We start from the raw sequence: 461373 nt of genomic DNA on the forward strand, positions 1-461373 counted from the left end.
CATATCCAATTCGCAAATCATGAAGCATTTCATCATTTACTTTGTATGTGCCACCTTGTATAGGCCTCAGTAACCCACCTCTACCACAGACAGCACTTAATTTTGAAATGTTAATACCCTCATTAACTAATGTTTCAAGAATCGTTGTTTTACGAAATTCGTATTGGTCGATAATATTTTCAAAATCGCTTAATTCTGTACGATCATGTCTAATCGTCTTTTCAAAAACAGAACGTTCATTATCATAGACGCCAATTTTCGTGGATGTTGATCCTGGATTGATAACGAGAATCCGATATTCTTTGTCCTGCAATAGTGAAACCCCCAGTGCTTTGTGCAATGCTACGTCTCATTCTGTTTGATATATTTAAAAGGAAAAGAGAGAAAAGCCTTAATTAAGACTTCCCTCACTTACTAATATCCTTATCCTCTACGACTTAAAATGTCGTGCCCATTTCGTAAAAATTGGCTACGAGAATTTCTCATTCTTTCAATACGCTCTTCTGCCAAACGATCAGCAGCTTGATATGTTGGGATACCGTCCCTTTTTGCGATTTCAATTACTTTTTCAATCGTATCGTAAAGCGACTCCACCTTCTTTAGTGCACGCTCTTGGTTGTATCCATATAATTCATCTGCAACATTAATGACTCCACCAGCATTAATTACATAGTCTGGTGCATATACGATTCCTAATTCATGAATGATATCTCCATGACGTGATTCTTTTAGCTGATTATTAGCAGATCCAGCAATAACTTTTGCTTTTAGTTGAGGAATTGTTTCATCATTTACTGTTGCACCAAGTGCACACGGTGCATAAATGTCACACTCAACACTATAAATTTCATTGGGATCCACTGCTTTCGCACCAAAGTCTCTAACAGCTCGGTCAACAGCATCTTTATTTATATCCGTTACAATCAGACTTGCTCCTTCTTCATGAAGGTATTTACAAAGTGTATATGCAACATTTCCAACACCTTGAACTGCAACAACTTTTCCTTCTAGTGAATCGGTACCAAAAGCTTCTTTTGCAGCTGCCTTCATTCCACGGTAAACTCCAAATGCCGTTACAGGAGACGGATTTCCTGACGATCCGAATGCTGGTGATATTCCTGTAACAAAGTCTGTTTCTTCATGAATAATATCCATGTCTGCAACAGTTGTACCAACGTCTTCTGCTGTAATATAACGGCCATTAAGCCCCTGAATATAACGGCCAAATGCACGGAACATTTCTTCGTTTTTATCCTTGCGAGGATCGCCTATAATAACCGTTTTACCTCCACCTAGATTCAATCCAGCTGCAGCATTTTTATATGTCATCCCTTTAGCGAGTCTTAATGCATCTTCAATCGCATCTTCCTCGGAAGCGTACGTCCACATCCTCGTACCTCCAAGTGCAGGTCCTAATGTTGTATCATGAATGGCGATAATCGCCTTTAGACCAGATTGTTTATCCTGACAAAATACCAATTGTTCATAATCATATTTCTCCATGTAAGAAAAAATTTCCATTTTGTAAGTTCCTCCCCTAGTTTGACTATTGTCTGGCAGAACATACTGCCAATGCTAACGAGTATAATTTGCTCTTTGCAGAATCTGCCCTAGATGTTAAAACAATAGGTGCACGAGCACCAGCAATTACAGCTCCTACCTGCGCTTTCGCAAAGTATACTAATGATTTATATAATGCATTTCCAACTTCAATCGTTGGAACAAGCAAAATATCGGCCTGTCCAGCTACAGCACTAGTAATACCTTTGTGCTCTGCTGCTAGAATTGATATGGCATTATCTAGAGCTAATGGACCATCGACGATACAATTTTGAATCTGACCACGATGATTCATTTGCGTTAATACTGCCGCATCTATTGTTGCTTGCATAGCAGGATTAACCACTTCAACCGCTGCAATTGGTGCTACTTTCGGTACGTGAATACCAATGGAGTTCGCAACCTTTACGGAATTATTTAAAATCTGTACTTTTTCCTGTAGCCCAGGGGCTATGTTCATAGCAGCATCTGTTACAATAACGAAGCGTTCAAATTCTGGAACCTCAAACACAGCCACATGTGATAGAACATTACCTGTCCGAAGTCCGTATTCTTTATTCAGGACTGCTTTTAATATGGTAGATGTCGGGATATTCCCCTTCATTAATACTTCTGCTTCACCTGAATGAACAGCTCTGACTGCAGCCTGTGCTGATTCTTCCGGTGATGTTGTGTTTATCACATGTAGTTCATTAAGGACTTCTCCCGTATACCCTTTTGCAGTAAGGATTTGGTGTATTCTTTCTTGGTTACCAAATAATAAAAATCGGGCAAGCCTGTGGTTTATTGCTTCGGTTATTGCCTCTAACACTTCGTCATCCTCGGCAGCAGCAACAGCAACGGTGACCTGTGAATGTTTAGCTGCACTATTGATAAGATCATACAATTTCATCCAAATTTACCTTCTTTTCAATCAAGATTCCCCTTCGTTTAATGCACATATTTAACATGCAATAAACGTGCCAACTCTCAAGTGTTGAAAACGCTTAATTGTGTAGTATTTTCTACAAAACAATTGCGCAACTTCTTGCACACCTTGCAAAATATTGCATGCTTTAATTTGCAAGATTATATTTTTCCAGCTTATAATATAGACTTCTAAGAGATATCCCCAATGATTTAGCAGCCGCTGTTTTATTCCCGCCATTTAAGTTCAACACCTCGGCAATCACTTTTGCTTCGTATTTTTCAACTAAAGCCGATAAGGGAACATCTTTAAGTTCTGTTTCAGATGCAATATTTGTGGCAAGGGTTTTACTTGTTACGCCATGTAATGGCTGAATGTGCTTCACGTCAATTAGTCTTTCCTGATAATTCATAAAGATTACGGCTCTTCCGAGGACATTTTCAAGCTCCCTAACATTCCCAGGCCAATCGTATTGAAGTAAATATTGAATAGATTCTTCAGTCAACCCTTCAACATTACGTCCGTAATCCTGATTTATTTTATGTAATAAGTGCTCCGCAAGAGGTTTAATATCCTGCTTCCTCATTCGAAGTGAAGGTATAAAAATTGGAATCTTATTTAATCGGTAGTATAGATCCTCTCTAAAAGTTCCGTTTCCAATTCCTTTTTCAAGGTTTACATTAGTGGCTGCAATAATTCTAACATCAATCGGAATCGGCTTTGTTCCTCCAACGCGAACAATCTCTCTTTCCTGTAGAACCCTTAGCAATTTAGCTTGGGTGTTTAAAGATAATTCACCAATTTCATCTAAGAAGATACTTCCATTATTCGCTTCCTCGAAAATACCTTGTTTACCTCCGCGCTTAGCACCTGAAAAGGCACCTTCTTCATAACCAAACAATTCACTTTCCAGCAGTGATTCTGAAATAGCTGCGCAATTCACCCGAACAAATTTATTATATTTTCGTTTACTTTCATTATGTATCGCGTGTGCAAACAACTCCTTGCCTGTCCCAGATTCACCCCTAAGTAAAACGGTAGCTGGAGTCTTCGCACCAAGTTTTGCTTGTTCAATTGCAAATTCCATTTCTTCTGAAGAGCCAATGATGTCATCAAATGTGTATTTTGCTTCAAGTGACCGAATGATATGTCTAGCTCGATTCAATTCGGAAGTTAGCTGGCTAATCTCTGAAACATCATGGATGACACCAACACTTCCCTTAAGCTTTCCATCCACAATAATTGGAGCCACATTAACAATTACATCTTTGTCATGAGGGCCAACCTTCATGCGGGCACCTCTAACAGGTCTTCTTGTTCGTAAAACCTGCATGTGCATGCTTTCACCCTCAGAAATATCTGCATTTGCAGGCTTTCCAATAACCTGTTCCTTTTCAAGCCCTGTAATCCGTGTATACGCACGGTTAATCATTATCCCGCGTCCATCCTCGTCCACTACAGTAATGGCCTCTTCGGAAGATTGGATAATGGCTTCAAGCATGGTTTGTATCTCTTTTAAATTCGTTATTTCTTCAGCTAAATCTACAACTTCCGTAATGTCTTTAAAAACAGCAAATGCCCCTAAAAGCATCCCTGATTCATTGACCATTGGGATTCGTGTCGTAATAATTTTACGGCCATTTTCTAAAACAAGTTCTTGGTTAACTTCTACAGCTCTAGTTCGTAGTATCTCTGGCAATTTACTATCAGGAATACATTCGTATATATGCTTACCAATCGCGTCTTCCTTTGCAACACCTATCATCCTTGAAGCACTATTATTAAGTAAGATGACTTGGCTATTGATATCAATGACAATCATTCCATCATGAGTCGAATCTATAATCAAATCTACCATAACCTTTTGCATACCAATGTCACCTCCTATTTATAAATGCATGCGCTGAAGCTAGCCGTATAATCGCAAAACTCGACCATGCAATATTTTACACACTTTATTTTTACCATTTGCAATAAAGTGCACACTACCATAATAACCTGAAAGCTTCATCTTGACAAATTTTTTTAATAGCTTACATTTATAAAGAAGTCTTTTTTTGAAAGGGATCTTTATTATGCAACGTATATTAGCTCTAATCGTGCTACTAATACCAGGCGTTATAGCAGGAGTTGGCATTAAATTTATGAGAGACATGTTTTTCGGAGTGTTAATCAGTCCAATTCCGTCCTTAATGCTTCAATTTTTGATTGGACTTATCTTTTTTATAGCTGGTCTATCCTTTATCGGTGGATTTATTCTTCACCGTGACCGGAAAAGAAATAAAGTTCAGGACAAATTTCAAAAAGAAAGCTCACCAGTTAGTGAGCAAAATAAATAATCCTGCTGATTTAGCAGGATTTTTTTCATGGTTATTTAATTAGCGCTAAGGCTTTTTTAGGGTAGTCCGTAATGATTGCAGAACAGCCAAAATCGATAAATTGTTTCATTTTTTTCTCATCGTTTATTGTAAACGGCCGAACCGCAATATGATTACGCTTGGATTCTTCGACTATTTCCTTATTGATTGTTTGATGATATGGATGGATTCCGTTTGTATTAAGGCGTTTTGCATACTCCCAAGGTTCATACAGTCCCTCCATATATAAAATAGCTAAATCGACTGTACTTGAGAGTTGCCTACATTTAACTAGACTATAATGATTAAAACTTGAAATAACAATTCTGTCCTCAAGTCCATAATCATTAATCATCTGTAGGGTCTTCTCTTCTATACCCTTATAGGAAACTAATCCTGTTTTAAACTCAACATTTATTAACAATTGATTTGACTTGGCCCACTCAAACACTTCTTCAAGGGTCGGAATTTCACAAAACCCATATTGATCTTTAAACTTGTAGCTAGCATCCATATTCTTAATTTGTTTTAAGGTATAGTCCTTAACCCATCCTTTTTCTTTTCCGTTCGTGGTTCTTTTGACGGTTTCATCATGGATAACAACAATTTCCCCATCCTTTGTCATTTGAATATCCAACTCAATTCCATCAGCACCTACTCTCGCTGCTTCTTTAAACGAAATCATAGTATTTTCCGGGTGCGTTCCAGCCGCTCCCCTATGCCCAAAAATTTGCGTCATTGAGATTCTCCTTTTTTTGGTATACTTTTATTATAGAGTATTTTATATAAGGGAGAAAAGAACATGAGACCATTACAAATTTCTGCTGAAACTGCATTAAGACTTTCAAAAACCTTGAATGTCCCTATTGAACAAATCATGCACATGCCACAGCATATTCTCGTACAGAAAATGATGGAGTTGGAAAAATCCGATAACAAAGATAAATAACAAAAAACACCGCTTACAGTGAGTAAGTGGTGTTTTTATAGTAAGAAAATATAAGTTCCGTTGTTAATTACTCCTTACCCTCTCAGGAAGCCTTGTGCTCCAAACGGAGTTTATCAGCAACCATTGCGATGAATTCAGAGTTTGTAGGCTTAGCCTTTGACATACTTACTGTATATCCGAAAAGGTTTGAAATTGAATCAATATTACCACGGCTCCAAGCGACTTCGATTGCATGACGAATTGCACGCTCAACACGACTTGCAGTTGTATTGAACTTCTTTGCAATATCAGGATATAACACCTTAGTAATGGATCCTAATAATTCTATGTCATTGTACACCATAGAAATTGCTTCTCTCAAATACAGATATCCTTTGATATGAGCAGGAACACCAATTTCATGGATAATACTTGTGATACTTGCGTCTAGATTCTTCGGGCCATTCTCCGACTGATTACGAACAAGAGAATTTGAAGGGTTTCTTTTAATGATTGGTGCAGATTTCCCGCTAACTTGACGGATTCGGCTTGCAAGGTTTTCCATATCAAATGGTTTAAGAATAAAGTACGCTGCACCTAAATCGACGGCTTTTTTCGTCACATCTTCCTGACCAAAAGCTGTTAACATTATGACATTAGGCTGTTTTTCAAGATTAGAATCCCGCAGTCTTTCTAGAACAGCTAAGCCATCTAAGTGAGGCATAATTATATCTAGAACGAGAACATCTGGCTGTTTTTCTTGAAGCATAGTCAGACAGTCTTGACCGTTATACGCAACACCTTGGACTTCAATGTCTTCTTGGCTAGATAAATATTCATCAAGTAAGTTCACCAGTTCTCGATTATCATCAACAATAAAAACGTTTATTTTCTTCACTCTATTTCCTCCTCAAACTACATCCGCAAAAATTTGTCTATATTTACATTCTAAAGAAAGAATTCGACAATGCAATAAGATTTCCTTTATTTTTTTAAAAAAATAGGAAAAATTTATTGAAAAATAATTTATTCTCCATTATACTTAAGATTTCGACTTAAAACGCCATTAATCTGTGGTGAAATTTCGATTTTGTCGAAAAATCTTTATGTGATTTTATTATATCTTCTCATGCAATTTTTTGCGATATAAATCTGTACAAATTCTCCTCGCCCAGTTTAGTATCTCCTGATTTGATTTGATTGCGGGGGACGATTCGCACCTATACTGGTTCTCTTTCTCCTAGTTTCATCCAGTTGCGGGGACGATTCACCACTTTGCTGGTTCGCTTTCATCCAGTTGCGGGGACGATTCGTACCATTACTGGTTAGCATTCTCCTAATTTTATCCAAGTTCGAGGATGATTAACCACTTTGCTGGTTCGCTTTCTCCTAGTTTCATCCATTTGCGAGGACGATTCACACCCATACTGGTTCGCAATCTCCTAATTTTTTCTAAGTGTGAGGATGATTCACTACTTTACCAGTTCGCTTTCTCCTAATTTTATCCAAGTGTGAGGATGATTCACTACTTTACTGGTTCGCTTTCTCCTAATTTCATCCAGTTGCGGGGACGATTCACACCTATACTGGTTCGCAATCTCCTAATTTTTTCTAAGTGTGAGGATGATTCACTACTTTACTGCTTCGCTTTCTCCTAGTTTCATCCATTTGCGAGGACGATTCACACCTTTACTGGTTCGCCTTCTCCTAATTTCATCCAGTTGCGGGGACGATTCACGACTATACTGGCCCCCCCTCTCCTAATTTTATCCATTCACTTCTACAGTAATAACAAAAGAAAAAGCGAGCATTTAGCCCGCCTTTTTCTGTTCCTTTTTGTAGATATCAATTCCAGCTTCGCTTAACATCCATTCAATATGAACACCATATCCGCTCGTGGGATCATTTACAAAAACATGAGTGACTGCTCCAATCAGTTTACCGTCCTGGATGATTGGGCTACCGCTCATACCTTGAACAATGCCACCGGTTTTATCCAGGAGTCGTTTATCCGTAATTTTAACAACCATTCCTTTTGTTGCAGGAATTTTTTGGGGGACTACACTAACAATCTCAATGTCAAATTCCTCGACTTTATCATCTTCAACAACAGTTAAGATTTTGGCTGGACCTGGTTTAACCTGGTGTGAAAGTGCTATGGGAAGCGGCTTATCCATAATGCCGTTATTCACTTGTTTATTCAACTCGCCGAATATGCCAAAAGGACTATTTCGCTTAATATTCCCAATGATTTCTTTGTCCGCTGAAAAACGTGCAAGCTTTTCACCTGGATCACCGTTGCTTCCTTTTTCAATAGAAGTAACCGTTGATCTAACGATTTGACCATCAGACACAACAATCGGTTCTTTTGTGTCCATATCTGAGATAACATGGCCTAATGCACCATATTTTCTTGTTTCAGGGTGGTAGAAGGTCATTGTCCCTATACCAGCAGCTGAATCACGGATATATAGACCAATTCGATAGGCCTGGTCATTCTTATCCTTGAGTGGCATTAATTTTGCCTTTATGTCCTCATTATCCCGAACAATGACAAGGTTTAACGGTTCCCCAGTCTTACCTGACTCTTGGACGAATGGTCCTACATCGCTCATCTTTTCAATTTTTTTACCGTTGATTTCTTTAATGATGTCTCCGACTTCTACACCAGCAATTTCACCTGGTGACTGTTTCCCTTCCTCTGTCTCAATCTGGTGATGACCAACAACCAATACACCTAATGTATTTAGTTTAACACCAATTGATTGTCCTCCAGGAATCACTCTAAAATCGGATAATACATTGACATTTACTTTTTTTACTGGAACACCTGCAAATTCGACCATCATCTCACCTGAACCACTTTTATTCGCAGCAACCGAGATTTGTTGATCATCTATCTCTGATGAAAATGCGAAATTGGAATCAGGCATTGTCGTTGTAACTGGTAATGAGGATTGGATAGTAAAGTCTTGCCCCTCAAATAAGGTGAGTTGTTTTGGAATTTCTATATATTCTTTAAGTGGCTTGTAAAACCCTAAAGCCAAAATTGAAACAAGGAGAAATGTACCGATTATATATCTAATTTTGTCTGTTTTCATTTATTTTTCACTCTCCTCGCTCCTATCCCACGCCGCCATCTAATTAGGTATGGCTACATTCTTTAATTTGGCCTTTAGAGACGACATTTATAACCTCTCAGAGATTAAAAATGCTACCCATTTTGGATAGCATTACAAGTTAAAATTTGTACGTAACGTTGTATAACCTCATTCAGCCGTAAATAAATTAGTGATTTACTGTTTTTCGTACTTGTTTGCTTTCTTCTGCCATTTTCAGTAGTTCTTTTGCATGTTCCTTCGTCAGTTCCGTTATTTCAACACCAGAAATCATTCTGCTAATTTCCTTAATTTTTTCAGCCTCATCCAACTTCGTAACGGATGTTGTCGTTCTTCCTTGCACAGTTTCTTTTGCGATAAATAAATGGCTATCAGCCATTGCTGCCACTTGCGGAAGATGAGAAATACACAGAACCTGTGAACCTACAGATACTCCATAGATTTTTTCTGCGATTGATTGAGCAACTCGGCCACTTACACCAGTGTCGACCTCATCAAATATGATTGAAGTAACACCCTGATGTTTGGAAAAGATACTCTTTATGGCAAGCATAATACGAGATAATTCCCCACCAGATGCAATTTTTGCTAATGGCTTAAGTGGTTCACCTGGATTTGTAGAAATATAAAATTCAATATCATCTTTCCCATTTGGAGTTAATTTAATAGTCGAATCTTGAAAAAAGTTAATATCAAATTTCGCCTTTTCCATATATAGGTCTTTTAATTCTTGTGTAATCCTTTTAATTAGCTCTTTAGCAAGTTTTTTTCGAAGGGCTGAGATATTTTCCGCCTCTAGTTTGACATCCTCTAAAACCGAGTCCAGCTCGTCCCTCAACTTGTCAATATGTTGCTCACGATTTTGAATTGTGTCCAGCTCATCCTCAATTTTAGCTGCATATTCAAGGATTTCCTCAACAGACTGGCCATACTTTCGCTTTAGTTGCGTGATTTCATTCAAGCGGCTTTCAATAAAATCCAATCTTGCAGGGTCATATTCTAATTCATCTAGTTGGGTACGGATTTTATACGAGATTTCCTCTAATAAATAAAAACTATTGGAGATTGTCTCATGAATCTTCTCTAATTCCTTATCAAGATCCATAACATCCTCAGCATGGTTCATAGCAAGCCCGATCCAATCAAGGCCCTTTTGGTCCCCGACCAGGGCATTATAACTATTTTGAAGGGATTTGAAGATTTTTTCGTAATTAGATATTTTTCTTCTCTCTTCTGTGAGTTCAACATCTTCATTTGGCTTTAATTCTGCCTTTCCAATTTCGTTTAGCTGGAATTGGATTAGATCAAGACGATGGACCATTTCTTGCTCATTTTCATTAAAGCTTTTTAAACGCTGTTTTACCTGGAGATACGTTTTATAGATTTGTTGATATTCTTGCAAAGCCTGTTTAATTGAGTTTCCACCATATTGGTCAAGCATATGGATATGCTGTTCTTGATTCATTAAATCCTGATGTTCATGCTGCCCATGAATATCAATTAATGTCCTACCAAATTCACGCAGGATGGAAATGGTAACGAGCTTGCCATTTATTCTACAGACACTTTTCCCTGATTTTGAGATGTCTCTACGTAAAACGATCATTCCGTCACTAATTTCAATACCAAATTCTTCGGCCTTTGCGTAGCATGGATGACTTTCACTGTCGATTAAAAATAGACCTTCGATTTCCGCTCGTTCTTCTCCATACCGTACAAACTCCGCTGATCCTCTACCACCTACTAATAAATGGACAGCATCAATTATAATGGATTTACCTGCGCCTGTTTCTCCTGTTAGCACAGTTAGCCCTTTTTCTAAAGAGACAGAAAGAGCCTCAATAATCGCAAAGTTCTTTATCGTTAGTTCAGCTAACAATTACAACACCCCCAATTCCTCTCTCTTACGTTTTTGAACATACTTGATTACAGCATGTCCAAGAATCGATTAGAGACAGTCTCCGTTTGTTCTGGAGTTTTACAAATAATTAAGATGGTGTCATCTCCACAAATCGTTCCTAAAATCTCTTCCCAATCTAAATGATCAATTAATGCACCTATTGCATTCGCATTACCGGGAAGAGTCTTCATCACAAGCATATGCCCCGCTGAATCAATCTTCACAAACGCATCCATCAAAGAGCGCTTCAATTTTTGAAGTGGATTAAATCGTTGATCAGCAGGTAAACTGTATTTATAACGACCATCAACCATTGGTACTTTCACAAGATGCAATTCTTTTATATCTCGAGATACAGTTGCTTGGGTAATGTTATATCCTTCGCTTTTTAAGATATCAACGATCTCATCTTGTGTTTCGATATCGTTACTTGTAATAATTTCACGAATTTTTATATGTCTTTGTCCCTTATTCATTTTGACATCCTCTCTCTTTAAACGGTATTATTACCACCTATGTTAGCCGATTCTGACAAGATTGTACATTTTTTTCGTAATCATCTAGGTTATCATCACAACTAGAGTGTTTACCATGAAGAAAGAGGACAGCACATTGGCTATCCCCTTACTATTTGCTATTCCTTCTTTAACATATCATGTGCACTTTCGACAACATCTTGAACCGTATTCGGTAATTTACTTTCACCTAACTCAGTAGGTCCATTCCAGCGTAAATGTAGTAAAAATTCGATATTGCCTTCCCCACCAGTGATTGGAGAGTACGATAAATTGACGCAATCATACCCTTCCTTTAAGGAAAACTCAATAATCTTATTAAGCACATTTTCATGTGTTTTTGGGTCTCGTACGATTCCCTTTTTACCAACTTGTTCTTTTCCCGCCTCGAATTGTGGTTTTACAAGTGCCACAACATCACTTTGCGGAACGAGAAGAGTCTTCAGTACCGGTAAAATGAGTCGTAATGAGATAAACGAAACATCTATCGTTGCAAACTCTGGCATTCCTTCTTGAAGGTCTGCCGGAGTTACATATCGAAAGTTAGTTCGTTCCATCACTACTACACGTTCATCCTGCCTTAGCTTCCACGCAAGCTGATTATATCCAACGTCAAGGGCATAAGACCGTTTAACTCCATTTTGGAGAGCACAATCCGTAAACCCACCAGTTGAGGAGCCAACGTCGATCATGATTCGATCCTCAATATTTAAATCAAATTCTTTTATGGCCTTCTCAAGTTTTAATCCACCTCTACTGACATACGGGATCACATTTCCCTTTACAGTGAGCGGTATATCAATTTCAACTTTCTCACCAGGCTTATCGAGTCTTTCCTCATTTGAATAGACGAGTCCAGCCATGATAGAACGCTTCGCCTTTTCTCTTGTTTCGATTAAGCCACGTTCAACTAATAAAACATCAAGTCGTTCTTTCTTTGTTCCCATTGTCTACACTCGTTTCTGCTTCTTAGGTACGAGCTTGAGAATCCGTTCAACAGCATTCTCAGTTGTCATTCCTATTTCATTCAAGAGTTCATTAACACTTCCATGCTCAATAAATTGATCTGGAATACCCATACGGTCAATTTTAGCATCATGATAGCCATGATCATGTGCGAATTCAAGAACTGCGCTTCCAAATCCACCCATTAATACGGATTCTTCTATAGTTAAAACTGGAAGATTTGAACCTAGAATTTGATGCATCATATCATTATCAAGTGGTTTAATAAAACGAGCATTTACCACTCTTACCGAGATATCTTCTTTTTCAAGAGCCTCTGCAGCTTCCATCGCCATTTGGATAGTAGTACCAAACGTAAGAATAACAGCATCTGAACCTGGCTTTAAAATTTCCCATGACCCAATTGGAATCGTCTTTAATTCTTCGTCCATTTCAACTCCAAGACCATTTCCTCTTGCATACCTCAAGGCAATTGGACCATCATCATATTGAATAGCCGTATTCACCATGTGTTGACCTTCATTTTCGTCCTTTGGCATCATAAGTACCATATTCGGAATATGTCTTAAAAAGGAAATATCGAATACACCTTGATGTGTTTCTCCATCTGCCCCAACTAGACCTGAGCGATCAATTCCTATAAACACATTTAGATTTTGACGGCAAATATCATGGACAACCTGGTCATAAGCTCTTTGCAGGAAGGTTGAATATATAGCAAGAAACGGTTTTAGATTTTGAGTTGCTAGTCCTGCAGCCATTGTCGCGGCATGCTGCTCAGCAATCCCAACATCATACATACGTTCAGGAAATTCCTTGGCAAACTTCTCAAGCTTCGACCCCACAGGCATTGCTGGTGTAATCGCAACAATTCGATTATCTTTCTTTGCAAGCTTCCGAACTGTTTCACTTATTACAGCACTCCAGGCTGGTGGCGCATTCACAGGTTTTACAAAATCACCTGTTTCAATTTTGTAAGGGCCTGTACCATGCCATGTACCAATTTTGTCTGTTTCAGCTGGCGTATAGCCTTTTCCTTTTTTCGTTATGACATGAACTAATACAGGACCCTTTGTTTTCTTTGCATATTCAAATGTTTCAAATAAATCCTCATAGTTATGTCCATCAATTGGTCCTAAATAGGTAAAACCTAGTTCCTCAAAAAAGACTCCTGAGACAAGTAAATACTTCAAGCTATCTTTTACCCGTTCTGCTGTTGATGCCAGTTTGCCGCCTACAGCCGGTATCTTCTTAAGTAAAAGTTCTAACTCATCTTTTACCCAATTGTACTTTCCTGCAGTACGTAGTCTTGCTAAAACATTATGAAGAGCCCCTACATTTGGAGCAATTGACATTTCATTATCATTTAGAATGACAATCATATCTTTCTTTTCATGTCCGATATGATTTAAAGCTTCTAATGCCATCCCACCTGTTAAGGCACCATCACCAATGATAGGAACGACAAATTCCTTTGTTCCTTTAATATCACGCGCAACAGCCATACCCATAGCAGCGGAAAGGCTTGTTGAGCTATGTCCAGTTTCCCAAACGTCATGCTCACTTTCAACACGTTTCGGAAACCCACATAGCCCTTTATATTGACGCAGTGTATCAAATTCACAAGCCCGTCCAGTCAAAATTTTATGAACATAGGATTGGTGACCAACATCCCAAATGAATTTATCATTCGGGCTATTAAACTCCCTATGTAGAGCGATTGTTAGTTCAACTACCCCAAGATTGGGACCAATATGGCCACCAGTCTTAGATAGCTTTTCAATTAAAAATTGACGGATATCCTGACTTAGTTTTTCTAATTCATCTATTGACATATTTTTAAGGAACTTAGGGTCTTTAATGCTAAGAAGATCCAAAGGATTCACTCACTTTCATTTACTATTCAGCACTTAAAATACTTTTACAGAGTATTTTAATGATCTCTAGATGCGATTAAATTACACATATAGTCCAGTATATCATGTTTCATATCAACACTATATAAAAACCGCTTTGCCTCGTCTATATGAAAAGTTAATTTTTCCTTTGCACCCTCAAGTGATAATAAAGCAGGATATGTATTTTTATCGTTTCCTGTATCACTGCCGACCGGTTTCCCGATTACAGCCTCAGAGCCTTCTATGTCTAGTATGTCGTCCCGAATTTGAAAGGCTAAACCTAAATGGTGTGCAAATTGTGTAAGCTTATTTAACTGTTCATTTGTAGCATCTGCAAGAATGGCTCCTGCAATTACACTATATGCTAATAACTTTCCAGTTTTGTGGCGATGTATATACTCTAGCTCCTCTAGATTTAATACAGAACCTTCGCCTTCCATATCAGCAACCTGTCCACCAACCATGCCTTCAGGTCCAGCAGCCTTCGCTAATTCAGTAACCAGCATTAGTTTTTTTTCAGCCGATATTTCATTCTTCAAGGACTCCGTAATAACCTGAAAGCTATAGGTCAGAAGTCCATCACCCGCTAGAATCGCAATTGCTTCCCCAAACACTTTATGATTCGTCGGTTTTCCTCTACGAAGATCATCATCATCCATACTTGGGAGATCATCATGAACGAGTGAATAGGTGTGAATCATTTCAATCGCACAAGCTGTTGGCAAACCAATGCTCTCATCTTTCCCAAAAGAGCGTAGAGTACCAAGTAGTAATAATGGTCGAATTCGTTTCCCACCAGCTTCAAGCGAATAGTGCATCGAATCCTTAATACTTTTTGGAGCCGTTAGGGCTGAGATATAGTTCGTTAGCTGTTCTTCAACAATATTCTTTTGTTTATTTAAAAACTCTTTTACATCGGTTGGGCCCACTGTTTATTCTTCCTCCTGAATCGTAAACGGTGCAAGCTCACCGTCTTCCCTTAAAATTTGTTCCATTTGTTTCTCTACATGCTGCAGCTTGTCATGACATAGCTTTGAAAGCTTCATTCCTTCTTGAAAATAAGTGATTGCTTTTTCTAAGGGAACATCCCCTTCTTCAAGGCGTCCGACAATTTGTTCAAGCTGCTCCATTGCTTCTTCAAAGGATAATACCTTTTCTTCACTCATTTATTGTCTCTCCTCTATTCCAATTACTTCACAATCAAGTTGACCATCCGTAAGTTCCACTTTAATTCGCTTCCCCTGTTCGACCTGAGCCACACTCTTTACTAAATGTTTGTCCTCGTCGTATACAAGACTATAGCCTCGATCCATTATTTTCAATGGACTAAGCGCTTCTAATTTTGACAAAGTTGATGAAAAAACAAATTGCTTTTGTTTTAAAAGTTGCGAGAATTCCTTTACGAGCATTTTAGTATGCATGTCGTTTTTTTGTTTGGCTTGAATGAGCTTTTCATTTGGATGGTTATGCAATAGTCCTAGCTTGAGCTTTTGAAACTTCTCTTGTTTACGTGCAAGTGTCAATGCACCTTCACGTTCTAAACGGTCGACCATACGATCAAGTTGTTGTTGCTTTTGATCATATAAATTTCGAGGGAATCGAAAAGCATAGGATTTTTTTAATGTATCCAAGCGTTTTGAATCACTTACGAGTTTCTCTTTCATAGCACGTAATAAACGGGTATGCCTTACTAATAACCGCTCCGAAAGCTCAGCCATATGTGGAACAGCTAATTCAGCTGCTCCAGTTGGTGTCGGTGCACGAAGATCCGCTACAAAATCTGCAATGGTTATATCTGTTTCATGTCCCACTGCTGAAATAATAGGTACTTTCGATTCGAAAATAGCCCTTGCAACGATTTCCTCATTGAATGCCCAGAGCTCCTCAATAGAGCCTCCTCCACGACCAACAATTAACACATCAATATTCCCAAATTCATTTGCTTTTTTAATGGCATCTACTACTGAAGGTCCCGCATTAACGCCTTGGACTAACGCGGGGAAGACTATTACCTTCGCGATTGGGTATCTACGTCTTATCGTCGTAATAATATCACGGATTGCCGCACCTGTTGGTGATGTGACTATGCCAATATAATTCGGTATTTTAGGGATTGGCTTTTTGTAACGTTCTGAGAATAGTCCTTCTGTCTCAAGACGCTTTTTCATTTCTTCGTAAGCTAAATATAAGTTTCCAATCCCATCTGGCTGCATTTCTTTTACATAGAGTTGATAGTTCCCGTTCGATTCAAAGACTGTAACTTCACCGCGAAGAAGAACCTTCATCCCATTTTCAGGTGTGAACTTCAAATCGCGATTATAGCCTGCAAACATAACGGACTGAATTCTCGCTTGTTCATCCTTAATTGTAAAATACATATGTCCACGACTATGTGCTTTAAAGTTCGATATTTCCCCCTTCAACCAAATATCCTGAAGATGGGGGTCTGCATCGAATTTACGTTTAATATATTTGGTTAAGGCCGTTACAGTTAAATAACGATTCTGTTCCATTCTACCTATATCCCTACTTTCTGGTAAGAAGGGCGAATTTTTTTGCGGATTGAACCGTATTGTGAAGTAGCATTGTAATAGTCATAGGACCAACTCCACCAGGTACTGGTGTAAGATAACTTGCCTTTTCTTTAGCTTCCTCAAAATTGACGTCACCGACAAGCTTTCTAGTTTCTTCAAGGCGATTTACACCCACATCGATTACGACTGCACCTTCTTTAATATAATCTCCAGGTATGAAATTTGCCCTTCCAACCGCTGCCACTAGAATATCTGCTTGGAGGGTCATTTCTTTTAAATTTGCTGTTCTAGAATGACAATACGTAACTGTTGCGTTTTCATTGAGGAAGAGTTGTCCAACTGGTTTCCCCACGATATTACTTCTGCCGACAACTACTACATGCTTACCCTCTATTGAAATCTGCTTAGATTTTACCATTTCGATAATGCCAAATGGTGTGCACGGTAAGAAAGCATCTTGTCCAGTCATCATTCGACCGATATTGATCGGATGAAAACCATCCACATCTTTTTCAGGTGAGATTCTCTCAATTACAGCTGTTTCGTTAATGGATTTAGGTAAGGGTAACTGTACAAGAATCCCATGAATAGTAGGATCCTGGTTCAAGCGATCAATCTCACTTAATAGAAATTCTTCGGTAATTGTGTCAGGGTATTCTAACATTAAAGAATGAATTCCTGTTTCTTGACAAGCTTTTTCCTTTCCTTTCACGTACGATCTTGAAGCTGGATCATTCCCGACTAATAACACAGCAAGACCAGGAATAATGCCTTCTTGTGATAATTTCTGTACTTCTTCCGCTATTTCCTTACGTTTTGTTTGCGCTAATTCTTTTCCACTAATTATCTCTGCTGCCATTCCTCTCAACTCTCCCCAGTATATATTTTTTGCTACTTCATTCTTAAAACATAAAGGTGCAGGTTAAGTTACTTTACAATTGTATCTTTTACTTTTGAAAGAATTGCATTAATGAAGCGACTTGAGCTATCGTCTCCGAATTCCTTCGCAAGTTCGATTGCTTCATCAATACTAACGTTAACAGGAATCCCCTCTACATACTTCATTTCATAAACAGCTATTCTTAAGATCGAACGGTCGACATTTGCTAGTCTTTCAAGATTCCATTTTTCAAGGTTTGCTCGTAATAAGGTATCAATTTCCTCCGAGTGTTGGACAACTCCATGCACAAGCTGCTCTAAGAAAGGATCCGAAGCTTCTTCTTCAAGTACACTTTCAATCGCTTCCTTTGGATCACACTCGCTTACATCAACTTGAAATAACGATTGTAAAGCCTTCTGTCTTGCTGTACGTCTTTTCATACTAATTCTTTCTCCTTTATGTATAGTTCCATTATCTGTTGATTTCCTACCATGTATAATATCATAAAATAATTTTAAAATAAAAACTAACAGAACTTAGTAAGGAAAAGAAAAAAGTCTGATAGCGTTTGCCATCAGACAATTTGTTTTTTTTACATTTCCTCTTCTACTGAAACTTCCGGTTTTTGTGACTCAAGTAATACTCCAACTACGTGGATGTTTACTTCATTTGCATCCAAAGCTGTCATATTCAATAAAGCTTGGCGTACATTATCTTGAATTTGACGTGCAACATTTGGAATGGAGACACCAAAGTTCATCACACAGTACACATCAACAATGATTCCTGAGTCTGTGAGTTCAACTTTAACACCTTTTCCGTGGTTTTTCTTTCCTAATCTTTCCACTACTCCAGAAGCAAAGTTACCTCTCATTGAAGCTACCCCTTCAACCTCTGAAGATGCAATCCCAGCAATAACTTCGATTACCTCTGGTGCAATTTCAACCTTGCCAAGACCGTTGTTACCTTGATTCATTTCTAAAATATTCGTTTCCGCTGCCATTAGCAAGCACCTCCTACATTTAGTGTACTACTTCATTACCTCATATAATTCAAGAAATTTTGTATTGAAGTCTCCACCAACAAATTTTTCGTGATTCATAAGCTTTAGATGGAATGGGATTGTAGTGTGTACACCTTCAATAACAAATTCACTAAGAGCTCGCTTCATTCTTGCAATTGCTTCTTCTCTAGTTGCCCCATATGTAATGAGCTTCGCAATCATCGAATCATAATATGGAGGTATTGAATAGCCAGGATAAGCGGCCGAATCTACCCTTACTCCTAATCCACCTGGAGGTAAGTACATTTCAATTCTACCCGGAGATGGCATAAAGTTCTTTTCTGGATTTTCGGCATTGATTCGGCATTCAATAGACCACCCATTAAATGTTACTTCACTTTGTGTCAATGAAAGCTTTTCGCCAGATGCTACACGAATTTGCTCTTTTATTAAATCTACTCCTGTTACCATCTCAGTAACTGGATGCTCAACCTGAATTCTTGTATTCATTTCCATGAAGTAGAAATCATCATTTACATGATCATAGATGAACTCAATTGTTCCAGCTCCAGAGTAGTCAACAGCTTTCGCTGCTTTCACTGCAGCCTCACCCATTTTTTGTCGAGTTGCCTCATTTAAAGCAGGAGATGGAGTTTCTTCTACTAGTTTTTGCAAACGACGTTGAATGGAGCAATCTCTCTCTCCTAAATGTATCACATTTCCATGGTTATCTGCTAATACTTGTATCTCAACATGACGGAAATCTTGAATATATTTTTCAATATAGACACCTGGGTTTCCAAAAGCAGTTGCTGCTTCCTGCTGCGTAATGTTAATTCCCTTAACCAGGTCCTCTTCATTTTTCGCAACACGAATACCTTTTCCACCTCCACCAGCGGTTGCTTTAATGATAACTGGATACCCCATATCATTTGCAAGCGCGATAGCTTCAGCTGTATCCTTTATGATTCCTTGTGAACCAGGAACAATAGGTACACCGGCTTCTCTCATCGTTTCACGGGCAACGTCCTTTGTCCCCATTTTATTAATTGCTTCAGGGCTAGGGCCAATAAATGTTAGATTGACCTCACGACAAAGCTCTGCAAAATCTGCATTTTCTGCTAAAAAGCCATATCCAGGGTGAATTCCTTCACTTTCTGTCAGCTTTGCAACACTAATAATATTTGTAAAGTTTAAATAGCTATCTTTTGAAGATTTTGGTCCTATACAATAGGCCTCATCTGCCAATTGAACGTGAAGTGATTCACGGTCTGCCTCAGAGAAGACTGCTACTGTTTCAATTCCAAGCTCTTTGCAAGCACGAATGATTCGAACTGCAATTTCTCCTCGGTTTGCTATTAGTATTTTTTTTAACATGATGGTCGCTCCTTACTTTTTAAACAAACATTATGCTTTTACTAGGAATAATGGTTGACCATATTCCACAAGCTGACCGTTCTCAACTAAGATTTCAACAATTTCACCGTTTACTTCTGCTTCAATTTCATTAAATAGTTTCATGGCTTCTACGATACAGACAACTGTATCTTCTGCTACTTTATCACCTTTTTTAACATAAACATCAGCATCAGGTGATGGAGATGTGTAGAAAGTACCTACCATAGGAGAAACAATTTTATGTAAATTATCCTCTACAACTGGTGCTGCTGCAATAGGTTCTGCTTGAACTTGTTGTGGCTGAGCCGGTTGAACAGCTGGCTGAACAACTTCTGTAACAGCCGGAGCCACTGGTTGTGCTTGCACATTGCTTTCAACAACTGTTTGAGCTGCTGTTTCTTTCACTTTTTTCTTCATTTTAATTTTTGATCCTTCACTCTCAAATGAGAATTCATCGATATTTGACTGATCAACTAACTTAATTAGCTCACGTAGCTCTTGAATTTTAAACATTTGTTACACTCCTTATGAATAACCAAGATATATTACAAAAGATGAGAACAGCATTTTATTGCTAGTATTAGTACCACATACTAACATGATACGATACTTAAATCTATCTTTTCAATATTTTACGGAGATTTTTTATAAAAACATTAAATCCATATATTTCTAAATGACAAATAAAAGCACGGCATTATGCCGTGCTTAACAATCTATTACTTTTCTTTTTCACCAGTTAATTCAAACTCTACCGCTACATTCTGAAGCTCTCCTAATTCACTACGAACAAGACGTAAGATTTCATTTGCAGCTTGTTTAGAGCTTTCCACCGATTTAACAGTAATCTTAATTTTGTCACCCTCTACGCGAACTAACGCATCCTCGTAATTATTTCCTTTAATTAACATCTCAATGATTCTTTCTTTAGTTTCAATGTCATCAAGCTTCTTTAGCTCATCATATGCTTTTAACTTTTGATCTGCTGTTAGTTCTGTAGAAGCTGTTTGAGATTCTAGGTTGCTTCTTAATTTACTGCGATGCTCATCAATTTCTAGTCGTAATGCAGCGAACATATCATCATCGGAAACAGAAGAAATCACATTGCCTTCTTCATCTTCTTCGACAGTTACACTAGCACCATCCTTATTTTCAGTGGCTGTTTCCACATTTTCCTTCGAAGTATCTTCCTGCTCTTCCTGCTCAACAGCAGCCATATTCGGATTGTTTTCAGGAGTAGTAATATAATAGACTGACAATACAACTACCAAGCTTAACATTGTTAATAACCATACCGTTTGCTTTTTCAATAACATTTTATGAATCCCCCTTCGTTTTCCTTGGTACAACTGCAACTTTATGATTTGGAACATCAAATCCCTTTGTAACAGCTTCAACTACCATTTGTTTTATTTTGGCGTTCTCAACACCTTTTGCGACGATTAAAACACTTCGAATCTCAGGCTTTTCAATTTTCAAGACAATTGGTGTTTCAGAATCGCCACTACGGATGATGACAACTTGTTCATCTTTAGTTAAATCCTCGACTTGCCGCTTCCCACCATCCCGATCCTCCTCATTTGTGAGTTGACTTTGAGTGACGGTGTTTTTTTCCAGTATCTTTGTTTCCGTAGCATCTACACTAACAGAAACAATCACATCTTCTACCCCAGCAATGGCTTCTAATGACTCTTTAAGCTCATTCTCATAACGATCCTCGTATTTAGAAATTGCATTATTCAGATCGTCATCCTTTTGCCCTCCAAATGTTGGTTCATCCTTGCTAACTACTTCAGTTGAAGAAGAAGCTGGCAAGACTGAAGATGGTGTATCACCTGTGAACAGGTTACTTATTAACATAAAGGCTATTCCAACTGCTAATAAAAGTAAGAAATATTGGTTTTTTTTGTTTCCTTTTTTATCTGGTGGATCATCTTTGGATCCGGAGAACATCCCTTTGATTGTATTTAAAATTCCTTTGTCCTTATCCATTTACTACTCTTTCCCCCCTTCCACAGTGACTACGATTTTTTCTGGGTCCATTTCCCATCTAGTAGATAATGATTTTGTGATTGTTTTGACGTTGGTTTGATCGACGTCTTTAGCTATTGGTTCATTCTGTTTGGAGGTATCAATCTCTACTGGTTTCACTACTGGGACATCATCAGGCTCGGCTGTCTCCTTTGATAACACCACCTCGATTGACTGAATGTCATCCAAGAATTCATCCAGAGTAACAGTCTCCTTAACGTCGACTGCACTTGAAAGGAACACATTTACCTTTTGAACATTTAAATCATATTCGTTTTGCACCAACTCCTCTTCCACTTCAGATTCCAATTGGACAGCCATTGTTTCTAAAATATATGCACGTTGTGAGGCTTGTATTTCTTTTTTCTTCAAATCTATTAAATTTTCTAGATTTTTTTCATCTTGAACAGGTTTTAGATTGATATTTAACAAGGCTTGGTCCAAATCTGTTTTAAAAAGTGAGAACAACGGAGTTAAGATAATCATGATTAGTAGTAGCCCTGTCACCATTTTTACGTATTTGCGCATACTTGAACTTGGAAGAAGCATGTCCACAATGGTCGCAAGCAAAATAAATAAGATAATATTTGTTACCCATTCAGCAATAAAACTCAGATGTCCTCACCTCCAAGACCTTTTGTCTACCTGACCATTAACGTCAGATTTCCTGCCGCGATAATAACCGTGATACTAAGGAAAAACATCAAGGATACAATCGCTAATGCAGCAAAAATATAAACAACACTCTTACTGATAATATCTAAGCAAGCAATTACTGGACCTCCGCCTAAAGGCTGTAGTAATGCGGCTGCCAGTTTGTAGATGATTGCAAGTGACAACACTTTAATAGCAGGAAACACCGCAATCAACAAAAGGATAACGACTCCAAAGATTCCTACCGTGTTTTTTAAAATCACTGAGGCACTTATTACGGTATCAGTCGCATCTGTAAACATTCGCCCGATCACTGGGATAAAATTCCCGGTAATAAATTTTGCAGTCCGAATCGTGATACCATCTGCAACAGCAGTTGTTGTACCTTGGACGGATATAACGCCCAAGAAGATAGTTAGAAACACCCCAATGATGCCAATACTCACATTTCGGAGTAACTGAGCAAGCTGTGTCACCTTGTACTGCTCACTCAAGGTACTAACAATACTCAATAATGCGGACATAAATAACAGGGGTAAGACGATATATTGAATGAGCAGCCCGCTCGTGTTCATTAAAAATAAGATCAGTGGATGGAAAAAAGCAGCAGATGCAATTCCACCTGATGATGCTACTAATGCGAGTAATAATGGAACAAGTGCTAATATAAAATTAATCATCGTTTGGATGGCCTCCTCGGTGTACATGATAGCAACCCGGAAGCTATTTAGGGCGATGATGATTAACACCATGTAGACAATCGAGTAGGCGACCTTACTCACGGTACTTTTTTCAAATGAATTTTGTAGTGTTTGTAAAAACATACTGAAAATCGTAAGCATGATCAGAGTACTAAGCAGCTTTCCATTTGTAATTAACTCGTGGAACACGAATTTGACGAGCCCTAGCATCCATTCCTTTAATGACAGCTCTTTTTCTCCGCGGATGAATTCTAGTAAACTGCCTTTCTGGCTATCAGGTAAATAGCCTCCATACTCCGTAACAATTTCATCCCAGAATTGTTTTATTTCATCAATGCCGAGGGATTCTAGTTGTTCCTCAACCTGTTCATGAATTTGATTGTCGATGACTTCCTGTTGTGAGGGTGAGGCTTGTACAAATTGAGGTAAAGAAAAAAAGAAAAGCAATAAAACAAGAAAAGAAAAGGCTTTGCTACCGGTCACGCCAACCACCCCCTTGAAACTCATTTAACTAGGAATGAGTCCAATGATTGTTTCTATTAAAACTGTTAATATTGGTATCGCCATTGCTAGGATTAAAATTTTTCCCCCGAGTTCAATCTTTGAGGCTATCGACCCTTGACCTGCATCTTTTGTAATTTGCGCTCCAAATTCGGCAATATATGCAATCCCAATGATCTTAAGAATTGTTTCTACATAGACTGTGTTCACATTTGAGTTTATCGCTACCTTCTCAAGCATCCGAATGATGTCTGCTATTTCCCCTACTAAAAAGAGGAAAATAACACAGCCGATAAACACAACTAACATAAAGGCAAAAGTTGGTTTTTGTTCTTTTACAATGAGTGCTAGAAAGGTCCCGATTAAACCTAATCCAACAATTTGTATAATCTCAATCGCTCATCCCCTCCTTAACCCTGAAAGAGGAACACGGCTTTTATCTTTTTAAACAGGTCCTCAACTATTGTTGCAACCATAAACAAGATGTATATAAAGCCCAATAAGGTTACCCACTGGGCGTATTCCTTTTTACCCATCTGATCTAGGATTGTATGGAGAAAGGCAACCACAATTCCTACACCGGCTATTTGAAAAATTATATTAACATCCACTCCCATTTGCTTTCTCTCCCCCTAAATCAATAAAATGACTACTAATAAACCTGACAAAAAGCCAAGGCTTTTCACCATTTTTTCATAACGCATTTGTCTATCTTTTGCTTCACTTTCTTCTCGTTCTAGATGGGTAATAGCCAGTAAAATATGCTTTTGTTGTGAGGTTCTGTCATGCTGCCCAAGCGTTTCACCGAATTGCTGTAAAATTTCTATCTCTCCTTGGTGGAAAGCTGTTAGCTTGGACACCTCTTTCAGGCTCTCATCCCAGGCTACTTTAACACTGACCTCACCTGTTTGAAGCTTATTTGCGAAGCCTTCAAAAAAATAAGAAACCGGTTTAGGAATTTGTCTTGCAAGATGGGTTGCAACATCTATCAATGGAACATGTCCATACATTATTTCTGCTTCTAATGACTGTAGGGCTGTTTTCAACATCCTTAGTTGTCGAGGCCTTTCACTTAAACGGCGTGCCGCCTCGAATCCAGCCCATGTCGTGCCAAGCAATATAAGAATGGCTCCAATCATTTTTATCATTTACGTCACGCTCACTTTTGGTAAGAGATGCTTTCCATTTGGTCCGAGAATGGCTTTAATCGTTCCGGGTCCTTTTGTACGCGATAGTTCAACGAAACGTTCAATTACTCCTGCATTAATTATTCTCTCAAGGGATGGTCGTTTCGTAAGATCAGATATTTGATGCCCATGAGCAGTTACAATCAAACTAACCCCAGCATTGACAGCCTCCATAATCGCTTGACTATCTTCCTCTCTACCAATTTCATCCACAATTAAGACATCAGGACTCATCGAGCGAATCATCATCATCATTCCTTCAGCCTTTGGACAGGCATCGAGGACATCGACTCTCGGTCCCAAAGTGACTTGTGGAACACCTTTCACACAACCAGCAATTTCTGAACGTTCATCGACAATTCCAACCTTTAGTGCTGGAATTCCTCTTGACTCAATCCCTGAGCTAATCATCCTTGCAAGATCTCGAAGCAATGTTGTTTTTCCTGTTTGCGGCGGACCAATAATAATGGTGTTTTTCCAATACGTATCGAAGAGATAGGGAGCAAGTGGAACAGCTACCCCTATTTTTTGTTTCGCAATCCGAATATTAAACGATGTTACATCTCGAATTGCTTTTACCATTCCATTTTCTGTGATGACTTTACCAGCCAGTCCCACTCGATGACCGCCTTGGATGGTGACATAGCCCCGCTTTAGTTCTTCCTCAAGTGTGTAGATTGAATATTGTCCAAGCTTGTTTAAGAGCTGAATCGCGTCCTCACCTGTGACATGATAGTTATGATAAACAGGGATTCCATTTTCAATGATTTCAAGCGGCCTAGACACCCTGATTCGGATTTCTTCCATTTTTTCAATTCGCTCTTGAGGATACTGGGTAATAAGACTAGCAATTGACTTTGGTAATACATCTACTATCTCTCTCATATAAGAAACTCCTCTTTTACTCTTACTCTCTTATATTTCAATGTATGCTAGCTCGTACACATTATTCCTACTCAATAGATTTCACTATCGGAAGATTCCATACAGTATAAAACCAACGCCGAGTCCGATGAAAAGGAGCTTTGAATACGAAAGCTGATCTGCCAACCCAATGAGTCCAACAGACATCGTCGCAATTAAAATGAGCGGACCAACAATCGCAAGCGATGCATTAACCGCTAACGCTTTTTTCACATCATTAAAAACAAGCATCAATATGGCCGCAGTGATTTCTAAGCATCCGGATACGATTCTCAATCCAGCCATTGTTAAGACAGATGTATCAAACATCGAGAACAATCGTTTCATAGTAGCCTCCACTAAAAAAATTCTTTTGTACAACCTATGCTTGTTCAAGAGTTTTCAGAAGAGGAATTTTTGAGATTTGTTTTTTGTTGTTGAGGTAGGGGGATTGGTCTTTGGATATGTTGGAGGGATACCTTTGGTGAGGATTGTGGTTATCAACTTTAGGATGATGATTATGTGACTTTTGTTGAATGAGGGCGAGTTTGCTTTGAGATATTTCTTGTGGGACATGCTGCTTCTTTTTGGACTCATGCGTGTACCTTGAGATGCTTCTTACCGAACACTCGACTATGTTTTCATGAATATAAAAAAGAACCCACCAAATGATGGGTTCTTAATTCAGATATTCATTATGCACGTGAGATGTATGATCCTTCATCTGTGTTGATGATAAGCACATCACCTTCGTTAATGAAGAAAGGAACTTGTACGGTTAAGCCAGTTTCAAGAGTGGCTGGTTTTGATCCACCAGAAGCTGTGTCACCTTTAATACCTGGTTCAGTTTCAACAACTTTAAGCTCAACTGTATTTGGAAGCTCAACTCCGAGTGTTTCTGCTTGGAACATCATGATATGCACTTCCATGTTTTCTTTTAGGAACTTCAATTCATATTCGATTGCAGAAGCAGGAATTTCAATTTGCTCATAGGATTCGTTATCCATGAATACATGTTGGTCACCACTTGCATATAAATATTGCATTTTGCGGTTTTCAATTTGTGCTTTGGCCACTTTTTCACCCGCACGGAACGTTTTTTCTTGAACAGCACCTGTACGAAGATTACGTAATTTAGAACGTACGAATGCAGCTCCTTTTCCCGGTTTAACGTGTTGGAAATCCATTACTCTCCAAATCCCACCGTCTACTTCGATTGTTAAACCTGTACGAAAATCGTTAACTGAAATCATCTTAAATTTCCTCCTAATCCAATTCCGACAAACCTTTGTCTATAAAATAATTAAATCCTTCTTAGAGAATGTAAGTGATTCATTGCCATTTTCTTTAACAACAACATCGTCCTCAATTCTCACGCCACCTAGTCCTGCTATGTAAATTCCCGGTTCACAGGTTACGATCATTCCTGGTTCAAGAACATTGTCAGAACGGAATGAAAGTGAAGGTTGTTCATGAACTTCCATTCCAAGTCCATGACCTGTCGAATGACCAAAATATTCACCATAGCCCTTTTCAGTAATGTAATCACGAGTTAAGGCATCTGCCTGTATACCTGTAATTCCCGCCTTAATGCCGGCCATACCTCGCAGTTGAGCTTCTAGAACAACATCATAGATGTTCTTAAGTTCATCGCTAGGGTTCCCGACAGCGACGGTACGAGTGATATCTGAACAATATCCTTTATAATAAGCACCGAAATCTAGTGTTACAAAATCACCTTTTTCAATAACCTTATCGCTTGCCACTCCATGTGGTAAGGCAGAGCGATGACCTGAAGCGACAATTGTATCAAATGAAGATGAAACAGCACCTTGTTTTCGCATAAAGAATTCTAGCTCTGTCGATACTGCAATTTCCGTGATACCAGGACGAATCACATCTAGTATATATGTAAAGGCGGCGTCAGCTATCTCTGCTGCTTCCTTTAATATCTTAATCTCTGACTCTGTCTTAATCAAGCGTAACTTTTCAATTGCACCTGATACTGGGACAAGTTCAGCTTGAACTGCTTTGTCATATGCAGTGTATGTTGCAAAAGAAAGGTCCTCTTGCTCGAACCCTAACTTCTTAATTCCCATTTTTTCAGCCTGTTTTGCAACCTCTTCAATGATTGGACCTGAATGTTGAACGATCTCGAATTCCTTAATCTGTTCGTTAGCTTGTTCAACATAGCGAAAATCGGTAATAAAGACTGCTTTTTCTCCAGAAATAAGAGCAACACCGGCTGTCCCAGTAAAATTTGTTATGTATCTTCTGTTGTAACTATTTGTAACCAATAATCCATCAATTCCAAAGCCTGAAAAACCTTCACGTAATTTTGTTAATTTACTCATCTAGATTTCCCCCTAAGTGCTCTAACATTGCCAGCAGAGCAAGTTTATAGCCGTAAACACCTAAACCGACAATTTGGCCAATCGTTACTGGAGCGATGACGGATGTATGACGAAATTCTTCGCGCGTATGGATATTCGAGATATGTATCTCTACTACAGGTACAGTAACTCCAGCGATTGCATCACGAATAGCATAACTATAATGTGTGAAAGCAGCTGGATTCATCACGATTCCATCGTATTTCCCTTCCGCGTCATGAATGGCATCAATAATGGCACCTTCATGATTAGATTGAAAACACTCTAGCAAAGCATTTTGTGTTTCCGCAAATTCCGTCAAACTTCTTTCTACATCAGCAAGACGCACACTCCCGTAGATATGAGGCTCCCTCATCCCGAGTCGATTTAAGTTTGGACCATTAATAAGGAGTATTTTTTTCATATATATTCTCCTTTAAAAATAGAATGTTCAAACAAGAACATTCTATCATAATTAATCCCACATTACCTACTCATTTGCGGAGACGACACGGCGTTGACCCTTCATTTCGTTTTCCTCAAATGAAATGGAATAGCCAATAAACACACCATATAGGATATAAAAGCATAATGTAGTAATAACTGTATTACGTTCTAATTCTGCAACGGTTTTGATGTCTGGAAAAATTGGATTGAACACATAAAATACGAGAAGCCATAGTGCTATTCCAAATCCGGCACCAACCCAAATAGACTGAAACTTTTTTAACAAAGCATAATATAGTAGTGCTACACCAATTGAAATAATACCAATCACAAAAATCCCAATAAACTGACCCAAAACTCGGTTTTTCCAATCACCTAAGATCCATGGTTTTAGTATTAGATTGGGGCTAAGCTCTGTAAAATTAAAAACATACGTAAAATAAGAGAGTAAACTCCAAAAGACACCCCCGAACAAACCTATGACAACGACCTTTCCAATTAAGGACATCTCACCATCTTTTTTGTTTTGTTCAAGTTCTGGATTCTTTTTTTCAGCATCTACCACTGGAAACACCTCCATTTGCTAGTATGTCCTTAATTTTTTCAATCTATTTCGAAAAGATTCATGGAAAAATGTGTAGTATTGGAAGTTACTGGTTAGAATAAAAATGAAAATCAAAATAATAAATTGTTCATAAATGATGTTATTAACATAGAAGGTTTATTCACTTATCTTGTAGAATATATATAACAAAGAGTTTTTTATAATAATCAATTATTTTGATGAGATATGGGGCAACAACGACATGAGTCTATAATACAATAAAAGCAAGAGCTTTCAGGAGGTGTATCTCATGAATCGTCGTAAATCAAATATAGTCGTAATGATTCTACTAGGATTAGGAGTACTTGGATTTGTCTATACTCTTTTCACAAACCCTGGTTCATTACTTGTCCAAGCTGGCATGATTTTTCTATTCGTAGGTATAATCTTTCTACTATATAAATTTGTGATTGGTCGACGAATGGGAGGAAAGGACCATTCCGCTTATCTACGAGCAGCGAAACAGTCCAAGAAACGTTTTAAGGCAGGAAGTCAGAGGAAATCACAGATTATGGGAGTGGGTAATAAGAAGACCACTTCAAACGCAACAAAACGTTCGACTGTATCGTCCATTCATAAAAAGCGAAAAACCAATACAACACACCTGACCGTTATAGAGGGTAAAAAGGGAAAAAAGAAGAATCGCGCATTATTTTAAACTTTATTCAGCACAAGGCTGAATAAAGTTTTTTTAGTTTCTACCTTCCATGTATTAATAACCCCAGGTTCGCAAAAAGGACTCTGTCCGTTTCTTCCCTAATTCAATAAGCTCTAACTTCTTTTCATCTGTTACACCAAATTCAGTCGTCAACCCACTTTCAACTGGAATGAAAATGATGTTCCTTTCATGTCTACGCGAGATATGTCGTGCGTCATGCGCATTTTTCATTGTTTCAAAAAGAGCTCCAAACATATCAATGGCATTGTTCACTTTGTTTTGGGTTTGCTGTTGACTATTTCCTGTAAGTCTAATTCCAAGCACGGGCCGTTTTTTTAGTTTTTGCTCCTCGTCAAATAACCAAATTGGAAAGTTCGATAAAACCCCACCATCCACTACAATCGTGTTTCCTTGATAGTCTTTTAAGCGGACAGGTTCAAAGAAGTAAGGAAGACTACAGCTCATCCGAACTGCTTTTGCGACCGAGAAAGATGCTGGATGGATCCCATATCGCTCTAAATCATCAGGCAATACCATGATTCTTCCATTTGTTAAGTCAGAGGCGATAATTCGTAATCGACCTTGCGGGAGGTTTTGAAAGGTTACAACACCCTTAGCACGAAGCTTTTGATAAATCCATTTTTCTAACATATCCCCTTTGTAGAGTCCAAGGCGCCAATATAGGAGTAGCCATTTTGTTAATGGTGTGTTCAATGGTGTTTTACGTTCATCCAAAAAATCACTGAGGTCTAATTCCTCCATAAGTTTTATAATTTCACTGCTTGTATACCCCACAGATATTAAAGCGGCGATTAAGGAACCCGCACTGGTGCCCGCCAATCTTTTAAAGACTAAACCCTTTGCTTCAATCGCTTGGTAGGCCCCAATTAGAGCGAACCCTTTTATACCACCACCTGAAAAAACGCCATCAATGAACATTCGTACCCCTCCCTATCAATGCCTTACTACATTTTTAATCGCAAAGTATGAGATTTAGTACGCGGGATTTATAAACTGTATGAAAAAAGAAGGAATCACAATGATTCCTTCTTTGGGTGTTAACTTATAGTCCACATTTAAGCTGTGCGTTACAGTTTGTACATGTGTTACATCCACCAAGGTCTTCAACTGTACCTTGACGACAAACCGGACAAGTGTCTCCTACTTCAGAACCGATTGTTACGTCTGTTTGACGTAAATCGATAACAGTATCCATAAGGACTACACGGCTTTGTGGCTTTTCATTTTCTTGTTCTGATACTTCTGCATCTTCAAACGTATTTTCTTCTGCTTTTAAGGTAAGAACTTGTGCGTCACGGCTTCCATCAACGTAAACAGTTCCACCCTTTGCTCCACCTTTGTATAGGCGCTCATATACACCTTCCACTTGAGATACAGTGTATCCTCTTGGTGCGTTAACTGTCTTACTGATAGAGCTGTCAATCCAACGTTGGATGACACATTGTACATCCGCATGTGCTTCTGGTGAAAGTTCCATTGCAGAAACGAACCAGTTCGGTAGGTTGTTTGGATCTGCTTCTGGATGTTGGTCTAAATATTCTTGAACGATATCAGCTTTTACCTCAATAAACTTACCAAGACGTCCACTTCTGAAGTACGAGAAGGAGAAGTATGGTTCTAACCCGGTGGAAACTCCAACCATGGTCCCAGTGCTGCCTGTAGGAGCAACGGTTAGTAAGTGTGAGTTACGAATTCCGTGTTTAATGATTCCTTCTTTAATATCTTCAGGCATTTTTTGCATATATCCAGTATCAATTAAAGCTTCTCTGATACGGTTGCCATCCTCTGGTGAATTTCCTTCTAAGAATGGGAAGCTTCCTTTTTCTTTTGCTAGTTCGATTGAAGCACGGTAAGCAGTTGTAGCGATTGTTTCGAACACTTCGTCAACGAGCTTATTTCCTTCTTCGGAACCATATTCAGTTTCACAGTAGATAAGCAGATCGTGTAATCCCATAACACCGAGACCTACACGGCGCTCACCCAATGCTTGTTTTTTATTTTCTTCAAGGAAGTAAGGAGTTGCATCGATTACGTTGTCCTGCATTCTTACTCCGACTTCAACAGTTTGCTTAAGCTTTTCAAAGTTAACAGTTTTTGACTCTTTATCCACCATTTCAGCTAAGTTAACAGCTGCAAGGTTACAAACACTGTATGGTGCTAGTGGCTGTTCCAATTTTGTTAACGCAAAGGTTTTTTATCCTTTACTTCTTACAGTTCATTTCCTGTAAGGTCAGCATATATTTTCACCTATTAAGGTGCTGCGGCCTCGTGGAAGGATTATATTCTGCTTTTGACAGTTTCACCTTCTATGCGTTGCCCCTGACTAATACTTTCACATTAGCCTTCGGTTCGGATTAGCCTCTCAGCCTTCCCGCTTTATTCCGCAGTTTTTTACGTGAGGCAAACTAAGCCACTACTCGGATACCACACGGATTTGTTGCAACGACTTTTTGACCATAGCTTTGTGCGTTTGTCATGTCGTTAGCATTATCAATGAAGAAAATTCCTGGTTCTGCAGCATACGTTGCACAGATATTGATAAGGTTCCAAAGGTCCTTAGCTTTGATCTTGCGGTAAACACGTACTTTATGACCAAGCTTTTCCCATTCGCGAACGTCTCCAACCTTATGCCATTCTTCATTGTAAATCTTCATTTCTTCTTCATTATAGCTTTCAACGTCAGGAAACTTTAGTTCATAGATTTCATCGTTTTCAACTGCATCCATAAAATCCTTCGTGATACAAACTGATATATTTGCTCCTGTTAAGAACTCAGGATTATGAACACTGTAAGTTCCACCCGTTACTAATTTTTGTTCCGCATCTTTAATAATTTTCTCGCTAAATCCACCGTAACCAGGAATTTGCTTGTAATTCACAATCCCTTGATACATCTGAACTTCTTGTTCTGTGAATGGAGAGAATTTTAATTTTTCTTGTGCGTATTTTTTTATCGTTTCATCTTCTGTATTTTCTATTAAATAACGTAGAATTCTTGGATTTTGCATCTTCGAAATAATGAATTCGATAATATCCGGGTGATCTGACTGAAGCATGATCATCTGAGCTCCCCGTCTGGATCCACCCTGTTCTACAAGATGTGTTAGTTTTGCAATGTCATCAAGCCAAGAAACAGATCCGGATGACTTACCGTTTACACCACGTGCTAGTGTGTTACGTGGACGTAATGTAGAACCGTTCGTTCCTACACCGCCACCACGGCTCATGATTTCCATTACCTGCTTGCGGTGTTCAGAAATACCTTCACGAGAATCCTGAATATACGGCATTACATAACAGTTAAAGTAAGTAACATCCGTTTCCGCACCTGCGCCGTATAGCACACGTCCTGCAGGAATGAAGTTGAGACTCACAAGTTCTTGATAGAATTTATCAAACCATTCCTTGCGCTTTTCCTCTGTTGTCTCAACAGAAGCCAAACCAGTCGCATTTCGCATAGCAATCTGCTCATAGAAGACTTCCAAAGGCTTCTCGATTACATCAAGCGAACGATTGACAATACCTGTCTCTATTTCTTCAGGCTTGTCCAACACACCTCGATACTCTTCATCTACTAGCACCTGTGCTGTCTTCTGCTCCCAATCGATGTCAACGATGAAACCTAAACCACGTGCTGGGAACTTTGGATCTTCTTTGATTGTTAGAACAACAAAGTCGCCCTCTGCAAGAGTAATCTTCTCGGTATCCTTAAACGTATACCTGTCAAGCATTACTAGCCTAGATACACCCTTATGAGTAATCTTCATGTCCTCTGTAACCGGATGGACCTGAGGAAAAAGGCGTATATCCTGGTTCAACCTTTCAACATTAATATTCATTTTTTCTAGCACAACAGTCATTCCCACATCTCCCTTTAAATCTATTAATTACATAATGTGTGTTTTTAATATGATAAAATTAAAGTATCATATATCGTTTTGAAAGACAACATAAAAATCAATATATAGTGTTAAAATAATTTTCGACACCACTATATATTGATTTTTAGATAAACTAAATCTTTTTTGTCAAACTAAAAATAGTATAAGATATAAAGTAAAACAGAGGAAAAACTAGGTAAACTAAATAATTTCCGGTTTTTTGAAGAATTTTGTCGCTTGATTTTTCCCTTATCAGAACAAACCTACTTATACCAAAGACTAGGCATTTTAGCCAAGTAAAAAACGACTAAAAAAGTCGTTATCTCTTGAAATTCCATTCATCATTTTTATATCGTTTCTCTGCAATTTGATGAACATAACTCAATTCTTCATCAGTCAATTGATATGGTTCCAGCACAATATTTAGTCCTTCCTCAAAGCCTTCTTTAAAGGCCAGCTTAGCTTCCTCAATGGTTACAGGTAATTCCCTTAGTGCATTTATGGCAACTGCCTTATTTTTAAAATTACGTTGCATTCTTTCCCGTACACGTTCACTAGGATATTTAAATAGATCAAATAATTTATCCTCATCTATATCTAGTAGGATAGAACCATGCTGAAGAATAACACCCTTCTGTCTGGTTTGAGCACTTCCAGCTACCTTTCTACCTTCAACAACTAGTTCGTACCAAGATGGAGCATCGAAACACACAGCTGAACGCGGATTCTTTAGCCCTTCTCTTTCCTCAGCCGTTTTTGGAACTGCAAAATAAGCATCAAGCCCTAATTTTCGGAATCCCTGTAACACACCTTCAGAAATAACTCGATAAGCCTCAGTAACTGTTTGTGGCATTTCAGGATGCTCTTCCGAAACAATAACACTATAGGTAAGCTCTTGATCATGTAATACGCCTCTCCCACCCGTTGGGCGACGAACAAATCCAAGGCCATATTTTTTTACCGCTTCTAAATTTATTTCCTTTTCTACCTTTTGAAAATATCCAACTGAAAGAGTTGGTGGATTCCAGCCATAAAAACGGATTGTTGGCGGGATCTTCCCCTCACTATTCCAATCAAGCAATGCTTCATCTAAGGCCATATTAAACGCTGGCGAACAATTGCCTGAATCAATAAATCTCCATACCTCTTTTCCCATAACAAACCCTCTTTGTTCAAAAAATTAGATGCCTTCATTAGTCTATCAGAACGGGTTTGAAATGCAAAATCAAATACTCCAGAGAATTCCTTTGATTCTTTTAAGTCACACGAATATAATAGAAAATGAGAGACAGAAAAAGGAGTAGATAGATTTTGGAAATACTTTTAATTATTTTAGGTGCAATCATCGCATACGGAATCATCACTTTCTTCTACCAACGAAAAATAATGAAGGTATTAACGGAAGAACAGTTTCGTGAAGGTTATCGTAAAGCACAATTAATTGACGTCCGTGAACCAAACGAATTTGATGGGGGTCACATTCTCGGAGCGCGTAATATACCTTTATCACAGATGAAACAACGATTAACAGAAATTAGACCTGATAAACCAGTCTACCTATACTGCCAAAACACTGTCCGTAGTGGACGTGCAGCTCAGTTGTTACGTAGAAAGGGCTACAAAGACCTTTACCAACTAAAAGGCGGATTCAAGAAATGGTCAGGTAAAATAAAGAAAAAATAACCTATTCCATAACCGGAATAGGTTTTTTCAACTCGAGGTGATATACGTGCACATTGCAAAAGGTTTGTATCATACAATATACCACCCTAGACTTATCATGATCCCACTCATCGTAAACGTCATTCTGACCTTTTTAGGAGTAGTTGCCGTTTACTTCAATTTCAACATGTTCTCCTTTCATCGTTCAGATTTACATATACCTTATGGGATTGTATCTCCAGAGGAAATCTACTTACTATTGCAGATACCATCTAGCAATAAATGGATTCTAACTAGCATTGCAACTGTGCTAATCATACTGATAAAAAGCTATGCTCTCAGTATGTATCTCGGTTCTATGAAATGCTTTCTAGAAGGACCAGATAATACATACTCTATCCTAAAGATTGCACCTTATTATTTTGAAAGAATGGTACAATTTTCGATAATTGAGTTTCTAGTTAGTTGCATAATCTTGCTGTTAACTCAAGTTTATTGGCCCATAGCGATACTAATGATGGTAATTGCGCTACTTTACTCGCTGACGCCATACATTCTTGTCTTGGAAGACACTTCAATTTGGAATGCCCTTAGAAAGTCACCAACACACTGTTTTCAAAACATTGGAACTCTATTTACCATTGCAGTAACCTCTTTGGTAGTACTAATTTTGATTACAAAACTACCACTAACCGATTATAAAATGGCGTACTACTTGATTACACTTATAACCAGCTTCATTGGCACCAGTATGATATTTGCAGTTATGAGCTGTTTACATGAAAACTTTTACAGATTTACCCTTCCAGCAAAAAGAGTGAAAAAATCAAGAAAGCTATTCCCTCCACTATGGATTGTAGCCCTTCTTTTGCCTATACTTGGAGCCTTGTTGCTCTCATAATGAACAGAGGGAGAACAATATTCGTTCTCCCTAACGTACTCTTACTACCTAGCCCATTTTTAATTCATGATTCTTTGTAAAGATATGATATTGGTTTTTCCCTTTATTCTTTGATGAATAGAGGGCATAATCTGCTTTTCTGTATAACAATTCCGGGTCATCTCCATGTTCTGGAGTAAGTGCGATTCCAATACTTGCGGAGATGATTCCATCGACTTTTTCTATATGTTTCACAGCTTCTTTTATTCTCTCAATTACGCTTTCAGCAATATACGTAACTTCCTCCCTGTTCGTAGAAGGCATTATCAGGACAAATTCATCTCCGCCTAATCTAATTGCTATGTCCTCTTTACGAATGACCGATTGAATATTTTGGGCTACCTGTTTTAATAATTGATCCCCCACCGTGTGACCAAATGTATCATTCACTAATTTAAAGTCATCTAAATCAATAATCATTAAAGCAAGTGTACTTTTATTCTCCGCAATTTTATCTTCTAAAATTTCATTAAATGCGGCTCTATTCTTCAAACCGGTTAAGCTATCATGAAACGCTAAATGCATAGGCTTAGAAATCCAGTTCGAAATGATAAACGAGATAATAGTTGCTCCGAGCAAGACGATTGAAAATTGAACAACATACAGTTTGTAATTATTATGTAAAAGAGACTGTAACTCCTTTTGATTGTAAGCAATTTCTATCACTTTTGACTTTGTAGAACCTAGGTCATATGCTGAAGTATACGGAACATAGCGATAAAGGACTCGTTCATTACCCAACTTACACGTAATTTCAAACTGTTGCCCCGATTGCAGTGTTTTCTCAAAAGCAGCTCTTCTATCTTTTGATAGCCCTACCTTATTAATAGGTTCTCCCAATGAAAAACCACCAATATTTAATATATTCACTTCATCGATAGACGAATACTTCTCCTCTAACTCATGTTTTACTTGCAAAAAATTATATTCATTAAATATAGTCCCATCTTGTAAAGAATATCCCAACTCAATTACGAACTTTTTATCTGGCGTTGCCATATAGCTATATTTCTTGATTTCACCTGTTTTCTGCTCGATATCTAAACCATCAGAGAAGAATTCTCCTGAATTTCGCCTATCCTCAATAATTTTTGCTAGTTTTCCACAGCAAACTGTAAAATCAAGACCTACATCTTCGATAAAACTACTATGCGTAATTTCGTTATTTTCGTTGATTATGTAAATATCAAAACCTATTAACTTCTTAAGCTCATCAAAATCCCAATTATCAAAGTATGGATTTTCCTCATAAAGGTCGATTAAATATTTGCTACTTGACTCCATCTTTTTCGAAGTATCTTGATCAAAAAAGTAGTATGCTTTTTCAATATTTTTGATAGACTGTACAATGGATTCTTCGATTTGCTTTACTTGAAATTGGTTGTTATCTATTGCTTGTTCTCTTAGTCTAAGATAATCAACAGTCGTATTAACTAAAGATATCACAACTGCAAAAACGATCATGACGATTGTTAACTTTAACCTAATTCGAACCATTTGTGTACACCTCACATGATGCCTATCTATTAAAATTCGTAAATGCTAAACCTATGATAAACAAATAGGTATTTATACCTATTAAAAATCTATTATATACCTATTGTTACAATTATCAACAGATTTTTGGCTATACTAACATTTACACTATTGTCATAGTGTTAATTATTACTAAGTAAGCTTGATACAATCTACTATATTTATACCTTCTTTAGAAATCTCGAAAAGATTCAGTTCCAGCACAAAAAAAGACCAACCCTAAGGTTGATCTTTTACTTGCCTAGCGACGTCCTACTCTCACAGGGACAAAGTCCCAACTACCATCGGCGCTGAGAAGCTTAACTTCCGTGTTCGGTATGGGAACGGGTGTGACCTTCTCGCCATCGCCACTAGACTATTTATGAAGGATTCATTCCTTCAAAACTAGATAACGTACGCACATTCATTTATTTGGTTAAGTCCTCGATCGATTAGTATCAGTCAGCTGCACATGTCACCATGCTTCCACCTCTGACCTATCAACCTCGTCATCTTCGAGGGATCTTACTAGTTTAACACTATGGGAAATCTCATCTTGAGGGGGGCTTCATGCTTAGATGCTTTCAGCACTTATCCCTTCCACACATAGCTACCCAGCTATGCCCTTGGCAGGACAACTGGTACACCAGCGGTGTGTCCATCCCGGTCCTCTCGTACTAAGGACAGCTCCTCTCAAATTTCCTACGCCCACGACGGATAGGGACCGAACTGTCTCACGACGTTCTGAACCCAGCTCGCGTACCGCTTTAATGGGCGAACAGCCCAACCCTTGGGACCGACTACAGCCCCAGGATGCGATGAGCCGACATCGAGGTGCCAAACCTCCCCGTCGATGTGGACTCTTGGGGGAGATAAGCCTGTTATCCCCGGGGTAGCTTTTATCCGTTGAGCGATGGCCCTTCCATGCGGAACCACCGGATCACTAAGCCCGACTTTCGTCCCTGCTCGACTTGTAGGTCTCGCAGTCAAGCTCCCTTGTGCCTTTACACTCTACGAATGATTTCCAACCATTCTGAGGGAACCTTTGGGCGCCTCCGTTACTTTTTAGGAGGCGACCGCCCCAGTCAAACTGCCCACCTGACACTGTCTCCAAGGCCGATAAGGCCTTCGGGTTAGAATTTCAATACAGCCAGGGTAGTATCCCACCAATGCCTCCACCGAAGCTGGCGCTCCGGCTTCCAAGGCTCCTACCTATCCTGTACAAGCTGTACCAAAATTCAATATCAGGCTGCAGTAAAGCTCCACGGGGTCTTTCCGTCCTGTCGCGGGTAACCTGCATCTTCACAGGTACTATAATTTCACCGAGTCTCTCGTTGAGACAGTGCCCAGATCGTTACACCTTTCGTGCGGGTCAGAACTTACCTGACAAGGAATTTCGCTACCTTAGGACCGTTATAGTTACGGCCGCCGTTTACTGGGGCTTCGATTCAGAGCTTCGCTTGCGCTAACCCCTCCTCTTAACCTTCCAGCACCGGGCAGGTGTCAGCCCCTATACTTCGCCTTGCGGCTTCGCAGAGACCTGTGTTTTTGCTAAACAGTCGCCTGGGCCTATTCACTGCGGCTTTTCAGGGCTATTCACCCTAAAAAGCACCCCTTCTCCCGAAGTTACGGGGTCATTTTGCCGAGTTCCTTAACGAGAGTTCTCTCGATCACCTTAGGATTCTCTCCTCGCCTACCTGTGTCGGTTTGCGGTACGGGCACCATTTACCTCGCTAGAAGCTTTTCTTGGCAGTGTGGAATCAGGAACTTCGGTACTATATTTCCCTCGCCATCACAGCTCAACCTTATGGTAAGCGGATTTGCCTACTTACCAGTCTAACTGCTTGGACGCGCATATCCAACAGCGCGCTTACCCTATCCTCCTGCGTCCCTCCATTGCTCAAACGGTAAAGAGGTGGTACAGGAATATCAACCTGTTGTCCATCGCCTACGCTTTTCAGCCTCGGCTTAGGTCCCGACTAACCCTGAGCGGACGAGCCTTCCTCAGGAAACCTTAGGCATTCGGTGGAGGGGATTCTCACCCCTCTTTCGCTACTCATACCGGCATTCTCACTTCTAAGCGCTCCACCAGTCCTTACGGTCTGACTTCGCTGCACTTAGAACGCTCTCCTACCATTGTTCGTAAGAACAATCCACAGCTTCGGTGATACGTTTAGCCCCGGTACATTTTCGGCGCAGAGTCACTCGACCAGTGAGCTATTACGCACTCTTTAAATGGTGGCTGCTTCTAAGCCAACATCCTGGTTGTCTAAGCAACTCCACATCCTTTTCCACTTAACGTATACTTTGGGACCTTAGCTGGTGGTCTGGGCTGTTTCCCTCTTGACTACGGATCTTATCACTCGCAGTCTGACTCCCGAGAATCAAGTCTTTGGCATTCGGAGTTTGACTGAATTCGGTAACCCGATGAGGGCCCCTAGTCCAATCAGTGCTCTACCTCCAAGACTCTAACTCGAGGCTAGCCCTAAAGCTATTTCGGAGAGAACCAGCTATCTCCAGGTTCGATTGGAATTTCTCCGCTACCCACACCTCATCCCCGCACTTTTCAACGTGCGTGGGTTCGGGCCTCCATTCAGTGTTACCTGAACTTCACCCTGGACATGGGTAGATCACCTGGTTTCGGGTCTACGACCACGTACTATTTCGCCCTATTCAGACTCGCTTTCGCTGCGGCTCCGTCTCTTCAACTTAACCTTGCACGGGATCGTAACTCGCCGGTTCATTCTACAAAAGGCACGCCATCACACATAAATGTGCTTTGACTACTTGTAGGCACACGGTTTCAGGTTCTCTTTCACTCCCCTTCCGGGGTGCTTTTCACCTTTCCCTCACGGTACTGGTTCACTATCGGTCACTAGGGAGTATTTAGCCTTGGGAGATGGTCCTCCCAGCTTCCGACGGGATTTCACGTGTCCCGCCGTACTCAGGATCCACTCAAGAGAGAACGAAGTTTCGACTACAGGGTTGTTACCTTCTCTGACGGACCTTTCCAGGTCGCTTCGTCTACTCCGTTCTTTTGTAACTCCGTATAGAGTGTCCTACAACCCCAAGAGGCAAGCCTCTTGGTTTGGGCTATCTTCCGTTTCGCTCGCCGCTACTCAGGAAATCGCGTTTGCTTTCTCTTCCTCCGGGTACTAAGATGTTTCAGTTCCCCGGGTCTACCTTCTCTTACCCTATGTATTCAGGTAAGGATACTGCCCCATTACGAGCAGTGGGTTTCCCCATTCGGAAATCTTCGGATCAATGCTTACTTACAGCTCCCCGAAGCATATCGGTGTTAGTACCGTCCTTCATCGGCTCCTAGTGCCAAGGCATCCACCGTGCGCCCTTATTAACTTAACCTGTTCGGCTTCGATAAGCGGCGGATTTCTTCGTCACCTCATTCGTCAGCATCCTCACGTACCTTAAGTACGCTCCGGTGCTTCCTCACTCGGTTCCTCGAACTCCTTGCTTCTCGTGCGCCTAAAGTTGTTAAAAGAACTTTTACTACTTCAATGAATGTTTTGTTACGTTATCTAGTTTTCAAGGAACGACTTTGAGAGAAAAAGCACTCTCAAAACTGACCACAATACAAAGCGTCTTTTTATGAAGTTCGTAGAACTTCAGTTTCCTTAGAAAGGAGGTGATCCAGCCGCACCTTCCGATACGGCTACCTTGTTACGACTTCACCCCAATCATCTGTCCCACCTTAGGCGGCTGGCTCCTTGCGGTTACCCCACCGACTTCGGGTGTTACAAACTCTCGTGGTGTGACGGGCGGTGTGTACAAGGCCCGGGAACGTATTCACCGCGGCATGCTGATCCGCGATTACTAGCGATTCCGGCTTCATGCAGGCGAGTTGCAGCCTGCAATCCGAACTGAGAATGGTTTTATGGGATTCGCTTAACCTCGCGGTTTCGCTGCCCTTTGTACCATCCATTGTAGCACGTGTGTAGCCCAGGTCATAAGGGGCATGATGATTTGACGTCATCCCCACCTTCCTCCGGTTTGTCACCGGCAGTCACCTTAGAGTGCCCAACTAAATGCTGGCAACTAAGATCAAGGGTTGCGCTCGTTGCGGGACTTAACCCAACATCTCACGACACGAGCTGACGACAACCATGCACCACCTGTCACTTATGTCCCCGAAGGGAAAGCCCTATCTCTAGGGATGGCATAAGGATGTCAAGACCTGGTAAGGTTCTTCGCGTTGCTTCGAATTAAACCACATGCTCCACCGCTTGTGCGGGCCCCCGTCAATTCCTTTGAGTTTCAGTCTTGCGACCGTACTCCCCAGGCGGAGTGCTTAATGCGTTTGCTGCAGCACTAAAGGGCGGAAACCCTCTAACACTTAGCACTCATCGTTTACGGCGTGGACTACCAGGGTATCTAATCCTGTTCGCTCCCCACGCTTTCGCGCCTCAGCGTCAGTTACAGACCAGAGAGCCGCCTTCGCCACTGGTGTTCCTCCACATCTCTACGCATTTCACCGCTACACGTGGAATTCCGCTCTCCTCTTCTGCACTCAAGTCCCCCAGTTTCCAATGACCCTCCACGGTTGAGCCGTGGGCTTTCACATCAGACTTAAAGGACCGCCTGCGCGCGCTTTACGCCCAATAATTCCGGATAACGCTTGCCACCTACGTATTACCGCGGCTGCTGGCACGTAGTTAGCCGTGGCTTTCTGGTTAGGTACCGTCAAGGTACCGCCCTATTCGAACGATACTTGTTCTTCCCTAACAACAGAGCTTTACGACCCGAAGGCCTTCTTCGCTCACGCGGCGTTGCTCCGTCAGACTTTCGTCCATTGCGGAAGATTCCCTACTGCTGCCTCCCGTAGGAGTCTGGGCCGTGTCTCAGTCCCAGTGTGGCCGATCACCCTCTCAGGTCGGCTACGCATCGTCGCCTTGGTGAGCCGTTACCTCACCAACTAGCTAATGCGCCGCGGGTCCATCTGTAAGTGGTAGCTAAAAGCCACCTTTTAATTGAAGACCATGTGGTCTTCGATGTTATCCGGTATTAGCTCCGGTTTCCCGAAGTTATCCCAGTCTTACAGGCAGGTTACCCACGTGTTACTCACCCGTCCGCCGCTAACTTTTGGGAGCAAGCTCCCAAAAGTTCGCTCGACTTGCATGTATTAGGCACGCCGCCAGCGTTCATCCTGAGCCAGGATCAAACTCTCCAATAAGAGTATTGATTGCTCAATAATTTGTTATCAAAATCAAAAACGTTGACGCTTGTATTGTGTTCAGTTTTCAAAGAACTTTTTTTATTTTGATGTGCCGCTCAAAAGCGACTTTAATAATATAACATTTATCAAACTCATAAGTCAACAACTTTTTTCTTTAAAGTTTTGACTCAATCAATCACGCTGTCGTGATGACTTAACCTATATTATCAGCCCTCCATTCTTTTTTCAATACTTTTAAACGCGGTAAATAATGGTAAAAAAGAGATTCCTCCAAGTTAGGAAGAATCTCTTCTATAGAAATGATTATTGTTTTTGATATCGTAGTACAGGTTTTCGAGCTGCTAACGTTTCATCTAATCTGCTTACTACTGTTGTATGTGGTGCTTCTTGAACGATTTCTGGATTCTCTTCAGCTTCTTTTGCAATTTGGATCATTGCTTCGATGAAAGAATCAAGAGTTTCTTTTGATTCTGTTTCTGTTGGTTCGATCATCATACATTCCTCTACATTTAATGGGAAGTAGATGGTTGGTGGATGATAACCGAAATCTAGTAATCGTTTTGCGATATCTAATGTACGAACGCCCAATTTCTTTTGACGTCGACCAGAGATAACAAATTCATGTTTACAATGTCTATCATATGGTAGGTCAAAATATGGTGCTAAGCGACGCATCATATAGTTTGCATTGATAACCGCATTTTCAGTTACAGCTTTTAGACCATCCGGCCCCATTGAACGGATATACGTATACGCTCGAACGTTGATACCGAAGTTTCCATAATAAGGTTTTACACGGCCGATTGATTGTGGGCGGTCGTAATCAAATTGATAGCCTTCTTCTGTTTTTACAAGGATTGGTTTTGGCAGGTAAGGAATTAGGTCAACCTTCACACCAACAGGTCCAGAACCTGGGCCTCCACCACCATGTGGACCAGTAAAGGTTTTATGGAGATTTAAGTGAACGACGTCAAATCCCATATCGCCAGGACGTGCTTTACTTAGAACCGCATTTAGGTTTGCACCGTCATAATACACTTTACCGCCAGCAGAGTGAATGATTTCTGTCATTTCTAGAATTTCTTCTTCAAATAGTCCAAGTGTATTAGGGTTTGTCAGCATTAATGCAGCTGTATCCGGTCCAACTACTCGGCGTAAATCCTCTAAATCGACTAAACCATCTTCGTTTGATTTTACAGTGATTGTTTCAAAGCCTGCTACTGTTGCTGAGGCCGGGTTTGTACCGTGAGCAGAGTCAGGTACAATTACTTTCGTACGAGCACTGTCATTATTCGCTTCATGGAAGGCACGGATCATCATTAATCCAGTCCACTCACCATGTGCACCTGCTGCAGGTTGGAGAGTTACTTCATCCATACCCGTGATTTCTTTCAGGTGTTCTTGAAGATCGTACATTAGCTCCATTGCACCTTGAACAGTACTTTCGTCTTGTAATGGATGGATGTGAGCAAATCCATTATAACGAGCTACATTTTCATTAATCTTTGGATTGTATTTCATTGTACAAGAACCTAATGGATAGAATCCGGAATCCACGCCATGGTTGCGGTTAGACAATGCAGTATAGTGGCGCATAATATCTAATTCTGATACCTCTGGTAGTTCTGGCTCCTCTACACGAAGATAGTCACTTGGGATAACATCAGCAATGTTGATTTCAGGTACATCTAACTCAGGCAAACTATAACCAATTCGACCTGGATTTGATAGTTCAAAAATTAATGGTTGATCTTGCTTATTCATGGCTATCCCCCAATTCCTTTACAAGTGTGTCGATTTCTTCTTTCGTACGTAACTCGGTAACTGCAACTAACATATGCCCCTCTAATTCAGGATAGTCACGACCTAGGTCATATCCACCGATTATTCCGTTTTCCAATAATCGAGCATTTACTTCTTTTACTGACTTGCCTACTTTTATAACAAATTCATTGAAAAATGGTCCTTCAAACACAATCTCGAAACCATTTGCTGCAAATTGTTGTTTTGCATAATAGGCTTTTTGGATATTTTGCGTTGCAATTTCTTTTACACCCTTTTTACCTAAAGCTGTCATTGCAACAGAAGCTGCAAGTGCATTAAGAGCTTGGTTCGAACAAATATTTGATGTCGCTTTGTCACGACGGATATGCTGTTCACGTGCTTGAAGTGTTAAAACAAATCCGCGTTTTCCTTCTTCGTCTACCGTTTGACCAACAAGACGACCAGGTACTTTACGCATTAGTTTTGTTGTGACAGCGAAATATCCACAGTGTGGTCCACCGAATGCTGCTGGAATTCCAAATGGCTGAGCATCTCCTACAACGATATCAGCACCTAATTTTCCTGGAGGCGTTAATGCTCCGAGTGCTAAAGGATTGCTTGATACAACAAACATGCTCTTTCCAGTATGTGCTACTGTTTCGATTTCTTTTAATGGTTCAATTTGGCCAAAGAAGTTTGGATATTGAACAATGACACACGACACATCGCTATCCATTAATGATTGAAGGGCTTCAACATCTGTAACTCCGTTCTTTGTTGGAACTTCGACTACCTCAATGTATTGACCTTTCGCATACGTTTCAAGAACGAGTCTTGATTCCGGATGAACGCCTTGGGATACAAGTACTTTTTTATTTTTTGTATGACCTGAAGCTAGCATTGCTGCCTCTGCAAGTGAAGTACCACCGTCATACATTGAAGAGTTAGCTACATCCATTCCAGTTAATTCACAAATCATGGTTTGGAATTCAAAGATTGCTTGAAGCTCACCTTGGGAAATTTCAGGTTGGTATGGTGTATATGCTGTATAAAACTCTGAACGTGAAAGAACGTGATCAACAATCACTGGCATGTAGTGGTCGTACACACCTGCACCTAAGAATGATGCATTATGGCGTAAATCAGCATTTTTTGCAGCTAATCTTGATAGTTCTTTCATTAGTGCAGGCTCTGATTTTGCCTTTTTAATATTGTATTCACCTTTAAATCGAACACTTTCTGGAATATCGCTAAAAAGCTCATCGACAGTATCTACGCCGATTGCTTGAAGCATTTCACTTTTATCTTGTTCCGTCATTGGTAAGTATCGATGTTTCATGAATGTACCCCTTTCCTACATAGAAGATGCTTAAAAAGTCGGCAGAAAATGACACATCGAATTTCTTCGTTGGCTTGCTTCTCCGTTCCTCACGTATTAAGTACATACGCTCCGGTACTCAAAGCTGCACCGCCTCGAACTTCTAGGTCCTTTTCATCCTCCTTTTAAGCTCTCATTTTTTTTATTTTTTTGGGCGTTTATAAAATGGTGTTGCCACTTGTACAGCTTTTAAGCGCTTTTTACGAACTTGAACTTCTACTTCCGATCCAAGTTCGGCATTTTCGGATTTAATTAGTACTAATCCGATATTTTTTTGAAGGGTTGGTGATTGTGTACCTGTTGTCACTTCCCCGACCTTCTCGTCTCCAATAAACACTTCATAGCCGTGACGCGGAATTCCTTTGTCAATCATCTCAATTCCAACGATTTTACGAGGAGCCCCTTCTTCTTTTTGCTGTTTTAAAACGGCTTTACCGATAAAATCAGCTTCTTTATTTGGTTTCACCGCAAAGCCAATTCCAGCTTCAATTGGTGTAATATCTTGCGATAGTTCTTGTCCATAGAGTGCAAGATTGGCCTCAAAGCGCAAGGTGTCACGTGCACCAAGTCCACAAGGTAAAACCCCTTCAGGTTCACCAGCTTCTAGGATGGCATTCCATAGTACTGCAGTATCGTCAGCTCGACAGTATACTTCAAAACCATCTTCCCCTGTATAGCCCGTTCTTGAAACAAGTGTTTTCTTGCCCGCAATTTCAACCTCGTCTTGGAACTTAAAGAACTTGATTTCGCTTAAATCTGTGTTGGTGGTTATCTTTTGTAAAACGGATTCAGCAAGTGGTCCTTGTATTGCAATTTGGCCGATTTCGTTTGAGATATTTACGACTTCAACGTCACCAAAGACATGTTGTTTTAGCCAATCGAAGTCTTTGTCTGTGTTTGAAGCATTTACGACAAGTAAATAGTGTTCATCTGATTTTTTATAGATTAGTAGGTCATCAACTGTCCCACCATTTTCATAGCACATGGCGGTATATTGTGTTGCGCCATTCTTTAATAGTGAAACATCATTTGTCATCATTTTTTGGAGAAAGGCTAAGCTGTCCTTACCCTTCACATCGATTTCACCCATGTGTGAAACATCAAAAAGGCCTGCTTTTGTGCGAACTGCTTCATGTTCTTCCTTAATACTTGAAAATTGGACAGGAAGATCCCACCCACCAAAATCAATTGTTTTGGCGCCATGCTTTTGATACTCATCAAATAATGGTGTTCGTTTTAATTCAGACAACCCGATTCCCCCTTAACATTTCTTCTTCATTTAAAATGCTGTTTGGACTCTATCGCCATAACCGAAAGATTCTGACAATATAAAAAAGGACAGATAAACTCCACAGTGATGTGAAGTCTCTGTCCTTGCACCTGAAAGTTTACCTAGAGATAATGTTCAATAGGTTTGCCCCTTTGGTGGCCGTTCAATTAATCGGCTCTCTCCAGAGTTGCGTCAAACAAGAGTCTTTTTGCCTGAGAGATTCACAGGTGTTCCTGCTTGCTCCTTCGGCGCTACAAAATGTAGTCTCTCCCCTTGTTGTCATCCGCGGTCTCATATTATTCATTTTTTTGGTAATACTAACAAAACGACTATGGAAATTTATACTATCCAGCCCAAAAAGCTTTCTTACAATATCAATTTGTTATGTAGCAAAAACCTTCTATCGCATAGAGAGAAGCGTTTTCTAACTATCTTCATCCTATCATCATATGGCGATTTGGGCAATAACTTATTTTCTTAATATTATCTTATTTTTTTAGTAGAACGTTCGGATTTTAAAGAATCCGCACCTTTCTTCTATTATATATTCAATTTGGAAAGGACTGTGTTTATATGAATGTCGATTTTGAATTTGATCAGTCGTGGCAAGGTGACTTTTTGCAAAGAATTGACGATGACGGTCCTTGGGCAAACTGGGAGCTGTATAAGCTTGCGTATGAAGTGGAAAAGCATCAATCGATACCTGAGTTTGAAGGCCTTCAGGCTCCAAAGCATTTACCTCAGTTAACACCACTTCCACATCAACTTGAGGTCGCAAAGCAGGTTGTTGAAAAAATGAACGGAAAAGCAATATTAGCGGATGAGGTTGGACTCGGGAAAACAATTGAAGCTGGACTCATTTTAAAAGAATATATGATTCGTGGTCTTGTAAAAAAAGTGTTAATTCTTGTACCAGCATCCCTCGTTTCTCAATGGGCAGCTGAATTAAATCAGAAATTTTATATTCCTGCAGTTCAGCAGAAAAAGAGCTATATGTGGGAGCAATATGATGTCATCGTTTCTTCTATCGATACAGCGAAGAGAAGCCCACATCGTGAAATTGTGTATGAACAGGATTATGACCTGATCATCATTGACGAGGCTCACAAGCTAAAAAACAATAAAACGAAAAACTATGAATTTGTCCAAAATCTAAAAAAGAAGTTTTGTTTACTATTAACAGCCACCCCGATTCAAAATCGAATTGAGGAGATTTTCAATCTCGTGTCTTTATTAAAACCTGGGCACTTAGGAAATCAAGAGAATTTTGAAGAAGCTTTCGGTAAGAAGAGTCGCTCGATAGATGACCACGAACATTTAAAAGAGTTAGTGAATAAGGTGATGATCCGTAATCGTCGAGATGATACGGGTATTGAGTGGACAAAACGGAAAGTTGAAACGGTACCAATTGAGTTTTCAGAAACAGAACAAGATTTATATGATGCCATATCCAATTATCGTTCCGACTTATCTGGGTTCTCATCAAGTATGTTCTCCATTTTAACTCTGCAACGAGAAGCATGTAGCAGTCGTGAGGCAGTCTACTTTACCTTAAAAAAGATGCTTGAGAAAAAGAACGAGGATGGTAGCGCTGCAGTTCCTGAGGATATGGTAATGGGACTTATGAAAAAGGTGGAACAGGTTACCCAAAATTCGAAAGCTGAAAAGGCCGTCGAGCTTATTAAACAAATTGACGATAAGGTAATTATCTTTACCGAGTATCGTGCGACTCAAATGTATTTGCAATGGTACTTGCAGCAAAACGGTATTTCATCTGTTCCCTTTAGAGGCGGGTTCAAGCGCGGGAAAAAGGATTGGATGAGGGAACTATTTAAAGGTAAATTCCAGGTATTAATCGCAACTGAAGCTGGTGGCGAAGGGATTAACCTCCAATTCTGTAACCATATTATCAATTATGACCTCCCATGGAATCCGATGAGACTGGAGCAACGGATTGGACGGATTCATCGTCTTGGTCAGGAGAAAGATGTTCATATTTATAACTTTGCAACGAAGAATACAGTTGAAGAACATATTTTGAAATTATTATATGAAAAAATAAATCTGTTTGAGCGCGTCATAGGTCAACTAGATGATATTTTAACCAGACTCGACCTAGGAAACATTGAAGATCATATTCAAGACATCATGCTTCGTTCTCGGAGCGAAGGTGAAATGAAAATTAAAATGGAAAATTTAACATCAATCTTAAGCTATGAAGAACATGACGGTGGTGAACAGCATGCAGCAACAGGAAATCGTTAACTTTTTAGAAAAATATTTTGTATCAAATCATTGTGAAATTCTCGAACGACAACCAGGGTATATGACGGTTCAACTAACGGTCGATTTAGATAAACAACTGATGAACCGCCCGTTCTATTGGACGTATGTAGAAAAAACTGGGCAAGAGCCAAATCCAATGAAGCTTACGCTAATCACAGACCGTGATCAAACGCCAGATAATGTAAAGGGTGACTTTATCCATTTCGGGGCACCCCGCTTACATCAAATTTTTGAATCCACAAAAAATCTTGCTGGTTATATCCGGCTGTATCAGCAAAAGCCACTTGGAGCTCAAGGAAATACACCACTTTACCCTTGGCTAGGGTTAAATGTGAAAATATCTTTTAAAAGTGACCGAAAAAGGGATGTGTTAATGTCACTTGGCTTGCAGCTCATTAATGGGATGATTGTTGAAAACTTTCAAGAACAGCTAGAGAAGCTACCCCTTACACCCAAGATACCGGATTTGACGTACACCATGTCGCCACTTGTGAAACCGCAAAGTGGAGTCAATCGTCTACAACAATATGTGAGAGGCTATGTGGAAACACAAGACCACAAGTGGGCAGGGGAAGCAAGAAAACGGTGGGACGAAGATTTAGCTCTTTTGGATTCTTTTTATGAAGGAATCGACGAAAAACCTGAAAGCTATGAAATTGAGAAAGAAGCACTAAAAGAGCAATATGAACCGAAAGTTCATGTCGAGATAATCAACGGCGGACTCTTTTATCTTTGTCAAAATACGATGTAATTTAGGCCTATCCTCACATTTGAGGGTAGGTCCAACTTTTGTGAGGGTATTTTTTAAAAAATCGTCCGACAAATAACTTGTATTTATTTGGTAATTTTACAAAAAGGTATATCAAAAATCACCTTGTGTTAACCTCATCATTTCTCTAATTAACAAATACTAGGTCTTTATTCCCATAATTCGAGTATATCCTACAAAAACCTTTAAATACAGCCAACTTCTATATCTTAAAACAACCAATTGTTTATGTTTTACTAATATTTTGACATCGACATTTTTTTACAGATTTATTTTTTTATGTGTTTTATACTTCTAAATGTAATACAAAGGTTCTATACATAAAAGGACTATCGTTTTAGGTCAGTCAGCTAGGGTTCGGACAGACAAAGGCAAACCTATTGAAAAATAGGGACGCAAAGTCACAGGTCTAAGGTTGGAGATTTCAATGATGACGGCTGGACTGCCTGGAATACTAAAGTATTTTGGGAGGAAATAAAATGGTAAATGAAGTAAAAAACATGAACGAGCAATTGGATCAAGAGTGGATCGACCTTATTTTAGAAGCAGTGGAAATGGGAATGAGCGTCCAGGATATACAGTCTTTCCTCCAACGCGAACCAGCATAACGGACCTTATTCACTGAATATACCCCATTTAACGGGGTTTTTTTATTTTTATAAGTAATCTTAAATTTTACATTAGATGAGGTTGAATCCTATTGAGCCTAAATATAAGGAGCGATACATTAACAAAAGAGCCAGCTGTAAGTGCTGGCTCTCTATTTTTATGTTAATCCTACTATGAAGTGGTTATAAAAAAACAAGGTACTACCTATCGACTTCTAGGTGGTCTAACCGTATCTGTACTAGCAACGGCAACCATCACGTTCAAGGTGTTCTCACCATATGTGACCGTTATTTCTGTAATTCCAGGACTTAAACCTGTAATTACGCCATTTGTAACCGTTGCAATTTTCTCGTTTGCTACACTATAGGTAGCAACTGCTGTTACATCTTTTTCTGTTGTTTTATCACCAATTGTTGTAACTTCAGTGATTTCCACACTATCTGTAGCCCCTACATTAATGAGAAGGAGATCTTTATCTACCTTCAAGCTAACTGTCTTATCTGGGTTAGGTTCTTCCTCTACTACTGTCACATCTACTGTTACTTCATTTCCACCGTAAGAAATTGTAATTATGGTTTCTCCTACTGCATTTGCGGTTATCACACCTGCTTGTGCTGAAGCAATAGTTTCATCTGCAACTGTGTATGTTGCTTTTGCTGTTACGTCTTCTTCTTTTATACTGTCTCCATCTTTCGTTAATTGAGTTACTTCTACTGTTGCAGTTTGACCTTTTTCAATTGTAACTGCTGATTGATTTACAGATAGACTGATTTCTGCTTTTTCAACTGGAATTTCTACCGTACCCTTATTTCCAGCTGCATCTTCTACATGTACAGTCACTTTATCTGCTGCTTGATTTAAATCAAGTTCAAATGATCCGTCTTGGTTGAGAGTGATTGGTTGTGGTGCACCATCCTCACCATTGCTTGTAATGACATAAGAAGCAGTTAACTTTGTATTTAGATCATATTCTAATCCGTAAGGCTCTAGAACATCTATATAATCAATGTACTTATCTGTTATAGCACCTGAAAGTTTGTTTCCTTCAACCTCCCCTGAGATTACAGGATTTGTTGATTTTACGAAAATTGGTCCTACATAGTCACCGATAGCACCTGAAGTTGCCAGTGCAGAAAAGTCGATTGTATATACGCCATCAGGAATATTCGATGGTTCTTGAGGAGGAGCCCAAGGTCTGTATTGACCAGTAATACCTAATTGATAAGAACCAGCTCCTAAGGAATTACCAGCATGTAAATACCCAATGTAGCCATCCCCATAGTATCCACCATCTGGGTCTTCGATATTCCAAAGTTCAATAAAGTTTGTCCCTACGTCACCAGTAATTGTGAAATAAAGCGTCGCTTCGTCTTTCACACCATCACCATTGAAGGAAAGATCGGTTTCTGTGATACTCATATCTTTAATTTCTGTGGCAGGAACTCCGCCAAAGTCGGCAGCAAATGGAAGTGAAACATGGTTGGCACCACCGTTAATGTGGATATAACCTAGTATTTCGTCTCCAGCCTTCGCTGCATCATTTTCCGAAGCTGTTAAAGTAACGTTTAATAACTGTTCACCATTTGGAGCTAAAGTGAATGTTGACTTATCAACACTTACCTGAGCATCAGCAAATGATTTTGTTACGTCCACAGATACGCTTAATTTCCCACCCTCACCTTTAAGATCTTTAACTCGAATTTGCTTCGTGACTGAAATATCATTGTCTAGTATTTGAGGACCAAAAGTAACAGTTCCTTTGATATTCGGAACAACTTCGCCGCTTTCATCAAGAATTGCTTCATCCTCTGCATAAGCCAGTGTACCTGGGAATGCCGCAGCATAAGCGTCTACACGTCCTGCTCCTTGTGCAAAGACGTCATACTTACTTGTATCTAGTAGTTTTGCTGTATTGGAAATGGCTACTTTCACATCAAATGCATCCCATTCAGGGTTTGCTTGTTTAACTAGAGCAGCAATTCCAGCGATATGTGGTGCTGCCATTGACGTACCTGTAAAACGATCATAAGATTGTTCATAGCTTGCATTTGGAAAATCCCATTTATAAGCTGGGACTGATGACATAATATTTGTTCCAGGTGCTATTACATCTGGTTTAATATCAAAATTCGGTGTAGATGGCCCACGAGAACTTGAATCATTTACCTCATCACCTTCAGATTCTGTTGAATCGAAGTTTCCAAATGTAACAGTTCCTGTTCCACCCTCAAGAGCTGCACGAATTGCTTCTCCATCTGTTACAGACATATCAATTGTCGGAATGAAGGCAAATGAGTCACTTAAAAACACATTTGACACATCAGGTGCGTTCGTCCCACCAGAGAAGTTATGAATGATTGTTGCTATTGCACCATTTTCCTTCGCATTTGCAATTTTATCTACAAATGCAAGTTCCCCTCGGGTGATAAGGGCTACCTTACCTTCTACATCAATTCCTTCGAAGTCTGCCTTGTTACCAACACCTGGGATTGCAACAAGCTCGAATTCACCGGAAAGTTGATCAGATAAATCTTGTCCAAATGTTGTTGCCATGAATTTTAAATCCTTCGAAAAGCTGAAATCGTCACCAACTGTAACGGTAACTTCTGCGCTATGCTGACTCTCTGGATTTGTTGTGTTACCCACAATAATTCCAAGACGAGAAGTTCCTGGGGTTGTTACTGTACCACGATTTGGACCTGAGTTACCAGATGAAATAACTGAAATTACTCCAGCCATCATCGCATTGTTAATGGCATATGCCAAGCTATCATTTTCTGAGTTACTACCACCACCAAGTGAGAGGTTAATAACATCCATACTCTCATTAACCGCATGCTCAACCGCTGAAATAATTCCAGAAGTTGCTCCACTACCATAGGCACCTAGTACGCGATAAGCATATAAATCAATTTCAGGAGCAATTCCTTTTATTCCAAACTCGTTCGCACCAATAGCAGCAATTGTTCCTGCAACATGCGTTCCATGATCAGTGTGGAAAGTGCGACCACTTGCATTAACCTCTGGCATATGTGCCGGTCGTTCCGCAGGTGACGTTTCTCGTGCATCATCATCTGCACGTTCACGCTTGTAGTCGGAACTGTGAATAATAAAGTTCTTTCCACCTTTATAAATTCCTTGGAACTCTGGGTGGTCTGGATCAATTCCTGTATCAAGAACAGCTACTTTTATTCCAGCCCCTTTATAACCCTCTTCCCAGATTGCTTCAATTCCTAAGTGGTCAATACTTGTATTCATTTGTGTCTCAAATTCTATTTCTTTCTCAAGTTCAGATGATGATGGGTCTGTTGGCTTGTCTGCTTCTAAAGCATGAACAATTGTGTCAGGTTCTACTAATGTGATGCCTGTAATATCTAGGAGTTTTTTGAGGTCATCCGCTTTAACTTTAGCAGCAAAACCGTTAAGGACAGTATCATATGCAAAACCTTTTTGTAATTTAATACCCTTTGCTTTTATTTCCTTATCAACAGTTGACTGCTGCCTTGTAATCTTGTTACGAATTTCTGAAATCTTGGTGTTTGTTAATGTTTTTCCTTTTAGCTCACTAATTCCTTTTTCTAAAGCTACTGGGTTCTCAGATAGATGGATAATTACTGGAATTAGTTCATTACCTGACTTATCCTGTAAATCCTTATGTAGCTTTGGCAAACCTTCAGTGGCCGCGTTTTGCTCTGCAATCGCTGCCTTAAGTAGCATATTCTTTTCATTTTGTAGTTGCTGCTTAAATGGCTTGTTTCCAACTCTATCTACCTCCATCGCTGACACAGGCATCACTAAGGAAAGCACCATTACAAAAGCCAGTAAACTACTAAATATTTTCACAAATTTCCTTTTCCCCAATTTACTTCCCCCTACTCCTCTTGTTTAGTATAAGTAAATTATTATTAAGCTTTAAGCTTTAAAATCTATGTGAACAAACATAGATTTGAGATATATTTCTCTTTGTGTAAAAGATTAATTTAAAAAGTCCCTCCTTTTTAATATTCGATTTTATTGAATTACATTTCCACATCCTTTCCGTTCTCAAAAAAGAACAATAAATTAAAAAATCAAACGGAAGGTAAAGTTCTTCCATTTACTTATATTATACAATGTTTTTCCGAATATTTAAACTATAAAAAGAAATATCTTTCTTAATTAAGAACAACTAACTACTATCTATAGTCGGAATGACCTATTTGTTAAAGCAATTTATTTCACTATATTTTTTTCGTTCTTATTATAAAACATTTCTTTGATATATGTTATAATAGGAAAAGGAAGGGAAGGTGAAGAGTTATGATTGGTCAACGCATTAAAACATATCGCCTACAAAAACAATTATCATTATCTGAATTAGCGGATCGTGCCGGAGTTGCCAAATCATACTTGAGCTCAATCGAACGGAATCTCCAATCAAATCCTTCTATCCAGTTTCTTGAAAAAATATCTACAGTACTAGGAGTATCAGTCAATGAACTACTCCATGAACAAACAGAACCTGAAAATGTAGAACTAGATTCAGAATGGACAAGGCTTGTACGCGAAGCAATGAAATCAGGAGTTTCCAAAGAGGAATTTCGATCATTCTTGGAATTTAATAAGTGGAAAATGGATAATAAGTAAAAATGCTTCGGCTGATAATTTCGCCCGAAGCATTTTTTATTATATATATGTATCGTATGTGGATTGGTTGTAGAGATTAGGTTGTTGAGTAATTGTGTAATTCCTATGTAAAATGGACTGATAAGCCTCTCCTGCATCTCGTGCACGAAGGATTGAAAGATCAGTTTGGCAAATTGGGCAATCCCATTCACCATACTTACTACTGCTAAAAGAAGGTTGATTACATTTGGGGCATGTTTTCGTGTACATTGTGTTACCTCCATTCTAAAAGATTTCAGAAATCCAATAGCCGTGGAGGAAAAACACATATACGTATAAGGCAGTGGCTACATAGGATAGTGAACGGATTAACTTGCTGACTGGGAAACGAATGATGAAGATAAGTGCAATTAAAAATAATGAAAGCATTAGTTTTATGGTTAAAAATAAAAGCGGGTGTATTTCATACACGGTATACATCAATGGATTAGCTTCCGATATATGGTTACCCAGGATACCAAAATGGGTTATTAATGCGTCAAATAGATTTAAGGACGCTAGGAAAGTAAAGACGAATTTCATCGAAAACCTCACTTATTTATTTAAAAAAGATGAATCCTCACTAACATGCAAATTATAAATTATTTATTTTTTATGAAAAAACTCCGATTTCCAAATTCCCAATAAAGAAAACTAAATAACAAGGCCCTACGAAAACATACTGACAAAGTATCGCACAATTTAATTCATTCTTCTTCTTAGGATGAAATACAAAATTCCTCCACCTAAGACTAAAAGCATTCCTGCAATCAGTAGGTTAAAGCTATTTGTACCCGTCTCAGGTAATTTGGGACCATCAACAGGAAGTGCACCTCCTAATGTACCTTCTGCATAAAACTTCAATTCAACTTCTGTCGTTAACCCCTGATACTCATTTCCCAAATGGGGAGGAAATTCCACGGTAAATATAAGGTCCTCTTGTTGTCCAGTAGCAATTTCTCTAGGGTCGATTTTTTTAAATTCTCCTAATTTCCCTTTGAAAATTTCTCCTGTACTATCAGTTATAGAAAGTACTAACTCCTCATAAAGTTCTTTTGAACCTGACTTACGATCTGCTGAAGTTAGATATTTAAAATCCTCCGAGCCACTATTCTTTATAGTTAATGTTCTAGTAGCCCAGTCTCCTGGTTTAAAGTTCTCAATATCAAATAATACTTTTTCAGGTGTCGTCATTATGTCTATTACCTTGTTTGCTGGAGCGGCTAAAACTTGATTCACATGAATAAAAAATAGAAAAGTACAAATTAGTATAAAACATATAGGTTTCATAAATTTGTAGGACTCCATAATATGCTTCCTTCCCTTCTTAGAAGGGGATCAATATAACAAAGATATTGATCCTTACTTAATTCGTTTTCGTTTCCTCTATTGCATCATTCGTTTTATTACTTATGTCAAGCTTAGATATTGTTCTCCAAAGTGAGAAAATAGAATATAAGAAAATGAGAATTCCCGGTACTATCATTAAAATTAATGTACCTTTTTTAGAGTCAGCAAAATCCGCAAAATAACCTAGATATGGTATTGTAAATCCACGATATTCTGCTACAACATTCTGGGCTAAAACAGGATTAATATCTTCTGTATTATTGTTATCACCTTTTGTTCGATACATCACTTGCTGGCCGTTATCTATCACTTCAACGATTCTGTGGGTAATTAACTTTTCATCTTCCTCCATAAACGTAATAACATCGTTCTCTTTAAAACGCGTCATATCTCCGCCTGTTTTTACTGCAATAATTGATCCAGTTTTTATACCTGGCTCCATCGACCCTGATAATACTGTTTTTAGCTGATACCCAAAAACTGAAGGCTCCCCACCTGAGAGCTTATTGGTTACAACAAGAGATGCAACACAAATTAATAAAACGATTAGTAAACCTGTAACTAAGTGATTTAACCATTTAAAAATCTTCTTTTTATTCATTGCCATCCTTCTCCTTACTATTTTCTTCAACATTTGCAGCTTCATCAGGAACTGAATTATTTACTGCGTTTTCGCTTTGGTTTGCACCATTATCTTCAGTTGTTACTGGATTTTTTTCGCTTTCATTTGTAGAAGTTTGTTCATTATTTTCTGGTGTCTGATTAGAACCTTCATCTGTTTCTTCTGAAGTTATTGTTTCAGGGTTTTCTACTTTCTCAGTTTCTACTACCTCTTCCTTCGGTGGCTCTTCTTTTGGTGCTTCTTTTTGCTCATTGTTCGATTGACCATTGTTGCTCTTACATTTAACTTTTACTTTTACACTCCAAACATCCTCAACGGATTTATTAGTTTGATACGCATAGAACGTATAAAAACCTTGCTCGGTATCTTTATTGGTAACAAAGCTAAGCTTAGTTTGTTCTCCACTTGCTAAAGCAGGAATTATAGCCTGTTCTTCAGGGATATCTATTTTCTTACCTTGTTTTATCGGATTTCCTCCCTTATCTTTTCCAGGATCATTATCCTTATCAATATAGTAAACTTCGAATTTACTTGGAGATTCCATATCTTTATCACTAATATTTTTTATCGTAACCTCCGTTTTTGCTGGACAAGCTTTTAGATTAATATTCCCCTGATCCATAAACGCTAATTCACTCTTATCTGACCATGCAGTTAGTGTTACATTTGTTGATTTGCTTGAAGTGAAGTGGGCAGCAGTACTCGATGTCGCATATTTGATTGAAAAAATCATTAAATAAATCACAAGGGCTATTTTAAGAACAGTTAAGATTCGTTTTTTTCGTTCCTTTATCCCTCTTATCAATCTACTATCCTCTTGCATATTTTAAGTTCCTCCCTTCCCGCATAACACTTTTTATACATATTTATGAAAACAAAGGTTTCCATATGTGTTCATAAATATCTATAAAGCATGTAATCAAGGAAGGAGATAGAATCCCCTTCCCTTTCAGTTAATTATTAACTATTATCTTTCTTCTCCCTCAGTTTGGTGAGCAGTAAATGTCCACTCAAGCTCTAAAGCGTCACCTTGGAATTCATTTTGATCAGCACCGTTGTCTACGAATTCAAATGCAACATACATTTGGTCGCTAGAACCGGCTGCTAAACCACTATCTTCACCGTTTAAACCTAGTAACCAAGTAATCCAATGTTGTAAGTTTTCAGCTGCATCTGGAGTCATATTCTGAAGATCATATAAAGTAGTTTCAGAGATTACATCGTTATAGTCTCCGATAACCCATCCAGCACCTGTTTTGTCTGCATTCTCAAGGAATAGTACTTTAATGTGCTTACCGAAGTCGTCTACGTTATCTCCTTTTGCATCTACAACGTTATAAGCAGTAGCTAGGTCAATTGTGGAAATATCAAGCGATCCATTGTTCTCTAATACGAATTCACGAACCATAGTATCCCCAGGCTTCAAATTATCAACATCAATAACAACTGATGGGTTAACAGCTAAATCCAAAGTACCCGCTGCAAATGTATTGTTTGACACCTCTGTATCACTGAAGTATGCAAATGTTCCTCCCCCGATTAATGATAAACCTAGTGCTGCTGATGCTACCCCTAAACCTAGTTTCTTTTTCAAACTCATTTTTGTTTCCTCCTCTTTTTTCCTTATAAATATTTTTTATATTGAATCCTTATGTATTGATAAGGAGATCAACCGAGATATGTACTTTGTAACGTTCGTTTTCGTTCTCTGTAACGAACTTACAATGTGAGTATAATCCATAAGTCTTATATTTGAAAAACCTCAAAAACAGCCATTTTTTCTCAATAAAGAACGTTTATCGTTCTTTTTCTCGAATTAACTCTTGTTTTCTTACTATTTTGTAATTTTATTAAGAACAGATTGTTTCTTATAATGAACATATAGTGAATTTGAATTCGAACAAAGGAGAAGGAAGATGATTAGTTCTAGAATTAAGAAATTACGAAAGCAGAAAGGACTTACAATTACTGAGCTTGCTAAAAGAGCCGGAGTTTCAAAGTCATATTTAAGCTATATTGAAAGAGACGTGCAAAAGAATCCTTCTCTTCAATTCTTAAATAAGATAGCAAAGCCACTAGATACAAATATTGAATACTTATTAGGAGCTGATAACCCCAACCAAACTTCGTATGGCGAGCTTGATGAGGAATGGACAAAGCTTTTAAAGAAAGCAATCAATGATGGCATGAGTAAAGAAGACTTTCGCCAAATTCAAGACTTTATTAAATTTAGAAATTGGGAAAATGATTACATAAATCATAAAGGGGGGAATACTAATGATAAAGTGACATAGCAGTGAAATATCTTATTTCGTGATGTAGACATTATTAAATAGTAAGGGTATCACTCTAAAAATACTTCAGGTTATAAAAAAAAGGAGAGACTAAATTTCTATGAAAAAAAGAATTTTAATAGCTTGTTTAATAGGAGTCATCTGTTTGGGCTCCTCTCAATTATTACCAGTGTTCGCAAGTGGGGACGCTGGTAGCAGTAGCAGTCAGGAAAGAACAGTTTCTGTGCCCCCAAAAGATACGAAAGTAAAAGACTCTGAGCATAAAAATAATATAGCCGAAGATACAACTAAATCAGAAGCCACTAATAATCTTCGTAGACCTCAAAGAAGCAGTAAAGAGCATGAGGACGCCCTAAATAATCTAGCAAAGGATTTAGATATATCCACTGAAGGAAAAGATTCTTCAAAAATAGAAACTGAAATTCGTTCCACTTTGCTTCAACAGAAGGCTAAAGAAGCCGGAATTGAAGTTGAAGGGAAATCAGAAGAAGAAATTATAACAGAACTCAAAGAGGAGTATGCTGAAAAACCAGAAGTAATTAATCCTTCGAGCAATAAGTATGAGGAACTTCGTATGAAACCCGAATCTAGACGTAATGACATCGTAAATAAAGCAAAACAATATGGTATTGAGACTGAAGGTAAAGAGTTCGATGAAATTGTTGAAGAATTAAAAAGCTCAATTCTAAAAAATAAAGGTGAATAAGCAAAAAACCTTGAAAGAATAAATCCTTTCAAGGTTTTTACTTGTTTAGTCCCTCTTCTCAACCGCCGACAACACTAGCCCTCTTTCATTCTCCTCAGCCTTATACGTAATATTGTTTAGCGTTGCTTTTCCATTGATTTTTTTATCTTTATCACGAAGGAGTCCCAGTTTATATGTAGTGACTCCGATGTCTTGTTCTTTAACTGCTTCTTCTGTGTTTGTTACGGCAACAAGTAAGAAGAAGGCTGCAATGGTGTCCTCATATTTGTCTAGGGTTGTGTTCAGGTTATCAGATTCTATGTCCTTTTTGACGATTGATAACCGAACGACCTCGTTGGTCGCTTCATTTACGATACCTTCGAGAATCATGCCATCGTTGATATCGTGTTTAAATTCACCGTTTCTCACATTTATCTGATTAATTTTATCAGAGTCCTTCATTTCTGCCTGTGCTTCATTCCAATTCTTCACAAGGTCGTCTGTTGTAAATCCTAGTGAACCGAGAGTGATGATTTCTTCTTCTGCTTCTTGGATTTTCGTTGATTTAGGGTCCTCTTTTTTCGCTTTTTCTTTTGCTTTGTCGTCACCTTTACAGCTGACAAGCAAGGCTGTACTTAAAAGTATAATCGCAATAAAAAATAATCTCTTCCTCATGACTTTTCCTCCTACACACAAAATTTCTCATAATGATAATATGTGCGCATAAAGAACAAATCATACAGCAAAAAACAAATGCGTAAGCGCCTTGATCAGTCCCGACAAGCATAAGACGATACGGCCAGAAGGTTGCTCTTTGACCTTCTTGACGGATTGGCTTATGACCTCGAGGGGCTAGGCGCTGGAGCTAGACGTAGATAAATTAATTTAAATTCCAACAACAAGGTTGGATTAATTTCTGGTAAATATCAAAAAACGACCCAAAACGGATCGTTTACTCAGGATATTCGTCACTTTTACTTATCATGACCTTCACAACAAACGCTTCATCACTCTCTTTTATTGCGCTCTGGATAATCTCTTCATCAAGTCCAATTGGGACACCACTTCCATCATATCTTGCAAGTAAAGCTAGCGTAAATGGTTTCTCTGCCTCAAGGTTTATTTTTTCATCCACCCATGTTGAACCCATTCCTAGTCTTTCTTTATCCTTTACTTCCAGTGGTAAAGATTCCATTGTTGATATTGCGGTACCATCCGAAACCGAATACGTCCAACGTGTGTATGTAGTGTTCTCTTCTAGATTGAAATCGAGCTTAGAAGCAGCAATTGTCATTTTTTCTTTTGTAGAAGTTGCTCCCTTAATAAAATCATCTTGTTTTTCACCATTCTTATAATGTTCAATCCAGTAGTGGATCATTTTTATGTCTTCGTCTTTTATGTCCAGTTCATACATAAGCAATGTATCGAAACCGAGTGAACTAATAATTTGTGTATTTCTTTCGTTTTGCTGAATTGGTTTTAGAACACCAGCTGTTTGTTTATCTGTTGTACTTACAGAACTGCACCCGATCAAACTTAACAGTACAACAACTACGATCCACTTTTTAATCATTCCTTTCATCAGCACTCCCCCCCTTTTTCACCATAATACCATGGTTTACCAAAAATACAGTATAAATTTTCTAACTAAGGGAATTTCTAAGGTAAAAGTGAGGTGTTGTATATGTTACGAAACATATTGATTGGATGTTGTTGCTTTGGTTTGTTTTTAATCCCAACGATTGGTCTTATAAATGAGTCACCTATTGTAACTGCAGAACAAAAGAAACCTGTGCCTGAATACGCAAAATGGGGAAAATTGGCGATGGAAAAGACCAAAAATAAATATCCATCCGCTCAAATTATTGATTATTTACATGTAGGGAGAACTAAGAAAAATGGAATGTATATTGAACGCTTCAAGCTTTGGTTGAAGCAGGATAATAGGGAGTTTGGAGTTTTTGTGAATATCACCTTTGAAGCAGACACAGAAAGAGTAAAAAATATAACCATTGTGGAAACGGATCGGTAATCGTTTTACATAGAAATATTACTTTTTGTAAAAAATACCGAAAAGGAGGTGTATATCATGAGAAATCTACTTATGAAGATTATTCTATTGCCTTTAATTGTTGCCCTTTGTTCAGCTGTCTTTGACAATGTTGATTTAGTTGCATGGTATCAGCCAATCGGTATCGGTGTACTACTAGCCATTATCGGTCACTTAATGGAAAAAGCGATACTAAGACGAAATACAACCGTAATGACTGATATTGCAGATTTTATAACTGCAGCACTTGTAGTATATTTTCTTTCCTTGTTTTACGATGGTGCAAGAGTAACGTTTGGAGGCGCAATCTTAACTGCGCTAGTCATTACACTAGTTGAAATTGCAATGCATCGCTGGTTAGTACGGTCAGGTAGAACTGAAAAATCTACAGCATGATTTTATACAAAAGAGGTGCAGCAGCACCTCTTTTTGTTTTCTATGTCTAGCTCCAAGCGCCATCGGCTCGAGGTCACAAGCCAATCACTTCTGAAGGCAAAGTACGCCTTCTATCAGTGCTTTTCTTGTGCTTGTCGCCGATAAGCTGGCGCCTTGCGCTTTTCAAATTACCCACCAATATAAGACATTTCGATTTTCTTCCGTTTCTTCGCTGTTTCTTCTGTTCGTTCATCCGAATAACGATCTCTTCTTGCCTGCCATAAAGATGAAAGTGATTCATCAATCTCGCTTTCAGATGCACCTGAACGAATTAAGTTTCGTAAATCATGACCTTCTGTCGCGAATAGGCACGTATAAAGCTTTCCATCTGCTGAGATTCTCGCTCTTGTACAGCTTGAACAGAAGGATTCCGTAACAGACGAAATAAAGCCGATTTCCACATCGGTTCCTATGTAGCGATATCGTTTTGCCACTTCACCGAAATAGTCTGGATCAACTGGTTCTAATGGCATTTCATTATGGATTAGATCGTGAATTGCTTTTTTAGAAACAACCTGGTCAAAATTCCACCCATTAGTCGTACCCACGTCCATAAACTCAATAAAACGTAGAGTAATGCCTTTCTCTTTGAAAAAACGAGCTACAGGTAAGATTTGCGAATCGTTAACAACTTTGCGAACAACCATATTCATTTTGACATGTAGCCCTGCTTCTTGTGCTGCTTCAATACCCGCTAATACAGGTTTCACGCCCACTCCACGGCCATTCATGTCCTTAAATATATCATTTTCGATTGCATCAAGACTTACGTTAACGCGCTGAAGTCCCGCTTCCTTCAATTGCTTTGCATACTTTGGTAAAAATACCCCATTCGTTGTAAGGGCAATGTCTTCAATACCATCTATATGAGTTAAACGCTCCACAAGCTCATGTACATTTTTTCTTACTAAAGGCTCTCCACCAGTTAAGCGAATCTTTTGCACACCTAGTTTGACAAAACTTCTAGTCAACGTTTCTATTTCAGAATAGGATAAGAGTTCTCCTTGCTTCAAGAATGGATAATCTTCCCCAAAGATTTCTTTAGGCATACAATAAGAGCAACGGAAATTGCATTGATCTGTGACAGATATGCGCAAATCACGTAGAGGTCGATTCAACTGATCAACAATTTGTTCTTTTTTTGTAGTCATTAAACCTGTCACTCCTACTTTTAAATGGACGTTCACAAAGAAGGGAGAAAAGAAATCCCTTTTCACCAGACCTAATAATCATCCTATTTTTTGTACTATTACTCTATCATACTAGTTCACAACTGTGAATAGAAACAATAACCTCCGAAAGTTGACAAGAATAAATAAATTTTCATAAAAGGGACAAACGCCCACTACTTCTGGCCCCTGGTTACATATCCATGTTAGTGAGGCAAGAATAAGGAGCAATTCTAGCCTACACACGGTTAAAAAGAAAAAATTCCGTGCCCGTAAAAGGGAAATCAATATACAGGAGGTAATCAGATGGGACCATATAGAAGACCTTATGGCTATGGCAGACCGAGACGTCCATATTGGGGCGGACCACTTATAGGAGGATTAGTTGGTGGGCTCGTTGGTAGCACACTTTTAAATCCATATTTCTATGGTGGTGGCTTTGGAGGAGGATATGGCTATCCTTATTATCGTCCACCATATTATCCATATGGCGGAGGTTACTGGTACTAATACCAAATGCGAAAGCGCCTCTAAGGAGGATCATCGACTAAAGACTGCCACGTCCTGTGGTAAACGTCGATGTCAGCACATCCCTGTGCAAGTCTGACCAGCACAAGACGAGGTGGCTAGAAGGTTGCTCTTTAACCTTCTTGACAGATTGGCTTGTGACCTCGAAGGGCTAGGCGCTAGAGCTGGACGTAAAGCAGAAGAGAGCCGACAACAATGTTGTCAGCTCTCTCCTTTTTTGTTCTTTTTGAACATAAGTTGGACAGCTAGCGGCATGACTCCAAACCACCTGTTTGACAATGGTGGAAGTTCTTCCTTACGTTGCTGCCTCGTAGCCTTTCGAACTTCTTTAGGCTGGTCTATATAACTGACAATCTGCTGGGTCACAAATTTTACATAATCGTTTGTAGACATAATAACACCTACCTTATTTCCTTGTAGTGATATTATTTCCACCTTTTTGCAATTGTAACCATGAAAGTAGGTCATTGACCACTTCATCCAGATTTTTCTCAGTTGTATCAATCTTATAATGTGCTTCATTGTAAAATGGCATTCGCTCGTTATAAAGTTTAATCGTATTTTCTTTCTTCTCAGAATCAAACAATGGTCTTGTTGGGTCAATTTGAACACGCTCAAAAATCTTATCAATATCGCAATATAAGAAAACAACATAGCCATTTTCCTTCATCCACCTGCGATTTTCCTCTTGAATCACGATTCCCCCACCAGTTGTAGTCACGATATTACGAGTCGGAATTTCCTTCAAATACGAACGCTCATATTTTCTAAAGGTTTGCTCCCCATCTTCCGAAAAAATATCTGCTATCCTCTTCCCTACTTTTTCTTCAATAAATTGGTCTGTATCAACCACTGGCACGTTTAAGGCTTGTCCCAATTTTTGCCCAATCGTTGTTTTTCCCGCTCCCATAAAACCCGTTAAATAAATGGCTTTCATCTATCTACACCCCGAACCTCACGTTTTCTAAATTATAACAAAAACATGAAAGTTTGTCTTAGCGTAATTCGATTAAATTAGTGATCTCTTTTGTTTCATAATGATAATTAAATCGCAAACTATATTTACGTAATTCTTTAGTTGTGCAAGAAATAATTATTTGCGAAGATACCTGGTTTTGAGGAGTTATCGTGTACAAAATCGTACCAGCTGGATAAGTAATGCTTCCTGATGACTCTACACTCTCAACTACATCCTGCAACTTCATTTTTACATCGGCAATGCCAAGCTGCATTAAATTCTCCAACTTATAGATTTCCTCTGTTTCTTTTGCAAAAGCCTTTTCCGTCATATAGGCATTCACTTGGAAGGTAAATACGAGAAAAAATAAAAAGGAAATAGCAATCGTAACCGGAAGGATAAACCCTTGTTCATTTTTTATTATCATTAACTTACCTCCACTGGTGTAAATGCCGTAATAATGGCTTGATAGTTTTTTCCATCAACAGTTAGGACTGAAATCAGAAAGCCATTTGGTTTTGGTTCAAATTTCACGTCCGTAATTTGTTGAAGCAGTACTTCATGCCCTTTACGATTGACTCTTCGTCTTATTTGATTGTTATACTTCTCAAAACTTACGCTATCACCTGCAATGTTATAAAAAGAAACGGAGTTATTATTGGAAATGGTAATGTCCCTTGCCTCGCGGATTTCCATTTTCATTTGCTGAACTAATATTTGCCACTCTAATTTGTTGAATTGTTCACTGTTCTCACGAAATACTACACTAAGGAATGGTGTAATAAATGAAAGAATGACCAAAAGTATTGAAAAAGTGATTAACATTTCTACAAATGTAAAGCCCCTCTCACTCTTATTCATTACTATACCCACATCTTTCATACCTCTTCGAAAGCTTGTCTTCCCATGCTACACAAAGCTCCCATTTATCCAGCATCACATTATATGATTTGAAAAATTGATAGGTAACGCCGTCTATAACCTCTGTTGTTGCTTGTGAAGGCTCTCCATTAAATCCCTTCTGTAGCTCCTCAGCTAATAATTGATTTCCCATATTCAAGATGTCTGTGTTCTTTCGTTCTGTAACAAGGATCATTAATTGAGGTAGTAATGTCGCACAAAGCATCAGCCAAATGGATACTGATAAGAGCATCTCCACCAACGTAAATCCCCGCTTATCTCTTAGTAACATAAAATCTACCCTTTCCAAGTAAAAACGTGACAACATAGGTGGTATCTCGGTATTTGAACCGAATCTCCCCAGCCCGATATACATTTCCATTACTCGTAAAAGACAAGGTGGATCCTAATGTTGTAAGTTGGATTTGTATCGCCGGATCAACTCTTCTTATAAAAACTCCTTCATTGACCGTCCCCTTATTTAGTCGATAAAAGGACCCATTCACGTCAAAGTAAATCTTTGTTCGTTCATTATGACTTATCGAATATTGTTGGCTATAAAAAATATCGTTTTGTAGTTGCTCTAGAAATTGATCCATTTTTTTCGATTCGTGTAGTGGTCTAAGCTGGAGAAGACTTACTGAGGAAACAATGATGACGATGGAGAGGACAAGAAGAGCCTCGATTAAAGTGAAACCTTTATCATCAACTGGACGGATCAACAACTGATACAACTCCATTTGTAATTGTGATTGTATCACCATTCGGGCAAGCAGGTATTTTCCCCTCTTTAAAATACTCGTTGGTTGCTATGTTTTCTGTCGTTGGAGGACTACCCTTCTCCAACTCATAAGCCTGCACCTGTGCCTCAACCATTTTTACAAGAGCATCACAGCCCTTGTTCTTTATTACACTATTATGCTTCGTCACATTTGGTATTGTGACCAATAGTAAGATAGAAACGACTAACAGTACAATTAGCATTTCGACCAGAGTAAACCCGTTTTGATTTTTCAAATTCATTTACATCACCCTTTCTATATTCCGTTTAATAGTTGAAACATCGGCACCATAATTGCACCGTACATCAGCATAATGATGATCCCCACGAACGCAAAAAGAATAGGTTGCACAATTGTAAGTAATCTCGTTACTTTTTCTTCGGCTTTTTCCATGACATACTGACTATAATGCTGGAGTTCACTAGGTAGATTACCGTTCGATTGACCATGTGAAATGATCATCGCCAAATCTGCCTCATAAAAGTCTCGCAATCTTAAAATTTCATCCAAGCGGTTTCCTTCACGTAGAAGCTGTTTCATTTCTTTCGCTTCCTCTCGAAAAAAAGGCGAATGCAGTTGCTGTTCAAACATGGTTAACGCTTGAAATATGGATAAACCACCTTTTAACAAATTACTTAGCTGTACAGAAAAGAAATGGGAATTAAACATGATGGTTACACTTTTCAAGATGGGAATCTTTACTAATAGTTTCATTTTTTCAACTGGAGTACGTTTCTGAAAATAAAGAAAATAATATGCGAGGCTAATAACGATTAGTAAACCGACGATGAGGAGGAAAAATCGGTTTAGTTCTGGGAGCCTTAATAACACCTTAGATAGTAGAGTTTGTTCATAACTCATTGACATAAATAAACTTTCAAATTGTGGCAAGAGAATTTTTTCAATCATCGTAAACATGAAACCGACAAATACCAATAGAGCGAGCGGATAGCGAATTAATTTTTTTCCTTTTTCGAGATGGGTTAGCTTTTTTTGAAGCATCGCACTTCCTTCACGAAGCGCAAATGAAATATCTCCATGCTGTTCGGCAAAATAAATATATCCAAGGATATCCTTGTGAAACCCCACCTGGCTAAAGGAGGTATATAAAGATTCACCTTGCCTACAACTTTCGATGATTGATTCAATATCACGACTATGCTTTTTCGGTAATTGAAACAATAAGAATTGAGATGCTTGTTCGAAAGAATAGCCTTGATCAAGTAGGTTACCAATTCGGCTTAGATATACGGATTGTTCTTTTAACGTCCAGTTTTCACTTCGTTTCCTTGTCATCATTGATAACCCATCTTTCCATTGCATCAGGGTATAGATAACCAAGGGCAATTCCTTTCTTGATGACATCTCTCAATTTTTCATAGCGATAGTCAGCTTTGTCCCCTCTTGCTTCCTTCATGACCTCCGTTAAGGCATGTCCATTTAAAAGTTCATACACACCGACCCTTCTTACCTTTCGATATTTTTTACAGAGCGGTGAACACTTTCCTTCACAGTACGGACATGTAAGATCGACAAGCCTTTGGGCTGCAACAGCAATTAATGTTTGTTCAATTTCTTGTAAGGAAACATCGAATTCTAACAGCCGATAAATCGCCCCCTTTGTATCTCGTGTGTGCATAGTTGTGAGAACTAAATGGCCCGTGAGAGCTGCTCGTACTGCGATTTTCGCGGTTTCTGAATCCCGTATTTCACCCACCATAATGATATCGGGATCATGACGAAGGATAGCTTTTAATCCATGTGCGTAGGTAATACCAGCTTTTTCGTTTACCTGAACCTGTAAAACTTCTTCACTTCTTTTTTCAATTGGATCTTCTAGTGTAATGATATTTCGATTGAATAGCTTTTTGGTTGCATGCAACAAAGAATACAGGGTTGTTGTTTTGCCCGATCCAGTTGGACCCGTAAAAATAATCAAACCATGTGAATGCTTTAATAGTGATAGTAATTTCGTTGTCATAGTCGGGAAAAGCGATAGATTTGCAAGAGAATAGGTTGGTGTTTCGGGAAGGATACGTATGACTAGACTTTCGTTGTAGGGTGTAGGTAATGTAGATAATCGAAGGTTGATGGTGATACCTTTTAGAATTAATGAAATGGCACCGTTCTGGGGTCTTCTCCTTTCTCCAATATCCATTCCAGCCAGGAATTTATAATGGGATATTAATCGTTCACAGACATCCTTTGGGATTGTTTGCTTATTGAACAAATCACTGTCGAGCCGGTATTGAACGAGGGCATCATTGATTTTCGGAACAAAATGAATATCTGATGCGTTCATTGACCAAGCATCTTCAACTAGTTGATCGCCTAGTTGCTCAATTTCACTCAAACACTTCACTCCTCTTTTGATGAAGTTCAAAAAGTGCGGTGAATATGACACTTCGAATTTCTACGTTGGCTTGCTTCTCCGTTCCTCACGTATTAACTACATACGCTCCGGTACTCGAAGCTGTGCCGCCTTGAACTTCTTGGTCCTCTTCATCCTCCTTTTTGAACTCTCATTAATATTTTTTTCTCTTGCAGGTAACATATTTCAACAAATATCTACAAATCCCTCTTTTTTTGAGAAATTATTTTGTGAACATTTTTTGAACAATGAAAAATACAACCCCTGCCATTAGGGTTGTATTTTTAGCAAGAATTTTATCTTTAGGAGGAATCAATACATTATATGAAGCTGTTTTGACTTGTATGACAGTTTATTTTAAAAACCTTTAGCTTATTTGTGAACAATTCCCTACAAGTGATAAATATCACATATTGATGGTATTTATGTGTACTATAATTGAAGTATCAATTGGGCCGGGGAGAGATGACGGTGGAACAAACATTAAAAATAACGAATGTTTTAGCAGATCCAACACGTTATTATATTTATCAATATATTATTAAACGAAATGAAGATGTCACAGTACAAGAAATTGCCGAAGAATTTGAAATTCACCCTAATGTCGCACGACTTCATTTAACAAAACTTGAAGACGTAAATATGCTTGTCTCTGAAGCAAAGAAAACGGGAAAAGGCGGAAGACCTAGTCGTCTATATCGACTTTCAAATGACCACATTCAAATCAATTTTCCGTATCGTGATTACCAGTTGCTTTCTAAAATAGCTATTGAAACAATGGCGTCTCTTGGTGACGTTGGGAAACAAGCCCTCGAATTAACCGGTAGACGGTTTGGTGAAGAATTGGTAAATCACCAAATTCCTGTATCAATCCATGAATTAACTTTTGATCAAAAGCTCGATATTTTAAAAAAGGCATCCACAGTTGCGGGTTTTTATCCAGAATTAGACCATAATAAAGATAAGACTAAAATCTTTTTAAAAATCAACAATTGTCCTTTTAAAGAGATTGCGCAAGAGAACTTTGAAGCTGTCTGTGGCATGCATCATGCCTTCCTAAGAGGTATGTTTAATCTATTATTCGACGATGTCGTGTTAGAAGAGTCAGAAAACATCATTTTAGGATGTAGTACTTGCAGTTATCACGCAATTGTCGCAAAGTAAGGTTTACTTTTATGTAATCGTTACATTATAATAATAAAAGTGATGTTATCATGATTAAGGGGGGAAATTATACATATGGATCGTATGTACCGAGTTTTAGGTTTTTGGACAGGTATTTTTTCAGTAATGTTCTACGTGGGTGGTATGGACGTTCTAGCACTAATTTTCTTTGCTCAAACCGGATTTTTCGTCCTTTTAAGCTATTTAAAATTGTCTGAAAGAATGTACATTTACGTGTTTGGCGCATATTTAACAGTATTCTTCTGTGCCTTCTCTTATTACACCACATTTATGATGCCAATGGGTGTAGGTCACTAAAAAAAGCGATGGAAACATCGCTTTTTTTATTTGTGTTGAAAAATAAGATCCCAATCGATAGTTCTATTCTTTTGCTGAACTACCACATGAAATGCCAAACTCATACCACCATCCGTAATGAGAGAACGAATCGCTCGGTTTTGCTTACTGGTCTCTGAAAAAGGATTAGGATCATAATTCTCTTCTAAAAAAGTAAGTATACCCGCTGCTAGCAGAAATTCATCCTGCCTCCACTTTTTCACGAATTCAAGCCCTAACTTTGACCCCAATGAAATAAGTGTATCAAACTGTATATGGGTTGTGAGGTCCATTTCACCAGGATGTTCGAGTGGGTTCTCAATTAATTGATGCTTATAATACCCTCGTAGACTCCCGTTCCTTCGAACGGATTCTTTCCATTCAGCATTTGTATATCCATAATCCACTGTAAAAATAACAGCATTCCCAAGAAAAGCGCTTAGTTTCTCAAGATACAAAAGCATTTGAAGCGGTACTTCAAAACGTTGTCCATTTACAAGCTCAATTTTATAAGCGTTTAAATAGTGAAGTATTCGGTCGTCAGTTAATGGAGCAAGACATTCAGTGAGTTTCCCCTCAGGGGTTAACGTAATGTTCACTTCTTGAATTGAATTTTCCCTTTTTTCAATTACTCGTACTGGAAATGCATCAAACAATTCATTTGAAAAAACAATGCCGTCAAAGACTGGATAATCTCGCTTTACCTCTTCCAGACTATGATACTGTACCACTTTATTTCCTATTGGAAGTAGCTCCTGCTGTTTGCGCTGGTGGTATGGACTTGTTTCAATGATAAGATACGTTACCTGTTGATATGTATCATGATAGGTAGTCTCTAACTCGTCTAGAACCGCTTTTGCAAATCTACCATTTCCTCCACCTATTTCACAGATAAAGGGAGCCATCTTTTCATGTGTGATAAGCTTATGAAAAAGGGTTGCAAATAGTTTTCCGAAGGTGGTGGAGATATTGCTGCTGGTGATGAAATCTCCTTTTTTTCCTATCTTTTCTTCGTCCCTCATGTAATAGCCTTTCTCTTGATGATAGAGGACGGTATTCATATATTGTTCATATGTAATTTGATTGTTTGGCGTTGCTTTTATGACCTCTTTTAGTATGTTTAGCATATGCTCACCTTTTACTAATTTTCACCATTGACACAGTGTTTATATTATAATATTGTAAATTTAGTAGCTTACAATATCCCTCCCATTATACGGATATATAAGTATGCATTAGGACAGAATCCTAGTGCAAAACATCCCCCAGAAAAGGCCCGGCTCTTATGAGTCAGGCCTTTTCTTGTGGGTAATTAAAAACCGTTTAGGAAAGGATTTGTATCCATCTCAGCTTCAATGGTTGTTTCAGGTCCATGGCCGGATAACACGATTGTATCTTCTGGTAATGATAGCAGTTTTTCATGAATACTACTTAGTAAGCGCTCGTGACTTCCACCAGGTAGGTCTGTTCGTCCAATGCTTCCTTGGAATAAGGCATCTCCAGAAAAGACAACCCCAAGTTCTTTGCAATAGTATGATACACTTCCTGGCGAATGTCCTGGTGTGTAAAAGAGGTCAAATGAAAACCCCACTACAGAAAACGCTCCTTCTTTCGGAAGGATTGTCACGTTTGCTTTTGATACGATTTCTTGCCCTGGTATAAAATAACCTGATCCATTAAGAGCAGGATCTTTCAGCCAATTTTTCTCTTTTTCATGAATAAACACTGGCACATCCCAATGAGCAAGTACATCATCTACAGCACCAATATGGTCAAAATGGGCGTGTGTTAACAGTATCCCCATTGGTGTAAGTCCTTGCTGCCGTAAAACAGTCTGTAAACGGGCTCCATCACCGCCTGGATCAAAAATAACACATTCCTTGTTTGATTTAGATAGTATGTATGCGTTTGTTTGTAAAGGACCTAACGGAATCCTTTGCCATTTCATAAATTTCCCCTCCGCTCTTATCATAATCTACCATACATTGTACACCATACTAGACAGACGAAAAAGCTTAAAGCAACTCAGACTGTTGACAAACGATCGCATACTTCGTTGCTTGCTACTCTCGTACGCTCATGAAGGCAACTTCTATTCGCGTCTCAATTAGCTGCGCGTCTTTTCTGTTAGGCGCTTTCAAGATAATCTGAGAAAAGTATTCCAGTTCAGTTATCCTTTAAAAACTTGTGTAAAATGTTAATTTACCCGACTCTTCACAATTAATTGTATTTGCCTTGAAAGTGTCACTTTTTCCTCCTCGACAAATACGGATAAAACGATTAGAATATAAAATGAATCTATCTATTTCATTACATATAGAGTAATTTGGCCTTTCGAGCAACATCTTCTTGTAATTACACATTTGCGATGTTGTAATTTTTCATACTATGGGGAAAATAGTAATGAATAAAATTGTAGAGGCTCACTTTTACATGTACATTGATTATGCAAGGGGGTAAGTCACATGGGTCTAATGATTATCTTTTCATTAGTAGTAATTTTATCTGCATTTGGTATCATTCGTTCTTTACGTGAAAAGAACCTTTTAGCCTTATTTTTCTCAACAGGAACCTTTTTAGTAATTGGCTGGTTTACAATCATGACAATTTTGAAAGACGGTTTCCCATCTGCTCACTAATTATGAAATGTAAAGCCATCGGTGTACACCGATGGCTTTTTCTATTCCCCTCAATAAATGACTATTTCTATTCCCCTCAATAAATGACTAAATCAGTAATACTTTTGGTCCTCATGTCAATGATTTTCTCAAATTGGAATCCGTATAAACATAGAATTCCATTTGGTGAGAAATTTAGTGGTTGATCATCCACTTTTTCTAGAATTATCTCTTCCTTCCCTGTACGCACGTCAAAGGAAATCAACTCAAATTTCTCTCCATACGTATCAAAGGCACCCGTGGAATAGGGTTTAAAGGAATAAAACTTTTTTTGTTCTGGAACATAATTTGCCGATGGAATATACCATTTCGAATAGTCACTTAAGAGCGGCATTTTAAATTCATGTAGCTTTTGATTTTTCTCCGGATGATAAAATCCTACTTTCGCAAATGGTTCTTTGTCTTGAATTAATTCGTAAGTAACTAGTAAATTTTTATACGACATAAATGAGATAATGTTCTCAAACAAAAGCGCCTCTGTTTTTGTATCTAGATGGTATGAATAGAGAGGTGCAAAGAAATCAAGCTCATTTTGGTCCCATTTTAAATACGAAATTGTGTTGGAGTTAACCCATTGAATGAATGGCTGAAATACTTCAAATTTTGTAGTTTTTTGAGTAGAAATATCAAGTAGATGAGTTTGAAACGACCAATCCTCTAAAAACGAGGTAACGAAGATTTGATTCGTATGGTAGGGATTCCAACTATAAAATAAATCAAACGAACTCACTTCCCACTCAAATTTTATATTTCCTTGTTTGTCGATTACCGTTAATTTTGCTTTATTCTCTGAATTTGCCGTATGTAATAAAAACAGGGAATGGTCTTCATTTGCTTCTAAGGTCAGTACTGGATCGGGCATTTTTAAGAATACTTCTTTTTCACCAGTAAACAGCTGATATCTGTATATTGTAGAACTTGAGTCTTCATCAATAACATATAAGATGCTTTCGTCGTCAAACCATTCGCTAACACGGTTAAATTGCTCTCCACGGAGGTCTATTGGTACCACCTGCTGACTATCTCCAAAGAATTCAGATGGTACAGGACCTTTTGTAACATTCTTATGCCTACTATTCGGAGCATCGCTTATATCAAACGGTTGATGAGAGTTACAAGCAGCTAGTAGAATAAGAAACAAGAATAAAAATAATAATTTCCTCATCAACTCGATAATCACCTCTTTACACTCAACAAAGAACAATCGGAGTAGTTTCATTCCTATTGTTACCCTTAACAGATAATACGATTATGCACGTTAAAAAGTTTCAAAGCAAGCAAAAAAACTGTGCTTAATCAAACGTTTTTTCGTGCATTTGCTCCCAGATATCTTCAGGCGGGCTCATAAATAGTTGGCAGCGATTTCACATATACAAAGAGGCCAAAAATGCTCCTAAGGTTTCTTGATAAATCTCATCAAATTGAGTTAGAGGCAATGGATTAACCCCTTCACCTAACTCGAATGTGAAGCCCGGTCGTCTGAACTCTTGGATAAACCAGTCCTTGTAACCTGCATGGCTATCTACATAGCGAACAGCTCTATACCCGCTAACCCTTGAGAATTCATTAACAAGGATTTGTGCCTCTGGTGGCTCTAATCCCTCATATCCCCAAAAGATGACTTCACCTTGTGTATGGAAGGCTAACACTCGGTCAAAATCAGAGGATCTTGTTAGTTCTTCAATCGCAGTTACTTCCGGTTCAGTTAATGGTGCATCACCAGGGTAATCTCGTGGTGCTGGTGCCTTTGGCTCCTTCCTCTTCTTTTCAATATCCCAGTTGGCCGGAAACTGATTATTTAAATCAATACCACGAATATTAGCTTTCCAATCCTTAAAGTCAAGATTCCCATTATTAATATCAATGACTTCTTGTCTGTATGGTTCCTGTTCAGGTGGTCCTTCCAAAACCAAATCGACTCCATCAGGATTTACCATCGGGACAATGGAGAGAAACGCTTCAAAATAAAACGGTTCTACATAAAACCCTCTAATTGGTGTCGCATTAGTGAGCGCAAGCAGATACTCATTTAAAAATGTCATGATGACATTGGTTGTAATCCATTCATTTGCATGAAAAGAGCCATTCCAATGAACTCTTTTGGTTCCTCTGCCTATTCGTATCTCTGGTAGGTCTTTTCCTAAAACACTTTTTCCTATAGAACCAGTTTGTAAAAACGGATAAATGGCTTTTAAGCTTGCAATATCCGCCATCATATCAGCAAATGTGTATTTACGATTCCCGTTCACTATTGGTTGCACAATCCTCTCTGGGAGCAGAATTGTTTGCCCCACCTGGAGGTTAGCTGCATCAATTCCCGGATTCACCAAGAATAAGGCATCCGTAACAAGTGTGCGCGATCTTGCTAACTTCCATAATGTATCACCATTAGTTACTTCATATTGATTTAAGGTAAACCCAGGTATATTCACTTCTGTTCCAACTTGTAAATTCGTGCTATTTACATGTAAATTGGAATCAATGAGTAAATGCATAGGGATCGCAAACAACTGACTATAGTGCCAAAACGTGTCTCCTGGACGGACTGTTACCTTCACTACAAAACCTCCTTGTAACATTCTCCTACCATCCTATGAATGAAGGGATGTACATCATGCGAAAAAGTAAAAGCCCTAACCGCATAGGTTAAGGCTTCAATAATTATTCCTTAAATTCTTCAGGAATTGGTTCAGTATAGGATGTTCCATTGTAGAAACGAAGAAGGTCTCCATAGATTATTTCATCAGAATAATCTAGTTCTAATCCTGCTTTCTCCATATAAGGTTCACAGAAACTACTCTCTGTCTCTTCACCAGTTGTACGATCATAACAGGTATTTTTTGTGAATACATATTTTTCAGTTATGAAGCTTCCATCCCGCAGAACAGTGAATGGCAATCGGTCCTTAGAAAATAAATCATGACCGAAATGCACATCATTTTTTAAATCCATTCCTAAAAGACTTAGTATAGTTGGTTTTAAATCAATTTGCCCTGATACATCAGAAACCACTTGCGGATTCACATCTGTTACTCCAGGGATGTGAATGATTAAAGGTACCCTTTGCAATTGAATCGAATCAAAGGGAGTGATTTCTTCTTTCCCTAAGAATTGAGCCATTGCTTTATTATGATTCTCGGAGATACCGTAATGGTCTCCGTATAGGACGAATATTGTATTTTCATACATTCCTTCTTCTTTTAGACGATCAAAAAAGAGTTTAATCGACTCATCCATATAACGAACCGTTGGGAAATAGCGGTTCAACGTTCTTGAATTTGAAGTATATTCATTTACCATTTTGTCCTCTTCTTCAAGTTCAAAAGGGAAATGATTTGTTAACGTAATAAACTTCGAATAGTATGGTTGTGGCTGAGACTTTAATAAGTCAATTGATTGTTCAAAGAAATCAATGTCCTTTAAGCCCCATCCAATTGAATTTTCTTCTGTAACTTCATAGCTTTCAATATCATAGAATTGATCGTACCCTAAGGAGTCATACATGATGTCACGGTTCCAGAACGTCTTATTGTTCGCATGAAGTACAGATGAATAGTAACCATGTTCTTTGATAATTTCAGGTGTCGCCGTATATTCATTAGATGCATGAGTGAAAAAAACTGCCCCACGACCTAATGGATACAATGAATTTTCTAATAAAAATTCAGAGTCAGATGTTTTACCTTGACCTGTTTGGTGGTAAAAATTATCAAAGTAATAGCTTTCCTTAATAAACTCATTTAAAAATGGGGTGATTTCCTCTCCATCAATGGTTTCGTTTATTACAAAACTTTGAAGTGACTCCATTGAAATAACGACAACGTTTTTCCCTTCAGCAATTCCAAAATTCTCACCAGGGTCCTTCTGATTTGCTTTCAAATAGTTTTCGATATCTATGAATGAACTGCTATCAGCTAACGCACGTTGTGCTGAAGACTTGGATTGTAGCACAATATCATAGATTTGATAATTGTAGGTTCCAATGTTTTTTACAAGCATTTCACGGTCGAATGTTCTTGTTAATAACTGTGGTCGCTGTGCTTCCGCTAACCCTAAGTTTAAGAAGAAAATGACTGCGACTAGGATGAAGTATGATCTTCTTTCCTTCTTTGTAATGACTTCAGCAATCGTAAAGCTCGGCTTATATTTATTTAGCAAGATTAGAATAACCACATCAATAAACAATAGTGGATCTGTAATCTTTAGGTTTCCAGTGATACTTGTTCCTAAATCCCCCATATTACTCGTTTGGAAAAGAACAGGAAGAGTCAGAAAGTCGTTAAAGAACCTATAGAAAACAACGTTGGCAAATAAAACAAACGAAGATAGTAAACTAGCAAATATAATAAACTTATTTCGCTTTTTCGGCTTCATAAAAAAAGAAATACCAAAGAACAACAATAAGAAACTTAATGGGTTTATGAGTAAAATAAACTCTTGCATCAAGTTTTCTATTTTAATATCAAAGCTAGTTTTATATACAATATATGTTTTTATCCAAAGCATTACTGCAGCTACAAAGATGAACTTTGACTTGGATATGGTTGATGACTTAATCATCAAAATACCTCCTTGTATTCAAGACGGCGGAGAAAAAAATCCATGTTTTCAAATACCATTTTTTAGAAATTCACAAAAACCTAAACATAATCTTAATACGTTTTTTATTAAAAATCAATCATCTATACAACCAAATTTTATAGATTGAGATAGATGTACATTTATGTATATACTTATAAGACGTTTAGTTGACTAGAAAGTTTCATAGTTAATAAAAGTAATAATCTTTTAAATATTCTAACAAGAATGTAAAAAAAGAGATTTCAAGATGAAATCTCTTTTTTCTATTTGTAATTATACTTTAAGAATTGTTTCTTTATCTTAATATTCCTTAACTCTTAAGGGAGTGTTGTTTTCGCAAGGTACGCAGCACCAATCACACCTGCATCATTTCCCAATGTGGCAATGGTGAATTCTGCAGCCTCAGCAGCTCTCGGAAACGTAAATCGTTCAAATTGTTTTCGTAAGGGGATTAATAATTGTTCACCAGCTTTAGAGACGCCACCACCAACAACGATTTTTTCAGGATTTAATCCGTTTGCCACATGACTTATAGCTAAACCTAGATGAAATGTTATGAAGTTAATTATCTCCTTGGCTAATTCATCACCCTTGTCCGCAGCCTCAAATACATCCCTTGAGGTCACTTCTCCTATTTTTTCGAATTGGTCACGGAGGAGACTTGGCTTGTTTTGATCTTGAAGGGCCTCTTTTGCCAATCGAGCAATACCTGTAGCTGATGCGATTGTTTCAATACAACCTGTCTTTCCACAACCACATAAAGCCCCACCTTCAGGTATGGAGGTAATATGTCCGATTTCTCCACCTGCTCCATTAGCACCGCGAACAATTTCACCATTAGAGATGATTCCTCCGCCTACTCCAGTGCCCAATGTTACACAAAGTAAGTTCTTTGCGCCATCACCAGCGCCTTTCCACATCTCGCCAATAGCTGCGATGTTTGCATCGTTTTCAACGACTGCAGGTAATCCAATCGTTGCTTCAAGCTCTGCTTTTAAAGGATACATTTCCTTCAAGCCTAAATTGGTTGCTTTGTAGAGATAACCTTCCTCAGAATTAACGGGTCCTGGTGCACCCATCCCTACTCCCGCAAATTGATTTTTTGAAAGACTAAGTTCGTTCATTTTAACCTCAATTGCTTCGGCAATGTCTGGTATAATTTTTTCTCCTGATTTATCAGTTGGAATTTCCCACTTGCTAACAATTTCACCTTCTTGTGTAATAAATGCAAGCTTGACGGTTGTTCCCCCTAAATCGATTCCAATAAATAAGTTTTCCATAAAAAACATTCCATTCCTTTGTTATTGTTTTTTGGCTCTTTTTTCTGTTTCCCACACGATTTCTTGGCGAAGTAGGAATAAAGCGGTTTGATAATCCATCTTTTCAATGAGCTGTGAGTTATAAAGTTCTTGTATTTCAGTTTCCATTAATTGTAGATCCGCAACTCGGTCACCAACATAAATAATGGTACCGTACTTTTTTAGAAATTGCTGAATATCATAGATTGTTTTCACATTTTCACCTTCTACATTTCACGATATATCCCTAGCTTATTTAAAAATGGACAATCACGCAAGTCTTTCTCGGGTATTGTTCATCAAAATGTAAAAAGAGTCTTCGCCTATATGCGAAAACTCCTGTGTTTTTTATTATTTGTCCGGATCCTGTGGATTTAATACCTTTGGTCGACTCCGCTTTAATGGAATTGGTGCTCGGAATAAAACATCCTTTAATCCTTTGAAAGAAAATGGAATAAAAGGCCATAAGTATGGTACGTCAAATGATTTCATTCGAGCTAAATAAAGAATCCAAAGTGTGAACCCACCAACAAATCCTATAACTCCAAAAATACTCGTTGTTAATAAGAGAAATAGTCGTGCTAAGCGATTTGCTAGGCTCATTTCATAACTCGGTGTTGAGAAGGTACCAATTGCCGCAATCGCTAAATACAAAATAACCTCGTTGGTGAATAAACCAACCTCAACCGCTACTTGTCCGATCATCATGGCGGCTACAAGACCTAACGCTGTAGCAAGGGAGGTCGGGGTGTGAATAGCTGCCATTCGCAACAGATCAATTCCAATTTCAATGAGAAAGAACTGTAAAATCAATGGTAATCTGCCATCATCATTTGGACCGATAAATTTAAGACTTTCTGGCAATAGATCAGGATGAACAGCAAATAAATACCAAAGCGGCAACAAAAACAATGATGCCCATACACCAATATAGCGAACCAGACGTAGGTATAACCCTGTCACTGGGCTGTTACGATATTCCTCTGCATGCTGCATATGGTGCCAAAATGTTGTCGGTGTGATAAGAACACTTGGTGAACCATCGACCATGATTATAATATGGCCTTCATATAAATGCGCAGCTGCTGTATCAGGTCTTTCCGTGTATCTTACAACTGGGTATGGGTTATAATGTCGTCCAGAGATATATTCCTCTATTGTCTTTTCCCCCATCGGTAGACCATCTGTATCAATTTTCGATATGGCGTCTTTTACCTCTTTTACATGATTCGGGTCAGCGATATCTTCAATATAACTAACTACAATATCTGTTTTTGAACGCCTACCTACCTGCAGATATTCCATTCGAAGGGATTTATCCCTTACTCTTCGTCTTGTCAAAGCTGTATTAAAAACAATTGTTTCAACAAAACCGTCCCTTGAACCGCGTACAACTCGTTCTGTATCCGGCTCTTCCGGTCCTCTAACAGGATAGGTTCTTGCATCAATTAAAATGACCTTATCTAGTCCGTCTATGACAAGAGCCGTTGGACCCGCTAGAACCATATCTACAACCTTATCAAGGTCGTCTACACTTTCAACCTCTACGTATGGAATATAGGTTTTTAATAGTTTTTCTAATGCATCTACCTTAAAAATACTTTCATCCTGTTTGATGAGGAACTTTTGTAGTAAATGTAAAATATCGTCTTTAATGAGGCCATCTATTAAATACATAGACATGTCTTTTCCAATGTATTCAACATCAAGTTGAATGACATCAAAGCTCTTATCTACACCAAGCGCTTCTCTCAGATAACTCCGATTTTCTTCTATACTCGTTGAGACAGGATGTATTGGCTTTTCTTTTTCATTTCCCATCAGAATCACTCCAATCACGTGCAAAGGTAGCTTGAATATGTATGTTAAGGCTACTAATCCATCTTTGACGTAAAATTGGTAAAACATACTTATTAAGGGAAAATAAAGAAAAAGTGCCTTTTTAAAAAGACACTTTTACATCGGATCCGTTTCAATGGCGTTTATTTCGTCCATTAGTTTTTGATAGTTTTCATTGTCTGGGTCCGCCTCGATTGCCTGTTCAGCAGCCTTTTTCGCATTTTCAAACTCCTGCAATTGGACATAGACAAGCGCAAGATTATAATGTGCTTCGGAAATAGCTGGCGCTCTTTTCGTAACGATTTCTAAATGTTCCCTCGCATCTTCTGTTTTCCCAAGCTTTATTTCTGCATAGGATAAATAAAAATATACTTCTGGTGCATCTACACCTTTCTCCTCTGCACTTTTCAATAGCTCATATGCTTCAAGTACCTTATCCGATTCAATAAATTCTTGAGCCGTTTGAACGATAAACCGCGGATTATCGGAATGGGGTTGAAGGACATATCCAGTGTAGAGAAGTGCACCGACAGCCACAAGTGTTACAACAAGGCCACCTAACCGTTTCCCGTACTCTTTTCGTTTTGGTAAATGAACAACACTTGCCGCTAAAAATCCTCCAACTAATCCACCAATATGCCCTGAATTATCAATTCCCGGAATCATAAAACCGAGAACTAGGTTAATAATGATAATCCCAATTACATTTGGTCCCATTGTTCGAAAGAAGATTGACGGATAAGCAATACCAAAAAACAACAAAGCTCCAAAACAACCAAAAATCGCTCCGGAAGCTCCTGCAGAAATATTTGCATTAAATACAAAGCTTGCAAGGCTACCTATGAATCCGGCAAACACATAGATTGTTAAAAACCTTAGTTTACCGTAAAGGCGTTCAACCTCTGTTCCCAAATAGTACAATGCGAAAGTATTCATTAATAAATGAAGAAAGCCGATATGTAAAATCATAGGCGAGAAAAAGCGCCACCATTCACCATTTAGAATCCGGAAGTTTTCTTTTGCACCGTATTTCACCAGGTTCTCCGTATTCGTGCTTCCACCATTAAATTCTAAAAAAGCAAACATAATCAGTTGAATCGCAATTAAGATATATGTAAAAAATGGCTTACCATTCTGAAGTATCTGCTTTTCACTTGATATCCTTTGATTAGCAACCGTAATAACATCACGCTTAAGGTTTTCAATTGTTTCTAGATCAATATAGAGTGAATCATTCAGTTCAATGTCAGTATGTACAAAATTTGATACTTCTTGAATCCCTGTCTCTATTTGTTCTGACTCAATTAAAACGGTATGTAATGTAGTTAAGCCTTTTGCCCCAGCTTTCAATGGTTGTTCGAGCCGATATTTCCAATCATCAACAGGTGGATATGTTGTAATATAAATATTAAGAGCATCCAATTTACGAGCAAATAGTCGCTTTCTAAGTTGCTCTAGACGTTTTGCGGTTAATTCCATATCACGCTGCATCCAATTTCCCCAATCCAAATCATGGCGTAAGATGCGTATAATCCTGGGCTTATTTTTCTGCGTTGTTTCCAACCAAATTTCGTTATTTGTCTTTGATAATTGGAGAATTCGATAGCCACCTTCCGCCTGGAGACCCTGAATCATTTTCCAATAAAGATAATCTTGTTTGAACACCTAATCCCCCCTGTTCCAATGGGCTTATACATTTATTATAAACGTTTTTCTATACCAGTTACCAAATTTCTGTTTAATAAAATGAAAAACCTGTTGAAGGCATCAACAGGTTTCTTTCATCATCGGAAGGCTTGTTGCATCATTTTATTTCGAATAAATGGGATATTCATTGATGTACTAATGGCAAAACGACGAATTGTAGGATTGCCGAAAACGCGATTAAAAATGCGATAACGGTACCTGTAAATTGCATATATCCCACCAATAAATAAAGCTATTCGGGTTAATGAACTTAACATAATCATCCCTCCTAGCTATACTTTTTGTTTTTCACTTTCGTTTTATCCTCATTAAGTCGAAAGGAAGTAACTCCCAAGTATTGCCGCCAACAGAATTGACAAAAAATTAACACTATCATTGTTGCATAGACGTAGCCCTTTTAAATATGACGTGCGCTTTCCACAATGAGCCTTTTTTTCCGTCTCAATTCCACATACATTGCATTGATACACTACTTGAATTGTTGCACCCATAACTGTATCAATAAAATTACCACAGAATCCGATAAGTGTGAGTCCTATAAATAGACCATAGGTAAGTTCTGGCCACACTAGGAATGCAATAAAACTGATGAGCAATGAGCCCGAGAAACCTGCAAACGTTCCTAGCATGGAAACTGCTCCTGATGTTCCAGCGTCCACCCGCTTCATTTTCATTAACAATATTGGCTTTTTCTTACTAAGTGTTCCGATTTCTGATGCCCACGTATCAGCATTTGCAGCCGCGATTGAGGCAATAAAAACAATCAGCCAAAATAAAGAATTCGTCCATTCAAACATGACGCTTGCAAATGCTGCAACACCACCGTTGGCAAGGACTTGGATAATGTCTCGTTGCTCTCCTTTTTCAACTGTATTTTTGAGACTGTCCTTATTTCCAGCCTTTATTTTACTCCATAAACTTGAGCTCACAAAGAAGATGCCTAATAACAGTAAGCCACGATATCCAAAACCAATTGCTACCGCACATCCTACAATTATCGTTCCGATTGCCCCACTACTTGTTAAGGATTTAGTTTTATATCCTCCTACAGCAACAATGACAGAAGCTACTACTTGAATTAATAAATCAATCATGGGTTAGGATGACCCTTTCATTTGTCACAATTTTTTGCACAGGAATATCAAACGGTTCAATTGGCATCTGGGCAATTAACTGTATGGGAAATGCTAACGATAGTGTATTTCCTTTAAAGTCCCTTAAGTAACGATCATAATACCCTCCACCATGGCCAAGTCTGTAACCGCTTGGTACAAAACTTAAACCTGGAACAAATAATAAATCGATTTCGTTATGTATTACTTCTCTTGTTTCTGCCTCAATTGGTTCTTGCAGGCCATAGTAAACAACCTCTAACTGAGAAAATGCAGTTATTTCTCGAAACGTCATTGTTTTTGTCTTCGGGTGACATTTTGGCACTGCGACACGTTTACCAAGTTCCCAAGCTTTTTCAATTAAATAGGTAGTATTGACCTCATATGCCCCTGAGATGGTAATTCCAATCATATGTGCATCCATCCACTCAGGCAAGGTAAGGATTTGTTCCGTAATTTCTTGAGACCATCTATGTAATCTTTCCTTATCAAATGATTGTAAGGTTTCTTTCATTTCTTTTCTCAATTCCCGTTTGGTCTTAATTGAGTTCTCCCCCCTTCTATTATTTTACATAAGGGTATAAAAAAAACAGCAGGAAATTGCTTTCCTACTGTTACTTTGTTTCGCGGTGTAGAGTAACTTTCTTAAGTCTTGGGCTATATTTCTTAACTTCAAGACGGTCAGGGTTGTTACGCTTATTTTTAGTTGTAATATAATTACGATCACCAGTTTCAGTGCAAGCTAAAGTGATTTTTACACGCATGTTATTTCCCTCCAAACATTAAAGCTTTAATCAGACTTACCTATCATACCATTTAACTTCTTAAAATTCCAGTCCTTTTTTCGGTAAAGATAATTTTGAATACTATACCAAAATACAAATTCTCAGGTGTACAATATTGTCCGTACTATCAAGTTACGTTATGATAAGTATTGAAATGGAGTGAAGGGTATGGAATATGCAATAATCATCCTATTAGCTATCGCGGTCCTTCTACTTGTCATCTCCTTTTATGGCAAGGATCGGGTAAAAATATTGCAAGAAGAAATTGATCAACTTTCCCTTTCTGTTGTACAGGAGACATATCTGATAAAGAAAAAAGTAAAAGTGCTTGAAGAAGAGCTTCTAACAAATGATATCGATTATGATATGGGACCTCCAAAAACAAGTGCCTTCGACTTATCAAATTCCTCAATATTGTCTCTATATGATCAAGACTTTAGCTATGAAGAAATAGGGAAAAGAACAAACTTACCAGTTGAAGAAGTACGACTCATTATTGAACAGGCAAAGAAAATGGGGCTAATCGATGGATAAATATTTATTACGTGGAATCGCAATCGGTATAATCCTATCCACCATTGTATATGGATTGGTTTATTATTTGACGGTGAAATAAAAAACTCAAGCCTTGTTTGGCTTGAGTCTTTCATTAGGCATTCAAATCAATATTTTTACCTTTGACCATATAAATGATATGCTCAGACATATTTGTTGTATGGTCAGCTATCCGTTCAAAATGGCGGCAAATGAAAGATAATTGCGTGATTTGATTGATTGATTCAGGTTTGGTTGGCATCAATTCAAGTAGTTCTTTAACGATTTTTCCGTATAGAGCATCTACCTTATCATCGTCCTTAGCAGTCTGAATCGCAAGCTCAATATCTCTTTCAATATAGGCTTTGATTACGTTATTCAACATCTCGATAGACATTTCAGCCATTCTTGGAATATCCACAATTGGCTTAATGAGTGGACCGTCACCAATATGCAGAATCGATTTTGCAATATTTACGGCTAAATCACCGATTCTCTCAACATCGTTTGAAATTTTTAACCCTGCAATAATAGCACGGAGGTCAGATGCGACTGGTTGTTGTTGAGCAATTAATTGAATAATTAAGTTGTTGATTTGTTCTTCAAGCTCGTTAATCTTTTGGTCTTCTTCAATGATTTGTTTAGCCAATTCAGTATTTTGATGTGCAAGTGATTGAACTGATTTTTCAACTGCTGTTTTTGAAAGGTTTACCATTTCAATCAATAATTCTTTAAGGCGTTCCAAGTCTTTATCTAAATGCGTACGTACCGACATACTTGCTCCTCTTCCTCTCTACTATTGTATTATCCAAAACGACCAGTGATGTAGTCTTCTGTGCGCTTGTCAGATGGATTTGAAAACATTTTATCTGTTTTTGCATATTCAATGACCTCTCCACTTAGGAAGAAAGCAGTTCGGTCCGAAATACGTGCTGCTTGCTGCATGTTATGTGTAACAATGATAATGCTAAAGTCTTTCTTAAGTTCTTGAACAAGCTCTTCAATTTTCAATGTTGAAATTGGGTCAAGTGCAGAGGTTGGCTCATCCATTAAAATGACATCTGGTTCGATTGCAAGACATCTCGCAATACAGATTCTTTGTTGCTGACCACCTGAAAGACCATATGCATTCTCATGAAGGCGATCCTTTACTTCATCCCAGATTGCGGCTCCTCGTAAACTTTTTTCCACAATTTCATCTAATACCTTTTTGCTTCTTATGCCATGGATACGAGGTCCATAAGCAATGTTGTCATAAATTGATTTTGGGAACGGATTTGGCTTCTGGAAAACCATTCCGACTCGAGTTCGAAGCTCTTCTTCTTTATATGACTTGTCAAAAATATTTTTCCCTCTATATAAAATCTCACCTGAAATACGGACAATCGGAACTAGTTCAACCATTCTGTTTAATGTTTTAATATAGGTTGATTTCCCACACCCTGATGGTCCAATGATTGCCGTTACTTCATTTTCATAGATTGGAAAATTAATATTTTTTAATGCTTGATCCTCACCATACCAGAGGTTTAAGTCCTTTGTATCATATACAATTTTTTTATCTGCATTCTCTATATTTTCATTTTTATAAGCTGTTTGAATTGCCATGTTGAATTCCTCTCCTTTTTTAAGATCGCCTTACCGACGTTTTCCAGTTTAAAATCTTCTTTGGAATTTATTTCGGATGATAATTGCGATTGAATTCATTAAAAATAATATCAGTAACAGGATTACAATGGTTGCTGCAGCTAGGTTTGCATATTCGGCAACTAGTGCAGAATCAAGTGTCCAGTAATAAATCTGCATCGGTAGTACTGTAAATTTGTCAAAAATGCTATCTGGAAGTGGAATCAATAAAGCTGGAATTCCAATCACAACAAGAGGAGCTGTTTCTCCAATTGCCCTTGATAGCGCTAAGATAACGCCTGTTAGTATCCCTGGTAACGATGCTGGCATTACGACATTCTTTATCGTCTGCCATTTTGTTGCTCCCATTCCGTACGAAGCTTCACGTAAGTAACCAGGTACTGCACGAATTGCTTCCTGACTCGCCACTACAACAATCGGAAGAACCAATAGTGACATTGTAAGTCCACCTGCTAAAACGATATTTCCTAAATCTAACCCACGAACGAAAACAGTTAACCCTAAAATTCCAAATACAATTGACGGAACACCCGCAAGGTTTGAAATATTGGTTTGAATAAAACGTTGAAGCCGTCCTTTTTTTGCATATTCCTCAAGGTAAATGGCTGTTCCAACACCTAAGAATAATGTGATTGGCGCCACTACAAGCATTAACCAAAGGGTTCCTAGAATGGCACCCATAATGCCGGCATTCTCAGCTACTGTTGAAAGCTTACTCGTAAGAAATTGGATGTCTATCCAACCAAGACTTTGAGAGATAACTCGATAAAAGAGTACTAGCAAAACAACTAAACTAAATATAATGGAGATAAAAAATATGTTTTTTGCCATTTGATTCGTAAATAAGCGCGTATTTAGTTTCTTTTGCACTTGTTCTGTGTTTACATATTTCATTTTAATATTCCTCCTTAAACTTGCGAGAAATATATTGAGCAAGTATGTTCATAATTAATGTAAAGACGAATAATGTCATTGCTACTGCATATAAGCTGTAATAAAGGGTCGAACCAGCAGGTGCATCTCCACCCGTAACTTCAACAATATAAGCAGTCATTGTTTGCATGGATTGGGTAATATCAAATGTAAAATTCTTTGAGCTTCCACTTGCAATCGTAACGATCATTGTTTCACCGATTGCTCTAGAGATTCCTAGAACAAAGGAAGCAATAATTCCAGACATTGCTGCAGGAATAACAACTTTCCAGGTCACTTCAAGCTTTGTTGAGCCAAGACCAAGCGCCCCTTCTCTCATAGAATTCGGGACTGAACTCATCGCATCCTCTGAAAGAGATGCAACCATTGGAATAATCATGATTCCCATTACAATACCTGGACTAAGAATATTTGTCGGTTCTAGACCAGGGAAGATTGATCGTAAAAGAGGGGTCACGAACGTTAAAGCAAAGAAACCATAAACAATCGTCGGAATTCCTGCTAGAATTTCAAGGATTGGTTTTAAAATCCTTCTAACTCGATCTGATGCATATTCACTTAAATAAATAGCTGACATCAAACCTATAGGAATTGCGACTAGCATTGCTATAGCCGATGAAATAATCGTTCCTGTTAATAGAGGTAATACCCCAAACTCAGCATTATCACCGAGGGGTTTTAATACGGTACCGGTGAAAAAGTCGAGAAATGGTACACGTTTAAAAAACTCGAATGTTTCAAAAAGAAGAGTAAAGACGATACCAATTGTTGTTAAAATGGAGATAACCGCAATTAAAAGCAAGCCTTTTGGAATGACTTTTTCAATCAATGTATTCATGCTTTTACTGCTTTTATTCTGAGCAATCAGCTCACGCACATTTAAATCCTTAGAACCTTCCTTCATGATAAACTCCCTTCAATCTATTTCATTTATCGAGACCATAGTTTTATTTTTTATCTATTTGGTAGATTGAAGATGAGATGCATGGAGCGACCTCACCTTCAATTTTAAAACTCTATTATTTTAAAGCTTCTAATTCGCCTACTACTTTTTCTAACTCATCTTCTGGAAGTGGAGCGAATCCAGTTTCTGCTGCTACATCAGCTGCATTCTTCATTGTGTAGATTGCATAATCTAGTACTTGTGGCTTTTCTTTTGCCATATTTACATTTAGATAAGAAAATACCGGTCTTGTGAATGGAGCATAGTCTCCATCTTCACTGATTGTATCTAGATTTGGTTCAACAGGTCCGTTACCGAAGTCAATTTTAACTACCTTCACTTTATCCTTGTTGTTAACTGCATAACCATATCCGAAGAATCCAATTGCATTTTCATCCTTAGAAATTAAATCTACTAAAGCAGAGTATTCTTGTTGAAGATTAGCATCTTCTCTTAAGTCTTGCTCCTCTAGAATGTTTTCCCAGAAGAATTCATACGTACCATGGTTTTCGTTAGGTCCATAAGCTTTGATTGGTTCATTCGGGAAATCTGCACGAACATCTGACCAATTTGTCTTACCAGTGCTTGCAAGGAAAATATCAATTACTTCTTGTTGAGTTAATTCCTCTGCCCAATCATTGTCAGGGTGTACTACAAATGTTAATCCATCAAGTGCAACCTTTAGTTCTTTAACTTCAATACCAAGCTCATCAGCAGTTGCTTTTTCTTCGTCTTTGATATGACGAGATGCATCATTAAAATCTGTTCCGCCTTCTTCAACTAAGAACTTCTTGAATCCAGCACTTGTTCCTGCGCGGCTAACTTCTACTGATACATTTTCTTGTTCGTTTAACATATAATTTTCAGCCATTTTGGCCATGAAAGGATAAACTGTTCCAGAACCATCAATTACAACGCTGCCCTCTAATTCAGCACTTGCGTTTTCGTTATCGTTTTTGTTTTCTTTTTCACCTTCACCTGTACTACTTTCGTTACCACAAGCAGCTAGTACAAGCATTGTGATTGTGATCATTGCTAAACCTAAGAACTTCAAGCGTTTCATTCCTTAATTCCCCCTAAGAGTGAGTTTGTTTTGCTTTGTCTTACATTCTTAGAATAATCGTATTCTATTAATCTCGTATGAAGTGAATGTAAATGTTTTGTAAATTTACGTTTTTCAACAAAATTCGCCGGAGTATTGTCGAGGATATTAAACTATTAAACGCAAAGAAAAAAACCTAACGATAATCCGTTAGGCTTTTGCACATCTCTATTTAAGATTACTTACTCTCCAGTTTCATCTTCTTGTGTATCTTCCTGGCCATCTGTAATTGTACCTTGTTTATTTTGAGGATTTAAAGCTCTTTGTTCCTTTAACTCAAAATATTTGTCAAGAATTGCTCCTCCTACTTGAAGGTTCATATTATGTGAGGAATTCCCATAATAAGCGTATGGAATAACAACAGCAAATGCAACTTCTGGATTGTCAAATGGCGCATATCCAACAAGCGTACTATTTATTGCCTCTACACCATTAATAAAGGATTGAGCAGATCCTGTTTTACCCGCTGCATCATATGGTTTTTTCGCAAATACGCCTCGAGCAGTTCCACTTGACCCTTGAAATACTAATCTGAACCCTTGTTGAACTCGGTCGAAATATTTTTGATCAATATCAACTTTATTCATTACAGTTGGTTCAAAGGGTTGCTGAATCGGACCTAGCTCATTTTCATTCATCGTTGGTTGATGGATTTGTCTGACAATCTTAGGCTGCATTCGATAACCATCATTGGCGATCGTTGAAACGTACTGTGCCAACTGTAAAGTGGTATACGTATCATATTGTCCTATCGATAAGTCCATAAGTAGACCTGGGTTCAGTAAGGACCCTGGAAAACCTGTTGCTTCACCCGGTAAATCAATGCCTGTCTTCACACCTAAACCAAATTGACCAAAGTAATTTCTAGCTGTCTGAAATGCGTCATAATCAATTGATATTGATTTTCCGTAAACATAATTCCCACCCGCTAAATCAAGGAATGTCCTAAACATATATACGTTCGAAGACATTTCGAGTGCTTTAAGGTCATTCGTTGGACCTAATGGTTTCCATGACTTTTTAAGGGGTGTGTCTTTAATTTTAACCGGTGAATCATAGTACATTGAACCAATGTCAATAACACCTGTATCATAACCAGTTAACATGGTTGCACCTTTGACAGAAGAACCCATTTCATATGCCGCATTCATTGTACCTAGTGCATAATCCTGGAAGCCCATTTTTCCATCATCCCCTCTTGTATAGACTTTACCAGCCATACTTAGGAGTTCACCAGTTTTAGGATTCATCATAACGACAAATGCACGGTCTAAATATTGTGTGCCTGGCTTTTGTTTGTGGGCTATGATTTGTTCTTCAAGAATTTGTTCAACCGCTTGTTGTAGTTCCATATCAATGGTTAGAACAAGGTCACTGCCTCGTTGACCTTCAGATTTTACAATTGTTTCTTGAACAGCATTACCTTTAATAACATATTCAACTTTCGCTTTTTGACCATGTAATACAGATTCGTATTGTTCTTCTAAGTAACTTAATCCAACTCGATCATTCCGGTTATAACCGCGTGCTAAGTAGTAATCAAGTTTATCACTTGGAAGTCCTTCATCTGTATCAGAAATTCTACCGAGGATTGATTTTAGAGTATTTTCGTATTTATAATCTCGTACCCAGTCTGTTGTAGTGTTAACACCTGGTAAATTTTCAAGATTTTCACTTACAGCGGCATATTCTTCAGGTGTTACATCTTCATTTTTCACAATCTGAGGGGTGAGTGCGTAGCCTTTAGTCATTTCCCTGAAGATTGCTGCTACCTCTAACTCTTCTTCTGTGATACTATTAAGGTCGTTTTCGGTAATCCGATCGATTTGAAGCTTATAAATTTCTTTACTAGATAATTCTAGTTCTCCAGCTTCAATTTTCTCCAATTCTTGCTTAACCTTTTCTTTTGCTTCTTCTGGGTTTTTAAGCATCCAAAAGTCCTTCAAATCACGCTCTGTTACTTTGTCTGTCTTCTTATCAATGAGTTTTGCAAGATTCTCAGCAACTTCTAGTACTTTTTCCTGCTTAGTATCTCTTGTTCGTGTATATGTGATAGCATTTAGGGCTTTATTATCAACTATCACATTGCCATTATTGTCAATAATCTTACCGCGTGGTACGGGAAGGTTTACTGTATCATTTTCAGTCTTCTCCACTTCCTTTTGATACTTCTCCCCGTGAACAATTTGTACTACACCCAACCTTAGGATAAGTCCAGAAAAAAGCAAAAAGACGATAAAAAATAACGCATTTAGACGAAATGGGACATGTGACTTTTTCTTTTTAATCATTAACATCAACTACCTTTATATTTTAGGCTTAGTACTAATTTTATCATAAGAGTCTATTCTTATGAATGAAAAAGACACCTAGCGAGGCCAGGTGCCCTTCTTTTTTATTGTAAAAGAAATTCACGTCTTTTTCCATGATTAAATATTTCTATATTAAATATACACAGTCTTTTTATAATTGTTATTACTGGTGACTAGAGTCAAGCGGTTGATCCTCCCTCGCCCTCCATCAGTTTGCGGTTTGCAGCTGATTTTGATTGCACTGGACCTGCAGCCTCAGGAGTTGCAATTTTCCTAATTGGAAAGTAAAGAAGTAAATGACCTGCCCCAATGATGGCAAGAAGAATTGGAATGCTCTGTTTCTCATCAAAGAATATGACGGCAACCAAGAACAATAGTATTGAAAGAACTCGTCCAAGATTTAGAAAAAGTTCTCTAACAACTACATATTCAATTCGCATCTCTTTCACATTCCAGGCTTTTCCGATTATATCGTACGTTAACGAATTATACGGAACAAGCAATATTGGATATGCGGCCCCAATAATAACACCGTATATAATCAACCTTGCATAGGTTACATCAAAAAGAATCGCAAAAATAGCTAGATAAACCATCAATCCACCAACAAGAATTGCCTTTTTGCGCATTTTCTTTTTGATTAACCTCGTTGCTAGGAAGTAAAACAAAAACGATACGGCTGAATTGATGAGACCGAATTTACCTAAGGCAAGTTCACTGCCTGTTGCAACGAAAACAAAAACTGAAATAACAAATACAAATGTTCCTTCACGAATTCCTTGTAAAAAATGAGCATTGAGGATATTCTTCCAGTTCGGGTTATTTTTCCGCTCCGTTATAATTCTCCTAAAATCAAAAGTCCCTTCTGCACTCCGCCTTTTAATAAAAAAGCTTAAAACAACAGCACTCGCAAACAACCCTAATGAAATGCCAAATATAACGGTATAACCTGTAAAACTCTCCATCGAAGAAATGATAATCCCTGCAGCAATTGGACCAATCATACCCGCAAATGAACCAAGCAAGCCAAGAAAGCCGTTAAAAAAATCACGCGTCTCAGGTTCTGTAATTTCAAAGGTTAGGACATTAAAGGCTAGCCAGTAAAAGCCATAACCGATACCAAGCAATGCCCCTAAAACCAATAAATATTGCGAGGCATTTTCACCAATCCATAAAACAGTGATATAAAAAATAGCTAAGAAGGAAACTCCAAGCCTAAGTACGATAACCCTATCTATTTTCTTTGCCCACTTTCCAGCAAGGATAAAGGTGAGTGGTTGTAAGACGACAACCGCTAAATTATATAAGCCCAAATCTTTAAAATCACCGGATTGTTTCCATAAATACACATTTACAAAGGTATTTGACAAAGCAATACTTAATGCATACAAGCCACCAATTAGTAGTAACAAAATTAAATCTTTGTGAATCGGTACATCACCTAGCACCTTTTTAAAACGAAACATTAGCTGACTCCCCTTTTTTATCTACATTCATATTGTGTGATAAATAAAAGGAGATATACAAAGAAAAGCTCAAGCATCTTGAAAGAGGAGCATCGACTAACTACTCCCACGTCCTGTGGCAAACGTCGATGTCGGCACTTCCTGCAAGTCCGATAAACAAAAAAAAGCCAGTGGCATCGCCCACTGGCTTTAATCAACATTATTTTGCTGAGTTGTAACGGTTTGATACTTCTTCCCAATTCACTACATTGAAGAATGCAGAGATGTAATCAGGACGACGGTTTTGGTAGTTTAGGTAGTACGCGTGCTCCCAAACATCAAGACCTAGAACTGGAGTTTTACCTTCCATTAATGGAGAGTCTTGGTTTGGAGTGCTAGTTACTTCTAATTCACCGTTATTAACAACTAACCAAGCCCAACCAGAACCGAAACGAGTTGTAGCAGCTTTTGCAAACTCATCTTTGAATGCTTGGAAGCTACCGAATTTGCTGTTGATTGCGTCAGCTAATTCACCAGTTGGCTCTCCGCCACCGTTTGGAGATAGAATAGTCCAGAATAAGCTATGGTTAGCGTGTCCACCACCATTGTTTCTTACTGCTGTACGGATATCTTCTGGAACAGCATCAAGATTTGAAACTAATTCTTCTACTGATTTACCTTCTAGATCAGCTTTACCAGCAATAGCGTTGTTTACGTTAGTAATGTACGTATTGTGGTGCTTAGTGTGGTGAATATTCATAGTTTCTTTGTCGATGTGTGGTTCTAATGCATCATAAGCATAAGGTAATTGTGGTAATTCGTATGCCATTGTTTTATTCCTCCTAAAAGATATATGTAATTTTTGAACCCTCTTGAAAACGATTTCGTCTTCTGTAGTCCTCACTTGTAAGATTACCAAAATAAGTATAACCTTTCAAATAAAAAGCACTACTAATTCACTAAATCTTTTTACAAATAATCTAGCACCAGAGTTAAAGTTCCCTCGAAACCAGATATCTATACATTAAAAAACTACAATTAAAAAATAGATAATCATTATCGCCTGTATTACACCTTTTGCGAGTACACCACTTAAAAAGCCTATCAATGATCCGAGCCCACTTCTTAACGCATCCTTCAGCCCTTTTTTATGTACGAGTAGTTCGGCAACAACTGCTCCAAGAAATGGACCAAGAATAATACCGAAAATAGGAATTATAAACGGTCCAATTAACAACCCAATGGTACTCCCCCAAACGGCCGCCTTACTTCCCCCATACTTTTTTACCCCAAGTAGGTTTGTTGCATAATCAGCACCTAGCAACAACAGTAGAAATAACCCTTCAATTACCCAGAACCATACTGATAGTGATTCAAAGCCTTGAAAGAGACCATAGACTAAAAAGCCACCTGCTATAAATAACACACTTGGAATAATCGGATAAATTAGACCAATAAACGCAATCACAAACAATGCAATAATAATTATCCACATTAAAACACTCATCTGATTACCTCCTTCTAAAAAAAACAAGGCATTTCAATATGCCTTGTTTTAAAAAATATTAAAGTTGTCGTTCTCCTAGAACTGCTTCTGCAATGTTAACGGCATGGTCACCGATTCGTTCTAAGTTGCTAATGATGTCAACAAAAACGATTCCTGCTTGTCCAGAACATTGTCCTTCATTTAATCGAAGAATATGTTTTTTACGTAAGGATCGTTCCATTGCATCAATTTTTTCCTCTTGTTTCACAACATCAATTGCTAACGTCCGATCGTTCTTTTGAAGAGACTGAACAGCTTCATTAACTGTGTATATTGTTAATTTAAACATTTCATTTAAATCGTTCATTGCATCTTCTGTCAATTTCACTTTATTTGAAAGCTGATAGTCAACTAATTCAACCACATTTTCAAAATGATCCCCAATTCTTTCAATATCACGAACTGTGTTCACAAGTACAGAGTGTATTGCGGATTCCTGGGCAGACAGTGATCTTGATGAGATCTTGATTAAATAATCCGTGATCTTTTTATCAAGATTATTGATTGCATCCTCAATCTGCATAGTTGTATCGGCATATCTTTGTGATTTTTCATTTAAGTACGTATTAGATTCTTCTAATCCCTTAACAGCAAATTCACCCATACGAACAACTTCTTCCTTCGCTTGCCCCAAAGCAATAGCTGGAGATTGTTCAATAAAAACTGGATCAAGATGTTTTGCTTTGTACTCAATTAGCGAATCCTCTCCAGGAATAAGCTTTGTTACGATATAAGCTAAAACGGCAATAAACGGAAACTGAATAATCGTATTGGTAATGTTAAATGTACCATGTGCAAAAGCGATAGTCATTTCAGGATTTAAATTTAATGCAGTCTGTAAATAACCAATAAGCTTTGTAAATGGCGCAAGCAATAACATAAAGACAATGGTTCCAATAATATTAAACATAACATGGGTTAAAGCTGCTCGTTTGGCTGCAACAGAGGCACCAATGGAAGCTAAAACAGCAGTAATCGTTGTTCCAATATTATCCCCAAATAGAACAGGGATTGCTGCCTTAAGGTCCAGTAGCCCTTCGCCAAATAATCCTTGCAGGATCCCAATAGTAGCACTTGAGCTTTGAACAATAACCGTAAATACTGTACCAATGACAACACCTAGAACAGGATTATCACTCATACTTACTGTCAAATCGCGGAATGCCTCAAGGGAGCGTAATGGTTTCATTCCATCGCCCATTAACTCTAAACCTAAGAATAAGGCACCAAAACCAAATACGATTTGTCCGAAATTATGTATTCTTTTGTTTTTAAAGAAAAACAGTAGGATTGCACCGGCCGCAATAATAGGAAGTGCGTAATCAGAAATTTTTATACCAATGATAAATGCTGTGATCGTTGTTCCGATATTCGCACCCATGATAACGCCAATGGCTTGTCGTAATGTCATGAATCCAGCACTAACTAGTCCTACGACGATAACTGTTGTACCCGAACTACTCTGTATTAAACATGTTACAAAAATACCAGCAAGCACACCCATAAATGGATTGGTTGTAAACTTATCTAGTATATCTCTTAGCTTATCTCCGGCAGATTTTTGCAGTCCATCTCCCATGTACTTGATACCAAATAGAAAGATACCAAGACCACCTATAAACTGAAATATCATACTTTGTACGTCTAGTTCCACAATGCCAACTCCTAAAAAGATAATCGAATTTTGTAGTAAATCCATAAAAAATAGTACCCTAGTCCATTTTTAATGTAAAGATTTATTAAGCAAATTTACAATACTGTAACATAAGGGTTCACTTTACTCACCTGTCGTTCTATTTTTTACTCGATAGACAAAATTATGTATGCCTACCTTCCCTATTAATTTTCTCTCCTTTTTCTATTAATTTTTGGTATATCCTGGTGAACCTAGCATATTCTGTAGTAAGTAGAATTAATGGAGGTTTTAATATGAAACGACTATTCACATTTCTAGCAATTGTCTTTCTTTTATATATAATTTATTACGACGTTAAAATTGGAACTCTACCATCTGCAAAAGACGAAAAGATAGAGACGATAGAAGTGATTTCCCAGACACCACAAACGCAAAGCAGTCCTTATAAAGAAGTCAAAGTAAAGGCCGGCGATACTTTACTATCCATTGTTGAATCATTAAACGAAGGGAAACCCATCTCATCTATTGAATCCGTAATTGAGGATTTTGAAGAGCTAAATCCTGATAGTGAAGCAGCTCTTCTTAAAATTGGTGAAAGCTATAAATTCCCAATATACACAAAAGAATAAGGGGTATTTCTTGTCATTTTTTTGTTTCAACTGTAAAATAGGCAGGTAAATGATTCTTTAGACTAGATATTTTTGAAATAAAGGATTACTCTTATAGAAGTGATAAATAAGCTTTAACTTAAAAGGAGCGATATTCGTGAGTGAAATCATCCATCGTACTAAAACACGTCCTGTAAAGGTTGGTAATTTAACGATTGGTGGTAATAATGAAGTTATTATTCAAAGTATGACCACTACAAAGACACATGATGTAGAAGCAACTGTTGCAGAAATTAAACGACTTGAAGAAGCAGGATGCCAAATTGTTCGTGTAGCATGTCCAGATGAGCGTGCGGCAAATGCAATTTCAGAAATCAAAAAAAGAATTTCAATTCCACTTGTAGTTGATATACATTTTGATTATAAATTAGCCTTAAAAGCGATCGAGGGAGGAGCCGATAAAATTCGGATTAACCCTGGTAATATCGGTCGTAAAGAGAAGGTCGAGGCTGTTGTAAAAGCTGCGAAGGAAAAAGGCATACCTATTCGAATAGGTGTCAATGCGGGTTCATTAGAGAAGCGTATCCTTGATAAATACGGATACCCGACAGCTGACGGTATGGTTGAAAGTGCATTACATCACATTAAGATCTTAGAAGATTTAGATTTCCACGATATTATTGTGTCAATGAAGGCATCAACTGTTACCCTAGCAATTGAAGCTTATGAAAAAGCAGCAAAAGCATTCGATTATCCACTTCATTTAGGAATCACTGAATCGGGAACACTTTTCACTGGTACAGTCAAAAGTGCTGCAGGTTTAGGTGCCATTTTAAGTAAAGGTATCGGAAATACGCTACGCGTTTCACTAAGTGCTGACCCAGTTGAAGAAGTTAAAGTTGCCCGTGAATTATTAAAATCATTTGGTTTAATATCTAATGCAGCAACTTTAATTTCATGCCCAACATGTGGAAGAATTGAAATCGACCTGATTAAAATTGCAAACGAAGTTGAAGAGTATATTTCAACTATTAAAGCGCCAATTAAAGTTTCTGTATTAGGCTGTGCCGTAAACGGTCCAGGAGAAGCCAAAGAGGCTGATATCGGTATCGCCGGAGCACGAGGAGAAGGTTTACTTTTCCGACATGGTAAAACAGTTCGAAAAGTGCCTGAGGAAACCATGGTAGAAGAATTGAAAAAAGAAATTGACAAGCTTGCTGAAGAGTATTATGCAAAACAAGCTGCCGAGGCAGCAGAAACAAAATAAAAACAAGCCCGAACACGATTGTGTCGGGCTTATTTTTATTATTTTAATTACTTGTTAAAAGAATGGGAGGATAAAGATGCCAACGATAATCGATACAGCACCAATCCCGATTGCCCATGCTCCTAAACCAGTCGCTCCACGCTTGCGTGCGATAAATCCAATGATAATACCTGCTGCTCCCATCAATACAGGCATTACAAATAAGGAAATAATTGATAGAGCAAGAGCAAGCCAGCCCAGTCCAGCACCACTTGCTGCATTATCACCGGTAGTATCCCCAGTATTATTACCTGCTCTGTTCGCATCACGGTTTGTGGCTCCATAATTAATTGGAGCGGCAACCTCTGCTGCCGTTTCCTCATTATAGCTTGAGTCAGCATTTGCACCTAAGTTTGGATCAACGTATTCAAAATCGTCATCTCGAATCTTTCTTACGTTTGTCTCTTCGTTTGCCATATGCTTATCCCTCGCTTTCCTTATGGTAAGGAGCATTTATAGTATAAGTTAAGGAGGCGAGAAATATAATTGTCAATCATTGTCTGTAATGCCAACAGGAAGAAAGTCCTTTAAACTCTACACTCCGGACACGAACCATAAATTTCAAATTTATGGCCCGTAACATCATACCCTGCTAAGTTCTCATTTATTTTATCCATCGGACAAGATTCGATTTCCTTCGTTTTCCCACATTCTAAGCAAATAAAATGATGGTGATGGTGACTTCCACCACAAGTAAAACGGAAATGCTTCTCTCCAGAAAGCTCTGTCATTTCCAAGATATTAAGTTCAACAAATAACGAGAGGTTTCTGTAGATTGTATCAAAACTTAGTCCCGGATAGTTTTCCTTTAATCCGTCTAAAACATCCTTAGCTGTTAAATATTTATCAGAAATAGAGAATAACTCAAGCATTTCCTGCCTTTTGCCTGTATGCTTAAATCCCTTTTCCTTCATTAACTGCATTGCTTCAGAAACATTCATGCTCTTCTCCCTTTCCTCCACTTTTTCCAACTAATCGCACCTAAAAGGATAATGATTGCTAATATAACGATGGTTCCACCTGGAGCTAAGTCCAGATAATATGAAAGCACGAGACCGAAAATGACGGATAATTCCCCAAACACCACTGAAAGTATGATTGTCTGTTTAAACCCTTTTGCAATCCGGATGCTTGCCGCAACAGGTAATGTCATGAGTGATGATACTAATAAAATGCCGACAATTCTCATTGATGCAGCAATAACTAATGCTACTGTCACAATAAAAATAAAATGGATCGTTTTTGAATGTATACCTGAAACTGCTGCATGCTCTTCATCGAAAGATAACAAAAATAATTCCTTATATAAAAAGGTAACAATCAAAATTACAATGATTGATATCGCAAGAATGGTCCATAAATCAGTACGACTAATTGCGCTCACGCTACCAAATAAATAATTAAATAAATCTGTATTAAACCCGTCCGCAAGCGATATAAAAATAACCCCTAAACCGATTCCTCCAGATAAGATAATAGGAATAGCAAGTTCTTGATAATGCTTGTATACCGTTCTCAAACGTTCAATAAAAAGAGAGCCCACTACAGAAAAAGTCATCCCCATATAAATTGGATTAATCGGGCCTGCAAGACCCAGTTTCTTTTCCAGCAAAAGACTTGCAGCTATTCCCGCAAGTGTCACGTGGCTAAGGGCGTCTGCGATTAGCGATAGCTTTCTAACTACGATAAAAACACCAAGCAATGGTGCAATAAACCCAATCAACAAACCACTGAGGAATGCATTTTGTAAAAACTCATATTGTAATATATCTGAAAGCATTGTTTCACCTTCCTAGAGGGTTAATCATGGGTAATTAATTGAAGTGAATGCCCATAAAATTGAGATAGATCATCGTCTTTAACATGCTCAAATTCATCTGCACTTCCATGAAAATGAAGGTTTTTATTTAAACATGCTACATGTGACACTTTTTCAGATACCGTCCCAACATCATGGGTAACTAAAATCAATGTAATTCCCTTATTCTTATTTATGTCTTCAAGCATATTGTAAAAAGCTTGAACCGTTTGAGCATCCACCCCAACTGTTGGTTCATCAAGAATTAAAAGTTCAGGCTCGCTAACTAGTGCCCGAGCGATAAAAACTCGTTGCTGTTGTCCTCCTGAAAGCTCACCAATGTTTCGATTTAAAAATTCTTCCATCCCTACAGATTGAAGAGCTTTAATCACTTTTTTCCTATGTTCATGCTTTAAAAATCGAAACAAACCAAGTTTTGCAGTGAGTCCGCTTGAAACAACCTCAAACACAGTGGCCGGAAAGCCTGAATTAAAACTGTTCGCCTTTTGAGAAACGAATCCAATTTTAGGCCATTCTCTGAATTTTGAAATCGGTGTTCCAAATAGTTCAATGGAACCACTTTGAAGTTTAACAAGACCAAGAATACTCTTTAACAGAGTAGTTTTACCCGAACCATTAGGTCCAACAATTGCTAAAAATGAACCTTTTGGAACAAGTAAATGGATGTCTTCTAATACGGTTTGCTCATCGTATCGAAAAGAGAGATCCTTTATCGTTAATACCGAATTTGATTGTGCCAAATTATCACCTTATTTTTTATTGGCTGTCTTCTAAGAGTTTGTTGTAGCGAAAAGCTAACGGGTTAATAGACAACAAAGCATGTGAAAACAGCCTTTATTTAATTAATATAACTTATTAAGAATCATTACGATTTATACTTTATGAAGTATACAGGATGGTGCATATAAAGTAAAGCGTTACTCCTCCACTTTGAAAATGAGTAACTTTTCTTGTTTTAATTTATGCACATACCATTTCCTTATGAAATAAACTAACGTGAGGATGGTGAAGAACAGGAAAATGAATATTTATCAGCAGATTGTTAATCAAAAATTAAAAACCTTAACTCCAGATGACTTACTGAAATATGGAAAACAATATAATATACATGTAACAAAGGAACAAGCAACAAATGTTCTACATTTAATTCGTAAAAAGACACATATAAATATATTCAACCCCGATGAAAAAAATCAACTATTGAGAGAGATTGCCCAAATCACAAGTCCTGAGGTTGCTAGAAAATTAAATCAATTATTTATCAAATTTACAAATTAAAAAGCTGTCTGCATTAGACAGCTTTTTTCACTTTACTGATTCATAATTTTTTCTAGTAAGCCCTCATCAAAAGACTCTTGGCGAATCATCTCAATTTCATACTTGTATGGAGCCTTTTTGTTGTTTTTATCCTCGCCAACATATGGAGTTTCCAGTATCTTAGGAACACTTCCGAGTGATGGGTGATGAGCAATATAATTAAGTGCCTTGAATCCTATTTTTCCAAATCCAATATTTTCGTGGCGATCCTTGCTCGCACCTTTTTCATTCTTACTGTCATTGACATGAAGGACCTTAATGCGATCAATTCCGATTAGCTTATCAAATTGTTCCAAAACTCCATCAAAATCATTCACAATATCATATCCAGCATCGTGTGTATGACAAGTATCAAAGCAAACAGAAAGCTTTTCGTTATGTGTAACACCATCAATAATCTGCGCGATTTCCTCAAATGATCTTCCACATTCGGTGCCCTTTCCGGCCATCGTTTCTAATGCAATCTGTACTTTATGATCTTTTGTTAATACCTCATTTAAACCTTCAATGATTTTCTTTATTCCCGCTTCTGCACCAGCACCAACGTGTGCTCCAGGATGAAGAACAATTTGATTTGCTCCTAGTGCTTCTGTTCTCTCAATTTCAGAACGTAAAAAGTTAACTCCCAGTTCGAATGTAGCAGGATTCGATGTATTTCCAATGTTAATAATATATGGAGCATGGACAACAATTTCATCTATCCCATTTTCTTTCATATGGGCATGACCTGCTTCTATATTTAGGTCCTCAATCTTTTTGCGTCTTGTATTTTGTGGTGCTCCCGTATAAATCATAAACGTATTTGCACCATAAGAGACAGCTTCTTCACTAGCGGCAAGAAGCATATTCTTTCCACTCATCGAAACATGTGAGCCTATTTTAAGCATTTTTATACACTCCTATCTCCCCAAAAAATAACATAGAACATATTATCATAAAAATAATTTATTTTCTTTTTAAGCGTCTTTGACGTTTTTTGAAGTCTTCCATTTCTCTATTCATCTTTTTCTTATAACCTGGTTTTACCTCTTTCGGCTTTTTCACTTTACTTTGTGCCATTTTATCAATTTCATCTACTTGTTTTTTTCGTTCTTTACGCTTATTTCGCTCACCAATTTTAGTCAATTCACCTTTTTCAAGGTCCATATTCACAAAGGTAACACCCATTTTTTCTAGTCGTGCAAGTGCATCTTCATCACTTAGTTCATAAATGCTTGCTGCTATTCCTGAGTTGCCCGCTCTTGCAGTTCGACCAACACGGTGGATATAGAAATCTAAATCACTAGGTAGTTCATAGTTAATAACATGACTAACACCCTCAATGTCAATTCCTCTTGCAGCTAAATCCGTTGCAACAACATATTGGAACTCTAGTGAATTAATTTGCTTCATAACCTTCTTTCGTTCACGTGGAGGAAGGTCACCGTGAATTCTTCCAACCTTCAATCCTTTTTCGATTAAACGATCGGCTACTTCGTCTGCCATTTTCTTCGTATTCGTAAAGATAATCGCTAAATATGGGTTATATACCTCTAGCATTGACTTTAGTAGATTTATCTTATTTCGATGGCGCAGTGGAATTAAAATATGTTCAACCTTAGCAGCCGTTGCCTGTTCAGGTGCGACATGAGTGTACCTAGGGTTTTCCATATATTTTTTTAGAAATGGCTTAAGTTTTTCAGGAATAGTTGCCGAAAACACAAGAATTTGCAGGTTTTCTGGCATTCTTGATGCTATCTGATCAACATCCTCAATAAACCCCATATCCAGCATTAAATCAGCTTCATCAACGACGATTTGATCAGCTGTATAAACTTGTAAAGCCTGCTCCTTAATAAGGTCATTGATTCTTCCCGGCGTACCCACAACAATATGTGGTTGTGTTTTTAATTTTTCAATGGCACGTACCTTGTCGGTCCCACCAACAAATAATTTAGCTGTAATTGGGTTGTCTATACTAAATTTACTAATTTTCACTATTTCTTTATGAATTTGTGTCGCAAGCTCTCGTGTAGGTGCAGTTATTACAGCTTGTACCTCTTGTTTAGCAGGGTCAATTTTATTAATGATTGGCAATAAATACGCATGTGTTTTACCTGTACCTGTTTGTGATTGGCCAATTGCGCTTTCGCCTCGCTGTATACTTGGTATTAACCGTTCCTGAATCTCTGTTGGTTTTGTAAATTTAATTTCACGTAAAGCCTCTAGTATAAATGGCTGTAACTGAAAACGTTCAAAATCTTGTACTGTCATTACGATCCCTCATTTATTTAAGCAAATTTTTCTGTAAGGTTTGGTCCATATACATCTATTATTAATAACCTAACAATTAATTATAATGGAAAGTAGTTAAAAACACCAATCAAGCCCAATCTGAGATTAGGTAAAACATTTAAAATCTTTTCGCATATTCTAAAAATAAGGTATTATCACTATATTTTTTTACTTATCTTAGTGCAATTTGAAAGGAGGATAAGTACATTGTTTTATCCAAGACAGCCAATGAATCAGATGAGATCAATGGGACGTATGAGACCACCTTCTGGCTTTGGGAACCCTTATGGATTTCAGCCACCCAGAATGCCTGGTAGAATGCCCGGTATGCAAGGAATGCCTGGAAGATCCGGTGGAATAGGTGGATTATTGAAACGATTAATCCCAGGCATGGGACAGTCAAATCCAATGCAGGGAATGGGAGGAATGCCTGGTTTCTTAAATTCCACTGGAATGCAGGGAATGAATTCAGGTACTCTACAAAATTTAGCCAATCCCTCAAATCTCAGTGCAATTATGGGAAATGTACAAAAATCATTAAAAATGGCAGAATCCGTTGTTCCAATGGTTCAGCAATATGGACCACTGATGAAAAACATACCGTCAATGATTAAAATGTATAACGCTATTAAAAATGCAGGAAATGATGAAAATGAAGAGAATGATGAAAACGAGACGATTTCACTTTCTGATGTAACTTCAGATGGTGATGAACTTGAAATAGCAGAAGAAAAACCAAAGGCAAGTGGTACAGGAAAATCAGTACCAAAGCTTTACATTTAAAAGACTTTGTAATATCATCCATACTCAGATATAATAAATACGAGATTACGAGAGTACCAGAAGGTATTAGCTATCCGATTTATTAGCTGAGGAGGAGAAGTGAATGGAAGTAATCAAAATCGCACCACGAGGTTATTGCTATGGTGTAGTTGATGCGATGGTTATTGCGAAAAATGCCGCTTTAGATAAAACATTACCAAGACCCATTTATATATTAGGAATGATCGTTCACAATAAACATGTAACAGATGCCTTTGAGGAAGAAGGAATTATTACACTTGATGGACCTAATCGTTTAGACATCCTAAATCAGGTTAAGGAAGGTACTGTTATCTTCACAGCCCATGGTGTTTCACCTGAAGTGAAGAAGCTAGCACGTGACAAAGGCTTAGTTACCCTTGATGCGACCTGCCCTGATGTTACAAGAACACATGACTTAATCGAGGAAAAAACGGCCGAAGGCTTCGATATTATTTATATCGGTAAAAAAGGTCATCCCGAGCCAGAAGGTGCGTTAGGTGTTGCACCACGATATGTTCACCTGGTTGAAACAATTGAAGATGTGGAAAATTTAGTGCTTAGTAACGATAAAATAGTTGTAACAAACCAAACAACAATGAGCCAATGGGATGTTCTTCATGTAATGGAAAAAGTACAAGAAAAGTTTCCACACGCTGAGGCCCATAAGGAAATTTGTTTAGCAACCCAGGTACGTCAAGAAGCAGTTGCAGAGCAAGCAACTGTGGCAGACCTAACAATTGTAGTCGGAGATCCAAAAAGTAATAACTCTAATCGTCTTGCACAGGTTTCTGAAGAAATTGCAGGCACAAGAGCTTATCGTGTAGCTGACGTAAGCGATATCCAGCTTGAATGGCTTGAAGGAGTAGAAAAGGTAGCTGTTACAGCAGGCGCTTCAACTCCAACACCTATTACAAAAGAAGTGATTAACTTCTTAGAACAATATGATCCAGAAAAAGAAGAAACGTGGGAACGCGTCCGTAAAGTTCCACTTATGAAAGTATTACCAAAAGTGAAAGCTGCTAAAAAATAAATCAAAAGGTACTCCAGTAATAAAAGTGGAGTACCTTTTTATCTGTTTATAAGAATGTAAATGGGTCAGTATTTATCTCTGATGGAATAACAGAAACCTCGAATTTCTTTTTCTGGAATAATGCTGTTAGTACATGCGTTACCCCTTTTTTCATGACCTTTTCAATATGATGACCAGGGTCAACAATATTTAGCCCCATCATCATTGCATCATGTGCAACATGATAATACATATCACCCGTTACATACACATCGGCTCCAGCTCTTTTTGCATGTGAAATATATTTATTGCCATCACCACCAAGCACGGCTACCTTCTTCACTTTATCTGTAAGCGTTCCTACAACCCGTAATCCCTCTACATCTAATCTCTCTTTCACATGTTGTGCAAATTGCTCAAGTGTCATCTCTGTTTTAAGATATCCGACTCGACCGAGCCCAAGCACATTACCCTCATTTTCAAGTGGATAAATATCAAATGCAACCTCTTCATATGGATGCGCCTTTAGCATAGCTGATACTACTCTTTTTTGTAGACCACTTGGAAAAACTGTTTCAATTTTAATCTCATCTACTTCTTCCAATCTACCTACTTCCCCTATATGCGGACTAGTACCTTCACGAGGTAAAAACGTCCCGGTTCCAGAGCTATTAAACGTACAGTGACTATAGTCCCCGATAAATCCAGCACCAGCATCACCTAAAGCTGCGCGAACATCATTGGCAGACTCCCTAGGCACATAGACGGCAAGTTTTTTTAGTTTTTCTTCAAATGTTGGAGCAAGCAACTCTGTATTTGTTAATTCTAATGCACTTGCTAATAGATCATTTACTCCGCCAACAGCCACATCTAAGTTAGTATGTGCTGCATAAACCGCAACATTATGTACGATGCATTTCTCAATAATTCTTCCTGAAGGTGTATCTGTTTGTAATGATTTTAACGGACGAAAGATGGGCGGGTGATGCGCAATAATTAAATCCACTTCATTTGCTATGGCTTCATCAACGACAGATTCTAGTACATCAAGCGCCACCATGATTTTTTTTATCGGTTTATTTAAAGTACCAATTTGAAGACCGTTTTTTTCTCTATCTCCCTCAACCGCTAAATGCTTTGGAGAAAATTGCTCAAACACTTGGATCACTTCGTATCCATTTGGTATTTTACTCAATTTACAGCCTCCTTTACTATTGTAATCTTTTTTTGGAGCTCTTGTTTCCGAGAAAGGTTTTCAGGGGATTCCTCAGCTATTTCTAATTGACTCATTATATTTTCCCAGTGTTTTAATTCATGTGACCATTTTTTCTTAAATACTGCGTTTTTCTCTTTAACTAAGAACGGACCAAGCAAAATTTCTTGTTCTTTATTTTCATAAGGGTTGAGAGGATCTCCGTTTTCTGCAACGAGGACTTCATATATTTTTTTATCCTCCTCAAGGATTTCTTCAGCTATGAGTTCCCAACCGTTTTCAATTAGCCATTCTCTAATCGTAGAGGCGCCAATATTTGGCTGAAGAACGAGTCGTTCGACACCTTGAAGCTTATCCTTACCATTGTCTAGTATAGATCGAATAAGTGAACCTCCCATACCTGCAATGGTAATACATGTTACCTCATTTGGTTGAATAACCTCTAAACCGTCTCCCTTACGCGCTTCGATTTTTAAATCTAAATTATTTTTTTTGATTTGTTTTTTAGCTGATTGCAGGGGCCCTTCTGCTACTTCGCCAGCAACACCTCTTGTGATTATCCCATTTAGGAATGCATAACAAGGAAGATACGCGTGATCAGAGCCAATATCGGCTAAAATAGCGCCTTTTGGTATGTATGATGCGACTGTTTCAAGCCGTTTTGATAGCTTTTCTTCATTCATTAAAAACACCACATTTACTTTAATTTAATTAGTTTTCATTATACAAGAAGTGAAAAGAAACTTCCATTAGGCTTGATATAGGCAGAAAAAAACCCTTTACATTTTGTGCAAAGGGTTTATTAGTTATTTATTTTTGTTCGGTTAACCAAGTAGCTAGTTCTTCAAGTTGTGCTGGATCTGAAACTAAATTAGGTGGCATTATACCTTTACCATTTGTAACGACATTTTCGATTTCTTCAACAGAAAGTTCAGTGCCTTTTAATGCAGGTCCTGCACCACCACTTAAATCTGCACCATGACATGATGAACATTTACCTTGGTAAAGCTCTTCTGGGGAAGCAGCAGCTGTTTCTGGAGCTTCTTCACCTGCGTTTGCCATTTCGTCCATATTACCTAGTCCAATAAAGCCCAGTAGGAATATAAGTCCGATACCGAACACTGCAATCAAAGCAAATGGTATTAATGGATTCTTTTTCATTTTCTGACCTCCCTTACACTATGTACATCATAAATGTTAATATAATTGTTATTCTATACAAACACTCTCTATTTTACTTGAAAAATGATAGAAGTTAAAGTCTAATTTGTACAAGAACACAATTAACGTATTATTGTAAAATTTTTTTACACAAAAATGTCATAAAAATGTCATAAAAACACCAAAACCTCCTTACAAACATGTAAGAAGGTTCAATGCTAAAAGTTTTATACTAACATCCTAGTGAACGTGCTATGACCATTCGTTGAATTTCAGATGTTCCTTCTCCAATTTCTAGTAACTTCGCATCGCGCATCATTCGTTCAACCTGATATTCCTTCATATAGCCATACCCACCGTGTATTTGAACAGCTTGATTTGTAACTTCCATACAGATTTCGGATGCATAGAGTTTTGCCATTGATGCTTCTTTAGAAAATTGGCGACCCTGATCTTTCAACCAAGCAGCTTTATACACCATATTCCTTGCTAACTCTATTTTCATCGCCATATCGGCTAACTTAAATTGAATGGCTTGAAAGCCTGATAATGATTTACCGAATTGCTTACGCTCTTTGGCATAAGCTAATGCCTTCTCATATGCACCTTGTGCTATTCCAACAGCCATTGCTCCAATGCCAATTCTGCCACCATCTAGGGTAATTAGAAACTGTCTGAAGCCTTCTCCCGGTTTTCCTAGTAGATTATCTTCCGGAACACAAACGTCCTCTAGAACTAATTCAGTGGTGTTTGAAGCATTGAGCCCCATTTTCTCATAATTATCAATTATCGTAAATCCTTCGGCATCGGTAGGGACAATAATAGCACTTATTTCTTTTTTTGTTCCATCTCGGCCAGTGATTGCCGTGAGAGCTAAATGCTTAGCATAGCTTGCATTTGTAATAAAGCACTTATTTCCATTAATGATAAATTCATGATTTTTCAGAACGGCCTCGGTTTGGGTTCCTCCCGCGTCAGAACCTGCATTTGGTTCGGTCAATCCAAACGCCCCGAGAGATTCACCTGTACAGATAGGTGTTAAGTATTTTTGTTTTTGCTCTTCAGTTCCAAATAGATAAAGAGGCGCACCACCAAGTGAGATATGAGCAGAATATGTAATTCCGGTTGAACCACAGGCACGACTTAGTTCTTCAACAACGATGGCAAAACTGATTGTGTCTGAACCGGCTCCACCATAATCCTCTGGAAACGGCAAACCCATCATCCCTAATTCACTAAGCTTATCAAAAACTTCTCTGGGGAAGCGTTTATCTTTATCTCGCTGCTCAGCACCTGGAGCAACTTCTTCCTCAGAAAATTCCCTAATGGTCTTTTGAATCAACTTTTGCTCTGTCGTTAAATCGAAATTCATTTATACCCCTCCCATTGTATGCGTTTTCACACTCTATTATATAGGGAGTTTCCGAATTTTAAAACAGTTTAAATATTTAGCATAATTAGGATTGAGGCAATGCTTCCAAGGATACCAGCAATTAAAAAATATTTCTTCCTAGAAAAAACACCAATCAGAACCCAACTAATACAGTTCGATAAAATAATTCCAAACAAATAAAATCCTTGACCATTAAAGAAATGTTCACTTACATTCACTGAAAAAAGAAGGATTAGAAGCGCTAGAATAATGGAACCGATATGAATGAGTAATGAATTTTTGCGATTAATTACGAGACCTAAAATGCAGACAATTAAAAAAATAAAGTTGATTACCATTTGCAATATAGGAGATATTTCAGTAAAATAAGTGACAAGAAATAAAACTGGTAAAAGTAAACCAATTCCCAGTATCGTAAAAAAAGTTTTTCTAGTTGGTGTTGATTTTGTTGCTGGTGGAGTAATTCCCTCCCCTTCTGTATATAAGGAGAGTAGGAAATTGCAATAAGCTTCTGGCAGTAAGCGATTCTCACGCCAATATAAGATTTCGTTAACAATGATTTTTTTTCTGTCTTGATTCATGAAAGCGTTCACCTGTTCTTTAAGAATAATCAAATGGCATAAAAAAAATAGTTTACTTCAATTTTATGAAGTAAACTACGAAATGTAAAGAACAGAATGCGCAAGCGCCTTTAGGTCGAACGTCTACTAAAACTTGCCACGTCCTGTGGCAAACATGACGTCAGCACATCCTGTGCAAGTCCGACAAGCATAAGAAAAGCCGGCGAGAAGGATGCATTTTATCCTTCTTGACGGATCGGCTAGACCCGAGAGGGGCTAGGCGCTGGAGCTGGACTAATGAAAATATTCTATTCTAAGAAATCCTTAAGTCTCTTACTACGGCTTGGATGACGGAGTTTACGTAGTGCTTTCGCCTCAATCTGACGAATACGCTCACGAGTAACACCAAATACTTTGCCGACCTCTTCAAGGGTACGAGTACGTCCATCGTCTAACCCGAAACGCAGACGTAAGACGTTTTCTTCTCGATCTGTTAGGGTATCTAGAACATCTTCAAGCTGTTCTTTCAATAACTCATATGCAGCATGCTCAGATGGAGACGTGGCATCCTGATCTTCAATAAAGTCACCAAGGTGTGAATCGTCTTCTTCACCAATAGGTGTTTCTAATGAAACAGGCTCTTGAGCAATCTTTAAGATTTCTCTTACCTTTTCAGGTGTTAAATCCATATCTTCAGCAATCTCTTCAGGTGATGGTTCACGGCCAAGATCCTGGAGTAACTGACGCTGTACACGGATTAGTTTATTAATTGTTTCTACCATATGAACTGGAATACGGATTGTTCTTGCTTGGTCTGCTATCGCACGTGTAATCGCTTGGCGAATCCACCATGTTGCATACGTACTAAACTTGAAACCTTTTCGGTAATCAAATTTTTCAACAGCTTTAATAAGTCCCATATTACCTTCTTGAATTAAATCTAGGAAAAGCATACCACGACCTACGTAACGCTTCGCGATACTTACAACAAGACGTAAATTCGCTTCAGCAAGTCGGCGTTTTGCTTCTTCATCACCTTGTTCAATTCTTTCAGCCAATTGAATTTCATCGTCCGCTGAAAGTAAATCAACACGGCCAATTTCCTTTAAGTACATACGTACTGGATCATTAATCTTTACACCTGGAGGAACACTTAAATCATTTAAATCAAATTCTTCTTCCTTGGATAAATCCTGGATATTTGGATCATCCTCTGTATCTGCAACGGCACCATGTTCATCACCATCACCTATAAGTTCAATCCCCTGCTCTCCAAGGAACTCATAATATTCATCAAGATGGTCAGATTCTACTTCGAAACCGGACATACGCTCAGCAATTTCTTCGTAAGTTAAGACACCGCGCTTCTTTCCGAGTTCTGTTAATTTTTCTTTTACTTGTTCCAATGTTAAATCTGTCTCAACTGCTTTAGACTTTTCAGCCATTTGTTCCCCTCCTTCCAAACTAATACGACATAGAGGTTACACAACCTAATGGTTAATGTAATGCTTTTTTCATTTGAATAATTTCATTTGCGATTGTAGCAGCCTTCAAATAATCCCTACTACGTTCTGCGTCAAGCTGTTCAGATTCTTTTTCTTTTATCATTGACATTTTTTTGTGATTCAACACCTGTTTGATATAATCTGATAAAACCGAATCTGTTACTTCTTCTTCAATTGACATCATTGCGATATCTGTTACAATTCTTTTTATATTTTCATCTTGTATTCTTGTTAGAAATGTACTGATATCTGGTTCATGCCCTTCTTCATAAAATGCATATAAATACATTAAAATTGCTCGATGCTCTTCAATATTAAATTCGGCCTGGAGCTGATCTTGTACTTTATCAGCAATTTCCCGATCTCGTAACATATAAGCAATTAAATATCGTTCTGCATTATGATAGGCTTTAAGTAAATGTTTTGATACGGTAGGTTTCGCTTTCGTATTATTTCTATTCTCAGAGAAATTATCCCTTTTTTTCCGTTCAGATTTATAATACTGAAGCTGTTGCTGCTTAAGTGCATCAAGAGAGATTGAAAACTCACTTGATAACTGGCGCAAATAATGGTCTCTTTCGACAGCTTTTTCTAAAGAGGAGATTTCTTTAAGTACATCTTCTATATAACGGATACGTTCTCCTTCATCTTGAAGATTTTTTCCTCTTCGTAAGTACTGCATTTTAAATGCCATTATTGTAAGACTTGCCCCTATTACATCATTTTTAAACTTCTCTGCGCCATATTTCTTAATGTAGTCATCAGGGTCCATACCATTTGGCATGGTTGAAATTCTCACATAACAGCCCGCATTAGTAAGCATGGTGGAGGCTCTTAACGCCGCTTCCAACCCTGCATTATCAGAGTCATAACAGATAACAACAGATTCCACATTTCTTCTAATAATTTTTACATGTTCATCTGTTAAGGATGTACCCATTGTACCTATTGCATTTGGAACATCTGCTGTATCAGCTGCTATCACATCCGCAAATCCTTCAAACAGGACAACTTGCTGCTGCTTTCGAATAGCAAGTCTTGCTTGGTGGAAATTATAAAGGGTCTTACTTTTATTAAAAATAAGCGTTTCAGGACTGTTTAAATACTTAGGCTCTTGCCCTTTATCAAGCACCCTACCTGAAAATGCAATTGTCTTGCCCTGATGATCCCAAATCGGGAACATAATGCGGTTTCGAAATCTATCAAAAAATGTTCCGGTATCCTCTTTTTTCACGAGTAATCCGGCACGTTCCATCATTTCTGGCCGAAAGCCTCTTTTTTGGAGAAATTTTGTGGCAAAGTCCCATGAGTCCAGGGAATAGCCAATTTCAAACTTTTCGATAATTTCTCTGGTGAAGCCCCTATTTGTTAAATACTCTAGTGCTCGCTCGCCTTCTTTTGTATTAAGCAATAAATGGTGATAGAATTTCTTTAATAACTCGTGGGCTTCTTGCATTTTTGATACATCAGTGTTTTTTTCAGCAACAGCTGATGGCTGTTCGAAATCTGATAAATCTATGTTCGCCTTTTTAGCAAGTGTAGATGCAGCCTCTGAGAAGGAGTACCCTTCTAAGTCCATTAAAAAAGAAAATACATTTCCACCTGCTCCACACCCAAAACAATGAAAGATTTGTTTATCTGGTGCTACAGAGAATGAAGGGGTATTTTCACCGTGAAATGGACACAGACCAAAATAATTTCTTCCTTGCTTCTTCAATTGAACATATTCACTAATAACATCAACAATGTCAACAGAAGAACGAATTTTTTCGATTGTTTCTTCGGGAATTCGATATCCCATGTTTAACATCCCCAAGTACTAAGATATTCGATGTTTAGAGTTAAAATCCTGCAAGATTCGACAAACTTTCTTTAAAAACTTTGATAAAATGTTGTCTGTCGTCATCAGTAAAGGGTTTTGGTCCTTTCGAATATGTGCCACTACGTCTCTCCTTTGCAGATAAAAAGCGAAAATGGAGGATTTGCTCCATGTCCTCTTCCCTAAACTTTTTACCACGGGGTGATAGTACAGTTACACCTCTATTAACTAAAATACTTGTTAAGCCAGTGTCCTGGGTAATGACAATGTCTTTTTTAAATGCATGATTCATAATATAAAGATCTGCCGCCTCTTTATCTGCATCTACATACACCAATTTACCATCCATAGGATTTGACATAACATGCGCATAAGAAGCTACAAACACAACATTGATATTATATGTACCTGCTATGCTAAGTATTTCTTCCTTGACAGGACATGCATCCTCATCAACAAATATTTTATTCTTTTTTTCGTCATATTTCTCTATTCTACATCACTCCAAAGAATCCTTCTTTTACGAGAAAAGATTTGAAATATGTTCAAGAATCTGTGACTTACTACTCTTTAGGTGAGGAACCTTCTAGATATTTCAATGCACTTTTTGTAAAGGAAAATTCAAAATGAGAAAATAATGTCGAAAATTAAATTACATATTTCCTTAACTTACCCTTGACAACCTTCAATACATAGTTTATTCTATCCAATCGAACTCTAAACCTAAAAATATGTATTTTTATCACAATTTTTTATTATAATATAAAAATCATTTTAGCGCTATAAAAAAAACATATCTTTTTCAGATATGTTTTCGCATATAATCAAGGTTGTTAGACCTTGTTTATTGCCTAATTTGTTTTTCGTTTATTAATACTATTTAAAATAATATTTGCCGTTTCTTCCACAGCCTTATTGGAAACATCTACAACATCGCAGCCAATTCTTGTTACAATTGACTCAAAATGATCTAGTTCTTCTTTAATTCGGTTAATATTTGCATAGATTGCTTGGTCATCAAGACCTAATGATTTTAATCGTTCACGTCTAATATGGTTTAATTTCTCAGGGCTGATTTTTAATCCGAAACATTTATTCGGTGACACCTTGAAAAGTTCTTCCGGCGGATCAACCTCAGGAACTATTGGTACATTTGCAACTTTGTAACGCTTATGTGCAAGATATTGAGATAAAGGAGTTTTTGACGTTCTTGATACACCGATGAGGATGATGTCTGCACGAAGAATGCCTCTTGGATCGCGACCATCATCATATTTAACAGCAAATTCGATTGCTTCAATCTTTTTAAAGTAATCTTCATCTAATTTTCTAACAAGACCCGCTTCAAATCTAGGGTTGCTATCATAAAGTCCTGACATTTTTTCAATTAATGGTCCAATGATATCATTTACAACTACCCCTTCACGTGCCGCTTCCTCTACAAGAAAGTCTCTTAATTCAGGAACAACAAGTGTAAATGCAATGATTGCATTATTAAGTTTAGCCAATGCCACAACCTCAGCTAAAGTAGCTGTATCTTCAACATAAGGGATGCGCTTAATCTCCGTATGTGAACCGTTGAATTGACTTACTGCCGCTTTTACAACTAATTCTGCTGTTTCCCCAACCGAGTCTGACACTACGTAAACTACGCGAATACTCATCTGTTATCTCCATCTCCTTACTTTTGAATACGCCTTAGAGGATCTCATCACCCGCGAGTGCTACCAAGGCTTTTGTCATATTTGTCTTTGTAATCCTTCCAATAACCTCTATACCTCGTTCAGTATGCTTCACGACCGGTAATGCGTCGATTTGTTTCTCAATCAATTTATGAGCAACATCTAGTAAAAGCTCATCTTTTTCACACATTGTAATATTAGGCATACGTGTCATTATAATTGTAACTGGAATCGATTTTAAGTCTTGGTTTCCGAGGCTAGCCCGCAATAAATCTTTTCTCGATAATACTCCTACAAGTAATGAGGAGTTATCCACTACAAATAAGGTTCCGATATCTTCTAAAAACATGGTTACAATTGCATCATATACAGAGATACTCTCATTGATTACTACTGGGATGGATTGATAATCCTTCACTTGAATCTTCTTAATTTTATCTGCAAGTAATTGCTGACCAGTCTTTCCGGTATAGAAATAGCCGACACGAGGCCTAGCCTCTAAGTAGCCTGCCATCGTTAAAATGGCAAGGTCCGGACGTAGGGTTGCTCTCGTCAAGTTTAATCGCTCCGCAATGGCTTCACCGGTAATTGGACCATTATCCTTTACAATTTGCACAATTTGTTCTTGCCGGTTATTCAGTTCTATTTTACTCACCACCATTCATAAAATCTATAGTTTTATGTACTCATTCAATAAGGGTTATACTAATTAGAATTATTATATCCTAATTGCCTACTAACGTATAGTAGATAGAAAAAAACTAGGAGTTATAAGGCTCCTAGTTTTCACATTTTCATTTTACAATAATTGCATTCATATCACCGATGAGGTAGATAAGGCTTGCTAGTTGCACCATTTGTGCTAAACGATTGCTTTTTACTGCAGGATCTTCTGCCATAACCATTGTATTGTCAAAATAGCGGTCGATTAGCTCTCTTAATGATGCTAATAAACGGAAAGCCTCTGCTACATCATGGTTTTTAAGACTTTCGATTACCTGAGGTTTGACCTCGGTAAACTTTTCATAAAGATGTTTTTCTTCATCCGATTCAAATAGGCTAGGATCAATTTCAGTGTCTTCACCTTTTTTGCTGATGTTTAACACTCTACCTAGAGACTCTATCGTTGGCTTAAAGTCTTGATGACTCTTATTTGCTTCAAGCATTTCTGCTTTTTTAATAATCAGTCCAATATTACCAATCTTCGCACCAAGTACAGCATCAATTATGTCATAGTGGACATTTCTAGTGTTTAGTTCATGTTTAATACGTAACTTAAAGAATTGAACGAGTTGTTTTTCGATTTCTTTTCCTTCAAGCTTTGCAATGTTCTCTTCTACAAATAGCCTCAAAACAAATTCGAAGACTTCTTCAAGGCTAATATCCCAACCTTTGTCTAGCAAGATCTGTACAACACCTGATGCCATGCGACGTAATGCGTATGGATCCTGAGAGCCTGTTGGAATAATACCGATGGAGAAACAACCAACGATTGTATCAAGTTTATCGGCTAAACTAATTAAAGCACCGATGGTTGAGGCAGGACTTTCATCCTCAGCGTGCCTAGGCATATAATGCTCATTAATAGCTACTGCCACTTCCGTGTCTTCACCACTTAATCGTGCATATCTTTCACCCATTACGCCTTGAAGTTCAGGAAATTCATAAACCATGTTAGTGACAAGGTCAAATTTACAGATTTGAGCTGCTCTGTTTGCCTTTTCTTTCGTTTGGCTATCAACACCCACTAGCTCTGAAAGATGTTTTGTTATTTGCTGGATTCTTCTAACTTTGTCACCAATTGAACCAATTTCTTCATGATAGATGATTTTATCAAGCTTTTGAATCAAGTTATCAATTTTTAACTTTTGGTCTTCTTTGTAGAAGAAATCGGCGTCTGAAAGACGAGCACGGAGTACTTTCTCGTTACCTCTTGCTACAGTATCAAGGTGCTTGTGATCACCATTACGTATTGCAACAAAGTAAGGAAGCAGTTCTCCATTATTGTCTTTAACAGGGAAGTATCGTTGATGCTCTCTCATACTTGTAACCAATACTTCTTCAGGTAAATTTAGAAACTCTTCTTCGAATTTTCCTGAAAAAGCCGTCGGATATTCAACAAGATTGGTTACTTCTTCAAGTAAATCCGCATCAATTGGCACTTTCCAATTGTTATCTTCTTCTAATATTTTAATTTGGTTTGTAATTGCTTCTTTACGTTCGAGATAATCTGCAATAACATACTGAGACATCAGAAGCTTTTCATAGTCTTTTGGAGACGAAATCTCAACCTGAGACCCTAAGAAACGGTGTCCCCATGTTTTATTACTGGACTCTACATTTGTAATCGAGATTGGGATAATTTCATTGCCAAATAATGCAACTATCCATTGAATCGGACGTACATACCGAAGTTCTTTATCACCCCAACGCATGTTTTTAGGAAACGATAGATGTGTAATAACTTCCTCAAGCTCCCCTAAAATTTCTTTTGTATCTTTTCCTTTTATAAACTTATTAATATGAGCGTATTCTACACCATTAATTTCTTTAAAAAAGATATCTTCTACTGATGCGCCCTGGCCCCTAGTGAAGCCCATTGCAGCTTTTGACCAATTGCCATCCTGATCTAAAGCAATCTTTTTAGCTGGACCTTTTGCTTCCAACTCAACATCTTGTTGTTTTTCAGCAACATCATGTACAAGAACTGCTAATCTTCGTGGTGATGAAAAATGTTCAACCTGCTCAAATGAGATATTATGTTCATGCATCCAGTTTGTTATTTTGTCGGATAGCTGATTCATAGCATTCGTTACAAACCGTGCTGGCATTTCTTCTAAACCAACTTCAATCAATAAATCTCGATTACTCATTGCTTTCGTCTCCTTTTGCCTTCAGCATTGGGAAGCCTAATTTTTCCCGCTCTTCATAAAACGTTTTAGCTACTTTTCGGGCTAAATTTCGAACTCTACCGATATAACCTGTTCTTTCAGTAACTGAAATTGCTCCCCTTGCATCTAACTGGTTAAAAGTATGTGAGCATTTTAATACATAGTCATATGCCGGATGAACAAGCCCTTCATCCATCTGACGATGTGCTTCCTTTTCATAAATGCTGAATAGGTTAAACAGCATATCCGTATCAGACGTTTCAAACGTATATTTTGAATGTTCATATTCTGGTTGATGGAAAATATCACGAACGGTAAAACCTTTTGTCCATTCAAGATCAAATACATTTTCTTTATCCTGGATATATGAAGCTAAACGTTCAATTCCGTATGTGATTTCAACGGAAACAGGTTTACATTCTATGCCTCCAACCTGTTGGAAATATGTAAATTGTGTCACTTCCATTCCATCTAACCAAACTTCCCAACCTAACCCAGCTGCCCCAAGAGTCGGAGCCTCCCAGTTGTCTTCAACAAACCGAATATCATGCTCTAGTGGATTGATTCCTAATGCTTTTAAGGAATCAAGATAAAGCTCCTGAATATTATCAGGTGATGGCTTCATGATAACCTGGAATTGATGATGTTGATAGAGTCGGTTTGGATTTTCGCCATAACGGCCATCAACCGGTCTTCTAGATGGCTCAACATAAGCCACATTCCATGGCTCTGGACCTAAGCTTCTAAGGAATGTATAAGGGCTCATCGTCCCTGCCCCTTTTTCAACATCATAAGCTTGCATAAGAATACAGCCTTGATCTGACCAATGCTTTTGTAAAGTGAGTATCATTTCTTGAATATTCATTTATTGGCACCTCCAAAATTATAAAGCGATAGCGCCTAGCCGTTGAACGTCTACTGAGTACTGCCACGTCCTGTGGCAAACGTAGACGTCAGCACATCCTGTGCAAGTCCGACAAGCACAAGACGATACAGCAAGAAGGTTGCTCTTTAACCTTCTTGATGGATTGGCTTGTGACCTCGAGGGGCTAGGCGCTGAAGCTGGATTTAAAAAACGATTTTACAAAATAAAAAAACTCCCCCCTCTATGCCTAACTATAGACATAGGGACGAGAGTTTACCCGCGGTTCCACCCTATTTGCAAATAACCCTGACGGTTATTCACCTCTTTCACTGATACACTCTGGAACGCCTTCCTTACTTGTTCATACCCTAGCTTCCACCGCCCTAGGTTCGCTTTTATGAACGACAATAAGTACTACTTTCCTTCACCGTGCGTTATGTTGTTCAAAGCGTTTTAGATACATCTCTTTGAACACAATTTTAATTGCACTATAATCCAAATTCATTACCTTGTCAAGAGCTGTCTCACATTAGGGGCGTAAATTCTCGAGTTGATCTAAAAATCGCTTCGACTTCAGATATAAACCCGAGTACTCCTCATAAAAAGCATCAATAACCATTTTCAACTCTTTCTTCGTCTCATCCTTAACAGCAATACTTCCCAACCGACTTAAATCGAAATAGTAAAACAAGCGTAATAGTCGTATTGTCGCCTGTGATACCCGTAGATGATATTTCTCTTTTTCAAAGCAGCGGTGGCAAAGAAGACCTCCTTCTCTAATAGAAAAGGCAAACTCACCCTCCGTACTTTTACAGAGAGTACATTCATCGAGTCGAGGATACAAGCCAAGTAAGGGAAGGATTTTTAACTTATAAATATACAGTAGTATATCAGGGTCAAACCCCTCATTTAAATAATTTAATGTTTGAAACAGCATCTCAAATAAGAAAGGATTTGATTTTTTTTCTTCTGTACATTTATCGGTTAATTCAATTACATATGATGCATATGCTGTCAAGAAAATATCCTCTCGAATGGAGCGAAAAGTAGAAATGGCTTCACCCTGTTGTAAGACACCCAAACCAGAAGTTTTTTGAAATAAAAACTGTCCATATGTAAAGATTTGGGTAATAGCAGCAAGGCGACTACTTGGTTTTTTAGCGCCTCTTGCCATTACCCCAATTTTCCCGGCTTCACGGGTATACAAAGTCACGATTTTATTCGTTTCACCATAATCATTTGTTCTTATGATAATACCTTCGCATTTTTGAAGCATCTTGTCACCATCCATTGGCAACTAGGCAAATCAATCACCATGTTACTAAATTAAGGTCTTCGACGCTTTTTAGGATGGTCAAGTAATTGGAAAATCTATTTCTGCTAGCTCCTCACTTGATGACTCGGGTCTCTCAGTCTTCTCTTGTTCCAATTCCTTAAAAAGAAGATACGTATCAACATTACCTGTTTGACTAAACACTTTCCAGGTAAAATCTAACATAGTAACCCCACCTTTCTGTTTTTTAAAACTAGCAAAGACGATTCCAATATCATTCACTTGTAAGAATATCTTGACCGAAAACCCTAAAAAACATGTTACATAAATTTTGCTAATCCACGTATTTTTTTCTTATCTAGGTCAAGGTGATGTCGGCTCGGGTCACAATCCATTTACTTCTGAAGTAAAAAGCTTCATCTGTCAGCTTTTGTCTGTGCTTTTCACCGAGAGTCCGGGCACCTTACGCTTTTAAATTAATATTCATCTTCCCTAAAACCATAGTCACGGAGCTGGGACATTTTATTACGCCAATCTTTTTGAACTTTCACCCAAAGCTCTAAGTAAACCTTAGAACCCAGTAACGCTTCTATATCAGCTCTCGCGCGTTTCCCTACTTCTTTCAGCATGCTACCCTGCTTTCCAATCACAATCCCTTTTTGTGAACTTCGTTCAACAATTATAGTGGCACCAATATAAACTGTATTGTTGCCTTCTCTTCGTTCTAGTGAGTCCATGACTACGGCAATCGAGTGTGGAATTTCCTCTCTTGTAAGATGAAGAACTTTCTCACGGATTAACTCCGTAATAATAAATCGCTCAGGATGATCGGNGCTAGGCGCTGAAGCTGGATTTAAAAAACGATTTTACAAAATAAAAAAACTCCCCCCTCTATGCCTAACTATAGACATAGGGACGAGAGTTTACCCGCGGTTCCACCCTATTTGCAAATAACCCTGACGGTTATTCACCTCTTTCACTGATACACTCTGGAACGCCTTCCTTACTTGTTCATACCCTAGCTTCCACCGCCCTAGGTTCGCTTTTATGAACGACAATAAGTACTACTTTCCTTCACCGTGCGTTATGTTGTTCAAAGCGTTTTAGATACATCTCTTTGAACACAATTTTAATTGCACTATAATCCAAATTCATTACCTTGTCAAGAGCTGTCTCACATTAGGGGCGTAAATTCTCGAGTTGATCTAAAAATCGCTTCGACTTCAGATATAAACCCGAGTACTCCTCATAAAAAGCATCAATAACCATTTTCAACTCTTTCTTCGTCTCATCCTTAACAGCAATACTTCCCAACCGACTTAAATCGAAATAGTAAAACAAGCGTAATAGTCGTATTGTCGCCTGTGATACCCGTAGATGATATTTCTCTTTTTCAAAGCAGCGGTGGCAAAGAAGACCTCCTTCTCTAATAGAAAAGGCAAACTCACCCTCCGTACTTTTACAGAGAGTACATTCATCGAGTCGAGGATACAAGCCAAGTAAGGGAAGGATTTTTAACTTATAAATATACAGTAGTATATCAGGGTCAAACCCCTCATTTAAATAATTTAATGTTTGAAACAGCATCTCAAATAAGAAAGGATTTGATTTTTTTTCTTCTGTACATTTATCGGTTAATTCAATTACATATGATGCATATGCTGTCAAGAAAATATCCTCTCGAATGGAGCGAAAAGTAGAAATGGCTTCACCCTGTTGTAAGACACCCAAACCAGAAGTTTTTTGAAATAAAAACTGTCCATATGTAAAGATTTGGGTAATAGCAGCAAGGCGACTACTTGGTTTTTTAGCGCCTCTTGCCATTACCCCAATTTTCCCGGCTTCACGGGTATACAAAGTCACGATTTTATTCGTTTCACCATAATCATTTGTTCTTATGATAATACCTTCGCATTTTTGAAGCATCTTGTCACCATCCATTGGCAACTAGGCAAATCAATCACCATGTTACTAAATTAAGGTCTTCGACGCTTTTTAGGATGGTCAAGTAATTGGAAAATCTATTTCTGCTAGCTCCTCACTTGATGACTCGGGTCTCTCAGTCTTCTCTTGTTCCAATTCCTTAAAAAGAAGATACGTATCAACATTACCTGTTTGACTAAACACTTTCCAGGTAAAATCTAACATAGTAACCCCACCTTTCTGTTTTTTAAAACTAGCAAAGACGATTCCAATATCATTCACTTGTAAGAATATCTTGACCGAAAACCCTAAAAAACATGTTACATAAATTTTGCTAATCCACGTATTTTTTTCTTATCTAGGTCAAGGTGATGTCGGCTCGGGTCACAATCCATTTACTTCTGAAGTAAAAAGCTTCATCTGTCAGCTTTTGTCTGTGCTTTTCACCGAGAGTCCGGGCACCTTACGCTTTTAAATTAATATTCATCTTCCCTAAAACCATAGTCACGGAGCTGGGACATTTTATTACGCCAATCTTTTTGAACTTTCACCCAAAGCTCTAAGTAAACCTTAGAACCCAGTAACGCTTCTATATCAGCTCTCGCGCGTTTCCCTACTTCTTTCAGCATGCTACCCTGCTTTCCAATCACAATCCCTTTTTGTGAACTTCGTTCAACAATTATAGTGGCACCAATATAAACTGTATTGTTGCCTTCTCTTCGTTCTAGTGAGTCCATGACTACGGCAATCGAGTGTGGAATTTCCTCTCTTGTAAGATGAAGAACTTTCTCACGGATTAACTCCGTAATAATAAATCGCTCAGGATGATCGGTTACCTGATCAGCAGGGTAGTATTGAGGACCTTCAGGTAAATAAATTTTGATTTGTTCAACTAACCTAGGAGTATTCGTTCCTTGTAATGCTGAAATTGGAACGATTTCCTTAAAGGGATATAACCCCTTGTACTTCTCGATTAACTCTAATAATTGATCTGGGTGTATTTGGTCTATCTTATTAACGACAAGAAAAACTGGTGTCTCAATGTTTTTTAGACGTTCAATAATGAATTCATCGCCACGGCCATATCCTTCTTCGGCATTAATCATAAATAAGACGATATCGACTTCCTTAAGTGTATTCTGAGCAACCTTCATCATAAAGTCTCCAAGCTTATGCTTTGGTTTATGAATTCCAGGAGTATCAATAAATATAATTTGGGAGTTTTCTTCTGTATAGACGCCTTGCACTTTATTTCGTGTCGTTTGTGGCTTATCACTCATAATGGCAATCTTTTGACCGATTACGTGATTTAGAAAAGTAGACTTTCCGACATTAGGGCGTCCAATGATTGAAACGAATCCGGATTTATAACCATTATTTTCCATGTAAATCCTCCGGGGTAAAAGCTCCTGGCAATAGCTCCTCAACAGTTACCTCTTGAACATCACCTTTAAGATTTGATAAATAGATTTTTGTATCTGGGCCACAAAGTTCAGAGATTACCTGACGACAAGCTCCACATGGAGGAACTGGACGATCTGTATCTGCAACTACTGCAATTGCTGAAAACTCTTTATCTCCTTCAGAAACAGCCTTAAATAACGCTGTTCTTTCTGCACAGTTGGTTACACTGTATGCTGCATTTTCTATATTACACCCGTGGTATACTTTTCCATCCTTAGTTAATATAGCTGCTCCTACTTTAAAGCTCGAATAGGGAACATATGCTAAGTCTCTTGCTTTAATCGCTTCTTTAATTAATTGTTCAGTGTTCACTTCTCTCTTCCTTTCTGAATCCTCTGTTAAGTACGGAAGTGTATTTATATTTTACCTAAAAATAGCTGTGAATTCAGGTATTTGAATCATTTGTTACACAATTGTAAGAATTTTCTCTATATTAACTCATCTAGGTAAGGGATAAATATGAGTAACCCTACAATTACCGACATTAGGGCATAAATCAAAACTGCTCCTGCTGCGATATCCTTGGCTTTTTTAGCTAACGGATGAAACTCACTCGTAACTAAATCCACTACTTTTTCTATGGCTGTGTTTATCAATTCAATTGAGAACATTCCGCCTATTAATATGAGGATTACTATCCATTCTACCTTTGTAATTTGAAATATGAAACCACAGATTACGACGAGTATCGAAAATAAAAAATGAAATTGCAAATTTCGTTCTGAAAAAAATGCTTCTCGCAAGCCCTGTAAAGCATACGAAAAGCTTTTGATTAAACGCGACCATTCATTTTTTTTCTTATCGTTCAAGTCCATATTCCTCTAAAATATCCTTTTGTCTTGAGAACATTTTTTCCTCATCCTCTTTTGTCATATGATCATAGCCTAGTAAATGCAAAAATCCATGGACAGCTAGGAAACCTAATTCTCTCGCAAAGGAATGACCATAATCGTCAGCTTGTTCCTTTGCCCTAGGGATGGAAATGATGATATCTCCTAGCACTTTTGGAATATCTTCACCAATAATAGCAATTTCGCCTTCACCCATTTCTTCCATAGCAAACGAGATGACATCTGTTGGTTGATCTTTGTCCCGATATTCACGATTAATTTCTTGAATTCGGTCGTTGTCAACAAAGGTAACAGAAACCTCTGTACCTTCCTCAACATCTTCTTTTTCCGCAGTTAGCATTAACAATTCCTGAACAATTTTGTATTCATCGTCTTTAACTTCACCAATTTCATCATTAAAATCGATTTCTAATCTCAAGCTTCCTTCACCTTCTGTTTTGTGGTCTCCGCTGGATATTCAATTCTTGAATGGAATATTCCCTTGAGTGATTCACAGAGTGTTTTTGCAACAACATCTAGCTCTTTAAGAGTAATATCACATTCATCAAATTGCCCATCCTGCAAGCGGTCAGCAATAATACTATTTACAAGTGACTCAATTTTTTGTGGAGTTGGGTTAGACAGAGAGCGTACTGCAGCTTCAACGCTATCAGCAATCCCTATCACTGCCGCTTCCTTCGTTTGAGCCTTAGGACCTGCATATCTAAAATCAGACTCTAGAATTTCTCTCTCACTTTGTTGCTTTGCCTTATGGTAAAAGTACTTCAATAATGTTGTTCCATGGTGCTGTTCTGCAATATCTACGATTTCTTTGGGCATCTTAAATTTCCTTAATGTTTCTGCACCATCTGTAGCATGTGCTGTAATAATCGTCTTGCTTAACTGTGGTGCAATCTTATCATGTGGATTTTCAATATTCATCTGATTTTCAATAAAGAAATGTGGACGCTTTGTTTTTCCAATATCATGATAATAAGATGACACTCTAGCTAATAAACCATTCGCACCGATTGATTCACATGCTGACTCTGATAAATTCGCTACCATAACGCTATGATGGTAGGTCCCAGGAGCCTCCGTTAATATTTTGCGCAATAAAGGGTGATTCGGATTCGATAATTCGATCAACTTCATTGTTGATAAAATATTAAACCCTGCCTCGAAAAATGGTAATAGTCCAATTGTTAAAACTGCAGCAATTACACCAGATAATACGGCCATAATAATCGATGAGCCATAGTCTAAGCTCGAATAACTACCATTTTGTAATAGCATGATTGAAAAAATAACTAATATGTTGATTAAAGCTACAAAAAGACCTGCTTGGAGAATTTTTGCTCTTCGGTTGTGCTTACTTAAAAAGAGTACACCGGCCAAGCATGCAAATAGAAAGTAAATCCCCGCTGAAAAGTTTAGAGTACCAGTAACACCTTCATTAAAAATAAGGCTTCCACAAACAGCAAAAATCATGCTTGCTAAAATTGCGACCTTTTCATTTATCAATAACTTTATTAGCATAGCACCCATTGCAACCGGGACTATATATCCTATATCAGAATAATCGATTTGTTGGAATAAACTAATGCCCTTCATTAATAGAATGGTAATAGTAAAGATAATCGCAAAAATTAATAAATAAGTATTGCGATGTCGGTCCTTTGGAATCATCTCATTGTGGAAGTGATAAATGATACCAGTTGAGATCAGTATAATAATCAGACTTAATCCGATAAATGGCTGAATTGGATTATTGGTACTCGTCATCCCAAGTAATTCAAGTTGACGATAAATATCCCTCGTGATTAAGTGTCCTTCTTCTACAATAATTTGACCCTGCAAAATTTTAACAGGTTCTATAGATTCAATAGCTTGCTGACGTTTTTCTTCAGTTGCTTCAACATCAAAATAAACATTTTGGACCACTGCAAAACGTGCCATTTCTCTCATCGGTTCACGAAGTGTTGCATCGACACTAGAATGACCTAATTCCTCCACTACCTTATTTTTAGCATTCTCAACTTCAGAAGCAGGAATTCTAGTATTCATAATATTGTTAACAGCCGTTATAACTGCATCCTTTGTTCGGGATAATTGATTTGGAGTCGCCGACAACAAAGCAGTAAAAACCTCGTCTGGAATTCGATCCGTTAAATCCTGAGGTAGTTTTTTCTTCAGAACTTGCAATTTTTCTGACGCGGCTGGTTGTTGAGGTTCCTCCCCACGGTCTTCTTCTGCAAGACTTTCCCACTCTTTAACCTTCGAATTAAAAAGTTCCATAGCCTCATTATTTGTTTCCTCAATTGAATCAAAAATTGATATGACAAGGTCAACCTGATTGTCCGCATACTCTGATTTGAGGCTAAATACATCCTCGATTTCTTTCACCGCTGCATCTTGTTTGGCTTTTGTGGCAATCTTGTCCTCTATAGTCAAAGGCGATCGGATTGTCTGTTCAGATGGCTTTAGCGCTTCTATATGTAACACTTCAGGCTTAACATTGCTAAACATCACTAAAAACATAATTCCCGCAAGGAGGATGTAAATCAAAATATGTAGGTATTGATAGCTTTTGATACCGGACCATTTATTTCGTAGTTTATTTTGAATCCTCATCTCTCGAACCTCCTTATCTAAGGTTTATTTTACCAGTTCCAATAATGATAAAAAAGACCCATTTTCACATGGGTCTTCTCATGATTGTCCAGCCTCAGCCTTTTCATACGCTTCAATAATACGAGCTACAAGTGGATGACGAACAACATCAGATTGTTCTAAGAAAATAAATGCAGAACCGTAGACATCCCTTAATATATTAATCGCCTCATGTAACCCCGATTTTACGCCTTTAGGTAAGTCTATTTGCGAGATGTCACCTGTTATCACCATTTTAGAACCAAACCCTAATCGCGTTAAAAACATCTTCATTTGCGCAAAGGTTGTATTTTGTGCTTCGTCTAGGATGACGAAAGCATCATCTAATGTACGCCCTCTCATATAAGCTAATGGGGCAATTTCAATTGTTCCACGCTCAATTAGTCGCTCTGTATGTTCTGCTCCAAGCACATCGTGTAAGCCATCATATAAAGGTCTTAAGTATGGATCAACCTTTTCTTTCAAATCTCCAGGCAAGAAACCTAAACTTTCTCCCGCTTCAACAGCTGGTCTAGTTAGAATGATTCGTTTGACCTGTCCATTTTTTAAGGCATTAACGGCCATGACAACAGCTAAATATGTTTTTCCGGTACCCGCAGGTCCAATTCCAAAAACTAAATCCTGTTGTTTGATTGCAGCGACATATTGACGTTGTCCATGTGTTTTTACACGAATCGATTTTCCTTTTGCTGTCTTTGTAATTTCTTCATCATATAGTTCTTCAAATGAATCTAAGTTTCCACTTTTAGCCATTTGAATACAGTAAATAACATCACGTTCATTTACTTGTATTCCCTTACGAATCACACCAAGTAGCTTATCAAGAATTTCCTCAACTAGTTGTACATTTGTTGAGTCCCCTGATACATGAAGAGCTTCGCCTCTTGTGATGATTGTAACATTTAATTCTTCTTCCATCCGTTTAAGATGGAGATCATTATTTCCAAATAAAACAAGTGCTTCATTTGGGTTTTCTAGTTGATGTTTACTCATTACTAAATCTTCGGACATCCTTTAGTCTCCTTGAACTAATGGTATCGTTGTGACAATATTTTCAATAACATTATATTTTATTTCCAATTTTACTTTACCATTGTTAATGGATTGACGCAAAACTTTTTCCTCAATTATTTCAGCATCACTTTCCAAATCTTGTTCTAATTTGTTCCTACCATTTCTCTTTGCAGCTTCGATAGCATCAGTTGTGGTATACTTTCTAGTGATTTCTTCGCTTTCCCTTAATGTTACCTTCTCATAAGCAATCGGTAGTTCCCAGTTAAAAAATTTAATATGTCTTTCATTAGATTCTGTTTGATATTCCTTAAACTCATTTTTACTGAATCCCCAAATTGGAATCCGTAAATTCCCTAGGGAAATATAATGTTTTATATTATTCTCCCCTGTTAAGACATCAAGTTTCGTGGTAATTTCTTGATTCACTTCAACCTTGTACCAGGTTTCACCAAAAATTTTTCCGCGTGCTGGGACGTATTTTTCTTCTCCCTCTTTTCCAATTTTACCTGAAACTAAGAGGTCTCCCTTTTTCACTAGATCATTCACAGCCTTAACCGGTCTGCCTTCTTCGACAACTAATTTTTTTATAATAGCTGTTTTGTTTGCTACGAGGTTCCTTGGACTATATTGCTCAGGCGGTTCAGGTTGATTCTTCTCAACAACCTCCAAATGATAGGTCGTCCCATTTAACTCCACACCTATCCAAGTAATATCGTTAATCGCATCCTCTAATTTTTTCTGAAGTGTAGCGTTGTCATCAATAAAGAATTGGAACTTCCCTTTTTCCACTCCAAGCTTTTCAAGTTCTTTTACGATTAAATGCTCAGTTTCTGGTTTAGCACCCTTTACTTCAATGCCCCATACCATATTTGATAATAAGGTGACGATGATAAAGAACGATATCGCACCAATCAAAAAACCAGTATTAATTAGTGCCTTTTGAATGAGAAAAGGCATACCCTTTTTACCAATAAAGCGAAGTTTACAATCGTTTTTACGGATAATAGGTCGAATTTTTTTGATATCTTTTAAATACATAGAGAAGCTCAGGGCATGGGTACCTGGCTTCTTTACATCCCAAACGACAATTCCTTGTCTTACGCATTCATTAATAAACCGCTCTGTTCCTTTTCCTGAAATGACAGCTTTAACACTTCCACTAAAAAAGTGCATCCAATGATTTTTCATCTCAATCCCCCTACTGTACTAATCAATTGCGCCTTTAGGTTTATGTGTATTAATTCTCTATATACTGCACATGTTCAATTTTTCCTTCGAGCATTATTTCTTCAGGTAATATCGTTTTTATGACAAATGAATTCCCCTTTATCAGGAGTTGTCCCTGTTTCAGTAATAACCGTACCTCTTTATCTGTAAAGGTTAACAATCCCCGGTGATTCTCTATGTAAATATGTAATTGTCCAATCATGGTTATTCTTGGAAGATCCATCATGACGTCCGCAGGAAGTTCCATCTTGTTTGTGATCCATCTTTTCATGCGTTGACTTAGGTTTTTAGGCATAACAAAGAACCCCCTTTCATCTCATATTTATGAGTGAAAAGGGGTTCATAGAACATATTTGTATACTCTGACTTTAGCTAAGAATTATCGACGAATCTGGTATGGCTTTTTTGCCCTAGGTGGACCAAGAATTTCTGACCAAATAATTCCTTCGACAACCTTGTTTTTCGAAAAACTTTTTACTTCCTTTGAACCGGTTGAAGCCGATTGTTTAATAACCGAAAGGGCTGGTTCTTTTTCCTCTTTAATTGGCTCACTATAGATACCTTTTTCTTGAAGTTCTTGATATCGTTCATAAAACGTATTAGGAACTTGGGTATCGGATAGCTCTTCTGAATCCTTAGCATCATACTTTGTTTCCACCTGGTATTCTTCTTTATCAGGTTTAGGTTCTTGATCAAAAGGATTAAATTGCTTTGGCATTGGTACAGGTGTGGTAGGCTCTGACTCACCACTACTAAATCGTCTAAATGTATTAGCAATAAACCCAAGTACAATAATAACCAGCCAAACATTTGCCATTAAAAATTCAATTAAACCTTGTAAAGGTGATTCCACAGTGTAAACCTCCTTTCAATTTCGAGGTTTTTTCAGTAACAGTCTTACTTATCTTCTTCTTGATCATCTGTGCTTCTACCAATAGATTCTCTCATATCAGTATCAGCCATAATATTTTTTAGATTTGTATAGTCAAGAACACCAAGATTTCCTGAACGTAACGCTTCTGCCATCGCAAGAGGAACCTCTGCTTCAGCTTCCACAACCTTCGCTTTCATTTCTTCTACACGCGCGCGCATTTCTTGTTCTGTTGCTACAGCCATAGCACGACGTTCTTCTGCTTTCGCTTGAGCAATTTTCTTATCTGCTTCTGCTTGGTCAGTTTGAAGTACAGCTCCAATGTTTTTACCGATATCAATATCAGCAATATCAATCGATAGAATTTCAAATGCAGTACCAGCATCTAATCCCTTTGCTAGAACAGTCTGAGAAATCATATCTGGATTTTCAAGTACCTTTTTATGATCTGTTTGGGAACCTATCGTACTTACAATCCCCTCACCAACACGGGCGATGATTGTTTCTTCTCCAGCTCCCCCAACTAAGCGGTCAATATTTGCACGAACCGTAATACGAGCTTTTGCTTTTACCTCGATACCGTCCATTGCAACACCCGAAATAAAGGGCGTCTCAATTACTTTAGGGTTAACACTCATTTGTACAGCTTCTAACACATCACGACCAGCTAAATCGATAGCAGCCGCTCTTTCAAAAGTTAGTTCAATATTCGCACGTTGTGCAGCAATAAGTGAATTTACTACTCGGTCAACATTACCACCTGCTAAGTAGTGACTCTCCAATTGATTTGTATTGATTGTTAGTCCTGCTTTAACAGCTTTAATCAATGGAATAATGACACGATTTGGGATAACCCGACGTAACCTCATTCCAATTAGTGTAAAGATACTTACGCGTACACCTGCAGCAAGTGCTGAAATCCACAGCGCTACTGGTACAAACGTTAACAACACTGCTAATAAGATAATACCTAGTGCAACAAATATTAAAATCGCAATCATACCTGATGGCATTCTATTTCCTCCTATTTCTGTTTTTATTTATCAATATCAGTAACTTCTCGAACAACAATTCGAGAACCTTCTGTTTTGATGACTTCAACCTTAGAATCTTTCTCAATATAGCTACCTTGTGTGACAACATCAAGTCTCTCACCATCTATAATAACAGTACCAGAAGGTCTTAATGTTGTGAAGGCAATTCCTTGTTTTCCTACTAAATCCTCTCGATTGTGATTTGATACATATCCACTCTCAGTATTAGTAGAATCAAATAGAATAATCTTTTTAAAGGCATGCATTTTTTTACCAAATACCTTAACTAACAGGATCGAAACGATAATTGTAGCTACTAATGCAATTAACAGTGAGGTTCCAATAAGCCAAACACTGCTTCCTGCAAGGAAAAAGCTCGTTAATATAGCACCTAATCCTATCAAACCTATGATCCCCCCCGGTAAAACAAACTCCAATAATATTAATACGATACCAATAACAAAGAGAATAATTGATTCCATTCCAGCTAGACCCGCTACTAAATGACCATAGAAAAAGAGCAACAGTGCTGATATCCCCATTATACCTGGAATACCAAATCCCGGTGAGTAAAGCTCGACAACTAACCCTAAGCTACCTATTGATAATAATATTGGGATAACAATGGGGTTTGTAATGAAACGCGCTATTTTTTCAGCAAAGCTTACCTCTGCTTGCTCAATAGCCGCTTTTTCATAGCCAATTGTCTTTAATAATTCGGCTCTATCCTTTACAACACCCTCAGCATATCCTACCTCAAGCGCTTGGCTTGCTGTCAGAGTTAGGAACTTTCCTTTTTCAGCTCCTAATTCAGGAAGGTCAATCTCTTTGTCTGCCATGGCTAAAGCGTAAATTGGATTACGACCATTGTTTTCTGCCGCGCCTTTCATCGCAGATAACCAATAGGAAACAGCTTTTTCATCGGCCGTATTTCCTGCTTGGTCAATAATTCCAGCAGAACCCATTCTACCATCATCAGACATATAGATTTCACTTGCATTTAACGCAATAAAAGCACCTGCTGAAATAGCATCATTATTGATATAAGCTACTATTGGAATTGTGGAATCCTGCATCCTTTTCCCAATTTGAGTGGCAGCATCAACTGCTCCTCCAGGCGTATTTATTTCAAGAATAATGATATCTGCTCCTTTTTTCTCAGCATCACTAATCGAGCGATCAATAAATGCACTTAACCCTTTTTCGACCGTTTCTTCTAACGGTATGAAATAAGCGACTTGATCTGCGGTACTATAGCTTTTATTAGGCGTTAGCATAAGAATTAAAGGCAAAAGAATGATGGAAAGATACACAAACATTCTTATCTTTTTCATGATGTTCCCCCTTTCTTTTCAATTTGCGTACTCGGGTACTATGTTATACGTTTCAAGGTGAGATGTGGTTTCATTTTTAATACGTTTACCTTCATATTATTCATGGTAACTCTTGCCATTTATATGTATCCTCTGTGGTTCGGGGAAATATTCACACTCAAACCCTATCTTTTTCCCTTCAAAATGAAAAACACCTTACAAGATGTAAGGTGCTTTGGTTTAAGATAATTGCTGTTGAACAAGTTTGCTTACGAGACCGCCATCAGCCTTCCCTTTTACCTTTGGCATAATTGCAGCCATCACTTTGCCCATGTCAGCTTTTGAAGAAGCATTGACCTCTTGTACTGTTTCTTTTACAATCTCAACAACTTCCTCTTCGGATAATTGTTTTGGAAGGTATACCTCTAATATCTCAATTTCATTTTGAATTTTATTAACAAGATCTTCACGACCAGCGTTACTAAATTCTTGGAGGGAATCTTTACGTTGTTTTAGTTCACGAGTAAGAACCGTTAGTTCTGCTTCTTCTGATAGTTCACCGGTACTAAGCTTTATCCCCTCATTTTGAAGAGATGCTTTTACCATTCGAATAACAGATAGCTTATCTTTCTCCCTATTCTTCATCGCTGTTTTCATATCATTATTTAAACGCTCGAGAAGACTCATAAAACTACACCCTCTTTTAGAATTTACGCTTTCTAGCAGCTTCAGATTTCTTCTTACGCTTTACGCTAGGCTTTTCATAGAATTCGCGCTTTCTAGCTTCTTGTATAGTACCTGACTTAGATACAGTACGTTTGAAGCGGCGAAGAGCATCTTCAAGCGATTCGTTTTTACGAACGACCGTTTTTGACATTCTAATTCCCTCCCTCCGAAAACAACCACTAACATCTAATTAAGACACATGTTCTATTTCATTCTTTTAAGTATCGATAGGTAAATATCGCCTAAAAAATTAACATGTACTTTGATATTATAATATATGCATGTTTATTGGTCAACTGTAATTCACAATGGCGCATTAGAAATGCATGCATTACACAACTAGTTTTATCAAATTTTCTCCTGTTATTCTTAAGAAAATGCCCGTATATGATTAACAAGATTAAAAATGTGAAGTTGTCATTTTCATGCCACCTTGTCCATACAATGTGATAGAGGTGAGAATGAATGATTGAACTGATTTCACTATTTGCTGTATTTATTGCAATTTTTTTATTTGGAATGACTGTTATGCGGACAGGCTTATATAATCTTGCGGGTGACAAATTAAAGGTTTGGTTGATTCGGTTTACTGATAAACCGATAAAAGGATTGTTAACTGGAATGATAATCACAGCAATTATCCATAGCAGTTCTGCCGTCATGGTACTAGTTGTAGGATTAATCGCTACAGGGTATTTAACTTTTAAACAATCGATTGGAATTATACTAGGTGCGAATATCGGAACCACATTTACCGCCGAGATGATCACCTTTGATATTTTTGATTGGATTGTTCCCATTCTAATTATAGGTTTCTTATGTTTGTTTATTCGAAATCAACAAGTATTTAGTTTTGGTGCCTTTTTATTCGGGTTAGGTTGTATGTTCGTAGCAATGAATGGCTTTGAGCAACTCGCTAGACCTATCTCGCACTTCCCTTCCCTACATACTTTTTTTCAACATACGAATGAAAGCGCCCTGTTTGGCGTCGGAGTGGGGACAATTTTAACTTCTATCATTCAATCTAGTACGGCGACAACTGGAATCATTATGGGGTTTATGAATGAACAGCTATTAACTTTAAACGCGGGAATTGCTGTCTTACTTGGTGCTAATATCGGTACATGCATTACCGCATACATTGCTAGTATTGGCAGTAGACATGAAGCAAAATTGGCAGCCTATGCCCATATTTGGATCAATATTATTGGAGTGATTTTATTTTTCCCTTTTATTAACATACTTGGTCAGATAGCTATGGTATTAACCACCCACCCAGATGTTCAAATTGCACATGTAAGTTTAATTTTTAATGTACTCTCTTCACTTCTTTTTTTACCTTTTGTTGGCTTGTTAACGAAGTTTATATTAAAAGTACATAGGGTTGCATAAGAAAAGCTGGCCTTGGCCAGCTTTTATTTTAATAGTCCGAAGAACCAGTTAACCCATTCACAATTGCTACACCTGCACTAGCACCAATTCTTGTTGCTCCTGCTTCAATCATATCTTGGGTGCCTTTTACATCACGTACACCGCCAGAAGCTTTCACTCCAATATCTGGTCCCACTGTTTTACGCATTAATCGAATGTCTTCAACCGTAGCTCCCCCAGTTGAGAAACCAGTTGATGTCTTAACAAAATCTGCTCCTGCTTTAACTGCAAGTTCACAAGCTCTTACTTTTTCCTCATCAGTTAATAACGATGTTTCGATAATCACCTTGGTTAGAGCTTTTCCTTTTGCTGCTTCAACAACAGAACGAATGTCTCTTTCAACTAATTCGTCATTTTTGTCCTTAAGTGCACCGATATTGATGACCATATCTACTTCAGTTGCACCTTTTTCAATGGCATTTTTAGTTTCAAATGCTTTTGTTTCAGGAGTATTTGCTCCGAGAGGGAAACCAATAACCGTACAAACCTCTACTTCCGATCCTTTTAGGAGGCTAGCAGCAGTTTCAACCCATGTTGGATTTACACATACTGACATAAAGCCATATTCTTTAGCTTCTGCACAAAGTTTTTCAATTTGCGCTTTTGTCGTATCTGCTTTTAAAGCTGTATGATCAATCATCTTCGCAATATTCACCATTATGTATTTCTCCTTTATTATCAGTTGTACGTACCTCTAACATCATATCATTGTTGTAGCTGGTTGACTAGCACCTTCATATGTATATTATGTGATAAAAAAAAGAAGCTAATCCAAAGATTAACTTCTATATGTTTTGCTATTTATGCAGTCGTTCTCGCTTCTTCTTCAAGTGGAAGGTCATTTTCTATCTTTACAAATTGACCCTCGTTATAAGGATAGCCTGCTTTTGTAATTTTTACTTTTACAATTTTACCAATCATCTCTTCTGTTGCGTCAAACTTCACCTTGAGATAGTTGTCCGTATACCCAATATATTGACCGCTAGTTGGGTCCTCCTTGTCTATCTCCTCAGGGATGACTTCTAATACTTCGCCTTCATAATTAGACGCATATTCCTTGGCTAATTGATCGGAGAGAGAGATTAAACGGTGTACTCGTTCATTTTTAACTTCTTCATCAATTTGGTCTTCCATTCTTGCAGCTGGTGTTCCAGTTCGCTTAGAGTATGGGAAAACGTGTAATTCAGAGAATTTATGATCTTTAATAAAATTATATGTTTCCATAAATTCTTCTTCAGTTTCACCTGGGAAACCAACTATAACATCGGATGTAATTGCCAAACCAGGCAAGGCTTGTCGTAATTTCGTTAAACGTTCAGCAAAGAATTCCATCGTGTATTTACGTCTCATGCGTTTTAATACAGTGTTTGAACCGGACTGCAATGGGACATGAAGATGTCTTACAACCTTTGTTGACTTATCTAGCACTTCGATAATTTCATCGGTAATTTGACTAGCCTCAATAGAAGAAATTCGAATTCTTTTCAGACCGATAACTTTCGATTCAAGGTCGCGTAAAAGGGCAGCTAAATTGTAATCTTTCATATCTTCACCATAGCCACCAGTATGAATACCAGTTAGGACAATTTCTCTATACCCTGCATTCACAAGCTGCTGTGCTTGTTTAATTACCTCTTCAGGATCACGTGAACGCATTAATCCGCGTGCCCAAGGAATAATACAAAAAGTACAGAAGTTGTTGCAGCCCTCTTGAATTTTTAGGGATGCACGTGTACGGTCAGTAAACGCAGGAACATCAAGTTCCTCATACACACGTGTCTTCATAATATTACCAACGCCATTAATTGGTTTGCGCTCTTGTTGGTATTGCTCGATGTATTCAAGCATTTTCTTACGATCCTGTGTACCAACAACAATATCTACTCCAGGGATTGCCATTATTTCGGCCGGTGAGGTTTGGGCATAACACCCTGTAACACATATCACCGCATCCGGATTTTTTCGTATTGCTCTACGAATAACCTGTCTACTCTTTTTGTCCCCTGTATTTGTAACAGTACAAGTGTTAATAACATACACATCTGCAGTACTTTCAAATTCGGTACGCTCATAGCCCGATTCTTTAAAAAGCTGCCAAATGGCTTCTGTTTCATAATGATTTACTTTACATCCTAATGTATGGAATGCAACTAATGACATTATTGTCACCTCGCTAATTCAAAATGATATGATACAGCTGATAAAACATATAATGGGGCTGTCTCGGTACGTAAAATCCTTGGACCAAAGCTACATGAAATAAAATCATTCTCACTCAATGTAGTAACTTCTTTTTCAGTTAATCCACCTTCTGGACCAATCACAACGAAAAGAGATTCTCCATTTTTAAGTTGTGATAATACACGAGCAAGATGGGAACTTTCACCGCGCTTTGCATCTTCTTCGTACGCTACAATCTTGTATGTGAAGGATTGGCTAAAAGTAACTAATTCCCGAAAGGATAATGGAGTGTTAACCTTTGGTACCATCGCTCGGTGGGATTGCTCTGCCGCTTCCTTTGCAATTTTTTCCCAACGCTCGACCTTTTTTCGTCCTTTTTTTTCATCCCATTTCACAATAGAACGAGCCGCAACAAAAGGGACAAACTCAGATGCACCAAGCTCCGTCCCTTTTTGGATTACATATTCGAGCTTGTCCCCTTTTGGTAGTCCGCTTGCAATACACACCTTAATGGGGAGCTCATTTAAATTCTCTACCCATTCTACAACATTTGCCAAAACTGTATCATTGGTAATTTCAGTAATTGCACAAAGTGCTACTCTACCATTATAACAACAAAAAATAGAGTCTCCAACTGACATTCTCATAACTCTTGTTATATGGTGAACATCTTCACCAGTAATTGTGGCTTCTGTTTCGCTCATATGATTGACGAAATAACGTTGCATCTTTATTATTCCACCTTATTCGCTTTGCTTTCTAGCAATCATTGATACCCAGTCTTCCATGACAAGCACTTCTTCGATGATGAACCCAGATGCTAGAAGACTATCTTTTACTTCTTGTTTTTTCGTATTGATAATACCTGAGACAATGAAAGCTCCGTTCGGTTTCAGAATTTTTGACGCATCATCTGTAAAGCGAACAATAATCTCAGCAAGAATATTAGCCACAATGAGATCAACCGGACCTTCAATTTCATCAAGTAAATTATTTTGAGAGACTGTTACTACTTCATGTACCTTGTTTAGTTTGATATTAATCTTTGCACTTTCAACAGCCACCGTATCTAAATCTAACGCTTTGACATTACGTGCACCAAGCATTGCTGCTGCAATACTAAGCACCCCAGAACCGGTACCGACATCAATAATGGTATCTCCTTGATTAACTGTGCGCTCAAGGGCTTGAATACTCATAACAGTGGTTGGATGGGTACCTGTTCCAAACGCCATTCCAGGGTCTAATTCGATAATTAACTCATCACTATTAACAGGCTCGTAAATTTCCCATGTTGGGACAATCGTGAATTTTTCTGAAATTTTTACAGGATGATAGTACTTCTTCCAAGCCGTTGCCCATTCTTCTTCATGGACTTCACTAATTGTAACTTTATTATGGCCCAAATCTATATCAAAAAGCAGAAGGTTGTTAATGGCTTCTTTTATTGCATCAACGGTTTCTCCTAAAAAGCTATTGACTGGAAGATATGCTTTGACAATAACACCTTCTTCTGGGTAATCATCCGGATTAAGTTGGTAGATCTCACCAAAAACATCTTCACGTTCTTTGGTTAAGTCAAATGGATCTTCAATTACAACTCCACTTGCACCTGCTTCATGTAGTATGTTCGATACGGGCTCCACCGCCTCTTGTGTTGTGTGAATGCTAATTTCAGACCATTTCAAGTCTACCAACTCCAATCCAATATTATCAAATGCCCTATTCGCCTTTAAAAGCTCGCTTTACTTTCGCAAAAAAATTATCATGCTGTTCATCAGGAGCTTCGTTTCCGCTCATTTCTGAAAATTCACGGAGTAATTGTTTTTGTTTCTCCGTTAGTTTTGTTGGTGTGATGACACGAATACGAATGTGTTGGTCTCCTTGACCATATCCTCGTACGTTCGGGACACCTTTGCCACGCAGACGGAATTTTGTACCAGTTTGTGTACCCGCAGGAATTTTCAGTTTGACTTTACCGTGTAGAGTTGGTACCTCTATTTCATCACCTAATGCAGCCTGTGCAAAGGTTAACGGCATTTCACAATAGATATCATCTCCATCACGTTCGAAAAACTCATGGGATCGCACATGGAATACAACATATAAATCTCCAGGAGGCCCACCATTTACACCTGGCTCACCTTGACCAGATACACGAAGTTGTTGACCGTCATCGATACCAGCTGGGATTTTAACATGGATTTTTTTGCGTTTTTTCACTTTTCCAGAACCAGCACAGGTTGAACATTTATCCTTAATGAATTTACCTGTTCCGCTACAGTGATGACATACACGTCTATTCACAATTCTTCCAAAAGCAGTGTTTTGTTCTACATTGATTTGACCCGATCCACCACAGTGAGAACACGTTTCAGGTTTTGTTCCCGATTTTGCACCTGAACCGTGGCAGGTTGTACATTCTTCTTCTCTTGGAATTTCGATATCCGTTTCCTTACCGAAAACAGCTTCTTCGAAATTTAGTGTCATTGTATATTGTAAATCTGCCCCTTGACGTGGTGCGTTTGGATCTCTTCTTCTAGTTCCACCACCGAAGATCGAACTAAAGATATCTTCAAAACCAAAGCCTCCACCAAAGTCAGCACCACCACCAAAACCTCCAAAGCCTTGATTTGGATCGGTATGACCAAATTGGTCATAGTGGGCACGTTTGTTATCATCTGTTAACGTATCATACGCTTCTGTAATTTCCTTAAACTTTTCAGCAGCATCTGCTTCTTTATTGATATCGGGGTGATATTTTTTTGATAATTTTCGATATGCTTTTTTTATTTCATCTTTATTTGCACTTTTCGAAACCCCGAGTACCTCATAATAATCTCTTTTACTCATTAAATCCACTCCCGCATCATTCACATAAAGAATATTTTAACACTTATTTTTATGAAAAGACAATAATACTTGTTTATCCACCAGTGTTCGTAATTATCTAACTTTTCAATAGTTTAACAAACAAAAGGCCTTTGAACAAAAAAAGTCAAAGCCAAGACAGGCCTGACTTCGACTTTTTGTTACATTTAATTCTTCTTTTTTCGTAATTGTAAGACTGGCTTACTTTTTATCGTCGTTCACTTCTTCGAATTCAGCGTCTACAACATCATCATCTTGCTTAGCTTCTTGAGCACCTTCAGCACCTTGAGCAGATTGTGCCTGTTGCTGTGCTTGCTCATAAAGTTTCACTGAAAGCTGTTGAACGATTTCTTGAAGTGCATCCTTCTTTGTCTTGATTTCTTCAAGATCATTTTTCTCAATAGCTTGTTTTAAAGCATCTTTTGCTTCATTTGCTTTGTCAACTTCAGCAGCATCAACCTTACCTTCTAGGTCCTTAAGTGTTTTTTCTGTAGTAAACACTAATTGATCTGCTTCATTGCGAAGTTCAACTTCTTCTTTACGCTTTTTGTCAGCCTCAGCATTTTCTTCAGCCTCACGTACCATACGTTCAACTTCATCGTCAGACAGACCTGAAGATGATTGAATTGTAATAGCTTGCTCCTTGTTAGTACCTAGATCTTTTGCACGAACATTCACAATACCGTTTTTATCGATATCGAATGTTACTTCAATTTGTGGTACACCACGTGGTGCTGGTGGAATGTCAGTTAATTGGAAACGACCCAATGTTTTGTTGTCGGCAGCCATCTGACGCTCACCTTGAAGTACATGGATATCAACAGCTGTTTGATTATCTGCAGCAGTTGAGAATGTTTGTGACTTACTTGTTGGGATTGTTGTATTACGATCGATTAAGCGAGTAAATACTCCACCCATTGTCTCAATACCAAGTGATAATGGTGTTACGTCTAAAAGAACTACGTCTTTAACATCCCCGGTTAATACTCCACCCTGGATAGCGGCACCTAAAGCAACTACTTCGTCTGGGTTAACACCTTTATGTGGTTCTTTACCAATTTCTTTTTTAATTGCATCTTGTACAGCCGGAATACGAGTTGATCCTCCAACAAGGATGACCTTGTCGATTTCACTAGCTGAAAGACCAGCATCTTGAAGTGCACGACGAGTTGGTCCCATTGTACGCTCAACAAGTCCTGCTGAAATTTCATCAAATTTAGCACGAGTTAAGTTCACTTCTAAGTGAAGTGGTCCAGCTTCTCCTGCAGTAATGAAAGGAAGTGAAATTTGTGTAGAAGTTACACCAGATAAGTCCTTCTTCGCTTTTTCAGCAGCATCCTTTAAGCGTTGTAATGCCATTTTATCTTTTGAAAGATCAATTCCATTCTCTTTTTTGAATTAGTCTACTAAATAATCGATAATTACTTGGTCAAAGTCATCTCCACCAAGACGATTGTCACCAGCTGTTGACTTAACCTCGAATACTCCATCTCCAAGCTCAAGGATGGAAACGTCGAAAGTTCCTCCACCAAGGTCATATACAAGGATTGTTTGATCTTCATCAGTTTTATCTAATCCATATGCAAGCGCAGCTGCAGTTGGCTCGTTAATGATACGTTCAACTTCAAGACCAGCAATTCGACCTGCATCTTTCGTTGCTTGACGCTCAGCGTCATTAAAGTAAGCAGGAACAGTGATTACTGCCTTTGTTACCTTTTCTCCAAGGTATTCTTCTGCATAGGATTTAAAGTATTGAAGTAAAATAGCAGATACTTCTTGTGGAGTATATTGCTTACCTTCAATTTCAGTTTTGTAATCTGTACCCATATGACGTTTGATTGACATAATCGTGTTTGGATTAGTGATTGCTTGACGTTTAGCAACTTCCCCTACTTGTCTTTCCCCATTTTTAAAAGAAACAACAGATGGGGTTGTGCGGTTACCTTCTGGGTTCGGAATGACTTTCGGTTCTCCACCCTCCATTACAGCCACACATGAGTTTGTTGTACCTAAATCTATACCAATGATTTTACTCATAATAAAACCTCCTTAATTTACAAAACTTGGATTTATCCAAATGTCTAGCTCCAGGTGCCATCACCTCGAGGTCATAAGCCAAACGCTTCTAAAGGTAAAAGGCACCTTCTGAAAGCAGCTGTCTTATGCTTGTCGGCTAAAACTGCGCACCTTGCGCTTTTCGTTATTCATTTACCTTCACCATTGAAGGTCGTAGTACTCTATCTTTTAGTTTATATCCTTTTTGGAACTCTTCTAGAACCACATTTGGTTCTGAATCAGGCTCACTTACTTGCATAACAGCTTGATGCACATTTGGATCAAATTGTGTTCCAACAGCCTCAATCGCTTCTACGCCTTCTTTATTCAAGGCATCAATGATACTGCGGTAAACCATCTCTACACCTTGAATAATTGATTTTGATTGGTCATTTGTAGCTTCTATTTGAAGTGCCCGTTCAAAATTATCAAGAGCTGGCAACAAATCACTCACAAGACTTTGAGCTCTATATGTAGCAGCTGTTTCTTGATCTAAGCGAGCACGTCTCTTAAAGTTTTCAAAGTCGGCAACTTGGCGAAGTATGCGGTTTTCTGCCTCCTCAAGCTTAGCTTCAAGTTCTGCAATTCTTTCATTGGCTTTCGAAAGTTCAGCCTTCACATCTTCCTCTTGTTCTTCGATTATTTCTGCTTCAGCCTGTTCAATCGTTTCTACCACGTCTTGTTCAACGTTTGTTTCATCCACTTCAATTTCCTCTTTTATTACGTCTTTCTCGTTAGCCAATACACTCACCTCCCTCAAAGTAAAGTAATCATTTATTAAAATTCTTTTATGTATTAGAGGGCAAGTTTACCCTCTATTAAATATGGCCACTGCTATTCAATTTGATACAGTTTTGTCAGCACCTTTGAATAATCCTGACTCATATGCTGCAGCAAGGAAATAACACGCGAATATTCCATTCTTGTTGGACCCAGAATTGCAATCGACCCAAGATGTTCATTACCGACAGAATATGTTGCAGTAATTAAGCTACAGTCATTCATGGCTATATTGTCGTTTTCATGACCAATTTTAATGTTGATTCCCGCTTTGTTTGTTCGTAATAGTCTAGAGAATTCGTGTTCACTTTCTATCATAGTCAATAATGACCGAACTTTTTCGATATCATGGAATTCAGGTTGGCTTAACATATTTGCTTTTCCACCAATAAAGATTCTTTCTTCAGTTTGAAGATTGAGGGTCTTATCTAAAACATTGATAACCATATCATAATTTCTAATATTGGTTTTTAATAGCTGCGCAACCTCTTTATAAATCTTGTTTTTTAAATCAGTCAATGGAACTCCAACTAGTCGCTCATTTAAAATATTTACCATTTTTTCTATATCGCTCGGGTCAATAGACTCTGGAAATGAAATGGTTCGGTTCTCCACATGTCCATTATCCGTGACGATAATAGCAACTGCCGTTTCATTGTTAATTGGAACTATTTGTAGCTTCTTAACCTTGTTTTCTTTAAATGCTGGTCCTAAAACAATAGACGTATAATTCGTTAGATCAGATAATATCTGTGCTGACTTCTGGACAATTTTTTCAAGCTCGTAAATTTTTTCAGCAAAAATCGACGTTAACTCTTGCTTATCTTGAATAGAAAGTCGACTAGGTGATAATAAATGATCCACATAATACCTGTAGCCTTTTTCAGATGGAACTCTACCAGATGAACTGTGAGTTTTCTCAATAAAACCTAACTCTTCTAGATCTGCCATTTCATTGCGAATAGTTGCTGAGCTAAACACAATCCCATCCTTTTTCGACAATGTTCTTGATCCTACTGGCTGTGCAGATCTAATAAAGTCATCAATGATTACTTGAAGAATTAATAGCTGACGATCTGTTAGCAAGGAACATCACCTCTGTTAGCACTCCTGAACTGTGAGTGCTAATTCTATAATTAAATTACCAAATACGATTGCCATTGTCAACGATTTAACTCTTAATATCTCGATAATATCTTCACAGTAAAAATGCTTGAAATACTTCGTTTCCGAGAAACTTTCCATTATGTGTTAATCGAATATAATGCTCTTTCTCCTCAAGCAAACCTTTTGCTTTCTGTTCATTAATTTGTTCTCCAAAAACGTCAAAAATACTTACTGAAAATTTTTCTAGGAAATGCGGAATCGATACTCCCTTTGTTTTTCGCAAACCTAAAAAGAGCTCTTCCTCCATCATTTCTTGCTTTGTTACATCATGAGTTTCGACATAGGGGAAGCCCTTTTCATCAATAGCTTTCATATACTTCTTGATTGGTCCGGCGTTTGAAATCCGCTGTCCACCAACATAACTGTGAGCACCCGCTCCAATTCCATAGTATTCTTCATTATTCCAATAAGTAAGATTATGACGACTTTCAAACCCTACTTTTGAAAAGTTGCTAATTTCATATTGGTGGAAACCATGTGTCTGCATCTCTGTCATTAATCGTTCATACATGATTGCCTCATTTTCCTGACTAGGAAGACGTAGCTTTCCTTTTCTCATTAAATTATAAAATACTGTTTTAGGTTCAATTATGAGCGAATAGGCAGACACGTGCTCAACATCTAAAGAAAAGGCTAAATCAAGAGATTCTTGAAAGCTCTCAATCGTTTGATGGGGAAGAGCATACATTAAATCTATGCTTATATTGTTAAATCCAACATGTTTCGCCAATTCAATTGTATGAAACACATCCTTCCGGCGATGTGTTCTTCCAATTCCTTTAAGTAGCTCGTCATCAAAAGTTTGCACACCAAAACTAATGCGATTAACGCCATAGTCAAGTAATAATTTTAATTTATCTTCAGTCAAGTCTCCAGGATTCGCCTCAAATGTATATTCCATTGTTTGCTCTCTAGGGTGTAAATAGTTATTAATGCTTGATAGAAATGTTTCTAGTTGGTTAATGTTAAGAACTGTAGGTGTCCCACCACCAACGAATATTGATTTAAAACTAGAAGGAGGGTTCGCTTCAACCGTATTTTTCATTTCTCTATCCATGTATTGGAGGTATTCGTCAACGGGCTGCCCTTTTAGAAATACTTTATTAAAATCACAATAGTGACAGATCTGTTCACAAAAAGGAATGTGAAGGTATGCTGCTTGTACCAAATAATCACTTCTTTCTACTAGTCGATGTCAAAAAAGATGACCTTTTTTGAACACGTTTTACAATACGGAAAAACCGCAGAATCGTCTGCGGTATCCTATTACTACTTGTCGTCCATTTTTAATACTGCCATGAATGCCTCTTGAGGTACTTCAACTGAGCCGACTTGTTTCATTCGTTTCTTACCTTCTTTTTGTTTTTCAAGAAGCTTACGTTTACGTGAAATGTCCCCACCATAACATTTAGCTAATACGTTTTTGCGTATTGCTTTTATCGTAGAACGTGCGATGATTTTCTGACCAACAGCCGCTTGTACAGGCACTTCAAATTGCTGCCTCGGAATTAATTCCTTCAGCTTTTCTACGATTAGCTTTCCTCGATCATATGCGGAATCTCTATGAACAATAAATGATAGAGCATCAACTTTTTCAGCATTTAATAAGATATCCATTTTCACAAGCTTAGATGGCTTGTAACCAATTAGTTCATAATCAAATGAGGCATAGCCCTTTGTATTTGATTTTAATTGATCAAAGAAATCATATACGATTTCTGCAAGTGGAATTTCGTAAACAATACTCACTCGATTTTCATCTAGGTATTGCATATCAATGAAGTTACCGCGTTTGTTTTGACATAATTCCATTACTGCACCAACATAATCGTTTGGAACCATCATGGTTGCTTTTACGTATGGCTCTTCGATTCTATCGATTTTTTGCGGATCTGGCATATCAGATGGGTTGTCAATTTTCAAATCTGTCCCGTCTGTTAAAAATACATCATAGATAACACTTGGCGCAGTTGTGATTAAATCGATTTTAAACTCTCTCTCGATTCTCTCTTGAATAATTTCCATATGCAACAAGCCTAAGAAACCACAACGGAAACCAAAGCCTAACGCCTGAGATGTTTCAGGTTCAAATTGCAATGCTGCATCATTTAATTCAAGTTTTTCTAAAGCCTCACGCAAATCATTATATTTTGCTGTATCAATTGGATACAATCCACAGAACACCATAGGATTAAGTCGTCTGTATCCTGGTAGTGGCTCTGTAGCTCCGTTTTTTGCATTTGTAATAGTATCCCCTACGCGTGTATCGCCAACATTTTTTATTGCTGCAGTTAGGAAACCAACATCCCCAACAGTTAACTCTTCCTGAAGGGTTGCGCGAGGTGTAAATACGCCTGCTTCAATTACTTCAAACTCCTTACCTGTTGCCATCATTTTTATTTTGTCACCAGGTCGGATTGTGCCGTCAACAACACGGATATAAGCTACAACACCACGGTATGGATCGTATACAGAGTCAAAGATTAGAGCTTTTAGAGGGGCTTCAGGATCACCTTGTGGTGCAGGAACTTTCTCAACAACCTGCTCTAGTATCTCTTCTATTCCAATTCCCGCTTTAGCAGATGCTAAAACTGCCTCTGATGCATCAAGCCCGATTACATCTTCAACTTCCTGTCTAACTCGTTCAGGGTCTGCACTTGGTAAATCGATTTTATTAATAACTGGCAGAATCTCAAGGTCATTATCTAGAGCAAGATACACATTCGCTAGAGTTTGAGCCTCAATACCCTGTGCTGCGTCAACAACGAGTACAGCACCTTCACACGCAGCTAGACTTCGTGAAACTTCGTATGTAAAGTCGACATGTCCCGGGGTGTCAATCAGGTGGAAAATATACTCTTCTCCATCCTTCGCCTTATATTTTAATTGTACTGCGTTTAGTTTGATCGTAATGCCACGTTCTCTTTCTAAGTCCATGGAGTCTAGCAATTGTTCTTTCATTTCACGATGGGTCAACGCATTTGTTTTTTCAAGAATGCGGTCCGCCAAAGTAGATTTACCATGGTCTATATGAGCAATAATTGAAAAATTTCGAATCCTAGATTGTCTACTACGTCTCTCTTCTTGGTTCATTAAAAAATCCTCCTGATACGAAAAGCGCAAGCGCCTAAATTAGCGAATCGTCTACTAAATGCTGCTACTATTATGTAGCATACATAGACGTCTGCACATCTTTGTGCAAGTCCGACAAGCGCTGGAGCTGGACCATATATTTAATTTTAGCATTCCAGACTTTATAAAAAATTATAAAACTACACTAGATTAGATTATACAGAACTCTTTTCTCACATTCAATTAGGAAAAAATGCGTGCGAAAATTGAAATAGAGTCTGCCGTCTGGCAAACTCTACTTACTAAAGTTTATCAAGGAGTGCTCCGATTCCATTTCCAATGGCATTCATGATTTTTTCAAAGAGTGCACTTATCCCATTTCCAAGTTTTTCACCTATGCTCGAAAAAAAGTTAAAGGCTTCTACTTCTTCTAGCTGTTTTTGTTTTTGTTCTAAATCATGACTTGTCACTTTGCGCCCCAATACGGACGCTTCGACTTCACCGTCATTATCGGTGATATGAAAAGCCCCTTGAAGAGAGGGGTCATTATAGCCCCTCATTTTCTTCATCCCTTCATTTGCTTGCTGCATCCCGATTAGGACTCCCAGAAGGAGGACCGTGACAATCAAGAAACATTTCATCATGAATTTAGCCATTGGAATTACTCCCTTTATTTTACTCTTGCGGTACATGCTTAGCGGTTTTTCTGACGGGCATGTACCTTAAGACCTTTCTTGCGGTACACCCTCACTCATTTTTCTTCCGAGCATGTACCTTGAGACCTTCTTGTGGTACACGCTCATCCATTTTTCTTCCGAGCATGTACCTTGAGATGCCTTCCGAAGTCATAGAAGATACCCAAAATTGTATACAACACTATTCTCTTTCCGTTTCATTTGCATTCACTTTTTCAGCTTGCCAATAGTACTCTGCGAGGGCATCTGCAACAGCTGCTGCTGTTCGGCGTAGTTCTTCGAAGTTATTATCTACCCCACCAAATTCAATAAGCATGGCATTTTCAGATTTATCTTGGTTATATACTCCATTATTGCCAGCTCCGCCCTGACCTATTACACCTCTACTTAATCCAGGATATTTTTCTTGTAAAATCTCATGTAATTCTTTAGCGAGCGCGGAGTTTTTCTCATACTGATGATTGTCAGTACCAACAATAAATGCTATTTTCGCATACGTTTTCCCGTTTATTGTGATTGTTGTTTTATCTTTTCGATGGGCATCACGATGAATGTCGATAAAATAATTCAGGTCACGATTACTACTCATCGCACTTGCAAAGATTTCTCCGGATGCTTGATATGATTGATAGTAATTGTATCCTTTAGATTTTAAATACTTATCCATATTTGTCTTATCGATTTCTGCACCAATACCTCGTGCTTCTAATTCTTGGCCCAGCATTTCCCCAACTTTTGTTACGTTCACTTCAGGATGCCTAGCATTATTTGCATTGGTCGTATCCACACCTTTTAAATGTGGAAAATAGGCTTCCGAGGAATGGGTGTGATAGATGTAGGCTACTTTTTTATCTCCGGTTGTCATCGTTGGCGGAGGAACAGGTGCCGTTGGTTTTTCAGCTTGATCTACATTTTGAGTAGCAATTTGTCTTTCATCTAGTAAAACATCCAAAGGGGGTGGTGACTCTATTGGCATATTCGTGTAGTTCGTCCCTTCACCTGCTACTAGTATTTTCCCATCAAACATTGAAAACCCTGGTAGTTCTCGACCCAAAAAACTCCTAGGATCGTCCAGAGATAAATTGGTAGCAACTTTAATCACGGCCCCAAAATAGTCAGGTTTTGTAGTTGATTCAGGCAGCCCCTGTACAAAATAGTGATTTTCGTATCCCAATAGATGAACAAGTGCTTCTCCAGAAAGGTTTGTTGCCACGTTACTGATGGAAGAGGAACTGATTCTATACTCCGGCTTAAGAGAGACAATTGCTCCCGTGATTGTAAACAATAGGATAAAACTAAAAATGAGGAATAGAATCCCTTTTACAACACTAGAACCTTGAATTGAGATCATCATTCCTTGAGATCGAAAACTTTTCATATTCTACCTCCTCAATGTCTGTCTATCATATTGATATGTACAAACAAGAGTTGGTAGAACTGATTTAATAGATTTCATTTTTCAAATTTAATGTGTGTATGCACCTGAATTGTCTTGGTCAATTTCACTGTGCAAGGCTGTGTTTAGACCGCTAGCTATGACGTTAGCCATGTCTTCGATAAAGACGTCAACTTCTTTTGGGGTGACCATTAAGTTATGGCCAAGAGGTGATAACACTTCATGAATGAGCTTTCTTTTTTCCTCTTCTGGTAGGGTCCCAACAATTCCCATGAATGTATTTCTTTCTTCTTCACCTGGCAAATCATCATCTGTTAGAACCTTCTTTTCACCAAAACTCATCCCCGCAGGTATAAGAGAACGTGAAGGCTTGTCTCCTTCCTTAAGTTCTCTACCAAAATGTTTTAAAATAAAATCAATTGCACCACTTGTAATAGAAACCGCATCAACTACTGTCGGAATTCCAATCGCAATAACAGGAATACCTAACGTATCTATACTAAGTTCCTTTCTTTTATTGCCAACTCCTGATCCAGGATGTATACCTGTATCAGAAATTTGAATAGTAGAATTCACCCGCTCAACCGAACGTGCCGCTAATGCATCTATTGCAATGACAAAGTCTGGCTTTGATTTTTCAATCACACCGTAAATAATGTCACTTGTTTCAATACCTGTTAACCCCATTACCCCTGGTGCGATTGCACTCACAGAGCGAAACCCTTCCTGAACATTTTCCGGTTGAAGTTGAAAGAGATGTCTTGTGATCACTAGGTTTTCAACCGCTAATGGTCCAAGTGCATCCGGGGTAACATTCCAGTTTCCTAACCCAACAACAAGACAACTTGCCTCTTTGCCAATTCCTAGCTTTGATAAAAAGTGGCTAAATTCCTTTGCAAATACTTTTTGAACTTTCTCTTGTAGCTCGGAATCTTTTTGGCGTATGCCTTGAACTTCTAAAGTTAAATAATTTCCTTTTTTCTTACCGATAGCATTTGCGCCTTCTTCGGTAATTTCAACCGTAGAAATGGTAATACCGTCTTCTTGTCTTTCTTTTATAATTACACCCTCGATATCGGAAACAGGTTGTTGATCTTCTTTTAAAGATTTATTGCGTTCCTCGACTGCCATCGCACTAGCTTCAATTGCTAGGTCAGTACGTACTGAATAATTGGATAAATCTAGTTGTTCTCCCAATCCAAAAACCTCCATTTTTCACATAGTATCTATAGCTTTGCCCCTAAATATGTGGTTCATGCAATTTTTATCACGTTCGGAAATAGATTGGTATTGCATTCTCGCAGTCAATTTGATAGAATAACTTTTGTTGTAACATCAGAGTATCAAAGACCGTATTTGAGATCATTAAACGAAGGAAAACTTTAAAAACCAATGTTTTCAACCATATTCGTAAATGATTGATCGTGTTAGATCATCTTGATATTCGCAGGAGGTGAAAGTATGCCAAATATTAAATCAGCTATCAAACGTGTAAAAACTAGTGATGAAAGCCGTGCACATAACGCAACTGTTAAGTCTGCAATGCGTACTGCTATTAAAAACTTCGAAGCTACAGTTGCTAACAACGACGCTGAAAATGCGAAAGCAGCTTATGTTACTGCTTCAAGCAAGCTTGACAAAGCAGCTCGTAAAGGTCTTATCCATAAAAATGTTGCTGACCGTCAAAAATCTCGTCTAGCTAAAAAACTTAACGAGGTTAACGCATAATAAATAAACGACTCGCTTTGAGTCGTTTTTTTTGCCCTTCCTAGACGAATCGGCTCCATATTAACAGCCATGCTTGTCAAAAGCATGGCTTTTTCTTACCTAAAAATTGGATCCTTTATTTAGCTAATTGCATAATAAATAATTCAAGAATCAATTGTTTGTCTTTTTTCCCGTTTTTCATTTCGTAATCTGCCTCAGCCAGCTGATTAATAATATTTAAGAGCTCCTCTTGTGAAAATAAATTTGCTTGTCCACTAGCAAGCTTTACTCGGAATGGATGGACCTTTAAATTTCCAGCCATTTGTTGTTGTCCATACCCTTGTCTGGAAAGTTCCTTTACATGAAAAATCAATCGAAATTGCGTCGCAAGTAATGATAGGATTTTTATCGGTTCTTCATTGTTTTGTAACAGATCATAAAAAATTCGTAATGCCTCATCTAGTTTACGATTAACGACCTTATCAATTAATGAGAAAATATTTTGCTCCAAGGATCTTGCTACAAGTAATTTCACAGTTTCCTCTGTTATCTCATCATTTCCACCGACACCGAGATATAAAGACATCTTATCTATTTCCTGGGTGATGTTCATAAGATTTGTCCCAGCAACCTGCAACAACTCCTGAATGGCAGAAGGGCTTATCGTAACCCCATTCTGGGTTGCTCTACTCGTTATCCAGCTATGTAAGTCTTTTTCAGACAATGTATTAACAGTTAATATTTCCGCGTTTGCCTTTAGCTGCTTAACAATCTTTTTTCGCTCATCCAATTTTTCATATGGAGCGGTAAACACAAGGATTGTAAAAGGTGCTGGGCTTTTTAAATAATTTTCAAGTACAGATACATTATGCTCGACCTTTTCCTTATTTCGATCAGAAGTTAGGAAGTTTGGATTTTGTAAAATAACAAGTCGTTTCTCTCCCATAAAAGGAAGCGTTTCAGCGTCGGCTAATGCAATTTCAACAGGTGTTTCTTCTAAATCAAACACGGATAGATTAAAGTCTTTTTCTTCCTCTTCGATGCTATATTTAACTAATAATTCTTTTGTTTCTTGAATTAAAAAACTTTCTGTTCCATGTAATAAATATACAGGTGCGAACTGTTTTTTCTTAATTTTTTTCCAAAGTTCCAAGTTCATATAATTCCCTCTCCACTGTAAGCCATCTTATTCAATGGTATCGGGAAAACGTGTAATTTTCAACTGCGTAGCAAAATTTTAATATCCACCTGTTGCGATAAATAGTAAAAGGGAATTGGTCGAATACCAATTCCCAATCTATAGAAACATTACCAAACAAGCCCCAGGTATCTTGCTCAGTAATGATTATTTGTAATCGATCTATTGCAAGGACTTTGTCTTATGTACTATTAGGATTTACTTTGTTTTTTGAACTATTTGTGACAAGTGTTGTTAATACAGGAAGAGTATCGGATAATAGGGGAAAAAGGGTTATTCAATCTTTTGGTCTTTGTTATACTTATAGAGGTTATTACTTTTATTTGTAAAAACAAAACCAACATTTAAAAGGAATTATAGATTTTTTTGAGTAGTTAGGCTATACTATAACTGTTTAGGAGGGGTTAGGCATGAATGAATTTGAAAAGAATATTAAAAACACGCGAAATGACGTAATTGATGCTGGAGTGGCATTTGTTGTTTCTTTTGGCTTCTTCGCTACAATTTTCATTATTGCATCCTTAATTAAGATAATTGGAGCTTAATCCAGACAGATACATACACTGTCAAACACTGGGACTGCCTAATTCGAGGCAGTCTCTTTTCGTTCTACCCTATCTTATGGAATAATGGTCTTAAAGGTTCCGGAATTTTTTAAAAACCGATATTGGATTGCACCATTTTTATCCGTTCGAAAAACCTTAATATCCTCTTCTTCGAATCGAGTAATAACGGTTGGATGTGGATGGTTAAACCGATTATTTTCACCAACTGGGATAAGCGCAAATGTTGGTTTCAATAATTGGATAAAATTATTTGTTGACGATGTATGACTTCCATGATGCCCTACCTTCAAAACATCTGCCCTAAGGTTTTTATAGGTTCTGACAAGATCAGCCTCTCCACTTGTTTCCGTATCACCTGTGAATAACCATCGTAAGCCACCAAGCTCTGTAAAAAGGATAATCGAGTTTTCATTTTCCTTCATTTCGTTCCCCTTAGGTGCAAGAACATGAAAGATATAATTACTATCCTGCCATTTTTGGCCACGTTTGACTTCATTTATGTGAATCCCTTTTATAATTGCAAGCTTCTTCAACTTAGCTTCCTGTGGCGTATCCTTCTTGTTGACCCCAAGGACAATTTCGTTTACTTTTATCGTTTCAATTAGACCTTCGGCACCGCCAATATGGTCTTGGTCTCCATGTGTAATAATAAGTTTGTCCAAACCACGTACTCCTCTAGATTTAAGAAAGGGAATAATGATATCGGCGGTTGAAAATTCTTTCCTTCTTTTTCTCCATTCATCTTGGTTAAATTGAAGTATGCCGCCGGTATCAATTAAATAGACTCCCTTTCGATATGGAAGTTCAATAAATATACTATCCCCTTGACCAACGTCCAACATCGTCACTTCCCCATAAGGATTAATGTATGGCAGTATAAAATGAAAAAATAGAACGAAGAGTGGTGCCAAAATTGCCTTTTGTCTAATGGACTTTTTCTTCTCCCAACTTACTAAAAAATAGAAGATAGCTCCACAATACAAAAGCATTAATATAAAACCCGGTTTCCCAAGAGTTAGGACTGAGAAGGAAGAGTCTGATACCCAAAGTGTGGCTCTATTTAACATCTCAAGTAACCACGAGAGTAGAACAGCCAGTAGCTGGCCGGCCGGGGCAAAAACTGCGAGTAAAATGACAGTCAGTAAAGCGAATGGTAGAACAACTATCGAATATAAAGGGACGAATATCATATTTAGAGGCAAACTTAACAACGAAAATTCATAAAAGTGGAAGAGTATAATCGGTAGAGAAGCAATCTGCGATAATAGAGAAACGACAAATAAAGATGCAAGCGCATTAGAATATTGGTTGAAAATAGCTCTTGAAGAGAGAATAAGAGAAGCGCTTACTATGAAGGATAATTGAAAACCAATATTGACTAAAAAGTAAGGATTTACAGCAAGCATACATAAACAAGCAAAACTGATGACATCAAGCATACTACTTTTTTTCCACCACATAATACTTGCTAATAATAACATTGTCATTGTTACTGAGCGGATAACTGAAGGAGATCCACCTGCAATTAGAATGTAAGCTGGAAGTAAGCACAACAGAAGAATGGCTGTAGACTCTCGTGTCATCCCAAACCGAATACATAAAAAATATACCATCCCTGTCATCAAACTAACATGGAGTCCTGAAATGGCTAGTAAATGAATTAACCCAAGTGATTGATAAGAATTTGTAATTTCACCTTCTATATTTGTTCTTTCTCCATATATCAATGCCTGAATAATCCCAGCATTTGAACCTTTAAAATGGGAATCAATATGCTCAATACCAGCTTCCCTAATATTCAATAGAAGGCGATTTACAGACCATTTCCCCCCTGAAATACAGTTATCCTGTGATATGGAGTTTGTTGTAAAAATCCAATGAATATTTTTTGTATATAAAAAACTTTTATAGCTAAAAGAATGTGGATTTCGCGCTATCTGTGGCTCTTTAAGTGATCCTTCAAAGGTGCAAATCTGCCCGATTGTAAAAACGGAACCTAGGTGATGTTTTTCAGCTTGTGTTTCGATGTAATAGACTAACAAAACTTTTTCGTCCTCTGCCGTGCTTACGATTACCGATAGCTTATCACCATTAATATCTGGGGTTTCTATTATTTCAGCATGAATTTCAGTTGTAGCAGGAGGTAATTTTGTATGATTGTTCGAATCGGTTAGTATGAATAAATACATGAAGGTAAATAAAGTTAGAATACTGAGGATAACGAGTGAGAGATGATGACGAAGAATGATAAATCCTATTAAGAGTAGTGTGAGAAAAACAACAAACCAAGAATAAGAAGTATAAGGGACTAAAATTCCGAAAACTGCAGAGAAAGCTAGAAATATTAGTTTTCCTTCTACATAGCCCCTGTACTTCCTTATTACCTCAACTAATTGTTGAAAATAATGTCGCTGCTTGTTCACGTATTGCCTTTATCTCGTTATCATCTATACCTGACTCTGTTATTTTCCCGATTAAATCATTTACGAATTCTAACTTTTCTTTCGAGTTCAGATCAATTACCATTTCCTCGAGAGGAACTTTTTCAACCCTTACTTTCGATTCTTCCAACATTTTTATCCCATATGGATGGTTTTTATAGTCCTCGGCGTAATAGACCACCTTAATTCCAGCCTGGATAATCGCTTTTGTACATTGAAGGCATGGAAAATGTGTAACATAAATTTCCGCATTTTCTGTGGGCACTCCAAATTTTGCGCACTGTAATAGAGCATTCATCTCAGCATGAACAGTTCTTATACAATGATTATCTACAACATAACAGCCTTCATCAATACAATGTGTTCCTCCTGAAACGGAGCCATTGTACCCTCCCGCAATAATTCGTTTATCTCTAACGATTGTTGCTCCAACTGTAAGTCGCGTACAAGTACTTCTTAATGCAAGCAAATGGCTTTGAGCCATAAAGTATTGATCCCATTTTATTCTGTTCAAATCTTCCCCATCCCTTCAACAAAATCTTACAATTATTTTATCGGTTTACTCCACAACCCGTCAATTCAAATCTTGTACAGTTTCGGATGTCCACATCAATTCAATGTAAGTTCATCCTTTATCTTTTCAAAAGACTTTTCTCCAATCCCATTTACTTGAAGTAAATCCTCTAGCTGTTTAAATGGTCCATTCTCATCCCGGTAAGCAAGTATCGTTGCCGCTTTGGCTGGACCAATACCTGAAAGTGTTTCAAGTTCTGCCTGGGTCGCTTTGTTAAGTGAGACCTTCCCCTTGTCTTTTTGTAATAGTTCAGTTGATTCCACCTCAAGGATTTCTCCTTGTGTGGGGACATAAATGACCATCTCGTCTTCAACCCGCTCTGCCAGATTCACTTGCCTTACGTTTGCCTCCTCTGTAAATCCTCCAGCCTTATCGATAACATCCTTAACCCTCATCCCTTCCTGTGCCTCAACTACCCCCTCATAATGAACAGCACCTTTTATATCCACAAGTATCGTCTTGACCACTTCCTCAACGACAACCCCTTCCTCTATTTCAATTTCTGATGTTAGATTATCCTCGATTTTTAATTCTGCCTTAGGTTCTTTTCCGAATGTATGATAAAACACAAGAAACATTAGGAGACAACCACCACAAATCATCAATATTAATTTTATTCTTTTATCTCTGAGACTCACGATATATTTCTTCCTTTCTTTGCACTGACGTAAAAACTATTCATATTTGGGTCTAGAAAAACATATTGTGTTAGGAGAATAGTCTGTAAAGGAGGGACGATCTTGAATATAGGGTTTATCGGTACAGGAAATATGGGGAAAATTTTAATAGAGTCTTTTGTAGAATCTCTTGCTGTTCCGCCTTCAAAAATTACCATTACAAATCGTACAATAGAAAAAGCTATAGCCATTAAGAACTCCTTGCCAGATATAACGGTTGCAGCGACAAATGAAGATGTTGTAAAAGGTTCTGATTTGATTTTTATTTGCGTGAAACCTTTAGAAATTCACCCCCTTTTACACCAATTATCTTCTGCCCTAACGAGTAATAAATGTATCGTTTCAATCACAAGTCCGATTTCCGTTGAACAACTCGAGGCTATTGTCAGTTGTCAGGTTGCGCGGATCATTCCAAGTATTACAAATCGAGCTCTATCAGGTGTCTCCTTATTCACTTTTGGCGGGAGCATCAGCAACAGGTATAAGGAATATTTAGCTTTTCTATTTGAACAGATTTCAACCCCTGTTCACATAAATAACGACATCACACGAGTAGCCTCAGATATCGTTAGCTGTGGTCCTGCTTTTTTCACCTATTTGTTAAGACGATTTGTATATGCGGCTGTTAGTGAAACCAAAATTACAGAGGAACAGGCAACCGTTTTAGCAAGTGAGATGATTGTTGGAATGGGAAAATTACTTGAGAAGGAATTGTATACATTACCGACTCTCCAGGAGAAAGTCTGTGTAAAAGGTGGTGTAACTGGAGAAGGCATCAAAGCAATGGAAGAGCATATTGGTGAGTTATTTGAAGAATTAATTAGGAGTACCCATAGAAAATTTGATGAGGATATATCTGAGGTGAATGAACAATTCAACGAAACGCCATCTCGATAAATATAGCACGTTACTTCCTAAATAGGAATACCTATTATTTGAATAATTAAAATGAAAGGGACAGCTTATGCTGCCCCTCTATTTCGTTACAGTAAATAATATTCGCTCCGATGTTTCCTGTGGTACTTCAGTGAAGTCAGCTATTATTTCTTGTACATTAAACCCAATTTCCTCAAGCCAGGTACGATATGTCTCTATTGGAAAGGTTCGCTGTTCGTGGAACTCGTCAAACCTAGCGTAATCATCATTATGTTCATTTTTTACAAAAAAAGATAACTCATGCTCCACACTGTGTCGATGTGCCCCCGCAAAGCAATTCCAAATAAAGCTCACATTCTCATCACTGCTTACAAAGGGACCATCTAAAAAAATTGAATCCATTTTATGGACTGAATGAACATCAAATAAGAAAATGCCATCAGGAAACACTAGCTCGTACACATTTTGAAGAGTCCTTTGTACATCTTCCTCTGTTTGCAAGTAATTAAGTGAATCACAGAAAATCAACACAATATCAAACGGAGCAAAACCCGAAATTTCAACCATATCTTGTTGATAAAATTCAACGCTGACTCCAGCTTCAATCGCCTTGTTATTAGCAACGGCTAACATATCTTCAGAAAGGTCTACCCCGACAACTTCATACCCTTCTTTTGCAAGCTGAATGGCAATTTCACCGGTACCACAGCCAATATCAAGAACTCGTAATGGCTGACTTTTTTTTAGTCGTGCAGCCTTTTTTTTAAAGAACGTAATCCATTGATTATAATCAACATCACGCATCAGATCATCGTAGATATAGGCAAATTCACCGTAACTCATAAACTGAGCACATCTTCAACAGACTCAGTTGGTGCATCTCCCCAGAGACGTTCTAAATTATAATAAGTACGTTCATCTTTATGAAAAATATGAGCAATTACATCCCCAAGGTCAACGAGCACCCATCTTGCTTCTTCAAATCCTTCAAGACGTTTAATTTGGATACCATTCTCATCCGCTTTATCTTTGATTTCTCTTGCGATAGCTTGAACCTGTTTTTCAGAATTCCCATGGCAAATTAAAAAATAATCTGCTACCAGAGAAAGTCCCTTCATGTTTAATGCAATGATATTTTCTGCACGCTTATCGTCAGCAGCTTGAACCGCAAATGTTAAAATGTCTCTTTCCTTCATCATTAGATTCCCCCTTTATTCTCGAATATCACTGAGTTATAAGTTAGTATGGTCTCAGGATAAATTACTTGATTCTTTTTCGCTAAAAACATAATAGTGTTTCGTAGGGAATAGATAAGCGCTAAATCTAGATTCTTTTTCGCTGCCTCTCTTACCTCTTCAACGCCCGGAAATTGTCTTCCAGGTTCAATATAATCTGCTACAAAAATAATCTTTTCGAGCAGTGTCATCTTTTCTCTTCCAGAGGTATGGTATCGAATGGCGTCAAGAATTTCTTCATCCTCAATTCCAACCTCTGTTTTAACGAGATATGCGCCTACCGGGGCATGCCAAAGTTCGGTATTATGAATCAACAAATCTGAAGACATGTGTTGGTCGATGATGATTTGTTTCATTTCATCCTTCGATCTGAATTTAGCATAGTCATGAAAAATAGCAGCTAATTCCGCCTTTTTAACATCTTCATTATATCGTTTTGCAAGTTGGATAGCAGTTTCCATAACACCAAGTGTATGCTGATAACGATGCTCGGTTAATTGTTCCTTCACAATTTCAAGAGCATTCTCACGTTCCATATAAATGTTTCTCCTCTATATAGTTTCGTACTTTTTCTGGCAATAAATACATTGTATTGGCATTTTCCATTAGCCTTTTTCGAATCATTGAAGAAGATATATCTAGTTGTGGAATATCAACCTCAACAATTGGATAGGTATTAGGAAACGAATAACCTGGTCGCTTCACTCCGACAAAGGTTATCATCTCGACAAGCTCTTCAATCTTATGCCAATGGGGCAAGTATTCTACCATATCTCCGCCTATAATAAAATAAAATTTCGTATCTACATGTTTCTCTTGTAGTAATTTAATTGTATCGTATGTATATGATGGTCCTTCTCTTTCCAATTCGATTGGCTGTATTGTAAACTTAGGCTGGTCTGAAATGGCAAGTTGAAGCATTTGAACCCGCTCCTCATCCGTCACATAGCTTTTTCGCTCTTTATGTGGTGGAATTCGATTAGGCATAAACCATACTTGTGATAGGTTCAATTGGGTTAGCACTTCCATAGCAATGAATAAATGGCCAATATGGGGCGGATCAAATGTACCACCGAGTATTCCGATATGGTTCATTATATTCCTCCAAAATTCCGGTGAAAATGACACATCGTACTGGAAACTCTTCAAATTAGACGCGCCATTTCATCCTATCGTTGAGTACTCATTTCGATTTAGGTAACTCTAGTTGTTTGTTTTCTTTCGATTCTTTATAGAGTACAATTGTGTTCCCGATGACTTGAACTAGCTCAGCTTTTGCACCTTTGCTAAGTTCCTCTGCAACTGTATCACGGTCATCCTCACAGTTTTGTAGCACACTTACCTTTAGTAGTTCACGTGCCTCCAGAGCTTCACTGATTTGCTTGATCATATTGTCATTTACTCCACCTTTTCCAACTTGAAAAATGGGATCTAAATGATGTGCTTTGGATCGTAGAAATCGTTTTTGTTTTCCTGTTAACATGTCTTACCTCCTAATAACCTTGTTACAAGTTTTTCCATTCTATTCGTATCTGGAAAAATGCCTGTCCACTTTTCAAATGCTAATGCGCCTTGATAAACAAACATTCCAATTCCGTTTTGAATAATCGCACCATGCTTTGCAGCCTCATGCAGTAGCTTTGTCTCAAAAGGATTGTAAATAATATCACTAACAATGGCTTTTGAAGCAATATTCTCCACTGAGAGCGGCATATCCTCTACATTTGGATGCATACCTACTGAGGTTGTATTAACAATAACCTGATACTTTCCTAAATGAATCGATGCTTCTTCGGTACTTAATGCGTGCGAATCAACATCAAACTTACAGTCGTCAATAATGGCTGTAGCACGCTCAACCGTCCGATTAACAATATCAATCTTTTTTACACCCATTGCTGCTAACGAAATAAAAATACCTCTAGCAGCACCTCCAGCACCGATGAGTAGTACATTAGCAGAACGTAATTCCTCGTTACTAATTACACGATTTAAGGAACGAATAAACCCATTTCCATCTGTATTATAGCCAATTAATTTCCCATTTTCATTCACGATTGTATTGACAGCCCCAATATTTGCTGCAACCTCTTCAACTTCGTCTAAATACGGAATTACCTCAACCTTATGTGGGATTGTAACATTAATCCCGGATAATCCTAGTGCTCTAACTCCCTCAATTGCAGCCTTAACCTCACCCGGTCTGACGTGAAAAGCATGGTATCTAGCGTTAAGCTTGTAATGTTCAAATATATCATTAAGCATCACCGGTGACATTGAATGTGAGATAGGACTTCCGATTACACCATAAACCTTTTCCATTTACTCACCCATTACGATAATTTTTTTCTCTATCTATTACAACCTAATTTAGATCAATGATTTTCTTACCATAACCCCAACACCCTTAGGTACGTGGGCTACGACTTTTGTATTTGGCTCATTAATCGTTACCCAGCCCAAGCCTGAAAAAACAATATCTGTTTTTGCTTCTTTGATGCTAAATTCATGAGCAACTAATGGTGGAAAATCATCTATTTCATCTTCACCTGGGGGCTGTAATAGCTCGCCCTTATGCTTTTGGTATAATTCATCTGCATTTTCAAGCTTTGTTCGATGTATATGAATCAGATTCGAGAAGTGACAAACGAATGATTGTCTGTTTCCACTTACAAAATCAAATCGAGATAAGCCTCCAAAAAATAAGGTTTGTCCTTCATTTAACTGAAATACCTTAGGTTTAATTTCCTTTTTAGGGGTGATTACTTTAAGTTCTTGTTTTGAAACAAAATGAGCCATTTGATGGTGGTTAATAATTCCTGGTGTATCAAACAATGACCGTTCTTCGTCGAGCGGAATATCGATAATATCCAATGTAGTCCCTGGGAAATGTGAAGTTGTAATAACATCTTCTTTCTCTCCACTAAATTCTTTAATAAGACGATTGATGAAGGTAGATTTCCCAACATTTGTGCATCCCACTACATACACATCTTTACCAAAACGATAATGTTCAATTGCTTCAGCAACCTCAGTGATACCTGTCCCTTTTTCAGCACTAATCAAAAAGACATCTTCAGGTTTGAGCCCTAATTCACGGGATGATTCTTTCATCCAATTTACTAGTTTTTTCGGTTTCACGGACTTTGGAAGCAAGTCTACCTTATTACCAATTAGTAATATCTTATTGTTACCCACAAACCGATGAAGACCAGGCAACCAGCTGCCATTAAAATCAAATATATCAACGATTTTCACGATTAAAGCATCTGTAGAACCGATTCCATGTAAGATTTTCAAAAAATCGTCATCTGTTAATGAAACATCCTGCACTTCATTATAGTGCTTTAACTTGAAACAGCGTTGACAAATGACTTTTTCCTTTTCTAATGCGGAAGGGGGTGCATATCCTAATTTCGTTTTGTCAGCTATTTGGATTTCAACCCCGCAGCCGATACAGCTAATTTTTTCTTGTTCCACTCTTAGTCCTCCCAATAAAGCATTCCGCGACGTTTCATCCAAGTAAGTAACTTTCTTTCGACTAAACGATTAAATTTCGTAAAAAATCCATCTGTTTGTGCGACAGGAACTACTAGGATTGTATGTAAGCCACTGCGGTTACCTCCAAATACATCTGTTAGAAGCTGGTCACCAATGACAACAACCTCATTCTTTTGTAGTCCCATTTCCTTTACAGCTCGTTTAAAGGCCCGTACCAAAGGTTTTCTAGCCTCAAAAATAAATGGAATTCCAACTGGATCCGCAAAATCTTTTACTCTTCTTTCATTATTATTTGATACAATTGTAACGGCAATCCCGTGATCCCTAATGTCTTTGAACCATTCAATAAGTTCAGGTGTTGCATTTGGACGATCCCATTCAACCAATGTATTATCTAGATCGGTTATTACACCTTTAACTCCTAATTCTTTTAACTTACTAGGTGAAATCTCAAGAACAGATTTCACATGTTCATTCGGTAAGAAACTTTTTAACAACGCAATTACACCTCTCTGGACTTCTATATATCCATCCTATCATAACGAATTAACACAATTTCTACAAAGCAAAATCACGACATTTTTCAACAAATATTTATTTTTTCACCGATAAAAGAAAAAAGTTTTCGACAAAGTTCAGTAAATTTCAACAGTTGTGGATAAACTTATGCACATTTTACACAGCGATATAACTAGATTTCCATATTTTATGAACAAAATACCCACAAGTTATCCACGATTACCTGTGGATAACAGAACGGTTGTTCTATTATTTTTTTCATGATAGAGTAAAATTAATAATAATGAACAACGTATTAGTATATGCAAATTCAACTGGTGTAGAACATCTTCATACGCTTTAAATATTTTTTTGGAGGTGAATGGCCAACCATTGGCAATATCTTATGAAAAAATTATCAGACGACTTATTAATTGAATCTTATTTTAAAGCAATAAAATTAAAGCTAAGTCCTGACTTTATTCACCTTATTGAAACTGAAATCTTGCGCAGATCATTAGGTCATCGGATTAGAAATATATCATAATCATTTATATTACATGAAAGAGCCACTAACGGCTCTTTTTTTCTAGTTTCTAGATACAGAGCACATTAACTTATTGGCAATGCCAATTACGTCTGCTGGTAATGTAACGTTCCAGCCCTTGCCATATGCTCGACGCCTCGAAATGTGCCCCATACGTTTACTTACTCTAGTATACCAAGGACCTCTCCAACTTTAATATTGGTTGAAGGACTAATTTCAGGGTGAAGCGTAAAACGGTCCTTTTCAAATAGTAAGATAACGGTTGACCCAAATGTAAAATAGGCAATCTCCTCTCCTTTTTCCACAGTATCACTTTTATGAGTAGTTTCTATACTATTTACGAACATTGCTCCGACCTTAACCATTGCCACAGATGAATCATTTACTCTTATTTCTGTTATTTTCCTAAAATTCTTTGATAAAGGATCTCTTCCATATTTTAACCCGAGACGATTAACTGGATACGATTTTTGTCCTAATTCCCATTGCTTTGTGATGACCCCAGAAATTGGACTATGAATTCGGTGATAGTGACTCGGACTTAAATAAAGAATAAGGAAGGTACCACCTATATATTTGGCTAGTGACTTTTCATTACCTAGCATTTCCGCAACCTGATACCGTTTGTTTTTTACAATCATTTCTTTTGAATCTGTAATGATACCAGTTTCCTCAATTACAGCATCAACAGGGCTAATTACTGTATTCTCAGTTTGATCAATTTGCCTACTATCTTTCTTAAGCTGTCTTACAAAAAGATCATGCAGAGTTGGAAATTCAGTCAAGCTTTTTTCCATTTCTGCTTGGTTAATATTGTATATTTTTGCGTAACTCGGAATAAGTATAGCACTAACTCTAGATTGTGAAAATTTTTTTAATATCGCCGAAGAAAGGCGGTGGTTCGTTAATTCAATAAAGAAACGATAAAACCATTTTTGCAATCAAAATTCCTCCTATATATGTTATAAATGTCTTTACAAAAACAAAACGTAACGCATAAAATAAGGTTAATAAAGGCAATACTATTCTATTTTATGTATTTTTGTATCGTATTACAAAGAATTTTCTTTTGAACAACCTTCTTAGAAAGGAGTGAAAAAATGTTTTTACTGGAATACCTCGATTCGACACTTAAAAAACTTAAATCCCAAACAGCCAATATACTAACTTTAATCAACCTTAGTTTAGGTGGTTTTTCCATTTTATTTATATTGAAAGACGAATTAAATTTAGGGTTATTATTGATTTTCTTGGCTGCCCTTGCAGACCGTTTCGATGGGATGGTAGCAAGAAAATTCCAAATTGAATCAGAGTTAGGAAAACAGCTTGATTCAATGTGCGATATTATCTCTTTCGGCGTTGCACCAGCACTTTTATTATACCAAGGTATTATTCATGAATTCGGAGCACCTGGAATGTTCTTTACAGTCTTTTATATTGGATGCGGCGCATTTCGCTTAGCTAAATTTAATATTAGTGAAAATAAGGGCTTCTTTGTTGGCTTACCTATTACAGCTGCAGGCTGTCTTTTGACACTTAGCTTCTTAGCCATCCCATATGTTTCTCCTCAATTTTTCATTTACCTTATTATTTTCCTTTCCTTCCTAATGGTCGGCACGTTTAAATTAAAAAAAGTCTAACTCAAAAACACCTATCCACAAAGTAGCAGATAGGTGTTTTTCTCCTTGCTATTGTATAGCTAGAACTTTGTGTGTCCTATTATTTCGTGAGCTCTAAGAATTCTTCAACGTCCTTAATGGAAAGTTTAACTGCCTTCTCCCAGAAGTCGCGTTTTGTTAAATCTACGCCTAAGTGTTTTTGGGCTAGCTCTTCAACCTTCATGCTTGCTGTATCCTTTAATAAAGCAATGTACTTCTCTTCATAATCCGTACCTTCCTCTAAAGCCTTTGCATAAATTCCTAAGGAGAATAAGTAACCAAATGTATATGGGAAGTTGTAAAATGGTACCCCAGTAATATAGAAATGCATTTTTGAAGCCCAGAATTGTGGGTGGTATTCCTCTAATGCTCCACAATAAGCTTCCTTCTGTGCTTCATGCATTAACTCATTTAATCGCTCAGTGCTTACAATTCCCTGTTTGCGCTCTTCGTAAAATCTAGTTTCGAACAAGAAGCGTGCGTGTATATTCATATAAAATGCAACACTTCGTTGGATTTTATCTTCTAACAAGGCGATTTTTTCATCTTCATTCTTCGCATTTTTAACTGATGCATCTGCAACAATCATTTCAGCAAATGTAGAAGCTGTTTCTGCCACATTCATTGCATAACTACGATTTAATGTATGAACTCCTGCCATTGCATGTTGATGGAACGCATGTCCAAGTTCATGAGCAAGAGTTGAAACATTTGATGGTGTCCCTGAAAACGTCATAAAGATTCTTGATTGGTCACTTTCAGGGAAGCTCGTACAAAATCCACCTGGACGCTTACCAGGACGGTCTTCAGCCTCAATCCAGCTATCTTCAAAGGCCTTTTGTGTGAATTTGGTCAACTCTGGGCCAAACTTACTGAATTGTTCTAAGATAAATTCTGCACCTTCTTGATAGTTAACCTTGCTTTCGGTCTGTCCGACTGGAGCATCTAAGTCGTACCAACTTAATTTTTCAAGTCCTAACATTTGTGCTTTGCGATCCAAATATTCGACAAATGCAGCCTTATGCTCCGTAATTACAGCCCACATTGTATCCAATGTTTCCTTGGACATTCTATTTATATCAAGCGGCTCCCTTAGTACGTTATCCCAGCCTCGTGCTTTATACACATTTAAGCGGTAGCCTCCAAGATGATTTAGAGCTTCACCAATGTAATCGGCGTGCTCATCCCAAGCCTTTTCCCATCGTTCAAACATCGCTTTACGAACCGTACGGTCAGAACTTGAAAACGTGTTAAACGCTTGACCTACTGAGAGTAGCTTCGTTTCTCCGTCTACTTCAAATGGAATTTTGATATTTCCAACTACCATATTATATAACTGGCCCCAAGCATGGTACCCATCAACACCTAGAGCATTAATAAGATTTTCCTGCTCAAGTGATAGCTTTTCTGTTGCCCTTGTTCTTCTTTCCTCTAATATGTAAGATAGCTCGTGTAAAGGCTGCTCTGACAACAGTTCATCCCAAACAGACTTTTCAATTGCTACAAGCTTTTGATCAAATGCAGTCAGGATGGATTGAAGTTCACTACTTAATTGTGTTGTCTTTCCTTGTAAAAGCGTAGCCCCTCGATCTGTTGTGTCCTGGGCCGTTAAACAACTTACAAATGCCCCTGCTTGTCGTAGTTTTTTAAAGGATGATTGGAAAGCATTTAATATTTTCAATAACTCCTCTTTGTCACTTGCATTCGTTGGAACCTCAAATGCATTTACTAATGCATTAAATTCAGTTAATTGCTCTTGTAGCGTTTCCAAAAAGGAATGAAAAGCAGGTGAGCTACTACCTCCTTCAAAAAATACATCTAAATCCCACTTTTGTTGATATGTACGTGTACTCATTTTAACTCCCCCTTCGTTAATTATTTAGATTACCTAAATAATTACATGATTCATTATATAAGGATTCTTAAAAAATTTCTATATGTTTGGTTGGGTTCATCGTTTTTCCGTGTTTTATCAAGATTTGCATTAAATTCCACCATTAGTGGCAAACTTAGGAAAAAGGCCGGAGTTGTAAGTATGTTATGAAAAAAATCCCACTTCAAAAGTATATAGATAAATTCAAAAATCCAAAACTAGATCCAAAAACTTACCCGGAAGAGTCGGCAACTAAGGATATCAAAATAAAAGAACAGAAAGTCGACCTTGACCTTCAGAAGAATATCTCAACTTTAGAAAAAGTATATTCCATACCGGACAATAATGATGTTAAAATCCACAAGTTTACTATTAGTGGTTTAAATAAAAAAGCAGCTTTATTCTTTATCTCAACAATCGCTGATGTAGATATCATCAATACTCATATACTTGAGCCATTACTAAAAAATGAAGAACCATTAAAGGAAATGCAAAACCTAATTGAAGTCCAATCATTCACAAAGGTGCAACAAATAAAAGATATCGTGAACGGTGTTAATCAGGGTAACACTATTCTATTAATTGATGGTGAACAAGATGCATTTATTATCGGGACCTCTAATTTCAAAAGTAGGTCAGTCGAAAAAGCTGAAAGTGAAGTTGTACTTAAAGGGCCGAAAGAAGCTTTTAATGAGAGTGCCGAAACAAATATTTCATTAATACGAAAAAAGATTAGAAATGAAAACTTAATAGTAGAGCATTCAACTATTTCAAAGCGCTCTCATAACGAGTTATTTATCCTTTATATTAAGGACCTTGCGAACGACAAAATGATACAAAATGTCAAAGAAAGAGTTAGTGCTTTGGATGTCGATGCTATTCAAAATCTTACACTCCTTGAACAGTATATTGAAGAAAGACCGAAATCAATTTTCCCTTCTATCCTTCATACGGAGCGGCCAGACCGTGTTTCGTCATTTTTAGAGGATGGATATATCGCATTATTAATGAATAATGCGCCAGCTGCCTTGATACTGCCGGCAACCTTTTGGTCCTTTATTCATAACCCAGAAGATCATTATTTACGTTTTATTTATGGAAATTTCATTCGTATACTGCGGGTATTTTCTTTATTTATTACGGTTTTTGCTTCTGCAATTTATGTTTCTATAACCAATTACCACTCTGAAATGGTTCCTACTGATCTTTTATTAGCTATATCCGCAACTCGTGAAAAGGTCCCTTTTCCGTCACTAATTGAAATTCTAATGATGGAAATTGCCTTCGAGTTAATTCGCGAGGCTGGACTGCGAGTCCCCAATCCAATCGGGCCAACGATTGGTATTGTTGGGGCTTTAATATTAGGCCAAGCTGCTGTACAAGCAAATGTAGTCAGTCCCATTGTGGTTATTGTTGTTGCATTAGGCGGATTATGTTCGTTTACGCTTAGTGATGTCAGCATGAACTTTGCGATAAGAATAATACGCTTTGGCTTCATTCTTGCAGCAGGCTTCTTTGGAATTTATGGTATGACTTCCTTATTTATAATAGGTTTATTTTATATGGTGTCACTTAAATCATTTGGTGTTCCTTTCTTATCACCGATGTCACCTAAATACATTTCTTCAGACGATACAATCTTTAGAAAAATGACAAAGAATGAAAAATTACGTCCCGGATTTCTAAAACCAAAGGATGTTATTAAAAAGGTAGAGGAATAGTAAATGGAGAAATCAAGAGGGAAAATTGGAATAAGAGAATACATTGCTATGGTCATCTTGACTGTCGGTGTAAAGCTATCAGACGATACACCTGCGATTCTTGTTGATTATTTGAGTAACACATTATGGATGGCTCCGATTCTAATTGGATTAATGTCCATTATCCCCATTTACCTGACCATAAAAGTTATTACAGCTTACAAAAATAAAAATTTACATGACGTGATTCTTCATTTATTTGGTAAATATTTTGGAAATTTTCTATCCATAGCTTTATTAATGGTGGGTTTTTTTGCACTCACATTCGACTCGTCAATGTATATCGATATCATTGGCACGATGTATTTTACAGAAACACCCAATTTAATTATCTATATCGTTTTTATGGTTGTATGTGCATATAGCGCCAAAAAAGGGCTTGAACATATTGGAACTGTTTCGTGGCTCGTACTATTTTATATAAAAGCTTCTCTATTACTATCTTTTCTTTTGGCTATTCAAGATAGCAGTACAGATTATATATTTCCTATTCTTGGACCAGGTTACTGGGAAGTTATAAAAACGAGTACCACTCACGTATCGGTCATTGCAGAATTTTTTTACCTTGGTTTAATCGCTCCCTATATTGCAACTGTAAAAGCATATAAAAATGGGACATGGATTGCTCTCATCATCATCGTTATTGAGCTTAGCTTTGCATTTCTCATTTATTTATTTGTCTTTGATTATGAAGGATTAAAGATGCTTGATTATCCATATCAAGAGTTAATTCGATTAGTAAGATTTGGATTTATAACTAATATTGAAAGCTTTTTCTTTCCGTTTTGGATCATTGCTTCATTTATTCGATTCTCATTCTATCTATATTTAATCTCGATATTTTTAGGTGGTATTTTGAACATCAAAAAATTTGAACATCTGGCACCTATCGTCGCGACAATTGCTGTGATTATGGGATCGGCTCCAGAGGCTGCAACTTTCACAATTTTTACTATAAGAGAGGTTATTCTAAATAGTGTGAGCCCTATGTTTTTATTACTTCCTATCCTAATGTGGCTTATAGCAAGATTCAAAGGGGATTTAAAGCATGATAAAAAAAGCCAAAATAACTAAACTCTCCCTATTATTTGTAATTTTAAACATGTTAGTTGGATGCTGGGATTTGCAAGAAATTGACCAAAGAGCCTATGTACTCGGGATAGGTCTAGACAAATCAGAGACCACAGGTTTTTTGAAGGTTACGTATTTAATCTCTAATCCAGAAGCTAGCTCGACTCAAGCTGGAGGTGGCGGAGAAGAACCATCACATGAGATTATTTCTTTTACCTCTTCCAGCTTTATTGAATCTCAAAACATCGCAAATGCAGTAATTGCGAAGGTAATTACTTATGATATATTAGACTTTTTTGCTGTTTCAGAGGAGCTTGCCAAGGACAAGGATTTTATTCGCTGGATTTATGATGCCACGAAGGACCGAGAAATTAGACGTGATACGAGACTAATTGTTACAAAGGAAGATGCAAGTACCTTCATTGAAAAAAACAAACCTAGACTCGAAACAAGAAGACATGAATACGTAGAATCAATATTTGAACATGCAACTGAAATTGGTTTTATACCTAGATCTGAATTACAATATTTATTTAAAATCACCGAAGCCGATGCAGAGCTTTATATTACTGCCTATGCGACGACGGAAGAAGACAAAAAAACTTCTCAAAAAAACACCGATGATGAATTAATTGCCGGAAATATGAAGGTTAGCGGAAATACGAACCCTGCACAATTTCTTGGTTCTGCAGTTTTTAAAGAAGGTCAAATGATTGGAAAACTATCGGTGCAAGAAACTCGCTTGACTCGACTGATACACAAGCGGATGGACAAACCAAGTTTTCTAGTCGCTATCCCCGACCCCTTCATGGAAAGCTTTTGGATAACAACTCGCTTTACACAATTGAAATCCCCAAAAATAAGTGTAGATGTATCAGAAAAAGCACCCAAAATTACGGTTAAGCTTCCTATACAAGCGGATATATTAACTGATCATAGTATGGTACATTACGGAGGGGATGGGAAAAAACGTGAAGAATTAAGAGAGCATATCGAGAAAGGAATTGAAACTAGAATAGATACTCTTATAAAACGGAGTCAAGAGGAATTTAAGACCGACCTATTTGGATTTTCATTGGCAGCAAGAAAACATTTTTTAACCATCTCACAATGGGAGGACTATGATTGGATGAAATCATATCCTGAAGCTGATATTAACGTTACTGTCGATGTCAAATTTGGTGAATTTGGTCGACAATCTGAATTACCTAGCTACGAGAGGATTAGGGACTAGTATGGGTTTAATTACATATTTAATGATGATTAGCATGTTTGTTTATTCAGTTACGTTCTCCATATCTCTTTGGAAAGATAAAAATAAACCAGGATCTATTGTAGTTTTTGGTTTGGCATTGACTATAGTAATTGTACCCTTCTTTACAATTTTAAAATAAGTGATTGTTAGGGCTGATGGAGTAGTGAGAATGGGCTTTTTTACTATCGTCAGCTTTTTTCGTTTGGACAGACACAAGCAAGCACCTTTCTTCATAACATTAAGTAATAGGCAAATGCCTAGTTAAGTAGTGTAAATGAAACTCATACATACACTGCGATATATGTGGAGGTGAGCGAATGTCTGGACTGTTAGCTGCATTAGGCTATTTTGTAAAAGAATTATTATTTTTAGTATCCTATGTGAAAAACAATGCTTTTCCTCAACCGTTATCATCTTCTGATGAAAAGAAATACTTACATCTACTGGCCGAGGGGAATGAAGACGCTCGGAATATCTTAATCGAACATAATTTACGGTTAGTCGCTCATATAGTAAAGAAATTTGAAAACACTGGTGAGGACACGGAGGATCTAATTTCAATTGGAACCATTGGGTTAATTAAGGCCATTGAAAGCTATTCACAAGGAAAAGGGACGAAACTGGCTACGTATGCCGCACGATGTATTGAAAATGAAATTCTTATGCATTTACGAGCACTAAAGAAGACGAAAAAGGATGTTTCCCTTCATGATCCGATTGGCCAGGATAAGGAAGGGAACGAAATTAGTTTAATCGATGTATTGAAATCCGAAACAGAAGATGTAATTGAAACCATCCAACTCAATATGGAACTCGAGAAAATTAAAGAATATATAGATGTCCTTGATGAACGAGAAAAAGAAGTAATCGTCGGTAGATTTGGTCTTGATTTAACCAAAGAAAAAACACAGCGCGAAATAGCAAAAGAACTTGGTATTTCAAGAAGCTATGTATCACGGATTGAGAAACGTGCTTTAATGAAGATGTTTCATGAATTTTACCGAGCAGAAAAAGAAAAAAGAAAAACATAAAATAAGGGGTGGGTTGCAGGGCTTGCAGTCCACCCTTCCCTTTTTAATTGGAATGAATTCTTAAACCAATCACATAGTTTTTATAGAATACTATTCCATTTATATGGTAATCGTATACCTATACGATTATTCAAGATAAGGGGATTGTTATGACTACGGATGAAGATTTAAATCCAATGAATGTGATGAAGCCGATTAATTTAAGTACCCAAGAACTATCCCAATCTCAACCCTTAACAACTGTAGAGATGGGTAAACTATGGACTACCTATATGGGAAACAGCATGTCCATCCAGATCCTTTCATACTTTTTACAACATTGCGAGGATGTCTACAGTAGGACGTTACTAGAAAATGGGTTAGCTCTTTCTAAGGATTTCATTAAAAGAATAGAAAAACTTTTAAATGAAGCAAATTTCCCAATACCAGTAGGGTTTACCCAAGATGATGTGAATCTGGATGCCCCACGTCTATATGAAGATGATTTCTACGTGTACTATTTAAAATATGCAGCTAAGGCTGGTCTTAGTTTATACGCCGTAGCAATTCCGATTGTAATGAGGGAGGATATAAGAGAGTTTTTTGTTTATGCCAATAAATGCACGACAATCTTATTAGGGCAAATTAATAATGTACTTTTCGAAAAAAAATTAATTGTGAAACCTCCATCTATTCCTACACCGGACAAACCTGATTTTATTAGTAAACAAAGTTATTTAAACGGTTGGTTTGGAGATGTTAGACCTTTACACGCCATGGAAATTATACATTTATACGATAACATTGAAAATAATATAACGAGTAAAGCGTTATTACTTGGCTTCCATCAGACCGTTCAAGACAAAAAGATCAAATCTTTATTTAATCGCGGTTTAGAAATGACCGATAAGGCGGTTAAACAATTCTCTGAAAAACTTCATATAGAAAATTTACAAACACCGTCTTTTATAGACCATTTAGTCACAACCTCTGACCACCCTCCTTTTTCAGATAAGATAATGTTATTTCATAAAGTTGACATGTTTTCAATGAAGGTTAGGTGGTTCGGGAATTCAATGGCCGTAAATGGAAGAAGAGATATTAGCGCTCTATATGTAAGGGCCATGACGAATGTTGGCCTTTTTGTTGATGATGGTGCAAATATATTAATCGATAAAGGTTGGATGGAATCGCCGCCTAAAGCATTTGAAAGGGATAAAAAATAAAATAGGTGGATTGCAAGTCTCCGCAATCCACCCTGATATTTTTAGCCTATACTTCCACACTAACCTCTGTTCCCACAATAATAGCAATTACTGATGCAATAACGATTCCCATAACGATCATTAACATATCCATCAACCTCCAAAAAGGAATGTACTTCTTACTTTTACTTTATCACTTACAGACTGTGTAAACGTTATCCACTTTTGAACATTGTGTTAACGAAATTTGTCAAATTTAAGGCAAAAGGAAAAGTGCAAGGCGCGCGCCCTGGGGAACATCGACTAACTACCGCCACGTCCTGTGGCGAACGTCGATGTCAGCACTTCCTGTGCAAGTCAAGCATAAGACGAGCGCTGACAGAAGGTGCATTTTACCTTCCGAAGCGATTGGCTTATGACCTCGAACCGATGGCGCCTGGAACTAGACAAAAAAACAAAGGAGCACCAACAATGGCGCTCCGAACAGTTTATCATTGATATTTCTTTGTAAACATAATAGTAAAAATCAATACATGTACCGAAAGCATACGTAACTCCTCCTATTTTGATTCGTTAGGTGGAATCTTTCTCCACATTTAACCAAGCAACAATTGGACAACTTCTCATTAACATTTTCATTCCCCTTTCCTATTTTTTTCGATCAATTAAAACAAGCGCATCATTGAATATTGGCGATCTTTCATTTCTTCCATATGCTTACTGACTTTTTCTTCACGTACATATTCTTCAATAGACTTTTGACGTTTTGAAATCGAGATTGTTAAAAAGAAAAGATTAATGGTCATTATTTACTCACCTCCTTTAATATGTTGATTCTGGTATTTATTTGTAGGGAAATTGGCACAAAAAAGCCACAGGCATTTTAGTCCTGTGGCGTAACAAGGCATAATAAAGCCACAGGCGAAACTATCCCACCTGTGGCATGATTAGCAAATTAACGTTTAGTAATTAATCACCGGTTTGGTCGAATAGATTGTTCGATATAAAGTTTTTACGTATTTGTTTTTAGCAATTACTTTGATCATTGTATTCGACCTCCTTTTTGATAATAATTTTTTCCTACAGTGGTAATTATAACCAATACATGGCCCCATGTAAACATTTTTTTACAAAAAAAAATCCTTCACCTAAAAATAAGGCAAAGGACTATTATTCTTCAATTTGTTTTTTATATTTAATTACTAATAGAAAGAAGGTAAATGCTAAGCTTAATAGTATGAGAGTTGACCCAATCATTGTATAAAGTTGAAACGCAGATCGGCCCTCAGGTATGATAACACCAATATATAAAAATGCACCCATTACAAGAAGGATGTAACCAAAGTTTGTATAATCTGTGATTTTACTTTGCAATTTTTTCGTCTGCTTTTTCTGATCCAATTGAATTCACCTACCAAAATAGTAAACTACCACCTAATAATAACATACCTTTAATCTGGGGTTAGAATGTAAATTTTAGCAGTTTTTATGGTTCAAAAGGATCAATAAAACCTCTATCCCAATACGGATAGAGGCTTCACTTTTATTTTAGTCCTTGCTCAAGGTCTTCGATTAGGTCTTCAACATCTTCTAGTCCAACAGAAATACGTACAAGTCCATCTCCTATGCCTAGTTCCGCACGACGGTCGCTTGGAATTGAAGCATGAGTCATCTTTGCCGGAACAGAAATTAAGCTTTCTACTGCACCTAGACTCTCTGCTAATGTGAAATATTTAACCTTACTAAGTAGCTTATCCGCATTCTCGGCGCTGCCTACATCAAATGACACCATTCCTCCAAAGCCTTTCGCTTGTCTCTTCGCGATGGCATGGTTCGGATGAGTCTCAATCCCAGGATAAAACACTTTTTTCACTGACGGATGATCTTGTAAAAACTCAACAATTTTTCGTGTATTTTCTTCATGTTCCTCCATACGAACTCCAAGTGTACGGATACCACGAATTAACAACCACGAATCCTGTGGCCCTAATACTCCCCCAGTTGAGTTTTGAACAAAATGCAGGTCCTCACCAAGTTTTGCAGAATTCACGACAACAAGCCCAGCAACTACGTCACTATGGCCCCCAATATATTTGGTTGCACTATGAAGCACGATATCAGCACCAAGTGCAATCGGATTTTGCCAATATGGGGTATTGAACGTGTTATCAACAATCGTTAATAGATTATTCTTTTTTGCAATTTCTGCAGCAGCTTTAATATCCGTTATTTTTAATAAAGGGTTAGTTGGTGATTCAATGAATAATGCTCTTGTATTTTCACGGATTTCGCTTTCAATATTGTCAAGATTACTTGTATCAATAAAGGTTGCGTCAATACCAAAACGGTTAAGCACCTTCGTCATCACACGGTAAGTTCCACCATATACATCATCGGTAAGTAGCACATGATCTCCACTTTTAAACAACATCATCACAGCTGTAATGGCTGCCATACCTGAAGCAAACGCAAAACCTCTTTCTCCACCTTCAATATCCTTGATTAATTCTTCAAGGGCATGTCTGGTTGGATTCCCTGTTCGTGAGTATTCAAATCCCTTATGTTTACCAATGCTTTCTTGTTTATATGTGCTAACTTGATAAATAGGTGTATTAACTGCACCAGTCTGTGGATCCTGGCCAACTCCCCCATGAATAAGCATCGTTTTTCGTTTCATTCTATATCCCACCCTCATATATTTTTTTACTTAAGTACCGTTCGCTACTATCGGGAAAAATTACCAACACATGTGAACCTGGCTTAGCTGTTTGCGCCTCTAGAAGTGCAGCATGAAGGGCCGCTCCTGAAGAACTGCCAACAAGAAGCCCTTCAGTGCGCGCAACCTCCTTCACACGACGGAATGCATCCTCATCAGAAACTGTATGAATTTTATCAAAGTAGGATTTATCCATATAATCTGGAAGGAATTCCATTCCGATACCTTCCGTTTTATGTGGACCTGATTCCCCACCATTTAAAATAGATCCTTCCGGCTCGACGATGACAGTTTTTATAGCAGTGTTCATTTCCTTTAAATACCTTGCTGTCCCCATAAAGGTACCGCCTGTACCCGCTCCCGCTACAAAAATATCGATTTGCCCCTCAAGCTGATTCCACACTTCTGGTCCAAGTGTCTTATAATACGTATCTGGGTTCGCAGGGTTTGCGAATTGTTGAGGACAATAGGAATTAGGAATTTCATTAAGAAGCTCTTTTGCCTTCTCTATCGCACCTGTCATTCCATCCTGTGTTGGCGTATTGACAATTGTTGCACCCAACGCTCTCATTAAATCTTGCTTCTCGATTGAAAACTTCTCAGGAACGCAAAGAATTACCTTAAAATTGCGGTTTATTGCTGCAAGTGCAAGTCCAATCCCAGTGTTACCTGCGGTGGGCTCAATTATCGTACCCCCTTCAGATAATTGTCCTGTATTTAGAGCATGTTGAAGAAGTTCGATTCCTAGCCGATCCTTAATACTTCCACCAGGATTATAAAATTCCAGTTTAGCAAAAAGACGAACACCTTCTCGCAGTGGAAAATTCGTAATTTCTACAATTGGCGTATTACCGATTAGTTCATGGACATTTTGAAATACTTGCATAACAATCCCCCGTTATTAAGCGTTATTACTATTAATTTGTTCAACCATTCTTTCAACTACATCTGAAGAATTTTTTGCTGCAGTTTGGAGGAATTGGTCAAATGATACATTAGATTCTTTACCCGCGATATCTGATAAAGCACGAATGACAACAAAAGGAACTTCGAATTGATGACATACCTGTGCCACTGCGGCTGCTTCCATCTCGACAGCGTATAAATCACCAAACTTTTCACTAACGAACGCAACCCTTTCAGGATCATTCATGAAAGAGTCACCTGTTGCAATTAAACCAGTTACAACCTGAATATCTGTAATACCCTCTGCACTTTTTTCTGCTAGTTTAATTAGCTGTGCATCTGCTTTGAATGCAGCAGGCAATCCAGGAACTTGCCCATATTCATAATTAAAGGCCGTTACATCCACATCATGATGTCTGACTTCCGAGGATATTACTATATCACCCACATTAAGCGTCTCTAAATGACCACCTGCTGATCCCGTGTTCACCACATAATCTGGCTTAAATTGCATTAAAAGTATTGTTGTTGAAATGGCAGCATTCACTTTACCAATCCCTGATTTTAATAAAATTACGTCATAGCCATTTAATGTTCCCGTATAGAACACGCTTCCGGCAACGATAGATTCCTGTCTATTGTCAATTTTCTCTCTTAGTATTGCTACTTCTTCATCCATTGCTCCAATAATTGCTACTTTCATAAGTACGTATCACCTTTCGTTTTACTGTTTCGTTGCTTCCATTACCCATACAAAGTGATTAAATCGTTTGAATTCTACTGTAAATCCATTATTCTTTGCGATTTCTTGCAGTACAGGAATTGTTGTATAATACTCCGTCTTCAAATCGTTTGCAAGGTTTAGAAAGCCTTTTTGTTTTGCGGATTCAATAGTCATTTTATAGTCTTGTTCATTCTCGAACATTGTATCCGCAAACACTATTTTACCACCTTTTTCTAATAAGTTACTATATAGTGCAAATGCATGGTTTTTCTCAGTATCATTTAAATGGTGGAAAGCATACGTACTTACAATTGTATCGATTTGTTCAGTAGGTTTATTAAAAACGATAAAGTCTCCATCTTCTATTGTTAGAAAATAGTTTTGAAGCTTTTCAAATGCTATATCTCGCATAGGTTTAGACGGTTCAACACCATACACTTTCTTCTTTTCATGTAGAAGTTTTTCAGTAAGGTTGCCTGTACCCACACCAAATTCCAAAACGATGAGACCGGATTTCTGAACGACATCATTTAATATATCTTCATATCGCGAAAACACTTCCTGGTACTCCACATCATGTCCGGTTACTGTTTGATCATACGAGTCCGCCCAACCTTCAAAAACCTCTAAAAATTCTCGCCCCATTTGTCTCACTCTCCACAAAGTGTATTATTCCTATCAATATACTATGAATTTAAAAATTAACTGTTCTAAATTTATCATATTATCCTGTTATTTTCAATTATCATTACTCACTAAAAGAACACAAAAAAACGCAGGAATTCCTGCGCCTACTTTAATCATCATCATCATCATCGTCATTTTCATCAGAATCAGATTCATTTTTATAGTTTTTATATGTTTCGGTGTCATTTTCTTTTAATTCTTCAATCTTAGTTGGTTTCCAACCTTCATTTGGGATCCAATCTAGGTAAACTTTTTGGACTTGCTTCGTAGTTTTAGATGATACAGTTGCGGTTATTGAACTTCCACCGTTTCTTCCTAACCACCAGACCACCATATCTGCTCTATCAAAACCAGTAGCATAGCTTGCTGCCTTTTCCATTTCATTCCGATCAGTTGAATCTGCATCAAAATTAGTGATATGAGGCTCTGTTTGTTCAGTTCCAACTGGTTTCCACGCAGGATTGACAATTGTTCTTACTATATTAGATTCAGGATCTCCTTCAGTTACCTCAATTGATTCATCAGATTCTGGCTCATTCTCCTCAGCCTTTTCCTCTACATTTGAATCTTTTGTTGTTTCCTTCTTGTTTTGATCATCAGCAGGTGACTCTTTCACTTTATCCTCAGAGTCTTGAGGAGTCGTTTTTTCATTGCTGTCTTTTGGTTGATTCGTTTCATTTGATGATACCTGTTCCTCTACATTTTTATCACCGAAAATAAGTTTCCCGCCAAAGAAAACAATCAAGATAACAACGAGAATAATTAACATATTTAGTATTCGATTTACCTTTTTTCGTTTTGCTCTTCGTTCAGATCGAGGCCCTTCATATAGATTGTCTAAATCATTCCCCATTTTTTAGTACCCCCCTAACAATGACTATTGCGAAGTAAACTATCTTCTTATTCTAGCATGATAGAATGAAAGGTTGAAGATATTTCTTAATCAGTCAATGGTTTTGGGACCTTTTTCCTGTTCAAGATCATATATTCCTTGAACCAAATCATTAAAGACTGTATTTGCTACAGACGAAGTTCCTGGTTGCTCTAAGTCGACTACGACTAACGCATATTTCGGTTTTTCAAAAGGAAAATATCCAGCAAACCATTTGTTCACAAGTGTTACTTCACCTTGTTTTTTTCCTGTTTCGGCAGTACCAGATTTACCTGCAACATGATATGGAAGCTGTGCAAATCTTTGACCAGTTCCAGATGTAACGACACCTCTTAACAATTCTTGCAGTCGGCTTGCTGTATACGGAGCAATTTTTGGCCCTTCCATCTCCTGCTTTGAAAATGAAAATAAAGTTGTTCCGTTTTTATATAAAACATCGCTTACAGTCCGCACTTCTTTCTTTGACCCGCCTCTCGCAATGGTTGCCATCATATTAGCAATACCCAACGGGGTCACTCTTACATCTTTTTGGCCGATGGCAGTTTGAGCAATTGCTTTCGCCACATGTTTATCTCGTTCATCAGCCCAAATACGTCCATGATACTCTTTAGGGAATTGCTTAAAATCTTGAAAACGAAAAACATCGCCATTCCAACCCACTGGCCCAAGGAGACCAAGCATTTCGGAATATTTTTCAATCACATCAGGATCACTTTCAATCATTTCTTGAGCCAGCTTTGCGAAAGTATAGTTACAACTCTTAGCGAAGCTATTATAGAAGTTTAGCATACCATGTTGATATTCCGCTGGTCCTTCTCCATAAAGGTCTAAATCACAATTAAACATACGATCATTAGAAATTTGTTGATTTTCAATTGCTGCAGCTGCAATTACAGCCTTAAAAACTGAACCCGGAAATTGTGGCATAATCATCTGATTTTCTGCAGATTCATCCCCAAATGGATTTGAAGTGTTAATGGTTGGTCTACTAACCATTGCTAGTAAATCATTGGACTCGATATCTAGAAGTACAATTCCACCCTTCTTTAGTTGATGCTTATCGAGTATTTCCTCTGCTACTATTTGAAAATCCTTGTCTAGGGTTGTTTGAATAGCAACGGGGTAATACGGATTTGCTGGCGCTGTATACTTTACGTCAATTCCAAATAAAGGGCCACCATCACCAGCCACATGATAGAGAAGCTTTGCCTCTCCTTCTGGCAAAAGGAATTCGTCAAATGTAGATTGCAACCCAGTAATACCTAGTTTTGTATTTTTCGGTAAATAGCTTTTATCTGGATAGCGTTCTTGGAATAACTCACTGTTTTCACGTATTAATCCAATTAAATGTTCCGCTATTTCACTATCAAGTTCATATTGACGATGGACTGCGAATACACCAGGTATCTGAAGATTATTAATTTTATTCATTTGGGTTTCTGTTAGTTCTATAGGTCTCTTCCCACCTACGATAACAGGTTTTTTTGCATCCATGATCTCATTCTTCAATTCATTCACAGAAACATTTACAATTTTTGCGACATCTTCTGCTGGCCATTCGATATTTTTCAAAAAGGGAAACAACACGAGTGTGGGGTAATATTCATGGGTGAGTGCCTCTTTATTGCGGTCAATAAATCTACCTCGTCCTTGATCTATAACAAGCTCCTGTGTTCTTTGTGAAACACTAGACTCAATTAAATTGATATCTCTTTTTGTAAATGATTCAGTACTTACTAATTGTAGTTGTATCAGTCTCCCGATTAATCCAGCCACTAGTAAAAAAATGATACATTGAACGATAATTGCACGTTTTTTTATTACCATAGAAAAACACCTCGTCTACAGTTTGGACGAGGTGTTATCATTATTATACATAAGACTATTAGTCAATTTTCGTAATTTCGACAAACATTTCTCCACCTGGAGTTTGGACAGTTACCTTGTCTCCAACGTGTTTTCCGATTAGACTTTTTGCAATTGGTGAATCGTTTGAGATTTTTCCTTCAAACGGGTCAGCTTCAGCACTTCCGACAATCGTATATGTTTCTTCTTCACCATCTGGAAGTTCAATAAAGGTTACAGTCTTACCTAGTGAAACCTTCCCTGCACTGTCAGCGTCTTCTTCAATAATTTTTGCATTACGAATCATATTTTCAATTGTTGTAATACGTCCTTCAACAAACGCTTGTTCATCTTTAGCAGAATCATACTCTGAGTTCTCAGATAAATCTCCGAAACTTCTCGCAATTTTAATACGCTCTACTACTTCTTTACGTTTAACTGTCTTTAAATGTTCTAATTCTTGCTCTAATTTTTGTTTTCCTTCTGCTGTCATTGGAAATACTTTTTCTACCATAATCCCTTCACTCCTTGTAGTCGTTACAATCCCCCTGTGATTGTGTTTGTGTAATTAATATGTAGTACGAAATGGCTTTCATATTGAATAGTAAGGAAAGGAATGATAGGAAATTCTACCATTCCTTTCTCTGTATGTTTTGTACTATCATAACACCTTTATCTCTGTTATGTTATTACAAAATGACTTTTTGTTCAAGAATTGTTTGAATTTTAGTTACCATTAAATCAATTGCAACGTGATTTTGTCCCCCTTCAGGGATGATAATGTCTGCATATCTTTTTGTCGGTTCAATAAATTGATTATGCATAGGACGCACCACGTTTTCATATTGTTCGATAACCGATTCTAATGTACGACCACGATCTTTAATATCACGCAACATTCTTCTGATTATGCGAATGTCAGCATCGGTATCAACGAATAGTTTTATATCCATTAAATCGCGTAATCTTTCATCTTCGAGAACGAGGATTCCTTCTAAAATGATAACATCCTTTGGTTCAACTTCAATCACTTCAGAGGACCTTGTATGAAATTTATAGTCATAAACTGGCTTACTTATACCTTTGTATTCAATAAGTTTTTTTATATGTTCTATCAGCAGGTCATTATCAAAAGCCAATGGATGGTCGTAATTTGTATTTAATCTCTCTTCAAAAGGCATATGGCTTTGATCTTTATAATATGAATCCTGTTCAATCATCATGATTGAATGGCCTCTAAAATGCTCATAGATTGCTTTTGATACACTTGTTTTACCGGATCCTGAGCCTCCAGCAATGCCAATGACGATTGGCTTTCTGCTCATCTTACTTCCCCTTTCGCATCATGTTGTTAGGGTAAACAGGTTTGTCCACTTTAAACGAAACAATTTGTAATGGATGTCTAGCAGCATCCATTTCATTCCCGTCCTCATCCCAAATAGTCTCGATAATCTGAGTAAAGTTTTCGATTTCAGGACCAAAAAACTCAACCCGGTCACCTTTTTTAAAGAAGTTACGTTGCTGCATCGTTACAATCTCTGATTCCTTATCATAGTCTAACACTAGACCTGCAAAATCATAAGTTGTTTTTTTACTATGTGTTCCAAACATTTGTTCCTTCACACCTGGAATTCCTTCAAAAAAGGCAGGAGCAGTATCACGATTTGCACATTTATCAAGCTCTTCTAGCCACTCTTTAGCAATCACGAAATTATCAGGATCCGCACAATACGCATCAATAACTTTGCGATATACACTTACAACAGTTGCAATATAATGAATGGATTTCATTCGTCCTTCAATTTTCAGACTATCAATACCTAGCTCAATCATTCGTGGAATTGATTCGATAAGCTTTAAGTCTTTTGGACTCATTGCAAACGGAGAGTCTTCTTCCCCAAATAATGCTACTTCATTTTTATCCTCGTCTAGTTTAAATAAATCATAATCCCACCGGCACGATTGACAGCAACCACCACGGTTCGAATCGCGTGCTGTCATATGATTACTTAATGTACAACGACCAGAATAAGCAATACACATTGCTCCATGAACAAAGGTTTCGATTTCAATATCGACCTTTTCCTTCATTTCTTGAATTTCTTCAGCACTTGTTTCACGTGCCAGGACTACACGTTCTAACCCTTCTTCTTTCCAGAATTGAACAGCTTTCCAGTTGGATAGCGATTGCTGTGTACTTAAGTGTACCTCCATTTTCGGAGCAACACGCTTACACGTCTCAATGATAAGTGGGTCGGCCACAATAATACCAGATACTCCAGCCTCCTCTAGCCCCATTAAATATTCATCTAATCCATCTATGTTTTCATTATGTGCGTAAATATTTGTTGTGACATAGATTTTGGCACCGTATTTGTTTGCAAATTCTACACCTTCTGCGATTTCTTCTAATGTAAAATTATCAGCATTGGAACGAAGCCCGTATTCTTGTCCACCGATAAAAACAGCATCTGCACCATAGTGAACAGCGATTTTTAACTTTTCAAGATTACCTGCTGGTGCAAGCAATTCTGGCCGTTTTACGATTACACGCTTGCCATCTACTATTTTTGAAATAGGTTCTCTCACTGCTGTTGACATGTATAATCCTCCTTCATTACATAAATCCGCCTTGGCAAATTTGCGCCCAGGTACAGAGTTAGGCGTTTAGTTCAATTGCTCTAGTAGAATTAATAAACTGTTTCCTTAAAGTAGAAGCCCGTATCTAAAGGTCGATTAATTGGTTGAAGTCCTTCTAACTGCTCTAGTAGATCGTCCTTAATATCTTCATATTCGTCACGATTTTCGACGCATAAATCGATTGCTTTTCGATATATTTTAGTAACTTCAACGATATACTCAGTAGATTTTAGAATCCCCTCGATTTTAAAGCTATCTACACCCGCATCTATCATTTCTTCCAATTCATCAACAATACATACATCATTAGGGCTCATAATATGAGTGCCATTTTCATCTTCAAAAATCGGATATTTATTCCCACGCTCTTTATCAAATAAGAACATATCCTTTTCTTTTTTACGATTTTCAATTTCCATTACATTACCTTGATATTCGAAATAATTCCCAACCAACGAACGTTTTGATTGAAACATTGGCATCATTCCATGTACCTGAACTTCAATTTCAACCTCTGCATTTTCTTTAATTTCAACAATTGCGTCCATATTTAGTTCACGTGCTAGCACTGAACGACTTGCACCTTTTCTACCCCAGTAATTACAGGTATACCAGTTAGTCGCAGTTGTTTCCGTGTTCCAGTGCAATTTTATATCTGGTGCGACCTCACGTGCAGTCATCAGTACTGCTGGGTCACCAAAATATATGGCATCAACATTGCTATCTCGTAGAAAAGCAATATATTCACCTAATTCAGCAATTTTTTCATTATGAAACAAGGCATTCATTGCGACGTATATTTTTGCATTACGTGCATGAGCTATTTCGACCGCTTTAACAATTTCACCACGGTTAAATTCACCAGCAAGACGTAATCCATATCGTTGCTCACCTATGATTAAGGCTGTTGCACCAGCATTAATCAATGGTTCTATATCTTCCACACATGTAGGAGTCACCAAAAGTTCTGGTTTCTTCATTCCGTAACACCTCTTCTTTTACTTAATGCAACACCATCCCCAACAGGTACGATGGTCGTTTGATAATCTGGGTGCTTGATGAGCCACTCGTTATATGACTTAATTTTTGTAACAAGGCTACGTATTCTTTTATTCTCTATTTGTTCCTCAGCGACAAGCCCTTTAAATAGTACATTATCAGTCACAATTAAACCATCCCTTGAAAGGCATTTTTCATAGATGTCAAAAAAATGTCGATATTGTCCTTTTGCAGCATCAATAAAAATACAGTCGTATTCACCGTGATTCTTCACTTTTTCTCCCACCTCAAGTGCGTCACCGAAAATTACGGTTATTTGTGAGGCAGTTCCAGTTCGTTCAATGTTCTCTAACGCCTTTTCATATCTTTCTTGGTCTCGCTCAATCGTAACTATTTTGGTGCCAGGTAGAGCCTGAGCCATCCGAATTGCGGAATACCCAATTGCAGTTCCAATCTCGAGAATTTGCTTTGGTTGTGAGATTCTCAGTAACTGTAGCATAGTTTCAATCCCGATTAACTCCATAATCGGTACATTGTTTTCTTGTGCGTAATTTTCAATTTCTTCAATAAATGCATCTCGTTTGGGAAGTAAGGCTTCTAAATAATTGGTTAGTTTACTTGATAACAAGAAAAAAACCTCCATTTCATTATGGTGGTATTGGGTCAACATTCAGTCATTTGTTTTGCATGCTCATAATTCTCGATATATTTTACCATAAAGAAAAAGGGAGCGCTAATAGTAAAAAGTTAGCTTCCCTTATTTCAAAGTAAATCATTATTGATTTGTGATGTGTTGTGCTTTTTTCACGTTGTGTTCTTCAAGAGTCATTGAAAAGAGCACTTCTCCAGTTGGGGTTGCTAGGAAGTATAAATAGTCCGTCTCAGCAGGATTTAATGCCGCTGATATCGATGTCTCTCCTGCATTCGCAATTGGTCCGGGTGTTAACCCTTTTACATTATAGGTATTATAAGGCGAATCCACATCAAGATGCTCATACAGAACCCGATCCTTGTGTTGCCCTAAAGCATAGAGTACAGTTGGGTCCGTTTGAAGTTTCATATCCTGATCTAAACGGTTGTAAAATACACTAGAAATCTGTTCGCGATCCGTTTGCGCTGTTGCCTCTTCTTCTATTAACGACGCCATGGTTAATAGTTTATGAGTTGAATCAATATAAGGATTTCCTTCTAATTGTCCTAGGTATTTTGATAGAACTTTATCCGTTTGTTCCAACATGGTTTCAACAATCGCTTCTATCGAAGGTTTCTTCTCATAAAACGGATAAGTTGCTGGGAATAAATACCCCTCAAGTGGATGTTTTACATCTTCACTTAAAATTTCATCAGTTAAAATGGTAGGATATCTCGAAATTAAGTCCCTGACATAGGTGGGATCATCTAATTTCTGCATGATTTCTTCTTGTGTATAGCCTGTCTGTTCACCGATGATGGTTGCGATTTCAGAAAGTTGTTTACCTTCTGGAATTACTAATCTAAAAGCAGGTTCACCCATTAGGATACCAGACTTAAGACTTTTAATAATTTCATCAAAGTTCATCGATTGGTTCAGTGTATATTCCCCAGCCTTAAAACCAGATTCATTTCTAAATTTTGTGTAGTAACGAAATACCTTTGCATTTTTTATAATATCGTGTTCTTCTAGAATCCTTGCAATAGCTGTTGGCGATGATCCAATTGGTATCGTTACCTCAATTGGTTCCTTATTTGTTGGGTCTACTGGCTCAAGTGCTGATTTTATATATAAATAGCCTCCACCTATAATTCCAGATACAGCTAATAAAATTACAATAGATAGGATAAATACGATTTTTCGAATTGTTCTGGCTTCATTATGCCGCTCTAATAGATTCTTTTTATATAGATCCTTTTTCGATTCGTTTTCAGACATATTTCGTTAATCCTCCCCTCACTCGAATTATTATACTACATTTTTTTATCTAATTCGTCAATTTTAGGAAGAATTAACTAGAATATTGTACTTTTTTCTCTAATCTCTGTGAGTTTTAAGGCAGAAAAAAAACAGCCGGCTGGCTGTTTTTTATTCTTCTCCTTCTTCATCAAGAAACGTATTGAGCATTTCTTCAACAAGATCCCATTCTTCTTCCGTCTCGATTGGTTGAAGTTCTCCATCTTCGCCATCAGCAGAAGGGCTAAAGCTTGAAGCATGGATTTCGATATCCTCTTCATCTTCGTTTTCATCGCTTACTGGGTAGTAAAGTACATATGATTTTCCGAATTCATCTGATTCAAATGTGAATAATACTTCACACAGAATTTCATTTCCTTGTTCATCAACTACCGTTATTTGCTTTTCACCATGTTCCATATAAATACACCTCTTTAATTTTTACTATCTAGATACCCCTGAAGTATCATGACGGCGGCCATTTTATCAATTACTTGCTTTCGCTTTTTTCGACTTACATCCGCTGATAACAGGACTCTTTCCGCTGCCACTGTTGAGAGACGCTCGTCCCATAAAATAATAGGTAACCCGAATTTCTCCTGTACCATATCTGCAAAATGCTGACTAGCCTCACCGCGTGGACCAATTGTTCCATTCATATTCTTAGGTAAACCAATTACGACAGATTCTACCTGATATTCCTTTATAATTTCACCAAGGCGGTCTAAACCAAACTGCTGTCGTTCTTCATTAATCTTAATTGTTTCAATGCCTTGAGCAGTCCAGCCCATTTCATCACTGACGGCAACACCGACTGTCTTTGAGCCGACGTCTAAACCGAGAATCCTCATTCGTTTTACCCCTCACGATGAATCTTTAAATACGATTTCACTAACTCCTCAATTATTTCATCTCGTTCAAGCTTTCGGATAATATTACGCGCATCTTTATGACGCGGAATATATGCAGGATCTCCAGATAATAAGTATCCTACAATTTGATTGATAGGATTATATCCTTTTTCTTGAAGAGCATCATAGACAGTGAATAATACTTCATTTACATTTGTTTCAACTGGTTCCTCTGGAAAGTTGAATTTCATTGTTTTATCAAATGAGCTCAAGTTTTGCACCTCACTCTTTAGATTCTGATGTTTGAATCCGTACATGTAAATCTTACCACTCATTGTACACTAATCACAACTAAATAGAAACAAGAAGTGACAATTTGTATCATCCCAGTAGCCAGAATGATACAAATTCACTAATTTTAGATGTTTTTTACCCATTCTTCTACATATTGCAATGCCGATTCAAGCTGATCCGGGTTTTTGCCACCTGCTTGAGCCATATCTGGACGGCCACCACCGCCACCACCACAACGAGTTGCCACTTCCTTGATTAGTTTTCCTGCATGGAAGCCTTTTTCAATTAAGTCTTTCGTTACACCTGCTGTTATATTTACCTTACCATCGTTAACAGAACCCAAAACAATAACTGCTGAACCTAGCTTTTGCTTTAAATCATCTACCATTGATCGAAGGTTGTTCATATCTTGAGCATCTACTTGGCTATATAAAACAGTCACACCATGAATTTCCTTGGCCTTATCAACAAGACTACCCGCTTCTATGTTTCCAAGTTTTGCTGAAAGTGATTCATTTTCACGTTGTAAATTACGAATCTCTTGCTGCATTACCTCAATACGACCCGTAACTTCAGTAGGTTTTGTTTTTAAAAGTGCTGCAGCTTCCTCAAGTATTTTGACTTGATTATTGATTGCATGATATGCAGCTTCACCTGTAACTGCTTCAATACGACGTGTTCCAGCCCCAATTCCAGACTCCGAAACTATCTTGAATAATCCAATAGTTGATGTATTTGGTACATGGCACCCACCACAAAGTTCTAGACTGTAGTCACCAACTTGGACGACACGCACTATCTCACCATACTTTTCACCGAAAAGAGCCATTGCACCCATTTCTTTTGCTTCTGTAAGGGATTTATAATCAATTTGAACAGGAATACTGCTCCATACTTTTTCATTAACAATTGTTTCAATTTGCTCAAGTTCCTCTGGTTTAATTTGACCAAAGTGAGAAAAATCAAAACGTAAACGATTTGCTGTTACAAGTGAACCTGCTTGATTCACATGAGCACCAAGAACATCTTTTAATGCCTGGTGTAAAAGGTGTGTAGCTGTATGATTTTTAACAACACCACTGCGATTTTCTTGGTTCACTTTTGCTCGTAGTTGATCACCATTAGCTAGAGTGCCCTTTTCAATCAAAACTCTGTGTAGATTTTGACCATTTGGTGCTTTTTGAACATCTTTTACGATTACTTTTGTAGTCGAATTTTCAATAGTACCTTCATCTGCGATTTGTCCACCGCTCTCTGCATAGAAAGGTGTATTGTCTAAAATAAGCTGGACTTCATCACCTTCGCTTGCGTGTTCAACAATCTCACCGTCTTTTACGATTACAAGTACTGTTGATTGCGCTTCTAGTTCATCATATCCAACAAAAGTACTTTCAACCTTAACATCACCAAGAACACCACTTTGAACCTGCATGGAATCTACATCTTGACGTGCAGCTCTTGCTCTTTCACGTTGGTTTTCCATTTCACGTTCAAACCCCTGGTGATCAACCTTCATGCCTTCTTCTTCAGCGTATTCCTCTGTGAGTTCGACAGGGAAACCATAGGTATCATATAAACGGAAGACATCTTCACCAGAAATGATGTCACTACCTTTCGCTTTTTCCTTTTTAATAACCGCTGAGAGAATAGCAAGTCCATCATGTAGAGTTTCATGGAAGCGTTCCTCTTCTGTTTTAACCACTTTTTGAATAAATTCTGTTTTTTCTTTTACTTCCGGATAAAAATCAACCATATTTTCGGCAACAACGGGTACGAGTTCATGCATGAAAGGACGATTGATAGAAATTTGTTTAGCATAACGTACAGCGCGACGTAATAATCTACGAAGTACATAGCCTCTTCCTTCATTTGATGGCAGTGCTCCATCACCTACTGCAAAGGTAACAGTACGGATGTGGTCAGCAATTACCTTGAAGGCAACATCCTTATCCTGCGCTTGTCGATATTTTTCACCTGAAATAGCCTCAGTTGCCTCAATAATCGGCATGAATAAGTCGGTATCAAAGTTAGTTGGCACATTTTGAATAACCGAGCACATTCTTTCAAGACCCATTCCTGTATCAATATTCTTTTTCGGAAGTGGGGTATAAGAACCATCTGGATTATGATTAAATTGAGAAAACACAAGGTTCCAGATTTCTAGGTATCGCTCATTTTCTCCCCCAGGAAATAACTCAGGATCATTTGGGTCATTTCCAAACTCTTCTCCGCGGTCATAGAAAATTTCTGTGTTAGGGCCACTTGGACCTTCACCAATATCCCAGAAGTTTCCTTCAAGTCTCACAATACGACTTTCAGGAATTCCAATCTTTTTATTCCAGATTTCAAATGCTTCGTCATCCTCTGGATGGATGGTTACAGATAGCAATTCTGGGTCAAAACCAATCCAATCTTTACTCGTTAAAAACTCCCATGCCCAAGTGATTGACTCTTCTTTGAAATAGTCACCAATTGAAAAATTACCTAACATTTCAAAGAAAGTATGATGGCGCGCTGTTTTTCCTACATTTTCAATATCATTCGTACGTATGGATTTCTGTGCATTACAGATTCTTGGGTTCTGTGGAATGACACGTCCATCAAAGTATTTTTTTAATGTAGCAACACCACTATTAATCCATAACAAGGACGGATCTTCATGCGGTACTAAAGAAGCACTTGGTTCAATCGCATGCCCCTTTGATTCAAAGAAATCTAAAAACATTTGTCGAACTTGAGCTGATGTTAACTGTTTCATTTCATAACCTCCACTATCATTTTAGACATAAAAAAAATACTCTAATCCCCCAAAAACAGGGACGAGAGTATGCTCGCGGTACCACCCTGATTATGAACGCAAAAAATTTGCGTCCATCACCTTCGTATATTGATAACGGTATTCACCGGTAGGTTTTCCTACACTCAGGAGTAGCGTTCTGTTACCCTTCATCTAGAATTTCTCTCAGCCATGGAAATTCCTCTCTGGGCGATGGCACTGTAACATACTGGTTCCTTCATTGTTTTCATTCAATATCATTAACTTGTAAACTTATGTAATATCTTGTTTCCTGTCAATTATATTCAAGTCAAAAATGTTTGTCAATGCTAGTGTTTAAAGAGTTATTGTTCCTTTCGAATCACTGCAAAGTGCTGTTTAGCATGTACAATAAATACTTTTAAAATCGCCACAACAGGAACTGCAATGATCAGCCCCACTACTCCACCAATCTCCCCACCTAATAAAAGGGCTGCAATGATTACAATAGGATGTAAACGGAGACTTTTACCGACAATAATCGGGGACAACAAGTTCCCTTCAATAAACTGAAGACCAAAAACTACGATAACGACTATCATCAGCATTTTCATCGAAATGGTCGCTGCGATGATGGCCGCAGGAATAGCACCAATGATTGGCCCAAAATAGGGGATAATGTTTGTAACCCCGACAATAATTCCAAATAACAACGGATATTTCATACCGGATATCCAAAATGCTACCGAGGCAGTTGTCCCTACAAGCAGACAAACGATGAGCTGACCTCGAATATAATTTCCAAGTGATTCATCAACATCTCGAAAAAATAGCTGACCCGCTTTTCTCAGTCTACGAGGTGTTATATACCAAAGTGCTTTTAGCATTTGGTTATGGTCCTTCAACATATAAAACACAATGAACGGAATAATTGCAATTATAAATATTGAATTAAAGAAACCCTTAAAGAATTCAATGGTTCGTGAGAGAAGATAGTCCACATAGTTTTCAACAGAATAAAGTAAATCATCAAGTTGACCATGAATGAAAGCCGGTAGCTGAGAAGTACCCGTTTCAATTTCCTGTAACCAAACACGATACGTTGTGCTAAATTCAGGGAAACTTTCAGCGAGATCCTTAAGCTGCGCAAGGATAGCAGGAATGCCCTTATATAAGCCAAATCCAATCCCACCAAAAAACAGGAAATAGATAAGTAAAATAGCAAGTGATCGCGGAACTCCACGATTACTAATTTTCTCGATAATAGGATGGAGTAAGTATGTGATAAAAATAGAAATGCTAAAAGGAATGAAAATTGTCTTGATTACTGACCAAATTGGTAGCCAGATTGGAGCCAACTTCATAAAGATAAAAACCGTCAAAAAAGCAAGTAACAATAAAGAAATCCTGAAGAGCCACTTAACCCTATTCTCTCTCATTATGTTCACCCCTCTCGCTAGTAGTTTTTGGAATCGTAGTCGTTTTATACGGATTGGTAGGATGACAAAAACATTGTAAAAATACTGATTATTTTGTAAAATAAGACAGAAAGGATGTGGTACATTGATTATTAAAGCACGAGGTGAAAACCTCGAACTGAACACATTTCACTGTTTGCGAGTCCGCAAAAAGTTAGAGAAAAAAGATGAAGACAACTACAAATCTCTTAAAAAAGGTTGGCACGGTGAACTACAATTTGACCAGTTATTACTAGGCCTCACAAATGAATGCCTCATATTAAACAATCTTCTCCTTGAAGTGAGCAATACTCTTTTCCAAATTGACTCCCTACTAATGACCCAAAAGAAAAGTTACATTTTTGAAGTAAAGAACTTTGATGGCGATTTTTATATTGAGAATGATCGCATGCACATGCTTACTGGCAAAGAAATCAAGAACCCTCTTATTCAACTCTCCCGTAGCGAATCATTGTTTCGACAATTATTACAAGAGCTTAGATTAAATGCAGTTGTCGAATCTAAGATTGTATTTATCAACCCTGAATTTTACCTCTACGATGCCCCACAAAAAGGACCTTTTGTATTCCATGCACAACTTAATCGTTTTTTGAAAAGTTTGGACAATGCGGCTGGAACAACTGGAGTTTCAGATGGTCGTTTACGTTTTGCGAAAAGGTTAGTTGACTTACATATAGCAAAATCGCCATTTTCAAAAATCCCAGCATACACGTATGAAGAGTTGGAGAAGGGGATTGTATGTAAACGAGGTTGTTTGGATTATGAAGACACCAATAGACAAACATTGGTTTGTAAAAAATGTGGTTTTGTTGAGGATAAAGAGACCGCCGTATTACGGAGTATAGAGGAATTTAAGCTTCTATTCCCAGACAAACAAATTACAGTGAATATCATCCACGAGTGGTGTAAAGTTATAAAATCTAAAAAGACTATACAAAAAGTATTAACTAAGAATTTTGATTTAATATTATCCGGTAAGGGATCGTATTATGTAGATAAAAAGTAAATGTAGTTTGAGGAGTTTATTCTGAAGGGCTTCTAGTTTGATTACTAGTAAGCCCTTTGCTGTTTTATGAGAATGTAACGTGGCGATTCTTGCCATTTGGGTTTAGATTCTCCTGGCTTTATCCATTCGTGGGGATATTTGCCACTCTTCTGTTTTGATATCTCCTAATTTCAGCCAAGTGCGAGGGTTATTCGGTACTTTACTGGTTCGGTATCTCCTAACTTTATCCATTCAAGAGGATGATTCGCCACTTTACTGGTTCAGTATCTCCTAATTTCAGCCAAGTGCGAGGGTTATTCGGTACTTTACTGGTTCGGTATCTCCTAACTTTATCCATTCGAGAGGATGATTCAACACTTTACTGGTTCTCTTTCTCCTAATTTCATCCATTTGCGAGGATGATTCGACACTTTGCTGGTTCGCTTTCTCCTAATTTTATCCATTTACAAGGATGATTAGACACTTTGCTGGTTCGCTTTCTCCTAATTTCATCCATTTGCAAGGATGATTCGACACTTTGCTGGTTCGCTTTCTCCTAATTTCATCCAAGTACGAGGATGTTTCGCCATGTTCGACATCTCCTCCAAAACTCTATTTCATACAAGCACTAAAAAAACCCCACTCTTGTGGGGTTTTCCAAGATTAAAACATTTTTGTTATGCGTTTACGCATTTTTTTCATATTGCGTGCTGACATGACGTCCGTTCTCTTCATGATACCGTAAGCGGCAGCACCTAGACCCATAGTGATTAGAGAAGTCATTGCTTTATTCATAACCTCTTCACTCCTTGTGTATAGGATTACATACTGATTCTTCTGTCGTCCTCAGCAAACAAATCGTCCAACGAACTGAGTGTGCCATCTTCCTCTACCTGATGAGTATTTATTTGTCCTTTGTTCACAGATAGTTCGATAAAACATCCCCAGCAATAATATTGGTTCACACCAATTTTACCGATGTCTTTACTTTTACAATTTGGGCACTTCACAGGGTACACCTCACATCATGGAATTCCTAAATCAAATGCGCCTTGGCGTATTTGCAGCCCGATTTTTCAAAAAGTTTCCTCTCTGAAGAATCATGGTATCGCCGGCTACTGAATTAAGTTATCGATACGACGATGACATCTTCGCCAATTTTTAGAGGTTTTTCGGTTTTAACAACCTTTTTTCCTTCTGTGATATCAGCAAAAAAGCCATCCGTTACTTCATACCCTATAATAGTGCCCAATTCTTCTGTAAAATATACATCTTCTAACAAGCCCAACTTTTGCCCTTCAGCAGATAAAAGTGGCTTTCGGAATAATCCATGATGGGTGTGCAGAAAATAGGTTGGTGTATCAGCTTCATTGTCCAACCGCTCTATCAGCGATTGGTCAGAAACCATCACAGCATCATTTCCTATAGAGGAAATGCTTTGGATTGGGACTACTCGATCTCGCTCAAACAATCCCTTTCCTTTCATAATCAAGGCATTCACCTTGCCATCTGATGTGATACATAGATCTGAAACCCGGCCAAGAATCTCAGCAGAATTTTCATCATAAATTGGTAAATCTTTTAGCAATGAGAATGTCCGCAAAGATAATCGCCACCTTTCCGAACATTACTTATCTTGTACTTCAAGGGTGTTTGTCATACTGCACAAGGTTTACCAAAAAAAAAGCTGGTTACCCAGCTTTTATTCAGCCTCCATAAAATCATATGGAGATATTCCCGTCATCCCAATGTTTGGATCGGTTTGGAAAATCATATCATAATAAGAGACAGCTTCTTCTGTTTCTGCAACAGGTGCCTTCTCCATCATTACACCAAATGTTATTTTTAATTTTTCACATAAGGTCGTTTGACGATTGGTATCATTAGCACGATGTACACCTTGTCTTAAAGCGTCTTCCTCCCCACAGAGAATAAGAAAATTCTTCGCCCTTGTAATCGCAGTGTAAATTAAATTTCGACGCAACATCCGATAATAGCCTTTAACAATTGGTAAAATCACGATTGGAAATTCACTACCTTGTGATTTATGAATGGAACAGCAGTAGGCGTGAGTGATTTGGTTCAAGTCCTGTTTTGTATATGTAACTTCATTGCCTTCAAAATTGATGACGACCATATCTTGTTTTTCTGTGTTTTCATTCGCATAGAAAATTGATTCAATTTCACCAATATCGCCGTTAAACACATTATTCTCTGGTTGGTTCACCAATTGAAGTACTTTATCTCCTCGGCGGTATGTTACATCTCCAAATTTCATTTCCCTTTTACCATGGACAGGCGGATTAAAAAGTTCCTGGAGCATAACATTCAAGCTGTCAATCCCCGCTGGCCCGCGATACATGGGTGCTAAAACCTGAATATCCTTTACTGAGAATCCCTTCTTTTTGGCATTATCTGACACCTGTCTAACAACTTCAAGGACTTGATTTTGGTAGCATTTTAAAAAGGATCGATCTTTTTTTGGTGATGATATATCTGGTGGTAAAGCCCCTTTTTTAATATCATGTGCTAGTTCTATGATGGATGAACCTTCTGATTGCCGATATATATCGGTGAGCCGGACTGTTGGTAAAACGTCCGATGCTAGCAAGTCTTTCAGAACTTGACCAGGACCTACGGAAGGTAGTTGGTCTTCATCTCCTACGAGAACAACTTGAATATGCTGAGGGAGTGATTTAAATAGCTGGTTTGCTAACCAAACATCAACCATGGATACCTCATCAACTATTAACAGCTTCCCATTAATTGGGTTATCTTCATCATGACTAAAGCCCTCGACTCCATTCCACCCTAGTAGTCGATGAATGGTAACTGCAGGCAGTCCAGTTGATTCACTCATCCGTTTAGCAGCCCGTCCTGTTGGCGCAACTAATAAAACCGGAAATGGATTCTCAGAATTATAATCCTTAGGGTCCAACGAGCAGCCATGCAATTCTCCATATAACTCAACAATACCTTTGATGACAGTTGTCTTTCCAGTACCAGGACCACCTGTTAACAGTAGCATTGGTGACATTAATGCTTTTTGAATGGCATCTTTTTGTGAAGGAGCATACTGAACTTTAATTCTTTCCTCTAACTCACCAAGTGCTAATAGAAATTCGGATTCTGGAAAAAGATCATCGTATTCAGTTTGCTCCATAACACGTTTTATATTTTTGATAAGCCCCTTTTCAGAAAAGTAAAGGGAAGGCAGATAAACCTTGTCCTCTTCTATAACAAGCTTGCTTTCCTCGGTAAGACTTATCATTTCTTTTGAGATATCTGTTGCAATAATTTCTTCATGAGTATTTTGTTCTAATAATTCCTGAACTCGAATAATTAAGTCCTCTATGGAAAGATAGACATGACCATCCTGTAATGAGTCTTGTTCAAGTATGTATAGGCACCCAGCCTTAATTCGGTCAGGATGATTTCCAGAGATCCCCAACTGTCGACCTAACTCATCAGCACGCCCAAATCCAATCCCTTCAATATCTTCTACCAATTTATAGGGACTGTGTTGGAGAATTTCAAGTGTTTGCTCTTTGTACACTTGATAAACCCTCATTGACAGCTGAGGACCAAACCCGTATTGGGATAGTCCAATCATGATTTGTTCAAGCCCTTGGTGTTCCTGAAGGGTTTCATAAATTTCCTTAGCCTTTTCTGCTGGTAGCTTTTCGACCGCATCTAAGACAGAAGGGTTTGCAATGATTTTTGAAATCGCGCCTTCGCCAAGAGCCTCTACAATTTTTTCTGCCGTCTTTTTACCGATTCCTTTGAAAAGGTCACTTGAGAGATATTGAATGATTCCTTGTTTCGTATGTGGAATCTCTTTTTGGAATTGATCAACATGGAATTGGATACCAAATCGTGGGTGCTCCTTAAGTCGACCGAAAAAAATGTATGTTTCATTCTCATGGATGCGAGGGAAATACCCGGTTACAACTGCTTCTTTTTCATTATAGTCTTCATTTGTTTCTTGAAGCCTGATACGAACAACTGAATATAAATTCTGCTCATTATGAAATATGGTCACTAAATGAGTGCCCTTCATATACTTTCGTTGTTCATTAAATAAATCTAAAGATTCCTGTTGTTCCATTGCTGTATTCCCTCCCCTCATTTATTCATCTAACGCTTGATTAATAATGTTTTTCCCATTTGCTGCAAGCATATGGTCAGGTTGAATTTCCAACGCCTTTTCAAACATTGCGAGTGCCTTTTCGTAATCATTTTTAAAACCAGCGTATGCTACACCTAGGTTATAATACGCATCTGAATGCTGTGGCTCTAGCTCAATGACTTTATTAAATACATTTATTGCCTCATCAATGACAGATTCACCCGCTAGGCAGAGACCGTATTGAAATAAAGCATCTATATCATTTTCGTTTAATTCGACAGATCGTTTCATATATGGCAATGCTAGTTTTGGCTGACCAAGTTGAATTAATGTCATCCCTAACATAAAATAAGTATCACTATTTTCCACCCCTGCTTTTAGGGCTTTTTCAAACATATCCTTTGCTTTGATGAAATCATCCTGGTTGTAGAGAAGACTACCGATTCCATAATAAGCAGTTCCTGCTTTCTCATCTAATTCTAGAGCTTTAGTAAAAAAAGCAATCGCTCTTTCTGGGTCGCCTACTGCCGCCAAAAGGTTACCAAAGTTTATGTAATAAATTGGCTCTTTCGGGTTTTCTTCAATTGCCTGTGAAAAGCATTTTGCTGCTTCTTCGTATTTTCCCTCTTGCATATAGTCAATGCCTTGTTTATTTAAATCCAAAATATTCAACTCCACCATTATATTCACATACGCCTAAGCGTACTCTACTCAGTTATATTTGCAACTTATATTATAGCACAGGAAAACCTCAACCCTAAAGATAGGATCGAGGTTTCTTTACCCAACATATGTTAGCCGTTCATTATTTTTAAAGACTTTATCAATCGTTGCTCCACCTAGGCATTCATCGCCATTATAAAAGACTACGGCTTGTCCAGGTGTAACAGCACGGATTGGCTCATCAAAAATTACTTGAATCGTATTATCGTCAACTTTTCGAACTGTAACTGCGTTGTCCTGTTGGCGATATCGGAATTTGGCTGTGCATTTTACATCCTCTTCGGGTTTCATATCCGATACCCAGCTTACATTTGCCGCTAGGATTGAATCTGAATAGAGGTACTCATTATGAAAACCTTGGTCAACATAAAGAAGATTTTTTTCAAGGTCTTTTCCAACCACAAACCACGGTTCTCCGCTTCCACCAATACCTAGACCGTGACGTTGGCCAATCGTATAATACATTAAACCATCATGTTTCCCTTTTACCTCACCTGAAAAAGTGACCATATCCCCAGGTTGTGCGGGCAAGTAATTGCTTAGGAACTCTTTAAAATTACGTTCACCAATAAAACAAATCCCTGTGCTATCTTTCTTAGTAGCAGTCGCAAGGTTTGCTTCTTTAGCAAGCTCTCGCACCTTTGATTTTTCGATGTTACCGATTGGGAACATGACCTTTGAGAGCTGATCCTGTGTAAGCTGATTCAAGAAATAAGTTTGGTCCTTATTTTCATCAACCCCACGAAGCATCTTGTATTCTCCATCTCTGTATTCTACTCGAGCATAATGACCTGTTGCTAGGTAGTCCGCACCGAGAGTCATAGCATGTTCTAAAAAGGCCTTAAATTTAATCTCTTTATTACACATGACATCTGGATTTGGTGTTCTACCTGCTTTATACTCATCCAGGAAGTAGGTGAACACTTTATCCCAGTATTGTTTTTCAAAGTTCACCGCATAGTATGGGATACCAATTTGATTACAGACTCGTATTACATCTTCATAATCCTCTGTTGCGGTACAAACACCATTTTCATCAGTATCATCCCAGTTTTTCATAAATATCCCGATAACATCATAGCCTTGTTCTTTTAATAATAGGGCTGCTACGGAAGAATCTACTCCACCTGACATTCCCACAACGACACGGGTATCTTTTGGGTCTTTCATGTTTCCACCTCCTATTTCGTTAATCGTTTTACGATTTTGGATGTTTCTACTGCTGCTGTTTTTATATCTTCGATTGAATTTCCTAAGCCAAAGCTAAACCGAATGGAAGATGTGATTCTGTCTGAATCTTTTCCAAACATGGCCACTAATACATGAGATGGATCAATTGAACCGGCCGTACATGCAGATCCACTAGAAGCAGCAATTCCTGCTAGATCAAGATTCACTAGCATTGATTCAACATTAGTCCCTGGGAAATAAAGATTTAGCACATGTGGTAATGACTTAGAAAGGTCACCGTTCAGTTCAAACGAGATACCCTCTTCATTTAAAATCGAGATAAAAGTTGTTTTAAAGTCTTGGTAAAGTTCATTTTTATCAACAGACGTTTGTTTCGCCAATTGCGCTGCAGCTTGCAGACCAACAATGCCAGCAACGTTTTCTGTTCCAGCACGTCGTTTCTTTTCTTGTTCTCCTCCAAAAAGAAGAGGAGATAACTTTTTACCTTCTCGCATAAATAAAAAACCGGTACCCTTAGGACCATTTATTTTATGAGCTGAAACGGATAACAAATCAATATTCAATTGATTCACATTTATATCAACCAGTCCATAGGCTTGGACGGCATCTGTGTGAAATACAGCTTGATGCTCTTGAAGAAGGTCACCAATCTCCTGAATTGGTTGAAGAGCACCAACTTCATTATTGCCAAACATAATTGTGACAAGTATCGTTTCAGGTGTTAGGGCTGCTTCAACGTCTTTAACTGAAACTAGACCAGACTCATTTACAGGAAGATACGTAACTGTGAATCCCTGTTTTTCAAGGTGTTCACATGTATGAAGAACTGCATGATGTTCGATTGCAGAAGTGATAATGTGTTTACCTTTACCAAGTAGCTGATTTGCCGTTCCGATTATTGCCAAATTGTCAGCCTCTGTACCACCGCTTGTAAAGATAATCTCGTTCGGTTTTGCGTGGATACTGTCAGCAATGGTTTGTCTTGCCTCATCTACAGCATGTCGACTTTTCCGTCCGAAAAAGTGAATACTTGAAGGATTACCAAAAACTTCTGTCATATATGGAAGCATACGCTCCACAACATCTGGGTGCATGGGCGATGTAGCTGCATGATCTAAATAAATATGTTGCATCATATGCGCCCTCCTTTTATTTTATCAAATGCGCCTTGTGCCTTTGCGCCCAGATTTTTTTCGAGCTTACTCGAAAAATTTACTTTATAAAATCTGAGGCATCCAGCGGAGGCTCAATTAATTTAATTGTGGTTTTATACTACGATTAAATTAGTTCAGTACGTTCAAATTATGCCATGTTTTACTTAAATATAAAACATATATGCATCATTGCCGTCATCGTGGCTAGCAAGATCTTCGAGTGTAGTGCTATCCAATACCTCATTAACGGCATCTCGGATTCGTATCCATAATTCCCTTTTTGCCGGCTCTTCATCCTCTAAAACTTCTACAGGACTAACCGGTCCCTCAAGAACAAGAATTACATCACCAGCTGTTATCTTTACTGGTTCATCCCCAAGTATATAACCTCCATATGCTCCACGGATACTTTTTACCAACCCCGCATTGCGTAATGGAGAAATTAGCTGCTCAAGATAATGCTCAGACAAGTCATGTTTTGAGGCAATCGTTTTTAAAGAAAGTGGCCCTTTCCCATGATTTTTTGCAAGTTCAATCATGATGGTTAGACCATATCTGCCTTTTGTCGAAATCTTCATTTACTACCACCCCTAATTACTAAAATGATTCACTTCTATCACTGGTGTTTTGTCAAGTTTACGTTTTAATCGATCATTCAGGCGTTGGCATTGTGGCAATGCAAATCCTGCCATATAACCAATTCCTACGCAATAAATCAATGTTCCTATGAAAACAGGACCTCCTAATAGCCAACCAGCTGTCAAGACAATAATTTCCATTCCGAGTCGGATATATTGCACTTTCCACTTAGATATCTCCGTTAAGGCCAACATCAGACTATCTCTTGGCCCAGCACCAACCTTCGCTGAGATGTATATTCCCATTCCATATCCATTAATAATCAGTCCAAGTAAGAGCATGAGTAGTTTACCTATAAAAGAATCTGGTGTTACTAGGAAAGGTACCATCATGAACATGTCAATAAATATTCCTACTGAAATCATATTTAGGAATGCACCGATTTGAGGAAGTCTTTTCAATAAGAATGAGGAAAGAAACAAAATAAAAAAACCAACTATTATCGACCAGGAACCAATGGTGAGGCCGATTTGTTTATATAGTCCGATATGCAAAACATCCCAAGGTGATGCCCCGAGATTTGCTTTGATGATTAGAACAATCCCCAAAGACATAATTAACAGGCCAATAAAAAAAGTTGACCACTTCAACATGTGGTGACTAAAGCTAGACTGTGCTCTCATTCTCATCACTCTGCCTCTCATTGCTGACCATCTTATCTATCTAAAACTGTTTCATTAAATTAATTACATACGAATTGGTGTAGGATGACCAAATTTTCAGCCGCCCTTTTTTTAAAAGTCTATAAGATGAAACCATAACAAATTTAAACTCACGACATTATAACATATATTGCGTTGTATTTGTATTTTATCAACTAGAAACGTATGATAAAGTTAAGTGTATAATACAAAACCTATTTGAATTGTTGGATAAGGGGATGAACCTTTTGCTTTTTGAATCACTTATCGAAGCACCTTTATCATATCGGATGCGACCTAGACATATTGAGGAAATACTTGGACAAAAACATATTATTGGCAAGGACACCGCCTTATATAGAATGATTACGAATGGACATGTTCCCTCTATCTTACTGTATGGGGAACCTGGAATTGGAAAAACATCCATTGCAACAGCAATCGCTGGTACCGTTGATATGCCATTTATCTCCATTAATGCTACTACTGCAGGTAAAAAGGATATCGAGGATGCCGTTTCAACTGCAAAAACTGAAGGAAAACTAATCCTATTTATTGATGAGGTCCATCGTTTTAACAAAGCACAGCAGGATTATTTACTTCCACATGTAGAACGAGGCCTTATTTCATTGATCGGCGCAACAACGGAAAATCCATTCCATGATGTAAATCCAGCGATTCGTAGTAGATGCGGACAAATTAAAGAACTTCGCCCCCTCACTAAAGAAGATATCAAGGAATTAATTCTTCGTGCCCTAAATGATTCGGAACGTGGGCTGGGTCATCTACAGATTTCAATATCTGAGGAAGCCATTGACCTTATCTCGTCTTCCACTAAGGGAGATGCGCGTTCTGCGATGAACGTGCTAGAGGATGTCGTAATGGCTTCAAAAACGAGAGACAATGAGATGATTGAAATTGATATTGAACTTGTTAAGGAATGTGTGGAAAATAAGGGCTTTTCTCATGATAAAGACGGAGACCTTCACTATTCATTACTTTCTTGTCTTCAAAAAAGTATTCGAGGTAGTGATGTGAACGCGGCCTTGCATTATTTAGCGAGACTTATAGAAGGTGGCGACTTAGTTTCGATTTGTAGACGACTAACTGTCATTGCCTATGAAGATATTTCAATCGCGGCACCCGAAGTCGGCGTTCATACGGTTGCTGCATGCCAGGCTGTAGAGCGTCTAGGATTGCCAGAAGCTAGAATTCCACTTGCAAATGTCGTAATTGAACAATGCTTATCACCGAAAACGAATAGTGCATATCGTTCACTTGATAAAGCAATTGAGGATATTCGAAAAGGAAATATTGGGGAAATACCTGATCACCTACGTGATGCCCATTATAGTGGAGCGAAAGAATTGGGCCATGGGATTGGCTATAAATATCCGCATGATTATCCAAATGGATGGGTTAAACAACAGTACTTACCAGACTTATTAAAAAACAGAAAATACTTCAAACCTAAAGAGAGTGGACAAGAAAAGCATTTTTCAAAGGTATATGATCGCCTTGAGCAACTACAAAAAGAGGGGAAGAAATAGACCATCCTATTTCCTCCCCTTTTTCCTATTAAGCCGCTACATCACGTTTCATAAAGACAAACCAAGTAAGTGCATTAAAAATGATGAAATAAATGACTAACATGATTATTGAAAATGACATTGTCATTCCTTCAACAAAAATATTACCAGTCAGGTATTGAGATAAATCCGTATTCGCAAACAGGATGTATTTTGCCCAATCGAATTTCATTGCAAGTAAAGCAGTTGCGTTTACTCCTGCAAACATTAAGAAGATTGCTAAACCTATCGCGAGACCACTATTTCTAAATATGGTTGAAATCATAAAAGCAAATGTCGACATCATGATTAGGTTAATTGATTTTAAACCAAAGATACCAAGAATATGTGAAACCATATGAACTTCCTGTACTGCGCCATCTCTATAAACTAAGTGTGGAGTTGAGTCTCCTCCACCAAAGAATATGCTTCCTACTAAGAATGATACGATAAACAGTAACGCTAAAGATACTAATGCAAACAAGATAGTTGCTAGATATTTTGATAGCAGTATCTTTGCTCTTGATACTGGTCTAATTAACAATAATTTAATGGTTCCCCACGTAAATTCAGATGCAACACTACTTGCGCCAATTACAATTGTAAACAACGTGATTAATGAAACAATTTCTGAAGTAGCCGTCATAAAATTCCACGTAGATCTAGCTTCTACCGGAGCAATATCATGTTCTAAACGATATTCATTGATAGCCAATTCTCGCTTTGAAAAATCCTTTACCATATCTGGTAGATTTTCATTTGATAGGTCAGCCTTATACATTTCATTCTCTGCCTGGATGTTTTGTTTCCAATTTTCATTTTCAGAATTTGAAGCCGTAGCATTCATTACAATCCCGACAACTACAGCTGCACCTACTAGTATAATAAACATGATCCAGGTAGATACACGACGGTAAATTTTCATATTTTCATTTTGAATTAGTTTGATGATGTTACTCAATTCCGCTACCTCCTGTTACTTCCAAGAATCGATCCTCTAATGATTTTGATAGCTGCACAATTCCATACACCTGAATCTCATTTTTTACAAGACTAGCATTTATTTGTGGAATCATATCATGATCAGTCATCAGTTCGAATCCTTTTTCCGTTTGGTTTATTTCAAGTGATGAATATTCATTTGATAGAATTGATAGTGCTTTTACAACATCACCCACTTGAAACTGAACCCGAATACGAGTATCTTCACCTACAAAATCCGTAACTTTTTGAACCCCTACTAATTCACCATTTTGGATGATTCCAATTCGGTCACACATCATTTCCATTTCTGACAATAAGTGACTTGAAACAATAACTGCTAGCCCCTCTTCTCTTGCAAGCTTGCGAACATAATCACGAACTTCTCGAATCCCAGCAGGGTCTAACCCATTTGTAGGTTCATCTAATATCAAAATTGAGGGACTATGTAATAATGCCTGTGCAATTCCTAAACGCTGACGCATCCCAAGTGAGTAGGTTTTAACCTTTTCATTTATCCGTTTTTCAAGACCAACAAGCTTTGTCACCTCAAGGATTCTTTCTTTTGTTACTCCATTTACCATCCGCCCGTAATGAACAAGATTTTGGTAACCAGTTAGAAACTTATACATTTCTGGGTTCTCAACGATCCCTCCAATATTTGCGACTGCTTTTTCAAAGTTCTTGGCAATATCTGTTCCTTTTATAATGACTTCTCCATCGGTAATAGACATAAGTCCAACTAGCATTCTAATTGTCGTTGTTTTCCCTGCCCCATTCGGACCTAAAAAGCCGAATACTTCTCCAGGAAACACATCAAAGGTAATTCCCTTAATGATTTCTTTCCTACCTATTGTCTTTTTGACATTTTTTAACTGTAAAACTGGTTGCACTTTTTTTCCCCCTATCAGTTTGTGAGATTCACACCTTTTAGAATCTCCTTCACATCATTACCTATTCGGATTAGTGACAATACTACTTACGGATTATACATGAAAAAGTTCCCAAATTTTTTAGGTTACGAGAAAAATTACTATTTCTTTACATTCCATATTCCAGTCTTGATACGCCTTTAGCTGTATTTTCTATCCTCACAAAACTACTAATGTATAAAACAAAAATAACGTGGTCATGCTAGATATAAAATCTATTAATTATAAATAAATAGGGAGTTGGTTTTTATGAAAGTAAGGCAGGATGCATGGTCACACGAAGATGATTTATTATTAGCTGAAACTGTATTACGCTATATTCGCGAAGGTGGAACCCAACTAGCAGCATTTGATGAAGTGGGCGATAAATTAAATCGCACATCAGCTGCATGTGGCTTCAGATGGAATGCTGAAGTTCGCAATAATTATGAACAAGCCATTGCGATTGCGAAAAAACAGCGAAAAGAAAGAAAAAGAGCATTGGAAAAGCTAAATAAAGAAACGAAGCCTACCCAGGTAGAGTCTGTGAAAAAGGAAATTCAAGTGGAAGAAACACCAGTTCCTTTTGTACCTGTATATACGGAAGAGGTTTCTGCTGAGTTAATTCCATCAACATCAACAAATTCAATCACTCTTGATGATTGTATTACATTCTTGTCATCCCTACGGAGCAATGACCTCTTATCTAATCAATTAGAAATGGAGAATAATCGGTTACGTAGAGAAAATGAATCTTTAAAACAACAAACAAAAGAACTTGAGAAGAAGCTTGATAAGTTAACTGAACAACAGACTATTATTCAAGAAGACTACCAAGCACTTGTGCAAATTATGGATCGTGCTAGACGCTTAGTTATGTTTGAGGATGCAGAAGATCGTAATTCACCAGCATTTCGGATGGACAAAAACGGGAATCTAGAGCAATTAGCAAAATAAGAAAACGTGGCCATCACTGGCCACGTTTTTATTCGTCCTTGACTCTTTTAATTTTTATTTCTTTAAGTAGTTCCTGAACGACATAACTCCCCATAATCAAACCACATGTTGATGGTGTAAAAGCATTTGAGGATGGCGGCATTTTTGCTTTACGAATTTTTGCATTCTCATCAGTAATTTCCTGACGTACATCTTCACGAATAACAATCGGGCTTTCATCTGAGAACACAACAGGAATTCCCTTATGAATTCCCTCTTTTCGTAATCTAGTTCGAATGACCTTAGCCATTGGGTCTGTATGTGTTTTGGATATATCTGCGATCATAAAACGTGTTGGGTCCATTTTATTGGCTGCACCCATACTCGAGATGATTGGGATATTGCGTTTTAAACATTCCTTCATGAGGTGAATCTTATACATAATCGTGTCTGAAGCATCAATGACAAAGTCCAAGTCATAGCTAAAAAATTCCTCATATGTTTCTTCAGTATAGAACATTTTCAGCGCAATGACTTCACATTCAGGGTTAATGTCAGCAATACGTTCTTTCATAATGTCTACTTTAGGCTGGCCAATTGTAGATAGTAAAGCAGGTAACTGACGGTTGATATTGGTGATATCAATATTGTCTTTATCAACGAGTATCAAGCGCCCTACTCCGGAGCGTGCTAGGCTCTCTACCGAGAAGGAACCTACGCCTCCAACTCCAAGGACAGCTACTGTACTATTTTTAAGAATCTCCACCCCGAGTTTTCCAACTGCTAGTTCATTTCTTGAGAATTGGTGTACCATTTCTTCAACTCCATTAAATACGAATTCATCAAGCTTTTGTATTTTTACCAGAATAAGAATATAACATACTTTCCACTCTTTTCAAGTATTTCTATGCGAATAAAGTAAAAAACTCCTGTTTACCAGGAGTAAACAGGAGTTAAATGTGTTTGTATGTAGTCGTGTAGAAGTCCCAATCGTGTCGTCGATGCCTTAGTTTTGAACCCGCTCACCGCAGGTGGGCACCCTGTTTCGACCTTTATAAGTCCTCTTTCAAGTTGCTGCTAATGAGGCATTTACGCAAGTACGAAAACTCCGGGCTCCCGTATAAACTATTGTTCGGTCAAAACAATAGGTTATACGACAAACACATCAGGACTTCTAACTTTAGAAGTTCTCTAGAAACTTCTAACTTATGTCACAATACTAACACACGACATACGTGTTTTACAAGTTGACCAAAAGGGGTTTTGTTCGCTATTTTCGAACATTTAACGACAAATACAAGTCGTTTAGTTGTGCTTTACTTACCTCTCCTGGAGCATCCGTTAATAAATCACTTGCGCTTGCTGTTTTAGGGAACGCGATGGTATCACGCAGATTACTTCTACCAGCCAATAACATTACAAGTCGATCTAATCCTAATGCAATACCGCCGTGTGGTGGTGTCCCATATTCAAATGCTTCCATTAAAAACCCGAACTGTTCCTTTGCTTCCTCTTCTGAGAATCCTAAGACTTTAAACATTTTTTCTTGGATGTCACGTTCAAAAATACGAAGTGATCCCCCACCTAATTCATAACCATTCAATACTAGGTCATAAGCTTGTGCCTTCACTTCCCAAGGCTTGCTTTCAAGTAGTTCAATATCCTCTCTAGCTGGCATTGTAAATGGATGGTGGGCAGCATAGTAACGACCATCTTCTTCATCAAACTCAAATAGCGGCCAATCCGTTACCCAAAGGAAGTTAAATTTGGAAGAGTCAATTAAATCTAGTTCTTTTCCAAGTTTTAAACGAAGTGCTCCTAGTGCATCAGCAACTACGTTCGGCTTATCTGCAACAAAGAAAAGTAGATCTCCTGCCTCTGCTTCTAATACAGCTCTTAGGGACTTTTGTTCTTCTGCATCAAAGAATTTAGCGATTGGACCTTTTAATTCTTCCTCTTCAACCTTTAGCCATGCTAGACCTTTTGCACCATATCGATTCACATATTCAGTGAGCCCATCAATGTCTTTACGTGTATATTTTGTTGCTGCACCTTTTGCATTGATTGCTTTTACTTGTCCACCAGTAGCTACTGCATTACTAAATACTTTAAATCCACTATCCTTTACAACCTCAGAAAGATTGACTAATTCCATTTCAAAACGTGTATCTGGTTTGTCCGAACCATAACGGTTCATCGCATCATTATACGTTAATCTTGGTAAAGGTAGCTCGATATCAAGCCCTTTTACATCCTTCATAAGTTTTTTCATCATTTGCTCAGCCATCGCAATTATATCTTCCTGGCTCATGAAAGAAGTTTCAATATCAATCTGAGTGAATTCTGGCTGTCTGTCTGCGCGTAAATCTTCATCTCTAAAGCAACGTGCAATTTGATAATAACGGTCAAATCCACCAACCATTAGTAGCTGTTTGAAAATTTGTGGTGATTGTGGAAGTGCGTAAAATTCACCTGGGTGTACACGGCTTGGAACAAGATAATCACGTGCTCCTTCCGGTGTACTCTTTGTTAAGATTGGTGTTTCAATATCTAAGAAGCCTTCTCCATCTAGATACTCACGAATTGATTTCGTGACATTGTGACGCATTTTAAATGTATCAAACATAGCCGTTCTACGAAGATCTAAATAACGATATTTCAAACGTAAATCCTCTGAAACATCAGTACGATCCTCAATCATAAATGGTGGTGTTTTTGCCTCATTAATAATTTGTAAGTTAGAAGCCTTTATCTCAATCTTACCCGTATTAATATTTTCGTTTACAGTTGCCTCATCACGTGCAACAACCGTCCCAACTATATCCAACACATACTCGTTTCTCACAGTTTCAGCAATTTCTAAGGCTTCCTTTGATTCTTCTGGACTGAATACTATTTGGACAATCCCAGTTCTGTCTCTAAGGTCAATAAAAATAAGGCCGCCTAGATCTCTTCGACGTTGAACCCAACCTTTTAATGTTACTTTTTCACCTATGGCTTGTTCTGTAATTTCACCACAATAATACGTTCTTCCAAACATGTTTCCCACTCCTAGTAACTTTTTTCAAGTAAATATGAAATAAACTGATCGATTTGGATTTCTTCTTGATTTCCAGTTTCCATATTTTTGACGTTAATAACGTTTCTTTCTAACTCTTCGTCCCCTAAAATGGCAACAAATTTAGCTTGTAATCTGTCAGCAGCTTTGAATTGACCTTTTACTTTTTTATTTAAATAGTCCTTTTCTGCAACTAAGCCTGCTCTTCTAAGGTCATTTACTAGCGTTACAGATTTCGCAGAGGCAGCATCACCGATTGCTGCAACATAACAGTCAATTCTATCTTCTACTGGTAATTCAATTTCCTCAGCATTTAATGCTGCTAAAAGCCGCTCGATACTTAACGCAAAACCAATACCTGGTGTTTCAGGACCTCCTAGATTTTCAACCAAGCCGTTGTAGCGTCCTCCACCACATAATGTCGTTATTGCGCCAAAGCCTTCTGCATCGCTCATAATTTCAAAGGCAGTGTGATTATAGTAATCCAGCCCTCTGACAAGACCTGGATCCACCACAAATTCAATTTGTAAATTTGTTAGATAGGCTTTTACTTTATTGAAGTATTCACTTGATTCCTCGTTTAAATAGTCAAGAATAGACGGTGCTGAACTCATTAGTTCATGGTCTCTGTCTTTTTTACAATCAAGTATGCGCATTGGGTTTTTCTCTAGTCTCGACTTGCAATCACCGCAGAATTCATCAATTCGAGGGGAAAAGTGAGCAATTAAGGCATCACGGTGTGCAGTTCTACTAGATTTATCACCTAAGCTATTAATAACAAGTTTCAGCTTATTTAACCCAAGTGATTTATAGATTTCCATTGCTAGTGCAATTACTTCTGCATCAATGCTTGCGTCGTTACTTCCTAATGCTTCTACACCGAATTGGACAAATTGGCGGTAACGCCCAGCCTGTGGTCGTTCATAACGGAACATTGGCCCACAGTAATATAGCTTTGTTGGCTGTGATGGGTTTCCAAACATTTTATTGTCTACATATGACCGGACTACTGCTGCAGTCCCTTCTGGACGAAGTGTCAAGCTTCGTTCACCACGGTCTTCAAAGGTATACATTTCTTTTGTGACGATGTCAGTTGTTTCACCAACACTTCGTAAAAATAACTCTGTATGTTCAAAGATTGGGGTGCGAATTTCTTTATAATTAAACCTCTTACAGATATCTCGAGCTTTCTCCTCGATATATTGCCATTTTTCCACATCACCTGGAAGAATGTCTTGCGTTCCTCTAGGAATATTAACCATTAATAAACTCCTCCTTACAACACAACTCTAATTATTCAGTTATAGCTGAATAAAATAAAAAAGCTCCCATCCCTACAATAAAATTGTAGGGACGAGAGCTTGGTATCCCGTGGTGCCACCCTAGTTAAGACTAAACAACTCGTTTTGTCTTCACTCGATCAGTTAACGCCTGAAACGTTCAGCTCCTACTAAAGCATCTGCTTTTTCAGAGAGAAACCTACGAGGTGTTCGTTCAATAAGTCATCATGTAGGAATGCTTTCAGCCCTTGACATTCCCTCTCTAATCATGTGTATTCTTATCTACTTTTCCCCATCACTGGTTCAGCTATCTAATATTGTAGAATTTTATATAATCATACGTATGAACTTAGCTAAAGTCAAGTTATGAAAGTGATTTTTTTTATTTTAAAAATAAAATGTTTTTTAGGAACGATGTAGTTGTTTTTTTAGATTGCGTACGTCTCGAACAGAAACGCCAAATTCACTTGCTAATTCAACATAGGTTGAAGACTGTTCCTTTTGAATAAAATCATGGAAATCAACTCCAAATACATTTCCACCCGTGTTTTGAACATTATTGCTTTTTTCACTAAATCTCATCCGACTCGCCCCTTTTATGTGATAGGATTATCTTTCCCTTTTTTAAGATTTTATTTCTTTTCAAACAGGATTTTTTGGTTTTATGTCGAAATTTATTAAAGTTATGTTTTAAACTCAAGGAGGCTTTTACGTGTTACACAAGATTTCAAAGATAGGACTTGCGTTCCTGCTCGCGATTGTTTTTTCAATTACGACAAACCCTAGACAACATGCAAATGCAGAAACATTCGCAATCATCGACACATCTGTTTTAAATGTGAGAGAAGGTCCTGGACTCTCCTACGCGCGAACAGCACAGGTTAAACAAGGAGAGAAATATACCATCATTGAACGTAAAAATGATTGGGTTAAGTTGCAGCTCTCTAATGGTAAAGCAGGATGGGTTGCCTCGTGGCTTATAAAAGAAAACCAGTCCAGTCAGACACCAACCGTTTCGACATCAAAAGTTGTTTCAACCGTAGATGGTCTTAGATTACGGAGTGGTCCTGGAACGGGCTTCCAAGTTATCGGCTCCTTAAATAAAGGAACAGAAGCTGGATTTATTGAGGCAAATAGTAACTGGACTAAGGTTTCATTAAATGGACATATTGGTTGGGTATCCTCTCAATTTATTACGACAAGACAGAGCACTGGTTCTACGAATTCAAGCCCAGGCTCGAATTCAAGTACTACGAAAAAGACAGGAACAGTTACTGCTTCCATCTTAAATGTTCGGAGTCAACCTAATTTACAAGGTCAAATAGTAGGTAAGCTGAAACTTAATGCGACAGTTACAATAACGAGTGAAAGAGAAAGCTGGTTAGAAATTGATTTTGGTGGAAATTCAGCGTGGATACATAGAGATTTCGTTGCAGGAATCACTTCTACAGGGGAAAAACCATCTCAACCTGCTACACCCCCTCAAAGTCCTACTAACCTAGGAAAACTCGGTGTTGTAACAGCATCCAGCTTAAATGTTAGAGATGGTGGATCACTTTCAGGAAAAGTGATTGGTAGCTTGAAGCTTGGGGATAAAGTAACCATTGAAGAGGAAGTAAATAATTGGAGTCGAATTACATTATCAAATGGTAGCAAAGGTTGGGTTGCTAGCTGGTATTTAGACGTTCAGCAAAATAAACCATCTGAAACTCCAAGCAACCAACAGACAACTGTAAAAATGCTTTATAATGGCACGAATATTCGTTCAGGCGCTTCGACTTCACATTCAGTGGTGGCTCGTGCGAATGAAGGTGATTCTTTCTCCATGCTAGCCAAAGAAGGTGACTGGTATAAAATATCCCTTCAAGGAAATAAGGTTGGTTATGTTGCAGGTTGGATTGTTTCAGTTGATGGAACTTCAACTGTTGTTGAAAGACCTGGAGCAAATCAATATTTAAAAGGGAAAACCATCGTAATCGATCCTGGTCATGGTGGAAATGATAGTGGTGCAATTGGAGTAAGCGGTACGTACGAAAAAAACCTTAACATGCGTACATCAAAAATGGTTGCGGATAAGTTAAATGCTTCAGGTGCAAATGTAGTAATGACTCGTAGCAGCGATAATTATGTTAGTTTACGTTCAAGAGTAAGTATCTCCAATTATCGTAACGCTGATGCTTTTGTAAGTGTTCATTATGATAGTATTAATGACCGAAGCGTACGTGGTGTAACCTCTTACTATTACAAGAATATCGACGTTGGATTAGCTTCAAATATTCAATCAGAGCTAGTAAAGAACACCGGTTTCAAAGATCGACAACATCGACAAGGTAATTTTCAGGTTTTACGAGAAAATCGAAATCCCTCTGTTTTGTTGGAACTAGGATTTATCAGTAATCCAACGGAGGAATACACAGTTAATACAAATAGCTTCCAGGAAAATGTTTCAAATGGAATCTACTATGGTCTTGCACAATATTTTAAAAGTAAATAATCACAGTAAAAAAGACAGCCTCAAAAGCTACTAGCTTTTGAGGCTGTCTTACTGTCTAGCTTCGAGCGCCATCGGCTCGAGTCACAATTCAAGCGCTTATGAAGGCAAAAGCTCCTTCTGTCATTACTTGTCTTATGCTAGTCGCCGATAACGGGACCTTACGCCTTTCTTATTTACTTTCAATAATTAAAGTGACTGGTCCTACATTTGTAAACTGGACATCCATCATAGCTCCGAAAGTTCCTGTCTCCACATGTACACCTTTGTCACGGACTTCCTTATTGAAAGATTCATACATTTCTTCTGCGTAATCCGGTTTTGCTGCGTCCATAAAGTTTGGACGTCGACCTTTCCGACAATCACCATATAAAGTGAATTGTGATACTGATAGAATACTACCTTTTACATCAAGTAAAGATAAATTCATTTTCCCTTCCTGATCCTCGAAGATCCGAAGATTTACGATTTTATCTGCCACATACTTAACGTCCTCAATTGTGTCAGAATGGGTGATTCCAACCAGAACCATTAGACCATTTTCTATCGAACCTACTTCTTCATTTTGGACAATCACTCGTGCATCTTTGGCACGCTGTACAACAACTCTCATAACCTATCCCTTCTGTACTCGCAATACTTGCTTAAACTCCATAATATTAGCTCATAACTCGACGAACCGTATAAATATCACGAATTTGCTTAATCCGTTCAACAACCTTATGAAGATGGCTCACATTTTGAATGGAAATGGACATATTGATTGTAGCCATTTTATTACGATCAGATTTTCCTGAAACAGCTGTAATATTTGTCTTCGTCTCATTTACAGCTTGGAGGACTTCATTTAATAAGCCCCTACGATCAAATCCATTTATTTCAATTTCAACATTAAACTCTTTACGATCGTTCAGGTTACTCTCCCATTCAACCTCAATTAAACGCGCTTTAGCATCCTGAGTATGAACATTTTGGCAATCTGCCCTGTGTACAGAGACTCCTCTTCCTTTTGTAATAAATCCGACAATCTCATCACCTGGAACTGGATTACAACATCTGGATAGACGAATAAGTAGATTATCAATTCCTTGGACCTGTACTCCTGAATCTCGCCTTTTCGAGCGTGTTGAAACCTGCTTAACTTCGGACACTGTTTCCGCAACTTGTTCGAGGTCACGTTGCTTTCTCAATTTATCCGTCAATCTGTTTGCAATTTGGGCTGCAGTAATACCGTTATACCCAATAGCTGCATACATATCATCTTCATTTGTAAAGTTGAACTTTTCTGCTACCCTTTTAATATTTTCAGGTGTTAAGATGTCTTTTACTTCGAACTCAAGGTTGCGAATTTCTTTTTCGACCAGTTCTTTCCCTTTTTCAATATTCTCTTCACGTCGTTGTTTTTTAAAGAATTGACGGATCTTATTTTTTGCTTGTGAAGTTTGAGCAAGTTTAACCCAATCTTGACTTGGACCATAGGAATGTTTAGAGGTTAGTATTTCAATGATATCCCCCGTTTTCAATTCATAATCCAAGGTCACCATCTTCCCATTTACTTTAGCACCAATCGTTTTATTCCCAATTTCAGAGTGAATCCGGTATGCAAAATCGATAGGAACTGAGCCAAAAGGCAGTTCGATCACATCACCTTTAGGTGTAAAGACAAACACCATATCCGAAAACAAATCAATTTTTAAGGATTCCATGAACTCTTCAGCGTTGGACGCGTCGTTCTGCCATTCTAGAATTTCACGGAACCATGTTAATTTTTCCTCAAATGTTGATTGTTGGTTGACCTGTTTCCCCTCTTTGTACGCCCAATGTGCCGCAATCCCGTATTCTGCAATCTGGTGCATTTCCACTGTACGAATTTGAACCTCCAGTGGGTCACCCTTAGGACCGATAACAGTTGTATGGAGAGACTGATACATATTCGGTTTAGGCATTGCAATATAATCCTTGAACCGACCAGGCATTGGCTTCCAACATGTATGAATAATACCTAAAACAGCGTAACAATCTTTAATACTACCTACAACAATCCGGACAGCGAGTAGGTCATAGATTTCATTAAATTGTTTATTTTGCAGAACCATTTTTCGATAAATACTGTAAATATGCTTGGGGCGCCCCGATATGTCCGCTCTGATAGATACCTCATCAACACGGTCTTTTACTTCATCAATTACATCATCAAGATATTCCTCACGTTCCGCACGCTTCTTTTTCATGAGGTTAACTATACGATAGTACTGCTGTGGATTTAAATAACGTAAGGCTGTATCCTCAAGTTCCCATTTAATTTTTGAGATACCGAGGCGGTGTGCTAATGGAGCAAAGATTTCGAGCGTCTCATTAGAAATTCTGCGCTGCTTTTCTGCTGGGAGATGTTTAAGAGTACGCATATTGTGCAAACGGTCTGCTAGCTTAATTAAAATTACTCGTATGTCCTGGGCCATTGCCACAAACATTTTTCGATGATTTTCAGCTTGCTGTTCTTCCTGAGATTTAAATTTAATTTTACCTAGCTTCGTTACCCCATCAACAAGCATAGCAACCTCTGGGGTGAATGCATCACTGATTTCTTGGAGAGTGACTTTCGTGTCCTCTACTACGTCATGTAAAAAGCCACCCGCAATTGTAGAAGGGTCCATTTCGAGATCCACTAAAATACCTGCAACCTGTACTGGATGTATGATATAAGGTTCACCCGATTTACGAAATTGTTCCTTATGGGCTTCATCTGCGAATTGATAAGCACGTGAAATAAATTCGATATCATCGTCATTTAAATATTCTTTTGCTTTTTCTATCACTTGCTCAGGAGTTAAGACCTGTTCGTTTGCCATGGATTTTATCACCTTTTTAGAAATTAAAGATTCAAAGATAAGCTCTTTGAATCGTTTTTAAATATTGAATAAGAAAGTTATTGTTACTATTATCTTGAAATTTTCGATAGATGTAAAGGGAAATGAAAGAAATAGTGCTTACAGAGTGAAAAAACTTAGCTTACGAACGTAATCTATTAAAAAAAAGCGCTCATAAAGAGCACTTTTAGAATTGCATTAGTGTTAATACATCATATCCATCTAACTTATCACGACCATCTAGGTATGTGAGTTCGATAAGGAATGCAATTCCTGCAACAACACCACCGAGTTCTTCCACTAGTTTGATCGTAGCTTCAATTGTTCCACCAGTTGCTAATAGGTCATCTGTAATAAGTACACGTTGACCTGGTTTAATCGCATCTTTATGGATTGTTAAAACATCTTTTCCATATTCAAGACCATAATCTACTTTTATTACGTCCCTTGGTAGCTTTCCTTCCTTCCTAACTGGAGCAAAGCCTACACCATGTGAGTATGCTACAGGACAACCAATAATGAAGCCACGTGCTTCTGGTCCAACAACAAGATCGATTTCTTTCTCTCTTGCATACTTTACGATTTGGTCTGTAGCATATTTATACGCTTCACCATCATTCATTAAAGGCGTAATATCTTTAAACTTAATTCCTGGTTTTGGATAGTCTTCAACAATTTCGACAAATTTTTTTAAATCCATTAATTTATTGCCTCCTCAAGCGAATGCGAACCTTTATTTAGTGCATCAAACCACTGCTTTAATTGTTGATATGATGAATACAATAATAGCTTTTCCAATTCAATTCGTTTTGCTTTCAATTGGTATGTTTTCGATTCAGTCAAATCCCTTTTCTTGCCCTGATTTGATAATGAAATAAGTCCATTGTCTATTTTAACAAAATCTAATTCAAAAAACACCTGTGACATGAAATCAATTGTTTCCGTTGACCAGCCTCTATATTTTGCTAGTTCATGGGCATAGCGATTTAGATTAAATGGACCCTTTTTAGCTAAAAATGCGTAAAACCATTTAAAATGCTCTCTAGTTGGTATTGTACTGAAAAAATGGTCCTGTTCCTGATAGAACAATGTATAAATTCGATCTGGGAGGCCTTTTTCAAATAATGCTTTAATCAATTCACCTTCATCTGGTAAATCAAGTAGAATAACATGCTTTGTATCTAATTGTTGATTTTTTGCTTCTTCAATCGAAGAAATAACTAGAATATCCTGGTTTTCTACTTTTAACTTTTGAGGTGTTTCTGTTGAAAAAGAAATGAGTTGAAGTTTTTCATCCGCTATCTTCTCAAGATAAGAAGAAAAATCACGCATCCCACGAATATCAAATAATTGCCACTCATTTACAGCGATGTCTTTTAACATAATTTGTGGTTTACGGTTATTGTTCCATTCATTAATAGATAATTCTCCAATAACAGATACCTTTGATAAAGGAGAAATCCCTTCACAAGCATGTCCTAATCCAAATCCGACCCCGTCTAATCCTATTGATTCATCTTGTAATTCTATTTTTAAATGACTTTGGTCTGCCCCTATTCGACGGATTGTATTAACTCCAACATTATTAATCTGCACAGTTGGTTTTGGATTCCCCATTCCAAACGGCGCAAGTTTGTTCATTTCGAATATAGACTCAATTGTAATCTCATGAATACTACAAATTGCATCGACTGCAGCAATTGGTTGAAAATCTTCTTGTGTTAATACTTCATTTGCAATCTCATTAAGTCTTGTTCTTAAATCGTCCACATCATCAACAGCTAGCGTCATACCCGCAGCCATCGGATGACCACCGAAATGCGGTAGGATATCACGACACGTGGAAAGACTTTCATAAAGGTTGAATCCCTCTATACTTCTTGCCGAACCTTTAGCCAATCCTTTTTCAGGGTCAATACTAAGGACAATTGTTGGGCGATAAAAACGATCAACTAGTCGTGAAGCAACGATTCCTATTACCCCAGAGTTCCAGCCTTCTCTAGCGATAACTAATACGGAATTAGAAGAGGGTGGGTAGTTTTCCTCAACCTCTTGAATGGCTTCTTGAGTTAATTTAGTAACAAGTTGCTGTCTTTCCTTATTCAGTTCATCGATTTCATCGGCAATATATGCAGCCTCTTCAAGATCATTTGTCATTAACAAATCAACCGCAGGATCCGCAGATTGCAAACGACCTACTGCATTAATTCTTGGACCAATTGCAAATCCAACGGTTTCTTCGGAAATATCATTAGATTCAACTTTGGCTTTTTTCAATAATGCCTTTAAACCAGGTCGTTGTGTATTCTGTAAAGCCCTTATTCCCATTTTAGCAATAAGACGGTTTTCCCCATGTAAAGGTACCAAATCGGCGATTGTTCCAATAACAGCCACATCCAGTAAATCTGTAGGTACAGTTCCACGTAATGCATGGGCTACTTTAAACGCAACACCAACCCCGGCCAATTCCTTGAACGGATATTGACTATTTGGTAATTTTGGATGAATAATGGCTGTTGCAACTGGTAACTCAGGACCCACCTCATGGTGATCCGTAATAATTAAATCTAATCCCAGTTCTTTTGCCACCTCTGCTTCATGAAGGGCTGAAATCCCTGTATCTACCGTTATAATTAAAGAAATCCCTTCTGATTTTGCCCAGCGGAAAGCTGCCTCATTGGGACCGTATCCTTCTGTAAATCGATTTGGAATATAAAAATCAACATTTGCACCTTTTTCTTTTAAAGCAGTGACCATAACAGTCGTACTGCTAACCCCGTCAGCATCATAATCACCAAAGACTAAAATACGCTCCTCTTTTTCAATGGCCTCATTAATACGTTCGATGGCCGTACCCATTTGTTCAAGTAGAAATGGATCGTGGAATTCGAGTTTGTCTAGTTCTAAAAATTCACGTGCTGACTCTACGGTTGTAAGCCCTCTACTCACTAGCAGGGATGCTACTAGAGGTGTAACTTGCAGCTCTTTAACAAGTAGATTTGCAATTGTATTGTTGCATTCATTTAGTTTCCAACGAGTTTTAGATTGTAACAAAATGCTCACCCCTTAACCACACTATTATACCGGAGCATTTTGTGTGTTACAACGATTGACATTTTTTATTCACTATGTGTCTACCGTTCATTCGTCGTCTGAGTAAGGATTAATATGGATAAAGACATTTTGTACATGCGCATTCTCCATCAGCTTGGCTTTAACCCTTTTCCCAACTTTATGCCCTTCTTCTACTGTCATATAGGGATCAACTGAAATTTTTAAATCAACAATGACATAATGGCCATGTTCACGAGCATGAAGCTCTGTTATTTTTTTTACATCTGGGACCGACATAACTAGTTCTCTTAATTCAGTAGTATCTTCATCATGTAAAACATGATCTAATGTATTATGTATTGCCTCTGTTCCAAATTCCCATGCCATCTTTAAAATTAAAATGGCCACAACTATTCCTGCAACTGGATCTGCATAAACGAGCCAATCAATGCCTAAGTAGCCACCAATTAACGCACCAACAATTCCTACTAGGGTTGCTAGAGATGCAAATACATCGGAGCGATCATCGTACGCATTAATTATGAGTGCGTCACTTTTAATCTTTTTTCCGAGATTATACTTATATCGAAACATGATTTCCTTAATGACAATTGAAAAAAGAACCGCATATATTGCCATTGATTTTGGAACATCAATTGGCTGGAAAAATGCTTCAAAAGACGATTTTCCAATTTCAAAGCCAACGAGTGCTAGTAATACAGCAACAATAATGGCCGCAATAGATTCAGCCTTACCATGTCCATAAGGATGGTCCTCGTCTGGTGGTCTTTTTGCTGCTCGTACACCTATAAAAACAGCAAGAGAACCTGCGACATCTGAAGCAGAGTGGACAGCATCTGCTACAAGTGCACGGCTGTTTGATTGAACACCTATTACCCATTTAATAACGGCTAATATGATATTACCTACGATACCAATAATAATAGCTTTTTCCGCTTGTTTAAAGCGATCCTTCTCTTGCAAAAATCCTCATCCTCCCCTTTTACGTTTGAGAAATTTCTATTCTACACATGTTTTTTAGTCTATCCAAAAGTAAAACAACTCATCAAGGTTAAACGGAATATAAAAAGCCGTGAAAAAATCACGACTTTTTACTAATTATAAATTAAACCTCTGGTTCTGCTTCTGTCTTAACAGTTCGTTTTTTAGCTAATTGCTTCGCTTTCCAAACTAACCAAAGTTGTGCAGCTATGAATATGGATGAATACATACCCGCAACTAAACCGATTGTTAACGCGAAAGAGAAATTTGTAATAGCTTGTCCACCAAGTAATAACAAAGCCACACTTGTGAAAATAACTGTTATAGCAGTATTGACAGAACGGCCTAATGTCTGTCGTAGACCAGCGTTTACTATACTTGCCAAATCTTCGTAGGTCTTAATACGCTTTTTCTTCTTATATAGTTCCCGAATCCTATCGAAGGTTACAATCGTGTCATTAATTGAATAACCGATAATTGTTAAGATGGCGGCAATAAACGTAACGTCCACCTCAAGGCGAGTGACACTAAAGATTACAATCATAAAGAATGCATCATGGAATAGTGCGACAATTGCCGCTAGTCCCATTAACCATTCGAAACGGAAAGCTACATAGATGATAATACCAGCCATCGCAATTAAACTAGCGATAAACGCATTTCTCGCCAGTTCTTTCCCGACTGTTGGAGAGACAGTACTTACGTTAGGGTCTGCTCCATAGATATCATGAAAATGGGCTTTAACTTCATTCACTTGCTCTTTTGAGAGTTCATCTGCAAATCTAGCAACACCGATTTCCTTATTATCACCTGAAATAATAATTTCCTTCGCTTCTAAATTTAGCTTACTGAGCTCTTCAGCAAATTCTTCTTGAGTAATAGCCTCTTCTGCAAGAACTTCTATGCGTGTACCCGCAACAAAATCAATTCCTAAATTTAATCTAAAGATTGCTAGTACCGCAATACCTACAATAATCATTATTCCAGATGCCAGGAAGAATTTCCTTTTATGCTTAGCAAAATCAAAGCGGTCAAATTTGGTTGGGTAATTTCCTTCCTCATCAGCATCTGCCAAGTTACGAATTTGACTTTGTTTAACTCCAAACCAACTTGGCTTTTTATTTAAGAATTTACTATTAACCCATAAACCAAGTAGTAGTCGACTTCCGTATACTGCTGTAATAAAGCTCAGTAATATACTTACAATCAACATTGTAGCAAAGCCTTTTACGGCACTTGTACCAAAGACAAATAAGACCCCAGCCGCTAATAATGTTGTAATATTCGCATCAAAAATGGTCAAGAATGAGTTTTTACTACCTGAACGGTAGGCAGATAGGATTGATTTTCCAGACCTGATTTCTTCCTTAATCCGTTCATAGGTAATAATATTGGCATCAACAGCCATTCCGACACCAAGGATTAACGCAGCGATACCTGGTAAGGTGAGAACCGCATTCATCCAGTCAAACACAAGTATATTTAAATAAACAAAGATACTTAACGTGATTGTAGCAATTACACCAGGGAATCGGTAGAATACAAGCATGAATAATAGCACTAAGGCAATACCGATTGCTCCAGCAATAATTGTTTTGTTGAGAGCCTGCTCACCAAATTTCGCTCCAACTGAAGTGGAGTATATCTCTTCAAGATCAACAGGAAGTGCACCTGCATTTAATAAAGAAGCAAGTTCTTTTGCTTCGTCAACAGTAAAGTTGCCTTCGATTGAGACTGATTTTGAGTTAAATACTTGACGAACTGTTGCTGCAGAAAGGTACTTTGGATTTGGGTTATTACGTTCAGTCTCGAACGAATCTACACCTTCTTCAAAGTCTAACCAAATCACCATTAAGTTGTTTGGAGCTAGGTCGAGAACTTTTTGAGTAGCATTTTTTAAGTCCTCTGGGTTAGTTACGGTTAAAGAAACAGCTGGTTTTCCATATTCGTCGAATGCCTGATTTGCACCATTTTGTGCTAACTGTGAACCATCAAGTAGTACGTTATCGTTTACATCTCTGAAGGTTAGCTTTGCTTGAGTTGATAGAATTTCACGGACCTTTTGCTGGTCTTCTACACCCGCTAGTTGCACACGAACGCGATCTTCACCTTCAATTTGGATATTTGGTTCATTTACACCAAGTACGTTTACACGGTTATTTAGTGCATTAACGGTACTTACTAGGGCTTCTCTATCAATTTTATCGCCTTCCTTAGCCGGTTTTACCTCATAGAGGATTTCAAAACCACCTTGGAGATCAAGTCCTAATTTAATATTTTTTGCGGTATCAGTACCAGTTACTCCAATTAATGCCCCAAAGAGCAACACCAGTACGAAAAACACCGCGATCCGGCCTTTTTTAACCATAAGTATGTATGTCCTCCTTTTTATAAGAAAAGCACAAGGCACGCAGCCTATCGGTAACAAGTATTAGACGAGCTCTGACAGAAAGTGCAATTTACCTTTCCGAAGTGATTAGCTTGTCCTACGAGCCGAAGACACTTTTAAAGCTAGACATTCTAGCCCAAAACATGACTTGTCCTATAAAGCCCTTCATCACAATTATGAAACAATGCGAATTTCATGTCAATTACGGCTTTACGTGAATTTCATGTACCATCAAATATTTACTTTTAATTAAGATTATATCAAATTATTGAGTGCGTCTTTACCTTCACCTTCAAACCAACTTGGTGCTTTGAATGCTTCTACAGTAACATAGTTCATGTAATCCCCGACTTTTACACTTAGAATATCACCAACTAGTTGATATAATCGTTTTTCTTCCTTTTCTTTTTTCCATGTTTTATTTTTTAGGAACCCCCATAGTTCTTCTTCTGTAACACGGTCGTATCCGTACAACTCGAATTCTTCCAGCTTACTTTTTAAAAATGGACGAACTGTTTCACGAAACTTGTCATACATATGAGTTTGTGTCTGGTTCACATGTCATCTCTCCCGGCTTTTTATGTATACCTTTAAAAATCTGTGGAACTTACCGTGGCCTTACACCTACTCAGTAGGGATTTTTATACCCTTACTAATAAAGTAATCGAATACTTGTCATGCTTGGCCACATATCATGCATATAGTTAATTGTAAATGATATCACCTTTTTTGAGAAGGTAGGGAAAATGAATTGTCAAAGCAAACTTTCCTCAAAGGAACATTAATCTTAATTATTGCAGGACTTATTACAAGAATATTGGGATTTATTAATAGGATTGTTGTCGCCCGGCTTATTGGTGAAGAAGGCGTTGGGCTATATATGATGGCAATCCCAACTTTTGTTCTCACCATTACATTAACTCAGATGGGCTTACCAGTGGCAATATCAAAATTGGTTGCCGAAGCAGAAGCACAAGGTGATAAGAGAAGAATTAAAAAAATCTTGGTCGTTTCGCTTTCCATTACTGGATCATTAAGTATCATCTTTACTCCGATGATGATTTTTCTTGCACCGCTGTTATCGGAAACATTACTTACTGACCAAAGAACATATTATCCTTTATTAGCGATTTCTCCAATCGTTCCTATTGTGGCGATTTCATCTGTCCTACGTGGTTACTTCCAAGGGCGCCAAAATATGAAACCACCTGCTTATTCACAGGTAATCGAACAAGTGGTCAGGATTACATTGGTATATGTATTCACAAATGCCTTTCTACCATATGGAATTGAATATGCTGCAGCCGGTGCGATGCTTTCTGCTGTAGTCGGAGAGTTAATGTCCCTGTTTTATTTATTCTTCATGTTTAAAATGAAAAAACGGATTCGGATCAGAAAAAATTTTTTCAAATCTGCTAAAAATGGTAGAGATACCTTTAATGATTTGACGAGAATTGCGGTACCTACATTAGGAAGCCGATTAATCGGATCGATCTCATGGTTTTTTGAGCCGATAGTAGTTGCCCAAAGTTTGGCCATTGCAGGTGTTGTCACCCATTTAGCGACTAGGCAATACGGAGAATTAACAGGATTTGCTCTACCATTACTAATGCTTCCATCATTTATAACTGCATCACTTTCAACAGCTCTTGTTCCTTCCATAAGTGAAGCCGCGGCAAAGAAACAATCCTTATTAATTGAATATCGATTAAAACAAGCATTGCGTTTATCACTTGTTTCTGGAGGTTTATCAATTGTCGTTTTATACGTGTTTGCAGCACCAGTAATGGAGCTAATGTATGGAAATAGTAATTCTGCGATTTATATTAAAGTAATGGCACCGTTTTTTATCTTTTATTATTTCCAAGGGCCTCTACAAGCAACATTACAGGCACTTGATTTAGCGAAAGCAGCAATGATTAATAGCTTTATTGGAAATATAATAAAAACTGCCGCTATCTTCGTACTGGCTACAAGACCTTCTCTTGGAATTATGGGAGCTGCACTAGCAATTGTAATCGGTATGATGCTCGTTACACTCTTACATTTTTCTACAATTGTAAAAGCAATCTCTTATAGCTTTTATATCAAGGATTATCTAAAAAGTGGAATCACTATGATCCTTTCTGGTCTTGGCGGGCATTACTTTTATCAAATGTTCTTAACAAACGAGCCTCTTCTCTTAAGAACTCTAGCAGCAATCGGTATTACATCTTTAATCTATGTCATTTTACTCTTCGTATTTAAGCTTTTGACTAAAGAGGAGGTAAAACGAATACCATTTATCGGACCAAAGCTCGCAACTCTTTTATAAATCTTTGATATAAACATCTCACTGCGAAAAGGTAACCGGCACCGGTTACCTTTTTTCATCCATGATATCCACATGTAATTTTCCATTATTATAGCTACAATACGAGATCTTCTTTAGTTCAGTGTAACCGAGCTTTTTCAATTCAGACCACAACCAAAACTCGGTTTTATTAACTTGTTTAAGATGGTCTCGTTGCACTTCTCCATCCAAGATAAGTGGTAAATCAATCGAGTAATCGGTGGGTTCCGTCGTTTTGTTTTTATCTTTTTCTAAGACAGACAGCTCACCAGAAGATTCGAGAATAGCAAATTCTACATCAGCAAGGCTTTTTACATTTTTTTCACGGAGCTGCATCAATAAATCATCAAGATTATAGCGTTGTTTCCGCATCACATGTTCATCGATTTTACCTTTATTAATAATGACCGATGGACGCCCATCAATAATTTCTCTAATTTTTTTACTTTTTAACGAAAGAAGGGCTAGAACATATTGAATTCCCATTAATAATACCATTGGTACAACTGAGTGCATGATGGGATCCTTTGTTTGTTCAATCGCCATAACTGCCATTTCCGCTATCATCATAAAAACAACTAAATCTAGAAGGCTAAGCTCCCCGATTTCTCGCTTACCCATCAGTCGAAAAATCGTCAAAAGAATAAAATAAAGCAGTACAGTTCTTACAATTATAGTAAGGTATTCCTCCATATCAAGAGCCTCCCTCAAGACATCTTACATTTTAGTTTGTGTTGTTCTAGTAAAAACATTATGCGTAGGATTTTCCAATAAATAGGTGTACGGACTAGAAAAGTTTTGTACTTTTTATTCTAATTTATTTTGGACATGAATATGCTCGTACTAAGGAGTATGTTCATAAAGATGAGGGGGAGAAATCTACATGAGGAAAATGGGAATTGCAATGGTTTACGGTGTAGTCGCAATTTTTATGTTTGTTATTGTTTCTAGTTTACTCATTTCACTTTTACTTCGTTTTACATCACTTCAGGAATCTTCTATGTCCTGGGTCATTTTAGGGGCTTCCTTCCTTGCTCTGTTTGTTGGCGGATTTGTTTCTGGAGGAAAGGGAAAGGAAAAAGGCTGGTTAATTGGCGGCGGTACGGGTATTTTGTATTCCGTTATTGTTTTTCTAGTTCAATTTTTAGGATATGATGCAACGTTCACAGCTGAGCAAATGATGTATCACGCTGGATTTTTAGCGGCCGCTGTTCTTGGTGGAATCTTCGGGGTTAATTTGACTACTCCTTCCAGAAGGGAAGCCTAATTATATATGAAAATAAAAAAAGAGCGTGTAATTGCGCTCTTTTTTTCGTTCAATTAGTCCTTGATGACATCACGTACAGCTTGTCTGTCATATGTAAGATTAGAGTTGCCTGATTTAATAACTACCTTATTTTCATCAATTGAATCAATGATGCCGTGTAATCCACCAATCGTTACAACTTTATCCCCTTTTTGAAGACTAGATTGCATTTGAAGTGTGGCCTTTTGACGCTTTTGTTGTGGACGAATTAATAAGAAATAAAAAATCGCAAACATAAGAATTAAAGGACCAACAGTTCCTAATATTTCCATTCATTTCACCTCCTGATTAAAAATTTTCTTTACATTTCATTATCTAGAAATTTTTCGCGTTTGGTTTATTGAAACCATACTGCTCAAAAAATTCTTCTCGGAAGTCTCCAAGACGATCTTCTCGAATCGCTTGTCGGACTTGCTCCATTAATTTTAACAGAAAATGCAGGTTATGATAAGTAGTAAGTCTTATTCCGAATGTTTCACTTGTCTTAATTAGGTGTCTAATATAGGCACGGCTATAATTTTTACACGTATAACAATCACAGTTTTCATCCAAAGGTCTAAAATCACGTGCATACTCCGCATTTTTGACAACTAATCTTCCTTCACTCGTCATAAGGGTACCATTACGTGCGATTCTAGTTGGCAATACACAGTCAAACATATCGATTCCTCGAATTGCCCCATCAATTAGTGAATCGGGTGAACCTACACCCATAAGGTATCTCGGTTTATCGTTGGGTAGTAGGGGAGTTGTATATTCGAGCACTCTGTTCATCACATCTTTAGGCTCACCTACAGACAGACCTCCCACAGCATATCCTGGGAAATCCATAGATACTAAATCTCTTGCGCTTTGTTTACGAAGTTCTTCAAACTCACCGCCCTGGACAATTCCAAAGAGACCTTGATCATGTGGGCGTGCATGAGCTTTAAGACATCTCTCTGCCCATCTGCTCGTACGCTCAACTGATTTTTTCATGTATTCATAAGTAGCTGGGTATGGTGGACATTCATCAAAAGCCATCATAATATCTGGTCCTAAAGCATTTTGTATTTCCATTGATTTTTCTGGTGATAAAAATAATTTATCACCATTCAGGTGATTACGGAAATGGACGCCTTCCTCTTTAATTTCTCGGAACTCACTTAAGCTGAAAACTTGGAACCCGCCCGAATCAGTTAGGATTGCTCTGTCCCAATTCATGAATTTATGTAAACCACCAGCCTCTTTGATGATTTCATGTCCTGGTCGTAACCAAAGATGATAGGTATTGCTTAAAATGATTCCAGAACCCATCTCTTTAAGGTCTTCAGGTGACATGGTTTTTACTGTTGCAAGTGTTCCAACCGGCATGAATGCAGGTGTTTCAAAGGAACCATGTGGTGTATGTACGATCCCAAGTCTTGCACCCGTCTGCTTACAGGTTTTTATATGTTCATATCTAATTGGTGTCACTACTACGTCTCCTTTTTCGTGGGTGTTGTTTGTACAACACCACTCTCATCGTTCAATTTTTTATTTGATTAGCATTGCATCTCCGAAACTAAAGAAACGATAACGTTCCTTAACAGCTTCGTTATATGCACGGAGGATATTTTCTCTTCCTGCTAATGCACTTACTAGCATAATTAGTGTTGATTTCGGAAGATGGAAGTTTGTAATCAGTCCATCTATCGCCTCATATTGATAACCAGGATAAATAAAGATATTTGTCCATCCACTAGATTCTACAAATTTTCCATTGTTATTTTTTACAATGGTTTCTAGGGTTCTTGTTGAGGTAGTACCCACAGAAATAATGCTGCCACCAGATGCTTTCACATCATTTAACAGCTTAGCGGTTTCTGCATTCATCTGATAAAATTCGGAATGCATATCGTGTTCATCGATTGTATCAGAGCTTACTGGGCGGAACGTACCCAACCCAACATGCAAGGTGATAAATGCTATATGTACTCCTTTTTCACGGATCTCACGGAGAAGTTCCTCTGTAAAATGCAGTCCTGCTGTCGGAGCTGCCGCGGACCCTCTGTGTTTAGCATAAACAGTTTGATATCGATCCTTATCATCTAATTGTTCGTGGATATATGGTGGCAGTGGCATTTCTCCTAATGCATCTAACACCTCATAAAATATCCCTTCATAATGAAATTCCAACATTCTTCCACCGTGTTCACCTATTGCCGTGCACGTTGCCTTTAATCGCCCGTCACCAAAGGTCAATACAGTTCCTTCTTTCACACGCTTAGCAGGCTTCACAAGTGTTTCCCATGTATCCCCTTCTTCTTGCTTTAAAAGGAGTACTTCCACCTTCGCACCTGTGTCCTCTTTGACTCCATATAGTCGAGCTGGTAGAACGCGTGTATCATTCAATACAAGACAATCTCCCTCATTTAAATAAGACAGAATGGAACGAAAATGAGTATGTGTCAAATCGCCAGTATTTTTGTCAACTACCATTAAGCGTGATGCTTCTCGATTCTCGAGAGGTGTCTGGGCAATTAATTCCTCTGGTAAATCAAAATCAAATAAGTCTACTTTCATATCTCTCACCTACTATTTTTCTACCGAAATCGTCCAAGTACGTAAAAAATCAATGATAACACAACGCTAATTATAATAGATGTTACAATCGGAAAATAAAATGTTGTATTTCCCTTTTTCACTACGATATCCCCAGGTAGTTTTCCGATAAAATGCATGACAAACCCGACAACTAACAGTAGAACTCCCATTATCATTAGCATTTTTCCCACGATTCATTACCTACTCCTTTGGAATTTCAATTTGAAAATGTTGATAAACTAGTTCCGTAACTACCCTTCCACGGGGAGTTCGCTGCAAAAAACCAATTTGAAGAAGATATGGCTCATACACATCTTCAATCGTATGTGCTTCTTCTCCAATTGTCGCTGCAATTGTCTCAAGTCCTACTGGACCACCACGGAACTTTTCAATAATTCCCTTAAGTAATTTATGGTCAATATGGTCAAGTCCTAAACGGTCAACCTGTAATAATTCCAGAGCTTCATTCGCAATGTGTGTGGAGATTGTTCCGTTTCCTCGAACTTGTGCAAAATCCCTCACTCGTCTCAATAAACGGTTGGCAATTCTCGGTGTCCCTCTTGACCGTCTGGCAATTTCATGTGCTGCTTGTTCATCAATTTCTACTTCTAATAGCTCTGCAGTCCTTGTTACGATATCAGCTAGTTGACTTTCATTATAATATTCTAGCCGACTAAGAACCCCAAATCTGTCCCGCAGTGGTGCTGATAGAGAACCTGCGCGCGTTGTCGCACCAACTAATGTGAAAGGTGGGAGGTCAAGACGTACCGAACGTGCACCAGGTCCTTTTCCGATTACTATATCCAGACAAAAATCCTCCATAGCTGGATAGAGAACCTCTTCAATGGAGCGTTGTAAACGATGAATCTCATCTATAAAAAGGACATCACCGGGTTCAAGAGCTGTCAAAATAGCGGCTAAATCTCCTGGTCTTTCTATAGCTGGACCCGAAGTGGTACGAATATTTACACCCATTTCATTTGCAATTATTGTAGCAAGTGTAGTTTTCCCTAGACCTGGGGGTCCATATAATAATACATGGTCCAAGGTTTCCTGCCTCATTCTTGCAGCTTCAATAAAAATGGATAAATTAGATTTGACCTTTTCTTGTCCAATATATTGTGATAAGGTTTGCGGTCTGAGGCTCTGCTCGATTGCTGATTCCTCGTAATTTGTATTACCTGACACGATTCTGTCCTCCATACAAGCACCCCCCTTATTTTAATAGCTTCTGTAACGCCTTTTTAATATATTGGTCTGTTGATAATTCCTCTTTCCTTAATTCAGGCAATACCTTTTTTATCTCTCTCTCTGCATAGCCCAATACTTTAAGGGCCTCGACAGCTTCGTCTAGTTCAGAATGGCTTGTACTGGCTTCAAACTCGTGGTCTTCAGCAAATAAATCTGGGTGAAGGGATGGCATTAAATCGTGAAGTTTCCCTTTTAGATCTAGAATGATTTGTCGTGCTGTCTTTTTCCCCACACCAGGAAATTTAGTTAGAAACTTCTCATCCTCATTTTCAATTGCACGAATGACTTGTTCTGGATGGCCTGAAGCAAGAATTGCTAATCCACCCTTTGGCCCGATTCCTGTAACATTTAATAGTTTTAAAAATAAAGCCCGCTCTTCACGTGTCTTGAAACCATATAGAGCCAATATATCTTCTCTGACATGTTGGTATGTATAAACCGTTACCTGACTTTCCCTCGTAAAGACAAATGGATTAGGTGTATATATTTGATATCCGATTCCGTTATTTTCAACAACAACGTATTCAGGATTAATGTAGTCAACCGTCCCTTTAATAAATTCAATCAAACGTATTCTCTCCCCTACTTTGCTGTACCCCATTTTATCATATTCGTCAAAAAAAGACTAAAAAATAAACGAGACTAGAAGTGGTTTCTAGTCTCGTTAATATATCCATTAGGGGGAGGATGTATAGGTTTTGTAAGTTTCAATGACATTTATATATTCGTCTTTAGTGCCGACCTTGATTCCTTTTTTCAATAGATCATGTTCATAGCTTTTAAGCTTATCTGTATCGATTTGAAAGAATGACTGTATAACCTTATCTGATTCCTCCGGCTTTCCATTAAAAATAGTTAATATTCCATCTTCTGTTAATCCGAAATATCCATTTGTCTTTAACAAAGGTGAAATATCATCAATATGTTGTTGAAAGACAACTTGGTCTTCATCTTGGTGAACTAAATTCCAGTTCTCATATTGAGCCCAAAAATCTTCCATAGATAGAATTGTCTCTTTGAGTATTTCTTCACTTACCTCTCCATCAACATAAACACGTTCAAGAATAACGGTTACTTCTAAAGGTCCAGTCACCTCTTGAACTGCCTCTTTGTTTTCTTCTGCTAATTCTGCACCAATTCCTGAAAAGCTAGGTAGTATAAAAACAACCGCTAAACAAACGATTACTCTTATTAACGTTCTCATTTTGGCATCACCTCTTACAATTAGTTGCCAACACTCTTTTAATGTTTTTTTATGTGACCAACCTACACATATAGTGTGACCATTTTTAACAAGAATATCCAATATTTTCGAAAATAAAAAAAGAGATGCCCAAATGGACATCCAATAAAATTACCCTCTATTCTCATTTGTAAATGGTGCTCTAATAGTATCGCCAATATTGTCAAAAAGGTCTTTGATGTCAGCATCAATTGTTTCGCGTCTATTTCCATTTCGAATATCATTATCGATATCGCGAACACGAGTAAAAGTACCTTCATCTGTTACAACATTGACATTACGTTTACCGACTAAAGGTTTAACTTCCTTTTTTACATCATTTTGAACATTATTTCGATTGTCATTGTCGTTTGTATCAATGGCTATTAATACATTGTCGTCCGTTACAATTACACGAGCATCCTCGACATTTTTCACCTTAGATGCACGTTCACTAATTTTTCGGACTAGGTTTCCATTATCATTGTAATAACCATATGATTGTACTTTATGGTTATTATCATTTAAATGGCTATGGTAATTTTGGTCAGCGTATCCATGACCATTTTTGTTATTCATTGTGTTTGGATTGCCATCGTTAAATGGGTTATTTCTTCTGTTCTGATCATTGCGATTCATGATCCCGGAACGATTGTCTTTAGCTCTATTACCATTGTTCTTGTCATTTCGGTTGTTCATAGTACCGACACGGTTGTTTCTGTTTCTGTCCCCGTTTCCATTAAGATCCATTATCTCCGTTAATGGCCCATCATTGTCCCGAACCCTTTCTCCATTTCCGTCGCGACCACGTTCACCATTATTTTCATTGGAGTAATAGCCAAATGGTTGTACATTGTCATTGTCCCTGTTAGGGGATGCTCCTTGGTCGGTATTACAAGCCGTTAGACCACCCAGCAATAATGCAGCAGTTGAAAATGTATAGAGTATTTTCCGCAATACAAAAACCCCCTTTGACCTTTTGAACATATCTTCATGTTCATGATTAGGTTGCGTAATAAAAAGGGGGATTATATCTGTTAGTTATTTCATGTACTTAAAGGGAGAGTTTTTTAATAAATACTTTATTTTTATAAATACTAAAAAATTAAGGACGAATGATTTATTCGTCCTTACAAGTTATTTTCAATCATTAAAGTCATCATCATCTACGTCTGGTAAGTTAAACATTCCTGGTTGACCAGCAAATCCACCTTGGTAAGGTTGTGGATTGAAAGCTCCTGGAAAACCCGGTTGGCCCGCTTGGAAGCCTGGTTGACCCGCCTGAAATCCTTGTTGGCCCATCGGGAATCCCGGCTGTGACATCGGATAACCCGGTTGACTCATTTGGAAGCCCGGCTGTGACATCTGGTGGCCTGGTTGGCCCATTGGGAAGCCTTGTTGTGGGAACTGTCCTACAAACGGAGTCTTTGGTGCTCCACAACCACAATCTTTTTTGTTATAAAATTGTGATGGGCCCGCAAAACCTGGAGCTGGATTACCGACAGGATTATTAAACATAGCTGGACTCACAGCTTGCGGTCCTGCTTGCATCGGCATGCCTGGTCCGCCAAATGGGCCTGGGAATCCTCCATTAAAGCCATAACCAGGCATTACTGGAGTGACAGGTACACAATTGCCCATCGGTAATGGTTGTGCTGGCATAGGTGCCATTTGTGGCATCTGTGGCATTTGCGGTGCCTCAGGTATATCATCTAATTCATCCTCAACACCTGCAACCATTTGTGGCATTTGTGGCATATGAGCTTGCATGATATTGAAATTGTTGATATCAATCTCAAACGGATATGGTTGTTGTGGCATTTGAACTGGCATTTGTGGCATTTGGATTGGTTCCAATTGCTCTTCTTTAACCTCTTCGTCTACATCTTCTGTACGTTGATAACCGCCCATTGGATTAAATGGTCCTGGCTGAGGTGGAAATCCTCCTTGAAAACCAGGATTATAATTAAATCCATAACCAGGCATTACTGGTGTCATAGGCACACAAAAATTGTTGAACATAGGCTGTTGAATTGGCATTTGTTGCATCGGTGGTCCCTGAGGCATTTGCTGCATTTCTGGTTCATAATCCATCTCTGGACCTAAATCATCCTGTTCTGATGCCACCATTCCTGGTAACACATTTTGCGGTGGTGTTGGAACTTGTGGCATCGACATCATATTAAAGTTATTGATATCGATTTCAAGTGGCTGATATTGCGGCATCATAGGCATCTGTGGCATTTGTGGCATCTGTGGCATCTGTGGCATTTGCGGCATTTGCGGCATTTGCGGCATTTGCGGAATGTATGGACCAGTTTCGACACCTTTTACCTCTTCTTCAACTTCATCTTCTAAATCCATTACCGGAAAGGGCTTTGGAGTTATATCTGCAAATGGATGTTGAATTTGTTCTTCCTTTTTAGGAGCCGGTTTGATTTGTGTTTCTTTCTGAACTCCTCCAATTTGAGCTTCTTTTTTAACATGGACAGTTCCGGTCGGTACTTTCACTTTCATTCCTGGCATAAGCATATCCGGATTACTTAATTGAGTATTGACGGCTTTAAGTTCTTGAAAGTCGACTCCATACTTCTTCGCAATTTCCCATAAGGTGTCGCCTTTTTGAACGATATGGATTTTCACGCGATTTTCCCCTCCTATACATAAGTCAATACATACTATGTCAAAATAGGCAAATTGCCACTATTTCTCATCACAACTTATGCATAGGCTTCACAAATTATGTGTAGCTTGGGGACTGGTCAAGCCATAAAAATAAAATACAAATAAAAAAACCCGACTTAAGTCGAGTTTGCTATATCATCATATCCGAAAATATGGATAACTCCCTAATACAGTCACACCGCTTCCTAATGCCTCTAATTCTGCAATGGCACTAGGAATTAAGATCTCGTCCATTTTTTGTTCAATATCAATTAAAAAGAAGTAATTCCCGAGTCCTGTTTTCATAGGTCGTGATTCAATTTTTGATAAGTTCAATTTTCTCCAAGCGAAAACGGATAAAACTTGATGCAAAGTTCCTGCTTGATCGGAAGGCAATGTAACCATTAGGGTTGTTTTATTTCCGGTATTATTTTCAATATCAAGGTCCACCATATCTTTATGTAAGACTACAAAACGGGTATGATTATTGTCAAAATCGTGAATATCTTCTTTAACAATTGTTAAACCATACTCTTTTGCCGCAATGGCATTCGCAATCGCCGCAAGGTTTTGCTCTGGATGCTCACTCACAAATTTTGCTGCGGCTCCTGTGGATGTAGTTTCAATAGGTTGTATCCTTGAAAAATTGTTATATAAAAATTTATGACATTGCGCAATTGCATGTGGATGTGAATAAATCCCTTCTACATTTTCCCAAGCATTTGTATTATCGGGATGTACCATTAAATGTTGTTTAATGGGTATAATAACCTCACCAACAATTTTCAATTGTTTTTCATGAATTAAGTAGTCAATTGTTAGATTAACAGTTCCTTCAATGGTATTTTCAATAGGGACAACTGCTACATCTACTTCCCCATTCTCTACTGCATCAATGCATGCCGGAATCGTCCGATAAGGCTTGCTTTCCTTGCCCGGAAAAATATTCGCGACGGCCTGTGCAGTGAAAGTTGCATTCGGTCCTAAATAACCTATATTCATAATGTTCATTTCTCTTCCCCCTATGCTCCAGTCCCAAGGATCTCTACTTTATCTACGAATTCAAGTTTTCGAAGTTTAGCTAGGAGGTCAGTTACTTCACCGTGCATGCCCGATGTATTCAATGAGAGTGTAACATTCGCTTTTCCTCTTAGTGGAATTGTTTGGTGAATGGTTAACACGTTACAACCGGTATCAGCTACAGTTCTTAACAATTGAGAAAGAGTCCCAGAACGGTCCTCAAGATGAAAAAACAATGAAATGATTTTTTCCTTTACAGTGGTGTGGAAAGGAAATACAGTGTCTTTATATTTGTAATAAGCACTTCTACTTAAGTCTACCTTTTGTGTAGCCTCTGCTATCGATTGTGCCTCTCCACTGTCTAACAATTCCTTCGCATCGAGAGTTTTTCGAACCGCTTCCGGAAGTACATCCTCACGAACAAGATAAAATTTGCCATCCATGCAAGCTACTCCCCCTAACCTATTAGAAAGTTCAAAAGGATAGTGAAAAAGGATGTATGGAGTTCGATGCAAAGTACTGGAGTGTATCAACAGGACACTCCAGCACCTAGTATTTTATGCATCGACATGGACCATCCATCCACCATTTGAACAACTTAGGTTTTATTCTATAAATTCAAATTCATATTCGAGTAATTTAACGATATCCCCGTGTTTTGCACCTTTTTCACGAAGTGCGTCGTCTATTCCCATGCCTCTTAACTGTCGCGCAAACCGTTTTACAGACTCGTCCCTTGAAAAATCAGTCATTTTAAATAACTTTTCAATTCGTTCTCCAGTAATGACAAATGATCCGTCACTTTCTCGTGTAATAACAAAATCAACCTCTTCTTTTTCATGGCGATACATTACACGGTTAGTACTAGTCTCCTCCTCAACTTCAAGTGGAAACTCTGGAGTTGTTTCAAGTAGATCAGCTATTGTAAATAACAAGTCACGTAGCCCTTGTCTTGTAATTGCTGAGATTGGGAATATTTTCACATCATCCTGGAGCTTCTCTTTAAACACCTTCAAATTCTCTTCTGCTTCAGGGATGTCCATCTTATTCGCAACAACAATCTGTGGACGTTCAGTTAGGCGAAGATTATATTCCTTTAGTTCTTGATTAATGGTGAGATAATCCTCGTATGGATCGCGCCCCTCCATTGCCGACATATCAATTACATGAACAATAACCCTCGTTCGTTCGATATGTCTTAAAAATTGGTGTCCAAGACCAACCCCCTGATGGGCACCCTCAATTAGTCCTGGCAGATCGGCCATAACAAAACTTCTGCTATCCTCCGTCTCGACCACTCCAAGGTTTGGTACAATCGTTGTAAAATGATATTCCGCTATTTTTGGTTTTGCTGATGAAACAACAGATAACAACGTGGATTTACCTACGCTTGGAAATCCAACTAAGCCTACATCTGCTAAAACTTTAAGTTCAAGTCTTATATAGCGCTCTTGTCCTGGTTCACCATTTTCAGCAATTTCTGGTGCTGGATTAGCAGGAGTCGCAAACCGGGAGTTTCCTCTCCCACCGCGACCACCTTTAGCAATTACTGCTTTTTGGCCATGTTTAGTTAGGTCTGCAATAACTTCACCCGTATCATCATCTGTTACGACAGTACCAGGCGGAACCTTTACAATCATCGCTTCCGCATTTTTTCCATGCTGGTTTTTAGACATTCCGTGTTCCCCACGTTTTGCTTTAAAATGACGTTGGTAACGGAAATCCATTAAGGTTCTTAGACCTTCTTCTACTTCAAAAATTACATCTGCACCTTTTCCGCCATCTCCACCAGCAGGTCCACCCATAGGAACATATTTTTCACGACGATAAGCAACCATTCCGTTACCACCGTCTCCACCTTTTACATACACTTTGACTTGATCGACAAACATGTTTAACCTCCGCTTATATATGCACTTATACCTTTATGCAATTTGTAATGTTAAGTTTATTTCTTCATTATGTACATTATACTCAATAATTTTCAGGGACTTTTCTGAACGACTCATCATTTCTAGCCAGTTCGTAACGTTTTCCCTATCATTTAGTATTCCACTAAAATCAAAAAAGAATCGAGATTCCTCTGTTGAACTCTCAATTGTAAGAGATAAATGATTTTCTCCCATTTCATTAACGGCTTCTTCAAGTAAAATAAAAAATTGTGTACACCACTCTGTTAGTTCCAAATCGTGGCTTGCTAAATTACGTATATTTCCGACCACTTCATAATCTAGTTGGTATTTGTGCGGTTCCCAATTAAACGTCATGATAAGTGCAGCAAAGGTTGGAATTTGTAAATTTGTAAGCTGAGTTTCATTTTGAGCGTCAATTACGATTTCTTCAATTATAGTCTTTACTCGTTCCATTTTATTAAGTGCGATATTTCCCTTGATTAGTTGAATTTTATTTAACCAATCATGTCGTGTATGTTTTAATACGTCTATCGTACTCCAATTTGTTTTCATGTCATTTCCCCTAAAGAAAAATGTTGTCATGACAACATTTTATAAATTAAGAATCTTGTCTAAAAATTATATCAAAACTTGGTAAATAACACTACTAATCTTATAACACGATTTCTTATAAACAATACTTAATATAGAGGGTGAAAAGGACCAAGAAGTTCAAGGCGGCGCAGCTTTGAGGACCGGAGCGTATGTATTTTATACGTGAGGACCGGAGAAGCAAGCCAACGCAGAAATTCGATGCGTCATTTTCACCCTCAAAAAATAAAACTCTAACCGCATGGTTAGAGTTTTATCGTTTACGCTTCTTGCGCAGCTGGGTATACACTTACTTGTTTGCGGTCACGGCCTAAACGCTCAAATTTAACAACTCCGTCAACTTTTGCGAATAGAGTGTCGTCACCACCACGGCCAACGTTTACTCCTGGGTAAATTTTTGTACCGCGTTGACGGTATAAAATTGATCCACCAGTAACGAATTGACCATCAGCACGTTTTGCACCAAGACGCTTCGCGATTGAATCACGACCGTTTTTAGTACTACCTACTCCTTTTTTAGAAGCGAAGAATTGAAGGTCTAATCTTACGAACATTTACTACACCCCCTATATTAAGAATGTTTTATGATTGAATTTTCATATATTGTCCATAATCAAGTTCAATCGTTTGTAAGGATACAAGCATTCCCTCTAAAAGAAGCTGTACCTTTTCCTCATTTGTTTCATCCTCGAGATGAGGAATCTGACAGCGGAGGAATCCATTTTTTTCTTGTTCCAATATCGGCTCCACTTTACATAAAGCATATATGGAATTAATGGTACCAAAAGCAACCGCTGAGGCACCTGCACAAACGATATCCTTACCAGGAATATCATATTCGGCATGTCCACTCATAGTGAATGAATCAATTCTACCCGAACTATTACGATTAATAGTTACTTTTATCATGATAGAAGGCCTTATGCGTTGATTTTTTCGATTGTAACTTTAGTATAAGGTTGACGATGACCTTGCTTTTTACGGTAGTTCTTTTTAGCCTTGTATTTGAAAACAGTGATCTTCTTAGCGCGACCTTGTTTTTCAACTTTAGCTGTAACAGTTGCACCATCAACAGTTGGGCTACCAACTTTAACGTTGTCGCCACCTACGAATAAAACTTTGTCAAAAGTAACTGTTCCACCTTGTTCTACGTCAAGCTTTTCAACATAGATTTCTTGGCCTTCTTGAACTTTGATTTGCTTACCGCCAGTTTCAATAATTGCGTACATATTTGCACCTCCTAATAGTTTGGACTAAGACTCGCCACTACACAGGCGCTCCGGCAAATGATAAGCTGCGAACTTCTGCGTTGGCTTGCCAGTCCGTTCCTCACGTAGTTTAACTACGCTCCGGTACTCCTGACTTCGCCGCCTTGAATTTCTTGCTTCTAATTTGCCTCCGGTTTTCAAAAAACCATGGAAACTTAAGTACCTGGAATGAGCGGTTGTAGCAGTGGGTGCTACAAACAATAACATGAAAATATTATCACAAAGACTAGACAGAGTCAATATAAATTCAAAGCTTAACATTTAGATACGATTTTTAAGTCTATCTTTGATTTCATCATTACTTCCCATGTGTCTAATCGTATACTCAGGACTGGATGATGCTTTTACTGTTAAATAAATTCGAAATAATAATACTTCTTCTAATCTTTTTTTATGCTCTTGATAATCACCTTGAAAAACATTGATGACTTCTTCAGTAGCTTCAATCCATACAGCTTCGTAGTCCATACCTTGTTGTTCCCATAATTCACGTTCAAGCTTAAATGCCACCGTTTCTGCTGAATCGATTCGACCTGTTCCTTCACAGGTAGGGCAGTTCGTTTGTAGAATGGTCCCAATATCTTGTGTTGTCATTTTACGAGTGAGCTCTAAAATGCCAAGTGAAGTAAAACCATGAACAGTCACCCGATTCCGGTCTTTCATCGCTACTGTACGTAGGGCTTGGATTACTTTCTGGCGCTCTTCATTTTGCTTCATATCGATAAAATCAATCAAGACAATTCCACTAATATTACGTAGCATTAACTGATGCGCAATTTCCTTCGCGGCGGCTATATTGGTTTTAAACACTGTATCTCTTAAATTCTCTTTCCCCTTGAACTTACCAGTATTCACATCGATGATTGTTAAAGCTTCCGTCTGCTCAATTAATAAGTATGCCCCGTTATCTAACCAGACAACATGCTTTAATGCTTTTTCAATTTCCCGCTCAATGCCATAATAGGAAAATATATTTTCTTTACCTCGATAATGGGAGACTTTTTCTTCACCTAGTTGTTCCTTGATTTGTCGGAATTCACTACTATCATCAATTATTATTTCTTTGATATCTTCAAGTCTGTGTTCAAGTAAAATTTTATCAACAAGTTTATTGGCATCAAACAAAAGACTCGGAGGCTTAAGTGATTTTTGATTTTCCACTATCGCAGTGTAGCGTCCTCTTTGAAAATCAAGTTCCTTTAGAATGAGTGATTCATCTTGATTCTCACAAGCAGTCCTGATTATGAGACCTTCTGAATTTCGTAGTTGTGTTTGACCAAAATTTCGCCATTTAGTCCTCTCTTCCTCCTCCTTCATTTTCCGTGAAACAGCTACATAATTTCCAAACGGCAAATAGACAAGGGAAGAACTAGGAAACTCAATGAGTCCAGTTAGTTTAGGGCCTTTCCGCTCAGTACCCTCCTTTATAACCTGAACAATGATTTCCTCACCTTGTCTAACAAAATGGGAGATATTCTTTTCTTTTTCACTTTGGGATGCAAGTTGATAGGTTGCGAGCTGTTCACGCCCAATATAGCCATTTTTACCTAATCCTATATCAACAAAAGCTGCCTGCATCCCGGGCAGAACATCAATCACACGTCCCTTATAAAGATTGCCAACAATTTCTTTATGCTTTGGTTGTTGAATACTCAACTCCATAACTTTATTTTCCATGACCACAGCCACACGTTTTTCACTCGTCTTTGCATTAATAATAATTGTCTTCAAACTTGTTATCCTCGCTTTGCCGTTACATTTCTCCTTATAAATGTACCTCAAGATGCAACGTCAATACAAGTAGAGCAGTTCACCAACAGGCTGAGTGATTTTTTTATCATTAAAATAAGCGTGTAACAATTCATTTTCATCTAATGGTCGTTGATTTTCCCCATCCTTCCTAACGACAATAGGATGTTTACATCCTCGTTGAAACATAGAGAGGACCGAATACACCATTTCGGTTTCATCCACAATCAAGGGCTTCAATTTTGTAAAGGTATCTTGTTTCCCGTAATAACGTTCTAGTAAAAACCTCATAAATACATAATGACGCTTTCTCCATTCCATAATAATCGAGAAGAAAAGGAAGAATAAAATGACCCAAAGATTTAGATTAGTAGGATTGTAAAACAGCATCCCAATCAATATTAGCCCCGCTACCAAGGATGATACAACAAGCATTCTTTTATGCGCTTCAAAAAAAGAATGCTTATATGAAAAAAGGAGGTAAATGAGTTTTCCGCCATCTAGCGGCCAAATCGGAAGAAGGTTAAAGAAAAAAATAACCACATTGTGATATAAAAATAGATCGAATGTTTTTTCATCGATGACGGAACCAACGAATAAAAAATACGCAACTGCTACCATCCAAATATGCTGCATAGGACCTGCCAGAATAACAAGAAGTTCTTCTTTTAGGGGACGATTCCCGTGTTCATCCATCTCCGCTACACCACCAAACGGTAGAAGTTGGATTTTCTTTATTCTCCATGAAAAAAAATGGGCACATGCAGCGTGTCCCATTTCATGGACCAATATGATGAGAAATAACATCAAAAGTTCCCTAAAGTGTGCAGTTATAACTGCTATTCCGACAATAAGCCAGAGTAACGGGTGTATTTCGATTTTTCTGAGGAGTTTTACATAGTTATTCAAATTTTATCACCTGTATTGGATCGATAAATGTTTCACCTTGCTTTATAGCAAAATAATACGTACCTTTGTTCTCTCCCTCCGGTTCTTGAACCTTCCCTACCTCTTGTCCTGTTTCTACATAATCATAAAGTTTTACATCGACAGTTCCTAAATTTCCATACCATGTTTCAGAACCATCACTATGTCGAATCACAACCGTTTTCCCTAGTTCACCCTTAACTGAAACTTCTTTCACATATCCAGCGTTCATTGCTTCGACTACTTTACTATCTGTTTCAACAATTATTCCTTGACCATTTGCTTCAAAGGTCTCAGTCACTTTCCCAGCTGCAGGAATGGCATACTTTCCTGGTGTTTGGACACTCTCACTCTCTTTATTTTGCTTCATAGGAATTAATGCAAGCGGACTGCCAAAAGTATCCTGATACCATTCTGTTACGACAGCAAATTGGAACTCTTTCTCCATGGTACTGGATACAAATTGCCGGACGTTGTCAAATGTGGGAGATGCACTTTTGAATACAATTCCTACGGATAATACGAGAATGGCAGAGAGTAATATTTTAAAAAGAAACACTTCTTTACGAAATAGAGGATGCCCCCCATCACCACCCGAACCACCACTCTCAAAAGATGCGGTGTACGTACTCCCTCCAAATCTGTCCTCATCGCTCACTAAATAGGGAGGAGTATTCTTTTTTAGATTAGCAGGGCCAGAGTATTTCGCCCGCTTTCTCTTCGCAATTCTCCTTCTAATTTCATTCGCTCGATTACTCATCTTTACACATCATCCCTTGTCCATATTATTTGTACAAGTTTATGACCGGAAGACATCAGTTATGACAATAAAGAAACTCTAGTAATCAATTGATTTAGAATCTATCACTTGTAAAACTAAAAAAGACACTCTTCTAGAAAAGTGACTTTAGATAAGAGGCTAATAGAAAAAGGAGGATGGGATTTCCCCATCCTCCTTTCCTACTAAAGACTATTCATTTTTTCCTGGCTTGTTTGGTTTACCAGGCTTTTCGGGTTTACCTGGTTTTTCTGGTTTGCCCGGTTTTTCGGGTTTACCTGGCTTTCCTTTGCCAGGGTTACCGTCATCTTCTTGTACGTTGATGATTAATTTACCAGTTGCAATTTGTCTTGCTTCGTTACCAAACTCATCTCTTACGATTACCTCAATTTCAGCACCATCAGCAATTACGCTAGAAACGGCTGTCCAGTATCCTTCATAGACACCAGGTGAGACTTCACGCATTGGAAGTTCCGTAACATTGCTAAGTTCTTTTGTATTTGTCAACGGCATACGAATTGCAAAGGTAGCGTCTAATCCCGGTTCACTTGTGAAATCAATCTTCACACTTTCACCCGACTGTAGACGTACATCCTCAGTTGGATTTAGATCAGAAATCGTCAAATCACCAAATTTCACGACTACGGTCACTTGATTATTCGACACATTCCCTGCTTTATCCGTTGCAACAACTTCAATTTTGTTTTCGCCATTATCTAGGAGAATACGCTTAGTAAAGTTACCATCTGTTACAGATGCATTCTCACCATTTACTGTGACAGTATCAATATTTTCATCTTGTACTGTACCCGTTACAGTAATCGCTTCTTTATTTGTCTTTAATCCATCTTCTGGACTCGTAATCAAAAGTTCTGGAGCTGTTTGGTCAAGTGTAACAACAACAGCTTCTGATTCGTCCGTAATACCCGTTTCTGTTGATGCCTTAGCCGTTAATGAATTTTCACCAGCTTGTAATTCAACATCCACAGAATACGTACCTTCGGCAGTAGTATCAGTTGTTGCTACTTCTTCACCATTATTAAATACGTGTACAGTTGTTGTTGGAGCAGCTTTTCCTTCAACTGTAACAGTTGATTCATTTGTAAATGATCCTGTAGCAGGCGAAGTAATTGTAGGTGCCGTTACTTCATAATTAACTGTCGCACGAATCATATAGTTCCCTTCCGCTTCCGGTGCTAATGACCATGCGCCACCGACATATTGCCAGCTACGCCCTGTATATTCACCGTCTTCGTCAGTTCCAAGTCCTGGAGCATTTGGATTCGCATCTGCTTGAATATATACCATATAGAAATCACCATCTACAATGATACCTTCATTAGCAAGGTCAACATTCGTCCATTCCCCAGTTCGAAGAGCTGTTGCATCAATTGGTCCAGCGAGCTTTTTACCTGGAGCACCATCTGTTCCAGTAGCGTCCCATACTTCAACCTTGAAATTAGTTCCTCCTGGAGTTGGCCATGTTGTATCCCAGAAACGGAACAAACCACCTGTTACAAGTGCTGTATCTTGCCCCTCGGATAGTGACATTTTCACTGCCCAGCCGTTTCCAGCATCATAGAATGCACGAGCATTTTCAGCAGTACCGTCATCATAACTAATTTCACCAGGGAATCCAATGAATGGTCTTAGTTCAATATTTTGTTCAACGTCTCCATCAAGCACAATTTCAAATGATTCACTATAATAAGAAGGTGCCATTACACGAACCGTATAAGTACCTTCATAAGCAGTAAGTGAATAGTGACCATTTTCATCTGTTTCAACTGGAGTTACATTTGCATCTTCTACAAGTAATAATGTTGCACCTGCTACTGGATCACCTGTTGCTGCATTCGTAATCGTACCAGAAACAGTTCCTTGTGCTTTTTCTTCTAGTACAAAGTTTGCTACGGCTTCACCATCTGCCTCAACCGTTACTGTTTGTTGAGCAGAATTGTATCCATAGCTTTCTGCAACAATGGTAAAGTCTCCAGTTCCGTGAATTAATTCATATGCCCCAGTTGCTGGGTCAGTTGTCACAGATCTACCTGATTCAACTACACTGATCTTAGCTTGTAATGGTAATGCCTGCGGACTAGTCTCATCAACATCGACTTCCTTCATGTCCGTGTGAGAACCCTCTGGCTTAATTTTTGCAGCGTCCACCTTTTCTCCGTCTTTCAAAGCAACTGAACCATCAGCTTTAGTCGGCATGACTCCTAATTGTGCTTTATTTCCAACCGATTGGGACTCATTAGAAAGACGTACATCGTCAATGTACCAACCATCTCGAACAACACTTCCATCAGTTGTTACATTAAAGCCAATATAGATTCTTTGACCTGCATACTCGGATAAATCAACTTCTGCTGGTTGCCAGCCGGAAGTCACATCTGTGATCCGAAGTAGTTGGGTCCAGTTTTCCATATCTGTTGATACAAAAACATGACCGTAATCCCAGTTACGTTCAAGGTTATACCAGTTCATATATTGCAGGTATGCTGGATCATCAGCAGGTAAATCAATAGGAGGCATGACAAGCGTCATATTAGCACTACTATTGTAGGTTCCCGCTAGATTAGTAGCATATACTTTTTCTCCTGAAGCAGCCCCATTCGGCCCACTTGTAGGAGCACCCCATTGCCAACTGTCTCCTGCACCATATGAGAACCATCCTACAGGATTTGATTCAAAGTCTTGGGAGTAACCAACAGAAATTCCTGGCTGTACCGAAACTTCATACGTGTCTGTTGTTACATCATTTTGACCAAAGTCAACAACTTGCCAACGATAAGTTACAGATGGAACTGCGATATCCTCACCTGGAATAACCGCCTCAAACGTACCCTCGTTGTAAGTACCTGATGTTTGAGTAGCTGTTACATTTACCCATTCACCAGCTTGATTTTGATATTGGAGTACTACTGATGTAACACTTACATTGTCTTGAACAGAAATGGAAACCGGTAAATCCATCCCTGCGTATGTTTCAGAAGGTGCTGTATGCTCAAACGTTGGAGCTTCTTCGTCGGTACCGTCTTTTGCAACCTGACCTTTTATTTTCCCAAGTCCTGAAGCAACAGATGATACAGCAAGATATGCATTAACTAATCCATGCCCATAACCAAAGTTAGGTGATTCTGGGAATGTACCGTCTGTTAAAGGTGTTGCAGTTGATGTAATAATTTCTTCGATTTCTTCAATTGATAGTGATGCATTTGCTTGTTTTAATAAAGCTACAACAGCAGAAATATGCGGTCCTGCCATTGATGTGCCGTTCCATCCACCCTCATATCCACTTCCAGGTACAGAAGAACGAATATTTACACCCGGAGCTGAAATATCAGGTTTGATATCTCCTTCATAAGGGGATGGGCCTTGTAATGAGAAGTTTGCTAAACGATCATTGATGTCTGTAGCCCCTGTTGCAAAAGATTCTGGGTAGTTTGACGGCGTGGCAATTGAGCCTGGGCCACCTGGATTAAATAATGTTGTGTTACCCGCTGAGAATTCAGGGAAGATATCCGCTGCTCTCCAGTTTTGAACCATTGGACGATACCATTCGTCTAATCCAGGTCCTCCACCCCACGAATTGTTAACAACATCTGGAGCCATATCAGGGTTACCGCCTGGAGCAATAATCCACTCCCCAGCTTCTAGTAAATCAATATCTGATCCCCCCGATGCTGTGAATGCCTTAACAGCAATCCACTTTGCACCTGGTGCAACACCGATCTGATTTGCACCATTGGGCTCAGCACCAACCATTGTACCTGTAACGTGTGTACCATGTCCTTGATCATCATATGGAGTAGTTTGACCAGCAGTTGCATCAAACCAGCTGTACTGATGGTTCGGGTTGTTTGGATTAGCAGGATCATATCCGCGATACTGTTCCATTAAAGCCGGATGGTTCCACTGTACACCAGTATCAATACTAGCAACAACCGTACCTGCTCCATCGATCCCCATTTCCCATACTTGTGGTGCACCCACACGATCAATATTCCACTCGATGTTTTGTGGGCTTGCTTTTGATTCTACAGCTGCAGATGCCGGAGCCTTCTCAGCAACTGGAGCATGTAATGTTCTTGTTTCATTTGGTAATACTTTGTCAACTTCAGGGAATGATGCGATTTTCTCCATTACATCCTTCGTTGCAGTTACCGCCAGTCCGTTAACAATGAAGAAGGACTGAATATCTTTTGCATTTCCATTAGCCTCTTCTTTTTCAAGGTATGTCTTAACGTCCCCTTGAGTTTCGATCGCAGTAGTACGTAATTCTGAAACGATTGCGTTTCGTTTAATCGATTTCGTTTTTGCTACTGTGGATTTCTGTACACTTGCTTTTTTAGCTGCTTCATTTGCTACTTTTTTAGAATCTACCTGTTCCTTAAATTTAACAAGGAATGTAACCATCTTGTCGTCAGCAAATTGGTCTTGCAGGCTTTTCGATATTTTACTAGATACTACTTCCTTCTTGTTTCCTAAATAGGAAATTGAAGGATCCTTTGCTTGTGCAGATGCTTGCGCTGTAACAGTCGGTACAAGTAAAAGTGCGCACATTAACATACTTGCAACCTTAGTTAACCTACGTTTCCCTTTTTTCTTCATCAGGTTTCCTCCCTTATTTTTTGGTAATGCATGTGCCCTCCTTCCAGTCAGATTCCTATACTCCAATGATTATTTATCTAAGTAAGTTTGCGATCTTCTAAGCAGAAATCGCAGTATGTAGAAGTACAGGTATGAATTAACTGTAGCCAAAAAAATAAGAAAAACGTGTCGAAAATTAAGATATTTATTTGAAGATTCAGAATTTAGTTAATTTGTAGTATACGGCAAATGACAAATAAGGAGTTTAGTACGAATTAATATACTTTCGTTTCAAAACAAAATTTATGGGGGTTTCTTCCAATAAAATGAGGATGTTCCTAGATTTACGCTATTGAAAAGTTCATAATATCCTTACTAGGCATTATGACTTATTTGTAAAATATTACCTATATTTATTTAAAAAATGATTACATTTTCCTTTTCAATTTGTAACAAAACAAAGGTAAAGCGCTAGACTGGTAGATTATTCCTTTACTTTTTGTTCTCCTGATAGGTACAGCCTCCTAATTAAACGTCAATTGCAAGGAGAGTAAGGACCATATTCTTATAGAGATAGTGATTTCATCAAATGGATTCGTCTGTTAAAAGCACAAAAAAAGACCACCCATTTCGAAAGGTGGTCTAACGAACGCCAAAGAATTTCTTAATCTTTGTAAACATTCCCTTTTGGTCATTTTCAAGTGATTGTAGTGGAATTGATTCTCCTAAGATTCTACGTGCTATATTTCGGTATGATATTGCAGTTTTACTGTTTGAATTTAATGCGATTGGTTCACCGCTATTGGAAGCTTTAATGACCTCATCATCATCGGCAACAATCCCAATTAAATCTATCGATAAATGCGTAACAATCTCATCGATATCAAGCATTTCACCTGACTTCATCATATGATTTCGAATACGATTCACGATGAGGCGTGGTGGCTCAATCTCCTCTTTTTCTAGTAAACCAATAATTCGGTCTGCATCACGAACTGCAGATACTTCCGGCGTTGTGACTACAATAGCCTGGTCTGCTCCAGCAATCGCATTTTGAAAGCCTTGTTCAATCCCAGCAGGACAGTCAATAACTATATAATCAAAATCTTGTTTTAACTCCTCGACCAATTTCTTCATTTGGCTAGGCTCTACTGCAGTTTTATCACTAGTTTGGGCAGCTGGCAGTAAATAAAGATGATCATCGAATCTTTTATCCTTAACTAATGCTTGTTTAAGCTTGCAACGACCTTGAACAACGTCAACTAAATCGTAGATAATGCGGTTCTCTAGACCCATGACAACATCCAAGTTTCGCAGGCCAATATCTGTATCTATTAAACATACACGTTTCCCTAGCACAGCCAAGGAAGTACCTACGTTAGCTGATGTGGTCGTCTTTCCGACTCCACCTTTTCCTGATGTAATAACTATAGCCTCTCCCACAGCTAGATTCCCCCTTCTAACCTTGTTAAATTAGGTCTTATATGAGTTAACTGTTGCAATCTATCAACTACAATCGTCTCATTATCATCTACATATGCACATTCCATTATATTGTCTTCGGATTGACTAGAATCCGGTGCTCTGTTCATTATATCACCAATTCGAAGCTGGGTTGGCTTCATAACAGAGGCTGCAATGATTGCATCTTGTCTACCATAGAATCCAGCATGTGCAATACCGCGCAAGGACCCCATAATAAATATATTACCACCTGCAATGACGGTAGCTCCAGGATTTACATCACCGACAAGCATAAGATCTCCGTCAACTTTTAGGACTTGTCCAGATCGGACTACCTTCGCAACAGAAACAATTTCATGCTTCCTTTTCATTTCTTCTGCTTCTTGTTTTGTGATTACATTGCTATCGATTTCATCGACAACTAAATGCTTTTTATTACGAATTATAGAGCGTATTTCTTCTTCTTGATCTTGGCTTAAAAACCGATTACCAATTTTCACTTTAACAGGAACAAACGGAACATCATCATTCCGTTTCTGGTTCAAGGAAAGCTTTATCTCTAAATCGGAGATTAGTTCTTTAAATGAACAGGAATCATCGAGATGCAACGTTAGTCCGTCTTTTGTCCCTTTTATTGTAACATACTGCTGTTTTTGTCCTTTCACGACGTTCACCTCAACGATATATACTTCAACAAGGGACTCCCTTTTTCCTGTTAAAAATTAATTTTTTTTAGGGAATCCAATTATTCTTCTATATGTAGCTTCCCTAGCAAATTCTTAAAAGGGTATGCAAAAAATAGTATAAAAATAACATTTAGTAGGGTTGTTGGTAAAATTCTAATTTGAAGAAATCGTTCAATAGAAATCGATGTTGTGCCAATCGCTAAATTTACTCCATATACACAAAATTCCAGTGCAATAATTCCGAAAAGACTGAGTAACGAAATGACAAAGATATTTGTTTGTAAAATCCGACTTGCCCAGGAAATAAGATAAGCCATAAGAGTGTATAAAAACAAATACACACCCAAAACTTCTGTATAAACTATGTCGTAGAACAGACCGAAAATAGCTGCACACAATAGGCCCATAGTTTTATTATAATATACTGTAATAAAAGCAACTAATATAAATAAGAACCTAGGAACATAGACATTTTCCTTATGAAAAATATCCGCTGGGACTAAATCAACAAAACTACTTTCTAATAAAAAAACAAACGACAAAATAAGGGGGAGAACGAAACGCTTCACGATTCTTCCTCCTCCTCTTCTTCTGGAACAATCATTGTCCTCTCAACAATTATAACATGATCAATTTCATAAAAATCAGCAGCAGGCTTAATATATGCTGTCTTTGTTAGACCATAATCGTCAGGAACAACATCCATAACCTCACCGATATAAAGTTCGCTAGGAAAGATTCCACCTAAACCAGAGGTTAGAACCTTTTGCTCCTTTTCAATTTTCTCATCCGGTGTATTAATTTTAAATAAAAGTGCTTCCTTCTCTTCGTCATACCCCTCTATTAAACCCATGATTTTCGCTTCACCTTGAATATAGGCAGAGATACGATTGATTCGATTTGGAGAGCTTAATAATTGAATCGTAGATGTGAATGAATTGGCTTGTTTTACTTTCCCAATTAGACCTTTTGAAGTAATAACAGCCATATCAACTTTTACCCCATGCCGTGTTCCTCTGTTAACGGTAATGAGTTCATGCCACTGATCAGGATTACGTCCTATAACAGTCGCCTGTATTTTATTAAACTGGTTAAGTGATTCAGTTTTCTCCAACACATCACGTAATTTTAGATTTTCTTTTTCTAACTCCTGTACCTTTGCTTCTAGCTGACCATAGGAGTCAAGCTTTTCCTTTAAGAGTTTATTCTCTTCATATGTATTACCAATCCGATTCACATTGTCAAAAAAGTTAGCGATGGCTTGAGAAGGTTGATGAAAGATACTTTGTACCCAGCCAACTGAATCCTTCATAAACTGTTCTGGCCATGACAATTTGTTACGTTCTTGTAAGGAAAATCCAATCAATGCCACTAGAACGATAATGCAAACTAGTAAAATAATGAGGCGCTTATTTAGAAAAAATTGTGGCATGTGTTACACCCTCTAACTAAACTTTAGATTTCAACACATATAGTGGGGAAGAAGTTTCCCCACTATCGTAAATTCTTTATCGTAAATCCTTTGATTTACCTTTAAACAAATGAATGTGGTCAAGTGCCTTACCAGTTCCAATTGCCACGCAATCTAATGGATTTTCGGCTATGAGGACTGGCATACTGGTTTCCTCACTAATCACCTTATCTAGATTTCGTAAAAGCGCTCCGCCACCAGCTAATACAATTCCGCGGTCCATAATATCAGCAGCTAGTTCAGGTGGTGTCTTTTCAAGCGTATTTTTTACAGCATCAACTATAGCATACACAGTATCATGTAGTGCCGTTGATATTTCTTCGGCTGTAATCTCTATTGTTTTTGGTAAGCCCGTTAATAAATCTCTTCCACGGATTTCCATGTTTTCAACTCCCTCTGGAGCACCCGCAGACCCAATTTCCACTTTGATTGCTTCGGCCGTCCGGTCTCCAATCATCAGGTTGTAGGTTTTACGAATGTATTGAATGATTGCGTCATCCATCTCATCACCAGCAATTCGAATGGACTGGCTCGTCACAATTCCGCCTAATGAGATAATAGCCACTTCTGTTGTTCCGCCACCAATATCGACGATCATACTTCCAGTTGGCTCCCATACAGGAAGATTTGCTCCAATTGCTGCAGCAAAAGGCTCTTCGATTGGATACGCGTCTCGCGCACCAGCTTGTCGTGTTGCATCAATAACCGCTCGTTGTTCAACGGCTGTAATTCCTGAAGGTACACAAACCATTATATATGGTTTTCTAGAAAAAAAGCTTTTCGTCTTAACCGCTTGGTTTATGTAATATTTCATCATCGTTGCAGTGGTTTCATAATCGGCAATTACGCCATCCTTCATAGGACGGAGAGCAACTACATTACCTGGTGTACGCCCTATCATATTTTTTGCGTCATTTCCTACAGCTACTATCTGCTTTGTGTCTGTTTGCATGGCTACTACAGATGGCTCTCTAACTGCAATTCCTTTTCCCTTTATGAAAACAAGTGTATTAGCCGTACCCAAATCTATCCCAAGGTCTCTTGTACCTATACCTAACATATATGTATCTTCCTTTCTGATACGCAAATAAAGAGTGTTCTTCATGTGTTAAACCTGCGAAAAACTCATAACCAATATTATATCGTACTAAATTAAAAATTAATAGAGGATGTTAAAAAAGTCGGTTAAAAATGATAATTACACATAGCCTTTTTCTTTTAGACTGACATATTTATGTTCGCCAATGATTAAATGATCCAACAGTTCGATACCGATGATCCTACCACATTCAACAAGCCGCTTGGTAACCTCGATGTCTTCCCTGCTTGGCGCGGGATCTCCGGAAGGATGATTATGGATACAAATAATTGATGCGGCAGATCTACGAAAAGCTTCCTTATAGACCTCGCGAGGATGAACAATTGAGGCATTGAGACTTCCAATAAAAATTGTTTGGCGATGAATCACCTGATTCTTTGTGTTTAAGTAAAGGCAAACAAAATGTTCTTGTGTTAAGAAGCGCATGTCTTCCATTACATATTTAGCACCGTCCTCAGGAGACCTAATCACATAACGATCTTCATATTGAAGCTTTCCTATTCTACGACCAAGTTCTACTGCGGCCATAATTTGTACTGCTTTCGCTGTACCGATACCCTTTATAGCCGTTATTTCTTCTACTGAGGCATCCTTTAATAACCGCAAGCCTTCAAAATGATGTAACAAGCGGTTCGAGAGTTGAATAACCGATTCTTCCTTGGAACCAGTTCGTAGCAGAATCGCTAAAAGTTCATGGTTCGAAAGGCTGTCTGGTCCGTCGGAAACCAAACGTTCTCTCGGTCTTTCCTCTTCGGGATAATCACGAATCATTAGTGCAGATGATGTTTTCAAATCGGCTCCTCCTATCTCCTACAGATACTTGGGCCCACCTTTATCTTGAGCACTAAAAGACTACTATGTCATGTAGACGACTTTACAGGCCATTTGTTATGGTTCACATTTGAAACCCTAGATTACGCAGTTCACGAATAGTTCGTGAAACAGGCAAACCAACTACGGAGAAATAGTCCCCTTTTATATGTTTGACAAGGGCAGATCCAAGTCCTTGAATTCCATATGAACCTGCTTTATCCTTTGGTTCGCCTGATGCGACATATGCGTTAATTTCCTCATCCGATAATTCCCAGAACGTTACTTCAGTTCTTTCGTAGAAAACACTTTCGGTATCCTTAGTAAGAATCGCAACTCCTGTTACAACTTCATGTGTCTGATTTGAGAGAGCTCTTAACACTTCTACAGATTCCTGCTCGTTTTTAGGTTTACCTAAAAACTGGTTTTGAAACACAACAGCAGTATCTGCTGCAAGAATATAGGAATCTGGGTATTGGCTTAGAACGGCTTTTGCTTTTTCCAATGCGATTTTCATCACTTTTTCTTCAGGAGCAAGTGTCTCGTCAACGGATTCATCAATATTACTGACGGAAACATCGAAGGAAAGTTTCACATTTCTAAGAAGTTCTTTTCGACGTGGAGAACCTGAGGCTAAAACGAGGTGTTCCATGTTTTTTTCACCCTTTATCAATTATTTCAGAATTGGAAGATACGTGATAATCGTAACAAACATTACATGACTCTTCAATTAGCTAAAATTAAATTTTGGAGATGTTTTAGTGTTTGAGAAAGATTACTGATTTATGTAAAACACAAGTAAAACCGGGCCATAAAAAAGGAAAGGAGTTGATATCCCCTTTCCAATTTACTCAAGAAATCAAATTTTATTAATAAGAGTTATCACTTTATTTCTGAAATCCAATTATTATAGGCTTGATAGGCATTCAATAAGGATTGTTGTGATTGCCATAAGGCCTTTGCATCCCCACCCTTAAATGCTTGTAATTGGGTGAACGCAGCTTCTAGTTCAGTTTGAAATGCTTTAAGTCCGTCATGTAGATTGTCTGCTTTACTATCTTTTACTACTGCAATTTGTTTAGATACATTTTCTAATTGTTCATTATCGATCGAACCAGTTCCAAAAGCTTGAGAAGAAAGAGATAATAAGTCCTTAAAAACAGGTAGACTCACTTTTATTGCTTCAGAATCCCCTTTCGCCGCGTTCGAGTACGTTCCTCCAGGGACTTCAAATGTTTTTGCGAAAAACTCTGGGAAGGCGTCTTTATATTCATCTTTAATCCCTCCGATGGAACCTTGTTCAGTTCCAATCCCTGCAATTACAAAAAAAGCCCCATCCATACCAACAGCAGTAGCTGCGAAACCCTTAGCTTTAATCTCATTTACGGTGGTGTTCGCAGATTCCACAGATGAAAACTTCCCCCCCTGGATAATACCGGTTGATAGACTTTCTAATTCAAGGGTGGCCTGATTGCTGGCTGGAGTATCTTTGTCCTCTCCTGCTGGTGGAGGGTTACCAGTTGACGTGGTTGGTTGAGATGGAGCCTCATTTTCCGCAGGTCCAGCATTGACGTCCCCAACCACTTTTAAAATCATGAATCCAAACCCCGTTCCTAGCACAACTGCTAATGCAATAGAAACAGCCAGTTGTTTTATCGAAAATAGCTGAAACCCCTTCTTTTTTTTGAATTTGGGTTTATAAGAAGAGTTAATAGAGCCTTTTGTTTTGGTTTGTCGCAAGTCCTCAATTGGAATGACAGGAATCTCTCTTTCTTTTGATGATTGATTATTCGTTTCATCTGGTAAAACCCAGTTGAAATCGTCCTCTTCTTCCTCTTGAGCAGCAGCAACCTCATCATTTTCTATTACAATAAGAGGTTTTTCTGATTCGACAAATTCAGGAGTTTCTTGCTGCTCCTTTTTTACCTTCGGCTCTTTACCATTGATTTTAATCGATATCCGATTGTGCTTGTCCATTTTTTCACCACCTATTTAAAGAACGACCTATGTTTTTTTCAATCCTACCATACCAATAAAAAAAAAGAACAAGACATTTGTCGTCTTGTTCCTAAAGGTTTTCGTCAAATACTTACAAATATTTAGTTTTGCTGGTTTTATTCAGCATTCATAGATAATTCAACAAACACACTCGGACCTTGATCTTGCGCCTTCATAATATCATCCACTGATAGATGAGTTCCGGCTGGAATAATGACATTTCCATTGTTATCTAAAATATCTTTTTTGACAACTTTCCCATATAAGAGGTCGACTTGCTTTAAGCGCAGTGCTTTTGCTTCTGATTCTTCATGTTTATCAATTGAAGCATTGATTGCATCAAATGGACTCTGTTCCTGCGTTGATGCTGGTAGAATCTCTTCAATGATTTCGTCATGGTCTGTATCTTGTGTAGATTCTTGTTGCTTTGGGTTCTCTAAATAGTCAACTGAATCGAGGAATTTAGTAGAAGCTTCCTCTTCAACAATGATAATATCTTTTCCATATGTAAGAACTGATTCAGAAGCTAACGCCACTTCGCTGCCAGAGACATTTAATAAAGTACCTAGTAGGTTACCTGTTTCGTCGTCAACATAATACTCAAGAACTTCTCCTAATAGATGACCTTTACGAGTCATTACCTTTGAATTTGTAATCTTAATTTTTTTATTCACTAGGGAATTTGCAATCGGTATCTCATTTAAGTCAATAACAGAACTGTCACTTTCGATTGTAACAGCGTATTCACCAATTCCCACTACTCGTTTGAATGGAATAGCTTTCACGCTAACTTGCCAGTCCTCATGCTCAATTGTAAGAAAGTCTACTGAGCCTTTTTCAGGGTTGATAACAAGTGATTTCACTTTTCCGATCTCGATACCATCTATAATACTTATTATCGGTAGCCCAACAATTTCAACACTTTTCTTCATAACATTCACCACACCTATCTATGTTTAAACGGGTTTTTATTCATTTTACCATGTCTTCGCTATTTTTCGTCATATTTTGCAATATTCTTTTAACAAAAATTTAATTTCCTGTAAAATAACAGGATACTTTTCAAATCTGTCCATATTTTGAGATATAAGAGTTGATAATTCCTCGTATTGTTTAGTTTCTATATAATGATCAATTAATAAACTCACAAACGTATAATAATCATGATCTGAAAGTTGAGGATGTAAATGCTCGATTATTACTTTTTCATATTCGGTTCTAGATAACTGTTTTCGATAGAGCCTGATTTGTGAAACCATCGTATTAAAAAGTAATTGCTTCGTGACATCTGGCTCATCAAGATTAACTTGGTCTCTTTCTTCTAGCTCATTTTCATCTATTATGTCTATACGATCACTATTAAATGTATCTTCATCCAGAGTGTCTGTTTCAAAACTTTCATTGGTTGATTCGTTCTCCGGCTGTGATTCGATAGAGTTTATTTCCTCTATTTCAATCTCATCGTTCCGAATAAGTTCAGGTTCATTCGTAGTTTCCTCTTCTTCGTCTAATTCATCTTCTTCAAAAACAGAAATATCGGAATCTAATGGATCTACTTCTTCTATTTCATCTACATTGGATAGTTCATTTTGAATTTCTTCTTCGATTGCGCTATCTAGATGTGTATTCAGGTTCAATTCTTCAGTCGAGTCTTCCACTATTGTTTCAGTACTGTCTTCATCAGATGACCCATTACCATCGTTACCTTTGTCTTCGTTATTTACTTGTAAACTAGCAAAATCGATATCATCATGTTCAGGCTCTATGTGGGAAATGTCTTCGATAACTGCTATCTCATCCAATTCGAATGGCCCATTATCCTGTTGTTGATCGACATCAGGTTCATTGATTACGTCGTCATTACTTTCATCATTCTTATTCTCTAATTCCATTTCTAATTCTTTTAACAAATCATCTATACTAGAATCCATACTTGTCTTTTCTTCTGGTTCATCCATGATTTCTTCATGAACCAGTTCATCATCAAGCGTATTATTGCCTTCAGAAAGTTCTTCCATTTCTATTGGTTCATCCAGAGTTTCATCGATAGGGTTCGTATCTACTTGATTTACTTCCACTATCTCTTCTGGTAAAGATGAAGAATCTTGTTGATTAGTTTCGACAATTGGTTGAGTATCTTCTCCATGAATGACCTTACTACTACTGCGGATTTCTTTTTCTATGTCGTCTTCAAGTTCAAACTTAATCATTTTTTTCTCCGACTCTTGGTTGTCTTCGTTTTTCTCAAAGATCTGTCTTTCAAATCGAGTCGCCAATATATATGTAAACCCTATTGCTAGCAGTATTAACACAATCCCAGTTTGCCATACGCCCATGATAGCTCTGGCAGCAAGGCCGATTATAAAGATAATAAATGCACTAACAAGAACAAGTAGTTTTCCCCTTTTTGTAAAACCAACTGGTAAAAAATAAACGATAGGAAAAATTAATAGAAGCGATATAATTCCAAATATAAGATATTCCAAGCTGTTCTCACATCTTTCTATAATTTCTTAGTGATACAGTGATTTTTCATATGTTGCATATCCCCCCGAAAACGCAACTCTTTGTTATTTTATACGAATATAATCATTTTATAAAATAACACTCATTAAAACGAGACATGTCATGCCTCGTCATTATGAGATTTTTTATTCGTCGTCACTACTGTCTTCTTCTAAACCAGTAGCTAACGGATTCTTCTTATTGCCAGGTGTAGGAACCGTAAGTATTGGTGCCTCATCAGCCAATTCAGTGTACTTTGGTGCGTAAAAAGACGAGATTGTGACATTGTATACAAGTGGTGCAGGAACTTGATCGGCTGAAGTTAATTCCGATGTACCTGTAAAACTCAACGTATCTACTTTTGTAATTCTTGTTTGGTGTTCAACTACAGATAAAAACTTCTCTAATTCGCGGTAATTTGGTGATTCAACACTTAAGGTTACCGTGATTACACCTAAACCCTCAACTAGTTCTGGATCAATCGTAGCCGTTTCCTCAGGTTGTTTTGTTTCATCTTGAGTATTCTCCTGGTCTGTGTCTACCGTATTTTCAGCATTTACGTCTTCTGTTATTTCTTCAGGGTTCGGTACAAATTGACTTTCACTATACGACATGTTGATGACTTTACTCTCTGATAACGTCTCAGCACGTTCTATATCTAAAATAAGCTGCTCTACTAAAGGAATGACTGGTATTTTCTTTTGTATTTCAGTTGAACTAACAACTGGTTCATCATTTTGTTGTCTCTCAGAAACTAGCTCTAACAGTCTTTGTTCGGTTTTAAGACTGTTTTCAAGCTGTGCGATTTTTTGATTGACCGGATTTACAAGCATGAAATATGCAAGATACGCTGCGCCAAATACGATTACAATTGAAAGGATTAAAATCGTCAATTGTTTACGTGAAAAATGGAGAGTCATCTTAATTCCCCTCCTTTTGTAATGAATTAAACGCTTCTTTATTAATGGTTAATTCAAACTGTGCATAGTACCTCGGCAACACATTGTTATTCTCATTCGTTTCAATCGCGGTATTAGGTATTGGTGTATTGTTGTCTTCATTGTTCTCCGGATTTTGTTCATTATTGGTCTCATTGCCCTGTTCATCTGCATTTTCAACTACTGTATTCTCTTCTAAAGGAGTCGTAGAGATATTGAACAACCTAACCGATTCAAAGTTCGGTGATTCATTTAGTAATGCTAAATAGTGGGCAACCTCGGTATTCGTATCAAATTGGACTTGAAAACTTATGACACCGGTATCGGAATAAGAAAAAGATTGTACGAATCCTCTTTCAGGTAATAAGCCTGTTAGGTGATTTAAAATCGGAACCGTTTCAACAAAATAAGAATCTGCCCATTCAGTTGTTTGCTCTAACTGCAGCAGACTACTTGAATTATTCGCCACTGTACTTTCAGCTTCCGCCGCTGCACGCGCAGCTTGTGTTGCCTTCAGTTGATTGTTAAGATTCTCTTCAACTGCATTCACTTTGTTTAGTTGCAGGAACACGAACAGGATGGCAGCTATTGCAACAATTGCAATAAGTACCCCTATTAGTAAATTAGCTCTATTTCTATATTCTTTTCTAGGAAGTAAATTAATATCTACTAGCATTTATTGCACCTCTTTAAGAGCTAGTCCTAGTGGTAAATAATAATGGTCCGGAAGTTGTTCAAACTGAGTAATCGTATGTACTTGGATTTCATATCTTTGATTAAGTGTTGACGTAATGTCAGTAAGATATGGATGATCTCCACTCATTAAGATAGTGGTAACCCTATCTTTCCCTTGTGTCATATTAAAACTATAAAAATTCATGACATGCTCAATCTCTTTCATTAACTCATCCATTAGAACTTCTAGTTTACTACTGTGGCTATTCCACCTTATATCAGCTAATGTACTTGATTGATTTTGTTGAATATCCCAATCATCAATTGAAGTCTCAAGTGTAATATGTCTCATAAACAACGGGATATCACGATGAAAAATACTGAAATTAACTGATTGCAAATCAAATTGGACGAGCAGAGAATGTTCTTCTGCCTTTGTTTGACCACAAAAATGAAATAGACGATACATACAAAGGGGTGTAATATCAGCTGCTACTGGTTTTAAGTCAACCTCTTCTAACAGAGCTGAATACTCATTTGCCACATCCTCGGGTGCAGCAAAGATAAGAATCTCTTTTCTTGTTTCATCCTCTGAGAGTTTCTTAAAGTCTAGCACCGGTTCTTCAAAAGGTAGATGGATGGTTGTACCCAGTTCCAGATAGATATAGCCGATAATTTCATCGTCCTTAACCTCTTTTGGTATTGTTATCTTACGGATCACAACAAATGGGTCTGGTATCACAAATTGAACGTGGTTCTTTTTTATTCCCCATTCTGACACACATTCATCCAGGATAAGAAGCAATGTATCTCTTTCAATAATCCTACCTTCTTGAATGACGCCAGGTGGTAGATATTTCTCACGAAACTTTTGAACAGTAATAGGGTTTGTTTGTTTCACACCCACATATCGAATTGCATGATCTTTGATGATAATATTCGCCATTTTGTTTGATGTAAAAAGTGTAAAAGCCATTATGTATCCCCTTAATAAATCAAAGTACTATGAAATCAATATACCATGCAATAAAGTCATTCCCAAAAAAGTATGCAATCAAAGTCCCTATAACAATCGAGGGACCAAACGGCATTGGTTTACCTTTTTTCACTCTACCAAGTGCCATTCCAACTAAACCAATCATGGTACCGATGATGGTAGAAAAGAAAAATGAGAGTAGCGTAAGTTTCCAGCCTAACACTAGTCCAATTACAGCATATAGCTTAATATCTCCTCCACCCATGCCACCTTTACTTACAACGGCAATAAAGTAGAGAAGGAGAAAGCCAACAACACTTCCAAGAAGCATGTCCCACCACGGATCGAGTGGAATAAAAATACGTTCAATGATGAAGATAGGTGCAAAAAAGAGGAGCACCTTATCTGGAATTATCATGTATGTAATATCAGAAACAAAGACAATCATCAGCAAAGAAATTAATGTCCAGGCGACAATCAATTCTTTTGACCATCCCACCAAAAGTGGTGAAATCGTAAAAAGAATTGCAGTTACAAGTTCAACAGATGCATAAATAGGTGAAATGCGCGTCTTACATTTGCGACACTTTCCACCTTGGAATATGTATGAAAAAACAGGGATTAATTCAATAGCCGTAAGATGATGCTTACAAGTAGGGCATGCAGATCTTGGATGAACGATGGATTGCCCTGCTGGAATGCGTAGGCCGACAACGTTGTAGAAGGAGCCTAATATAAATCCAATAATACTTATAAAAAAAACAGCTATTATATATTCCATCTACTCTACACCTTCATAAAACAATATTGATAATCCAATAAGATTTAGGATTATCAATATTGAGTATTATTTATTAGTTTAATACAACATCATCACGATCTAATTCCGAAGCGGTAAGTGCTGGTACATATACTACTGGTTTCTCATCAACAGATTTTAGAGTCACAGTGTAATCAGATGGGCTCTCTGCAGAAACATCCACGAGGCTCGCAGCCCCATCATATAATCCTGCTTTACCTGGAGATTTTGGCATTTCTTCTAGAAAACCTGCACTAACTAATTCTGTCATTGTATAATTTGTATCTTCATTTCCGATTTTTGCATTTTGAGCTTTTGCTAACTTAGCCGCATTTATCATTTGCTGAGCATTTGCAATATGCGCATCTTTTTTTGTATTATCAATCAATGAACCAATACTTGGCACAGCAATCGCCGCTATAATCCCTAAAATTACAATTACCGCTAGTAGTTCAATTAACGTCAAGCCTTTTTGATTTTTCAGATGTTTTTTAAGCATTTTTATTCCCTCTCCTTTTTTACAGAACTAGTCCATTTATACTATTTATTATAATGGCTATCCATGTAGAATACACTACTTATTTGTTGGAAACAGGGTAATTTTGATTACTTCATGTCATTTTTTGTCACAACAAGCATTTCCCTATTGAATTTGATTGAAAATATCGAACATTGGTACTAGAATCGCTGTGACTATAGTCCCGACTATTCCACTTAAGAAGACAATCATTAGTGGTTCAATTAGTGACTTCAACTGGTCAGTTGTATTCTCTACATCATCTTCATAGAAATTCGCCACTTTACCAAGCATTTCATCTAGTGAACCGGTACCTTCACCAATTGCAATCATATGTGTAATTAATGGTGGAAACACCCAGTGCTTTTTCATCGGTTCAGTCATAGACTGTCCCTGTTCGAGTGATTTTCTTGATTGCTTAACAACCCCTGCTATTACTTCATTCTCTACAATTGTTTCAACAACCGCTAACGCCTGTAGAATCGGTACAGAACTAGCTAACATGGAGCTTAAGGTTCTTGTCATCCGAGCAAGAGCTGCTTTTTGTAATAGTGTTCCGAAAATCGGCATTTTTAATAAGACATAATCAAGATAATATCTTGTTTCTTTTCTCCGCTTAATCAGAGTGAAACCTAATAAAATGAAAATAAATAGGAGAACAATTAACCACCAAAATTGTTGCATAAACTCACTGGCATTTAAAACAAACCGGGTGATTGCTGGTAGTTCCGCTCCAAAATCGGCAAACATATCTACAAAGGTAGGAACTACCGAAACTAATAAAAAGATAACAACTGCTATCGCAACGATTCCAATCACTGCGGGATATGCCATTGCTGACTTTACTTTTTGTCTCGTTTTATTTTGTTTTTCATAGTAATCCGCAAGATTTTCAAGGGTATCATCAAGATTACCCCCAACCTCACCAACACGAACCATATTTGTAAACAAGGTTGTGAAGATTCGCTTATGCTTTGATGTAGCTGCTGACAGGGATATCCCCTCTCGTAAATCTTCTTCTACCTCTAATAAAGCATGTTTTAGTGGCTTACTACTTGTTTGATTCGCCAAAATATTCATCGTATCAACAATCGTGACTCCAGCCTTAATCAGGGTTGCAAATTGCCTTAAAAAGATAACAAAATCCTTATGCTTTACAGGACTTCCAATTGCAATTTCCTTTGTTAAAAGCGTCTCTGGAATTTCATTGATAACTGTTACTCGTATCCCTTTTTGCCGGAGATTTGCAACCGCATCCGTTTTTGACGTTCCAGAAATTGTACCGGACTTTTTACCAAATTTATCTCGACCCTCATACTTAAATCTAGGCATTATTAGTCAACTCCTGTAGGAATGGAGCTGCAATATCCTTTGAGATTGTCCCGGAGCGGACTAGCTCTAAAAGATGACTCTCCAGTGTATGCATACCATCTACACGACTAGTCTGCATCACATTTTTGATTTGATGAGTTTTCTCATTTCGAATCAAGTTGGCTACAGCCGCATTGTTAACTAGGATTTCAGTTGCAGCTTTTCTCCCCTTCTTATTCACAGTTGGAAACAATCGCTGTGAAATGACACTTACGAGTACATTTGCAAGTTGAATTCTAATTTGCGGTTGCTGTGAAGATGGAAAAACATCGATGATCCGATCAACCGTTGATGGGGCACTAACGGTATGCAATGTACCTAGTACAAGATGGCCTGTTTCCGCTGCCGTAATTGCCGTTTGGATTGTTTCCAAGTCTCTCATTTCCCCAACAAGAATCACGTCAGGGTCTTGCCTAAGTGCAGCACGAAGGCCATTCGCAAAATTTAATGTGTCACTTCCGATTTCTCGCTGTTCAATGATACTCGCACCATGCCTATGCAAATATTCAATCGGGTCTTCTAGGGTCACAACATGCTTGCTCATTGTCTGATTAATAAACTGAATCATTGCGGCAAGTGTTGTCGACTTCCCGCTCCCGGTTGGACCTGTAACAAGAACTAATCCCTGTGGCCTCTGACAAATTTTCTTTAATACTTGTGGTAGCCCGAGGTCCTCAATTGTAGGAATATCAGTGGGTATCACTCGAAATGCAATCGCCAATGTTGTTCTTTGTTTATAGACGTTAACCCGAAAGCGAGACACCCCTTCGATACCGTATGAAAAATCAAGTTCTCCTTTTTCTTTGAATTGCAGCCACATATCTTCTGGCATAATTGCTTTAGCTATAGACTCAATCATTGCTGGTTTTATGATGTCTTTTCCGTATCTCTTTAAATCACCATTAATACGAAAGATTGGTGGGACACCAGCTGTAATATGAATATCAGAAGCTTTCAGTTCATGTGCTGAATGTAATATTTGGTCTATAATATCTTTCATTTTTTCTCCACCTATTCAGCAATAGTAACTCGTAGGATTTCCTCTGTTGTTGTAATCCCCTGTTTCACTTTCAATAGCCCATCATCAATTAAAAAGATGGTCCCATTTTTTATTGCTACCTCACGTAGACTTGAATATGATTCTCGGTTCATAATCATTCGTCTCATTTCATTATCTAGAACGAGCAACTCATGTATCGCAACTCTGCCTTTGTAACCAGTCATGTTACATGTTCCACAACCTTGCCCTCGATTGACCTTGCTTATGGTAATTCCACGTTTACCAAAAATTTCTTTCTCGCGTACTGTTGGTTCCTGTAATTGACCACAATCTCGGCATACACGACGAACCAAACGCTGTGCTACCACGCCTGATAACGAGGAAGCAACCAGAAACGGTTCAACTCCCATATCAATGAGCCGAGTAATGGTCCCAAGTGAATCATTAGTGTGAAGAGTACTCAATACCAGATGTCCTGTTAAGGATGCTCTAACCGCCACATCAGCTGTCTCTCGGTCACGAATTTCACCGACCATGATAATATTGGGGTCTTGTCGTAATATGGCCCTTAGGCCCTTAGCAAATGTCATACCGACATTCGTATTAACTTGGATTTGATTGATACCTTCAAGTTGATACTCGACAGGGTCTTCAACGGTAATGATATTTACATCCTCTGAATTCAAATGGTTCAACGCGGCATAAAGTGTTGACGACTTTCCTGAACCAGTAGGACCCGTAATTAACACAATACCGGTAGGCTGTTGTATCAATTTTTTAAACCGTTCGAAATTCACTTTATTAAAGCCTAGTTGTTTCAAATTATTTAACGAGCTACTTAAATCTAAAACCCGCATGACAATTTTTTCACCATATAGAGTTGGAAGAGTAGAAACACGCAAATCGATATGATGGGCTTCTAAACTTACTTTTATCCGCCCATCCTGTGGGATACGACTTTCCGTAATATCTAGGTTCGCCATAATTTTAATACGTGCTGTTAACACGCTTTGCATACTACGTGGTAAGGTTCTTTCGGTTCTCAACACACCGTCTACCCGATATCGAAGAATTACCTTTGTTTCATGCGGATCTATATGAATATCACTTGCACGCTGTTGAACAGCATTTTGTAGGATTTGATTAACTAACTTAACGACAGGTGCATCTTCATTTGTTATTTTTTCTTCCTGTATCTCGGGTGTCTCATCAAGAAACTCTTGTACTCCATCATCTAAATCATAAAACTTATTAATGGCGCGTAAAATTTCATCCTTAGAGGCAATCGCTGGTTCAATTTGAAAACCAGTTCTGAGCCTTAAATCTTCAATTGCATAAAAGTCCATTGGGTCCGCCATCGCCACATAGAGCCTGTCCCCTTCTTTTCGAAGGGCAATTAATTGATATCTCCTAGCCATTTCTCTTGGAATCAAAGAGGTTAAAGACGCATCAATTGGATATCGGAATAGACTAACATGCGGAATTCCTAACTGGAATTCGAGTACCTCAATTAATTGTTGCTCTGTTATAAAACCACGTTGGAGAAGAACGTCACCAAGTTTTTGTGATTCATTTTTATCCTTTAGTGCTTGTTGTAATTGCTCTTCTGAAATCAACCCCGATTGAACTAATAGATCCCCTAATCGTTTTCGAGTATTACGCATGGATTTCCCCTCCCTACGACTTTTGCATTGGTTCAGGATTTTCCCAAAGGTCGGTGTCTGAGTTATCTTTACGATTCTCTTCCTTTGTGTCTCCCTGTGGATTACTCTCTTGATTCTCACCTTCTGGGCTTGGATTCGGAATAGGATTCATGGGGTTTTGCTCCGGACCTACAGGATTTTGAGTCTCCTCTTCTGGAACTAGAATACTATGCACTTCAATTACAGGTTTTGGTGGGTAATAGTCTTGTGCTAGTAAGATTTTTTGGTCTAACTGCCCTTTCTCTTTAACAATACGGTAGATTTTCCCTACCTTGCCTTGTAATCCTTTTTGTTTATTTACAACTTGCCCCCTTTTAAGGGTACTATCATATTGTTTAATAATCTTTGGTTCAAAAGATTCTTCATCTCTAATTGAGATACTCACAGTTTGCTGCATTTCTGCACCATTCAACTGAACTTCAAAGCCTTTTTCTGTTAATGAAAATACAAGGTTGTAGTCATATGGATTTTTATTAAAGATAATAAGGTCTTTCTTTTCCTTTTCAATTAACGCTTCATTTCCAAAGGTTGCATAAGCAGGCAACTCATTACTTATATGTCGCTCTACTATGTCAAAATTAGTAGGTAAAACACTTGAATAAATACTAGTAGCTATTACGCTTAATGTTTCATTTGAATATTTATTTAATACATCAATTTCTTCTAGATACGTGAGTAAGGAAAAAGGGGTATTAGCTGGTAAAGTTACAATTCCTAATTCTTTCACCCATTTAAGTAGTTCGCTCTCATCTCTCACGTTAGTTATGAGTGCCTGTGAGATAACATTTCGTTCATCAACTTTTACATATTGTGAAAGGTTGAATGCCACTTCACCTGGGTGCAAGGTTTCTGCAGGTTGTAACAAGTCATGTTTTAGTTCTTCGATTTTAATTTCTTCTTGATGGTTTGTTTCTTTTATAAGATGGTTATATTGTTCATCTTGAATAGTAACTAGTAATGGATTTTGTTTTTTATTAATAGCTGCATCTACACTTTTGGGAATATCAAATTGATAAACATTACGCTTTTCTAGTGGATAAAGGTCATCCTCCACTACAATTGAAACCTGGCCTAGCCCATACCAAGCTTCAATCTCAGCTGATAATATGGTTTTTGCATCTTCCTTGGTCAGTCCTGAAATATCTACCGGACCGATCAATGTTCCTTCACCAAAAGAATCCTCAGCAAAAAAGGCTTGATACGTTTTCGCCCCAGCAGTTGAAAAAAGCGATATCATTAACACGCTAATTAAAAGTAGACTAAATAGTTTGGCCATATTTGCCTTTTGCATGTTTGTCCCCCTTTCTAAACACACACTTGAAACATCTATTTATCACCACTATGTGTAGTGTCTCCGATTCAATCACATGATTTTCCACAACAGGTCCAAAATCACATAGTAAATTATTCCTATACAATTCAACTTTCATTTTATATGAAAATAGGAAAATACTAAAGAAGGAATAATGGATATTTTGTAGCATTTTAAAAAATATTGTCGCATCCTAGGTACTTTTTAGAAAAATAAAAAAAATAGAGGCTCATGCCTCTATAAGTTACTCATATCTTGAATCGACAATTTCAAAAGAAATTTTATCTACAGTTGGAATCCCGCTAGGAGGATCCTTAATGATGTTTTTGTTAAAAATTACGGAAAGTCTAGAACTTGTCGGTGGTAAAGAAGTTTGAGCTCTTTGGAAATAATACACACCTACTCTGTCATACTGTATATTCGGGTTATAATCAGGGTCCCTTAAGGTTGGAATAGATTGTTTTGAGCTACCTTTTACAGCATTCAAGATTATTTCGTTGCCAAACAAGCCACCATGAATTTTAATATTTGAACCAACACCATATATCTCTAAGAGCGCATTGGAATAGAGAAATGCATTAATTACCTTAGGAGTATTGGTCCATTCACTGTTATTAGAAAGTGTAATTGAACCTTGGGACATTATCACAAGAGTGCCTGCTGCATTTGATAAGTTTTGGACATTAGCTCCTAGTTTTGTATAAATCGTACCATTCGTGTTTATATCGTTTCTTGATACTAAATTACCACTTGTATACATAATTCCTTCTAGAGTGAAGCTATTTCCTGGAGCATTGTTACAATCATTTGAACTATACCCGCAATTGAGACTCGTATTGCCTTTTATATAAATGTATCGGTCGTCAGTTCTAGAAGCGTTTTCCAACTTCAAACTACCACTTAGACTAGCTGAACCATTTACATAAATATCGCCGTCTACAACTTGTAAAATAGCATTAGGTCTAACAATCAAATTACCGTTTACATATAAGTCCCCGACATATCTTCTGGTACCAGAACTAATTTCTAAATTATTTCTTATATAATTTGCCTTTGTGTTATTCCGATTAGCTTCGCTCGCAGTGGAATCCACAATTTGATCTACATTAAAGTAATATTCATTTACATTTAAGTCACGGTTAATCACTGAGGGTGTAATTGAAAAATACCTATTTAAGTTTGTACCATTAGGTGTAAATGTTGACCAATCGGAATTATCCCAACACCAAAATAAGATACAGGATTCCCTTCTTTCCCAGTACTTATAATCCTTCTTTACTGTTAGTTCTCCGTCTATTGCAGCATAAGAGGTTGGAACATAGTAGGTTGTTCCGCTCGAATATTTTCCTTCATTACGTGATTGTATACTATCCCCTACATATATTTCTCCTTTTAAATAAGGTGAACCGTTAAGTGTTAAATTACTTGGGGTTACGATTGTATACTTGAATACATCCGCAACAGTTGATAGTACTATTTTCCTCGTATACTTCTTGTTACCGCTATTCACATCACTTGTTATATCTATTTCGTACTGAATCGCACGTGTTGCGTTTTGACCATTCTTAATTACTTTATACGTTAGATCAAAATTAGGTTCGTTCTTTAAGCGATTCAACATTGAATTGAGACTTGACACGATTGTGGTTGCATCTACGTTATGATTTTCAATATTATAATTTAAATTTTCCAACTCATACTCTAGGATAGCAGTACCTTCTGTTACGGCATTCTCTGCTTCGACTCGATACTCCACATTTCTTTCTGAAACTGATATGTTCTCCCGGGATTGAATAACCAACCCAATTAGTAATGTCCCGACTACTATTAGAAGGGTAAACACTAATAAAACTGTCAATAAAGCATAACCCCTATTGTTTTTTATCACTTTCATTTATTCACCCTCCAAAGGATAGATAAGGTTCACTTTTTTTGAATTGGATACATTATCCTTATCTACTATTTCAAACGAAAAGTATAGAGAGTTATTTTTTTCGGTAGCATTTGGGTTTGTTATTTTTACTCGTGGTGAGTTTATTATCTCTGTATCAATAGACAGAGCATTATTTTTAACGCTCACACCGTACTCGTTATTGACATTTATAATACGGTTAAAATCGATAATCTTAAAGCTAATATTTCCAGGTTCAGAGGTTTCAATTTCTTCAACGACATTTGCATTTTCAAATATAGTATTTAAACGTTCTGTAATGATAATCGTTTCATTTCTTATATTTGTATCCACTTGTGTCTTATTACTCGACTTTAACATCGTTGTTGTAAACCCATATACAGAAGATAAAATGATGGTTGCAATGGCGAGTGCTGCCAACAATTCGATAAGAGTAATTCCCTTTTGATTTAATTTCATCTCGAATACCCTTCCAATACAGTTTCATTTTTAATCCCACTGGTATTTGATTGTACAACTACCTCAATTACGACTACGTCTGTCTTAATTCGAGGGTCGGGATGTTCTCTGAATGCAACGAAAGCCTTTCGCCCCTGATAATATGACTGTTGATCAGACTCAACCTGTAATTCATCTATGATGTTAATTTCAGTTCGAGGATTTCCAATTCTTAAAAAGAGTTCACTACTATCTTTTGTTTGATATACAGAAAGAATATCTCTTGCGATTTGTATATCTGAAAACTTTTCATCTGATACTCTCGAAAATTTTGAGCCCTGTACAAAGAAATTTGCCGTAACTAGAATAATGATGGAGAGAATGACTATGCTTGCCAAAATTTCAATCAACGTTAAGCCCTCTTGACTTTTCATTCTCATCCTCCGTTCTAGCATTTTTTTAGTTCTTTAGCACCATTATATTTTGTATATCATACAAATACAAAGAAAATGTTGAAACACGTAATCTTTTGTCATAAAAAAAGAAGACTCAATCGTCTTCTTTATCTATCTCACATTTTTGAGACTCTATTCAATTGTAGAATTACAGTTCGATTCTTGTAAGATAAATTGTCTAACCTCAGAAATAAAATAAAGTGATCCAGTTATAACCAACGCAGCATTCTCTTTCGAGGATACAGAATCAATCCCGCTTTCCACTGCTTCCTGCCAGCTATCGTTTGTTACGATATTTTCGCCTGCAGATGAATTTTCATATAGCTCTCTAGTGCTCGCCGCTCTCGGGTAGTCAAAGCTAGTGAAGGTTAAGGATTTAGCAACTTCTTCAAGTTGACTAATCATTGTGTTTAGCTTTTTATCGCTTAACGCACTGAATATAATATGAATTTCTTTATTATTAAGATGAGTCCTTATTGTTTCCACTAGGCTTTTTATTCCTTCTGGATTATGTGCTCCATCTAGAATGACGAGTGGGTCGTTCAATACTTCTTCAAAACGCCCAATCCATTTTGATTTAGTTAACCCCGCTGCTAGTTCGCTATCAACTAATTGTACGATGCCACTTGATTGTAGAAGGTGGACTGTCATTACTGCTAAGCTCGCATTCCTTACTTGATGAGCACCCTTCATGGTTATTGAGAGATTGTTAAACATTTTATTCTGTGTTTTCAGTGTGAATACTTCCCCATTATCTGAGTGGTGATTGAGGATAATGAAATCCTGCTCCGATTGATAAAAAGGGCTCTCTGTTTCATTGGCTTTGTTTCGAATAACCTCAATTGCCGCTTCTTGATCAACAGCTGTTACAACTGGGACGCCCTGCTTAATAATCCCAGCTTTCTCTCCTGCAATTTCCTCCAATGTATCACCAAGTATGCTCATATGGTCAAAACCAATACTCGTGATAATGGAGACCAGAGGGTTAATTACATTCGTTGAATCAAGTCTTCCTCCTAATCCCACTTCCATAATCACAAAATCAATTTCAGGGTTTTCTCCAAAATAATAAAGAGCCATTGCTGTAATAACTTCAAATTCAGTTGGCCCACCAAGTTCAGTATCCTCCAACTCTTCGGCCAATGGCTTTATTACTTGCAAGAGGGAGACGATTTCATCGTTAGGTATAGGAGTTCCGTTAACACTTATTCGCTCGTTAAAGGTCTCAATATAAGGTGAGGTAAATGTACCAATCGTATACCCTGCTTCTTGTAACATATTTCGTATATAACTGACGGTCGAACCTTTACCATTTGTTCCAGCTACGTGAATCGCTTTTATCTTTTTTTCTGGATGTTCTAGGCGTTCCATCATCCATTCCATTCGAGCAAGCCCGGGTTTCATGCCAAGTCTTAATCTACCATGTATCCACGAAAGGGCCTCTTCATACGTCTGTATCATATGAGTTCCTCCACATATTCTTTTTAAATGAAGGAAAGACGAACCTAGAGATAGATTCGCCTTTATTCCTTTAACCTTTTAGTTCAGCAATCCTTGTACGGACTGTTTCACGTTTTTCAAGATAATCTTGTTCTTTTGCACGTTCTTCTTCGATTACTTTTTGAGGGGCCTTCTTTACAAAGCCTTCGTTGCCAAGTTTCTTCTGCACACGTTCAACCTCTTTATCAAGTTTATCTAGTTCTTTTTCTAGACGCTTGATTTCTTCATCGATGTTGATAAGTCCTTCGAGTGGAAGGAATAATTCTGCACCTGTCACTACAGAAGTCATTGCTTTTTCAGTTGAAGTAACTTCAGTAGAAATCACTAACTCACTTGGATTACAAAATCTTTCTAAGTATGAACGATTCTTTTCTAATTGTGAAAGAATGGATTCATCCTTAGCTTTAATGTAAAGTTTGATTTGTTTACTCATCGGCGTATTAACCTCTGCACGGATATTACGAACAGAACGAATAATATCCACTAACAGGCGCATTTCTTGTGCAGCTTGATCATCCGTTAAGTCACGATTAACTTCTGGCCATTTTGCAATCGTAATGGATTCGCCATAATGTGGCAGGTTTTGCCATATTTCCTCGGTAATAAACGGCATGAATGGATGTAATAACCTCATTGTGTTGTCTAGTACATAGGCGAGTATAGACCTTGTTGTTTTCTTAGCCTGTTCATCATCTCCGTACAATGGAAGCTTCGCCATTTCAATATACCAATCACAGAAGTCATCCCAAATGAAGTTATATAAAACTCTTCCAACTTCACCAAATTCATATTTATCAGCAAGTTTTGTTACGGAATCGATTGTTTCATTAAGGCGAGTTAAAATCCATTTATCAGCTACAGATTTTTCACTACTTAGGTCAATATCTTCAACCTTTAGATCGCCCATATTCATCATCGCAAAACGTGATGCATTCCAAATCTTGTTTGCAAAGTTCCAGGTTGATTCAACCTTCTCCATACTAAAGCGTAAGTCTTGACCTGGTGAACTACCGGTTGAAAGGAAATAACGTAAAGAATCTGCACCATACTGTGCGATAACATCCATTGGGTCAATTCCATTTCCTAATGATTTACTCATTTTTCTACCATCTTCTGCACGAACAAGTCCATGTATTAATACATCCTTAAATGGTCTCTTACCAGTGAACTCTAGACCTTGGAATATCATCCGTGATACCCAGAAGAAAATGATATCATAACCAGTTACAAGAGCATCTGTAGGATAATAACGTTTAAAATCAGCCTCTTCCGTATTTGGCCAGCCCATTGTGGAGAATGGCCATAATGCAGAACTAAACCATGTATCTAATACATCATTATCCTGTTCCCAATTCTCAGCGTCTGCTGGTTCCTCGTGACCAACATATACCTCACCTGTTTCTTTATGATACCAAGCTGGTATTCTGTGTCCCCACCATAATTGACGTGAAATACACCAATCACGAATGTTTTCCATCCAACGTAAGTATGTTTTTTCAAATCGGTCTGGTACAAAATTAACCTTTTCTTCTTGTGATTGGAGCTTAATCGCTTCATCAGCTAAAGGCTGCATTTTAACGAACCATTGAGTAGATAGGTATGGTTCAACTACTGCCCCGCTACGTTCACTATGTCCAACTGAATGAAGATGGTCTTCAATTTTAAAGAGAACACCTTCGTCTTGAAGGTCTTTCACAATTTGTTTTCTGCATTCAAAGCGATCCATACCTTGGTATTTACCTGCTTTTGCATTCATTGTTCCATCTTCATTCATGACTAACACACGCTCTAGGTTGTGTCGATTTCCAACCTCGAAGTCATTTGGATCATGAGCAGGTGTAATTTTAACGGCTCCGGATCCAAATTCCATATCTACATAATCATCTCCAACAATCGGGATTTCTCTGCCTACGATTGGGAGAATAACAGTCTTACCAATTAAATGCTTGAAGCGATCATCTTCTGGATGAACAGCGATTGCCGTATCACCAAGCATTGTTTCAGGTCTAGTTGTGGCAATTTCGATATGACCTGAACCATCTGCTAATGGATAGCGCATATGATAAAATGCACCTTGAACATCCTTATAGATTACCTCAATATCAGATAATGCCGTTTTTGTTGCTGGGTCCCAGTTGATAATATACTCTCCACGATAGATAAGTCCCTTATTATAAAGTGTAACAAATACCTCTCTTACTGCTTTTGAAAGACCTTCATCAAGAGTAAATCGTTCTCTTGAATAATCTAACCCAAGTCCAAGCTTAGACCATTGCTCACGAATATGGCTCGCATATTCTTCTTTCCACTTCCATGTTTCTTCAACGAATTTTTCTCGCCCTAAGTCATATCGTGATTTTCCTTCTTCGCGTAACTTTGCCTCAACTTTTGCTTGTGTAGCGATACCAGCATGGTCCATTCCAGGTAACCACAACACATCATAGCCCTGCATTCTTTTCATACGAGTAAGGATATCTTGTAGAGTTGTGTCCCACGCATGCCCTAGGTGTAGCTTACCTGTTACGTTTGGCGGTGGAATTACAATCGTGTAAGGCTTTTTCTCAGCATCATCTTTTGCTTCAAAAAATTTACCATCCAACCAATATTGATAACGTCCCGCTTCAATTGCTTGGGGATCATACTTTGTTGATAACGTCTTTTCATTCGCTTCCATTTTAATTTCCTCCTTCAAAACTTATAAGCCTTGTTTATTCAGCTTTGGCTGAATACAAAAAACTCCACTCATCCTACTAAAAGGACGAATGGAGTTTATTCGCGGTACCACCTTTTTTCATAGATAAAAAACAATCTATGCTCTCAAGTAAAGATAACGGCTTTTCACCGGCTTTTACTACTCGATATTTCATAAAAGCTACTTAAGGGCGACCTTCCATCGTAACGTTCCTAAGAAATCTCACAGCTACTGATTTCTCTCTCTGAAGGTGTTTACTGATGTACTCTTCCCTCTCATCGTATGTATAATTATTTATTTAATAAACCTTAATTTAGTTCTTTAAAGAATTTTACTACTTATTTTGTAGCATTTCAATAGGTATTGTCAATAAGGGTAGCCAAGTTTTTAATACTTTATTCTCTCTGTTACGTTTTGTTACAAATTTTTTCAATATAGGTTAAGGAACTATTCGGGGTTTCTAAGCATATTTTAGTTATAGGATTTCACGAAGGGAGAGATCAGCATGAAAGGACGTCGTTTTAGAAAATATTCTTATCCTCCTTGGTTGAGGCAATGTAGAGATGTTTGTCACCAATTCATTATTCCTATCACCATTGTTCAAGCTGTTCGAACCATCTTTCTGCCAACGACATTTGATGTACTTTTTTTAGCGATTTTAATTTTACTGGCCGTTGCCTTTAACTTAGATTGGATTTAACAACTTTCAGTAGGAACTCAAGGGCCAAATACAAAAGAGAATCCCACACATTATTCTGTATGGGATTCTTCTTCTGTTTCTTCTTTTCTTTTTTCTTCAGCTTCCAAAAGTTTGACGGCTACAAATTCAATATTCTTCGTTAACCAATAGGCTCGTTGTAACCTCTGGACATGCTCACGTTCAGTTCTCTTTTCCTTATGTTCGATATAATTACGTACACATCGATAGATAGGTTCTGGAAAAGATAAATAACTTAAAAAGAGATGGAACTCCTCTTCCCGGAGTGGAAAACGACCATGATAGGTTTCAAACCATTCAAGACAATCTGTACAAAGAGTTGGATACGTTTTAAGATTGTGATAATAAATACTTACTAAGTCATTGGTAGGATTTCCAAACCCTGCCTTTTCAAAATTTGATAGATAGCCTCTACCATTCTCATCAAATAAAAAGTGCGTATGCGATAAATTATTTAGAGTTAATGCAGTACGGTAATCCTTCTTTTCCACAATCAATTCATACCATTTATCCATTTGTCTTCGTGCAAATGAGGAAGCAAGACTAGTTTCATAAAAATACGTACAAAACTGGAGTTCAAATGGGGACATATACCATTTTTGCTCTGCCTTATCAACGAAGTTTTCTAAAAATTGACTGCGTTCTTCCCATCTTTTAATAACTTCTTCATAATGGGCTGTAATTTCTTTTTCATTTATTGGCTGTTTCCTCACCGTAGTTAGGTGGATCCTAGCAACTTCTTTAATAAAGGTATGATAGTAATCCCCACGGTGCTCAGGAGGATCGCTCTTAAGCCACGGCATAAGGTAATGGAATTTCTGATTATAAAAGACAAGGTATTTTCCTTCAATCGTTGGGAAGATGGGGACTGCCCTTGAAAAGCCCTGTTGGAATAATTGTTGAAGGTATGTTGGAAAGGATGGATTTATTTTAGACGAAATAGATTTCAACGCAAAAATACCTTTGTTCGTCACTACTTTCGTTACTTTCCCAAGTTGTTCAAAGGAAATGGGCTGTAGATTGTATTTTTTCAAGATGGGCCCGATTCTACTCATGTCTTCTTTATTCATTGGGCCATCACTCACTTTCTACGACAGATTTAAAGAAAACAGGGCGAGGTTCTCCTCACCCTACTTTCGTTTCTAGTTATTCGCATGTACAGGTATATATAAAAGCTGTCCTTCGGAAACGGAATCTGTATTTAAAGAATTTACACGTACTAACTGCTGTACTGTAATTTCATATCGTTCTGAGATTTTTTCTAGTGAATCACCATGTTGAACGATACAAATCTTCATTGTCGTATGATCATCAACTTCATCTCTACCAAATATTTTGGTGAGTAATAAGTCATTTTCACTTCGTTTAACAGATTCCTCTGCTTGCTCTTCTTTATTTTCATTTAGGGCTTCTTTTTCCCTTAGTGCTGTTGAGCTTTTCTTGTTATTCTGATCGGAACCAAAGGATAATTGGTTGTCGTGTCTTGCTTTCACTTCAATTGAAGGTGTGAGGACAGTCTGAACCTCTTCTTCCTCCAAAATCGCTTCAACAACCTCCAACTCATCCTCTTTTTCCTGATAAGCTTCTTTTCTAGCCTCTACTTCAAACGGAACAAATAAATCAGCATCCTCATCTTCTTGCTGTTCGCTAAGGGCAACTACTTCTTCCTGTTCCTCATTATGTAGTACTACTTCCTCATTGCTTTGCAGTACTACTTCTTCTTGGTTGTCGCGTTTTTCCGCAACGATTTCCTCAGAAACACTAACCTCATCATCTTCATCAAAAGAACTGCTTCTTACTAGTTCCAGTTCCTCTGTAACTGGTTGTTCATCAACAATAGGAACAATCTTCTCTTCTTCTGAACTGTTTCTGATAGGCTCCAGCTCTTCTTCAGCTGGTTGTTTGGCTACGACAGGGGCTTGTTCTTCTTCTTGTCTTATAGCCTCTTCTTCCTCTTTAGGTGCTTGATTGACACCTTGGATACCGCTAATAGCTAAATCAGCAACTACTTTCAAACAACCACGTTTTGGAATTTCATAGTCAAATGTTTCAATCGAAACATACACATCATCCAAGCTTTGTACACGGTTTTGTGGAATTGTAATATCGACAGGGAATCGATGGTTAAGTTCACTTATCCCATCTTCACGTGTAAGCACCTCATTCACAAGTCGAACCGAGGCAAAATCACGCTCTTCCTCTTCAGAACTGTTTTCATCTATTCGATATTCACCTGTTAGCTGTAATGCACCACGAATGGACACATATTGGTCATGCTCTTGAATCACAATATCTGGATCAAGTGATATTGAAATGAGCTCTGAGACTTCCTGTCCCTTTTGAAACCAGACTGATTCCTCTACTGAAAATCGTAAGTTTTCAGATGACACGGCTACTCCTCCTTTCAGTCCCCTTCTATACAGATTTACTATGACATTACAATTTTTATGATAATTTCTAGCCATTTATGATACTTTCTTAAAATAAATAAGGCAGACCCAGATGATTCTGAGTCTGCCTAAGTTAATTATTTATTTAAGTTCTCTTAGGAAACGGGCACGATTCGAGTTCTTGCGTTTCCTTATAACTCTACTTTCCCTCGAGAACGGGAACGAGTCCAGCGTTCAAATTATCCCTTCAGTTTTGAAAATGCTTTTTCAGCTGCTTGGATGGTTTTCTCGATATCTTCTTCAGTATGAGCAGTTGAAAGGAATAACCCTTCAAATTGGGATGGCGGTAAGAATACTCCCTCGTTTGCCATTTCCCGATAATAGGTTGCAAAGAACTCTAAGTTAGATGTTTTTGCTACGTCATAGCTCGTTACCTTTTCGTTCGTAAAGAAGAAACCAATCATAGATCCAGCACGATTGATACAATGTGGGATATCGTATTTCTTAGCCGCTTCTGTAAGTCCGGATTCTAAACGATCCGCTTTCTTACCGAATTCTTTGTAGTCTTCTGGTGTTAGTTGTGATAAAGTCTCATAGCCTGCTGCCATTGCTAATGGATTCCCTGAAAGTGTACCTGCTTGATAAATAGGTCCAGCTGGTGCGATTTGTTCCATAATGTCTGCGCGTCCACCATATGCACCTACAGGAAGTCCACCACCGATAACTTTGCCCAGGCATGTGATATCAGGAGTAACACCAAAGTAACCTTGCGCACAATGATAATCCACACGGAATCCTGTCATCACCTCATCAAAAATAAGCAATGATCCATTTTGAGTTGTAATCTCACGGAGAGTTTCAAGGAAACCTGGTTGCGGAGGTACAACACCCATATTTCCAGCAACCGGTTCAACGATTACTCCAGCAATATCGTCCCCAAATTGTTCGAAAGCAAATTTTACGGCCTCAAGATCATTATAAGGTACGGTTATTGTATTTTTAGCGATTCCTTCAGGAACTCCTGGACTATCAGGCAAACCAAGTGTAGCTACTCCTGAACCCGCTTTAATTAATAGTGAATCACCATGACCATGGTAACACCCTTCAAATTTTAAGATTTTACTACGACCTGTATAACCCCTAGCTAATCGTAATGCACTCATTGTTGCTTCTGTTCCAGAGTTAACCATACGTACGATTTCGATTGATGGTACTCTTTCAATAACAAGCTTTGCAAGTTTAGTTTCTGCTAAAGTTGGGGCACCGAAGCTCGTTCCTAATTCAGTTGTTTTTTTGAGTGCTTCTACTACTCGATCGTTTGCATGACCGTGAATGAGAGGTCCCCATGATAATACGTAATCTATGTATTCATTTCCATCAATATCATATATTTTGGAGCCTTTCCCTCGCTCCATAAAGATCGGATCCATATTTACAGATTTGAAAGCACGAACTGGGCTATTTACTCCACCTGGCATAAGTTTTACTGCCTCTGCAAATGCCGCTTTTGACTTATCATAACTTCTCATCATCGTAACCCCTTTCTTTTTGCGGGGTCTGACCCCCGATACGTTAATGCAGTGGGGGTCAGGCCCCCCCTTATTAGTTAGTTCTTTTCTCGCAACCAGCGCGCCACATCTTTTGAATGATACGTAATAATCAAATCAGCACCTGCACGCTTCATTCCAGTTAGCATTTCCATAACAATGTCTTTCTCGTTTATCCAGCCATTTTGTGCTGCAGCTTTAATCATCGAATATTCGCCACTTACATTATAGGCAACCACTGGTGCGTTAAAATTATTTTTAACATCGCGCACGATATCTAAATAAGACAATGCTGGCTTTACAATTATGAAATCAGCGCCCTCTTCAATATCAGATTCCGCCTCACGTAAAGCCTCTAAGCGATTGCCATAATCCATTTGGTAGGTTTTACGGTCACCAAAGGATGGCGCACTCCCCGCTGCATCACGGAATGGACCATAGAATGCAGATGAATATTTAACCGCGTATGACATAATTGGGATATTTTCAAAACCAGCCTCATCTAAGCCATGGCGAATCGCTGTCACAAAACCGTCCATCATGTTGGATGGCGCGATAATATCTGCGCCGGCTTGCGCTTGACTTACAGCTGTCTTGGCTAATAGCTCAAGAGATGGATCATTAAGGATTTGACCGTTCTCAATTACACCACAATGGCCATGGGACGTATATTCACACAGGCATGTATCAGCGATAACAACCAATTCTGGATGTTTTTCTTTTGTTAACCGAGTTGCTTTTTGGACGATTCCATGATCATGAAAAGCACCTGTACCTGTTTCATCTTTTTCATGCTCATGTGGTACACCGAATAAGATAACTGATTTAATTCCTAACGCAACGACCTCATCAAGCTCTTGCTCTAGTAAATCTAATGAAATATTATACACACCAGGCATCGAAGAAACTTCTACTTTTTTATTCTCGCCTTCTACAATAAACAATGGGTAGATTAAATCTTCTGTATGTAAATGCGTTTCACGAACCATCGCTCGAATGTTTGCGGTATGACGTAATCTTCTATGTCTTGCAAATTGTAATTTTTCCATCTATTATTCTCCTCCTTGCACTTGTAAATAATCAATGATACCCATAAGTAAATCATCAATTGTATATGTTGTAGGACAAATATGAATCGGAATATGTAAGTTCCTTGCTGCCTTCAATGTTTCGGGTCCAATACAGGCAAATAGCACCTTACTCGTCCATTCTCTCCACTCAGTATGTTCGACCATTTTATAAAACTGCCTTACAGTTGAAGGACTAGTAAAGGTGATAATATCGATTTGCCTATTCGTTAATAGCTCGATTAAACGCTCTTTTTCATGAGAATTACCTACCGTCTCATAGACAATTAAATCAGTTGCTTCTGCATCATGCTTTACTAGTTCATCAACTAAAAAAGAACGTGATAGATTTCCACGAGCAAGTAAAAAACGGGCACCTTGCTTCACGTAAGGTCTAAGGCTTTCAAACAATCCTTCTGCTACAAATTCGTCCGGTACTAACTCAGTCTTAATCCCTTTTGACTCCACAGCCTCTTTGGTTTTTGAGCCAACCACTGCGATTTTAGGGAAAGGAATGTCATGGCCCGCTTTTTCTACTACTTGCTTATAAAAATCAAAAAAGTAATCAACACCGTTTTTACTTGTAAAAATTAGCCAATCATAGGTAGATAAGTTTTCTATGGTCTTCTCAATTTTTTCTGTTTCGTTTGACTTTTGGAACGTTAGCAATGGAATTTCAATTGAAGTTCCACCAGCTGCAATTATTTTACGAGAAAATTCCGCAGCTTGCTTTTTACCTCTTGTATTTAAGATAGATTTCCCCAGAAGAGGTTGTTCACACTCCATTACTGATTGAGCTCCATTTTGACTTTGTCGATTAATTCCTTAGCGCCAAGGTCAGATAATTTTTTTGCCGCGTCATGACCAACTTCAATAGGATTAGCGCCAAAAACTTGTTCCTTATAAATTGTTTTCCCATCAGGTGAGCCAACCAACGTTGTTAAGGCAATTTCTTTATCGTCAGACATTGTTGCATAAGCAGCAATCGGCACCTGACAACCACCTTCCATTTTGTGAAGGAAAGCACGTTCTGCAGCTACAGTTTTTTCTGTGTATTCATCATTTAGTTTTGACAGAGCTTCAAGAATCTCTGCATCATCTTCACGGCATTCGATTGCTAACGCACCCTGACCTACTGCTGGTAAACATACTTCTGGTTCAACGAATTCTGATACAACATCGTCAGACCACCCCAGACGTTTTAGCCCTGCAGCCGCTAATACGATGGCATCATAATCTTCATTTTCTAGCTTCGTGAGTCTTGTATCGATATTTCCACGAATCCATTTAATTTCAATATCATCTCTCTTTGCTAGCAACTGTGAACTTCTGCGTAAGCTACTAGTTCCTACGATTGCCCCACTTGGTAGCTCTTCAAAAGGTACATTGCCCTTCGAGATAATCACATCTCGGTGGTCTTCACGCTTTGGAACACAACCAATAGTAAGTCCTTCAGGCAAGACAGCAGGCATATCCTTCATACTGTGTACCGCCATATCAATTTCTTTATCAAACAATGCTTGCTCAATTTCTTTCACGAAGAGGCCTTTCCCACCCACTTTGGATAAAGTAACATCTAGGATTTTATCACCTTTTGTAACAATTTCCTTTACCTCAAACTCATATGGAACACCTAGGTTCTTTAGTTGCTGAATAACCCAGTTTGTCTGTGTAATTGCTAATTTACTTCTACGAGAACCAACAATAATTTTTCTCATCGTGTACCTCCTGTTAATGTAGGCTTATGTATGCCAGAAATGGAAACTTGACAAGCTTCCAAATAGAAAGAAATTAATTAGTAAGAGTAAAAATGCCCCTATATTTAAGTAGGCAATTGTCTTTCCTTGGAGCTTTTGAACAACTCTTTTATAAAGATACCATGCATATATAACTAAAACAAAAAAGGACCCTAATACTTTTGCATCATACAAATAGAAATTCTCGACCTTTATAAAGGCCCACAAAACTCCTAAAATAAGTGCTAATAAAAGCATGGGCACCCCAATAAGATTCAATACATACCCCATATGATCAAGCTTTGATAAGTCATCTAGGCGAAGTACCCTTTTCCCCCATTTTTTCTGTTTTAATAAATTGTATTGAATCAGATAAAGAATCGAAAAAACGAACGATAACGAAAAGGCCCCATACGATAAAATGGCCATCGTAATATGAATCATTAGGAGTTCTGAAATCAGCTGAGTTTCTACTGCACTAGAACCATGCTGGCCTGGAGCAAATGTATGTAACGCCATAATAAAGAATCCTAATAGGTTTGTAAAAAAAACAATAAAGTCCACTCTCAAGAATTTGTTTAATATAAGTGAGAGGGTTATTAAAACCCAGGCATAAAAATAAAGCCCCTCCACCATGGATAGAATTGGAAATCTGCCTGTATTTAACACCCTTGTTAGCAGAAAAATAGATTGAATGATCCATACAAATGCAAGTAACCAGAAGGCAAACTTATTTACCTTCCGGTTATTATGAAGAAAGTCTATAAAATAAAGTAGGACACTAAAGGCATAGAGAATTACAGTGAACTCATGTAACCTCATTACATTCATCTCTACCATTTCAATTTCTCCTCATCATGACTGTAGAGAAGGTTGCTGTCTATTTACTGATACCATGTTCATCTTACTATTTTCCTTTTGCATCCGTTGCTCAGAAACAACTGCATCCTCAATATCGAAAATTTTCATAAATAATGCTAGTGATTCATCTGCATTCGGCTGTGCAGCAAGTTCTTTTGCTTGTAAGATAGGGTCTTTCAGTAATTGATTAATGATACTTTTCGTATGTTTACTTAAAACTTTTCTTTCACGCTCAGTTAGATTAGGCATTTTGCGTTCTATACTTTCCATTGTTTCAGCTTGAATAGCTAATGCCTTATTGCGAAGAGCTGAAATCACTGGAACTACACCTAGCGTGTTTAGCCAATTTTTAAATTCAACTATCTCTGCTTCAATCATAAGCTCGATAGCTTCTGCTGCTACTTTTCGCTCTTGAAGATTGGCTTCTACAATTCCTTCTAAATCATCAATATCATATAAAAAGACACTTTCTAAATCTGATAGCCCTGGGTCTAAATCCCTAGGCACAGCTATATCAACCATAAACAGTGGACGACCTTTTCTAAGTCGTTCTACATCCTGCATCATGTCTTTTGTTATAATATAGCCTTTTGCACCTGTAGAGCTGATTAAGATGTCAGCATCAATTAAGGCACATTGAAGTTCTTCCATTGCTTTTGCTTCACCTTGGAATTTCTCAGCCAAGTTCTGTGCTTTTTCATACGTACGGTTCATAACGGTTACTTTACCTACACCTGAACCGTGTAGGTTTTGTACAGCTAACTCGCCCATTTTTCCAGCACCCATGATGAGAACATTTTTATTCGAGAGATCACCAAAGATTTTCTTAGCAAGTTCTACAGCTGCATAACTGACTGAAACAGCATTTGAACCAATTTCAGTTTCAGAATGTGCACGTTTTGCTAATGTAATGGACTGCTTAAAAAGATGATTAAAAACAGTGCCGGAAGTTCGTTTCTCTTGTGCAGTTAAAAAACTCGAACGTACTTGTCCTAGTATTTGCGTTTCACCAACAACCATTGAGTTTAACCCACATGTCACCTGGAAAAGATGCTCAACAGCACCTTCATTTTCAAAAATATTTAAATATGGCGTAAATTCTTCTTTGTCGATTCCAAACCATTTGGAAAGGAAGTCTTTAATATAGTAGCGTCCTGTATGCAGTTGGTCGACAACAGCATATATTTCTGTCCGATTACAAGTAGAGACAATAATATTTTCTAGAATACTTTTTTTCCCTTTTAATTCCTCCATTGCTTGTACAAGGCTTTCCGAATCAAAAGTTAATTTTTCACGTATTTCGACAGGGGCTGTTTTATAATTAAGTCCGACCATTATTGTATGCATTATTTCTCACCCCAACCTTTTTTAATCGATGGCACTTTTCGTCCACAAACTAATACTATTATACCATGTCTAATGATAGCGATTTTCGAAAAAAGTGTGAACAGTTTTCAACAAACCTATGCTAAGATAATAAGAAAAGCGCAAGGCGCCCGTTAATCGGCGACAAGCATGAGACGAGTGCTGACAGAAGGCGCTCTTCGCCTTCAGAAGCGCTTGGCTTATGACCTCGAGCCGATGGCGTCTGGAGCTGGACATTTAAAAATAAATTTATAATTATTCTATTTAAATCATTTGACTTCAATCGTTACATTAACAAAAAAACATTGTCAAATCAAGTAAGTAGCACGGGGGATTATATGAAAAAAAATAATATTTTTTCTGGTATTATTCTTGTCGGAATTGGTTCCTATCTATTATTACAACAGCTAGGAATCCCAGTATTTACTACCTTTTATTCTTGGCAAACACTTATTATCATCGTTGGAACGGCATTTCTATTCCAAGCGTATGTAGAAAACAACCCGAATAGTATTTTACCAGGTGTGATTTTAGTTGGATTCGGATTTCATTTTCACGGCATTAACCAACTTAGCTTTTGGCCAAAACAACCAGGTACTTTACTACTAATTGTTGGTCTTGGTATGTTGTTAACCTATTTTAAGACAAAAAGCGGTCTATTCCATAGCGTAATTTTACTTTTTGTTTCGCTATTATTTTTGAACTATAGCCTCGTTATTGGTTGGCTCGGTCTTTTCGAAGGTGGTTTTTCATTTATTTTAACCTACTGGCCCCTTCTAATTGTTGGAATCGGCTTTTATTTAGTATTCTTTAAGAAAAAATAAATTATACCAAAATATTGAAACAGCTAAAGCACAATGCTTTAGCTGTTTTCTTCTTTCATATACGATTGTAAAACGGCCCAGGCTTGATCCTTCCCTAACCCCGTTTCAGATGAAAACTTAATTAGATGGTCATTCGGGTCAAGATCGAGCGTTTCGCGAACTACCTTCAGATGTTTATCCCATTTACCTTTAGGTATTTTATCAGCTTTTGTTGCGATGATTACCACAGGAATTTCATAATGCTTTGCAAAATCGTACATTAACACATCATCATTTGTTGGTGCGTGGCGTAAATCAACGATTAAAACGAGAGCTTTTAGCTGTTCCCTTGTTGTTAAATAGGTCTCAATCATCTTACCCCATGCTGCTCTTTCCGTTTTAGACACCTTCGCATACCCGTAACCTGGAACATCTACGAAATAAAGCATTTCATTAATAATGAAAAAATTCAAGGTTTGTGTCTTTCCAGGCTTAGATGATGTTCGAGCCAATGCTTTACGGTTAATCATTTTGTTAATAAATGAAGATTTTCCAACATTTGAGCGTCCTGCTAGCGCAAATTCTGGTAAATCTCCTTCCGGATACTGCTCTGGTTTTACGGCACTTATTACTATATCTGCACTTGTTACTTTCATATTTTCTCCTTACGTTAACGCATGTTTTAAGACTTCGTCTAAATGAGCGACCGAAATAAACTCTACATCTTCCCTTACACTTTCAGGAATATCCTCAAGGTCTTTCTCATTTTCTTTTGGAAATAAAATTTTCGTTAAGCCAGCACGATGTGCACTCAATGACTTTTCCTTTAACCCACCAATGGGTAGGACACGTCCTCGTAATGTAATCTCACCGGTCATTCCTACTTCTTTACGAACTGCCCTTCCAGTCAATGCAGATACGAGTGCAGTTGCAATCGTGATACCTGCAGATGGGCCATCCTTTGGAACTGCCCCTTCAGGCACGTGAATATGGATATCATTCTTGCCATTAAAATCTGGATCAATCTGTAATTCCTTTGCTTTAGAACGAATGTAACTAAATGCTGCCTGGGCAGATTCCTTCATAACATCGCCTAACTTACCAGTAAGGACAAGTTTACCTTTACCAGGTACAATTGATACTTCGATGGATAGAGTGTCTCCTCCGAATGCTGTATATGCCAGCCCTGTAGCAACTCCAACCTGATCCTCAATTTCTGCTTGACCATATCGAAAAATCGGTTTCCCTAAAAACTCAACGATATTTTTATCAGTAATGACTACGCGTTTCCTTTCCCCAGAAACGATTATTTTAGCGACCTTCCGACAGATCTTCGCGATTTGGCGCTCAAGTCCACGGACACCCGCTTCTCTCGTATGATGGCGAATGATACTGAGAAGAGCATCCTCACGCATTTGTAGTTTTCCTTTTGTTAGGCCATGTTCTTCAAGCTGCTTAGGTAATAAATGATCTTTAGCTATATTAACCTTTTCAAGCTCCGTATAGCCAGCAATCGTGATAATCTCCATCCGATCACGAAGCGGCCCTGGAATGGTTGCCAGATTATTCGCCGTTGCAATAAACATAACCTTTGATAAGTCATATGGCTCTTCAATAAAATGATCACTAAAATTGAAATTTTGTTCGGGATCCAGCACTTCAAGCATCGCCGCAGACGGATCTCCTCTAAAATCATTAGACATTTTATCAATTTCATCTAATAGGAAGACAGGGTTAACTGTACCGGCCTTTTTCATCCCTTGAATAATACGCCCCGGCATTGCACCAACATACGTTCTTCGGTGACCACGAATCTCTGATTCATCACGAACCCCACCAAGGGAAACTCGCACAAAATTTCTACCAAGCGATTTTGCCACTGATTTAGCTAAGGATGTTTTCCCTACCCCGGGAGGCCCAGCTAAACATAGAATAGGTCCTTTTAAGGAGTTTGTAAGTTGTTGAACGGCTAAATATTCAAGTACTCTTTCTTTGACTTTTTCAAGACCAAAATGGTCTTTTTCAAGAATTTCTTCCGCATGGTGGATATCAAGTCGATCCTCTGTCGCTTTTGTCCAAGGTAATGTTACCAACCACTCAATATAGTTTCGTATAACTGCACTTTCTGCAGATGTTTGTGGTATCTTTTCGTAACGGTCAAGCTCCTTTAAAGCAACTTCCTTTACATGGTCTGGCATTCCGGCAGCTTCAATTTTCTCTTTGAGCGATGACACTTCGCCAGTTTTTCCCTCTTTATCTCCTAGTTCTTTCTGAATTGCCTTCATTTGTTCACGAAGATAATATTCCTTTTGGGTTCTTTCCATGGAACGCTTTACACGTTGACCTATTTTCTTTTCAAGGCTCAAGACTTCTCTTTCATTATTAATGATTGTAATCACTTTGTTCATTCTGTCTCGAACATTAATTGTCTCAAGTATTTCTTGTTTCTCTTTTAGTTTAAGAGGAATATGAGAAGCTATAATATCTGCCAGTCTTCCCGGCTCCTCAATATCGGTTACAGATGTGTAAGTTTCAGCTGTAATTTTTTTCGATAGTTTTATGTATTGTTCAAAATACTCCAGCATCATTCGCATAAGTGCTTCGGTTTCAACATCCTTCGTCTCGTCTTCTTCAAATGTTTTAACCTTCACCGAATAATAGGTTTCGTTATCGTACGTTTCCTTAATTTCTGCCCTGTTGAGTCCTTCGACTAGTACACGTATAGTTCCGTTTGGAAGTTTTAGCATTTGTTTTACTTGCGTTAACGTTCCTATGTTATAAATATCGTCCTCAGTAGGATCATCGATTTCCACATCTTTTTGAGTCGTTAAGAAAATGATGTGGTCTTCTACCATTGCTTTTTCCAATGCCTGCACTGATTTGTCACGCCCAACGTCTAGGTGCAAGACCATTGTGGGATAGACAAGTAATCCGCGTAGTGGTAAAAGAGGAACAATGATTTCTTTTTTTCTTTTCATTGCATACACCTCAAAATTGAATATAGTTCTTAAGTGTAAATTTTATCTTATTTGAAAGCAAGTGTCTATTTATTAGAAATGCGCTAGGTGCTCGTTCATCGGCCGACAAGCATAATCGAGCGTTGACAGAAGGCATTATTGCCTTCATAAGCGATCGCTTAGACCCAAGAGCCGATTGACACCTAGAACAAGATACCAAGGGATTTTCATCAATAAAAAAGACTTCGACGCTCTTTACTAGTATGTCGAAGTCTTTTTAAATTATCAATTTCAAGTATGTTTTTTGTTGATACTAAGGTCTTTCTCTACCTGACAGAGGTCAAAATAATCCGTGATTACATTTATACTGATTCAGACTTTGAATAATTTGTTGAAGCCGGAATGATTGTTTGCTTGGATTGTTTTTGGCGTTCAGGCGTTTCAATTGCAATCTCAAAGACTTCTTCTAAGTGGGTGACAGGAATGATCTCAATTCCGTCTATTTCTTTTAAGATAGATTGCATATTTTCTTCAGGGATAATGACCTTACTCGCCCCAGCTTGTTTTGCAGCCTTTATCTTAGGTACAACTCCACCAATCGGCTTTACATTCCCATGGATACTAATTTCACCTGTCATTGCTACCCGGTGATCAACTGGAAACTTATGTATCGCCGAATATATGCCCGTAGCCATCGCAATTCCAGCTGACGGACCATCAATTGGAATTCCTCCTGGGAAGTTAACATGGATATCATAATCATGAGCTGGAACGCCCATTGAGCGGAGAACCGTAATGACATTTTCGATAGATCCCTTTGCCATACTTTTTCTTCTCACTGATTTACCACGGTCCCCAATGCTTTCTTCTTCAACGATACCTGTAATATTAATTGTACCTTTGTCTTTGGCAGCAGGGATTACCGTTACCTCGATTTCTAAAAGAGCACCTGTATTTGGACCATATACTGCTAACCCGTTCACAAGTCCTACTCGTGCACTTGGGTATATCTTTTTATCATGGCGAGGAGTTAACTGACTAGAATGCAGAACCCACTCAATATCTTCATCCCTGATGAAGTCACGGTCTTCTGAAATTGCAATTCCCGCCGCGATTTGAACCATATTCACCACTTCACGCCCATTTCGCGCGTAAGAAGCAAAAGTGGAGATACCTTTTTCTGTTGCTTTCATACCTACTTTATCAAGTGCTTTTTTTGTTACAATCGCTAATTCATCATGATCTAATTCACGGAAGAAGACCTCAAGACAACGTGAACGGATCGCAGGTGGTATCTCATTTGGCGTACGGGTAGTCGCCCCTATCATACGGAAATCAGCCGGAAGGCCATTTTTAAAAATATCATGAATATGCGTAGGGATTTGAGTATTTTCTTCACTATAATACGCACTCTCGAGAAAAACCTTGCGATCCTCTAACACCTTTAACATTTTATTCATCTGTATTGGATGAAGCTCTCCAATTTCATCTATGAATAATACGCCGCCATGTGCGTGTGTCACAGCACCTGGTTTTGGCTGGGGAATTCCTGCTTGCCCCATCGCACCTGCTCCTTGATATATCGGATCATGTACAGAACCAATTAATGGGTCGGCAATCCCACGTTCATCAAATCTTGCCGTTGTTGCATCTAACTCTACAAATACAGCTGACTGCTTGAAAGGAGATTTCTGATTGCGCTTTGCCTCTTCCATTACTAAGCGCGCAGCTGCAGTTTTACCTACTCCAGGTGGTCCATAAATAATAACGTGTTGAGGATTCGGCCCACAAAGTGCCGCCTTTAATGACTTTATGCCATCCTCTTGGCCAACAATATCTGAAAAACTAGTTGGTCTTACTCGCTCTGCTAGAGGTTCTGTTAAGGAAATGGACCTCATTTTACGAAGTTGTTCCATTTCTTTTCTAGACTCTTTATCTATAGATACCTTTTGAGTTCGTTGGTTTTTAAGGAGATTCCAAAAGTAAAGCCCAATTATCACTCCAAAGAATAGCTGTACGAATAAAACGATACCTGTCCAACTCATATTATTCCTCCTGCTCGCAAAGATAGACTACTATCTGCTATTATCTCCTGAGTATAGAGGGAATAAACCAAATTTGACGGATTTTTGAAATATGCGAGTTGGAAAATCGGATTCTTTTTGAGACTAAACAAGGTTCAACTATTTGAAAATCAGGATTGTTTAAATACTTGTACTAAGGATTCCGTTTCTAGAGAAAAGATAGTCCTCTAAGTAAAATTAAACACAAAAATCCCGAGGCTGCTTATGACCTCGGGATTTAACATGTTATGCGGAAATTTCTTTATTCTCAATAACTGTACCATCATCTAAGAGAAGCTTTGGTGATGTATTTTTGGATACAGTTTCTGCTGTAATGATACATTTTTTAATATCATCTCTTGATGGAAGGTCAAACATCACATCAAGCATAATACCTTCAATAATTGAACGTAAACCACGGGCTCCTGTTTTGCGTTCAATTGCCTTTTTAGCGATTTCGATAAGAGCATCATCTTCGAAATCCAACTCAACCTCATCTAATTCAAGCATTTTTTGATATTGCTTAACTAGAGCATTCTTTGGCTTCGTTAAAATTTCAACCAATGCGTCCTCATCAAGAGGCTCAAGGCTAGCAATTACTGGAAGACGACCAATAAATTCAGGAATTAAACCAAACTTTAATAAATCTTCTGGTAATGATCTAGAAAGTAAGGATTCTTGGTCCAAATCTTCTTCTACAATGTTAGAACCGAAGCCAATTACCTTTTTACCAAGACGACGTTTAATAATTTGCTCAATTCCATCAAATGCTCCACCACAGATAAATAGAATATTTGTTGTGTCAATTTGGATAAATTCTTGATGTGGATGCTTTCTTCCCCCTTGTGGAGGCACACTAGCCACAGTTCCTTCAAGAATTTTTAATAGAGCTTGCTGAACACCTTCACCAGAAACATCTCGTGTAATAGATGGGTTTTCTGATTTACGAGCAACCTTGTCAATTTCATCAATATAGATGATGCCTTTTTCAGCTTTTTCAACATCATAATCAGCAGCTTGAATAAGTTTTAGAAGAATGTTTTCCACGTCTTCCCCTACATATCCAGCCTCAGTTAGTGAAGTTGCATCTGCAATAGCAAATGGTACATTTAAGATACGAGCCAAGGTTTGTGCTAATAGAGTTTTACCACTACCTGTTGGTCCAATCATACAAATATTACTTTTCGCTAATTCAACATCATCAATTTTGCTATTTGAATTGATTCTCTTATAGTGATTATACACAGCGACAGCTAATGATTTTTTAGCTGCATCTTGACCAATGACATATTCGTCTAAGATTTCTCTAATTTCTTTGGGTTTTGGTACATCCTTGAATTCAACTTCCTCTTCAGTACCTAATTCCTCTTCAACAATTTCTGTACATAATTCAATACATTCGTCACATATATAAACGCCAGGCCCCGCAACTAACTTACGAACTTGGTCTTGCGTTTTACCGCAAAAAGAACACTTAAGTTGCCCTTTTTCATCATTAAACTTAAACATTATGTCACCCCTTATTTGTTTCTTCTCTCTACAATAAGCCCAATTTCTATCGGCTTCGATGAGCGCTGAACCTCTTGATTAAGACTGATCTTCGGCAATCTTGCACATGCTAATACGCTCTTAGAGCATCCTCATTCGGTTCCTTGACCTTCTCGCTTTTCGTTCACCTTGTTTAGACAATTCATAGGCCTCATACATTTAGTTCCAATTTCTAAATCATTATGTATTGCACATTGTACCATATTTCTATTTCTTATAGGTAATAATAACTCTTGCTCATTATGTATGTATGTTTAGTTGTGAAACGCCCAGTGAAATGTGTGCTCGTTTGCCCTCCTTTTAAGTGTTCCCAGTTTCTTTCGTTTAAAACTACTACCAAATGCTTATTGTATGTACAACTTCCAAATTTTGGGTATAAAACAAGGCACGATCATATCGCGCCTTGATATTCCCTTATTTATTATTATGCAACACTTTTGCTATTTTCTACAAGAAAATCGATTGCTTTTCTAATTTTTAAATCTTCGCCGATTCCATTTACGTCACCTAGCATTTGCTTAAGCTCTTCAACAGAAACTCCGTACATGCCAGACATGTTTTCTAGTTCTGCATTGATTTCTTCTTCAGTAACTTCAATATTTTCAACTTTTGCAATTGCTTCTAGAGTTAGGTTAACTCGTACACGCTTGCCAGCATCTTCCTTCATTTGCTCACGTAAAGCATTTTCATCTTGACCTGAGAATTGGAAGTATAACTCAAGGTTCATACCTTGCATTTGTAAACGTTGTTCGAATTCACGAACCATACGATCTAATTCAGTGTTAACCATTGCCTCAGGAATATCGATTTCTGCATTTTCAGATGCTTTTTCGATTAGCGTATCTTTAAGGCTGTTTTCAGCGTCACGCTTTTTCGTTTCTTCTAAGCGAGTTCTAGTTTTAGCTTTTAGCTCTTCTAAAGTTTCTACTTCATCATCCACATCTTTTGCAAATTCATCATCAAGTTCAGGTAATTCTTTTGCTTTGATTTCGTGAACTTTCACTTTAAATGTAGCTGGCTTACCTGCTAGGTTTTCAGCATGGTATTCTTCTGGGAATGTAACTTCTACATCCTTTTCAGCACCTGCAGCAACACCTACTAGTTGTTCTTCAAATCCTGGGATGAATGAGCCAGAACCAATTTCTAATGTATGGTTTTCAGCTTTTCCGCCTTCGAATGCTTCACCATCAACGAAACCTTCAAAATCAATCACAACAGTATCGCCATTTTCTACAGTACCTTCTTCTTTAACAACAAGTTCTGCATTGCGCTCTTGTAATTGTTTGATTTCAGCGTCAACATCTTCGTCAGTAACAGTGTCATCAAGTTTTTCAACTTCTAGACCTTTGTATTCACCTAGTTTAACTTCTGGCTTAACAGTTACTTTTGCAGTGAAGATAAGATTTTGACCTTTTTCGATTTGCTCTACGTCAACTTCAGGACGGTCAACTGGCTCAATACCAGTTTCTTTAATAGCATTTTCATATGCATCTGGAAGAACGATATCTAAAGCATCTTGATACAATGATTCTACACCAAATCGCTTTTCAAACATTCCACGAGGCATTTTACCTTTACGGAATCCAGGTACGTTTACTTGCTTAACTACCTTTTTAAATGCTTCATCTAATCCATTGTTAAATGTTTCAGCGTCAACCTCTACAGTTAAGACACCTTGGTTTCCTTCTAATTTTTCCCACTTTGCGGACATAATTTCTTTCCCTCCAACTATCTATTTACTAACTATTTTATACAATATGTAAACTAGACAAATATTACCTTTATATCGGTAACCTAGCATTTTACAACCATTACATTATAACATAGAATAGGCACCTTTCAACAGATAGAATATTTTTATATTGTTAGAAAGTTTACCCAATCTATCATGATTATAAAATCTACTTTCCAATCTTTTATTTTATAAAGTGTAACATCCATCAGTAGAGGTTTTCCTCATCTCTGATGTGGGATACATGAGTCTCGCAGAAGTTGCTATAGTATGACGCTTAGTATCCGTTCACATTTACGGGCTTGTACCGCCCAATGCCACCCGTTAATGCGGGATGAAAGAAAGTCTTTCTACCTTCTCTAGCATATCTAGGCTGTGTTTTAATTCAAATAGACTGACCCCATAGATTTCTTCAAGGGAACGATTCTCAAGCTCCATTCCATGAAGTTCAGCACTATATAAATGTAAAGCAGCAGCATATGCAGCTGGGTCTTCCTCCTCCATCGTTAAGGGATAGAGAATAAAAAGATGCTGAAGCCAAATCTCTTTTGCCGTTTCATAAAGAGTAGGATTTTCATTTTGCAAGTTCGTATCTAATAGAGATAATACTTTACTTGTAAATGGAGACATCGATGGATCAACTAGTTTTGATGGGTTCACCTTCCTGGTCTCTCCAAGTTTCTCAACTTCTATCTCCAGATCTACCTGGTTGGTCACAAGTAATTGCAAGATAACCGTTTTTACAACAGGGTGTTTCGTTGGTATGGTCAAAAAGGGAACAAGAATGTCAAGGTATTTCCGTATATTCAGTTCCTTCAAATTCTGAACGGTTGCAATTTGTTCTCCAACCTTTTCCTCATTATTTAAGACCTGTTGAAGTTGTTCCATTATATCTTCTTGTGAGCTTTCGACTTCTACTCTATCTGCATACAGCATTTTATTACTTAATTCCAATAGCTGTGCTAGATTGTCAATAGACCCTGGTGGAACGGAGCCTTCGTCTAGGATAGCCTCGATTGTAGATTTCACCTCATCATATTGCCCAAGTTGAATTAGAATGGTCACATAAATTTGCAGCACATGAAAATAATCTCCGACGCCTTCGTTTAGCATCGCCAAACAATTTTCTTTTGCTTGCTCCAATTCCCCTACTTCAATTAGACAAATCACAATACCGAGTTCGATTTCGTGATTACCTCTCTCAAGAGCCTGGGCCTGTTTTAATAATGACAGAGCTTCTGAGAACTTTTTATTTGTTAAAGCTTCAAGCCCTTTTTCCATTAACCTTTCTTTTAACTTTGGAAAAGGGACTACTTTGTTTTGCTTGATATCATTTAAGTTTTTTTCCATAGAGTTTTTCCAACCCCAGATTCTTTTTCTACTTGAGTAATTAGTGTACCAATGTGAATACGAGAAAACAATAGGGGTGTCATTTTTGTAGCAAAAAAATAGACAAAGCCGAAATGACTTTGTCTCCAGTTTAGTTCACTTTTTTAAGTTCGTATTCTTTGATTTGTTGATCATAGGATAGAGTCTTATCGATTTCATCCCATCCATTAATCAGCATCTCTTTCCAATATGAATCAATCGTAAATTCTGCTTTATAACCCTTTGAATCTACAATTGTTTGCTCTTCTAAAGAAATTGTACATTGATATTCAGCGTCATTTGCCTCTTTTAGAAGGTACTCGATCACGCTTTTTTCTAATACAATTGGAAGCAATCCATTCTTTAAACAGTTATTGTAGAAAATATCAGCAAATGAAGGAGCAAGGATTGCCTTGAATCCATAATCATGTAATGCCCATGGTGCGTGCTCACGTGACGAACCACAACCAAAGTTCTCGTTCACTACTAATATTGTTGCACCTTCATTTTCTTTACGATTCAATTCAAAGTCAGGATTTGGGCTTCCATCAGCTTCAAAGCGCCAATCGAAAAAGGCATATTTTCCAAACCCAGTTCGTTCGATACTCTTTAAAAATTGCTTTGGAATAATCTGATCTGTATCCACATTATTTCGATCCATTCCTGCAACTTTACCTTGATGTGTTACAAATGGTTCCATAATTATGCCTCCTCCCCTGCTGCTACTTTTTGAATTTTGCGGACATCTACAAATTTGCCATAGATTGCTGCTGCTGCTGCCATGGCTGGACTAACTAAGTGTGTACGAGCACCCTTCCCTTGACGACCCTCGAAGTTACGGTTAGAAGTAGACGCACATCTTTCGCCAGCAGGTACTACGTCAGGGTTCATACTTAAGCACATACTACATCCCGCATCACGCCATTCAAAGCCCGCTTCGCGGAATACATCAGCAAGACCTTCCTGTTCAGCTTGAACCTTAACTTGTTGAGATCCTGGAACTACCAATGCTCGTACCTTTGGAGATACCTTTTGACCACGAATAATTTCTGCAGCTTCACGTAAATCCCCGATTCGAGAATTTGTACATGATCCAATAAACACATGCTGGACTTCAATCTCGTTAATCGGAGTACCAGGTGCAAGATCCATATATTCATAAGCACGCTGAGCTGATTTTTTATCAACTTCTTTTTTGAAATCCTCAGGATAAGGAACTGTATCTTCAATTGTTACACTCATTGACGGGTTTGTACCCCATGTTACAGTTGGTAATATTTCATCTGCATGAATTTCTAATACCGCATCAAAAACTGCACCTTCATCGGTAGCAAGGTTCTTCCATCGTTCAACAGCCTTTGCAAACTCTTCGCCTTCTGGACTATGTTTTCTTCCTTTTAAATAGGAGAAAGTCGTTTCATCCGGACTAATTAAACCAGCTTTAGCTCCACCTTCGATAGACATGTTACAAATGGTCATTCTTTCTTCCATTGACATATTACGTATAGCTTCGCCTGTGTATTCAATAACATGTCCTGTTCCAAAATCAATACCAAATTTGCGGATAATGGATAATATAACATCCTTTGCATACACACCAGGTGATAATGGACCAACTACATTTACCTGCATGGTTTTAGGTTTTTGTTGCCAAAGTGTTTGAGTTGCAAGTACATGCTCCACTTCACTTGTCCCAATCCCAAATGCTAATGCTCCAAATGCGCCATGTGTTGACGTATGGCTATCACCACAAACAATTGTTTTTCCTGGTTGAGTTAAGCCTAGTTCCGGTCCAATAACGTGGACGATTCCTTGTTCTGGACTATAAAGGTCTGCTAACGGAATATTAAATTCCTTACAATTCTTTTCTAATGCACTCATTTGTTTAGCCGCAATCTCGTCCTTTGTTTGGAAGCGATCACTAGTTGTTGGCACATTATGGTCCATCGTTGCAAAAGTTAAATCTGGTCTTCTAACTTTTCTATTCTTTATACGTAACCCTTCAAAGGCTTGTGGAGAAGTTACTTCATGGACTAAATGTAGGTCAATGTAGAGTAGATTTGGTTTCCCCTCTTCATGATTGATAACGTGCTGATTCCAAATTTTTTCAATAATTGTTTTCGGTGCCATTAGTATCTTCATCCTCCTTTTTCACTATATTTGAAAAGATAAGCTCGGTATATACCGAGCTATCAGTGGTTCTGCTATGCATATGCAGACATAATATTAGAAATCGCCCCGTCCTCAACTAAGGCTTCTTTAATTTTTTCCACCATTTCAGTTGTTGAAATTGCCCTTTGTTGTCCCCCTGCAACATCTGCAGTTCGGTAGCCAGCGTTTAACACTTCATCGACCGCTTTTTCCACTGCTTTTGCTTCTTCTTCTAATCCAAAGGATAAGCGTAGAAGCATTGCTGCGGAAAGGATAGTTGCAATTGGATTCGCAATATCTTGACCAGCGATATCCGGTGCCGAACCATGGATTGGTTCGTATAAACTAGGTCCATTCGTTGATAAACTTGCTGAAGGAAGCATTCCTAGCGATCCTGTTAACATCGAGGCCTCATCGCTCAATATATCCCCAAACATATTCTCTGTTACGATTACATCAAATTGTCTTGGATTACGGATTAATTGCATTGCTGCATTATCGACTAGCATGTGCTCTAACGTAATGTCAGGATATGATGCTGCTACTTCTTCAGCAACTTCACGCCACATTCTACTTGATTCCAGCACATTCGCCTTGTCGACGGATGTTACTTTCTTCTTTCTAGTTGTAGCCATTTCAAATGCTTTTTCAATGATTCGTTTCATTTCCGAACGTTTGTAGGATAAAGTATCAACAACAGCTTCCTCTCCATCCTCTAGCGTTCTTCCACTTGGCTTTCCAAAGTAAAGGCCTCCTGTAAGTTCCCTTACAATTACGAAATCTGCCCCTTCGATTACTTCTTGTTTAAGTGGAGAAGCATCTAGCAAACTAGTAAAGCATGTTACCGGTCTTACATTTGCATATAAGTTCAATGCTTTTCGGATTTGTAATAGCCCTTTTTCAGGGCGTAAATGTGGGGGATTGGAATCCCATTTAGGACCTCCAACAGCCCCTAGCAATACTGCATCACTTTGTTTACATATCTCCAGTGTCTCCGCCGGAAGAGGAGTGCCTTCAGCGTCAATTGCTGCACCACCTATTAAAGCGTGTTGAAATATAAACTCATGATTGTATTGTTCGGCGACAGCCTTTAACACTTCGATTGCCCCTTTAGTTACTTCTTTACCTACGCCATCTCCACGAAGTACGGCAATACGTTTCTTCATTCTGACTCCTCCTCTTTTTCTTTTAACACTGAAAATCGTATTTAGTGCGTTTTACACACCAACTTCAAGTAACTTTTTATTTGACTCAACTGCTAGTAGTCGATTTACTGCATTCACGTAAGCTCTTGCAGATGCTTCTAAAACATCTTGCGCAGATCCTCTTCCACTGCTTTCAACATTGTTATGTTTTACTTTTACATATACTTCAGCAAGTGCATCACGCCCTGCACCAACTGATTGAATTCGATAGTCATCTAACGTAATAGAGATCCCGAAGCAACGCTCAAGTGTATTATAGAGTGCTTCAACACTTCCAGATCCAGTAGCGGCTTCTTGAATAATGTTGCCATCACGATCTGTTAACGTGATTGTTGCTGTTGGAATCTGGTTTGTTCCGTATTGAACTTGCATCGATGTTAATTGATAATTATCCTCTACGTTTGCTACTTTTTTATCTACTAAAAGAGTCACTAAATCCTCATCAGTGATTTCTTTCTTTTTATCTGCTAAATCTTTAAATTGCTTAAAAACAAGATTCAATTCTTGGTCATCTAGGGTATAGCCTAACTCTGCGATACGGTTTCTGAACGCATGTCTTCCAGAGTGTTTTCCAAGTACCATCGAATTTGATTTAACTCCAACTAATTCTGGAGTGATAATTTCATAAGTAGTCTTTTCCTTTAATACACCATCTTGGTGAATACCAGATTCATGAGCATAGGCGTTTTTACCAATTACTGCTTTGTTAGGGGGAACAATCATTCCAGTTAACTTACTTACTAAGTCACTCGTACGCTTAATTTCATCTAGCTTTAAGCGAGTGTTAGCATTGTAAAAATCCTGGCGGATATGCAAGGCAACTGCGACCTCTTCAAGAGACGCATTTCCTGCTCTTTCTCCAATTCCATTAATGGTTCCTTCTACCTGTAATGCACCATGTTCGACTGCTGATAATGAATTAGAAACAGCCATACCAAGGTCATCATGACAGTGAGTTGATAAAATAACTTTATCTATATTCGGTACGTTTTCTAGTACATAGGTAAACATTTTGCCGTATTCTTCCGGAGTACCATAGCCAACTGTATCCGGTAGATTAATCACGTTTGCTCCAGCATCGATTACTTCTTTGATGATTTTTGCTAAGAAGTCTAATTCTGTTCTGCTCGCATCTTCCGCAGACCATTGGATAATCGGGAAAAATTGAGAAGCATATTTAACACTATCTACAGCTGTTTGAATTACTTGTTCTTTCGTCTGCTTAAGCTTATATTTTCTATGAATTGGAGAAGTAGCTAGGAAGGTGTGGAGACGAGGCTCCGCTCCACCCTTCAAAGCTCCCCAAGCTGCGTCAATATCACTTTGTACAGCTCTTGCAAGTCCTGTTACGGAAACATTTTTGATGATATCAGCAATTTGTTTTACTGACTGAAAATCACCTTCAGAGGCAGCTGGAAATCCTGCCTCCATAACATCCACATTGAGTCGTTCCAGTTGCTTAGCTATTTCAAGTTTTTCGTGTAAGTTTAAATTAACACCAGCAGACTGTTCTCCATCTCTTAATGTAGTGTCAAAAATATTAATTTTCCGCACGAGCACCCACCACTTCTTTCGCTTGTCTTTGCTTCACGAATGGCATCATTGCACGAAGCTTTTTACCTACTACTTCAATTTGATGTTCAGATTCAATCTTGTTAATTGCATTGAACTCTGGACGATTTGCTTGGTTTTCTAGGATCCAACCTTTAGCAAACTTACCTGTTTGAATATCCTTTAATACTTCTTTCATTTCTGCCTTTACACTGTCAGTAACGATACGTGGTCCAGTTACGAAATCTCCCCACTGAGCAGTGTCAGAAATTGAATATCTCATTCCAGCTAAACCTTCTTCGTACATTAAATCAACGATAAGTTTTAATTCATGTAAACATTCGAAGTACGCAACTTCCGGTTGGTATCCAGCTTCAACTAATGTTTCGAATCCTGCTTTAACCAATGCAGAAGTTCCACCACATAATACTGCTTGCTCACCGAATAGGTCTGTTTCAGTTTCTTCTTTAAATGAAGTTTCTAGAACGCCCGCTCTAGCTGCACCAATCCCCTTTGCATAAGCAAGTGCGATTTCTTTTGCATTTCCAGTCACATCTTGTTCGATTGCGAATAGTGCTGGAACTCCTGCACCTTCTGTAAATGTACGACGCACTAAGTGACCTGGTCCTTTAGGTGCTACTAAGAATACATCTACAAAACTTGGAGGTACGATTTGGCTAAAATGAATGTTAAAACCATGTGCGAATACTAATGCGTCTCCAGGTTTTAGTCCTGGTTCGATTTCTTCCTTATATACCTTTGGTTGACTTTCATCTGGTAGTAATACCATGATAACGTCAGCTTGTTCAGCCGCCTCACTTACAGAGTACACTTGAAGTCCATCATTTTTTGCCTGCTCAAATGATTTACCTTGACGTAAACCAACGATTACATCAATGCCACTTTCACGTAAGTTTAATGCGTGTGCGTGTCCTTGTGAACCATACCCAATGATTGCAACCTTTTTACCTTGTAATGCTAGATCATTTACATCTCCGTTATAATATACCTTTGTCATTTAAAATCTCTCCCTTATTAGAAATAAATTATATATATTAATGTGATTAATACCCTTAAACAATTGAAAAAGAAGATTTTGAATTAGTTGTTGCTTTTTGATTACCTCTTGTGAATGCTGTTGTGCCTGTTCTGGCTACTTCTTTAATGCCATATGGCTTTAAGAGGTCAATTAATGCTTCTACTTTTTCAGATTCACCTGTTACTTGAATAACTAGGCTATCCTTACTCACGTCAATAATGGTTGCGCGGAAAGGATCTATTAAACTATAAATCTCATTTCTATTTGATGGACTGGATGCTACTTTAATGAGAGCGAGCTCCCTAGCTACAATAGCTTGATTCGTAATATCCATAACCTTAATAACATCGATTTGTTTGTTTAACTGCTTGGTAATTTGTTCTACTACCGTTTCTTCATCTACATGAATCACAAATGTCATTCTGGAAAGACCTTCAGTTTCGGAATGACCAACTGTAATGCTTTCAATATTATAGTGACGCTTTGTTAACAAGCCGGTAATTCGATTTAATACACCTGCACGGTTATTTACTTGTAAGGTAATAATCCTTTTCACAGCTTAACACCTACCATTTCGTGATGACCCTTTCCAGGTGCAACCATTGGGTACACATTTTCAAAAGGTGTCACACTAAAGTCCATGAGAACAGGTCCTTCGTGTTCTAGTGCTTCTTTTAATACTTGTTCTGCTTCTTTTTCATTCGAAGCTTTTAAACCTTTTATTCCATATGCGTCAGCAAGTTTCATAAAATCAGGTTGATTCGGAATTAATGAGTGTGAATATCTTTCCTTATAGAATATCTGCTGCCATTGTCTTACCATTCCTAAGGCTCTGTTGTTTAGAATGATAATTTTGATTGGTAGATTTAACTCTTGTATGACTGAAAGCTCTTGAGATGTCATTTGGAACCCACCATCTCCAAGAATAGAAACTACTGTTGAAGATCTTTCAGCTAACTGTGCACCAATACTTGATGGTAAACCAAAGCCCATTGTTCCGAGACCACCTGATGTGACCCAGCGATTTGGCTTTGTAAATTGATAGTACTGAGCTGCCCACATTTGGTGTTGACCAACATCTGTAGTTACAATTGCCTCACCTTTTGTATATTGGTAAATGAGTTCGATTAATTTTTGTGGTTTTAACTCGACATCAGATGGTTCATACACTAGTGGATATTCTTCTTTCCATCCAGCTAGTTGTTCTCTCCATTCAAGAGAATTTCCAGGTTTACCATTCTGGTGAACCAAGCTTTTCAGAACTTCTTTGGCATCCCCTACAACCGGAATTTTCGTTGGGATATTTTTACCTATTTCTGCAGGGTCAATATCGATATGTGCGACTGTTGCGTTCGGAGCAAAATGTTGTAAATTACCTGTTAATCTATCATCAAATCTGGCTCCGATACTTATTAGCAGGTCACATTCGTGTAATGCCATATTTGCGGAATACGTACCGTGCATCCCAGCCATTCCAAGAAACAACGGATGGTCGGCAGGGAAACCGCCTAGACCTAAAAGAGTATGTGCCACTGGAATATTTTGTTGTTCAACGTATTCTTTTAATTCTTCAGCAGCCTTCGCATGCAGAACTCCAGCTCCTGCTAGAATTACTGGCTTTTTCGCTTGGCTAACAGCTTCAACTAGTTTGCGAATTTGAAGGTGGTTAGGCTGAATGGTTGGTTGATAACCAGGTAAGTGAATCTCTTGATCGTAATTAAATTCCGCTTCGTTTACTGTCATATCTTTCGGAATATCAATCAAGACAGGTCCCGGTCTTCCTGAAGTAGCAATGTAAAATGCTTCTTTAATAATCTTAGGTAGGTCTTTTACGTCTCTGACCTGATAACTATGTTTTGTAATCGGCATTGTGATTCCTAGTACATCTGCTTCTTGGAATGCATCCGAACCAATTACGCTCGATGCAACCTGACCTGTAAATACAACAAGTGGAAGTGAATCAATCATTGCATCAGTTAATCCAGTAACGATATTCGTTGCACCCGGTCCGGAAGTTGCAATGACGACGCCTGGTTTCCCTGAAATTCTCGCATACCCCTCAGCTGCGTGGATACCACCTTGCTCATGTCTAGTTAGGACATGAAATATCCCTGAATCATATAAACTATCATAAATATTTAGTACTGCACCGCCAGGATATCCAAAAATGACTTCTACGTTTTCCTTTTTTAATGATTCGATTAACATCTGGGAACCATTCATTTTTGTAGAAGCTTTTGTTTGGTCTTCCACTTTTGCATTTACACCCATTTTTCCTTACATCCCTTCCTTTTTGAAAATAAAAAATAAAAATGCCAATCCACCCACTAGACCAATTTTTTGGTCGAAGGGGCGAAAAGGCATTTATCACTTTCCACGGTACCACCCTTGTTCGTGATCAAAAGACCACCTCAGGAACAACATGTGTTGTTCATTTTGATAACGGGTGAGCTGTAACCAAACACCCGATTAGCCCTACTAAAAGTAATCTTTCAGGCTAACACTCCGAGGTGAGTTCATCTAACGGGATAACACCGGTTTCCACCATTTCCGGCTCTCTGTGGTTATCGTTACGTAAGACTACTTATCCTCTTCAACGTTTATGAATATTCAATATTTTCTACATACATCTCTATAAACGATTATGCTATCGGAATTACTTTAATACCAAAAAACTGAAACGCTTTACACCATTGAAACTAAGGTATAAAAAAATTATCCAAATCCATTTTCCCTTCATCTTCCCATGGGGATGAAGGCTTATGTTTAGGAGTATTCTTATGCTGTCATATCACTATTTAATTTTAGTGAATGAGTAGAATTTGTTTTATATTAGGACCTATATTACGCTCATTTTTTCTCGTAGTCAACACTATTTTATAGAATTGTTTGATTATTTTGATTTACAAGAATTACTGTACACGCTTACAACTTTGGTATATTAAGGTTTTTAGAATTAAAAAAATTTCGTGAAAAATTCGTGAACTGTAAGTGAGTAGTTTCTTGTAAATGTAGGCGAAATTATGAAGACGTTAGATATTTGAAAAGATTCTTTGGATCAATCAAAAATTCGAGGAGAAAATAAAAAAACACTTCAATTCATAAGAATGAAAAGAAGTGTTTGTGATTGAATATGTAAAATGGCGTCCCAGGAGAGATTCGAACTCCCGACCGACGGCTTAGAAGGCCGTTGCTCTATCCAGCTGAGCTACTGGGACATTTTATTATTTTGTTGTCACCACTCATTAGCGACATTTTTTATTATAGTTATATAAGAATTAAATGTCAACATCTTTTGAAGATTTTTTTCTAAAGGGAGTATTTTTTACTCCCTTTGGTATTTTATCATATTTTTAAACTTGTTGATAGTTCCTCAACAACATTACCTTTACTATCATAAAAATCGACATTTACTTGATTGACAACTAGTTCTAGAATGACATATGTTTTCTCTGCGCGCATTCTTGGCATGCGGAAACTTCCAGGATTGATAAACAAAACACCTTCAATCATCTCTGCACCAGCAATATGTGAATGTCCGAAACATGCAATCTTGGCGCCGACTTCCTCCGCACGATACTTAAGATTCATTAACGTCATTTTTACATTGTACAAATGACCATGAGTCAAATACACCTTAGCTCCGTTTAAAAGAATCACCATGTCATTTGGATAATTAGAATCGAAATCACAGTTTCCTCTAACAGCTGAGAATCCACTCATTTCTTCGGAATGAGATGGCAACTCCGAATCACCAAGATGGAGCATAAAATCTACATCATTTTTATGTCTTTCCTTAACTTCGAGTAATTCATTTGTAAGACCATGGCTATCACTGATTATCAATACCTTCATCTTTGAAACTCCTCATAATCTCTTAAAAGCGCATTTAACTTTCTAAGCGCATTTCCACGATGGCTGATTTCATTCTTCTCATCTTTTGATAATTGAGCCATTGTTTGTCCTTTTTCAGGCACAAAAAAGATAGGATCATATCCAAATCCTTTATCTCCTATCGGCTCTTCAGATATAATTCCTTCACAAGTTCCCTCAACAATTTGCGTTTTCTCCCCTGGGATTGCCAATGCCAATGCACAGTGAAATTTTGCCGATCTCTTTTCTTTTGGAACCCCCATTAATTCATCTAAGACCTTATTAAGATTATCCAAATCATTTTTATGCTCTCCTGCGTACCTGGCCGAATAGACTCCCGGTCTACCGTCAAGATAATCAATTGAAAGTCCAGAATCATCCGCTATTACAGGAATATGGAGTTTATTTGCAATTTCTTCTGCCTTAATTTGAGCATTCTCAGAGAAAGTAGTCCCCGTTTCTTCAATATCCCCTACATCAGGATAGTCAAGCAAAGATTTTACAATGATACCCTTGCTCGCAAATAAATCTCTAAATTCATTAACCTTCCCCTGATTTTTGGTAGCAATCATAATCTCTTTCACGTTAAGAATCCTTCTTTCCAATTAAGTTTGCTAAGTCACCTAGTACACTCTTCTGCTCTTTAATTATTTCATTAATCCCTATTTCTGCTAATTCCAATAAATGTTGCAATTGCTTGCGCGAGAAAGTCGACTCCTCCCCGGTACCTTGTAGTTCAACAAACTCTCCTGCACCGGTCATGACAATATTCATATCTACATTTGCTTTTGAATCTTCTATGTAATTTAAATCAAGGATTTCTCCTTTTTCAGGATCTATTCCCACAGAAATTGCCGCTAAAAAATCAGTAATCGGGAAAGCCGTCATTTTTTTATTCTGATAGATTTTATGAACTGCAAGCACCATAGCGACGAAAGCACCTGTTATAGAGGCTGTTCTTGTACCGCCATCTGCCTGAATAACGTCACAATCAATCCATATCGTTCTTTCACCGAGCTGTTCAAGGTTAACAACTGATCGTAGAGCTCGTCCTATTAAACGCTGAATCTCCATCGTTCTTCCAGAAATCTTACCCTTAGTCGATTCTCTCATATTACGTTGTTCTGTTGCTCTAGGAAGCATGGAATATTCGGCTGTAATCCAACCCTTTCCAGTCCCTCTCATAAAAGGAGGAACTCTGTCGTCTATACTCGCATTACAAATAACCTTTGTATCACCAACTTGTATTAACACAGATCCTTCCGGATGCTTAATATAATTCAATTCAAATTGAATCGGCCGTAGCTGATTTGTAAGTCGTCCATCCACTCTCAAAAACCAAAAACCCCCTATCTATTCTATAAAAAATGGCAGCACAACCTTTACCATCCTTATATAGTATAGCAAAATTTTTCTTTTCTAATAGTAAAAGGATGCGAACACTGTTCACATCCTCGAGATATTAGAAACTGCCAGTATTAACATTAGCAGGACGAGTAACTGGTTCAGTTAAGGACTTCCCATCTTCTGTCACAACGTCTTCACTTCCGTTTACTGTAATTGCAACACCTTCAATTTCAGGTTGTTCTGTTAAAGAAAGAACTAATGAGTTAATAACATGCTTGGAAACCATTTTCTCATTAAATGCTCCAAAAATAGCTTCATTGAAGTCTAGTGTTGCTTTACCATCTTCCATCTTAACTCCTAAAAGTTTTACATCCTGATGAATATCACTAATTAAAGTTGAATTCATATTTGGACCATTGATAAGGGCATTTACAACTGATGTGACTTGATCATCACCAGTATTTTCAATACGTTTCGTCACAGGTACATAGTATTCAGCTTCTTCATTTTGAACATAGAAATAAAGAGTCACAGGGCGGCTGTTCGTAATATCCACAACTCCACTGTTATCGACATTAATTCCATCTGCTCTGCTTAAATCCGCCGGAATTGGTGTACCATTCACAGGCATTTCGTCTAATGTATAGCCGTTAACACTGATTACAACATTTTTCACATTATCAAATTGAGTTAAAGTCCAAGTAATAGCTTGTAAAATTTTATCTTCGTCCTCAGGACTATAGGTTCCAAATTCCTTTGAGAAGTCAGCTGTCAACGTTCCATCCTTGAGGTTTACATCCACTTCTGTATCCTGTGGAATAACGGCCCTAAATCCATCTGGTAAGATTTCATTTAACGGTCCACCCGCTACTAAATATTCAAGAACTTGTCTAGCTGCCGAATCTGTCTTTGGAAGATCGACAGTATAAGGAACCACCAATCCATTATCATCGATTAAATAAAGATCTCGTTTTACTGTTTCAGTAGTAGCCTCGTCTTGATCAGTTCCTTCAGTATCTTCAATAGCCGGATCATCCCCCTTTGCTACAGTTTCATCCACCGTTTCATTCTGTGGCGGATCCATTTGTGTGACTTCTTCCTCTCCACCAAATAAGCCACATCCTGAAAGTAGCACTGTTGAAGTAACAACTGTTGCAGCTATTGCAGATTTAGTTATTTTACGCATTCTTTTCCCTCCTAAGGCAGTTTGTACTACTATGTATACGAGCCTATTTTTCAAATTAGACCGCTTTTTCATGAAAAAGTTGGACAAAATGTTTTGGATTTAGGTTGTTATGGATTGTAAAAATAGAATAGAAGATTTAAAATTATCTCAAACTAAGAAAGATGTGTTGTGTTGATTATTAAAACTTGAACTGTTCCACTTGAATTACAGCTCCTAAGGTTTATCAGAGCGCGAAACAAAGTTACCAATAAAATTGAAAATCGAATTATTACTCTTGAAAAAGGTTTTTCTGGGGAAACAATGTTTGACGACCGTATGGGAAGTCTTTCACTCGATTCCCTCACTATTAATGACATGTTTCTTGAAACAAACAGCACTTTTTACCAAATCGATTCCCTACTTATTTCACAATACAAGATGCACGTTTTTGATGTAAAAAACTTTGAAGGTGATTACATTCTAAACGGTGATCAATGGAAAATCTTATCTACTGGAAAAGAAGTCAAAAATCCCTTATTACAACTCTCCGATGCCAGTCACTTCTAAGACAATTGCTCCAACAACTTGGTTCCAACCTAACAGTGGAAGGACACCTCGTTTTTATAAACCCCAGAATGTGGTAATGTAGAAAACATCGAATCAGCAATAATTTGGAGCATCGATGAATTAAAAATGCTTTTTCCTAATATAAGAATTTCAACGAAGACTATTTTTGATTGGTGCTTGATTATAAAGGATAAAAGAACCGTCAGAAAAGTTCTTGCAAAAAATTATAATTCTATCTCAATGGCTCATGCATGCAACGTAAAACCACAAAATACCAATCTCCCATTTTTTCAACAAAAAAAAGCCCCACAAGGGACTTTTTCTCTAGAGCTTCACAGATTTCACATTGTACACTGGTTCCTCAAACCAGTTCGTTGCAATTTGCTGGAAAATTTCTTTTTCGCCTGTTGTGAGGAACAGGTGGCCACTTTTTGATGGTTTCGTGTTTAACATTCCGCTATAAAACAAAACAGTACTTACTTCTCGGGCGGTCTCGGCACCGGAATCGATGAGTTTGATACCATCACCTAAATAAGCCTGTATCGTGTTATGCAGAAGTGGATAATGGGTACAACCAAGAATCAGTGTGTCGATTTCTTTACCTTTCAATGGAACAAGAGACTCAGCCACTATTAGTTCAGCCTTCGATCCGATAAACTCCCCAGCTTCCACAATTGGAACAAAGCGTGGACAGGCAAGGCTTTCGACATTGATTTGATTGTTTATTGATTTCAGTGCATCTTCGTAAGCACCACTTTCAATTGTGTTCACCGTACCAATTACGCCGACATAGTTATTTTTAGTCACCTTTAATGCGGTTCTTGCACCAGGATAGACTACACCGATCACTGGGATTGAAAGCTCGGATTGAATTTCATCCAATACCAATGCAGTTGCTGTATTACATGCAATGACTAGCATTTTTATATCATGTGACAATAAATAGTTCGTCAGCTCCCACGTAAACTGACGAACTTCTTCTTTAGGTCTAGGTCCATACGGACACCTTGAGTTATCACCTAAATATATGATTTCCTCATTAGGTAATTGTCTAATTATTTCCCGAGCAACGGTTAAACCGCCAACCCCTGAATCGATAACTCCAATTGGTCTATTCAAATGTTTCGCCTCATTCTACTCGCATTTCTTGATGTAATTTCCTTAGACTCTTTTCTAATTGGAACACTTCTTCCTCAGAAAAGTTCTCCATAATTTCACTTAAGTAATCTTGTCTCTTCTTAATTACTTCTTCTATGATACGCTCTCCTTCATCCAATAAATGAATTCGAACAACACGTCGATCTTTTGGGTCTTTTACACGCATAACTAGATTATTTTTTTCCATGCGGTCAACAAGATCTGTTGTGGTGCTGCATGCTAGGTACATTTTATTTGATAATTCACCGATTGTCATGTCACCATGTTCTAGCAGCCACTGAAGTGCAATAAATTGTGGTGTTGTGATGGTAAAATTACTTAAGATTTCTCGGCCTTTTTGTTTTAATAAACCAGAAATATAACGAAGGGATTTTTCGATATCTGCAATTACTTGAAAGTCTTTTGTTTCATTGCTCTCTTTAACAGTCATTACATCCTCTCCTATTAAAAATAATGTAAGATAAACCAACAATTCTTCTCTTTAATTGTGTTGGGAATTATAAACTTGGATAATAAATTTTTCGAGTCAGGAAAAAAGCTATATTATTCTTATTTTCTACTTTTTTCGCATAAAAAGCAAGTTCAAGTTATCTTGATGATATGTAGTTCTCACTTCAAATAAGTAACCGGCTACCTTACTTACGTAAAGTGTAGCCGGTGATACTTAAAGTTCAAGTTCTCCCATACGAAGGAGCTCTACAACTGCTTGAGAACGCCCCTTTACTCCCAGCTTTTGCATCGCATTCGAAATGTGGTTACGAACTGTTTTTTCGCTTATGAATAGTTCATTTGCGATATCTTTCGTTGTTTTATCTTGAACTAATAATTCAAAAACTTCTCTCTCTCTTTTTGTTAGTAGCGGTTTTGGTTGAAACTCTTTCTCCTTCAAGTATTGTAACCCTCCTTGCTAAGGTTCGAGCTGAACTACTGGATGGGTATATATTTAGTCACAATATAGTATGAGAAGGAGAGCGCTGCCGTGACTGTTGTAGAGTCGTTATGTAGACTTTTTCGCGTCCATTTTTTGATATAATGGTATATTTGAACTCCTTAACTCATACAATATAGGTCAAGTGTTTTGGTTATCATTTGTTTGACCTCTTCAGACCATGGTACACCTTTTCCTGTTCGCTTCGATATTTGAACTAGTGTACTCTTACCTACAAAACAAATGGAATCAGTTTCATTTTTCGCCATATAGTGGATATCCATGGATGACTTACCAAGCTGATTTATTTTCACATACAGTTTTAACTGCTCATCAAAAAAGACCTGTTTTAAATAATCGCATTGTTGGCTTGCAACAACTGGTATAGTTTCACTTGAATCGGCAGTCCATTTTTGCATAAACCCCAAATAAGTAAAATACTGAATTCTTGCCTCCTCAAAATAGACAAAGGGTACAGTGTTATTTAAGTGCCCAAACATGTCAGTTTCAGAAAAGCGTACTTGGATTGGTTGATAAAAATCAAATGCTCTCTCCCATTTCTCAATATCATCTATATACGTAATATGCTTCATTCCAATCGCTCCTTACATAAGATTATTCAAGTCGATGTAAAGTGGTACCTTATCTAACTGGAAAACCGGAAATTTCATGTCTAGCTTTGCCGTCCCACTTAAAGCTTTTCATTATTGTAAAAAAACTCGTAAAAAAAGCACCCCTCCATGTTACATGAAGGAGTGCTTATGGCTACTCTATTAGACTTGGTCACTACCAAACATGTTTCTGAATGCTTGGATTGAAGTGTCTCTGTTTAAAGCTGCAATTGAAGTTGTAAGTGGAATACCTTTTGGACAAGACTGTACACAGTTCTGTGAGTTACCACAGTTCGCCAGGCCTCCATCTCCCATAATTGTCTCTAAACGTTCACCTTTATTCATCGCACCAGTTGGATGAGCGTTGAATAAACGAACTTGTGATAATGGCGCAGGTCCCATGAAATCAGACTTGTCGTTCACATTTGGACAAGCTTCAAGGCAAACGCCACATGTCATACATTTTGATAACTCATATGCCCACTGACGTTTCTTCTCAGGCATACGAGGACCAGGACCTAAATCGTACGTTCCGTCGATTGGAATCCATGCTTTTACCTTCTTCAATGAATCAAACATTCTACTACGATCGATTTGTAAATCACGAACGATAGGGAATGTCTTCATTGGCTCAAGTTTAATTGGTTGTTCAAGTTGGTCAATCAGGGCAGAACATGATTGACGTGGCTTGCCGTTGATGATCATTGAACATGCACCACAAACCTCTTCCAAACAATTCATATCCCAAGTAATTGGGGCTACTTGATTTCCATTGATATCAACTGGATTACGACGAAATTCCATGAGTGCAGAAATTACGTTCATATTTTTACGATATGGAACCTTAAATTTAACTACATATGGTTGAGAATCTGGAGTATCCTGACGAGTTACATGGAATTCAACTGTTTTTTCACTCATCTTACTTTGCCTCCTTCTTCTTTGTATAATCACGTTTACGTGGTGCAATTAATGAAGTATCTACTTCTTCATAATGGAATGCAGGTGCAGTATCCTTCCCAGTAAATGTAGCCATAGTTGTTTTTAAGAAGTCCTCGTCATTACGATCAGGGAATTCAGGTTTATAGTGCGCTCCACGACTTTCATTACGGTTATAAGCACCGATTGTAATTACACGAGCAAGCTGAAGCATATTTTGCAATTGACGTGTAAATGTAGCTCCTTGGTTGCTCCATTTAGAAGTGTCATTGATATTAATATTCTTATAACGCTCCATTAACTCTTGAATCTTTTCATCAGTCTTTAAAAGTTTGTCATTGTAACGAACAACTGTAACGTTATCCGTCATCCACTCGCCAAGCTCTTTGTGAAGAACGTACGCATTTTCAGTACCATCCATTGACATGATTTCATCCCATTTTTCTTGCTCTTGTTTCACATGGCTATCGAAAACACTTGAAGAAATGGAGTCTGTACCTTTTTTAAGACCTTTAATGTAATTTACAGCATTAGGACCAGCAACCATACCACCATAAATAGCAGATAATAGTGAGTTTGCACCTAAGCGGTTTGCACCGTGCTGTGAAAAATCACATTCTCCTGCAGCAAATAATCCAGGAATGTTTGTTTGTTGATCATCGTCAACCCATAAACCACCCATTGAATAGTGAACAGCAGGGAAAATTTTCATTGGAACTTTACGTGGGTCGTCACCCATGAATTTTTCATAGATTTCAATAATTCCACCTAATTTAATATCAAGTTCTTTTGGATCTTTATGAGAAAGATCTAGATATACCATGTTTTCACCATTGATACCAAGCTTCATATCAACACATACATGGAAGATTTCACGTGTTGCAATATCACGTGGAACTAGGTTTCCATATGCAGGATACTTTTCTTCTAGGAAGTACCAAGGCTTACCATCTTTATAAGTCCATACTCGTCCACCTTCACCACGAGCAGATTCACTCATGAGACGAAGTTTGTCATCTCCAGGAATTGCTGTTGGATGGATCTGAATAAATTCACCATTTGCATAAGTTGCACCTTGTTGGTAAACAATTGATGCAGCAGATCCTGTATTAATCACTGAGTTTGTAGTCTTACCGAATATAATACCAGGACCACCTGTTGCCATGATTACGGCATCACCAGGGAATGATTTAATCTCCATTGTTTGAAGATCTTGTGCTACAACGCCACGACAAATTCCTTCATCATCTTGGATAATTCCTAGGAATTCCCATCCTTCGTACTTAGTAACAAGCCCTGCTACCTCATGACGACGAACCTGCTCATCTAATGCATATAGCAATTGTTGACCAGTAGTCGCACCAGCGAATGCTGTACGGTGATGTTGGGTTCCCCCGAAACGACGGAAATCAAGTAGACCTTCTGGTGTACGGTTAAACATAACACCCATACGGTCCATTAAGTGAATAATTCCAGGTGCAGCTTCACACATTGCCTTAACTGGTTTTTGATTTGCTAAGAAATCCCCACCATAAACTGTGTCGTCAAAGTGAATCCATGGTGAATCCCCTTCACCTTTTGTATTAACCGCACCGTTTATCCCACCTTGTGCACAAACAGAGTGAGATCGTTTTACAGGTACGAGTGAAAATAAATCAACCTGTGTTCCTTCTTCTGCTGCCTTGATAGTAGCCATTAAGCCAGCAAGTCCACCACCAACGACAATAACTTTTCCTTGACTCAAAGTAACTCACTCCCCAATAAAGAGATCGTTCATCTTAAATTAGTAATGTGAACGTTCTTATTTTCAATTATCTTAAACGAAAGCAAAAATTGTAGTAACACCAAGAACTGATAATGCAATAAAAATAACTAATGTAACATATGTTGCGATTTGTTGAGATCGAGGAGTTTGTGTTAATCCCCAACTTACAGCAAATGACCATAATCCATTTGAGAAATGGAAGATTGTAGAGATTACACCAACCAGATAGAAAATAAGCATTGCTGGTGAACTCAAGATATTTTCCATCATATCGAAATTTACTTCTGCTTTACCTAAAGCATAAGCGATTCTAGTTTCCCATACATGCCATGCCACAAAAATAAGCGTAATGATTCCGGATATACGCTGTAAAAAGAACATCCAGTTACGGAAATAACTGTATCTGCTTACATTGTTCTTTGCAGTAAAGGCGATGTATAATCCATATATCGCGTGGAATAATAATGGAAGATATATAACCACAACTTCTAGTAAAATTCGAAATGGGAGACTCCCCATAAAACCAGCAGCATTGTTAAATGCTTCTTCACCTCTTGTCGCAAAGTTATTCACAAATAAGTGAACAATTAAGAACACGCCCACAGGAATAACACCTAATAGTGAATGGAGCCTGCGATTAAAAAACTCACGATTCCCTGCCATATTTTACCCCCCTTAATAATAACCGCACCCCCTTAAGGTGCTTCTTTTTTTTAAATCATCCTACATTATAATTTTAAAAGGACGAAACAAAAACTGATAATTGAAAACCCTTGCACGAATCTATATACTTATTTTTTCATAGAAAAATAGATGACAGATACGTATAATTTTCTTTTATCAGTATAATGTAACAAATTCATTTTACTCCCATAATTCAAGAGCGTCAAGGAAACAAGTCCACAAATTATTCATAAAAATGATAATAATTGTACACAAATCGTTTGTTACACCCCCGTAATAAATCGCAATCATATGACAAAAAGAAACATTAAATTTCATGTGTTTCTTATCCCCTCATGTTATATAATAAATAATGGAGAAAGAGGGGAATGCAGTGAAGAATATGAACATCAATGAACAATTTGTAAACACAAGTGAGGAAACTGTTTCTTTATTTGGATACGAGCTTTTCCGGGAAATTTTGATACCTGATTTACTTGGAAAAGAAACTCCACAGATTCTATATTGGGCCGGAAAAAATCTTGCCCGAAAGTTCCCCTTACCAACGATTGAAGAAATCATTTCGTTCTTTCATGATGCTGGATGGGGAGACCTAAAAGTGGAGCGGTCGGATAAACACTCAATTGAATTTCATTTGGAAGGCACAATCATATCCTCCCGTTTGAAACGAAAGGATATGTGTACATTCCAGCTTGAATCTGGTTTTCTTGCCCAACAAATTCAACAACAAAAAAGTCGAATTACAGAAAGCTTTGAACAGCAAAAAAGAAGAGCTCAAAAAATTATATTTACGGTCAAATGGGACCCAAAAGATATGACCGAAGAGTAAAACCTGCACCTAATCGTGCAGTTTTTTTATAAAAAAAGAACGTCCAAAGATGAAAAAATCATCTATGAACGCTCCCTACCATTCAATTATAGTCTTACCTTTGCTTTTTCTTCTTCAACCGCTGCAAGATTAAAGGAATCATGTAAGGCTTCAACAGCACGAACCATTTTTCCTTGTTCAACAACAGTCGATACTTTGATTTCAGAAGTGCTTACCATTTTCACTTCAATATTCTCTTTTGCAAGCACCGCAAACATATCAGCAGCAACCCCTGGATTTGATACCATTCCAGATCCTACAATAGATACCTTTGCTAATCCATCCTCGTGTTGGATGTCTTCGTACTTTAATAAATCCTTGTTATTTTCTAGTACTGTAAGTGTATCACGTAAATCTTGTGTTTTTACTGAAAATGAGATATTTGTATGATTTTGATCTGTCATGTTTTGAATAATGATATCGACGTTCAAACCGTTCTTTGCTAGGGTACCAAAGATAGTTGAAAGTGTGTGTAATTCATTTGGTAATCCAGATACTGTTACCCTTGTAATCTGGTCCTCAAATGCAATTCCCCTAACCACAAGATTCTTTTCCATTGAAACTTCCTCCTCAATAATTGTTCCATTTTCTATCTCTAAACTTGAACGAACTTCAAGTGGCATGTCAAAGTTTTTCGCAAATTCTACCGCACGTGGGTGTAGCACTCCAGCACCTAGGTTAGCAAGTTCCAACATTTCATCATAGGAAATGGAATGAAGTTTACGTGCTGATGGAACTACACGTGGATCGGTTGTGTATACGCCCGTTACATCTGTGTAAATATCACATTTATCAGCTTTTAGTGATGCTGCAAGTGCGACTGCAGTTGTATCAGAACCTCCGCGTCCTAGAGTCGTTATATCCCCTGAACTGCTAATTCCTTGGAATCCAGCCACGACAACGATTTTTCCTTCCTTTAAGCTTTCATTCACTCTTGAAACTTCAATATTCTCAATGCGGGCATTGCTATGTATTGCCTCAGTTTCAATCCCTGCCTGCCAACCTGTATAGGATACAGATTCATGACCTTTTTCCTGTAAAGCCATTGATAGCAGAGCAATTGTAATTTGTTCACCTGTACTCAATAACATATCCATCTCACGTTTACTCGGAGTGCTTGTAATTTCATTAGCTAAATTGACAAGTTGATCTGTTGTTTTCCCCATTGCTGATACAACAACGACAACTTGGTTACCTGCTTCTACTTCTTGAATAACTCGATTCGCAACATTTTTTATTCTTTCTGGTGACCCCACTGAGGTGCCTCCAAACTTTTGAACAATGATCCCCATGCAATACCCTCTCCTTCTAATAGTAAAAAAAAACAGCAATGAGAGAAATCTCATTGCTGTGATATACGTAAACTACTACGTGTCACATCGTGAGATAGCCCTCCAAGATTAATTAACTAATCTTGACAATCTTATGTCTCTTAAACATAAGACCAGCAAAAAAAGGTATGAGCCTTTTTTAACTTCGGCGAACTTTCCTTTCTGCAATCATCACCAGGGCTCATCCCCCTCCGATTACATACTGATAAAGATCGCTCCTCTATCATTACTTCAACGTACTGAAGTATATTATTACATTATTAAGGATTATATCAGACAATTTTTAAAATAGCAACGACTAGTCTTTTAATTTTTGAAAGATGGCTTCGGCAGTTGCACGTGGAATATTCGCTTGCTGAATTTCGTCAATACTAGCTTCTTTCAACTTTTTGATTGAGCCAAAATGCTTTAGCAATGCTTTCTTACGTTTTTCACCGACTCCTGGAATGTTATCAAGTACAGATTGGAACGCATTTTTCCCACGCACTTGACGGTGGAAGGTAATCGCAAAACGGTGAACCTCATCTTGAATTCGTTGAAGAAGATAAAATTCCTGACTATTTCTAGGCAACTGTACAATTTCAGATGGATCTCCAATCAATAGTTCAGAAGTTCTATGTTTATCATCCTTCGCAAGTCCTGCTAATGGAATTTCCAGACCTAGCTCATTTTCAAGAATATCCCTAACAGCTGCAAGATGTCCTTTTCCTCCATCAATGATGATTAAATCTGGTAGTGGAAGGTTTTCTTTTAGAGCACGACTATACCTTCTTCGTACAACCTCTCTCATTGATTCATAATCATCTGGGCCTTGAACTGATTTAATTTTATACTTCCGGTATTCCTTTTTATCCGGCTTTCCATCAGTAAAGACAACCATCGCTGAAACGGGATCTGTTCCTTGAATATTTGAGTTGTCAAAGGCCTCAATACGATGGGGTGTATAAATCCCTAATGTCTGACCTAGGTTTTCTACTGCCTTAATGGTCCGTTCTTCATCTCTTTCAATTAATGCAAACTTCTCTTTAAGGGCAATTTTAGCATTTTTAGTAGCCAGGTCTGTCAGCTGTTTTTTCTTCCCTCTACTAGGTTGATGAACAGAGACTTCAAGTAATTGCTCAACAAGTTCGCGATCAATCGAACTAGGCAGTAGTACTTCCTTTGGTTTAAAGTGGTTATCCTTTAAATAGAACTGACCAAGGAATGTTAAAAAATCCTGTTCAGGCTCATTGTAGAAAGGAAATAGTGAAACATCTCTCTCTATTAATTTTCCTTGACGAATGAAAAACACTTGCACACACATCCAACCTTTGTCGTAAGAGTAGCCAAATACATCACGATCGATAAAGTCGGTCATCGTCATCTTTTGTTTTTCCATTGTTGTTTCGATATTTGCGATTTGGTCACGGTATTCCTTCGCTCTTTCAAAATCAAGCTCTTCTGAAGCTTTTATCATCTTTTCGGTTAATTCGGCTTTAATTTCCTTATAACCACCATTTAAAAAGCGAATGATATCATCTACCATTTTTTTATTTGTTTCATCAGTAACTTCATGTACGCAAGGCGCAAGACATTGTCCGATATGGTAATAAAGACAGACCTTATCTGGTAGAGTCGAACACTTTCGTAGTGGATAGATTCGATCTAATAGTTTTTTTGTTTCATTTGCTGCTTGTACATTTGGGTATGGCCCAAAGTATTTACCCTTATCCTTCTTTACCTTTCGAGTAATGAGCAGACGTGGGTGTTTTTCAGCGGTAATTTTAATAAAAGGATACGTCTTGTCATCCTTCAGCATTATATTATATTTTGGATCATGTTTTTTAATAAGATTGATTTCTAGCAGAAGTGCTTCAATATTAGAAGATGTTACAATATATTCAAAGTCCTCAATCTCATTGACAAGACGTAACGTTTTCCCATCATGTGAACCTGTAAAATAAGACCGAACACGGTTCTTAAGTACTTTTGCTTTACCAACATAAATAATAGTTCCTTGCCTGTCCTTCATTAAGTAACAACCAGGCTGATCAGGTAAAATTGCTAGTTTTTCTTTAAGATGATCGTGCATAAGTAACCACTCCATCTGTTTTTAGGTAGATTTCTCCTTCGGCGAGGAGAAGTTAAGCCGTACCTACTATTGTACCATTTCTATGATGAAGTTGTGTATCTGTAAAAAAAGGAATTGTCCAAAATGGCAAAAATAAAAACAGCCGACAACGGCTGTTTAAAATGAATTAATAGTGGTTAGCAAGTTTTCCAGCAAGCGCTTCTTTTGGTTGGTATCCAACAACTTTATCTACAACTTCACCATTTTTGAAAACAAGTAGAGTCGGGATGCTCATTACACCAAACTTTGCTGCTGTTTCTTGATTGTCATCTACATCAAGTTTTACGATTTTTACTTTATCTCCAATTTCAGTGTCTAATTCTTCTAATACTGGAGCAATCATTTTACAAGGTCCACACCAAGGTGCCCAAAAATCCGCTAGTACTAATCCTTCACTTGTTTCTGCATCAAAATTTTGGTCTGTAACATTTGTTATAGCCATTTAAACCCCTCCTAAAAATAACAACTTTTAAAATCTACCAAGAGTATACCACCTGATAATCCATTTTACGAATGTTTTGCTTCATAAGTGAATGTCAATATAATCTGCTAACGATAAGTTCTGACATTTCGTCATGCATACACATTTTCCCCTATTATTCAGGCTGTTATGTATGAAACCGAAAAGGATTTTATGTAGTCTTCAACGAAAGTACATTAAATACAAAAAAAAGACGCCCAAAGGACGTCTCTTTGCGTATTGCGGCGAGAGACAGCACTCCACATAGTGCCTTGCCAACAGGCGCGTCAATCTCGACTTATGCAATTCAGCTCATCGCTTGGTTAGTATAACATGTTTTGACAAAAAGTAAAATGGAATTATTTCTCAATCAATTTAATTTCATCTTATGCATTTACTTTTAACTTCTTAAACTCTTCAGTTAGCATTGGAACTACCTCAAAAAGGTCACCTACAATACCGTAATCTGCAACTTTAAAAATGTTTGCTTCAGGGTCCTTGTTAATAGCAACAATTACTTTTGAGTTAGACATCCCAGCCAAGTGTTGGATAGCCCCTGAAATTCCGCAAGCAATATAAAGATCTGGTGTGACAACTTTACCCGTTTGACCAATTTGGAGTGAGTAGTCACAATAATCCGCATCACAAGCTCCACGAGAAGCACCTATTGCTCCGCCTAGAACATCGGCTAGTTCCTTTAATGGTTCAAAACCATCTGCACTTTTCACCCCACGACCACCAGCAATAACAACTTTTGCCTCGGATAAATCTACACCCTCACTAGCTTTGCGAACAACTTCTTTAACAATTGTACGTAAGTCTTTAATTTCTACAGTTTGAGACGTTACTTCGCCAGAACGTGATTCATCTTTTTCCAGTGTTGCAATATTGTTAGGACGAACAGTCGCAAAAATTAAACCGTCAGTTACAATTTTCTTTTCAAATGCTTTACCCGAATAGATAGGACGAGTAAAGACAATATTACCACCTGCAACTTCAATTGCTGTGACATCTGATATTAGACCTGAATTCAGCTTACCAGCAATCTTTGGTGATAAATCCTTCCCTAAAGCAGTATGCCCGATTATTAAAGCTTCTGGTGATTCAGCCTCTATAACAGCTAGCAATGCTTGTGAAAATCCATCAGGCGTATATGAACCAAGTTTTACATCTTCAACCGTTACTACTCGGTCTGCACCATAATAGATTAATTCATTCGCTAATGAATTAACAGATTCACCAACTAAAACGGCAACAACCTCGCCACCTTCTGCCACTGTTTTACCAGCTGCAATCGCTTCATAAGATACGTTACGTAACGCACCATCACGTGTTTCCCCTAGAACTAATACTTTTCTTGACATTATGCGTAACCCCCTAGATTAGTTGAGTAAGTTTTTTTGAAATCGGATACAATCGTTTTTGGAAAAATTATACAACCTTTGCCTCGGTATGAAGAAGTGATACTAATTCTTTAACTTGATCTGCCAAATCACCTTCTAAAACTCGACCAGCTTCTTTTTTAGGAGGTAGATAAATTTCAATTGTTTTTGTTTTTGCTTCTACGTCATCTTCATCTAGATCTAAGTCGTCTAACTCAAGCTCCTCAAGCGGCTTTTTCTTCGCTTTCATAATTCCAGGTAGAGAAGGATAGCGTGGTTCATTTAAGCCTTGTTGACATGTAACTAATAACGGCAAAGAAGTTTCAATGACTTCTGAGTCACCTTCTACGTCTCTAACCACTGTTACTTTTGAACCGTCGACTTCTAGTTTTGTTATGGTTGTTACATATGGGATATCTAATAATTCAGCTACACGAGGACCAACCTGTCCTGAACCACCGTCAATAGCTACGTTACCACCTAAAATAATATCTGCATCCTTATCTTTTAGATATTCAGCTAGGATTTTTGCAGTTGTAAATTGATCGCCATCTTCTAAATCATCTTCTGTATTAATCATAACAGCTTTATCCGCACCCATCGCCAAAGCCGTGCGCAATTCTTTATCTGCCTCATCTGTAGTAGCTACTGTTACAACGGTTACCTCACCGCCATTTGCATCACGTAGAGCGATTGCCTCTTCAACAGCATATTCGTCATAAGGGTTAATAATAAATTCGGCACCGTCTTCGCTGATTTGTCCATTGTTTACAACTATTTTTTCCTCTGTATCAAATGTTCTTTTTAAAATAACAAAGATGTTCATGTGATTCCCTCCTAAATGTATGTGCATTTTATAAAAACTTATTTTCCATTATTAAACTAGGATTCTATCTATTATTTCCCTTTAAACGTTGGTTGACGTTTTTCTATGAAGGCTGATATCCCTTCCTGACCATCCTCAGAAATGAACATTTCTCCAAATAAAACCGCTTCTCTATTTACAGTAGAATCGTATTGTTCATTCTTCATCGAATTCAATAATTCAATAGTTGCTTTAATTGATACAGGGCTTTTTTGAGCTATCTTACGGGCCATTTTCAGCGTTTCTTCATGAAGATTTTCTTCAGGATAAGCTTGATTTGCTAATCCATATCGAACAGCAGTAATTCCGCTTATTGGCTCACTTGTCCAAAGCATTTGTGCCGCCCTAGCTACTCCAACATAGCGTGGTAGACGTACAGTCCCAGCAAATCCTGGAATCAGGCCAAGCTGCAGTTCAGGTAATCCGAGTTTTGCATTTTCGCTTACAAGACGGAAGTGACAAGCCATCGCAAGTTCTAGACCACCGCCTAAAGCAGCTCCATGAATGCTCGCAATAATCGGTTTTGAGAACCTCTCCATTCTCTCAAACAGGGCTTGACCCTTTCTAGCAAGTTCGGAAAATTCTTCACCGGAGTTGATTGTCGTAAACTCCTTTATATCAGCCCCAGCCGAGAAGAAACGGCCTTCCCCATGGATGACCAAAACACGTACAGCATCATCTGACTCAATCTCATCCAGTAAGCTTGTAAGCTCTTTCAAAACTACAGATGATAATGCATTTGCTGGAGGACGATTAAAGGAAATAGTGGCAATATACTCATCTATTTTTACTTTAATAAACTCCATCTGCATCCCTCCTATTATGTATGTACACATCACTAACTTTATGTTAGTGATGTGTCTTTCCACAACCATTAACTAAAAGGGCATGAACTTGTTTTGCCAAAGCAGGTAAGTCGTATTTTTGTTCGTTCATCACCCAAGTGGTTGCTGTCTCATCAATTGAGCCGAATATCATTTGTCTTGCTAAGCGAACGTCAAGGTCAGGATTGAATTCTCCATTTTCTACTCCAAATTGGATAATTGAATCAATTGTCTTTAAGTATCCTTTTAGAACTTCGTTTATTCGAAGACGCAATTCCTTATTGGATTGTCTTAATTCTAGCTGTGTAACGATAGCAAGATGATGATCGGCAGCTAATAGTTCAAAATGCTTTTCAACTAATGTTAATAACTTCTCTGCTGCACTCGATTCTCCTGCTATTTCAGCTTCAATTTTTTCAATAAATTCACCCATTTTTTCTTGGAACAATGATACAAGAATATCTTCCTTGTTTTTGAAATATAGATATATTGTACCGTCAGCAACGCCTGCTTGCTTAGCAATTCTTGAGACTTGAGACTGATGATAGCCGTTTTCAGCAATAACAACTACAGCTGCATCTATGATTTGCCTATATTTTGGTTTTGTATTTTTCAAAGTCTTACTTCCTTTCAGAAAAAATGAATGAATAGTCATTCATATTTCTATAATAAAACCTTTTTTAACAACTGTCAATCATATTTGCTCATTCAATTTTTATTTACTAAAAAAGAGCCATAGGCTCACATCATGGCTCTCTCGCTTATGATTCATACATATAATGTATACAGAGCTGATTTGATCCTAGTATAAGCTACAATTGTTAGTTGATTTTCTTAAGTTTTTCCTTTTCTTCTTCCACTAATACCCGTCGCAATACCTTACCAACAATGGTCTTAGGTAATTCTTTTCTAAACTCGTAAACCCTTGGAATTTTATAGGCTGCTAAATGCTTACGACAATGCTTATCAAGTTCCTCTTCTGTACAATGCTGACCTTCTTTAAGGACCACATACGCCTTGACTGTTTCTCCACGATAAGGGTCTGGTATCCCGGCAACAACAGCTTCTTGAACCTTCTCATGTTCAAATAAAATTTCTTCAACTTCCCTTGGATAGATATTAAAACCACCAGCGATAATCATGTCTTTCTTACGGTCAACTACATAGTAATAACCATCTTCATCCATGTAGCCAAGATCACCTGTCAATAGCCAGCCATCTCGTAAAGAGGCTTGCGTTTCTTCAGGTTTATTCCAGTACCCTTTCATAACCTGTGGGCCTTTAACCGCGATTTCTCCTATTTCTCCAACTCCTACTGGCTCACCAGTCTCCATCGACAACACAACAGCTTCAGTATCCGGCCATGGTAAACCGATACTGCCATTCACACGACGTCCCCAGAGAAGGTTTGAATGTGTCACTGGTGATGCTTCGGAGAGGCCATAACCTTCAACCAGTTTTCCGCCCGTAATTTTCTCAAATTGTTCTTGTACTTCAAGTGGCAATGCAGCAGAACCACTAATACAAGAATCAATGGATGATAGATCAAATTTTTTCAGATCCGGATGATTTAATAACCCAATATACATGGTTGGTGCTCCAGGGAATAATGTTGGCCTTTGCTTATGGATAGTCTTTAACGTGTCTCCCGCGTCAAATTTAGGCATAAGTATCATTTTTGCAGCCATCATTATGGATAAGTTTAACACCGTTGTCATACCGTACACATGGAAAAATGGTAATATTGCTAAAACGGATTCTTCTCCTTTTTTGCATTTGTACATCCATTTTGAACACATTAGCGTATTGGCAACAAGATTTTTGTGTGTTAACATAACCCCTTTTGGAAAACCAGTAGTGCCCCCAGTATATTGTAACAATGCTAAATCCTCTTCTGCATCAATTTCAATTTCAATATCTTTTGCTTCAGATATTCTACTTATTTCCCGTAATAAGTGATTCGTTCCTTCATGTTCAACCTTTACTACAATACCATATTGTTTCTTTTGAATGTAAGGATAAATGATATTCTTTGGGAAAGGTAGATAATCCTTTATTTCAGTTATGATTATGTGCTCAAGTGGTGTTAGCGCTTTCACTTTTGTCACGCGTGGAAAAAGGATATCTAACGTAATAATTGCTTTGGACCCTGAATCTTTTAGATGATATTCAAGTTCTCTTTCTGTGTACAACGGATTTGTTTGAACTACGATAGCACCAGCAAATAAAATACCGTAATAAGCAATGACTCCCTGTGGACAGTTAGGTAACATGATTGCAATTCGATCACCTTTTTGAATGCCCTGGGCTACTAAATAGTTTGCAAGCTTTAAAGATTCTTCATAAACTTGTGCAAATGTTAATTCTTTTCCTTGAAAATGAACTGCAACCTTTTGAGGAAACTCACTTGCTGTCCGTTTTAAATACGTCTGGATTGGAATGTTTTCATATTCAAGTTCATGTGGAATTTCTTCAGGATACTGTGCTAACCACGGCTTTTCTACTGACATCTTACGACCTCCCTTTTTATATTCGTTTCGAGAATACGAAGACGTATTCAGAGTACAGTTTGAATTTTCAAACCATTTATACTCATTATATTATAATGAATATTCCGTGACAATCACAAACATGAATTGTTCTTAGGTTTCCGAGGGCCATTATATACTTCTCACTAGATATTCTTCACAAAATAAGGCCGACTGTCATTCTTAGTCGGCCCGTTTTATTTTGAATGAGAGTGCAATAACAAAGTTGATTTAAACAAACTCTATAAAAATAAATAGAGTATACCAATTATCACAAATATACTACTTACCACTAAAAGTATCTTTGCTAACTTTTCCATAATTAAAACCCACCATTTCCAATCCCTGCACCGATTACATATGATAGTCCTACCGATATAATCATGGATATAAATCCTACTGCACGATTATCTTTTTTTAATTCAACATCAATATTGAACTTTGGTGTTAGAAATTCAAAAATAAAATATCCAATTAGTAAAAGGAAGAAGCCAAATGCTCCCCAGCCAATCATGACAAATAATGAATCATGGTTTTCGATGGAATAGCGGAATATATTTGCGATTCCGAAGATTTTACCCCCAGTTGCCATTGCAACTGATAGGTTTCCATTTTGGATTTCTACCCAATTTTTATATTTAGTTACCAATTCAAATATGGCCATAAAAAGAACCAAGCAAAGTATGACAACACTGTAATTGGCAGCTGTTAATACATATTCATTATCCCAAAATTGATCCATTATCTTCTCTCCCTATATTAGAGATTATCTATCATCTATATCTATTTCAATTCGACGACAGTAACACCCGTGCCACCTTCTCCTGCTTCCCCAAATCTTGTTGATTTTACAGAACGGTGATTCTTCAGATATTCTTGAACTCCCTGACGTAAAGCTCCTGTTCCTTTCCCATGAATAATGGAAACACGTGGATACCCAGCAAGTAATGCATCATCAATGTATTTTTCTACTCTTGATAATGCTTCTTCATAACGTTCACCACGTAAGTCAAGTTCTAGACTTACATGATAATCTTTGCCCCTAACCGTGGCAAGTGGCTTTGTTTCCACTGGCTTAGGACTGCTTACGAACTCAAGGTCTTTTTCTTTTACTTTCATCTTCAAAATCCCAATTTGGACCTGCCATTCTTTATTTCCGGCTTGTTCAATTAAGTGGCCCTTTTGGTTAAGGCTTATTATCTTAACTTCATCGCCAGGAACAAGCTTTCTCTTTGCTTTTGTAGCAATCGTTTGCTTGCCTGTTTTAGTTGAAAGTTCTGGCACTGCGTCTTCCAATCGCTTTTTCGCGTCAATTAATTGATGCTCTTTAACAAGGGATTGTTGGTCAAGTCTCATTTTACGTAGATCACGAATGACCTCTTCAGCCTCTGCCTTGGCATTATCGATTGTTTCTGCTGCTTTTTGCTCAGCTTTCTCATATAACCTCTCACGTTGTTCATTGAACTCGATAATTTGGTCTTGAAGCTGCTTGTGCAGCTTTTCTGCTTGTTTTCTGATATCCTCAGCCTCATCTAGCTCACGCTCTGCATCCTTTTTACTTTTTTCTAAGGAGGCAATCATGTTTTCTACCGTGTTCGTTTCTGAACTAATATGATTCTTAGCTGTATGAATAATGGAATCAGGCAGTCCGAGACGCTTTGAGATTTCGAATGCATTACTTCTTCCAGGAACACCTATTAGTAGTTTATAGGTTGGGCTTAAGGTTTCAATATCAAATTCAACACTTGCATTTACTACACCTTCTCGATTGTATCCATAAGCTTTGAGTTCTGGGTAATGTGTCGTTGCAATTACTCTTGCGCCCCGCTTGTAGACCTCATCAAGAATCGAGATAGCTAGCGCCGCTCCTTCTTGAGGATCTGTCCCTGCTCCTAATTCATCAAAAAGAACTAAACTATTTGCATCAACCCGTTTTAAAATATCTACTATGTTTACCATGTGAGAGGAAAATGTACTTAAGCTTTGTTCAATAGATTGCTCGTCACCAATATCAGCATATACCGTTTCAAAAACAGCAATCTCCGACTCTTCCTGAGCAGGAATTTGCAATCCGGATTGAGCCATAATCGTTAATAACCCAATTGTTTTTAAGGTTACTGTTTTACCACCCGTATTTGGTCCCGTAATCACGATTGAGGTAAAATCTTTTCCAAGCTCAATATCATTCGGGACTACTTCTTTGGGGTCAATTAAAGGATGACGTCCTTTTTTTATAAACACATAGCCGTTTCCATTAATATTTGGCTTAGAGCCCTTTACCTTTTTACTGTAGCTCGCTTTCGTAAACATAAAATCAATCTCTGCTAGTGTATTAACATTTTGATTGAGGGACTCTGCTTCAATTGCTACCTCTTTAGAGAGTTCCATCAAAATTCGGTCGATTTCTTGTTTTTCTCTTACCCTTGCCTCCTGCAATACATTATTAAGGTCTACTACTGATTGTGGTTCAATAAATAATGTTGCCCCTGAAGAGGATTGGTCATGAACTATGCCCCCGTATGTTCCACGGTATTCTTGCTTAACCGGGATGACGTAGCGGTCATTCCGAATTGTAATAATTGCATCTGATAGTGTCTTTTGAGCAGACGAAGAACGGATAATATGCTCTAGCTTCTCCCTAATTCTTGCTTCACTGCTACGAAGCTGTTGACGGATTCCACGTAATTTGTCACTTGCACCATCCATCACTACGCCATTATCATCAATCGAGTTTTTAATTTGTTGTTCTAGCTCAAATAATGGAGTGATTGTAGCAACTTGATCGCCAAGTATCGGGATCTCAATATCGTCCTCAATCATACCCTCTATAAATTTTTTCATCTGTCGTCCAGCATAGATAGTTCCTGCGACATCTAAAAGCTCCAATGCATTTAGCGCTCCCCCTATACTGGCACGCTTAACAGCAGGTCTAATATCAGTTAATCCACCTAGTGGAACATTCCCTTTTAATCGTAATACCTTCGCAGCCTCATCTGTTTGCTCTTGCAAATAAATGACCTCATCTACGTTTGTAGATGGAATCATATTGTCTACCTTTTCTCTACCTAATGAAGACGAGACATGCTGTTTTAGTTGCTCCTTTACTTTATCAAACTCTAGTACCTTTAAAACTCGTGGTTGCATGCTGATACTCCCTTACCTTTATTCAGTGGAGGCTAAACCCCACTGAATAAAGGTTAGCCTCCGGCGGATGCCTCGATTTTTCAAATGAAATTTTTCGAGCGAGCTCGAAAAAAATCGGGCAGCAAATACGCCAAGGCGTATTTGATTATTTCACATATTGATCTTTTTCATTCTATAAATTTCTCTTGAGATAAGCGATTAGCTCATCCTTATCCCATGTGTTAATGACGTTTTCTTTTTTAATCCAACCTTTTGTAGCCGCTGAAATACCATATACCATGTCGTCTAGCATCTCTATATTATGTGCATCTGTGTTAATCACTAGTTTAACTCCTGCGTCTTGTGCCTTTCTAATATATTCTGAAGAAAGGTCCAATCTATTCAAATTCGCATTTAATTCTAATGCAGTATTCGTTTCTTTTGCTAGTTCAATTAATAAATCCACATCCACGTCATATCCATTCCGACGCCCAAGTATTCTTCCAGTTGGGTGTGCAATGATATCAACATGGAGATTCTCCAGTGCTGTTTTTAAACGTTGCATGATTTTCTCTCTTGGTTGTGAAAAGCTTGAATGGATGGACGCAATGACAACATCAACATCTCTAATAATTTCGTCATTATAGTCTAGTCTACCATCTGGTAGGATGTCCATTTCGACACCGGTTAAGATTGTAAAGTCGTCATAGTTTTCATTTATTCTTCTAATTTCTCTGTGTTGTTCAAGTAACCGCTCCGGACTAAGTCCGTTGGCAACTCGAAGATATTGGGAATGATCTGTAATTGCCATATAGCGATAACCCTTTTTTCTACATGCTTCAACCATCTCTTCAATTGTAAATGCTCCATCGCTCCATGATGTATGCATATGAAGATCACCTTTAATGTCTTCAAGTCGAATATGTTCGACTGGTTGTTGGAATGCTTCTACCTCCGAACCATCTTCTCTAAGCTCCGGCGGGATAAAGGTCAGTCCAAAATATTGATAGAATTCTTCCTCAGTCGTAAAGGTTTTTATTTCGCCTGTATCACTATTTTCAACACCGTATTCACTAATCTTCTCACCACGATCTTTTGCTAATTGCCTCATTCGTACATTATGATCCTTACTACCCGTAAAATGGTGAAGGGTCGTTGCAAACTCGTGTGGCTTCACAAGACGAAAATCTACCGAAATATCATAACTGTACGTAATCTGCACGGAAACCTTTGTATCACCACTAGCGATAATGCCGGAAATGTTCTTAAGTTGCAATAATTGTTCCCGTACTTTTCCAGGCTCATTTGTTGCTATAATAAAATCGAGATCTTTTATCGTTTCCCTCATTCGTCGTAGACTGCCCGCACGTGAGTATGTATCAATGCCCTCCATTGTACTAAGCTGTTCTTCAATTTCTTCAGCTAGTGCAAGCATTAAAGCAATAGGGAGACGATCCGGTCGTTTTCCATATTCCTCAATGGCAACGAGTATTTTTTCCTCTGTCTTTTTTCCGAATCCTGCTAGATGTTGAATTTTTTCGTTTACACAAGCTTGTTTTAGCATTTCCATATCTTCAATGCCAAGTTCTTGATAGAGCTTGGCTATTTTTTTGCCACCAAGTCCTGGGAGATTTAACAGTGGTATGAGTCCTTCTGGTACTTTTTCTTTAAGTTCAATCAGTACATTTGACTGACCAGTTTCAATATATTCTGTGATCACAGCTGCAGTACCTTTACCAATTCCCGGTAGTTTAGTGAAATCATCAATAGTTGACAAACTACGGTCATCATTTTCCAGAGCTGCTGCAGCCTTTCGAAAGGCTGATATTTTAAATGGGTTGTCTCCTTTAAGTTCCATGTAAATTGCTATGGTTTCTAATAAACGGATTACATCTTTCTTATTGATTGTCATTTTTCCTACCACCTACCCTATTCCATACGATTAACTATCCAAAATGATACAGATTTTTTGTTAAAAAGTCACTTATTGTGTAAGTTATATAATCCATAAGCAACAATCTAGTAGAAAAAGCCATAAAAAAAACTTCCCTAAAAAGAGAAGTTAAGAGATTAAATCCACAAATCCTTGATTTTACCAGTGAAGAATGGAGTATGTTGAACGATCATTTTGGCCATAAATGAATCATTTAGATTAGACTGAACCATCTCTACCGGAAGTAATGCCCCAATATAAAGGATGATAAATACAACTAAATAAACTTCAACAAAACCTAGTAGGCCACCAGCCCAGCCGTTAATTTGTTTTAAAATTGGTAGATTCGCAAGGAAATCTAGCATTGAACCAATTATTTGCCATAAGAACTTAGTAGCAAAGAAGATGATAGCAAAAGCAATAGCTCGATAATAAGCCGTTTCTAAATTGGTTTCTTCAAATAAAAACTTCATTGTTTCGGTATCACCGAAAGTTGGATATGGAATCCATAAGATTAATTTGGGCATAAGTTCATCATAATAGAGATATGCAACGATAAATGCAACAATAAAACCAGTTAGATGAACGATTTGAAGGATGAAACCCCTTCTCAAACCAATTAAAAATCCCATTATGAGGATGATTATTAAGATTAAATCGAACATACCACGTCAATCCTTTTCATTTTTTACTTGCTCTAAAAGCTTTTCCAGCTCTTCATAGTCTTCCTTGAGCTTTAAATGTTCATGAACAATATTAACCGCTGTTAATACTGCTAGTTTATTAATATCAAGTGTTGGATTTTTATCACTAATTTCTCTCATTTTATCATCGACAATTGAGGCCACGAGGCGTATATGACTTGTGCTCTCAGACCCGATAATCGAATATTGTTGTCCATATATATCTACTGTGGTTCTTGTTTTGTGTGGCTGTGACAAGTAGTTGGCCTCCATTCTAGTCAATCCTACAAATAATAATACCATGAACAGGTTATGTATGGAAAGAAATCTCAACAAACGTTATGATTGAATATGAAGAATTTTATCCAATCTTGTATAAAAATAGTAGGGGTTGTTATATTTGTCGAATACCGTCTTAAAGTGTACCCTTAAAACCATTGAAAAAATGAAATCTCATTATCTTAGCCAATTGCAAGATAAAGTTCCTCAAGGTGGGTTGTTTGTTGCGAAAATACCTAACTGTACAATTACAGCATATAAATCCGGAAAAGTATTATTTCAAGGCGGAAACGCCGGTATTGAGGCAGAAAAATGGGGAACCTCCGAAACAGGAACTAAAGCTTCTAAAACGAGCGCTCCAAAAGCAACAGTGAGAAAAAATGCTAGCTTACCATCTAATATTGCAACACTTTCAATGGTCGGTTCAGACGAGGTTGGTACTGGTGATTATTTCGGACCAATTACAGTCGTAGCTGCCTTTGTATCGAATGAACAGATTGCACTATTAAGGGAGTTAGGAGTAAAAGATTCTAAGGATTTAAATGACAAACAAATCTGCGAGATAGCTGAATCGATTATTCATGTTATTCCTTACAGTTTGTTAACTTTACATAATGAAAAATACAATGAACTTCAATCAAAAGGCATGACACAAGGTAAAATGAAGGCATTACTTCATAATCAGGCAATCGGGCATGTTTTAAGAAAAATTGCTCCCACCACTCCGGATGGTATTTTAATTGATCAGTTTGCTGTACCTGACGTTTATTTTAGGCATCTATCAGGGCAAAAGGAGATTATTAAAGACAAGGTATATTTCAGTACCAAAGCTGAAGGAGTTCATCTTTCAGTTGCTGCCGCTTCTATTATTGCTAGATATGCGTTTGTAAAAGAATTTGATAAGTTAAGTGAAAAGGCTGGATTAGAACTAAAGAAGGGTGCCGGGGCTCAGGTCGACGTAGTAGCAGCAAAGCTCATTAAAAAACACGGAGTAGCTGCACTCCACACCTTCACAAAACAGCATTTTGCCAATACGGATAAAGCAAAAAAAATAGCGGGAATTTGAAAATGGAGTGGGCATCAGCCCACTCCATTTCTCTTATTATGATCTTAATGTTGCGTCAAATTTATCAGAAACTGCTTTTAATACTTTTTCATGTGCCTTGGTTACTTCTTCTTCGGTTAGCGTACGCTCTGGGTCAAAATATTTGATTGAATATGCAACTGATTTTTTACCAGGCTCCATTCTCTCTCCTTCGTATAAGTCGAAGATTGTAACATCGCGAAGAAGCTTACCGCCAGCCTCAATAATAACCTGTTTCATGTCTCCTGCAGCCACGTTACTGTCCACAACAAGTGCAATGTCACGTGTCATGGATGGGAAGCGTGGAATTGGCTGATATAAAATCTCATCTACATCTGCTTCTAGAACATCCTTTAAAGATAATTCAACCACATAAGTTGGTGATAAATCTAAGTCTTTTTGGACATTCGGATGAATTTGACCAACAAATCCAATTTCTTTATTATCCAAAACTACTATTGCTGTGCGCCCAGGATGCATTCCCTCCACTCTCGCTTGAAGGAAAGAAATTCTGCTTTCAAGACCTAGTTTTTCAAATAGTCCTTCTAGGATTCCTTTTACTACATAGAAATCTACTGCTTTTTTCTCACCTTGCCATGTTGGGGATAACCATGAACCAGTAGTGGCAATTGCTAAGTGTTCCTTTTCTTCTGGTAAATCTTGATTAGGTTTTGTAATAAATACTGAGCTTGTTTCATAAGTAGCTACACTATCGATTTGACGAGCGAGGTTATGTGAAACAACTTCTAATAGATGCGGAAGTAGACTTAATCTTAAAAGACTACGCTCTTCGCTCATAGGCATCGCTAGACGAATTGGTTGGCTTGTTTCAAGCGCGTATTTAGATACTTTTTCTGCACTTGTAAGTGAATATGTGATGCTTTGGTATAATCCAACACCTTCTAAGTATCTTCTAACTAACCGACGCTTCGCTTGGTAATCCGTTAATCTTCCAGGATTTGATTCACCAACTGGTAGTGTCGTAGGTAATTCATCATACCCATAAAGCCTCGCAACTTCCTCTATTAGATCCTCTTCGATTGTAATGTCCGGTCTACGAGTAGGTGCCGTTACATGGAATAGGTCATTATCCACTGTGTATGAGAATTTTAGGTTTGTAAAAATCTCTTCAACTTTGTCTATTGTAATTTCAGTTCCTAATACTTTGTTGATTCTCTCTAGCGACACAGATACAGTCACAGGTTGAAGCTCTAAAGTATCTACTGCCACAACACCATCTAGAACGACTCCACCTGCTAGTTCTACCATAAGTTCTGCAGCTCGGTCAGCGGCTTCACGAGTACGGTTTGGATCAATACCTTTTTCAAAACGAGCACTTGCCTCACTTCGTAAACCATGATCCTTAGATGACTTACGGATTGTACTACCTGCAAAATAAGCTGATTCAATTAAAACAGTTGTAGTATCGTTCTTAACTTCAGAATTTGCTCCACCCATAACACCTGCTAATGCGACTGGCACTGTGCCATTTGTAATGACAAGGTGGTCAGTAGTTAGCGTTCTTTCGGCATCATCTAAAGTTGTAATCTTTTCACCATCTTTTGCACGTCTAACAAGAATTTCTTTTGAACCAAGACGGTCATAGTCAAACGCATGTAACGGTTGTCCGTACTCCAATAAAATATAATTTGTAATATCAACAACATTATTATGTGGACGGATTCCTTCTGCCATTAAACGTGTTTGTAGCCATAATGGAGATGGTCCAATTTTTACATCCTTCACGACTCGAGCCACATACAACGGGTTGTCTTCGTTTGCCTCAACGGAAATAGAAATATAATCTTCTGCTTTTTCTGTTGAAGTTGTTACTTTTGGTTCAGGAAGCTTGACATCTTTACCTAAGATTGCAGCGACCTCATAAGCGACTCCAAGCATACTTAAGCAATCCGCACGGTTAGGGGTTAACCCTAACTCAAGAACTCTGTCATCTAGGTTTAATTGTGCGAGTGCATCTGTTCCTGGTTCTACATCATGTGGGAATACAAAGATTCCTTCCGCATATTCCTTTGAAACAAGTTTGGATTCAATGCCAAGCTCCTGAAGTGAACAAATCATGCCGTTTGATTCCTCACCACGAAGCTTTGCCTTTTTAATTTTAAAATTACCAGGTAATACAGCACCGACTTTTGCTACGACAACCTTTTGGCCTTTGGCAACATTTGGTGCACCACAAATAATTTGAACCGGTTCACCTTCACCTATATCAACAAGACACTTATTAAGCTTGTCTGCATTTGGATGTTGCTCACATTCAAGAACATGTCCAACTACGATTCCACTAATGCCTTCCCCTAGGTGATCTACACCTTCAACTTCAATACCACTTCTAGTAATCATCTCTGCTAGTTCTTCAGCTGATACACCTGTTAAATCAACGTACTCTTGTAACCATTTATAAGAAACAAACATGTTTTTTCCTCCTTAAGCCCGATTGAATTGTTTAATGAAGCGATTATCATTTGTGTATAGATGACGAATATCATCAATTCCATATTTCAACATAGCAATTCGCTCTGGGCCCATTCCAAACGCAAATCCAGTATACTTCTTCGAATCAAAACCTGACATTTCAAGTACATTTGGATGAACCATACCAGCACCTAAAATCTCAATCCAACCTGTTTTCTTACATACATTACAACCATCTCCTCCACACTTAAAGCAAGAGATATCCATCTCAACTGATGGCTCAGTAAAAGGGAAGAAGCTAGGACGTAAACGTATTTCACGGTCCTCACCAAACATCTTTTTCGCAAAAGTGTCTAGAGTCCCTTTCAGGTCGGTCATACGAATATTTTCATCAACAACCAATCCTTCAATTTGTGTGAATTGATGAGAGTGTGTAGCATCGTCGTTATCACGGCGATACACTTTTCCTGGACAAATAATCTTAACAGGACCTTTTCCTTTATGTTTTTCCATTGTTCGTGCTTGAACAGGAGAAGTTTGGGTACGAAGCAGAATATCTTCCGTAATATAGAACGAATCCTGCATGTCTCTTGCAGGGTGGTCCTTTGGTAAATTCAAAGCTTCGAAATTATAATAATCTTTTTCGACTTCAGGTCCTTCTGCAATTGAATAACCCATTCCTAAGAATAGATCCTCAATTTCTTCAATAACCTTTGTAAGTGGGTGCGGTCCCCCAACCTTTAGCGGTCTACCAGGTAATGTAACGTCAATCGTTTCAGTAGCTAGTTTTCTCTCCACCTCTTCTTTTTCAAGTACCTCTTGTTTAGTTGTTAATTTTTCAGTAATTTGCTCTCTTACTTCATTAACAAGTGCCCCCATTTTGGGACGCTCTTCTGCAGAAAGCTTTCCCATCCCTCTTAGTACTTCAGTGATAGGTCCTTTTTTCCCTAGATACGCAACACGAATATCATTTAATTCTTTAAGATCTGTTGCAGCTTCTACTTTTGCAAGAGCTTCTTCTTTCAGCTCAAGTAATCTTTCTTGCATTTCATTTCCTCCTTAGTTAGAAAAGCGCATGGCGCCTGATTATCGACGACAAGCATAAGACGAGCGCTGATAGAAGGTGCATTTTACCTTCAGAAGCGATTGGCTTAGACCAAAGAGCCGATGGCGCCAGGGCTAGACATAATGACAAAATAAAAAACCTCAATCCCTATAAAAGGGACGAGGTTTAGAATCGCGGTACCACCCTTGTTAACAATCACATTAATGTAACTGTTCACTTCATTTCGATAACGGCAAAAGCCGGTACACCTTTACGAATACATTTGTATACGGTCCCAGTGCCAACTCAAGAGGTGAATTCACTTTCTTCTGCTATAAAAATGCTTTCAGTCACGGCATTTTCTCCCTACATAGTGAGTGGAAAGTTACTCTTCTCTTTCATCGTTTTTTTACTATATGTAAGCATATAAAATATATTATACGTATTCTCGATGTGCAAATCAAACCCATTTTTAATTTCAGAGATAAGATTTTATTTAAACATACGCACTAAAAACCCATTTTCCTGGATTTCTGGTGCAAAAAAGCTAATTCCAGAACCCGCTAACGCAGTAAAAACAATCGTCCATACTAGTAAACTTGTAATCATCCAGCCAGTTACTAATTTTCTACTTGAACCAAAACTCATGCTCATAAAAGCAGATATATGTGAGCCAACCAGTAAAGGGCCGAGAATCGTTAAACCGGGTAAACCATACTTGTCAAAAATAGTCCGTGCTCGCTTTTCTTTTTTCGATTCCTCTGCAGCATGAATCTCTGCACTTTCTTGAGAGATAATCCCTTCACCTTCTAGTGGCTCCATTCTCTCCACTTCTCTGACTGGGTTTTTCTTTTGTTTTCGAGCTTTCATCCAGACCTTGATTTTATCAACAAATAATATTAAGAGTAAAACAGTTAGTAAGTTTCCTAAAAAGCCGAGAATAGCAACAGGTATAGGAGACAACCCACCAACAATTGCAATTGGAATAACTGCAATTAGTTCAAATAAGGGTACAGCGGCCAGTATAAAGACTAACAGATAAGATATTAACATTCAAAACACCTCAATTACTAAGATTCGTACACTTATATACGAGCTTAGTTTTTAAAGGTTTCATTTTTTTTACGGGGCGCTGTATCCCTTTTAATCACAAATGGTAAATAAAGGATTAAAAACATAACCAAGGCGACAATTTCTAATGATATAATATACCATGGATACGGTCCAAGAAAGTCAATTATACTCGGATTGAATGGCTTTCTAGCAAGAAACATATAATTGCCTCCTGTTACTTTGTTAATGAAAAAAACAATCAACGCAAGTACATTTAATGCAATGAAGGCCTTCCATATCGATTTGAGTGTTGGTCTGCACTTCTCGTACCAAAGCATATATAAGCTCGCTAGAATAATTGCGATATGAGCGAGAAAGAAATGAAAATACCGATAGTGAGGAAAGTCATATGCGAGTTCCGGTGTTAACATTGCCTGCAACGCTCCTCCAATACCTAAAAAATACGTTATTTCAAACAAAAAATAACTGCGAGTCAATAGCATGATAATGCTTAAAAATAACGAAATGGAGCAGAGTTGAAGAGGAAGGGAATCAATTGGATTCCAAACTCCCGTATGCACGTACCAAACATAAAGAGACACCTCACTTATCAATAGAAAAAAAGCTAGGGACCATCGAATGATGGTTTTACCTTTTGTGAGCCCTGCTCGCCAATAAAATAGTAAAAACCCTGATCCTATCAATAATCCTAGCATGATGATATGTGAAGATGATAACCATTGAAATGGCTCTCCAACGACTGACCTTCCAAAAAAATCGCTAATTAGACTCACTCCTCTTTATCGCAAATGATAAAGTAAAATCCCGGCTGCCACAGCTACATTTAACGATTCGCTTTTCCCGTAAATCGGTATATATAAATTTTGGTCTGTTTTTTCTAGAAATTCGGTATTTACTCCATTCCCTTCATTCCCAACGATTAGTGCAAAAGAATCTCCAACAGTAGTTTCTTTATAATCAATTGCATTCTTCAATGAAGTTCCATAGACTTTAATACCCTCTTGTTGAACACGCATAATGGTTTCATGTAGATTTCCCTTTAAAATAGGTATATGAAAGATTGAGCCTTGTGTAGAACGAATGACCTTAGAATTATAGACATCAACACTTCCATCACCAATAACTACTGCATCAATCCCTGCTGCATCTGCAGTACGAATCATGGTTCCAAGATTCCCAGGGTCCTGGACAGCATCGATCAATAACAACCTAGAAAACTTTCCACTAGTATTTGTTGAATATTGTTCGCAAATTGCCGCCACTCCCTGAGAGGTATCTGTATCACTTAGGTCTTGCATGATTTTTTCAGTCACAATAGTGATTGATATGTCATCCACACTCCAGCTTGTAGGAATATCAGTTGCTTCACTTATTATTAATTCTTGAATTAACACATCACTTTTTAGTGCCTCTTCGACTAAATGAAACCCTTCTATGATAAATAGTCCAGTTTTCTCACGTTCTTTTTTTGTATGTAATTTTTTCCACTGTTTGATTTGAGGATTTTTACTCGATTCAATTCGTTTCAACGTACTTATTGCTCCTTTATGCTCATTCTTTTTTCCATTATATCCTAATAAGGATACATAAAAAAGGCGCATACCGTAAACCATACTAAAGAAAAAGTTACATAGGAAAGGTGTGCATGTGAATGAATTTGAATTTAAGACATGCTGTTAAGCATAATGTCTCAGGGAACTCTCAAGCTGAATTAGAGGATACAATTGTTGATGCAATCCAAAGTGGCGAGGAAAAGATGCTTCCTGGTTTAGGTGTATTATTTGAAGTAATTTGGCAAAATGCAAGCCAAGAAGACAAACAAGAAATGCTTACAACTTTAGAACAAGGATTAAAGCAATAAAAACAAAACAAAAGCCGATGACGCATCATCGGCTTTTTCAATTTCGATTAGTCAAATTTTATTTTATTAACAGTTTCTTGGTCTAATCGCTTGATTACTTCTGCAATAAGTTTCACTGCATTTTCATAATCATCACGGTGAAGAATTCCAGCGTGTGAATGGATGTAACGAGTAGCAATTGTAATTGCTAATGATGGGACTCCCTCTAACGTAATATGAATAGACCCTGCGTCAGTACCCCCGCCAGCAATCGCATCAAATTGATATGGCACGTTTAGTTCATCTGCTACCCCTACAACAAAGTCACGTAATCCCTTATGAGAGACCATTGAGGCATCATATAAAATGATTTGTGGGCCTTTCCCCATTTTACTTAATGCTTCTTTTTCCGAAATACCAGGAGTATCACCAGCAATACCAACATCAACCGCAATTGCAATATCAGGCTTAATCATGGTTGCAGCTGTTTTGGCGCCACGAAGACCCACTTCCTCTTGAACGGAACCAACCCCATACACCATGTTTGGATGTTCTTCATTCTTCAGGTATTTTAATACATCAATTGCAATAGCACAGCCGATACGATTATCCCATGCTTTGGCAAGTAGCATTTTTTCATTATTCATTACGGTGAATTCGAAATACGGAACAATTTGATCGCCTGGTTTCACTCCAAATTCAAGCGCTTGTTCCCTGCTTGAAGCACCAATATCAATAAACATATCTTTGATTTCAACTGGTTTTTTACGAGCTTCAGGAGAAAGAATATGCGGTGGTTTTGAACCAATAACACCAGTTATATCCCCTTTGCTTGTAACAACTGTTACACGTTGTGCAAGCATTACTTGTGACCACCAGCCACCAACTGTTTGAAACCGTAAAAATCCTTTTTCATCTATTTGTGTGACCATGAAACCAACTTCATCTAAATGACCAGAAATCATAATTTTCGGACCATTCGGATTACCTTCTTTTTTTGCAATTAAACTACCAAGCCCGTCGTATGAAATTTCATCTGAATATGGTGTTATGTATTTTTTCATGACTTCACGAGGCTCACGTTCATTACCTGGGATACCTTTTGCATCGGTAAGATCCTTTAGCATCGTTAATGTTTCATCAAGCTTTGTCATTTTCACATCACCTAACTTTCATTAATTTGACTATCTCATTATACTGAAAAAAATGGTAATTGAGCAATTTTTGAAAAGCTTTTATTTTAGCCCACTAGAGCCAAAACCACCTTCTCCTCTTTCAGATGAGGTTACTTCCTCGACTTCTTGTATATGTACCTGAGCGACAGGTGCGATTACCATTTGCGCAATCCGCATGTGCTTGTCTACAATAAAATCGAGTTTACCATGATTAATTAGGATTACGCCAATTTCTCCACGGTACCCTTCATCAATGGTTCCAGGACTATTCAATACAGTAACGGAATGTTTCAGTGCTAGTCCACTTCTTGGTCGTACCTGCGCTTCTGTTCCCGGGGGTAATTCAATTTTGATTCCCGTTTTAATTAATTCAGCCTCTCCAGGTTTAATTACCTTTTCTTCAGCAGAATATAAGTCTAACCCGGCATCACCTGGATTTGCTTGTAACGGTAGCTTTGCTTCATCGTGAAGTAGCATTATCTTTACGTTATATGTCACGAAACATTCTCCTCCTTCAAAAAAATTATAACAAATAATAAAAAACTTGAAACCTTTTATCTGGTATAATCGTATATGTTGGCAGACCTGAGATTGGAGGGAGTCCTCTTATGTTTGTCCTACTTATTCGTTTTGTACTACTATTGCTAATCATTTTCTTATTATATCGGATATTCAAGTATGTTCTAAATCCAAAGAGGAAGCTTGAGCTAGCCCAGGAAAAAGGGGAATTCTATTGGTTAGATGATCAAGCAAACGTCCATAAAAACTTCTTATTAACATATAAGGGAGTATTATTTGAGGGTGAAAAATATTTAGGAACTACTAAGAATTCATTTGAGATAGTGTCCATCTTTGTTTGGGCCAAAAAAGATAATCTCAAAGGGTTAACCTATACAGACTTTCAGTACATTGAGCGTAGAATAAGTGAAGTATACCGACATGCAAAAATTGATTGGAAAAGTCCAATTAAAGAACTTATCAAAGAAAACAGTCGTGAGCGTTAACTCACGACTGTTTTTATTTATCCCGCATTAACGGGGGCAGTGAAAGCCCTTAAATGCGAACAAAGACTAAGAGCGCCACATCCTGTGGCAACGTCTTTGTGACCCACATCATATGGGCCTCAACTAACAATCAGTGGGGGATGAAGAAACCCCACTGATTGGAGTTTCACTTTATTGATAGGACCGGGTCGGTTTAAAGAACTCGTGCCATTTGATAATGACCTGTTTTTCCCTAAGTAAATAGAATAAGAGAGTGAGAGCAAGGAGAATTGCGATGATAACAGTTGTTGAGAACTCTCGGATAAATTGACCGAATACAGTGTAGAGAAGTGCTACAGGGATATTTGTATAGAAGGAGCCTTTGGTATATTCTCGGAAATTTCGTGTGACATCTTTGATACATAAAGATAATAAATGAAAGTTTATAAATGGTATAAGACGTAAGATTGCAATTTGCCCAATGGTAAAATTCACTTTGTCACCTAACCATTTTTGCTTGAGGTTATCAATCTTTTGGGCCACTCTTGGAACCTGCCTATATAAAAAGTAAAAAACAATGCTCAGCATGGTTAAACCAAGTAAGGAATAAATAGTACCGAATAACGACCCAAACAAAATGCCCCCAACGATACAGACGACTGGTACAGGAATAAATAAGATAGGGCGGATTAGGTGCATGCCAATAAATATAAAGGGGGCAAGAAGTCCAGTGGATTCAATAAAAACAAACAGTAGTGTCATGGTTTCATCCAAATGTCCAACTCACCTCTTTCGCTTTTACAAGTGCTAATTAAGCATATACATTCGTACAAGTTGTTATGACAAGTTAACAAAAATATATGCATAAAGAGCTATTGTAAGGATTGTAAGAATGGGAAGCATGATGACAAATTGCTTATGTTTTGTCTTGTGGCGAAATTGCTTCATTCCAAATGTTGCCCCTAATGCCCCACCTAAAATGGCAACAATCCATATATGCTTTTCAGATATGCGCCATTTGTTGTTTCTCGCCCTATTTTTATCAATATACATAAGTAAGAATCCATATATATTTAGGATGACAAAGATCAATAGGATATAGTTCATAGTTATACCTCCAAAATAGACTAAACAAAAAAGGTTACTCTCATTTTACAACGGAGTAACCTTTTTACTTATAATTATTTCAAGTTGTTTTTTGCAACTGTTGCTAATTCTGCGAATGCTTTTTCATCGCTAACAGCTAGGTCAGCAAGCATTTTGCGGTTTACTTCGATACCAGCAACTTTAAGTCCGTGCATTAAACGGCTGTAAGAAAGTCCATTCATACGAGCAGCTGCATTGATACGAGTAATCCATAGCTTACGGAAGTCGCGCTTCTTTTGACGACGGTCGCGGTAAGCATACATTAATGATTTCATTACTTGTTGATTTGCAACTTTATATAAAGTGTGTTTTGAACCGAAATAACCTTTTGCTAATTTTAATACCTTTTTACGACGTTTGCGTGTAACAGTTCCGCCTTTTACTCTTGGCATTTTGTTTCCCTCCTAAGATCAATAACCGATTATTTAATGTTGTCTAACATATGACGAATACGTTTGAAATCGCCTTTGCTAACTAATGTAGCTTTACGAAGCTTACGCTTTTGCTTTTGAGATTTATTTCCGAATAAGTGGCTTGTGTATGCATGAGAACGTTTAAGTTTACCAGATCCTGTCTTCTTGAAACGCTTTGCAGTACCACGGTGTGTTTTCATTTTTGGCATAGGGAGTTCCTCCTCAATTCATTACTTTTCGATTTTAGGTGCTAGTACTAAAAACATGCTTCTTCCATCCATTTTCGGATGAGATTCAATAGTAGCTACTTCAGCACAAGCTTTAGAAAAACGATCTAAAACACGTTGACCGATTTCTTTATGTGTAATCGCACGACCTTTAAAGCGAATAGACGCTTTAACTTTGTCGCCCTTTTCAAGGAATTTTATTGCGTTACGAAGCTTTGTATTAAAATCATGCTCATCAATTGTCGGACTAAGTCTAACTTCCTTAATATTGATAACCTTTTGGTTTTTACGAGCTTCTTTTTCTTTCTTCTGTTGTTCAAAACGGAACTTACCGTAGTCCATAATACGACATACAGGTGGTTTCGCGTTAGGTGCAACAAGGACAAGATCAAGGTTTGCTCTTGCAGCAATTTCTAATGCTTCACTTTTAGATTTAATTCCGAGTTGATCACCATTTGAACCAATCAAACGAACTTCACGGGCACGAATGCCTTCGTTTACCATCATGTCTTTGCTAATAATTAGCCACCTCCAAGGTTTTTTCACTTACTTTGTCTAGCTTCCGCATTTCCTAATGAATGCCTCGTTTGAAATCTTGCGCATTTTACAGATTTGAGGCAAATAAAAAAGTGTGAATGTATACACACCCACACTATTACAATTCATTTACACATTAATGATTAATGAACGTAAGACCTACCAACTGCAATCTGCGTCAATCAGGTGAGAAGCGGGTGCTTCTACTTTCTCAAACAAGTATTCAATTACCTTAAAGAGTATAACATCTATGATGGATATCTGTCAAATAGCCAGAATTAAAATCGCAACGAGATTAATTCTAGCATGCACTTTTATCTTTGACAAGAACTTTTTACCCCGCATTAACTGGCAGTAAGTTCCAATCTAAAAATTCATGGAATTACAAGTACTTAATTGGGGAATAACTGCCAGTAAAAGCCCGATTGGTTCAACTAACATTCCGTGGGGGCTCTGGCCTCCACGGAATGAAGTTTCACTTTATCTTTTTACTTCCTGTAAAATATCAGAAAGGAATGTTTCAAACGACATTGTGTTTGATTTCTGCTCTCCATATCTACGGACATTAACTGCATTTTCACCCACTTCATTATCCCCTACAACAAGCATGAATGGAACTTTTTGCATCTGTGCTTCGCGAATTTTATAGCCAATCTTTTCATCGCGATCATCAATCTCTACACGTAATCCTTCCGCTTGAAGTTTCTCTTGAACACTCTTCGCATAGTCTAAATGTACATCAGGAGAAACTGGGATAACTTGAACTTGAACTGGTGCTAACCAAGTCGGGAATGCGCCTTTGTATTCTTCAATTAAGTAAGCAACAAAACGTTCCATTGTTGATACAACACCACGGTGAATAACGACTGGACGATGCTGCTTTCCATCTTCACCGATATAAGTTAAATCAAATCGTTCTGGTAACAAGAAGTCAAGCTGAACAGTTGAAAGTGTCTCATCTTTTCCAAGCGCTGTACGAACTTGAACGTCTAGTTTAGGACCATAGAAAGCAGCTTCCCCTTCTGCCTCAAAGTAATCAAGACCAAGGTCATCCATCGCTGCCTTTAACATGGATTGAGCTTTTTCCCACATAGTATCATCATCAAAGTATTTTTCAGTGTCCGCAGGATCGCGATAAGAAAGTCGGAAGCTGAAGTCTTTAATGTCAAAATCTTTATAAACCTCTAGAATGAGATTAACAACACGTTTGAATTCTTCCTGAATTTGATCTGGACGGACAAAAATATGGGCATCATTAAGAGTCATACCTCTAACACGTTGTAATCCAGATAACGCCCCACTCATTTCATAACGATGCATTGTACCTAATTCAGCTATACGAATTGGAAGCTTGCGGTAGCTGTGGATACCATTTTTATAAATCATCATGTGATGCGGACAGTTCATTGGACGTAATACAAGCTCTTCATTATCCATTTCCATTACTGGGAACATGTCTTCTTGATAATGATCCCAGTGTCCAGACGTCTTGTATAAATCCACATTTGCAAGTACTGGAGTATACACATGGTCATATCCTAGTCTTACTTCTTTATCAACGATATAGCGTTCGATAACGCGACGGATAGTCGCACCTTTCGGTAGCCATAATGGCAATCCTTGTCCTACCTTTTGTGAATTTGTAAATAGGCTTAATTCTTTACCTAATTTACGATGATCACGTTCTTTTGCTTCTTCCAGTAAACGTAGGTATTCGTCAAGGTCTGCTTTCTTAAAGAATGCAGTCCCATAAATACGTTGAAGCATCTTATTATCACTATCACCACGCCAGTATGCGCCAGCAATGCTTAATAGTTTAAATTCTTTAATTTTTCCTGTTGACGGTACATGAACGCCACGGCAAAGGTCAAAGAATTCACCTTGTTCGTAAATTGTTAAACCTTCACCCTCTGGGATATCTTGGATTAGTTCGAGTTTTAGCTCGTCACCAATTTCCTCGTATCTACGAATCGCTTCGTCTCGCGAAACCTCAACACGGTGTATGTCAATGTTCTCATTCACGATTTTTTTCATTTCTTTTTCGATTGCTGGTAAATCCTCAGGTGTTAGTGACTTTTCCATATCAATATCATAGTAAAAACCATTTTCAATGACTGGTCCTACTCCAAGCTTAACATCTTTGTATAAACGTTTAATCGCTTGGGCCATTAAATGCGCTGTACTGTGTCGCATGATATTTAATGCTGCATCAGTATCTTGGGTAATGATTGCAATTTCACCATCTTCATGGATTTCAGTTCGCAAATCAATTTCTTGTTCGTTAAATTTTCCGGCAATTGATTTCTTCTTAAGTCCTGGGCTGATTGAGCCTGCTATTTCTTCTGTTGTTGTTCCTTTAGGAAACTCCTTTACTGCTCCGTCTGGGAATGTAATTTTTACTACATCTGACATCAGATTCAACTCCTTTTAAAATAAAAAATACCCATCCCTAAAAAAGGGACGAGTATTATATTAAATATCCGTGGTTCCACCCAAGTTCCCATGTTAGACCAATGTCATCCATGGCTCAAGAAATAAATAACGGTAATCCCGTCAGTAATTACAACTTTGTACACAAAGGTTCACTACTGAAGTTTAGAGGTGGTAATCCTATCATTCGTGTTAGGAAGCTTCCAGCCTAGTCTTCCCTCTCTGAAAACCGTAATCATAAGATTGTGTCCTCATCATAACTTTTACACTATATAAGTTAGTATTGGTAATATGTAGGTATTATAGTCTTAATTAAAAGTTAAATCAAGGGCACATCACACATTTTATAATTTTTTTGCCTTAATCCGCCGGTTTTCAAAGGATTTTTTAGTATAGATCGTTACATTCTCCAAGAAAATATTATGGATCGTTTGGACCATTCCGTTGTCAATCTGGTCAGTATATATAGAAATTGATTTAGGCGCAATCGAAACTAAAGGCGCTAACACTGCAGAGTCAATATACATCGGTTGATGTAAAATTAACTTTCGGTCAATGTATTTAAAGAGTTCATCTCGTTTGATTTCATTAAATTCTTGATTATAAAAATAAAATTGCTCATCATGAAAAATATGTAATTGATCAATCTTTGGTTCCCGCTTCTCTCGAAATTCACGTAACCCCTGGATAAATGTTTGATATTCCTGTTCAAGTTTGTACTCATCTATTGCTGATTCCACAATTTGTAATAAGGCTTCATTGTATGTACGCATACGAAACTTAAGAAATGATTCAAATGAAAATGAAATTGGAATCTCTAGAAAATCATGGATTGCTTCTGCTATAAGTTGTTTGCGTGGAACAACCTCCTGAACCAATGGTATATCAGGATTATTCCCATCCATTAATGCTTTCGCAATCTCTAAGATTTGTTTTTTCTCCTCGTAATCTGTGAAATAAAAGAGGTTTTCAATATAATCCAATATCCAACTGTCTTCTTTATTGTTAATAATAAATTCTGTCATCACAGGAACAAACACAACCTGTACAACATATTGTGTTTGTTCTGATATGAAAACAGATACCACATTTTCTTCATTTACAACATCTATGTAATCTATAGAAAGAGCTTTTGCCTTCACAAGTAAGCCCTTGTACATTTTTTGTGCATCTGTCATTTCTAAAAAGTGCATTTCAATCAAGCTAGTCCCCCCCTAATAACCAATACCAGTATCCTGTTACATGTATATGGGGAATGGGACGACTTTAGAATAAAAAAAAGACTACCTCAAAAATGAGATAGTCATACAAATTAATAACGTCGATTATCACCAGTAAGCTTTACTGGTTTTGCTAAATATTTGATTCGTTCCATTATCCGGAGTGCTTTCATTTTTTCCTCTTCTCCGCGTTGAGAATAAGTGAGGTGATGTTCAAGTCCTTTGAAATCAAAATTTGAAGTAAAGAAGGTTGGTAAGTTTTCAAGCATACGATATTGTAAAATACTACCGAGTATTTCATCTCTCGCCCAACTTGACATGGCTTCAGCACCAATATCATCTAGCATCAGAACTGGAACTTCTTTAACCGCATCAACTTTTGAGTTAAGGGTTTGATCCTGCAAGGAGCCCTTTATTTCCCTCATAAACTCTGGGACATATACAAGCATAGATGCCACCTTCTTACGAGCAAGACCATTTGCTAATGCTCCTAAAAAATAAGTTTTTCCAATCCCAAACGACCCGTATAAATATAATCCTTGCATTCTTTTGCCTGGTTCATACGTATCTAAAAATTCTTGAATTAATAAAATTGCATCAGAACGACCTTCGTCAAAATCCAAGGATTCAAGGGATGCTTCGAGAATATCTTTTGGTACATACATACTTTTAATTAATGATTTATACTTAACCTGTTCATCGTACATAACCTTTTTGGGACATCTTTCATAACTTACATCAATAGCATTTCCTTTAAGCTCTAGATGAGGATGATATCCCTGTAACATGTTTTTACATGTTTCAAGGCTTTCACATTTATTACAATCTTTGCTTTGATTAATGTACTCATACAGTTTAACAAGACTTCGATTAATTGTATCATTCGTAATTTGGTCTTGATGATCATCAATAAAATTTCTTATTTCAGTATGATTTAATACTTCATGTTTGATTTGTTCATATCGCTGCTGAAAGCCAGTATGATTCGAAAGTTTTTTTAGAGAATCCTGAATTGGTTTCACGTCCTCACCCCCATCTTATTTATTATTCTTTTTTAATCTCTCTTCAAATAAGCGCTTCTTTTCTTCGAACGAAGAATCTTGCGTTTTTTCCTTTTTCGGAGCTTGAACCTGTGTTCCTTCTTCATCTTGTTTTAACCAATCAGGGAGTAATTCTTTACGGATTGGTTGTCGTTTATATTTGGTAGCTTTTTTGTCAGCGTTCCAATTATGCTTTTTCGCAGTTTCCATTGCATCCTTTACTGTCTTGATATCTAATCTTGCCCAGTTGCTAGCAATGGTTTCAACATAGGACTTTGTAAGTCTCATATCTGATTTTAACATGACATAATATAACAGTACATTCACAACACCTGGAAGAAGGTTTTGTCTAAACATTACATCTTCAATGATTTTCAATTCAGAAACAGAGGGCTGAGCTCCTCCAGACACATCGATCAAAAACTCTTTAGGTGAGATACGTTCAAGTTTTTGAATTAACTCTTCTTCCTTGGTTTGCGGGACTTTAGTTACCATTGTTTGGTTCGGCAAAGGTTGTATTCTTTCAGTTAAACTAGGTAATTCATTGCCTGTTTCAAATTGATACCAATCCCTCGATGCCTTTCTCAATTGTTCAATATCAATTTTTTCATTTGGGTCAAGAGCACTCATAACAATTCCTTGCATTTCAACGGGATTGATTCCATATAAAAAAGAAAGCTTTGTAATCGCTTCTTTCACTTTCGGAGTAATTGACTTCTTCGGTATCATTACTTCTGAAATACCTGCAAAAAACAATTCAAAATCAAAGCTCTCATTTTCAATGAGAAGCTTTTTCTCTTGGCTCCGATCCATGAATTCTGTATTTTGTTCACGCTCAAGATTACTGTTCATTTCATCCCCAATGGTCGAAATCATTTGTGAGACATTAACAGAAGCAAAAACCTCGTTGAATGCTTTCGTAATTGGTTTATAAGAATCTAAATCTGCTTCATTATCAGAAAAGAACTGCTTGAGTTTGAAAAACTTGCTTTTTCCAAGTCGATTATATAAATAGACATTAAGCACACCATCTGTAAAAAAAGCTCTAGGTGAGAGTGGTGCCTGCAGTTCATAAATATAGCTCCTCAAATCACCGTCCGACTTTACAAATGTCTTTAGAAGACCTATCCCCTCAAGCTTTAGGCGTTCCTGATAAATATCCTTTAGGTTCGTTTGAAGAAGTGCCATTAGACTATAGTGGCTACTTTCCTCACTCCAAAGCCGATTTTGCTCTAATTCACTCCATAAAGTCATATATAGACTGAAGGCTTTCATTCCAATTAGAGGCTGGTATAGCAATGATACAATTTTTCGGTCATAATCATGCAATAGATCTGCTGCATGCACAATATAACGATCTACTGGTACGATCTCCTTCCAATGCTCCATTTCATCAAGGCCTTCCATTTTTTATAAATAGTTGAAAAAAAGAGCTTAAAAAGTTTCTAAGCCCTTTAACGTTCTCTTTTAATTAAGTCTTTTAGTTCGTCGATAAATACGTTTATATCTTTAAATTGACGATAAACAGAAGCAAAACGGACATATGCTACTTCATCCACTTTTGCTAAATGATTCATCACATACTCACCAATAATATCACTTTTTACCTCTGCAATTCCTTGGCTGCGCAATTCCTTTTCAACTTGATGAGTAATATCCTCAAGTTGTTTTAAGGAGACCGGCCGTTTTTCACATGCTTTTATAAGACCACGAAGCATTTTTTCTCGGCTGAATTCTTCGCGTGTCCCTTCCTTCTTTACAACAATTAAAGGGATTTCTTCCACTTTTTCAAAAGTTGTAAAACGATATTGGCATTTTTCACATTCACGTCTTCTTCGGATTGAACGACTATCATCTACTGGACGCGAATCCAATACTCTAGTACCATTATGTTGGCAAGTAGGGCATCTCATTTTCGTAACTACTCCTTTCTTAGGAGATCTATATGTACTAATCTTATAAGAAAGATTTTTGTAGGACAAGGGGCATCCTCTTGTTTTTTAGGCATCTGCCTTTCCTATAAGTGGTAGTTCCTTATCTAAGTGTTGATATAATTTAGTAATTACTTTTCGACTGTATCCAAAATCGATTGGTAATAGCATTGTTTCTGTTGTAACTGCAAAATCAATAGCTGTTTCAAATGGTCTAACTGAAATGATGGTTGCAACAATGAAAGCTTTTCTTCCCTTTTTTAGTGAGATACTTAATTCACCGCGCTCTTCAGACACTGAATTAATGTGGTAACCATCTAAATTGTTAATTACTTTTTTTACCGCTTCAATTGCCTTTTTATTACTTGTTTTATAATAATGGCTTCTTAAAAGCTCGTCCGAGTGTTTGTCTCTCGTTTCACTGTGATTCGAAAAAAACGTTTGCAACCCCATCTATTCCACTCCCTTTTTATTCTATATATTAGTATGATGTTTTCGTAATGTAAAAAAAGAGGTGTAGTTTATACACCTCTTACTATTGTAGTTGATTCGTATTTATTTTTAAAGTACTTTTACTTGCGCTGGTTTAACTTGTACAGGGCCCATACCACGTGGAAGTTCAATATTTTCACGTGTTTGTGCACCAAGTGCTTCTGCAATATGGTCTGCAGCAATGTTCGGATCTAAGTCTCCACAGGTGTAAACATCAATACTTGCGTATCCATGTTCAGGAAAGCTGTGAATTGTTAGATGAGATTCCGAAATGATAACAACACCACTTACTCCTTGTGGAGCAAATTTGTGAAATGCTACCTCACGAATTTCTGCACCTGACTTTAGTGCCGCTTGAACAAATGTTTCTTCAATAAACTGCATATTGTTTAACTTTTCAAAATCGCAACCCCATAATTCAGAGATTACATGACGTCCCATAGTTTCCATAATTCAGTTGTTCCCCCTCTAAACTTTAATTTCGGGTGAGTTCTTCGCGTAAAGCAAGAGCATAACTACCACGGGGGAAAGTTAGTCCAGAGAGGTCCTAACCCTTTAAGTAGCTACAAAAGCATAAGCTTTTAAGAAGTTCACGAAATCTAGTATACTTTGTTTATATATATTTAGCAACCGAATTTTTAAAAATAATAATAACCTTCCCGTACATTAGGAAGGTTAACCAAAATCAAACCCTATTTAGCAATTCTACTCTCTTTAAGTAGGACTGTACTGAACAGAATTAGCCTACTTTTGCCTCTGTTTTTTGAACGATTATTGCTCCAACATATTTCACCAAATCTACAACTCTACAAGAATATCCCCATTCATTATCATACCATGCTAAAACCTTGACTTTACGATCACCAATGACCATCGTCGATAAACCATCTACAATTGATGAATGTGGATTTGTATTAAAGTCAATAGAAACTAATGGTTCGGTTGTGAAATCTATGATTCCTTTTAAAGGCCCCATCGAAGCTGTAATGAATGCCTCATTGATCTCCTCTATTGTAACATCTCGTTCTACATCTACTACTAAATCAATTAATGACACATTCGGAGTTGGGACACGTAAAGCCATTCCATGTAATTTCCCTTTCAGCTCGGGTAATACAAGTGACAATGCTTTTGCTGCACCTGTTGATGTGGGAATGATGGATTGAGCACAAGCCCTAGCTCTTCGTAAGTCTTTATGTGGATTATCAATATTTTTTTGGTCGTTTGTATACGCATGAACAGTCGTCATTAAGCCGTTTACAATTCCGAATTGCTCATTTATCACTTTCGCAATGGGTGCTAAACAGTTTGTCGTGCAAGAAGCATTTGAGATAATGGCATGTTTCTCATGATCGTATTTATCTTCATTAACACCCATTACGATGGTTATATCCTCATCCTTACCAGGTGCAGTTAAGATAACCTTTTTTGCACCTGCTTGCACATGTAGATTTGCTTTCTCCTTTGAATTGAATTTACCTGTTGCCTCAATCACAATATCTATATTTAATTCTTTCCAAGGTAACTCTAAAGGATTACGGGAACTAAGAAGTTGAACGCGCCTTCCATTCACCATTAATGAGTCATCCTGTGGAATGACTACCGCATCGAACTTCCCATGGTTGGTATCGTATTTTAGTAGATGTGCTAGCGTCTCTGCAGGGTAACTTGCATTAATTGCAATAACTTCAAATGAATCATCCATAATTGCTTTTCTAAATACCATTCTTCCAATACGGCCAAATCCATTGATTGCGATTCTTGGCTTCATCAAATAACCCCTCCACAATATATGTTATACTCAACGCCACTGTTTTCTATAATCAGTATAGCACATTTAGTTCAGTATGTAACACTTTTATTTTAAAATGGTTATTTATACATCTTTTGAAGTAGACTTTTAGCTGTATAGGATTCTGAACATGAAAAAAAGGCATCTCACATTTGAGATACCTTGTTTGTCATCCTAGTTGAATTCCCCATTTTTCACACACTTCTTGTAATTGTTTCCTGGTATCCTCAATAGTACCATTATTATCAACGACAGCATCCGCAAGTGTAACTTTCTCGTTAAGCGGCATTTGTGATTTGATTCTTGCTTCGGCATCCTCCTTGTTAAGGCGATTCCTACTCATAAGGCGAGATAATTGTGTTTCATAATTGACATATACCAGAAGTGTTTTATCAACCAAAGAGGTTAATTTGCTTTCAAACAACAATGGAATATCCATAATAATTAGATCTTCTCCATTAAGCTCATGCTCTTCCTTTTCCTTTAGCATCTGTTTTCGAACAGCAGGATGTACAATCGAGTTCAATAATAATCGTTTTTCCTCACTAAAAAATACAACCGAACCTAACTTAGGTCGGTCAATTGTTTTATCAGGTAATAAAATGTCTTCTCCAAAAGATTGAACGATTTGTTTGTACGCTTCTTCCCCTACCTCAACAACTTTACGTGCAATAACGTCTGCATCTATGATTACAATTCCCGCTTCGTTAAACATTTGTGATACTGTGCTTTTTCCACTTGCGATTCCACCTGTTAATCCTATAGTTAATGACACGTATTTACTCCCCTTATTAAAATTTCCATATTCCAATTAGAATTAGTAAGATTCCTGGTAAGAATGAAAATCGTTGAATCCATTTTTTCTTTGAAAAGACAGCACCACTTTTGATCCCTGTATAGACAAATAGTGAGCTCATCAACGCAACCATCAGCGCCATTACAAATGGTGAATAGCCTAATAAAGCAGCTCCGATACCGGCTCCAAAAGCATCTAGGGATAATGCAAGCCCTAATAAGAATGCCTCCATACCAGTAATTGTTCCAGACTTATCCAGGTCGGCAACCATTGGTTTTTTTAAAATATTTATAACAAGTCCAAGTGATTTTATCTCGACTTTCACTAACACCTTTTCCTCATTTTGTTCAGTTGCTTGTTGTGATGGACGAAAAAACTGGTACAGTACCCAGGCACCAATTAATACGAGAATGATACCACCAAGCCTGTCTGCGATTATCGGTGATACAAATAGTGAGATTGATTTTCCTAAACCCATAGCAGCTGCCATAGTTACAGCCGAGCAGCATGCAATTGTAATGATTGATTTAAATGGTAATTTCATTTTTCTCATACCATATGTGAAACCTACGCTAAAACTATCCAAGCTTACTGCAAATGCTAATAAAATGAGTGTAGCGAATTGGGACATCTCATAGAGTCTCCTTCCTATCATTATAAGATAAGTATATGGAGGGAGCCCATTTGATGTGAAATGTCCCGTAAGGAGAAAAATGCCGAATTAAATAATGAACTTCAACTAACTACCTAAACGTCTGATGTCAAACGTCGAAGTCACCACACTTGAGAAAGTTCGGCTTGCTTCTCCTCCCTTTCCTTTATTTTGTTTTCTTTTTATATTTTTGACATTTAGGGCAGTAGTGGGTACCTCTTCCTCCAACTACTGTCTTTTCAATTTCTGTTCCACACTTTTGACAGGCACTTCCGTTTTGTCCATAAACGAATAACTGGAGCTGAAACATCCCGATATCTCCTTGTGTATTCACATAGGAGCGGATTGTGCTTCCACCTTTATCAACAGCTTCACTCAACGTTTGAATGATTTCTTGATGAAGTAACTTTATTTCTTTTTTAGTTAGGGAATTTGCTTCTCGTTCAGGGTAGATCCCAGCTCTAAATAATGCCTCATCAACATAAATATTTCCAAGCCCTACAACATTTGTTTGATCAAGTAGAGCTACCTTAATTTTACGATTTGTCTTGCTTAGTTTATCTTCTAAATACTTCAATGTGAATTCAGCGGAAAATGGTTCTGGTCCCAACTGAGAGAGCGGGAGGCTATCCTCTTCTTCCCCACTCTTGAATAAATGCATTGTACCGAATTTCCTAACATCACGATACCGCAATTCTGTTCCATCTGTAAATGTAAATAAGACATGAGTGTGTTTGTCATAAGGTTCTTCTTTATCGTAGAGGCCATACCTGCCCTCCATACGTAAATGCGAAACCATTACATAATCATCTAGCCTAAATTTTAGGAACTTCCCTCTTCTGTCAACATCATAAATGGTTTGACCTCGTAAAGCATCGCAGAACTGTTCTGGCTCTTCTGGCTTTTTAATAATTTTGGGCCATAATACCGTTACTTTTTCAATGTTTTTCCCTTTCACAAGCTGTATTAATGTTCGTCTAACGGTTTCAACCTCTGGTAATTCAGGCATACGATCCCCTCCTTACTCCATTACTTTGCATCATACCAAGTTTTACCGTATTCATAATCGACCTTTAACGGTACTTTTAAGGAAATCGCATTTTCCATTACTTCTGGTACGATTTTTTTCAGGATCTCTATTTCTTCTTCCGGTGCTTCGAATATTAATTCGTCATGGACTTGTAGTAGTAATTTTGTTTGCAATTTTTCAGCATTTAATCTTTCAGCCATGTCGATCATTGCTTTTTTAATTATGTCGGCAGCACTACCTTGAATTGGAGTATTCATTGCTGTTCTTTCTGCAAAACTTCGGACATTAAAATTCCGAGCTGTAATCTCTGGGATGTAACGTCTTCTGTGTAAAAGGGTCGAAACATAACCCTTTTGTCTAGCATCCTCCACAATTTCTTCCATATATTCCTTAACACCAGGGAAGCTTGCAAAATAACGTTCAATAAAGTGACCTGCTTCTTTCCTAGTGATTCCAAGATTTTGCGACAATCCAAAATCACTAATTCCATACACAATCCCAAAGTTAACAGCCTTTGCTTGACGACGCATATTAGAGGTTACCTCTTCTTCATTTACATGAAACACATCCATAGCGGTCTTCGTATGAATGTCTAAATCATTTGTAAACGCATCGATTAGATTTTCGTCATTAGCAATATGAGCTAATACCCTTAGTTCGATTTGGGAATAATCTGCAGCAAATATATACCATTCCTTATTTGAAGGGACAAAGGCTTGTCTAATTTTTCTTCCTTCTTCCAAACGGATTGGAATGTTCTGCAGATTCGGATCTGTCGAGCTTAATCTTCCTGTTTGTGTTAATGCCTGTTGAAATCTGGTATGAACCTTGCAAGTATCTTCATGAACAACCTTTAATAAGCCATCAATATAGGTCGATTGAAGTTTCCCAATTTGTCGGTAATGCAAGATGTATTCAATTATTTCGTGTTCCTTTGCCAGCTTTTCAAGGATATCCGCCGATGTTGAATAACCCGTTTTTGTTTTCTTATAAACAGTAAGTTGCAACTTTTCAAACAGGATAACGCCAAGTTGCTTAGGAGAGTTAATATTGAATTCCTCACCAGCAAGCTCATATATTTTTTGTTCAAGCTCCTGAAGATGTTCCTTTAATTCCTCCCCCATACTTTTTAGTCGGTCAACATCCACTGTTATTCCTAGAAATTCCATATCAGCTAGAATGAGTGACAGTGGCATTTCCAAATCTGTAAAAAGCTCAAATTGTTCGTTTTCATTTAGCTCTTGTATGAATAATTCCTTTAACTTCGTAAGGCTAACTGCCTTTCTCACTAGATGCTCTGAAAGATTCTCTTCATCAGGAATACTTTGTTTAGCTCCTTTTCCATACACCGATTCATCTGATTTAACATCCGTAATCCCTTTTCCTTTTGCAATAGCGGCAATATCCCCAGTTGAATCAGATGGATTTAAGATATAGGAAGCAATTAAACAATCAAAATCAATTCCTTGCAAATCGATTCCTTTCCATTTCAAAGCAACAATTGATTTTTTTGCGTCAAAAACGGTTTTCTTTTTTTCTTTGTCCTGAGCCCATTCTTGAAATGCCTTAGATTCAAGAGCTAGTTTTGTCGAGATATAAAAATTTCCCTTCTCATTTGAAAGTGCAATTCCTTGAATATCAGCTTTATGATAAGATTCCTCAAGAACTTCTACAATTAAAGAGGTATCTGTCGCTAGCATTTCTTCCTTAATTTCATTTACAACTTGATAAGATATTTCTTCTAATGGCTTATCTTCGTTTTGCTGATTACCTTCAATTTTGTCGAGTAAGGAATTAAATCCGAGCTCCTTATACAGTTTGATTAGTTGATCACCATCATATCCCTTGTATTCTAGTTCTGAAATCTTAATTTCTACAGGAGCTTCGCGGTAGATGGTTGCAAGTTCCTTACTCATGATAGCTTGATCCTTGTGTTCTTCAAGTTTTTCTTTTAGTTTTTTCCCGCTAACCTTATCGATAGAATTTAATAGCTCCTCTAATGTATTAAACTCCTGCAACAGCTTGAGTGCTGTTTTTTCACCAACTCCAGGGACACCTGGTATATTATCAGAGTTATCTCCCATTAAACCCTTCATATCAATAATCCGCTCAGGCGGAATTCCGTACTTCTCTTGAATAAATTCAGGAGTATATGAATCTACATCTGTTATCCCTTTTTTTGTAATATCGACTGTGACTTTTTCGGAAGCGAGCTGTGTTAAGTCCTTATCACCAGAAATGATTTTAACTTCAAAGCCTTCTTTTTCAGCCTGTAGGGATAAAGTTCCGATAATATCATCTGCTTCATAGTTTTCTAATTCATACCTGGCAACCTTATACGCATCGAGTAGCTCACGTAAGAACGGAAATTGTTCAGAAAGCTCTGGAGGCGTTTTTTGACGCCCTCCTTTATATTCACTAAAGGTACTATGTCTAAATGTCGTTTTCCCTGCATCAAAGGCTACTAATATATGTGAGGGCTTTTCTTGTTCTATAATTCGGTTCAAAATCATTGTAAACCCATAAATGGCATTTGTATGTACACCTTTATCATTATTAAGAAGCGGTAAGGCAAAAAATGCCCGATACGCGATACTATTTCCATCCACTAAGACAATCTTTTTATCCAAGAAAAATCCTTCCTTTCTAAAACAAAATTAGGACATTTCGTGCTACCCAACTAATTTTTTCATAAAAAATAGCCGTTATTTTCCTACTGTTCATTTTAGCATGACATGAACGTAAATGGAAAATAACGGCTACCTTACTTTTAATCAGTATATCCCATTAACAATCTAGCATATGGAGAGTCAGCTGGTAAAATAATAACTGTTTCCCCGTCAATAGTCGTTTTATAGGATTCTAATGTACGGAATAAATTATAGAATTCTGGGTCTTTTGAGAAGGCTTCGTTATAGATACGAGCTGCTTCTCCTTCCCCTTCACTTCGAATTACTTCTGCATCAGCTTGCGCCTTTGCAATAACTTCTTTTACTTCTCTATCTGTTTCAGCTTCAATTTCATTCTTTCTGGCATCCCCTCTAGAGAGGTAGTCTTGAGCTGTTGATTCACGTTCTGAAATCATTCTTGTAAAAACAGATTGTTCGTTTTCTTCCGGTAAATCTGTACGCTTCATTCGAATATCTGTTACAACAATACCATATTTATCTTCTTCAAGATTCTTATTCACAATTTCTGTAATACGGTCATTTAGGCTTCCACGTTCTGATTTCTCGTCATTAATAATTTCATCGTAATTCAAGTTACCGAGCTCTGTACGAATTGCTGAATAGACGAATTCATCAAGCTTTGCTTCTGCATTAACAACAGTTCTCGTTGTGGAAATCATTTGTTTTGGATCTTCAATGCGCCACAACGCATAGTTATCAACCATCATTCGTTTTTTATCTTTCGTATTGATCTCAGCTTGTTGTACATCATAAATCATTTGGTACTTTGGTAAAGTTTCTACTGATTGTATGAATGGTATTTTATATGAAAGACCAGGTTCTTCTACAATTCTCACAACCTCACCAAATTGTCGTATCACCTTGTATTCTCCTTCTCTAACAATAAAGAGATTCACGATCACAATCCCTATTAGGATGAGAACGATTAGGAGACCAATACCACCCTTTGTATATTTGCTAAATTTCGAGTTTCCTTTTTGTTCATTGAAGTCGACTACGTTTTCACTCATTGATTGCCACCCCCTTCAGTTTCTACAGGAGGAACCTGCGTTTGACTTCCAGCAGGACGAATCGGCAAGTATTTCATTGTATTACCGTCATCCTTCATGATGTAAATCTCTGTATTTGGTAAGACTTGATCCAGTGTTTCAAGTACAAGACGTTTTCTGGTAATATCAGGATTCTTAACGTATTCAGTATATAGTGCGTTAAAGGTAGCTACATCCCCACGAGCAATTTCGATACGAGCTGCTTTATCACCATTGGCACGTGAAATGAGTGCTGCTTTTTCACCTTCAGCTTCATTCATTTTTTGGTTTCGGTATTTAGTTGCTTCATTTATTTTGGTGTTCATTGTTTCACGGGCATCTGTTACGTTCGTAAATGCTTTACGAACCTCTTCATTCGGTAATTCAACATCCTGAAGTTTTACTGCAGTTACTGAAATACCGATGTCGTACTTTTCTAGAAGATGCGCTAGCAACTCTCTTACCTCAGCTTCAATCTCTGCTTTTCCTGATGTTAATGCATCATCGATTTTTGAACTTCCAATAATACTTCTTAAAGATGCAGATGTTGAATTATATAGGATTTGCTCAGGATCTTGCGAGTTAAATAAGAACTTCTCAGGATTTGTGATTTGCCATTGAACAACCATGTCTGCAAGAACAATATTTTCATCCCCGGTGATCATTTTCGTATCTTGTGGGACATCCGTGATCTGGCCATCCTTTTGGTCATATCCGAACTGTAAACTGTATGTTGTTTTAGGAAGCGTCTCCACATCCTGAATTGGCCATGGTAATTTGAAGTGAAGTCCTGGTTCTGTAATACCTTCATCTGCTTTTCCGAAGGTTAAAATAATTGCCTGTTCTGATTCATCAACTGTATACCATGATGTAAAACCAACTACACCTAATATCAGAACAAGCACACTAAGTCCAGCGATTGTGTATATTCGTTTCAAACTTATCATGCTTTCCCCCCTCAATTTATATCTACAATGTGTAATACGAATATATTTCAAAAAGGTTTCATTTTTATTAACAAAAAAGTGACAAGGACATCCTGTCCTTGTCAAAATAGTTTGGCCTCCAAAATGAAGGGGTTCTCATAATCATCATACGATTCGTATATTAAGGGAATATGTTTCCAATGTTAATATTTTGTAAATAGGACATTTATGTAGACTATATATTCTTTTTTAATCGAATCGTAAATGTAGTTCCTTCCCCTACCTTACTACTTACCTGTACAGTTCCTTCATGTGCTTCTATAATATGTTTTACAATAGCAAGCCCTAATCCAGTCCCCCCAGAATTTCTACTTCTCGCTTTATCAACCCGATAAAATCTTTCGAAGATACGAGGTATCTCGTTTTCTTCAATTCCTATCCCCGTATCAGAAATTTCAATATGAATGATGTCGTCTAAAGCTGATGCTTCCACTGAAACCTTTGCCCCGTTAGGAGAATATGACAAACTATTGTTAACTACATTGATAAAGACTTGCTTTAATCTATCCAAATCCCCATCAATTTCTATCGTTTCATCACTTACAGAAAGTTCAAGTTGAATGTCTTTTTCAACCGCCTTCGATTTTAGTACTCGTAGGCTGTTTTCAAGTAGTTCCTTAACATTCACACGTGATAGATTGAGTGAGAAACCCTTATTCTCCATTTTTGACAAATTCAATAGATCTTGAATTAGCACTTGAAGGCGATCACTTTCATTTAGAATGATTGTTAAGAATTCTTGTAAAACTTCCCTCTCATTCATAGCACCATCTAACAAAGTCTCTGCAAAGCCTTTAATAGATGTAATCGGTGTACGTAGCTCGTGTGAAACATTTGCAACAAAGTCCTTCCGCATTTGTTCCAGTCTTTTCAACTCCGATATATCGTGAAAGACGAGAACAACACCTTTCCATTCGACATTCGCCCCAATGATAGGAGCACCGTACACTTCAAAATCCTTCTGTTCATTTCCAACAGAAAGGTGTATTTGTCTACGTAGTTTTCGCTCGGTCATGAATATTTCTTCAACCAAGCTTACGATTTCCTTGTGAGCAAATGCTTCATAATATAGCAAGCCCAGTAAGTCCTTTTGTTCAATTTTAAAAATCTCATTGATTGATCGATTGGAGATATTTATATAACCCTTACTATCGATAAATAAAAGGCCACTTCCCATATTCTCAATCAATGTATGTAATCGGTCATGCTGCATTTCATATGATTTGGTCATCTCTTCAATATTTCTAGCTACGATATTGATTGATTGCCCTAGTAATCCGGCAGTACTTACATAGTCTTCGTAAGTTCTTGCCCGATAATCACCCTTCGCAAGTTCATTGACTGCTTTAGTTGCTGCATCAATGGGTTTTGTATAGGTCGTTGTAATTCTCACGATTAGTGAAAGTATGATGATTAAAGCAATCGCTAAACATACAAAAAGGGCAATCCAGACCTGTTGCACCGTTTGTTCAACAGGGGTTTCATGAAGCGCACCATTCGTGATAAGACTGCTAATGAACTGCCCTAGCATAAATCCCATGCAAAGAAAAACAATAATAATTAAAATAATAATTGCAACCAGGAGCCTAGAATGAAATTTATTCATTTAGCTTTGGCTCCTCAAGCTTGTAGCCTAGTCCCCTAACTGTTTTAATAATAGCTGGTCTCTTTGAATCTTTTTCAATCTTCTCTCGCAAATGACTTATGTGCACATCAACGATTCTTGTATCACCAGCAAAATCATAATTCCAAACTGCACTTAAAAGTTGATCCCGAGTTAGAACTCTCCCTTTATTTTTCGCTAAATAAGCAAGAAGTTCAAACTCTTTTGGTGTTAAATCAAGAGCCTCTTCTTGATAATAAGCCTCGAAATTTTCAGGCAGTATCTGCAAAGGACCTATCGTTATATGCGGTGGTTTTGAAGGGTCATCTGAGCTCTCTTCCTTCTTGCTCGTTCTCCTTAATATTGCCTTCACTCGCGCTACAACTTCTCTAGGGCTAAATGGTTTTGTCATGTAATCGTCAGCCCCAAGTTCCAATCCTAATACCTTATCAAATTCATCGTCCTTAGCTGTTAACATTAAAATAGGGATATCTACCTTATTTTGACGTAGCTGTTTGCACACTTCGATCCCATCCAGCTTTGGCAGCATTAAGTCAAGGACAATTATCTGTGGTCTTTCTGCTAAGGCCTTCTCTAAGCCTTCCTCTCCATCCATTGCAGTTATAACCTCATAACCCGCTTGTTGTAAGTTATACTGTAGCAACGTAATAATTGAACGTTCATCTTCTACAACCAAAACTTGTTTCTTCATCGACTTCCTCCATCAACAAAAAGATAAACCCCAACATATAATTCTCTCTCTCTATAAAGTCATTATAGAATAACATGCAAAGTCTTGCCACGATTAAACAAAAAAAGAGAGACGAGGCTCTCTAAAAGTTTTCCAATATTTTTCCTTCCATCGGAGTTATCCGATGAGGAGGACACACCAATAGCCTTCCTTCAATTGCCCGTGATTCGTCCTCATCAAAAGCTGTTACAGAAATTTCAACTGTATGATCATGGTAGTTTATTTTGGTTACCTCGAAAAGAAATTGCACAGTTGCATAGTGGTATAAAGGCAGTAAGAATTCGATATCTTGCTTTAAAATATGACTTCCTGGACCGGGTAAATACTTAGAAACTGCCGCTGTAATTATACCTGTCAGCATTACAGATGGAACAATCGGCTTCTTAAAAGGTGTCTGTGAAGCATAATCATGTTGAATATATAGTGGATTTGCATCATTTGTTAAGCCTAAATATAGAAGTAAGTCCTTATCTTCAATCTTTTCAGTAAGTGTTAATTTTTCACCTACCGACATTTCATCAATCTTTCTACCGAGCTTTCTCTTTTTCCCTAATAACATAAAAAAGGTGGCACCTCCAATTATTTTGAAGACGATTTTATTATTATGTACAAAAAATTCGGGGAAACCCCCGAATTTTCATGTGCACAAGGTGTGGATAAACAGCGCCTTGTGATTTTCTATTAGGCTAGGATATTCATGACGTTTTTAACGGAGTCAGCAGATTTTGTTAGTTCTGCTTTTTCTTGTTCTGTAAGTTCAAGTTCAATAATTTTTTCGATTCCATTTGCACCTAGAATCGTTGGTACACCAAGGTAGATTCCGCTGAATCCGTATTCACCTTCTAGATAGGCAATGGCAGGCAAAACACGACGTTGGTCTTTTAGTATTGCTTCTACCATCTCAACTAAGGAAGCAGCAGGTGCATAATAGGCACTTCCGTTTCCTAAAAGGTTCACAATTTCACCGCCACCTTTACGTGTGCGTTCAACTATGGCTTCTAAACGTTCTTTTGGAATTAAAGTTTCTAGTGGAATACCTCCTGCATAGGAGTATCGAACAAGTGGTACCATGTCATCACCATGACCCCCAAGGACAAATCCAGTGATATCTTTCACTGACAGATTTAACTCCTGGGCAATAAATGTACGGAATCGAGCAGTGTCTAGAACTCCTGACTGTCCAATCACACGATTCTTCGGGAAACCGGATTCCTTAAATACAGTATATGTCATAGCGTCAACTGGGTTGGTTAAAACAATGATATAGCTATTTGGAGAGTGTTTTGCAATTTCCTGGGCAACACTTTTCATGATCTTTTGGTTTGTTTGAACGAGATCATCTCGACTCATACCAGGTTTACGAGCAATTCCAGCAGTAATTACTACGATATCCGAATTCGCCGTATCCTCATAATTAGAGGTACCGGTAATGTTAGCATCAAAACCTTGGACAGGACTAGCTTCAAGCATATCAAGAGCTTTTCCTTTAGTAGGATTCTCCATTTGTGGGATATCAACCAAAACGACGTCTCCTAGTTCCTTTTGAGCAAGCAGAAAAGCTGTTGTTGCACCAGTAAAACCACTACCAATTACAGAGATTTTCTTCCGTTTAAATTGACTCATTATTTATCCTCCTAACATATACAAGTAACTACCCTAATAGGGTAGTTACTTGTGTCTATGATTAGCCTAAGTTTTTGATTAGTTCATCAGCAAACTCTGAACATTTAACTTCTGTAGCACCGTCCATTAGACGCGCAAAGTCATACGTTACAACCTTTGATTCAATTGTTTTTTCCATTGAATTCATGATTAGAGTTGCTGCCTCGTTCCAACCAAGGTGTTCAAGCATTAACACTCCTGATAATAATACAGAGGATGGGTTTACTTTATCTAAACCAGCATATTTAGGTGCAGTTCCATGTGTTGCTTCGAAAATCGCATGTCCAGTTTCATAGTTAATGTTAGCTCCTGGAGCAATTCCGATTCCACCAACTTGTGCAGCTAGAGCATCAGAAATGTAGTCTCCGTTTAAGTTCATAGTAGCCACAACATCGAACTCACGTGGACGAGTTAAAATTTGTTGTAAGAAGATATCAGCAATAGAATCTTTTACAATGATTTTACCTGCTGCTTCAGCATCTGCTTGAGCTTTATTAGCTGCATCTTTACCTTGTTCTTCTACGATACGGTCGTATTGAGCCCAAGTAAATACTTTATCTCCAAACTCTTCTTCAGCAAGCTCGTAGCCCCAGTTCTTGAAAGCTCCTTCTGTAAACTTCATGATGTTACCTTTATGAACAAGCGTTACAGACTTACGCCCTTGCTCAATCGCATAGTTAATTGCAGCACGTACTAAACGTTTTGTTCCTTCTTCAGAAACAGGCTTAATACCGATACCAGAAGTTTCCGGGAAGCGGATTTTATTAACACCTAGTTCATTTTGTAGGAAGCTAATTAACTTTTGAACTCCTTCAGAGCCTTTTGCATATTCAATACCTGCATAAATATCTTCAGTATTTTCACGGAAGATAACCATATCTGTATCTTCAGGACGTTTAACTGGTGAAGGTACACCTGTAAAGTAACGAACTGGGCGAAGACAAGTAAATAAATCTAGTTCTTGACGTAATGCAACGTTCAATGAACGGATCCCACCACCAACTGGTGTAGTTAGAGGTCCTTTAATTGCAATTATGTATTCACGTATAACATCTAGTGTTTCTTCCGGTAACCATTCGCCAGTTTGATTAAATGCTTTTTCACCAGCTAATACTTCTTTCCAAACAATTGATTTTTCACCGTTGTATGCTTTTTCAACAGCCGCTTCTAATACTCTAGACGCCGCAGCCCAAATATCTGGACCTGTTCCGTCACCTTCAATATATGGAATAATTGGATTGTTTGGTACGTTTAGTACACTATTTGATACTGTAATTTTTTCTCCTGCCACTAGTATTACCTCCTAATATTTATAAAAAGTACTTCAAGAGAAGTTTCTCTTGAAATACTTCTCTATTTTACTATTTATTGTTAGATTATCCAATGAACCTTAGCAAATTTGTGGATAGATTTTCGAATCTTCTTCGGAAGACTACCATCAAATTAACCTTTCGGGTCTATTGAATAAACTTAACCTCTTTGTTCAATTGGTACGTATTTTTGCATTCCAGGTCCAGTGTATTCGGCACGCGGACGAATTAAACGGTTGTTGTCATATTGCTCAAGAATATGAGCTAACCAACCTGAAACACGGCTTACTGCAAAGATTGGTGTAAATAAATCATGGTCAATACCTAAGCTATGGTATACAGATGCTGAGTAGAAGTCAACATTCGGTGGTAATGGTTTTGCACTCGTTACAATTTCCTCAACTTTTGTTGACATCTCATACCATTTAGGTTCACCAGTAATTGATGTTAATTTTTGAGACATATCTTTTAAATGTTTTGCACGTGGATCACCTTTGCGGTAAACTCTATGCCCAAATCCCATAATTTTTTCTTTATTTGCTAATTTTGTATTGATGTAGGATTCGGCGTTTTCAACCTCACCAATTTCAGAAAGCATCTTCATAACCGCTTCATTTGCACCACCGTGAAGTGGACCCTTTAACGCTCCGATTGCAGCAGTTACACCTGAATAAACATCAGATAGAGTGGCTACACACACGCGAGCAGTAAACGTTGATGCATTAAGTTCATGATCAGCATGAAGTACTAATGCTTTATTGAATGCCTCTTCCGCAATCTCACTTGGCTCTTGACCAGTAAGCATATATAAGAAGTTACCAGCAAAGCTAAGGTCGGTACGTGGAGCAACCGGTTCTAATCCTTTGCGGACACGAGAAAAAGCGGTAACAATTGTTGGTATTTTTGCTTGAAGACGTATTGCCTTACGATAATTAGCCTCTGGATCCATTACATCTGCTTCATCATCATATAAGCCTAAAAGTGAAACAGCTGAGCGTAGTGCCCCCATTGGATGGACCTTATCAATTGGGTAAGTTTTGAAATGATTTAGTACTTCTTGAGGTAGATCTGCATTTTCAGCAAGCTGCTTTTTTAATTCAGCTAACTCCTCATTATTTGGAAGTTTGCGATGCCATAATAAGTAGATTACTTCTTCAAAACTAGCTTTTTCTGCTAAATCATCAATATTGAATCCTGCATACGTTAAAGTATCGTCAATAATTGAGCTGATTGAAGACGTAGTTGCTACAATTCCTTCAAGTCCCTTTGTTGCTGTCATATGACCCTCTCCTTTATTCATATTCCCCTACCCTCATCTTGGAGGTAAAATGAGCGCTTGCTCAAAAAGAAAACATCTGTGCCTATATTGTAGTACGAATTAGGCACCTAATATTTATAAAGTAAATGCTTTCATTTTTGAATAAAGCACTCAGAGCCACGAATATCAATATAATATTGTGACAATACAAATTTTTCATGCAAGTGAAAATGAAAAATATGTAGTATTAAAATATCTTCCGACTCTATTATAATAAACAATCAGACTTTTGTGAATTAAAAGAGACGAATTCCCAATAAATTATTATTATACAAAAACAAATCTCTATTAGGTTATCGTATTTTTATTAATAGAGCCACCTTTTTCACATTGTAAAATATCAAATTTTCACTCACTCATAAGGTATATTACCACAAATTTATTTTTTTCTCCATAATTGGAAACTTTATTCTCGTTTCTTCGTAATACTTTTAAAGTCTTCCAAGAGATTGTAAAATAAAATAGGAAAGAGATACCTAGGGAGGAAAAAGTTTGAATATTAACTACGTTTACAGTTTTCTTCGTTTTCTATTAGTTATTGCATCTGTAGTCATTGGAATTGTATTGTTTTATTTTCTTTTCAAACTTACATATCCATTTATCTTTGCTCTACTAATAGCCTTTCTAATGAACCCTCTAGTCAACTTTTTAGAGCGCAAGGGAAGGTTGCCTCGTGGTCTATCAGTATTTTTAGGAATCTTCATCGTGTTTGGGGTTATTATGGGACTCCTTACATTACTAATTGCCGAGATTATTTCTGGGGCTAATTACTTAGCAAAAGAAGTACCACAGCATTTTGAAAATCTCGTTGTTTATTTTGAGAATCTTATTGTTGGCCAAATCATCCCTTTATACGAAAGATTAACCAGTATGTTTGACAATTTAGATCAAGGACAACAACAAACGATTATGGACAATATCAGCAATGTTGGTACAACTATCGCTACTAATGTTGGGGAATTCATCAAAACGTTTTTAGAAAATATTCCTAAGTTTCTAGGTTGGTTACCAAATGCGGCCACTGTGATTGTTTTTTCTTTATTAGCTACGTTTTTTATTAGTAAAGACTGGAATAAATTTGTCATAATGGGGCGACGATTTATCCCTGTCAAAGCGAGGACAAGTGGAAAATCCGTATTCGCGGAATTGAAAAAGGCATTATTTGGATTTATTAAAGCACAAGCAACATTGATTTCGATTACTGCAGGAATTGTGTTAGTTGGTTTATTAATTCTACGCGTTGATTATGCAATCACCATTGCACTGTTAATTGGGCTTGTCGATCTTCTTCCGTATTTAGGAACCGGACTAGTATTTGTACCTTGGATTATCTATTCTGCTTTTAGCGGTAATATACCACTAGCAATCGGGCTTGGAGTTTTATACATTGTTGTGATTGTACAGCGCCAGGTAATGGAACCGAAGGTCATTTCTTCGAGTATTGGATTAGATCCATTGGCAACATTGGTATCACTCTTTGTCGGGTTTCAGTTATTCGGATTTATCGGCTTGCTAATAGGACCTGTTATATTAGTTATCATTAGAACCCTATATACTACGGGAGTTTTTCAGGAAGTTTGGGGATTTATTATTGGAGAAAATAAATAAATAAAATAAATAAAAGCCATTGTAGCAATGGCTTTTATTTTTGTATTACCAACGTCGTATCACAGTGAAATTTCCTCTATCTATTCTTCGTCTAATCCAATTTGCAATGACTGGTTTTACGTAATTACGTGTTGCTGGGATAAGAAGCAGTAAACCTGTTAGATCAGTAATATATCCTGGACTCAACAGTAGTACAGCACCTATAAGGATACAAATTCCATCTATTACTGCCTCACCTGGCACTTCCCCATAATTCATCTGTTGCCTAGCACGTTCGAGTGTTTCTATCCCTTGCTTTTTTGCAAGCCACGCCCCTAACACCCCTGTAAGAATAATCAATAGAAATGTAATTGGAATGCCAAGTGTCTTGCCTGAAAAAATAAGAACACTAATTTCTAAAGCCGGTACAATAATAATTAATGCAAGTAATAATCTCATATAATCCTCCTTTATGAAGGCTTTTCCTATATTATATGTTTTCTGCCTATAAAAGAGTAGTTTAAACTAAAAAAAAGAGAGAAGGTTACCCTTCTCTACGTCAATTATAGTACATTTGCATGTCCTTCGTATATCACACCACGAGCCGAATCAACGGTAATATCTTGTCCATCTTTTAAAAGTGTTGTTGCATTTTCTACACCAACAATTACCGGTATACCTATGCTTAATCCTACTACTGCAGCATGGCTAGTCAAGCCACCCTCTTCTGTGATTAATGCTGAAGCTTGTTCCACATACTTCACCATGTCTCGATCAGTTGCAGGTGTTACAAGGATGGCGCCATCATACATTTTTGCAGCTGCCTCCTCACTGCTATTTGCAACTACCACTTTACCAAAAGCTGACTTTCTTCCAATTCCTTGTCCATTAGTAATGGTGTTACCAACAACGTGAATCTTCATAATATTTGTAGTTCCACACTCACCAACTGGTACACCAGCTGTAATGACAACTAAATCGCCAGGTTTGATGATTCCAGTATTTAAAGCTACATCAACTGAGTTATCAAGCATTTCGTCTGTTGATTTTGCCACATCACCTGTTTGTGGGTATACTCCCCAAACTAATGAGAGTTTTCTAGTAGTTGATTCATTGGCAGTAACAGCTATAATCGGTGCCTTAGGACGATACTTTGAAATCATTCGTGCAGTATGCCCGCTCTCAGTCGGAGTCACGATAGCTGATGCATCTAAATTAAGAGCAGTATGAGCAACGGATTGACCAATTGCATCTGTAATAGTGATGCCAGAAATCTTACTGCGTTGAGATAAGATTTCACGGTGAACTAATGCTTCCTCAGCACGTGAAGCAATATTATGCATAGTTTGTACAGCTTCAACTGGGTAACTACCTGCAGCTGTTTCACCTGAAAGCATAATTGCATCAGTTCCATCAAAGATTGCATTGGCAACGTCACTAGCTTCAGCACGTGTTGGTCTAGGATTACGTTGCATTGAATCCAGCATTTGTGTAGCAGTAATTACTGGCTTACCTAGAGCATTACATTTTTTAATTAATTGTTTTTGCACTAGTGGTACTTCTTCTGCAGGAATTTCCACCCCTAGATCACCACGCGCAACCATTAATCCATCAGATACTTCAAGGATCTCGTCAATGTTGTCGACACCCTCTTGGTTTTCGATTTTAGGAATAATTTGAATTGCTTCACCATTATTTTCTTCTAATAACTCTCTAATTTCTAGTACGTCGGACGCACGACGAACGAAGGATGCTGCAATGTAATCGACATCCTGTTCGATACCGAACACAATATCTTTCGCATCTTTCTCAGTAATACCTGGTAAATTAACACTAACGCCTGGTACGTTAACACCTTTTTTGTTCTTTAATGTACCACTATTTAATACTTTTGTTAAAATTTCACGTTTTTGGTGGTTAATTTCTACTACATCTAACCCAATTAGACCATCGTCTAATAGAATTTTGGAACCCGGGTGAACATCATCAATTAGGCCTGGATATGTAATTGAGAATTTTTCTGGAGTACCAATTACCTCTTCCATTGAAACAACAATATTTGTACCCTCAACTAATTCAATTGCACCATTTTCCATTGTATGAGTACGGATTTCGGGTCCTTTTGTATCTAATAGTATCGCAATATTTTTACCAGTAATTTTTGCAGCTTCACGGATATTTGTGATACGTGCACCATGTTCTTCAAAATCACCATGTGAAAAATTTAATCTTGCTACATTCATCCCTGCATTAGCTAATGCAACTAACTTGTCTACAGTTTCACTAGCAGGTCCTATCGTACATACGATTTTTGCTTTTCTCATTTATATTTCCTCCTCTATAATCGCTATAGCGACTACCAACACTCCAATATAGAATTATACCTAAGTCTCGACTAAATTGATAGTTCTTGTGCTAGGTTATACATTTTCTGATCAATTGTATGTTTACGATCCAGAATCTCCATAATATCGTGGTCGACTAGTTGGTTTTGTTGAATACCAACAGCTCTACCACCTCTACCTTCAAGCAGTAGCTCGACAGCTTTTGCACCAAGACGGCTTGCCAACACTCGGTCAGTTGCTGTTGGTGAACCACCTCGTTGTATATGTCCTAAAACACTAACTCTTGTTTCAAAGTTTGTAGTTTCCTGAATCTTCTTACCTATTTCTACACCACTACCTACACCCTCAGCAACTACAATGATACTATGCTTTTTGCCTCGGTCATGACCTCGATTAAGCTTTGCTATAACTTCATTTATGTCGTAATTTTCTTCAGGAATGATAATTGTTTCTGCTCCACCAGCTAGGCCTGCCCATAATGCAAGGTCACCAGCATGTCTTCCCATGACTTCAATAACATATGTACGTTCATGTGAAGTAGCTGTATCCCTGATTTTATCAATGGCATCTATTACTGTATTTAAGGCTGTGTCAAATCCAATTGTAAAATCAGTGCCCGGTATATCGTTGTCGATTGTACCCGGTACACCTACACATGGGAACCCAAGTTCCGTTAATTTTTCTGCACCACGGTATGAACCGTCACCACCAATAACCACTAGACCTTCAATACCTAGCTTTTGCAACTGTTCAATCCCTTTTTTGCGGCCTTCTTCTGTTTTAAATTCCTCACAACGAGCAGTATACAGCATTGTGCCTCCACGGTGAATAATATCGCCAACAGAACCAATCTCTAATTTTCGGATTTGCCCACTAATTAAACCTGCATACCCTTGATAAACTCCATACACTTCTAGGTCATGAAAAATCGCTTTACGTACCACCGCACGGATCGCAGCATTCATGCCTGGTGAATCCCCACCACTAGTTAATACACCAATTCTTTTCATTTTTCCACCTCTATGTAAAAATAATAATGAACTATTCGAATATGATTAGTTTAAGCAAATAAACCATGGACTATTTGCCTATTGAATAGTTTTATTTCACTTGTACTATTTTCTCGCAATATGTATAAAATAACACTAATATATCAGTAAAACAACCAAGTTCTTCTACTAAATGAAGAAAAAATGTGAAATTATGTCGAATTCGAAAGAAATAAAGATTTATATCGAAGAGGGTATTTAACTAAAACGCACGGTACTGTGTATAGTATTCTCAAAATATATAGTAGTAAACAAAGGAAAACGTGCTCCACACAGCGTGTGAGATGCACGTCTATTTTTACTGAACCCCGATATACTCTTCTTCAGCAATACTAAATTGACCAATTTTTTTATATTTTTGATAACGTTGTTGAACTAATTCATCTTTGCTTAATTTTCGTAATTCTCTCAATGACTGAAGTAATACAGCATCAATAGAAGCTGCTTGTTCAGAGACGTCTTTGTGAGCGCCACCTTTTACCTCTGGTATTATTTCATCCACAATTCCAAGTTTTTTAAGGTCGGGTGCCGTAATTTTCATCGACTCAGCCGCTTTTTTTGCAAGTCCTGCATCTTTCCAAAGTAGAGCTGCAGCCCCTTCAGGCGAGATAACGGAATACGTTGAGTTTTCTAGCATATGCATGTGATTTCCTACACCCAATGCAAGAGCTCCCCCACTTCCACCTTCCCCAATGACGATACAAACCACTGGTACAGTTAAACTTGCCATTTCAAACAGATTTTTTGCGATTGCTTCGCTTTGACCACGTTCTTCTGCTGCTTTACCTGGATATGCACCTTTTGTATCAATGAAACAAATGATAGGTCTGTTAAACTTCTCAGCTTGCTTCATTAGACGAAGTGCCTTACGATATCCTTCAGGATGTGGCATACCAAAATTTCGTTTAATATTCTCCTTCGTATCTTTCCCACGCTGATGTCCAATTACCGTGACAGGTAAATCATGATACTTAGCAATACCACCAACGATGGCAGCATCGTCTCCATAATAGCGATCACCATGACATTCGAAGAAGTTGGTAAACACTCTTTCAATATAATCGAGTGTTGTGGGGCGTTCAGGATGGCGAGCAATTTGTACACGATCCCACGGTTTTAAGTGACTATAAATCTCTTTCTCGAGTTTTTGAAGTCTAGTTTCTAATTTTGATATTTCATCGGAAAGATCAACATTTGAGTCCTTCGTAAATTCCTTAAGCTCTGAAATTTTCTTCTTCAATTCTACAACCGGTTTCTCAAAATCTAGTTCGCCTACCAATTGACCGCACCCCCATTCACATGAATATCTACTATATTAGCTAGAGAATCCTTTAATTCATGACGGTGGATAACAGCATCCAGTTGGCCATGCTTTAATAGGAACTCTGCTGTTTGGAAATCCTCTGGGAGTTCCTCACGAATTGTCTGCTCAATAATCCTTCTACCAGCAAATCCAATTAGTGCACCTGGTTCTGCAAAATTAAAATCACCTAATGAAGCAAAACTTGCAGATACACCGCCAGTTGTTGGGTGTGTCATAACCGATATAATAAGACCACCCTGGTCACTGAAAAGTTTTAGAGCTGAGCTTGTTTTCGCCATTTGCATTAAGCTAAGCACGCCCTCCTGCATTCTTGCGCCACCTGAAGCTGTGAAAATAAGAAAAGGTACCTTTTCTTCCTTCGCCTTTTCAATCGCTCTCGTAATCTTTTCTCCTACTACAGAGCCCATACTTCCCATTCGGAAGCTTGAGTCCATAATTGCTAACACAATTCGGTTTCCTTCAATTGTTCCTTCACCAGTAACCACCGCTTCATTTATACCCGTTTTTTGGCGGTCCTTCTCTAGTTTTTCTAGATAATCAGGAAAACCTAACGGATTTTCAGAGACAATTGTTTTATCAAACTCAATAAAAGAACCTTCATCTAGTAAGCTCTCTATTCGCTCATAGGAAGTCATTTGATAATGGTAACCACAACTTATACAGACCTTATCGTTTTTCATTAATTCCTTTGTGTACATGATTTTTTTACAGTTTGGACATTTGCTCATAATTCCTTCTGGAACATCTTGTCTTGCTTGTTCAGAAGGAATTGATGCATATTTCTTCTTTTTTACAAAAAAGTCTTTTAACAAAAAGGAACCTCCTCACACATTTCAATAGATGGCTTTTTCGACTTAGTTTGATACTTATATCTGCACGGTTTTAGACAATAGTAGAGGAATATCTTCTATCTTCCTTCGTTGCCAAAAAAGCATGTACTTATACTTTACTGAATGTCTTGATTATTTTTTGTAGGAATATGTCACAAAAAGTACGACAAATTCCTACAAAGATAGTTTCACATTTATAGTTTTTCGTAAGCAGATAACGCTCTAGCCACATTTCGTACTTGTAATGCAGCAACTAACTCATCATAACCTTCTTTGTTTATTTCATGAGTATGTTCCTCATAAATAAACTTCACATATTCATTTAGTACAATCCAAATACGGAGCAGTAATCGATTTCCAGCTGCACCGACAATTGTATTTATAACATCCTCTGGGGCTATTTCATCCTTCATCTTATCCTGTAACTCTAATAGCATCTCATCCGTTATACGTTGACAGGCTAACTCAATACAGTTTTTTTCAAGAATAAACTTTGCCTCTAGAAGATCGTCCCGTGTTTTATCCCCTTGGATAATGAAGGTACCTAATAAATGAATCAATTGATGGTCTCCAAAATCCTTTAGAAAGGTGCCTTCACCTCGTCTGGTCTCGATTAGGCCTAATAATTCCAAGGACCTTAGGGCTTCCCTTACAGAGGAACGTCCCACATTAAGACGTTCTGAAAGTTCCCGCTCTGATGGAATTTTATCCCCAACGGAAAGTCCATCATCTTGAATGATGGACCTAATTTGTTTTACGATTTCAATGTAAACCTTTGAACTAGGTGATGTCACAGTATATCATCCAATCGGTTATTCGATAATTGCTAAACGTCTAGTTTTCTCAGCAACTTCTTCCGGATTTACGGTGATTCGGGCTACACCGGTTTCCATTGCTGCCTTGGCGACACTCGCTGCTACCGCAGGAGCGACACGTGGATCAAAAGGTGCAGGAATCACATATTCTGGGCTAAGATCTTCTGGAGCCACTAAAGATGCGATTGCTTCCACTGCTGCTATTTTCATTTGTTCATTAATGTGAGTTGCTCTAGCATCTAAAGCGCCTCTGAAAATTCCCGGGAACGCAAGGACGTTGTTAACTTGGTTTGGAAAATCAGATCTGCCTGTACCCACAACTTTCGCACCTGCTTTAAGTGCCACATCTGGCATGATTTCAGGATTAGGATTAGCCATTGCGAAAATAATGGGATCCTGATTCATGCTTTGGACCATTTCAGTTGTAAGAGCCCCTTCAACTGATACACCAATAAATACATCTGCGTCTTTGAGAGCATCTGCAAGTGTACCTTCGAGTCGATTACGGTTTGTATATTTAGCTACTTCTGCTTTTACGTTATTCATACCAAACGTACGACCATCATATATAGCCCCTCTTGAGTCACACATGATAATATCGCGAACGCCATAGCGATATAAAAGTTTGATAATCGCAATTCCAGCAGCACCTGCTCCATTTGCAACAACTTTTATTTCTGACATTTTCTTTCCAACAAGCTTTAATGCATTTACTAGTCCTGCCACTGTAACAATCGCGGTACCATGTTGATCGTCATGAAAGACAGGTATATTTGCTTCCTTTTTTAAACGTTCTTCAATGATAAAACAATTAGGAGCTGCAATATCCTCTAAGTTGACACCACCAAAGGTCGGCTCTAGTAATTTTACTGTTTCCACAATTTTGTCAACATCTGTAGTGTTTAAGCAAATTGGGAATGCATCCACTCCTGCAAAGCTTTTAAATAATACAGCTTTACCTTCCATAACAGGTAGGGCAGCTTCTGGGCCAATATTTCCTAAGCCTAGAACTGCTGTACCATCAGAAACTACAGCAACCATGTTCCCCTTCATTGTGTACTCATACACTTTGGACTTATCATCATATATTGCCTTACAAGGTTCTGCTACTCCTGGTGAGTACGCTAAACTTAAATCCTTTGCATTTCTTACTGGAATTTTTGATTTTGATTCAAGCTTTCCCTTGTGAATCTGATGAATATGTAGAGCCTCTTCTCTTAGAGTCATTTACTTTTCACTCCTTATTTTAAAGAAAACTTGGCACCTGTATAATTGGCGCCAGTTGTAGTCATAGAAATAGAAGTTATAAAACTCGTCCAAATTATTAACATAAAAACTAGTCATACAAAAATTCCCTATTTATCAAAAAAAGAAGTGGTCTGGCCACATCTCTTTTCTATTACAATATAACATATTTGCTGTTCCTGTAAAGGGTAATGTTAGTGTAGCACTACATTTTGCGGTCCCATTAGCCCCTTCAACTCGCTTAATAACTTCGTTGATGGATTCACCCAAAGTTCCTGTTGTAGCTGAATTGTTTTTTGTGTTTCCTCGTAATATAAAACAACCGGAGTCTCGCCAGAATATTGCTTTAATATCCTTTTTAGGTCTATAAGAGCCTGGTCAACTTGTTTGTTTTTTTCCATCCTCACAAAGAGTTTTTTTTCTTCTTGCATTTCTTCTTTATCAGGCATAACTTGCGCCTGGTTGATAATGAACTGTAATTGATTATTGCGATTGTCAATTTTACCTTTAAACAAAAGTAAAGCCTCATTTTTAAGGAGCTTACCAAACTGTGTATAGGTGCGTGGAAATGCAACTCCCTCTATTTCACCCGTTTCATCTCCAATGGTCACGAATGCCATCACTTCACCTTTTTTTGTACGAATCGTTCTCTCCTTTGTGATAAAACCACCAATCACCACATTTTGTTGTAGATATTGTGAGACTTCCGATATAGAAATGGCTCCATATTTCTTTAAAAAAGTAGAATACGAAGTGATTGGGTGACTTGATAGATAGAAGCCCAGCGCTTCCTTTTCAAACCGTAGTTTTTCCATTTCATTAAATGGGTCAACCTCGACGTATTTTGGTTTAAGTTCAAAATCATCTTCAAATAACATCTCAAATTGGTTTTCTTCATCCTTTGGACTAACAAGCTCGGCATGTTCTAGCGCAACATCTAGGGTTGCTAAAAGAGTCGCTCTATGTTCCCCAAATTCATCAAATGCCCCAGAACAAATTAACGCTTCTAACGTGCGGCGATTAATACTTCTCATTGATGTCCTCACACAAAAATCAAAAAGGTCTGTAAATGGCTTCGTTTTTCTCGTTTCGATAATCTCTCTTAGGGCTGCAACCCCAACACTTTTCACTCCTGCCAAGCTAAAGCGAATTGCCTTTTTTTCCACACTAAAAGGAAAATAGCTTTTATTAATTGATGGTGGTAAAATAGTCAGTCCCTTTTGTTTTGATTCACGAATATACTGTCCTAGTTTGTCATCATTGCCAATTACGCTAGTAAGTAATGCCGCCATAAAATAGAGAGGATAGTTTGCTTTTAAGTAGGCCAGCTGATAGGCAATCATACTATAGGCAACTGCATGACTTCGATTAAATCCATAGTTTGCAAACCTAACGATTAAATCATATATCTCATCCGCTGTTTTTTCGTTATATCCTTTATTTAAGCTACCTTGTACAAAATGCTCGCGTTCCTTATCAAGGACGTCTTTTTTCTTTTTACTTACAGCCCTTCTGAGTAAATCAGCCTCACCTAGACTAAACCCTGCCATTTTTGAAGCAATCTGCATGATTTGCTCTTGGTATACAATGACTCCATAGGTTTTCTCTAGAATTGGAATCAGGTCTGGATGTGGATATTGGACTGGTTCAGCATTATGTTTTCGGGCGATATATAATGGAATGTTCTCCATTGGACCTGGTCGATATAGTGCATTAACAGCAACGATATCCTCCAATTCACTTGGCTGTAGCCTTACAAGAACACTTCGCATTCCACTAGATTCAAGTTGGAAAACTCCGGTTGTATCACCCTTACCTAATAATGTAAACGTCTTTTGATCATCCAACGGAATCGCAGAGAAATCAATTTTCTTCCCGGTACTCCTCTTAATCAAAGACTGAATGTTATCGATAAGTGTTAAATTTCGCAGTCCAAGGAAATCCATTTTTAAAAGACCAACTTCTTCTAATATGTCCATTGGAAATTGTGTGAGATAAACTTCCCTATGGCCTTCTTGGATAGCAATTAAATCTGTTAACGGTTTTTCACTTATAACAACCCCAGCAGCATGTACTGAAGTATGTCTTGGAAGTCCTTCTATTTTTTTTGCTGTTTCAAAAATTTTACGTCCAATTTCGATATTCTCAATGTACTCTCGCAATCCTTTTGACTCTTCATACGCTTGTTGAAGTGTAATTCCGAGCTTACTAGGGACTTGCTTGGCTAGAAAATCTGCTTCCTTTGGAGATATCCCCATCACTCTACCTACATCACGTAGTGCAGCTCTAGCAGCCAATGTTCCAAATGTAATAATTTGAGCAACATGCAGTCTTCCGTATTTTTTTGAAACATATTCAATCATTTCATCCCGTCGGTTATCAGGGAAGTCAATATCGATATCAGGCATTGATATTCTTTCCGGGTTCAAAAACCGTTCAAATAATAATTGATGCTCTATCGGATCAACATCTGTAATATGAAGCACATATGCTACTAAAGAGCCTGCAGCTGAACCTCTTCCTGGACCTGATATGATCCCATTCTCATGTGCATATTTCATAAAATCCCATACTATTAAAAAGTAATCACTAAAATTCATCTTTTTAATAACATTAAGCTCATATTGCAACCGTTCAAGCTGTTCATTTGTAGGGTTCTGGTAACGTTCATGGAGACCCTCTATACAAACTCGAGATAAATAGTTCTCTGCTGATTCATTGTTTGGAACTGGGAATTTTGGTAACGCGAATTTCCCTAATTCAATCTCCACATTACATAGTCTCGCAATCTTTATTGAATTCTCAAGCACTTCGGGAACATCCGCAAATAGTTCAACCATTTGTGTTGGCGACTTGAGATAAAACTCCTTATTTGGTAGGGTAACCCTGTCATCATCCGATAGTTTAGTTCCATTCTTAATAGATAATAAACATTCATGTGCAAATGCATCATCCTGCTCTATGTATTGAACATTATTCGTTGCGACAATAGGTATCCCTAACTCTGCACCAATTTGAGTGAGCTTAGTGTTAATAGCTTCCTCCACAGCCAACCCATGGTTTTGAACAGCTAAATAAAAAGCGTCTTGTTCAAAAATCTGTTTATATGCATATGCACGCATTTTGGCATCTTCATAATTACCATCTCTTAGACATTGCTCAATGTCTCCGTCTCGACCTGGAGAAATACCAATTAAACCCTCACGATACTGAGCTAACCATCTTCGTGGAATTCCGTCCTTCGATCTAGTCTGTATAGCACTGCTTATTTTTAATAGATTTTGATATCCTTTGTTATTTTTAGCAAGTAAAACGACAGGGTATGCCACAATATCATCATGACTTTCTTCTGTTAAAACTGAAGCAGTCATACCAATAATCGGTCTTATTCCTTTCTTCTTACATTCTTTATAGAATGGGATTGCCCCATACATGACGTTTAAATCTGTTAATGCCAGCGCTCGAAAGCCGAGGATGCTCGCTTTTTCAACTAATGTTTCTACCTTTGCAGCACTTGATAATAGGCTATAGGCGCTTTGAACCTGAAGGTGAACAAAAGGCAATGAGATCACACCTTTTTTACTTTATTTTCGTTCTTATCGATATTTCAATTATAGTCCTATTTACGAAACAAGCAAAACAAAACTCATAGTTCGTATTGTTTGTCCATATACATGTATAAAATAGCTTCTTCAATTAATCAAATACAAAAAGAGGGTGTCCAAATGGAAGTAAAAGAGGCTTTTATGCCTGCATTTATTCATAGTTTCTTTATTGCCCTTGGGGTTCTATTAGGTGGTTCCCTAATCGGAGGGCTGGGTGCCTTTATTTCGGGTCAAGCACCATTGTCTGAAATCTACTCGGTTGCTAGTAAGCTGAAAATTTGGGCACTAGTTGCTGCGATTGGCGGAACATTTGATGCTTTTTACAGCTTTGAAAGAGGAATATTCCTTGGACAAACAAAAGATGTTTTCAAACAATTTCTACTGATTGTATCTGCTATGGGAGGGGCTCAATTCGGTTGGAGAATCATTGAGTGGTTTACTCAGGAGCATGTCTCTTAATGAGAGTCCCACCCTATCATGAAAAACCAGGTTGGCAACGATTCTTTGCGGGCGTTGTGGTTGGGGCCTTAATAAGCTGGTTTGTTTTTCTATTTCAGTTCGGCGTACTACAAGATAAACAAATTCAAAAAATATCAGAGCAGACAACAGAAATTAATGATCTCAAAAAAAGTAATGATATTCTAATTGAAGACTCCAAAAAGTTGAACGAAGCAAACAAGAACAAGCTAAAGATTCAAGACTTTGAAATTGTGTTTGCAAACCGCAAAAAAGTGAATTTAAGTTCTCTCGACTTGCACATTTTAAAAAGTGCCGTGACCGAGGACCTTAATTCCTTAATCGGGAAAGATATACAATCAGTCTCACAAAACAAAGAACTTTTGTTTAGGACAATTGAAAATAGACCTTACGAATTAGACGATAAAACCTATAAACTCAAAATATACACCGTTTTTTTTGATACTACTCTTGAGATTTCATTAAACATAGAGCTTGTCAATTAACAAAGCTTCCTTCCAAGGAGGCTTTTTTTGTCTTAAAAATTGTATTTTTTGTTACAAATCCGTTAAAGTTTTTAGAAAATTTTAAAAATATGTAGCATTATTAGGCGATAATGAAATAAAATAAAATAAAATAAAATAAAACGTATAAGGAGGGAAAATATGTATATTAACCGCAGGAAACTATTAAACGAAAAAATGTCTCGGATTAAGAATGGATACTCCGCTTACGCAGAATCCCCTGATATCGTAAATGCTTTAAAAAAAGAGATACAAGCGCTGAATCTTAATGTATTGGAGGAAGTAACCGATATGGGTTCATGGTTTATACCAGTGAAGGTAGAAAGTTAAATAAAGTCGCACACTGATGGAGCGACTTTATTTTTTTTATTTATTATTGCATACATGCTTAAGGTCAGTAATAACATTATCCACTTCTTGCCAAGAGTAGATGGTTGCCCCAGATGCAAGTGGATGCCCACCACCGTTGTATTTTTTAGCTACTTCGTTTATTACAGGTCCTTTAGAACGTAAACGAACTCGAATTTGATCCTTTTCTTCTACGAAAAACACCCACGTTTTGATGTTTTCAATGGTTCCCAAGTTACTTACAAGCTGGGATGCTTCTGAAGAGGTTACATTATATCTTTTCAGAATCTCGTCTGTTATTTCCATCCAAGCTACACCGTCTTCTGTTACTTTATAATTCTGGTAAACATAGCCGCTGAGACGCGCAACATTTTCTTTAGTTTTATATAAGTTCTCGTATACCTCAGGAAATATAAATCCGTATGCAATTAATTCTCCAGCATATGTAAATGTTTTTGGGTTTGTATTAGAAAATAAAAATCGACCAGTGTCTCCAACAATTCCAGCAAAGAGAAGTCTCGCAGCTTCCTTTGAAAGAGTAAGCCCTTGTTGTTTCCCTTGTAAGTATAGCTCATAAACCATCTCACTACAGGAGCTTGCATTCGTATCCACCCACAATAGGTCTCCATAAGGGTCTTCGTTTGGATGGTGATCAATTTTAATTAGTTTCTTACCAAGATGATATCGGTCATCAGATATACGGCCCTGATTTGCTGTATCGCAGACGATAACCAGTGCCTCTTTATATATCTCATCTTGTATTTGGTCCATTTCTTTTAAAAATAGTAAGGTAGGCTCATCCTCTCCCACGACATAAACGTTTTTTGTTGGAAATGAGGCTTTCAATATTTCTGCAAGTCCACATTGGGAACCGTAGGCGTCTGGGTCTGGACGAACATGACGATGAATGATAATGGTCTCGAATTCGGTAATTGTATCTAGAATAGGTTGAATCATAGGGTTTCTCCTTTATTAGTGGCTATTTGCAAAAAATGTTTATATATACCTTTGATTTCCGCTTCAGGCGGACACTTTCCGCGGGCATGGCCTCAGCCTCCTCAACAAGCAAACTTGTCTGCGGGGTCTTCACCTCATGCTATTCCCGCTGGAGTCGCCGCCTTACGCTTCAATCAACCAGGTCTGCACTATATAGCTAATAGAAACAATCTATTATATATGAACCTTATTCACGAAGTTTCCACATTCTATCTACTAGCATTTCGAATATGTTCTGAGTTACAATAGGTTTAGCAATCTAGAATTGGAGGCAACTTCATATGCAAATACTCGTTATGTTAATCATTTTTGCGCTAGTATTTTATTTTTATTATAAAACAAAATACTTCCGTTCAAGACGTCCAGCTGAAAAACAATGGCTTTCTGCCAAATCAAGTATAGCACTTGGACTATTTGTTGCACTTTTTGGTTTAAATACTTTTTTTGTTCATCCTTCAACAATATCCTATGTAATCGGGACGGTCCTTATAGTAGTTGGCGGAGGAAGTATTTGGGCAGGATTCCGTGCTTATAAGCATTATCTACCTTTCGTTATGAAGGAAGCAGAACAACAGGGGTAAAGAAAAAGGGACGCAGAAGCGTCTCTTTTTTTTTACTACCTATCTATCAGTTGCGCCATCATCATTGCTTTTCCAACAACAACCCCACCATTGAACACTTCTACATCAACCTTACCAAACCTTCTTCCAACCTCTAGTACCCTAGGATGAATCTCCATCATACTATCAATTTGTACAGGTTTCATGAAGTAAACAGTCATGTTCTCGATGACTAAATCACCTTTTTTAAAGGATTTCAACACCCTATTGGCTGCCTCAGTGACAATCGTTGTGAACACACCATAAGAAATGGTACCAAGATGATTAGTCATTTGTGGAGTTACCTCACATTGATAAATCGCCTCACCATCAGCAGATATATCAACTAATTGATTGGTGACAATATCATCTATCGTTTCTCCCACCTGTGGTTGACGACCTACCATCTGCAATGCTTTTAACACATCTTGACGGCTAATGATCCCTTGTAGTCGGTTAGATTGGTCAACAACAGGAAGCATTTCAATGCCTTCCCATACCATCATATGGGAGACTGATGCTACAGATGTTTTTCCATTCACTGTCATTGGACTTTTTGTCATTACCTTTTCAATGGATGTACTTGGGTTCTGTCCCATAATGTCCTTTGATGTTATCATCCCAATAACCTTTGATTGATTATCGATTACAGGGTATCGGCCATGACCAGTCTCAGCATTGAGTTCATACCACTTTTCAACTTTGTCGGAAAGGTGAAGGCTGACTGTCTCCGTTTCAGGCGTTAAAATATCCTCTACTAAAACAATCTCTTTTTTTATGAGTTGGTCGTAAATTGCACGGTTAATCATGGTGGCAACTGTAAAGGTATCGTAACTGCTCGAAATAATCGGTAACTGTAATTCATCCGCCAGCTTTTTCACATCCTCTTCTGTGTCAAAACCTCCCGTAATTAAAACAGCAGCTCCTGCATTTAATGCATATTCATGAGCCTTTGTCCGGTTCCCAACTATTAATAGATTCCCAGCACCTGTATAACGCATCATTGCTTCAAGCTTCATTGCACCGATTACAAATTTATTTAGTGTTTTATGTAGACCAGCTTTTCCACCCAGCACTTGTCCATCAACAATATTTACAACTTCAGCGAAGGTCAGCTTTTCAATATTTTCTTTCTTTTTGCGTTCAATCCGAATGGTTCCAACCCGTTCTATCGTACTTACATAGCCTTTGTTCTCCGCTTCCTTGATTGCACGATATGCAGTCCCCTCACTCACCTTCATTTCCTTTGCAATCTGCCGGACCGAAATTTTCTCACCAATCGGGAGTGTATCAATATATTGTAAAATTTGCTCATGCTTCGTCGCCAAGCTCTTCACCCTCTAATAATCATTGTTTGTCTATTTCCGTATTTTCTTATCTTTATTATAAGGGTGAAGTACACTTTATTCAATTTTATTAATATGTTAATAATTTCGTACTCTTTGACGACGTTTCGCAGATGCTGTTTGTGGACTCGTTACTTTTTGCGTTGATTTCGGGTTATACAAGAGACCAATTAGATTTCCACTAACTACGACTAATGCAAAAACCAGCCAAGAAATTGCAAAGATCCCTTCCAGACCCTGGGCTCCTATGTTAAGTCGTGGTACCCCATAATATAGCAATACACCACAGAGTAATAAACACAGTAACAATCTATTATGCATCCCATTTCCTCCTTTACATATGCTTGTATCATTCTATGAAGAAATCTATAAAAAAAGACGTGATTCATTCACGCCTTTTTATTAAGGATGTTCAACTTATAAATCGATTGAATCTCCAGCTGCTAATACTTTACCCTCAGTCGAGGTAAGCCTTGAAACAAACTCGTCTGCATCCTGTTCAATGACTGGGAACGTATTGTAATGGATCGGTACGATTGTCTTTGCTTTTAGCCACTCAGCAGCTATTAATGCATCATCTGGTCCCATTGTGAAATTATCTCCAATTGGCAGGAAAGCAACATCAATAGTATTAAGTTCACCTATCAATTTCATATCATAAAATAAGGCTGTGTCTCCTGCATGATAAATGGTCTTTCCTTCTGCAGAAAATAAGATACCACCCGGCATACCTGTGTATACCAGCTCTTGCTTCTCTGGAATTTCCACGCTAGACCCATGAAATGCAAGTGTATACTTGACTTTACCAAAATCAAATTGGTGAGCACCACCAATATGCATTGGATGTACGTTAAGTCCTTGCCACCCTAAATATACAGCAAGTTCATTTGGTGCTACCACCAGGCTAGAGTTACGCTTTGCAAGCTCAACTGTGTCGCCAACATGGTCCCCATGCCCATGTGTAAGTAAAATGACATCTACCTTTACATCAGAAGCATGCAAGTCTGTTTTCGGATTACCAGTTATAAATGGGTCGATAATTATCGTTTTACCACCTGTTTCAATTTTCACTACTGAATGTCCATGATAGGATACTTTCATTATGAATTCCCCTTCCTAAAAGAAATAGATAAACCAACATAGTATTACTTCTTTTTCATTACGTACATTCCTTCTTTTTTATACCCCTTTCCACCGAAAACCAAACCCACCTATCCATGTAAAGCGATTATCACAAAAGTTTACTTTTCCCTTCGAAATTGCTACTCTTAAAATAATATTACAAAGGAAGTGTCAGATATGAATCAACGAATACAAAAGCTTTCAAGCTGGTTAACGGAAAAAGATATAACTTGTAGCTTTATTACATCAACACCAAACGTATTTTATTTAACGGATTTTTATACAGATCCACATGAGAGACTTCTAGGCTTGTTTGTCTTCCAAAATGAAGAGCCTATTTTAATTTGTCCCAATATGGAGGTTGCCCAAGCTCGTCATGCAGGCTGGCAATATGAAATCATTGGGTATAGCGATACTGATAACCCCTGGGAACTCATTCAAAAGTCCCTTTTAAAACGTAATGTTACAGTAACAAGAATGGCACTTGAAAAAGAGCATCTTACTCTTGATAGATTTGAGCAGATTCAACGATTATTCCCTTCCACCTCTTTTGTATCTGCTGAAGAAAAATTACATACATTACGTATGATCAAGGATGAAAAAGAGGTCTCTATTTTACAGGACGCGGCAGCACTTGCTGATTACGGAGTTGAAGTAGGCGTTCAGGCCATCGCTGAAGGAAAATCGGAATTAGATATACTCGCAACAATCGAATTTGAATTAAAGAAAAAAGGGATCCGCCAAATGTCTTTTGATACCATGGTATTAACAGGTTTAAAAACAGCAGCACCCCATGGCAAACCAGGTCTTGAGACAATAACAAAGGGAGATTTTGTTCTTTTTGATCTAGGAGTAGTGTTAGATGGTTATTGCTCCGATATAACCAGAACTGTTGCATTTGGTGATATTACAGAAAAACAACGTGAGGTTTATGATACCGTCCTAAAAGCACAGGTAGCAGCCGTAAATGTATGTAAGCCAGGCACAAGAGTTGGCGATATTGACCGAACTGCACGATCCATCATTTCAGATGCTGGTTATGGAGACTATTTTACCCACCGTATTGGTCACGGTCTCGGTATTGATGTTCATGAGTTTCCTTCAATGAACGAAACAAATGATATGCAACTACAACAAGGAATGGCTTTTACGATTGAGCCAGGTATTTATGCCCCTGAAATTGGCGGTGTTCGGATTGAAGATGATATGCTTGTCACTAGTGATGGTGCAGTAACACTTACGAAGTTCCCTAAAGAACTTATTATAAAATAATATCAGGTCCAATAACACAATTTGACCATACAATAAGGACCCCTTGTGGGTCCTTATTAATTTACCGCATTTTCTTCTTCTTCAAATTTAGAACAAAGATATTCGAACAGCTTATGATTAAAGTTATCTTGATTACGAACATAATCAAATAAAATATCATATTGTTCTTTATTGTCTTGTAATCCGTTTAATACCTTAAGAAACAATTCTCTTTGTTCTATAATGGAAGTCACAACTTCCTGATTTTTTTCATCGTCTTGTTCAAAACGTCTAGATATGGTCTCACTATTCATTTCATGCTTTTTAAGAGAAGTAATGATCTCGTCAAATTGTTCTTTCACAAGATTGATATTTTCAGTAATCTTATGGTTGAATAGCTCCTGATTTTGGACTATGCGCTCCAACACTTCTAGCTGTTCCCTATGTTCTACTTGCTGATTAGCTGATGTCTCATTGAACTTTTCTTGTCTCTTCATAAAGCCAACAAAAACCTCCAATACGTTTTTCTGTTCTTTCATTTTTTTGGAGAACTTATCTTCCTTATCAATTTGATTTTGCTCATGTTTGAAGAATTGGCTCTGTAGCCCCTTCTGTTCCTCAGCAACTTTTTTTATTAATCGTTCATTACTTTTCATATATTCCTTAACAGCTTCATTATATTTTTCCTGTAATTTAATATGTTCAGTTATATAATTCGAATAATAGGTTGATTGATTTGAATTATTTGGAGTAGTAGTTGATGGTCGATGAACAAGTCTGGTTAATGATTCATTAAAGAAAACTGATGAACCCATAATCCGCACTCCTTTACAATTTAATTAGACGATTGTCTCATTCAGCCCTTCTTTATCTTATTTTTATGCGTGAAAAATGGTGACAATGATAAAGGGATACCTAATCAATAGAGGTATCCCTTTAATTTTATCTATTTTCTAAGAGTGTTTTAGCATCTGAATAGGAAATTTCATGGGCCTCTGCAACCGCCTTATAAGTAACATACCCATCTAGAGTATTTATTCCCTTGAAGAGCGCATCGTTTTCAAGGCTGGCTTGCTTGAACCCTTTATTCGCTATCATTAGGGCATATGGTACTGTAACATTTGTCAGTGCAAAGGTTGACGTCCGCGGTACAGCCCCAGGCATGTTCGCAACTGCATAATGCACAACATCATGCTTTGTATATGTTGGATTATCGTGAGTTGTAATACGGTCTGTTGTTTCAAAGATTCCGCCTTGGTCAATCGCTATATCTACCACTACAGAACCTGGTGCCATTGTTTTAATCATTTCTTCCGTTACAAGTTTTGGCGCCCTTGCCCCTGGAATAAGAACTGCTCCAATTACAAGATCCGATTCTTTCACAGCATCAGCTATATTGAGTGGGTTTGACATAAGTGTTGAAACATCCGCACCAAAAATATCATCTAGTTGTCGAAGACGCTCTGGACTTAAATCAATAATTGTAACTTGAGCTCCGAGACCAATTGCCATTTTAGCAGCATTTGTACCTGCAACACCCCCACCGATGATGGTGACTTTACCACGGTGAACACCTGGAACACCTGCAAGTAATATTCCTTTACCACCATGTGTCTTTTCTAAAAATTGGGCACCGATTTGAGTTGCCATTCTTCCGGCAACTTCACTCATCGGTGTTAACAAAGGAAGAGAACGGTTTGGAAGCTGAACCGTCTCATATGCGAGCCCGATTACTTTCTTCTCAACTAACGCTCTAGTCAATTGAGGCTCAGCTGCTAAATGTAGATATGTAAATAAGAGTAAGCCTTCACGGAAATATTGATATTCCTCTGGAAGTGGCTCTTTTACTTTCATTACCATGTCCATTGACCATGCTTCACTTGCAGTATTTACTATCGTTGCTCCAGCATCTGCATATTGTTCATCCGTAAAGCCAGACCCGCTACCTGCATTTGTTTCGATAAATACTTCATGTCCGAAACGGGTAAGATGCACAACACCAGCAGGTGTCATTGCAACACGGTTTTCATTATTTTTTATCTCCCGGGGTACACCAATTCGCATGAAAAACACTCCTCTGTTCATTGTAAAAAATCTCTTGTTCAAGGCTGTTTTCTAAAAGATTGTTGTTTTAGATATTAAAATGCAACTCTAGTTGATTGAAGCGGAAGGCGGTGACTCCTGCGGGAAAAGCGTGAGACTTGAGACCCCACAGGAGCGCAGCGACGAGGAGGCTCAAGCCACGCCCGCGGAAAGCATCCGCCTGCAGCGTAAATCAATGGTATATAATAAACAGCAAAGTTTGCGAAAACAGACTTTTTTTAAAAAGTTATCCCTTTAAACCCTTTTATTGAAAGCACTTACATAATAGTATTTTTCCATCCAATAATCAAGCAAAAATTCATAATTTCTACATTTATGACTCCGATATAAGTGTTATTAAAGTGATATATTATAAGCGTAAAGAGAATTTTCTATATTTTAGGAGGCTGTTAATATGCTAGTTACCTATAAAAAAGTTCTTGTAGCTGTAGATGGTTCAAAAGAAGCCGAATGGGCTTTAAAAAAAGCGATAGATGTATGCAAGCGCTACAAAGCAGAGCTAATCATTACTCATATTATTGATTTAAAACAATTTACAGATATTAGAGCATATAATATTAACGTAGCTGCACAGGCCGAAGAATATGGAAAAGAGATACTTAGTAGCTATGAAGCTGTAGCTAAAGATTCAGGAATTGAAAATGTGAAAACAGTGTTAGAATTCGGTTCACCTAAAATAAAAATCTCTAAGGATGTTGCACCAAAGCATAATGTGGATTTAATCATCTGTGGTGCAACCGGATTAAGCGCAGTCGAACGTTTCTTAATAGGCAGTGTTTCTGAAAGCATCACGCGTTATTCTAAATGTGATGTCATGGTTGTACGAACAGAAAAGGAACTTTAACATACTAAAACAAAAAAATCGTGATCACTCACGATTTTTTTGTTTCTTTTATTTTCTTTAATACCTTACGTACCTCATCAAACCCGGTTCCACCGGCACTATTACGGCGAGCTACTGCCGTTTCAGGCAATAATACTTCATAGATATCTTCTTCAAATAATGGAGACGCCTCTTTAAAGATATCGAGTGGTAATTCACCTAAAAAGGCACCACGCTCTATACAAGTTAACACAAGCTTTCCAACCACCTCATGAGCTTCCCTAAATGGAAGTCCTTTTGAAGCTAAGTAGTCTGCTAGCTCTGTTGCATTTGAAAAATCCTTTTTAACAGCTGTTGCCATAACTTCTGTTTTCACTTTCATCGTAGAGACCATACCAGCAAAGATCTTCAAAGAGCCCTTTACTGTTTTAACTGTGTCAAACATACCTTCTTTATCTTCTTGCATATCCTTGTTATATGCAAGTGGAGTTCCTTTTAGCACAGTTAATAATCCAAATAGATTCCCATAAACTCTTCCTGTTTTACCACGGATTAATTCAGCCATATCAGGGTTTTTCTTCTGAGGCATAATACTACTTCCCGTTGCAAAGGCATCGTCCATCTCAATAAAACTAAATTCTTGAGAGGACCATAGGATTAGCTCTTCACAAAAGCGTGAAAGATGCATCATGATCATGGAACTATTACTTAAAAATTCCACGATAAAATCACGGTCACTTACAGCATCTATACTATTTTGATAGATTTTTTCGAATCCTAACAATTCTGCACTGTAGTAACGGTCAATTGGAAAAGTAGTACCTGCTAAGGCACCAGCTCCTAATGGCGACATATTGATTCTCTTTAACGAGTCAGATAAACGCTCTTTATCACGTTCAAGCATCCAGTAGTATGCTAATAAATGATGAGCAAAAGAAATAGGCTGCGCTCTTTGTAGATGTGTATATCCAGGTGCAACTGTTTCAACATGCTGCTCTGCTTGTTCTACAATTGAGTCTTGAAGCTCCTCAACTAAGTTAATGATTTCATCAACCTGCTGTCGTAAATATAAATGCATGTCTGTAGCAACCTGATCATTTCTACTTCTTCCCGTATGAAGTTTGCCACCGACTTGACCAATCTCGTCAATCAGTAGCTTTTCGATATTTAAATGAATATCTTCATTTGCAACAGAGTATTCGAGCTCATCATTCTTTGCTTTTTCTAGAAGTGTAAGTAATCCATCCTTTATCGTTGCAACTTCTTCCTTTGATATGATTCCACACTTACCAAGCATCGTTACATGGGCTATGCTTCCTTCGATATCTTCCTTCACCAATTCTTGGTCAAAGGAGATGGATGCACCGAATTCATCCACCCACTCCTCAGCACTTTTGGTGAATCTTCCGCCCCAAAGCTTTTTCATACTTCTACCTTCTTAGTACTGTTTACGATACTATTTACCTTTGTTGGTAAGCCCCATAGTGAAATGAAACCAACAGCTGCATTATGATCGAATTCATCATCAGATGTATATGTTGCTAACTTTTCATCGTACAATGAATTTGCTGATTTACGTCCTTCAACAATCGCATGACCTTTGAATAGTTTTACACGAACCGTACCATTTACATTTTTTTGTGTTTCTTTTAGGAAGCCAAGTAGAGCGTCTTTTAACGGCGAGAACCATAGACCGTTGTATATCAATTCTGTAAGTTTTTGCTCAATCACTGGTTTAAAATGTGCCACTTCCTTAACAAGCGTAAGGTCTTCAAGCTCTTTATGTGCTGTTATTAAAGTCATTGCTCCTGGGCACTCATATACCTCACGGGATTTAATACCAACAAGGCGATTTTCAACATGGTCAATACGCCCCACACCGTGTTTTCCTGCGATTTGGTTTAATTCTAGAATTAACTCAGATAACGTATATTGCTGACCATTAATTGATTTAGGTACACCTTGCTGAAACTCTATCTCAATAATATCTGGAGTATTTGGTGTATCTTCAAGTGCAGTAGTCAATTCATAGGCTTCTGCTGGTGGCGCTGCCCAAGGATCTTCTAAAATTCCGCATTCGTTACTGCGTCCCCAAAGATTTTGGTCAATTGAGAATGGGCTGTCTAAATTGATTGGAATTGGAATATTATTCTTCTTCGCGTATTCGATTTCCTCTTCACGAGACCATTTCCACTCACGAACAGGTGCTAGAACTTCAAGGTCAGGATTTAACGCTTTAATTGAAACTTCAAATCGAACCTGGTCATTTCCTTTACCGGTACATCCGTGTGCAACTGCTACCGCATTCTCCTGCTCAGCAACTTCCACTAACTTCTTTGCGATTAACGGGCGAGATAGTGCTGATACTAATGGATATTTTCCTTCATAAAGAGTATGTGCTTGTAATGCTGCAAGTGCAAATTCATTTGCAAACTCTTCCTTTGCATCAATTACATATGAAGAAACAGCACCCACTGTTATTGCTTTTTCTTTAATAAATCCAAGGTCTTTTCCTTCACCAACATCTAAACAACAAGCAACGACTTCATAGCCTTGCTCCTGTAACCATTTAACGGCAACACTTGTATCAAGGCCACCTGAATATGCTAAAACCACTTTCTTTTTGCTCATGAGGTATCTCCCTTTCGAATAATAATTCATCATTTTTTATATTTATACATTTATAATGTATTACTTTAGCAACTCTTTCTACTTTTTTCAATAGTAAAGTGAAGAAAAAATAAAATCTTTTTTTCATAGATAATAGCTTACGAGTGTTATAGAATAAGGAAAAGACCAATTAGGAGTGTTTGAATGGGGGATTTTTTTCATTTCGATGAGCGACTTGGTATCTTTCTACCCAGCTTGGAAAAAGAGTGGGATGAGTATACGGAGGAGACACAGAACCACATTCTGTACCAATGGGAACAATTTAGAGGACATATCCCTGATCGGATTGCAGAAATTGAGACAATTATTAACGAAAAACAAGAACAGCTTGGTAATGAACTTAATTTTATCCGTTCATGTGAACTGAACAACGAAATCTCAGAATGTGCTTCGGTCATTAATGACCTTTGGATTTGGTACAGAACGAATCAAGGAATATCTAAGAAAATGCATCAATAAAAAAGGTCTAATCTCGAGATGATTAGACCTTTTTGATGTCTTTTTTTATTTCGCTGACAACATGAGCAAGTTCAGGAAGTATTAATTTATTCATCGCAAGTTTCACAGCCCCAGAAGAACCAGGTGTTGAAAAAATGGCCGTATCGTTGCTTACACCCGCAATTGCTCTGGAGAGAATGGATGCCGATCCTATATCTTCTGTATAGCTAAGCATTCGAAATAATTCACCAAAACCGACTATTTCTTTATCTATTAATTTTGAAATTGTTTCAATTGTAACATCTCGTTTAGCGATACCAGTGCCGCCATTTGTTAAAATAGCATCGATTTCTTTATTCATATAGCCTAGTCTTACCGCTTTTTCAATATATGGTTCTTCGTCTTTGACGATTTCATATTCTAAGACTCTATAGCCATGTTCTTCAAGTAAAGAAATCATTAAATGGCCGCTTTTGTCTGTTTCCTTTGTTCTCGTATCGCTTATTGTAATGACTTTACAAGCGACTGAAACTGGAGTAGCTCTTTTATGCTCATGTACACTCATCCCTTAAAACTCCTTTTCCTTCAAAAAACGCAGACGATAATAATTATGCGCAAAATCACTAACCTGCCTTGTTAGTTGATAATTCATACCTGCCCCAATAGCCATGCTTATTAGAGGTATCCCTTGAATCATACGTTTTCGAAGAACTGAAATGGTAATCGCTTTAACAATGTGTTTTAATGGCAGTTCCAGCCATGTTTCGTCAGTCAAATCATCAGACCCTTGATAAAAATATTGGTTTTGATCAGCGCTATCTGTTTCATGTAAGAGTGATTCCCAACCTTGATAACGCATACGTTTTGGTAATGTAGCTGCATGGAATACCTTTAATGATGTCATCATTTCATATGGTGTATTGACTTCGTAACCATATGTCATCGCGATTAACTGAACAATACGGAGATTAAGTACTGTAATTGCAGGTATATCCGTTCCAAGTAAAAGAAATCCACCTGTTCCAGATAAGCCTCCATGTGCAAAAGAATAGAGACGATGCTTGGCAATCTGATTCTCAGTTAGATATGTAAGTTGGTCTATTGTTAGCTCTTTCAAATCAGGAATATCATCAATTTCTTGGTTAAAAATGCGTGCCGAACGAATGAGGCGTTCTCTTGCATCCACTTGAAATTGTGAACTTTGAAGTATTGCATGTAAATGAAACAACCAGTTGTCTAACTTTGAAAAAAATTCGGTACGAATATCTTCTGGTATAAGACCTAACGAATTCTCAAGCCATTTATCATATGTCATTTCAAAATCCGTTTGCTCATATTGCATTTGTTCTGCCCAGTTATCAATTTCAGTTAGGATCTTTAATTCACGTTCAGAAAGGCCCATATCCATCCTCCATTTCCAGAATTCACTATTTATAGTATACCATAAACTGCCCCTGCAATCGGTTGCCGGAATTGCCTCGTTCACTAAGAAAACATGATACAAACATATCCTTCTAACTTTAAAAGGACAACCCCATTAACGGAATTGTCCTTCTCAATATTATTTATTTTGTTAATCGCATAACATCACGTGCAATCATTACCTCTTCATCGGTAGGTATAATAAGAACTTTTACTGGTGAGTGTGGATAGCTTATAAATGCTTCCTTACCTCTTACTTGATTTAAAACTGGATCCCAGTATACACCCATGAATTCTAAGCCAGTTAATACTCTTGCGCGAATAGTGTCACTATTTTCACCAATTCCAGCTGTAAAGACAATAGCATCAACACCATGCATCCTAGCTGCATATGAACCGATGTATTTATGAATTCTGCTAGCAAATACTTCAAGCGCTAATTCAGCACGGCTGTTTCCTGCTTCCGCTTCTTGTTGAATGTCTCGTAAATCACTTGAGAATCCCGATACACCTAGCATTCCGCTTTCTTTGTTTAGCACATTTAATACTTCGTCAGCTGTTTTACCTGTTTTCTCCATAATGAATGGAATCAAAGCAGGGTCGATGTTCCCTGATCGTGTACCCATTGTAACACCAGCAAGAGGTGTAAAGCCCATAGATGTATCAATTGACTTTCCGCCTTCAATTGCAGCAATACTTGCTCCATTTCCTAGGTGACAAGAGAGTATACGAAGTTGATCTAAAGGTCTTCCTAAAAGTTCTGCAGCACGTTGCGAAACATATTTATGGGATGTTCCATGGAAACCATACTTTCTAATCCCATATTTTTCATAGTATTCATATGGAAGACTATATAAGAACGACTTCTCAGGCATTGTTTGATGGAATGCTGTGTCAAATACCGCGACTGCTGGCACGTTAGGTAAAACCTCTCGAAACGCTTTAATACCAGTTAAATTCGCTGGGTTGTGTAATGGAGCTAACTCAGATAGTTTGTCTATTTCATCAATTACGTCTTCTGTGATAACAGCTGAATCTGGAAATGCTTCTCCACCGTGTACAATCCTGTGTCCAATTCCTTCAATCTCATCTAGAGATTTAATAATTCCGTATTCTGTAAGCTTTTCAAGTAGTATTTTGACTGCAACTGCATGGTCGGGTAATTCAGTTTCAATTGTTTGTTTTTCATCGTTTACTGAGATTGTGAATATTCCTTTATCAAGGCCAATCCGTTCAAAGATACCTTTTGTAACAACTTCCTCACTTGGCATTTCAAAAAGTTGAAACTTTAGTGAGGAACTTCCTGCATTAATGGCAATGATTTTTGACATTTCGTCCGCTCCTTTGTATATGTCCGGGTTATATGTAAATTTCCGTTCTTTATTATTCTGTGCAAAACAACACAGTTTCATTGATGCCATTTACATTTAAACACTGGCATTTAAACATTTCAAGGAGTAAGCAGAATTGGTACCGTTTTCGCCATAAAGTTCTTATATTCAGATAACAGAAAGCGCTCTTAAATAGAAAAGAGCCCCTATGTGGGGTCTCTTACCTTAATTGTTATTACCGTTTTTCTCCGTTTTGAACCAGTTATCAATTTGCTGGACAATTCCTGCCATTGCTGTTTGATTCGAAAACTTTGGCAAGTTTGCAAGAAGTGCTTGTTTTGGAGCTTTCACTTCCGGCCCCTTTTTTTGAATGATAAAAATGCTTTTTGCTGCTTTTTCATTTTTAAACAAGGACAACGGAAGTTGAATCATGCCTTGGATAACAGCATGTTCTTTTAGGAATTCATTTAATTCTTTCGCTTGATCACTTGTAAATAAATGGTTAGGGACTAGGAAGAATAAATACCCACCTTCTTTTGTATAGGTAAGGCTCTGTTCAATAAAGAGATGATGCGCATAGGAGTGACCTTTTTGAGCACGTAGTTCAAAGTTTGCTGCACCAATATCATTCGGATAATAGCCCACAGGTAGATCACATACAACAAGATCCATCGGGTCAATATATAATGGCTGTAAGCTATCTTGATTATAAAATTGAACCGTGTGCTGTTGTAGGTTTGCACTAACATAGGCCACTTTTATTAAAAGATCATCCACATCTATTCCGAATGCACTTACTTCTTTTGACTGATTTTGATTAATCACGGTTGTAAGTAAATTTCCCGTTCCGACTGCTGGATCAAAGATACTAAAGTTCTCCCAGCCTTCAGTGAATTTTGATACAAGGTATCCCATAAAGATTGAAACTGCATCAGGCGTCATTTCATGGTTAGGCTGAGTTGCTTCTTTCATTCCTTTTAACGCAGCAAGTTGATAGGCCTTTCGTATTTCTTCCACAGAATATTGATTTAAGTTCAACTGACTATATTCTTTTTCTATGCGTTTCTTAGAAAGCTCACTAATTTCTTCTTGAAGGATGGAATTATGGAAAAGATTCTCTCCTGTTTCTGCAACAGCCTCCAAATATGTACATGATAATTCTTCTTTTAGGACCATTGCTGTATTATCTAAAACGGTAAATAGTGTTTCTACTGCAGATATTTGTGCCATGTTAAAACTCCTTTTTTAACTCATATCCCTTAATTTTAAAAGAAAACACACTGTTATTCAACAATGTAAAAAAGAACCCCAATCAAGTCGGGATTCTTATTGTTAATGTCTATACTAGAGAGGCGATGCTTTTTACTGTATTAGTTAGCTGCCTTTACTGCCTCTATAGCTGCTTCATAATTCGGATGGTCTGTTGCTTCACTTACATATTCAACGTAAGTTACAGTATCATTGCTGTCTACAACAAATACAGCACGAGCTAATAGGCGCAGTTCTTTAATGGCTACACCATAAGCTTCTCCAAAAGAAAGATCACGGTGGTCGGAAAGCGTTTGTACATTTTCAATCCCGTTTGCACCACACCAACGCTTTTGTGCAAATGGCAAATCAACACTTACTGTTAAAATAGATACATTTCCTAAACCAGCTGCTTCTTCGTTAAAACGACGAGTTTGCGCATCACAAACACCTGTATCAAGAGATGGTACAACACTGATTAAACGTACAGATCCCTTTGAGTCTGCAAGTGAGACTTGCGATAAATCATTGGCTAAAACAGTAAAGTCAGGAGCTTTGTCTCCAACCTTTACTTCATTACCTAATAAAGTTACTGGATTGTTTTTAAATGTGATATTTGCCATTTTTCCAAAATCCTCCTTAAAATAATTAATAATATGTACAGTGTAAATGATATCTTTAATTTCTCATGTTTGCAATTATTTACATCCATTTTCCAAAGAAAAAGAGTCAACTGCAATACAGTTAACTCTGACGGTTCTTATATATCAAAATCAGGTTTATTATCTTGATTTTGGTTATCTTGATTATTCTTTTTTAACATTTGTTGAACTTTATCGACAGCCTGTGGTGCTAACTCCAGAAGTTTTTCAAATAAATGTGTGCTTTCATCGAGATGAAGCATTTTTACACCGCTAGAACTAACGATTAAAAATGCGATTGGTGTAATTGAAACCCCACCACCGCTACCTCCACCGAATGGCAACTTGGATCCCTGCTGTTGCTGCTGGTCTCCGCCTCCACCACTATCTTTTCCACCCTCACCTTGTCCTTTAAACTCACTTCCACCTGCAGCAAATCCAAAGCCTACTTTAGAGACTGTTAAAATAACGCTCCCATCAGGTGTCTCAACAGGGTCCCCAATAATAGTATTTACATCTATCATTTGTTTTAAATTTTCCATTGCAGTTTTCATTAAACCCTGTATTGGATGATCAGACATAACTAAATTCCTCCCGTCTTTCTATATTGATTTTCTATCCGAATCGGCTTTATCCAGCTTTGAGAGAGTTGGTGATTTAAATTTTGGCATGCCCCCTCGCCACCTTCTTATCGCCTTGATTCCTGCCATCATAGCATGCCCGATACGAAAATGAATCATGCATTTAAGCCTTGTTTCGGAAATAGGAACCTGGAATGAGGGTGTTATCGAATAGTCTGGATGAGTTTTAAGTGTTAAATAATTGCTCATCATACCGGTAATCACACCCTTAATGGACCAACCAAGGCCAGTTATTATACCGGTTTGGGCAGCATCTCCAACGCCAATATGAGAGTGCCATTCAAATTTTGAGATCGAAATTTTCTTTAGAAAGCTTTTCAGAATTGGAATCATATCTACAACCCTATGGAGGATTTCGTTTGTATCTTGAATATTAGCCACGACATTCTTTATTGAGAATTTCTTTTTTTTCTTCTTTTCATTTTTCGGCAGATCGGGTTGTTCCTTATTATAGACAATGCTTGGTGTTTCTTTGTCAACAGCAACCATTGGGATTTTAATTGTATACCTAATGAGTCCGAACCAAATACTGAACCTCACTTTTATACGGTCATCGTCCTGTGAGTGATTTGCTTCAATCAATATAGTCAGCTTTGTTATCATAATTAGAAGGAAAAAGAGGACTAGAAATAATAGTATAAAAAAGAGCCACTTCATGACACTCACACCCTTTCCATGTTTCATTATCACCTATCGGATTGTAAATAATACACAATCAGGAACACTTTGGTAAAACACTACAAAAAAAAGAAGCGCCCCTTTGGGCACTTCTATTTTTGTACATGGACAACAGCGGTGTCTGAAAATAAATCATGAATTCCTTGTTTTTTAGGAAGAAACGCTACAATAATGTAACCTATATATAATAACTTAGATATATATCGACCAATAAACTCTCTGATTAATACAGTCGTCCAAGTTAGAGGGCGTTCTCCAAGTGATACAACCTTAATCCCAAACACCATTTTTCCAAGTGTCTGACCAAAAAACTTAGTCATTAATACAAAATACAAATAAAACACGATAGCAGTTGCAATTGATGCTGCACTAAAGATACTACTTTCGGATAAAGAAATATCTAAAGCTCTAAAGCTTGGATTAATAAGGATACGGTTTAAACTTCCTATTACAACAATATCTAATAAGTATGCCCACAAGCGCATCCAAAAGCCTGCATAGTTTGGTGGGACATTTACATACTGATATGCTGTATAATCCTCATTAGTTTCTTTTATTCCTTCATGTGTAAACTCCATATTCAAGTTAATCCCCCCTATTCTGCGTACAAATACATCATTCTTGGCGAATTTGGCTGTGATAATAAATGGACTAATGTCGCCATTTCAATGTCATCACTAAAGATTTGCTTTGCACTCATTGAAAATAGGGATCCGAACCCATAATTAGCTGTGTACTCGACAACTCTACTGTTTTCTAACTTATAATCCTTCTTCATTGCTTCAACTGCATCCTCAAAGTATCCTAATTCATCGATTAAATGGTTTTCTTTTGCTTGTCTACCATCATAGATACGTCCGTCTGCAATTTTTCGAACTTCAGCTTCTGACATGTTACGCCCTTCCGCGATAACATCTACAAATCCTTGATACGCATTATCGACCATTGTCTGCATAATTTGTCTTTCTTCATCCGTCATTTCCCGGTTTGAAGACATAATGTCCTTATATGGCCCACTTTTTATTGTTTCAAATTTTATTCCGTATCTTTCAGCGAGTTCACCAAAATTAACTCCTTGCATAATAACACCTAATGAACCAGTCATAGTATCAGGTGTAGCGAATATTTTATCTGCTGGTGCAGAAATGTAGTAACCACCAGAAGCGGCCATAGCCCCCATTGATACATAAATTGGTTTATCTGTTACTTCCTTAAAATCAGTTAATTTTTTATGTATTTCCGCACTTTCAACAACGCCACCACCTGGAGAATTCACCTTAAGAATGATTCCCTTCACTGCTTTGTCCTTTTCTGCGTGTTCAATCATTTTTAAGAATGACTGATGTTGATAGCCTGCAGTTTGGAAGAATGAGGTCACATCTCCTGTGTCTTGGATGGTTCCATTCACAGTTAAAACCAGTATCTTATCTGTTCCCTTTCCTTCAATTACTACATTTTCTAGGAAATCTTGATTTGAAGCTCCTAATAATTCATCAGATAAATTACTGAAATTGCTAGAGGCTAAGTTTGTTGCAAAGTTAAAAAAGATTGAAAATAAAAATATAACCGCAGCAATACCCAATGCTGCCCAACGTTTCCCATTCATTTCATTTCCTCCTATAAACTATGGATACTATTCAAGAATTGTTCAAAAATAAATACGAATCAAATCGAAAATAGTTTCATTTTATTGGTAAACTACTATTAGATACTGCTAGCTTTTATTGTTTTACCAAGTAATATGCATTGTACATCAACAGGAGGTTATTAGAATGGATCGTCGTAATATTTTTTTCTTTTATCGAAAAGAAGATAAAACAATTAAGTATGTTGAAAAACTGAATCAAATTGCAAAAGAGCATCAATTTACAATTGTAGAAGATGCCACAAAAGCGAATGTCATAGTAAGTATTGGTGGAGACGGGACTTTCCTTCAGGCAGTCCGTAAAACAAATTTCCGCCAGGATTGCCTTTATGTTGGTATATCAACAACGGGGGCTTTAAACCTTTACTGTGATTTCCATGCAGATGAAATAGACAAAATGGTTGAAGCAATGTTAACTAAAAATATTGAAGTTCGCCGATATCCCCTTCTTGAAGTAAAAGTGGATGATAATCCATCATTTTATTGTTTAAATGAGTGTTCAATTCGTTCCGCAATCATCAAAACCTTTGTATTGGAGGTCTATATTGATGATTTGCATTTTGAAACATTCCGCGGTGACGGAATGATTATTTCAACTCCTACTGGAAGTACTGCCTATAATAAATCAGTTGGCGGTGCTGTAGTAGACCCATTGCTTCCTTGTATGCAAATCACTGAGTTAGCATCCTTGAATAATAATCAATACCGTACATTAGGTTCACCATTTATCTTAAGTGGTACACGGAAATTAACACTAATAGACCTTGAAGACGGGAACGATTTTCCGACTATCGGAATGGATAATGAAGCACTAAGCATCCGAAATATAAAGCAAGTCGACATCCTGTTAAGTGAAAAAAGAATTAAAACAGTAAAATTAAAGGATAACTCATTCTGGGAAAAGGTGCAGCGCACTTTTTTATAAAGGCTCATTGATTGAATGCAAAAGAAGACCAAGCTCAAGTTTGGTCTTCTTTTTGATTACTATACATAATGGTATCATCAACAACAGTCATCATCACATTGGTACTGAGAATCTCATCGTCGTCAATATGGAATAAGTCTTGATTAAGGACTGTAAAATCAGCTTTATATCCAGGAGCAATTTTGCCCATACAATCTTCTTTCCCGATTGTATATGCACTGCCCGTAGTATATAACTGAACTGCTTCATAAACAGAAATTCTTTGTTCTGGCATGTAAATATCCTCTTCACCGGGCTTTTTCCTAGTAACCGCTGCATGAATTCCCAATAGTGGTTCAACCGGTTCAATCGGGGCATCCGATCCACCTGCACAATGAAACCCTTCTTGTAATAATGTCTTCCATGCATAACAATATTCCATATTGCTTTCACCAATTCTTTCGATCACCCACGGAAAATCTGATACAACAAACCTTGGCTGAATATCAAGGATAATTGGTAACTGTTTTGCTCGGTCTACTAATTCTTTTCGTAGAATTTGCGCATGGATGATACGGTCGCGTTGTTTAGGTAATGGCGGATATTCTTCAATTGCATCCAATACATATTCAAAAGCAAGGTCTCCAATTGCATGAACAGCAATCGGCATTTTATAATTTCTCGCTTTTTTGACCAGCATTTTCAACTCATTTACCGTGTGAATCGCCACACCTGAAGTGTCTGGAGAATCATTATAAGGCTGACTTAACAATGCCGTTCTACCACCAAGTGAGCCATCTGCAAAAATTTTCATCGCGCCAAGCTCAACGAGATTGTCCCCATCACCAAATGAATATCCTAAACGGTGCATGTCATCAACAGCTTCATGATGAACTAAAAGATTTGTTCTAAATTTGATCCCATCTTTTTTGATTACCTTTTGAAACCCTCTATATGTTCGCTCAAATCCCCCGTAATAATTCAAATCCTCTGTATGTCCACCAACAAGACCTTTACTCAGACAATCCCCGATGGATAGACGAAGCGCATTTTGAATGTAGTCTTCAGTCACCTTCGGAATCACAGTTTTTACAAGCTCCTGAGCTTGATCTAATAAATACCCAGTAGCATGTCCATTTGCGTCTCTAACAATAATGCCACCCTCAGGGTTCGGGGTATTATCTGTTATACCAGCCAATTCGAGTGCCTTAGTATTCACGACAACTGCATGTCGGCAAATTCTTTTTAACATTAGTGGATTATGAGGTGAGAGTTCATCCAACTCAATTCGATGAAAAATTTTTCGGTCAGGAAGCTGATTTTCGTTCCATCCTTCTCCAATAATCCATTCGCCTTTAGGTATATCTTTTACATATTCTTGTATGGAGGTCGAAATTTCTTGGGAGGATGTCATCTCCGAAAAATCCAGTTTCATTAATTTTTCCCCATGGCCAACGAGATGCATATGACTATCAACAAATCCTGGAAACATGGTATGTCCTTTTAAATCTATTAGCTTCGAAATTCTTTCTTTATATCGTTTTTCCAAATCTATTTTTGATCCAGCAGCAACAATCATACCGCCTTCTACGAAAACTGCCTCAACCACATCTTTTTCATGTTCCATGGTGTATATTCTTCCACCTGTCCACAAGGATCCCATTTTAACTCATCTCACCCATCTATTTTTATATTTAGTCCTTTAATTCTACAAAGAATGTTTCTGGTCCTGTCGGATATAAACTTCCTCCCTTGGGCTCAACACTAGCTTTTATCATTTTAAATTTGTGGATATCCATTCCACGTAAGTATACTTTCGATGAACCATTTTCATTTGGAATTATTGCTCCCTGCATATCATCATTTTCATAAATAATCCATAACTGATAATCATGATTATCCAGATTTGCAAGACCGTTTATTTCAATGAGCATTTCTTTTGTTAAGCTATTTATCCATATATCCCCATTTATGTTTCCACTATGGGTGAGAGGTACAATATTCAACTGTTTCGTATCCGGCTTACTTATAAGTCTTTTCACCTCGCGCTCTTGATAATCCACCATTGAAACCTTGTTATTTTGACTAATATATAAATTTGTCGTAACTATTACCAATGATACAATTACTGCTACACTACCAAGTTTAAGCAAGAGTTGTGGTGGTATTTTCTGCGCTTTATTATTTTTACGAATCTTATTCCAGAGCTCTTCCTTGTTATCTAAACTAGATTTAACGTGTATCGAATCTTTATTTAAAATAACTTCCCAATTATTCATTTTTTCATAACAAAGAGTACATTTATCAACATGTGTTTTAATCCAGTTATGTTCAACTTCATTTAAATGACCTAAAGTAAAATCAATTAATTTTTGTTCTGGTACATGTTTATCCATTATGTTTATCACCACCACTAGATTCCATCCAATGTAGTAAGAGTTTTTGCTTTCGAAGATTTTGAATCCCATAACGGATTAAAGATTTAACTGATCCTAATGGTTTTTCCATCGAGTTTGCAATCTCTTTATGTGTTTCTCCCTGAAAATAAGAACGGATAAGTGCTTCTCGCTGTTCATTTGGCAGATGATCTAGAGCATCTATAATAATATTATTCTGTAATTCTAATAGAAAATGAAGATCCGCTCCCTTTTCATTCTTAGTTAGAATGCTTTCTAGTCGGTTCATTAGAACAGGTCTTTTTTTACGCAATCGATCCAATGAACGACTTTTGGTTTTTACCGCAAGCCATGCTTTTACACTCCCTTTTGAAGGGTTATATTGTTTTGGCTTTTGAAATACCTCTAGGAAAACATCATGACTTACATCCTCTGCTTCGCTATGGTCCCCGATAATGTGTAATGCAATGTTTAATACAAATGAATAATGCTTTTCATAAAAAAGGTCGAAAGCTATTCGAGAACCATTTTGAACTCTTTTCAATAATTGAATACTTTCCTGATTTTGGTCCATAGTAATCGCCTCAGATTTAATCTTTTAATTAAATTTTACAAATTTTTTTCGAAAATATAAATCCATTTGACTATTTTTCTCGTATCAAGTACGAAAAAAATTTAGGAGGTTCATAAGATGAACAAAAAAATGATTTTTATTTTTTCCTTTATTGTACTTTTTATGGCACTTATGAATGTAGGAAAAGTTCACGCTGTTGAAAATGTTACATTATTCACGCCCTATACCGGGCTATCTGCAACTCCGGGGGAAACGATTACTTACTCAGTAAATGTAACAAATACTGGATCAAGCATTCAAAACATGTCTTTTGATTTCGAAAACATTCCAAAGGATTGGGATTATTCAATCACATCTGGTGGAAGGGATATACGTGAACTTTCTGTTAAAGGAAATAGTGAGGAGACACTAAATGTTGATATTAGTATCCCCTTAAATGCTAAAAAAGCCGATTATCGCTTCAACCTCGTGGCTTCAGATAACGGTAGTAACAGTAAGCTCCCATTGCTTATTACTCTGTCCGAGCAAGGCTCCTTTGAATCCGAGCTAACTTCTGACCAAAAAAATTTACAAGGGCATGCTGATTCCAATTTCACTTATACTGTAAAACTACGAAATCGGACAGCCGAACAACAAAATTATGCACTAAGTTCGGCGGCCGATAAAGGCTGGGGAGTTCGTTTCAAATCAGGTTCTGATTCCATTTCTTCCATTACCATTGAACCAAATGAATCAAAAGATATAACAGTTGAAGTTACACCCCCTGAAAAAGTTGAAGCAGGATCATTTAAAATTCCAATAAGTGCATCAACAGGTAGCACATCAGCAGAAATAACTTTAGACGCTGTTATAACTGGTTCGTATGGAATTGAAATCAGTACTCCAACAGGAAATTTAAGTACGGATATAACCGCAGGAGATAATCGAGTTGTTGATCTTGTCATAAAAAATACGGGTACAGCTCCATTACTTGATGTAAATATTACATCCAACACGCCTCCAAAATGGGAAACCGAATTTGATACTAGTTCAATATCTGAACTAAAGCCTGGTGAATCAAAAACCGTAAAAGCTACCATTACTGCACCTGATGAAGCAATTGCAGGGGATTATGTCACAACATTTAGCGCATCAGCAGCAGAAGCATCCTCTGATGCAACTTTCCGTGTATCCGTTGAAACATCTACCTTATGGGGTGCAGTTGCAATCCTGATTATACTTGGAGTACTCGGTGGATTGTATTATATCTTTCGAAAATATGGGAGGAGATAATATTGATGGATACTAATCCGATCATTAAGCTAGAACAGCTTACAAAACGATATAAGGCTTTTTTTGCCGTTCGCAACTTATCTCTTTCCATTTCAAAGGGTGAAATCTTTGGATTACTAGGACCAAATGGAGCTGGGAAGACGACTACTATTTTGATGATGCTTGGTTTAAGTACACCTAGTTCGGGATTAGTGCAAGTGTGTGGAATAAACTCAACCCGCAATCCAATTCAAGTAAAACAGAAGGTAGGTTACTTACCAGATGATGTGGGCTTTTATCAGCATATGACAGGTTTAGAAAATCTACTTTATACAGCAAGCCTTAACAATATAAATCGAAAACAAGCAATGGAGAGAGCAGAACATTTGTTACAAAAAGTTAACTTAACTGATGTTGCACATAAGAAGACCGGAAAATATTCAAGAGGAATGCGACAAAGACTTGGACTCGCGGACGTGCTTATGAAAGACCCTGAAGTCATTATCCTTGATGAACCGACATTGGGTATTGACCCGGAAGGAGTACGAGAATTTCTACAACTGATAAAAGAATTAAAAGAAAAGGATCATAAGACCATTTTACTTTCTTCTCATCATTTACACCAAGTTCAGCAAATCTGTGACCGTGTAGGAATATTTGTTAATGGGGAGCTACTGGCTCATGGAAACATCGAGGAACTCATGGGGAAACTATTATTAAAGGATACTTTTGTGATTAGAGTTATTGTAAGTGGAATCAATGACCGTCTGATGGATGATATAAGAGAGCTTGAACATGTAAATAAAATCGAGGTATTGAATGAAAGTGTAATTGATATTTATTGCTACAAGGATATTTCTGCACGGATTAGCGCCACTATCATTCATTCAGGGGCCTCATTGCACCATATAAGCAAAAAAGATTTTGGGCTAGATGAAATCTACCATCGCTATTTTGAAGGACGTGAAGTTAATGAATCTCGCTAGTATAAAGGAAAAATTCTATGGCAGCAGGAGAGATTTAGAAATAACGAGACAATACTCGAATCTAGGAGTGTTTTCTGCAATTGTGCGCAAGGAATTTTCAGACTACATTACAAGTTGGCGAATCACTATTTTATTGGGGATTATTTTACTTACTTGTATTGGTTCCCTTTATACTGCCGTATTAACCATTCAAGATTCGCTTGAGGCTTCTGAAGATGCAAAAGCAATTGCAAGGGATTCCTATTTATTTTTAAAACTATTTACTGTATCTGATGGCACACTACCATCTTTTATCACGTTTGTAGGTTTTCTCGGTCCGCTTCTTGGGATTGCACTGGGCTTTGATGCGATTGTCTCTGAACGAAATAAAGGCACTTTAAGCCGATTAATGGCTCAACCAATTCCTAGGGATTTTGTAATTAACGGAAAATTTACTGCTGCCTTATTAATCAATTGTTTGTTATTTTTTTCATTAGGGTTTCTTGTAATGGGATTTGGGATATTAATTTTAGGCATTCCTCCTACATTTGAAGAATTCAGTAGAATTTTCTTTTTCTTACTGTTATGTATTTCATATATCGCTTTTTGGTTAAACCTAGGAATAGTGTTTTCAATTTGTTTTAGGCAAGCTGCAACATCTGCCTTAGCAAGTATCGCTGTTTGGTTATTTTTCAGTGTGTTTTATACAATGATTGTGGAATTGCTGTCAAAATCTATCTTAAATCCTAATACCCTAACAAGTACTGAGGATATCATTGGTAAGCAAGGAGTAGTCCTCAATATCATGCGTTTATCGCCTAACTATTTATTTAACGAATCAACAACAACGCTTCTTTCCCCAACGGTAAGAAGCCTCGGTCCATTAACAATGGAGCAAACAATTGGTGCTGTTGCAAGTCCATTACCTCTTGGGCAGAGCCTATTGCTCATTTGGCCACAAGTAACTGGTTTAATTGCCGCATCCTTGATTTGCTTTGCTATTGCATACATTTTATTTATGCGACAAGAAATTCGAGCCTAGATTGATAAAAAGCCAATCCACACTCACAGGATTGGCTTTCTCATTAAATTCAATATATTATTGTACTTTACCTTTTACTAATTCAGCCTGTCTAAGCTCAATTCTTCTAATTTTTCCAGAAGTTGTCTTAGGAAGATCATTTACAAATTCAATCTTTCTCGGATATTTATAGGGTGCTGTCAATTCTTTCACATGGTCTTGCAACTTTTTAACAAGTTCTTCACTAGTATTAACACCTTCACGTAATACAACGAAAGCCTTAACGATATTGCCTCGAACCTCATCAGGACTCGCTACAACGGCACACTCTTTTACAGCAGGATGTTTTACAAGTGCATCTTCGACCTCAAACGGTCCAATCGTATAGCCTGAGCTGATAATAATATCGTCTCCTCGTCCCTCAAACCAAAAATAGCCATCTTCATCCTTTTTGGCTTTATCACCTGTAATATAGTAATCTCCTCTAAATTGCATAGCGGTTCTTTCTTTGTCCTTGTAATACTCTTTAAAAAGGGCAGGTGTGTTCACATGGACTCCGATATCACCAACTTCACCTACTGCACAAGGCTTTCCAAACTCATCGACAATTTCGACATCATTGCCTGGAGTAGGTTTGCCCATTGATCCAGGTTTGATTGTCATTCCTTTTAGCACTCCTACTAAAAGTGTATTTTCAGTTTGTCCATAGCCATCACGAACTTCGATATTAAACTCTCTTCTAAAGGTATCTATAACTTCACGATTTAACGGTTCCCCTGCAGATACTGCGCTATGCAAATCAGGAAGTGAATAATCAGACAGATTCTCAACCTTGGCCATTAAACGATATTCGGTTGGGGTACAACATAGCACATTGATATTATAGGCGCCTAACAATTGCAAGTATTTAGTAGGTTCAAATCTTCCATGATACACAAATCCAGTTGCACCACTTCCTAAAGTCGAAAGAAACGGGCTCCAAATCCATTTTTGCCATCCTGGACCCGCAGTTGCCCAAACGGTATCTGACTCATTAATACTTAACCAATATGGAGCCGCTGTTTTTAAATGTGCGTACGCCCAACCATGTGTATGGACTACGCCCTTTGGATTACCGGTTGTCCCTGATGTGTAGGATAAGAATGCCATATCGTCCTTACTTGTATCTGCAATAGAGAGTTCTTCTGTTTGTTTTTTCATCTCTTCCTCTAAGGTAATCCAGCCATCCACTTTTCCTCCGACTGCAAATTTATCGATTTGTTCAATATTTTCAATAGCTGAAAATTGATCACAATATGGATAATAACTAATAATGGCTTTTACATCACCATGTGTAATACGGTATTGTAGATCTTTTGTACGTAGCATTTCGGAACTAGGAATGACTACTAATCCAGCTTTTAGTGCTCCTAGATAAACCTTATACGCTTCTATAAGACGAGGAATGATAACTAGTACTTTATCGCCCTTATTTAGTCCATTGTTAATTAACGCATTTCCAATTCGATTCACGGCTTTAAAGAGATTTGCATAAGTAACTTCTAATTTGTTGCCCTGTTCATCTTCCCATTTTATGGCTACTTTTTCTGGGTTTTCTGCATACTTTTCTATTTCTTGAACCAAGTTATATTGTGCAGGTGCTAGTAAATCTTCTCTTTTCACGACAACTCCTCCTCCTTAGTGATAGTCTAATTATATAAAATTTTTCGAACAATTTGGAAGAGTTTTGTGAAATTTTTATGACCAGGTTATAATACTAGACTCTAACTTCTAATAGACAAAAATAAAGGACGGGATAATCCCGTCCTTGTAGCCATTTATTTAATTTTTAGAAGCTACCTCCGCCCATTTGTTGTTGAGCGAAAGAAACTAGACGCTTAGTGATTTCTCCACCAACTGATCCGTTAGCGCGAGAAGTAGTGTCAGCACCAAGGTTTACACCAAACTCAGAAGCAATTTCATATTTCATTTGGTCGATTGCTTGTTGTGCACCAGCTACTAATAGTTGGTTGCTGTTGTTGTTGTTTGCCATGTGACTTCACCTCCTTGTGAGTATATAATGTGTAAAATCACATGGCATAATACATTTTAATCTCTGGTAAATCTTCACAACGTCGGAATGGTTTTCCTTTAGAAAAGTTCCTCAATTTCTTTCTTCTTTGATAGATCTAATGTAAGTATTTCAGTCTCATCCACTGCTTTTTCGATTAAGCTTTCAAAATCTGTGTAACTTTCATAATAGGTTACTTTATCAAGCTTTGGTCTAGTTTTCGGTGATGCAGGTGTGAAAATCGTACAACAATCCTCAAATGGTCGAATTGAAATATCATGGGTATTAATTTTTTTTGCAACATTAATAATATCAAATTTGTCTACTGTAACAAGCGGTCGAATTATCGGTGTATTCGTCACATTATTAATTACATGCATACTCTCTAATGTTTGGCTTGCCACCTGTCCGAGACTTTCACCGGTTACAATAGCTAGTGCATTGCGTCTTCTTCTGATTTCATCGGTGATTCGAAGCATCATCCGTCTCGTTGATATCAATGTATAGTTTTCTGGAATCTGCCTTTGAATCGTTGTTTGGATTTCTGTAAAAGGTACAATATGCAACTTAATTGTTCCTGAAAACTCTGTAAGTTGCTGGGCAAGGTCAATTACTTTTTGGCGCGCACGTTCACTTGTGTATGGTGGACTATGAAAATGGACGGCTTCAATCGTTAATCCTCTTTTCATTGCTAAGAAACCAGCAACAGGACTATCCAATCCTCCTGAAAGCATCAACACGGCTTTCCCGCTTGAGCCAACTGGAAGTCCTCCTAGGCCAACCTCGTCTTTGAATGTAATATAAGTTGCTTCTTTTCGTACCTCAACACGTATATTGATGTCAGGCGTATGCACATTGACATCAATTCCCTGCACATTTTTTAAAATATGACTGCCCAATTCATAATTTAATTGATTCGTATCAAGTGGAAAAGTTTTGTCTGATCGACGAGCTGAAATCTTAAACGATTTCCCATCATGTTCAAGTTGTTGGATGGCCGTCAATACACCATCTTTTATTTTTTCAATATCGCTGTCAACCTTTAAAGCAAGACTAAAAGACTGAATCCCGATAATATTCTTTAAGATATCAACAATACCTTCGTGTCGTTCTCCATTAAGCTTTATATAAATACGGTCTCTCGTTTTTTCTATCTTAAGCTGTTTGTACTCCGTAAGTTTTCTCCCTATATTATTAGATAGTTTGTTTATAAACAAATTCCGATTACGGCCTTTTGTTGTGATTTCACCGAATCGAATTAAAATGTGATCATATTCCATTATTTTCCCCCATTACATTTTGTAATTGATGAATTGCAGATTCTACCGCATCTATTAAATTCGGAAGCTCCTCCAATTTGTTTTGCGAAGATAGGCTTATTCGAATTGAGCTATTCGCTAGAACATGGGGTACACCCATTGCCAGCAATGTTTTACTGGGCTCGTTGTTTTGAGATGAACAAGCAGAGGTGGTCGACACGAAAATGTCTCTTTCCTCCAATAAATGGACAAATACTTCGGGCTTTAACCCATTAATAGAAAAATTAATGATATGTGGAGCACTGTTCCTTACAGGTGTGTGTACTCTTATTCCGCTTATCATCGATAACCTTTCGATAATCGCCCCTTTAAGCTTGGATAGTTGTTTAATCGTTTCATCTCTATTCTCTATAGTCAATCTGAGAGCTTTTGCAAGGGCAACAAATCCGGCTACATTTTCAGTTCCTGCCCTCTTTTGCATCTCTTGACCTCCACCTGAGATCAAGGGTTTTATTCGCACACCATGTCGTACGAAAAGGAATCCAGTTCCTTTAAGGCCATTAAATTTGTGCCCTGAAAATGTACATAAATCCAGTTTCGCCTTATCCAGATCAAGGGTAGTTTTACCTATTCCCTGAACGTGGTCGACATGATAAATAATTTTCGGGAATTTTTCTAGTAGCTTGCCAATTTCTTCTATTGGTTGAACAGTCCCCACTTCGTTATTCACATGAATAATTGATACCATAATCGTATCTTCTCGAATTGCCTCTTTTAAATTTTCAAGCGATACGACACCATTATCATCTACGGGAAGATAGGTTATCTCAAAACCAAGTTCTTTCAATTGCTCGCAAGCCTCACTCACTGAGGGATGCTCAATTGAAGTGGTAATTATATGCTTGCCTCTATTTTGGTATTGTAAAGCAGTCCCTTTGATAGCTAAGTTGTTCCCTTCAGATCCACCCGATGTGAAAATAACCTCTTGTGGTTTTACCCGCAAAAGATTCGCAATTTGAGTACGCGATTGACTTAAAAGCTTTTCAGCTTGTCCACCAATTCCATGCAAAGAAGAAGGGTTCCCAAAATATGTTTTTGCAACTTTAGTATAAGAATCAATTACTTCATCAAACGGTTTTGTTGTTGCACTATTATCTAAATAAATCATCTAATTACCCCTATTTAGTACGTATTCGCATAAAAAATCATACCATACAATGTTAAAAAGTTAAAAAGGAAAAGGACCCCAATTTGAGGTCCTTAGTCATTGTCGTTATCAAGAACAACTTCAATTTTCTTCAATGCGCCTGGATCGATATCCTCAATAGCAGTTGCTGCCTGTTCTAACGCTAGGGCATACTCATAATTTCTAAAGGAGTTTTCAGCTTCATGTAGGCTTCCTGCTATTTTAGGATTGCGGCTACGGTATCTATTTCCATATTGAATAACCTTTTCCGCTAGATAAACTTGCTCAAGCATTTCTTCTGTATTCTTATATGTCTGCGTTACTAAATCTTGTGCATTTTGTAACGCTTGATTGACTGTCTTCATATTTAGCGGTTTTTCCTCGAGTGTAGACATGACTTGAGTTAAAGATAGTTTTGCCTCTGACAGCAGTTCTGAATACTTAACAGGTAAGCCAGGAGCATTACTTTTTGTGATTAAGCGTTTTGCATCTGCAAGCTTTTTCTTCATTTCAGAAATTTGTTCTCTTGCATGAAGTTCGTCTTTACGTAATGTTTTTAGCATTTCTGAGTATTGTAAATGTTCTTCCTTCACATCTTGAATCTTGCCATACACTTCTTCTAGTTCAGCTCTTATAAGAGAATAAGCAACCTTCTCTTCGTCTAACTTTACTTGAGTTGATACATATTGTTTAACAAGCTGTTTAATTTGTTTCACAATAGTACGGTGTCTTTCAATATCTTGCTCATTTAAGTGATAGCTTTGCTGAACAAATTTTGTTTCTTCTTCAGTGTTTTTACTGCCGTCTATTAAGTCCTGTAAATCATCCTCAATCTTATCAAGTTCATTTTTAACGAACTGATTTGCCTTTACTTCTGCTTCAAGTAAATCATAGATGGTATCGAGAGACTCTCTTGTTTCATCGATTCCTTTTTTAACTTCCTCAAGCTTAAGTTCTTCAGTAAGCGCGATATACTTTGTCAACTGTTCTCTCATTCTCTCAATCTCTTTTTCAATCTGGTGATGCTCAAGGGAATATCCTTCCTGTTCCATTTGACTATATCCCTCTGAGATCTCATTTAACTGATTTGGAATTAAGCTTTGACATTCATGTAATAAATGAGGAATTTCATCCATTTGTTGCTTTGTAACAGAAAGAGCGTCTTTAATAACTAGTACAATCTCTCTGGCTTCAAAATAATTACCATTTGTTGTTGCTTCTTCATACTCATTAAATTTCTCGTAAACGTCTTGAAGTTTTTCTTCGAGGCGTTTTTCTGTAAGACCGAAAGTATGTCGATGCGCAAGTAGGCTCTTTTTTAATTCACGATATAGCTGATTTAATTCATCAACCTCTACACGATTCTTTTCTTCACTGCCGACTAGTTCCTTAAGTTCGTCTAAAATGATGGCAATATTATTTTCAGCATCATTTAAAATCGCCTCAAGTTGTGCAAGTACGCGTTTCGCTTTCCCGAAACGGTATTTATCTGCTAAGTCCTCCGCATCAAATAACAATTCCTCAACATCTGGTAATGCAACAGTGACTATTTCATCCCATTGTTTTCTCCAGCGTTCAAAAAGTTCCTCCGTCTGACCTGTCATATTAAGCTCTTTTACTTTCGCAATTTCATCCGTAACAGGGCGGTTCATCATATCAATCTTCCAGGCTTCTAGTCGATCAACCTCTATATATACTTTTTTTCTTGAGTAAAATCCAAAAATAGCAACTACAATTACTACTGCGATTATGCCGATTATGATTTCCATAATTTGGCCTCCTTGCTCCCACAATCAATCTATCATAGACATCTATGTATATTAATTTTTTATTTTTATATAAAATCATTCTAAATGTTTTTTTAATGTATTTATGATACCATGTAAACGACAATTTTTGACTATAACTTTTAAAATTTTTTACAAATTTTATTGAAAAATGAGGTATTTGTCGATGAAAGCAGATGGTCATATCCATACACCCTTTTGTCCACACGGTACAAAAGACCCAATTGAGGATTATATTTACCAGGCGATTCAATTAGGATTTGATGAGATTTCATTCACAGAGCACGCTCCACTTCCACTTCGATTTAACGATCCCACTCCTCAAAAGGACAGTGGAATGGACATGAATGAGTTAGAGAACTATTTTTCTGTTTTAACAGAGCTCCAAACAAAGTTCGCAAGTGATATTAAAATTAATATTGGCTTAGAAGTTGACTATATCGAAGGATATGAAGAGGATACTAAAGCTTTTTTAAATGAGTATGGATGTTTTTTGGATGATAGTATACTGTCTGTTCATTTTCTCAAACATCAAAACCAGTACTACTGCCTCGATTATAGTCCTGACACGTTCGCTACAATGATACAGCAGTTTTCATCGGTTGATTCGGTCTATAAAGCATACTATGACACTTTACTTCGTTCGATAACGGCAGACCTAGGTCAACATAAACCAAGGAGAATTGGACATATGACGCTTGTTCATAAGTTTCAAAGGAAGTTCCCCACCTCAAAATTGTTTGAGGAAAAAATTATTGAAGTCTTAGACCATATTGCGGAACGTGGTCTTGCTTTAGATTATAATGGTGCTGGGGTGAATAAGCCTCTTTGCCGTGAGGTTTATCCACCTGAAAGAATTATTAAAGAGGCGATAAAACGAAAAATCCCTCTTGTTTACGGGTCCGATGCCCATAGCAAGAAGGATTTAAATCAAGGGTTTGATAATCTATATAAAAAGGCTGTCTTGGTGTCACCATCTAAATATTAACAGGTACCAGAGTGACTTTATTATTCATTGCATGTGATTGGCGGCAAATCGTCATGTTCACCCATTTTTCAATTTCGTGACAATATTGCTCACTCACATAAATTTCATATGGCATTAAATGCAATACCTCTGACATATATTGAGGATGTAAATAAGGCATGGATAACATACCTTTTAATTGCATGATTGCGTATGGAATAGGTATCGGTGCAAATTCTTGTTGTTTAATACCTGTCTCGAAAATGGCTTGAAAATAATATTTTTCCTTCGCCATATAAGTGGTCATAATCTCACGAATCAATGTTGTATCAAATGTAATTTCCCTTTGTACAAAGCGTGATAAATGGCGGTTTTCCTTTTGAAAATCCATAATACTTCTGATAGCGAGTAATAAACATTCTCTCGCAGTCCTGTTATCCAATTCACTATAGGCATGTTCAACAATTGTCAAATATCCCTCTAAGTAGTAGGACACTAAGTGTTCTAGGAGTCCCTCTTTATTTCCAAAATAGTAGGAGATATTGGCAACATTACAATTTGCTTTTTTGGCAATTTCACGTACCGTCGTACCATCAAAGCCCTTTGTATTAAATAAAAAAACGGAAGAATCAATAATTCTTTGTTTCATGGTTTTTGTTTGCATAACCAACCCACCTTACCCTTATTAATGATTAGATTTCGCTAGATTCAGCCAGATTCCTTTAAGATTTTATCGACAAGTCACGCACTAGCGGCTATTATTTGGTATTATTATGTAAGAAATACTCAAACGGAGGGGAACAAGCATGTTTCATGTCGAACAGTATAAAGGCAATAAAGTAGAAGACTATAAACTAGTGACAAAACAACTAGACGCTTTACTTGAAGGTGAACAAGATCAAATCGCGAATTTAGCAAATGCTTCGGCATTACTGAATCAATTTTTAGATACCATCAACTGGGTCGGCTTTTATATCAAGAAGGGTGATGAACTTATTCTTGGACCATTCCAAGGATTACCTGCATGCGTACGAATCAAGATGGGCCGTGGGGTTTGTGGAACAGCTGCACAAAATCAAAAAACAGAGAGAGTGCAAGATGTTCATCTTTTCCCAGGTCATATTGCATGTGACAGTGCTTCAGAATCGGAAATTGTGATTCCCATTTTGAAAAATGGTGAAGTATTTGGTGTTTTAGATATAGATAGCCCAATTAAGGAACGATTTGATGAAGTAGATCAACAGTGTCTTGAGGAATTTGTAAAAGTATTAGAAAAACATCTATAAAAGTAAGCCAGTAGGGTTCATTCCCTGCTGGCTTTTTAATCATAAGGCATTATTAGCATTAGAACTCTCTTTATCCATCTAAAGCTTGATTAAGGTCCTCCCAAATATCCTCCCACGCCTCCAATCCAACAGAAAGTCGAATCAAATTATCCGTAATTCCCATTTTCAATCGTTCATCTTCTGGTACAACTGCATGCGTCATTGTGGCTGGATGCTGGATTAGCGTTTCTGCATCTCCAAGACTCACGGCAATTTTGATTAACTTCAATCGATTAAGGAAATTTTGTGCATCTTTTTTAGTACCTTTGATTGTAAAAGAAATTATTCCACCAGCCTTCTTCATTTGTTTTTTCATAATTTCATAGGCTGGGCTTTCTACATCACCTGGGTAGAAAACATTTTCCACATTCTTGTGTTTTATTAATAAAGAAGTAATCTTTTCAGCATTATCGCAATGTCTATCCATCCTAACTGGAAGAGTTTTAAGCCCTCGAAGTAATAGCCAGGCATCAAATGGAGACATTACCCCACCAATATCCTTTTTTGTTGTCATTGCCACTTGTTGAATAAAATCCTCTCTTCCTACAACAAGACCGGCAATAACGTCACCGTGACCGCCGATATACTTTGTTGCACTATGAATGACAACATCGCAACCTTCTTTTATTGGTTGTTGTAAATAAGGTGAACTGAAGGTATTGTCTACGACAACCGGAATCTTATATTGCCTCGCTATTTTGACAACAAGTTGTAAATCAATAAGCTTCATTGTTGGATTAATTGGCGTTTCGATATAGATAAGCTTAGTACTAGGAGTTAATTTTGATACAATATCTTCCTCCTCGTCCATCGAACTAAAATCATGGATAATATTGTATTTTTCCTCCATCATTTGAAGAAGACCAAATGTACATCCATATAATCCTTTGGAGCAAAGAATGTGATCACCAGACTTCGTTAGTGCGAATAAAACCGCTGAAACTGCGGCCATACCAGATCCAAAAGAAAGCCCTGCTTCTCCACCTTCCAAGAGTGCAATTCTTTCTTCTAATAGTTTGACAGTTGGGTTCCCTAATCGTGAATAGATATATCCTTCTTCCGAACCAGCAAAACGAGCTTCCCCTTGCTCTGCAGTATCAAAAGTAAAAGTTGATGTTTGATAAATTGGAGGTACTAAACTTCCATTATCAGAAGTTATTTTTCCACCATGTATTGCAATGGTATCAAAATATTTACTTTCCTTACTCATGCTTCCTTATCCCCCTTAATACGTTGAATCCTATAATTAGCATATGATAAGAGAGGTTGTTTTGAAAGCGTTTTCTAATTTCGTAGAGGATTACTTGGATTTATCAGGACTTTTGTATGAGAACTCTTTTTTCAAAAAAAAAGACATCCCGTTAAGAATGTCCTTCGGTAATCATATTTTCACTCGCCACTACTTGGTTTTTCCCTGATTGTTTAGCCTCATACAAAGCATTGTCTGCCCGCTGGAAAAGACTTTTAAATGTTTCCTTGTAGTGCTTATGCCAAGTTGCAACTCCACATGAAATTGTGATTTTGGGATTGGAATCCTTTTCAACCCTTTTTCCAAGTCGCTCAGCAACAGCCATACCTGAAGCTAAGTCAACTTTAGGTAAATAGATTGCCAACTCTTCTCCACCCCATCTTGCTCCAATATCATGTTCACGTATGTTTTCCCTGATGAGATTGGCTATTTGAACAATTGATTCATCTCCGACCTGATGACCGTAAGTGTCGTTGACTCCTTTGAAATCATCAATATCGATTAAGATGAATGTTCCAAATGCGTCTCTTTCCATTGAATCTTGAACACTTTCTTCTAAATGATTACGCGAATAAAGCTTAGTTAAATAATCGGTAATCACTAGTTTTTCAAGTTCTTCACGGAGAATTGAATTTGTAAATGCCAATGACGAATGATGAATGAGGGATTGCATTAGTTTAAATTTATCAAATGAAAAGAAATATGGTAGTTCATGTAAAACAATGGCAACACCCAGTATCTCATTACGTTGCACCATTGGAACTGACATCATAGAACGATAAGAGGATTCACCAAACTCTCTGTAGTCACGTAAATCTCCGATAAAAAGGGGTTCATTTTCTAGCATAATTCTCTCAAGACTGTATGTCACATACTCTTCACCGAAACCCTTTTCAAAAAATGCAGTGCTTCCTGGAAGTACCTCTAAATGATCACTTGTTTGCAAAATAAAACCTACTTCGTTTGCTTCAAATGACTTTCTTATCTGAGTTGACATAAATGTCATTGTATCTATTAATCGAAGGTTCGAGTTTAATTTATGAGATGTTTCATTGATTAATTGCAGATCAGCAATTAATTGCTTTGATTGTTGATAGAGTTGAGCATTTTCGAAGGCATGTCCAGCTGTATTTGCTAAAAGTTCAATAAACTGAATTTCTGAATTCGGGAATACCAAGCCGTTATGGGCGTTAATTTGTAAAACCCCATAAACCCCTTGTCGACCTTTCAGAGGAGCATAAATGACAGACTGTTTGTCTTCATCCGAATCTTCCAACTGTAAAACCCCTGTTACAAACGCTTGCATAACAAGAGTATTTTCACCATGTTCATATTGCTGTATGTCCTTAATTGGGATAACATTATGTCTTGTATTATCATGTGCAAGAAATAATGTATATTCGAATGATGGGTATACATCTTGTAATGTCTTAATTACTTCTTCAAGTACAGCATCTATATCCATCGTAGAATGGAACTTAGAGGTTACTCTGAATAGTTGCTCATATCTAATTTCTTCGTTTGGAAACATCATGATTAATCACCCATCTGATTATAGTACTTTATAGAAGTTGTTCAAAAAGTCCGGTGAATATGACACTTCGAAATTCTGCGTTTGCTTGCTCCTACGTTCCTCACGTATTTACTACATACGCTCCGGTACTCATAGCTGCGCCGCCTTGAACTTTCGACGCACAGGATGTGCTAGTGTCGATAATGCCACAGGACGTGGCGTTTTTATCGACGCGGTCCTCTTCATCCCCTATTTGAACACTAACTTATATCTCTATTATAATAGATATTGCCTTAAAAATGTCTCATTATCTCTTAAAAAAACCGAATTTATTACAATTATCGTATCTAAAATCGAAAATTCATCAATAACTTGTTGAAATTCACGATTTTAGATAAAATTTGTTAATAGTCATTTAGCTGTTCCAATTGAACTTCTAGATAAAAACTTGACTTCTCACGCTAAAAATCATATAATCATCGTTGTGTAAAATATTGCAGCATATGTGAGTAGGTTTTTGTTCTATTTTGTTCCTCTATTGAGCATTTTGCTCTAAGATGGTGTATCTTGTAACTCTTTGCTGCTAGGGCGAGGATACATGAAAACAAAATAGCCAAGAGCATCTAGCACATCTGTTTTTATTTTACAACAAAATAAAAACATTGAAGGAGGAGTCATTCATGGCTCGTTATACTGGTCCAAGCTGGAAATTATCCCGTCGTCTTGGCATTTCATTAAGTGGTACAGGTAAAGAATTAGAAAAGCGTCCTTACGCTCCAGGACAACATGGTCCTAACCAACGTAAGAAACTTTCTGAGTATGGTTTACAATTACAAGAGAAGCAAAAGCTTCGTCATATGTATGGCATGAACGAGCGTCAATTCCGCAATTTATTTGATGCTGCAAGTAAAATGCAAGGTGTTGTTGGTGAAAACTTCATGATTCTACTTGAATCACGTTTAGATAACCTAGTATACCGTCTTGGTCTTGCTCGTACTCGTCGTGCAGCACGTCAATTAGTTAACCATGGTCATATCGTAGTTGATGGAGGTCGTGTTGACATCCCATCATACCGTGTAAAACCTGGTCAAACTATTTCAGTTCGTGAAAAATCACGTAACCTAGTTGCAATCAAAGAAGCACTTGAAGCAACTACTTTCGTACCAGAATATTTAACTTTTGATGCTGATAAGCTAGAAGGAACTTATACTCGTTTACCTGAGCGTTCTGAATTACCAGCAGAAATTAACGAAGCATTCATCGTTGAGTTCTACTCACGTTAATAATTGCTTCTCAATAAGCAATAAAAAACCTAGAATCGTTGAATTTTCAACAATTCTAGGTTTTTTTATTTGTCCTTTTTGTGGAACTGTATTAATTCTTTTGCATCTTCCCTAAATTGGGACAGATTATCTTATCTCACAAATTCCACCAAATAATAACGATCCTTTAGTGATTTGTAAAACCATACTAAATACGGTACGACACAACCTGCCACATCTATAGAATTTACAGTGTATAAATAAAAGGCAAGGAGCACCTCAGAGTGTAGACAAAGTCAATCTTGACTTTGTCTACACTCATTTTTCAAACAATACTAGTATGAATTACTTTCCCAGACTGTCTTGAAAACGCTTGTCATACAAGGCGCGCAGCCGATCGAAGACGCGAATAGAAGTTGCCTTCATGAGCGGACGAGAGAGGCAAGCAACGAAGTATGCGAGCGTTTGTCAACAGTCTGANTAGGTCAATTCGTCAACCATTGAAATTGATAGATTTGTTGAATTAATGAAGCTATTAATTTTAAAATCTTATAAAAACAACAAAATTTAATAATTGATTATCTAAAAAATAGTGTTACAATGAGTAATAATTTAAATTTTTTGATTTTACTTTATTCATCAAAAAAGCATAATCTTTTGTCGAATAAACGTAATTATATATTGGAGGTAACTATTATGTCTGAACAACAACGTAGTAATATGATTAAATCAGGAATTGATCGAGCGCCACACCGAAGTTTACTTCGTGCTGCAGGTGTTAAGGAAGAAGATTTTAACAAACCATTTATCGCAGTCGTAAACTCATATATTGATATTGTACCAGGTCATATTCATTTACAAGAGTTTGGTAAAATTGTAAAAGATGCAATTCGAGAAGCTGGTGGAGTTCCATTTGAAATGAACACAATTGGTGTTGATGATGGTATTGCTATGGGTCATATCGGAATGAGATATTCCCTGCCAAGCCGTGAGATCATCGCTGATTCAATTGAAACAGTTGTTGCCGCTCACTGGTTCGACGGTATGGTTTGTATTCCCAACTGTGATAAAATCACACCAGGAATGATGATGGCTGCAATGCGTCTAAATATCCCGACTATCTTTGTTAGTGGTGGACCGATGGCAGCTGGACGTGATGCTGCTGGAAATCCACTTAACCTAAACTCAGTATTTGAAGGCGTTGGTGCTTATCAATCTGGAAAAATTGATGAAGCGAGATTAACAGAACTCGAGCAATTTGCTTGTCCTACCTGCGGTTCATGTTCTGGTATGTTTACTGCGAATTCTATGAACTGTTTAGCAGAAGGTCTTGGATTAGCCCTCCCAGGAAACGGTACAATCTTAGCGGTTGCTGAAGAAAGAAAAGAATTTGTTAAAAAATCTGCGAAACAATTAATGAATTTAATTGAAAAAGATATTAAACCACGTGATATCGTTACGATTGAAACAATCGATAATGCATTCGCATTAGATATGGCAATGGGTGGATCTACGAATACTGTACTTCACACTCTTGCAATTGCTCAAGAAGCTGAAATTGAGTATTCACTAGAACGTATCAATGAAATTGCAGCACGTGTTCCACACTTAGCGAAAATTGCTCCTGCATCTGATCATCATATTGAGGATGTGCATAATGCGGGTGGCGTTAGCGCAATTATCAATGAATTGCTTAAAAAGCCAGGTGCAATTGATGGAGATCGTATAACTGTTAGTGGTAAAACATTACGTGAAAATGTAGAAGGCTGTGAAATTACAGATCATAACGTCATCCGTCCACTTGAAAACCCTCACTCTGAAAAAGGCGGACTAGCTATCCTATTTGGTAACTTAGCTCCTGAGGGTGCTGTCGTTAAGGTTGGTGCGGTTGACCCTGAAGTTGGTGGATATCATAGAGGTCCAGCAGTGTGCTTCGATTCTCAAGAAGATGCCCTATCAGCAATCATTGTAGGTAAAGTTAAGGAAGGCGACGTAGTCGTTATTCGTTATGAAGGTCCTAAAGGTGGTCCAGGTATGCCGGAAATGCTTGCACCAACCTCTCAAATCGTTGGTCGCGGTCTTGGAGCAAAAGTCGGCTTAATTACTGACGGACGTTTCTCTGGTGCATCAAGAGGTATCTCAATCGGACATATTTCTCCTGAAGCTGCTGAAGGTGGTCCAATTGCATTTGTTGAAGATGGCGACTTCATTGAGCTTGATTTAAATAATCGTACAATCAAATTAGAAGTCTCTGATGAAGAATTCGAAAAACGCAAGGCTAATTGGAAAGGCTTTGAGCCAAAAGTGAAAAAAGGCTACCTAGCTCGCTATTCAAAATTAGTTACAAATGCAAGTTCTGGTGGAGTAATGAAATACTAGGCTGTTCAGAGTGTAGACAAAGTCAATCTTGACTTTGTCTACACTCATTTTTCAAACAATACTAGTATGAATTACTTTCCCAGACTGTCTTGAAAACGCTTGTCATACAAGGCGCGCAGCCGATCGAAGACGCGAATAGAAGTTGCCTTCATGAGCGGACGAGAGAGGCAAGCAACGAAGTATGCGAGCGTTTGTCAACAGTCTGAGGCGCTCCAAAAAGAAGCACCTTACCTATTTTAGTATTTAATAACAAAGTATTTTTTCTTACCGCGGCGGATTACGGTGAACTGACCTTCAATTCGATGAGATTCTGTAATCATCGTATCTACATCTTGGATTCTTTCACCATTTAAATAAATAGCACCATTCGAGATGTCTTCTCGTGCCTGACGCTTGGACGGAGAAATTTTACTCATAACCAATAAATCAACCAAACCGATTTCTTTTTCACCATCATATTCAAATGAAGGAACATCCTTGAAGCCCTGTTTTATCTCCTCTGCACTTAGCTCACTAATTGAACCACTAAATAGTGCAGTAGATATCTTAACAGCTTGCTCTAAAGCAGCCTCTCCATGAACTAACTTTGTAACTTCTTCAGCTAATGTCTTTTGTGCCAAGCGTTTTTCCGGCGCATTTTTAATCTCAGCCTCAAGATTTTCAATCTCTTCTTTTGTAAGGAACGTAAAGTATTTTAGATAACGTACAACATCGCGATCATCTGTGTTAATCCAGAATTGATAAAACTCATAAGGAGATGTTTTGTCTTTATCTAACCAAATTGTTCCACCTTCAGTTTTACCAAACTTAGTTCCGTCTGCCTTCGTTACGAGTGGAATAGTTAGGCCGTAAGCTTTTGCATCCTCAACAGTCTTACGAATTAATTCTAGCCCAGCTGTGATATTTCCCCATTGGTCACTTCCACCAATTTGAAGTCGACAGCCTTCATTTTCATATAGCTTTAAAAAGTCGTAGGATTGTAAAATCATATAACTAAACTCTGTAAATGAGATACCTGCATCTAAACGGGATTGAACAGAGTCTTTAGCAAGCATATAATTTAACCCAAAGCTTTTACCAATATCACGTAGGAAAGTAATCAGGTCTAAGCTTCCAATCCAGTCATAGTTGTTCGCTATTTGCGCTGGATTCCCGTCTGCTTCGAAATCTAAAAAGCGAGAAAGCTGCTCCTTAATGCTATTGCTATACTGTTGAACTACCTCTTTTGTATTTAGCGTTCTTTCCGCTTTTTTACCACTTGGGTCACCAATTAAACCCGTAGCTCCGCCAACTAATGCTATGGGTTGATGCCCTGCTAATTGAAATCTACGTAAAGTCAATATCCCTACTAAATGTCCAATATGTAAACTATCTGCTGTTGGATCGAATCCACAATATAGCTTTATCTTTTCATTTTTCAAGCTATTTTGTAATCCTTCTTCATCCGTAACTTGATTTATTAAACCTCTATAAGCTAAATCCTGTATGACATCCATCATCTTATTCTCCTTTTAACCATATAGAGTTTTTCTATCATATTACATATAATAATGTCAAATTAAATATTGGAAATTCTATAAAACAATACTAATATCAGTAGTTTATATGCTATAATGTACATGGATTTTAGGGGGATGATTATGAATTTTAACAAATCACAGATATTTGAAAAAATTAATTCAACATGGCGAAAACTCACATCAAATAAAGTAGTTCAAGTATTTTCAGGTAAGAAAGCACTCAAGGGTGTTAGGGTTACGTATGGTGTCTTTTGGAATTTATTTTTGTTATTCTTTATTATTGCTCTATTAGGTCTTGGGTTCGCTGGTGGAGCTGGAGCGGGATACTTTGCATCCCTAGTAAAGGACGAGCCTGTTCGAGACTACGATAGTTTACAAAAAGATATATACAACTATGAAGAAAATACGGAAGTGTACTTTGCGAATGATGTGTATCTTGGCCAATTGCGGGCTGATCTTCACCGGGAAGAGGTAGCACTTGAGGATGTTTCACAATTCGTTAAAGATGCTGTAATTGCTACTGAGGATCAGTACTTCTATAAGCATGATGGAGTTGTTCCAAAATCCATTCTACGTGCAATTGTACAAGAAGTAACTAATTCACCCGTCCAAACTGGTGGAAGTACCTTAACCCAACAATTGATTAAGAACCAAATACTTTCAAACGAAGTTTCATTTGATCGAAAGGCAAAAGAAATCTTAATCGCGTTACGACTTGAAAAGTTTTTTGATAAAGATGAAATATTCGAAGCTTATTTAAATATCATACCTTATGGTCGTAACTCATCAGGACGAAATATTGCCGGTGTCCAAACGGCTGCACAAGGTATTTTTGGAGTAGACGCAAAAGATTTAAACCTGCCTCAGGCAGCTTTTATCGCTGGTCTACCTCAGAATCCATACGTGTACACTCCATTTTCAAATCAGGGTGGTAAGGTGAAGGACAATCTAGAGCCCGGTCTTAAACGAATGGAGACAGTTCTACAGAGAATGCTATCAGCAGGTTTCATCACAGAAAAACAATATGAAGAAGCGCTCGCTTACGATATTCGTGCAAATCTGATACCACCACAGTCAGAACCAATTGAACAATATCGTTGGTTGACTGCAGAAGTAGAAAAGCGCGCCACTGATATTTTAATGAAAAAATTAGCTCAGGAAGACGGTTACGAAGAGAAAGATCTTGAAGAGAACAATGATTTAATTAGACATTACTCTGAAGTTGCGGACAGAAACCTACGTCAAAGCGGATATAAAATTTATACCACCATTGACAAAGAAGTATTCGATGTTATGCAAGACGCAGTGAAAAACTTCCAGTACTTTGGACCTGATAAACAAACCATTAAGAAAGACTTAGAAACAAATGAAGATGTAGCCGTTATGGAACCAGAAGAGCTTGGCTCAGTCCTTATCGAAAACAAGACTGGACGAATAATTAGCTTCGTAGGTGGGCGTGATTTCGAGCGTGAACAAACAAACCATGCTTTTAACCCTGCGAAACGTCCTAATGGATCCACGATGAAACCATTATTAGCTTATGCTCCAGCAATGGAATTAGGACTAGTACAACCAGGAAGTGTGATTGCCGATGTGAAATTCACTTACGGGAATTATACCCCACAAAACTTTGGCGGCCCTAGTGACTTTGATGGTTTAATGTCAGCAAGACACGCTTTAAAATTATCAAGGAATATTCCAGCACTTAAAACATATTTGAAGGCATTTAATAATCGTCCACTTACATTTTTAGAGAAAATGGGCTTCACTACGTTAGATGAAAAAGACTACCAAGGACTATCAATGTCCATCGGTGGTATGACAAACGGTGTTTCAGTTGAAGAAAATGTAAATGCATATGCTACTTTTGCAAATGGTGGTCAGTTCATCGATGCATATATGATTGAAAAGATTGAGACGAATGATGGAGAGGTAGTATATGAGCACGAGGTGAAACCGGTTGATGTATTTTCACCACAAACTGCCTACCTAACGATTGATATGATGCGTGATGTTATTAATGGTGGTACTGCTTCTTCACTTAGAGGGTATTTAAAGTTTAATGCAGACTGGGCTGGTAAAACAGGTACAACTAATAACTCAGAAGATATATGGTTTGTTGCAACAAATCCAAATGTAACCTTTGGAACCTGGATTGGTTACGATACACCAAAGTCTGTCGTTAATTATAAGGGTCTATCTAATTCAAGAAGAAATATCCTTCTTTGGGCCGGGCAGCTGAATGCTGTATATGATGTAAAACCTGAACTTGTAAAGCCAAATGAAAATTTCAAAATGCCTGGAGGAATCGTATCTCGTTCCTACTGTGGGCTTTCCGGTCTACTACCTTCCGATTTATGTAGAGAAGCTGGACTAGTACAATCGGATATCTATAATGCAAAATTTGTACCGACAAAGGTCGATGATAACCTTGTAAAAGGTAAGTATATCGAAGTTGATGGCAAGGCCTATCGTGTACCCGAAAGTGCTCCACAAGAGTTTGTACAAGAAGGTATCATGATCAAGAAAGAATTCTTAGAAGAGCATGGATTAAAAGATTCTAAAGCAATTGAACAACTGCTACCAAATAACAACCGTTGGAACAACCTGGTCATTACGGAAACGAGCGAACTAAATGATAATGGTTCCGTTCCTTCTCAAGTTAAGGGGGCAGCAATATCTTCAGGTACGTTGACATGGTCAAAGCATGATCATAATGATGTCATTGGTTATCGCATCTATGCTGCATCCAATTTCACAACTGATTTCAAAAAAATTGGGAGTGTACCTGCTACAAAGAATTTACAATTTAATGTTGGGAACTCCGTTGCAGCTTATTATGTTACTGCAGTTGATGTTACTGGCAAAGAAACCCCTCTTGCAAATTCAGTACTGGTTAAGAGTGGCGATTATAAATCAGAACCAGAGGTAGTTACCCCACCGTCTCCACCACCTGCTCCACCCGCTGAGGGAGGTAACGGCAATGGAAAAGAAAACGGAAATAACGGTAATGGTAATGGTGATGGTAATGGTGATGAAGATAATGAATAAGAGATAGCAAAAAAGAGGTGGTCTCAATAGACCACCTCTTTTTCTATTCTATCTTTATTAATTTTCCATTGTGGATAGGTCACCAGTAGGTAAATCCAGCTCCCATGCCTTTAATACACGTCTCATGATTTTTCCACTTCGAGTTTTTGGAAGTTTATCCTTGAACTCAATCTCACGAGGTGCAGCATGTGCAGCCAATCCCTTCTTCACAAAGTCTCTTATTTCTTCTTTCAGTTCATCTGTAGCCTCATAACCATCAACTAATGCGACGAACGCTTTAATAATTTCCCCACGTACCGGATCTGGTTTACCAATAACCCCTGCTTCCGCAATTGCGGGATGTTCAATAAGCTTGCTTTCCACTTCAAACGGTCCTACTCGCTCGCCAGAGGTCATAATTACATCATCAACGCGACCTTGGAACCAGAAATATCCATCTTCATCCATATAAGCTGAATCCCCAGATACATACCAATCACCTGGCATAAAATAAGATTCATATTTTGCTGGATTATTCCATATTTGATACATCATTGATGGCCAACCCTTTTTAATAGCTAAATTTCCCATACGATTTGCCGGTAATTCATTACCTTGGTCATCAACAATTGCTGCCTTTATTCCTGGGAATGGTTTTCCCATCGAACCTGGTTTAATATCCATACAAGGGTAATTACTTATTAGCTGAGCACCCGTTTCCGTCATCCACCAGTTGTCATGTATACGTAGATTAAAGACCTTTGCTCCCCAACGTACAACTTCTGGATTCAGCGGTTCCCCTACACTTAATACATGTCGTAAAGTGCTTAAATCAAACTGCTTTACAAGTTCATCTCCAGCACCCATTAACATTCTAAAAGCAGTAGGAGCACTGTACCAAACGGTAATTCCATAATCAGCTATGGTTTGATACCAGTTTTCTGGTCTAAAACGCCCCCCGACAATTACATTAGATGCGCCGTTAAGCCATGGGCCAAAAATACCGTAAGAGGTCCCAGTAACCCAACCAGGGTCAGCTGTACACCAGTAGATATCATCTTCTTTTAAATCCAGTATCCATTTAGCGGTTTGGTATTGTTGAATCATCGCATTATGGACGTGTAATACTCCCTTGGGCTTACCTGTCGAACCCGATGTATAATGTAGGAGCATACCATCAGTTCTATCGACCCATTCAATTTGTAGCTCTTTACTAGCTGTATTTAATCGACCTAGAAAATCTATAAATGGACCATCCTCTTTTACATCCTCACCAACAAGAACGATGTGTTTTAAGGCAGGTAGTTCATTAAATGGAATACGATCAACTAGTTCAGGAGTTGTGACAATTACCTTTGCTTCACTATCTTCTAGACGGTCTCTTACGGCACCTTCCATGAATGCTTCAAATAATGGACCAACTATAGCTCCTAGCTTAATAGCACCTAAAACCGTAAAATACAGTTCGGGAGATCGTGGCATAAAAACAAATACTCGGTCACCTTTTTCAACATCAGCAGCTTGTTTTAATACATTTGCTGCACGGTTTGTATACTCTTTCATTTCTTTGAATGTATACTTCTCTTCACGTGATGGATCACGATAATAGAGGGCAATCTTATTTTTTCTAACCCCTTCAGCATGGCGGTCGATAGCTTCATACGCGATATTTACTCTACCTGTCTCAGACCAAGTGAAATCCTTCTCTACCTCTGCCCAATCAAAATTCGCATACGCTTCATCATAATCTCTTAAATTATAATTCCCCTTCGTTGCTGGCAGCGCTTCCACTTTCATTTGGCATTTCCCCTTTATGTAAGTTATTTACTATTCCATTATAAAGTAAAATAGCTCTTTTCTCAATTTTTAAAATTTTATATATATAATATCTTTCCATAAAATTGTATAATTAGTATAAAAATAGCTGTAACCGCTTCACTAGTGTTAGATTATTGTATAATGAGTATGACTAACGAATGGTGGTGACATTGTGGAACATAAGAAGACCTATAACGCAAAGGAACTAAAGACGCCCCATGGTACAATTATTATTGAGGGGCCAATTACGGGTGAGACACTAGCAAGCTATGAATTTCATGAAGGATTGGTCGCTTTTCGTCCACCAAATCAACAACATAAGGCTCTAATCGAAATAGCAGATTTACCTGAAGGTAGAATAATAATTGCGAGAGAGAATAATACCGTCGTTGGGTATGTTACATATTTATATCCTGACCCACTTGAACGCTGGTCTGAAGGAAAAATAGAAAACATGATAGAATTGGGAGCAATTGAAGTCATTCCAAAGTTTCGTGGTTCCAGAGTAGGTAAGAATCTCTTAATTGTCTCTATGATGGATGATGCAATGGAAGACTACCTTATCATTACGACTGAATATTACTGGCACTGGGACCTAAAAGGAACTGGCCTTAATGTTTGGGAGTATCGTAAAGTAATGGAAAAAATGATGAGTGCAGGAGGACTTGAATGGTATGCAACAGATGATCCAGAGATAAGTTCACACCCTGCCAATTGTTTAATGGCACGCATAGGTAAACGAGTTGATCAAGATACAATTGAAAGATTCGATAGGCTTCGATTTATGAATCGCTTCATGTATTAAATCGAAAGGGGGATTCAAATGATTGTAGAAGAAATTATGAAGAAGATTGTTACAACTTTATCACCCAAGGATACGATTTCTACTGCCATAAAAATAATGGACGATAAAAAAATTAGACATATTCCGATCGTAGATGCACATCAGCATGTGATTGGACTGATAAGTGACCGTGATATACGGGACGCGAAGCCCTCCATCCTTGACTTTACAAACCAAGATAAAAATCTGGATACCCCGGTAAAAGAGATTATGGTAAAAGACGTAATAACCGGGCATCCATTAGATTTTGTTGAAGAAATTTCTGCCGTCTTTTCACAACACCGTATCGGCTGTCTACCCATTGAGACTAATGGTAAATTAGTTGGGATTATTACAGAGACTGATTTACTTCATACATTTGCACAATTAACTGGTGCAAATCAACCAGGCTCTCAGCTTGAAATAAAGGTACCAAATCGTGCTGGGACATTAGCAGAGGTTATAAATGTGATTAAAGACCATAATGTCAATATCCACAGTGTTCTAGTCTATCCTGATAAGGACATTCAATTTAAGATTCTTGCACTACGAATTCAAACGATGAATCCAACTAAAATCGTTGAAAATCTAAAAAATGAAGGCTACAACGTATTGTGGCCAAATATATCAGGGTTTTAATCATGACAAAAGAAGCTGTCTTTGTCTATTCGGACCAGTTGTTAAAATATCGATTTAGTCATGATCACCCCTTCAACCAGACAAGGGTAAAACTTACATACGACTTATTAAAGAGTTTGAACTTATTGGATGACTCTTCTATCATACCACCCAGAATCGCGACGGATGAAGAACTGGAGCTAGTACATGACCCTAGCTTTATCCAAGCAGTTAAATTAGCTGGTGAAGGAAGACTCACAGAAGAAAAAGCAGGGAGCTATGGAATTGGCACAGAGGATACGCCTATTTTTCCTGGAATGCACGAAGCAAGTGCATTATTAGTGGGCGCTACGCTCACCGCGGTTGACCACGTAATGTCTGGCCAATCCAAACATGCACTTAATCTAGGTGGAGGATTACATCACGGCTTCCGTGGAAAAGCTTCAGGATTTTGTGTTTATAATGATAGTTCTGTAGCCATTCGCTATATGCAAAAAAAATATAATGTAAAGGTCCTTTATGTTGATACGGATGCCCATCATGGTGATGGCGTACAATGGACTTTTTATGACGATCCAAATGTATGTACACTTTCAATCCATGAGACAGGGCGTTATCTTTTTCCTGGTACGGGAAGTGTGACTGAAAGAGGTTCTGGAAAGGGCTATGGGTATTCTTTTAATATACCTTTAGACGCTTTCACTGAAGATGAGTCATGGTTAGCTGCATACACTACAGCTTTTAAAGAGGTAACAGAATTTTTCAAACCTGATGTCATCTTTACTCAAAATGGTGTGGATTCACATTATTATGATCCGTTAACCCATTTATCAGCAACAATGAAAATCTATCGTGAAATCCCAAAACTTGCTCATGAGCTTGCCCATCAATATTGTGATGGACGGTGGATTGCAGTTGGAGGGGGTGGTTACGATATATGGAGAGTCGTACCCAGAGCCTGGTCACTTATTTGGCTTGAAATGATTGAAAAGGCAGACATTAATGGACCACTTCCAAGTGAATGGATTAATAAATGGCAACCAAAATCAAAGTTTCCACTCCCGGCATACTGGGATGATGAACCAAATATCTATCCTCCAATTCCTAGAAAAGCGGAAATTGAAGAAAAAAATGCCCTAACGGTTACAAAATCACTATATCCTATACGAAATAAATAAAAACACGGCATAAGCCGTGTTTTTACTCTTTAAAAGATAAGAAAGTATATCATTTTTTATTGTTTTGTAGAGTTTCTGAACTCAATACGATGTGGTAGCACCACGATTTGTTCATCAACATTTTCTTTGTTCATTAACTTCGTTAATAGTCTCATTGCAACTGCACCGATATCATACATTGGTTGTACGACAGATGTTAGCTGAGGACGTACCATTAGTGCTAGACGAGTATTATCGAATCCGATTACCTCTAGGTCATTCGGAATTGAGTACCCAAGGTCTTGAGCACTGTGAATTACACCTAATGCCATTTCATCCGTACCTACAAATATCGCTGTTGGTTTGTCAGCTAATTCATGAATTTTCTCAAAGCCTTCAATACCTGAATCATATGTGTAATCACCTTCGATTACATATTCTTCGTTGTAAGAAAGGCCCGCATCTTCAATTGCTCGTTTAAATCCTGCTAATTTCTTTTCTCCATTAACCGGCTCATTAAGTGGGCCACTAATATATGCGATTTTCTTATGGCCTCTTTCAGCTAATTCGGTTACAGCATCATATGCAGCCTGCTCAACATCAATGGTTACAGATGGAACTGTATTTGTACTTTCAACTGAACCAGCCAAAACAATTGGTGCAGGTGACTTATCGAATTCCTCAACATGTTCTTTCGTAATATTTCCACTCATGAATACAATACCATCCACCTGTTTTCCAAGCATTGTATTTAAAAGGTGAAACTCTTTATCCTTGTTTTGATCAGAGTTACTAAGGATAATATTGTACTTATACATTGTAGCGATATCCTCAATTCCTCGAGCCAATTCTGAATAAAAGATATTAGAGATATCAGGAATGATTACCCCAACAGTTGTTGTCTTTTTACTAGCTAGTCCACGTGCAACAGCATTTGGACGATAGCCTAGTCGATCAATCGCTTCTAATACCTTTTTTCTAGTTGTTGGCTTTACATTTGGATTTCCATTAACAACACGAGATACGGTCGCCATAGATACATTAGCTTCCCTCGCTACATCATAGATTGTCACATTCATTGACAGCACTCCTTATTTCAAGTTACCTCTTATATGTAGTATGAACTGTTTTATACAAACAAATGTCAATTTAGCTCACTTTATGAGGAAGTCAAAAAATCGGAAGTAAAATGACGCATCAAATCTCAGCATTTTTATTCGAAGCGGTCATTTTTTATCCTCTTTTTGAACATTTATTATCTAGAATATCATACGACACTTACAAATCAAGGGCAATGACTTTGTGCATTTTTTAACAATTTCGTTACAAAATCTAAAAAACCCCCTACTTTAGTCGCAGGAGGTTTAATGAAAACTATACACGAACGGCTTGAGTTGCCTTAAGTTCTGTAATCCATTTTTCAAATTGATCAAAATCCATTTGCTGTGCTGAATCTGATAAAGCAATTGCTGGATCTGGATGTACCTCCGCCATAACACCATCTGCTCCAATAGCTAGAGCTGCTTTTGCACATGGTAATAATAAATCACGACGGCCAGTAGAGTGTGTTACATCAACAAATACTGGTAAGTGTGTTTCTTGTTTCAAGATTGGAACCGCTGAAATATCTAGAGTATTACGAGTTGCCTTTTCGTAAGTACGGATACCTCTTTCACAAAGAATGATTTGGTCATTACCTTGAGATATGATATATTCAGCCGCATTAACGAACTCATCAAGCGTTGCAGCTAATCCACGTTTTAATAATACAGGCTTTTTAACAGAACCTGCTGCTTTTAACAGTTCAAAGTTCTGCATGTTACGTGCACCGATTTGTATTACATCAATGTAATCACATGCTACTTCTACATCAGCTGGATTTACAATTTCGCTGATAACAGCCATGCCCGTTTCGTCTGCAACACGTTTTAATATCTTTAATCCCTCAAGACCTAATCCTTGGAAATCATAAGGAGATGTTCTTGGCTTAAACGCACCACCACGAAGTAGACGCAATCCATACTTCTTCGCTTCTTGTGCAACTGCTACTGTTTGCTCATAGCTTTCAACCGCACATGGTCCAACGATGAACTGCTGTGCACCATTGCCAATTTTCACACCTTTTACTTCAACAATTGTATCTTCAGGTTTTTTCTTACGTGAAACAAGAAGTGCTTTACGGTGATCATCTTCTTGGATCTCTAAGCCTGCTTTAAAAATTTCTTTAAATATATGTTGAATGGTTGATGTCTCGAAAGGACCTTCGTTATTTTCTAATATAGAATTTAACATATCTCTTTCACGTACAGGATCATAACGATTAACACCTTGTGCCTCTTTCACTTTCCCGATTTCTTGAACCAATTTACCACGTTCACTAATAAGTTTAAGAATTTCAAGATTAATTTCTTCCACTCTTCCACGTAGATTATCTAATTCTACTTTGCTCATCTCTCTCTTCCTTTCTCCAGCCAAAGTTTTAAGTCGCAATTTAAACGAAAATATGATATATTTTTAGTAATTAGAATTCATTATAAACGAAGTTTTTCATTATGTCACTAAAAACTTTATTACCTAAACGCTTTTAAGCAATAAAGTATTGTATGATAAGCAACAAGATATGTGATTAATCGAAGAGCCTTTTTGATAAAATAATTTTCTGCATAAAAAATCCATGGCTACTAACCATGGACTTTTTTTATTTACCTGCAGCTACTAATGATTCTTTTGTAATATTTCGGTGAGATGTATCCCATTTTACTTTTCCACCCTCAAATAGAAGAGCCTGTGGTGACTCATGTTTAATTTCAAAGGTTTCAGCAATGTAATTAGATAGCTCTTTTGCCTCCTGAACATATAGATAGTAGCTTGGTACATCTCCATGCTCTGCTGTAAATTGTTCATACTCATCAAAAGCAGCCTTACTAATAGGGCACGTTAAACTGTGCTTGATAAAAATAAATTTATTTTCATTTTCAAGTACTTGGTTAAATTCTTCAATTGTTTCTACTTTTGTCTTCCCCATATTTTACATCTCCTATTAATTAGTTGTTTGCGTATTGTTCTCAGCTTCAGTTAAGGCTTTCTGGGCTTCAGCAAGCTTCTCTTGAAATAACTCTTCACTTGCCACATCTACATTCGGATTTTCCTGTGTTACTTCTGCAGTCTCTTGTTCTTGTTGTTCTTGTTGTTCTTGTTGAGCTACAGAATCGTACTCTGTAGTTGGAACTTTAAAATCTTTTACCTTTGTTATAATTTGATTAGATTGTTCTGAAATGGTTTTAGATAAGGAATTTGTTTTCTCTTTAACAACAGAAGCTTGATCATTAATCTGCCTGCGTAATTCTTGTCCTGTTTTTGGAGCTAGAAATAGGGCTGTTGCAGCACCAACCGCCGCACCAACAATTGTACCTAAAATAAAGTTTGAACCATTATTTTTTCCCATTGTAATCCCCTTTCTTAATTCATTAAGTTTTTGTCTTGCTTTTGTTTCTTATCTTTCCATTTATCCCAGATCTCTATTACGGCATTCCCTACTTGGACAACCTGTGAGATTTTGGTTTTATTTTTTTCCAACTGAACAGCAACTTCTTCTGTTACATTACCAACAGATTTATTGAAACGTTGCAACGAAGTTCCGACATCCTTTACAGCATCAACAACTGTATTTAGACTTTCAGACTTCTGCTGAATATCTTCTGCTAGTTGATTTGTTTTATGCAGAAGGGCTGTTGTTTCACTTGTGACACCTTCCATCTGTTTCTCTAACCCAGATAACGTCCCAGCAACATTATCCAATGTATTTTGCAAGGAACGGAGCGTTTTGGAGAGATAAATAACTAAAATTAAAAATGCTACTGCAATAACTGCAACACTTATGTACACAATTAGAATCATTCGTGATGCACCTCCTTCTATCTTTCTTACCCGTTTTCACCGATATTAATCATATTTATCCTAATCATATTACTCCCATTGTTTTACTTTCGACAATAACCTCTGAAATCCTCTATGAAATTTTTTACCGACAATGAAATTGATAAACAATTTTCATGTTTTCGGTTACAATAGGATTGTACATAAGCTTATAAAAGATGGAGGCATTAAACATGAAAGATTCACGTATTGAAACACTAGCTCGAAATTTAATTAATTATTCAGTACGCCTCGGGAAGGGCGAAAAAGTATTAATTGAAAATTTTGGTTTACAGCGCGAACTCGTGATTGCACTTGTAAATGAAGCCTATAAAGCAGGTGGATATCCATTTGTATCGTTAAAAGATCACCAAGTAAACAGAGCTCTTTTGCTTGGAGCGCAAGAGCCACAGTTTGATATGCAAGCCGATTTCGAAGCAAATGTTATGAGTAATATGGATGCCTATATTGGCTTAAGATCTGGTGATAACATAAATGAGTTAGCGGACGTTCCAGATGATAAAATGAAGATTGAAGGCAAAACCATAGGTAAAAAAGTACATCGGGACATTCGTGTACCGAAAACCAAATGGGTGGTTCTACGTTATCCAAATTCTTCAATGGCCCAACTTGCCAAGATGAGTACGGAAGCGTTTGAAGACTTTTATTTCAATGTGTGTAATCTTGACTACGGTAAAATGAGCAATGCAATGGATGCACTTGTGGAGCTTATGAACAAGACCGATAAAGTTCAACTAACAGGTCCTGGTACTGACCTTACGTTCTCGATAAAAGGAATCAAAGCTATTAAATGTGCAGGTGAAATGAATATTCCTGATGGTGAAGTATATACTGCGCCTGTTCGTGATTCTATAAATGGAACATTAACCTATAATACTCCTTCACCATACCAAGGTTTTACGTTCGAAAATGTTTCACTTACTTTTAAAGATGGTAAAATTGTTGAGGCAACAGCGAACGATAATGAACGTATCAATAAGATTCTTGATACCGACGAAGGTGCACGTTATATCGGTGAATTCGCTATTGGTGTTAATCCTTATATCCAGCACCCTATGCAGGATATTCTGTTTGACGAAAAGATTGATGGAAGTTTCCACTTCACACCTGGCCAAGCCTATGATGATGCTTATAACGGAAACAACTCAAATATCCACTGGGATATGGTAAATATCCAGCGTCCAGAATATGGTGGCGGAGAAATTTACTTTGATGACGTCCTCATTCGTAAGGATGGTCGTTTCGTCATCCCTGAATTAGAACCACTGAATCCAGAAAATCTTAAATAAAATTGAAATGCGCAAGCGCCTTGATAGAGGAACGTCGACTAACTACTGCCACGTCCTGTGGCAAACGTCGACGTCAGCACTTCATGTGCAAGTCCGACAAGCATAAGACAAGTCGGCGAGAAGGTTGCACTTTAACCTTCTTGACGGATTGGCTTATGACCTCGAGGGGCTAGGCGCTGGAGCTGGACATAATTAAAAGACCTTGCGGTTAAATCGCAAGGTCCTTTTTGTTTTGATTATAGGATTTCCTTTTCATAGGCGTTTTGAAACTTTTGAATATCGCCTGCCCCCATGAATATTAAAACGCTGTTTTCATGGTTTTTAAGTATTGCTGTATTATCTTCTTGAATTAACTCAGCACCCGGGATTTTCCCTTGCAAATCTGCAATAGATAGTTCACCTTTGTTCTCGCGGGCTGAACCAAATATATCACATAGGTACACCTGGTCTGCCTTTGCTAAACTTGAAGCAAAATCATCTAAAAACGTTTGCGTTCTTGTGAACGTATGTGGTTGGAAAATCGCCACAATTTCACGTTCCGGATATTTTTGACGTGCCGCTTCAATAGTCGCATTAATCTCAGTAGGATGGTGAGCATAATCATCAATTAAGATTTGGGATCCCACTCGTTTTTCTGAGAACCGGCGCTTCACACCTTGGAAGCTTAATAATTGCTCTTGAATAATTGACACATCAATATTTTCATAATGACATAATGCAATTACCCCTAATGCGTTTAACACATTGTGGTTTCCATATCCATTGATTGAAAAGCTTGCAAAAAAGGTATTACGAACAAACACATCGAAAGTAGTGCCTTCCGTGCTTTTTTGGATATTGCGCGCTTGAAAATCATTTTCTTCGCCAAAGCCATAAAACACAACAGGAACTTTGGTTTGAATGCTTTGAAGATATTCATCATCTCCACAAGCAATGATCCCTTTTTTAACCTGAAGTGCCATTTCCTGAAAGGCATTAAATACATCTTCAACATTTGCAAAATAATCTGGATGGTCAAAATCAATATTCGTCATAATTGCATAGTCAGGGTGATAACTTAAAAAATGCCTTCTGTATTCACATGCTTCAAAAACAAAATATTTATTATTCTCTGATCCCTTTCCACTTCCATCTCCAATTAAATAAGAAGTGGGCTCTGCTCCCTGCATTACATGTGCAAGTAAGCCTGTCGTAGATGTTTTCCCATGGGAGCCTGTTACAGCTACACTCGTGTATTTTTTCATAAATTCACCTAAGAAACGGTGATATCGAATAACAGGTAGCCCCATTTCAGTTGCTTTCGCTATTTCTTCATGAGTATCAGGAAAGGCATTTCCAGCAATGACTGTAAGACCTTCATGAATATTTCCCTCGTTAAAAGGTAAAATTTTTATTCCTCTTTGCTCTAAAGGTTGCTGTGTGAAATAAAACTTTTCATGGTCAGACCCTTGAACGTCGTAATTCATGTCATGAAGTATCTGTGCCAATGAACTCATGCCAGTACCTTTGATTCCAACGAAGTGGTAAACTGTCATATAAAGAACCTCCAACAATGTCTATCTGTAAGACAGTATATGAAATTCATCTAGTTTTGATAATTGTACCCATGATTCTTGAGATGGGTGCTAATGAAAAACATTGACTTTTATGTATATACAATCATCTCACATTTCTTCATTATAGCACTAATCAATGATGAAGACCATTACGAAAAAGTAACTAGAAATAGTCACACAAAATGAGGATTGTCCTATTAATTAACAAACTTATAGAACGAATTACCCTTATTATGAACGTAGGTTGTTTGAATTAACCGAGTAGGAGAATCATTTTTAGCTATTTTAAATAGGTTTATTCAAGCCGTTCTTCCTAGTTATTATTTATTCTCTAAAAGCAAAAAGCTGATAACAATTGTTATCAGCCCTCATGGATTTCTGCCAAGTCTTCTTCAGTTATTAACACCTCACGTGGTTTACTGCCACGAGATTCAGAAATAATACCTTGTTCCTCCATCATATCAATTAAACGCGCTGCACGGTTATAGCCTATCCTGAACCGTCTCTGAACGCTTGATGTGGACGCAGCTCCATGTTCTAAAACAAACTCACAAGCCTCTATAAAGAGTTCATCCTCGTCTGCTGTAATCGATGCCTTCTTTAGGAGTTCTTCTTGTTGAAACATGTAGCTTGGCTTCATTTCTGATTTTGCGAAACCAACAACTGCTTCGATTTCCTCATCAGTAACAAAATTTCCTTGGACACGAATCGGTTTGGATGATCCATTCTCGAGGAATAGCATGTCCCCCCTGCCAAGAAGCTTTTCTGCTCCAGATGAATCAATTATTGTTCTAGAATCCACCTGAGATGAGACAGAGAACGCAATACGCGTTGGAATATTAGCTTTAATTAATCCAGTGATAACATCAACTGACGGTCGTTGTGTTGCAAGAATTAAGTGAATTCCACAAGCCCTTGCTTTTTGAGCAATTCGGCAAATGGAGTCCTCAACCTCTCCAGGTGCAACCATCATTAAATCAGCTAACTCATCGATGATAATCACGAGGTATGGAAGCTTTCCACTTTTTTCATCATGTTTTTTTACCATTTCATTGTATCTTCCAATATCACGGACACCTGTATGTGCAAATAATTCATATCTTCTTTCCATTTCTTCAACTGCCCATTTAAGGGAAGCTGTCGCTGCCTTCACATCCGTTATGACAGGACTAACAAGGTGTGGGATATGATTATAAGGAGCCAATTCTACCATTTTTGGATCAATCAAGAGCAGCTTTACCTCATCGGGAGAAGCTTTATAGAGTAGACTAACTAGCATTGCATTAATACACACACTTTTACCTGAACCGGTCGCACCTGCAATAAGACCATGTGGCATTTTCTGCAAGTCTGTTACAATCGGCTTACCTGAAATATCTAATCCCATTGCCACGGTTAATGGTGATTTATTCGTTATAAATTCAGGGCTTTCGATAATTTCTTTTAATAAGACAGGTTTGCTTTGTCGATTAGGTACTTCAATCCCAATTGTATTCTTTCCTGGAATCGGAGCTTCAATTCGAATATCCCTTGCAGCTAAACTTAATTTTATATCATCTGATAGATTCGTAATTTTATTTACCTTCACACCCGGCTCTGGATGTACCTCAAATCTAGTAACAGCTGGTCCCTGCGTTACATTCACAACCTTTGCTCTCACTTTAAAATTATGAAGCGTTTGGTCTAATATGTCTCGCTGTTCAATCAGCCACTGATCATCAGTGTGTTGTTCAGCAGGTGGAGCATTTAAGTAAGATAGGCCAGGGAACGAATATCCTTGGTGCTTGATATCCTCTTCCTGCTTTAATTGCGTTTCCTGCTCTACTACTGGATCATGTTGGATCAATTCGCATTCTTGAACCGGTTGTTCAGGTAGTTCATGTTGTATCTGTGTTTCTTTGTTTACCTGTCCTGGCTCTGTAATCCGCTTAGATTCACGCTCAGCTAGCCTTTGTTTATCCTTTTTAAACATCATTACATTAAAAGGAATATTGGATCTTCTTCGCTGACTATTTGATGTTGTGTGCTCAGTGCTCTTTTCCACCTCATTTACCTGTGCCTCATCCTGCTCCACGGGTTGTTCCATTGTTTCTTTCTCATCGACTTCTTGAACTTCTTGAACAGTCTCAATTTCAACAGTTGGGTGTGGTTGTTCTTCAGTTTTAGTTTCATTAGGCTGCAATTCTACATCCGTAGATTCCCTAAGGACCGAAGTATCAACAATAGTGTTGGTGTTTTTAATAGTTTCATGTATTTCGTTAACATGCTCTGAATCTTCTTCCTTAATTAACTGCTCTGCAAATATAGCGACCTTTCGCTGCGTCTCTTCTCTAGTCACATCATGTAACTTCGGTTCGATTTGCTCAGTCACCTGGATTGTAGCGGCAACCTCTTCTTGTACTTCATTCCATACCTCGGCTATTGATTCTGTATCCGCTATAGGCGTTGTAGGAAGTTCATATTCTACAATTTTTTCTTTTTCTTTAGGTGTAGGCTTACCCAGACCATATACTGGGGACGGCGTTTCAGTCAGTCGAAATGGCTGTTTCTCCTGAACTTTCACAGTTGGTTTAGGATTTGAATAGGCCTTGGGTTTTGAATATGTCTTAGGGTTTGAGGTCCTTGATTGACGTGTTTGTACCTTTTCTTTTTGTTGTTTTTCTTGATCTGGGATAACTGGAAATCGAAAGTTTCCCTTTGGGTATTCATATGTAACTCTAGCCTCAACATGTTTGTTTTGTCTGATTTGAGTCGTTTTTATCTCAATTGGATCATCATCATCAGTCTGTAACTTTTGTAGTAGTTTTTTTATCCAATTCACAACTATCACTCTTCCATTTTAATTCTATAGAGGAAGTTCAAAAAGTCCGGTAAAAATAACACTTCGGTTATTGGAGCTTCGACTAAATGCCAACACATCCTGTGTCGAACGTCGAAGTCACCACATCCTGTGGAAGTCGTTGGCTTGCTTTTCCGTTCCTTGGAAAAGAAAATCGCTTTTCCTACGTTCAAGAACGTCTCTCATGTATTAACAGCATCCGTTCCGCTACTCAGGAGCTGCACCGCCTCGAACTTCTTGGTTCTTTTTATCCTCCTTTTTGAACAAGTACTATTATGTATTGTAACAAAAAAGCCGCTAGTTTTCCTAGCGACTTTTGGTAGAGTATCTATTATTTTCTAGGACGATTTTTACCAAGTATGAAGATAGGCTCAAGCTTCCCTTCCTCATACAAAAATGATAATGCAGTAATTGGAACTCTGCCGCTTGCAAAGAAGCTCATTGTCATTTGGGCAAGGATGTCGTATCCCGTCTCATTCTGCACATCAACAATAATAAGAACATCCTGATGCGGTACAGCAACTGCCATGGTTCCCACCATTTGTTGACTCATCTTTTGTAAAAATGAATCATTCAAGATTCTGCTGGCATCATACCCGTCATTTTTATTAATGAAATAAAATGTATTACCTGCCACAGTATCAGTTTTGTATGAAACATCTAAAGACCGTAGGTTGAACCTTGCTATTTCACGTATACGTTCAAACTTCCAATCCTCTTTTTCTACCAGTTTTTTATCAATTAAACGATAGGTTGTACCCAAGTCCAGTGCGTAATAAATTCTAGTTTCAGCGGTATGATCATCGTATAGTAAATCATCACCTTCATTTGATTGAGTTGGGAAAGAGGTCGAGCGTATAACAGGAAAAATATTCTTCTCTTTCCCTTCAAGCTCAAGTTCACTATTCATGAACGTTAAGGATTCTTCAATAAAGTAAATCACTTCCTCGAGACTTCCTGGACCCTCTTCTTGATATTTTGCAACAATCCCTGGGAGTGTCACAGTTGTCCCTTTCTTCGTGATTTTGTCTTCGATACGTAACGTATCTTTTTCACGATCAAACGAAAAATCCCAATTATGATGGGCAAGCTTGTCCTGAATGATCTTCTTTAATTTTTTTGAGTCCATCTTCTTACTATTTCTTGATTCCATAGAATCCATCTCCTCTCTTTTTTCTTCACTCCTTAAGAGAGACCCTTAATGAATTGTTCAATTTCTTCCTTTGTCTTACGGTCTTTACTTACAAATCGACCAATTTCTATTCCGTCTTTAAATGCGACAAAGCTAGGAATACCAAATACATTTAAAGTCGAACATAAGTCGATAAATTCATCACAATCAACATAATAAAAAGTAAAGTCAGTAAAAGAACCTTCGATTTCAGGTAAAAATGGATCTATAAATCGGCAGTCAGGACACCAATCTGCTGAAAACATTAAGATGTTTTTACCCTTTTTGATTAATTCCTCGTATTGATCTATATTTTCAAGTTTTTTCATGTTCATACCTCCAAATTACGTATGTGGTTATTATCATATATTCTCTGCCCAAAAACAAATAAAAGCCCCTAACCGAATAGGGACTTTACATTAATAATTAACAGAAGAAACAACTGTCATCATCTCAGTGGCACTTTCAGAGAGTTCACTCACCTTTGCTTCTGTTGTCATCTTTACACCGCCTATGCCAACAGTCACTAGGTAAAGCTTGTCCTCTTTTTCAAAAGCTTTTATATAACCGAATCGATCTTTGTCTGTAAACGTTTTATTAATTATAAATTCTTCAGAATCGATTTCGTTATACATCACTTCGCTAGAAGCTTCTTCATTTGGATTTACAAATAGAATAAATGGTTGGTCTCCTTTTTGAAGAATGACATTATTTTCATCCTTTTCTTCTATGTTCATTGTTGTTGGAAGATAGAAGGAAACATCACCATTTTCACTATTAGCTTTTTCCGGCGCAGCTTTAAATGCATTTTCAACTGCTGTAATCGCTTCTTTAGACTCATCTTCAACCGACGCGCAACCTGACAAAAGACCTAAAAGTATAAGTATGCTCATAATTAAGATTTTCCTACAATTCATCTCTCTCTCACCCCTTATAAAGAAAGTAACTATTTATTCCACATTAATTAGGAATGAAGAAACCCTTACTGTTAGTAGTTTTACTTTATCTATTTTCTATAATAAACTTATTATTTTTGTGGTTGCAAGAGTAAACTAGTATTTTTTATCAATATGCAATAAGTACCATTTTAGTAGATAATTTAGTATCTTTCAGAAGTCCTATATAAATATTGACCAACAAGGAGTTTGACGACATGACTGAACATGTCCTTTCGATTCACATAATTATTTGTAAAGATACCAATTGCACCTTCAGACTTTCGAATATCTTTCTGCCTAGTGAATGCCTCCATCACATCACCAAGTTCCAATCCGCCCCTAATTTCTTTAGCGATCTCTTGTGGGAGAAGAATTCTTGCACCACCTGCAATTATCGGTTCACTCTCCTTAGCGACAATTGCGCCCCAATTACATAAGAACATTCCGAATTCTGTCTCAACAACGCCACCCTCTAGACCAAGACCAAGGTCTGTATCCTCTTTTTCAAGAGCAAAGATGCCACGATTGATTGCACCTTGAATGGTTTCTTTATCTGAAAAAGGCTGAGCAGAAACTCCCGAGGAGACTGATGTTTGAATAAAGCTTGCTTCAATACCCTTGAATCCATCTTTGATCGCAGAAACTTTTGCTGGATTTTCCGTTCCAATCGCAACTCGTAACATGATTAACACCTCAACCATAAAATTAATAATTTTGCAAAACGAATGCTCGGCAAAAGCCGAGCACACAATGTATTATTTACCCATTTTGACGAATTAAATCCACTGTTGTACGGTCGGAAGACTTTACAAGTGTTACAAGGAGCTCCTTAGCGGCAGCATAATCATCAATATGAATAATAGAAGCATGTGTATGAATATAGCGAGAACAAATACCAATGACAGCAGACGGCACTCCTTCATTTGAAAGATGCACTTGTCCTGCATCTGTACCACCTTGAGATACGAAGTATTGATACTTAATATTATTTGATTCAGCAGTATCCAAAATAAATTCTCGCATACCACGATGTGTAACCATCGTACGGTCAAAAATACGAAGTAACGCACCTGCCCCAAGCTTACCGAATGCATTTTTATCACCAGACATATCATTAGCTGGACTTGCATCTAATGCATAGAAAATATCTGGTTTAATCATTGCAGCAGAAGTCCGTGCACCTCTTAGTCCTACTTCTTCCTGAACAGTCGCACCCGAATATAGAGTATTTGGTAGGTTGACTCCTTGCAGTTCTTTTAATAGTTCAATTGATAACCCACAACCGTATCGGTTATCCCATGCTTTTGCTAAAATTTTCTTTTCATTCGCCATTGGTGTAAATGGACAAATCGGTACAACCTGTTGACCAGGCTTAATTCCTAATCGAATCGCATCTTCACGGTCATCAGCACCAATATCAATAAGCATATTTTTAATATCCATTGGTTTATTTCGTTGACTCTCTTCTAAAAGATGTGGAGGAATTGATCCTATTACCCCAATTATTGGACCATTGTCAGTAATAATCTGAACACGTTGTGCAAGCAAAACTTGGCTCCACCAGCCACCAAGTGTTTGAAAACGAAGCATGCCGTTTTCTGTGATAGAAGTTAGCATGAAACCAACTTCATCCATATGCCCAGCGACCATGACAGTTGGACCAGCTTCATCCCCACGACGTACTCCAAAAATACTACCTAATCCATCTTGTACAATCTCATCTGAGTATTTTTCAAGCTGAGAGCGCATAAACTTTCTTACCTGGTGTTCATTTCCTGCTGCTCCAGGGAGCTCAGTTAACGTTTTAAAAAGTTCTAATGTATCCTGTTTCAATGTCATTCTCCTTCCCAATTTAAAAAGCATTTGATGACTGATAAAGATTCATGTAATTATGTACATTATTTAGTATAGCGAAATTGTTTTTTTGTTACCATAGCGAACATGGAGATTTTATGAAAATCCAGTTATACTTAAAGTAAGAAATAATTCCGATTAGGAGGGATAAGGTGAGCTGGAATAAATTTTTCCTAGGCTTGGGTGTCGGTTTTGCCAGTGCACTCCTATTAAAAGAAGCACTTACAGATTCCACGATTCCTGGTGACAAGGCCTTACGAATTGCAAAGGACGCTTTCAAAAAGAATGGACCAATTGATGGGTCCTGGATTCAGATGAATACTGAAGAATACACGAAGTCAGGCATACAGTATCGAGTATATAAAGGTGGCATTTCACGTAAAAAAGACCAAGAAAGCCACCAATATGAATTCATTATGGATGCAAAGACGGGTTCAATCTTAGAGGTAAACCCACTGTAATAGGCAAAACACTAGCTTATAAGGTTTCTTATAAGCTTTCTTTATTCTCGGATCTTTTCAAGAAATCAACAATCTCTCCATCACTATTCCATTTGATTGCACGGTAATATGCATCATGATAAAAAATATACCAAGCTTCGTTTGTGAGTCCCTCTTCCATCCATTTCTGTTTCTGTTGTATTGACTTCATCGGATAATCATCATAAGCCATAACCCACAATACATTTTTGTGAGCGTGAGTAGGCATTATATCAGCCATATGAATCGCTCGTTCATTTTGACTTTCAAACAAAATAATGGAATGACCATCACTATGCCCACCTGTATGTGTCATTGTAATTCCTTCAAGAATCTCAATCTTCTCAGAGAACGTCTTAACCTTATGCTCAACTGCTTCCCAATTTTCTTTCCAATACGTAGCCTTCGAACGAATATTTGGATTACGCATTTCTTCCCATTCCACGTCAGAAGTAATGATGACAGCGTTCTCAAAAGTTGGAACTAATTTTTCATTTTCCCACTTTGTAAGACCGCATGCATGATCGAAGTGCAGGTGCGTCATCAGTACGATATCAATATCACGTGTTGTGAGGCCGAGTTCAGCTAATGATTGTTCAATAGAAGATTCTTCATAAACTCCCCAGTTCCGTTTAAGTTTCTCGTTGAGTTTGCCATTACCAATCCCCGATTCGATTAAAATATTTTTTGTACCTACTTTCACAAGGATTGGATCCGTTCGTAGCTCAATTTGATTTTTTTCATTATGTGGATATTTCTTGGACCATAAGACCTTGGGTACTACACCAAACATAGCCCCACCATCTAGGTTTGTAACGCCACCATTTAGCCAAGTAAGAGTAATATCACCGATTGTCAGCTGTTCCATTCTTCCCCCACCCTTCCAATGAATATGAAATCATTTTATCATTAGTAAGAATATTTATAAAATCATTTCTCTTTTAAAAAAGCCCCTTAAACAATATAGTTCAGGGGCAGGATGATATTACTTATTCTGATAACGAACTTCGGAACGATAAATGGGATGGCCCATTTCTGAAAACTTTTCTTCATACTCAGTCATGATGTTTCCTTCGAAATCCGACTTATGCAAATCTAGACTTACAAACTTCAACAAGAGACCATACTCTGAGAAGCTTCTTAACGAATACTCGAATAATCCTCGATTATCCGTTTTAAAATGAATTTCTCCATCTTCAACTAATATATCCTCATACATTTGTAAGAACGTTTTATACGTTAAGCGACGCTTTTCATGACGGACTTTTGGCCATGGATCACTAAAATTAAGGTATACGCGGTCAATCTCACCTTTTTCAAAGAATTCTCTAAGGTTTACTGCATTTTGATTTAATAATTTAATATTTGGTATTTCGGCATCAATCACTAGGTCGAGAGCTGAAACAATAACACTTTCGTATACTTCAATGCCAATATAATTTATTTCTGGATGAGCTTTGGCCATTTCTGTTACAAAGCGACCTTTACCAGTACCTACCTCTATATGAATCGGATTGTTATTTCCAAATATTTGATTCCAATTTCCTTTATGTTCAACTGGGTTTTCAATTACGTATTGTGGGTAAGAAGCTAGCTTTTCCTTTGCCCACGGTTTATTGCGTAAACGCATGATTGCCACCTCGTTTAAGTTATATCGAACTTTCGCAAAAAAGAATAACATGTCCTACAAATTGGTGCAAGGCTTTCTACATAATTATTCTTCTTCAAAAATGAAAACCCACCAAAAGGTGAGTTTGAGTTTACATCGTATAAAAAGGTTCATTTCATGGAAATGTAGTATATAGACAACATCAAAAAGGAAGTGTTCTTTAATGCCTATAAATCATACTCATCAAATGGATATCCTAAAAGATATTTTATCTAATCATCAAATGGACTGCTGTGGTACAGTTTCAGAATGCGAGCAACTAGGAAGACTAATTCAATCTCTTCTAGCGAATCCAAATATTGACCAAAACGTGAAACAAGTTTTAACTGATGTCTACTCCTATAGTCAGCAAGGTCAATATACTCAGCATTTAGATACTCATATTGAATCACATCAGAATCAAATTAGTGAGTGGATATCAGATATTGATCAATACTCATAATAACTGTTCTAAGGTTTCCAGCCAATGAGTCACTTCTTTTTCTTTCTTTTTCGAATAATACCAACTTAGAAGATGCAAGGATTGTGCAATCACATACCACTTCATACGAAGAAGTAGATTATCTGTCAATTCCATTCCGTAAAGACTGATCCAATTTGGCCAGTCTTCTTTTTTTATATACCAATGCAATAACATACCAATATCAACAGCTGGATCTGCAATCATTGCTCCATCCCAATCAATTAAATATAGCTCTTCTTTATCTGATAGTAGCCAATTATTATGATTGACATCCGAATGACAGACCACATTATGGTCTGTTTTTACATGATTAAGCTCTTTTTCTAAGAACGAAATAGCTGTGTTTACAATGTCTATTTCTAACAAGCTTGGGTCTAATTTGGTTTTAACCTCACGTAGGACATCCTTAGCCTCAATAGGCTTCTTGCCTATACGCCTTAGCATTTCTAATAGTTCATTTGATTGGTGAATTTTCTTAAGCATGCCTGCGACATTCTCACCGTTCATTTCGACTGGCTTTAATTCTCTTCCACTAAGCCATTGCTGTGCAGTCACGACATCACCATTTTCTAGACGCTTCGTCCAAATCAACTTTGGAACGATACCTTCAGCAGAAAGCACGGCTAAAAATGGGGATGAATTTCTCTTAAGAAATATTTTTTTATCATTTAATTGGGCAAAATACGCGTCTCCCGTTGCACCACCTGCTGGGGAGTATTCCCACTCGTTGCCTAATACGTATGTAAGCCAGTTTATCTCCAATTTCAACACAACATTTCCTGAAAAATATTAAATAAAAATGAAAAGCATTTGGCGCCCGCCTGTCGGAAACATAAGACAAAAAGCGTTGACAGAAGGTGCTAGCGATTGCTTTGTACCTCGTACCGATGACGCCTGTACATAGACAATAAAAAAGACAGCTATTGAAGACCTATATAACAATAGCTATCCTACTAAATTTTAGCGTTCATTTACAATTAAAGTCAAGATAAAGAAACTTTTTCGATATAAAAAACAGGAACATTTTCACTAGAAAATGATACCAATTAGTCTTATTTTACCAAAAAGGGGATTTTTCTGTGTTGTACTTCAATCTGCACAGGGTTTTGACCAATTAATTCACCATCAGCATGAACCAACATTTTGTCGTCAGATTCCACACGTATAGTTGAACCTCTGTGCTGTGAAATTTCTTTAAACTTTGTATGAGTGCCCAAAAAAACAGTTATAAAAACAAATAGAAGCTTTATCCTAGAAAGATTATGAACAACTGTTATATCAAAATATCCATCAGTTGTCTTTGCCTTTGGGGCAATTTTCATCCCCCCACCATAATAAGGTTGATTCGATATTGTAACAAACCATACATTCTCATAATCAAAGTGTTTTCCGTCTACTTTTAACGAAACATTTGTAAGTTGATACGTAAAAAGAAGACGAATGAGAGCACCAACATATGTTAATGACCCTAAATGAACTTTATTTAAATAATGTTTCCATTTAGATTCATTTGTTAACTTTGAAACTGCGGCATCAAAACCTGCACCTAAGCTACTCACAAAATACGAGCTTTTTGCTCTTTCCTGAACCTTAACTTTTCCAATATCAAACAACTTTCCCCTACTTCCCTTATTCTTAATAATAAAGGAAAGTGCATCTAATGGAGATTTTGGAACGTTAAATCCTCTTGAAAAGTCATTTCCAGACCCCGCAGGAATGTATCCTACTTTTATCTTAGGGTAATACACCATGCCATTGACAACCTCATTAATCGTACCGTCACCACCAACAGCAATTACAGCCTCTACCTTATCCTCAAACATGGAACCAATTTGTCTTGCTAACTCCCCAGCATGTGAGGGATATTTTGTGAAGAAAGAGCGATAATTAATCTCTTTACGTTCAAGCTCGGTTTTTAGCTTATTCCAAACCTTTAACCCCTTACCATTTCCGGCCTTTTTGTTAACAATAAAAAGTAATAGTTTCATAGTTTATCCCCAAATTAATACGTCATCTATGCTTTAATAGTATTTTAAAACTGTGATGTTTACAATATGAAAAAAAAGGTGCAATCTCGGATGCACCCTAATCCATTCTCCGCACACAAACAGTCTGACAGTATTGTAATAAAGCGTTAGCACCTTTTAATTGCATATGTTTTAGAGGAGAACTCATTTTTCTCAAGCTTGAAAACCACTCTTCATAGTTTCGCTTCTCCACTAATTCCACATCATAAGGGACAAGTGGAAAATCAAAATAACCGGTCCGATTTAAAATTACTTTCCGAATCGGTAGTTCGATATCATATAAAGAATAAATGGTCCGTACAATACCATCCATCCTGTCAAGTTCAATCATCGGAGATAAAACCCTATTTTCTTGTTTACCATTTCGTTCAATCCAAAATCTTTCATTTGACCCTAGAAACACACTATTCTCTTCCCCTTCAAGAATTGTGATTAGCCAGGTTGTAGTGGGACTAACAATTACAATTTCAACTTCAACAGGTGCTTTTTTTAATTTAAAAATCGGTTTATAGAGAACCAGGTAAGTATCAGGAAATCGCTGAAGAAAATATTTTACGTTTGAATCTTTGTAAAATAGTTTATCAATATACGATTTTTCCCTTACTGTAGAACTTGCCCACTTCATCTGAAATTCAAAAATGCGGTCAAGAAAATCTTGCTTAAGCTCCTCCAGAGAATTTGGCCTTTTTGAAAATGCCGTTATATCTAACTCGTTTTGGGCGTCTTCTGTTATATGGTTTCTTTTTAAGCGTTGAAAAAATGAATGTTTTTCTATCGTTTGATTGATGAGTTTTTGATTTTTCACCTGACTTGTAGATGATTCCTCCCACTCAAGCTTCACTTTATTCCATTGCTGTTTTTTCAAGCGTATAAACTGGCTAGGATACCGAAACATATCAATCTCATACCTAGAAATATAGTCCTGCAATTTAATTAATTGTGCCAACTTTATTACACCTCATTAAAATACGTGGTCAAGAAGGATAGATAATATGCATGTACCCTTTTTGAATTGAAAATCCTAGAGAATTAGAGTAACTAGCACCGGTAACATAATTGACGTATATACGGCGCTCAAAATCATTGCAATCGAGCTAATCGCTCCTTCATTTGTTCCCATTTCCAATGCCCTAGACGTACCAATTCCATGCGATGCTGTACCAAAGCCTAAACCTATCCCCACAAAATGATGAACCTTTACCATTTTCAATAGTAGTGGACCAAACATGGCACCTGAAATCCCTGCAATCATCACATATACAGCCGCTAGAGCTGGGATCCCTCCTGTCACACTTGCAATATCCATTGCAACCGGCGTAGTCACTGATTTTGGCCCCAGTGATAGAATGATATCTAGATCAACTGCTAATACCTTAGAAAAATACAGCCCCGTTGCTATTCCAGTCGTGGAACCCACCAGAACACCTATAATAATGGGGACAAAGAATTCTTTTAAAGACTTGCGGTTTTGATACAGAGGATAAGCCAACGCAACAACCGCAGGTCCAAGAAGTTCATCGATCCATCTCCCGCCCAACATATAGGTATCATAAGGGATTGAAAAGATGATTAGAAAAAGAAGGACGACGAAGGTAGTTGTTGCAATAGGAACTAGCAATGGATTGGTGAAACGCTTATAAAGCTTTGTCATTACTAGAAAAACACCAATGGTACCGACAATTGAAGCAAGGGCAGATACTGTATTCATGCTCCAAACTCCTTCCCGATATTCTTGTCCTGCGTTTTCTTACTCGCTAATGTCCCGCCCACTACACCTGATATCATCATAACTAAGAATGTACTTAGTAGCACGAGAAGAACCGTAACAAAGCCCTTTCCTTTAAAAAAGGATAAGTAATCAATTATCCCTACGGTTGCTGGTACAAAAAGAAGTGCCAAGTAAGTAAGCAAAAACTGAGCACCATCCGCTAACCATTTTTCTTTTATAACCTTGGTTTGTAATAAAAAAAATAAAATAATCATTCCAATAATACTACTTGGAATAGACGTATTTAAAATTCCTTGAATGAACGCCCCCATCCAATAAATCGCATATAAAACGATAATCTGAATACAAATCCTAACATATTTCATAACAAGTTCCCCTTTGATGCAGTTCTTTTTAGCTCAAAGAAAATATAGATAACGGCTGATATTTAGGTGATCGTTGCAGATGAGTTTGATATAATACAAAATGCTCTGCTTTAAAAACGGATTTGTCTTCCCTTGGTTTTACAATTTCATTTAGACTGACTGAGGGAAATGAATCCTCCGAAAGCCATTTTCTTGCTATCGTAATATGTGGTGAAAATGGACGTTTATCAAGGGAAAAGCCCAAATTCACACATGCTTGATAAACCTCCTGTTGGAGCGTCATTAACGAATTACTTTCATTCACACCTGCCCATAAAATTCGAGGTGAATCGCTTCTCCCAAATGTCCCCAGTCCATTTAGTTGGAGAGGAAATGAAGCTTGTTTTTTTGCAATTTCTGGCATTCTTTTTTTGATTTCGGTTAATTGGCTAAACGATGCCTGTCCTCCTAAAAAAGCAAGGGTAATATGTAAATCTTCAGGGTGAACCCAAGACTTAAATGGTAGTCGTGGTTGTAGCATTTCTCTCCACTGATACAAAAGCTCCTTTGTCTCGGCTGGGAGTGCCAGTGCAAGAAAGTAATGGGTTTGCTGCATGTAAAGACCCCTTTTTAGGTTGATTTATTTCTTTATTTTAGCAAATTTATAAGTTAAGGGAAACTAAGGCAAAATAAATGGACACTAGCTATCTCCATTATGCTATATAGAAAACCCCACCATTGAGGCGGGCTTTTCATTTCATTTTGCAAGTTCATATATCGCCTGGGCGTAAATTGCTGTTGTTTTTACTAGATCATCTATATAAAAGTATTCATCCTTCTGGTGTGCTACATCAGGCCGACCTGGGAATAGAGGTCCAAAAGCAACACCTGCTTCTAAAGATCTTGCGTACGTACCTCCTCCGATTGAAACGAGTGTCGCCTCTTCACCTGTTTGTTCCTCATATACTTTTTGAAGGGTTCGAATTAACGGATGATTCTTGTCAACGTGATGAGGCGCTGAATTACTGTAATTCTCCAGTTTAAAACCAACTTTATCACTAATTTCCTCCAGCTTCTGTTTTGTACTATCCATATCGTTTGTTACAGGGTAACGTAGGTTCAATCCAAGTTGCCCTCCACGGTCAGCTGTATATGAAAGCTTCCCAACATTAATGGTTAGGTCACCTGTAATATCGTCACTGTAGGCAACACCTAAGCCTGTCCCTCTTGAATCACCAATGAAATATTCATTTATAAAGTTTATGTAGTGGTTTGCTTGTTCGTCCAAAGTATACCTTTCCAGAAAGGATGCCAAAAATAAACCAGCATTCTTACCATGTTCTGGCTCCATTCCGTGAGCAGACACTCCCTCAAGCTGAAATATGACAGTATTCTCATCACAAATACCTCGTCCAACTAGTGCGTTTTGCTGTAAGAATTCTTGATATTCTTCAACCATCTCCTGAAGTTCTCCTTCTCCTTCAAGCTTTGCCTCCGCGAAGTCAGGAACCATGTTGTAGCGAAGCCCTGATGTGAATGACTCTAACCGAAGTTTGCCGGTTGAAGGTAGCACCGTCTTTTGAACTAAATCAAAATCAGCTATTCCTTTTTCAGCATATATAATTGGAAAATCTGCGTCTGGGGCAAAGCCCATTGTTGGCATTTCTTCCTGTTTGAAATAGTGGTCAACACAACGCCAATCACTTTCTTCATCCGTTCCAATTATCATTCGAACCCGTTTAGTGAGCGGCAAATCTATTTCCTTGATAATTTTCATCGCGTAATATGCTGCCATCGTTGGCCCTTTATCATCCAAGGCTCCTCTTGCAACTATTTTTCCATCATGAATTTCTGCACCAAATGGATCACTCGACCAACCATCTCCCTCAGGCACGACATCTATATGGCACAAAATACCAACTAATTCGTCCCCTGAACCCATTTCTAGATGTCCAGCATAGCCGTCTACGTTTTTGGAGGTAAACCCATCCTCACTCCCTCTAGCTAATAAATACTGTAATGCCTCATCGATACCAGGTCCAAATGGTGCATTTGGAGTACCATTTTCCTCATCAAGGACACTTTTTATTTTCAAAAAATCTTGGGTATCTTTGATAAGTTGCTCTTTACGATTAATTACTTCATCTAGCCAATTAATTTGGTTCATATGGATTCTCCTTATACTATAATCAAAATTAATAAAAGTCCCACTATTGATATTACAGGTAGTGAAATGATGTTCACACTATAGTTTTCCGTCTGATACCAAATACTATCATCTTTTCTTAGCGTCACAATAAAATGATTGGACATGGTTCTTTTATATACAAGCTTTACCCATAACCTAAGAACTATGATAAAACAAATAAAGACCGTTAATTTAATCCACATTGGAGGTATGATTAACAAAGCCCCAGTTGTAACTCCTACTATTTGAAAGCACTGCAACAGATACATCTTGTTTCTAAAAAATACTTTCAAAAATAGCTCCTGTAAACTCCTGCTTCGATTACGGTTCTTATAAATCCTCTTTGACCTCCGATAAAAAAGAGGGCTCTTTTTCTTTTGGCTTGGGACTTTCTCAACATACTCTGAAAGAAGGAAAATGCTACTTACATATTTAAGTTTTATCAATTTCTCCATATCAACATCTTTGGAGAATGTCGTTAACTTCTTTAACTTCCTAGAAGAATAGACCTGGTAAACTCCCCATTGAAGTAGGCTGAATATCAATAAGATGATTGGAAAGTTGTCAATTGACCACGTCACAAGCGAAATAGTTAGTAAACCTAGTGCAACAAATAAGATTACTGAAATAAAGCCTTTCTTCCATGGCGAAGTCATATCTTCCAGGTACTGTTTTCCACCGAGAATAAGAGCTTTAAGGCTGATAAAATAGAAAGATAGGATGATAACCTCAATTAGTGATAGGTTGTAATGGTTGAATAAAATTGGAGCTAATATCCCAATAAGAAGGAGTAATGCTACACTAAAACCTATTACAAAAAGATTACGTGTTGATTTTTTCAAGCCTATAATAAGTGAACGTTTTTGAAGTAAGAATAACTGATCAGCGTCTTCTAAAAATGTCCGGATATGCCCCTGCCAACATACTAGATAGAGAAGGGTAATAACTAGTTGGAATGGTAATCCTTCCATCCAGCCGGGAACTTGAAGCCACCAGTGGTAGTAGTGGTAACCTCCAATAGCGAGCGCAGGAATGAATAAATACAGAAAAATTATCCAGTCGACTACACTTTTAAATACACCCCATTGATATGCTATTTCCTTACGAAGACGAGTTGTAAATAAACGGTTACTCATTAGTCATAACACCTTGCACAATTTTGTTGAAGCTTTGTAGAAGTGCAGAACCAGGTAGATTCGCCTTTATTCGAATTTCTTCAAGAGTACCTTCTGCACGAAGTTTTCCATTCGTTACTAACAAGAAACGGTCACATACCTTTTCAGCTGTATCTAAAACATGTGTACTCATTAGAATCCCCGCCCCACGCTGCTTCTCCAACTCAATCAATGTTAAAAAGTCCTGCATCGCCATCGGGTCTAATCCTACAAATGGTTCATCAATAATATAAATATCAGGTTTAATTAGAAACGCAGTTATGAGCATGACCTTTTGTTGCATTCCTTTTGAGAAGGTACTCGGTAGCTTGTGAATCACATTCTCCATATGAAAGAGTCTAACTAGTCTCATTGCCCTTTCATTAAACTGTACTTCATCAATCTCCATTACCCCAGCTGCAAGGTCAAGATGTTCCCATAAGGTCAATTCATCATAAAAAACCGGCCTTTCCGGAATATACGCATATGTATGATTATTGATAAAATCAATTTTGCTATTCGTATTTTCTAGTAATCCAAGGATTGTCTTAATTGTCGTACTTTTCCCTGCTCCGTTTGGACCGATAAGACCAACGATTTCACCTCGATTGATGGAAAAAGAAAGATTCTCAACAATTTTATGATTTTCCCCATAACCTGAATCCTGTATTGAGACCTCTAATAAAGTCTGTTTCATATACCATCCCTCCCCCCTTACATACGATTTTTCCTAGAAAAGGTTACAAGTATCGACATCCTTTACCAAAATGTAATAAAAATGTAAAAAACAGAATAGTAGAAATAATTTATGATAATAATAAGAGTAGATGTAGTTTTTTGATAATTTATACAGAAATAGTCATACTATTCAGATACAACTATATATATATAGCAAACGCACCTGTAAGGAAAAGAGGTGGTCTGGGACATCTATAAAAGTTTGCTTGTTTAAAATATGAATACTTGTCACCATTTGCTATTTTTGGATATCAATACGGTTGAAATAAGACTGAGGCATGTTTAACATGTACAAAGATGATAAGGAGTGGTTTTTTGAAACCTTCAACAAACCGTATGTTAACTCGTATCAAATCAGTCTACATGTTTATTAATGAAAAAGGGACTGTAACAACACAGGAGCTTGTGGATGAATTCGGTATTACACCTAGAACCATTCAGCGCGATTTGAATGTGTTAGCATATAATGATTTGGTTCGCAGCCCTAGTCGTGGAAAATGGACAATTACTAAAAAGAAAGTTAAAATATCGTAACACTAAACAATAGGGGCGCTATAAGAAGGTAGCAAATCTTTTCACAATAGAAGGCCTTTTCATACAGATACATACAATAAACCATATATACATCAAAGGGGCTGTCACATTGACAACCCCTTTTTCAATTTACGTATTCTTCTTTAATAGATTAACCTCATCCTCAGTTAACTCTCGATACTCCCCTAGCTGTAGTTCTTCATCTAGTGGCAAAGGTCCCATTTTAATTCTTTTTAAATATACAACCCGCTTTCCAACGGCTTGAAACATTCGTTTTACTTGATGGAATTTCCCCTCTTCGATAATAACTTCAATTTCCGAACGTAACCCACTGCTGATAATCGTTAACACTGCTGGCATTGTTTCATACCCATCATCTAAAGTCACGCCATTTCTAAATGCTTCTACATCCTCTTCCGTTACCTCTCCCTCAATTACCGCTATATATGTTTTGGGAACATGCTTTTTGGGAGAAAGTAGCTGGTGTGCAAGCTGCCCATCATTTGTTAATAGTAATAGACCTTCTGTATCCTTGTCCAAACGACCTACTGGAAAAGGTCTATAGACAGCGTCTTCCATTTCTAACAAATCAAGGACAGTGTCATGGAGGTGATCCTCAGTGGCTGAAATGACCCCTTGAGGTTTATTTAACATTAAATAGATAAATTCCTTATATTCAATTACCTCACCATGTACAGTAACTGTGTCAGTTTCTACCTTTACATGCTTACTTGAATCTTTAACAGGTGTACCATTAATTTGAACTGCTCCTGATTTTAGTAAGCCTTTGACTTCTTTTCGACTACCAAAGCCTCGATTGGCAAGTAATTTATCGATTCGCACGCTACTACCTCCTTAAACTCCGCTAATACCCATCTTTACTAGAATAGGCGTTTTATTCATAGCACAAACGCCCTAAGCACATACACTAATATCGTATCTAAAAAGATAAGGAGCGATACACTATGTATTATTATGATTATCGTCAACAACCTCAGGGCTTCTTCCCAGGATTTCCTGGTTTTCCAGGTGGCGGTGGTGGTGGCGGGAATGTTGACCGTCGAATCGATCGTCTAGAGCGACAAATTCAAAGACTTGAAGTTCAAATTGATCGTTTAGACCGACGTGTCGACCGCATCGAACGCCGATTAGGATTCGGTACTTTCCAAGGCTAATGTCTTGGATGCACCTTCTAACCACTGATACCTCACACACTAAATTGGACTAATGGTTCAAAAAAAGGCTGTTACTTACCCAACAGCCTTTTTCCCTTTTCTTGATAAAGAAGCAAATCGATTACCCAGGAGTACTTCCAATAGACGAGAACGATACGCTACATATAGATACACAGCAGCACCAACCCCAACACCTACAAGAAGAACAAATACTGATTGCATTCTACCATCCTCATAGCCAATCACAAATGATAAAACCCATTTAATTGCCATAATAGCTAATGCCATAAAAGTAGCAAAAATTGCCATCAACAATGTGCGTCTGGCAAATAATGAATAACTGTAACCTGCATGTCTTGAAATCATCCAGAAACAATACGCAATTGCGATTGTGTATCCTAAAGCTGTTGCAAGTATCGAACCAATCTCACCAAACCATGTGATAAATAGGCTATTAAAACTTATTTTAATGATTAGCCCCCCGAACAGACTAACAACAGCAAATTTTTGCTTGTTAATACCCTGTAAAATGGCAGCTGAGATTGAGTAAAATGAAAATAGAATTGCAACAGGTGCATACCATCTTAATATCCTACCACCTGCCTCACTCATTTCAAATAGAGCATAAAAGGCAGGATAAGCTAAAACCGATAATCCAACAACTGCTGGTAAAACCAATAATACACAGATTTGAAATGACTTATCAATTTGGCTTCTAAGCAGTTTGAAATCTCCTGCTGTAAATGAATTTGTAATCGTTGGAACTAACGTCAAGCTAAATGCAGTTGCTAGCGAGACAGGAATCATGACTAATTTGGGAACCATAAAAGTTACATATCCAAAGAGGCCCTCTGCTACATCCTTGTCCAACCCGGTTGCCCTCATTGTTCGGTTAAAGGTAAGTTGGTCCACATATTGATAAAGTGGAATTGCTAAACCTACTAAAACAAACGGCCCAGCATAAGATAGTAACTCCCTGAACATTTTCTTTGTTGTCATGTCAGACTGTGGTCTACTTTTAGCTAGCATTTCATCTAAATAAGGCTTTCGTTTAAACCAAAACCAAAGAAGTACTGCGAGTCCACCCAGAGCTCCAACAAATGCTCCAAATGTGGCTAAACCGACTGCAAATACCCTCTCACCATCGATTACCTTCATCACAATAAAGGTGGCTGCAAGGACAAAAGCGATACGGACAATTTGTTCTATAACCTGGGAAACCGCTGTTGGTCCCATGGATTGGTGTCCTTGGAAAAAGCCCCGCTGAATACTCATAATTGGCACAACAAGTAGAGCAAAACTTACCATTCGAATTACATATGTAACATCTTCAACTGTATTACCTAATTCTCCGCCACCACCAAGTACTATTGGTGCAAGAGTAGGTGCAAATAAATTAAGTATAGTAAATCCTAAAAGGCCTGTAATACCCATCAAGACTAGTCCAGATTTATACATCCTTATCCCAGTATGATAGTCACCTAATGAGTTATATTTCGAAACGAATTTTGATACAGCAGCTGGAATACCTGCCGTTGATATAAATAAAAAGATTGAATACTGTGCATATCCGTATGAATAAAGTGCGGAACCAAGATCTCCTACTAAATACACAAATGGAAAAACATAAATCATCCCTAGTATTCGAGAAATATATGTAGCAAGGGTCAAAACAAACGTCCCACGCAGTAATTTCGAATCAGACATATAAAATCCCCAATCATTAAATTTGAAGACTAACTAATCAAGTTTAGCATATTTACTATTATTATGAACCTATAATATTTAGGCTATTTAATGAAATATTGTAAGCTATTACTTCAACATGTATAGTTTAGACTTGTTAGTATTGAAATTCAACAATTTCTAATCCCATGATATGATATAAGAAGGAAACCATAGGAGAGTGTGAAGCCATGAATGATATTATTTTATTTGATGGCATTTGTAATTTTTGCAATAGCAGTGTGCAATTTATTTTAAAAAGGGATTATAATCAACGGTATCACTTTGCTTCCCTTCAAAGTGAAGCTGGAAAAGAATTGTTAAAAAAGCATGGTATACCTGAAGATATTAATAGTTTTGTCTTAATTGAAGGAGATTGTTATTATACAAAATCAAGTGCTGCACTAAGAATCTGTCGAAACCTCAAAAGGCCTTATCAATTCCTTGCCATTTTTAGATTTGTACCAGCACCAATTAGGGATATATTTTATCAAGTAATTGCCAATAATCGTTATAAATGGTTCGGAAAACAAGAAAGCTGTATGCTTCCTACTCCAGAAACCCGAAAGCGATTTTTAGATTCCAAATAAGGAGTGTTTGATTTGCAGTATGATGTAATTGTAATTGGAGGAGGCCCATCTGGCTTAATGGCTGCGATTGCTGCTGGAGAGCAAGGTGCAAAGGTCCTCCTATTAGATAAAGGAAACAAACTCGGGAGAAAGCTTGCCATTTCAGGTGGAGGGCGTTGCAATGTTACAAATCGACTCCCGATTGAAGAAATTATCAAACATATCCCAGGTAATGGTCGATTTTTATATAGTGCATTTTCTGTATTCAATAACGAAGATATAATCGGGTTCTTCGAAAAGCTGGGGATTCAGTTGAAAGAAGAGGACCACGGTAGAATGTTTCCAACAACGAATAAAGCCCAGTCTGTTGTAGATGCTCTCCTAAAACGCCTTGAATCTCTAGATGTGCATGTTGAAACAAATACGCCAGTCTCGAAGCTAGAATATGAGAATGGACAGGTAGCAGGTGTATGCTTGCAAAATGGTAGGTATATAAAGGCGGGTAGTATCGTTGTTGCTGTTGGTGGCAAATCTGTTCCTCAAACTGGCTCTACTGGGGACGGCTATGCTTGGGCGGAGGCAGCCGGACATACCATTACAGATCTCTTCCCTACAGAAGTACCTGTTACTTCTGATGAAAACTTTATTAAAAATAAATCACTTCAAGGACTTGCATTACGAGACGTTGCCGTTAGTGTCCTAAATCCGAAAGGTAAAATAGTTATAACTCATCAAATGGACATGCTGTTCACTCACTTTGGCATTTCCGGTCCAGCTGTTTTGCGCTGTAGCCAGTTTGTCGTAAAAACAATGAAAAAATTTAAAGTGGACCGTGTCCTAATGAGCATTGATGCACTACCATCAATGAATGAAGAGCAAATCTTTCAGCAAATTCTAAAGCTAGCAAAAGAGGAGCCCAAAAAAGCCATAAAGAATATTTTAAAAGGATTTTTGCCAGAACGGTATCTTTTATTTTTATTAGAAAAAAATGCAATTGATCCACAGGTAACATTTGCAAACATGTCTCATGAACGGATTCGTGCATTTGCTAGGGATTGTAAACAATTTCAATTCACTGTCAATGGTACATTGCCAATTGAAAAAGCATTTGTAACCGGTGGTGGTGTTTCAATCAAAGAAATTCATCCAAAGGAAATGGAATCAAAGCTAATGAGAGGACTCTTTTTCTGTGGAGAAATCCTTGATATTCACGGATATACAGGAGGCTACAATATCACATCGGCACTTGTGACAGGAAGATTAGCAGGTGAAAACGCTGGAAAACAAGCTATATCCATTCAAGAGTAAAACAGAGCCTAACTCACGTTCATCCTGTGAGTTAGGCTCTGTATATGACCATCGCAGAAAAACAAAAGATTTGTTCATCATCTTGGTCGCAAGAAACGCCAACCTGGAACTTAACATCAATAATATCGCCTTCACCCACTTGCTCTAAAAAACGATTCATCTTATGCTCAAGGTCCTCTTCATGGTCCTCATCAAAGACCTTTACCTTCAAAGCCATAACCTCCACCTCCATCACTAGTATTGACAGAGTTTTAGATTTATAAGCTTACAAACTAAGTTTTTCTGATTACTACTAAGAGTGATCATCTGGTGTTGCATACAGCATTAGCCCTTTATTCAGTAATGTTTTCCCGGTTTTTTCCATTTGCAATGCCTTATCTACGCTTTATGAAGTATCATTTTCTAGGTTCTTCCATTCGTGATGCCTTATCGACACTTTATTAAGCATCCTTTTTCAAGGTTTCCCCTACTCAATAACAAATTTTCCTCTTCTCCTAATCACACCAGATCTACCCCTTCTAACGAGGCTCTCTTCTGGTCATAAGCCCTGTAAACAAAAAGCATGTTATGAATGCTCCCGAGGTGACTACAATGGCCATGACAAGTCCGATAAAGGCCATAAATGTATCGTCCCCTGGAAATTGAGGTTCGAGTGTAGCAATCATGTAGATGAATACAAGAGTAAGAATTAAATAAAAGCTACTACCGATAAACCCTCTTAGTAACTGTCCTTTCCTCTCACCTATCCACGCATGTTGTATGATAATCCAAGCACCTAAGCTAACAACAACAGCACCTACCATTATGAATAAATGGATATAGGGAATCAGCAGGAAACTCAAACCGTATAATATTAGTAATGTTGCTCCGAATAAAACCCCATTTAACACAAATAAGAATCCCCCACTGAGCCATGGATTTTGGAACCACCGATAGCCTGATAGCTTCTTGACGAGCCTATTACTCGGACCAACAAGACGCACAAGTCTTTCACGATAGATCCCAGTGAGAATCAATAAACATACTCCTAACAATAATATAATCGTCATTTTCTCCACCTCTAAATTCTTTAATATTATAAGTGTACGAATAATAGGTATAATCTCATTTTAACGATATTTTTATCGAGTTTCAATAATTAATTACCGTTTATTGCTATTTAGTTATCGTTAAATATAAAACTCAATACATGAAATAAATAAAAGCGTGAATTCCCATTAGAATTCACGCTTAAACTTATCCTTTGAACACCTATTTTATTTTTTTGGACAACATGCCCTTTATTATTTCGTTTCTCCTGTCCAGTTCAACATCCCGCCAACCATATTTCTTACTTTGTAACCTTGGTCTTCAAGATATGCGCAGACATTGAAACTTCTTCCACCTGAACGACAGATAATAATGTATTCTTTCTCTTTATCAAAGTAATCAAGATTGTCTGGGATTTCGCCCATTTTAATATGTTTTGCTCCTGGGATCATCCCCTCTATTACTTCTTCATCTTCTCGGACATCGACAAGCTCTAGTTTTTCACCTTTTTCAAGTTTTTGCTTCAGTTCTTCTGTTGTTATTTCTTCAATCATTTAGTCCCATCCTTTCACATCTATCTCGACCATTATAGCAAAACAAAAATACGGATTACAATTTTCCAAAACCTCACTTTTTCATGAATTTGGAAGACTAGAAATTCCAGATTAAAAAGAGTATGATGTAACTAGCTTAACTTTAAAAGTTCCTCAATTAAAATGAGGGGAAAAGCTGAATAAAGTTAAAGCCTCCGGCGGATGCCACAGATTTTCAAAGGTAGCTTTTCGAGCATGCTCGAAAAAGGCGCATTTGATTTAATAGGGGGAAAAGAAGTTGACTTATCCAAATACAGGTGAAACCATTGAACTTATAAAAGAGCTCGTTTCAATTCCAAGTCCATCTGGAAACACAAATGAAGTAATTACCTTCGTAGAGAACCTACTTAAAGAGGCAAATGTTGATACATATCGTAATCGTAAAGGCGGTCTTATCGCAACTATTCCGGGAAAGGATACTCAAAAACATCGTATGCTTACAGCTCACGTGGACACTTTGGGGGCTATCGTCAAGGAAATTAAGCCAAGTGGCCGACTAAAGCTTGATTTAATTGGTGGCTTTAAATACAACTCCATTGAAGGGGAATACTGCCGAATCGAAACCTCAACTGGTAAGTTCTTTAGTGGTACTATTTTGATGCATCAGCAGTCCGTACATGTATATAAAGACGCAGGCAAAGCGGAACGCAACCAAGAAAACATGGAGGTTCGAATCGATGAAAAAGTAACAAATGCGGACGAGGTCCGTGCGCTTGGAATAGAAGTAGGAGATTTTGTTTCATTCAATCCACGAGTTGAAGTAACAGGAAACGGCTATATTAAATCTCGCCACTTGGATGATAAAGCAAGCGTGGGGATCCTTCTTCAATTAATTAAACAAATCAAAACAGAAAGCATCGAACTTCCATATACAACACATTTTCTTATATCGAATAATGAGGAAATCGGATATGGTGGGAACTCAAATATAACTCCTGAAACTGTAGAATATTTGGCGGTGGATATGGGGGCAATGGGTGATGGTCAATCAACTGATGAATATACTGTTTCGATTTGTGTGAAGGATGCAAGTGGACCCTACCATTACGCTTTTCGGAAAAAGCTTGTGCAACTTGCCGAAAAACATGAAATTGGCTATAAGCTAGATATTTACCCATACTATGGTTCCGATGCATCTGCAGCCATTCGCTCTGGACATGATATTATCCACGGATTAATCGGGCCTGGAATTGATTCTTCACATGCATTTGAAAGAACACATCAGGATTCAATCGAAAATACAACAAAATTAATTTATCATTATCTTCAATCTGAAATGGTTGAATAATGATTAAGGATGCCTGTATGGTGTCCTTTTTCATTGAAGAAAAGCCCTCAATCATTGAGGGCTTTTCTTATTAATTCGCTACAATATTAACAAGCTTTCCTGGTACTGCAATAACCTTACGTACTGTTTTACCTTCGATTTGTTCTTTAATTGGGTCTGCACCCATTGCAATTTGCTCAAGTACCTCTTTAGTTGCATCCGCCGGAACATGAAGCTTAGCTTTTACCTTTCCGTTTACCTGGATGACAATTTCGATTTCTGATTCAACTAATTTTGCCTCATCAAATGCTGGCCATGATTCATACGCAATCGAACCAGCGTTACCAAGTTTCTCCCACAACTCTTCTGACAAGTGTGGAGCAACTGGGGATAGTAGTTTTACAAAGCCCTCAATAAACGGCTTCGGTAATACAGACGCTTTATAAGCTTCATTGATGAATACCATTAATTGTGAAATCGCCGTATTAAAGTGTAATGCTTCGTAATCCTCCGTTACCTTTTTCACGGTTTGGTGATACACGCGTTCTAGCGATGTGTCATTAGAATCACTTTGTACTTTTGATGTTAGATTACCATTATCATTAATAAGTAGTCGCCAAATACGATCTAGGAAACGACGAGATCCATCAAGTCCATTTGTTGACCATGCAATTGAAGCGTCTAATGGTCCCATAAACATTTCATATAAGCGTAGGGTATCTGCACCATGTGACTCTATAATATCATCCGGATTTACAACATTACCTTTTGATTTACTCATTTTTTCATTACCTTCGCCCAAGATCATACCTTGGTTGAAAAGCTTTTGGAATGGTTCTTTCGTTGTAACAACACCTATATCATATAATACTTTATGCCAGAATCTCGCGTACAACAAGTGAAGAACAGCATGCTCTGCTCCACCAATATAAATATCAACTGGTAACCACTCTTTTAATTTGTCTGGATCAGCTAGAGCTTCTTCATTATGCGGATCAATGTAACGTAGATAATACCAGCAGCTACCTGCCCATTGTGGCATTGTATTTGTTTCACGGCGGCCTTTTTTACCAGTTTTCTCGTCCACAACATTAACCCATTCCTCAATATTCGCTAATGGTGATTCACCAGTTCCAGATGGCTTGATTTCCTTCGTTTTAGGAAGCATTAGCGGAAGCTCTTCTACCGGAACAGTTGTCATTGTTCCATCTTCCCATTGAATAATTGGAATTGGTTCACCCCAATATCGTTGACGGCTAAATAACCAATCGCGTAGCTTATAGGTAATTTCCTTCTTACCAATCTTATTTTCCTCTAACCATGCAATCATCTTACTAATTGCTTCTTCTTTGTTTAGACCATTTAAAAATTGCGAATTTACATGTTCACCGTCACCAGTATATGCTTCTTTAGAAACATCACCGCCAGCAACAACTTCTTTAATTGGCAATTCAAATACTTTAGCAAACTCGTAGTCACGCTCATCATGGGCTGGAACTGCCATAATCGCTCCTGTACCATAACTCATTAACACATAATCTGCTATCCAGATTGGCATTTTTTCTTGGTTTACAGGATTGATGGCATATGCACCAGTAAATACACCTGTTTTGTCTTTCGCAAGGTCTGTACGTTCTAAATCGCTCTTACTCTTTATTTTTTCTAC

Annotated in this window: 447 protein-coding genes, 1 tRNA gene, 3 rRNA genes, 1 other RNA gene, 4 pseudogenes, 3 riboswitches and 8 other annotated features (2 of these 467 only partly in view); of the genes and pseudogenes, 75 read left to right on the forward strand and 381 right to left on the reverse strand. The window is 37.7% G+C overall.

All coding sequences use genetic code 11. From position 1 onward, the window contains the following. The 4 genes from buk to CZ490_RS09830 all read right to left on the reverse strand — a co-directional run. On the reverse strand, window positions 1–313 hold the 5' end (the start) of the coding sequence (buk, locus tag CZ490_RS09815) for a butyrate kinase (protein WP_077618728.1). It extends 797 nt beyond the left edge of the window; only the first 313 of its 1110 coding nucleotides appear in the window; it begins with the start codon at window positions 311–313; its stop codon lies off the left edge, out of view. A 110-nt stretch (window positions 314–423) separates the two neighbouring features. Beyond that, on the reverse strand, window positions 424–1521 hold the full coding sequence (gene bcd, locus CZ490_RS09820) for a branched-chain amino acid dehydrogenase (protein ID WP_077618729.1): 1098 nt from the start codon (window positions 1519–1521) through the stop codon (window positions 424–426). A gap of 25 nt (window positions 1522–1546) precedes the next feature. Next, window positions 1547–2452 (reverse strand): phosphate butyryltransferase, encoded by a 906-nt coding sequence (yqiS, locus tag CZ490_RS09825; protein WP_077618730.1) that lies wholly within the window; start codon window positions 2450–2452, stop codon window positions 1547–1549. 163 nt (window positions 2453–2615) lie between these two features. Continuing rightward, complete coding sequence (locus CZ490_RS09830) at window positions 2616–4337, reverse strand: sigma-54 interaction domain-containing protein (RefSeq protein WP_077618731.1); 1722 nt, start codon at window positions 4335–4337, stop codon at window positions 2616–2618. Between the two features lie 205 nt (window positions 4338–4542). Between CZ490_RS09830 and CZ490_RS09835 the strand changes: the two genes are divergently transcribed. Beyond that, on the forward strand, window positions 4543–4806 hold the full coding sequence (locus tag CZ490_RS09835; RefSeq protein WP_077618732.1) for a DUF2627 domain-containing protein: 264 nt from the start codon (window positions 4543–4545) through the stop codon (window positions 4804–4806). A 31-nt stretch (window positions 4807–4837) separates the two neighbouring features. Here CZ490_RS09835 and CZ490_RS09840 read toward each other — a convergent pair whose 3' ends face one another. After that, a complete protein-coding gene (locus CZ490_RS09840; RefSeq protein WP_077618733.1) occupies window positions 4838–5563 on the reverse strand; it encodes a glycerophosphodiester phosphodiesterase in 726 nt (241 codons plus the stop codon). Between the two features lie 63 nt (window positions 5564–5626). On the opposite strand from CZ490_RS09840, the gene CZ490_RS09845 reads away from it, so the two are divergent. Further along, window positions 5627–5773: a YycC family protein gene (locus CZ490_RS09845; RefSeq protein WP_077618734.1), complete on the forward strand. Its 147-nt coding sequence runs from the start codon at window positions 5627–5629 to the stop codon at window positions 5771–5773. 82 nt (window positions 5774–5855) lie between these two features. On the opposite strand, the gene spo0A is transcribed toward CZ490_RS09845, so the two are convergent. The 27 genes from spo0A to CZ490_RS09980 all read right to left on the reverse strand — a co-directional run bounded on the left by spo0A (window position 5856) and on the right by CZ490_RS09980 (window position 29326). Further along, the gene (spo0A, locus tag CZ490_RS09850) at window positions 5856–6650 is read right to left on the reverse strand and encodes a sporulation transcription factor Spo0A (RefSeq protein ID WP_077618735.1); all 795 of its coding nucleotides are present in this window, start codon (window positions 6648–6650) and stop codon (window positions 5856–5858) included. Between the two features lie 913 nt (window positions 6651–7563). After that, window positions 7564–8853, reverse strand: coding sequence for a SpoIVB peptidase (gene spoIVB, locus CZ490_RS09855; RefSeq protein WP_077618736.1), 1290 nt, complete (start codon window positions 8851–8853; stop codon window positions 7564–7566). A gap of 187 nt (window positions 8854–9040) precedes the next feature. Further along, a complete protein-coding gene (gene recN / locus CZ490_RS09860; RefSeq protein ID WP_077618737.1) occupies window positions 9041–10750 on the reverse strand; it encodes a DNA repair protein RecN in 1710 nt (569 codons plus the stop codon). A 47-nt stretch (window positions 10751–10797) separates the two neighbouring features. Next, on the reverse strand, window positions 10798–11247 hold the full coding sequence (gene ahrC / locus CZ490_RS09865) for a transcriptional regulator AhrC/ArgR (protein ID WP_077618738.1): 450 nt from the start codon (window positions 11245–11247) through the stop codon (window positions 10798–10800). A gap of 158 nt (window positions 11248–11405) precedes the next feature. Further along, complete coding sequence (locus tag CZ490_RS09870) at window positions 11406–12233, reverse strand: TlyA family RNA methyltransferase (RefSeq protein WP_077618739.1); 828 nt, start codon at window positions 12231–12233, stop codon at window positions 11406–11408. Between the two features lie 3 nt (window positions 12234–12236). Beyond that, entirely contained in the window at window positions 12237–14129 is a 1893-nt protein-coding gene (gene dxs / locus CZ490_RS09875; RefSeq protein WP_077618740.1) for a 1-deoxy-D-xylulose-5-phosphate synthase, read from the reverse strand. Between the two features lie 56 nt (window positions 14130–14185). After that, window positions 14186–15079 (reverse strand): polyprenyl synthetase family protein, encoded by an 894-nt coding sequence (locus CZ490_RS09880; RefSeq protein WP_077618741.1) that lies wholly within the window; start codon window positions 15077–15079, stop codon window positions 14186–14188. Window positions 15080–15082: 3 nt separating this feature from the next. Continuing rightward, entirely contained in the window at window positions 15083–15316 is a 234-nt protein-coding gene (locus tag CZ490_RS09885) for an exodeoxyribonuclease VII small subunit (RefSeq protein ID WP_077618742.1), read from the reverse strand. Further along, on the reverse strand, window positions 15317–16663 hold the full coding sequence (xseA, locus tag CZ490_RS09890) for an exodeoxyribonuclease VII large subunit (protein ID WP_077618743.1): 1347 nt from the start codon (window positions 16661–16663) through the stop codon (window positions 15317–15319). A gap of 13 nt (window positions 16664–16676) precedes the next feature. Beyond that, window positions 16677–17543: a bifunctional methylenetetrahydrofolate dehydrogenase/methenyltetrahydrofolate cyclohydrolase FolD gene (gene folD, locus CZ490_RS09895; RefSeq protein ID WP_077618744.1), complete on the reverse strand. Its 867-nt coding sequence runs from the start codon at window positions 17541–17543 to the stop codon at window positions 16677–16679. Between the two features lie 68 nt (window positions 17544–17611). Continuing rightward, complete coding sequence (nusB, locus tag CZ490_RS09900; protein WP_077618745.1) at window positions 17612–18004, reverse strand: transcription antitermination factor NusB; 393 nt, start codon at window positions 18002–18004, stop codon at window positions 17612–17614. A 152-nt stretch (window positions 18005–18156) separates the two neighbouring features. After that, window positions 18157–18567 carry an Asp23/Gls24 family envelope stress response protein gene (locus CZ490_RS09905; RefSeq protein ID WP_077618746.1) on the reverse strand — a complete coding sequence of 137 codons (411 nt, stop codon included), beginning with the start codon at window positions 18565–18567 and terminating at the stop codon, window positions 18157–18159. 27 nt (window positions 18568–18594) lie between these two features. Beyond that, window positions 18595–19944: an acetyl-CoA carboxylase biotin carboxylase subunit gene (gene accC / locus CZ490_RS09910; RefSeq protein WP_077618747.1), complete on the reverse strand. Its 1350-nt coding sequence runs from the start codon at window positions 19942–19944 to the stop codon at window positions 18595–18597. A 30-nt stretch (window positions 19945–19974) separates the two neighbouring features. Continuing rightward, window positions 19975–20478: an acetyl-CoA carboxylase biotin carboxyl carrier protein gene (gene accB, locus CZ490_RS09915; RefSeq protein ID WP_077618748.1), complete on the reverse strand. Its 504-nt coding sequence runs from the start codon at window positions 20476–20478 to the stop codon at window positions 19975–19977. Between the two features lie 206 nt (window positions 20479–20684). Next, window positions 20685–21281, reverse strand: coding sequence for a SpoIIIAH-like family protein (locus tag CZ490_RS09920; protein WP_077618749.1), 597 nt, complete (start codon window positions 21279–21281; stop codon window positions 20685–20687). Window position 21282: 1 nt separating this feature from the next. Continuing rightward, window positions 21283–21957 (reverse strand): stage III sporulation protein AG, encoded by a 675-nt coding sequence (spoIIIAG, locus tag CZ490_RS09925; protein WP_077618750.1) that lies wholly within the window; start codon window positions 21955–21957, stop codon window positions 21283–21285. A gap of 3 nt (window positions 21958–21960) precedes the next feature. Next, window positions 21961–22551 carry a stage III sporulation protein AF gene (spoIIIAF, locus tag CZ490_RS09930; RefSeq protein ID WP_234987303.1) on the reverse strand — a complete coding sequence of 197 codons (591 nt, stop codon included), beginning with the start codon at window positions 22549–22551 and terminating at the stop codon, window positions 21961–21963. A gap of 86 nt (window positions 22552–22637) precedes the next feature. After that, window positions 22638–23834, reverse strand: a complete 1197-nt coding sequence (gene spoIIIAE, locus CZ490_RS09935; protein ID WP_234987214.1) for a stage III sporulation protein AE — start codon at window positions 23832–23834, stop codon at window positions 22638–22640. 24 nt (window positions 23835–23858) lie between these two features. Beyond that, window positions 23859–24248, reverse strand: coding sequence for a stage III sporulation protein AD (gene spoIIIAD / locus CZ490_RS09940; RefSeq protein WP_077618753.1), 390 nt, complete (start codon window positions 24246–24248; stop codon window positions 23859–23861). A 14-nt stretch (window positions 24249–24262) separates the two neighbouring features. Then, complete coding sequence (gene spoIIIAC, locus CZ490_RS09945; protein ID WP_010284588.1) at window positions 24263–24469, reverse strand: stage III sporulation protein AC; 207 nt, start codon at window positions 24467–24469, stop codon at window positions 24263–24265. Between the two features lie 15 nt (window positions 24470–24484). After that, a complete protein-coding gene (spoIIIAB, locus tag CZ490_RS09950; protein ID WP_077618754.1) occupies window positions 24485–25000 on the reverse strand; it encodes a stage III sporulation protein SpoIIIAB in 516 nt (171 codons plus the stop codon). Beyond that, window positions 25001–25924 (reverse strand): stage III sporulation protein AA, encoded by a 924-nt coding sequence (spoIIIAA, locus tag CZ490_RS09955; protein WP_077618755.1) that lies wholly within the window; start codon window positions 25922–25924, stop codon window positions 25001–25003. Window positions 25925–26008: 84 nt separating this feature from the next. Then, complete coding sequence (locus CZ490_RS09960) at window positions 26009–26290, reverse strand: YqhV family protein (RefSeq protein ID WP_077618756.1); 282 nt, start codon at window positions 26288–26290, stop codon at window positions 26009–26011. Between the two features lie 347 nt (window positions 26291–26637). Beyond that, window positions 26638–27195 (reverse strand): elongation factor P, encoded by a 558-nt coding sequence (efp, locus tag CZ490_RS09965; RefSeq protein WP_077618757.1) that lies wholly within the window; start codon window positions 27193–27195, stop codon window positions 26638–26640. A 39-nt stretch (window positions 27196–27234) separates the two neighbouring features. Further along, complete coding sequence (locus tag CZ490_RS09970) at window positions 27235–28296, reverse strand: M24 family metallopeptidase (protein ID WP_077618758.1); 1062 nt, start codon at window positions 28294–28296, stop codon at window positions 27235–27237. Next, the gene (gene aroQ, locus CZ490_RS09975; protein WP_077618759.1) at window positions 28289–28738 is read right to left on the reverse strand and encodes a type II 3-dehydroquinate dehydratase; all 450 of its coding nucleotides are present in this window, start codon (window positions 28736–28738) and stop codon (window positions 28289–28291) included. Before aroQ ends, CZ490_RS09970 begins: the two co-directional genes overlap by 8 nt. Window positions 28739–28804: 66 nt before the next feature. Continuing rightward, window positions 28805–29326 (reverse strand): YqhR family membrane protein, encoded by a 522-nt coding sequence (locus CZ490_RS09980; RefSeq protein ID WP_234987215.1) that lies wholly within the window; start codon window positions 29324–29326, stop codon window positions 28805–28807. Window positions 29327–29615: 289 nt separating this feature from the next. On the opposite strand from CZ490_RS09980, the gene CZ490_RS09985 reads away from it, so the two are divergent. Then, on the forward strand, window positions 29616–30023 hold the full coding sequence (locus tag CZ490_RS09985) for an SA1362 family protein (RefSeq protein WP_077618761.1): 408 nt from the start codon (window positions 29616–29618) through the stop codon (window positions 30021–30023). Window positions 30024–30077: 54 nt separating this feature from the next. Here CZ490_RS09985 and CZ490_RS09990 read toward each other — a convergent pair whose 3' ends face one another. From CZ490_RS09990 to CZ490_RS10005, 4 genes and pseudogenes are all read right to left on the reverse strand, one after another. Then, window positions 30078–30962, reverse strand: coding sequence for a patatin-like phospholipase family protein (locus CZ490_RS09990; RefSeq protein ID WP_077618762.1), 885 nt, complete (start codon window positions 30960–30962; stop codon window positions 30078–30080). A gap of 124 nt (window positions 30963–31086) precedes the next feature. Beyond that, window positions 31087–32214, reverse strand: a pseudogene (locus CZ490_RS09995) (vitamin B12-dependent ribonucleotide reductase); the annotation flags it as partial. Window positions 32215–32467: 253 nt separating this feature from the next. Beyond that, a pseudogene (locus CZ490_RS10000) lies at window positions 32468–33904 on the reverse strand (vitamin B12-dependent ribonucleotide reductase); the annotation flags it as partial. 340 nt (window positions 33905–34244) lie between these two features. Beyond that, window positions 34245–35081, reverse strand: a complete 837-nt coding sequence (locus tag CZ490_RS10005; protein WP_077618765.1) for a lipoate--protein ligase family protein — start codon at window positions 35079–35081, stop codon at window positions 34245–34247. Between the two features lie 155 nt (window positions 35082–35236). On the opposite strand from CZ490_RS10005, the gene CZ490_RS10010 reads away from it, so the two are divergent. Next, entirely contained in the window at window positions 35237–35608 is a 372-nt protein-coding gene (locus tag CZ490_RS10010; protein WP_077618766.1) for a rhodanese-like domain-containing protein, read from the forward strand. 46 nt (window positions 35609–35654) lie between these two features. Continuing rightward, window positions 35655–36488, forward strand: coding sequence for a hypothetical protein (locus tag CZ490_RS10015; RefSeq protein WP_077618767.1), 834 nt, complete (start codon window positions 35655–35657; stop codon window positions 36486–36488). A 48-nt stretch (window positions 36489–36536) separates the two neighbouring features. On the opposite strand, the gene CZ490_RS10020 is transcribed toward CZ490_RS10015, so the two are convergent. The 7 genes from CZ490_RS10020 to gcvT all read right to left on the reverse strand — a co-directional run bounded on the left by CZ490_RS10020 (window position 36537) and on the right by gcvT (window position 47624). Continuing rightward, window positions 36537–38024, reverse strand: a complete 1488-nt coding sequence (locus tag CZ490_RS10020) for a GGDEF domain-containing protein (RefSeq protein ID WP_077618768.1) — start codon at window positions 38022–38024, stop codon at window positions 36537–36539. Window positions 38025–38302: 278 nt separating this feature from the next. Beyond that, window positions 38303–38418 (reverse strand): 5S ribosomal RNA (gene rrf / locus CZ490_RS10025). 56 nt (window positions 38419–38474) lie between these two features. After that, window positions 38475–41405, reverse strand: a 23S ribosomal RNA gene (locus CZ490_RS10030). Between the two features lie 273 nt (window positions 41406–41678). Then, window positions 41679–43230 (reverse strand): 16S ribosomal RNA (locus CZ490_RS10035). The 16S, 23S and 5S rRNA genes sit together here, the layout of an rRNA operon. Window positions 43231–43536: 306 nt before the next feature. Continuing rightward, window positions 43537–44997 carry an aminomethyl-transferring glycine dehydrogenase subunit GcvPB gene (gene gcvPB, locus CZ490_RS10040; RefSeq protein WP_077618769.1) on the reverse strand — a complete coding sequence of 487 codons (1461 nt, stop codon included), beginning with the start codon at window positions 44995–44997 and terminating at the stop codon, window positions 43537–43539. Next, the gene (gcvPA, locus tag CZ490_RS10045; protein WP_077618770.1) at window positions 44990–46336 is read right to left on the reverse strand and encodes an aminomethyl-transferring glycine dehydrogenase subunit GcvPA; all 1347 of its coding nucleotides are present in this window, start codon (window positions 46334–46336) and stop codon (window positions 44990–44992) included. The genes gcvPB and gcvPA overlap by 8 nt, the downstream gene beginning before the upstream one ends. Window positions 46337–46517: 181 nt before the next feature. Beyond that, window positions 46518–47624 carry a glycine cleavage system aminomethyltransferase GcvT gene (gcvT, locus tag CZ490_RS10050; protein ID WP_077618771.1) on the reverse strand — a complete coding sequence of 369 codons (1107 nt, stop codon included), beginning with the start codon at window positions 47622–47624 and terminating at the stop codon, window positions 46518–46520. 211 nt (window positions 47625–47835) lie between these two features. Next, window positions 47836–47928: riboswitch (glycine riboswitch) on the reverse strand. Window positions 47929–48218: 290 nt separating this feature from the next. Here gcvT and CZ490_RS10055 point away from each other — a divergent pair. From CZ490_RS10055 to CZ490_RS10065, 3 genes are all read left to right on the forward strand, one after another. Then, window positions 48219–49910, forward strand: a complete 1692-nt coding sequence (locus tag CZ490_RS10055) for a DEAD/DEAH box helicase (RefSeq protein WP_077618772.1) — start codon at window positions 48219–48221, stop codon at window positions 49908–49910. Beyond that, complete coding sequence (locus CZ490_RS10060; protein WP_077618773.1) at window positions 49888–50682, forward strand: YqhG family protein; 795 nt, start codon at window positions 49888–49890, stop codon at window positions 50680–50682. Before CZ490_RS10055 ends, CZ490_RS10060 begins: the two co-directional genes overlap by 23 nt. A 378-nt stretch (window positions 50683–51060) precedes the next feature. Continuing rightward, a riboswitch (cyclic di-GMP riboswitch) is annotated at window positions 51061–51150 on the forward strand. Window positions 51151–51179: 29 nt separating this feature from the next. Next, a complete protein-coding gene (locus CZ490_RS10065; RefSeq protein WP_077618774.1) occupies window positions 51180–51308 on the forward strand; it encodes an anti-repressor SinI family protein in 129 nt (42 codons plus the stop codon). Between the two features lie 205 nt (window positions 51309–51513). Here the strand turns inward: CZ490_RS10065 and CZ490_RS10070 are convergent, their stop codons facing one another. Next, the gene (locus CZ490_RS10070; RefSeq protein WP_077618775.1) at window positions 51514–55170 is read right to left on the reverse strand and encodes a S8 family serine peptidase; all 3657 of its coding nucleotides are present in this window, start codon (window positions 55168–55170) and stop codon (window positions 51514–51516) included. Between the two features lie 438 nt (window positions 55171–55608). Here CZ490_RS10070 and CZ490_RS10075 point away from each other — a divergent pair, with 438 nt between their 5' ends. Next, complete coding sequence (locus CZ490_RS10075) at window positions 55609–55935, forward strand: helix-turn-helix domain-containing protein (RefSeq protein WP_077618776.1); 327 nt, start codon at window positions 55609–55611, stop codon at window positions 55933–55935. A gap of 39 nt (window positions 55936–55974) precedes the next feature. Here the strand turns inward: CZ490_RS10075 and CZ490_RS22160 are convergent, their stop codons facing one another. The 6 genes from CZ490_RS22160 to CZ490_RS10100 form a co-directional block, all read right to left on the reverse strand. Further along, window positions 55975–56184: a hypothetical protein gene (locus tag CZ490_RS22160; RefSeq protein WP_142255363.1), complete on the reverse strand. Its 210-nt coding sequence runs from the start codon at window positions 56182–56184 to the stop codon at window positions 55975–55977. A 15-nt stretch (window positions 56185–56199) separates the two neighbouring features. Continuing rightward, complete coding sequence (locus tag CZ490_RS10080) at window positions 56200–56496, reverse strand: DUF5658 family protein (RefSeq protein WP_077618777.1); 297 nt, start codon at window positions 56494–56496, stop codon at window positions 56200–56202. Window positions 56497–56655: 159 nt separating this feature from the next. After that, window positions 56656–57243 (reverse strand): TasA family protein, encoded by a 588-nt coding sequence (locus CZ490_RS10085; RefSeq protein ID WP_159439938.1) that lies wholly within the window; start codon window positions 57241–57243, stop codon window positions 56656–56658. 76 nt (window positions 57244–57319) lie between these two features. Then, window positions 57320–57904, reverse strand: a complete 585-nt coding sequence (gene sipW / locus CZ490_RS10090) for a signal peptidase I SipW (protein WP_142255364.1) — start codon at window positions 57902–57904, stop codon at window positions 57320–57322. Then, window positions 57897–58748: a hypothetical protein gene (locus tag CZ490_RS10095; protein ID WP_077618779.1), complete on the reverse strand. Its 852-nt coding sequence runs from the start codon at window positions 58746–58748 to the stop codon at window positions 57897–57899. Before CZ490_RS10095 ends, sipW begins: the two co-directional genes overlap by 8 nt. 144 nt (window positions 58749–58892) lie before the next feature. Further along, entirely contained in the window at window positions 58893–59525 is a 633-nt protein-coding gene (locus CZ490_RS10100; RefSeq protein WP_077618780.1) for a CalY family protein, read from the reverse strand. A 316-nt stretch (window positions 59526–59841) separates the two neighbouring features. Between CZ490_RS10100 and CZ490_RS10105 the strand changes: the two genes are divergently transcribed. Next, window positions 59842–60219: a helix-turn-helix domain-containing protein gene (locus tag CZ490_RS10105; protein WP_077618781.1), complete on the forward strand. Its 378-nt coding sequence runs from the start codon at window positions 59842–59844 to the stop codon at window positions 60217–60219. A 100-nt stretch (window positions 60220–60319) separates the two neighbouring features. After that, window positions 60320–60925: a hypothetical protein gene (locus tag CZ490_RS10110; RefSeq protein ID WP_142255365.1), complete on the forward strand. Its 606-nt coding sequence runs from the start codon at window positions 60320–60322 to the stop codon at window positions 60923–60925. A gap of 45 nt (window positions 60926–60970) precedes the next feature. On the opposite strand, the gene CZ490_RS10115 is transcribed toward CZ490_RS10110, so the two are convergent. Beyond that, a complete protein-coding gene (locus CZ490_RS10115) occupies window positions 60971–61579 on the reverse strand; it encodes a hypothetical protein (RefSeq protein ID WP_077618783.1) in 609 nt (202 codons plus the stop codon). Window positions 61580–61856: 277 nt separating this feature from the next. Then, a complete protein-coding gene (locus tag CZ490_RS10120; RefSeq protein ID WP_077618784.1) occupies window positions 61857–62486 on the reverse strand; it encodes a hypothetical protein in 630 nt (209 codons plus the stop codon). Window positions 62487–62588: 102 nt separating this feature from the next. On the opposite strand from CZ490_RS10120, the gene CZ490_RS10125 reads away from it, so the two are divergent. Then, window positions 62589–62936: a YqzG/YhdC family protein gene (locus CZ490_RS10125; RefSeq protein WP_142255366.1), complete on the forward strand. Its 348-nt coding sequence runs from the start codon at window positions 62589–62591 to the stop codon at window positions 62934–62936. Between the two features lie 57 nt (window positions 62937–62993). After that, complete coding sequence (locus CZ490_RS10130) at window positions 62994–63350, forward strand: DUF2512 family protein (protein ID WP_077618785.1); 357 nt, start codon at window positions 62994–62996, stop codon at window positions 63348–63350. A gap of 167 nt (window positions 63351–63517) precedes the next feature. Here CZ490_RS10130 and moaA read toward each other — a convergent pair whose 3' ends face one another. Further along, entirely contained in the window at window positions 63518–64540 is a 1023-nt protein-coding gene (moaA, locus tag CZ490_RS10135) for a GTP 3',8-cyclase MoaA (RefSeq protein ID WP_077618786.1), read from the reverse strand. A 324-nt stretch (window positions 64541–64864) separates the two neighbouring features. On the opposite strand from moaA, the gene CZ490_RS10140 reads away from it, so the two are divergent. Then, window positions 64865–65068 carry a hypothetical protein gene (locus CZ490_RS10140; RefSeq protein WP_077618787.1) on the forward strand — a complete coding sequence of 68 codons (204 nt, stop codon included), beginning with the start codon at window positions 64865–64867 and terminating at the stop codon, window positions 65066–65068. Window positions 65069–65287: 219 nt separating this feature from the next. On the opposite strand, the gene CZ490_RS10145 is transcribed toward CZ490_RS10140, so the two are convergent. The 9 genes from CZ490_RS10145 to comGA are packed head-to-tail and all read right to left on the reverse strand — an operon-like array spanning window position 65288 to window position 70079. Next, window positions 65288–65479 (reverse strand): YqzE family protein, encoded by a 192-nt coding sequence (locus tag CZ490_RS10145; protein ID WP_077618788.1) that lies wholly within the window; start codon window positions 65477–65479, stop codon window positions 65288–65290. A gap of 13 nt (window positions 65480–65492) precedes the next feature. After that, entirely contained in the window at window positions 65493–66023 is a 531-nt protein-coding gene (locus tag CZ490_RS10150; RefSeq protein ID WP_077618789.1) for a shikimate kinase, read from the reverse strand. Window positions 66024–66081: 58 nt separating this feature from the next. Then, window positions 66082–66471 carry a competence type IV pilus minor pilin ComGG gene (comGG, locus tag CZ490_RS10155; protein WP_077618790.1) on the reverse strand — a complete coding sequence of 130 codons (390 nt, stop codon included), beginning with the start codon at window positions 66469–66471 and terminating at the stop codon, window positions 66082–66084. Then, complete coding sequence (comGF, locus tag CZ490_RS10160; protein WP_159439939.1) at window positions 66471–66905, reverse strand: competence type IV pilus minor pilin ComGF; 435 nt, start codon at window positions 66903–66905, stop codon at window positions 66471–66473. The genes comGG and comGF overlap by 1 nt, the downstream gene beginning before the upstream one ends. Then, a complete protein-coding gene (locus CZ490_RS10165; protein WP_084795407.1) occupies window positions 66898–67236 on the reverse strand; it encodes a type II secretion system protein in 339 nt (112 codons plus the stop codon). The genes comGF and CZ490_RS10165 overlap by 8 nt, the downstream gene beginning before the upstream one ends. Further along, the gene (gene comGD / locus CZ490_RS10170) at window positions 67220–67708 is read right to left on the reverse strand and encodes a competence type IV pilus minor pilin ComGD (RefSeq protein WP_077618793.1); all 489 of its coding nucleotides are present in this window, start codon (window positions 67706–67708) and stop codon (window positions 67220–67222) included. Before comGD ends, CZ490_RS10165 begins: the two co-directional genes overlap by 17 nt. Further along, window positions 67650–67967 (reverse strand): competence type IV pilus major pilin ComGC, encoded by a 318-nt coding sequence (gene comGC / locus CZ490_RS10175; RefSeq protein ID WP_200801571.1) that lies wholly within the window; start codon window positions 67965–67967, stop codon window positions 67650–67652. Before comGC ends, comGD begins: the two co-directional genes overlap by 59 nt. 14 nt (window positions 67968–67981) lie before the next feature. Beyond that, a complete protein-coding gene (gene comGB / locus CZ490_RS10180; protein ID WP_234987216.1) occupies window positions 67982–69022 on the reverse strand; it encodes a competence type IV pilus assembly protein ComGB in 1041 nt (346 codons plus the stop codon). Next, the gene (gene comGA, locus CZ490_RS10185) at window positions 69003–70079 is read right to left on the reverse strand and encodes a competence type IV pilus ATPase ComGA (RefSeq protein WP_077618795.1); all 1077 of its coding nucleotides are present in this window, start codon (window positions 70077–70079) and stop codon (window positions 69003–69005) included. The genes comGB and comGA overlap by 20 nt, the downstream gene beginning before the upstream one ends. Window positions 70080–70568: 489 nt before the next feature. On the opposite strand from comGA, the gene CZ490_RS10190 reads away from it, so the two are divergent. Both CZ490_RS10190 and CZ490_RS10195 read left to right on the forward strand, forming a co-directional pair. Continuing rightward, on the forward strand, window positions 70569–71261 hold the full coding sequence (locus CZ490_RS10190; RefSeq protein WP_077618796.1) for a helix-turn-helix transcriptional regulator: 693 nt from the start codon (window positions 70569–70571) through the stop codon (window positions 71259–71261). A 75-nt stretch (window positions 71262–71336) separates the two neighbouring features. Further along, complete coding sequence (locus CZ490_RS10195) at window positions 71337–71579, forward strand: DUF2626 domain-containing protein (RefSeq protein WP_077618797.1); 243 nt, start codon at window positions 71337–71339, stop codon at window positions 71577–71579. Window positions 71580–71605: 26 nt separating this feature from the next. On the opposite strand, the gene CZ490_RS10200 is transcribed toward CZ490_RS10195, so the two are convergent. Together CZ490_RS10200 and CZ490_RS10205 are read right to left on the reverse strand one after the other, a co-directional pair. After that, entirely contained in the window at window positions 71606–72724 is a 1119-nt protein-coding gene (locus tag CZ490_RS10200) for a class I SAM-dependent methyltransferase (protein ID WP_077618798.1), read from the reverse strand. Window positions 72725–72909: 185 nt separating this feature from the next. After that, entirely contained in the window at window positions 72910–73545 is a 636-nt protein-coding gene (locus CZ490_RS10205) for an MBL fold metallo-hydrolase (RefSeq protein ID WP_077618799.1), read from the reverse strand. Window positions 73546–74062: 517 nt separating this feature from the next. Between CZ490_RS10205 and CZ490_RS10210 the strand changes: the two genes are divergently transcribed. Then, complete coding sequence (locus CZ490_RS10210) at window positions 74063–74236, forward strand: DUF2759 domain-containing protein (protein WP_077618800.1); 174 nt, start codon at window positions 74063–74065, stop codon at window positions 74234–74236. Between the two features lie 76 nt (window positions 74237–74312). On the opposite strand, the gene CZ490_RS10215 is transcribed toward CZ490_RS10210, so the two are convergent. From CZ490_RS10215 to rpmG, 11 genes are all read right to left on the reverse strand, one after another. After that, window positions 74313–75440, reverse strand: a complete 1128-nt coding sequence (locus CZ490_RS10215) for a YqgU-like beta propeller domain-containing protein (protein WP_142255367.1) — start codon at window positions 75438–75440, stop codon at window positions 74313–74315. Window positions 75441–75639: 199 nt separating this feature from the next. Next, on the reverse strand, window positions 75640–76833 hold the full coding sequence (locus CZ490_RS10220) for a M14 family metallopeptidase (RefSeq protein WP_077621024.1): 1194 nt from the start codon (window positions 76831–76833) through the stop codon (window positions 75640–75642). Between the two features lie 103 nt (window positions 76834–76936). Beyond that, complete coding sequence (locus CZ490_RS10225; RefSeq protein ID WP_077618802.1) at window positions 76937–78835, reverse strand: LTA synthase family protein; 1899 nt, start codon at window positions 78833–78835, stop codon at window positions 76937–76939. A 338-nt stretch (window positions 78836–79173) separates the two neighbouring features. Next, window positions 79174–80136 (reverse strand): ROK family glucokinase, encoded by a 963-nt coding sequence (locus CZ490_RS10230; protein WP_077618803.1) that lies wholly within the window; start codon window positions 80134–80136, stop codon window positions 79174–79176. A 21-nt stretch (window positions 80137–80157) separates the two neighbouring features. Continuing rightward, the gene (locus CZ490_RS10235; protein ID WP_077618804.1) at window positions 80158–80370 is read right to left on the reverse strand and encodes a YqgQ family protein; all 213 of its coding nucleotides are present in this window, start codon (window positions 80368–80370) and stop codon (window positions 80158–80160) included. A gap of 135 nt (window positions 80371–80505) precedes the next feature. Further along, entirely contained in the window at window positions 80506–81975 is a 1470-nt protein-coding gene (locus tag CZ490_RS10240; protein WP_077618805.1) for a spore germination protein, read from the reverse strand. 135 nt (window positions 81976–82110) lie between these two features. Next, window positions 82111–83658, reverse strand: coding sequence for a rhomboid family protein (locus CZ490_RS10245; RefSeq protein ID WP_077618806.1), 1548 nt, complete (start codon window positions 83656–83658; stop codon window positions 82111–82113). Window positions 83659–83777: 119 nt separating this feature from the next. Then, window positions 83778–83957 (reverse strand): hypothetical protein, encoded by a 180-nt coding sequence (locus CZ490_RS10250; RefSeq protein WP_077618807.1) that lies wholly within the window; start codon window positions 83955–83957, stop codon window positions 83778–83780. Between the two features lie 51 nt (window positions 83958–84008). Further along, window positions 84009–84794, reverse strand: coding sequence for a DUF92 domain-containing protein (locus tag CZ490_RS10255; RefSeq protein WP_077618808.1), 786 nt, complete (start codon window positions 84792–84794; stop codon window positions 84009–84011). Further along, window positions 84787–85338, reverse strand: coding sequence for a 5-formyltetrahydrofolate cyclo-ligase (locus CZ490_RS10260; protein WP_268762075.1), 552 nt, complete (start codon window positions 85336–85338; stop codon window positions 84787–84789). Before CZ490_RS10260 ends, CZ490_RS10255 begins: the two co-directional genes overlap by 8 nt. An 88-nt stretch (window positions 85339–85426) precedes the next feature. Next, window positions 85427–85576, reverse strand: a complete 150-nt coding sequence (gene rpmG / locus CZ490_RS10265; RefSeq protein WP_057998762.1) for a 50S ribosomal protein L33 — start codon at window positions 85574–85576, stop codon at window positions 85427–85429. 189 nt (window positions 85577–85765) lie between these two features. Here rpmG and CZ490_RS10270 point away from each other — a divergent pair, with 189 nt between their 5' ends. After that, window positions 85766–86131 (forward strand): hypothetical protein, encoded by a 366-nt coding sequence (locus tag CZ490_RS10270; protein ID WP_077618810.1) that lies wholly within the window; start codon window positions 85766–85768, stop codon window positions 86129–86131. A gap of 115 nt (window positions 86132–86246) precedes the next feature. Here the strand turns inward: CZ490_RS10270 and phoU are convergent, their stop codons facing one another. The 10 genes from phoU to CZ490_RS10320 all read right to left on the reverse strand — a co-directional run bounded on the left by phoU (window position 86247) and on the right by CZ490_RS10320 (window position 97758). Then, window positions 86247–86906 carry a phosphate signaling complex protein PhoU gene (gene phoU / locus CZ490_RS10275; protein ID WP_077618811.1) on the reverse strand — a complete coding sequence of 220 codons (660 nt, stop codon included), beginning with the start codon at window positions 86904–86906 and terminating at the stop codon, window positions 86247–86249. 29 nt (window positions 86907–86935) lie between these two features. After that, complete coding sequence (gene pstB / locus CZ490_RS10280; RefSeq protein WP_077618812.1) at window positions 86936–87739, reverse strand: phosphate ABC transporter ATP-binding protein PstB; 804 nt, start codon at window positions 87737–87739, stop codon at window positions 86936–86938. 48 nt (window positions 87740–87787) lie between these two features. Then, window positions 87788–88672 carry a phosphate ABC transporter permease PstA gene (pstA, locus tag CZ490_RS10285; RefSeq protein ID WP_077618813.1) on the reverse strand — a complete coding sequence of 295 codons (885 nt, stop codon included), beginning with the start codon at window positions 88670–88672 and terminating at the stop codon, window positions 87788–87790. A 1-nt stretch (window position 88673) separates the two neighbouring features. Then, window positions 88674–89615 (reverse strand): phosphate ABC transporter permease subunit PstC, encoded by a 942-nt coding sequence (gene pstC / locus CZ490_RS10290; RefSeq protein WP_077618814.1) that lies wholly within the window; start codon window positions 89613–89615, stop codon window positions 88674–88676. Window positions 89616–89730: 115 nt separating this feature from the next. Next, window positions 89731–90717, reverse strand: a complete 987-nt coding sequence (locus CZ490_RS10295) for a PstS family phosphate ABC transporter substrate-binding protein (protein ID WP_077618815.1) — start codon at window positions 90715–90717, stop codon at window positions 89731–89733. 221 nt (window positions 90718–90938) lie between these two features. After that, window positions 90939–93047: a peptidoglycan D,D-transpeptidase FtsI family protein gene (locus CZ490_RS10300; RefSeq protein ID WP_234987217.1), complete on the reverse strand. Its 2109-nt coding sequence runs from the start codon at window positions 93045–93047 to the stop codon at window positions 90939–90941. Window positions 93048–93247: 200 nt separating this feature from the next. Next, window positions 93248–94534, reverse strand: a complete 1287-nt coding sequence (locus tag CZ490_RS10305; RefSeq protein WP_077618817.1) for an MFS transporter — start codon at window positions 94532–94534, stop codon at window positions 93248–93250. Window positions 94535–94733: 199 nt separating this feature from the next. Next, window positions 94734–95342 carry a superoxide dismutase SodA gene (gene sodA / locus CZ490_RS10310; protein WP_077618818.1) on the reverse strand — a complete coding sequence of 203 codons (609 nt, stop codon included), beginning with the start codon at window positions 95340–95342 and terminating at the stop codon, window positions 94734–94736. 195 nt (window positions 95343–95537) lie between these two features. After that, window positions 95538–96020: a DUF456 domain-containing protein gene (locus CZ490_RS10315; RefSeq protein ID WP_077618819.1), complete on the reverse strand. Its 483-nt coding sequence runs from the start codon at window positions 96018–96020 to the stop codon at window positions 95538–95540. A 58-nt stretch (window positions 96021–96078) separates the two neighbouring features. Beyond that, window positions 96079–97758: a Na/Pi cotransporter family protein gene (locus CZ490_RS10320; protein WP_234987218.1), complete on the reverse strand. Its 1680-nt coding sequence runs from the start codon at window positions 97756–97758 to the stop codon at window positions 96079–96081. 230 nt (window positions 97759–97988) lie between these two features. On the opposite strand from CZ490_RS10320, the gene CZ490_RS10325 reads away from it, so the two are divergent. Both CZ490_RS10325 and ispG read left to right on the forward strand, forming a co-directional pair. Then, the gene (locus CZ490_RS10325; RefSeq protein WP_077618820.1) at window positions 97989–98324 is read left to right on the forward strand and encodes a LysM peptidoglycan-binding domain-containing protein; all 336 of its coding nucleotides are present in this window, start codon (window positions 97989–97991) and stop codon (window positions 98322–98324) included. 130 nt (window positions 98325–98454) lie between these two features. Then, the gene (gene ispG / locus CZ490_RS10330) at window positions 98455–99570 is read left to right on the forward strand and encodes a flavodoxin-dependent (E)-4-hydroxy-3-methylbut-2-enyl-diphosphate synthase (protein WP_142255368.1); all 1116 of its coding nucleotides are present in this window, start codon (window positions 98455–98457) and stop codon (window positions 99568–99570) included. A gap of 54 nt (window positions 99571–99624) precedes the next feature. Here the strand turns inward: ispG and CZ490_RS10335 are convergent, their stop codons facing one another. The 4 genes from CZ490_RS10335 to CZ490_RS10350 all read right to left on the reverse strand — a co-directional run bounded on the left by CZ490_RS10335 (window position 99625) and on the right by CZ490_RS10350 (window position 102168). Further along, complete coding sequence (locus CZ490_RS10335; protein ID WP_077618822.1) at window positions 99625–100026, reverse strand: hypothetical protein; 402 nt, start codon at window positions 100024–100026, stop codon at window positions 99625–99627. A gap of 110 nt (window positions 100027–100136) precedes the next feature. Then, window positions 100137–100550, reverse strand: coding sequence for a zinc uptake transcriptional repressor Zur (locus CZ490_RS10340; protein ID WP_077618823.1), 414 nt, complete (start codon window positions 100548–100550; stop codon window positions 100137–100139). Further along, window positions 100547–101389 carry a metal ABC transporter permease gene (locus CZ490_RS10345; RefSeq protein WP_077618824.1) on the reverse strand — a complete coding sequence of 281 codons (843 nt, stop codon included), beginning with the start codon at window positions 101387–101389 and terminating at the stop codon, window positions 100547–100549. The genes CZ490_RS10340 and CZ490_RS10345 overlap by 4 nt, the downstream gene beginning before the upstream one ends. A gap of 20 nt (window positions 101390–101409) precedes the next feature. Then, window positions 101410–102168, reverse strand: a complete 759-nt coding sequence (locus tag CZ490_RS10350) for a metal ABC transporter ATP-binding protein (RefSeq protein ID WP_077618825.1) — start codon at window positions 102166–102168, stop codon at window positions 101410–101412. Window positions 102169–102433: 265 nt separating this feature from the next. Here CZ490_RS10350 and CZ490_RS10355 point away from each other — a divergent pair, with 265 nt between their 5' ends. Continuing rightward, the gene (locus CZ490_RS10355; protein ID WP_234987219.1) at window positions 102434–102706 is read left to right on the forward strand and encodes a DUF2624 domain-containing protein; all 273 of its coding nucleotides are present in this window, start codon (window positions 102434–102436) and stop codon (window positions 102704–102706) included. A gap of 32 nt (window positions 102707–102738) precedes the next feature. On the opposite strand, the gene CZ490_RS10360 is transcribed toward CZ490_RS10355, so the two are convergent. Together CZ490_RS10360 and CZ490_RS10365 are read right to left on the reverse strand one after the other, a co-directional pair. Continuing rightward, the gene (locus CZ490_RS10360) at window positions 102739–103632 is read right to left on the reverse strand and encodes a deoxyribonuclease IV (protein WP_077618827.1); all 894 of its coding nucleotides are present in this window, start codon (window positions 103630–103632) and stop codon (window positions 102739–102741) included. A 58-nt stretch (window positions 103633–103690) separates the two neighbouring features. Beyond that, window positions 103691–104998: a DEAD/DEAH box helicase gene (locus CZ490_RS10365; protein WP_077618828.1), complete on the reverse strand. Its 1308-nt coding sequence runs from the start codon at window positions 104996–104998 to the stop codon at window positions 103691–103693. 228 nt (window positions 104999–105226) lie between these two features. Between CZ490_RS10365 and vrrA the strand changes: the two genes are divergently transcribed. Beyond that, window positions 105227–105802: a VrrA/YqfQ family protein gene (gene vrrA / locus CZ490_RS10370; RefSeq protein WP_077618829.1), complete on the forward strand. Its 576-nt coding sequence runs from the start codon at window positions 105227–105229 to the stop codon at window positions 105800–105802. A gap of 103 nt (window positions 105803–105905) precedes the next feature. After that, window positions 105906–106853 carry a 4-hydroxy-3-methylbut-2-enyl diphosphate reductase gene (locus CZ490_RS10375; RefSeq protein WP_077618830.1) on the forward strand — a complete coding sequence of 316 codons (948 nt, stop codon included), beginning with the start codon at window positions 105906–105908 and terminating at the stop codon, window positions 106851–106853. 46 nt (window positions 106854–106899) lie between these two features. Here the strand turns inward: CZ490_RS10375 and CZ490_RS10380 are convergent, their stop codons facing one another. From CZ490_RS10380 to rpsU, 30 genes and pseudogenes are all read right to left on the reverse strand, one after another. Then, the gene (locus tag CZ490_RS10380; RefSeq protein ID WP_077618831.1) at window positions 106900–108027 is read right to left on the reverse strand and encodes a Nif3-like dinuclear metal center hexameric protein; all 1128 of its coding nucleotides are present in this window, start codon (window positions 108025–108027) and stop codon (window positions 106900–106902) included. Next, a complete protein-coding gene (locus CZ490_RS10385) occupies window positions 108024–108728 on the reverse strand; it encodes a tRNA (adenine(22)-N(1))-methyltransferase (RefSeq protein WP_077618832.1) in 705 nt (234 codons plus the stop codon). Before CZ490_RS10385 ends, CZ490_RS10380 begins: the two co-directional genes overlap by 4 nt. Window positions 108729–108855: 127 nt before the next feature. Continuing rightward, the gene (gene cccA, locus CZ490_RS10390) at window positions 108856–109206 is read right to left on the reverse strand and encodes a cytochrome c550 (protein WP_077618833.1); all 351 of its coding nucleotides are present in this window, start codon (window positions 109204–109206) and stop codon (window positions 108856–108858) included. A 232-nt stretch (window positions 109207–109438) separates the two neighbouring features. Beyond that, window positions 109439–110578, reverse strand: coding sequence for an acyl-CoA dehydrogenase family protein (locus tag CZ490_RS10395; protein WP_077618834.1), 1140 nt, complete (start codon window positions 110576–110578; stop codon window positions 109439–109441). Window positions 110579–110646: 68 nt separating this feature from the next. After that, entirely contained in the window at window positions 110647–111180 is a 534-nt protein-coding gene (locus tag CZ490_RS10400; RefSeq protein WP_077618835.1) for a hypothetical protein, read from the reverse strand. A gap of 287 nt (window positions 111181–111467) precedes the next feature. Further along, window positions 111468–112604 (reverse strand): RNA polymerase sigma factor RpoD, encoded by a 1137-nt coding sequence (rpoD, locus tag CZ490_RS10405; RefSeq protein ID WP_077618836.1) that lies wholly within the window; start codon window positions 112602–112604, stop codon window positions 111468–111470. A 52-nt stretch (window positions 112605–112656) separates the two neighbouring features. Further along, on the reverse strand, window positions 112657–114465 hold the full coding sequence (gene dnaG / locus CZ490_RS10410; RefSeq protein ID WP_077618837.1) for a DNA primase: 1809 nt from the start codon (window positions 114463–114465) through the stop codon (window positions 112657–112659). Between the two features lie 40 nt (window positions 114466–114505). After that, window positions 114506–114976, reverse strand: coding sequence for a YaiI/YqxD family protein (locus tag CZ490_RS10415; RefSeq protein WP_200801632.1), 471 nt, complete (start codon window positions 114974–114976; stop codon window positions 114506–114508). A gap of 358 nt (window positions 114977–115334) precedes the next feature. Next, window positions 115335–116147 (reverse strand): pyruvate, water dikinase regulatory protein, encoded by an 813-nt coding sequence (locus tag CZ490_RS10420; protein WP_077618839.1) that lies wholly within the window; start codon window positions 116145–116147, stop codon window positions 115335–115337. 34 nt (window positions 116148–116181) lie between these two features. After that, complete coding sequence (locus tag CZ490_RS10425; protein WP_159439941.1) at window positions 116182–116826, reverse strand: transcriptional regulator CcpN; 645 nt, start codon at window positions 116824–116826, stop codon at window positions 116182–116184. A gap of 133 nt (window positions 116827–116959) precedes the next feature. After that, a complete protein-coding gene (gene glyS / locus CZ490_RS10430) occupies window positions 116960–119038 on the reverse strand; it encodes a glycine--tRNA ligase subunit beta (protein WP_077618840.1) in 2079 nt (692 codons plus the stop codon). Next, the gene (gene glyQ / locus CZ490_RS10435; RefSeq protein ID WP_077618841.1) at window positions 119031–119921 is read right to left on the reverse strand and encodes a glycine--tRNA ligase subunit alpha; all 891 of its coding nucleotides are present in this window, start codon (window positions 119919–119921) and stop codon (window positions 119031–119033) included. Before glyQ ends, glyS begins: the two co-directional genes overlap by 8 nt. A 529-nt stretch (window positions 119922–120450) precedes the next feature. Then, the gene (gene recO / locus CZ490_RS10440) at window positions 120451–121197 is read right to left on the reverse strand and encodes a DNA repair protein RecO (protein ID WP_077618842.1); all 747 of its coding nucleotides are present in this window, start codon (window positions 121195–121197) and stop codon (window positions 120451–120453) included. Window positions 121198–121275: 78 nt separating this feature from the next. Further along, on the reverse strand, window positions 121276–121419 hold the full coding sequence (locus tag CZ490_RS10445; protein WP_077618843.1) for a YqzL family protein: 144 nt from the start codon (window positions 121417–121419) through the stop codon (window positions 121276–121278). Between the two features lie 251 nt (window positions 121420–121670). Continuing rightward, window positions 121671–122024: pseudogene (gene era / locus CZ490_RS10450) on the reverse strand (GTPase Era); the annotation flags it as partial. Between the two features lie 349 nt (window positions 122025–122373). Next, on the reverse strand, window positions 122374–123120 hold the full coding sequence (gene recO, locus CZ490_RS10455) for a DNA repair protein RecO (protein WP_077618842.1): 747 nt from the start codon (window positions 123118–123120) through the stop codon (window positions 122374–122376). 78 nt (window positions 123121–123198) lie between these two features. Then, a complete protein-coding gene (locus tag CZ490_RS10460; protein ID WP_077618843.1) occupies window positions 123199–123342 on the reverse strand; it encodes a YqzL family protein in 144 nt (47 codons plus the stop codon). Window positions 123343–123593: 251 nt separating this feature from the next. After that, a complete protein-coding gene (era, locus tag CZ490_RS10465) occupies window positions 123594–124502 on the reverse strand; it encodes a GTPase Era (RefSeq protein WP_077618844.1) in 909 nt (302 codons plus the stop codon). Continuing rightward, window positions 124492–124941: a cytidine deaminase gene (locus CZ490_RS10470; protein WP_159440010.1), complete on the reverse strand. Its 450-nt coding sequence runs from the start codon at window positions 124939–124941 to the stop codon at window positions 124492–124494. Before CZ490_RS10470 ends, era (CZ490_RS10465) begins: the two co-directional genes overlap by 11 nt. A gap of 68 nt (window positions 124942–125009) precedes the next feature. Next, window positions 125010–125396 (reverse strand): diacylglycerol kinase family protein, encoded by a 387-nt coding sequence (locus tag CZ490_RS10475; protein WP_077618846.1) that lies wholly within the window; start codon window positions 125394–125396, stop codon window positions 125010–125012. Further along, complete coding sequence (gene ybeY, locus CZ490_RS10480) at window positions 125380–125850, reverse strand: rRNA maturation RNase YbeY (RefSeq protein WP_077618847.1); 471 nt, start codon at window positions 125848–125850, stop codon at window positions 125380–125382. The genes CZ490_RS10475 and ybeY overlap by 17 nt, the downstream gene beginning before the upstream one ends. Continuing rightward, the gene (locus CZ490_RS10485; protein ID WP_077618848.1) at window positions 125847–128045 is read right to left on the reverse strand and encodes an HD family phosphohydrolase; all 2199 of its coding nucleotides are present in this window, start codon (window positions 128043–128045) and stop codon (window positions 125847–125849) included. Before CZ490_RS10485 ends, ybeY begins: the two co-directional genes overlap by 4 nt. Window positions 128046–128123: 78 nt before the next feature. Then, window positions 128124–129095 carry a PhoH family protein gene (locus CZ490_RS10490; protein WP_077618849.1) on the reverse strand — a complete coding sequence of 324 codons (972 nt, stop codon included), beginning with the start codon at window positions 129093–129095 and terminating at the stop codon, window positions 128124–128126. A gap of 3 nt (window positions 129096–129098) precedes the next feature. Further along, window positions 129099–130286: a sporulation protein YqfD gene (yqfD, locus tag CZ490_RS10495; RefSeq protein ID WP_077618850.1), complete on the reverse strand. Its 1188-nt coding sequence runs from the start codon at window positions 130284–130286 to the stop codon at window positions 129099–129101. Window positions 130287–130335: 49 nt separating this feature from the next. Continuing rightward, on the reverse strand, window positions 130336–130620 hold the full coding sequence (yqfC, locus tag CZ490_RS10500; RefSeq protein WP_077618851.1) for a sporulation protein YqfC: 285 nt from the start codon (window positions 130618–130620) through the stop codon (window positions 130336–130338). Between the two features lie 84 nt (window positions 130621–130704). Further along, on the reverse strand, window positions 130705–131178 hold the full coding sequence (locus CZ490_RS10505; RefSeq protein ID WP_077618852.1) for a hypothetical protein: 474 nt from the start codon (window positions 131176–131178) through the stop codon (window positions 130705–130707). 44 nt (window positions 131179–131222) lie between these two features. After that, window positions 131223–132209 (reverse strand): flotillin-like protein FloA, encoded by a 987-nt coding sequence (floA, locus tag CZ490_RS10510; protein WP_077618853.1) that lies wholly within the window; start codon window positions 132207–132209, stop codon window positions 131223–131225. Window positions 132210–132232: 23 nt separating this feature from the next. After that, complete coding sequence (locus CZ490_RS10515) at window positions 132233–133564, reverse strand: NfeD family protein (protein ID WP_077618854.1); 1332 nt, start codon at window positions 133562–133564, stop codon at window positions 132233–132235. Window positions 133565–133783: 219 nt separating this feature from the next. Beyond that, entirely contained in the window at window positions 133784–134230 is a 447-nt protein-coding gene (locus CZ490_RS10520; RefSeq protein WP_077618855.1) for a GatB/YqeY domain-containing protein, read from the reverse strand. Between the two features lie 16 nt (window positions 134231–134246). Further along, window positions 134247–134420, reverse strand: coding sequence for a 30S ribosomal protein S21 (gene rpsU / locus CZ490_RS10525; protein WP_015595024.1), 174 nt, complete (start codon window positions 134418–134420; stop codon window positions 134247–134249). A 314-nt stretch (window positions 134421–134734) separates the two neighbouring features. Between rpsU and CZ490_RS10530 the strand changes: the two genes are divergently transcribed. Further along, the gene (locus tag CZ490_RS10530; RefSeq protein ID WP_077618856.1) at window positions 134735–135661 is read left to right on the forward strand and encodes a Na/Pi symporter; all 927 of its coding nucleotides are present in this window, start codon (window positions 134735–134737) and stop codon (window positions 135659–135661) included. A 28-nt stretch (window positions 135662–135689) separates the two neighbouring features. On the opposite strand, the gene deoC is transcribed toward CZ490_RS10530, so the two are convergent. The 13 genes and pseudogenes from deoC to gpr form a co-directional block, all read right to left on the reverse strand. Further along, entirely contained in the window at window positions 135690–136358 is a 669-nt protein-coding gene (gene deoC / locus CZ490_RS10535) for a deoxyribose-phosphate aldolase (RefSeq protein ID WP_077618857.1), read from the reverse strand. Window positions 136359–136501: 143 nt separating this feature from the next. Then, on the reverse strand, window positions 136502–137860 hold the full coding sequence (gene mtaB / locus CZ490_RS10540) for a tRNA (N(6)-L-threonylcarbamoyladenosine(37)-C(2))-methylthiotransferase MtaB (RefSeq protein ID WP_077618858.1): 1359 nt from the start codon (window positions 137858–137860) through the stop codon (window positions 136502–136504). 5 nt (window positions 137861–137865) lie between these two features. Next, window positions 137866–138609, reverse strand: a complete 744-nt coding sequence (locus CZ490_RS10545; RefSeq protein WP_077618859.1) for a 16S rRNA (uracil(1498)-N(3))-methyltransferase — start codon at window positions 138607–138609, stop codon at window positions 137866–137868. Window positions 138610–138624: 15 nt separating this feature from the next. Further along, entirely contained in the window at window positions 138625–139569 is a 945-nt protein-coding gene (gene prmA, locus CZ490_RS10550) for a 50S ribosomal protein L11 methyltransferase (RefSeq protein ID WP_077618860.1), read from the reverse strand. A gap of 34 nt (window positions 139570–139603) precedes the next feature. Then, the gene (gene dnaJ, locus CZ490_RS10555) at window positions 139604–140734 is read right to left on the reverse strand and encodes a molecular chaperone DnaJ (RefSeq protein ID WP_077618861.1); all 1131 of its coding nucleotides are present in this window, start codon (window positions 140732–140734) and stop codon (window positions 139604–139606) included. A gap of 219 nt (window positions 140735–140953) precedes the next feature. Then, window positions 140954–142789, reverse strand: a pseudogene (gene dnaK, locus CZ490_RS10560) (molecular chaperone DnaK). Window positions 142790–142952: 163 nt separating this feature from the next. Beyond that, a complete protein-coding gene (gene grpE, locus CZ490_RS10565; protein ID WP_077618862.1) occupies window positions 142953–143549 on the reverse strand; it encodes a nucleotide exchange factor GrpE in 597 nt (198 codons plus the stop codon). 92 nt (window positions 143550–143641) lie between these two features. Beyond that, window positions 143642–144673: a heat-inducible transcriptional repressor HrcA gene (hrcA, locus tag CZ490_RS10570; RefSeq protein ID WP_077618863.1), complete on the reverse strand. Its 1032-nt coding sequence runs from the start codon at window positions 144671–144673 to the stop codon at window positions 143642–143644. A gap of 112 nt (window positions 144674–144785) precedes the next feature. Further along, window positions 144786–145922, reverse strand: a complete 1137-nt coding sequence (gene hemW, locus CZ490_RS10575; RefSeq protein ID WP_077618864.1) for a radical SAM family heme chaperone HemW — start codon at window positions 145920–145922, stop codon at window positions 144786–144788. A 101-nt stretch (window positions 145923–146023) separates the two neighbouring features. After that, window positions 146024–147847 (reverse strand): translation elongation factor 4, encoded by a 1824-nt coding sequence (gene lepA, locus CZ490_RS10580; protein WP_077618865.1) that lies wholly within the window; start codon window positions 147845–147847, stop codon window positions 146024–146026. Window positions 147848–148128: 281 nt separating this feature from the next. Beyond that, complete coding sequence (locus CZ490_RS10585) at window positions 148129–148482, reverse strand: YqxA family protein (protein ID WP_077618866.1); 354 nt, start codon at window positions 148480–148482, stop codon at window positions 148129–148131. Between the two features lie 220 nt (window positions 148483–148702). Next, the gene (spoIIP, locus tag CZ490_RS10590; protein ID WP_077618867.1) at window positions 148703–149899 is read right to left on the reverse strand and encodes a stage II sporulation protein P; all 1197 of its coding nucleotides are present in this window, start codon (window positions 149897–149899) and stop codon (window positions 148703–148705) included. Window positions 149900–149986: 87 nt separating this feature from the next. Then, window positions 149987–151114 carry a GPR endopeptidase gene (gpr, locus tag CZ490_RS10595; RefSeq protein WP_077618868.1) on the reverse strand — a complete coding sequence of 376 codons (1128 nt, stop codon included), beginning with the start codon at window positions 151112–151114 and terminating at the stop codon, window positions 149987–149989. A gap of 264 nt (window positions 151115–151378) precedes the next feature. On the opposite strand from gpr, the gene rpsT reads away from it, so the two are divergent. Beyond that, a complete protein-coding gene (gene rpsT, locus CZ490_RS10600; RefSeq protein ID WP_077618869.1) occupies window positions 151379–151645 on the forward strand; it encodes a 30S ribosomal protein S20 in 267 nt (88 codons plus the stop codon). 115 nt (window positions 151646–151760) lie between these two features. Here the strand turns inward: rpsT and holA are convergent, their stop codons facing one another. Further along, window positions 151761–152783 carry a DNA polymerase III subunit delta gene (holA, locus tag CZ490_RS10605; RefSeq protein WP_077618870.1) on the reverse strand — a complete coding sequence of 341 codons (1023 nt, stop codon included), beginning with the start codon at window positions 152781–152783 and terminating at the stop codon, window positions 151761–151763. Between the two features lie 449 nt (window positions 152784–153232). Here holA and CZ490_RS10610 point away from each other — a divergent pair, with 449 nt between their 5' ends. Further along, complete coding sequence (locus CZ490_RS10610) at window positions 153233–153367, forward strand: YqzM family protein (RefSeq protein WP_077618871.1); 135 nt, start codon at window positions 153233–153235, stop codon at window positions 153365–153367. Window positions 153368–153441: 74 nt separating this feature from the next. On the opposite strand, the gene CZ490_RS10615 is transcribed toward CZ490_RS10610, so the two are convergent. From CZ490_RS10615 to CZ490_RS10625, 3 genes are all read right to left on the reverse strand, one after another. After that, window positions 153442–155811, reverse strand: a complete 2370-nt coding sequence (locus CZ490_RS10615) for a DNA internalization-related competence protein ComEC/Rec2 (RefSeq protein WP_077618872.1) — start codon at window positions 155809–155811, stop codon at window positions 153442–153444. Further along, window positions 155774–156343 carry a ComE operon protein 2 gene (locus CZ490_RS10620; protein ID WP_077618873.1) on the reverse strand — a complete coding sequence of 190 codons (570 nt, stop codon included), beginning with the start codon at window positions 156341–156343 and terminating at the stop codon, window positions 155774–155776. The genes CZ490_RS10615 and CZ490_RS10620 overlap by 38 nt, the downstream gene beginning before the upstream one ends. Before the next feature lie 95 nt (window positions 156344–156438). Continuing rightward, complete coding sequence (locus CZ490_RS10625; RefSeq protein ID WP_234987220.1) at window positions 156439–156981, reverse strand: helix-hairpin-helix domain-containing protein; 543 nt, start codon at window positions 156979–156981, stop codon at window positions 156439–156441. A gap of 162 nt (window positions 156982–157143) precedes the next feature. On the opposite strand from CZ490_RS10625, the gene comER reads away from it, so the two are divergent. Next, window positions 157144–157977 carry a late competence protein ComER gene (gene comER, locus CZ490_RS10630; protein ID WP_077618875.1) on the forward strand — a complete coding sequence of 278 codons (834 nt, stop codon included), beginning with the start codon at window positions 157144–157146 and terminating at the stop codon, window positions 157975–157977. Window positions 157978–158055: 78 nt separating this feature from the next. Here comER and CZ490_RS10635 read toward each other — a convergent pair whose 3' ends face one another. The 8 genes from CZ490_RS10635 to CZ490_RS10670 all read right to left on the reverse strand — a co-directional run bounded on the left by CZ490_RS10635 (window position 158056) and on the right by CZ490_RS10670 (window position 163189). Next, complete coding sequence (locus CZ490_RS10635) at window positions 158056–158799, reverse strand: class I SAM-dependent DNA methyltransferase (RefSeq protein ID WP_077618876.1); 744 nt, start codon at window positions 158797–158799, stop codon at window positions 158056–158058. Further along, window positions 158796–159152: a ribosome silencing factor gene (gene rsfS / locus CZ490_RS10640; RefSeq protein WP_077621027.1), complete on the reverse strand. Its 357-nt coding sequence runs from the start codon at window positions 159150–159152 to the stop codon at window positions 158796–158798. The genes CZ490_RS10635 and rsfS overlap by 4 nt, the downstream gene beginning before the upstream one ends. A gap of 2 nt (window positions 159153–159154) precedes the next feature. Beyond that, complete coding sequence (gene yqeK / locus CZ490_RS10645; protein WP_077618877.1) at window positions 159155–159727, reverse strand: bis(5'-nucleosyl)-tetraphosphatase (symmetrical) YqeK; 573 nt, start codon at window positions 159725–159727, stop codon at window positions 159155–159157. Next, entirely contained in the window at window positions 159717–160286 is a 570-nt protein-coding gene (locus tag CZ490_RS10650; protein WP_077618878.1) for a nicotinate-nucleotide adenylyltransferase, read from the reverse strand. Before CZ490_RS10650 ends, yqeK begins: the two co-directional genes overlap by 11 nt. An 88-nt stretch (window positions 160287–160374) precedes the next feature. Beyond that, the gene (yhbY, locus tag CZ490_RS10655) at window positions 160375–160674 is read right to left on the reverse strand and encodes a ribosome assembly RNA-binding protein YhbY (RefSeq protein ID WP_077618879.1); all 300 of its coding nucleotides are present in this window, start codon (window positions 160672–160674) and stop codon (window positions 160375–160377) included. Continuing rightward, window positions 160668–161513: a shikimate dehydrogenase gene (gene aroE / locus CZ490_RS10660; protein ID WP_077618880.1), complete on the reverse strand. Its 846-nt coding sequence runs from the start codon at window positions 161511–161513 to the stop codon at window positions 160668–160670. Before aroE ends, yhbY begins: the two co-directional genes overlap by 7 nt. 48 nt (window positions 161514–161561) lie before the next feature. After that, on the reverse strand, window positions 161562–162671 hold the full coding sequence (gene yqeH, locus CZ490_RS10665; protein WP_077618881.1) for a ribosome biogenesis GTPase YqeH: 1110 nt from the start codon (window positions 162669–162671) through the stop codon (window positions 161562–161564). A 2-nt stretch (window positions 162672–162673) separates the two neighbouring features. Continuing rightward, on the reverse strand, window positions 162674–163189 hold the full coding sequence (locus tag CZ490_RS10670) for a YqeG family HAD IIIA-type phosphatase (RefSeq protein ID WP_077618882.1): 516 nt from the start codon (window positions 163187–163189) through the stop codon (window positions 162674–162676). A 407-nt stretch (window positions 163190–163596) separates the two neighbouring features. Between CZ490_RS10670 and CZ490_RS10675 the strand changes: the two genes are divergently transcribed. Next, window positions 163597–163737: a sporulation histidine kinase inhibitor Sda gene (locus CZ490_RS10675; RefSeq protein ID WP_077621028.1), complete on the forward strand. Its 141-nt coding sequence runs from the start codon at window positions 163597–163599 to the stop codon at window positions 163735–163737. A 161-nt stretch (window positions 163738–163898) separates the two neighbouring features. Here CZ490_RS10675 and CZ490_RS10680 read toward each other — a convergent pair whose 3' ends face one another. Continuing rightward, window positions 163899–164678: a phosphatidylserine decarboxylase gene (locus tag CZ490_RS10680; protein WP_077618883.1), complete on the reverse strand. Its 780-nt coding sequence runs from the start codon at window positions 164676–164678 to the stop codon at window positions 163899–163901. A gap of 159 nt (window positions 164679–164837) precedes the next feature. Between CZ490_RS10680 and pssA the strand changes: the two genes are divergently transcribed. Next, window positions 164838–165377 (forward strand): CDP-diacylglycerol--serine O-phosphatidyltransferase, encoded by a 540-nt coding sequence (pssA, locus tag CZ490_RS10685; protein ID WP_077618884.1) that lies wholly within the window; start codon window positions 164838–164840, stop codon window positions 165375–165377. Between the two features lie 79 nt (window positions 165378–165456). Here pssA and CZ490_RS10690 read toward each other — a convergent pair whose 3' ends face one another. Next, window positions 165457–167250, reverse strand: a complete 1794-nt coding sequence (locus tag CZ490_RS10690; protein ID WP_077618885.1) for a M3 family oligoendopeptidase — start codon at window positions 167248–167250, stop codon at window positions 165457–165459. 185 nt (window positions 167251–167435) lie between these two features. Between CZ490_RS10690 and CZ490_RS10695 the strand changes: the two genes are divergently transcribed. The 5 genes from CZ490_RS10695 (at window position 167436) to CZ490_RS10715 (ending at window position 173590) form a co-directional block, all read left to right on the forward strand. Beyond that, complete coding sequence (locus tag CZ490_RS10695; protein ID WP_077618886.1) at window positions 167436–168989, forward strand: spore germination protein; 1554 nt, start codon at window positions 167436–167438, stop codon at window positions 168987–168989. 3 nt (window positions 168990–168992) lie between these two features. Continuing rightward, window positions 168993–170102 (forward strand): GerAB/ArcD/ProY family transporter, encoded by a 1110-nt coding sequence (locus CZ490_RS10700; RefSeq protein WP_077618887.1) that lies wholly within the window; start codon window positions 168993–168995, stop codon window positions 170100–170102. After that, complete coding sequence (locus CZ490_RS10705; RefSeq protein ID WP_077618888.1) at window positions 170077–171333, forward strand: Ger(x)C family spore germination protein; 1257 nt, start codon at window positions 170077–170079, stop codon at window positions 171331–171333. The genes CZ490_RS10700 and CZ490_RS10705 overlap by 26 nt, the downstream gene beginning before the upstream one ends. Before the next feature lie 338 nt (window positions 171334–171671). Then, window positions 171672–172385 carry an RNA polymerase sporulation sigma factor SigK gene (gene sigK / locus CZ490_RS10710; RefSeq protein ID WP_077618889.1) on the forward strand — a complete coding sequence of 238 codons (714 nt, stop codon included), beginning with the start codon at window positions 171672–171674 and terminating at the stop codon, window positions 172383–172385. A 149-nt stretch (window positions 172386–172534) separates the two neighbouring features. After that, window positions 172535–173590 carry a DUF3231 family protein gene (locus CZ490_RS10715; RefSeq protein WP_234987221.1) on the forward strand — a complete coding sequence of 352 codons (1056 nt, stop codon included), beginning with the start codon at window positions 172535–172537 and terminating at the stop codon, window positions 173588–173590. Window positions 173591–174234: 644 nt separating this feature from the next. Here CZ490_RS10715 and CZ490_RS10720 read toward each other — a convergent pair. From CZ490_RS10720 to CZ490_RS10810, 19 genes are all read right to left on the reverse strand, one after another. After that, window positions 174235–174375 carry a YrzI family small protein gene (locus CZ490_RS10720; protein WP_077618890.1) on the reverse strand — a complete coding sequence of 47 codons (141 nt, stop codon included), beginning with the start codon at window positions 174373–174375 and terminating at the stop codon, window positions 174235–174237. 364 nt (window positions 174376–174739) lie between these two features. After that, window positions 174740–174970: a YrhC family protein gene (locus CZ490_RS10725; RefSeq protein ID WP_142255370.1), complete on the reverse strand. Its 231-nt coding sequence runs from the start codon at window positions 174968–174970 to the stop codon at window positions 174740–174742. A 142-nt stretch (window positions 174971–175112) separates the two neighbouring features. Then, entirely contained in the window at window positions 175113–176246 is a 1134-nt protein-coding gene (locus tag CZ490_RS10730; RefSeq protein ID WP_077618892.1) for a bifunctional cystathionine gamma-lyase/homocysteine desulfhydrase, read from the reverse strand. Window position 176247: 1 nt separating this feature from the next. Then, complete coding sequence (locus CZ490_RS10735) at window positions 176248–177171, reverse strand: PLP-dependent cysteine synthase family protein (protein ID WP_077618893.1); 924 nt, start codon at window positions 177169–177171, stop codon at window positions 176248–176250. Window positions 177172–177186: 15 nt separating this feature from the next. Continuing rightward, window positions 177187–177894, reverse strand: a complete 708-nt coding sequence (gene mtnN, locus CZ490_RS10740; protein ID WP_077618894.1) for a 5'-methylthioadenosine/S-adenosylhomocysteine nucleosidase — start codon at window positions 177892–177894, stop codon at window positions 177187–177189. A gap of 21 nt (window positions 177895–177915) precedes the next feature. Next, window positions 177916–178560, reverse strand: coding sequence for a class I SAM-dependent DNA methyltransferase (locus CZ490_RS10745; RefSeq protein WP_077618895.1), 645 nt, complete (start codon window positions 178558–178560; stop codon window positions 177916–177918). 151 nt (window positions 178561–178711) lie between these two features. Beyond that, window positions 178712–179455 (reverse strand): YrrS family protein, encoded by a 744-nt coding sequence (locus CZ490_RS10750; protein WP_077618896.1) that lies wholly within the window; start codon window positions 179453–179455, stop codon window positions 178712–178714. Window positions 179456–179545: 90 nt separating this feature from the next. Then, complete coding sequence (locus tag CZ490_RS10755; protein ID WP_077618897.1) at window positions 179546–181321, reverse strand: peptidoglycan D,D-transpeptidase FtsI family protein; 1776 nt, start codon at window positions 181319–181321, stop codon at window positions 179546–179548. Window positions 181322–181379: 58 nt separating this feature from the next. Next, window positions 181380–181856: a transcription elongation factor GreA gene (greA, locus tag CZ490_RS10760; RefSeq protein ID WP_142255371.1), complete on the reverse strand. Its 477-nt coding sequence runs from the start codon at window positions 181854–181856 to the stop codon at window positions 181380–181382. Window positions 181857–182028: 172 nt separating this feature from the next. Then, the gene (udk, locus tag CZ490_RS10765; RefSeq protein ID WP_077618899.1) at window positions 182029–182664 is read right to left on the reverse strand and encodes a uridine kinase; all 636 of its coding nucleotides are present in this window, start codon (window positions 182662–182664) and stop codon (window positions 182029–182031) included. A gap of 1 nt (window position 182665) precedes the next feature. Next, complete coding sequence (locus CZ490_RS10770) at window positions 182666–183940, reverse strand: peptidase U32 family protein (RefSeq protein WP_077618900.1); 1275 nt, start codon at window positions 183938–183940, stop codon at window positions 182666–182668. Window positions 183941–184029: 89 nt separating this feature from the next. Beyond that, window positions 184030–184959, reverse strand: a complete 930-nt coding sequence (locus tag CZ490_RS10775) for a peptidase U32 family protein (RefSeq protein WP_077618901.1) — start codon at window positions 184957–184959, stop codon at window positions 184030–184032. Continuing rightward, window positions 184956–185606 carry an O-methyltransferase gene (locus CZ490_RS10780; RefSeq protein ID WP_077618902.1) on the reverse strand — a complete coding sequence of 217 codons (651 nt, stop codon included), beginning with the start codon at window positions 185604–185606 and terminating at the stop codon, window positions 184956–184958. Before CZ490_RS10780 ends, CZ490_RS10775 begins: the two co-directional genes overlap by 4 nt. 147 nt (window positions 185607–185753) lie before the next feature. Then, complete coding sequence (mltG, locus tag CZ490_RS10785; protein WP_077618903.1) at window positions 185754–186887, reverse strand: endolytic transglycosylase MltG; 1134 nt, start codon at window positions 186885–186887, stop codon at window positions 185754–185756. A gap of 150 nt (window positions 186888–187037) precedes the next feature. Further along, the gene (locus CZ490_RS10790) at window positions 187038–187325 is read right to left on the reverse strand and encodes a DUF1292 domain-containing protein (RefSeq protein WP_077618904.1); all 288 of its coding nucleotides are present in this window, start codon (window positions 187323–187325) and stop codon (window positions 187038–187040) included. Between the two features lie 14 nt (window positions 187326–187339). Further along, window positions 187340–187756, reverse strand: a complete 417-nt coding sequence (gene ruvX / locus CZ490_RS10795) for a Holliday junction resolvase RuvX (RefSeq protein WP_077618905.1) — start codon at window positions 187754–187756, stop codon at window positions 187340–187342. Window positions 187757–187761: 5 nt separating this feature from the next. Further along, window positions 187762–188028 carry an IreB family regulatory phosphoprotein gene (locus tag CZ490_RS10800; RefSeq protein WP_077621030.1) on the reverse strand — a complete coding sequence of 89 codons (267 nt, stop codon included), beginning with the start codon at window positions 188026–188028 and terminating at the stop codon, window positions 187762–187764. Between the two features lie 146 nt (window positions 188029–188174). Then, window positions 188175–190808, reverse strand: a complete 2634-nt coding sequence (gene alaS, locus CZ490_RS10805) for an alanine--tRNA ligase (protein WP_077618906.1) — start codon at window positions 190806–190808, stop codon at window positions 188175–188177. 54 nt (window positions 190809–190862) lie between these two features. After that, window positions 190863–191077 (reverse strand) — a binding site (T-box leader). Window positions 191078–191170: 93 nt separating this feature from the next. Next, window positions 191171–192244 (reverse strand): AI-2E family transporter, encoded by a 1074-nt coding sequence (locus tag CZ490_RS10810; RefSeq protein WP_077618907.1) that lies wholly within the window; start codon window positions 192242–192244, stop codon window positions 191171–191173. Window positions 192245–192368: 124 nt separating this feature from the next. Here CZ490_RS10810 and CZ490_RS10815 point away from each other — a divergent pair, with 124 nt between their 5' ends. Continuing rightward, a complete protein-coding gene (locus CZ490_RS10815) occupies window positions 192369–193289 on the forward strand; it encodes a nuclease-related domain-containing protein (protein ID WP_077618908.1) in 921 nt (306 codons plus the stop codon). Between the two features lie 642 nt (window positions 193290–193931). Here CZ490_RS10815 and CZ490_RS10820 read toward each other — a convergent pair. The 9 genes from CZ490_RS10820 to CZ490_RS10860 form a co-directional block, all read right to left on the reverse strand. Further along, window positions 193932–194063 (reverse strand): YrzQ family protein, encoded by a 132-nt coding sequence (locus CZ490_RS10820; RefSeq protein ID WP_077618909.1) that lies wholly within the window; start codon window positions 194061–194063, stop codon window positions 193932–193934. A gap of 26 nt (window positions 194064–194089) precedes the next feature. Continuing rightward, the gene (locus CZ490_RS10825) at window positions 194090–194278 is read right to left on the reverse strand and encodes a hypothetical protein (RefSeq protein WP_077618910.1); all 189 of its coding nucleotides are present in this window, start codon (window positions 194276–194278) and stop codon (window positions 194090–194092) included. A 113-nt stretch (window positions 194279–194391) separates the two neighbouring features. Beyond that, the gene (locus CZ490_RS10830) at window positions 194392–194871 is read right to left on the reverse strand and encodes a PRC-barrel domain-containing protein (protein WP_077618911.1); all 480 of its coding nucleotides are present in this window, start codon (window positions 194869–194871) and stop codon (window positions 194392–194394) included. A 99-nt stretch (window positions 194872–194970) separates the two neighbouring features. Then, window positions 194971–197376, reverse strand: coding sequence for an SF1B family DNA helicase RecD2 (gene recD2, locus CZ490_RS10835; RefSeq protein WP_077618912.1), 2406 nt, complete (start codon window positions 197374–197376; stop codon window positions 194971–194973). 21 nt (window positions 197377–197397) lie between these two features. Further along, window positions 197398–198060, reverse strand: a complete 663-nt coding sequence (locus CZ490_RS10840; protein ID WP_077618913.1) for a tetratricopeptide repeat protein — start codon at window positions 198058–198060, stop codon at window positions 197398–197400. Between the two features lie 117 nt (window positions 198061–198177). Continuing rightward, window positions 198178–199290 (reverse strand): tRNA 2-thiouridine(34) synthase MnmA, encoded by a 1113-nt coding sequence (mnmA, locus tag CZ490_RS10845; RefSeq protein WP_077618914.1) that lies wholly within the window; start codon window positions 199288–199290, stop codon window positions 198178–198180. A gap of 11 nt (window positions 199291–199301) precedes the next feature. Beyond that, on the reverse strand, window positions 199302–200444 hold the full coding sequence (locus CZ490_RS10850) for a cysteine desulfurase family protein (protein ID WP_077621031.1): 1143 nt from the start codon (window positions 200442–200444) through the stop codon (window positions 199302–199304). Window positions 200445–200629: 185 nt separating this feature from the next. Continuing rightward, complete coding sequence (cymR, locus tag CZ490_RS10855) at window positions 200630–201043, reverse strand: cysteine metabolism transcriptional regulator CymR (protein WP_077618915.1); 414 nt, start codon at window positions 201041–201043, stop codon at window positions 200630–200632. Window positions 201044–201055: 12 nt separating this feature from the next. Beyond that, entirely contained in the window at window positions 201056–201727 is a 672-nt protein-coding gene (locus CZ490_RS10860) for a YczE/YyaS/YitT family protein (protein WP_077621032.1), read from the reverse strand. Window positions 201728–201993: 266 nt separating this feature from the next. Here CZ490_RS10860 and CZ490_RS10865 point away from each other — a divergent pair, with 266 nt between their 5' ends. Next, complete coding sequence (locus CZ490_RS10865; RefSeq protein ID WP_077618916.1) at window positions 201994–203295, forward strand: replication-associated recombination protein A; 1302 nt, start codon at window positions 201994–201996, stop codon at window positions 203293–203295. A 28-nt stretch (window positions 203296–203323) separates the two neighbouring features. On the opposite strand, the gene CZ490_RS10870 is transcribed toward CZ490_RS10865, so the two are convergent. After that, window positions 203324–204274: an ABC transporter permease gene (locus CZ490_RS10870; protein ID WP_077618917.1), complete on the reverse strand. Its 951-nt coding sequence runs from the start codon at window positions 204272–204274 to the stop codon at window positions 203324–203326. Next, window positions 204267–205187, reverse strand: a complete 921-nt coding sequence (locus tag CZ490_RS10875) for an ABC transporter ATP-binding protein (protein WP_077618918.1) — start codon at window positions 205185–205187, stop codon at window positions 204267–204269. The genes CZ490_RS10870 and CZ490_RS10875 overlap by 8 nt, the downstream gene beginning before the upstream one ends. 288 nt (window positions 205188–205475) lie before the next feature. On the opposite strand from CZ490_RS10875, the gene CZ490_RS10880 reads away from it, so the two are divergent. Then, on the forward strand, window positions 205476–206162 hold the full coding sequence (locus CZ490_RS10880) for an RsfA family transcriptional regulator (RefSeq protein ID WP_077618919.1): 687 nt from the start codon (window positions 205476–205478) through the stop codon (window positions 206160–206162). Window positions 206163–206190: 28 nt separating this feature from the next. On the opposite strand, the gene CZ490_RS10885 is transcribed toward CZ490_RS10880, so the two are convergent. From CZ490_RS10885 to CZ490_RS22500, 5 genes are all read right to left on the reverse strand, one after another. Next, the gene (locus CZ490_RS10885) at window positions 206191–206955 is read right to left on the reverse strand and encodes a tRNA threonylcarbamoyladenosine dehydratase (protein WP_077618920.1); all 765 of its coding nucleotides are present in this window, start codon (window positions 206953–206955) and stop codon (window positions 206191–206193) included. Between the two features lie 165 nt (window positions 206956–207120). Beyond that, window positions 207121–207316, reverse strand: a non-coding RNA gene (gene ssrS / locus CZ490_RS10890) — 6S RNA. A gap of 95 nt (window positions 207317–207411) precedes the next feature. Beyond that, complete coding sequence (gene aspS / locus CZ490_RS10895) at window positions 207412–209181, reverse strand: aspartate--tRNA ligase (RefSeq protein ID WP_077618921.1); 1770 nt, start codon at window positions 209179–209181, stop codon at window positions 207412–207414. Between the two features lie 11 nt (window positions 209182–209192). Further along, window positions 209193–210461, reverse strand: coding sequence for a histidine--tRNA ligase (gene hisS, locus CZ490_RS10900; RefSeq protein WP_077618922.1), 1269 nt, complete (start codon window positions 210459–210461; stop codon window positions 209193–209195). Between the two features lie 84 nt (window positions 210462–210545). After that, window positions 210546–210787: a binding site (T-box leader), on the reverse strand. Window positions 210788–210884: 97 nt separating this feature from the next. Then, a complete protein-coding gene (locus tag CZ490_RS22500) occupies window positions 210885–211061 on the reverse strand; it encodes a hypothetical protein (protein ID WP_165439132.1) in 177 nt (58 codons plus the stop codon). Window positions 211062–211191: 130 nt separating this feature from the next. On the opposite strand from CZ490_RS22500, the gene CZ490_RS10905 reads away from it, so the two are divergent. Further along, the gene (locus CZ490_RS10905) at window positions 211192–212973 is read left to right on the forward strand and encodes an N-acetylmuramoyl-L-alanine amidase family protein (RefSeq protein WP_077618923.1); all 1782 of its coding nucleotides are present in this window, start codon (window positions 211192–211194) and stop codon (window positions 212971–212973) included. A 169-nt stretch (window positions 212974–213142) separates the two neighbouring features. Here the strand turns inward: CZ490_RS10905 and dtd are convergent, their stop codons facing one another. The 7 genes from dtd to CZ490_RS10940 form a co-directional block, all read right to left on the reverse strand. Beyond that, the gene (gene dtd / locus CZ490_RS10910; protein WP_077618924.1) at window positions 213143–213583 is read right to left on the reverse strand and encodes a D-aminoacyl-tRNA deacylase; all 441 of its coding nucleotides are present in this window, start codon (window positions 213581–213583) and stop codon (window positions 213143–213145) included. A 46-nt stretch (window positions 213584–213629) separates the two neighbouring features. Beyond that, complete coding sequence (locus CZ490_RS10915) at window positions 213630–215819, reverse strand: RelA/SpoT family protein (protein WP_077618925.1); 2190 nt, start codon at window positions 215817–215819, stop codon at window positions 213630–213632. 205 nt (window positions 215820–216024) lie between these two features. Then, complete coding sequence (locus CZ490_RS10920) at window positions 216025–216537, reverse strand: adenine phosphoribosyltransferase (protein ID WP_077618926.1); 513 nt, start codon at window positions 216535–216537, stop codon at window positions 216025–216027. Continuing rightward, window positions 216537–218891 carry a single-stranded-DNA-specific exonuclease RecJ gene (gene recJ, locus CZ490_RS10925; protein WP_077618927.1) on the reverse strand — a complete coding sequence of 785 codons (2355 nt, stop codon included), beginning with the start codon at window positions 218889–218891 and terminating at the stop codon, window positions 216537–216539. The genes CZ490_RS10920 and recJ overlap by 1 nt, the downstream gene beginning before the upstream one ends. An 87-nt stretch (window positions 218892–218978) precedes the next feature. Further along, entirely contained in the window at window positions 218979–219875 is an 897-nt protein-coding gene (locus tag CZ490_RS10930; protein ID WP_077618928.1) for a cation diffusion facilitator family transporter, read from the reverse strand. A gap of 142 nt (window positions 219876–220017) precedes the next feature. Continuing rightward, window positions 220018–222261, reverse strand: coding sequence for a protein translocase subunit SecDF (gene secDF / locus CZ490_RS10935; protein ID WP_077618929.1), 2244 nt, complete (start codon window positions 222259–222261; stop codon window positions 220018–220020). Window positions 222262–222537: 276 nt separating this feature from the next. Continuing rightward, window positions 222538–222819 carry a post-transcriptional regulator gene (locus CZ490_RS10940; RefSeq protein WP_077621033.1) on the reverse strand — a complete coding sequence of 94 codons (282 nt, stop codon included), beginning with the start codon at window positions 222817–222819 and terminating at the stop codon, window positions 222538–222540. Window positions 222820–223033: 214 nt separating this feature from the next. On the opposite strand from CZ490_RS10940, the gene spoVB reads away from it, so the two are divergent. Continuing rightward, complete coding sequence (gene spoVB / locus CZ490_RS10945; protein WP_077618930.1) at window positions 223034–224596, forward strand: stage V sporulation protein B; 1563 nt, start codon at window positions 223034–223036, stop codon at window positions 224594–224596. A 45-nt stretch (window positions 224597–224641) separates the two neighbouring features. Here the strand turns inward: spoVB and CZ490_RS10950 are convergent, their stop codons facing one another. Continuing rightward, on the reverse strand, window positions 224642–225307 hold the full coding sequence (locus tag CZ490_RS10950) for a DUF421 domain-containing protein (protein WP_077618931.1): 666 nt from the start codon (window positions 225305–225307) through the stop codon (window positions 224642–224644). A 190-nt stretch (window positions 225308–225497) separates the two neighbouring features. Between CZ490_RS10950 and CZ490_RS10955 the strand changes: the two genes are divergently transcribed. Further along, window positions 225498–225881 carry a TIGR04086 family membrane protein gene (locus tag CZ490_RS10955; protein ID WP_077618932.1) on the forward strand — a complete coding sequence of 128 codons (384 nt, stop codon included), beginning with the start codon at window positions 225498–225500 and terminating at the stop codon, window positions 225879–225881. A 53-nt stretch (window positions 225882–225934) separates the two neighbouring features. On the opposite strand, the gene yajC is transcribed toward CZ490_RS10955, so the two are convergent. The 44 genes from yajC to CZ490_RS11175 all read right to left on the reverse strand — a co-directional run bounded on the left by yajC (window position 225935) and on the right by CZ490_RS11175 (window position 272767). Then, complete coding sequence (yajC, locus tag CZ490_RS10960; protein WP_077618933.1) at window positions 225935–226192, reverse strand: preprotein translocase subunit YajC; 258 nt, start codon at window positions 226190–226192, stop codon at window positions 225935–225937. Window positions 226193–226235: 43 nt separating this feature from the next. Next, the gene (tgt, locus tag CZ490_RS10965) at window positions 226236–227375 is read right to left on the reverse strand and encodes a tRNA guanosine(34) transglycosylase Tgt (protein ID WP_077618934.1); all 1140 of its coding nucleotides are present in this window, start codon (window positions 227373–227375) and stop codon (window positions 226236–226238) included. Between the two features lie 60 nt (window positions 227376–227435). Beyond that, window positions 227436–228464, reverse strand: a complete 1029-nt coding sequence (queA, locus tag CZ490_RS10970) for a tRNA preQ1(34) S-adenosylmethionine ribosyltransferase-isomerase QueA (RefSeq protein ID WP_077618935.1) — start codon at window positions 228462–228464, stop codon at window positions 227436–227438. 20 nt (window positions 228465–228484) lie between these two features. Next, entirely contained in the window at window positions 228485–228661 is a 177-nt protein-coding gene (locus tag CZ490_RS10975; protein ID WP_142255434.1) for a DUF2905 domain-containing protein, read from the reverse strand. 25 nt (window positions 228662–228686) lie between these two features. After that, window positions 228687–229688 (reverse strand): Holliday junction branch migration DNA helicase RuvB, encoded by a 1002-nt coding sequence (gene ruvB, locus CZ490_RS10980; RefSeq protein ID WP_077618937.1) that lies wholly within the window; start codon window positions 229686–229688, stop codon window positions 228687–228689. A 13-nt stretch (window positions 229689–229701) separates the two neighbouring features. After that, window positions 229702–230304, reverse strand: a complete 603-nt coding sequence (ruvA, locus tag CZ490_RS10985; protein WP_077618938.1) for a Holliday junction branch migration protein RuvA — start codon at window positions 230302–230304, stop codon at window positions 229702–229704. A 108-nt stretch (window positions 230305–230412) separates the two neighbouring features. Beyond that, on the reverse strand, window positions 230413–230940 hold the full coding sequence (locus CZ490_RS10990; RefSeq protein ID WP_077621034.1) for an intercompartmental signaling factor BofC: 528 nt from the start codon (window positions 230938–230940) through the stop codon (window positions 230413–230415). Between the two features lie 150 nt (window positions 230941–231090). After that, entirely contained in the window at window positions 231091–231915 is an 825-nt protein-coding gene (locus CZ490_RS10995; protein WP_159439943.1) for a YhcN/YlaJ family sporulation lipoprotein, read from the reverse strand. A 186-nt stretch (window positions 231916–232101) separates the two neighbouring features. Further along, the gene (gene safA, locus CZ490_RS11000) at window positions 232102–233601 is read right to left on the reverse strand and encodes a SafA/ExsA family spore coat assembly protein (RefSeq protein ID WP_077618940.1); all 1500 of its coding nucleotides are present in this window, start codon (window positions 233599–233601) and stop codon (window positions 232102–232104) included. A gap of 180 nt (window positions 233602–233781) precedes the next feature. Continuing rightward, entirely contained in the window at window positions 233782–234633 is an 852-nt protein-coding gene (gene pheA / locus CZ490_RS11005) for a prephenate dehydratase (protein WP_234987222.1), read from the reverse strand. Between the two features lie 11 nt (window positions 234634–234644). Then, complete coding sequence (locus CZ490_RS11010; protein ID WP_010678274.1) at window positions 234645–235085, reverse strand: ACT domain-containing protein; 441 nt, start codon at window positions 235083–235085, stop codon at window positions 234645–234647. A gap of 162 nt (window positions 235086–235247) precedes the next feature. Then, entirely contained in the window at window positions 235248–236534 is a 1287-nt protein-coding gene (gene obgE, locus CZ490_RS11015) for a GTPase ObgE (protein ID WP_077618941.1), read from the reverse strand. A gap of 33 nt (window positions 236535–236567) precedes the next feature. Beyond that, on the reverse strand, window positions 236568–237107 hold the full coding sequence (locus CZ490_RS11020; RefSeq protein WP_077618942.1) for a sporulation initiation phosphotransferase B: 540 nt from the start codon (window positions 237105–237107) through the stop codon (window positions 236568–236570). A gap of 299 nt (window positions 237108–237406) precedes the next feature. Then, complete coding sequence (gene rpmA, locus CZ490_RS11025; RefSeq protein ID WP_010678277.1) at window positions 237407–237700, reverse strand: 50S ribosomal protein L27; 294 nt, start codon at window positions 237698–237700, stop codon at window positions 237407–237409. 28 nt (window positions 237701–237728) lie between these two features. Further along, complete coding sequence (locus tag CZ490_RS11030) at window positions 237729–238055, reverse strand: ribosomal-processing cysteine protease Prp (RefSeq protein ID WP_077618943.1); 327 nt, start codon at window positions 238053–238055, stop codon at window positions 237729–237731. Between the two features lie 11 nt (window positions 238056–238066). Beyond that, the gene (gene rplU, locus CZ490_RS11035; RefSeq protein WP_077618944.1) at window positions 238067–238375 is read right to left on the reverse strand and encodes a 50S ribosomal protein L21; all 309 of its coding nucleotides are present in this window, start codon (window positions 238373–238375) and stop codon (window positions 238067–238069) included. Window positions 238376–238392: 17 nt separating this feature from the next. Continuing rightward, window positions 238393–238602, reverse strand: a sequence feature (ribosomal protein L21 leader region). Window positions 238603–238675: 73 nt separating this feature from the next. After that, window positions 238676–240145, reverse strand: a complete 1470-nt coding sequence (locus CZ490_RS11040) for an Rne/Rng family ribonuclease (protein WP_077618945.1) — start codon at window positions 240143–240145, stop codon at window positions 238676–238678. A 60-nt stretch (window positions 240146–240205) separates the two neighbouring features. Then, a complete protein-coding gene (locus CZ490_RS11045) occupies window positions 240206–241072 on the reverse strand; it encodes a M50 family metallopeptidase (RefSeq protein ID WP_077618946.1) in 867 nt (288 codons plus the stop codon). Further along, window positions 241065–241850: a M23 family metallopeptidase gene (locus tag CZ490_RS11050; RefSeq protein WP_077618947.1), complete on the reverse strand. Its 786-nt coding sequence runs from the start codon at window positions 241848–241850 to the stop codon at window positions 241065–241067. The genes CZ490_RS11045 and CZ490_RS11050 overlap by 8 nt, the downstream gene beginning before the upstream one ends. Window positions 241851–242060: 210 nt before the next feature. Then, the gene (locus CZ490_RS11055) at window positions 242061–246485 is read right to left on the reverse strand and encodes a S8 family peptidase (RefSeq protein WP_077618948.1); all 4425 of its coding nucleotides are present in this window, start codon (window positions 246483–246485) and stop codon (window positions 242061–242063) included. A gap of 621 nt (window positions 246486–247106) precedes the next feature. Then, entirely contained in the window at window positions 247107–247907 is an 801-nt protein-coding gene (minD, locus tag CZ490_RS11060; RefSeq protein WP_077618949.1) for a septum site-determining protein MinD, read from the reverse strand. Between the two features lie 2 nt (window positions 247908–247909). After that, entirely contained in the window at window positions 247910–248602 is a 693-nt protein-coding gene (gene minC / locus CZ490_RS11065; protein WP_077618950.1) for a septum site-determining protein MinC, read from the reverse strand. A gap of 71 nt (window positions 248603–248673) precedes the next feature. Then, on the reverse strand, window positions 248674–249183 hold the full coding sequence (gene mreD / locus CZ490_RS11070; RefSeq protein ID WP_159439944.1) for a rod shape-determining protein MreD: 510 nt from the start codon (window positions 249181–249183) through the stop codon (window positions 248674–248676). Then, window positions 249180–250046: a rod shape-determining protein MreC gene (mreC, locus tag CZ490_RS11075; protein ID WP_077618952.1), complete on the reverse strand. Its 867-nt coding sequence runs from the start codon at window positions 250044–250046 to the stop codon at window positions 249180–249182. Before mreC ends, mreD begins: the two co-directional genes overlap by 4 nt. A 76-nt stretch (window positions 250047–250122) precedes the next feature. Then, the gene (locus CZ490_RS11080) at window positions 250123–251145 is read right to left on the reverse strand and encodes a rod shape-determining protein (protein WP_077618953.1); all 1023 of its coding nucleotides are present in this window, start codon (window positions 251143–251145) and stop codon (window positions 250123–250125) included. 138 nt (window positions 251146–251283) lie between these two features. After that, window positions 251284–251955 (reverse strand): RadC family protein, encoded by a 672-nt coding sequence (radC, locus tag CZ490_RS11085; RefSeq protein WP_077621036.1) that lies wholly within the window; start codon window positions 251953–251955, stop codon window positions 251284–251286. A 124-nt stretch (window positions 251956–252079) separates the two neighbouring features. After that, on the reverse strand, window positions 252080–252646 hold the full coding sequence (locus CZ490_RS11090; protein ID WP_077618954.1) for a Maf family protein: 567 nt from the start codon (window positions 252644–252646) through the stop codon (window positions 252080–252082). Window positions 252647–252876: 230 nt separating this feature from the next. After that, the gene (locus CZ490_RS11095) at window positions 252877–253971 is read right to left on the reverse strand and encodes a hypothetical protein (RefSeq protein ID WP_077618955.1); all 1095 of its coding nucleotides are present in this window, start codon (window positions 253969–253971) and stop codon (window positions 252877–252879) included. Between the two features lie 137 nt (window positions 253972–254108). Continuing rightward, a complete protein-coding gene (locus CZ490_RS11100; protein WP_077618956.1) occupies window positions 254109–254924 on the reverse strand; it encodes a PRC-barrel domain-containing protein in 816 nt (271 codons plus the stop codon). A 69-nt stretch (window positions 254925–254993) separates the two neighbouring features. Further along, window positions 254994–256478: a hypothetical protein gene (locus CZ490_RS11105; protein WP_077618957.1), complete on the reverse strand. Its 1485-nt coding sequence runs from the start codon at window positions 256476–256478 to the stop codon at window positions 254994–254996. A gap of 165 nt (window positions 256479–256643) precedes the next feature. Beyond that, window positions 256644–257417 (reverse strand): hypothetical protein, encoded by a 774-nt coding sequence (locus tag CZ490_RS11110; RefSeq protein ID WP_077618958.1) that lies wholly within the window; start codon window positions 257415–257417, stop codon window positions 256644–256646. Between the two features lies 1 nt (window position 257418). Then, window positions 257419–258111, reverse strand: a complete 693-nt coding sequence (locus tag CZ490_RS11115; protein WP_077618959.1) for a PilN domain-containing protein — start codon at window positions 258109–258111, stop codon at window positions 257419–257421. Beyond that, a complete protein-coding gene (gene pilM / locus CZ490_RS11120) occupies window positions 258112–259086 on the reverse strand; it encodes a type IV pilus biogenesis protein PilM (protein WP_077618960.1) in 975 nt (324 codons plus the stop codon). Between the two features lie 19 nt (window positions 259087–259105). Beyond that, window positions 259106–259867, reverse strand: coding sequence for a prepilin peptidase (locus CZ490_RS11125; protein ID WP_077618961.1), 762 nt, complete (start codon window positions 259865–259867; stop codon window positions 259106–259108). 73 nt (window positions 259868–259940) lie between these two features. Further along, window positions 259941–260384, reverse strand: a complete 444-nt coding sequence (locus CZ490_RS11130; RefSeq protein ID WP_077618962.1) for a competence type IV pilus major pilin ComGC — start codon at window positions 260382–260384, stop codon at window positions 259941–259943. 144 nt (window positions 260385–260528) lie between these two features. Then, on the reverse strand, window positions 260529–261734 hold the full coding sequence (locus CZ490_RS11135; protein WP_077618963.1) for a type II secretion system F family protein: 1206 nt from the start codon (window positions 261732–261734) through the stop codon (window positions 260529–260531). Continuing rightward, a complete protein-coding gene (locus CZ490_RS11140) occupies window positions 261727–262773 on the reverse strand; it encodes a type IV pilus twitching motility protein PilT (protein WP_077618964.1) in 1047 nt (348 codons plus the stop codon). Before CZ490_RS11140 ends, CZ490_RS11135 begins: the two co-directional genes overlap by 8 nt. Before the next feature lie 11 nt (window positions 262774–262784). After that, window positions 262785–264437 carry a GspE/PulE family protein gene (locus CZ490_RS11145; RefSeq protein WP_077618965.1) on the reverse strand — a complete coding sequence of 551 codons (1653 nt, stop codon included), beginning with the start codon at window positions 264435–264437 and terminating at the stop codon, window positions 262785–262787. A gap of 13 nt (window positions 264438–264450) precedes the next feature. Further along, the gene (locus CZ490_RS11150) at window positions 264451–265767 is read right to left on the reverse strand and encodes a G5 domain-containing protein (protein WP_077618966.1); all 1317 of its coding nucleotides are present in this window, start codon (window positions 265765–265767) and stop codon (window positions 264451–264453) included. Window positions 265768–266032: 265 nt separating this feature from the next. Then, entirely contained in the window at window positions 266033–267682 is a 1650-nt protein-coding gene (locus CZ490_RS11155; RefSeq protein WP_077618967.1) for a hypothetical protein, read from the reverse strand. Beyond that, entirely contained in the window at window positions 267683–268159 is a 477-nt protein-coding gene (locus CZ490_RS11160; protein WP_077618968.1) for a prepilin-type N-terminal cleavage/methylation domain-containing protein, read from the reverse strand. It abuts the gene before it with no gap. Beyond that, on the reverse strand, window positions 268156–268572 hold the full coding sequence (locus CZ490_RS11165; RefSeq protein WP_159439945.1) for a prepilin-type N-terminal cleavage/methylation domain-containing protein: 417 nt from the start codon (window positions 268570–268572) through the stop codon (window positions 268156–268158). Before CZ490_RS11165 ends, CZ490_RS11160 begins: the two co-directional genes overlap by 4 nt. 153 nt (window positions 268573–268725) lie before the next feature. Then, the gene (locus CZ490_RS11170; protein WP_077618970.1) at window positions 268726–270054 is read right to left on the reverse strand and encodes a bifunctional folylpolyglutamate synthase/dihydrofolate synthase; all 1329 of its coding nucleotides are present in this window, start codon (window positions 270052–270054) and stop codon (window positions 268726–268728) included. Between the two features lie 70 nt (window positions 270055–270124). Next, the gene (locus CZ490_RS11175) at window positions 270125–272767 is read right to left on the reverse strand and encodes a valine--tRNA ligase (RefSeq protein ID WP_077618971.1); all 2643 of its coding nucleotides are present in this window, start codon (window positions 272765–272767) and stop codon (window positions 270125–270127) included. 77 nt (window positions 272768–272844) lie between these two features. Next, window positions 272845–273073, reverse strand: a binding site (T-box leader). A gap of 217 nt (window positions 273074–273290) precedes the next feature. Between CZ490_RS11175 and CZ490_RS11180 the strand changes: the two genes are divergently transcribed. Next, entirely contained in the window at window positions 273291–273485 is a 195-nt protein-coding gene (locus CZ490_RS11180) for a hypothetical protein (RefSeq protein ID WP_077618972.1), read from the forward strand. A gap of 50 nt (window positions 273486–273535) precedes the next feature. Here the strand turns inward: CZ490_RS11180 and ysxE are convergent, their stop codons facing one another. The 8 genes from ysxE to hemA all read right to left on the reverse strand — a co-directional run bounded on the left by ysxE (window position 273536) and on the right by hemA (window position 282451). Further along, window positions 273536–274558 (reverse strand): spore coat protein YsxE, encoded by a 1023-nt coding sequence (ysxE, locus tag CZ490_RS11185; protein ID WP_159439946.1) that lies wholly within the window; start codon window positions 274556–274558, stop codon window positions 273536–273538. 87 nt (window positions 274559–274645) lie between these two features. Next, window positions 274646–275893, reverse strand: coding sequence for a stage VI sporulation protein D (gene spoVID / locus CZ490_RS11190; RefSeq protein WP_159439947.1), 1248 nt, complete (start codon window positions 275891–275893; stop codon window positions 274646–274648). 239 nt (window positions 275894–276132) lie between these two features. Continuing rightward, window positions 276133–277422 (reverse strand): glutamate-1-semialdehyde 2,1-aminomutase, encoded by a 1290-nt coding sequence (hemL, locus tag CZ490_RS11195; protein ID WP_077618975.1) that lies wholly within the window; start codon window positions 277420–277422, stop codon window positions 276133–276135. Window positions 277423–277499: 77 nt separating this feature from the next. Beyond that, window positions 277500–278489 carry a porphobilinogen synthase gene (hemB, locus tag CZ490_RS11200; protein ID WP_077618976.1) on the reverse strand — a complete coding sequence of 330 codons (990 nt, stop codon included), beginning with the start codon at window positions 278487–278489 and terminating at the stop codon, window positions 277500–277502. Between the two features lie 3 nt (window positions 278490–278492). Next, the gene (locus CZ490_RS11205) at window positions 278493–279293 is read right to left on the reverse strand and encodes a uroporphyrinogen-III synthase (RefSeq protein WP_077618977.1); all 801 of its coding nucleotides are present in this window, start codon (window positions 279291–279293) and stop codon (window positions 278493–278495) included. Then, entirely contained in the window at window positions 279293–280225 is a 933-nt protein-coding gene (gene hemC, locus CZ490_RS11210; protein ID WP_077618978.1) for a hydroxymethylbilane synthase, read from the reverse strand. The genes CZ490_RS11205 and hemC overlap by 1 nt, the downstream gene beginning before the upstream one ends. Window positions 280226–280249: 24 nt before the next feature. Then, window positions 280250–281083, reverse strand: coding sequence for a cytochrome C assembly family protein (locus CZ490_RS11215; RefSeq protein WP_077618979.1), 834 nt, complete (start codon window positions 281081–281083; stop codon window positions 280250–280252). 15 nt (window positions 281084–281098) lie between these two features. Further along, window positions 281099–282451 carry a glutamyl-tRNA reductase gene (gene hemA, locus CZ490_RS11220; protein WP_077618980.1) on the reverse strand — a complete coding sequence of 451 codons (1353 nt, stop codon included), beginning with the start codon at window positions 282449–282451 and terminating at the stop codon, window positions 281099–281101. A 356-nt stretch (window positions 282452–282807) separates the two neighbouring features. Here hemA and CZ490_RS11225 point away from each other — a divergent pair, with 356 nt between their 5' ends. Beyond that, the gene (locus CZ490_RS11225; RefSeq protein WP_077618981.1) at window positions 282808–283293 is read left to right on the forward strand and encodes a LiaI-LiaF-like domain-containing protein; all 486 of its coding nucleotides are present in this window, start codon (window positions 282808–282810) and stop codon (window positions 283291–283293) included. 38 nt (window positions 283294–283331) lie between these two features. On the opposite strand, the gene yihA is transcribed toward CZ490_RS11225, so the two are convergent. The 18 genes from yihA to CZ490_RS11315 form a co-directional block, all read right to left on the reverse strand. Continuing rightward, window positions 283332–283928 carry a ribosome biogenesis GTP-binding protein YihA/YsxC gene (gene yihA, locus CZ490_RS11230; protein ID WP_077618982.1) on the reverse strand — a complete coding sequence of 199 codons (597 nt, stop codon included), beginning with the start codon at window positions 283926–283928 and terminating at the stop codon, window positions 283332–283334. A gap of 9 nt (window positions 283929–283937) precedes the next feature. Then, on the reverse strand, window positions 283938–286250 hold the full coding sequence (lon, locus tag CZ490_RS11235) for an endopeptidase La (RefSeq protein ID WP_077618983.1): 2313 nt from the start codon (window positions 286248–286250) through the stop codon (window positions 283938–283940). 341 nt (window positions 286251–286591) lie between these two features. Continuing rightward, window positions 286592–288274: an ATP-dependent protease LonB gene (gene lonB, locus CZ490_RS11240; protein ID WP_077618984.1), complete on the reverse strand. Its 1683-nt coding sequence runs from the start codon at window positions 288272–288274 to the stop codon at window positions 286592–286594. Between the two features lie 264 nt (window positions 288275–288538). Further along, window positions 288539–289801, reverse strand: a complete 1263-nt coding sequence (gene clpX, locus CZ490_RS11245; protein ID WP_077618985.1) for an ATP-dependent protease ATP-binding subunit ClpX — start codon at window positions 289799–289801, stop codon at window positions 288539–288541. Window positions 289802–290264: 463 nt separating this feature from the next. Beyond that, window positions 290265–291551 (reverse strand): trigger factor, encoded by a 1287-nt coding sequence (gene tig / locus CZ490_RS11250; protein WP_077618986.1) that lies wholly within the window; start codon window positions 291549–291551, stop codon window positions 290265–290267. A gap of 345 nt (window positions 291552–291896) precedes the next feature. After that, window positions 291897–292922 (reverse strand): tetratricopeptide repeat protein, encoded by a 1026-nt coding sequence (locus CZ490_RS11255; protein ID WP_077618987.1) that lies wholly within the window; start codon window positions 292920–292922, stop codon window positions 291897–291899. 130 nt (window positions 292923–293052) lie between these two features. Next, complete coding sequence (gene leuD, locus CZ490_RS11260) at window positions 293053–293640, reverse strand: 3-isopropylmalate dehydratase small subunit (protein WP_077618988.1); 588 nt, start codon at window positions 293638–293640, stop codon at window positions 293053–293055. Window positions 293641–293642: 2 nt separating this feature from the next. Continuing rightward, window positions 293643–295070 (reverse strand): 3-isopropylmalate dehydratase large subunit, encoded by a 1428-nt coding sequence (gene leuC / locus CZ490_RS11265; protein ID WP_077618989.1) that lies wholly within the window; start codon window positions 295068–295070, stop codon window positions 293643–293645. 74 nt (window positions 295071–295144) lie between these two features. Further along, window positions 295145–296257 (reverse strand): 3-isopropylmalate dehydrogenase, encoded by a 1113-nt coding sequence (gene leuB, locus CZ490_RS11270; protein WP_077618990.1) that lies wholly within the window; start codon window positions 296255–296257, stop codon window positions 295145–295147. A 51-nt stretch (window positions 296258–296308) separates the two neighbouring features. Continuing rightward, window positions 296309–297850, reverse strand: coding sequence for a 2-isopropylmalate synthase (locus tag CZ490_RS11275; RefSeq protein ID WP_077618991.1), 1542 nt, complete (start codon window positions 297848–297850; stop codon window positions 296309–296311). Beyond that, on the reverse strand, window positions 297837–298865 hold the full coding sequence (gene ilvC / locus CZ490_RS11280) for a ketol-acid reductoisomerase (RefSeq protein ID WP_077618992.1): 1029 nt from the start codon (window positions 298863–298865) through the stop codon (window positions 297837–297839). Before ilvC ends, CZ490_RS11275 begins: the two co-directional genes overlap by 14 nt. A gap of 55 nt (window positions 298866–298920) precedes the next feature. Further along, window positions 298921–299442, reverse strand: a complete 522-nt coding sequence (gene ilvN / locus CZ490_RS11285) for an acetolactate synthase small subunit (RefSeq protein ID WP_077618993.1) — start codon at window positions 299440–299442, stop codon at window positions 298921–298923. After that, the gene (gene ilvB / locus CZ490_RS11290; RefSeq protein ID WP_077618994.1) at window positions 299439–301157 is read right to left on the reverse strand and encodes an acetolactate synthase large subunit; all 1719 of its coding nucleotides are present in this window, start codon (window positions 301155–301157) and stop codon (window positions 299439–299441) included. Before ilvB ends, ilvN begins: the two co-directional genes overlap by 4 nt. 74 nt (window positions 301158–301231) lie before the next feature. Beyond that, window positions 301232–301492: a binding site (T-box leader), on the reverse strand. Window positions 301493–302027: 535 nt separating this feature from the next. After that, window positions 302028–302104 (reverse strand) — tRNA-Arg (locus tag CZ490_RS11295). Between the two features lie 127 nt (window positions 302105–302231). Continuing rightward, entirely contained in the window at window positions 302232–302741 is a 510-nt protein-coding gene (locus CZ490_RS11300) for a metallophosphoesterase family protein (RefSeq protein WP_077618995.1), read from the reverse strand. Then, complete coding sequence (locus CZ490_RS11305) at window positions 302738–303343, reverse strand: XTP/dITP diphosphatase (protein ID WP_077618996.1); 606 nt, start codon at window positions 303341–303343, stop codon at window positions 302738–302740. The genes CZ490_RS11300 and CZ490_RS11305 overlap by 4 nt, the downstream gene beginning before the upstream one ends. Window position 303344: 1 nt before the next feature. Next, window positions 303345–304094: a ribonuclease PH gene (gene rph, locus CZ490_RS11310; protein ID WP_077618997.1), complete on the reverse strand. Its 750-nt coding sequence runs from the start codon at window positions 304092–304094 to the stop codon at window positions 303345–303347. 127 nt (window positions 304095–304221) lie between these two features. Then, entirely contained in the window at window positions 304222–305292 is a 1071-nt protein-coding gene (locus tag CZ490_RS11315; protein WP_077618998.1) for a GerMN domain-containing protein, read from the reverse strand. A gap of 267 nt (window positions 305293–305559) precedes the next feature. Here CZ490_RS11315 and CZ490_RS11320 point away from each other — a divergent pair, with 267 nt between their 5' ends. Then, entirely contained in the window at window positions 305560–305838 is a 279-nt protein-coding gene (locus tag CZ490_RS11320; RefSeq protein WP_268762197.1) for a nuclease-related domain-containing protein, read from the forward strand. Between the two features lie 324 nt (window positions 305839–306162). Here the strand turns inward: CZ490_RS11320 and racE are convergent, their stop codons facing one another. From racE to CZ490_RS11355, 7 genes are all read right to left on the reverse strand, one after another. Further along, window positions 306163–306957, reverse strand: coding sequence for a glutamate racemase (racE, locus tag CZ490_RS11325; protein ID WP_077619000.1), 795 nt, complete (start codon window positions 306955–306957; stop codon window positions 306163–306165). A 10-nt stretch (window positions 306958–306967) separates the two neighbouring features. Further along, window positions 306968–307426, reverse strand: a complete 459-nt coding sequence (locus CZ490_RS11330; RefSeq protein WP_077619001.1) for a MarR family winged helix-turn-helix transcriptional regulator — start codon at window positions 307424–307426, stop codon at window positions 306968–306970. Between the two features lie 234 nt (window positions 307427–307660). Continuing rightward, a complete protein-coding gene (gene gerE / locus CZ490_RS11335; protein ID WP_077619002.1) occupies window positions 307661–307885 on the reverse strand; it encodes a spore germination transcription factor GerE in 225 nt (74 codons plus the stop codon). 161 nt (window positions 307886–308046) lie between these two features. Beyond that, window positions 308047–308517: an acyl-CoA thioesterase gene (locus CZ490_RS11340; RefSeq protein ID WP_077619003.1), complete on the reverse strand. Its 471-nt coding sequence runs from the start codon at window positions 308515–308517 to the stop codon at window positions 308047–308049. Window positions 308518–308697: 180 nt separating this feature from the next. Next, window positions 308698–309456 (reverse strand): succinate dehydrogenase iron-sulfur subunit, encoded by a 759-nt coding sequence (gene sdhB / locus CZ490_RS11345; RefSeq protein WP_077619004.1) that lies wholly within the window; start codon window positions 309454–309456, stop codon window positions 308698–308700. A gap of 1 nt (window position 309457) precedes the next feature. Continuing rightward, a complete protein-coding gene (sdhA, locus tag CZ490_RS11350; protein ID WP_077619005.1) occupies window positions 309458–311218 on the reverse strand; it encodes a succinate dehydrogenase flavoprotein subunit in 1761 nt (586 codons plus the stop codon). 72 nt (window positions 311219–311290) lie between these two features. After that, window positions 311291–311902, reverse strand: a complete 612-nt coding sequence (locus CZ490_RS11355) for a succinate dehydrogenase cytochrome b558 subunit (protein ID WP_077619006.1) — start codon at window positions 311900–311902, stop codon at window positions 311291–311293. A 394-nt stretch (window positions 311903–312296) separates the two neighbouring features. On the opposite strand from CZ490_RS11355, the gene CZ490_RS11360 reads away from it, so the two are divergent. Further along, window positions 312297–312752, forward strand: a complete 456-nt coding sequence (locus tag CZ490_RS11360) for a YslB family protein (protein WP_407639786.1) — start codon at window positions 312297–312299, stop codon at window positions 312750–312752. Window positions 312753–312838: 86 nt separating this feature from the next. On the opposite strand, the gene CZ490_RS11365 is transcribed toward CZ490_RS11360, so the two are convergent. From CZ490_RS11365 to zapA, 13 genes are all read right to left on the reverse strand, one after another. Next, on the reverse strand, window positions 312839–314083 hold the full coding sequence (locus tag CZ490_RS11365) for an aspartate kinase (RefSeq protein ID WP_077619007.1): 1245 nt from the start codon (window positions 314081–314083) through the stop codon (window positions 312839–312841). A gap of 87 nt (window positions 314084–314170) precedes the next feature. Further along, window positions 314171–314353, reverse strand: a riboswitch (Lysine riboswitch). Window positions 314354–314420: 67 nt separating this feature from the next. Next, on the reverse strand, window positions 314421–316193 hold the full coding sequence (uvrC, locus tag CZ490_RS11370) for an excinuclease ABC subunit UvrC (protein ID WP_077619008.1): 1773 nt from the start codon (window positions 316191–316193) through the stop codon (window positions 314421–314423). Window positions 316194–316359: 166 nt separating this feature from the next. Then, window positions 316360–316674, reverse strand: coding sequence for a thioredoxin (gene trxA, locus CZ490_RS11375; protein WP_077619009.1), 315 nt, complete (start codon window positions 316672–316674; stop codon window positions 316360–316362). Between the two features lie 404 nt (window positions 316675–317078). Beyond that, window positions 317079–318056, reverse strand: coding sequence for an electron transfer flavoprotein subunit alpha/FixB family protein (locus CZ490_RS11380; protein WP_077619010.1), 978 nt, complete (start codon window positions 318054–318056; stop codon window positions 317079–317081). Between the two features lie 67 nt (window positions 318057–318123). Beyond that, window positions 318124–318900: an electron transfer flavoprotein subunit beta/FixA family protein gene (locus CZ490_RS11385; protein ID WP_077619011.1), complete on the reverse strand. Its 777-nt coding sequence runs from the start codon at window positions 318898–318900 to the stop codon at window positions 318124–318126. Between the two features lie 71 nt (window positions 318901–318971). Then, window positions 318972–319745, reverse strand: coding sequence for an enoyl-CoA hydratase (locus tag CZ490_RS11390; RefSeq protein WP_077619012.1), 774 nt, complete (start codon window positions 319743–319745; stop codon window positions 318972–318974). Window positions 319746–319788: 43 nt separating this feature from the next. Further along, complete coding sequence (locus CZ490_RS11395; protein ID WP_077619013.1) at window positions 319789–320379, reverse strand: TetR/AcrR family transcriptional regulator; 591 nt, start codon at window positions 320377–320379, stop codon at window positions 319789–319791. Between the two features lie 205 nt (window positions 320380–320584). Next, the gene (locus CZ490_RS11400) at window positions 320585–322273 is read right to left on the reverse strand and encodes an AMP-binding protein (RefSeq protein ID WP_077619014.1); all 1689 of its coding nucleotides are present in this window, start codon (window positions 322271–322273) and stop codon (window positions 320585–320587) included. 340 nt (window positions 322274–322613) lie between these two features. Then, window positions 322614–323033 (reverse strand): DUF350 domain-containing protein, encoded by a 420-nt coding sequence (locus CZ490_RS11405; protein ID WP_077619015.1) that lies wholly within the window; start codon window positions 323031–323033, stop codon window positions 322614–322616. Window positions 323034–323074: 41 nt separating this feature from the next. Then, the gene (locus tag CZ490_RS11410; RefSeq protein ID WP_077619016.1) at window positions 323075–325435 is read right to left on the reverse strand and encodes an endonuclease MutS2; all 2361 of its coding nucleotides are present in this window, start codon (window positions 325433–325435) and stop codon (window positions 323075–323077) included. Window positions 325436–325607: 172 nt separating this feature from the next. Next, window positions 325608–327326, reverse strand: a complete 1719-nt coding sequence (polX, locus tag CZ490_RS11415) for a DNA polymerase/3'-5' exonuclease PolX (RefSeq protein WP_077619017.1) — start codon at window positions 327324–327326, stop codon at window positions 325608–325610. Window positions 327327–327484: 158 nt separating this feature from the next. Beyond that, entirely contained in the window at window positions 327485–328012 is a 528-nt protein-coding gene (locus tag CZ490_RS11420) for a CvpA family protein (RefSeq protein ID WP_077619018.1), read from the reverse strand. Between the two features lie 6 nt (window positions 328013–328018). Then, complete coding sequence (gene zapA / locus CZ490_RS11425) at window positions 328019–328288, reverse strand: cell division protein ZapA (protein ID WP_077619019.1); 270 nt, start codon at window positions 328286–328288, stop codon at window positions 328019–328021. 142 nt (window positions 328289–328430) lie between these two features. Here zapA and rnhC point away from each other — a divergent pair, with 142 nt between their 5' ends. Next, entirely contained in the window at window positions 328431–329375 is a 945-nt protein-coding gene (gene rnhC, locus CZ490_RS11430) for a ribonuclease HIII (protein WP_077619020.1), read from the forward strand. Between the two features lie 36 nt (window positions 329376–329411). Here the strand turns inward: rnhC and pheT are convergent, their stop codons facing one another. From pheT to CZ490_RS11455, 5 genes are all read right to left on the reverse strand, one after another. Continuing rightward, window positions 329412–331826 carry a phenylalanine--tRNA ligase subunit beta gene (gene pheT / locus CZ490_RS11435; RefSeq protein WP_077619021.1) on the reverse strand — a complete coding sequence of 805 codons (2415 nt, stop codon included), beginning with the start codon at window positions 331824–331826 and terminating at the stop codon, window positions 329412–329414. A 12-nt stretch (window positions 331827–331838) separates the two neighbouring features. Next, window positions 331839–332873 carry a phenylalanine--tRNA ligase subunit alpha gene (pheS, locus tag CZ490_RS11440; RefSeq protein ID WP_077619022.1) on the reverse strand — a complete coding sequence of 345 codons (1035 nt, stop codon included), beginning with the start codon at window positions 332871–332873 and terminating at the stop codon, window positions 331839–331841. A gap of 170 nt (window positions 332874–333043) precedes the next feature. After that, window positions 333044–333282 (reverse strand) — a binding site (T-box leader). Between the two features lie 81 nt (window positions 333283–333363). Then, window positions 333364–333924: a small multi-drug export protein gene (locus tag CZ490_RS11445; RefSeq protein WP_077619023.1), complete on the reverse strand. Its 561-nt coding sequence runs from the start codon at window positions 333922–333924 to the stop codon at window positions 333364–333366. 44 nt (window positions 333925–333968) lie between these two features. Continuing rightward, complete coding sequence (locus CZ490_RS11450) at window positions 333969–334718, reverse strand: YwaF family protein (RefSeq protein ID WP_268762087.1); 750 nt, start codon at window positions 334716–334718, stop codon at window positions 333969–333971. Window positions 334719–334724: 6 nt separating this feature from the next. Further along, window positions 334725–335474 carry a TrmH family RNA methyltransferase gene (locus CZ490_RS11455; RefSeq protein WP_077621039.1) on the reverse strand — a complete coding sequence of 250 codons (750 nt, stop codon included), beginning with the start codon at window positions 335472–335474 and terminating at the stop codon, window positions 334725–334727. A gap of 122 nt (window positions 335475–335596) precedes the next feature. Here CZ490_RS11455 and sspI point away from each other — a divergent pair, with 122 nt between their 5' ends. Beyond that, complete coding sequence (gene sspI / locus CZ490_RS11460; RefSeq protein ID WP_077619024.1) at window positions 335597–335806, forward strand: small acid-soluble spore protein SspI; 210 nt, start codon at window positions 335597–335599, stop codon at window positions 335804–335806. 47 nt (window positions 335807–335853) lie between these two features. Here sspI and CZ490_RS11465 read toward each other — a convergent pair whose 3' ends face one another. Together CZ490_RS11465 and dut are read right to left on the reverse strand one after the other, a co-directional pair. Continuing rightward, window positions 335854–336939 carry a M42 family metallopeptidase gene (locus tag CZ490_RS11465; RefSeq protein ID WP_077619025.1) on the reverse strand — a complete coding sequence of 362 codons (1086 nt, stop codon included), beginning with the start codon at window positions 336937–336939 and terminating at the stop codon, window positions 335854–335856. Between the two features lie 81 nt (window positions 336940–337020). Then, the gene (gene dut, locus CZ490_RS11470; protein ID WP_077621040.1) at window positions 337021–337437 is read right to left on the reverse strand and encodes a dUTP diphosphatase; all 417 of its coding nucleotides are present in this window, start codon (window positions 337435–337437) and stop codon (window positions 337021–337023) included. A 131-nt stretch (window positions 337438–337568) separates the two neighbouring features. Between dut and CZ490_RS11475 the strand changes: the two genes are divergently transcribed. Next, a complete protein-coding gene (locus tag CZ490_RS11475; RefSeq protein ID WP_077619026.1) occupies window positions 337569–337964 on the forward strand; it encodes a sigma-w pathway protein ysdB in 396 nt (131 codons plus the stop codon). Window positions 337965–338135: 171 nt separating this feature from the next. Here CZ490_RS11475 and CZ490_RS11480 read toward each other — a convergent pair whose 3' ends face one another. The 25 genes from CZ490_RS11480 to citZ form a co-directional block, all read right to left on the reverse strand. Continuing rightward, window positions 338136–338705, reverse strand: coding sequence for a TVP38/TMEM64 family protein (locus CZ490_RS11480; protein ID WP_234987223.1), 570 nt, complete (start codon window positions 338703–338705; stop codon window positions 338136–338138). A 75-nt stretch (window positions 338706–338780) separates the two neighbouring features. Next, window positions 338781–339050, reverse strand: coding sequence for a DUF1294 domain-containing protein (locus CZ490_RS11485; protein ID WP_077619028.1), 270 nt, complete (start codon window positions 339048–339050; stop codon window positions 338781–338783). A 74-nt stretch (window positions 339051–339124) separates the two neighbouring features. Beyond that, window positions 339125–339481: a 50S ribosomal protein L20 gene (rplT, locus tag CZ490_RS11490; RefSeq protein WP_010678372.1), complete on the reverse strand. Its 357-nt coding sequence runs from the start codon at window positions 339479–339481 to the stop codon at window positions 339125–339127. Window positions 339482–339510: 29 nt separating this feature from the next. Further along, window positions 339511–339711: a 50S ribosomal protein L35 gene (gene rpmI / locus CZ490_RS11495; RefSeq protein ID WP_057999468.1), complete on the reverse strand. Its 201-nt coding sequence runs from the start codon at window positions 339709–339711 to the stop codon at window positions 339511–339513. Between the two features lie 21 nt (window positions 339712–339732). After that, window positions 339733–340251, reverse strand: coding sequence for a translation initiation factor IF-3 (gene infC / locus CZ490_RS11500; RefSeq protein WP_200801634.1), 519 nt, complete (start codon window positions 340249–340251; stop codon window positions 339733–339735). Between the two features lie 95 nt (window positions 340252–340346). Next, window positions 340347–340481, reverse strand: a sequence feature (ribosomal protein L20 leader region). Window positions 340482–340746: 265 nt separating this feature from the next. Further along, the gene (thrS, locus tag CZ490_RS11505; protein WP_077619030.1) at window positions 340747–342678 is read right to left on the reverse strand and encodes a threonine--tRNA ligase; all 1932 of its coding nucleotides are present in this window, start codon (window positions 342676–342678) and stop codon (window positions 340747–340749) included. A 41-nt stretch (window positions 342679–342719) separates the two neighbouring features. Beyond that, window positions 342720–342963, reverse strand: a binding site (T-box leader). A gap of 77 nt (window positions 342964–343040) precedes the next feature. Further along, window positions 343041–343889: a putative sporulation protein YtxC gene (gene ytxC, locus CZ490_RS11510; protein ID WP_234987304.1), complete on the reverse strand. Its 849-nt coding sequence runs from the start codon at window positions 343887–343889 to the stop codon at window positions 343041–343043. A gap of 119 nt (window positions 343890–344008) precedes the next feature. After that, window positions 344009–344938: a primosomal protein DnaI gene (gene dnaI, locus CZ490_RS11515; protein ID WP_077619032.1), complete on the reverse strand. Its 930-nt coding sequence runs from the start codon at window positions 344936–344938 to the stop codon at window positions 344009–344011. A 15-nt stretch (window positions 344939–344953) separates the two neighbouring features. Further along, window positions 344954–346345, reverse strand: coding sequence for a replication initiation and membrane attachment family protein (locus tag CZ490_RS11520; protein WP_077619033.1), 1392 nt, complete (start codon window positions 346343–346345; stop codon window positions 344954–344956). 65 nt (window positions 346346–346410) lie between these two features. Next, on the reverse strand, window positions 346411–346869 hold the full coding sequence (nrdR, locus tag CZ490_RS11525) for a transcriptional regulator NrdR (RefSeq protein ID WP_077619034.1): 459 nt from the start codon (window positions 346867–346869) through the stop codon (window positions 346411–346413). An 87-nt stretch (window positions 346870–346956) separates the two neighbouring features. Then, window positions 346957–347340, reverse strand: coding sequence for a cytosolic protein (locus CZ490_RS11530; RefSeq protein ID WP_077619035.1), 384 nt, complete (start codon window positions 347338–347340; stop codon window positions 346957–346959). Window positions 347341–347448: 108 nt separating this feature from the next. After that, window positions 347449–347829 (reverse strand): adenosylmethionine decarboxylase, encoded by a 381-nt coding sequence (gene speD, locus CZ490_RS11535; RefSeq protein WP_077619036.1) that lies wholly within the window; start codon window positions 347827–347829, stop codon window positions 347449–347451. Between the two features lie 289 nt (window positions 347830–348118). Beyond that, the gene (locus CZ490_RS11540) at window positions 348119–349150 is read right to left on the reverse strand and encodes a glyceraldehyde-3-phosphate dehydrogenase (protein WP_077619037.1); all 1032 of its coding nucleotides are present in this window, start codon (window positions 349148–349150) and stop codon (window positions 348119–348121) included. Between the two features lie 190 nt (window positions 349151–349340). Continuing rightward, on the reverse strand, window positions 349341–349946 hold the full coding sequence (gene coaE, locus CZ490_RS11545) for a dephospho-CoA kinase (protein WP_077619038.1): 606 nt from the start codon (window positions 349944–349946) through the stop codon (window positions 349341–349343). Between the two features lie 16 nt (window positions 349947–349962). After that, window positions 349963–350598 carry a sporulation membrane protein YtaF gene (gene ytaF, locus CZ490_RS11550; protein WP_077619039.1) on the reverse strand — a complete coding sequence of 212 codons (636 nt, stop codon included), beginning with the start codon at window positions 350596–350598 and terminating at the stop codon, window positions 349963–349965. Window positions 350599–350785: 187 nt separating this feature from the next. After that, on the reverse strand, window positions 350786–351628 hold the full coding sequence (gene mutM, locus CZ490_RS11555; RefSeq protein WP_077619040.1) for a DNA-formamidopyrimidine glycosylase: 843 nt from the start codon (window positions 351626–351628) through the stop codon (window positions 350786–350788). A 20-nt stretch (window positions 351629–351648) separates the two neighbouring features. Then, a complete protein-coding gene (gene polA, locus CZ490_RS11560; RefSeq protein ID WP_077619041.1) occupies window positions 351649–354279 on the reverse strand; it encodes a DNA polymerase I in 2631 nt (876 codons plus the stop codon). A gap of 140 nt (window positions 354280–354419) precedes the next feature. Then, a complete protein-coding gene (gene hflC / locus CZ490_RS11565) occupies window positions 354420–355349 on the reverse strand; it encodes a protease modulator HflC (RefSeq protein ID WP_077619042.1) in 930 nt (309 codons plus the stop codon). Next, a complete protein-coding gene (gene hflK, locus CZ490_RS11570) occupies window positions 355346–356314 on the reverse strand; it encodes an FtsH protease activity modulator HflK (RefSeq protein WP_077619043.1) in 969 nt (322 codons plus the stop codon). Before hflK ends, hflC begins: the two co-directional genes overlap by 4 nt. 214 nt (window positions 356315–356528) lie before the next feature. Next, on the reverse strand, window positions 356529–357959 hold the full coding sequence (gene pnpS / locus CZ490_RS11575) for a two-component system histidine kinase PnpS (RefSeq protein WP_077619044.1): 1431 nt from the start codon (window positions 357957–357959) through the stop codon (window positions 356529–356531). Beyond that, on the reverse strand, window positions 357952–358668 hold the full coding sequence (locus tag CZ490_RS11580) for a response regulator transcription factor (protein ID WP_077619045.1): 717 nt from the start codon (window positions 358666–358668) through the stop codon (window positions 357952–357954). Before CZ490_RS11580 ends, pnpS begins: the two co-directional genes overlap by 8 nt. 121 nt (window positions 358669–358789) lie before the next feature. Then, window positions 358790–359266, reverse strand: coding sequence for a MaoC/PaaZ C-terminal domain-containing protein (locus CZ490_RS11585; RefSeq protein ID WP_077619046.1), 477 nt, complete (start codon window positions 359264–359266; stop codon window positions 358790–358792). A gap of 122 nt (window positions 359267–359388) precedes the next feature. Then, window positions 359389–360330 carry a malate dehydrogenase gene (mdh, locus tag CZ490_RS11590; RefSeq protein ID WP_077619047.1) on the reverse strand — a complete coding sequence of 314 codons (942 nt, stop codon included), beginning with the start codon at window positions 360328–360330 and terminating at the stop codon, window positions 359389–359391. Window positions 360331–360391: 61 nt separating this feature from the next. Continuing rightward, window positions 360392–361666, reverse strand: a complete 1275-nt coding sequence (gene icd, locus CZ490_RS11595) for an NADP-dependent isocitrate dehydrogenase (protein ID WP_200801635.1) — start codon at window positions 361664–361666, stop codon at window positions 360392–360394. Between the two features lie 173 nt (window positions 361667–361839). After that, window positions 361840–362958, reverse strand: a complete 1119-nt coding sequence (gene citZ, locus CZ490_RS11600; protein ID WP_077619049.1) for a citrate synthase — start codon at window positions 362956–362958, stop codon at window positions 361840–361842. Window positions 362959–363489: 531 nt separating this feature from the next. Between citZ and ytvI the strand changes: the two genes are divergently transcribed. Continuing rightward, the gene (gene ytvI, locus CZ490_RS11605; protein ID WP_077619050.1) at window positions 363490–364605 is read left to right on the forward strand and encodes a sporulation integral membrane protein YtvI; all 1116 of its coding nucleotides are present in this window, start codon (window positions 363490–363492) and stop codon (window positions 364603–364605) included. Window positions 364606–364650: 45 nt separating this feature from the next. Here ytvI and CZ490_RS11610 read toward each other — a convergent pair whose 3' ends face one another. From CZ490_RS11610 to dnaE, 8 genes are all read right to left on the reverse strand, one after another. After that, a complete protein-coding gene (locus tag CZ490_RS11610; protein WP_077619051.1) occupies window positions 364651–365043 on the reverse strand; it encodes an FxsA family protein in 393 nt (130 codons plus the stop codon). 104 nt (window positions 365044–365147) lie between these two features. Beyond that, window positions 365148–366908 carry a pyruvate kinase gene (pyk, locus tag CZ490_RS11615; protein WP_077619052.1) on the reverse strand — a complete coding sequence of 587 codons (1761 nt, stop codon included), beginning with the start codon at window positions 366906–366908 and terminating at the stop codon, window positions 365148–365150. 71 nt (window positions 366909–366979) lie between these two features. Next, the gene (gene pfkA / locus CZ490_RS11620; protein ID WP_077619053.1) at window positions 366980–367939 is read right to left on the reverse strand and encodes a 6-phosphofructokinase; all 960 of its coding nucleotides are present in this window, start codon (window positions 367937–367939) and stop codon (window positions 366980–366982) included. A gap of 337 nt (window positions 367940–368276) precedes the next feature. Next, a complete protein-coding gene (gene accA, locus CZ490_RS11625) occupies window positions 368277–369257 on the reverse strand; it encodes an acetyl-CoA carboxylase carboxyl transferase subunit alpha (RefSeq protein ID WP_077619054.1) in 981 nt (326 codons plus the stop codon). Continuing rightward, window positions 369251–370114: an acetyl-CoA carboxylase, carboxyltransferase subunit beta gene (accD, locus tag CZ490_RS11630; RefSeq protein ID WP_077619055.1), complete on the reverse strand. Its 864-nt coding sequence runs from the start codon at window positions 370112–370114 to the stop codon at window positions 369251–369253. The genes accA and accD overlap by 7 nt, the downstream gene beginning before the upstream one ends. 212 nt (window positions 370115–370326) lie before the next feature. Continuing rightward, complete coding sequence (locus tag CZ490_RS11635; RefSeq protein WP_077619056.1) at window positions 370327–370926, reverse strand: FadR/GntR family transcriptional regulator; 600 nt, start codon at window positions 370924–370926, stop codon at window positions 370327–370329. 18 nt (window positions 370927–370944) lie between these two features. Beyond that, window positions 370945–372174 carry an NADP-dependent malic enzyme gene (gene ystJ, locus CZ490_RS11640; protein ID WP_077619057.1) on the reverse strand — a complete coding sequence of 410 codons (1230 nt, stop codon included), beginning with the start codon at window positions 372172–372174 and terminating at the stop codon, window positions 370945–370947. A gap of 212 nt (window positions 372175–372386) precedes the next feature. Then, window positions 372387–375755 carry a DNA polymerase III subunit alpha gene (dnaE, locus tag CZ490_RS11645; protein WP_077619058.1) on the reverse strand — a complete coding sequence of 1123 codons (3369 nt, stop codon included), beginning with the start codon at window positions 375753–375755 and terminating at the stop codon, window positions 372387–372389. Window positions 375756–375917: 162 nt separating this feature from the next. Between dnaE and ytrH the strand changes: the two genes are divergently transcribed. The 3 genes from ytrH (at window position 375918) to CZ490_RS11660 (ending at window position 377107) form a co-directional block, all read left to right on the forward strand. Next, window positions 375918–376256: a sporulation membrane protein YtrH gene (gene ytrH, locus CZ490_RS11650; RefSeq protein WP_077619059.1), complete on the forward strand. Its 339-nt coding sequence runs from the start codon at window positions 375918–375920 to the stop codon at window positions 376254–376256. After that, window positions 376256–376759, forward strand: a complete 504-nt coding sequence (ytrI, locus tag CZ490_RS11655) for a sporulation membrane protein YtrI (RefSeq protein WP_077619060.1) — start codon at window positions 376256–376258, stop codon at window positions 376757–376759. Before ytrH ends, ytrI begins: the two co-directional genes overlap by 1 nt. Before the next feature lie 159 nt (window positions 376760–376918). Further along, a complete protein-coding gene (locus CZ490_RS11660; protein WP_077619061.1) occupies window positions 376919–377107 on the forward strand; it encodes a YtzJ family protein in 189 nt (62 codons plus the stop codon). Window positions 377108–377143: 36 nt separating this feature from the next. Here CZ490_RS11660 and CZ490_RS11665 read toward each other — a convergent pair whose 3' ends face one another. After that, window positions 377144–378082: a DHH family phosphoesterase gene (locus tag CZ490_RS11665; RefSeq protein WP_077619062.1), complete on the reverse strand. Its 939-nt coding sequence runs from the start codon at window positions 378080–378082 to the stop codon at window positions 377144–377146. A 320-nt stretch (window positions 378083–378402) separates the two neighbouring features. Between CZ490_RS11665 and CZ490_RS11670 the strand changes: the two genes are divergently transcribed. Further along, complete coding sequence (locus tag CZ490_RS11670) at window positions 378403–378702, forward strand: YtpI family protein (protein WP_077619063.1); 300 nt, start codon at window positions 378403–378405, stop codon at window positions 378700–378702. 35 nt (window positions 378703–378737) lie between these two features. Here the strand turns inward: CZ490_RS11670 and CZ490_RS11675 are convergent, their stop codons facing one another. The 3 genes from CZ490_RS11675 to CZ490_RS11685 form a co-directional block, all read right to left on the reverse strand. Next, window positions 378738–380048 carry a CBS domain-containing protein gene (locus CZ490_RS11675; protein WP_077619064.1) on the reverse strand — a complete coding sequence of 437 codons (1311 nt, stop codon included), beginning with the start codon at window positions 380046–380048 and terminating at the stop codon, window positions 378738–378740. A 96-nt stretch (window positions 380049–380144) separates the two neighbouring features. Next, a complete protein-coding gene (locus tag CZ490_RS11680) occupies window positions 380145–380387 on the reverse strand; it encodes a hypothetical protein (protein ID WP_077619065.1) in 243 nt (80 codons plus the stop codon). Window positions 380388–380483: 96 nt separating this feature from the next. Next, window positions 380484–381167, reverse strand: a complete 684-nt coding sequence (locus CZ490_RS11685) for a metal-dependent hydrolase (RefSeq protein WP_077619066.1) — start codon at window positions 381165–381167, stop codon at window positions 380484–380486. Window positions 381168–381365: 198 nt separating this feature from the next. Here CZ490_RS11685 and CZ490_RS11690 point away from each other — a divergent pair, with 198 nt between their 5' ends. Further along, a complete protein-coding gene (locus tag CZ490_RS11690) occupies window positions 381366–382460 on the forward strand; it encodes a M24 family metallopeptidase (RefSeq protein WP_077619067.1) in 1095 nt (364 codons plus the stop codon). Between the two features lie 56 nt (window positions 382461–382516). Here the strand turns inward: CZ490_RS11690 and CZ490_RS11695 are convergent, their stop codons facing one another. Together CZ490_RS11695 and ald are read right to left on the reverse strand one after the other, a co-directional pair. Further along, window positions 382517–383254 carry a hypothetical protein gene (locus CZ490_RS11695; RefSeq protein WP_077619068.1) on the reverse strand — a complete coding sequence of 246 codons (738 nt, stop codon included), beginning with the start codon at window positions 383252–383254 and terminating at the stop codon, window positions 382517–382519. A gap of 127 nt (window positions 383255–383381) precedes the next feature. Beyond that, window positions 383382–384503, reverse strand: coding sequence for an alanine dehydrogenase (gene ald / locus CZ490_RS11700; RefSeq protein ID WP_077619069.1), 1122 nt, complete (start codon window positions 384501–384503; stop codon window positions 383382–383384). A gap of 433 nt (window positions 384504–384936) precedes the next feature. Between ald and CZ490_RS11705 the strand changes: the two genes are divergently transcribed. Further along, window positions 384937–385386 carry a universal stress protein gene (locus CZ490_RS11705; RefSeq protein WP_077619070.1) on the forward strand — a complete coding sequence of 150 codons (450 nt, stop codon included), beginning with the start codon at window positions 384937–384939 and terminating at the stop codon, window positions 385384–385386. Between the two features lie 28 nt (window positions 385387–385414). On the opposite strand, the gene argH is transcribed toward CZ490_RS11705, so the two are convergent. Together argH and CZ490_RS11715 are read right to left on the reverse strand one after the other, a co-directional pair. Then, window positions 385415–386791 (reverse strand): argininosuccinate lyase, encoded by a 1377-nt coding sequence (gene argH, locus CZ490_RS11710; RefSeq protein WP_077619071.1) that lies wholly within the window; start codon window positions 386789–386791, stop codon window positions 385415–385417. Continuing rightward, the gene (locus tag CZ490_RS11715) at window positions 386788–387996 is read right to left on the reverse strand and encodes an argininosuccinate synthase (RefSeq protein ID WP_077619072.1); all 1209 of its coding nucleotides are present in this window, start codon (window positions 387994–387996) and stop codon (window positions 386788–386790) included. Before CZ490_RS11715 ends, argH begins: the two co-directional genes overlap by 4 nt. A gap of 183 nt (window positions 387997–388179) precedes the next feature. On the opposite strand from CZ490_RS11715, the gene CZ490_RS11720 reads away from it, so the two are divergent. Beyond that, window positions 388180–388494 carry a hypothetical protein gene (locus tag CZ490_RS11720; protein WP_077619073.1) on the forward strand — a complete coding sequence of 105 codons (315 nt, stop codon included), beginning with the start codon at window positions 388180–388182 and terminating at the stop codon, window positions 388492–388494. Window positions 388495–388516: 22 nt separating this feature from the next. Here CZ490_RS11720 and CZ490_RS11725 read toward each other — a convergent pair whose 3' ends face one another. The 9 genes from CZ490_RS11725 to sppA all read right to left on the reverse strand — a co-directional run bounded on the left by CZ490_RS11725 (window position 388517) and on the right by sppA (window position 396040). Next, entirely contained in the window at window positions 388517–389038 is a 522-nt protein-coding gene (locus CZ490_RS11725) for a MogA/MoaB family molybdenum cofactor biosynthesis protein (protein ID WP_077619074.1), read from the reverse strand. Between the two features lie 3 nt (window positions 389039–389041). Next, window positions 389042–389875: an EcsC family protein gene (locus CZ490_RS11730; RefSeq protein WP_077619075.1), complete on the reverse strand. Its 834-nt coding sequence runs from the start codon at window positions 389873–389875 to the stop codon at window positions 389042–389044. A gap of 163 nt (window positions 389876–390038) precedes the next feature. Then, a complete protein-coding gene (locus tag CZ490_RS11735; protein ID WP_077619076.1) occupies window positions 390039–391226 on the reverse strand; it encodes an acetate kinase in 1188 nt (395 codons plus the stop codon). A 225-nt stretch (window positions 391227–391451) separates the two neighbouring features. Beyond that, entirely contained in the window at window positions 391452–392456 is a 1005-nt protein-coding gene (locus CZ490_RS11740) for a class I SAM-dependent methyltransferase (protein WP_077619077.1), read from the reverse strand. A 140-nt stretch (window positions 392457–392596) separates the two neighbouring features. Then, the gene (gene tpx, locus CZ490_RS11745) at window positions 392597–393097 is read right to left on the reverse strand and encodes a thiol peroxidase (RefSeq protein ID WP_077619078.1); all 501 of its coding nucleotides are present in this window, start codon (window positions 393095–393097) and stop codon (window positions 392597–392599) included. Window positions 393098–393234: 137 nt separating this feature from the next. Next, on the reverse strand, window positions 393235–393696 hold the full coding sequence (gene ytfJ, locus CZ490_RS11750) for a GerW family sporulation protein (protein ID WP_077619079.1): 462 nt from the start codon (window positions 393694–393696) through the stop codon (window positions 393235–393237). Between the two features lie 21 nt (window positions 393697–393717). Beyond that, a complete protein-coding gene (locus tag CZ490_RS22670) occupies window positions 393718–394440 on the reverse strand; it encodes a DUF2953 domain-containing protein (protein WP_234987224.1) in 723 nt (240 codons plus the stop codon). A gap of 86 nt (window positions 394441–394526) precedes the next feature. After that, complete coding sequence (locus CZ490_RS11760; protein ID WP_077621042.1) at window positions 394527–395012, reverse strand: RDD family protein; 486 nt, start codon at window positions 395010–395012, stop codon at window positions 394527–394529. A 17-nt stretch (window positions 395013–395029) separates the two neighbouring features. Beyond that, a complete protein-coding gene (gene sppA / locus CZ490_RS11765; protein WP_077619080.1) occupies window positions 395030–396040 on the reverse strand; it encodes a signal peptide peptidase SppA in 1011 nt (336 codons plus the stop codon). Window positions 396041–396200: 160 nt separating this feature from the next. Between sppA and CZ490_RS11770 the strand changes: the two genes are divergently transcribed. Next, window positions 396201–397004, forward strand: coding sequence for an NAD kinase (locus tag CZ490_RS11770; RefSeq protein ID WP_234987305.1), 804 nt, complete (start codon window positions 396201–396203; stop codon window positions 397002–397004). Window positions 397005–397038: 34 nt separating this feature from the next. Here the strand turns inward: CZ490_RS11770 and CZ490_RS11775 are convergent, their stop codons facing one another. The 3 genes from CZ490_RS11775 to CZ490_RS11785 are packed head-to-tail and all read right to left on the reverse strand — an operon-like array spanning window position 397039 to window position 399953. Next, on the reverse strand, window positions 397039–398646 hold the full coding sequence (locus CZ490_RS11775; protein WP_077619082.1) for an amidohydrolase: 1608 nt from the start codon (window positions 398644–398646) through the stop codon (window positions 397039–397041). Between the two features lie 31 nt (window positions 398647–398677). Beyond that, the gene (locus CZ490_RS11780) at window positions 398678–399379 is read right to left on the reverse strand and encodes an anti-sigma factor (protein WP_077619083.1); all 702 of its coding nucleotides are present in this window, start codon (window positions 399377–399379) and stop codon (window positions 398678–398680) included. Then, a complete protein-coding gene (locus CZ490_RS11785; protein ID WP_077619084.1) occupies window positions 399372–399953 on the reverse strand; it encodes an RNA polymerase sigma factor in 582 nt (193 codons plus the stop codon). Before CZ490_RS11785 ends, CZ490_RS11780 begins: the two co-directional genes overlap by 8 nt. A 117-nt stretch (window positions 399954–400070) precedes the next feature. On the opposite strand from CZ490_RS11785, the gene CZ490_RS11790 reads away from it, so the two are divergent. From CZ490_RS11790 to CZ490_RS11800, 3 genes are read left to right on the forward strand one after another with little or no spacing between them, the layout of a single operon-like run. Then, window positions 400071–401225 carry a COG1470 family protein gene (locus CZ490_RS11790; protein WP_077619085.1) on the forward strand — a complete coding sequence of 385 codons (1155 nt, stop codon included), beginning with the start codon at window positions 400071–400073 and terminating at the stop codon, window positions 401223–401225. Window positions 401226–401230: 5 nt separating this feature from the next. Next, window positions 401231–402190: an ABC transporter ATP-binding protein gene (locus CZ490_RS11795; protein WP_077621043.1), complete on the forward strand. Its 960-nt coding sequence runs from the start codon at window positions 401231–401233 to the stop codon at window positions 402188–402190. Continuing rightward, window positions 402177–403211: an ABC transporter permease gene (locus tag CZ490_RS11800; protein ID WP_077619086.1), complete on the forward strand. Its 1035-nt coding sequence runs from the start codon at window positions 402177–402179 to the stop codon at window positions 403209–403211. The genes CZ490_RS11795 and CZ490_RS11800 overlap by 14 nt, the downstream gene beginning before the upstream one ends. A gap of 57 nt (window positions 403212–403268) precedes the next feature. Here CZ490_RS11800 and mbcS read toward each other — a convergent pair whose 3' ends face one another. The 5 genes from mbcS to ezrA form a co-directional block, all read right to left on the reverse strand. After that, window positions 403269–404852: an acyl-CoA synthetase MbcS gene (gene mbcS, locus CZ490_RS11805; protein ID WP_077619087.1), complete on the reverse strand. Its 1584-nt coding sequence runs from the start codon at window positions 404850–404852 to the stop codon at window positions 403269–403271. Between the two features lie 166 nt (window positions 404853–405018). Continuing rightward, window positions 405019–405222: an alpha/beta-type small acid-soluble spore protein gene (locus CZ490_RS11810; RefSeq protein ID WP_077619088.1), complete on the reverse strand. Its 204-nt coding sequence runs from the start codon at window positions 405220–405222 to the stop codon at window positions 405019–405021. Between the two features lie 98 nt (window positions 405223–405320). Then, entirely contained in the window at window positions 405321–406520 is a 1200-nt protein-coding gene (thiI, locus tag CZ490_RS11815; RefSeq protein WP_077619089.1) for a tRNA uracil 4-sulfurtransferase ThiI, read from the reverse strand. Further along, window positions 406510–407667: a cysteine desulfurase family protein gene (locus tag CZ490_RS11820; RefSeq protein WP_077619090.1), complete on the reverse strand. Its 1158-nt coding sequence runs from the start codon at window positions 407665–407667 to the stop codon at window positions 406510–406512. The genes thiI and CZ490_RS11820 overlap by 11 nt, the downstream gene beginning before the upstream one ends. A gap of 92 nt (window positions 407668–407759) precedes the next feature. Continuing rightward, window positions 407760–409454 (reverse strand): septation ring formation regulator EzrA, encoded by a 1695-nt coding sequence (gene ezrA, locus CZ490_RS11825; RefSeq protein ID WP_077619091.1) that lies wholly within the window; start codon window positions 409452–409454, stop codon window positions 407760–407762. A gap of 184 nt (window positions 409455–409638) precedes the next feature. Between ezrA and hisJ the strand changes: the two genes are divergently transcribed. Further along, a complete protein-coding gene (gene hisJ / locus CZ490_RS11830; RefSeq protein WP_077619092.1) occupies window positions 409639–410460 on the forward strand; it encodes a histidinol-phosphatase HisJ in 822 nt (273 codons plus the stop codon). Here the strand turns inward: hisJ and refZ are convergent. Next, a complete protein-coding gene (gene refZ, locus CZ490_RS11835) occupies window positions 410450–411103 on the reverse strand; it encodes a forespore capture DNA-binding protein RefZ (protein ID WP_159439948.1) in 654 nt (217 codons plus the stop codon). The genes hisJ and refZ overlap by 11 nt on opposite strands. A 142-nt stretch (window positions 411104–411245) precedes the next feature. Here refZ and CZ490_RS11840 point away from each other — a divergent pair, with 142 nt between their 5' ends. Next, window positions 411246–411725: a GAF domain-containing protein gene (locus CZ490_RS11840; RefSeq protein WP_077619094.1), complete on the forward strand. Its 480-nt coding sequence runs from the start codon at window positions 411246–411248 to the stop codon at window positions 411723–411725. Between the two features lie 70 nt (window positions 411726–411795). On the opposite strand, the gene megL is transcribed toward CZ490_RS11840, so the two are convergent. Together megL and CZ490_RS11850 are read right to left on the reverse strand one after the other, a co-directional pair. Next, a complete protein-coding gene (gene megL / locus CZ490_RS11845; protein ID WP_077619095.1) occupies window positions 411796–412974 on the reverse strand; it encodes a methionine gamma-lyase in 1179 nt (392 codons plus the stop codon). A 151-nt stretch (window positions 412975–413125) separates the two neighbouring features. Then, window positions 413126–414547, reverse strand: coding sequence for a sensor domain-containing diguanylate cyclase (locus tag CZ490_RS11850; protein WP_077619096.1), 1422 nt, complete (start codon window positions 414545–414547; stop codon window positions 413126–413128). Between the two features lie 659 nt (window positions 414548–415206). On the opposite strand from CZ490_RS11850, the gene rpsD reads away from it, so the two are divergent. Beyond that, window positions 415207–415809, forward strand: a complete 603-nt coding sequence (gene rpsD, locus CZ490_RS11855; protein WP_077619097.1) for a 30S ribosomal protein S4 — start codon at window positions 415207–415209, stop codon at window positions 415807–415809. 675 nt (window positions 415810–416484) lie between these two features. Then, window positions 416485–418167, forward strand: a complete 1683-nt coding sequence (ilvD, locus tag CZ490_RS11860; RefSeq protein ID WP_077617975.1) for a dihydroxy-acid dehydratase — start codon at window positions 416485–416487, stop codon at window positions 418165–418167. Window positions 418168–418403: 236 nt separating this feature from the next. Here ilvD and tyrS read toward each other — a convergent pair whose 3' ends face one another. Beyond that, window positions 418404–419663, reverse strand: a complete 1260-nt coding sequence (gene tyrS / locus CZ490_RS11865; protein ID WP_077619098.1) for a tyrosine--tRNA ligase — start codon at window positions 419661–419663, stop codon at window positions 418404–418406. Between the two features lie 144 nt (window positions 419664–419807). Between tyrS and CZ490_RS11870 the strand changes: the two genes are divergently transcribed. After that, complete coding sequence (locus CZ490_RS11870) at window positions 419808–422738, forward strand: transglycosylase domain-containing protein (protein WP_077619099.1); 2931 nt, start codon at window positions 419808–419810, stop codon at window positions 422736–422738. A gap of 57 nt (window positions 422739–422795) precedes the next feature. Here the strand turns inward: CZ490_RS11870 and acsA are convergent, their stop codons facing one another. Together acsA and CZ490_RS22675 are read right to left on the reverse strand one after the other, a co-directional pair. Next, window positions 422796–424514: an acetate--CoA ligase gene (gene acsA / locus CZ490_RS11875; RefSeq protein WP_077619100.1), complete on the reverse strand. Its 1719-nt coding sequence runs from the start codon at window positions 424512–424514 to the stop codon at window positions 422796–422798. Beyond that, window positions 424474–424614 carry a hypothetical protein gene (locus tag CZ490_RS22675; RefSeq protein ID WP_234987225.1) on the reverse strand — a complete coding sequence of 47 codons (141 nt, stop codon included), beginning with the start codon at window positions 424612–424614 and terminating at the stop codon, window positions 424474–424476. The genes acsA and CZ490_RS22675 overlap by 41 nt, the downstream gene beginning before the upstream one ends. 93 nt (window positions 424615–424707) lie before the next feature. On the opposite strand from CZ490_RS22675, the gene CZ490_RS11880 reads away from it, so the two are divergent. The 3 genes from CZ490_RS11880 to CZ490_RS11890 are packed head-to-tail and all read left to right on the forward strand — an operon-like array spanning window position 424708 to window position 427154. Next, window positions 424708–425340, forward strand: coding sequence for a GNAT family N-acetyltransferase (locus CZ490_RS11880; protein ID WP_077619101.1), 633 nt, complete (start codon window positions 424708–424710; stop codon window positions 425338–425340). 18 nt (window positions 425341–425358) lie between these two features. After that, on the forward strand, window positions 425359–425997 hold the full coding sequence (locus tag CZ490_RS11885; protein WP_077619102.1) for an acetoin utilization AcuB family protein: 639 nt from the start codon (window positions 425359–425361) through the stop codon (window positions 425995–425997). 2 nt (window positions 425998–425999) lie between these two features. Then, entirely contained in the window at window positions 426000–427154 is a 1155-nt protein-coding gene (locus CZ490_RS11890; protein WP_077619103.1) for an acetoin utilization protein AcuC, read from the forward strand. Window positions 427155–427210: 56 nt separating this feature from the next. Here CZ490_RS11890 and ccpA read toward each other — a convergent pair whose 3' ends face one another. From ccpA to CZ490_RS11915, 5 genes are all read right to left on the reverse strand, one after another. Further along, window positions 427211–428212: a catabolite control protein A gene (ccpA, locus tag CZ490_RS11895; RefSeq protein ID WP_077619104.1), complete on the reverse strand. Its 1002-nt coding sequence runs from the start codon at window positions 428210–428212 to the stop codon at window positions 427211–427213. 295 nt (window positions 428213–428507) lie between these two features. Beyond that, window positions 428508–429584 (reverse strand): bifunctional 3-deoxy-7-phosphoheptulonate synthase/chorismate mutase, encoded by a 1077-nt coding sequence (locus CZ490_RS11900; RefSeq protein ID WP_077619105.1) that lies wholly within the window; start codon window positions 429582–429584, stop codon window positions 428508–428510. Between the two features lie 247 nt (window positions 429585–429831). After that, window positions 429832–430158, reverse strand: coding sequence for a bacillithiol system redox-active protein YtxJ (gene ytxJ, locus CZ490_RS11905; protein ID WP_077619106.1), 327 nt, complete (start codon window positions 430156–430158; stop codon window positions 429832–429834). Between the two features lie 15 nt (window positions 430159–430173). Further along, window positions 430174–430578 carry a YtxH domain-containing protein gene (locus CZ490_RS11910; RefSeq protein WP_077619107.1) on the reverse strand — a complete coding sequence of 135 codons (405 nt, stop codon included), beginning with the start codon at window positions 430576–430578 and terminating at the stop codon, window positions 430174–430176. A gap of 14 nt (window positions 430579–430592) precedes the next feature. Further along, entirely contained in the window at window positions 430593–431030 is a 438-nt protein-coding gene (locus CZ490_RS11915) for a DUF948 domain-containing protein (RefSeq protein ID WP_077619108.1), read from the reverse strand. A 212-nt stretch (window positions 431031–431242) separates the two neighbouring features. Here CZ490_RS11915 and CZ490_RS11920 point away from each other — a divergent pair, with 212 nt between their 5' ends. Further along, window positions 431243–432358, forward strand: a complete 1116-nt coding sequence (locus CZ490_RS11920) for an aminopeptidase (RefSeq protein ID WP_077619109.1) — start codon at window positions 431243–431245, stop codon at window positions 432356–432358. Between the two features lie 236 nt (window positions 432359–432594). Here CZ490_RS11920 and murC read toward each other — a convergent pair whose 3' ends face one another. The 7 genes from murC to CZ490_RS11955 all read right to left on the reverse strand — a co-directional run bounded on the left by murC (window position 432595) and on the right by CZ490_RS11955 (window position 440695). Further along, entirely contained in the window at window positions 432595–433893 is a 1299-nt protein-coding gene (murC, locus tag CZ490_RS11925) for a UDP-N-acetylmuramate--L-alanine ligase (protein WP_077619110.1), read from the reverse strand. Window positions 433894–434275: 382 nt separating this feature from the next. Continuing rightward, entirely contained in the window at window positions 434276–436735 is a 2460-nt protein-coding gene (locus tag CZ490_RS11930; RefSeq protein WP_234987226.1) for a DNA translocase FtsK, read from the reverse strand. Between the two features lie 349 nt (window positions 436736–437084). Further along, window positions 437085–437882 (reverse strand): DUF1444 domain-containing protein, encoded by a 798-nt coding sequence (locus CZ490_RS11935; RefSeq protein ID WP_077621045.1) that lies wholly within the window; start codon window positions 437880–437882, stop codon window positions 437085–437087. 56 nt (window positions 437883–437938) lie between these two features. Further along, entirely contained in the window at window positions 437939–438253 is a 315-nt protein-coding gene (locus tag CZ490_RS11940) for a thioredoxin family protein (protein WP_077619111.1), read from the reverse strand. A gap of 90 nt (window positions 438254–438343) precedes the next feature. After that, window positions 438344–438817 (reverse strand): hypothetical protein, encoded by a 474-nt coding sequence (locus CZ490_RS11945; protein ID WP_142255376.1) that lies wholly within the window; start codon window positions 438815–438817, stop codon window positions 438344–438346. A 206-nt stretch (window positions 438818–439023) separates the two neighbouring features. Further along, window positions 439024–439545, reverse strand: a complete 522-nt coding sequence (locus CZ490_RS11950; RefSeq protein WP_077619113.1) for a DUF84 family protein — start codon at window positions 439543–439545, stop codon at window positions 439024–439026. Between the two features lie 76 nt (window positions 439546–439621). Continuing rightward, window positions 439622–440695 (reverse strand): M42 family metallopeptidase, encoded by a 1074-nt coding sequence (locus tag CZ490_RS11955; RefSeq protein WP_077619114.1) that lies wholly within the window; start codon window positions 440693–440695, stop codon window positions 439622–439624. A gap of 173 nt (window positions 440696–440868) precedes the next feature. On the opposite strand from CZ490_RS11955, the gene CZ490_RS11960 reads away from it, so the two are divergent. Continuing rightward, window positions 440869–441177, forward strand: coding sequence for a PepSY domain-containing protein (locus tag CZ490_RS11960; protein ID WP_077619115.1), 309 nt, complete (start codon window positions 440869–440871; stop codon window positions 441175–441177). 28 nt (window positions 441178–441205) lie between these two features. Here CZ490_RS11960 and CZ490_RS11965 read toward each other — a convergent pair whose 3' ends face one another. Beyond that, a complete protein-coding gene (locus tag CZ490_RS11965) occupies window positions 441206–442063 on the reverse strand; it encodes a YtnP family quorum-quenching lactonase (RefSeq protein WP_077619116.1) in 858 nt (285 codons plus the stop codon). 117 nt (window positions 442064–442180) lie between these two features. Then, a complete protein-coding gene (gene trmB, locus CZ490_RS11970) occupies window positions 442181–442825 on the reverse strand; it encodes a tRNA (guanosine(46)-N7)-methyltransferase TrmB (protein WP_077619117.1) in 645 nt (214 codons plus the stop codon). Between the two features lie 202 nt (window positions 442826–443027). Between trmB and CZ490_RS11975 the strand changes: the two genes are divergently transcribed. Then, the gene (locus tag CZ490_RS11975; protein WP_077619118.1) at window positions 443028–443306 is read left to right on the forward strand and encodes a YtzH-like family protein; all 279 of its coding nucleotides are present in this window, start codon (window positions 443028–443030) and stop codon (window positions 443304–443306) included. Here the strand turns inward: CZ490_RS11975 and CZ490_RS11980 are convergent. The 9 genes from CZ490_RS11980 to CZ490_RS12020 form a co-directional block, all read right to left on the reverse strand. Further along, a complete protein-coding gene (locus tag CZ490_RS11980; protein ID WP_077621046.1) occupies window positions 443301–444089 on the reverse strand; it encodes a phosphotransferase family protein in 789 nt (262 codons plus the stop codon). The two genes, CZ490_RS11975 and CZ490_RS11980, sit on opposite strands and share 6 nt — an antisense overlap. A 290-nt stretch (window positions 444090–444379) precedes the next feature. Then, complete coding sequence (locus CZ490_RS11985) at window positions 444380–445315, reverse strand: diacylglycerol/lipid kinase family protein (protein WP_077619119.1); 936 nt, start codon at window positions 445313–445315, stop codon at window positions 444380–444382. 97 nt (window positions 445316–445412) lie between these two features. Next, a complete protein-coding gene (locus CZ490_RS11990) occupies window positions 445413–446300 on the reverse strand; it encodes a glucanohydrolase (RefSeq protein WP_077619120.1) in 888 nt (295 codons plus the stop codon). Window positions 446301–446375: 75 nt separating this feature from the next. Continuing rightward, window positions 446376–447062 carry an LrgB family protein gene (locus CZ490_RS11995; protein ID WP_077619121.1) on the reverse strand — a complete coding sequence of 229 codons (687 nt, stop codon included), beginning with the start codon at window positions 447060–447062 and terminating at the stop codon, window positions 446376–446378. After that, window positions 447059–447448 (reverse strand): CidA/LrgA family holin-like protein, encoded by a 390-nt coding sequence (locus CZ490_RS12000; protein WP_077619122.1) that lies wholly within the window; start codon window positions 447446–447448, stop codon window positions 447059–447061. The genes CZ490_RS11995 and CZ490_RS12000 overlap by 4 nt, the downstream gene beginning before the upstream one ends. A 28-nt stretch (window positions 447449–447476) precedes the next feature. After that, on the reverse strand, window positions 447477–448043 hold the full coding sequence (thpR, locus tag CZ490_RS12005; protein WP_077619123.1) for an RNA 2',3'-cyclic phosphodiesterase: 567 nt from the start codon (window positions 448041–448043) through the stop codon (window positions 447477–447479). A 141-nt stretch (window positions 448044–448184) separates the two neighbouring features. Then, on the reverse strand, window positions 448185–449594 hold the full coding sequence (gene pepV, locus CZ490_RS12010) for a dipeptidase PepV (protein WP_077619124.1): 1410 nt from the start codon (window positions 449592–449594) through the stop codon (window positions 448185–448187). 11 nt (window positions 449595–449605) lie between these two features. Further along, window positions 449606–450751: an ABC transporter permease gene (locus CZ490_RS12015; protein WP_077619125.1), complete on the reverse strand. Its 1146-nt coding sequence runs from the start codon at window positions 450749–450751 to the stop codon at window positions 449606–449608. Then, entirely contained in the window at window positions 450744–451466 is a 723-nt protein-coding gene (locus CZ490_RS12020; protein WP_077619126.1) for an ABC transporter ATP-binding protein, read from the reverse strand. The genes CZ490_RS12015 and CZ490_RS12020 overlap by 8 nt, the downstream gene beginning before the upstream one ends. Before the next feature lie 356 nt (window positions 451467–451822). Between CZ490_RS12020 and CZ490_RS12025 the strand changes: the two genes are divergently transcribed. Continuing rightward, on the forward strand, window positions 451823–452041 hold the full coding sequence (locus tag CZ490_RS12025; RefSeq protein ID WP_077619127.1) for a DeoR family transcriptional regulator: 219 nt from the start codon (window positions 451823–451825) through the stop codon (window positions 452039–452041). 129 nt (window positions 452042–452170) lie between these two features. Here the strand turns inward: CZ490_RS12025 and CZ490_RS12030 are convergent, their stop codons facing one another. Continuing rightward, window positions 452171–452884 (reverse strand): pseudouridine synthase, encoded by a 714-nt coding sequence (locus CZ490_RS12030; RefSeq protein ID WP_077619128.1) that lies wholly within the window; start codon window positions 452882–452884, stop codon window positions 452171–452173. A gap of 122 nt (window positions 452885–453006) precedes the next feature. On the opposite strand from CZ490_RS12030, the gene CZ490_RS12035 reads away from it, so the two are divergent. Next, complete coding sequence (locus tag CZ490_RS12035) at window positions 453007–453216, forward strand: hypothetical protein (protein WP_077619129.1); 210 nt, start codon at window positions 453007–453009, stop codon at window positions 453214–453216. Between the two features lie 75 nt (window positions 453217–453291). Here the strand turns inward: CZ490_RS12035 and CZ490_RS12040 are convergent, their stop codons facing one another. Next, entirely contained in the window at window positions 453292–454923 is a 1632-nt protein-coding gene (locus tag CZ490_RS12040) for a putative polysaccharide biosynthesis protein (protein WP_077619130.1), read from the reverse strand. Between the two features lie 209 nt (window positions 454924–455132). Here CZ490_RS12040 and CZ490_RS12045 point away from each other — a divergent pair, with 209 nt between their 5' ends. Next, window positions 455133–455531 carry a thiol-disulfide oxidoreductase DCC family protein gene (locus tag CZ490_RS12045; RefSeq protein ID WP_077619131.1) on the forward strand — a complete coding sequence of 133 codons (399 nt, stop codon included), beginning with the start codon at window positions 455133–455135 and terminating at the stop codon, window positions 455529–455531. Window positions 455532–455543: 12 nt separating this feature from the next. After that, window positions 455544–456818: a BaiN/RdsA family NAD(P)/FAD-dependent oxidoreductase gene (locus CZ490_RS12050; RefSeq protein WP_077619132.1), complete on the forward strand. Its 1275-nt coding sequence runs from the start codon at window positions 455544–455546 to the stop codon at window positions 456816–456818. A 31-nt stretch (window positions 456819–456849) separates the two neighbouring features. Here the strand turns inward: CZ490_RS12050 and CZ490_RS12055 are convergent, their stop codons facing one another. The 3 genes from CZ490_RS12055 to CZ490_RS12065 form a co-directional block, all read right to left on the reverse strand. Then, complete coding sequence (locus CZ490_RS12055) at window positions 456850–457035, reverse strand: sporulation protein Cse60 (RefSeq protein WP_077619133.1); 186 nt, start codon at window positions 457033–457035, stop codon at window positions 456850–456852. Window positions 457036–457336: 301 nt separating this feature from the next. Next, window positions 457337–457867 (reverse strand): hypothetical protein, encoded by a 531-nt coding sequence (locus CZ490_RS12060; protein WP_077619134.1) that lies wholly within the window; start codon window positions 457865–457867, stop codon window positions 457337–457339. A 234-nt stretch (window positions 457868–458101) separates the two neighbouring features. Further along, on the reverse strand, window positions 458102–458401 hold the full coding sequence (locus CZ490_RS12065; protein WP_077619135.1) for a rhodanese-like domain-containing protein: 300 nt from the start codon (window positions 458399–458401) through the stop codon (window positions 458102–458104). A gap of 277 nt (window positions 458402–458678) precedes the next feature. Between CZ490_RS12065 and CZ490_RS12070 the strand changes: the two genes are divergently transcribed. Further along, on the forward strand, window positions 458679–459728 hold the full coding sequence (locus CZ490_RS12070) for a M42 family metallopeptidase (RefSeq protein ID WP_077619136.1): 1050 nt from the start codon (window positions 458679–458681) through the stop codon (window positions 459726–459728). Window positions 459729–459798: 70 nt separating this feature from the next. Here CZ490_RS12070 and leuS read toward each other — a convergent pair whose 3' ends face one another. After that, a protein-coding gene (gene leuS / locus CZ490_RS12075) for a leucine--tRNA ligase (RefSeq protein ID WP_077619137.1) crosses the window boundary here: on the reverse strand, window positions 459799–461373 show its 3' portion. 843 nt of this gene lie beyond the right edge of the window; only the last 1575 of its 2418 coding nucleotides appear in the window; its start codon lies beyond the right edge, outside the window; the stop codon is at window positions 459799–459801.

It is taken from the genome of Litchfieldia sinesaloumensis (assembly GCF_900156865.1).
GTDB classification, from domain to species: Bacteria; Bacillota; Bacilli; order Bacillales; family Bacillaceae_L; genus Ferdinandcohnia; species Ferdinandcohnia sinesaloumensis.

Bases quoted from the DNA above. Each gene is read 5' to 3' on its own strand.
- hisS (WP_077618922.1), bottom strand. From the start codon at position 210,461: ATGGTTAATATTCCTAGAGGAACGCAAGACATTCTTCCAGGTGATGTG.
- leuD (WP_077618988.1), bottom strand. From the start codon at position 293,640: ATGGAACCATTTGTAACACATCAAGGTAAAGTTGCAGGAATGGATCGA.
- recO (WP_077618842.1), bottom strand. From the start codon at position 123,120: ATGCTTCAAAAATGCGAAGGTATTATCATAAGAACAAATGATTATGGT.
- argH (WP_077619071.1), bottom strand. From the start codon at position 386,791: ATGAAAAAGCTTTGGGGCGGAAGATTCACCAAAAGTGCTGAGGAGTGG.
- CZ490_RS11030 (WP_077618943.1), bottom strand. From the start codon at position 238,055: ATGATAAAAGTAACTATTAATCGTAATAGTTCGGGTAGAATTGATTCA.
- CZ490_RS11705 (WP_077619070.1), top strand. From the start codon at position 384,937: ATGCTAGTTACCTATAAAAAAGTTCTTGTAGCTGTAGATGGTTCAAAA.
- CZ490_RS11135 (WP_077618963.1), bottom strand. From the start codon at position 261,734: ATGCCTAGATTTAAGTATGAGGGTCGAGATAAATTTGGTAAAAAGTCC.
- comGD (WP_077618793.1), bottom strand. From the start codon at position 67,708: ATGGTGATACAATCACAATTACAAATGGAGTTGTATCAGTTGTTGATC.
- pheT (WP_077619021.1), bottom strand. From the start codon at position 331,826: ATGTTTGTTTCTTATAAATGGTTACAAGAGTACGTTGATTTAACAGGT.
- CZ490_RS09885 (WP_077618742.1), bottom strand. From the start codon at position 15,316: ATGAGTGAAGAAAAGGTATTATCCTTTGAAGAAGCAATGGAGCAGCTT.
- CZ490_RS10240 (WP_077618805.1), bottom strand. From the start codon at position 81,975: ATGGGAAATGAAAAAGAAAAGCCAATACATCCTGTCTCAACGAGTATA.
- CZ490_RS10585 (WP_077618866.1), bottom strand. From the start codon at position 148,482: ATGGCTAAATTCATGATGAAATGTTTCTTGATTGTCACGGTCCTCCTT.
- rpmA (WP_010678277.1), bottom strand. From the start codon at position 237,700: ATGTTCGTAAGATTAGACCTTCAATTCTTCGCTTCTAAAAAAGGAGTA.
- CZ490_RS10860 (WP_077621032.1), bottom strand. From the start codon at position 201,727: ATGAGAGCACAGTCTAGCTTTAGTCACCACATGTTGAAGTGGTCAACT.
- CZ490_RS10085 (WP_159439938.1), bottom strand. From the start codon at position 57,243: ATGAAACCTATATGTTTTATACTAATTTGTACTTTTCTATTTTTTATT.
- CZ490_RS11720 (WP_077619073.1), top strand. From the start codon at position 388,180: ATGGGGGATTTTTTTCATTTCGATGAGCGACTTGGTATCTTTCTACCC.
- rpoD (WP_077618836.1), bottom strand. From the start codon at position 112,604: ATGGCTGAAAAGTCTAAAGCAGTTGAGACAGATTTAACATTGGAACAA.
- dtd (WP_077618924.1), bottom strand. From the start codon at position 213,583: ATGAGAGTTGTTGTACAGCGTGCCAAAGATGCACGAGTGATTGTCCAA.
- CZ490_RS10475 (WP_077618846.1), bottom strand. From the start codon at position 125,396: ATGGACTTGAACGATAAGAAAAAAAATGAATGGTCGCGTTTAATCAAA.
- sigK (WP_077618889.1), top strand. From the start codon at position 171,672: ATGTCTGGACTGTTAGCTGCATTAGGCTATTTTGTAAAAGAATTATTA.
- CZ490_RS10425 (WP_159439941.1), bottom strand. From the start codon at position 116,826: ATGGTGGTGAGTAAAATAGAACTGAATAACCGGCAAGAACAAATTGTG.
- rpmI (WP_057999468.1), bottom strand. From the start codon at position 339,711: ATGCCAAAAATGAAAACACACCGTGGTACTGCAAAGCGTTTCAAGAAG.
- CZ490_RS10750 (WP_077618896.1), bottom strand. From the start codon at position 179,455: ATGGGGAATGATTTAGACAATCTATATGAAGGGCCTCGATCTGAACGA.
- thiI (WP_077619089.1), bottom strand. From the start codon at position 406,520: ATGGAATATGATCACATTTTAATTCGATTCGGTGAAATCACAACAAAA.
- CZ490_RS09990 (WP_077618762.1), bottom strand. From the start codon at position 30,962: ATGTTCATTGATGGCGTTTTTTCAGGTGGTGGTATAAAAGGGTTCGCT.
- CZ490_RS10625 (WP_234987220.1), bottom strand. From the start codon at position 156,981: ATGTTTCTTGTGTTTTATCATACATTCGGAAAAGAACCTAAGGCAGAA.
- rpsT (WP_077618869.1), top strand. From the start codon at position 151,379: ATGCCAAATATTAAATCAGCTATCAAACGTGTAAAAACTAGTGATGAA.
- mtnN (WP_077618894.1), bottom strand. From the start codon at position 177,894: ATGAAAGTAGCAATTATTGGAGCAATGGATGAAGAAGTAGCAATACTA.
- CZ490_RS11215 (WP_077618979.1), bottom strand. From the start codon at position 281,083: ATGGTAGAGATGAATGTAATGAGGTTACATGAGTTCACTGTAATTCTC.
- CZ490_RS12020 (WP_077619126.1), bottom strand. From the start codon at position 451,466: ATGAAACAGACTTTATTAGAGGTCTCAATACAGGATTCAGGTTATGGG.
- CZ490_RS11580 (WP_077619045.1), bottom strand. From the start codon at position 358,668: ATGAAGAAACAAGTTTTGGTTGTAGAAGATGAACGTTCAATTATTACG.
- CZ490_RS11945 (WP_142255376.1), bottom strand. From the start codon at position 438,817: ATGAGCATACTTATACTTTTAGGTCTTTTGTCAGGTTGCGCGTCGGTT.
- CZ490_RS11760 (WP_077621042.1), bottom strand. From the start codon at position 395,012: ATGGAGTTTACACATGAAGGAATAAAAGAAACTAATGAGGATTATACA.
- CZ490_RS10705 (WP_077618888.1), top strand. From the start codon at position 170,077: ATGATAAAAAAAGCCAAAATAACTAAACTCTCCCTATTATTTGTAATT.
- CZ490_RS11730 (WP_077619075.1), bottom strand. From the start codon at position 389,875: ATGGGCCTTTCTGAACGTGAATTAAAGATCCTAACTGAAATTGATAAC.
- recO (WP_077618842.1), bottom strand. From the start codon at position 121,197: ATGCTTCAAAAATGCGAAGGTATTATCATAAGAACAAATGATTATGGT.
- CZ490_RS10340 (WP_077618823.1), bottom strand. From the start codon at position 100,550: ATGAATGTTTCTGAAGCAATGCAGTTAATGAAGGAAAAGGGATTTAAG.
- CZ490_RS11255 (WP_077618987.1), bottom strand. From the start codon at position 292,922: ATGGAAAAAAACTTAAATGATATCAAGCAAAACAAAGTAGTCCCTTTT.
- CZ490_RS10820 (WP_077618909.1), bottom strand. From the start codon at position 194,063: ATGAATAAAGCAATGACTTCTCTAATCACTATGGGTCTAGGTGCTGCC.
- rplU (WP_077618944.1), bottom strand. From the start codon at position 238,375: ATGTACGCAATTATTGAAACTGGCGGTAAGCAAATCAAAGTTCAAGAA.
- lonB (WP_077618984.1), bottom strand. From the start codon at position 288,274: ATGAGTTGGACAGGTATCGTTTTATTCGTACAGCTATTCTTTGGAGTG.
- sodA (WP_077618818.1), bottom strand. From the start codon at position 95,342: ATGGCATACGAATTACCACAATTACCTTATGCTTATGATGCATTAGAA.
- CZ490_RS11900 (WP_077619105.1), bottom strand. From the start codon at position 429,584: ATGAGCAAAGTAGAATTAGATAATCTACGTGGAAGAGTGGAAGAAATT.
- CZ490_RS11660 (WP_077619061.1), top strand. From the start codon at position 376,919: ATGTATATTAACCGCAGGAAACTATTAAACGAAAAAATGTCTCGGATT.
- CZ490_RS11110 (WP_077618958.1), bottom strand. From the start codon at position 257,417: ATGACTCTCCATTTTTCACGTAAACAATTGACGATTTTAATCCTTTCA.
- spoIIIAC (WP_010284588.1), bottom strand. From the start codon at position 24,469: ATGGGAGTGGATGTTAATATAATTTTTCAAATAGCCGGTGTAGGAATT.
- glyS (WP_077618840.1), bottom strand. From the start codon at position 119,038: ATGAGTAATCGAGATTTATTGATTGAAGTTGGTTTAGAAGAAATGCCA.
- ytrH (WP_077619059.1), top strand. From the start codon at position 375,918: ATGGAAGTAAAAGAGGCTTTTATGCCTGCATTTATTCATAGTTTCTTT.
- CZ490_RS10120 (WP_077618784.1), bottom strand. From the start codon at position 62,486: ATGAAAGGAATGATTAAAAAGTGGATCGTAGTTGTTGTACTGTTAAGT.
- CZ490_RS11165 (WP_159439945.1), bottom strand. From the start codon at position 268,572: ATGAAAAGTCAAGAGGGCTTAACGTTGATTGAAATTTTGGCAAGCATA.
- polX (WP_077619017.1), bottom strand. From the start codon at position 327,326: ATGACAATCAATAAGAAAGATGTAATCCGTTTATTAGAAACCATAGCA.
- CZ490_RS11095 (WP_077618955.1), bottom strand. From the start codon at position 253,971: ATGGACAAGCACAATCGGATATCGATTAAAATCAATGGTAAAGAGCCG.
- CZ490_RS11520 (WP_077619033.1), bottom strand. From the start codon at position 346,345: ATGGAGCATTGGAAGGAGATCGTACCAGTAGATCGTTATATTGTGCAT.
- CZ490_RS10730 (WP_077618892.1), bottom strand. From the start codon at position 176,246: ATGAAACGAAAAACGATGCTTATTCATGGGGGAGTTGGCCAGGATCCA.
- bcd (WP_077618729.1), bottom strand. From the start codon at position 1,521: ATGGAAATTTTTTCTTACATGGAGAAATATGATTATGAACAATTGGTA.
- sipW (WP_142255364.1), bottom strand. From the start codon at position 57,904: ATGAATAAAAAGAAGATTTTTAAATGGTTAAATCACTTAGTTACAGGT.
- yihA (WP_077618982.1), bottom strand. From the start codon at position 283,928: ATGAAAGTAACAAGTGCAGATATAGTAATAAGTGCCGTAAAACCAGAG.
- CZ490_RS11680 (WP_077619065.1), bottom strand. From the start codon at position 380,387: ATGCATAATAGATTGTTACTGTGTTTATTACTCTGTGGTGTATTGCTA.
- clpX (WP_077618985.1), bottom strand. From the start codon at position 289,801: ATGTTTAAGTTTAATGATGAAAAAGGGCAACTTAAGTGTTCTTTTTGC.
- CZ490_RS11150 (WP_077618966.1), bottom strand. From the start codon at position 265,767: ATGCAAAAGGCAAATATGGCCAAACTATTTAGTCTACTTTTAATTAGC.
- CZ490_RS10850 (WP_077621031.1), bottom strand. From the start codon at position 200,444: ATGCAACATATTTATTTAGATCATGCAGCTACATCGCCCATGCACCCA.
- tyrS (WP_077619098.1), bottom strand. From the start codon at position 419,663: ATGGATGTCATACAGGATTTAGCTTATAGAGGTTTAATAAATCAAGTT.
- ytaF (WP_077619039.1), bottom strand. From the start codon at position 350,598: ATGTCCCAATTCGCTACACTCATTTTATTAGCATTTGCAGTAAGCTTG.
- CZ490_RS10695 (WP_077618886.1), top strand. From the start codon at position 167,436: ATGAAAAAAATCCCACTTCAAAAGTATATAGATAAATTCAAAAATCCA.
- CZ490_RS22500 (WP_165439132.1), bottom strand. From the start codon at position 211,061: ATGAGATTTAGTGAAAAAAGCAATAATGTTCAAAACACGGGTGGAAAT.
- CZ490_RS11665 (WP_077619062.1), bottom strand. From the start codon at position 378,082: ATGATTCAACCTATTCTAGATACAATTACCGAATTCGAGACCATTATC.
- tig (WP_077618986.1), bottom strand. From the start codon at position 291,551: ATGTCCGCAAAGTGGGAAAAATTAGAAGGAAACCAAGGTGTCTTAACT.
- CZ490_RS11100 (WP_077618956.1), bottom strand. From the start codon at position 254,924: ATGAAGAAAAGTGTTGAAATTGTTGGGCTACCGATAATAAGTATTATA.
- CZ490_RS11995 (WP_077619121.1), bottom strand. From the start codon at position 447,062: ATGAATACAGTATCTGCCCTTGCTTCAATTGTCGGTACCATTGGTGTT.
- CZ490_RS12065 (WP_077619135.1), bottom strand. From the start codon at position 458,401: ATGATTGAAGAAATAACAACAGAAGAACTGAAGCAAAAACTTGAAAAA.
- CZ490_RS10715 (WP_234987221.1), top strand. From the start codon at position 172,535: ATGACTACGGATGAAGATTTAAATCCAATGAATGTGATGAAGCCGATT.
- CZ490_RS11125 (WP_077618961.1), bottom strand. From the start codon at position 259,867: ATGGAATATATAATAGCTGTTTTTTTTATAAGTATTATTGGATTTATA.
- CZ490_RS11685 (WP_077619066.1), bottom strand. From the start codon at position 381,167: ATGAAAGTATCCTATCATGGACATTCAGTAGTGAAAATTGAAACAGGT.
- CZ490_RS09960 (WP_077618756.1), bottom strand. From the start codon at position 26,290: ATGAAACGATTGTTCTCGATGTTTGATACATCTGTCTTAACAATGGCT.
- yqeK (WP_077618877.1), bottom strand. From the start codon at position 159,727: ATGGAACGTGAGAATGCTCTTGAAATTGTGAAGGAACAATTAACCGAG.
- rplT (WP_010678372.1), bottom strand. From the start codon at position 339,481: ATGCCAAGAGTAAAAGGCGGAACTGTTACACGCAAACGTCGTAAAAAG.
- CZ490_RS10400 (WP_077618835.1), bottom strand. From the start codon at position 111,180: ATGAATCAAGACAGAAAAAAAATCATTGTTAACGAAATCTTATATTGG.
- comGC (WP_200801571.1), bottom strand. From the start codon at position 67,967: ATGAATTTGAAAAATCAAAACGGGTTTACTCTGGTCGAAATGCTAATT.
- CZ490_RS11910 (WP_077619107.1), bottom strand. From the start codon at position 430,578: ATGGGAAAAAATAATGGTTCAAACTTTATTTTAGGTACAATTGTTGGT.
- CZ490_RS09840 (WP_077618733.1), bottom strand. From the start codon at position 5,563: ATGACGCAAATTTTTGGGCATAGGGGAGCGGCTGGAACGCACCCGGAA.
- CZ490_RS09970 (WP_077618758.1), bottom strand. From the start codon at position 28,296: ATGAGTAAATTAACAAAATTACGTGAAGGTTTTTCAGGCTTTGGAATT.
- CZ490_RS10215 (WP_142255367.1), bottom strand. From the start codon at position 75,440: ATGAGGAAATTATTATTTTTATTCTTGTTTCTTATTCTACTAGCTGCT.
- refZ (WP_159439948.1), bottom strand. From the start codon at position 411,103: ATGCAAACAAAAACCATGAAACAAAGAATTATTGATTCTTCCGTTTTT.
- CZ490_RS10195 (WP_077618797.1), top strand. From the start codon at position 71,337: ATGGATCGTATGTACCGAGTTTTAGGTTTTTGGACAGGTATTTTTTCA.
- CZ490_RS11380 (WP_077619010.1), bottom strand. From the start codon at position 318,056: ATGTCAAGAAAAGTATTAGTTCTAGGGGAAACACGTGATGGTGCGTTA.
- CZ490_RS10490 (WP_077618849.1), bottom strand. From the start codon at position 129,095: ATGTCCGAAGATTTAGTAATGAGTAAACATCAACTAGAAAACCCAAAT.
- CZ490_RS10790 (WP_077618904.1), bottom strand. From the start codon at position 187,325: ATGGAACATGGTGAAAAGCAAATAACGGTAGTTGATGAACAAGGAAAT.
- CZ490_RS10255 (WP_077618808.1), bottom strand. From the start codon at position 84,794: ATGATTGATTTATTAATTCAAGTAGTAGCTTCTGTCATTGTTGCTGTA.
- CZ490_RS11420 (WP_077619018.1), bottom strand. From the start codon at position 328,012: ATGTTCGATTTAATCTTAATAATCATCCTCATAATGGGATTTTTAATT.
- CZ490_RS11445 (WP_077619023.1), bottom strand. From the start codon at position 333,924: ATGTTAATATCTTATCTGTTAGTCTTTATACTGGCCGCTGTACCCTTA.
- CZ490_RS11355 (WP_077619006.1), bottom strand. From the start codon at position 311,902: ATGGCAGGGAATCGTGAGTTTTTTAATCGCAGGCTCCATTCACTATTA.
- CZ490_RS10885 (WP_077618920.1), bottom strand. From the start codon at position 206,955: ATGGTACACCAATTCTCAAGAAATGAACTAGCAGTTGGAAAACTCGGG.
- CZ490_RS11985 (WP_077619119.1), bottom strand. From the start codon at position 445,315: ATGAAACTATTACTTTTTATTGTTAACAAAAAGGCCGGAAATGGTAAG.
- CZ490_RS10955 (WP_077618932.1), top strand. From the start codon at position 225,498: ATGAGGAAAATGGGAATTGCAATGGTTTACGGTGTAGTCGCAATTTTT.
- comGF (WP_159439939.1), bottom strand. From the start codon at position 66,905: ATGAATAAGAGTGAGAGGGGCTTTACATTTGTAGAAATGTTAATCACT.
- CZ490_RS11950 (WP_077619113.1), bottom strand. From the start codon at position 439,545: ATGTTACGAGTTGCGATTGGAACGGAAAATCCAGCAAAAGTTTCTGCG.
- CZ490_RS10460 (WP_077618843.1), bottom strand. From the start codon at position 123,342: ATGTTAGATTTTACCTGGAAAGTGTTTAGTCAAACAGGTAATGTTGAT.
- udk (WP_077618899.1), bottom strand. From the start codon at position 182,664: ATGAGCAGAAAGCCAATCGTCATTGGCATTGCTGGAGGCTCAGGATCC.
- CZ490_RS11145 (WP_077618965.1), bottom strand. From the start codon at position 264,437: ATGCGTAATACTCGAAAACGATTAGGGGATCTATTAGTTCAATCGGGG.
- CZ490_RS10210 (WP_077618800.1), top strand. From the start codon at position 74,063: ATGGGTCTAATGATTATCTTTTCATTAGTAGTAATTTTATCTGCATTT.
- radC (WP_077621036.1), bottom strand. From the start codon at position 251,955: ATGATTCGTGATTATCCCGAAGAGGAAAGACCGAGAGAACGTTTGGTT.
- CZ490_RS10270 (WP_077618810.1), top strand. From the start codon at position 85,766: ATGGAATATGCAATAATCATCCTATTAGCTATCGCGGTCCTTCTACTT.
- dnaJ (WP_077618861.1), bottom strand. From the start codon at position 140,734: ATGAGTAAAAGAGATTATTATGAGGTACTCGGGGTTTCGAAAAGTGCA.
- CZ490_RS12015 (WP_077619125.1), bottom strand. From the start codon at position 450,751: ATGAGTAACCGTTTATTTACAACTCGTCTTCGTAAGGAAATAGCATAT.
- CZ490_RS11315 (WP_077618998.1), bottom strand. From the start codon at position 305,292: ATGCGTAAAATAACTAAATCTGCAATAGCTGCAACAGTTGTTACTTCA.
- CZ490_RS12045 (WP_077619131.1), top strand. From the start codon at position 455,133: ATGAATGATATTATTTTATTTGATGGCATTTGTAATTTTTGCAATAGC.
- CZ490_RS10360 (WP_077618827.1), bottom strand. From the start codon at position 103,632: ATGCTTAAAATAGGCTCACATGTTTCGATGAGTGGAAAGAATATGCTT.
- comGB (WP_234987216.1), bottom strand. From the start codon at position 69,022: ATGACAAGGAAACGAAGTGAAAACTGGACGTTAAAAGAACAATCCGTA.
- CZ490_RS10990 (WP_077621034.1), bottom strand. From the start codon at position 230,940: ATGAGAACGTTAATAAGAGTAATCGTTTGTTTAGCGGTTGTTTTTATA.
- CZ490_RS10920 (WP_077618926.1), bottom strand. From the start codon at position 216,537: ATGGATTTAAAAAAATTTGTCGAAATTGTTGAAGACTATCCAAAACCA.
- CZ490_RS10520 (WP_077618855.1), bottom strand. From the start codon at position 134,230: ATGAGTCTTCTCGAGCGTTTAAATAATGATATGAAAACAGCGATGAAG.
- CZ490_RS10385 (WP_077618832.1), bottom strand. From the start codon at position 108,728: ATGAATGAAGAAAAGCTATCAAAACGGCTTGAAACAGTCGCATCATAC.
- CZ490_RS11205 (WP_077618977.1), bottom strand. From the start codon at position 279,293: ATGGAGTGTGAACAACCTCTTCTGGGGAAATCTATCTTAAATACAAGA.
- CZ490_RS10335 (WP_077618822.1), bottom strand. From the start codon at position 100,026: ATGGCAAACGAAGAGACAAACGTAAGAAAGATTCGAGATGACGATTTT.
- ald (WP_077619069.1), bottom strand. From the start codon at position 384,503: ATGCGAATTGGTGTACCCCGGGAGATAAAAAATAATGAAAACCGTGTT.
- ahrC (WP_077618738.1), bottom strand. From the start codon at position 11,247: ATGAATAAGGGACAAAGACATATAAAAATTCGTGAAATTATTACAAGT.
- ezrA (WP_077619091.1), bottom strand. From the start codon at position 409,454: ATGGAAATCATAATCGGCATAATCGCAGTAGTAATTGTAGTTGCTATT.
- alaS (WP_077618906.1), bottom strand. From the start codon at position 190,808: ATGAAACAGTTAACATCAGCTCAAGTTCGACAAATGTTTTTAGATTTC.
- CZ490_RS10345 (WP_077618824.1), bottom strand. From the start codon at position 101,389: ATGCTTTCAGATATATTACAATATGAGTTTTTACAAAATGCATTCCTC.
- CZ490_RS10690 (WP_077618885.1), bottom strand. From the start codon at position 167,250: ATGAGTACACGTACATATCAACAAAAGTGGGATTTAGATGTATTTTTT.
- ruvX (WP_077618905.1), bottom strand. From the start codon at position 187,756: ATGAGGATTCTCGGTTTAGACGTCGGCTCAAAGACAGTCGGTGTTGCC.
- xseA (WP_077618743.1), bottom strand. From the start codon at position 16,663: ATGGAACAGAATCGTTATTTAACTGTAACGGCCTTAACCAAATATATT.
- pyk (WP_077619052.1), bottom strand. From the start codon at position 366,908: ATGAGAAAAGCAAAAATCGTATGTACGATAGGACCTGCTAGTGAAACT.
- pilM (WP_077618960.1), bottom strand. From the start codon at position 259,086: ATGGCTTTTACACTTTTTACATCAAACAAAATGGCGAATATTATCATC.
- CZ490_RS11810 (WP_077619088.1), bottom strand. From the start codon at position 405,222: ATGGCAAACAACAACAACAGCAACCAACTATTAGTAGCTGGTGCACAA.
- CZ490_RS10295 (WP_077618815.1), bottom strand. From the start codon at position 90,717: ATGAAACGCTTGAAGTTCTTAGGTTTAGCAATGATCACAATCACAATG.
- holA (WP_077618870.1), bottom strand. From the start codon at position 152,783: ATGAACTTGGAACTTTGGAAAAAAATTAAGAAAAAACAGTTCGCACCT.
- mtaB (WP_077618858.1), bottom strand. From the start codon at position 137,860: ATGTCATTAGTTGCATTCCATACATTAGGATGTAAAGTAAATCATTAT.
- folD (WP_077618744.1), bottom strand. From the start codon at position 17,543: ATGGCAGCAGAGATAATTAGTGGAAAAGAATTAGCGCAAACAAAACGT.
- hemC (WP_077618978.1), bottom strand. From the start codon at position 280,225: ATGAGAAAAATTATTGTTGGTTCTCGTAGAAGTAAATTAGCAATTACA.
- CZ490_RS10225 (WP_077618802.1), bottom strand. From the start codon at position 78,835: ATGATTAAGTCATCAACCATATCCAAGTCAAAGTTCATCTTTGTAGCT.
- aroE (WP_077618880.1), bottom strand. From the start codon at position 161,513: ATGGAAAAGGTTTATGGTGTAATCGGAAGTCCTATCTCACATTCAATG.
- rpsU (WP_015595024.1), bottom strand. From the start codon at position 134,420: ATGTCAAAAACGGTCGTTCGTAAAAACGAATCGCTTGAAGATGCTCTT.
- pstC (WP_077618814.1), bottom strand. From the start codon at position 89,615: ATGAAGGAAGGTTCTAAGGATTTAAATGTGCGTGAGCTGATTGCTCAG.
- CZ490_RS10950 (WP_077618931.1), bottom strand. From the start codon at position 225,307: ATGGAGGAATACCTTACTATAATTGTAAGAACTGTACTGCTTTATTTT.
- gcvPA (WP_077618770.1), bottom strand. From the start codon at position 46,336: ATGAAACATCGATACTTACCAATGACGGAACAAGATAAAAGTGAAATG.
- ilvD (WP_077617975.1), top strand. From the start codon at position 416,485: ATGTCTGAACAACAACGTAGTAATATGATTAAATCAGGAATTGATCGA.
- pstB (WP_077618812.1), bottom strand. From the start codon at position 87,739: ATGGCAATTCAAACAGCTTATAAAAATGAAAATATAGAGAATGCAGAT.
- CZ490_RS11540 (WP_077619037.1), bottom strand. From the start codon at position 349,150: ATGAAGCCAAGAATCGCAATCAATGGATTTGGCCGTATTGGAAGAATG.
- deoC (WP_077618857.1), bottom strand. From the start codon at position 136,358: ATGGTGAATATTGCGAAGATGATTGATCATACAGCTTTAAAAGCAGAT.
- CZ490_RS11940 (WP_077619111.1), bottom strand. From the start codon at position 438,253: ATGAAAAAACTTGAAAATATAGATCAATACGAGGAATTAATCAAAAAG.
- CZ490_RS11300 (WP_077618995.1), bottom strand. From the start codon at position 302,741: ATGAAGGTATTGATAATCAGTGATAGCCATGGTCTTACAAATGAATTA.
- CZ490_RS11840 (WP_077619094.1), top strand. From the start codon at position 411,246: ATGTTTCATGTCGAACAGTATAAAGGCAATAAAGTAGAAGACTATAAA.
- CZ490_RS11735 (WP_077619076.1), bottom strand. From the start codon at position 391,226: ATGTCAAAAATCATTGCCATTAATGCAGGAAGTTCCTCACTAAAGTTT.
- CZ490_RS11405 (WP_077619015.1), bottom strand. From the start codon at position 323,033: ATGGATCAATTTTGGGATAATGAATATGTATTAACAGCTGCCAATTAC.
- CZ490_RS10420 (WP_077618839.1), bottom strand. From the start codon at position 116,147: ATGAGTATTCGCGTAGTTTACGTAGTGTCAGACTCGGTTGGGGAAACA.
- CZ490_RS10735 (WP_077618893.1), bottom strand. From the start codon at position 177,171: ATGCAAGTATTTCAAAATGTCCATGAACTAATCGGTAATACGCCAATT.
- CZ490_RS10130 (WP_077618785.1), top strand. From the start codon at position 62,994: ATGAGAAATCTACTTATGAAGATTATTCTATTGCCTTTAATTGTTGCC.
- CZ490_RS11485 (WP_077619028.1), bottom strand. From the start codon at position 339,050: ATGAACTATATCCTATTGATCTTTGTCATCCTAAATATATATGGATTC.
- CZ490_RS10075 (WP_077618776.1), top strand. From the start codon at position 55,609: ATGATTGGTCAACGCATTAAAACATATCGCCTACAAAAACAATTATCA.
- CZ490_RS11715 (WP_077619072.1), bottom strand. From the start codon at position 387,996: ATGAGCAAAAAGAAAGTGGTTTTAGCATATTCAGGTGGCCTTGATACA.
- CZ490_RS22675 (WP_234987225.1), bottom strand. From the start codon at position 424,614: ATGGAAAGATATTATATATATAAAATTTTAAAAATTGAGAAAAGAGCT.
- yajC (WP_077618933.1), bottom strand. From the start codon at position 226,192: ATGGAAATATTAGGAACTGTTGGTCCTTTAATTCTTATGTTTGCGATT.
- uvrC (WP_077619008.1), bottom strand. From the start codon at position 316,193: ATGCACGATCATCTTAAAGAAAAACTAGCAATTTTACCTGATCAGCCT.
- CZ490_RS10755 (WP_077618897.1), bottom strand. From the start codon at position 181,321: ATGGTAATAAAAAAACGTGCAATTATCGTTCAATGTATCATTTTTTTA.
- CZ490_RS10110 (WP_142255365.1), top strand. From the start codon at position 60,320: ATGAAAAAAAGAATTTTAATAGCTTGTTTAATAGGAGTCATCTGTTTG.
- hemB (WP_077618976.1), bottom strand. From the start codon at position 278,489: ATGGAAAAATTACAATTTGCAAGACATAGAAGATTACGTCATACCGCA.
- CZ490_RS11160 (WP_077618968.1), bottom strand. From the start codon at position 268,159: ATGAAATTAAATCAAAAGGGAATTACTCTTATCGAATTGTTGGCAGCA.
- CZ490_RS11690 (WP_077619067.1), top strand. From the start codon at position 381,366: ATGAATCAACGAATACAAAAGCTTTCAAGCTGGTTAACGGAAAAAGAT.
- thrS (WP_077619030.1), bottom strand. From the start codon at position 342,678: ATGTCAGATGTAGTAAAAATTACATTCCCAGACGGAGCAGTAAAGGAG.
- CZ490_RS11965 (WP_077619116.1), bottom strand. From the start codon at position 442,063: ATGGAACAGCTGACAATCGGTGATATTACTCTTACTTGGCTAAATGGT.
- ilvC (WP_077618992.1), bottom strand. From the start codon at position 298,865: ATGACAAAGGTATATTATAACGGAGATGTAAATGATCTAGCATTACAA.
- spoIVB (WP_077618736.1), bottom strand. From the start codon at position 8,853: ATGAAAACAGACAAAATTAGATATATAATCGGTACATTTCTCCTTGTT.
- CZ490_RS10125 (WP_142255366.1), top strand. From the start codon at position 62,589: ATGTTACGAAACATATTGATTGGATGTTGTTGCTTTGGTTTGTTTTTA.
- comGG (WP_077618790.1), bottom strand. From the start codon at position 66,471: ATGATAATAAAAAATGAACAAGGGTTTATCCTTCCGGTTACGATTGCT.
- CZ490_RS10150 (WP_077618789.1), bottom strand. From the start codon at position 66,023: ATGAAAGCCATTTATTTAACGGGTTTTATGGGAGCGGGAAAAACAACG.
- leuB (WP_077618990.1), bottom strand. From the start codon at position 296,257: ATGAAGAAACGTATTGCCGTACTTCGTGGAGATGGCGTAGGTAAAGAA.
- CZ490_RS10545 (WP_077618859.1), bottom strand. From the start codon at position 138,609: ATGCAACGTTATTTCGTCAATCATATGAGCGAAACAGAAGCCACAATT.
- thpR (WP_077619123.1), bottom strand. From the start codon at position 448,043: ATGCAGCAAACCCATTACTTTCTTGCACTGGCACTCCCAGCCGAGACA.
- yqiS (WP_077618730.1), bottom strand. From the start codon at position 2,452: ATGAAATTGTATGATCTTATCAATAGTGCAGCTAAACATTCACAGGTC.
- lepA (WP_077618865.1), bottom strand. From the start codon at position 147,847: ATGAACCAAGAAGAGAGACGTAGTAGACAATCTAGGATTCGAAATTTT.
- accB (WP_077618748.1), bottom strand. From the start codon at position 20,478: ATGTTTAAAATTCAAGAGCTACGTGAGCTAATTAAGTTAGTTGATCAG.
- CZ490_RS10515 (WP_077618854.1), bottom strand. From the start codon at position 133,564: ATGAAAAAGATAAGAATGTTTGTGTATCTTTCCATCATTCTTTTGCCT.
- yhbY (WP_077618879.1), bottom strand. From the start codon at position 160,674: ATGTTAACAGGAAAACAAAAACGATTTCTACGATCCAAAGCACATCAT.
- CZ490_RS12000 (WP_077619122.1), bottom strand. From the start codon at position 447,448: ATGAAATATGTTAGGATTTGTATTCAGATTATCGTTTTATATGCGATT.
- CZ490_RS11365 (WP_077619007.1), bottom strand. From the start codon at position 314,083: ATGGGGATCATTGTTCAAAAGTTTGGAGGCACCTCAGTGGGGTCACCA.
- spoIIIAA (WP_077618755.1), bottom strand. From the start codon at position 25,924: ATGAGAGAGATAGTAGATGTATTACCAAAGTCAATTGCTAGTCTTATT.
- CZ490_RS09985 (WP_077618761.1), top strand. From the start codon at position 29,616: ATGAATCGTCGTAAATCAAATATAGTCGTAATGATTCTACTAGGATTA.
- pepV (WP_077619124.1), bottom strand. From the start codon at position 449,594: ATGAACCAAATTAATTGGCTAGATGAAGTAATTAATCGTAAAGAGCAA.
- CZ490_RS10395 (WP_077618834.1), bottom strand. From the start codon at position 110,578: ATGAATTTCGATTTAACGACAGAGCAAAAGTTGATTCAAAAGACCATT.
- CZ490_RS09905 (WP_077618746.1), bottom strand. From the start codon at position 18,567: ATGGCAGCGGAAACGAATATTTTAGAAATGAATCAAGGTAACAACGGT.
- CZ490_RS11130 (WP_077618962.1), bottom strand. From the start codon at position 260,384: ATGCTTAAAAAACATCTGAAAAATCAAAAAGGCTTGACGTTAATTGAA.
- CZ490_RS09870 (WP_077618739.1), bottom strand. From the start codon at position 12,233: ATGGGAACAAAGAAAGAACGACTTGATGTTTTATTAGTTGAACGTGGC.
- CZ490_RS10700 (WP_077618887.1), top strand. From the start codon at position 168,993: ATGGAGAAATCAAGAGGGAAAATTGGAATAAGAGAATACATTGCTATG.
- CZ490_RS10775 (WP_077618901.1), bottom strand. From the start codon at position 184,959: ATGAAGAAACCAGAACTTTTGGTGACTCCTACATGTGTGGAAGATATA.
- hflC (WP_077619042.1), bottom strand. From the start codon at position 355,349: ATGAGTGAAAACGTAGTCGACTTCAATGAACAAAAAGGAAACTCGAAA.
- rsfS (WP_077621027.1), bottom strand. From the start codon at position 159,152: ATGAAGGAAAGAGACATTTTAACATTTGCGGTTCAAGCTGCTGACGAT.
- cymR (WP_077618915.1), bottom strand. From the start codon at position 201,043: ATGAAGATTTCGACAAAAGGCAGATATGGTCTAACCATCATGATTGAA.
- CZ490_RS12035 (WP_077619129.1), top strand. From the start codon at position 453,007: ATGTATTATTATGATTATCGTCAACAACCTCAGGGCTTCTTCCCAGGA.
- CZ490_RS12040 (WP_077619130.1), bottom strand. From the start codon at position 454,923: ATGTCTGATTCGAAATTACTGCGTGGGACGTTTGTTTTGACCCTTGCT.
- CZ490_RS11820 (WP_077619090.1), bottom strand. From the start codon at position 407,667: ATGATTTATTTAGATAATAGTGCAACAACAAAACCGTTTGATGAAGTA.
- CZ490_RS10140 (WP_077618787.1), top strand. From the start codon at position 64,865: ATGGGACCATATAGAAGACCTTATGGCTATGGCAGACCGAGACGTCCA.
- CZ490_RS10720 (WP_077618890.1), bottom strand. From the start codon at position 174,375: ATGACCATTAATCTTTTCTTTTTAACAATCTCGATTTCAAAACGTCAA.
- CZ490_RS11885 (WP_077619102.1), top strand. From the start codon at position 425,359: ATGATTGTAGAAGAAATTATGAAGAAGATTGTTACAACTTTATCACCC.
- CZ490_RS10005 (WP_077618765.1), bottom strand. From the start codon at position 35,081: ATGGGAAAAGAGGTATGGAGATTTATTGATTCAGGCAATTGTTCGCCA.
- hemL (WP_077618975.1), bottom strand. From the start codon at position 277,422: ATGAGAAGTTATGATAAGTCAAAAGCGGCATTTGCAGAGGCAGTAAAA.
- citZ (WP_077619049.1), bottom strand. From the start codon at position 362,958: ATGACAGCAACAAAGGGACTTGAAGGAATTGTAGCAACTACGTCTTCA.
- spoIIIAB (WP_077618754.1), bottom strand. From the start codon at position 25,000: ATGATAAAAATGATTGGAGCCATTCTTATATTGCTTGGCACGACATGG.
- CZ490_RS10675 (WP_077621028.1), top strand. From the start codon at position 163,597: ATGAAAAAATTATCAGACGACTTATTAATTGAATCTTATTTTAAAGCA.
- recD2 (WP_077618912.1), bottom strand. From the start codon at position 197,376: ATGGAACAACAGGAATCTTTAGATTTATTTAATGAACAACGAAAGTAT.
- secDF (WP_077618929.1), bottom strand. From the start codon at position 222,261: ATGGTTAAAAAAGGCCGGATCGCGGTGTTTTTCGTACTGGTGTTGCTC.
- CZ490_RS11480 (WP_234987223.1), bottom strand. From the start codon at position 338,705: ATGACACTACTGTTTGTTTTTATTGAATCCACTGGACTTCTTGCCCCC.
- era (WP_077618844.1), bottom strand. From the start codon at position 124,502: ATGGAAAATAATGGTTATAAATCCGGATTCGTTTCAATCATTGGACGC.
- CZ490_RS10880 (WP_077618919.1), top strand. From the start codon at position 205,476: ATGAAAGTAAGGCAGGATGCATGGTCACACGAAGATGATTTATTATTA.
- accC (WP_077618747.1), bottom strand. From the start codon at position 19,944: ATGTTAAAAAAAATACTAATAGCAAACCGAGGAGAAATTGCAGTTCGA.
- pssA (WP_077618884.1), top strand. From the start codon at position 164,838: ATGTTTTTACTGGAATACCTCGATTCGACACTTAAAAAACTTAAATCC.
- megL (WP_077619095.1), bottom strand. From the start codon at position 412,974: ATGAGTAAGGAAAGTAAATATTTTGATACCATTGCAATACATGGTGGA.
- CZ490_RS10080 (WP_077618777.1), bottom strand. From the start codon at position 56,496: ATGAAATTCGTCTTTACTTTCCTAGCGTCCTTAAATCTATTTGACGCA.
- CZ490_RS10650 (WP_077618878.1), bottom strand. From the start codon at position 160,286: ATGAACCATATCGGAATACTCGGTGGTACATTTGATCCGCCCCATATT.
- CZ490_RS11010 (WP_010678274.1), bottom strand. From the start codon at position 235,085: ATGGATGGCAAATTTTATCTTGTTCGTGAGGATGTACTTCCGGAAGCG.
- ccpA (WP_077619104.1), bottom strand. From the start codon at position 428,212: ATGAATGTGACAATCTATGATGTAGCGAGGGAAGCTAATGTATCTATG.
- CZ490_RS10100 (WP_077618780.1), bottom strand. From the start codon at position 59,525: ATGAGTTTGAAAAAGAAACTAGGTTTAGGGGTAGCATCAGCAGCACTA.
- CZ490_RS10810 (WP_077618907.1), bottom strand. From the start codon at position 192,244: ATGAGAGAGAATAGGGTTAAGTGGCTCTTCAGGATTTCTTTATTGTTA.
- CZ490_RS10165 (WP_084795407.1), bottom strand. From the start codon at position 67,236: ATGTTACTAAGAGATAAGCGGGGATTTACGTTGGTGGAGATGCTCTTA.
- mdh (WP_077619047.1), bottom strand. From the start codon at position 360,330: ATGAGTCAATTTAAACGGAAGAAAATCTCTGTAATTGGTAGTGGTTTT.
- CZ490_RS10095 (WP_077618779.1), bottom strand. From the start codon at position 58,748: ATGCAAGAGGATAGTAGATTGATAAGAGGGATAAAGGAACGAAAAAAA.
- CZ490_RS10635 (WP_077618876.1), bottom strand. From the start codon at position 158,799: ATGAGTTACGGTGAATTTGCCTATATCTACGATGATCTGATGCGTGAT.
- ytrI (WP_077619060.1), top strand. From the start codon at position 376,256: ATGAGAGTCCCACCCTATCATGAAAAACCAGGTTGGCAACGATTCTTT.
- sdhB (WP_077619004.1), bottom strand. From the start codon at position 309,456: ATGAGTGAAAAAACAGTTGAATTCCATGTAACTCGTCAGGATACTCCA.
- CZ490_RS11920 (WP_077619109.1), top strand. From the start codon at position 431,243: ATGAAAGATTCACGTATTGAAACACTAGCTCGAAATTTAATTAATTAT.
- pheS (WP_077619022.1), bottom strand. From the start codon at position 332,873: ATGCAAGAAAGATTACTTGAGCTGAAAGAAGAAGCTCTTGCAAAAGTA.
- aspS (WP_077618921.1), bottom strand. From the start codon at position 209,181: ATGTTTGGAAGAACGTATTATTGTGGTGAAATTACAGAACAAGCCATA.
- CZ490_RS22160 (WP_142255363.1), bottom strand. From the start codon at position 56,184: ATGTACACGAAAACATGCCCCAAATGTAATCAACCTTCTTTTAGCAGT.
- spoIIP (WP_077618867.1), bottom strand. From the start codon at position 149,899: ATGAAAAGTTTTCGATCTCAAGGAATGATGATCTCAATTCAAGGTTCT.
- yqfD (WP_077618850.1), bottom strand. From the start codon at position 130,286: ATGAAAAATCATTGGATGCACTTTTTTAGTGGAAGTGTTAAAGCTGTC.
- spoIIIAG (WP_077618750.1), bottom strand. From the start codon at position 21,957: ATGGATAAGGACAAAGGAATTTTAAATACAATCAAAGGGATGTTCTCC.
- CZ490_RS11610 (WP_077619051.1), bottom strand. From the start codon at position 365,043: ATGAGATTATTACTTGCATTAATTATTATTGTACCGGCTTTAGAAATT.
- CZ490_RS11775 (WP_077619082.1), bottom strand. From the start codon at position 398,646: ATGGGATCCTTGTGGACAGGTGGAAGAATATACACCATGGAACATGAA.
- CZ490_RS11330 (WP_077619001.1), bottom strand. From the start codon at position 307,426: ATGACTGTTAAAGAGAGCAATGAAACAAAAGACTTTCAAGTAATTGCA.
- CZ490_RS11055 (WP_077618948.1), bottom strand. From the start codon at position 246,485: ATGAAGAAAAAAGGGAAACGTAGGTTAACTAAGGTTGCAAGTATGTTA.
- CZ490_RS11340 (WP_077619003.1), bottom strand. From the start codon at position 308,517: ATGAAGCATATTACGTATATAGATGATATTGAGAAATGGGAGAGAGCA.
- rpsD (WP_077619097.1), top strand. From the start codon at position 415,207: ATGGCTCGTTATACTGGTCCAAGCTGGAAATTATCCCGTCGTCTTGGC.
- gcvPB (WP_077618769.1), bottom strand. From the start codon at position 44,997: ATGAATAAGCAAGATCAACCATTAATTTTTGAACTATCAAATCCAGGT.
- glyQ (WP_077618841.1), bottom strand. From the start codon at position 119,921: ATGAATATTCAAGAAATGATACTCACTTTACAAAAGCATTGGTCAGAT.
- CZ490_RS10105 (WP_077618781.1), top strand. From the start codon at position 59,842: ATGATTAGTTCTAGAATTAAGAAATTACGAAAGCAGAAAGGACTTACA.
- CZ490_RS11115 (WP_077618959.1), bottom strand. From the start codon at position 258,111: ATGCTAGTAGATATTAATTTACTTCCTAGAAAAGAATATAGAAATAGA.
- CZ490_RS10065 (WP_077618774.1), top strand. From the start codon at position 51,180: ATGGTAAATGAAGTAAAAAACATGAACGAGCAATTGGATCAAGAGTGG.
- cccA (WP_077618833.1), bottom strand. From the start codon at position 109,206: ATGAAAAAGAATCCATTAATACCATTTGCTTTGATTGCAGTGTTCGGT.
- pnpS (WP_077619044.1), bottom strand. From the start codon at position 357,959: ATGAATAAATTTCATTCTAGGCTCCTGGTTGCAATTATTATTTTAATT.
- obgE (WP_077618941.1), bottom strand. From the start codon at position 236,534: ATGTTTGTCGATCAAGTCAAAGTGTATGTAAAAGGTGGAGACGGTGGT.
- hemA (WP_077618980.1), bottom strand. From the start codon at position 282,451: ATGCATACAATAATGGTCGGACTTAATTATAAAACAGCCCCTGTCGAA.
- CZ490_RS11740 (WP_077619077.1), bottom strand. From the start codon at position 392,456: ATGGCACAAATATCTGCAGTAGAAACACTATTTACCGTTTTAGATAAT.
- CZ490_RS11385 (WP_077619011.1), bottom strand. From the start codon at position 318,900: ATGAACATCTTTGTTATTTTAAAAAGAACATTTGATACAGAGGAAAAA.
- efp (WP_077618757.1), bottom strand. From the start codon at position 27,195: ATGATTTCAGTTAACGATTTTCGTACAGGTTTAACAATCGAAGTAGAC.
- CZ490_RS11225 (WP_077618981.1), top strand. From the start codon at position 282,808: ATGAAAAAAAATAATATTTTTTCTGGTATTATTCTTGTCGGAATTGGT.
- CZ490_RS11175 (WP_077618971.1), bottom strand. From the start codon at position 272,767: ATGGAAGCGAATGAAAAGACGTTATCAACAAAGTATGATCCCCAAGCA.
- speD (WP_077619036.1), bottom strand. From the start codon at position 347,829: ATGGAAACTATGGGACGTCATGTAATCTCTGAATTATGGGGTTGCGAT.
- CZ490_RS11530 (WP_077619035.1), bottom strand. From the start codon at position 347,340: ATGGGGTTGCAAACGTTTTTTTCGAATCACAGTGAAACGAGAGACAAA.
- CZ490_RS10365 (WP_077618828.1), bottom strand. From the start codon at position 104,998: ATGACAGTACAAGATTTTGAACGTTTTCAGTTACAGCCATTTATACTA.
- CZ490_RS10315 (WP_077618819.1), bottom strand. From the start codon at position 96,020: ATGAGTGTTTTAATGTGGATAATTATTATTGCATTGTTTGTGATTGCG.
- CZ490_RS09835 (WP_077618732.1), top strand. From the start codon at position 4,543: ATGCAACGTATATTAGCTCTAATCGTGCTACTAATACCAGGCGTTATA.
- CZ490_RS11850 (WP_077619096.1), bottom strand. From the start codon at position 414,547: ATGATGTTTCCAAACGAAGAAATTAGATATGAGCAACTATTCAGAGTA.
- ytxJ (WP_077619106.1), bottom strand. From the start codon at position 430,158: ATGGGGAAGACAAAAGTAGAAACAATTGAAGAATTTAACCAAGTACTT.
- CZ490_RS11020 (WP_077618942.1), bottom strand. From the start codon at position 237,107: ATGAAAACAAATTGGAGTACGATAGACGTATTAAAACATACACGACAT.
- yqfC (WP_077618851.1), bottom strand. From the start codon at position 130,620: ATGCCTAAAAACCTAAGTCAACGCATGAAAAGATGGATCACAAACAAG.
- CZ490_RS10940 (WP_077621033.1), bottom strand. From the start codon at position 222,819: ATGTATGACAAGTTTCGTGAAACAGTTCGTCCATTTTTAAAAAGTAAG.
- CZ490_RS11785 (WP_077619084.1), bottom strand. From the start codon at position 399,953: ATGGACCAAAATCAGGAAAGTATTCAATTATTGAAAAGAGTTCAAAAT.
- CZ490_RS10305 (WP_077618817.1), bottom strand. From the start codon at position 94,534: ATGTTTCGTTTTAAAAAGGTGCTAGGTGATGTACCGATTCACAAAGAT.
- floA (WP_077618853.1), bottom strand. From the start codon at position 132,209: ATGCCATCAGGTATGATTGCGATTTTAATATTTGTTGCACTAGGTATT.
- nrdR (WP_077619034.1), bottom strand. From the start codon at position 346,869: ATGAGATGCCCTACTTGCCAACATAATGGTACTAGAGTATTGGATTCG.
- CZ490_RS11465 (WP_077619025.1), bottom strand. From the start codon at position 336,939: ATGACAAAGCTTGATGAAACATTAACGATGCTAAAGGATCTTACCGAT.
- leuC (WP_077618989.1), bottom strand. From the start codon at position 295,070: ATGGCACCGAAAACAATTATTGAAAAAATTTGGAATCAGCACGTTATC.
- CZ490_RS11170 (WP_077618970.1), bottom strand. From the start codon at position 270,054: ATGATACAGACGTATGAAGAGGCCCTTTCGTGGATACATGGTAGATTA.
- ruvB (WP_077618937.1), bottom strand. From the start codon at position 229,688: ATGGAGGACAGAATCGTGTCAGGTAATACAAATTACGAGGAATCAGCA.
- CZ490_RS10485 (WP_077618848.1), bottom strand. From the start codon at position 128,045: ATGAGGATTCAAAATAAACTACGAAATAAATGGTCCGGTATCAAAAGC.
- CZ490_RS10200 (WP_077618798.1), bottom strand. From the start codon at position 72,724: ATGCTAAACATACTAAAAGAGGTCATAAAAGCAACGCCAAACAATCAA.
- ilvB (WP_077618994.1), bottom strand. From the start codon at position 301,157: ATGGGTGTAAATGCAAAAGTGGAAGACCAAACAAAAGCTTCTACAAAA.
- CZ490_RS11390 (WP_077619012.1), bottom strand. From the start codon at position 319,745: ATGGAGTTTATTAAAGTAAAAATAGATGAGTATATTGCCACTATTTCC.
- CZ490_RS09845 (WP_077618734.1), top strand. From the start codon at position 5,627: ATGAGACCATTACAAATTTCTGCTGAAACTGCATTAAGACTTTCAAAA.
- CZ490_RS10115 (WP_077618783.1), bottom strand. From the start codon at position 61,579: ATGAGGAAGAGATTATTTTTTATTGCGATTATACTTTTAAGTACAGCC.
- CZ490_RS09830 (WP_077618731.1), bottom strand. From the start codon at position 4,337: ATGCAAAAGGTTATGGTAGATTTGATTATAGATTCGACTCATGATGGA.
- CZ490_RS11475 (WP_077619026.1), top strand. From the start codon at position 337,569: ATGTTTGTCCTACTTATTCGTTTTGTACTACTATTGCTAATCATTTTC.
- CZ490_RS11725 (WP_077619074.1), bottom strand. From the start codon at position 389,038: ATGAGTGTACATGAGCATAAAAGAGCTACTCCAGTTTCAGTCGCTTGT.
- CZ490_RS10915 (WP_077618925.1), bottom strand. From the start codon at position 215,819: ATGGCAAACGAACAGGTCTTAACTCCTGAGCAAGTGATAGAAAAAGCA.
- CZ490_RS11975 (WP_077619118.1), top strand. From the start codon at position 443,028: ATGCCTATAAATCATACTCATCAAATGGATATCCTAAAAGATATTTTA.
- CZ490_RS11410 (WP_077619016.1), bottom strand. From the start codon at position 325,435: ATGCAACCACGAGTTTTAAAGGTACTAGAGTTTGATAAAGTAAAGGAG.
- sppA (WP_077619080.1), bottom strand. From the start codon at position 396,040: ATGAATGGGAAACGTTGGGCAGCATTGGGTATTGCTGCGGTTATATTT.
- sspI (WP_077619024.1), top strand. From the start codon at position 335,597: ATGAATTTGAATTTAAGACATGCTGTTAAGCATAATGTCTCAGGGAAC.
- hflK (WP_077619043.1), bottom strand. From the start codon at position 356,314: ATGATAAGTTTGAAACGAATATACACAATCGCTGGACTTAGTGTGCTT.
- CZ490_RS11050 (WP_077618947.1), bottom strand. From the start codon at position 241,850: ATGAGTAATCGAGCGAATGAAATTAGAAGGAGAATTGCGAAGAGAAAG.
- trmB (WP_077619117.1), bottom strand. From the start codon at position 442,825: ATGCGTTTACGCAATAAACCGTGGGCAAAGGAAAAGCTAGCTTCTTAC.
- pfkA (WP_077619053.1), bottom strand. From the start codon at position 367,939: ATGAAAAGAATTGGTGTATTAACTAGTGGTGGGGATTCACCAGGCATG.
- CZ490_RS10975 (WP_142255434.1), bottom strand. From the start codon at position 228,661: ATGATAATGGGAGTTCTACTGTTAGTTGTCGGGTTTGTCATGCATTTT.
- CZ490_RS09920 (WP_077618749.1), bottom strand. From the start codon at position 21,281: ATGTTATTGAAAAAGCAAACGGTATGGTTATTAACAATGTTAAGCTTG.
- trxA (WP_077619009.1), bottom strand. From the start codon at position 316,674: ATGGCTATAACAAATGTTACAGACCAAAATTTTGATGCAGAAACAAGT.
- CZ490_RS12055 (WP_077619133.1), bottom strand. From the start codon at position 457,035: ATGGCTTTGAAGGTAAAGGTCTTTGATGAGGACCATGAAGAGGACCTT.
- CZ490_RS11670 (WP_077619063.1), top strand. From the start codon at position 378,403: ATGCAAATACTCGTTATGTTAATCATTTTTGCGCTAGTATTTTATTTT.
- CZ490_RS11795 (WP_077621043.1), top strand. From the start codon at position 401,231: ATGGATACTAATCCGATCATTAAGCTAGAACAGCTTACAAAACGATAT.
- CZ490_RS10530 (WP_077618856.1), top strand. From the start codon at position 134,735: ATGATTGAACTGATTTCACTATTTGCTGTATTTATTGCAATTTTTTTA.
- CZ490_RS11890 (WP_077619103.1), top strand. From the start codon at position 426,000: ATGACAAAAGAAGCTGTCTTTGTCTATTCGGACCAGTTGTTAAAATAT.
- CZ490_RS10145 (WP_077618788.1), bottom strand. From the start codon at position 65,479: ATGTCTACAAACGATTATGTAAAATTTGTGACCCAGCAGATTGTCAGT.
- rpmG (WP_057998762.1), bottom strand. From the start codon at position 85,576: ATGCGTGTAAAAATCACTTTAGCTTGCACTGAAACTGGTGATCGTAAT.
- CZ490_RS10055 (WP_077618772.1), top strand. From the start codon at position 48,219: ATGAATGTCGATTTTGAATTTGATCAGTCGTGGCAAGGTGACTTTTTG.
- mltG (WP_077618903.1), bottom strand. From the start codon at position 186,887: ATGTCTGAAAACGAATCGAAAAAGGATCTATATAAAAAGAATCTATTA.
- ytxC (WP_234987304.1), bottom strand. From the start codon at position 343,889: ATGCACTTTTTAGAAATGACAGATGCACAAAAAATGTACAAGGGCTTA.
- CZ490_RS11585 (WP_077619046.1), bottom strand. From the start codon at position 359,266: ATGTTATTAGGGAAAAAGAGAAAGCTCGGTAGAAAGATTGATGAAATG.
- dut (WP_077621040.1), bottom strand. From the start codon at position 337,437: ATGCTACTTCACGATGAAGCAAAGCTACCGTTACAAGCAAATCCAGGT.
- CZ490_RS11915 (WP_077619108.1), bottom strand. From the start codon at position 431,030: ATGATTCTAATTGTGTACATAAGTGTTGCAGTTATTGCAGTAGCATTT.
- lon (WP_077618983.1), bottom strand. From the start codon at position 286,250: ATGAAAAGAAAAAAAGAAATCATTGTTCCTCTTTTACCACTACGCGGA.
- CZ490_RS10325 (WP_077618820.1), top strand. From the start codon at position 97,989: ATGAAACGACTATTCACATTTCTAGCAATTGTCTTTCTTTTATATATA.
- moaA (WP_077618786.1), bottom strand. From the start codon at position 64,540: ATGACTACAAAAAAAGAACAAATTGTTGATCAGTTGAATCGACCTCTA.
- CZ490_RS10610 (WP_077618871.1), top strand. From the start codon at position 153,233: ATGAATGAATTTGAAAAGAATATTAAAAACACGCGAAATGACGTAATT.
- CZ490_RS10205 (WP_077618799.1), bottom strand. From the start codon at position 73,545: ATGAAATGGCAAAGGATTCCGTTAGGTCCTTTACAAACAAACGCATAC.
- phoU (WP_077618811.1), bottom strand. From the start codon at position 86,906: ATGTCGGTACGTACGCATTTAGATAAAGACTTGGAACGCCTTAAAGAA.
- tpx (WP_077619078.1), bottom strand. From the start codon at position 393,097: ATGGCAAATATCACATTTAAAAACAATCCAGTAACTTTATTAGGTAAT.
- aroQ (WP_077618759.1), bottom strand. From the start codon at position 28,738: ATGAAAAAAATACTCCTTATTAATGGTCCAAACTTAAATCGACTCGGG.
- queA (WP_077618935.1), bottom strand. From the start codon at position 228,464: ATGAAAGTAGACTTATTTGATTTTGATTTACCAGAGGAATTAATTGCC.
- CZ490_RS10250 (WP_077618807.1), bottom strand. From the start codon at position 83,957: ATGTTAAGTTCATTAACCCGAATAGCTTTATTTATTGGTGGGATATAT.
- CZ490_RS11400 (WP_077619014.1), bottom strand. From the start codon at position 322,273: ATGTCAGTAGAAAAGCCGTGGTTAGCACAGTATCCTGAAGAAATTCCA.
- CZ490_RS11695 (WP_077619068.1), bottom strand. From the start codon at position 383,254: ATGGGTTCATCAGTTTTCTTTAATGAATCATTAACCAGACTTGTTCAT.
- CZ490_RS11935 (WP_077621045.1), bottom strand. From the start codon at position 437,882: ATGGACTCAAAAAAATTAAAGAAGATCATTCAGGACAAGCTTGCCCAT.
- mnmA (WP_077618914.1), bottom strand. From the start codon at position 199,290: ATGAAAGACCCAAAAGATACCCGTGTCGTTGTGGGAATGTCAGGTGGA.
- murC (WP_077619110.1), bottom strand. From the start codon at position 433,893: ATGACAGTTTACCACTTCGTTGGAATCAAAGGTACTGGCATGAGTTCA.
- CZ490_RS12060 (WP_077619134.1), bottom strand. From the start codon at position 457,867: ATGACGATTATATTATTGTTAGGAGTATGTTTATTGATTCTCACTGGG.
- mreC (WP_077618952.1), bottom strand. From the start codon at position 250,046: ATGCCACAATTTTTTCTAAATAAGCGCCTCATTATTTTACTAGTTTGC.
- nusB (WP_077618745.1), bottom strand. From the start codon at position 18,004: ATGAAAAGACGTACAGCAAGACAGAAGGCTTTACAATCGTTATTTCAA.
- CZ490_RS11140 (WP_077618964.1), bottom strand. From the start codon at position 262,773: ATGAAAGATATTATAGACCAAATATTACATTCAGCACATGAACTGAAA.
- pheA (WP_234987222.1), bottom strand. From the start codon at position 234,633: ATGAACATTATGAATATAGGTTATTTAGGACCGAATGCAACTTTCACT.
- pstA (WP_077618813.1), bottom strand. From the start codon at position 88,672: ATGAAATATGTAAACACAGAACAAGTGCAAAAGAAACTAAATACGCGC.
- CZ490_RS11800 (WP_077619086.1), top strand. From the start codon at position 402,177: ATGAATCTCGCTAGTATAAAGGAAAAATTCTATGGCAGCAGGAGAGAT.
- CZ490_RS11870 (WP_077619099.1), top strand. From the start codon at position 419,808: ATGAATTTTAACAAATCACAGATATTTGAAAAAATTAATTCAACATGG.
- CZ490_RS11090 (WP_077618954.1), bottom strand. From the start codon at position 252,646: ATGGAACACCTCGTTTTAGCCTCAGGTTCTCCACGTCGAAAAGAACTT.
- CZ490_RS10320 (WP_234987218.1), bottom strand. From the start codon at position 97,758: ATGGATTTACTACAAAATTCGATTATCTTTTTAGGAGTTGGCATTGTG.
- CZ490_RS10770 (WP_077618900.1), bottom strand. From the start codon at position 183,940: ATGTCAACAGCAGTGAGAGAACCTATTTCAAAAATAGTAGATGGCAAG.
- ystJ (WP_077619057.1), bottom strand. From the start codon at position 372,174: ATGACTCTAAGAGAAGAGGCTCTACATATTCATCAGATTCACAAGGGA.
- acsA (WP_077619100.1), bottom strand. From the start codon at position 424,514: ATGAAAGTGGAAGCGCTGCCAGCAACGAAGGGGAATTATAATTTAAGA.
- CZ490_RS10745 (WP_077618895.1), bottom strand. From the start codon at position 178,560: ATGGGGCGAGAATTTTTAGAGGTTTTTGAAGGTTGGGCGGACTCGTAT.
- CZ490_RS11080 (WP_077618953.1), bottom strand. From the start codon at position 251,145: ATGTTAGGTATAGGTACAAGAGACCTTGGGATAGATTTGGGTACGGCT.
- CZ490_RS10230 (WP_077618803.1), bottom strand. From the start codon at position 80,136: ATGGAAAACTTATTTATTGGAATCGATTTAGGGGGAACAACCGTCAAG.
- dnaG (WP_077618837.1), bottom strand. From the start codon at position 114,465: ATGGGATATCGAATTCCCGAAGAAACAATCGAAAAAATTCGTTCTTCT.
- ysxE (WP_159439946.1), bottom strand. From the start codon at position 274,558: ATGAGTAGAATCGGGCCCATCTTGAAAAAATACAATCTACAGCCCATT.
- CZ490_RS10445 (WP_077618843.1), bottom strand. From the start codon at position 121,419: ATGTTAGATTTTACCTGGAAAGTGTTTAGTCAAACAGGTAATGTTGAT.
- ytfJ (WP_077619079.1), bottom strand. From the start codon at position 393,696: ATGTCTGATCATCCAATACAGGGTTTAATGAAAACTGCAATGGAAAAT.
- CZ490_RS10300 (WP_234987217.1), bottom strand. From the start codon at position 93,047: ATGATTAAAAAGAAAAAGTCACATGTCCCATTTCGTCTAAATGCGTTA.
- CZ490_RS11790 (WP_077619085.1), top strand. From the start codon at position 400,071: ATGAACAAAAAAATGATTTTTATTTTTTCCTTTATTGTACTTTTTATG.
- CZ490_RS11780 (WP_077619083.1), bottom strand. From the start codon at position 399,379: ATGGATAAACATGTACCAGAACAAAAATTAATTGATTTTACTTTAGGT.
- CZ490_RS11180 (WP_077618972.1), top strand. From the start codon at position 273,291: ATGAAAGGACGTCGTTTTAGAAAATATTCTTATCCTCCTTGGTTGAGG.
- hisJ (WP_077619092.1), top strand. From the start codon at position 409,639: ATGAAAGCAGATGGTCATATCCATACACCCTTTTGTCCACACGGTACA.
- CZ490_RS22670 (WP_234987224.1), bottom strand. From the start codon at position 394,440: ATGAAACATGGAAAGGGTGTGAGTGTCATGAAGTGGCTCTTTTTTATA.
- CZ490_RS11155 (WP_077618967.1), bottom strand. From the start codon at position 267,682: ATGAAAGTGATAAAAAACAATAGGGGTTATGCTTTATTGACAGTTTTA.
- mutM (WP_077619040.1), bottom strand. From the start codon at position 351,628: ATGCCTGAATTACCAGAGGTTGAAACCGTTAGACGAACATTAATACAG.
- CZ490_RS10375 (WP_077618830.1), top strand. From the start codon at position 105,906: ATGGAAGTAATCAAAATCGCACCACGAGGTTATTGCTATGGTGTAGTT.
- CZ490_RS10020 (WP_077618768.1), bottom strand. From the start codon at position 38,024: ATGGTTCGAATTAGGTTAAAGTTAACAATCGTCATGATCGTTTTTGCA.
- CZ490_RS10060 (WP_077618773.1), top strand. From the start codon at position 49,888: ATGCAGCAACAGGAAATCGTTAACTTTTTAGAAAAATATTTTGTATCA.